Origin of the sequence: Halobaculum sp. CBA1158, from assembly GCF_021431925.1 — an archaeon.
In the GTDB taxonomy this organism is placed as follows: Archaea; Halobacteriota; Halobacteria; order Halobacteriales; family Haloferacaceae; genus Halobaculum.
The window spans coordinates 1709267-2152310 of sequence record NZ_CP090371.1; the positions used below are offsets into that span (position 1 = coordinate 1709267).

The window sequence follows — 443044 nt, forward strand, 5'->3', positions numbered from 1 at the left end:
CATGCAGTTCGACGGGTTCAGCGACGCCGGAGAAGCGACAGTCACCCGCGCCATCGCGGACGCGTGGCACGGCGAGTTCATGGGCGGCACCGAGGCGGAGGTGGTGATCGTCGGCGGCGGACCGTCGGGGTTGACCGCCGCCGCCGAGTTGGCCGAGCGGGGCGTGGACGTGACGGTGATCGAGAAGAACAACTACCTCGGCGGCGGCTTCTGGCTCGGGGGATTCCTGATGAACAAGCTCACTGTCCGGGAGCCGGCCGACCGGATCCTCGACGAGTTGGGCGTTCCCCACGAGGAAAGCGAGGAGGCCGACGGGCTCCACGTCGCCTCCGCGCCGCACTGTTCGTCGGCGCTGATCGAGGCGGCCTGCGCGAAGGGCGCGCGGATCCAGAACATGACGGAGTTCACCGACGTGGTCGTCCGCGAGAACCATCGCGTCGCGGGCGTCGTCGTGAACTGGACCCCGGTCCACTCGCTTCCGCGCGAACTCACCTGCGTCGACCCCATCGCGCTGGAGTCGGACCTGGTGATCGACGCGACCGGCCACGAGGCGGTCGTCGTCTCGAAGCTCCACGAGCGCGGGGTCGTCGACGCCCCCGGGGTCGCACACGCCGCCGACGCCGACGCCGGGATGGACGCCAGCGCCGCCGACGAGTACGGCGCGCCCGGCCACGACTCGCCGGGGCACGACTCGATGTGGGTCGCCGACAGCGAGGACAGGGTCGTCGAGGAGACGGGGTTCGTTCACGACGGACTGATCGCGGCGGGGCTCGCGACCGCGACGACCCACGGGCTCACCCGGATGGGGCCGACCTTCGGCGCGATGCTCGTCTCGGGCAAGCGCGCCGCGGAGGTCGCGCTCGAGGAGCTGGGCGTCGACGCCGCGCCCGTGGAGATCGGCGGCTCCGCGCCCGCCCCGGCCGACGACTGAGCCGTGTCGGGGGACGCTCGGGACGGCGGCGACGCCGAGCACGACGACACCGCCGAGCACGACGACACCGCCGAGCACGACGACACCGTCGCACGCGACGGCACGGTCGCCCGCGACCGCGACACGGACCACGGCTCGCCCGCGACCGCGCCCGCGACACCCGCGGCGTCCGCGCGCCGTCCGCCCGTCGCGCTCACGGTCGCTGGCACGGACAGCGGCGGCGGAGCGGGCGTCGCGGCCGACCTGAAGGCGATGGCGGCCCGCGGCGCGTTCGGGACCGCGGCGGTAACGGCGGTGACGGCGCAACACACCGCCGGCGTCGACTCGACGCATCCGGTCCCGCCGGCCGAGGTCCGAGCACAGGTGCGGGCCGTCGTCGAGGACCTCCCCGTCGCGGCCGCCAAGACCGGCATGCTCGGCGACGCCGAGCGCGTCGCGGCGGCCGCGGATGCCCTCCCGGCGTCGCTCCCGCTGGTCGTCGACCCCGTGGTCGTCGCCGCCTCCGGCGCGCGCCTGCTCGACGGGGCTGGCGTCGACGCGCTCGCCGACCGCTTCCTCGAGCGCGCGACCGTCGTCACGCCGAACGTCGCCGAGGCGGAACTGCTGACCGACCAGTCGATCGGGTCGCCGGCGGACGCGCTGGCTGCCGCGCGCGACCTCCGGGAACGGGGTTCGACCGCGGCGCTGGTCACCGGCGGCCACCTCGAGGGCGACCCGGTCGACGCCTACGTCGGTCCCGACGGCGAGCGACGGTTCGAGCGCGAGCGCGTCGACACCGACGCGACCCACGGTACCGGCTGTACGCTCTCGGCGGCGATCGCGGCCGAACTCGCCGGCGGCGCGGAGCCGCGCGAGGCGGTCGCGGCCGCGGAGGCGTACCTGGACCGGACGCTCCCCCGCGGACTCCCGTACGGGTCGGGAGCCGGACCGGTCCAGCACCTCGGCGCGACCCGAACGGACGCGGCGACACCGGCGGCTGGCGCGGCCCTGCGGGCAGAAATCGCCCGACTCGAACGCGCCGGTCCCCCCCTCGCCGACGCGGTTCCGGAGGTCGGGACGAACGTCGCAGTCGCGCCCCCCGGCGCACGCGACCCGGAGGAGGTCGTCGCCGTCGAGGGGCGACTCCGGGCGACCGACCGCGGAGTGCGCGCGGCCGCCGGCGTCGCCCGCGGCGCGTCCGACCACCTCGCGCGCCTGCTGTGTGGCGTCCGCGCGGTCGACCCCGAGGCGCGCGCGGTCGCGAACGTCCGGCCGACTGACTCAGCCGTCGACAGGCTGGCGTCCGTCGGCGACGTGGTTCGCGTGGACCGCCGCGAGGAGCCCGCGGACGCGGCGGGAACGATGGACTGGACGGCCGCGACCGCGATGGCCGGACGCGAGCGCGCCCCCGTCGCGATCGTGGACGACGGCGCACACGGGAAGGAGCCGATGGCTCGGGTGTTCGGCGACTCCGCGGCCGAGGCCGTCGACCGAGTGTTGCTGGCGGCCGGCGTCGACGCGGAGTGACGGGGGCGTTACTCCCCGCCTGCACGGAGGTAATAGAACACGTAGGTCTGCGCGTAGCCGGCGTACTCGCCGCCGAACCGGTCGCGGATCGCGCGACTCGTCTCGGCGTAGCCGCCGGCGTCGCACTCTGGGTAGTAGTCCGCGATGGCCGTCCGGATCCAGGTGTCGAGGGGGACGGCCTCGAGGAACCCGAGCGAGAACAGGAGGACGCAGTCGGCCACCTTGTCGCCGACGCCGACGAACCGGGTGAGGTACTCGCGGGCGTCCTCGTACGCGAGGTCCCGAGCGTCGGCGGGGTCGGCCTCGCCGTCGGCGACCATCTCGGCGGTCCGACGGACGTACGGCGCACGGTAGCCCAGCGACAGGTCACGCAGTTCCTCCTCGGTCCGAGCCGCCAGTTGCTCGGGCGTCGGGAACGCGTGGAGCGTCCGCCCGTCGAGGGTGACGGGGTCGCCGAAGGACTCGGCCATCCGCATCTGCATGCCGTGGATCCGACTCACCCGCATCTGCGCCGAACAGATGAACGAGATCAGACACGCGAACGGCGGGTCGCGGACGAGCCGCATCCCGCGGTACTCCTCGTAGGCGCGGTCCAGGAGCGGCAGTTCCGGGGTCGCACCCAGGATCGCGTCGAGGTCGTCGTCCAGGCGCAGGAGGTGCGTGAGAAGCGGGACGGCGTCGGTGTTCGACTCCCACTCCAGCCGTTCGTCGACCTGGCGGACCCGAACGACGGCGCGCTCGTCGCTGACGCCGTCGATCGGCGGGACGACCGTCTCGTACCAGGCGTCGCCGCCGTAGGCTGACATCGTCTCGTACATCTCGCCGTCCCCGTCGGCGCGGTCCCAGAGGTAGGTCTGCCCGCTCTCGACGGTCGCCTGGAGGTCGAACGGTCCGATCGACTCGAGGGGGATCGCCCCGGATTCCATCGACGGACCCACGACCCCCACGGGGTTGCGGGTTACGGTTCCGGCCGTCGGTCGCGGGCGGGGGCGTCCTCGTTCGATGCGTTCGGGTCGCCGCCGTTCGACGGGGCCGTGTCGCCGCCGTTCGACGGCCCCGAATCGTCCTCCGACGACGCGGAGGCGGTCGCGGCGTCGTCCGCATCCAACGGCGGCAGCGTCGCGTTCACGGAGACGCGGTAGTCGGCGAGCACGAACAGCAGTCCGAGCCCGATCAGTTCCCAGACGATGATCGCGGGGATCACGCCCCCGAGGGGGTCGGAGACGAGTTCGAACTCGAACACCGCGAGCGCGACGCGATGGAGCGTCAGCCCGAGCGTCGTCGCGGGGTCGCTGGAGAACGTCACCGTCGCGAGCGTCGCGGCGACGGCGACCGCGGCCGCGAGCGCGAGGACGAGCGGAACCCGGACCCCGTCGGCGTCGACTTCCCCGGTCGTTCCGTCGCCGCGGTCGCCGTCATCGCCGCCGCCGCCGTGGTCGCTCGTGCCGTCACCGCGGTCGTCCCCGAGCAGGTCCGGCCGGCGCATGGCCGTCGCGAGCGCGGTGACGGCGACCGCCAGGTACGAGAACGCGAGCCCGGGCACGGCGACGTACAGCGCCGCGTCGACGATATCGGCGACCGCGAGCGTCGCCGCCGCGGCGTACACCACGGCCAGCGGGACGACCGGCGGCTCGTCGGGACCGCGGGCCAGCGGCGGGGCCAGCTCCGCGAGACCCGCGAGCGTGCGCGCGGCGGGGACGCCGAGCGCGACGAGCGCCGCCAGGCCGGCGACGACGGAGACGAGCACCGTGAGCCCGAGCGGGTCGACCGGGAGGTACGCTCCGATCGCATCGGCCGCGGGGATGTCGGCGAGGGTGAGCCGCGCCCAGTTGATGACGCCCAGCGCGACGAGCGCCGTGAGCGCGACGAGCGCGCCCGCGACCGCCGCGGCGACGACCGACCCGTCGCGCGCGCGGTCGCCGTCGACACCGTCGGCGTCGGTGTCGTCGTCACCGCGGTTCGAGCCGGTCGCCTCGGCCGCGTAGGCGGCCGACTCGATTCCGACGAACGCGAACAGCGCGAGCGCGACGCCGCCGACGAGGGCCCCGACCGGGTCGGCCCGAAGCCCCGACGTGGGGTACAGCGGGTCGAAGTTCGCGGGGACGAACTCGCCGACGCCGGGGAGGAACGCCGCCGCCAGCAGCGCTCCGACGCCCGCGACGACTGCCCACGCGGGGACAGCAGCCGCCAGCGCCGCCCGCCGTCGGCCGAGGAGATGAACGGCGAACGCGAGCGCGCAGACGGCGACCGCGAGCGCGTCGCTCGCGAGCGCACCGGGCGGAGCGAGACCCAACACGGCGGCCGGTCCCGTCGGCTCGTCGAGGGTGCCCTGAACGTACGCGCCGGTTCCGGCCGGGAGCGGCGCGAGTCGACCGAGCCACTCGGCGAGCAGGCCCAGCAGTCCGACGTACCCGCCCAGGGCGGCCCAGGCCGCGAGAGCGCCGAGCCGACGCGAGCCAGACGCCCGTGCTATCGAGCCGTACACCGGGCCGCGCTCGCCGCCCACGCCGGCGGCGACGCCGAAGGCGACGGCGAGACAGACGGCTCCGCCGCCGGCGACGAGGTACGCCGCCGGGGCCTGCGGACCGGCCCCCTGGGCGACGCCGCCGGGGAGATACAACAGTCCGCCGCCGAGCGCCGCCGCCAGACCGACGCCGGCCGGCCGGAGCGCGCGCACGAGCCTCCCCCGATCCATGGCTGTCCTGTGGTACCGAGTGGCAAAAGTCCGCGGGATGGATCCGCCACGGCCGGACGCGCGAGCGGCCTCAACGCCGACGGGACCGGGTCAGCGGTTCCGGCTGACCGGAAACGCCACGCGGTCCGGGTGGTCGTTGAACTCGGCGAGCACGCGCTCGTACAGGGCGTTGCGGACGCGGGTCGCCCGCCGGTGATGGACCAGATAGCGCAGGCGGAGTTCGACCCACGACTCCCGCTGGGTCACGTTCACCGACGGCCGCTCGTCGACCTCCAGGTCGACCGCCGTCTCCGCGAGGCGGTCGCGGTAGCGTTCGACCGCCGTCGCCATCTCCTCGCCCAGGTGGTCGGCGGCGACGGCGATCATGCGCTCGCGGGCGAACGCCAGGTCCGTCTCGTAGGCGACTTGGACCGACAGCTCGTTCCAGACGAAGGGAGTGTTGACGCCCGCGAAGTTCACCACCTCCGAGGAGAGCGCCTGGCTGTTGGGCACGGTGACGGTCCGGCCGGAGGGCTGGTTCGTCGAGACGAGCGGTCCGTTGATCTCCCACAGGGTCGTGACGAAGAAGTCCACGGCGATCACGTCGCCCCTCACCTCGCCCATCTGGACGCGGTCGCCGACGGCGTACGGGCGCTCGATCATGAGGTAGAACCACCCGACGAGCGAGAGCAGCGGCTGTTGGAGCGCGAACGTGATCGCGAAGCCGACGATGCCGAGCGAGACCAGCAGACCCACCCAGCGATCGGTGACGACCCCGAGCACGCCGGCCAGCGCGACCACCCCGAACGCCAGCCTGAGGACGTTACGGATGTCGTGGGCACGCCGGCGGGTCGCCTGGCGGGCCGCGAGCGCGTACGTCACGAAGTACGCGCCGTTGGCCGCGAGCGCGACCGCCGCCGCCAAGAGCGCCGTCGCCGCCGCCTCGTCCGGCGTCGCCCCGCCGACCGACGGGAGATCGAACGTCGAGAGCGGCGTCGTCGTCCGGACGGCCGCCGCGGCCACTCCCGAGACGAGCGCGAGCGCGAGCGAGACGTAACCGAGGGGACGTCGCACGGCCGTTCCTGTCCGTCGGGAGGCAAAACCGTTCGCATCGGGCGGGCGACCGCCTCCCGGCCGCCCACGCTTTTCACCGCCGGCGTCCAACCCCCGCCTATGACGGAGACGCTGTTCCTGACGAGCGCCGAGGTCGACGGGCTCGCGACGCCCGCCGAGTACGTCGAGGCGGTCCGCGAGGGGTACCGCCAGGTCGGCGAGGGCGCGCCGGCGGAGCCGCGGACGAAGCTCACGAACGCCGAGCCGCCGGGGATGCTCACCACCTACGCGGCCGTGCTACCCGAGACGGGCGCGATGGGCGGGTACATGTACGCCGCCGGCTTCGGCGAGCGCGACGCGTGGTTCGCGACGCCGCTGTTCGACGCGGAGTCGGGCGAGCCGCTGGCGCTGCTCGACGGGGCGTCGATGAACCCCTACAAGACGGGCGCGGCCGGCGCGGTCGGGGTCGACGCGCTCGCCCGCGAGGACGCCGCCTCGGTGGCCGTGATCGGCTCGGGCGCGCAGGCCCGGGGACAGCTCAAGGCCACCGCGACCGTGCGCGACCTCGAGACCGTCTGGGTGTACTCCCCGACGAAGGAGAACCGAGAGGCGTTCGCCGGCGACCTGAACCCGCAGCTCGACGCCTCCGTCGCCGCAGTCGCCAGCGCCGCCGCCGCCGTCGAGGACGCCGACGTCGTCATCACGGCGACGACCGCGAGCGAACCGGTGTTCGACGGCGACCTCCTGGAGCCGGGCACACACGTCACCGCGATGGGGCAGTACGACGCCGACAAGCGCGAACTCGACCACGCGACCATCGAGCGGTCGGTGTACGTTCCGGACCTGCGCGCCCGCGCCGACCCCGGCGGCGACGCCGGGTCGTTCCTCTCGGCGCTGGAGGCTGGCGTCGTCGACGAGGACCACATCCACGCGGAACTGGGCGAGGTCGTCGCCGGCGCGGCCCCGGGGCGCGAGGACGACGACGACGTCACCGTCTTCGACTCCGGAGGCACCGGTATCGAGACGGTCGCGTCGGCGTACATGCTGTACGAGCGGGCCCGCGAGGCGGACCTCGGACAGTCGATCGACTTCGCGCCGGCGAGCGAGGCGCTGACCGGCGAGTAGCCCGGGGTATCGACCCCGCAGTCACCGGCGAATCGGCGGTGTCGGTCGCCCGCGTCAGTCGTCGCCCGCGGCCGAGGCGGCGACCGCGTCGGCTCCCTCCCCTCGGCGGCGCTGTCGGACGTGGAGCGCGAGCGCGCAGACCGTCGCGACCACGCCGCCGGCGACGACGATCCCGAAGGCGACGCGGTAGCCCGCGGGGGTGTACGCCCGCGCGCCGTCGACGACGCGACCGGTCCAGTAGGCGTCCAGCGCCGCCCCGAGCACGGCCGGGAAGACAGCCGCGCCGAAGTACGCCATCCCGTTGACCGTGCCCGTGGCCGCGCCGCTGTCCTCGAGGTGGCGCTCCTTGGCGACAGTGTAAGCGACCGACGCGCCGCCGGTCATTCCCATGCCGAGGAACAGCACGAGCGCGACGACCGCCAGCGGCGGGGTGATCGCGACGAAGATGACGCCGTACGAGAGGACGAACACGACGCAGGAGGCGACGATCACCTCGGTTCGCCGGCCCGTGCGGTCCGAGAGCGCGCCGAACGCCGGCGACCCGATCGCGAAGCCGACGTTCGCCGCCAGCACGGCCGTCGCCGCCGTCGCCACCGGCACGTCGTACAGGTGGACGATGTACGGCACGCCCCACAGGCCGATGACGGTGAAGTTGAGCCCGAAGATGAGAAACAGCGCCACGCCCATGAGCCACGTGTCCACGTCGCCAAGGACCCGGCGCGCGCCAGCCAGCACCTCCCGGAAGGAGTCGGTGTCCGTGCCCGAATCCGCGCCCGCGGGCCGGTCGTCGGGGTCGGCCGGACGGTCGCGGACGAAGACGCCGACGGCGAGGGCGGCGAGGAACACCCCGGCGGCGGCGGCGTACAGGACGGTCCGCCAGCCCGCTGCTCCGGCGGCCAGCGCCAGCGGAGTCGTCGCCAGCACGCCGCCGATGCCCGCGGCCGCGATGGTGAATCCCGTCATCGTCGCGAACTCCTCGGGGGCGTACCAGTTCGCGCAGAACCGCAGGACAGCGACGTAGATCGCCGCGCCGCTCAGGCCGGCGAGAAAGCGCGCGGCGAAGCCGAACGCGAAGCTGTCGGCCGCGGCGAAGCCCGCGACGCCGACGGCCATTCCGGCGAGTCCGATCGAGACGACGCGGCGCGGGCCGTAGCGGTCGACGAGCAGCCCGGACGGGAGCTGTGCGGCCGCGTACACGTAGAAGAACGAGGAGTGCAACAGCCCGAGCTCGGCGGCCGTCGCGTCGAACACGGCCGCGAGGTCGCCCGCGAGCACCGCCGTCGAGTTGCGGAAGAAGTTCACGAACAGGAAGCCGAACGCGAGCGTCGCCCACATCAGGTGACGGCGGTACCGCGAGGGGATCGCCATGGTGTGCCCTTGTGTCGTACATCGGGGCTTGTATCTTCGGGCCACGGCGAACGCCTCCGGGCGGGCCGTCCCGACTCCCGCTCAGAGCGTGCGGCGCATCCGAACGTGCTCGATCCCGTCCTCGTCGAAGGTGCCGACCCCGTCGTCGACGGCGTAGCCGAGTCCCTCGTAGAACCCCGCCGCCCGCGTCTGCGCGTGGAGGACGACCGCCGAGAGGTCGCGGTCGCGAGCGCGCGCCTCCGCGGCGCGCATCACGCGCGCCCCCCAGCCCTCGCCCCGACGCTCGCGGGCGACGGCCACGCGTTCGATCTTCGCGACCCGACCGTCGCCGTCGTCGCTCGCGGCGTCGCCCGCGCGGTACTCGTCGTCGCCCGCGCGGTCCTCGGCGTCGCCGACGGAGGTGCCGCCATCGCCGTAATCGCCGCCTCCGGCGTATTCCTCGGCGTCGACGGCGCGGAGGCGGGCGACTGCGACCGGGTCGCCCGGGGGGTCGTCCCCGTCCCTGTTGTCATCGTCCGCGTTTCCGCCGTCCGCGTCGTCTCCGTCTGCGTCGTCTCTCCCGGCGTCGCGAACGAGCAGGTGATCGACCGACGACTCGAGTGGGTCGGCGTCGTGTTCGTCGAGTTCCAGTTCCTCGGGGACGCCCTGTTCGTCGACGAAGACGGCCATGCGGAGCGCGACGACCGCCTCCCAATCGGTCTGGGTGTCGACGACCGTGACGGAGTAGTCGCCGTCGGACGGCCGACCCGGCCCAGCCTCGTCGGAGTTCCGCTCGGTCATCGTTACTGGAGTCGGTACCGCAGGAGCGCGGCGACGCCCCCCAGGTTCCGGAGCTGTTGGCCCGGCGCGAACTCCCCGGAGAAGACGACCACGTCGCCGCCCTTCTGCTCGGCCGTCTCGATCAGGTCGTTCACGTCCACGTCCCAGTCGCCCTCGCCTTGGCGCTCGGCCCGGAGTCGGTCGTCGACGATGAGCAGCGTCTCGATCGCGCCGAACTCGGCGGCCTCCATCGTCTCATCGACGCCGTAGGTCGCCTTCGCGCCCTCGGCGATGCGCTCGGTGAGCTCGTCGATCAGCTCCGCCTCGCGGGCGATGCGCGTCTCGCGCTGCACGTCGGCGACGGCACCGCGCTTGAGCACCTCGTGGACGCCGCGGTCGCCGGCGGCGGAGGTGTCGACGACGCTGATCCGGTCGGGCAGGTCCCGGTACTCCTCGGCGATGTAGTCGCGGGCGTCGTTCTTCGTGAACCCCGGACCCGCGAGGATCACGGCCTCGGGGTCGAGGTGCGACAGCGCCGATCCCAGCTCCTCGAACAGTTCCTCGCGGGGGCGGGCGAAGTCGCCCTTTCCGGTCGGCTTGGTGAAGCTGGCGTACTCCTCGGTGCCGTACTGCTGGACCGTGTGAACGTACGCCGCTCCCTCCTCGACGGTCGCGATCGCCACGTCGGGGGCGTCGGTGGCCTCCTCGGCCTCCTCGATGCGCTCGATCTGGTCGGGCTTGAACCGCTTCTCGATGACCAGGTCGGTGCGCTCCTCGACGTTGATCGTGTGGTGGTGACCGATCTCGTCCTCGCGCGAGCAGTCGACGATCAGGCCGCCCACGCGCAGTCGGTTCGCGAAGCGGGCGAACTCCACGTCCTCCACCTCGATGGTGACGCGCATGTGCTCGCGCTCGCCGCCTTTGTCCCTGAGTTGGTCGTCGTCGCGGGTGACCCGCCGGGTCGTGTCGGCCTCGACGTGGTCGCCCGGTTCGAGGACGTGCGAGAGGTGCCACAGGTCGTCCGTCGTCTCGGGGACGACCGTGAGGCGCTCGCGGCCCTCCTCGCCGCGGCCGCGCGAGTCGATTCGCATACCCGCGACTCCGACCGGCGCGTACAAAGGCCCACCGAGACGATCGGCGGCGAGCCCGCACCGTCGACCGGGAGGGCGAGAGAACCCGGATGACCGGCGGCAAGAAGTCGCCTACAGCGTTTCTGTCGTCATCCGGGCGTCGCCGTCGTCCTCGCGGTCGACCCCGCCGTCGCCTCCGCCGTGGACGCCGGTCGCCTCGGCGAACCCGCGGCCGAAGCAGTAGTAGGTGACGACCTGGCCGTAGAACAGGAGCGGGATGCCGACGAGGAGGAACGCGAGCGGCGAGGCGACCGTGTTGATCACGCCCCCGAGCACGACGCCCAGCAGGACGCCGACGAGGTAGCGCGAGGAGAACGCCGCCTCGCGGATCGCCGCGAGGTCGAACGCCGCGCCGATCGACCCCTCCAGCGCGAAGTTCGTTATCGCGGCCGGCAGGACGTAGCCGACGACGATGGCGACGAGCGACGCGACGAGCAGGACCAACACGCCGAGGATCCCGAATGCCGCGAGACCGGCGTCGCTCCCCGTGAGTCCGCCCAGTCCGATGACGGCCGCGCCGACCACGAAGGGTATGGTGATCCCGACCCCGTAGATCACGGAGACCACGAGCAGTTTCAGTCCGTCCACGAGCAGGTCGCCCCAGTCGGTGAACGACGGCGCTGCCGCGTCGCCGTTCGCCGACGAACGCAGCACGCGGAGGAGATATCCCTGGAGGACGAACGCCGGAAGGATCAGGAAGCTGAACACCAGCAACAGTCCGCCGATCACGAGCGTCGCGAGTCGGTCGTCGCTGTCGAGCGGATACCGGAGCGCGTCCTCTAGCATACCCGACCGGTCAGTTGCTCGGTGGTTAACGGTTTCCCCCGACGCCGCGGCTCCAGACGGCCGCGGCGGCGACCTCCAGGTAGAACAGCCCGAAGAAGCCGACGAGGCTCGCGACCCTGTTTCCCGATCCGGCGAGGACCGTCCCCAGCAACAGCAGCGTCGCGCCGACGGTCCACGCGTAGAAGTACCGCCCAGTCGAGACGGTCCCTCGGAGTTGCCGAGGCGACAGCGCGTCGCGAACCCGCGAGACCGTCCCGTCGGCCGGGTCGCCGCGGGCGTACGCCGCCAACACGGCCGGGAGCGGGTAGACCGTCGCGACCGCGAACAGCAGGGTAGCTGTCCCGCCGACGAGCGTCGCGCCGTACCCCAGCGGCGTCGTCGGGTCGATCCCCCCGCCGGCGGCACCGCCGATCGCGCCGGCGACGGTGACGACGAGGACGACCGTCGGGACCAGGAGGAACCCGACGACGAGCGCGGAGCCGACGAGGCCGTCGCGGACGATCGCCGCCGGCGATCGAAACGATGGGAGCCGCCCCGGGTCGCTGGCGTCGCCGGCGACGCCGAGCACGCGCACGAGGTAGCCGACGACCGCGACGAGGGGGAACAGCGGCAGGGGAACGACCGGCCATGACACGGCAGCCAGCAGGTGGAGTCCGCCGCCGACCGCCAGCGCCTCGGCGGCCGCGCCGCGGTCTGCGGGGTCGCCGAGCGGGAACCGGATCGCCTCGGGGAGCACGGCTTACCCCTCGTGCACGTCGCTCTCGCCCGGCGGAAGGAACTCCTGTATCAGGTCCGCCGAGGCGACCTTGCGGACGAACGTGTCGTCGGCGAATCGGTCCTTCAGGATTCGGTAGCACTTCATCGCCGCGTCGTTCTGCGCGAACCGTCCCGGCGTGAGCCGGACGGTCGTCGCCGCCCGCGGCTCGACGGCCGACGGCGGCCCGCCGACGACCCTGGTCTCGGGTTCGGCCTGGACGCCGACGGCGACCTCCGCGGGCACGTCCCGGTAGTAGTCGCGGTCGCCGCGGATGACGAACCCGCCCTTCTCGATGTACTCGCCGGACTCGGGCGTCTTCGACACCTGATCGGGCGTGACGACGTACGCGTCGCCCGCGCCGCGGCCGTCCTTCCACACCGACGAGTACGAGACGGCGAACTGGGCGGCTTCCTCGCGCGAGGACTCCGGGATCGTCACGTCGCGGGCGGCCTCCGACGGGTCGGTCGCCTTGATCAGGGTGACCGGGCCGCCGTGGGCCTGCGCGTGGCAGAACAGGTCGTCGCCCTCCATGTAGTTCTTCACGAGTTCCTCGTTCTGATCGGCGTTTCGCCCGCCGATCACGAGGAACCCGTCGCTCGTCTCGAACCACCGGAAGCGGTCGTACCAGTAGTCGTGCCGCTTGACCGGGATCGACGACCGGGAGAGCCAGTCGGTCTCCGCGTCCTCGTCGCCGTCGGCGTCCGCCTCTCCGGCGTCGTCGGTCTCGCCGTCGCCGGCCGAGGAGTCGCCGTCTCCCTCCGCCCACTCCTCCTTTCGGCGTTTGACCGCTTCCAGTTCCTCGCGGGTGTTCTCGATCGCCTCGAGCGCGCCCTCTTTTTTCCCCTCGATGCGCTTCGCCTCCGTGTAGAGTCGGTCGGCGTTCTTCTCGGGGCCGGTCAGGGCGTCGAGCGTGACGACCGTCCCGTCGAGGTCGACCTCGACGGTGGCCGCGGAGCCGTCGACGCCCCGCACCGCCTCGGCCTCGGGGATGCCCCGGTCTGCGCCCTCGAGGAACGTCTCGTCGATCTCCTCCCAGCCGCGGCCCTCCTCGCGGGCGGCCTGGATCGTCGAGAGCACGTCGTCGACGAGGTCGTAGTGGGCGTAGACGGCCTCGGCCTTCTCGCGCTCCGCCTCCGCGCGCTCCTCGAAGTCGTCGATGGCCCCCTCCTGCTGGTCGATGATTCGCTGCTTCTTGGCGATCTCCGCCTCGAAGTCGGGGGCGTCGTCGACCTCCTCGTCCTCGGTGAGGTCGAGCCGGTGGAAGTACTCGTCGAGCGCGGCGTTGAAGTCGTCGTACGCCTCCGACTCGACGCCCTCGCGCTCCTCCAGCGGGAACGGCGTCACGTCGACGACCGCGTCGTCCTCCAGGTACACCCGAGGGTCGAGGTCGCCCGCGCGGAGCCGCTCGCCCATGCGCTCGATCGCGTCGTGGATCGGTCGGTACTGCTCCTCGTCGGCGTCGGCGATGTCGAGGGTCTTCTCGACGCCCGCGCGGGTGCAGAACTCCTCGGCGTAGAGGCCGCCCATGTTCAACTGCGTCGCGAGCGTTCGCACCACGTCGGTGTCGGACTCCTCCATCCGGGCCTCGAACACCTCGTAGCGCACGTCGAAGGGGTTCACCCGCGACTGCGGGAACTCGTACCGGCTGCCCGGCGCGACCGTCCGCGACTTCAGGCGGACCGTCTCGAGGCTGCGCTGGACCTCGCCGGTGTCGTCGAGGACGGCGACGTTCCCCTCGCCGAACAGCTCCGCGACGACGCGCGTGTTCTCGTCCGGGCGCTCGAAGTCGAAGGTGAGGATCCGGTCGAACTCGAACTGGGCTGCGTCGGCGAGTTCGCCGCCCGCCAGCCGCGAGCGGAGGGTCTTCGCGAACTCCGGGGGTCGACCGGGCGCGTCGGGGACGCGTGCGGGGTCGGCGACGTGACATCGCTTCACGTCGCCGGTCTCGACGAGGAGTTCGACCCGCCCGCGGTCGTAGTCGCGGAGCTTGAAGCGGACGAGGTCGTCGCCGTAGAGGTAGACCTTGTCCACCTTCGCGCCCTCGTACCGAGAGAGCTCCCCGGCGAGGGCCGCGAGGTCGACGCTCGTCATCTCTGTTTTCGGGTCCATCTGGTTGAGTCCGGGTAGTCGGGGCGGGTGTTTGGGCGTTGCGGGATCCGCACGGATCCCGAGGAATCCACGGCGAACCCACGACGAGTCCACGACGAGTCCACGCAAATCCACGACGAGTCCGCGCAGATCCACGGCGTACCCACGACGAACCGCGCTGAGAATCCGGGCCCCGACGGGGTACCGACGATCGACGGGCTACCGCCGCGACAGCACGACGCCCGCCCCGGCGGCGACGAACCCGAACGCCGCGAGCACAGCGAACAGCGTCGGGGGGTTCGCGTACGTCAGCACGGTGCCGGCGACCGCGCCGCCGAGCGCGCCGATGCCGAACACGCCGAGATAGGTGAAGCCGTACGACAGCCCGCGGGTGCCCGCGGGGGTGTACTCGGCGACGGTCGCCTGGTAGAACGGCTGGACGACGAACAGCGCGATACCCAGCACGGCACCGAAGACGAGGAACGGCCCGAACCCGAGGTTCGCGACCGGGAGGAACAGCAGCGCGAGCACGCCCAACAGTCCGAAGCTCAGCGCGATCCCGCGCTCGACGGGGATGCGGTCGGTGAGCTTCCCGCCGACGTACTGGCCGACGACGCCGATCATGAGCAGTCCGGAGTAGACGTAGTTCGCAGGCGACACCTCTCGCGTCGCGAGGTCGCCGAGGAGGTCCGCGAGCCCGCTCGGCAGCAGCGACCCGACGACGACCGGCGCGAAGCCCGGGAGGTCGTCGAGCAGTTCGGGCATGAACGTGAGCACGCCCCGGTAGTACAGTCCGGACATCATCACGACGAGGAACACGAGCGCGAAGCTGCCAGTAAACAGCAGACGCGACTCGGAGACGAACTCCGCGAGCGAGTCGACGCCGGAGGACGCCTTCGAGTCCCCCGCGTCCACGTCCCCTCCGTCCGCGGCCGTCTCGACGGCCGCCGTCTCGTCGAAGCTCGCGCGGACCGCGTACAGCGCCGCCGCCAGCGCGGGCACCGCGAGGATCGCCGCGACCGTGCGCCACTCGAGAAACAGGAGCATGAGCGTGGTCACGAGCGGGCCGAGTCCGATACCGAGGTTGCCCGCCATGCCGTGGTAGGCGAAGCCGGTGCCGCGTTCCTCGACGCCCTTCGACAGCAGCGCGAGACCGGCCGGGTGGTACACCGACGCGGCGACGCCCCACACGACCATCGCGAGCGTGACGGCGACGAGCCCCGGGGCGATCCCGAGCAGGAGGAAGGAGGCGGCCATCCCGACGAGACAGGCGGTGATGAGTCGGCGGGAGCCGACGCGGTCCACGAGGATCCCGCCCGGGAGCGCGCCCAGGCCGAACAGGCCGTAGCCGACCGTGACGAGTACGCCCAGCGTCGCCGAGGTGACCGCGATCTCGACGGGGCCCAGCGAGATCACGTCGAACTCGGCGAGCCAGATGGGGATGAAGATGGGGACCGAGAGTTCGTAGGTGTGGACCATGCCGTGTGCCAGCATGGTCAGGCCGACGATGGATCGGTCGTTCCGGTTCACACACGAACGACTCGCCCCGATCGTGTTGTACGCGTCGGTGTCGGCACGACCGGCCGTCGCCTCGGGAGCGGGCAGCACTCGGGTGGGTGGCAGTCGGGTGGGGAGCCACCGGGCGGAATCACGGGTGCCCGGAACGAAACGACTAATCGGTCGCCGTCACAACCCCGCGGTAATGAGCACGCAGGACTGGCCGCACGACCCCGACGGCGAGCAGGGAAGCGAGGGCCGCCGGAAGTACGGGCACGCGGTACTCGTGAAGAAGGTCGACGAGGAAGAGGACTTCCCGCTTCGCGCGGGCGACTACCGCGAGGAGTTCAGCGACCACCCGGTTCGGCTCGACGCCGACACCGTCGTCGCGGTCGACGACATCTTCGAACACATCGACGACGACACCGAGTTCGAGGACATCGTCACCTTCCACAAGGCCGTCGGCGAGGCGATGCGCGACAACGGCTACTGGACCTACGAGGGCGCAGAGGCGTTCACCCGCACTCGCGGGTGACGCGGCGGGAATCGAGGGAGGGATCCGAGAACCGGGAGACGGACCTAAAGATCGCGAGACGGACCCGAGGACCGGGTGTGAACTGAGAGAAGCGTTCAGAAACCGGGGTTCGGACCGTCCGAGCCTACTCGGGGCCGGGGGCGGGCGTCGAGTCTCGGTTGGCGGCGCGCTCGCCGGCGACCTCCCGTTCGAGTTCCTCGCGCTCCCAGGTGCGGACCCCCTCGCCTTCCACCTCGTTTTGAAGCTTCTCCTCGAGGAGGTTGACGGCCATCGAGTTTGCGCCCTCGGGGATGATCAGGTCCGCGTGCTTCTTCGTCGGCTCGATGAACTGCTCGTGCATCGGCTTCACCGTCGAGAGGTACTGGTCGATCACGCCCTCGAGGTCGCGGCCGCGGTCGACCACATCGCGCTCGATCCGGCGGAGGATCCGCACGTCCGCGTCCGTCTCGACGTACAGCCGAAGGTCGAGCATGTCGTTGATCCCCTCGTCGTACAGCGCGAGGATCCCCTCCAGCACGATCACGTCGGTCGGCTCGACGGTCACGGTATCGTCCTCGCGGTTGTGGATCTCGAAGTCGTACTGCGGCATCTCGACGCTCCCGCCCGACAGCAGGGTCTCGAGGTGCTCGCGTAACAGCTCCCACTCGAACGCCTCCGGGTGGTCGTAGTTCACCTGACGGCGCTCCTCGAAGTCGAGGTGTGAGAGGTCGCGGTAGTAGTTGTCCAGCGGGATCCGGGTCACGGAGTCGGCGACGCGCTCGGTGATGAGCCGCGACACCGTCGTCTTGCCCGCGCCGGTCCCCCCGGCGATACCGACGACGAACGAGGGGTACGCCATTGCAACACCGTCCCCCGCGCGAACGCTTGTGCGTGTCGGTCCGCGGTTCGCGCGTGTCGGTCCCCGTGCTTCCCCGGCAGTCGGTATGGCCCGGATGACGAGGGCGAAGCCGGAGCGAGCCCGTCGATCCCGTGTGATCATTACACGTTCGGTCAACTTTATAAACGGGTACGGCAATGGGGGACATATGGCACGCGATATCGACCGTCGTGACATTCTGAAAGGCGTCGGAACGGCCGGCGTCGTCGGAATGGCGGGCTGCATCACTCAGAACGACTCCGGCGGCGGTGGCGACACCGAAGCCGACTCGGGCGGCGACGACACCGAAGCCGACTCCGGGGGCGACGACACCGAGACGGAGGCGTCCGACGACTCCGAATCGATGCGGACGGTCCGGCACTCGGTGCTGATGCCGCTCACCGGCGACCTTGCGTCGCTCGGCGGGGCCATCCGCGACGGCGGGACGCTCCCGGTCAAGCAACTCAGGGCCGCTGGCGACATGCCCGTCGAGTTCGACCAGACCGTCGAGGACACACAGACCGACCCGCAGGCAGGGATCCAGGCGGCCAACGGGCTCGCGAACGCCGGCTATCCGACGGTGTGTGGGCCGGCCTCATCGGGCGTTAACCTCCAGGTGACCCAGCAGGTGTTCATCCCCAACGGGATGGTCGGGATCTCCCCCTCCTCCACCTCGCCGGCGGTCACCGACCTCGACGACAACGGACTCATCTTCCGGACGGCCCCCTCGGACGCGCTGCAGGGGCAGGTGATGGCCGACGTGGCCACGAACAACCTCGGAGACTCGACGGCGTCGATCATGTACGTCAACAACGACTACGGCCAGAAGTTGGCCGAGGTGTTCGAGGAGTCATTCGTCGATACCCACTCCGGGACCGTCCAGGAGTCCATCGCCTTCGCGAAGGAACAGTCCAGCTATTCTTCGCCGCTGTCGACGGCCATGGGCGACTCGCCGAGTCTGCTCGTCGTGATCGGGTACCCCGCCTCGGGTATCCAGATCTTCCGCGACTTCTACGCGGAGTACAACAACGACACCCACATCATGGTGACCGACGGGCTGCGCGACTCGACTCTCCCGGACGAGGTCGGGAACGACATGTCCAACGTCTACGGGACGGCCCCACAGGCGACCGGCCCCGGCCAGGAGGAGTTCGTCTCGCTGTACGAGGACGAGTACGACCGCGCGCCCGGCGCGTTCAACGCCCACGCCTACGACGCCTCGGCGGTGTGTCTGCTCGCGAACGTCGTCACCGGCGAGAACGAGGGCGACGCGATCAAAGAGAACATGACCGAGGTCGCCAACCCGAACGACGGGATGGAGGTCACGCCCGGCAATCTCCCCGAGGGGCTGCGTGCGGCCGCGGACGGCGAGGCCGTCTACTACCAGGGCGCGTCCTCGTCGGTCAACTTCGACGAGAACGGGGACATGACCGCCGTCACCTACGAGTACTTCAAGTTCAACACGGACGTCGAGGGCAACATCGAGTCGCTCGAGTCGATCGACTTCGAGGCCTGATCGGATCGACGCCCGTCGGGTTTTCCGTTCGTTCGCGTCCGTGACCGCTGTCGCTCGCGGCGACCTCGGAGCCTCGCTACGAAACACCCCCGTCGACCGCCGGCACCGCGGTCTTTAGCATCCCGGGAGCCGTCCGCCGCCGTATGCACGTACTCAGAAACGGCACCGTCGTCGATGCCGACGGCGTCCGCGAGGCCGACGTGGCGATCGAGGACGGCGAGATCGTCGCCGTCGGCGACGTTGGACGCGGCGACACCGAAACGGATCTCAGCGGTCAGTTCGTCGCCCCGGGACTGGTCGACTCGCACGTCCACCTCATGATGGACGGCCGCCCCGACGTGGCGACCGCCCAGCAGGAGAGCAGCTACGACCGCTCGTACATCGCCGCGGGGAACCTCCGGGCGGCCGTGGAGGCTGGCGTCACGACCGTCCGCGACCTCGGCGCGCCCGGGAGCCTCGCGATCGACGCGGGTCGCGCCGTCGCCGAGGACCGACTGATCGGTCCGCGCGTGCTCGCCGCCGGCCAGAACGTCGTCATGACGGGCGGGCACGGCCATTGGTTCGGTCGCGAGGCCGACGGGCCCGACGAGGTCCGCAAGGCGGCCCGCGAACAGCTCAAACGCGGCGCGGACGTGGTGAAGTGCATGGCCACCGGGGGCGTGCTCACCGAAGGCGCACGGACGGGCGCGCCGGAGCTCACGCCCGAGGAGCTGGCCGCCCTCGTCGACGCCGCCGGCGCGAAGGGCGTCCCGACGGCGGCGCACGCCCACGGAAAAGAAGGGCTCCTCAACGCCGTCGACGCCGGGATCACGAGCATCGAGCACGGGACGTTCATGGACCGCGAGGCCGCCGCCGCGATGGCCGACGCCGGCACCTACTGGGTGCCGACGGCGTCGGCGCTCGAGAACATCGTCGACAACCCCGACGCCGGGATCCCCGAGTCGGCGATGACGAAGGCCCTCGAGGCCGCCGACGCGTTCGCGTCGTCGTTCGACCACGCCGCCGAGGAGGGCGTTCGCGTCGCGATGGGTACCGACGCCGGGACGCCGTTCAACCACTTCGAGGACATCCCCGACGAACTCGCCTACATGGTCGACTACGGGATGACGCCGGCGGAAGCGCTGGAGGCCGCCACCGTCACCGGCGCGCAGCTGTGCGGGCTCGACGACGTGGGGCTCGTCGCCGAGGGCTACCGCGCCGACCTCGTCGTGCTCGACGACAACCCCGCCGAGGACGCCGACGCCTGGGGCGACCCCGTCGCCGTGTTCGCTGACGGCGAGCACGTGGTCTGAGGCGGCCGGCCGACCGCCGTCGAACGCGCGTGACGGCGGACGATCGGGAGTGCCTTTTTATCGAAGAAGTGATTTGGTCCGAACGATGCCGGAGTGTAACAACTGTGGTGGGTTCGTGACGGAGCGGTACGTGCGGGTGTTCGCGCCGGACGGCAGCGAGAACGTTCGAGTATGTCCCAACTGCGAGGACAAACTCCGCGACGGAGCCGAGGTACGTGAGGCACGGTCCAAGCGGACCTGAGTCGATACCGCCGATATTCTCCGAAGAACTACTACCGAGGGGCGGTAGCGACCGGCATGACCGACGACCGATCCAACGACCACCATCGATCCGACGACAACCGTCGATCCGGCGAGCAGCTCGCAGACCTCGCGGCCGCGCTGCGCGCCGGCGATCGGGACCCTGCGGCGTACGCCGAGGAGATCCGCGACCGAATCGACGACCGCGACGACCGCGTCCGCGCCTGGGTCGACGGCGCGAAGAGCCGGTCGTGGGCGGCGGCGGAGGCCGAGGCGATGGCGGATCGACACCCCGACGGCTCGCGTCCGCCGCTGTTCGGCGTCCCGGTCGGCGTGAAGGACATCATTCACGTCGACGGCCTCGCGACGCGCGCCGGTTCCTCGCTTCCCCCGAGCGAACTCGTCGGACCGGAGGCGACCGTCGTGCGTCGGCTCCGCGAGGCCGGCGCGCTCGTCGCCGGCAAGACGCACACGACCGAGTTCGCCTACTTCGAGCCCGCCCCGACGCGCAATCCGCACGACACCGATTACACCCCGGGCGGATCCTCCAGCGGCTCGGCCGCGGCGGTCGCGACCGGCACAGCCCCCCTCGCGCTCGGAACGCAGACCGTGGGGTCGGTGATCCGACCGGCCGCCTTCTGCGGCGTCGTCGGCTTCAAACCCAGCTACGGCCGGGTTCCGACCGACGGTGTGATCCCCCTGTCGGCGTCGGTCGACCACGTCGGCGTCTTCACCCGAGACGTCGCCGGCGCGGCCCTCGCGATGTCGGTGATCGCGGACGACTGGAGCGGGGCCACCATCGGGGAGGGCCCCACCGTCGAGGCAGGCCCCGGCGGCCGGCCGACGCTCGGCGTGCCGGACGGGCCGTACCTCGACCAGGCGACCGAGGCGGGGCGGGCGGCGTTCGACGACGCGATCGCCGCGCTCGAGGCGGCGGGCTACGACCTCGTCCGCGCCGAGCCCTTCCCGGAGATCGACGCGATCAACGACCGTCACAACCGACTCGTCGCCGCCGAGGCCGCGCTCGCGCACGGCGACTGGTACGCCGCACACGCCGACCGGTACGCCGACGCGACGGCCGATCTCATCGAGGAGGGCCGCGACGCGCCCGTCGCGGCTCTCGTCGACGGGCGACGCGGTCGACACCGACTCCGCGAACGCCTCGCGAGCGAGGCAGACGACCTGGGCGTCGACGCGTGGGTCGCCCCCGCCGCGCCCGGGCCCGCGCCAGAGGGGATCGACGACACCGGAGACCCCGTGATGAACCTCCCGTGGACGCACGCCGGCCTCCCGACGGTCGGGCTGCCGGCGGGCGACGTCGACGGACTCCCCGTCGGCGTGCAGGTCGCCGCCGGGTTCGACGCCGACGAGCGCCTCCTCCGGTGGGCCCGGGAGCTCGCATCCGCGGTCGCCGACGCCGCCTGACCGAGCGCGGCAGTCGGCGATCCGATTCTCTTCGACGGGGTGGCTCGCCACGGCAGATCCCCACACGGCGGCCCCGAACCGACACCGTTTTACTGGTAACAGGCATACGTTGGGACGCACTCAGGTAGTGCGTCACCGCGCTCCGGTGGTGTAGTCCGGCCAATCATATTGCCCTCTCACGGCAATGACCAGGGTTCAAATCCCTGCCGGAGCAGTTCTCGCCGAATTCGACGACGAGCAACTCGCTCGTCAGCTCTCGTCGCTACGGATCCCTCGTCGTAGACACGTCGTAACAATGCCCGGGAATCGCGTATCGAAGCGACGTGCTTTCAGCAACTGTTGCCTCCAGCGTGACGGCGGCGTATCGACTCCCGATGCAACTGTTCAGCGGAGAGTTTCTGCAGTACGCCGTCGTGTTCTTCGTGCTCGCGCTCGTCGCCGCCGTCCTCGGCGCGCGCGGCGTCGCGGGGGTGAGCATGACGATCGCGAAGTGGCTCGTGATCGTCTTCATCGTACTCGCCGTCATCTCGCTGGTCCTGTAGCCGTCGGGAGAGTCGTCGCCGACGGCGTCCTTCCTCGCATTCGGTAGCACACACCCCTGATGTGACCGTGCTCGTCCTCGACGTTCGGCGACGGATCTCGCGTACGGACCGGTGAGGAACGACCGGAGCTGACTCCGCTTGGTACCGGGTGTCGGATGGGGTGACGCGAAGTCGCTGTCACTGTGGGGACTCGCGTCTGTGGGTGTGTGTGTATATGAAAACCGCCCACCGGTGTGGGGGCCGGTGGGCGGTGATGTGTCTGGTTCGTGTGTGTGTATGAATGGTGGGCGGCGAACCGGTGTTTCCAGAGGCTCGCGCACTCCAGGACTTGCCGGAACGCTGGCGGGCTTAACGACCGTGTTCGGAATGGGTACGGGTGTTTCCCCGCCGCTGTGGCCGCCCGAATTCCGACCATCGGGAATGATCCGATGTACGCCGTCGTCGGTGGTGAATCGAACCCGGGGGTGATCCCGGGTTCGGATTCGGGTGTGGACCGTGTCGGGTCCGGTATGTGTGTGTGTGGTAACCGTGGTGTACGTGCAATCCAGCTAACGCCTGGACCCGTTCGTGGGTCCCAGTGCATATGAGTGTGGCTTGACCTGTTAGTGCTCGCGGACTGAACGCCTCGTTGCCTTGGCGCGTACATCCCGAGTCTATTGAACTCGTCTTGGACGAGTGGTCTCGGTGGTACTTCTTTTCCAGGTGGGTTTCGAGCTTAGATGCGTTCAGCTCTTACCCCGTGTTGCGTAGCTTCTCGGCAGCTGCCCTCTCGGACAACCGATACACCAGTGGCAACCAGTCGTAGTTCCTCTCGTACTATACGACCGTTCCCGTCAAGTACCGTAACACCCCCAATAGATAGCAGCCGACCTGTCTCACGACGGTCTAAACCCAGCTCACGACCTCCTTTAATAGGCGAACAACCTCACCCTTGCCCGCTTCTGCACGGGCAGGATGGAGGGAACCGACATCGAGGTAGCAAGCCACGCGGTCGATATGTGCTCTTGCGCGTGACGACTCTGTTATCCCTAAGGTAGCTTTTCTGTCGTAAATCCGGGCCATTGAGGCCCGTGATCCGTTCGCTAGACCACGCTTTCGCGTCAGCGTCACTCGCTTGGAATGACACTGTCAAACCTCCTTGTGCTCTTGCGCTCTTCCGCGGGTTCCTGTCCCGCGTGAGGAGATTTTGGGGCGCGCTCGATATCTTTTCGAGCGCGTACCGCCCCAGTCAAACTGCCCGGCTACCGGTGTTCTCCTCCCGGAGTGAGAGTCGCAGCCACTAACGGGTAGTATTTCAGGTGTGTCTCGGTGGCCCGCTGGCGCGGGTACCTGTGTGGTGACTCCTACCTATGCTGCACGTTAGCGGCCACGTCTCAGCGACAGCCTGCAGTAAAGCTCTATAGGGTCTTCGCTTCCCCTTGGGGGTCTCCAGACTCCGCACTGGAACGTACAGTTCACCGGGCCCAACGTTGGGACAGTGTGGCTCTCGTTGATCCATTCATGCGAGTCGCTACTGAAGCGACAAGGTACTACGCTACCTTAAGAGGGTCATAGTTACCCCCGCCGTTGACAGGTCCTTCGTCCTCTTGTACGAGGTGTTCAGATACCTGCACTGGGCAGGATTCAGTGACCGTACGAGTCCTTGCGGATTTGCGGTCACCTGTGTTGTTACTAGACAGTCGGAGCCACCGAGTCACTGCGACCTGCCTCGCGAAAGGCAGGCATCCCTTATTGCGAACGTACGGGACTAACTTGCCGAATTCCCTAACGTCGGTTGTTCCCGTTGGTCTTGGCTTGCGCTGCCAGGGTACCTGTGTCGGATCTCGATACGAACACCACGCTCGTCTTTTCACGGGCTCTGGGTAGTGGTGACTTGCGCTGTTTCAGGCTTCTCTCGCTTCGTGCCGTTACGGCTTCCACGGGATTCCCTGATTGGACCGGGCGAGTGCCCGGTTCACCAGTTCCCAAAGCGTCGACTTTCAGTGCGTGGTGGCACTGGAATATTAACCAGTTTCCCGGTTGTCCGGTTCGAATTGCGGCCGGACTTAGGATCGGCTAACCCTCGGCTGATTGGCAGTGCCGAGGAACTCTTACCCTTCAGACCTTCGGGGTTCGCACCCGAATATCGCTGCTACTGTGACCAGGATTGTCGTTACTGTCTGGTCCACGCGAGTTCTCACCCGTGCTTCCGCCCGGACAGTACGCCGACCTACACGGTTCCCTTCTTACAGGGACGGTTAGGTATCAGAGGTGGATTTGAGTCCCGTTCATTTTGGGTGCCTTGAACCTCGGCCGGTAAGCTGTTACGCTTTTCTTAGCGGGTAGCTGCTTCTAAGCTCACCTCCCGGCTGTTTAGGGCTCAAGACGGCCTTCAGAGGATTACACTTAATCCACACTTTGGGTCATTAACCTAACTCTGGGTTGTTCCCCTCACGGTGCCCAAGCTTACCCCGGGACACCGGACTCCCTCCGTCGACAGCGTTCGTACGTTCGGAGTTCGACAGAGAGGCCGACTCCTCTCGGAGGCGGGTCTCTCAATCGGTGGCTCTACCGCACGAACTACCTCGGGAGAGGTCATGCTTCGACATGTTTCGGTCGGAACCAGCTGTTGCCGAGTTCGATGGGCCTTTCACCCCTACTCCAAGATCACGCGAGGGTATTGTAGGACACCAACGCTAACAGGCCTCCACGTGCCTTTCGGCACGCTTCACCTTGCCTCGGAGTAGATCACTCGGTTTCGGGTTGTACTGCTTCGACTCCCCGCGCTTGAACACGGTGGCCCTCGTCGTGAGACTGCGGCCATATCGGTTTCCCTGCGCCTTCCACGATGAACGTGTTAGACTCGCCGGAGTAGTACACTCCCTGGTTCGTTTTTCAAAACGCACGACGCGACATCGGCTCCCCACTCGTCTTACTGGAGGCTCGCGCCTCGGTCATTCTGAGTGGGGCCTTTCATGCCCCGTCGCTCGATCGCCAGCTGATTTCAGGCCCTGTTGCACCGCCCTTCTCGGGGTGCTTTTCAGCGTTCGCTCACGCTACTTGTTCGCTATCGGTCTCGAGGAGTGTTTAGTCTTCTCAGTCGATGCCTGAGATATTCACGAGGGATATCCAACCCCCGCTACTCTGGGAACTGATCCGCGGTTCGTGTTCGTGATACGGGACTGTCGCCCTGTATCGTGCTCCGTTCCAGGAGACTTCTCACGAACTCGAACTGCTTGGTATCAGCCCGAACACCACATTGCCTGCGAGGTTTTGAACCTCGAGGCTTCGGTTTGGACTGTGTCGCGTTCACTCGCCGTTAGTAACGACATCTCGGTTTGATTTTTCTTCCTGCTCCTACTGAGATGTTTCAATTCGGAGCGTTCCCCATTGCGCGTGGCAATTGTAGAGGGATTCCCATTCGGAGATCCGTAGTTCTTCGCCTCCATGCGGCTCCCTACGGCTTATCGCAGCTTGGCACGTCCGTCGTCGGCTCTCGAGCCGAGCCATTCACCAGCTGGCACAGTAGCCAGTTGACTGATGGTACACTGTGACCCAGTGAACGGGTCCAGTGGACGTCTGGATTGCACGTACATACGGTCGTCATCGCACGTCCCGTGGGTGTCACGCGAGCGTGCTCAACCCTTCCCATTCCCGCTCTCGCGGAATGGTGCATCGATCGTGTGTACCAGTTCATCTCCCCGTGCCACACTTAAGGGGCACGGTTCGAATCGCGGTACGAGAGTGACCCACAGGGAATCGAACCCTGTCGAGGTACCAACGAGGTCTGAAGACGAGCCCCGATAGTTCGAAGGTGTCTGGTCGCTTCCGCGAGCGCCACGAAGACCTCTAAGGTGGGCCAGGCGCGTCGGCCTGGTCCCGTTCTGTGGAGGTGATCCAGCCGCAGATTCCCCTACGGCTACCTTGTTACGACTTAAGCCCCCTTGCGAAGCCCAGATTCGACCTGGCAACCCAGGCCTCATCCGGACCTCACTCGGGTGCTTTGACGGGCGGTGTGTGCAAGGAGCAGGGACGTATTCACCGCGCGCTTGTGACACGCGATTACTACCGAATCCAGCTTCATGTGGGCGAGTTTCAGCCCACAATCCGAACTACGACCAGGTTTCTGAGATTACCGTCGCCTTTCGGCGTTGGAACCCATTGTCCTGACCATTGTAGCCCGCGTGTAGCCCAGCCCATTCGGGGCATACTGACCTACCGTTGCCCGTTCCTTCCTCCGCCTTGGCGGCGGCAGTCTCCCTAATGTACCCAACGACCTCGTGGGTCTTGCTGGCAATTAGGGATGCGGGTCTCGCTCGTTGCCTGACTTAACAGGACGCCTCACGGTACGAGCTGACGGCGGCCATGCACCTCCTCTCTGTTCGTCTGACAAGCTCATCACACTGGTCTTCATTCGAACAGTCGGGGCTGGTGAGATGTCCGGCGTTGAGTCCAATTAAACCGCAGGCTCCTCCGGTTGTAGTGCTCCCCCGCCAATTCCTTTAAGTTTCATCCTTGCGGACGTACTTCCCAGGCGGTTCGCTTCTCGGCTTCCCTACGGCACAACACAGACGCGTAGTCTGCGTCGCACCTAGCGAACATTGTTTACAGCTGGGACTACCCGGGTATCTAATCCGGTTCGAGACCCCAGCTTTCGTCCCTGACCGTCGGAGCAGTTCTCTCAAGATGCTTTCGCCATCGGTGGTCCGTCCAGGATTACGGGATTTCACTCCTACCCCGGACGTACCTCTTGAGTCTCCCTGTCCCAAGCCGTGCAGTTTCCGCCGGACGCCTACCAGTTGAGCTGGTAGATTTCCCGACGGACTTGCCCGGCCGGCTACGGACGCTTTAGGCCCAATAAAATCGGTCATCACTCGAGCTGCCGGTATTACCGCGGCGGCTGGCACCGGTCTTGCCCAGCTCTTATTCGTGCATCGCCTTAGGGTGCACAAAAGCGAAGGCACTATGCCTCCGCACTCGGAGTCCCCCTATCGCACTGTCGTGCAGTGTAAAGGTTTCGCGCCTGCTGCGCCCCGTAGGGCCCGGAATCTTGTCTCAGATTCCGTCTCCGGGTTCTTGCTCTCACAACCCGTACCGATTATTGGCACGGTGGGCCGTTACCCCACCGTCTACCTAATCGGCCGCAGCCTCATCCTACAGCGTCGGAACGTTTCACACTCTCAGCAGTTCCAGCGTGAGAGCGATATCCGGGATTAGCCTCAGTTTCCCGAGGTTATACCGGTCTGTAGGGTAGATTGGCCACGTGTTACGGAGCTATTCGCCACGGGGCTGAACCCGTGCGACTAGCATGGCTAAATCGGACTCCGATAGCAATGACCTCCGGCAGGATCAACCGGAATGTCTCCCCCAAAGGGGGAGGGTTGGCGGGTCATATCGTGGCGACATCGTGGAACCGACCAGATGTCACCGAACTATCGGGGCTGACATCAGATACCGTCTTGCGGCGGACCGCAGGGGCGGAATCCTCATGGCGTGACGCCGCGCCGACCGCGGCGCGCTTCACATCACATCGGATGGCAGGGGTACGTAAAAGCCCGTCGTCTCGCCGTCGCCGAGTCACGTGTCCACGTGGGGGACGATCTCATCCCCGTTGACTCGGACGGCTTGTCGCGTAGCGTCACAAAGTATTCATCTGCGAGATGGCTCGATGGGGTCACGTGTCCCTCCACGGCCGTGTTTGCGATCTCGTTCGATCGGGCCGATCGGCGGTTCGGGCCCGGTTCGGCGTCGATCCTCGGGCCCTCGTAGCGCTCCGGATATCGCTCGCGACGCTGGTGCTCGCTGATCTGTGCCTACGGGCTCGTTCCCTGCGGTTCTTCTACACCGACTCGGGGGCGCTCCCGCGGTCGCTGCTGGCGCTCCGGTATCCGCTCACGTCGCAGTTGTCGATTCACACCCTGTTCGGTGGGGCGTGGTGGATCGGACTGTTGTTCGCGCTCGCGGCTCTCGCCGCGCTGGCGCTGCTGACGGGGTATCGGACGCGACTGGCGGCCGTCTGTTCGTTCCTCCTGCTCGTCTCCCTGCACGCGCGCAACCCGATCGTGTTGAACGGCGGGGACTCGCTGCTGCGGCGGACGCTCCTGTGGAGTCTGTTTCTCCCGCTCGGAAGCGGGATGACGCTCGCGCGTGAGCCGACAGAGAGCAGCGGCGGCGACGACGACCGCGTCCGCGACGGAAATGACGACAATTACGGACGGTATTACCATCCAGCGGCGGTCGGACTACTCGTTCAGCCGATTCTGCTGTACGTCGTGAACGCGATCATCAAGTTCAGAGGCGACGCGTGGCCGAGCGGCCGGGCGGTCAGGATGGTGTTCAGTATCGACGCGCTCACCGTGTTCCTGGGAGAGGAACTGGCCGAGTACCCCACGCTGCTGGAGGTGCTCGGGATCGGTTGGCTCGCATTGCTGTGTGTCTCCCCCCTGCTCGTGCTCGCGACCGGTCGCCGACGGACGCTGATCGTCGGAGCGTTCGTGGCCGCACACGTCGGAATGGCGCTGACGCTCGGTATCGGACTGTTCCCGCTCGTCAGCGTCGTCGCGCTGCTTCCGCTTCTCCCCCCGTCCGTGTGGGACGCTGTGCAACGACGGTGGGATCCTGCGGTCGAACGCGCCTGCGCGCTCGAAGCGGGGATAGCCGCGTCCGCGACCGCGACTCGTGTCTGTCACGTGCGATCGCGCGTAGCCAGCGGCGGACCGTTTCCGGCGGTCAACCGCGTCTCGGAGTCGTTCGCCCGTACGTTCGGGCCGGTGTTCGAGACGGGGTCGTCCGCATGGGCGACCGCGCGCGCGTTCGTCCCGAGCGGGCGAACGGTCGCGGCGGTGCTACTCACCGTCGTACTCCTCTGGAACGGAGCGGCGTTGGGTGCGGTGTCGCTCCCCCAGAGCGACGAGCTCGGGATCAGCCCGTCTGAGACGCGGTGGGACATGTTCGCACCGTCGCCCCCGACGAACGACGTGTGGTACGTCGCCGCTGGGACGCTCGCCTCGGGCGAGCGCGTAGATGTCATCCGCGGCGGCGACGTACGGTGGACTCGGCCGGAGCGGTTGGGTACGTCGTACCCGAGCGCCCGATGGCGAAAGTATCTGGAGGAGGTTCGCTGGGGGGACGACGATAGACTCCGAAATCGGTTCGTCTCGGGGCTGTGTACGCGGTGGAACGCGCGCCACGACGGAGACCGGAGGCTACGCGCGCTCACCCTGTATACGGTCAGCGAGCCGACCCGACTCGACGGCCCCGAACCGAGCAGTCGCGAAGCCGTAGCGACGCGCGAGTGCGGGGAGCACGGGGCGTGATCCGACGCGGCGTCGCCGGCGTCGAAGTCGAGCGATCGCGGCGCATCGGCGTTCGACGGGTCGAGCACTCGAAAACTGGTGTCGATCGGCTCAGGAGTCACCGAGACCGGCATCTCGGAGGATACGGTCGATGTCGAGCGAGACGCCGTCGAGGGGGAGCTCCGAGTCGTCGATCGCGTCGCGGACCTGTTCGACCGTGAGCGCCTCCGACAGCTCGTAGGTGTTGTACTGGCCGCCGCGGAGCCCCTCGTTGTTCTGATAGGAGTGCAGGAATCCAAGCATGTCGAGGCGGGTGAGGTGGTTGTACATCCCCCGCTGGGAGAGGGGGTCGTCGCCGGCGGCCTGCGCGAGTCGACGGTACGCCGCGTGGATCGCCTTCGTTCTCACCGGCGTTCGGCCGTCGGCGTCGAGGCGCGAGATCGCCGAGAGGATGAGCTGTTTGTGCTGGTCTTGGTCGGCGACCGACTCGACCATGTCGCCGTAGTCGAGTTCCTCCTTCGCCGCGTACACGTCGTCCGGTTCGATCGGGACGTGTCCCTCGTTCTCCGCGTGTTCGGCCGCCTGCTTGAGCAGGTCCATCGCCCGGCGTGCGCTCCCGGAAGAGTTGCGGACGGCGAGGGCGGCACACAGCGACAACACCTCCTTCCCGTAGGTGTCCGGGTGGAGCGCCCGTTCGGCCCGGGCCTCGATGATCTCCTCCAATTCGGCGGCGGTGTAGGCGGGGAACTTGATCTCCGTCTCACACAGCGTGTCGCGGACCTTCGGTGAGAGGTTCGAGCGAAACGTGTAGTCGTTGGAGATTCCGATGAGGCCGATCCGGGTGTTCTCGACGTAGCCGATGTCGCGGGCGCGCGGGAGATCGTACAGCAGGGTGTCGGACTCACCGACGCGGTCTACCTCGTCGAGCACGATGAGCACGGTGCCCCCGATGTCCTCGAGTTCGTCGTACAGCATCTCGTACACCTCGCGGGCGGCGTAGCCCGTCGAGGAGACGGTCTCGCCGTCGCGAAGTTCGTTCACGAGCGCGATTGCGACCTGGTACGACGAGGCGGTTCCGTCGGCGGGCGCGAGGTTCTGGCAGTTCACTCGAACGTACGTGAACCCCCGCTCGTCCCCCGGGGCGTCCGCGTTGCGCGCGTCGATATCGGCGTCGAGTTCCTGGAGGAGATACTTCGTCGCCGCCGTCTTCCCGACGCCGGTGTCGCCGTAGAGGAAGGCGTTGCGCGGGGGTCGACCTTTGTACACCGGCTTTAGCGCGTTCACGTAGTCCTGCATCACGTCGTCTCGGCAGAGGATCTCCGCGGGTGTGTGTTCCTCCGTGAACAGATCCGCGTTGCGGATGATCTCCACGTCGTCTTCGAATATCGAACTGGACCCCATTGTCGCACCAGCAGGTGAGTCCACTCCCCGTATAAGACTGTGGAACTGCGAGTGCTTTCGGGTGCTTTCGAGTGTTGACCGGGGTGCTTCGAGTGCTCTGCAAGTGTGTGCGCGAGACTGCGAGTGTTTCGTCGTGTTCGGCCGTGTGAACCACCGAATTTCGAGTGCTTCGGAACGAGATAGCGTTCAAACACACTCCGAGAAGACACACTCTAAGAGAACACACCGACACGGACACACACCGATTTTCGAGTGCTCTCCCGATCCGAACACGGTCGGCGACGGCCGAGTCGGCGCGACCCGAATCGCTCGCCGGACCGGCACCGAATTTCGAGTGCTTCGGCCGCGCTCGCGAACGGTATGTTCGCCGGAGCAACTCCGAACCGCCGAGTATAGCGCCCGAAAGAGGTGAAATCAGACGGTACCGACATCGGTAGCCGAGTCAAAGTCGCGAGGACGAACGTCGGAGTACCCGTAGCGGTGTCCCGTGACGCGGTCGCCCTCTGACACCAGTTTTCGAGTGCTTTACACACGATCGCGTGGGATTGGGTCTCCTCGGGTGGTCGTCGACCGACGCAAGAGTATTTAAACGGTGACGTGGATCCCGAGAAGACGAACTCGGCAACCGCTCATCCTCGCGTGAGAAAGCGTTTCAGCCGATCGTTCCTCCTCCTCCTCGCTAGGATCGATATCGATATATTATACGCGATATCGACCCGAGCGAGTGTCCCACCCCACACCCGCGTCCGAAGCACTCGAAAACTGGTGTGAGGGAGTCCGCCGAAACTTCCGTATCGTACGGTCGTCGATGGCCACCACACCGCATTGCAAGTGCTTCGCACGTGCCTCCAGCGGTGCGAGTTCGATTCTCACGATCGGGAGACAACACCATATTTCGAGTGCTCAAGCCGTCTCGAGGGCTGAGGTCGTCTCGAGTGTTCGATCACCAGCAATCGTTCCGATCGGTCGGACGACGGGGCCACGGCAGGGGTGGAAGTGTACATCGTCAGTAGTACCGATCGTCGGGAACCGAACGAACCGTAACGACCGAGTGTCGCCATCCCGAATAGCGGACGTGCCGAACCGTTACGTCTGCCCGTACTGCGGAGCCGAGGTGGAGCGCCCTTTTCGGGTCCAGTACGTCATCCGCTCGTGTTTGGAGTGCGACGGTCACGGGCGATTCGTCCACGGCGACGTTGCGGCGGCCCTCGACCGTATCGACGAGTCAGCCCTCCCCGATGGCTGGGAGGACGATCCGCTCGACGAACGCCTGCTCGTCGCCGTTCGCGAGGGGCTACTCGCCGGCGACGAGGCCCGACCGGACACGACGGAGTGAGCACCGCCGACGGGGTCACCGCCGCAGCGATTCCGACAGACCTGCGGCGACTCCAACGGGCAGGCGGCGACCCGATTTATCGTATCTGTCGACCCTCGGTTTCTCGCGCGCTCGCACGCGCACGTGCGCGTCTGGCACACGACCGGAAGGAGTTGATGTGCGATGCTGCCGTGAGGTGATACGTATGAGTTCCAGAGCGGACCGCGCTGACGAACTTCGGAAGGTGTTCGAGTCGGTGACCGGAACGGACCGCGTCGTCGAGGCGCAAGACGAGGAGGCCGCCGGATCCGCCGACGGTGACGCCTCGAACGCGCTCACCGAGCTCCGCATCGACGCGGTCCGCAACGACGTGCTATCCGACGTCTCGAGCGACTCCGCGTCCTCTGTCTGAGGTACGCCGCTGGAGTCGACGCCGTCGGTCCCGTCGCCCCGTCTCATCCCGCCCCGTCTCATCCCGCCCCGTCTCATCCCGCCCCGTCTCATCCCGACCCGGCTCACCCCGACCCGTCTCATCTCGTCTCCGACCGGTGCTCGTTCCGTGACCACTCGTCGCGACGGCGGGCGCGGTTTCAAGCCGCCGCGGACCGAGTGGACACACATGCCGAAGGTCACTCTCGTCGACCGCGGTCGCGTTCGGGCGGATCGAGGCTACGTCATAGACGGCGCGTCCATGGCGAGCGCGAACGACCCCTCGCCCGAGCACGAGCGGATCGAGTTCGTCGTCTGGAACGCCGTCATCGAGGCCGGCGGAACGACGTACCTGTGGGATACTGGCGTCCCGAGCGACGCCGCCGACGCCTGGCCGGCACCGCTGTACGGGGCCTTCGAGGCGTACGACGCCGACGACCATTCGCTCGAGGGCGACCTCGAAGCCGCGGGCTACGACATCGCGGACGTGGACGCGGTGGTGATGAGCCACCTTCACCTCGACCACGCGGGCAACCTCGACGCGTTCGCGGGAACCGGAACGCCGGTGTACGTCCATCGCGAGGAACTCGGGTTCGCGTTCCTCTCTGCGCACACCGACGAGGGGTCCATCGCGTACCTCGCGTCGGACTTCGACGGCGACCTGAACTGGAACGTGATCAACCGCCACCGCCACACCCTCGCCGACGGCTTCGAGCTGCTGCACCTCCCCGGCCACACTCCGGGCCTGCTCGGCGCACGCGTCGACACCGACGACGGTACCCTCCTGATCGCCGGCGACGAGTGTTACGTCGACGCCAACTACGCTGAGGGCGCGCCGCTGGGTCCGGGACTCCTGTGGAGCGAACCGGACTGGCGCGAGAGCCTGGAGACGCTTCGAGAGATACAGCGACGGACCGACGCCGAGGTGCTGTACGGCCACGACCTCGACCGGTTCGAGAGGCTCGCGGACCGATACTGACTCCGTAAACCCTAATACTCGATTCGGTTTACGAACCGGCATGAGTACGAAGACCGAGCGTGTCGACCTGGTCGGCGAGGAGATCGTCGGCAACGTCGCGCGGGCGGCGCTGTTCGCGGCGTTGACCGGCGTGTTCGCGTACGTATCGTTCCAGCTCCCGGTTACGTCCGTCCCGTTCACCCTCCAAGTGCTCGGGGTGTTCCTCGCGGGGCTGTTCCTCGGCCCGGTCTGGGGCGTCGCCTCGATGGCGATCTACGTCGTCGCGGGTGCGGTCGGCGCGCCCGTGTTCGCCTACGGGAGCGCCGGCCTCGGATCGCTGTTCGGTCAGTGGGGCGGCTACCTCTGGTCGTACCCCGTCGCCGCCGGTGTGCTCGGGCTGGCGGTCCACGGCACCGGCGAGCCGACAGACCCCTCCAGCGTCGGGCTTGCACGTCTCGTCGGCGGGATGGTCGCCGCGACGCTGGTCGTCTACGCGTTCGGGACCGTCGGCTACGCGGTCGTCGGCGACGTGGGGCTCGCGACGGCTGTGCTCGCGGCGGCGGTACCGTTCGTGCCCGCCGAGGCGATCAAGATGGCCGCCGCGGTCGCGATCGTCCGCAGCGACGCCGTCGTCGCCCGGTGAGCCGGTCGTGATCGAGACGCGGGGGCTGACGCACCGCTACGGCGACGACCGCGACGCCGGCACCGCGACCGGCGACGGCGAGGTCCCGACTGACTCGGGGAGCGACGACGCCGCGGGAGGTGAGACTGACGACGCTCGACCTGCGGCCGTCCGCGACGTGTCGATCACGATCCCCGACGGCGAGTTCATCGTGCTCGCGGGCGCGAACGGCTCCGGCAAGTCGACGCTCGTGCGCCACTTCAACGGCCTCCTGACGCCCGACGAGGGGACGGTCCGCGTCGACGGTACCCCCGTCGGCGACGACCTCGTGGCGGCCCGCACGCGCGTCGGCATGGTGTTTCAGGAGCCGCGCGACTGCTTCGTCGCCGCGACCGTCGGCCGCGACGTGGCGTTCGGCCCCGAGAACCTCGGACTCGACCGCGCGGAGATCGACCGCCGCGTTCGAGAGGCGCTCGCGGCGGTGAACATGGCGGGTCGCGGCGACGAGCGGATCGACCGGCTCTCCGGCGGCGAACAGGAGCGGGTCGCCGTCGCGGGCGCGCTGGCCATGGAGCCGGCCCACCTCGTGCTCGACGAGCCGTTCACCGGTCTCGACGAGCCCTCGCGGCGGGCCGTGCTCGACCGCCTTCGGGCCCTCCACAGCGACGGCACCGGCGTCGTCCTCGTCACCCACGACCTCCGGGACGTGCTCGACCCGGCCGACCGGGTCGTCGTCCTCTCGAACGGGTCGGTCGCCGTCGACGCCCCGCCCGCGGAGGCGCTCGAGGCGCTCGAGGGACTCGCGGTCCGCGCGCCCGACTGATGCTCGCGTACGAACCGGGCGACTCGATCGCCCACCGGCTCGACGCCCGGAGCAAACTGTTCCTCCAGGCGACGTTCGCGGCCGCGGCGTTCGCGCACACCGACCCCCGAGGGCTCGCGGCCCTGACGCTGTTCGCGGCCGGCGTGCTCGCGCTGTCGACGACCCCGATCCGTGTCGCGGTCGCGGAGTACCGGGCAGTACTCCCGTTTCTCGCGGCCGCACCCGCGATCGAGGCGCTCCGGTTCGGCTCACCGTGGGTCGATCCGGCCGCGGCGGTCGGCCCCGCGCTGGCGTCGTACCGGACGCTCCTCCTGTTGGCGCTGGTGACGGCGTACGTCCGGACGACGCCCGTTCGTGAGTCGGAGGCCGCGGTCGCGCGGGTCGTCCCCGGACGGCCGGGGCGACTGCTGGGGCTGGGCGTCGGACTCGTTTTTCGATTCCTTCCGGTGATTCAGGCGGATCTCGCGCGGACGCGCGAAGCGACGGCGGCGCGGCTCGGCGACGAGCGTCCGATACACGACCGGATTCAGATCGTCGCGACCGCGGGGTTGACCCGCGTGTTCGATCGGACCGACCGGCTGACCGCGGCGCTTCGCGCGCGGTGTCTCTCCTGGACGCCGACGCCGCCACGGAGCAGGCTCGACCGGAGTGACGCCGTCGCGGTCGCGGTGGCGACCGCGCTCCTCGCGTGGGCTGTCGTCCCGTAGCTAGATCCGAAGCCGACCGGTATCGTGGCATCGTGACCCGATCCGAAGCCGGCCCGTTACGTGGATCCCCCGATCCGCCGACGAATGCCGATGCGCTTTTACCGGACCGTGGAACACACACCGATAGCATGACCGAACGCGAGGCGGAGGACTGGCTGATCCGGTATCTGGTCGTGATGGTCGTGGCCGCGACCGCGCTTCTGCTGCTCATCTACGGGCTCGTGTTCCAGCCGAGCGTCGCGTTTGTCGCGGTCGCGCTCGTCGCACTCGCGGCCACCGCGGCCGTCGTCACGATCGATCTGCGGTCGTGGCGGATGGTGTAACGCGGTCCGGTTCGCTCCGACTGTTCCGTCGCCCTCCTACTCCCCGGTCTCGGCGAGTCGGGTTATCTCGGCGTCCGTGAGCGACAGCCCCGCGGCCGCGACGTTCTCGCGGAGGTGCTCGACGCTGGAGGTGCCGGGGATCGGGATCGTCACGTCGGAGTGACCGAGCAGCCACGCGAGCGCCACCTGCCGGGGCGTCGCGTCGTGGGCGTCGGCCACGTCGTCGAGCGCGTCACCGACCCCGTCCAGGTCGCCGGCGGCCAGCGGGTACCACGGGATGAACGCGATCCCGGCGTCCTCGCAGGCGCGGAGCACGGCCTCGTCCTCGCGGTTGGCGACGTTGTACTGGTTCTGGACGCTCGCGATCGACACCTGCTCGCGCGCCTCGTCGAGCTGCTCGACGGTGACGTTCGAGAGGCCGACGTGCCGGACGTGCCCCTCGTCCTTCAGCTCCGCGAACGCCGCCACGCTGTCGGCGAACGGCGTGTCCGGGTCCGGGCGGTGGAACTGGTAGAGATCGATCGTGTCGACGCCGAGGCGATCCTTGCTCGCGAGCACCTGGTTGCGGATGTAGTCCGGATCGCCGTGAGGGAGCCACTCGCCGTCGGCGTTCCGAAGTAGGCCCGCCTTGGTCGCGACGACTGCGTCGTCGACGACGCCGGCCTCCCGAAGCAGGCGCTCGGAGGTGCCCGGACCGTAGGAGTCGGCCGTGTCTACGAAGTCGACGCCGTGGTCGACGGCCGCCCGCGCCACCGAACGAGCGTTCTCCTCGTCGTCGGGCGCGCCGATGATGCCCTCGCCACACAGCCGCATCGCGCCGAAGCCCAGTCTGTTCACCGTCGTCTCGCCGTCCAGGTCGAACGTTCCCGCGTCGGCCGCGGTCGGAGTCTCGCTCATGTGTTACCACCGACGGCCGCCGGGCGGAAAGTCGCCACGGCAGCGGCGGCTGGCGTGTCCCGATCGACGCTGGCACACCGCGACCCGGCCCGAAACCCCCTCACGTCGGCCCGGAATGTCCTCATGCCGGTCCGAGGTATCCCCACGCTTGCAGACGGTCGCCGTCACCGTTGATCCACCGCTCGCCGATGTCGTCGCGGTAGTACATGTTGGGCATCACGATGTCGTCGATCCGGTCGTATGCTTGTTCACGTGCGGCGTGCATCGTGTCCCCCTTGCCGGTCACGACGATGGGCATTCCGTTGTCGCCCGCCGCACGCCACTAGCCATCAATCTTCTTCGCATCTTCGAGATGGATCCCGGCGCGGCTGTCCGTCTCGAACACCACGGCTGCATTCCGAGAGTTCTCATCGTACGTCTTCTCGTCGTCGAACGGGAACGGCGGCAGGACGATCCGTACGCCGATCTGGTACCCGTCGTGCACCTCGACTCCTGGGTCATTACCGTGGGCGAGATCGTAGAAGAACTCACCAGTAGAGGACTCAATGGACTCTTCCTGCAGCGCAATCGTCGGGTACCCGAACCGCGGTGTGAACTCCAGCGGATAAATGCCGTTCTCGTTCACGATGCAGTTGATGTCGATGCTCCCAACGTAGCCTTCGTTGGCGAGCCAGCCTTCCAGTTTGCCGAAGGTCTCTTCGAATAATCTGTTCTGGCTTGCCCAGAACATCGATGTCCCCATTTCGCCGGTCTGTGGCCCGATGTTTCCCGGGAACAATTTCTTATGTTCGAAATTGAAATTGACCTGGTCGATGAACTCGTTGCCGTTGAAGAACCCGCAGATAGCGACTTCGACGCCCTCGACTTTCCGCTGCAGCTGGAACCCCTTCATCCGGTGCCCCCACGCCTTCTTGTAGGCTCTCAGCACCTCAACGACGTCACTACCGTCATCCTCGTTCCCGACGTAGAGGAGCCGTTTGACGTTCTGGACCTCGCCGAGCGGCTTGATCACGTACGGGGCAGGGTTCTCTTGTACGTGCTGTATCCCCGCGTCGAAACTATCGAAGATGTGGTGCTCGACGGTATTCACACCGTGGTCTTCGAGGATCTCCATCGCATACCCTCGGTCCTCCTCGAGATGGTCGGTGTTGGGCGTCCCACCGACGACGGCTTTCCCCTGCTCTCGGAGTTCCCGCGCGAGTTCGCCGGTACCGATATCGGAGCCGACCCAGATGTCGTCGAAGACAATCACGTCGGCCCACCCGACCTCCGCGCGCCAGTCGTCCGTCTTCGGGACGAAGCCGTCGCCGATCTCCCGGTCGTCCTCGGCCTCGATGTAGTACTTCACGTCGTGGCCCTCCCGGTGGACCTGCCACGCGAGGTCCGCGATCAACGCGGCGTCCGCGGAGACGAACAGGAATCTGTGGGCGTCCATGGTGGGTTGCCGTCGGCGGCGAACTAATACCCGCCGGAGCGAACGGAAGCGGGATCTCCCTCGTCACGTCAGCACGTGACACGGCGTTCGGAAGCCGATCCGTTTTTGACTGACTGGCCAGTTAGCTTTGGTAGACCCAAATTCGGGGCGTTTCACCACCCTCACCTCGTTCACGATGACCACAGACAAGGACACACGAACGGCGTTCATGGAGGCGACGTACCGCGCGCTGTGTACGCACGGGTACGCCGACCTCACCATGCAGGACATCGCCGACCAGACGGACAAAAGCAAGGCGGCCCTCCACTACCACTTCGACGGCAAGGACGAACTCTTTCGCGAGTTCCTCGAATACCTCCACGAGGGATTCCGCGAGGACATCCGGGATCATCCGGAGGGTACGCCCGCCGAGCGACTGGTCGCGCTCGTTCGTCGGGTGCTCGATCCGATGGACGACGAATCGGACCAGCAGTTCAACACGGCGTTCATGGAGATCAAAGCCCAAGCGCCGTACCGCGAGGGGTACCGGGAGGTGCTCCGACAGTTCGACGACGACCTCCACGACGAGGTGTCCACGCTCGTCGCCGAGGCGGTATCGACGGGGCAGTACGACGACGACACAGACCCCGACGAGATAGCCGACCACGTGCTCACCTACATTCACGGCACGTGGACGCGTGCGGCGGCGATCGGTGCGGACGTGGTGGTGGTGCGCGAACATCTCGTCGAGGACATCCTCGATCTGCTCGTCGAGGAGGCGTCCGTTCCGGTCTCGGCGGAGACGGTCGATCGGCGGGCCATCGACGACGATCCGACGGAGATGGCGACGGACGACGGCGAGGAGTCGGGTGACCGAGACGACTCCGAGGGCGGAGGTGTGCCGGTCTGATGGGCATCGGAGACACGATCTCGCTGGTGTTCAAGGGGCGAGAGGAGTTCGAACTCACCGAGGGGAACATCGGCAAACCGCTGTTTTACCTCTCGGTACCCATCGTCGTCACGAATCTGCTGCAGACGGCGTACAACCTCGCGGACACGCTGTGGCTCGGTCGCTACTCCACGGAGGCGCTCGCGGCCATTTCCTTCGCGTTCCCGATGGTGTTCCTGCTGTTCTCGTTGGGTATGGGGGTCACCGTCGCTGGGTCGGTGCTCGTCGCACAACACGTCGGCGCGGACGAGGATGCGGAGGCGAAGTACGCCGCCTCACAGACCGTCTCGTTCGCGGTTATCGTCTCGCTGATCCTCGGTGCCGTCGGCTACTTCGTCGTCGGCGACCTGCTGGGTCTGCTCGGGGCGTCGCCCGACGTGCTCCCGCTGGCGACCGACTACATGCGCGTCATCTCCTCGGGACTGGTGTTCATGTTCGGGTTCTTCGTGTTTACTGCCCTCATGCGCGGCTACGGCGACACGATCACCCCGATGCTGGTGATGCTGCTGACGGTCGTCGTCAACATCGTCATCGACCCGTTCCTCATATTCGGGTGGTGGATATTCCCCGAACTCGGCGTCGCGGGCGCGGCCTACGCCACCATCTTCTCGCGGGCGCTGGCGTTCGTCGTCGGGATGGCGATCATGCTCCGCGGAACGCGCGGCGTGCAGATCTCCCCACGCGACATGGTACCGAACCTCACCTACGCTCGCAAGATCGTCCGAATCGGGGTTCCGGCGTCGATCGAGGGCACCGGCCGATCGCTGTCGGTGAACCTGATGCTCGTCATCGTCGGGCTGTTCCCGACGACGGTCGTCGCCGGCTACGGGATCGGCGTCCGGGTGTTCTCGGTCATCTTCCTGCCGGCGATCGCCGTCGCTCGCGGCGTCGAGACGATGACGGGCCAGAACATCGGCGCTGACAAGCCCGACCGGGCGGCGACGGCCGCCGGCCTCGCCGCCAAGACCATGTTCGCGATCCTCGGACTGCTGGGCGTCGTGACGATCCTCGCGGCGCGACCCATCGCCGCCGTGTTCACCGCCGACCCGGCCGTTGTGACGGTCACGGCCGACTTCCTGCGATGGGTCGCGCCGACGTTCGGATTCATCGGCGTGATGCGCGCGTACACCGGGAGCTTTCGGGGTGCCGGCAAGACGATGACCGCCGCGGCCATCTCCGTGACGATGCTCGGGGTCATCCGACTCCCGGTCGCGCTGGGGCTCGCGCGTCCGGACATCGCCGGGCTTCCGATCCCGTCGCTCGGCTCGACCGGGATCTGGATTTCCTTCGCCGTCTCGAACGCCGCCGGCGCGATCATCGCGTACCTCTGGTACCGCCGCGGGACCTGGCGCGACGCCGACCCTCGCGGACAGACGCCGATCGACGGCGAGGACGGCGACGAGCAGGCGGACTCCGCGGCCGTCCCCACCGACGACTGAGCGGCCGCTATCGGCCCCATCGCCGTCTACCTGGCTGACAGGCGACGCCCGCTGGGGATCGAACGCGAGCGTCGGCCGTCGGAGAACGCGGCCGGACGCGGTCGATCCTACCCGCGAGACTGGGCGTCGCACACCCGCGTTCGCCCCGCGGTTACCGTTCCGTGATGTGGGCTCTGGCTCCGGTATCCGTGATAAACTCTCGCCGGTCGAGAGGACCTCCCGACGGCATCGGTATTGCGTTCACGTGCCCGGAGATGGTCCGACTCTCACGAATACCGTACGGATAGCACGAGAACGGACGGCTCCGACGCTAACGGTGGAACCGTTTTTCGGCCACCGCACGGAACGTACGGCTATGAGCGCACGGAGTGGCGACGGGCAAGACGAGGGCGACGAGCGCGTGTGGCTCGTCGAGCGCACCTACGGCGACGACGAACTGAACCTGATAATCCTCGTGTACGCCACGGCGGACGGCGAGGGATACTTCAGAAAGGAGCGCGCCCTCACGAGCTTCGACGACGAGCGGGAGACGCCGGTGTCGCTGTCGGTGCCAGCAGACGAGTTGGGTGGGACCGATGACCGTGACCGCGAGCGGTACGCCGCGGAGGCGACGCGGATGGCCGAGGTCCACGACCCGGACGACACCGTCTGACCGGCGGGTGCCACCGGTTCGCCCTGCATGACCGCTCCCGACGGACTCTTGCGGCCCCGCCGACTACCGAACGGCGATGACCGACGACGTGGCGGAGCGCGACGACGGCGACAACGATGACGACGGAGGTGTCGGCGGCGGCGACAGCGTGACCGGCGGCGACGACCCAGCGATCGACACCTTCGGCGTCGGGATCCACGTCGCCCCCGAGGAGTTCCGGTTCGTCGTCCACGTGCCCTCGGACATCGACTCCGGATGGCGCGACCCCGAGTCGTTTCAGCGACGGATCGAGCGCGTGACCTGGGAGACGCTCGACCGCGAGGGGACGCTCCGGGCGGTCGCGCGGACGACCGACGAGGGCGAGACCGTCACGCTCGGTACGGTGTCGATGCGTCCCGACGGAGAAGTCGTGTCGCGATCGCTGTCGTCGCCGGCGGATCCCGCTGAGGAGTGACCCCCTCGACCGGACGGGCCGACCCGCGTCAGTCCTCGATGTCGTCCAGTACCGCGCCGACGGCGTCGACGAACGCGGGATCGTACTCGGTGAGGTCGTATCGGGTCGCCGCAACGGTGTCGCCCCAGACGCCGAGCGCGCCGACCGCGACCAGTCCGCGGAGGCTCGCACCGAGCGTCCGCGGCGTCGTCTCGGGGTCCGGCAGCGCCGCGTGGATCTGCTTGGACTGCGGGTACGTCATTTCGACGGCGGCGAGTCCGCGCCGCGCCTCGCGCCAGTACCGGCGGAGGTAGCCGAAGTTCGTGGGATCGGTCTCACGGAGGTGCGAGACGAGTCGGTCGGCGAGCGCTCGGTCTGCGGCGGCGTCGGCCGTCGGGAGCCGTCGGAACAGCGCAGCGACGACCGGACCGTCGCCGGCGACGACGGCGTGGAGTTCGACGCCGAACTCGGCGGCCACGCAGAGGAGGTCGTCGACGACCGCGTCGGGGTCGGCGTCGGCCGGCAGTAGCACGCCGGGGTCGTCCACGATCACCGACCCGCCGGAGGCGGGATCGACGACCGAGAGCAGGTCGTGAAGGGTCGAGGCGGGGTCGTCGACCGGGGCCTCGACGGCCGACAGCATCACGTCGCCGACGCGGCGCGTCGACGGTGCCGTCGAGGCGCTCGCGCCGCGTACGGTGTCGTCGACGCTCACGAGACATCGCGTCCCGCCGGGCCCGCTGCCCGCCTCCAGGCGGGCGTGCCACGCGTCGACGGTTCCGTCGGCGACGAACGCGACGTGGTCACCGCCCGCCGTCGTGGCCGCCGCCGCCAGCGACTCAGCGTCGGCGTGGAGCGCGCCGACCGCGTTCGCCCTCCCCGTTCCGGTCATGTACGTAGAAATCAGCACGAACGCAGGCATAAATTTACTGGAGAGATTATCGGATTCGATTGCGCTTATGCGCCCGGAGGCCGTCGGGGCGACACACGATGGGCGAGCCACCGACCCCGGACGCTCCCGTCTGGACCGTGCAGACAGCGGCCATCGAGCACGCCCTGACCGTCGGTGAGTCGCCTCGCGCGCTGGCGCTCGCTGGCGCGCTCGACCCGCTCCGCTCGGGCGTCGCGAGCCGCGACTCCGCCGCGGGCGACCCCGACCGACGCGCTCCGGCGATGACCGCGCTGTCGACGGCGCTTTCGGCGCTGATCGGGATTCACGTGCGGGAAGCCGCGGCGGAGTCCACCGACGGGTCAGTCGCCGGCGATCCGGTGTCGGCGTCGAGTCCGCGACCCGAGGTGCCGGAACTCGCGGTCGTCGATCCGGACGCCGTTCACCGCGGTCAGGCCGCGACTCGGCGGCCCGCGGTCGTCGGCGCGGCGGTCGCAGTCGAGCGGTTCGGCGTCGCGCCCGAGCGCGCGGCGACCCTGGCCGAGTGTTCCCGGGACGCCGTCGAGGGGGCAGTCGCCGATCGGTCGGCGACCGCCGATGTCTCGGACGACCCTCAAGACCTCGAGTGACCGCGTTGCGGCGGCCGCGGAGACACCCGGCTTTATAAACCGTCGGTTTATAAGTGGGGACGAGGAACGACGACGCATGACGGACCCGGCAGAATCCATCGAGATTCAGAACGTTGTAGCATCGACGGGGATCGGGCAGGAGCTCGATCTCGAAGCGCTGGCGGAGGACCTTCCGGGGGCGGACTTCAACCCGGACAACTTCCCGGGGCTGGTCTACCGGACCCAAGAGCCCAAGGCGGCGGCGCTGATCTTCCGCTCGGGCAAGATCGTGTGCACGGGTGCCAAGAGCATCGACGACGTGCACGAGGCCCTCGGGATCATCTTCGAGAAGCTCCGCGGACTGAAGATTCCGGTCGAGGACGATCCGGACATCACCGTCCAGAACATCGTCTCGTCGGCCGATCTCGGTCACCAGCTCAACCTCAACGCGCTGGCCATCGGGCTGGGGCTGGAGGACGTTGAGTACGAGCCCGAGCAGTTCCCCGGCCTCGTCTATCGGATGGACGAGCCGGACGTGGTGATCCTCCTGTTCGGCTCGGGGAAGATCGTCATCACGGGCGGGAAGCGTACCGACGACGCCGAGGAAGCGGTCGAGGAGATCGTCGACCGAATCGAGGCGCTCGGCCTGCTCGGCTAGGCTGAAATCGGGGAAATCGGTATATATCAGGAACCCGCATACGGCGACATAGTGGCTTCCCGACAGGGCGCCGCCGACGCCGCGGACTCGTCGGCGCACACCGGTCGCGGCGGCTCGTCCACGAACACCCGGGCGCGCGCCCGCTCGCCCAGTCTCCCCGAACGGGGGCGAGACGTCTCTGCCCCTCCCGATCGCGACCCGTCGCGGTACGCGCAGACGGACCACTTCAGACGCCGGCTGCGTCAGCAGGGTCGCTACATCACCCTCCCGACCGCCGGCGACGCGATCAGAAACGGCCAGCTTCGCTGGAACTCCACGGACGGCTGGCGCTTCGCCGTCGTCCGCGACGGCGTCCGGTTCGTCGTCGTCGTCGGCGACACCGACACGCCCTCCCCGGTGCTCGTGACCGGGTGGACCGAGATCGCCGACTGGGACGAAGCGCTCGCCTCCGACCGCTGGAGCGAGTGCGACGTGCACACGATCCGGCTCAGGGCGGCGCTGTCCGAACACAAGGGCAGACAGATCCCCGGTCGGATCCGCCCCCGCATCGTCACCCGCCCGTTCGAGGTGAGCGGCCACCGCGTCGTCACCGCCGCCGGCGACGGCCACGTCGAGTGCGACGACTGCGGCGCGCGGTTCCGCTCGAAGCGGGAGCTGTGTGAACTCCCCTGCGACCGTCGGTAGCCGCGGCGCGCGCTCCCCGGTGTGCGCCCCGGCGGAACGCGGCGCATTTACGCGCCGGCGACGTATCGGCCGGCGATGACGGACGATCCGGGAGCCGACGGCGACGACGGCAGCGGGGGACCCGTCGGCGACGCGCGAGACCCCGACGGCGACGTGCAGACCCCTGACGGCGACTTCACGATCGACGCCTTCTACGACGCCGTCGAGGCCGCGGAACGTCCCGTCCTCACCGCCTCGCGGGTCGCCCGGGAGACCGATCGCAGCCAGGCGGCTGCCCGCGAGGCGCTGGACGCGCTCGCGACCGAGGGGGCCGTCGAGCGCGTCGACGTCGAGAGCGATCCGGTGATCTACTACCCGAGTACCTGGGGCGACCTCGCCGCCCGCGAGCGGGTCGTCATGTTTCCGACGCGACGACAGATCGTCGTCGACCAGCCGACGCAGTACACTCGGGCGATGCTGGCCGACTTCGCGCACCTCCTGGACTCGACCGGGACCGACCCCGGTACGCGAGGGTACCTCTATGAGATCCGCCAGGAGGACGTCTGGGCGGCCCCGTTCGACGACTGCTCGGAGCTGATCGCGCGGATGCGCTCGGTGCTCCCGCGGCGCTCCCCCCACCTGGAGGAGTGGGTCGAGAACCAATGGAAGCGCGCTCGGCAGTTCCGCCTGCGGACCCACGAGGACGGCTACGTCGTGCTCTCGGCCGATCGCGAGGAGCTGATGGGCAACGTCGCCCGACAGAAGCTCGACGAATCCGTGTTGCAGGCGGACCTCTCGGACACCGAGTCGTGGGTGAACGACGAGGCGATCGGTCGCGTGAAGCGCGTGCTGTACGAGGCGGGCTATCCCGTCGTCGACGACCGCGACCTCGAGTCGGGCGAGCCCCTGGAGGTGACGCTGGAGGCCGACCTCCGGGCGTACCAGACCGACTGGGTCGAGCGCTTCCTCGACCAGCGCGCGGGCGTGTTCGTCGCGCCGCCCGGGTCGGGCAAGACCGTCGCGGCGATCGGCGCGCTGACGGCGGTCGGCGGGGAGACGCTGATTCTCGTCCCCTCGCGGGAACTCGCTGCCCAATGGCGCACGGAACTGCTGGCCCACACCGACCTCGACGACGAGGATATCGGAGAGTACCACGGCGGTGAAAAAGAGATCGCGCCGGTGACGATCGCCACCTACCAGACGGCCGGAATGGACCGCCATCGGTCCCTGTTCGACTCCAGGGAGTGGGGGCTGATCGTGTACGACGAGGTTCAACACGTGCCGGCCGACGTGTACCGACGGTCGGCGGACCTCCAGAGCAAACACAGGCTCGGGCTGTCGGCGACCCCCATCCGCGAGGACGACCGCGAGGAGGAGATCTTCACCCTCATCGGCCCGCCCATCGGCACCGACTGGGGCGCGCTGTTCGACGCCGGCTTCGTTCAGGAGCCGGAGGTGGAGATCCGGTACGTCCCGTGGCGCGACGAGGCGGCGCAAAACGAGTGGGCCAGCGCCGACGGCCGCCAGCGCCACATCGCGGCCGCGCGCAACCCCGCGAAGATCGACGAGATCCGTCGCCTGCGCGAGCGCCACGGCGACCTGAGGGCGCTCGTGTTCGCGGACTACCTCGACCAGGGCGAGCGGATCGCAGACGCGCTCGGCGTCCCGTTCGTCTCCGGAGAGACCCGCCACCACGTCCGCCAGCGCCTGTTCGAGGAGTTCCGCCAGGGCGAGCGCCGGACGCTCGTCGTCTCGCGGATCGCCGACGAGGGGATCGACCTGCCGAACGCCGAACTCGCGATCGTCGCCTCCGGACTCGGCGGGAGCCGGAGACAGGGCGCACAGCGGGCCGGTCGGACGATGCGCCCCGCCGGATCGGCGCTGGTGTACGTCCTCGCGACGCGGGGGACCAGCGAGGAGGACTTCGCCCAGCGGCGGATGAACCACCTCGCCGAGAAGGGCGTCCGGATCACCGAGCGAACGGTGGAGTGAGCCGGGCGCGTCGCCGGCGACGGAGTCTCGCGGCGGTGGAGTCAGCCGTCGAGCGGTGCGTCCGCGAACACCGATCCGCAGTCCTCGCACGCGACGATCGGGTCGTTCTCGTCGTCGGTCGCGAACCCCAGGTCGTCGCTCCCGCAGTCGGGACACGGCGCGGGCGTGTGCTCAGACCCGCAGTCGAGACACGAGAATCGAGGATCGTTCCCCTCCGTGTCGAGGCGGAGGCCGTCGTCGCCGCAGTCGGGGCAGGTCACCGGGACCCGGACGTCGTCGCTGTCGCGGGGCGCGCCGAGCGCGAGCGCGACGAGGTCGCCGTCGCCGGCGTTGCTACCGGACTGGTACTCGCCCGGCGCGAACCGGACAGCCTCGCCGGCCTCGACGCGGACACCGCCCTCGAGCGTCTCGAACCGCGCCGCGCCCGCGACGACGACGAACACCTCCTCCTGGTCGGCGTGCGCGTGGAGGCCGCCGGGGAACCCACCGCCGGGTTCGATCCGGTATCGGTTGACGGCGACGTGTTCGGTTCCGAGTTCGCCACCGAGGCGGACGGTCTCGGTCGCGTCGTCGAACGCGACGCGATCCACGTTCACTCGCCTCCGGACTCCTTGTCGTCCGCGAACTCGGGTTCCCCCCACCTGTCGTCCGGATCGACGGGGTCGACCGCGTGGTCGATCTGTTCCTCGGAGAAGTCGGCCTCGTGGACCAGCATGTTCAGTCGCTGCCAGCGCGCGCTCTGCTCGTCCTCGCCCTCGGGGCCGACGCGCGCGCCGTGGGTCTTGAAGAACTCGCCGTCGCGACCCAGACGGCTCCCCTCGCCGGTGTGTTTGTCGAAGGCGACGTCGTACTCCCCGCCCGGTTCGAACTCGCCGACGGGGAAGTCGACGGCCGGTTTGTCGTCGGAATCGCGAGCCTGCACGCGGGCGTCGGCGGCGTTGCGGAAGAACTCGTCGGCGTTGGGGGACTCCCGCGAGGAGGCGGCACGGGCACACGCGAGCGCGGCGTGAACGGCGCAGATCCGGCCGCGCCACTCGCCGGGCTCCCAGCGCTCGGTCGCGAGTTCCTCGTAGCGCTCCACGAGCAGCGCCACGTCCTGGCCGGCGCGCAGGTCCTCGACGACGTACAGGTGGAGGCGGTCCCAGAGGTTCCAGGCGAACCCCGACCGGGCCAGTTCCCACGCGGCCCACGCCGCCGCCTCCTCGTCGGAGCGGCGGACGGCCTTCTGGAGCAGGCTCGACACCGCATAGCGGCTGTAGCCGCCGTCGGTCTCGTCGGCCGCCTTCGGCTCGCCGAAGTCGTTGGTTCCGTCGGCGTCGGGGTCGCGGTCGGACAGTTCGCCGTCCGCGCCGAACGTCGCCTGTCGGTGCTCGTCTTCGGCCATACTCGCGGGTGTTCGTCGCGGGCGATAAACCCCGCGACGGGACCGTGGTTTCGCGTGACGAACCGGGATCGAATGGGAACCCTTAAGTCCGAATCGGCGGGTATTCGATACTGTATCCGGGTTTAGCTCAGCCTGGTAGAGCAGCCGACTGTAGATCGGCTTGCCCCCCGTTCAAATCGGGGAACCCGGACGTTCTGTCGCCGTCACAGCGAGGGAGCGGAGCGACCGAGCCGACGGCGACGAGGCCAATCCGTGACCGATTTGAGCACGGAAGACGCGCGCAGCGGAGCGAGCACGTCTTCAGGAGTTCAAATCGGGGAACCCGGACTTTTCGCGGCACATCGCGAGCGAACGGAGTGAGCGAGCCGTGCCGCGTGAACCCCTTCGTGAGTCGATTTGAACAGACGAGTCGCATCGCACCGTCGATCGGCGACCCGCCCGCCCGGAGCGAACCGAATATATAACCGTTTTCCCGAGTTGTCGAGTCGACAGGTTCCTGTAGCAGTTGATACGTGTCGGTACTGATCCCCTAGCCGTGAGCGACAAACTCACGCGTCGCCGCGTTCTCGCCGGCGGCGCAACGGCCCTCCTGGCATCGGTAGCCGGCTGTAGCGGCGCGACGCCGTTCGTCGGCAAGCGGACCGAACGAACCGAAACGATCGCCGTCGACGGCGCGTCCTCGCTCGCCGTGCGCACCGATCTCGGCGACGTGAGCATTCAGACCGCCGACCGCGACGACATCGACGTACGGATCGTGAAGCAGGCGAGTTCGGTCACGGCCGACCTCTCGGACCTCTCCTTTCGCGTCGACCGCGCGGGAGAAGAGCTCCTCCTCTCCTCGGAGTTCACCGGGGACACCGAGTTCTTCGGCGGGCAGCCGTCGATGTCGCTCGACGTGACTCTTCCGGAGTCGCTTCAGGTCTCGTCGATCCGCAGCAGGGTCGGCGACGTGACCGCCGAGGGCGTCGCCGGCGACCTCGACGCCGAAACCGACACCGGCGACCTCCGCCTCCGAGGGGTCTCGGGGGCCGTCCGCGCGACGGCGTCGGTCGGCGACGTGGTCGTTGAGCGTCCGGACGCGATCGAGCGCGTGACGGCGAGAACCGGCGACGTGACCGTCGACGTGCCGACGGTCGACGCCGACACGACGATCAGCTCGCGGACGGGCGACGTGTCGGCCGCCGTGACTCCGGAGGCCGACGCCGACCTCACCGCGCGAACGGACACCGGCGACGTGTCGGTCGACGGACTCCCGCTGTCGGATTCGACCCGCACGGACGAACTCGTGACCGGTACGCTCGGCTCGGGCGGTCCCTCCCTCGACATCGAGACCCGAACCGGCGACGTATCGGTGTCCCCGCTGAACTGAGCGACAGCTCCCCCGCTTCGGCCCTCCCCCTCTCCGGTCGCTCTCCCGCGTCCGCTCGTCCTCTCGCTTTCCCTCGCTTTGCCTCGGCCCGTCCCCCGCATCCTGCTCTCGCCGGTCCGTGGTCGATCGTCGACGTACGGCCAGCGACGCGGCCCGTCTAGTCGACGGTCGTCATCCTCGAGAAGTCTCCGCCCGACGACAGTTGGGCGACGGAAGCGGCGAAGAGGCCGCGAGGTGACGGCGAAGAGGCACGAGGAAGCGGCGAAGAAGTAACCAAGGATCGCGAGAAACCGCGATCGGGGGGAGGGCCGATGGTCCGCGGGGGAGGGCTCGGGGATCGCGCGACCCCGGTGTGTCGGGTGCTCAGGGATCCGTCGTGGCGTCGTGGTCGTCGGCCGCCCGGCCGTCGGCGAGCGTCGCCGTGACGACGGCCGAGACGCGGCCGAGGAGGTTCGCGGCGTACAGCGTGAGCAGTCCCACGACGACGCCGACGCCGGCGGCGGCGAGCGCGCGTGCGAGCGTGTCGATCCGGTAGACGCCGAGCCGGTAGTCGATCCGGAGGAACTCGCCGTACGCCAGCGGCGCGGCGAGCAGGCCCCAGGTGAGCGAGAACCCTGTCGACAACACGACGAGGGCGACGATGCCCAGCGCCATGCGCCAACAGAGGTACAGCAGTCCCGTCCACGTCTCGCGGGCGAACACGAGTTGCTTGCAGAACTCCGCGACGCCGAGTTCCCGAGAGGGGAACCACGGCGACACCTCGACGCCGAGCAGGCGGCCCGTCAGCGTCGCGTCCGCCCAGACGACCGCGACCGCCAGTAACAGCGTGGCCACCACAGCGACCGGCGCGAGGATCGTGACGCTCAGCCCCAGCGACAGCGAGCCGGCGATCGGGAACACGACCAGGTAGCCGATCCCGATCGGGACTGCCAGCAGGAGGTACAGGAGGCTTCGGTACGTGCGGGGGTCGAGGGGCGCGCTGGCGAACGAGGCCGTCGAGCCCGGAGGGTCGGTTGTCGTCATGCGGCGATCGCGGCCTCGGTCCGAACGACCGTATACCCGGAGCGCCGCCTGTTCGTCCGACGGACCGTCGAAGGATATTAATACGAGATCGATCCGGTCCGGGTCAGGTGCCGTCCAGCGAGTAGATCAGCGCGAGCAGGCCGACGACGTTCGCACAGAGCACCGCGAGCAGCGTCGTCGCGTCGTCGAGGCCGGCGAGCGGCGCGAGGCCGTAGCTGATGCAGAAGGGAGCGACGGCGACGAACGCGATGCCGACGGCGAGGTAGCGCATCGTCGCGCTGTCGTGCCGGCGGTATCCCCGGTAGGCGACGGCGGTGACGGCTGTCCCGGCCAGCGCCGTCGCCGCGGCCGTCGCGAACAGCACCGTCGCGGCGTCAACGGCGGTCATAGATCACCCCCAACACGAGCAGGAGCCCGATCAGTTGACAGCCGGTCACCGCCAGCGAGCGGAGCGTCGGGTCCGTCTCCGGGAGGTTCGACAGCACGAGCCTGAGCAGGATCGGCACCGTCGTCACGAGCACGAGGCCGACACCGAGCAGGAGCCTGCGTCGGCCGCCGGTGTCCCGGTAGCCGTCGTACAGCCTGCGCGCGAGATACAGCGAGAGCACCGTCGCGACGAACAGCGCGGCGAACACCAGAAGCACGACAGTCGGCGACCCGCCGGTGGCGGCCTGGATCGGGGTCGCGAACGCGGCGGGCGCGGGGAGTTCGGTGGAGAGCAGTCCTGTCATTTGAACCCCTCGTAGAGCCTGGTGAAGCGGTCGGCGGCGTCCTGCTCGGGCCGGTCGACCGTGATCTCGAAGCCGGTCTCTGACAGCTCGAGGTGGACCGCCCGGACGCTGGCGCGGTAGGTCTTGTAGTGGTGGCCGTCCGGGTCGAGTTGCTGTTCGTCCTCCAGGAGGCCCGCGTCCTGGAGGCGCTGTACCCTGCGGTACACGGTCGAGGAGTCGGCGTCACACGCCTCGCTCAGCGTCTCGACCGACTTCGTGTCGCCGTAGGTCTCCCGGAGGATCGTCCGCGCGTACTCGTCGCCGAGGAGGTCGACGATCCCGTCGCCGTCGTCCTCGGCCATCGTCACAGGTGTCTCGATGACCCACGAAAAGCGTCCCGAATCGGCTGTCGGTAGCGACACATCGCCTGCGACTTCCCGGTGGATTCGGGTAAACACGGGGCCGCGGTTGCAGGCTGGCCGGATCGACCCGAACGTTTATGATCGGTGCTCGGACAGCTTCGATCGCATGTCGCGAAGCGCGAGCGTCCGACTACGACGCGGGGTCAGGTCGTTTCTCGCGTCGCCGTTGCGCCCGCAGACGTATCTCAATCTGCTGTACCTCTCGCTTGCGGTCCCGCTGGGATTCGCGTACTTCATGCTACTGGCGATCGGGGTTCCGATCGGTCTCGGGCTGGCGGTCGTCGTCGTCGGGATCCCGCTGCTCGTGCTGGTGATCGCGGTCTCGCTCGGCCTCGCGACCGTCGAACGACGCCTCGCGACGTTCCTCCTCGGCGTCGACATGGATCGTGACACCGGTCGGCTCGACGCCGACTCCCGGCGCGAACGGATCGTCGCGGTCGCCACCGACCGGGATACCTGGACGGCGCTCGTGTACTTGCCGAGCAAACTCCTCCTCGGGGTGGCGTCGTTCACCGTCATCACTACCGTGGTGACGACCGGTGCTAGCCTCCTGTTGGTTCCGCTGTACTACGATCAGCCCGGCCTGTACGTCGGCGTCGTCACCGATCGCCCGGTCGAACTCCACCCCGCGCTGTACTTCGGTTGGAACCGACTGCTGGTCGGCTACGAGACGGTGTTCCGGGTGGAGGCCTGGCGAGTCACGACCCTCGGCGAGGCGCTCGCGGTCGCCGCGGTCGGCGCGTTCGTCGTGCTGGCCGGCCTGCAACTGCTGAACTGGCTCGCACGGCTGTCGGGATGGTACACCCGAGTCATGCTCGGGGACACCTACGACGTGATCGGCGCGACCCGTCGCGCGCTCGACCGCGGGACCCGCGGCGCGTAGGAACGGCGAGACACGCCATCACGAGATCACCGCTACTCGCGACCGCCCCAGATCCGTTTGTCCTCGACGATGGAGACAGTCATCGGCTCGCTGACCTCGATCTGACACGAGAGTCGCGGGTACCCGAACCGCTCCGCCAGGCGGTCGTGCCAGTGATCGGAGCCGGGCCCCTCGAGCACGCGGACGCCGCACGTGGCACACAGTCCGCGTCCGCCGCAGTTCGCTCGGGCCGTCACGGCCGCGTACGGAGAGCAGTCGACCCCCGTCCCCGTCTCCGCGTCGGCCGCGAGGAGCGCGTCCCGGAGGATCGTTCCGCGCTCGACTCGCACCGTTGCCTCGCCGTCGGCGTGTCGGACGCGGATCGGTACCCGGTCGGCCGCCGAGTCCGTTCCGTCCGCCCCGTCGACCGGCTCTGTCGCATCGGCTTCACCGGCCTTATCGGTCGCGTCAGTCACACCGGATACACGGTTCGAGGGGGCATAGAGGCGACGACGGCGACCGATCGAGATCGCCGATCGGACAGACACTTCTCCTCGCCGCCGGATCACGCGGGTATGACCGAACGGGAACTCGACGGGTCCGACTCCGGGTCGGCGTCTGAACGTGCGACGAACGGATCCGACGCACCGGCCGCGGTCGTCCTCGTCTCCGGCGGCATGGACTCGGCGACGACCGCGTACGAGGCACGCGAGCGCGGGCACGATCTCCACTTCCTGCACACCTCCTACGGACAGAACACCGAGTCCCGGGAGCGCGAGTGCGCGGAGGCGCTCCGTGCGGAGATGGGGGTCCCTGACGACCGCTATCTCCACATCGAGACGGATCACCTCGCACGCATCGGCGCGTCGTCGCTCACCGACGACGCGCTGGCGGTCGAGGACGCCGATCTCCGGAGGGGCGACGATACCGAGGAGGCCGACGGCGACGAGGACGGCGACGCCGACGAGATCCCCTCGTCGTACGTTCCGTTCCGCAACGCGAACCTCCTCTCGATGGCCGTCTCCTACGCGGAAGCCACCGACTGCGAGGCCGTCTTCGTCGGCGCACACTCGGAGGACTACTCCGGATATCCCGACTGTCGACCCGAGTTCTTCGACGCCTTCGAGACCATGGTCGACACCGGAACCAGGCCCGAGACGAGCATCGACATCGTCGTCCCGTTCGTCGAGAACTCGAAGACCGACATCGCGAGACGAGGCACGGACCTCGGCGTCCCCTACGAGTCGACGTGGAGTTGCTACCGCGAGGCGGCCCCCGCCTGCGGCACCTGCGACGCGTGCGCGTATCGCCTCCAGGCGTTCCAGCGTCTCGGGATCGACGACCCGATTGAGTACGAGGAGCGCCCGGACTACACCGTCGCCGACGCGGGAACCGAACGCGATTCCGGTACCGAGTGAGTCCGTCGAGGCGATCGGTCGCCTCGGGCGACCCTCGACCGCCGAATCTTCTTGTGTGATGACGGGGCCACAGTCGCCGTGACCTGACTCACGACCCGCGGGCGGTCAGCGGTCGAGCGACGACCCGCCCGCGTTCACGGCCGTCTGACCGGTTCGCCGCCGCCGGCCCGACGGGCCTCGTCCGTCGCCAGTTCGCCAGTCGCCGCTCGCACCGCCGCGACCGAGAACCGCAAGCGATACCCGGCGACCGCCGTAGCCTCAGCCGTGCCGACGCTCGCCGCCATCGACGCGCTGGAGGAGCGCGTTCCGCCGCTCGCCGGACTCGGCGTCGCCGTCGCCGCCGTCTCCACGAGCGCGATCCTCGTCGAGTGGAGCGGCGCGCCCAGCCTGGTCAAGGCGCTGTACCGGGTCGTGTTCACGGTCGCGCTGTTGCTCCCAGTAGCGCTCGCGCGGCCGAGCGACCGCGCCGCCTTCCGTCGGCTTCGCGGCCGCGATCTCCTGCTCGCGGTCGCCTCCGGCGTCGCGCTCGCGGTCCACTTCGCATCCTGGTTCGAGAGCCTGCGCTGGACGAGCGTCGCCGCCAGCGTGACCCTCGTCCAGGCGCAGCCGCTGTTCGTCGTCGCCGGCGCGTGGGCCGTGCTCGACGAGCGCGTCGGACCCCGGACCGTCGCCGGCATCGGGGTCGCGCTCGCGGGGATGGCCGTCATGAGCGTCGGCGACGCGCTACTGGGAGCGGCTCCGGCCGTCACGGGACCGGACCCGCTGTACGGCAACGCGCTGGCCGTGCTCGGCGCGGCCACCGCGGCCGCGTACGTCCTGCTCGGGCGCTCGCTGCGCCAGCGGCTCCCGCTGTTACCGTACGTCGTCGTGGTGTACGTCACCTGCGCGCTCGCGCTGCTGGCGGCGACGCTGGCGCGGGGGCACCCCCTCGTCGGCTACGGCACCGACGAGTGGCTGCTGTTCCTCGCGATGGCCGCCGGCCCGGGCGTGTTCGGCCACACAGTAATTAACTGGGCCCTCGCGCACGTCGAGTCGAGCGTCGTCTCCGTCTCGCTGCTTGGCGAGCCCGTCGGCAGCACGCTCCTCGCGGTGCTGCTGCTCGCGGAGTATCCCTCGCCGGTCACGCTGGTCGGCGGCGCGGTCGTCCTCGCCGGCGTCCTCGCCACCGCTCGTGCGCGGGGGTCGTGAGCGGCCGCGCCGTCACGGGTCACCCCGGCACAGCTCACCCCGGTACGGCCGTGCCGATAGGGGTCAGGTCGACTACTCCAGTAACTCTCTGGTCCGGCGGTGCCTGTACCGGAACATCGGCTCGAACCCGATCCATCCGAGCGGCGAGACCGCGCGACCGACCGGTCCGCCCGGCAGTTCGTACCGGACCTCGTCGTCGACGACCGTCTGGTCGCCGCTCTCGTAGAACCGGTGGGTGTGTTGCCACGTCGGGAACGGGCCCTCGGTCATCGTGTCGACGAACGTCGCCCGTCCGGCGTCGAGGTCCGCCTCCCGCTCCTCGATGCGTGACACCCACCGCTGCCGGGGGGCGACGCCGAACGGACGCATGCTCATCTCGATCGTCGTCCCGGTCGCGAGCACCTCCGGGTCCGGCTCGCCGTCCGACCCCGTGACGCGGTCGACTCGGAGGTTCATGAACCCGGGCGTAAGCGCCTCGAGTCCCTCGATTCGGGAGTGAAACTTCCAGACCTCATCGAGCGGCGCGTCGACGCGGACGCGACGGCGGTAAGTCGACATGGTCGAACGTGGGGCCACACGTTCAAACACGCATCGGCGGCGGAGAGAGGAGGGTCGCCTCGGCGTCGGACGGGCAGCAGTAGTTTCGGTGGTCAAAAGCGGCAGTCGTCTCGGCGGCGACGATCGGTCACCGAGCGACGGCGACCGCGACGGCACCGACGAACGCGCCCACGAGAAGGGCGGGTTCGGCGAGCGCGAACAGCGTCAGCGGGACCGCGGCCGCGACGGCGACGGCGACCGACAGCGTCGTCGGCGGGTGATACGTGTCGTCGTGCCGGCCGTTCGCCGGCGATCGGGGATACATCGTCCTGTGTTGGAGGGTCGGTCGTCGGTCGATCCGGGGGCGCATCGCCCCTCGACTCACGCATCAGCCGAGTCACACTTGAACGTGAGCCAGCCGTGTCAACACACCCCGCGCCTTCCGGCGACACACGGCCGTATCGGTGGCTTTTACGACCGCTCCCTCCGAGGCGTCGCGTATGAGCGAGGACACCGACGAGAGCCAGGAGTTCCGCACCGAGTCCGACAGCCTCGGCGAGATGCAGGTGCCGGCGGACGCCTACTGGGGCGCACAGACCCAGCGCGCCCTCGAGAACTTTCCCATCAGCGGCGTCAGCTTCGGCCGCCGGTTCGTCCGCGCGCTGGGCGTGGTGAAGAAGGCGGCCGCACAGGCCAACCGCGACCTCGGCCACCTCGACGGGGACACCGCCGCGGCGATCGTCGAAGCCGCCGACGAGGTCATCGCCGGCGAGCACGACGACCAGTTCCCGGTGGACGTGTTCCAGACCGGCTCGGGCACCTCCTCGAACATGAACGCCAACGAGGTCATCGCCAACCGAGCGGCGGAGATCATGGGCGCGGCGGTCGGCGACCGCGTCGTCCACCCGAACGACCACGTCAACTTCGGCCAGTCGAGCAACGACGTGATCCCGACGGCGATGCACGTCGCGGCGCTGGAGGCCGTCGAGAAGGACCTCGTTCCCGCGCTCGAGGAGCTGCACGCCGCGCTGGAGGAGAAGGAAGCGGAGTTCGACGGCGTCGTCAAGACCGGGCGCACCCACCTCCAGGACGCCACGCCCATCCGCCTGGGCCAGGAGTTCGGCGGCTACCGAACGCAGGTCCAGAAGGGGATCAAGCGCGTCGGCGACACCCGCTATCACCTCCGCGAGCTGGCGCTCGGTGGAACCGCAGTCGGGACGGGTCTCAACACGGATCCGGAGTTCCCCGAGCTCGCGGCCGAGTATATCTCCGAGGAGACGAACACGCAGTTCCGCGAGGCGGACAACCACTTCGAGGCGCAGGCGGCCCACGACGCCATGTCGGAGGCGCACGGCGCGCTCCGCACGGTCGCCGGGAGCCTCAACAAGATCGCCAACGACCTCCGGCTGCTGGCCTCGGGCCCCCGTAACGGTCTCGGCGAGATCGAACAGCCGGAGAATCAGCCCGGCTCGTCGATCATGCCCGGGAAGATCAACCCGGTCGTCGCCGAGGCGGTGAACCAGGTCCACAAGCAGGTCGTTGGCAACGACGCCGCGGTCTCGGCCGGCGCGGCCGAGGGCCAGATCGACTTGAACCTCTACAAGCCGGTGCTGGCCCACAACTTCCTTCAGTCGGCCGAGTTGCTCGCGAACGCGAGTTCGGTGTTCGGCGAGCGCTTCGTCGCCAAGCTGGAGGCGAACGAGGAGTACGCCGCCGAGCGCGTCGAGCAGTCGATGGCGCTGGCGACGGCGCTCAACCCCGCCATCGGCTACGACAAGGCAAGCGAGGTCGCCAAGACCGCCCTGAAAGAGGACAAGACCGTCCGCGAGGTGGTGCTGGAGAAGGGGTACCTCACCGAAGAGGAGGCCGACGAGGTGCTCGACCCCGAGTCGATGACCCACCGCGGCATTCTCGGCGAGGAGTAGCGCTCGCTCCGCGACGCCGGATCGATCCGTCCGCTCGTTCCGGGCGATCCCTCTTTTCGGTCGTATCAGTCCGCGTCCTCCTCCAGCCGTTCGTATCGGTCCGTGTAGCGCGCCTCACAGGTGGGACAACAGAAGTGGTGAAGCGACCCGCCGACGCGAGTGGCGACGCCCTCGTCGGTGACGTTGTTGCCGCACTCGTCGCACGTCAGCGCGAAGTCGGTCGCGGCGACGCTGGGCGTCCAGTCGGCGTCGTGGACGAGTTCGACCGAGTAGTCGTCGATCGCGTCGACGCCGACCGCGGTCTCGACCCACTCGCGGACGCTGTCGTCGGCGACCCGGAGGAACGCTATCACGTCGCCGTCGGCGGTCACGAACACGTGTTCGACGGCGTCGCTCTCGCGGACCCGGTCGGCGACCGCGTCGACGCCGCCGGGCGGGACCGAGAGGCGGACCAACACGGGCGTCCCGTCACGCAGGGTCGACCGGTCGACGTCGATCGTGAACCGTCGGATGACGCCCGATTCGCGCAGTCGCGAGACGCGGTCGGAGACGGCCGGCGGCGACAGGTCGACCGCCTCGCCGATCTCGCTGTACGAACGGCGGCCGTCCTCGGCCAGCAGTCGGAGGATCCGCGCGTCGGTGTCGTCGAGGTCGCGCATCGGCGGCGATACGATCCCGATGGTCAAGAATCCGGGCGACTGTCTCCCCCGCGTGCGTCACCGGGATCGACGGGCTGCGGCGGTCCCGTCAGCTTCCATCCCCGCCACGTCCGGGAGTTCGAACCGGGACGCTCGCGATCGGCGACTCGAGCCGCGACGGACCGGTACGTTCAATTCCTCGCGAGGTGACGTGGGAGGTATGCAGCAGCTCTCAGCACGAGCCACCGGTCGGGATCTCCTCCGGTGTCGCCGATGCGGGTCGGAGTTTCCGGAGGGACGAGCGACCGAGGACGGGTGGCACTACACCTGTCCGGAAGACGGGTGCGACGCCGCCGGGATCGGCGAGGGGCTGAAGCGCCTCGAGTAGGGACGACCGCCGGATCACTCGCGGCGTCGTCGCGACCCGACTCACACCATTTTTCTCCCCGGCCGCCGCAGGTTCGCGCAATGACCGATCGCTCCTTCGATCCCGAGGATCTCGGCCTCGTGGCTGGACTCGAGATCCACCAGCAACTGGACACGGCGACGAAGCTCTTCTGCGACTCGCCGACGACGCTCCGCGACCCGGGAGAAGCCGAGCGCACCATAACTCGCTACCTCCACCCCACTAAGTCCGAGTTGGGCGAGATCGACGAGGCGGCCCTCGAGGAGTCGCAGGTGGACCGCACCTTCGAGTACCTCGCGTACGACTCGACCTGCCTCGTCGAGGAGGACGACGAACCGCCACACGAGATCGACGGGGAGGCGCTGGAGGTGGCGATGCAGATCGCCGACCTGCTCGACATGAGCGTCGTCGACCAGGCGCACGTCATGCGGAAGATCGTCATCGACGGGTCGAACACCTCCGGCTTCCAGCGCTCGACCCTGCTCGCGCGCGAGGGGGAGATCGAGACGAGCGAAGGTCCCGTCGGCGTCGAGGACCTCATGCTCGAGGAGGAGTCGGCAAAGCGCGTCGAGGAGACCGACGACGGCGTCCGCTACTCGCTGGACAGGCTGGGGATTCCGCTGGTCGAGATCGGCACGAAGCCCGACATCTCCACGCCCGAACAGGCCCGCGAGGCCGCACAGCGCATCGGAATGTTGCTGCGCTCGACGGGGACGGTCAAGCGCGGGCTGGGCACCATCCGCCAGGACGTGAACGTCTCCATCGCGGAGGGCGCGCGCGTCGAGATCAAGGGCGTGCAGGCGCTCGACCAGATCGACGAGATCGTCGAGACGGAGGTCCGTCGCCAGAAGGAACTGGTCGACATCGCGGCCGAACTCGACGACCGGAACGCCGCAGTCGGCGACCCGGTGGACGTGACCGACACCTTCGAGGGGACCGACTCGGGGGTCATCGCCGGCGCGCTCGATGCCGGCGGGGTCGTCCGCGCGGTTCGGCTGTCGGGCTTCGACGGGCTCGTCGGCCGCGAGATCGCCCCCGACCGCCGACTGGGAACCGAGCTGTCGGACCACGCGAAGCGCCACGGCGCGGGCGGCGTGTTCCACACCGACGAACTGCCCGCGTACGGCGTCACCGGGGACGAGGTCGAGGCGCTGCGGGAGGCCGTCGACGCCGACGCCGACGACGCGGTGGTGCTGGTCGCCGACGACCCCGAAACCGCGGACCTGGCCATCGACGCGGCGGCCGAGCGCGCCGAGACGGCGATCGAGGGCGTCCCCGAGGAGACGCGCGGCGCGAACGACGACGGGACGACCCGGTACATGCGCCCCCTGCCGGGCGCGGCGCGGCTCTACCCCGAGACGGACGTGCCGCCCGTGGAGCCGGACCCCAGCGACGTCGAGACGCCCGAACTCCTGACCGAGAAGGTCGAGCGGTATCAGTCGGAGTTCGGGCTCGGGGCCGGCCTCGCAGAGCAGGTCGCGTACGGCCGCCGGATGCCGCTGTTCGAGGCGGTCGTCGCCGACGGCGTCGACCCGACGTTCGCGGCGACGACGCTGGAGTCGACCGTGACGGAACTGCGTCGCCACGACGTGCCCGTCGAGGCGCTGACCGACGACCACCTGCGGGGGGTCCTCATGCTGGTCGAGGACGGCGACCTCGCGAAGGAGGGCGTCGGCGATGTGCTCACGGTGCTGGCGGAGGAGCCGTCGCTGTCGCCCGAGGCGGCCGTCGAGGAGGCGGGGCTCTCCGGCGTCGACGAAGAGGCGGTGCGCGAGGCGGTCGCCGAGGTCGTCGAGCGCAACGCAGAGCAGGTCGAGACCGAGGGGATGGGCGCGTTCTCCGGGCTGATGGGCGAGGCGATGGGCGCGCTCCGCGGGAAGGCCGACGGAGAGGTCGTCAGCGACGTGCTCCGCGAGGAGATCCAAAAGCGGGCGTAGGACAGTCTGATCTGCGGGGACGATCCGTCCCGTCCTGTCGCGTCCCGGTCCGGCGATCGACGGTCGCGGTGGTGGCGGCGGCACAGTCATCGTCGCGACGGAGTCACGGGACCCGAAGTCCCTCACCCACACCGTTAAGCGGCACAACCGACCACGTCCGAGTAGTGCCGCATCAGGAGGAGCTCTCGAACCCCTACGGGATGGACACCGACTGCCAGCACTGCCCCGCCCTGGTCGAGTGCCGCGAGCGCGTCGTCCACGGCTACGGCGACGCCGAGGCGGAAGTGCTCGTCCTCGGTGAGTCGCCGACGGCGGGCGCTGAGCGCACGGGCGTCCCCTTCACCGGCGACGAGCGAGGTCGGCGGATCCAGCGCGTGCTCGGCGAGTTGGGCCTGTCGCACTCGCCGCCCGACGCCGACGAGCCGGACCTCCAGAACGTGTACACGACCTACCTCACGCGGTGTCGCCACCCCGAACGGTCGCCGACCGACGAGGAAGTGCTGAACTGCGACGCCTTCCTCACCGCCGAGATCCGGATGATCAACCCCGAGCTCATCGTCCCCGTGGGACAGCGCGTGCTGGAGGCGCTGGCCATCGAGTACACCACCCGCGCGCCCGACTCCTTCGACGCCGACGCCGAGCACGCGACGACGGTCCGCGGCCGCGGGTTCGAACTCCTTCCGATGAGAGACCTCGAGGACCTCTCTGCCGGCGACGCCGATCGCTTCGTCGAACACGTCAGGGAGAACGTCTTCTCGCGCGACTACCGCCAGACGAAGGGGCGGCGGAGCCGCTAAGGAGACCGCTGAGACTGAGCCGTCGAGCGCGGCCGCCGGAGAGAGCCGCTCCAGGGCAACCACTCCGGCGAGGACGTGCCGGGAATCGTCTCACCAGTAGGATGCGCCGGGCACCTTCTCACCAGTAAGGCGTCTCCCTGCGTGCGAGCGCGGTCCCGCGACCCCACGCGACCGCGACCGCCGTGGCGACGACGAGCAGACCGAGGGTGGCGAACAGCCCGAGCGTCGGGACGCCGTCCGCGCCGGCACCAGTCGCAAGCAGGAACGAGCCCGCGGCGGCGACCGTGAGCACCGACAGCAGCGAGCCGATCCGAACCAGCGTGGCGAGGAACTCCATGGCCGTCTTCCGGCGCGGCGTTTGATAAACCCCTTTGCCCGGGGGGACCGTGGATCGGGTATGACCGTCGTCGCCGTCCTCGCGGACCCGCCCCGTCCCGGACTCGCCCTGCCCGACATCGCGGAGTCGACGCCGCTGTCGGCGACCGACACCGCCGACCTGTACGCGGCGACGCTGAAGGACACGCTTCGGGCCGTCGAGCGCTCCGGCGGCGACCTGCTCGTGAACTACCGCCCGGACGACCTCCTCTCCGACGAGCACGTGACCGACACGTCGAGCGAGGCGGAACTGCGCGCGCTCGCCGGCGAGGCGCTGGAGGACGTGACCGACGCGCGCTTCGAACAGCAGGTCGGCTCGACGCACTCGGCGCGGGCGGGGAACACAGCGACCCACCTGCTTCGCGAAGAGGGCGTCGACTCGGTCGCTGTGACCCGAGGGACCACCCCGCTGCTCACCCGCACGGTCATCGACTCGGCAGCGATGAAGCTCCGCGGCAACCAGACCGTCCTCGGCCCGTCGACGCGCGGGCGGACCTACTACGCAGGCTTCACGGCCCCGATCGACTACGAGGCCGCCTTCGAGGGACCGGAACTGGAGACGCTCGTCGACCGCGCGGGCGACGCGGGCCACCGCGTCGAGTTCCTCCCGACCCACGTCGGCGTCGAGACGGCGGCTGACCTGCGCGACCTCCTCCCGGTGCTGTGGAGTCGGATCGCCGCCGAGCGCGTCGTCCCCGAACGCACCGCCACGTTCGTCCACGAGCACGGCCTCCGCGTCCGCGACGGCGACGTGGTCGTCGACGACTGACCGGCGGCGGGCGAACGCGACCGGTAGGTCTTAGACGACGAGGTCGCAAGTGGGAGTCGCGGTGGGGTGGCAGAGTGGCCTATTGCGTCTGCCTTGAAAGCAGATGGCGCAAGCCTCCTGGGTTCGAATCCCAGCCCCACCGAACTTCTCGAAGAAGCGCGACGCGTGAGCGACCGCAGCGTCCTCCCCCTACAGGAACTGCCCGGCGACGTACCGCCACACCGCGAGCGACACCGACCCGACCACGAGCATCACGACCGCGAAGGTGACCGCGACGCCGCCGTCGACGAGGGGCGTCGCGCGGAGGATCAGTCCGACCGCGGCCGCGGGAATCCACGACCGGACGGCGAGCGGCACCGACGCCTTCGCCGACTCGGCCGCGCCCGCGGAGTACGCCCCCACGAGCGGCGCGGCGACGACCCACCCCAGCAGGAACGGCGCGGCGACCGCGAGCAGCGCGACCGCGTCCCCCGCACCGGCGAGCGGGAAGGGAACGGTTCCGTGCTGGATCGTGCCGGCGTAGATGAACGCCACGATGACGAGTAGGTCGCCGACCGCGAGCGGGAGCGCGGCCCTGTCGACCCGGTTCGCGAGGAACGAGTTCGAACCCGAATCCGTAGCCATGTCCGGACGTTCGTCGCCCCCGGCTTAACGGCCGCGTTCCGCGTCGGCGTCGCCGGCGACCTCGTCGGTCGCGTCGGTCGCGTCGGGTGCGTCGGTCGGCTTCACCCCGACGACCGTGTACCCGAACCCCGGATCGACGACGTGGCTCCGAAGCCCCGCGTCGTCGAGCGTCGCCGTCACCGACTCCGGCGAGAGAAACCGCGAGTTCATCCCCGCGATCGACTCCGTCCGGGCCAGCGCCCGGCCACGGCGCGTCCCGGGGTCGAACTCACGGACGACCACGACGCCGCCGGGAGCGAGCGCGCGGGCGGCTTCCCCGAGCGCGGCCTCCGGGTCGGGGAAGTGATGGAGCGCGTCGGCGACGACGACCGCGTCGACGCCGCCGTCGGAGACCGGCAGTCGGGCCGCGTCGCCGCGGACGACCGGGAAGCCGTCGGCGGCCGCCCGCCGGAGCATACCACGCGAGTAGTCGACGACGGTCGCCTCGACGCCGACCCGACCGAGCGCCCGGGCGACCCGGCCCGTGCCGCCGCCCAGGTCGACGACGCGTTCGACCGGCCGGTGCGCGAACGCCAGCCCGGCGCGCAGATCCGCCGGGCTCGCGGGGGGCATGACCGCGTCGTACAGCGGGGCGATCCGGTCGAAGAAGCCCACGTCGCCGTGCCCGAGTCCGAACATGGACGGGACGACGGGACGCGGCGGGTTAGCCGTGGCGCTGAAGCCCCGTCGCCGCGAACGTCGACCGTGGAGTTCCGCCTGCTCGGGTGGCCCGCGGACGACGTGCTCGTCCGCCTCGACCACCGCGCGTACGCCTACGCCGGCAAGTTCGCCATGTCGAGCACGGGGAAGGCCGTCGCGCTCGAGGAGGCCGGCGACGACGATTCGAGACGCGACCCGGACCACGCGAACCACGCGGGCGACGCGGACCGCGCCGGCGAGACGGACCGCGAGCGCGTCGCCGTCGACGACGCGGAGACGTTCGCGATCCCCGACGATCCCAAGCAGGAGTACGTCGCGCCCGCGGGGATCGTCGCGTTCAGCGAGGACCGGACCGACCCCGAGACGCTGTGGCTGCGGTACGTGAGCGTCCGCCGCGAGCGTCGCGGCGAGGGGATCGGCCCGCGCCTTTGCTCGTTCGTCGTCGACCGCGCGGCCGAGCGCGGCTACGACCGGGTCCGCATCGCCGTCAACAACGCATACAGCTTCGAGGCGCTCTACAAGGTCGGGTTCGCGTGGACCGGTCGCGAGACGGGGATCGCCGAGTTGGTGCTCGAGCGGCCGGCGGCCGAGCCCGCCGCCGTCGACCCGGACGCCTACCGCGCAGGCCTCGCGACTATCGCAGCCCGCGACGACGTGGGCGAGGACGAGCGCGCGTTCGTCGAACGGAAGCGCGAGCGTGGGCCGCCGGCGGTCGAAGACGGGTCGCGATCGGAGTGACTCCCCCCGCACCCGTCCGGACTCGGGAGCTTCAAACCCCGCCGACCCCATGGTCCGATAATGGGAAACGCGGATCTCCGTGACATCGCGCACATCGAGGACGTCGCCTTCGGGGAGGTCTCCGGCGTCGTCGCGGTCGACGCGCACAACTGGCTGTACCGCTACCTCACGACGACGGTGAAGTTCACGAGCGACCGCCGCTACACCACGGAGGCCGGCGAAGAGGTCGCCAACCTCATCGGCATCGTGCAGGGGCTGCCGAAGTTCCTCGAGAACGACCTCACGCCCGTCTTCGTCTTCGACGGCGGCGTCACCGACATGAAAGACGACGAGGTGGCCAAGCGGCGCGAGGCCCGGGAGCGGGCCGAGGAGCGCCGACAGGAGGCCCAAGAGCGCGGCGACTCCGTCGAGGCCGCACGGCTGGAGGCGCGCACCCAGCGTCTCACCGACACCATCCACGAGACCTCCCGCGAACTGCTCCGCCTGCTCGACGTGCCCGTCGTCGAGGCTCCGGCGGAGGGCGAAGCGCAGTGTGCACACATGAACCGCGTCGGCGACGCCGACTACTCGGGCAGCGAGGACTACGACACGCTGCTGTTCGGCGGGCCGCGAACGCTCCGACAGCTCACCTCCAAGGGCGACCCGGAGCTGATGGACCTGGAGGCGACCCTCGCGGACCACGACATCACCCGCGAGCAGCTCGTCGACGCCGCGATGCTGTGCGGGACGGACTTCAACGAGGGCGTCCGCGGCATCGGGCCGAAGACCGCCCTCGCTGCGGTGAAGGAGCACGGCGACCTGTTCGCGGTGCTGGAGGCCCGCGACGCGGAGATCCCGAACGCCGAGCGCGTCCGGGAGTTCTTCCACTCGCCGCCGGTCACCGACGACTACGACCTCGACACGTCGATCACCCCCGACGTCGACGCCGCCCGCGCGTACGTCGTCGAGGAGTGGGAGGTCGACCCTCAGGAGGTCGAGCGCGGCCTCGAACGCATCGACGAGGCGCTGACGCAGACCGGGCTCGACGACTGGGCGTAGGCGGCGCGGACGCGGTCGGTCAGGCACCGACGATGCCCGCGCCCCCGGTCGGATCCGATGGGATTAACACGCCCCGACCGGAACCTACGACCGCGCTCGGTTGGTGTAGTCCGGCCAATCATGTTGGCCTTTCGAGCCGACGACCAGGGTTCAAATCCCTGACCGAGCACTACAGCGAGCGTCGGGGACGCGAGCATGGTTCTTGGAACGGCGTGGGAGACACGAGCAGGGAGCTGAATCCATCCGCGACCGCGTCGCTACCGCTCGGCGACCGTCGAGTGGCCCGAGGGCGTGTACGCGGCCTACCGCGAGGACGCCGAGCCCGTCGACCCAGAGCGCCTCGGTGACCCGTAGTCGGGTATCGCGGGCGCTACACCTCGATCATCGGCTCGGGATAGTCGATCCCCAACTCGACGCCGTACTCCACCCGTTCGGCGTCGCTCAGCGTCCACGGCTCGTGGACCGCCGACGGCGGCACGTCGGACAGCTCCGGCACCCAGCGCGTCACGTACTCGCCGTCGGCGTCGTACCGCCTCGCCTGGCTCACCACGTCGAACGAGCGGTCGCGACTGTCGTTGCCGACGCCGGCGATGTACGCCCAGTTGCCGTAGTTCGACGCCGGGTCGTGATCGACCAGCCGCGTCTCGAAGTACGCCGCCCCCCTGCGCCAGTCGATCCGGAGGTCGTTCGCGAGGAACGAGGCCGCGTTCTGACGGGCGCGGTTGCTCTGATACCCCGTCGCGTTCAGCTCCCGCATCGCGGCGTCGACGAACGGGATCCCCGTCTCGCCGTCGGCCCACCGCCGGAACGCCGCGTCGTCGTCGCGCCAGTCGATGTCGTCGCGGTCGCGGATGCCGCCCGACCGGAAGAAGTCGCTGCCGTGTTTGGCGAACTGGAACTGGAAGAAGTCCCGCCAGATCAGCTCGAACAGCAGCCAGTACGTCGAGTCGTTGGCGACGCGCTCGCGCTCGTAGCGCCGGACCGCCCGTTCGACATGCCGCGGCGAGAGGCAGCCCTCGTTGAGCCACGCCGACAGCTTCGAGGAGAACCCCTGCCCGACGAGGCCGTTTCGCGTCTCCTTGTACTCGCGGAGCCGGTCCTCTTCGAAGAGGTATCGGTCGACCCGCGTCAGCGCCGCGGACTCGCCGCCCTCGAACGCCAGGGCCGCCCTGTCGTCGTACGCGGCCTCGTCCAGGCCGAGGTCGCCGTTGGAGGGGATCGACCCCGCCCCCACGGCGTCGACGGGCGCGACCGGGAGCTCCGGCTCTGGGAGCGGATCTCGAACCGTCGACCGGTTCTCGACGGACTTCCGGAAGCTCGTGTACGTGTCCGAGATGTCGGTGTACGCCGTCGGCAGGTCGTTCAGGTGATACAGCGTGTGCGTCCACTGGCGCGAGGGCGTCACGTCCTGCCCGCGCAGACGCCGGCGAACCGCGTTCTCGACGCCCATCTCCTCGGGTGTCGGAAGCGTCTGGAAGTGGACCGCGTCGGCGTCGACCGCCGTCGCGACCGCCGGGATCACTTTCTCCGGTCGATCGTGGCGAACGACCAGACCCGACCCCCGCTCGCGAAGCCGTTCGCGCAGGTCCGCGACCGACTCGCGTCTGAATCGCGTCCGGTACCGCCCCGTCTTCTCGAAGCGGAAGGAGTCGGGACCGCCGAACTCTCGCTCGCCGTACTCGCGGGGGTCGAACGCGTACACCGGCAGTAGCTCGTCGGCGTCGGCCGCCTCGAACAGCGCTTCGTTGTCGTGGACGCGGAGGTCGCGTCGGAACCAGACGACGGCGGTGTCGGCTGCCATCGGATCGATTACGGGCGCGAGCGACTTGAAGGCGTCCGCCGCGGTCAGCGATGGCGGACGAAGCGGCGACTACGGCGGGCCGAGCGGCGGCGACTCACGCCAGCCACTCCTCGGGCGTGGTGTCGTAGTCCACGTCGGCGGCGGCGATCTGCTCTGCGATCTCGGGCTCCAGGGCGTGGCGCTCGATCTCGTCGCCGTCGTAGCGCAGTCGGATCGGGACCTCCTCGCCGGTCGGCTCGCGGCCGCGACGGCGGGCGACCTCCAGTTCGTGGTCGTCGTACTCGGTGACGATCGTCGCGAGGTTCACCGGCCGACCCCACAGCTCGAAGACGCGTTCGAGCGTCCGTTTCGCCTGTCCGATGTCGAGCGCGACGCCGTTGTACCGGTGGCCGAGGAGGAGCTCTCCGCGGTTGTCGTAGTTGCCGTCGTACACGGCGATCGTCGGCTTCCCGAAGTTCGTGAACTGCAGCAGGAGCTTCCGTTTCACGTCCTCCGGGTCGGTGGATGCGACCCGGTACCCCTCCGCCCCGCGGGAGTACTCGTAGGTGAAGTAGTTGCCCTCGGCGACGAACTCCTCGGTGAGGAACTCGTCGATGAACGTCACGTCGTTGTGGCTCTCGCGCACCTCGCGCATGCGCTCCCAGCCCGCGCCGTAGTCTACGTCCCCCAGCGCGGTCTCGACGTCCGGGTACGCTTCGTCGTCGAACATGTACCGCGCGACGCGCTCCAGTTCCGAGCGGCCGATCCGCTCGAGGAAGCCCCGGTTCGCCGGCTTGGCCAGCGAGAAGTGCCGCTCGCACAGCCCCTCGTAGGTGAGCACGGCCCACGGGTACGCGTCGGCGTCGAGGTCGCCCTCGCGGGCCCGGGCCAGCGCGTCGGCGTCGACGCGGGGGTCGTCGGGATCGAGGGCGTCCAGCGTGTCGGCCGTGACGCCCGCGATCGCCGGATCGGGCTCCAGCAGGTCCGCGATCTCCTCGAAGTCGAGCACGTCGTGGAAGTTGCGCCAGGTGACGCCCTCGACCCGGAGCAGCTTGTCGACGACCTCCCGGCGGTTCGCCCGGTTCTCGACGTACCGCCAGATCTCGAAGCCGAGCTTGTAGGGATTCAGCCCCGGCGACCCGAGCACGCGGGCCATGTGGTCGGCGTAGGTGACGAACTCGTCGTCGCCGGCGAAGCGCTCGTCGCCCATCATCAGCGACTCCCAGTACGTGGCCCACCCCTCGTTGAGCACCTTCGTGAGCCGCTGTGGCGCGAAGTAGTACGCCTCCCGGCGAAGGATCTCGATCACCTCGTCCATCCACGGCTCGCGGTCGACGGCTTTCTCCGCCTCGTCGTCGTATCGCCTGCCGTGCTCGCGGAGGTACGCGAGCACGTCCGGGCGCGGCTCCGAGAGGTGGTCCTCGCCGCGCTGGGCGTCGACCCAGTCGGCGTCGAACACCTGATCGCGCACCTCCGGGGAGAGGCCGAGGCGGTCGAGGCGCTCCTCGATGTCGACGAGGTCCTCCTCCGACTCCGAGTCCTCGCCGCGCTCGGCCGCCAGCGCGCGGTGCTGGTCGATCGTGTCCTCGATACAGAGCACGGCGTCGATGAGGCGCTCGACGTCCTCGCGGTCGATCTCGGGGTCGTTCACGTGCCCCGCGATCGCCTCGGCGTGGCGCTCCAGCATCGCCGCGGCGTCGGGGTCCTCCCGCTCGCCGGCGAAGCGGCCGAACCACTCGTTGTTGCGGAAGAAGTCCGCGTGCGCCTCGACGTGGGTGATCACGGCCTTCTGGTCGGCCAGCGTGTTCGACTCCTGGAGGAACGCGTGACAGGGGTTGTCGTTGTTGACGATCTCGAACGCCTTCCCCATGCCGAAGGTGTCCTGCTTGCGCTGGCGGTCGTACTTCATTCCCCACCGCCAGTGCGGGTACCGCGTCTGGAACCCGTCGTAGGCGATGAGCTCGTTCATCTCGTCGTGGGTCACGACCCAGTAGTTCACCGGATACGGACGGAGGCCCAGCTTTCGGGCGAGTTCCCTCGCCTTCTCGGCCGGCTCCTCCAGCCCGGCGGCGACGCGGCGGGTCGCGACTCTGTCGTCGTGGATCATGGAATCAGTCCTCCGTCCCCTCCGTCGAGAGGATCGTTCGGATCGCCTCGGGCACGTCCTCGGGACCGGAGACGCGCGCGACCACGACGTTGTCGCGGTCGGCGAGCTCCGTCTCGACCTCCTCGGCGTGCGTCGCGTTGATCGTGTTGCCGCCGGGCTGCGTCTCCACGTACGCGTGGAGGTTCGCCGGAAGGTCGCGCATCAGCGGCACGACGTTCTCGACGGTGTCGTTGCTGGAGTTCTCGGAGTCGCCGGCGGCGAACACGTAGCGGTTCCACTCGCTCCAGGGATACTCCTCGAGGATCTCCGCGGCGAGCTCGTAGGCGCTGGAGATGCGGGTCCCGCCCCCCGAGCGGATGCCGAAGAACTCCCCGCGCTCGACCTCCCAGGCGTCGGCGTCGTGGGCGACGTAGCGGAACTCCGCCTCGTCGTACTTCCCCGTGAGATACCAGTCCAGCGGCGTGAAGGTGCGCTCGACGAGCTCGCGTTTCGTCTGGCGCATCGACCCAGACACGTCCCGGATGTTGACGACGACGACGTTCTTCTGCTTCTTCTCGATCACCTCGGGCTGGCGGTAGCGCTCGTCCTCGCGGCGGAACGGCACCTCCCGCAGTCCGTCGCGGCGGATCCGCGCGGCGATCGGGTCGCGCTCGACGCGCGCCGCGAAGTCGTCGAAGTCGTCGTACTCGTCGAGGCTTGTCCCCTCGTCCTCCAGGTCGGCGAACGCCTCGCGGATCCACGCCAGCGAGACGAGCACGTTCTCCGCGCGACAGAACTCGAACACGTCGCGGGCGTCCGCGCCGGCGACCCGACACGCCTCCCGGACGTACGACTTGTCGAAGTCGGTGGCGAGCTTGCGCTTGAGGCCGCGCTTGAACAGCTGCTCGAAGTCGAGCGTGGAGTTGGGGCCGGCTCGCGTCAGCTCCGTGAAGTCGCCCTCGACCTCCTCGACGACGCGCTTGCCTTTCGGCTCCAGGTTCAGTCCGAGTTCCTCGTCGAGTTCGCGGGCGAACTCCTCGGGGTCCATCTCGTAGTAGCCGTGCTCGCCGCCCTCCTCGCCGGGCTCGCCGTCTTCTCCCTCCTCGTCGCCGTCGGCGTCGCCGGGGTCTCCGGGCACGTCGACGGGCTGGCCGGGCTGTGGCGTGCCGCCGTCGCCCTGGCCGACGCCGCCCGTCTCGCGGCGGTCGTACTCGAAGGAGGGGAGGTCGACCAGCTTCACCGGGATCCGGACGGTGTCGTCCGACGACCCCGAGAGGTCGCCCTCGCGGATGAACTCCGACAGGTCCGGCCGGCGCTGGTCGCCGATCTCGCGGAACCGCTCCAGGTCCTCTCTCAGTCCCATCGGCCCGTCACCTCGCGCATCACGTGTCTGCTGGCCAGTTCGGCCGACGCCTCGCTGTACCCCTGTTCTTTCGTCATGTGTTCGATCGTGCGTGCCTTCACGCGCGCCGTCTCCGTGTCCGCCGGCGGGTCGTCCCACTGGGCGGGGTCGAGGTCCTCGTGGATGCGTCGGACGTCCTCCCAGGAGTGAGCCGCCAGCACGGCGCGGATGACGGGCACCGCCGAGAGGTCGACGTCGGCGATCGCGAACTCGTCGTCCCGGTGCTCCCAGGCGTAGCGGTTCAGCGCCGTGATCACGGTCTCGCCGCGGAACTCCTCGACCGCCTCGCTCGGCTCGTTGCCGGCGTAGTCGTCCTCGTCGAACCGGCCCAGGTGCTCGGTCTCGAACACCTTCATCAGCAGGGGGTCGGGGTCGACCGAGCCCCGGTCGGTGTCGACCTGCTCGTCGGCCTCGGCGGCGAACACGTGCTCGACGTACTCGGCGACGGTCTCCTCGGGGACTCCCTTGTCCGCGAGCACGGCGTCGAGCACGTCCGCCTCCTGTAGCTCGAAGGCGTGCTCCTTCACGGTCGCCAGCCGGCTCTCGTACTCGGCGATTTCCGCGCGAGAGAACACCGGCGCGTCCGACAGCCCGTCCGCCATCGCGTTGAGCACGTCCTCGGGCGTGATCACGTCCTCGACGGGGAGATCGGGGTGGACGCGGTCGGACTCCTCGTGGAGGAGGTCGGCGATCGTGTCTCGGGTGTAGGTGACGGGGATCCCGTGGGCCCCGTCCTCGCCGTCGAAGTCGAACTCCTCGGCGTCGACGCGCTCGTCGCCCTCGCGGATCGACCCGCGGTCGAACAGCAGCGCCTTGTCGACGAGCCCGATCCCGCTGGGGAGGTCCTCGGCGTCGAGTCGACTGACGACGGCGTACGTCGCCGCCGCCTCCAGGGCGTGGGGGGCGAGCTCGCGCTCGCGCTCGCGACCCCGCCCGTCGCGCAGCCGCACCGACAGCGGCGCGGCCACGCGCTCCGCGAGGGCGTCACGGACGGCCTCCGGGTCGTCGGCGTCGACCGCGTCGGCATCGACCGACTCCGCCCAGACGCTCGTCTCGTCGGTCAGCTCCCGGTGGATCAGCTCCGTCTCGAGCGAGACGCTCGTGAGGTATCGGAACTCGTGGCGGTCGAGCCGGCGCTTGAGCGCCTTCAGCGGGTCGCGGTCGTTGCGGTCGGCGTACTGCTCCAGTTCGGCGTCGAGGTCGGGGTTCGAGATGACGACGAGCTGGGTGTCGAGGTCCATCCCGATCCCCTTGTCCAGCTTCACCCGCTTCTCGTCGGGGACGTTCAGCAGCTTGCGGAGCAGGTCGGCGTGCTGGCTGGCGTCCTCGACGACGGTGAGCAGGCCGTTCCCCTGCGAGAGCACGCCGTCGTAGCTGAACGCTCGGGGGTCCTTTCGTCCCCGGCTGTCCAGCTCTCGGAGTATTCCGGGCATCCACGAGCCGACGAGTCGCTCCTTGGGACTGCCGTCGTCCTCGGCGTGGAGCACGCCGATCCCCGAGCCCACGTCGACGACGTAGTTCTTCACCCGAAGGTGGCGCTCGTCGGTGACCGCCGAGAACAGGTCGCGTCGACCGGCGCGGCGGTAGCGGTCCTCCAGGCGGTCGAACGCCTCACGGCTGAACGGGTCCAGTTCGGTGTCCGCGCGGATCGGGACGCCGCCGTCGCGGACGCGGTTCAGTTCGGCCACGAGGTCGGCGCGCACCTCGTCGGGGAACACCGACAGCGGGTTCGCCCGCACCGGCGACTCGTACCAGTCGTCCTCGGCGTCGTCGCCGGCGGCGTAGCTCAGCCCCCGGTCGTCGCCGGTGGCGGCGATGTTCCACTCGATCGTGTAGCGGCGGCCCGCCTCCGTCTTCGAGTAGGCGCGCAGGCCGTTGATCAGACACCGCTTCAGCTCGGACTTCCCGGTCGCCGTGGGGCCGTCGAACCAGTGGATCTTCTCGTCTTTCCCGCGGCCGGCGGCGACCGTGCGGAGGTCGTCGACGAAGGCGTTCAGGACGGCTGTGTTGCCGAGGACGGCGTGTTCGCCGTCGTTGTGCGGGTCGTCGAAAAAGCGGTAGCGCTCGCGCTCGACGCCCTCCTCGACCACGGTCCGAGTGCCCATCGACTCGACGGCCGACAGGAGGTACCGTGCGGCGTGGCTCGCGACGGCGGGGCGCTCGAGGGCCAGGTCGACGAACGCCGACAGCGAGCGCGGCGGCTCGTAGGCCCCCTCCAGCGCGTCGTCGGCGCGCGCGAGGTAGTCGGTCATCTCAGTCCTCGAGTTCGCTCTTGGCGACCTCCGCGCCGGCGAACTCCAGCACCTCGCGGGCCCCTCCTTCGGAGTAGCCCTGCTCCTCGAGGGCGTCGACCCAGGCCGCGCGCTCGTCGTCGTCGAGCTCCCCGGCCGACACCAGCGCGGAGAAGTTGATGTTGTGCTTCTTGTCCTCCCACAGCTTCCGTTCGAGGGCGCGCCGGAGCCGGTCGTTCTCCTGGGGGTCGAAGCTCGACCCCTCGCGGGCGCGGCGACTCACCCAGTTGGCGACCTCCTGGCGGAAGTCGTCCTTGCGGTCGCTGGGCACTTCCAGCTTCTCCTCGACCGACCGGAGGAACGTCTCGTCGGGCTCCTGCTCGCGCCCGGTGAGGTCGTCCTCGACGGTCGTGTCGTCGATGTACGCCATGACGTGGTCCATGTACTTCTCCCCCTGTCGACGGATCTCGTCGAGGTCGTACGCCAGCGCGTGGCGCACGTCCTCGATGGCGCGCTCCTTGTACTCCTCGCGCACGAGCTCGAGGTAGCGGTGGTAGGTGTCGAGCTTCTCCTCGGGGATCGAGCCGTGGTTCTCGAGGTTGTGCTCGAAGTGCTTGAACACCGCAAGCGGCGAGAGGTACCCCCGGTCCCTGTGTCGGGAGTCCATGATCGCCTCGGCGATCTCGTCGCCGATGAACCGGGCGGAGACGCCCTCCATTCCCTCGGCGATGTCGGCGGTCTGGTCGCCCGTCTCGCGGAGCTTTCGCTCGTCGATCTCGTCGGTCTCGTCGATCTCGCCGTTGTATGCCTTCGCCTTCTGGACGAGCGAGATGCTCTCGTCGGTCGGCTCTTCGACCCGGGTGAGCACGCCGAAGAGCCCCGCCATCTCCATCGCGTGCGGCTCGATGTGGATGTCGGGCACGTCGGCGTTGCGGAGCATCTTCCGGTATATCTCCGCCTCCTCGGTGTACTCGAGGACGTACGGGTAGTCGATCCGCTTCGTCCTGTCGTTGAACGCCTCCATCTTCTCGTCGCCCTTCTTGTCCCGGTACTCGGGCATGTTCGTCCGGCCGACGATCACCTGGTCGATGTCGATCCGGGGGTTGTTGCGCGGCTTGATCGTCTGCTCCTGGCTGGCGTGCAGGAAGTCGTACAGGAACTCCCGCTGGAGCTTCAACAGCTCCTCGCCCGAGAAGATGCCGCGGTTGGCGTTGCAGAACGCCCCGGCGTAGTCGAACGCCCGGGGGTCGTTCTCGCCGTACACCGCGAGCTTCGAGTAGTTCACGTCGCCGGTGAGCTCCGTCTCGTCCTGGTTCTTCTTGTCCTTCGGCTCGAACGTCTCGATGCACCGGCGCTGGTTCTCGTCGGCGACGAGGCGGACGACCTCAACGTGATTCGCCAGCACCGCCTGCAGGTCGTCCTCGTAGTGCGCGAGCAGTTCGTCCATGTAGAAGCCCGACGCGGGGTCGAGGCTCTGCTCGTTGCGGATCGTGTACGGGGCGTCGAGGTGTTCGTTCAGGTCGGCGATCACCTCGTCGCGCTGCTCCTGCGGGAGCAACACGAGCGGGTCCTGGTTCATCGCCGACCGGACGGTGTCGTCGGCGGGGTCCTGGTCCTCGATGACCGAGCAGAGGTCGGTCCACCGGAACGTGTACATCCGCCCGTCGTCGCTGCGGGTGTAGTCCTCGAAGTAGCGCCGCATCAGCCAGTCGAAGTGGCTCTTGCCCGAGCCGACCGGCCCGAGCAGGAGCTTGATCCGCTTTTCCGGCCCCAGTCCGCGCGCGCCGGATTTCACCTTGTTGACGAACTCGTGGATCGACTCGTGGACCTCCCGGCCGTAGAAGGTGTTCTCCCCGTCGTGGATCGGGTCCTCGGAGGCGAGGAGGTACTCGACCACGCCCGCGTCCTCGTCGTAGCGCGTGCCGTAGTGGTCGAACATGTCGGCGACGCGCTGGTGGGCGTTGCGTGCGATTCGTGGGTCCGCCACGACCTCGTCGAGATACCACTCGAACGGCTTCGCCTCCCGGAGGTCCGCCGGTACCGATCGCTTGTACTGGCGGCTCAGCTCCGCGAGCGAGCGGCCGTTCGACGGTTCCCCTGTCGCGCTCGGGTCCGCGTTGTCGGTCTGGTCACTCATGTGTGGGCCACGTGTGCGGGGACGACCGCGAACGGTCCCGCGCCGTGAGCGTGCGGCCCGATCCCGACGCCCGCCCCGTCGGGAGCCGATCCGCACGCCGCCGGACCGTCATGACTACGCATACCACACGACCGCTGACGACCGACGCTGACTCGTCTCCAACAGAACACGTCGCGAGGGCGGTCGGTGGGGGTCGTTGCCTCCGTCCCGTGGTCGGACCGAGACTATATCTATTGGTGGGTGTTAACACATATAACGCTTTCGCGGAGCGCGATCGCCTCCGCGGCTCCCTCGCGCGATACGCCGCGTTGACCGGAGGTACGGGTGTCGCCCCTCGCTGGACCGGCCGCGACGACGAGCGTGTCGCCTAAGCCGCCGGGGGACGGACTTCGGCCATGATCGACGACGAGACCGACACGCCCCGCGGAGAGGGCGACGACGGCATCGGCGACGCGCCCGCCGGCGACAACGGCATCGGGGACGACCCCGCCGGCGACGACGGCATCGGCGAGGAGTCGCTGGCGGACGGCTGGACGGTGTGGACCGAAGAGTCCGGCGGGCGCGCGATCGTCGTCTACCGCCCGGACGTGTTCGACGCCGACCGGTTTCCCGCGCCGTGTCTCCCGACGGCCTACCTCACGAACGGCTCCCGCCGCGCGCGTCCCGGCGCGGGCCAGCGGGAGACCGACGAGTGGCACGTCACGCTGTTTCTGGAGCCGGAGGTGGAGGCGACCTCCCGGCGGTACGACGACCGCGCGGCCGCGTTGGCCGGGCTTCGGGAGGTGACGCGCCGCTTCGCGACCGGAGAGATCGACTACCGCGGGGCCTACCAGGTGCCGCGAGAGGCGTACCTCAACGAACTCGACGCGCTGATCGGCGGGGAGTAGTCCGTCCGCGACCGCGACGGCGACGGCGTTAACATCGCGCCGCCGGAACGACGAGACATGACCACCGTCACGCTCGTCGGAACCGCGCTCGCGACGGAGGGAACCGAGTTCGTGTACGGGGGCGAGGCGAGCGCCTGCGAGGGGTGTCCCTACCGCGACCAGTGCCTCAACCTCGTCGAGGGGCGGCGCTACCGGGTGACGGCCGTTCGCGACGGGACGCAGACGCTCGACTGCGCGGTCCACGCGGACGCGAGCGTCCGCGCCGTCGAGGTCGAACCGGCGACGATCAAAGCGAACGTCGCCTCCCGCAGGGCGTACGCGGGATCGGGCGTCAGCCTCGAGGGGCCGTGCCCCCACGTCGACTGCCCGAGCCACGAGCTATGCGAACCCCTCGGAGCCGACTTCGACGAGCAGTACCGCATCGCCTCAGTCGACGGCGACCCGCCACACGAGACGTGTCACCTCGACCGCGACCTGACGACGGTGACGTTCGAACCCTCCGACGGCTGACCGACCGGGTCGCCGGCGCGGTACCGTCGCGTCGCCGGCGCGGTGCCGTCGCGTCACCGGCGCGGTACCGTCGCGTCACCGGCGCGGTGCCGTCGCGTCACCGGCGGAACACTCATTGTCGTCTCGCAAATATTTCGGCGTGATGCGCTCCGGGCCCACGCTGCTCGTGTGTCTGTGTGTCGTTCTCGCCGGATGCGGGACGACCTCGACGGGGGGCGGCGCTCGAACCGTGAACCCCGCCCTCGCCGACACGCCGACCGCGTCGCCGACGCCGGAGCCGTGGAGCGGTCCACCCGGAGTGACCCAGTCGTCGGTCGACGTTCGGGAACTCGCGAGCGCCCACGGCCAGGCGCTGGCGAACCGGTCGGTGACCGTGGAGCTGACCACCCGGCGGACGTGGAGCAACGGGACCACGCTGTCGGCCGGTACCCAGCGGTCCTACGCCGACGGGGAGCGCCAGTTCTACCGGTGGAACGCCAGCGCGGTCCCCTACAGGATAGCGGGCGACCGGACGGCCGACGTCGCGTACTGGCAGAACGACACCGTCGCAGTCCGCCGGTGGGGGCTGGAGAACGGCTCCGCCGAGTACGAGGTGTACGACGACCGACCGCTCGACGGACTCGCGGTCCGCTTCGATCCGACCGGCGAGCAGACGGTCCTCGCCCTCCTCGAGCCACACGACCTCTCGTACGACGGGACCGTCACTAACGGGGAGGAGACGCTGTACCGCCTCGTCGCGACCGGCTCCGACCGTTCGACGTCCTCGCAGCGGTCGGACGTGAACGTCCGGGTGCTCGTCACGGAAGCGGGGATCATACGCTCGATCGGCGTCAGATACCAGATCACGGTGAACGGTCAGCCCGTCCTCGTCGGTGTGCAGTTCGTCGTCTCGGACCTCTCCGACACCACGGTCCCGCGGCCGCCGTGGGTGAACGAGACGCTCGCGAACGCGGACTGAGGCGGCGGGCGTCTCGCTCCGGCCGAGGGCTACTCGCCGTCGCCGGGCGTTCGCGTGCCGCTGGCGTTGACCGCCGCGAGCTCCTCGGAATCGAGTTCGCGCATCGGATCCGGGAGGTGTTCGGCGGCCGCGTCGAGGTCGGCCATCGCCCGGCGGACCGCGTCCGACTGCGGGCCGTCGCCGAGGTTGAGCTGTCGGAGGTATCCCCGGGCGAGGGCGGTGTACACGCCTGCCTCGGCGAGGTACGAGCAGCCGAGCATGTTGGCCCAGACGTGCCCGGGCCGGTTCACGGTCCGGTGGAACGCGTACGGCTCGCCGAGTTCGCCCTCGATGGCATCGACCGCGAGCGACGACAGTCGCGACTTCGCCTCGACCCACGTGTCGAGTCGGTCGCCCCAGTAGCCCCGGAGCCGCTCGGCGTCGTAGGCCGTGTCCACGTCGAAGGACGCCTCGTCGACGCCTCGGGCCGACAGCGCCCCGGCCGCGTCCGCGCCGGCGACCGCCGGGTCGACGCCGTCGTCGACGGCGCAGACGACCCGGAGTGTCGGCACCTCGTAGCGACCGGCGGCGTCCCAGAAGGAGTGGAACCACAGCGAGACCGCGCCCTCTGCCGTGGCCGCCCGCATCGCGGGGGCCACCGTCCGCGTGAGCACGCGGTGTTTGCCGGCGAGCGAGCCGTCGGCGTCGGCCGCGAGCTCGCGCCACCGCACGGCGACCGCGAGGTAGTTCATACCCGTCCGTTCGATCGCTCGGGCGATAAACACCGGTGTGGCAGAGCCGAGCGAACTCCCGCGGGTCCGGTGTCGCCGTCGACGCGACCGTCGAACCGCGGGGACGGCCGAGGCGGTAGTGTTTTGCTCGGGAACGCCGTGCCCCTATCACGCGTGTTCGATGACTGACTCGGGAGACTCGGACGACGGGAGGGGGCAACGCGAGCGAGACCTACGGCTGTACGAGACCGTGCTGGAATCGCTGAACGACGCGGTGTACGCCATCGAACCCGATGGGACGATCGTCTACGTCAACCAGCGGTACGCCGAGATGAAGGGCGTCGACAGAGAGGCGCTGATCGGCAGCGACATCTACGACTGGGTCACCGAGGAGACGGCCGAGCGCGCCCGAAACGCACGAGAGGAGATGGCCGACGGCGACGCCGACGTCGGGGTGATCGAGTACGAGTTTCTCACGGCCGACGGCGAGCGCTTCCCCGTCGAGATGCGGTTCAACCGGATCGCCGAGGGCGACGACGAGTCCGGTCGGGTGGGCGTCATCCGCGACGTCTCGAAGCGCAAGCGGCGCGAGGAGGCGCTCCGGCGCAAGAACGAGCGGCTGGAGTCGTTCGCCAGCATCGTCTCACACGACCTCAGAAACCCCCTGAACGTCCTCTCCGGGTCGCTGGAGTTGGCCCGAGAGTCCGACGATCCCGAGCATCTCGACCGCGCCGAGCGGGCCGTCGAAGACATGGAGACGTTGGTCGAGGACCTGCTGATGCTCGCCCGCGAGGGCGACGTGATCGACGGTCTCGAGCCGGTCGCGCTCGCGGCGTCGGCCGAGTCGGCCTGGGAGACGGCCACCGAGGGGCGTGACGCGAGCGCGACCGCGTCGATCGAGGCGGAACGCCGGATCGTGGCCGACCCCGATCGTCTCGAACAGCTCCTCGAGAACCTCTTTCGCAACGCGATCGACCACGGCGGCGGCGACGTGCACGTCGTCGTCGCCGACCTCGACGACGGATTCCGCGTCGACGACGACGGCCCCGGAATTCCGGACGGAGAGCGCGAGAACGTGTTCGAACGGGGGCGCACGACCGACCCCGACGGGACCGGGGTCGGGCTCTCGATCGTCGAGTCGATCGCGGACGCCCACGGCTGGAGCGTCGCGATCGACGACGCCGACATCGGCGGGGCGTCGTTCGCGGTCCGGGGGGTCGAGCGCCCGCCGCCGGAGTGAATCGCCGCTGGAGTAAGTCGACGGCGGCCCGCGGCGAGCGCGCGACAGATCGAACCGCACCCCGGCCCGACCAGACCCGGCCCGGCCGGGCCCGTCGATCGGATCGGTCGGTGGACCAGGGAGTCAGTCGTGCGGGTGGAACCGATCGACTGCCTCTTCGACGGCGTCGGAGTCGCCGAGGAAGGTGACCCGGTCTCCGTACTCGATGACCTCGTCGGCCTCCGGGACGTGTGCGTCGTCGCCGCGGCCGATCTCCGCGATGAGACAGCCGCCCGGGATCTCGTCGTTCAGTTCCCTGATCGACTTGCCGGCGACGTGTCGGGCCGTCACTCGCACCTCCAAAATGTCGTGGTTGTCCCCGAGGTCGGTCATCCACCGTGACAGCGACGGTCGCTCGATCTGGTTGTCGAGGGCGTACGCCGCCGCCCGCGAGTCGTCGACCGCGTCGACTCCGAGCGCCTCGAACTTGTCGACGTTCTCCGGCACGTTGACCCGCGCGTACACGTCGTCGACGTCGAACTTCGTCATGACCGTCTGACAGACGAGGAGGTTGATGTCGTCGTCCGAGGTCGCCGCGACGACGGCCTTCGCGTCGTCGATCCCGGCCCTGCGGAGCGCCTCCGTCTCGGTCCCGTCGCCGGCGACGACCCTGAACCCCGCCTCGCGCGCTCGCTCACACTGTTCGTCGTCCACGTCGACGATGACGACGAACTCGTCCCTGTTCTCCAGTTGCTCGGCGAGCGACCGGCCGACCCGACCGCCGCCGACGATTATCGTGCGCATTGGTGTGACTCCGAGTGCGTCGCCGATCTGTCGCGCGAACCCCGCTTCGATCGCGTCCGTGGCGAAGATGACCACGAACACGGCACCGAGCAGCGTTCCGGCCCCCGCGGTGTCGCCGGCGGCCGCCAGTTCGATCGCGAACAGCGTCGCCACGCTCGCGGGGATGATCCCCCGCGGCCCGACCGCGGACAGGAACAGCCGTTCCGAGCGGGTGAACTGTTCGATGCCCGCGGTCGACACGAGCGCGACGAGCGGCCGAATGACCAGCATGACGACGGCGACGAGCGCCACGCCGGCGAGTCCGAGGTTCAACACGGCGTCCACGTCGACCAGCGCCGCGAGCGAGACGAACACGAACCCGAGCAGCAGGAGCGTCACGTCCCCGGTGAACTCCGTTATCGTCTCGCGGTGCGGAATGTCGAGGTTGCTGAGGACGAGACCGGCGGTCGCGGCCGCTGCGACGCCCGCCTCCGCGGAGACCGTGTCCGCGACGCCGTAGGAGCCGACCGCGGCCAACAGCACGACGAACCTCGCCGACCGCGGCGTCCCCCCCGGGAGTCGATCGTCGTGCAGCAGGTAGGAGGCGATCCCGGCCGCGGCGACCCCGGCCGCGATCCCCACGCCGAGTCGCTCGGCGAACGCCACCACCGTGTTCGGTCCGAACTCCTCGAGCAACAGCACCTCCTCGAAGATGACGACTGCCAGGATCGCTGCCGTCACGTCGTTGACGATGCCCTCGGTCTCCAGCGCCGCGGAGACGTGCTCGCGGAGGTACACGACGTTGACGATGGGGGTGATGACGGTCGGGCCGGTCGCGATCAGGAGCGCCCCGACGAGGAACGAGAGGTCCCACGCCGCTCCAGTCAACACGCGGACCGCGACCGCGGTCCCGACGAGGGTCATCGCCGCGCCGACCGTCACCAGCCGCAGGGAGGCGGTCTCCGCCTCGCGGATCCGCTCGAGTCGCAGGGCGAACGCCCCGTCGAACACGATGACGGCGACGCTGATCCCGACGACCGTCGTGAGCCCGTCGCCGAACGTCTCGAGACTGACCAGTCCGATCCCGACCTCCCCGAGCAGCAGACCGCCGACGAGATAAAAGACGACGCTCGGTACCCGAAACCGCCCGGACAGCGCCTGACCGGCGATGCCGACCGCGAGGATGGCGACCGCCGTCAACAGCAGGCTCTCGGCCACGCTGTCCCCCACCGACGATAGCACCATAACTGTCGACCGTGGCGGCGTCTCGAGGGGGTACCGCCTCCCCCGATTTCCAGGCCCTCTTGGGAGAGATCTGTCGCCGGTACGACGGGCATCGGTTCAGGCCGGGCGCACCGCCGGCGGACGCGAGACACCCGGTGACCGACACCGTTTTTCCCGAGCGCCCGTCCCCTCCGGTAGTGAACGTCCGCGGTTCCATCCTGGAGGTCGGCGAGGTTCGACAGGTGAGCACCCGCTACGGCGAGCGCGACCTCGCGGAGTTGACCGTCCGACCGGACGGCGGGGCCAGCGAGGGCGAGGGAACCGAGCCGGTCACGGTCACCCTCTGGGGGAAGTGGACCCGCACGGCCGAGCACGCCGAGCCGGGGATGGAACTGCTCGTCACCGACGCCGAGCGCGACGACTACGGCGACCGCGAGGGGTACACGACAGCCTCGGAGTCGTACGTCGTGCTCGAACCGGACTTCCTCGTCGACGTGACCGACGTGCGTTCGTGGGTGCAGTGCCCGCGGATGTACTACCTGAACAAGCTCTCGGGGATCCCGCTGAACTACCCCGTGGTCAAGGGGACCGTGGTCCACGAGGTGTTCGGCGACCTCCTCCGCGGCGTCGACCTGGAGGAGTCGATCGAGGACCGTGTCGCGGAGGCCGGCCTCGAACTCGGACTGCTCGGGCGGGAGCGCGAGGAAGTCGCCGACGAGGTGCGCCGGAACGCGGCTGCGATCGAGGGGTGGCTCAGCCAGGGTCGCCTCGCCGCGGGCGACGACGGCGACGCCGACCGCGACGATGACGGCGACCGCGACGGCGACAGCGACGATATCGGCGACGGCAACGGCGACGCGTCGGCCTCCGAGTGGGACGGCGGGCCCGACGACTCGGAGTGGCGCTCGGAGTACACGCTCATCTCGCCCACGTTCGGCATCAAGGGCCGCGCGGACGCCCTCCGCCGGGGGCAGCCGGTCGAACTCAAGACGGGGAAGAACACGAACCGCGAGCCGCGCTTCCAGGACAAGATCCAGGCGGCCTGCTACGCGCTCCTCCTGCGCGAGCGCGGCGTCGACGCCGACACCGGCACGCTGCTGTACACGAAGAACACGGCGGTCGACCGCGGCGAGGAGTCGGGCGACCTCTCGCCGGCCAAGGAGTTCTCCGTCGGAAAGGGGCTGCTCGATTTCGTCGTCCGCCAGCGAAACGAGATCGCGGCGACGGAGTTCGACATGACCGTCCCGACGGGGTACGAGGCCGACGCGAAATGCGAGTACTGTTTCGAGCAGGACACCTGCATGGTCGTCTCCGGACGCCTCGATCAGGAGTCGAAGGCCGGCCAGATCGGCAGCGCCCTCCCGGAGGAGGAGCGCGAGTACTTCGACGCCACCTACCGCGCGCTGGAGGAGGAGCGCCGCGAGACCCACGCCGAGTACCGGAAGCTCTGGGAGCAGACCGCCGAGGAGCGCGCGGACGACGACCGCGCGCTGATCGACCTGACGCTCGTCTCACAGGAGCCGCTGGGCGACGGTCGCTGGCGGCTGACCGCCCGCAAGGAGTCGGACGCGGTCTCGAAGCTCCGCGAGGGCGACGTGGCGCTCGCCTCCGACGGGGACCCGGCGTCGGGCCACTCCGAGTTGGGCCGGATCCAGAAACTGGGCGACGAGGTCGTCGTCGAGACGGACGAGCCGGTCGAACTCCGCCGGCTCGACGTCTACCCCTCGGAGCTGTCGGTGTCGCGGATGCACACCGCCGTCCACGACTTCGTGCTGAAGGGCGACCCCGACCGCAAGGACGTGCTGTTCGGACGGCGCGAGCCCGCCTTCCGCGACCCGGGCGAAGGCGGAAGCAGCGACGGGGACGGGGGCAAGGAGCCGTTCATCGACAACAACGACGCGCAGAACGCCGCCGTCGAACGCGCGGTCGCCGCCGAGGACTTCGCGCTCGTCCACGGGCCGCCCGGCACGGGGAAGACGTACACCATCGCCCGGATCGTCCGCGCGCTCGTCGAGCGAGGCGACCGCGTGCTGCTGTCGGCGTTCACGAACCGCGCGGTAGACAACGCCCTCGAGGCGCTCCAGGAACAGGGCTTCGACGACGCCCTCCGCGTCGGCACGGAGACGGGCGTTCGCGGCGACATGCAGGACAGCCGCCTGGTCACCCGCGGCGAGCCGAACGACCGCGCGGCGACGCTGAACTCAGCGCCGGTCGTCGCCGCCACCACCTCCTCGTGCGGCTCGCGGACGATGCGCGAGCAGGAGTTCGACGTGGCGCTCGTCGACGAGGCGTCACAGCTCACGGAGCCTGGGACCCTCGCCGCGATCAACCGCGCCGACCGGTTCGTGCTCGTCGGCGACCACGAACAGCTCCCGCCGGTGGTGCGCGCCGAGAACCGCCTCCGGGAGTCGCTGTTCCAGCGGCTCATCGAGGATCACCCCGACGCGGGCGTGATGCTCGACCGGCAGTACCGCATGAGCCAGCGCATCCAGGCGTTCTCCTCGCGGGAGTTCTACGACGGGAAGCTCCGACCCGCCACGCCGGCGGTCGCCGGCCAGACGCTCGCGGACCTCGGCGTCGACGCGGCGGATCTCCCGTCGGAACTGCGCGACGCCGTCTCGTTCGTCGACCCCGACGGCACCCGCGAGGGCAACGCGAACCCGACGGAGGCCGAGCGCGTCGCGGCGATCGTCGAGGCGTACGTCGCCGCCGGCGTCGACCCCGACGACATCGGCGTCATCGCGCCGTTCCGCGCGCAGGTGGCGGAGATCGGCCGCCGGACCGACGCGACCGTCGACACGGTCGACCGCTTCCAGGGGTCGAGCGAGGAGGTGATCGTCGTCTCGTTCGTCGCCACCGGCGACCTCGACGGCCCGATATTCGAGGACCACCGCCGCGTCAACGTCGCGCTCACCCGGGCGAAGAAGGCGTTGTGTCTCGTCGGCGACGCCGAGGCGCTCGGCTCCGAGCCGTTCTACGCTCGGATGCTCGAGTGGGCGCGGCGGTGAGACGACTCGGCGGAACGAACGCCGAAGCGGGAGCGCTTTGGTCCTCGGGCGTCCGATCGATCGCGTGACTTCCGATACGTACGACCTCCCGCTGGGCGAGGGGACCGTCACCGCGTCGCTGTCGGGGTGTTCAGTCGACGTGGCGGTGCCGCCCGGCGGCGACCCGGTCGACCCTCACAGCGCCGCAGCGGCGGCGCTCGACGACCCGCACGGCCCCCCGCTGTCGGCGGTCGTCGATCCCGGCGACGAGGTCTGTCTCGTCGTGACGGACGTGACCCGCGCGACGCCCGACGAGGCGCTCGTCGGGGCGATGCTCGACCGACTCCCCGTCGGCCGTTCGGCCGTGACGATCGTGCTCGGCCTCGGACTGCACCGGCCGATGACTGACGCCGAGATCGCCGACGGCCTGGGGGAGTACGCCGACCTGGCGGTGAACCACGACCCCGACGCCGCCGTCGAGGTCGGGCGCGTCGACGGCGTTCCCGTCGAGGTGCACCCCGCGGTCGCCGACGCCGACGCCGTGCTCGCTACCGGCATGGTCGAGCCCCACCAGTACGCGGGCTTCTCCGGCGGCGCGAAGACCGTCGTCGTCGGGGCCGGCGGCGCGCCGCTCATCAGGCACACCCACGGGCCGGAACTGCTCGGTCAACCGGGGACGCGGCTCGGTCGCGTCGAGGACAACCCCTTCCGGTCGTTCCTCGACCGCGCCGGCGACCTCGCGGGACCGGACTTCTGCGTCAACGTCACCCACGGTCCGGCCGGGATCCTGGCCGCGGCCGCGGGGGCCCCGCGAGCCGTCGTGCGCGACTTGGCCGACGCGGCCCGCGAGGCGCTTTCGGTCCGCGTCGACGGGACGTACGACGCCGTGATCGCGGGCGTCGGCGCGCCGAAGGACGCGAACCTCTATCAGACGAGTCGGGCGGCGACGTACCTGGCGCTGGGGGCACACAACCCCGTCACCGAGGGCGGTCGGATCGTGATCCCCGCGTCGCTCCCCGAGGGCGCGGGCGAGGGGACCGGCGAGCGACGCTTCCGCCGCCGCCTCGCCGACGCCGCGTCCGCCGACGGCCTCTACCGGGAGATGCGCGAGGGGTACGAGCCCGGGGCACAGCGGGCGTTCGTGCTCGCGCGGGTGCTGCGCGACCACGAGGTGTGGGTGACCGACAGCGAACACCCCGACCTGGTGGACTCCTGTCTCATGCACGCGGCCGACACCGTCGACGACGCCGTCGAGCCGGGGAGTCGCGTGCTCGTCGTCCCGGACGCCCTGAACACGCTCGTCGTCTGATCCGGCTGGCGGAACGCTCCCGGAAGCCGGCCGACGCGACCCGCGGCGACGGCCCGGGCGGCGACGCCCGTCGCCGTCACTCCTCGGTCTTCGACCCGCCGGCCGGGCCGCGGCCGTCTCTCTCCCCGGGATCGACCTCGCTCTGACCGGGGCGGTCGCCCTCGGCGAAACGTTCGGTGTCGCCGTCGCCGTCGCCGCCGTCGCCGCCGCCGTCGCCGTCGTCGCTCTCGCGGTCGTCCCGCAGCCGGCGTCGTTCCGCGAGATCCGCCTGCAGGCGGTCGAGCAGTTCGTCGCGCAGGTCGCCGGCGGCGTCGGCGTCCGCGTCGTGCGCGACGGCGTCGCCCCCGAGCACGCCCGAGGAGGAGGCGGTGTCGGCGACGACGGACGCGAGGTCGCGGCGGCGCTGGAAGGGGCTCCGGGAGACGAACACCGTCTGGAGCCGGAAGTACGGCACCAGCCGCGTGTGTCGCCGGATCGTCCCCGTCCGCGCGACGAAGCCGTCGTCGACCGTCGCGTGCCCGCGATTGGCCCACGTGAGATGCCCCGCGAGCGGCGCGAGCGCGACGCCCGCGAACGCGAGCGCCACGAGCGGGTCCGGGAGTGCGTACGCGAGGCGGTCGACGCCGAAGACGACGCCGGCGACCGCCAGCGCCGCGAACACGTACCGCACGACGTAGCGGTTGCGCGCGCGACCCGGCGGGCGCTCCACGGCGTCGGTCCCGAAGGCGTCCGCCCGCGGGGCCTCGCTCCCGGACCCGGCGCGGGGACGCCGATCCAGTTCCTCGCGCACGTCGTCCGCGAGCGCGACGACGCGCTCGCGGGTGTCCAGCGGGACCGCCGTCTCGATACCGCCGTCGTCGCCGTTGCCTCCCGGCGCGTAGCCGGCGGTGTCGACCGCGAGGCTGGCGTACCCGAGCCGGCGCATCGCGATGTTCTCCGAGACGGTGATCGTCTGCACCTTCGACAGCGGGGCCGTACCGCTGTAGCGACCCAGCAGGCCGCGCTCGTACCGGAGTTCGTCGCCGACGCGCTCGAGCCGGAAGCCGTAGTAGCGGACGAAGGTGATCGCCGCGCTCACCACCCAGACGACGAGGAGGAACGCGACGACCGCCAGCGCCGAGAACCACAGGAACTCCGCGGTTCCGAGCGAGGGGACGTCGCCCGGACCCACGTCCACCTCGACGACGCCGAGCCTGACGAGCAGTTGCCCGATGTCGAACAGCACGTCGTCGAAGAGGCTCGCGCCCACGAACGGCGCGATGACCGCGCTGGGGCGGAACGATATCGCACACAGCGTGGCGAAGCGCAGACCCGTGAGCTCGTACAGCGTCTCGGCGTCCCCGGCGGACGCCGCGGCGGTCGGCGTCGCGCCCGCGCTGGCGACGCCGCCGGCCGGTGCGCCGCCCTCGTCGCCGGCGCGGTCAGTCGTCGCTCCCGCGGGGTCGGCCTCGCCGCCGAAGTCGCCGCTGTCTCGCGCGCGCCGCCCGCGCTGGCTCAGTTCCTCCCGGAGGCGTCGCGCGTCCTCGAGCGAGACGGCGTCGAGCGTCGCCTCGGTGGAGCCGCCGCCGGCGGTCTCGACGGCGACGGTCGCGAGCCCGAACGCCCGCTGGAGGACGGACCGCGAGAGGTCGACGTTCTGGACGCGCCGCAGCGGGATCTCCCGCTCCTGGCGGGCGAGCACGCCCGACCGCACGAGCAGGTGCTCCGGGAGCACCTCGTACTCGAAGCGGTACCAGCGCGCCAGCGACGCGCCCGCACCGACCAGGAAGGCCGCCGGCACGAGCGCCCCCGCCGCCGCGAGGCCGACCGGGCCGTCGCCCATGCCGGCGAAGGCCGTGCTCACGAACACGGCAAACAGCGCGAGGCGGCCGCCGGCGAACGCCGCCTGGATCGCCGCCGAGTACGGGTGGAGGCGGACCATCAGACGGCGTCGAACTCCGACTCGGTGGCCAGGTCGCGGAGCTGCTCGCGGAGCCGGCCCGCCCGGTCCGGCGTCAGTCCGGGGATGGTGATGTCAGCGCCCCGCGAGCCGGCCGTGTAGACGACGACGGAGGCGAGCCCCAGCGCTCGCTCGACGGGGCCCCGGCGCGTGTCGACGTGCTGGACCCGGACGTACGGGACGGAGGTGTCGATGCGGGTGAACACGCCGCGCACGAGGTACAGCGAGTCCTCGCGCACCTCGAAGCGCCAGATTCGGTACCGGAAGACGGCGGCGACGACGCCGAGCACGACGACGACGCCCGCGAGGGCGACCGCGGCCGCCTCCGACACCGGCGCGCCGAACCGGGCGGCCGCGACCCCGACGACCGCGAGCACGGCCGCGGGCACCAACGAGCCGACGACCCACGCGAGGCGAACCCGGGGATCGAGTGATTCCATACCCGGCGTTGGGTCGCCGGGTGTAAACCGTATGGGGTCAGCCGTCGGCGTCGCCTCCGGCGTCCGCGGCGGAGCCCGGTTCGCCGGCGTCGCCAACGCCACCGGCATCGCCGACGTCGCCGGCGTCGCCCTCGGCGAGCACGCCCCCGCTCGCGTCGTCGCCGACCTCCTCCATCACGCGGGCGTGGAACTCCCGGAGCGCGGCCGCCTCGTCCTCCGCGAGGACGGTGTCGCTGGCCATCAGCGTCGCCAGTCCGAACGCCAGCGGCGACGGCGTCTCGACCTCGTGGCGGACGACGCGCACGTCCCCCGACTGGACCGCCCCGAGCACTTCGCGGATCCCGGCGAGGTTCAGCCGGTCCTCTGCGATCTCGCGGTACGTCTCCTCCAGCACCGCGAAGGAGTCGAGGTCCTCGGCGAAGGAGACGAGCATCTCGGCGGACACCTGCTGTTGGGCGGCCGACTTCTCGTGGCCCTTGTAGCGCTTCAGGATCATCAGCGAGCGCGTCGCGTTGATCCGGAAGTACCGCTTCAGGAGGTCGGTGTCGGTGAGCGCCTCCCGGAGGTCCCCGAACACGTCCTCGGGGGCGATCGACTCGATCACGTCGGCCACGTCGACCTTGCGGTTCAGCGGCATCGACACGGTGAAGCCGGTGTCGGCGACGGCCAACTGGACGTTCGCGTTCGCCCGCCCGGCACAGCGGTGCGCGACCAGCCGGGAGAGACCGTCGTTGAACTCCCGGCCGTAGCCGCTGTGGACGTAGTAGCGCCGCCGGTACTCCGCCCGGTCGAGCTCCTCTTCGACGACGATCCGGTCCGTCGTCGCGACGCCGCGCGCGCCGAGGAAGCGCCGCTGCTCGTCGAACATTCGGACGATCGCGCGGACGGTGTTCTCGTCGACGGGAAAGCGTCGGAGCCACGTCCGGGCGGCCGCGCGACCGCCGTCCGCCAGCCGGTCGTTCAGCTCCCCCTGGAAGTCGAGCACCTCCCGACCCAGGTCGTAGCTCAGCGGCAGGCGCTCGGAGAACCACGATGGGACGGTCGGCCGCTGGCCGGATGGGTCGACGTACACCTTCGACCCGCGCCGGTAGCCGAACTGGTAGGTCGACCCGCCCAACTGGAACACGTCGCCGGGCTCCAGCGTGTCGAGGTACTCCTCGTCGAGTTGGCCGACCCACTCGTCGCCCCCGCGGAGGTAGACGTCGATCGTGAACGAGTCGGGGATCGTCCCGAGGTTCGTCATGTAGATGACGCGCGCCAGCCGCCCGCGCTTGCCGATCAGCTGCTCGCCGACGGGGAACTCCTCGTAGTGGTACTCGCCCTCGGGCGGGTCGTTCGTGTCGCGCCACACCTTCGCGTAGACGTTCTTCTCCTCCATCCCGGGGTAATCGGCCGTCAGGTAGCGCATGAGCTGCTCCCAGTCGGCGTCGCCGTACGCCCGGTACGGGTACGCGGCCCGGAGCGTGTCGAGCACGTCGACCTCGCGTTTCACGCCGTTGATCGCCATGCCGTACACCTGCTGGGCGGCCACGTCCTGGGCCTCCTCGGGGACGAACACGCGGTCGACGAACCCCCGCTCGGCCCGCCGGGCCATCACGGCACACTCGACCAGTTCGTCGCGGTCGAGCGCGATCACTCGGCCCTCGACCGTCTCGCCGAGGCTGTGGCCCGCCCGGCCGACGCGCTGGAGCAGGGAGGCGACCGACTTGGGCGACCCCACCTGGACGACGAGGTCGAGGTGGGGCATGTCGATCCCCAACTCCAGGGAGGTGGACGTGGTGACCACGTCGAGATCGCCCGACTTCAGGCCCTCCTCGACGGCCTCACGGTGGCCCTTCGACATCGAGCCGTGGTGACAGCCCGAGTCGTCCTCGTCGTAGTCGTACCGCTCGCGCAGGGTCGCGAGCACGCGCTCGGCTCCCGAGCGAGTGTTCGTGAACACGAGCGTGTTCTCGTGACCCTCGATCAGCTCGTGGAGCCGGTCGTGAAAGCGCTCGGTCACGGCGTCCCGCGGCGTGTCGATCAGGTCGTCGGTCGGACACTCCACCCGGAGGTCGAACTCGCGGACGAACCGGGTGTCGACGATCTCGTACTCGCGCGGCGTCCATCCGGTCGACGACTCGCCGTCCGGGCCGCGGTCGGCTCCGTCTCCCTCCGCTCCACCGCCGGGGTCGCCCCCGACGAGGAACTCCGCCATCGTCGTCAGCGGCTCGACGGTCGCAGAGCAGCCGACCCGCGTCGGCGACGACTCGCACATGCGCTCGAGCCGCTCCAGCGACACAGCGAGGTGGGTGCCGCGCTTCGAGTCGGCGAGCGAGTGTATCTCGTCGACGACGACGTACTCGACGCTGCGGAGCGTCTCCTTGAACTTCGGGGAGTTCAGCAGGATCGCCAGCGTCTCCGGCGTCGTGTTCAGCACGTGCGGCGGCGACTCCAGCATCGCGCGGCGCTCGCTGTCGGGTGTGTCGCCGTGACGGATCGCCTGCCGGATCTCGGTGTCGTGACCGCGGTCGGCCAGGTTCTCCGCGATCCCGTCGATGGGCTCTGCGAGGTTACGGGTGATGTCGTTCGCGAGCGACTTCAGCGGCGACACGTACAGACAGCGGACGCCGTCGTCGAGGCCGCCGTCGAGCTCGCGCTCCCGGCGGAACAGGTCGTTGAGCACCGCGGTGAAGCTCGCGAGGGTCTTGCCCGACCCCGTCGGCGACGCGACCAGACAGTTCTCCCCCTCGTCGATGAGCGGGATCGCCTCCCGCTGCGGGGGCGTGAAGAAGCCGCCGTTGTCCGGGACGAACGCGCCGAACTGCTCGACCCACCACTCGCGGACGGCCGGCTCCAGCCGGTCGAGCACGTCGCCGTCGGCGACCTCGACGGACGCGGGATCGAAGTCGTAGTCATCCTCGGTCGCGGCGAGCAACTCCCGCCCGTCGGTCATTGGGATCGCCAGGGGTCGGTCGGGTAAGTGGGTTGCGGGCGGTCGCGTCGTCATCGGTCGAGCCGCCCCGTCCGCGGCGTCGCCGGCGACCGACCCGCCCCGTCCGCGACGTCGCCGGCAACCGCAACCCCTTCCCGGCGGCCCCGCCGACGCCTCGGTATGCGCGTCACGTTCCTCGGGACCGGCTCGGCGATGCCCGTCGCCGACCGCGTCCAGACCGGCCTGCTCGTCGAAGCCGCCCCCGGTGACCGAAGCCCGCTGCTGGTCGACTGCGGTGCCGGAGTGCTCCACCGCCTCTCCCAGACCGATCCGGGCTACGAGGCGGTCTCGACGGTCCTGTTGACCCACCACCACCTCGATCACGTCTCGGACCTGCTGGCCCTGCTGAAGGCGAGATGGCTCGCCGGCGAGGAGCGCCTGCACGTCGTCGGCCCGCCGGGCACCAAGGCGCTGCTCGACGACCTGCTGGACGTCGGGGAGTTCGAGTACCTCGACGGCAGAGCCGAGGTGAGCGTCCGCGAGGTCCACGCCGGGACCGAGTTCTCGCTGGCCGGCCTCGACGTCGAGGCGTTCGAGACGCGCCACTCGAAGCCGTGTCTCGCGTACCGCTTCTCGGACCGCGAGAGCGAGGCCGGGGGAGCCGGAAACGAGGTGGGTGAACGCGAGGGCGAGACGGCGGCCGACGGCGGCGACGCCGCGGGCGACGATCCCGGTCGCGATCCCGCCGCCGCCGACTCCACCGACGATGAACCCACCGACGGCGGACAGGTCGGCGGCGACTTCGTCTTCTCGGGCGACTCCGAGGCGTTCGCCGGACTCGCGAACTTCGCCGAGGGGGCGCGGGTGCTCGCCCACGACTGCTCGTTCCCCGACGAGGTGGACGTGGACAACCACCCGACGCCGACGCAGTTGGGCGAGGCGCTCGCCGGCCGCGACATCGACCGGGTGTACCTGACGCACCTGTACCCCCACACCGAGGGCCGCCACGAGGAGATGCTGGAGTCGGTTACACGGCACTTCGACGGCGACGTGCGGGTCGCCCGCGACGGTCTCAGATTCGAGCCGTGAGCGGAGCGCGGTCGGGCCCGACCGCGAGCGTGATGCGCCGGTGAACCGCGACGCCGCCGGCTTCCTGACGCTCGCGGCGCTGTGGGGGACGGCGTTCGTGGCGACGAAGGCGGCCCTCGCGGAGTTCCCGCCGGTGTTGCTCGCGGCGCTGCGCTTCGATATCGCCGCAGTCGTGCTGTTTGCGGCCGCACTCGTCGCCGCCGACGCCCCCGAGGCGCTGTTGCCCGCCGGCCGCGGCGACCTCGCGCCGATCCTCGCGGGCGGTGCCTTCAGTATCGGGCTCCATCACGCGCTGTTGTTCACCGGCCAGCAGTACGTCTCCGCGGCCGTCGCGGCGACCCTGCTCGGGCTCATTCCGGTGCTCACCCCCGTGGCCGCCCGGGCAGTCCGCCCCGACGAGCGCCTCGGGGCCGTCGGGGCCGTCGGCATCCTCGTCGGCTTCTCGGGACTCGTACTCATCGCCGACCCCGATCCCGAGCGCCTTCGGGCGCTCCCCGGGAGCGTCGCCGGCGCGGGTGCGGACACGGGGACGGGTGCGGACACGGCGACGACAGCCACCGGGACGACCGCTGGTCCGCTGCCGCCGCTCACCGTCGGAACGGTGTTCGTCTTCGGGTCGGCCGTCGCGTGGGTCGCGGGTGCCGTGACGACCCGCGAGGACGACGCGACGCTCGGGCCGCTGGCGCTGCAGGCGTGGATGGCCGCCGTGGGGGCCGGCCTGCTCCACGTCGCCGCGGCGGCGCTGGGGCAGTCGCCGCTGGGGTTGACTCCCTCGGCCGGCGGGCTCGCGTGGCTCGCCTACCTCGCCGTGGTCCCCGGCGCGGGCGGGTTCCTGCTGTACTTCCGCCTGCTCGACCGGCTCGGGCCGATCCGGGCGGGGCTGCTGGAGTACGCGATCCCGCCGTTCGCGGCGCTGTTCGGGTTCGTCGTCCTCGGCGAGACGCTCGCGGGCCGGACGCTCCAGGGGTTCGCGTGCGTGTTCGTCGCGTTCGTGCTCGTCCAGCGCGAGCCGATCCGCGGGGCGCTCCGCCGGCGGTTCGGCTGACCGAACGGGGAGGGCGAAGCGGGCGAGAGGAAGCGCTACCCGATCCGCGTGCCCACATCGTCGCCGGCGAGAAAGCCCTCCAGCGACTCGGGACCGAACACGCTCGCCGGCGACCCCAGTCCGAGCAGTTCGCGCACCTTCGCGGCCATGCCGCCCGTCACGTCGGTCGCGTCGCTGACGCCGAGCACGTCGGCGACCTCGTCGAACGACTCGATGGCGGGGATCACCTCGTCGTCGCCGTCGAGCACGCCCGGCACCGTCGAGCACAGCCCCACCCGTTCGGCGTCCAGCGCCGTCGCCAGCGCGGTTACGAGTTCGTCGCCCGAGAGGACCGTGACCCCCTCGCCGGCGTGGACGACGCCGTCGCCGTGGAGCACGGGGACGAACCCCTCCTCGAGCATCGTCGCGACCTGATCGGTCATCAGCGTCAACTCGCCGTCGGCGTCGCGGGCGGCCGCCGAGAGCGGGTGGACGGGCACAGCCGGCACGTCCTCGGTGTGGAGCCGCGAGAGCACGAAGCGGTTCAGCGTCGTCATCGCGCCGTGCACGTCCATCACGCCGTCCACGTCCCGGATCCCCGCGGTCGTGCTCACGCCGTGTTCGGCGGCGTGGTGGTGCCCGAACGAGCCGCCGCCGTGGACGACCACGAGGTCGTCGACCTCGGCGTCGCCGATCGCGGCCGCGAGCGACGCGAGCGTCTCACCGTCGAGCGTCTTGGGGCGGTCCTTCTCGGTGATCACCGAGCCGCCGAGCTTCAGGATCACGGTCATCTACGGCTCCTCCACGCGAACGCCCTCGGTCGCGAGTTCGGCGCGGAACGCCTGCTCGCACTCGGTCGAGAACTCCAGCGCGCGCTGGCTCCCCGGATCGGGGTCGAGCGCGACGATACAGCCGCCCCCGCCCGCGCCGGTGAGTTTCGCCCCGCGTGCGCCCGCCTCCCGGGCGGCCCACACCATCGCGTCCAGCGACCGGGCGGAGACGCCCAGCGCCGACAGCAGGCCGTGATTGAACTCCATCAGCTCGCCCAGATCCGCGAGCAGGGCGTCGTCCGGCTCGGAGTCGGGATCGGCGTCGCCGAGCAGGCGCTCGCCCTCGCGGGTGAGATCGCCCACAGTCTCGACGGTGTCGGCGGCGAACTCGTGCTCCTCGCGGAGCGCTCGAACGCCCGCCACGAGTTCGCCGGTGTCCCCCGCGCCGCCGTCGTAGCCGACGACGAACGGGAGCGCCGGCGCGTCGATCGTTCGGGTGTCTTCGCCCTCGACGCGGACGGCCCCGCCCATCGCCGAGCAATAGGTGTCCGCACGCGACGCCTGGCCGTCCTGCACCTCGTGCTCCGCGCGGTAGGCCCGCCGGGCGACCGCCTCGGCGTCGAGTTCGGTCCCCAGCGCCCGCGTCGCCGCGTCGATACCGGCGACGACGACCGCCGCCGACGACCCCAGCCCGGCACCCAGCGGGATCGCCGACTCGACGGCGATGTCGAAGCCCGCGTCGGGTGCCCCCGCGGCGTCGCGCGCCTGCGCGACCGCCGCCTCGATGTACTCCATGGCCGCCTCGACCAGCGGTGCCGGCACGTCGATATCCGGCCGGTCGTCGATGCTCTCGCCCCACGTGACTGTGAAGCCGTCCAGCGAGAGGTCCGCGGCGTCGACGCGGACGCGTCCGTCCTCGCGGGGCTCGACGGTCACCCGGGCGCGACGCTCGATCGCGCACGGCACCGCCGGCTCGCCGTAGACGACCGCGTGTTCGCCGAAGAGGTACACCTTCCCCGGCGCGCTGCAGGTGGTCATACTCCGCCCCACCACCGCGGCCCTAACAGGCCTTCCGACTCCCGCCGCTCGACCGCCCGACACCGATTATCAGTTCCGATTAAATATCCGATGGAATTATATCGGCTCGTGTGATACACGATGACATGAGCTCGACGACCTCCCCGGATTCGTCCCCGCACGTGGACCGCAGCCCGGACGGGTCGCGCATCCGGGTCGAACTCGCCGGCGAGTTCGACGCCTGCGACGTCGTCACCGCCATGGCGGAGGCCCGTCACGTCGCCGAGTCCTGCGACGCCGGGTTCGACGTGGTCGTCGACGTGCGCGAGTTCGACGCGCGGGGAACCGCGCTCGCGGCGCTCGGCGAGTGGGAGACGTTCCTGCGGGTCGCCGGCGCGTCGACGGTCGTTCGCGTCGGCGAGGGCCCCGCCGTCGGCGGTGCCGACCGGCGGGCGTCGTCGCTCGCGGAGGCAGAGGAGTTGCTCTCGCGGTGAGCGGACGGTCCGACCGGTGCGTCACAGTTCGGACAGAGCCGCCGCTTTCGACGGCGCGGCCAACGGAGTAAACGTAAAATCCAGCCGACGGCTTACAGTTCCGCCTCGAAGTCCTCGAGGGCGTAGCCGGGTTCGGCACCGCGGCGGTCGAGCGTCTCGTTGGCCAGCAGCCAGTAGACGACCGACAGGGCGCGGCGACCCTTGTTGTTGGTGGGGATCACCAGGTCGACGTTGGAGACCTGGTTGTTGGAGTCGCACATGGCGATGACGGGGATGCCGACCGTGATGGCCTCCTTGACCGCCTGCGCGTCGCCGATGGGGTCGGTGACGACCACGACGTCCGGCTCGATGTAGCCGGCGTACTCGGGGTTCGTCAGCGTCCCCGGGATGAAGCGCCCGGTGCGGGCGCGCGCGCCGATGGCGTCGGCGAACTTCTCGGCGGGGAAGCGACCGTACTGACGCGAGGAGGTGACGAGCACCTGCTCGGGGTCGTAGTCCGCCAGGAACGAAGCGGCCGTCCGGATGCGGTCGTCCGTCGTGCTCACGTCGAGCACGTACAGGCCGTCGTCGCGGACGCGGTGGATGAACCGCTCCATGTCCTTCGTCTTCTGCTGGGTCCCGATGTGGACCCCGGCAGAGAGGTAGTCCTCGACGGGGATGAGCAGGTCCGCCTCGTCGTCCGGCATGACGTCCTCGTCGAAGCGCGGGCTCTCCTCCTCGTCGGCGGCCTCGGCCGCCTCGGTCTCCTCGGGCTGTTCCTCTGTCTCGTCGGGCGACTCGTCGGCCGCGGGCTCGGTCTCGGTGACCTCCTCCTCGGCGTCGGCCGCCGCTTCGGTGTCTGCGTCGTTCTCGCTTTCGCTCATACTGCCTCCTCCGCGATGCGGATGAGTTCGTTCAGCTTTGCGGTGCGCTCGCCGCCGACGGTCCCCGTCTTGATGAACGAGGCGTCGGTCGCGACGGCGAGGTGTGCGATGGTGGTGTCCTCGGTCTCGCCCGAGCGGTGGGAGACGACCGCGTCCAGCCCGTTGCGCTGGGCCAGCTCCACGGCGTCGAACGCGTCCGAGAGCGTCCCGATCTGGTTCGGCTTGATCAGGATGCTGTTGGCCGCGCCCTCGTCGATCCCCCGCGAGAGGCGCTCGACGTTGGTCACGAACAGGTCGTCCCCGCAGATCAGCGTTTGGTCGCCGACCCTGTCAGTCAGCTCCGCGAACCCCTCGTAGTCGTCCTCGTCGAGGGGGTCCTCGACGTACGCGAGGTCGTACTCGTCGACCAGTTCGGCCACGTACTCGACCTGCTCGTCGGGCGTGCGCTCGGTGTCGCCGTAGCGGTAGACGCCGGCGTCGGCGTCGTACAGCTCCGAGGCGGCCACGTCGAGGCCGAAGCGGATCTCGAAGCCGACCGCGTCGGCGACGCGCTCGGTCGCCTCGTCGACGATCTCGAACGCCTCGGCGTCCGAGACGGCGGGGGCCCACGCCCCCTCGTCTCCCTTCGCGGCGGCGACGCCGCGATCGTCGAGGATCTCGGCGACGACGGCGTGCACGTCGGCGTTGGCGAAGACGGCCTCCGCGACCGACGGCGCGCCGACCGGCGCGGCGAGGAACTCCTGGATGTGGGTCGCCTCGGCGGCGTGCTCGCCGCCGCCCACGACGTTGCCCAGCGGAACCGGGAACGTGCGGTCGGCGTCGCGGAACGTGCCGCCGAGGTGCTGGAACAGCGGCGCGCCCAGCACGTCGGCACCCGCCTTCGCGGCCGCCATGCTGATCGCGACGGCGCTGTTGGCACCGATCTCAGAGAAGTCGTCGGTGCCGTCGGCGGCGGTCAACGCGGCGTCGACCTCGCGCTGATTGCCGGCGTGGACCGTTCCCTCGAGTCGCGGCACGGCGTGCTCGCGGGCGGCGGCGATCGCCTCCCGCGGCGGGAGTTCGATCGCTTCGTACTCGCCCGTCGACGCCCCCGACGGGGCGGCCGCGCGGCCGAAGCCGCCGGACTCCGTGAGCACGTCCGCCTCGACCGTGGGATTCCCACGGGAGTCGAGCACGCGACGCAACGACACCGAGGCGACCAGCGTCATCTACTTGCCCTCCCGCCGGACGGTGAACGGCAACACGCCGGCGTCGTACTCCTCGGCGGCGATGAGGATGGGCTCGGACTGGTCCGACTCAACCAACACCGGCGCGCCGTACGCCAACTGCAGCGCTCGCGCGCCGAGGATGCGGGCCTTCTCGTACCGGTTGTAGTTCAGGTTCGCGCTCATTGGTAGGGTGAAACCACGTCGACGAGGTCGGTGTGACTGACCATCATCCGCCGGCAGCAGTGGCGGTCGACGCCGAGGTCGTCGAGGACCACCGCGGGGTCCTCCTCGCCCTCCTTGGCGCGGGCCTTGAACTCCTCCCAGTGTTCCCCGATGACGTTACCGCACGTGAAACACCGGACGGGGATCATCATGGCTGAGTCACCTCAGCGGTACGACTTCTGGTAGCGAGCGCGTGCGCCGGGCCCGCCCCACTTCTTCGGTTCGCTCTGCCGGGAGTCGTTCACCAGCAGCGAGCGGTCGAACTTCATGAAGGCGTCGCGCAGTTCCGCGTCGTTGCGGTGTTGCACGATGCCGCGCGCGATGGCGGTGCGGACGGCGTCCGCCTGACCGGCGAAGCCGCCGCCGTCGACCGACACCTCGACGTCGACCTCCGAGCGGAGGTCCTCGCCGGCGATGCGGAACGGCTCCAGCATCTTCAGGCGCGCCGTCTCCGGTTCGACCAGCTCGACGGGCTGGGAGTCGATACGCACCCGCCCCTCGCCGTCGGTGACGGTGGCGCGGGCGACTGCGGTCTTCTTCTTTCCGGACGTGTTCGTTACCATGTGACGTTGGCCCCCAGGTCCTCGGCGACGTCGCCGAGGGTGGTGAACTTGATGTTCGACAGGCGATCGAGGGAGGTGCCGTCGAGCACCTCCGGCTCCGGCGCGTCCTCGTCGGGCGAGGTCGTCTCGGAGTCGAACGGGTTGCCGACGTACACGCGGACGTTCTCGAACGCCTCGCGACCCTTCGTGGTCTTGTACGGCAGCATCCCGCGGACCGACCGCTTGAAGATGCGGTCCGGTCGCTTCGGGTAGTACGGACCCGAGTCGGAGCCGAGGTTCGCGCGGGTGCGGTACTTCTCGAGCGTCGCCTCGGTGTTGCCCGTGATGACCGCGCGCTCGGCGTTGACGATCGCGACGCGCTCGCCCTCGAGCGCCCGCTGTGCGACCTGCGACGCGACGCGACCCATGATGGCGTCGCGCCCGTCGACGACCACGTCGGCCTCGAACTCGGCGAGACTCATCGGATCACCCGGACGTCGGTCCCTTCGGGGTTGTTCGACAGCGCTTCCTCCAGCCGGACGGCGTCGCCGGCCTGGTCGATCTTCGTCTCGGCGGTGCCGGAGAAGTCGACGGCGGCGACGGTGACGTCCTTACGGAGCACGCCCGAGCCGAGCACCTTGCCCGGCACGACGACGGTCTCGTCCTCGTTCGCGTACCGCTCGATGCGGCCGAGGTTGACCTCCGCGTGCGTGCGCCGCGGCTTTTCGAGCCGGTCGGCGACGTCCTGCCAGACGCTGGCATCGGACGAGCGCGCGACCGACTTCAGTTCGGCGATGAGGTTCTGAAGTCTCGGATTACTCTTGCTACTACTCATACTGATACCTCCTGAGTGGGAGTTGTCGACCCGGTCGCGACGATGTCCGGTCGCGACCGAGTCGGATCGGGAAAACGGGAGTGCAGGGGGCAGGATTTGAACCTGCGAACCTCTACAGGACAGCGCCCTGAACGCTGCGCCGTTGGCCAGACTGGGCTACCCCTGCTCGCGTCCCGTCGTTTGCCGTCCCGCCGCATAACCCCTTCGGTCCACCCCGTCCGTACGGGACGGTGACGGCGGGTCCGCTGGCCGGGACCCGCCGCGGGGGCGAACGTTCGATGGGTGCTGTGGGACGGCGACATCGTGTGGTTAGACTGCGACTTTCTCTGCCAGTTCGTCCGCGCGGTCACGCAACGACTCGACCGCGCGGAGGGTGAGCTCCTCGACGCTCATCGACCCGTCCGTCTCGATGTGGAAGACGAACGCGCCGGGAACGTCCTCGATCTCGAGTTCCTTGCCGGGGTAGCGGTTCGTGAGGTCCGAATCGAACTCCTCGGTGTGGACGAGATCGCCGTCCTCCGTCTCGATGACGCCACGGAGGATGTTCGGCTCCTCGTCGTCGAACTCGCCGGCCTCGCCGACGACGGAGACGCGCTGCAGGTGGCGGTAGCCGACGGCCACGCCGCCCTGGTGTTTCGCGTGCTCCTTGCCGGTGTCGAGGACCGCGTCGGCCTCGAACTCCAGGCGCTGTCCCTCCTTCAACTCGATGATGGGGACGTTGTCGTCGGCGGGCTGGACGAGGTCGTCGGACGTCTCGATGTCGCCCGAGTACGCCGTCGCCGGCCCCTCGACGTCGAGCGCGAGGGTGACGGTGTCGCCGACCTCGTAGTCGTCGAGGGGCGTCGTCAGGGGGACGAGCCCCAGACGGAGCCCGACCATCTCGTCGAACATGACCGAGGAGTTCTCGACGAACCGCACCTCGTCGATCGAGAACGTCGGCACTTCCGAGAGCATCGTCCGGCGCAGGCCGTTGGCGACCGCGGGCGTGAGCCCGCGGACGAGCAGCCGCGCCGAGCGATCGTCGCGCGTGACTACCTCGACGTCGAAGTCGTCCGCCATGGGTTACAGGCGGTTTTTCTTCGGCGCTCGAGTGCCGTCGTGCGGGATCGGGGTCACGTCCTCGATGCGACCGATCTCGATCCCGGCACGGGCGAGCGCGCGGATCGTCGGCTGCGCGCCCGGCCCGGGGGACTTCTGGGCGTTGCCGCCGGGTCCGCGGATGCGGACGTGGACGCCCTCGATGCCCTGGGCCTTGAGCTGTTCCGCGACGCCTTCGGCCATCTGCATGGCCGCGTACGGCGACGCTTCGTCTCGGTTCTGCTTCACCACGGCACCGCCCGAGGACTTGACCAGCGTCTCGGCCCCGGTGATGTCGGTCACCGTGATGAGGGTGTTGTTGAACGACGAGAACACGTTGGCGATGGCCCAGCGGGCCCCGCCGTCGTTGTCTGCTTCACTCATTTACTGACCCTCCGCGCGTTCGGGGTGGAGTTCGTCCGCGAGCGGGGAGATCTCGTCGAAGTCGACCAGATCCTCCTCGGCGGTCTCGACCTTGTAGGACGGGCGGGTGACGCGGGCGTCCCCGACGACCACGTGGCCGTGAAGGATGAACTGCCGCGCCTGCTTCGTCGAGTTGCCGACGCCCTTGCGGTACGCGACCGTCTGAAGCCGGCGCTCGAGCACGTCGGTCACGTCCAGCGACAGGACGTCCGTGATCGCGTCGGCGTCCTCGAGGATGCCGAGCCGGCGCAGCCGCGCGACGAAGTCCTCGCCGGCCTCGTTGGCCGCCTCGACGTCGCCCTGCGTCTCGCCGATGAGGCGTCGCGCCTCGCGGCGGTAGCGGCGCAGTTCCGACTGCGCGCGCCACAGCTCCTCTTTGTTCTTCAGGCCGTACGTGGACAGCAGGTCCGACTCCTCGTCGATCCGCTCGCCCTGATACGGATGGTTCGGCGTCTCGTATCGCTTGGTTGAGGTTCCGGTGCTCATTCGTCGTCATCCTCCGCGGCGGCCGCTTCCTCCTCGGCCTGCTCCTCGCGGATCTCCTCGACGTTGACGCCGATGGTGCCCTCGGTACGGCCCGTGGACTTGGTCCGCTGTCCGCGGACCTTCTGCCCGCGCTTGTGTCGGACGCCTTTGTAGGAGTCGATCATCTTCATCCGGTTGATGTCGTGGCGGCGCTTCTCGTTGAGGTCCGAGCCCACGATGTGGTCGGTCTCGCCGGTGAAGAAGTCCTTCTGCCGGTTGACCATCCATTCGGGGACGTGCTCCGAGAAGTTCTGAACGACGTCGACGACCGCGTCGATGTCGTCCTGATCGAGGCGGCCGAACGTGGCGGTTCGATCCACGTCGGCCTCCTCGGCCACCAGGCGCGCCGTGCGCTGGCCGATGCCTTTCATGTCGCTGAGACTGCGCTCGACGGTCTTCGTCCCGTCCAGGTCCGTCTGGCCGATGCGGACGAAGTACTGGAGGTCCTCGTCGTCCTCCTCCGCGTCGGGCGCGTTCTCTGGTTCTTCTGCACTCATGTCTTGGTGTGTGGTCAGCGTTGCGGCGGGGATTCGAACCCCGGAGGCTTGCGCCACTGAGTTAGCAACCCAGCGCCTTGGGCCAGGCTTGGCTACCGCAACACCGTGTGTGCTGTATCGTCGCCTCGCGAGCCGTCGCGGCTCCGGACTCGGGACCCGACGCCCCTACAGTGTCTGCGTCCGAAGTAACTCGGAGCCCGTACTTAAGCGTCACGAAAGGGAAGGTGGCCGTGTGACCCCGTCACGACCGTGAGAACGACGGACACGGACGAACGACGGGTCCGGGCGACCGGTCCCGCAGGCAACGGGGACCGCACCGACCGCTGCGAGCCCGTCGTCCCTCCGCGCTCAGATGGAACCCCCGTCGGCGAACTCGAAGCGCGCGCCGCCCGCTTCGGACTCGGTCACCGTGATCGACCAGCCGTGCGCCTCGGCGATCTCCATGACGATACTCAGCCCGAAGCCGGTGCCGTCCTCGCGGGTGGAGTAGCCGTGTTCGAGCACCGACTCACGGTCTCCCGGGGGGATCCCCGGGCCGTCATCCGCGACGGCGAACCCGTCCGGAGCCGACGACACGGTGACGTGCACGCCCGGCCCGCCGTGCTCGACCGCGTTGCGAAAGAGGTTCTCCAGCAGCTGGATCAGGCGGCTCTGGTCCGCCGTGACCGTCGGCGCGTCCTCGGCCGACAGCGTCGCGTCGCCGGTGTCGACGGTCGCCCACGCCTTGCGCGCGACCGTCGACAGGTCGACCGACTCGGGCGACTCGACGGCTGTGCCCGACCGCGCCATCGTCAGCACGTCCGAGATGATGCGCTCCATCCGGTCGTGGGCCCGCATCGCCTTCTCCAGCGCCTCGCTGTCGCACTCCTCGGCGGCCAGCTCCGACTGTCCCTTCGCGACGGCGAGGGGGTTGCGGAGGTCGTGGCTGACGATCCCGGCGAACTGCTCCAGCCGGTCGTTCTGACGGCGGAGGTCCTCCTCGACCACCTGCCGCTCCAGCGCCGAGGACACCCACTCGGCCAGTAGCTCCACGAGCGTCACCTGCCACTCCTCGAACGGCTCCTCGCGCGGGGTGTCGTCGTAGAAGCAGAACGTCCCGTACACCGAGCCGTTCACTCGAACGGGCGCGCCGAGGTAACACGAGACCCCCCACTCGGCGTATCCCGCGCGTTCGGACAGGTCGGGGTCGACCCCGATGTCGGCGACGGCCAGCGACTCCTCGCTGAGAACCACCCGCTCGCAGTTCGTCGCCGAGAGGTCGACGACGTCGCCGGCGGCGACGCTGTCGTCGGGTGCGTACACCACCTCGAACACGTACTGGTCGTCGCGGACCCGCGAGAGCGTTCCGTAGGACGTGCCGAGCATCCCCGCGCCGATCCGCAGGAGCTCCGAAACGCGACCCTCGAACTCCAGATCGGGATCGGCGAGCGCCTGAGTAACCGCACGGAGGATCTCCTCTCGCGCCTCGAGCTGGTCGACTCGTCGCTTCTCGTCGGTCACGTCCCGGAACAGCACCGTCAGCCCGGACGGCGAGGGGAACGCCCGTACCTCGAGCCAGATCCCGAGCGGCTCATAGTACGTCTCGAACTCCTGGGACTCCTGCGTCTCCATCGCCCGGTGGTACCGTTGGTGGATCTCGCTCCCGACCGCCTCCGGCACCAGCTCCCAGATGTCGCTGCCGACGATCTCTTCGGTGGAGAGGTCGACGTCGGCCGCCTCCGAGACGATCCGACGGGCTTTCTCGTTGAGGAACGTCGTCCGCCACTCGTCGTCGTAGACGTGGAACCCGTCGGTCATCCGCTCGAGCACCGCCGGGCTGACCGCAACGGCCTCGGAGTCGACGGCGTCAGCGAGCGCGGTCTCGTCCGCGTCGTCTCCGGGGTCGCCTGTCATGCCCGCAGGAAAGAGCGGCGGCGAGATAAACAGTTTCCCTGTCAGCTCCGCCCGCACACAACCGGTTGTCACATCGCGTACGCCTGTCGATCCATCCGGTCAGGGATCCTCCGAATCATTCGGATCCCTGCGAGGCCCTTACTGATCCGGCCAGCGCTCGATGTACACCGTCTCGTCGGTGTAAAACCGGACCGCGTCGTCACCCTGGGCGTGCAGGTCGCCGAAGAACGAGTCTTTGTCGCCGCCGAAGTGGAAGAACGCCATCGCGGCGGCGGTGCCGACGTTGACGCCGACGTTGCCGGCGTCGATCTCCAGACGGAAGCGACGGGCCTCGCCGCCGTCCCGCGTGAACAGCGACGCGGCGTTGCCGAACTGCGAGCGGTTCACCAGCGACAGCGCGTCGTCGAAGTCCTCCGCGCGGATCAGCGCGAGCACCGGCCCGAAGATCTCCTCGCGGGCGATCGTCGCGTCGGGGTCCACGTCGCCGAAGACCGTCGCCCCGAGGTGGTGACCCTGTGCCGGAACGTCGGTCTCACGACCGTCGAGCAGCAGTTCGCCGCCCTCCTCGACTCCCGTCTCGATGTACTCCAACACCGACTCGCGGTGGGGGCCGGAGACCAGCGGTCCCATGTCGGTTCCGTCCTCCAGTCCCGGGCCGATCTCCATCGCCTCCGTCTTCGCGACGAGGTGCTCGACGAACTCGTCGTACACCGCGTCTTCGACGACGGCGACGGGGTTCGCGAGGCAGCGCTGGCCGGCGTTGGCGAACGCCGACGAGCAGGTCTGCTCGGCCGCGAACTCGAGGTCCGCGTTCGCGCTCACGACGACGTGGTTCTTCGCGCCGCCCTGCGCCTGCACGCGCTTGCCCGCCCCCGCGGCCGTCTCGTACACGTGCTGTGCGATCGGCGTCGAGCCGACGAACGACACCGCCTCGATCCCGTCGTGGGTGATGAGGCGGTTCACCGTATCCGGACCCCCGTGGACGACGTTGACGACGCCGTCGGGGAAGCCGGCCTCGTCGACCAGCTCCGCGATCCGGTTGGCGGTGAACGGGTCGCGCTCGCTCGGCTTGAGCACGAAGGTGTTGCCCGTCGCGACCGCGTACGGGAGGAACCACAGCGGGATCATCGCCGGGAAGTTGAACGGCGTCACCGCGACGACGGTGCCGAGGGGCTGTCGCACCGCCGTCTCGTCGATGTCCGGCGCGGCGTGCGGCAGGTGTCCCGCCTGCATCATCGTCGGGATGCCGCAGGCGACCTCGACGTTCTCGATGCCCCGGCGGATCTCGCCCATCGCCTCCGCCTTCGTCTTGCCGTGCTCGGTCACCAGCACCTCCGCGAGCGACTCCTGGTGCTCCTCCAGCAGTTGCTTGAGGCGGAACAGCGGCTGGATCCGCTCCTCGACGGCGGTGGTCGACCACTCCTCGAACGCCTCGTTGGCCAGCGCGACCGCCTCGTCCTCGTCGTCGGCCGAGGAGAACGTGATCGACCCGACGTCCTCGCCCGTCGCGGGGTTCTCCACCGACAGCGACTCGTCGCCGGTCGCCTCGCGCCACTCGCCGGCGACGTAGTTGTGTGCCGTCTCGCCGTCCGCGATTCCGTCTACCATGACGATCGATCACGAACCACGCGGCAAAGGCCTACCGTTGGCGGTAGTTCGTGTTCGCGGCCGCGTCCGACAAACAATCCCGTCGACGGCGGACCGACGGCTCGGGTGTGTCGGTGACTCGGCATCGGGAGTGGGGACCAGAGTACGGGGGGTGCGGACTACGGGTGCGCGTAGAAGGCGAGGAACTCGTCGCCGCCGTCGGGAGTCCCGCTACCGGCGGACGCGTCGTTCCCCTCGGCGTCCGCCGGTTCGGCGTCGAACCGGGCGAAGCCGACGCGCTCGAACTGCACCAGGTCGTCGGCGTCGTAGTCGGCGTACCCCGGCTCGGCGTAGCCGACCACGTCGCCGTCCATCGTCCGGAGGCGCACGCGGACGTGCTCGTCGTCGCCGGCACCGACCCAGTGAACCACCGGGACGCCCTCCTCGCGCACGTCGCTGATATCGGTGCCCGACCAGATCAGCTCGTCGCCTGCGCGGCGGAAGCAGCCGAACCCCTTCAGCCAGACGCGCTCGCCGTCGGCGGGGGCGTCGTCGGCCTCCAGCAGGACCGCGTCGCCGGCGGGTACATCGCGGTCGCCCCGGTCCTCGTGGTTGGGGTGCAGCGGCGGGCTCCCGGCCTCGGGGGCGTCGCCGACGAGGTCGAACGCCTCCGCGGGACCGGAGGGGAGGCGGTCGCGGCCGTCGGCGTCGGACTCGGCGGCGTCGCGGACGAGGAACCGCCGGTCGGTGTCGTCGTCGATCAGGTCGCGGTTGTTCGCGTAGATGCTCGACATCGCCAGGTCGACGTTCGAGGTCGAGACGCCCAGGTCGACCATCGCGTCGACGATGGCCCGACCGCGGATCCCGCGGCGCTTCACCGACGCGAGCGTCGGCGCGCGCGGGTCGTCCCAGCCGGTCAACTCGCCCGAGTCGACCTTCTCCTTGATCGTCGAGGTGGACATCGGCACGTCGTAGGCGTCGATCTGGACGTGGCCCCAGTGGACGACCTCGGGGTACTCCCAGCCGAAGTAGTCGTAGACGAACTGCTGGCGCTTGGCCGAGTCCTGGAGGTCGATGCCGCGGATGATGTGAGTGACGCCCGTGAGGTGGTCGTCGATCCCCGACTGGAAGTCGAGCATCGGCCACGCGCGGTACGCCTCGGCCTCGGGTCGCGGGTGCGGCGTGTCGACCATGCGGAACGCGACGAAGTCCCGCATCGCGGGGTTCTTGTGCTCGATGTCGGTCTTGACGCGCAGCACCATCTCGCCGTCGCCGTACTCGCCGTCGACCATCGCCTCGAACTCCTCGCGCACCGTTTCGACGTCCTTGTCGCGGTGGTCGCACGGCTCGGCGTCGGCCTTCAGGCTCCGGAAGTGCTCGGCCGGACACGAGCAGGTGTACGCGCCGCCCTGCTCGATGAGGTCGCGCGCGTGGTCGTAGTACGTCTCGACGCGGTCGCTGGCCTTCAGCACCTCGTCGGGCTCGAACCCGAGGTAGTCGATGGCGTCGAGGATCTCGTCGTAGGCGTCGAGATCGGGGCGCTTGGTCTCTGGGTCCGTGTCGTCGAACCGGCAGCACATCCAGCCGTCGTAGATCTCCTTGTACGTCCCGATGACCGCGGGCATGCGCGCGGAGCCGAGGTGCCACGGACCGTTCGGGTTCGGCGCGAGACGCATCCGGATCTCGTCGTACTCGTCCGCGTTCGGCAGGTCGGGGAGCGCCTGGTCGTCCTCCTCGTCCTCCGCCTCCAGTTCCTCGACGAGTTCGGGCGCGAGTTCGAGCAGTCGCTCGCGACGCTCGTCGTCGTCCATCTCGCCCACCTCGGCGGCGACGGGGGCGACGACGCCTGGGATCTCGTCGCCGTGGGACCGGAAGTCGGGATTCTCGCCCATCAGCGGGCCCATGATCGCGCCCACGTCCGGGTCGGATCCGTGCTTCAGCGCGTTGTAGAGAGCGTGCGTCTCCGCCTCGGCGCGCACGCGCTCCCTGAGGTCGTCGTCCATTGCCGGCGACTTCTCCGCGCGCACCCAAAACGGGTCCGGATTCACCCGACCTTCGTCTGTCACGACAGTCGTTTTCATGGCTGTCGGGTGTCACGACAGTCGGTCATCGCGGACATCGGCGACGACGGCGCGGTCGCTGGCGAGGCGAGCGCGTCGGCCGCGCGGTGGGATCCCTCGTCCCGGCGGAATCCCGCCCGCGACCGAAGGTGTACGAAGGCACACCCGGGTAGGGGCGTGTGGTCGAAGGAGCGTCGGTGATATATGGCCGTCGACCGTTCACGTGATTTTACCGCTGCTCCCGACGCGAGTCGCCCGTCAGGCGGCGCGTACTCGGAGATAATCGTCCCCTACGAGTCGTCATCCGGTCAGGCACCTCCCTCGCCTGTCGCGTTCACCCCACCCGCTCTCCGCGTCGGCTCCTACCGTTCGCCGCGGTGTCCCTCGCGGTCGGCGTGGTCAGCGTGCGTCATCAGTTCGGTCGCGCGGCGGAACACGCCCGTCAGCGTCGTCATCTCCTTGCTCGTGGGGTGTGCGCGGCCGACGAGCCGCCGGATCAGTCGCTCGCTGCGCTCGCGCTTGTGGTCGCGCGACTCCGCCTCGCCGAGGAAGGAGCCGAACTGCTCGTAGAATCGCTCGATCTCCGGCTCCTCGGCGCGCTCGTGCTCCACGTCCGGAAGCTGGTACTCGTCGAGAAACAGCGACCGAAGCTCGTACAGCGTCACCGTCGCCGCCTGGCCGAGGTTCAACACCGGGTACTCGGGGTTCGCGGGGATGGATATCACCTCGTCCAACCGTTCGAGTTCGTCGTTGCTCAGGCCGGTTCCCTCGCGGCCGAACACCAGCGCCGTGTCGGCGTCGACGGTCGCCAGCGACTCCCGAAGCTCGGCGGGCGTCTTGAACGGGTACCGGACGTGCCGCCTGGCGTCCTCGCCGGTGATGGCGGTGGTGCCGACGGTGTGATAGCGCTCGACGACCTCGTCGAGGGTCACCGTGTCGGCGTTCGGAAGCACGTCCTCTCGGGCGTGGCCGGCGAAGCCGTACGCCTCGCCGTCGGGGTCCAGTTCGGGGGGGTCCACGAGCTTCAGGTCCGCGAGCCCGAAGTTCTTCATCGCCCGCGCGATGGTGCCGACGTTGCCGGGCGTCTCCGGCTCCACCACGACGACGGCGAACTCGCGGTCGCCGTGAGCCGACGACGCGTCGGCCGCCTCTCCCTCCCCGTGACGGTCGCCGTCGCCGTCCGCGCTCATGTCGGGTACTCCCGATCGAGATCGAGGTCGTCGACCGAGAGACCGTCGTCGCCCTCGTCGTCTCCGTCGTCGTCGGCGTCGCCGGCGGTATCGCTGACTCCGGATCCCTCGCCCTCCTCGAAGTCCGGGCGCTCGTCGGCGAGCATCTCGTCGTCGTCCTCGTACAGTTCCCCGGGATCCGGTAGGTCCGGAAGATCGTCGGGGGCCTCCTCGACGTGGTCCATGCCGCCGTAGCCGTCGGGGGCGCGGCCGCCGTCGTCGAACCACTCGTGGAAGGCGTCGCGGAACGTCTCCTCGCCGGCGACGCTGGAGCCGCCGCGCTCGCGGAACCAGTAGAGGAAGTCCGCCTCGTGCTCGTCACAGAGCAGCACTTCTTCGAGGGGCTCGCCGTAGACGATTGTCGCCTCCCGACACCGCCGCTTGTTCTCCTCGCCGTGGATCAAGTAGCAGGCGTCACACGGCTTGTTCATCACGACCTGAAGCCGGAGGAGCCGGTGGCGCGGCTCCTCGGGGATCGACTCGACCGGTCGCCACTCGCCCTCGTCGGTGAAGAGGTCGGACTCGTCGAAGCGCCAGCCGCGCAGGCCGATGCTCACCTTACCCATTTGGCTCCACTTGCCGGGGGCGAGCCATAAGCGACGCGCTCGCGGGTCGCTGCCGTCGGCACCGCCGAGCGCGACACCCGCGACGGCCGCGACGGCGACCGCGACACCCGCACCGGGGACCTCCGAGCTCCGGGATCACAACACCGAAACGCGGGCCGCCCCTGTGACTGTCCATGCGAACCCTCGACGCCGCGGGCCTGTCGATCGGCGACGACCACCCGCCGCGGATCATGGGCGTGTTGAACGTCTCGAAGGAGTCGCCGTACGATCCCAGCGTGTACGACGATCCCGGCGAGGCCGCCCGCTACGTCGACGACGAACTGATCGGGGAGGGCGCGGACATCGTCGACGTGGGACTCGAGTCCGCAAACAAGCGCTTCGAGGTGCTGTCGGCCGAGGAGGAACTGGAGCGCCTCGACACCGCCATCGAGACGATCGAGAGCGTCTCCGGCGACGCCGTCTTCTCCATCGAGACGCGCTACCACGAGGTCGCGGAGGCGGCGCTGAACCGGGGATTCGACATGGTGAACGACATCTGCGGGTTCGCAGACCCCGAGATGCCACGCGTCTGCGAGGACCACGACGTCGCGGTCGCGAAGATGGCGTCGCCGCCGGACCTGGAGCGGCCGGGGGCCGTCGAGGAGGTCGACGACATCTACGAGGCGCTGGCACGGAACGGCCTCACGGACAAGACCATCGTCGACCCGGCCTTCGGCGGCTGGTCCGAGGCGAAGACCCTCGAGGACGACCGCGAGACGTTCCACCGCCTCCGTGAGTTCCGCGGCTACGGCCGACCGATCCTCGTGTCGATCAACCGCAAGAACTTCCTCCGGAGCGTCGCCGGCCGCGACACCGACGGGGCGCTGCCCGTCTCGTTGGCGGCGACCTCGATGGCCGTCGAGCGCGGCGCTCACATCGTCCGCACGCACGACGTGGCCGAGACGCGCGACGCAGCGCTCATCGGGAAGGAGTTCTCACGCGAGCGCACGCGACGCGACGGCGACGTGTCCGTCGAGGAACTCGACGTGACGACGACCGGCGAGGCGCGGCGGCACGTCGACCGCCTCGGCGGCGATCCCGCGACCGCGGTCGACGCCGTGGCCCGGGTGTACGAGTTCGACGGACTCGACCCCGAGGAGATCGGCGCGCTCCGCGCCGCCGTCGCGGACTCTGCAGCCCACCTCGTCGAGGGATCGGCCGGCGACTCCGCCCTCTTGGTCGGCACTCCCGGCGAACTCGCGACGACCGCAGACGCCGCGAGCGGCGTTACGGAGGCGTTGGACGCCGCCGTTTCCCCGCTGGCATTCCCATCTGAGTAAGAAAACTTATACCGGATCGGTCGATATCCACGGGTGGAAGCCGGAAGGGCACCGCGGGTAGGGGTACTCTGGTGCGCTTCCGGCCCGATCCCGTATTACTGCGAGATGCCACACCGGCAGTCGCACGGCCGTCACCGCCGTCGCCGAACCCACCGCACTAACCGCGACCGTCACGATCGTACCACCATGGACTTCACCGACTGGGAGCCGATCTACGAGGCGATCCTCGCCGACTTCGGGTTCGACCGCGCCGCCGACGAAGCGGTCAGGGACCGCGCCGCCGCCCACGCCCAATCGTTCGACCTCGACCGACTGGACTGTTCGGGGGAGACGGTCGCCGTCGCCGGAGCCGGGCCGTCGCTGGAGGCCGAGGTCGACCTCGCTCGCGGGGCCGACCGCGTGTTCGCCGCGTCGACGGCGACGGACCGACTCGCGAGCGAGGGCGTCGCCGTCGACGCGATGGTGACGGACCTCGACAAGAACCCCGAGACCGGACTGGCGCGGACCGAACGAGGCGCGGTCGTCGTCGCCCACGCCCACGGCGACAACGGCGACTTCGTCGACGAGTGGCTCCCGCGATACGACGCCGCCCACACGCTCGTCACGACCCAGGCCGCGCCGGTCGGGGCCGTCCGCAACCCCGGCGGCTTCACCGACGGCGACCGCGCCGCCTTCCTGGCGGACTGCTGCGGCGCGGCCGGCCTCGTGTTCCCGGGGTGGGACCTCGACGATCCGGACGTAGACGGGCTGAAAGCGCGAAAGCTGGAGTGGGCCGAGCGCCTCCTGTACCACCTGGAACGGCGTCGCGGCGAGCGCTTCGGCGTGCTCGACGGTCGGCGAGACTCGATCGACTCGATCTGAGGGACCGATCGCCGGTCGGGGATCGGCCGATCGCTAAATGATATTTTAGCTGATACTTTTCCGTCGGGGGCGACACGGGTGGGTATGGACGGAACCACGGACGGCGAACTGTCGCTGGGAACGACTATCGTTGGGATCGTCGCCGACGGCGGCACCGAGGCAGACTCGACCGGACATCCGAACGAGGCGACCGACACTACCGGGCGTGCAAACGAGGCGGCCGACGCGGCCGGAACTGCGGATGAGAGCGCGGGCGCGGTCGTGCTGGCGTCGGATCGCCGCGCCAGTCTCGGCGGCATGGTGGCGAGCAAACGAGCCGAGAAGGTCTACCCGGTCGGCGACGCGGCGGCGCTGGCGTTCACCGGGTCGGTGTCCGGCGCGCAGGCGCTCGTGTCCGATCTGAACGCCGAGCGCCGCCTGTACGAACTCCGCAGGGGTCGCCGGATGTCGACGACTGCGCTGGCGGGGTACGCGGCGACCGAGATGCGCCGACAACAGTACGGCGTACAGCACCTGCTCGGCGGCGTCGACGACGACGGCGCGCGCTTGTTCGCGTTCGACGCGGCCGGGTCGACCCTGGAGCAACCGTACGCGGCAGACGGATCGGGCGGCCAGGTCGCGTACGGAACCCTGGAAAACGGCTACGAGGAGGGCATCGGGGTCGGAGAGGCCGAGCGCCTCGCCGCGCGAGCGGTCGCCGCCGCGAGCGAGCGCGACACCGCCTCCGGGAACGGACTGCAGCTCGTGACGGTCACGGCCGACGGCGTCGAGTCCGGAGTCTACGACGACCCCGCGGCCGTCGCCGCCTGATCACCGTCGCGGCCGGCCGCGTCGTCGCCCTCCGTGACCGCCGCGGCGTCGCCGTCGCGGAACCGGTCGGCGTCGACCACGGTCGGGCCGTCACCCACGAGCAGGCGCAGCGTCTCGCCGTCGCCGGCGACGGCGACGCGGACCGCCGGCGGGTCGGTCGACAACACCGTCTCCCCCCACTCCGGACCGATGTTCCAGATCCGTCGCTCTCGCGCGTCGATGCCGTGGTCGTCACAGAAGGCGATCACCGCCGGGTGTTCCGCGAGCGCGACGGAGACGGGCACGCGGACGGCGAAGTCGCACCGGACACACGTGCCCGCGACGACCGGACGGGGGCCGCCGGTCGCCCCTTTCGTCCCGTCGCCGTCGTCGTCGTCGCCGGCGCTCTTGGCGTCGTCGCACTCGGCGTTGTCACCCCCGGCGTCGGGGATGCCGTCGGGGTCGACGAACTCGATCCGGCCCTCCGCCCGCCCGGCGCAGTCGGGACAGACGCCGTCAGCGAGCTGTCGCAGGCGGGCGCGGTGGTAGGCGTCGAAGGCCGCCAGCACCTCCTCGGTGTCGCGTCCGCGGGTCCCGCCGGGCGGGAACGGGAGCGCGAGCAGTTCCGTCGCGCAGTCGGTGCAGGCGACGGCGACGTAGTTGTCCGCGATCTGCGCCTCCAGCGACGCCGCGCCGCAGACGGGACAGTCGCCGTCGACCGCCTCCGGATCGCGGTCGACGCGCTCGGTGTAGACGCCCGCAGCGAGCGCGCGGGCGGTCTGTCGGCCGGCGAACGTCAGCCGGTAGCGCCCGTCGTCGTCGGTGTCGACGTAGCGGTCGTTCAACTGCCGGAGGTGGTAGGCGAACCCCGCGGAGGGACCGTCGGGGTCGTCGGCGACCCGCTCGAACAGCTCGGTGAAGCCCAGCGGTCGTTCGGCGGCCGCGAGCGTTCGGACCGTTCGCAGGCGCGTTCCGTCGGCGAGCGCCGCGAACGCGTCGTCGGCCCCGGCCTCAGCGTCCTCGAGTGGCTCGTCGTCGCGACCGGTCATATCCCACCTGAGCCCCGGCGCGGATAAGAAGCTGTCCCGGGTGCGTCCCCGGTTCGGAGTCTCGCCGCCGCGGAGCGGTGTTGCCACAGATCGTCGCAATCGCCGCAAGTCGTCGCGACCGCCGTCCGGTCCGCCCCTAACGTTACTACCGTCGCGCCCGTGGCCGGTTTCATGCGACTGTTCTGGCACAGGCGGGACCTACGCGTCGCCGATAACCTCGGGCTCGCGGCCGCGGTCGATGCCGCCGCGAGGAGGGACCCCGACGCGGACGGCGACACCGAGGCGGACGGCGGCACCGTCGCGAGGGACGACACCGACGCGGACGGCGACGGCGACTCCGAAGGCACCGGCGACGGCGCGGTCCTGCCGGTGTTCGTGTTCGACGACGACGTGCTGGCGCACGGGTCGAACCCGCGAGTCCGATTCATGCTCGACGCGCTGGCGGAGCTGCGCGACGAGTACCGCGAGCGCGACTCGGACCTCGTCCTCGCCCGCGGCGACCCCGCCGAGGTGCTCCCCGACCTCGCGGCCGAACACGACGCCGAGGCGGTCGTCTGGAACGAGGACTACTCCGGGCTGGCCCGCGAGCGCGACGCCCGCGTCCGGATGGCGCTCGACGACGCCGGGATCGACCGCGAGACGCACCACGACGCCGTCCACCACGAACCGGGAACGATCACGACGAACGACGGCGACCCGTACTCGGTGTTCACCTACTTCGGGCGGAAGTGGCACGATCGGGAGAAGGACGACCCGGTCGATCCGCCCGCTGCCGCCGACCTCGTCGAGAGGGAGGCCCTCGAGGGGTCGGCCGGCGATCCCCCGACGATCGGCGACCTTCCGACGATAGACGACCTCGGGTTCGCCGAGCCCGAGGCGGACGTGCAGGCCGCCGGCACCGCCGCGGCTCGCGAGCGCCTCGCCGCGTTCTGCGAGGACGCCATCTTCGGCTACGAGGAGGATCGCGACTACCCGGCTCGGGACGCGACCTCTCGTCTGTCGACCGATCTCAAGTGGGGGACGATCGGCGTCCGTGAGGTGTACGCGGCGACCGAGGACGCGATGCGCGAGGCCGAGGCGCGCGACGAGGGGCGCGACGGGACACCCGCCGTCGACGCCGTCGAGGAGTTCCGGTCCCAGCTGGCGTGGCGGGAGTTCTACACGCAGGTGCTGTGGGCCAATCCCGAGGTCGTGACGGCGAACTACAAGGAGTACGAGCGGGAGATCGGGTGGCGAGACGGCGACGACGCGATGGCCGACCTTGAGGCGTGGAAGGAGGGCCGGACCGGCTACCCGATCGTCGACGCCGGGATGCGCCAACTGCGCGAGGAGGCGTACATGCACAACCGCGTGCGGATGATCGTCGCCAGCTTCCTCACGAAGGACCTGCTGATCGACTGGCGACACGGCTACGACCACTTCAGGGAGCGCCTCGCCGACCACGACACCGCCAACGACAACGGCGGGTGGCAGTGGGCCGCCTCGACCGGCACGGACGCCCAGCCGTACTTCCGGATCTTCAACCCCATGACGCAGGGCGAGCGCTACGACCCCGACGCCGAGTACATCAAGCGGTACGTGCCGGAGTTGGATGGGGTCTCACCCGAGAACGTCCACTCCTGGCACGAGCTGTCGGTCGGTCGACGGCGACAGCTCGCCCCCGAGTACCCCGACCCGATCGTCGAACACGCCGAGATGCGCGAGGCCGCGATCTCGATGTTCGAGCGCGCCCGCGGCGACGACGAGGCCGCCGACGCCGACTGAGTCGCCGATGCGGTCGTGTCGCCGAGAGGTCTTGTCGCCGACGGGGTTGTGTCGCGGTCGGCGGTACGACATCGGTCCGCGATACGACTTTGGCCTCGGCGCTCCAGGGAGGTGTATGGACATCGCCGTGCTGCTGTACGAGGGATTCGACGAACTGGACGCGATCGGCCCGTTCGAGGTGTTCCGCAACGCGACGGCCGCGGGTGCCGACTTCGACACCGACCTGGTCGCGCTTGACGGACCCGGGACGATCACCGCGAGCCACGGCCTGCGCGTCGAGGCGGAGGAACCGCTCCCGGACCCCGGAAACGTTGACTTGCTCGTGGTGCCGGGAGGCGGGTGGAACGACCGCAGCGAGGCGGGCGCGTGGGCCGAGTACGAGCGCGGGGCGATCCCCGAGGCGGTCGCCGCCCACCACGACGCCGGCGCGACGGTCGCCTCCGTGTGCACCGGCGGGATGCTGCTCTCGAAGGCCGGCGTGTTCGACGGCCGACCCGCGGTCACGCACGCCTCGGCGCTCGAGGACCTCCGCGACAGCGACGCGGTCGTGCGCGAGGAACGGGTCGTGGACGACGGCGACGTGCTCTCGGCGGGCGGCGTCACCTCCGGCATCGACCTGGCGCTCCACCTCGTCGCGCGCGAGGCCGGCCCCGAGGTCGCCGAGTCGGTCGCGACGACGATGGAGTACACCCGCCAGCACGCGGCCTACGAGCCGGGTGCGATCGCCGGCGGAGAGTAGCGGGAGCGTCGAGCGACCCCCCGATCACCCCCGAACCAGCGGCACGAGGGCGACCGCCGCCAGCGCCGCACAGCCCGCGAGCCCGTACCAGCCGAGCGCGTAGCCGCCGGCGTCGGCGAGCAGTCCGAACGCCGGCGGCGCGAGGAGCCCCCCGAGGTTGATCGCCGTCTGCCCGCCCGCGGTCGCCGCGCCCACCTCCTCGTCGTCGACGAGGGCGGTGAGACAGCCGTAGTACATCCCCGGGAATCCGAGGACGAAGAAGCCGAGGACCGCGAACGTCGCGGCCGCGGGCAGGGGCGCGCCGACGAGCGTGACGGCGACGAACCCGGCGACGCTGACGACCGCCTGCACGAACAGCACGCGAGCGTTCGCGGTCGTCTGCGGGATCGACAGCCGATCGGCCAGCGCGCCGCCGCCGAGTCGGCCGAGGCTGCCGGTCACCTGCACGGCCGCGAGCGCGCCGCCGGCGACCGCCGCCGAGGCGGCGACGGCGTCGGTCATGTGGAGGACGACGTAGCCGGTCGTCGTGAACACCGCCGCCCCGAGGAAGAAGCCCGCGACCAACAGCCCGCGGTAGCCCGACCCGGAGAGCAGCCCCCGCACGTCCGGCGGGGACAACACTCCGGACCCGTCGCGGCCGTCGTACCCCCACGCGAACACCGCCGCGACCGCGACCGCGACGCCGGCGGCGACGAGGAAGCCGTCGGTCCAGTCGGTCCGCGCCCCGGCGACGGTTATTAGCCCCGCCGACAGTCCCGATCCGGCGGTGACGCCGACCTGCTTCACGTTCATCGCGAGGTTGCGTCGCCCCTCGGGCGCGACGACCAACACCGCGCGGTTCGTCGCCGGCATCGCGGTCGCGTAGGCGACGCCGACGAACACCAACGCCGCCAACACCAGCGGGTACGTCGGCGCGACCGCGACCCCGAGACAGCCCAGTCCCATGAGCACCAGTCCACCGATCATCGGCCGGCGTTCGCCGTCGGCGTCGACGACCGCCCCGGCGACGAACAGCGCTGCCGTGTAGCCGGCGATGACCGCTGTCACCGCCAGTCCGGTCCGAAACCGGGAGAGGCCGAACTCCGCGCGGAGGAACGCCGTCGTCGCGAACACGGCGTAGAAGCAGACGCTCGCCGACACCTGCCAGCCGCCGACCAGCCCGACGCCGCGCCACTCGCGCACGCTCAACGCTCGGTCCCCCGAGGTGGTTCCTCCGTCGGTACCGGCGACGTACACCGCGACCCGATCTCGGTCCCGCGTGACCACTCGCCGGTCCAGAGCGCCGACAGCGAGTCGCGAACCCGAGGTGAACGCGACCGAGCCGGCGACGCTGTGGGCGCGATCGGAACCGCTCCCCGGCGTCGGTGTGACTGACGAAAGCTTCTTGTGAAGTGCTATCAACGGACTTCTCAATCTTTAACAGCTATCGCGCCGTTGTATCGGTCGGAGGTAACACATCATGAGCTACGAACTGGATCCGCTGCCGTACGACTACGACGCGCTCGAACCGCACATCTCCGAACAGGTGCTCACGTGGCATCACGACACCCATCACCAGGGCTACGTCAACGGCTGGAACTCCGCCGAGGAGACGCTGGAGGAGAACCGCGAAGCCGGTGACTTCGGCTCGTCTGCGGGTGCAATCCGCGACGTGACGCACAACTCCTCGGGCCACATCCTGCACGACCTGTTCTGGCAGAACATGAGCCCCGAGGGCGGCGACGAGCCCTCCGGCGCGCTCGCCGACCGCATCGAAGAAGACTTCGGTTCGTACGACGCCTGGAAGGGCGAGTTCGAGGCTGCTGCCGGCAACGCCTCCGGCTGGGCGCTGCTCGTCTACGACACGTTCTCGAATCAGCTCCGTAACGTGGTCGTCGACAAGCACGACCAGGGCGCGATCTGGGGCGGCCACCCGATCCTCGCGCTGGACGTGTGGGAGCACTCCTACTACTACGACTACGGCCCCGCACGCGGCGACTTCGTCTCCGCGTTCTTCGAAGTCGTCGACTGGGACGAACCCAGCGACCGCTACGAGCAGGCCGTCCAGCTCTTCGAGTAAGCTGGCGACGACGAACGGACCCGGAGGGGTCCGAGTCGACCCGCACACTTCTTTCGCGACCGGCCGACGAGCGACGCCTCCGTCGTCCGAGCGCCGGCGGTCCGGCGGTTCCGGAAGGGCCGAACTTACCACCTCGGCGACCGATCGACGGACATGGAACTCGCGGACGGCGTGTACGCGCTCGAACTGTCGATGGAGCGGGAGGAAGGGACGTTCGTGATCCACCCCGTCGCCGTGGAGACGCCGACAGGCGTGGTCCTGGTCGACGTGGGGCTCCCGGGACAGACGGACGCGCTGGCGGCGGCGCTCGACGACCACGGCCTCGCGCTCGAGGACGTACGAGCGGTGGTGGTGACCCACCACGACGGCGACCACGCGGGCGGGCTGGCGGCCGTTCGCGAGCGGGCGGACGGTCCGGTGGTGTACGCCCACGAGGGAGCCGTACCGTACGTCGACGGGCGGAAGTTCCCGATGAAGTCCGATCCCGAGAGCGACCGGTACGAGCCGGTGGCGGTGGACGTGACACTCCGGGGCGAGGTGACGTTCCGGACGGCCGCCGGGCCGATGGAGACGGTGTTCACGCCGGGGCACGCGCCCGGTCACCTCTCGCTGTATCTCCCGGAGGCCGACCTCCTGCTCGCGGTCGACGCGCTCCGAAGCGACGCCGGGGAACTCACCGGCCCGGCCGAACACTTCACGCCGAATCTGCCGGAGGCGACCCGGTCGGTCGGGACGGTGGCGGACCTCGCAGTCGAGACCGTCCATTGCTATCACGGCGGACCCGTCGACGCCGACACCGCCGACGTCGAACGAGTGTACGAGTCGCTCGCGGCCGAGCACCTCGATTGACGCCGACGGCCGAACGCCCAGAGTGACACCGACGACCTCCCGCCGCGGAGCCACCGGCGACGGGGGATCGCCGATCGGACCGGGCGCTATTTACCCGCGGGCCGGCGACCGACCGGACGTGCCGACCGACAAGTCAGCGTTCCCGCGGCTGCACCCGTGCGACTTCTACACGCCCGAGGAGCTGTTCGAGCCGGATCGGATGTACACCGTCTACGAGATCGCGCGTCTGCTCCAGGGATTAGAGCCCGACGCCGAGATCGACGAGGGGACCGAGGAGGTGCTGCTCGACTGGGCGATCCCGTGGGTCATGACCCACGCCGCCGACCTCGTCGTCGCCGAGCCGCGCAGCGACGACGAGCCGGGATACTACGGCCTGCGCGAGCCGGGCGACCTGAGCGCCGACGGCGACGACGCCGGCGGCGACACCGCCGACAGCGACGCCGGGGACCTCGACGACGACCCCGCGGGCGACCGGTGAGGCTCCTTGTCGCCGGCGCGGACGCCGTTGACGCCGGGAAGACCACGTTCGCAGTCGGACTCGCGGCCCGGCTCCGCGCGACCGGGTCGCCCCTCGCGGCGTTCAAGCCCCGCGCCGGCAACGACTACTGGTTCGACCACGACGACGTCCGGCGGGCCGCGGGCGAGGGACGCCTCTACGGCAAGGACGTCGACCGCCTCCTCCGGGCGGAAGCACCCGACGCCGACCGCGACGGTGCCCACGAGCGACGCAACCCGATCCACCGCCTGTGGCGACCGACGCCGGGGACGACGGGACTGCTCGGCGAGGACGGTCGGACGTTCCTCGTCGACCGCGTCACCACCCGCGACGGCGACGAGTGGGTCGTGAACGCGACGGCCGAGCTCCCGGAGGGGCTGCGTTCGGACCTCGCGCTGTCGGACGCGCGCCGCGTCGACTCGGTCGCCGCGCTCAACGACGCGATGCGCGAGCTCCACGTGCCCGCGCTGGATCGTCTCGCCGGCGACGTTCGAACCGCGGGCGAGGACGGCGCGGCGCTCGTCGAGTCGTACGGCGAGGTGACGACGCCGCTGCGGGACGTGCGCTTCGACGCGGTCGCGGCGGTCGACCCCGGCCGCTGTCGGATCTACGGCGGCGACCGGTGGGCCGTCGCACGCGAGACGGCCACCGGCGGCCGCGAGGCGGGGAGGCTCGAGGTGCGCGTCGACCGCGTGACCGACATGCTCGACCCCGTCTCGACGCACGACCTGCGTCCGCTCTCGGCGGCGGAGCGCGCCGACCCCGACGCGGTCGCGTCGGCGTATCGGGAGGCGTACGACGCGCTCGTGACGGCGGCCCGTGGGCGGTAACGTTCGCCGGTCGCCGGTCCCTACGGCACTTGCATCCTACCGCATCCGCGCCGCCTTCGCGGCCATCTCCACGTGCTCGAGCGGCGCGTCGGTCACGCTCGGTCCGTGGCCCACGTGCATCTCCGCGAGGTCGTCGCCGAGGCGGTCGCGGACGCGGTCGATGCTCCGGACCAGCGCGTCGCGGTCGCCCTCCTCCAGGTCGGTCCGGCCGAAGCCCCCGTTCTGGAAGATCAGATCGCCCGCGAACAGCACGCCGGCGTCCTCGTCGTACAGGCACAGGTGGTCGTCCTTGTGGCCGGGCGTGTGCAGCGCCTCGTAGCGTCCGAGGCCCATCTCGACGGTGCCGCCGTCGGGTATCTCGTTGTCCACGCTCGGCTGACCCGTGTCGAAGCCCCACGTCTCGACGCCGAACGCGTCGTGGACGGCCTCGACGTTGCCGACGTGGTCGGGGTGCGTGTGAGTGAGGATCACGGCGTCGAGGTCGTCGACGCGCTCGCGGACGAGCGGGAGCACGTCGAAGTTCGATCCCGTGTCGACGAGGACGCGGCGGCCCGCGTCGCCGTCGGCGTTGCGGGCGGGCGCGTCGGCCGCGGCGGGGCCGGAGACGAGGAACGCGTTGCTCGTGAACGCCTGCACGCCGGCGGCGAGATTTCGGATCATGGGTGTCGGTTGGACGGCCCGGGCCTTGGGGGTTCGTGTTGCGTCCGCCGTCGGTCGGCGGACGGTGCCGTTTCCGGCAGACTTTCGACCCGTGGCCGATCCTACTCGGACATGAAGCAGTACCTCTCGACCGTCGAGGACGTGATCCGGGACGGCACCTACAAGCCGAACCGGACCGGCGTCGACACGCTCTCGTCCTTTTCGGTGCACTACGAGGCCGACCTCGCGGACGGCTTCCCGCTGTTGACGACGAAGGACCTGTCGGGCTTTCGCTGGAACTCGCTCATCCACGAGTTCCTGTGGTACCTTTCGGGTGAGGAGCACGTCCGGAGCCTGCGCGAGGAGACGGGAATCTGGGACGCCTGGGCCGACGAGGAGGGTCGCCTCGACACCGCCTACGGGCGCTTCTGGCGGCGCTACCCCGTTCCCGAGGGGGGACTGGAGGGGGAGACGTGGCCCGACGACGACCAGCGCTGGATGAACGACGGCGAGCGCACCTTCGATCAGATCCAGTACGTCCTCGACACCCTCCGGGAGAACCCCAACTCCCGCCGCATCGTCGTGAACGCGTGGCACCCCGCGAACGCGACCGTGTCGACGCTCCCGCCGTGTCACTACACCTTCGTGTTCAACGTCCAGGGCGACCGTCTGAACCTCCACCTCACGCAGCGCTCGGGCGACATGGCGCTCGGGGTCCCGTTCAACATCGCCGCCTACAGCATCCTGCTGACGGCCGTCGCCCAGCGCACCGGCTTCGAGCCGGGCACGTTCGCCCACAGCGTCGTCGACGCGCACGTCTACTGCGGCACCGACGAGCGCGGCGACTGGTACGGCGGCGACGAGGCTCGCGACCTGATCGCGGAGGGCCTCGACGACGCCGACTCCCGGTCGGACTACGAGCGCCTGGCGGACCGCGTCGAGGCGGCCGCGCCGCCGGAACGGGACGGCGACGAGCGCAAGGACCACGTGCCCGGGTTGGTGCGACAACTCGGTCGCGAGCCCCGCGAGCGGCCGATCCTCCGAGTCGCCGACAAGCCGCTGGACGAACTGGAGTTCGACGACATCGAGCTGCTGGAGTACGACCCCGAACCGGGGATCGAGTTCGCGGTCGCCGAGTGATGGCGGTCGACGCACCCGGCGACGGCGCACCGAGCCCTCGCATCGCCCTGATCGCGGCCGTCGCCGCCAACGGCGTCATCGGCGCGGAGGGCGGGATGCCGTGGCACCTCCCTGCCGACATGCGCCACTTCAAGCAGACGACGACGGGCCACCCCGTGATCATGGGTCGCAGGACGTACGAATCGATCGCCGGCGACGTCGGCGGCCCGCTCCCCGGTCGGACGAACGTCGTCCTCTCGCGGTCGGATCCGGATCTCCCGGGCGAGGGCGGCGACGTGGTCGTCGCCGATTCCGTCGACGAGGCGCTCGACGCCGCCCGCGACGCGGCCGTCGACCGCGGCGTCGACACCGTCTACGTCGCCGGCGGCGGCGCGGTGTACGAGCAGTTCCTCCCGCTGGCGGACCGGCTCGTCCTGACCGAGGTTCACGAGTCGTACGACGGCGACACCGTCTTTCCCGAGTTCGACCGCGACGAGTGGGTCGAGCGCGAGCGCGACGAGCGCGAGGCGTTCGACTTCGTCGTCTACGAGCGCTCGGAGTGAGCGCGTCGCCGGGTCCCCGTCAGAGCGCGTCGCCTGATTCCCGTCAGAACTGCTTTCCGCCCGCGTCGCGACGCACGGGGCGTGAAGCGATCCGGACTCGCGACCGTCGCGGTGTGCCTGCTGCTCGCGCTCTCGGGGTGCGTCGTCGGTCCCGTCGGCAGCGACCCCGCCGGCGACGCGACCGGCGGCGGCCCGGGCGACCCCACCGCGACCGCGCCGCCGGGTTCGGACGCCACCCACGCCACCGCCTCGATTCCGGCTGACGGGACCGAGGTGACCGTCGTCGAGGTCGTCGACGGCGACACGGTCCGGATCGAGTACGACAACGGGACGACCGACACCGCGCGCCTGCTCGGCGTCGACACGCCCGAGGTGTACGGCGAGAACAGCCCCGAGGAGTTCGAGGGCGTCCCCGACACCGAGGCGGGGCGGGCCTGCCTCGACGAGTACGCCGACCGCGCCAGCGCCTACGCGAAGAACCGCCTGCTCGGCGAGCGGGTGACGATCGGCTTCGACGCCAACGAGCCCCGGCGCGGCTACTACGACCGCCTGCTCGTGTACGTCCACCACGACGGCGGGTCGTTCAACTACGCGCTGGTCGACCGCGGGCTCGCTCGCGTGTACGACTCCTCCTTCGAGCGCGGCGAGACGTTCTACGCCGCCGAGGAGCGCGCGATGAGCGACGGTCGCGGGCTGTGGTCGTGTCGCGACGGCACCCCCCGTCCCGCGGCCGACGACGAGACGACCGCGACCGCGTCTGCGACGGCGACGCCCGAGGGCGACGGCGTGGTCGTCTCGCGGATCCACGCCGACGCCGAGGGCGACGACGCGGAGAACCTGAACGACGAGTACGTCGTCCTCACCAACCGCGGCGACGAGTCGGTCGACCTCTCGGGATGGACGCTGGAGGACGCCGCGGGCTTCACCTACGAGTTCCCCGAGGGAACGACGATCGACGCCGGCGCGTCGCTCACTGTCCACGTGGGGCAGGGAGCGGACACCGAGACGGATCTCTACTGGGGTCGCGAGCGCCCGACGCTCAACAACGACGGCGAGACGGTGACGATCCGGGACGCGAGCGGAGCAGTCGTCGCCGAGCGGTCGACGTGAGACGGCGACGCCGGTCGCCCTTCGGAACCGGGGACGCAGGGACCGAGACCCGTAGGCCGAGACGCGGGAAACGAGACGCGTAGTCCGGGGCGAGAGTCGAGACGCGTGGTCAAGGGCGCGGGCCTCGCGACGCGTGGCCGGTTTTATCCCGCGGCGGCACCCACCCCGTCGCGTGCCACACCTTCGGTTCGACCTCTCGGTCGGCGTCGCCGACGACGAGCGGGCCTCGTTCGCGGACTGGGTCGCGGAGACGTACGGGGACGTGATGGAGACGGGGACGGACCACGTCGGGGTAGTCGTCGCCGAGAGCGACCCGCGACTGGGCCGAGCCAGTCCGGAGGACCCGGTCGCGCTCGTGAACGCGGACGTTCGGGTCGGACGGACCGTCGCCCAGCGTCACGAACTCGCGCGCCGCCTGACGGCCGAACTCGGGGAGCGCTTCGCCGTCCCTGAGGCGTTCGTCTACGTCGTGTTCACCGAGCACGGGGGCGACGACTTCGTCCTCGGCGGGGAACCGCTGGCCGACTGGGACGGCGCGGAGGCCACAGGGGACGGTCCGAGGGCCGACGGAGAACCCGGCGGGTGATCGGCGTCGCCCTCCCCGGTCGGCCGCCACGCATTAGTTCCGGCCGTCGCATGCGTCGTCCATGTCGAGCAAGGCCACCTTCGAGGTGTACGAGGACAGCGCCGGACAATGGCGCTGGCGACTGGAGCACGACAACGGGAACATCATCGCCGACTCCGGCGAGGGGTACGCAAGCAGGCAGAAGGCCGAAGAGGGCATCGAGAGCGTGAAGTCGAACGCACCGGACGCGGACGTCGTCGAGGCCGACGGATAGGCGACCGGTCCGATCGGACGGACGGGATCGACGGGAGCGCCGACCGCGACTCCCGCGGCTGGATCCGTCGAGGTTCGGCGGCTTGCTAAAGCTCCGTTTAGGGAGGGTTTTTCCCGCGCGACCTCCTACCCGAAGGCGATGACCGAACTCGCGACGACGATTCACGTCGGTGGTGGCCGATGAGAGGCAACGATCAGCAGGCGTACGACCGCGGTACGTCGCTGTTCTCGCCGGACGGCCGGATCTACCAGGTCGAGTACGCCCGCGAGGCCGTCTCTCGTGGCGCTCCCTCCGTCGGGGTCCGCACGAGCGAGGGCGTGGTCCTCGCCGCACAGGCGCAGGCGTCCTCCAGCCTGATGGAGTCGGAGTCGATCGAGAAGCTCCACAAGCTCGACGACCACGTCGGCACAGCCAGCGCCGGCCACGTCGCCGACGCCCGACAGCTCATCGACCAGGCGCGCCGGATGGCACAGGGCAACCGCCTGCGCTACCAGGAGCCCGTCGGTGTCGAGACGCTGACGAAGTACGTCACCGACCACATCCAGGAGAACACCCAGCGCGGCGGCACCCGTCCCTACGGCGCGGCGCTGCTCATCGGCGGCATCGAGAACGGCCGCCCGCGCCTGTTCGGCGCTGACCCCTCGGGCACGCCCCACGAGTGGAAGGCGACCGCCATCGGCGGGTCGCGACAGGAGATCCAGGAGCTGCTCGAGGAGGAGTGGACCGAGGAGCTCACGCTCGACGACGGGATCTCCCTGGCGCTGCGCGCGCTGTTCGAGGCGAACGACGAACTCACCGCCGCCGACCTCTCGGTCGCGACCGTCGCCGAGTCGGGGTACGACTCCTTCACCGCCGACGAGATCGCCGACCTCGTCGAGAGCCTCGGACTGGGCTCCGACGACGATGACGAGACGACCGACGACGAGGCGGACGCCGGCGGCGCAGACGACGCTGACGACGCGGACGACGAGGAGTAATCGCTCGCCCTCCGCGCTCTCGTCGTGATCGGGCGATTTACGCTCCCGTCGCCCCGCTACGTTCTCATGACCGACGACGAGGCGGACGGCTCGCTCGCGACGACGTTCGGACGCGTTCGCGTGTTCCCGATCAAGTCGCTCGACGGCGTCGACGTGGACGCGGCGACGCTGGCTCCGGGAGGCGGACTCGCCCCCGACCGCGAGTTCGCCCTGCTCGACGCGGACGGCGACTACGTGAACGGCAAGAACGAGCGGCGTATCCACCGCGTGTCGGCCGAGTTCGACCTCGAGGCGCGGACCGTCTCGCTCGACGCCCCGCACGACGCCGACGCCCCGCGTCCGGCGGCGTTCGATCTCGACGACCCGGACGACCGCGAGGGGATCGCCTCGTGGGTCGGGGAGTTCCTCGGGTACGACGTTCGGCTGGTCGGCGAGCGCGCCGGCGGCTACCCCGACGACACGGAACTCGCGGGGCCGACGGTGATCTCTCGGGGGACGCTCCGGGAAGTCGCCTCGTGGTTCGACGGCGTGAGCGTCGACTCGATGCGGCGTCGCCTGCGCGCGAACGTCGAACTCGCGGGCGAGGAGGCGTTCGCGGAGGACCGCCTGGTCGCGGACCCCGGCGAGCGCGTCCGGTTCCGCGTCGGCGACGCGGACCTGCTCGGGGTGAATCCCTGTCAACGGTGTGCGGTCCCCTCGCGGGATCCCGACACCGGCGAGGAGTACGAGGGGTTCCGCACGCGCTTCATCGCCAGGCGCGAGGAGACGATGCCCGACTGGAGCGGGGGCGGGCGATTCGATCACGCCTTCCGCCTGATGGTGAACACCGTCGTCCCGGACACGAGCGTCGGCGAGTCCCTCGGCGTCGGCGACGAGGTGCGGATCGTCGGGACCGAATCCGAGTAGCCGGCGCGGTCGTCGCGTTCCGCGCGACGGTCTCCGGGCCCTCGGGAACCGTTACTCGCCGTGCTCCTCGTACTCCTCGGGCGTGTACGTCTTGATCTCCAGGGCGTGGACCTCTTTCGTCATCGCGTCGCCGACGGCGTCGTACACCATCTCGTGTTGCTGGACGAGCGACTTCCCCTCGAATGCGGGCGAGACGACGACGGCCGCGAAGTGAGCGTCCTCGTGGTCCGGGTCCGGCGCGCGCGGCGTCGTGACGGTGGCGTCGCAGTCGTCGATGCCGGCCTCGATCGCGGTCTCCACGTCGGCAGGGCTCATGCTCATGGGCGAGGGTGGGCGGTCGTCGGGGAAAAAGCGGTCGGTGCGGGCGGCGACGTCGACGGACGCGCGGTCCCGACGGGCTTACCACCCGAGGCGGGAAACGGGCGGTCGTGAGCGCCGGCACCGCCGAGGGCGACGACCCCGCGGACGCGGTTCGCGAGCGGCTGCTGTCCGAGCACGGCGCGCTGTTCGACGCCGTCGACGCCGTCGCCGACGCGGTCGCGGCGCGGTGGGAAAACCCCGGCAGCGACGACGACGGCACGGCCGACGGCCCGCCCGTGACCGCCGATCGCGACGCGGTGGTGCCGGCGATGCGCGACGCGCTCGCGGCCGCGGACCTGCTCGACCGCCTCCCCGCGACGCTCGCGACGGGCGCGAACGCGCTCGGCGTCGACCTGCCGGCCTCCCCCGTTCCGACCCCTCCGTACCTGGTCGTGACTGCCACCGGGCCAGTTGTGCGGGCGACGTTCCCCGACCGCGGGCGACTCGTGATATCCGTGCGCGTGTTCGATGTTGACCGCGACGGCGACGCTCCCGCGTACCGCCGGGTCGACGCGGACGCCCGGGAGGCGCTGACCGTGGAACTCCGCTGACTCCGTCGGAACTCGATCACGTGTGAACTTTTGTGGCGCGACGCGGAGTCGCCGGTATGACCGAGATCGTCGACTACGAGTTGTACGCGGTGCCGCCGCGGTGGCTGTTCCTGAAGCTGGAGTGCGCGGACGGCTCCGTCGGCTGGGGCGAGCCCGTCGTCGAGGGACGCGCCCGGACCGTCCGAGGTGCGGTCGAGGAGCTGGTGGAGGAGTACCTGCTCGGCGAGGACCCCGCGCCCGTCGCCGACCACTGGGAGCGCCTCTACCGCGGGGGATTCTACCGCGGCGGTCCCGTCCTCATGTCGGCTATCGCCGGCATCGACCAGGCGCTGTGGGACCTCAAGGGCAAGCATCTCGGCGCGCCCGTCCACGAGCTGCTGGGGGGGCCGGTCCGCGAGCGCGTCCGGGTGTACCAGTGGGTCGGCGGCGACCGTCCCGAGGGCGTCGCGGAGGCGGCCGAGGCGAAGGTCGACGCCGGCTTCACCGCGCTGAAGATGAACGCGACGCCGGAACTGGAGCGCGTCGAGTCCCCGGACACGATCGACCAGGCCGCTGAACGCCTCAGAACGGTCCGGGAGGCCGTCGGCGACGAGGTCGACATCGGCGTCGACTTCCACGGCCGCGCGAGCAAGACCGCAGCGAAGCAACTGGCGGCGGCGCTGGAACCGCACGACCCGTTCTTCATCGAGGAGCCGGTCCTGCCGGAACACAACGACGCCCTCGCCGATATCGCCGCGAGCACGAGCACCCCGATCGCGACCGGGGAACGGATGTTCCATCGTACCGACTTCAAGGAGATACTGGAGGCGAACGCGGTCGACGTGATCCAGCCGGATCTGAGCCACGCCGGCGGAATCACCGAGTGTCAGCGGATCGCGTCGATGGCCGGCGCGTACGACGTGTCGGTCGCGCCGCATTGCCCGCTCGGGCCGGTCGCGCTGGCCTCCTGTCTCCAACTGGACGCCGTCGCGCCGAACGCGCTCATCCAGGAGCAGAGCCTCGACATCCACTACAACGAGACGAGCGACGTGCTCGACTACCTCGCCGACCCCTCGGTGTTCGAGTACGAAGACGGCTACGTCCCGGTCCCCGACGGCCCGGGGCTCGGTATCGAGATTGACGAGGACGTGCTCCGCGAGCGCGACGGCCACGACGACTGGCACAACCCCGTCTGGCGGCGACCCGACGGGAGCGTCGCCGAGTGGTGAACGGGGGACGAAGCCGCGATCCTCGACCGCCCACGACTGAATACCGACGGCGATCCCCGACTACCCGCGGCGGTATCGGGGTAGTCCGCGGCGACGACGCCGAACAGCCGCCGGCGACGAGGCCGAACAGCCGCCGGCGACGATGATCGGACCGGAAACCGGGTGGGACTGAAAGGGGCCGGCGTTCTGCGGGAAGGAGCGGACCGGTGAGCACCGCAGGGAGCGAAGCGACCGAGGAGCGCGCCGGCCGCACCGACCGCAGAACGCCGGGGGCTTTCGGACGGATCGTCGCAGCAACTGTCACCGTGACGGCGGTCACGGTCACCGCGACGGCTGCCGCAGTCATCGTGACGAGCACACCGACGACCTCGGCGGCGACACGGGCCGATCACGAACCAAGCATCAAGTCACCCGACCGAGACCACTCGAACACCGAATGACCAGCTTCGACACCGCCGCCATCGACGAACTCCGTCCCCGGAACCGGTATGAGAACAGCGTCGCCGTCGTCACCGGGTCCACCCGCGGGATCGGCGCGGGCGTCGCCAAGCGCCTGGCCGCCGAGGGGGCCCGGGTCGTCGTCACCGGGCGCAGCAAGGACGCCGGCGCGGAAACCGTCGCCGACATCGAGGACGCCGGCGGCGAGGCGGTGTTCGTCCGAGCTGACATGCGCGAGCCCGACGACATCGCGGCGCTGTTCGAGGCGACCGCCGACGAGTTCGGCCGCCTCGACGTGCTCGTCAACAACGCCGGCGTCGAGACGTACACCGCCGCCGACGAGGCCGAGATGGACGACTGGAACTTCGTCCTCGAGACGGACTTCCGCTCGTACTGGCTCTGCGCGAAGCACGCCCGCGAGCACATGGACGAGGGGGCCATCGTCAACATGTCCAGTAACCACGCGTTCGCGACGACGCCGAGCATCTTCCCGTACAACGCGGTGAAAGCCGGGATCAACGGAATGACGCGCGCGATGGCGGTCGACTTTGGCCCGGACGTGCGCGTGAATACGGTGAACCCGGGCTGGGTCGCCATCGACCGCACCACCGGCGACATGGACGACGAGCGGCGCGAGGAACTCGCGAGCATCCACCCTACTGGTCGGATCGGAACGCCCGAGGACGTCGCCAGCGCGGTCGCGTTTCTCGCCAGCGACGAGGCCGGCTTCGTGACCGGCGCGAGCCTCACCGTCGACGGCGGCCGCGACGCCGTGCTGCAGGACGACTTTCTGCCCGATTACCGCGAGCGACGCGAGGAGTGACCGCGCCGGCGACCCCGACCGCTTGCGGCTCGCTTCGCTCACGGCTCACTTCGTTCACCGTTCACATCGAGGCGCTCACTCCGTTCGCGCCTCGCGTCGCTCACCGTCGGTGCGCCGCGAGAAGTACGGGCTTGGAGGGAGTTGAACCCCCGACCGACGGATTAAGAGTCCGTCGCTCTCCCTGACTGAGCTACAAGCCCTTGCGTTTCGCGAGAAACGGGGGCGAGCTAAAAGGCCTTCCGTTTCCCGGGCAGGGCGGCCGTGAACGAACATCACCGCTTAAGTGTCGGCCGGCCGGATTCCGCTTCACATGAGCACCGCGGTCACCGTCTCCTCGATGTCGACGTACGCCATTCTCGGCTGCGGGAGCGTCGGTCACGCGGTCGCCGACGAACTGACGGAGGAGGGCAAGGACGTGCTGATCCTCGACAAGGACGAGTCCCGCGTGGAGGCGCTCCGCGACCAGGATCTCAACGCGCAGACCCAGAACATCGCCGAGGACGCGGTGGCCGGGGTCGTCGCCGACCGCGACGTGATCCTCATCCTCTCGTCGGACGTGGACGCCAACAAGGCCGCCGTCCGCGCCATCCGCGAGCACGGCAACGACCAGTACATCGTCGTGCGCGCCTCGGACCCGGTCAGCGAGGACGAACTGGCCGAACTCGGTGCAGACGTGGTGATCAACCCCTCGACGGTCATCGCCGACTCGGCGCTGCGCTCGCTGGAGTCCGGGGAGCTGGAGTACAAGGCCCGACAGCTCGCGGACATCCTCGAGAACACCGACGGGAAGCTCGCGGTGCTGGCCCACGACAACCCCGACCCGGACTCCATCGCCGCCGCGGTCGCGCTGCGCGCCATCGCCGCCGAGTTCGACGTGGAGGCGGACATCCTCTACGACGGCGAGATCGGCCACCAGGAGAACCGCGCGTTCGTCAACACCCTCGGAATCGACCTCCACGCCCGCGAAGACGCCAAGCCGCTGGAGAGCTACGGCGCGCTCGCGCTCGTCGATTACGCCGAGACCGGCGGCAGCGAGGTCGACGCCTCCGTCGACGTCTACATCGACCACGACGAACCCGAGGAGCCGATCGACGCGACGTTCACCGACATCCGTAAGAACGTCTCCTCGACGTCGACCATCCTGACCAAGTACCTCCAGGAGTTCGACCTCTCGCCCGACGAGACGGTCGCGACCGCGCTGCTGTACGGCATCCGCGCGGAGACGGTCGACTTCAAGCGCGACACCACGCCCGCGGACCTGACGGCGGCGGCGTACCTCCACCCGTTCGCCAACCACGACACCCTGGAAGACGTGGAGTCGCCGAGCATGAGTCCGGAGACGCTGGACGTGCTCGCGGAGGCGATCCAGAACCGCGAGGTGCAGGGCAGCCACCTCATCTCCAACGCGGGGTTCGTCCGCGATCGCGAGGCCCTGGCTCAGGCGGCCCAGCAGCTCCTGAACCTGGAGGGGATCACCACCTCCGCCGTCTTCGGCATCGCCGACGACACCATCACCCTCGCCGCGCGCTCGAAGGACATCCGCATCAACATCGGAAACGTTCTCCGGGACGCCTTCTCCGACGTCGGCGAGGCCGCCGGTCACTCCAAGCAGGGCAGCGCGGAGATCCCGCTGGGGCTGTTCACCGGGATCGAGACCACCGAGTCGAACCGCGACACCCTGCTGCAACTCTCCGAGGAGGCCGTCCGAAAGAAGCTGTTCGACGCGATGGGCGTCGAGAGCACCAGTTCGGGATCGAGCGGCGAGTCCGGAAACGGCTCCTGACGGATCTCCCCGTCGTCGCCCGAGTCTCCCGAGTCGCCGAAAGATTCTTGTGCGGTGTGTCACCAACGCACACACGAGAGGTGGTCGTCATCGAACGGGCCCGAAACACCACGGACGAAGCCGACTCGGAGACGACCGAGGCGACCCGCGCACCGATCGACGACTGACCGAATCCGATCGAATCGACGGCTGATCGACCCCGAACGAATCGGCAAACGAACGAACTCGCGATCGAATCGCCCGTCGAACCCGGAATCGCTCGCGAAACACGGACCCGCGATCGAATCGCCCGTCGAACCCGGAACAGTACGGATCCGATCCGTGCTGGTCCGCCCCCGTCGGACACGGTCGGCGGCGTCGACGTTCCTCCCGTCGGTCGGAGTCGTTGACGATGCCGACGCTCGCGAGCGCCGGATCCGTCGTCGCCGCGATGCCACTCTCGGAGGCGTCGATGTGCGCCGTGAAACTCGTGAAAAACCGGGGACGAAGCGAATCGAGGCGGCTACGCGACGGCCTCCTCGTCGCCGTTCTCCTGTTTCAGGCGTTCGACCGTGTCGTTGACGAGGATCACGTCGCCGACGGCCCGAACCCACCGATACGGGATCATCACGCCCTTGCCCGGATCGATCCGGCTCCCGAACAGTTCGTCGCTGACCGCCGACAGGGCCAGTCCGGTGACCGCCTGCGAATCCAAGTCGAGGCGCACGTCCTCGACCTCCCCCACGAACACACCGTTGTTGGAGTAGACCTCGCGTCCGACGAGCGTCGTGATCTCCTGTGGTGCCGCGTCAGCGTCCATGCACCGGCGAACGGCACCGCGGGTATTAAAGCCGTTCCCACGCGTCTCGCGCCTGTCGGACGATCCGCCGTCGCGGCCGACGGCGACCCGACTCACGGCTCGGGAGCGATCGCCTCGATCGGATGTTCGATCGAGTCCCCGAGGAGGGCGTCCAACTGCTCGCAGCAGGAGGTGCCCGAGGCGAGCACGCGCTCGGCGTCGCCGAACTGCTCGACCAGCGGCTCGCCCACGTCCATCGACAGCTCGTAGTACTCGGACTTGTAGCCGAAGCTCCCAGCCATCCCGCAACACTCCGTCTCGGAGGTCGTCACCTCGTAGCCCAGGCGCTCCAGCACGGCGACGGTGTGCGCCTCCAACTCGAGCGTCCGCTGCTGGCAGTGGGCGTGGTACGCGACCGGCTCCCCGGTTTCGCCGCCGTCGCCGTCGCGACCCGTCTCGGCCGCCGTCAGTCCGCCGGCGTCCGCACCGTGCTCGAGCAGCCCGTAGACGTACTCGAGCGCCTCGTAGCTGCCGTCGGCGAGTCGCTCGGCGTCCGCCTCGGGAAGCAGTCGCTCGTACTCGCGCTCGAACGCCGCGAGGTCGCTCGGCTCGATCACGACCACGTCGCGCCCGGCCTCGATCTCCGGGAGGAGGGCGTCGCGACAGCGCTCCGCCTTCCTCCGGGCCGTCTCGACCATCCCCTGCGACAGCGGCGCGCGCCCGCTCCCGACGGCGGCCGACTCGGGAACGGTCACTCGGACGCCCAGCGCCTCCAGCGTCCGGACCGCCGCCTTCCCGCGGTCGACGGCGACGTGGTTCGTGTACACGTCGGGGTACACCACCGCCTCGCGTCGGGCCATCGACTCGCTCACCCGCGGGCCGCCCCGGTCGCGGAACCAGTCGACGAGCGTCTCACGCTCGAACTTTGGGAGGTCGCGCTCGCGGGCGACGCCGAGCCAGCGGTCCATCGCCGCCCGGACCGGTCCGAGGTCGGCCGCCCGGTTCGACAGCGGCGCGGTCGCGCTCCCCAGTCGCGCCAGCGTCTCGAAGTTCCCGAAGAGTCGCTTGGCGGGGTCGAGCCCCGCCGGCTCCTCGTCGGGCGTCAGGCCGTCGACGAGGAAGTCGAACTCCCCCGCGACGCCGTCCCCGGGGTCGCCGTCGCGGCGCTCGTCGCCGACGCCGTGATCGCCGCGGTTGATCCGGTCGCGGACGACCGTGTTGATCCACGGGATGTCGATCCCGACGGGGCAGGCGGGGACGCACCGCGAACAGCCGGTGCAGAGGTCGTTGAACTCCGCGGCCGTGTCCAGCCCCTCGACCCCGGCCTCCCAGCCCGTGGCGATCCCCCCCGAGTACGTCTCCCCGCCGAAGGCGTGACCGCCGACCGACTGGAAGTTGCCGCAGGAGTTCGAGCAGGCGCTACACCGGATGCAGTACAGCGTCTCGCGGAGGTCGTCGTCCTCGCGCATCGCCAGCCGCCCGTTGTCGACGAGCACCAGGTGGAAGTCGCGTTCGGGATGGGGCTCGCCCGCGCCGACGCCGCCGGCGGTTCCCGGGTCCGCGATCGGTTCGTCGGGCCCGCCGAACCGGACCGGCGGCGACGGCGTCGGCGGCGTGAACAGCGAGACGTAGGAGGTGATGTCCTGGCCCGTCCCGGACCGGCCGATCAGCTCGACGAACGGCGCGAGGTCCTCGACGCTCGGGATCACCTTCTCGACGCCCGCGACGGCGACGTGCGTGTCCGGCACGACCGCGGTCTTGCGGGCGTTGCCCTCGCTGGTGACCAGCGCCAGCGACCCCGAATCGGCCGTGAGGAAGTTCGCGCCCGTGACGCCCACGTCGGCCGTCTCGATCTCCGTCAGCAGCTTCTCGCGGGCGAACCGCGTCAGCTCCTCGGCCGTCTCCGGCCGGTCGTCCTCGGCCAGGTCGAACCGCTCGGCGAACAGGTCGGCGATGGCCTCGCGCGACTTGTGGATGCCCGGCGCGACGATGTGGCTCGGCTCCTCGTCGGCCAACTGGATCACCCACTCCCCGAGGTCAGTCTCGGTGACGCGCGCGCCGTCGGCCTCGAGCGCGTCGTTCAAGTCGAGTTCTTCGGTCGTCATCGACTTGCTCTTGACGACGTTCTCCCCGTCGACCACCTCCCGAACGTAGGCGTTCGCGTCGGCGGCGTCGTCGGCGACGTACACGGTCCCGCCTCGGGCCTCGACCCGTTCGCGCAGGTCGTCGATCAGGTCTGGCAGGCGCTCGATCGCGTCCTCCTTGATCGACCGCGCCTCCGCCTTCAGCGACTCGTAGTCGTCGAGGTCGGCGGTCGACTCGTAGCGACCGCGGTTGAACCCCCGGGTGTTCGCCGCGACCGCGTCGCCCTCGGTCTCCAGCAGCTCGCGGATCCGGGCGGCGCGCTCGTCGCGCGAGGACGGCTTACTCACGGTCGCCCTCCACGAGGACGATCTCCACCTCGCGCGGCCCGTGCGCGCCGACGACGAGGTCGCCCATGTCGGCGGTCGCGGACGGACCGGTCGCGATCACGGCGCTCTCGCCCGCGCGGAGGCGGTCACCGAGGACGCCCATCGCCTCGCGCATGCCGGGCACCACGTCGCCGGCGCGCACGACCGCGACGTGGCGGTCCGGGAACAGCGAGACCGCCTCGGTTCCGGCGGCGTCCGAGCACACCACGACGCTACCGTAGTCGGCGACGGCGAGCGTCGCGGCCGTGACGCCGGTGACGGCGGCGTCGAGGTCGGCCGGGGTGGGATCGGTCGCGACGCCGTCCGGGAGCGAGAGCCCGCCGGGGAGGCGGACGCCGACCGCCGGCTCCGCGACCAGGTCGGCGATCGCGCTCGCGACCGCGTCGGGGTCGGGATCGACCCGGTGGACGGCGGCGTGGTGACGCTCGGCGTTGGCGACGAACGCCGCGCACTCGTCGGGCGTGTCCGACTGCATGCGAGACGGTAGCGGACCCCGACGGCTTGGGTGTTGTGTCGTCGCTGTCGCCGTCGCCGTGTTCGCCGCTCCCCGCGGGCTTATGTGAGTCCCAGCCACACCCACCGACACCAGATGTCTTCCGACGCCCCGTCCCCACCCGACGGCGGACCGGACCTGTCGAGCGCCGATTACGACTACGCCTCCGGCGACGTCGAGCGCCCCGGCCTCGTCGACGACCTCGAGGAGCGCGTCGCCGGCGAGGTCCGCTTCGACACCTACTCGCGACAGCTGTACGCGACCGACGCCTCCGCGTACCAACAGACGCCGATCGGCGTGGTGTTCCCCCGCGACACCGACGACGTGGCGGCAGTAATGCGCTACTGTGCCGACCGCGAGATCCCCGTGCTTCCGCGGGGCGGCGGCACGTCGCTTGCGGGCCAGACCGTGAACGAAGCGGTCGTCCTCGACTTCACGAAGCACATGGACGGGATCCGCGACCTCGACCCCGAGGGGCGGGAAGCGACCGTCGACGCCGGCTGTATCGTCGCCGAACTCAACGAGGCGGCCGAACCGCACGGCCTGAAGTTCGCGCCCGACCCGGCCTGGCGCGACAAGTCGGCGATCGGCGGCGCGATCGGCAACAACTCCACCGGCGCGCACTCGCTGAAGTACGGCAAGACCGACGCGTACGTCGAGTCGTGCGAGGTCGTGCTCGCGGACGGCTCCGTCGAGACGTTCGGTGACATCGAGGTGGCGACGATGCGCGAGGAGGGCGACCCCGAGGGCGACCTGCTCGAACGGATCTACGCCGAGGTCGTCCGCGTCATCGACGAGGAGGGCGAGGAGGTGACCGCGCGCTACCCCGACATGAAGCGCAACGTCTCCGGCTACAACCTCGACGTGCTCGTCGAGGAGGCCCGCGGGCAGTGGGGTCAGCAGGGCGTTGGAGCCACAGATCCCGGCGAGGCGGGAACCGTCAACCTCGCGCGGCTCATGTGCGGAAGCGAGGGGACCCTGGGTATCGTCACCGAGGCGACCGTCTCGCTGGTCGAGGTGCCCGAGACGAAGGCCGTCGCGCTGCTCACCTACGACTCGCTGACCGACGCGATGGAGGACGTGGCCCCGATCCTCGAACACGGCCCCGCGGCCGTCGAGGTGATGGACGACACGTTCCTCGACCTGGCGCGCGAGACCGCGGAGTTCCGGGACGTGGTCGGGATGCTCCCCGACGGCACCGACTCGGTGTTGCTCGTGGAGTTCTACGCCGAGGACGACGACGACGGGCGCGAGAAGGTGGCGGGCCTCGCGGCCGACCGCTGTCCGGGCTCCGAGACGAAGGTCGCCGCGGGCGCGGACGCCGTCACCGCCGACGCGACCGCGCGGGCGACGCACGTGCTCGAGGCCCACGACGCCGACCGGCGCGCGACGTTCTGGAAGATGCGCAAGGCAGGGATGCCGATCCTCCTCAGTCGCACCTCCGACGCGAAGCACCTCTCGTTCATCGAGGACTGCGCCGTCCCGCCCGAACGCCTCGCGGACTACGTCGAGGACTTCCAGGCCCTGCTGGAGGAGGTCGGAACGTTCGCGTCCTTCTACGCCCACGCCGGTCCGGGCGTGCTCCACGTCCGACCGCTCGTCGAGACGAAGTCACTCGACGGGCTCGAGCAGTTCGAGCGCATCGCCGACGGCGCGAGCGACCTCGTGGTGAAGTACGGCGGGAGCGTCTCCGGCGAGCACGGCGACGGCCGCGCGCGAACTCAGTGGAACCGGAAGCTGTACGGCGACGACCTCTGGCACACCTTCCGCGACCTCAAGACCGCGTTCGACCCCGACTGGCTCCTGAACCCGGGGAACGTCTGCGGCGACCACAGCCTCACCGAGCACCTCCGATTCGACCCCGAGTACGCCTTCGACACCGGCTTCGAGCCGGAGTTGAACTGGGACAACGAGAACGGCTTCCAGGGGATGACGGAGCTGTGTCACGGCTGCGGCGGCTGTCGCGGCGGCCAGTCGACCACCGGCGGCGTGATGTGTCCCACCTACCGCGCGGCCGACGAGGAGATCCAAAGCACCCGCGGCCGGGCGAACCTCCTGCGCGGGGCGATGTCGGGCGACCTCCCGGACGACCCGTTCGAGGAGGAGTTCGCCTCCGAGGTCATGGACCTGTGCATCGGCTGTAAGGGCTGCAAACACGACTGCCCCAGCGGCGTCGACATGGCGAAGCTGAAGGCCGAGGTCGTCCACGAGCGCCACGAGCGCGAGGGGCCGAGCCTGCGCGACCGCCTGTTCGCGAACATCAACCTCGTCTCGCGGCTCGGCTCGGCGCTCGCGCCCGTCTCGAACCTCGCGACGAAGGTGCCCGGGTCGCGGGTGATCGGCGAGAAGGTGCTCGGAATCGCCGCCGAGCGCGACCTGCCGACGTTCCACAGCACCACGCTCCGCGACTGGTACGCAGCGCGCGGCGGCGCGACGGTGTCGGAGGCCGACGCCGAGCGCGTCGCCGTGCTCGTGCCCGACACCTACACCAACTACAACCACCCGGAGGCCGGCAAGGCGGCCGTCCGCGTCCTGGAGGCGGCGGGCGTGCGCGTCGAACTCGCGGACGTGGAAGACACCGGCCGACCGGCCCACAGCATGGGCTTCCTCGACGCCGCGCGCGAACGGACGGCCGCGGCGGTCGCGGACCTCGCTCCGCGGATCGAGGACGGCCGCGACGTGGTCGTCGTCGAGCCGAGCGAGGCGGTGATGCTCCAGTCGGATCTCCTGGACCTCCACGACTCCGAGGACGCCGCCGCCGTCGCGGCCAACAGCTACGGCGTGCTGGAGTACGTCGACGCCTTCCGACTGGACGAGCGGATGGACCTCGGGGGGTCGGGCTCTCTGACCTACCACGGGCATTGCCACCAGAAGGCGACGAAGAAGGACCACCACGCGGTCGGCGTGCTCCGGCGCGCTGGCTACGAGGTCGACCCGCTGGACTCCACCTGCTGCGGGATGGCCGGGAGCTTCGGCTACGAGGCCGAACACCACTCGATGAGCCGCTCGATCGCGTCGATCCTCTTCGACCAGGTCGACGAGAGCCCCGGCGAGGAGGTGACCGCGCCCGGGGCTTCCTGCCGGTCGCAACTGGCCGAGCGCGAGGACGCCGACGGCGACCCGCCCCACCCGATCGAGAAGGTCGCCGCCGCGGTGATCGACTGAGCCGGAGCGTCCACCGCGCTCGTCGAGCACGTCGCGACCGCGTCCGCGTCCGCAACCGCGACCGCAACCGCGTCCGCGACACGGTTAACACGGGGCGCGTCGAGACGCGGGTATGAACAGGCTGACCGCGCTCCCGCTGTTCGGCTTTCTCACCGTCTTCGGAGTGCTGTACGTCGCGGGCGCGTTCGAGGGCGTCCCGGTCGCCGAGCGCGCCGGCGGGTTCGTGCTGGGAGTTCTCACCGTGCTGGCGCTCGTCGCGGGCTACTCCTTCGCGAGGGGGTACCGCGGCGACGAGGACGAGGACGAGGACGACCCGGCCGCCTGACGCCGTCCGATCAAATCCGCCGTTCGCGCCCTCACCGTCCGCACCGTCGCCGTCGCCGCTACGTCGCGATCGCGGTCAGGCGTCGAAACTCCCGTCGAACACGCGTCCGTCGACGACGACCGTGCCGTCCGCGTCGACGGTCACCTCGTGGTCCTCGAGGGCGAACGACAGCCGCCAGTCGCCGCCGTCGTGGCCCGCGAGCATGTCGAGCACGTCCGCGTCGATCGCGTCGTGGAGTCGCACGTCGAGGTCGACGGGATCGACGCCGCGGACCGACGAGACCGCCTCGACGACGGCCGTCTGCGGCGACTGGGATCGGACTTCGTGCTCGTGCGTGCTCCGCGACCGGTCGACCTGGGTGTTCGAGTGGTTCGTCATGGCTGGCTCGACGCCGCGGGCCGACCGGAGCCACGGGCGGTACGGTCGCCCTCGACTCCGGGGTCGGTCACCGCCGCGGTTCGATACTCCGAGAAGTCGCGAACGACGTAAAAATCCGCGTCAGACGCGCGGATGACGACCGGCGGATCGCCGATCCGCCGGAGCGAGAGCGGCGACCGAACGGATCCGAGGCCGGAGTCACAGCCCGTCGAGCACGCGACCGAGCGCGTCGAGCGCGGCCGCGCAGTCGTCGGGGGCGCGCCCGAGCGACACCCGGACCCCGTCGGGGACGCCGAAGAACCGCCCCGGGACGACGAGGACGCCGGCGTCCCACGCCGCCTCGGCCACGGCGTCGCCGTCGGCCGACTCGTGTCGCAGGACGCCGAACGGGGAGTCGTCGGCGACGACGCCCTCCAGGTCCCGGCGGTCGGCGAGGAATCCCGCGAGGAGGTCGTGGTTACGCCGGCAGTAATCGCGGGCCTCGGCGACCAGTTCGTCGCGATGGGCGAAGAACCGACGGGCGAGCGAGGCGCTCGGCGTCGCGAGGCCGGGCACGTGCCGCTCGACGGTGCGCGCGCGGTCGACGAACGGTTCGGGGCCGACGAGCCAGCCCACTCGGAGACCGCCCAGCCCGTGGAACTTGGTGAGCGACCCGACCGCGACGGTCGCCGGCAGTCCCGCGGCGGTGGGGCCACCGAAGGCGGTCCGCGGGTCGGTCCCGCCGCGGCGGTCCCCGCTCGCCTCGTCCGACCGACCGACGGTGTAGGGCGCGTACACCTCGTCGACGACGAGGTGGCCGCCGCGGTCCGCGACGACCTCGGCCGTCGCCGCCAGCGTCTCGCGGTCGGTCAGTCGCCCGGTGGGGTTGTGTCGATTCGTGACGGTCGCGTGCGCCAGCGGGCCGGTGAGGCCGTCGGCCGCGCCCGCGATGCGCTCGGGGTCGAGCGGGGCGCGCGGGCCGGGGCGCTCGAACCGCTCGACGCGCGTACCGAGTCCCCGAGGGGTCTTCACCAGCGGCTCGTATCCGGGATCCTCGACGAGCGCGCGCGGCCGTCGGTCGGCGTCGGACCGCTCGCGCGCCAGCGCCGCCGCCGTCGCCGCAGCGAGGAAGCCGGCGTGGGTCGCCCCCGCGGTCGCCAGCACCCGGTCGGGCGCGACGCCGTACTCGTCGGCGACGCGCTCGCGCAGGGTCGCGTCGCTCGCGGGCGGGGCGAGCCCGCGGAGTCGGGACGGGATCGGGTCCGCGGAGTCGTCCGGACCGGCCGGCCGGAGGTCGCTGGAGCCGAGGTCGTGGTCGGCCGCCCCGGGACGCCCCTCGATCCAGTCGATGTACGCGAGCGGCGGGAACATGCCTCGGAGTTCGGGGCGCGGGTGAAAAGCGCATCTCTCCGCGGGCGTCGCGGTCCCCCTGGTGCGCTCGGTCTCCCCGGTGCGCTCGGTCACTCCGTCCCGCCCAGCGCCGCGTACGCGTCGGCGACGGCGGCGCGGGCGGCGTCCGGCGAGCCGTATCGGGCCAGGTGCGACTGGCAGTCGCAGTCGGAGGAGCCGAAACCGTCGATTGGGCCCGCCGAGAGCGTTCGGGCGATCCGGCACTCGGCGTCGACGCCGTCGCCGACGCGCTCGACGCCCGCCAGCGAGACCCCGGGGTGACCGCCGAGGTAGTCGACGTGCCAATGGCGGACGTCGTGCTCGCCGGCGGCGACCCGGCGGTGGCGGTCGATCCGCGAGAAGCCGCCGCTCCCGAGCGCGCTGCCGGTGTAAGCGTAGCCGCCGGCCGGGAACTCGCGGGTCCCGAGCGCGCCGACGCGGACCTCGATCGACTCGGGGACGGCGAACAGGAGGGTGTAGGTGCCGGCGTGGCTCACGGCGACCCGTCGACACCTCCGTCAGCGGTCGATTCCGAGGTCGCGTCGGCGTCGGCGGTCGCGTTCTCCTCGACGTCGGCGCTCGCCTCGGCGTCCGCGAGCGTCGTCTGGACGGTCTCCTCGCGCTCGTGTTCCAGCAGCCTGCGCTTGAGTTCGAGGCCGCCGGCCGCGGAGAACCCGCCGAGGCCGTCGGCGGCGACGACGCGGTGACACGGCACCACCAGCGGGACCGGGTTCCGGCCGCAGGCCGCGCCGACCGACTGGGGGGCCGTGTCGAGGTCGGCGGCGAGGTCGCCGTAGGTGCGCGTCTCGCCGTACGGGATGGCGGCCATCGCGCCCATCACGCGACCGACGAAGCCGTCGCGATAGCGGACCGAGAGGTCGAACGACTCGCGGACGCCCTCGCGGTACTCGGCCACCTGCCGCCGGATCTCGTCGGCGTCGGCGTCGACGAACGAGGCGTCGAGGGCGAGTTCGCCGCCGGGCACGGCGACTGTGATCGGGTCGTCGTAGCCCGCCGTCGGGTCCATATCGCCTCTCACACCCGGGAGCTAATCAACCCGGCGGCGAACGCCGCCGTATCGGCCGACGCGACGCCCGAGCGGCCGCGGCGACGCCGACGGCTCCATCACGACAGCGTTTTTCGCCCGCGGTCGCTATCGGGTCGTATGCGACACCCGGCAGAGCGGCTCGCCGCCCTCCCAGACGCCGAGTTCGCCGCGTTCGTGGAGCGACTGGGCGGCGTCTGGCCCGACTGGGAGGCGACCGCCTCGCCGGTCAGCCCCGACGGCACCGTCGAACTGTCGCTGTCGCGGGATGCCCCCGACGGCGACGCCGAGCGCGCGGTCGTCCGCGTGCGTCGCTCGGAGACGACCGTCGAGGAGGTGAACGACCTCGCGGTGTTCGCCGCCGAGCGGGGGCTGGCCTTCGCCGTCCTCGCGACCGTCGACGACGTCTCTCGGGACGCCGCGGCCCGCGCCCGCGCCGCTCCCGTCGAACTGTACGACGGCGTCGGGCTCGTCTCGCTCGCCCGCGACGCCGGGATCGACCTCCCGGACGCGGATTCCGCACCCGCTCTCGAGGGTGGCTCCCCCGACGAGGAGGTGGGGGACGACGCCGACCCCACGTCCGACACCGATCTCGCGTCCGACGCCGACTCCGCGCCCGATGCCGACTCCGACGGCGACTCCGGACTGGACCCGGAGTCCTGAGGCGACCGGAACCGGTAAGCGCGACCGAGCCCAGGTGTCGACAGTCGTGGACGACACCGTCGAGTGGCTCCGCTCGCGCACGTATTACGAGGGACAGATCGCCGACAGCCGCACCGTTCCCGGCCGCGAGGCCGCCGTGCGCGACGTGGACCTCGAGCCGCGGCTGGCCGACGCGCTCGCCGACGACGGGATCGAGTCGCTGTACGAGCACCAGGCGCGGGCCGTCGAGGCGGTCCGCGCGGGCGACGACGTGGTGCTCGCGACGCGGACGGCCAGCGGGAAGTCGCTGGCGTACACCGTCCCCGCGTTCGAGCGGGCGATGGACCACGGCGGGCGAACACTCTATCTCGCGCCGCAGAACGCGCTCATCGCCGACCAGGAGGAGACGCTCTCGGACCTCGCGCGCGGCCTCGGGTTCGGCTCGCGCGTCTCCGTCGAGCAGTACACCGGCCGGCTCTCGAAGTCCGAGAAGCGTGACGTGCGCGACCGCCGGCCGACGGTCCTGCTCTCGAACCCGGACATGCTCCACTACGGGCTGCTCCCCTGGGCGTACAAGCACTGGGAGTGGTTCTTCGGGTCGCTGGAGACGGTCGTCATCGACGAGGTGCACGGCTACCGCGGCGTCTTCGGCAGCCACGTGTCGCTCGTGATGCGTCGGCTGAACCGGATCTGCGAGCGGTACGGCGCGGATCCGCAGTTCGTCTGCTGTTCGGCGACCATCGGCAACCCCGTCGAGCACGCGGCGCGCGCGACGAACCGGCCCGAATCGGACTTCACGCTCGTCGACGAGGACGCCTCCGCGCGGGGACCCCGTCGGTGGCTGCTGTGGAACCCGCCCGAATACGAGGGGCAGCAGGCCGACCGGCAGTCCGGCCGCCGGCGGTCGAGCCACACCGAGACGAAGCGGATCTTCTGCGACCTGGTGCAGGAGGGTCACCAGACGCTCGTGTTCACTCGCGCGCGCCAGACCGCCGAGCGCTACGCGAGCGACTCGGCGGCCGAACTCCGTCAGCGCGGCGAACACGACCTCGCGAGTCGGATCGAGGCGTACCAGGCGAGCCTCACCGACGAGCGCCGCCGAGAGATCGAGTCGGGACTCCACTCGGGGGCGGTCGCGGGCGCGTGGTCGACGAACGCGCTGGAACTCGGCGTCGACGTGGGCGGCCTCGACGCCGTGATCCTCGACGGCTACCCCGGAACCCGGATGTCGGCGTTCCAGCAGGCCGGGCGCGCGGGCCGGGGGAGCGACGACGCACTCGTCGTCATGGTCGCCGGCGAGGACCAACTCGACCAGTACCTGATGGGGAACCCCGACGACCTGTTCGAGGGGGATCCCGAACGCGCGATGGTCGACCCCGAGAACGGAGAGCTGCTACCGAGCCACGTCGCCAGCGCGGCCGACGAGAACTGGCTCCGCCCCGAAGACGGTACGCACTTCGGCGACAGCTTCGAGTCGGTCGTGGAGTCGCTGGAGGCGGACGGCGTCCTCGAACGGATGGACACCTCCCGGGGCGACCGCTGGACGTACGACGGCCCCGGGAGCGCCCAGCACTCGATGAGCCTCCGGACGATCGACGACCGCGAGGTCGACCTCATGGACGCCCGCTCGGACGACGTGATCGCGTCGCTGTCGTTCTCCGACGCCCTGCGCGACGCCCACCCCGGGGCGATCTACCACCACCAGGGCGAGACGTACGAGGTGCACGACCTCGACCTGGATCGGGACGTCGCCCGCCTGCGACCCACCTGGGCGGACTACTACACCCGCGTCCTGACCGAGAAGGACGTGACGGTGAACGAGGACCTGCGGGCGCGACCGTTCGACGCGCGCGAGGACACGGAGATCAGGTTCGCCGACATCACCGTGACCGAGCGGATCACCGGGTTCGAGCGCCGGGACGACTCGACCGGCGAGACGATGGGGGCGCAGCCGCTGGACCTGCCGGAGACCGAGTTGCGGACGCGGGCGCTGTACTACACCGTTCCCTCGGACCTGGAGCGGGAGATGCGAGCGCTGGATGGTGGCGACGGTGGAGGGAAGAGAGACGAGGGGGGCGGCGGAGGTGACGGAACCGATGGGGACAGCGGAACCGACGGAACCGAGGGTGACGACGGAGGCGGCGGGGACGGGGGAAGCGACGGGACCGGAGACGGCGAGCCCGCGAACCGCACCGGCTTCAACGGCGGGATCCACGCGGCCGAACACGGCTCGATCTCGCTCATGCCGCTTGACCTGCTGTGTGACCGCGCGGACATCGGCGGCGTCTCGACGCCGATGCACCCGCACACGGGACGACCCACCGTCTTCATCTACGACGGCTACCCCGGCGGCGTCGGCCTCACCCGGGCGGCGTACCGCGACGCCGACGACCTGCTCGCGCGCACGGCGCGACTGATCGCCGGCTGCGACTGCGCGGACGGCTGTCCCGCCTGCGTCCAGTCGCCCCACTGCGGGAACGCAAACGAACCGCTCTCGAAACCGGAGGCGGTCGTCCTGCTGAACGCGCTCGGCGGGACGGACGAACCCGTTCCGTCCCGTCCGGCAGACGAGTGAGCGACCGATACACGTTTGGGTCGGCCGATCGTACGTCCGGTCGAGATAGTATAGTACAACGGCGGTTGTACTAAACGTTCACTCGTCGGGGAGTAAATTTCGGAAACCATTAAGTACCGCCTATGGTAACGAGTAGAACACCTCGCACCGAGGAACGATCATGACGGACACGGAACCCACTCGACGAGACGTATTGAAGGGAGCCGGCGGCGTCGGTGCCGCGGGGCTCGCAGGACTGGCCGGCTGTATGGGCATCGGCGGCGGTGGCGGCGGCAGCCCGGTCGAAGCGCTTCACGGCTGGACCGGCGGCGACGGCGCGACGGCCGCCGAGGCGCTGGAGGAGGCGTTCAACGAGGAGTATCCGGACACGGAACTCGACATGAACCCCATCGGCGGGGGCGGCAACCAGAACCTCGACGCCGTCGTCGCCAACCGGCTCCAGAACGACAATCCCCCGAGCACGTTCGCCAACTGGCCGGGCCCGAACCTCCAGCGGTACGAGGGCGTGCTCGGTGACATCTCGGACCTCTGGGAGGAGGCGGGCTTCACCGACAGTCACATCGACGAGGCCGTCGACCTCCACCAGTTCGACGGCGCGTTCCGCGCGGTTCCGCTGGGCTCGCACCGGCTGAACTGCTTGTTCTACAACGTCTCCGTCGTCGAGGAGGCGGGCGTCGACCCCGACTCCCTGAACAGCGTCTCCGCGCTCGTCGACGCGCTGGAGACGGTCGCTCAGGAGACCGACGCGACGCCCATGACCCACGGCGGGAGCGGCACCTGGACGAAGACGCAGCTGTTCGGCGCGACGCTGCTCGGCCAGGCCGGCTACGACGAGTACATGAACTTCGTCGAGGGCGACCCCTCGCGCGACGCCGTGCACGGTGCCTTCGAGTCGCTCGCGACGATCTTCGAGAACTACATCAACGACGACTCGGCGTCGATCGGGCTGACGGAGTCCAATCAGAACATCATCGACGGCGAGGCGGCGTTCATCCACCAGGGCAACTGGGCCGCGGGTGCCTACCGCAACGCCGACGACTTCGAGTACGAGTCCGACTGGGGCTTCAAGACGTTCCCCGGCACGGAGGGCATGTACACCCTCCACTTCGACTCGTTCCTCTTCCCGTCGAACAACCCGTCCCCGGAGAGCACCCGGACGTGGCTGGAGTTCGTCGGCAACGAGGCAGCGCAGGTCGCGTTCAACCAGTACAAGGGCTCGATCCCGACCCTCACCGAGGTCGACATGAGCGAGTTCGGCCCGTACCTGCAGGAGACCCGCGAGGACTTCGCGAACGCCGACCAGCGCCCGCCGAACATCCAGCACGGCCTGGGTATCACGTCCGAGCAGCGCTCGACGCTGAACGACGTGATCTCCAGCGAGTTCACCGGCCCCTACAACGTCGAAGCAGCCACCGACGGCTTCATCGACGCCGTCAGCAACTGAGCGCGTCCGCATGCGCGACTTTCTTTCGAGTACCCGAACACGGATCCGGCGGGCCGTGAGCCGCGACGCCGGAGAGAGTGGCGACGCCGACGGCGGACCGTCGGACGCCGGGGCGGAGGCCGGCCGCGGCTCCGAGGGGGACCGCGAGGTCGTCGCCGACGGCGGAACGGCCGCCGCGGGCGAGAGCGACGGGCTCCTCGACAGGCTCGACGACCGCGTCGGCGAGGACTTCACCGAGTCCGCACCGTTCTGGCTTCCCCCCTTCCTGTTGGTCGGGCTGTTCGTCTACGGCGCGATCGCGTGGAACTTCGTCATCTCGCTGACCGACTACGAGGGGTTCGTCGGCCCGGACTACTCGGACCTCGACTTCGAGATGTACGTTCGGGCGGCCAACGACTCCGGCGTCATCGACGCGACGGTCAACACGTTCCTGTTGGTCGTCGCGTTCACCGCCGTCGCGCTCACGGTGGGGATGGGACTCGCGATCCTCGTCGACCGGAACATCCGCTTCGAGAACACGTTCCGGACGATCTACCTGCTCCCGATGAGCCTCTCGTTCGTCGTGACGGCGCAGTTCTGGCTGTGGATGTACAACTTCAACAACGGCGTCGTCAACATCGCGCTCGGCGTGTTCGGGATCGGTCCGATCTCCTGGATCGGGAACTCCTCGATCGTCCTGTGGGCGGTGGTGTTCGCGCTCGTGTGGCAGTTCTCCGGGTACACGATGGTCGTGTATCTCGCGGGGCTGCGCGCCATCCCGACCGAACACTACGAGGCCGCCCGCGTCGACGGCGCGTCGACGCTGAAGATGTACTGGCGGGTCATCATTCCACAGCTCAAGGGGGCGACGATCAGCGCGGCCATCGTCCTGATGGTGTTCGCGCTGAAGGCGTTCGACTTCCTCTACTCGCTGGTCAGCGGCTACCGGCCGCCCAACGGGGCGGACATCCTCGCGACCAAGATGGTCCGCGAGGCGTACAGCACGAACAACTGGGCGTACGCGTCGGCGATCGCCATCATCCTGTTCCTGATGGCGCTGTCGATCATCGGCCCGTACCTCTACTACGAGTACGATAACGGGAACCTATGAGCGAGGCGATACACGACGACACGGCGGGCAACGCGACCGACGAGAGCGACGGACCCGAGAGCCGATCCGACGGTCTCTTGGACGGGATCGACGGCTACCGCGTGGCGCTGTACGCCGCGCTGCTGGGCCTGGTGGCGTTCTACCTCACGCCGATCGAGTCGGGACTGGTCACGGCGTTCAAGACCAACCCCGAGGGCGTCTCCTCGACGTTGCCGTTCGCGCCGCCGCCGCCGCAGTTCTTCACGCTGGAGAAGTGGCAGACGGCCATCTCGGCGCTCGGCCGCGGCATGGTCAACAGCGCACTATACGCCGTTCCCGCGACGATCATCTCCGCGCTGCTGGGCAGTTTCGCGGCGTACGGGCTGACCCAGGCGGACTGGCGCGCGCGCTACAAGGCACCCGTCCTGGCGCTGTTGGTCGCGGGTATCTTCATCCCGTACCAGGCGGTGCTGGTGCCGCTCTCGCAGTTCTGGGGCTCGGTGCCGCTGGCGGAACTGCTCACGCCCCTGTGGCTGCTCGGCGTCCCCCGCGACTACGTCGGCATCGTCGAGTTGACGATCACCCACGTCGCGTACGGCATCCCGATCTGCATGGTGTTGTTCCGGTCGTACTACCGGAACGTGAGCGAGGAGATGATCGAGGCGGCGCGCCTCGACGGGGCGACGTTCCGTCGGACGTACCGACGGATCATCTTCCCCATCTCGACGCCGATGTTCGCGGTCGTGCTGATCTACCAGTTCACCCAGATCTGGAACGACCTGCTGTTCGCGCTCATCATCGTGTCCACCGAGTCGAGCCCGGCCGCGCCGGTCGTGCTCGTGCTCGCGGGGCTTGGCGAGTCGATGGAGGGGCAGGACTTCGCGCTCCGGATGGCCGGGGCGTTCGTCGCCGCGCTGCCGACGCTCATCGTCTACATCATGTTCGGCGAGGAGTTCGCCGAGGGGGTCGCGACATGAATCGACACGTCACGCCGACCGCAACAGCGACTGTCCCGCTCCGGGACGGAGCGACGCGGAATCGCCCGCTGTCGATCCGTTCCGGCGGGACGACGAACGGAGGACTCTGACATGGCACGACTCGAACTGGACGACGTACGGAAGGTGTTCACCGACGACGACGGCTCCGACATCGTCGCCGTCGACGACGTATCGGTCGACATCGAGGACGGGGAGTTCCTCGTGCTCGTTGGGCCGTCCGGCTGCGGGAAGTCGACCACCCTGCGGATGGTCGCCGGGCTGGAGACGGTCACCAGCGGCGACATCCGACTGGCCGGTCGCTCGATCGTGGGCCAGAAGCCGCAAGACCGGGACATCGCGATGGTGTTCCAGTCGTACGCGCTGTACCCGCACATGAGCACCCGCGAGAACATGTCCTTCGGGCTGCAGGAGTCCACGGACATGGGCGACGACGAGATCGACGAGCGCGTCGAGAACGCCGCCGACCTGCTCGACATCCCGGAGCTGCTCGACCGCAAGCCCGGCGAGCTGTCGGGCGGCCAGCAGCAGCGCGTCGCGCTCGGGCGCGCCATCGTGCGCGACCCCGAGGTGTTCCTGATGGACGAACCGCTGTCGAACCTCGACGCGAAGCTCCGCTCGCAGATGCGCACGGAACTCCAGCGCATTCAGGAGGACCTGGGTACCACGACCGTGTACGTCACCCACGACCAGACGGAGGCGATGACCATGGGCGACCGGATCGCCGTCCTCGACGGCGGCGAACTCCAGCAGGCGGGGACGCCCCTGGAGTGTTACCACCGGCCGGCCAACCGCTTCGTCGCGGGGTTCATCGGCGAGCCGTCGATGAACTTCTTCGAGGCGACCGTGGAGGGCGACCGCCTCCTCACCGACCGCTTCGAGTACCCGCTGTCGGCCGACGCGGCCGACGCCGTGACGGGTGCCGACGGCGTGTCCCTGGGCATCCGCCCGGAGGACATCGAAGTGGCGGTCGCCGACGCCGCCGACGGCGACCACGCCTACGAGACGATCGTCGACGTGGTCGAGCCGATGGGCAACGAGAACGCGGTCTACCTCGGCTTCGGCGAGGACCGATCGGAGACGTTCGTCGCCACCGTCGGCGGCATGCGCCGCATCGACGCGGGCGAGCGCGTCGTCGCCCGGATCCCCGAGGACGCGATCCACCTGTTCGATGCGACCACCGGCGACGCGCTCCACAACCGCTCGCTGGACGACGCCGAGGGCGTCGAGCCCCGGATCTGAGTCCGGCCCCGGCCCCGTCGCCGTCGCGACGCATCCGACTTCTCGCGACTCGTCCCTCGCCACGCCAGCGACCGGGAGGCCCCGCCGATCCGACCGCGACGCTTCCGGGGGCACAAGCGGTATCGGCGCGGACGGCGTCCCCGCGACCATGGAGTCGATCGACGGATGAGCGGGGAGCCGCCCGACAGGGAGGACGACGGATCTCAGGGAGTGACGGGGGTGGTTCCCGGTGGTCGCGTCCGCCACGGGACGGGCGTGAACTCGACGCGCGCGTTCCCGACGGAGTCGTATCCGCACGCCCTCGACCCGTTCGTCCTGTTCGAGCGCTTCTACATCGATCCAGACCAGGGCTTCCCGATGCACCCGCATCGGGGGTTCGAGATCGTCTCGTACATGCTGGACGGCGGGATGGATCACGAGGACTCGCTGGGGGTCGCACACACCGCCCGCGAGGGCGACGCGATGCGGATCACGACCGGCGGCGGCATCCGACACTCGGAGTTCCCCGCCGGCGACGCCGGCTGCAACGGCCTCCAACTGTGGGTGAACCTCCCGCGCGACCTGAAGGAGATCGACGCCGACTACGCCGACGCCGACGCCGCGGCGCTCCCGACGACTGAACACGACGGCGCGACCGTGACCACCGTCCTCGGCGAGGGCTCCCCGCTGGAGCTACACACCCCCGTGGAGTACCGCGACGTCCGCGTCGACGACGCGTGGACCTGGACGGTGCCCGACGGCTGGTCGGGGTTCGTCTTCGGCGTCGCCGGCGCGGGCACCGTCGACGGCGACCCCCTCGGCGTCGGCGACGTGCTCCCGCTGCCGGAGGCGCGCGCCGTCGAACTCGTCGCCGACGACGGGGTCGATGGCCCGGACGCGACGACCCCCACGACCCCCGACGACGACGACGATCCCTTCCGCGTCGTCTGCGTCGCCGGGCGACCCCACGGCGAGCCGATCCGCCAGCGCGGCCCCTACGTGCTGTGAACTCGGCTACCGACGCGGTTCGTATCAGCGTTCCTACGTAATCGTGATTCAGGGAACGCTCTTTTGAGTGACGGCCGTACGGACGGGTGCGCATGAGCTACGAACTGGATCCGCTGCCGTACGACTACGACGCGCTCGAACCGCACATCTCCGAACAGGTGCTCACGTGGCATCACGACACCCATCACCAGGGCTACGTCAACGGCTGGAACTCCGCCGAGGAGACCCTCGAAGAGAATCGAGACGAGGGCGATTTCTCATCGTCTGCGGGCGCGATCCGCGACGTGACGCACAACTCCTCGGGCCACATCCTGCACGACCTGTTCTGGCAGAACATGAGCCCCGAGGGCGGCGACGAGCCGTCGGGTGCACTCGCCGACCGCATCGAAGAAGACTTCGGCTCCTACGAGGCCTGGAAGGGCGAGTTCGAGGCCGCCGCCGGCAACGCCTCCGGCTGGGCCCTGCTCGTGTACGACACCTTCAGCAACCAACTGCGGAACGTGGTCGTCGACAAGCACGACCAGGGCGCGATCTGGGGCGGCCACCCGATCCTCGCGCTGGACGTGTGGGAGCACTCCTACTACTACGACTACGGCCCCGCACGCGGCGACTTCGTCTCCGCGTTCTTCGAAGTCGTCGACTGGGACGAACCCAGCGACCGCTACGAGCAGGCCGTCCAGCTCTTCGAGTAGAGTCGACCGCGCCGCGGTCGAGCCGTCACACGACCCGTCTGCCGGCCGAGACGACCGACCGTGGGCACGGACCGTTCGCCGTCGGCCGGCCCGGTTCCCCTTCGCCGTTCAGCTCTCGTGAGCGGCGAGACTCTCGCGGACAAGCGCCGGACCGAGGGCGATTCGTCCCTCTCGGACGGAGGTGGGGTCGTTCCTCCGGGACGCGCCGATCTCGCCGCGATTGGTCCGCGGCCGCGTCCGCTCCGTCTCAGGCCTCGTGCTTGCGCGCGAGGTCGGCGAACTTCTCGCGGACCTTGCGGATCTTCGGCTCGGCGTTGAACGTGCAGTAGCTGTCCGAGGGGTTCTTCTCGTAGTAGTCCTGGTGGTACTCCTCCGCCTCGTAGAAGACCTCCAGGGGTTCGATCTCGGTGACGATCTCGTCGTCGTACGCGCCCTCGGCCTCGAGCTCGTCGACGAACCCCTCGACGGTCTCGCGCTGCTCGTCGCTCTCGTACAACACGATCGAGCGGTACTGGGTGCCCACGTCCGGGCCCTCTCGGTTCAGCGTCGTCGGGTCGTGGACGGCGAAGAACACGCCCAGCAGGTCCGCGTAGGTGACGACCTCGGGATCGAACTCGACGCGCGTCACCTCCGCGTGGCCCGTCTCCTCGCGGCACACGGCCTCGTAGCTGGGGTTCTCGACGTGTCCGCCGGCGTAGCCGGAGGTCACGGTCCGGACGCCCTCGATCTGCTTGAACGCCGCCTCGGTGCACCAGAAGCACCCGCCGCCGAACGTCGCGGTCTCGGTGTGGCTCATACCTGATCGAAGGCGCTTGCCGGGCGTAAGGCTACCGCCGTCAACTCCTCGTCGAGGGGCTCGGGTGACGGGTCGTAACCCACGGCGGGTCGCTCTTCCGTTCGCCGAACTGATGTGCCGGTGCTCCGCGTCGCCGGCGGCGTCAGCCGTCTGTCGTCGACTCCCTCGACCTCCGCGGCTCGACGCCCTCGAAGTAGCGGTCGTAGTGGGACGCACAGCCGGGATTGAACTCGATCCCGCACGCCGGACACGCGAACCCGCAGTCGAGATACGCCCGGACCGAGAGGCGCTCGCCGCAGCCGCCACACAGCACCGCCGGCTCGTCGAACCGCTCTCGCGGCCACGGCTCGGCGGGATGGTCGGCGACCGCGTCGTGACACGCCGAACACGGGACGAACGACTCACAGCAGCCGAACCGGAGCGCGATCACGTCGCGCGGGCCGTCGTAGTGGGCACATCGCGTCGCCGAGTCGACGTCGACGCCCCGAACGAGCGTGCCGTGAACTATCCGTTCCACGACCGGATCGGCGGGTCGAGCCGACAAAATCGTTCGGACAACTCGGGACCCTCGCCGGCGACCCACGACTCGGAACCGTCACCGCTGACCCACGACCTGATATCGTCGCCGGCGACACCCCCACGAATGGCGATGGCGGTCGGCGACCGTTACCGTCCGGTTTACTACGTCGACGCGTCCCCTCACGCACGATGCTCGCGAGCGCGATCGCCGGGTGGATCGATCCCGATCTTCATGGACAGTCGTTCGGGAGGCCGTCGGCGGCGCGCTCGCGACCGACCGCAGCACCCAGTTCCGTCGTCACCGACGCCTCCGGCAGAGTCGTCACTCCCAGCGCCGACCGATCGCCCCTGACGATTCCGGGGGTCTCATCCGGTATACCCGACGGATAACAATACTCGGCCCCCGTGACGTATCCATCGCTCGCCGACGAGGGTCCGTCGCCGCCCTCGACGCGAGTGACCCCGACGCGACCCCGCTTCGGTGTCTCACACCGCGGTCGCGGGTCGATCGGGGCGCAGCGGCCTGTCCGGGCGGCTCCCGACCGCCCGTCGCATCACACCCCGACCCGGCCGCGCCACCGAGCGCGGCCTCCCCCGACTCCGGTTTCGCCTCCGCGGACGACGCCCCCGTCGTCCGCCTTCCGATTCTTTGACCGGGCTTCCGACCGATCGATCGCCCGTGGGATCGACGAGCGAGTTCCGAACGGGATAGCTTATTGGTCGCAGGCGGCGAGCCACCCCTAATGGCGGATCCCGTGTTGAAGTGGGCCGGCGGCAAGCGCCAACTGCTCGAGGAGATCTACGCCCGCTTCCCCTCGGAGTTCGCGGAGTATCACGAGCCGTTCCTCGGCGGCGGCGCGGTCTTCTTCGACATGGAGCCCCGGGGCGGAACGGTCAACGACACGAATCCGCGGCTCGTCAACTGCTATCGAGTGATTCGCGACCGACCCGAGGAACTCGCCGACCGACTCGCCGCGTTCGACGACCCGGAGAGCGACCCGGATCCGGAGCTCGCGTTCGCCGCCGAGGACTGGAAGGACAGGTCGGTCGACCAGTACTTCTACCAGCAGCGCGCGCGGTTCAACCGACGGGCATACGCCGACGAGACGTGGCCCGACGACGAGCGGTCGCGGATCGAGGAGGCGGCGCTGCTGGTGTACCTGAACCGGACGTGTTACAACGGCCTCTACCGCGAGAACAGCGACGGCGGCTTCAACGTCCCCATCGGACGGTACGCCGACCCGGACTGGGTCCAGGCCGATCGGATCCGCGAGGCGAGCGACGCGCTCGCGCGGACCGAGATCCGAAACGAGGACTTCGAGTACGTCCTCGACGCCGCCGCGGAGGGCGACCTGGTGTACGTCGATCCGCCCTACGAGCCGATGTCCGCGACGGCCGACTTCGCGGAGTACAGCGCCGAGGGGTTCGATCGCGACGATCAGGAACGCCTCCTCCGGGTGGCGTCCGAGTTGGACGAGCGGGGCGTGAACGTCGTCCTCTCGAACAGCGGCGTGACGTTCGAGCGCTACCGCGAGGCCGGGTTCGACGTGACGAGGGAGGGCGCGACGCGCAGCATCAACAGCGACGAGACCGCACGCGGCGAGGTCGACGAGATCATCGCGACGAACGTCCCCGAGGAGGAGCGGTCGGAGTCGCCGGGGCAGGCGTCGATCGCCGACTTCTGAGACGGGATCGGGGGCGATCCGGACGGCTTCGAACCCCTTCCGGGTGCTGTTCGGCCTCGCTTCGCTCGTCCAGAACAGCCGGGGGCGGGATTCGAACCCGCGAAGTCTCGATTACAAGTCGAGTGCATGCACCGCCCATGCTCCCCCGGCGCGGGGCACCGCGAGGATACTGTGTCCTCCGGTTAATCGCTATCGCTTCGCGTCCTCGACGCGCTTCTGTAACTCGACGCGGTGGGGTTCGTAGCCGTTTCGTCGGTAGAACCGCCGCGCGCGCTCGTTGTCCGCCATCGCCTCCAGCGCGACCGCGTCCGCGCCGGCGTCGACCAGCGCCGCCTCCCCGCGGGCGAGCAGTCGCGAACCGACGCCGTCGCCGCGGTACGCCGGTCGGACGTAGAGGTTGTGGACGACCCCCCGGCGGAGCGTCCGCTCGTAGCCGCCGGTCTCGATCCCGCAGGTGAGAAAGCCGACGACGCCGCGCTCTCGCGCCGAGTCGGGGCCGCCGGCGGCGACATCGCCGGCGACGTGGGCGACGAACAGGCCGCCCGTGACGACCGCGCGGGCGGCGGCCTCGCGGGCGGCGGCCCGGTTCTCCTCCCCGCGGAGCGTCGTCCCGTGGATCCGCTGGCCCTCCGCGAGCGCGACCCAGAGGTCCGCGACCGCGTCCGCGTCGTCCATCTCTCCCTCGCGGACGGCGACCGCCTCGTCGCCGGCGCGTTCCCCCGGATCCTCGAAGCCTCCCGTCACATCCGATCGTGTGCGTCGACCGGCTTGGCGTTTGTGCACGTGAGTGACGCAGACGGACGTCCTCCCGTCATCGTCCCGCGGTTCGAAGCGATCGCTGGCGATTCGGTCGAAGATCCGGCGGCGAACGGGTCGTGGACGTGACGGCTGGGAGGTTCCTGTCGGACTCCCGACGCCGTACGGCGGCGTGAGCGAAGCGTTAAGTGTGTTCGGTGACCCCGAACCCGTGAGAAGTACCAACAATGGGCATCAGCGAAACGTACACACGCGGGAGGGCACTCGCCGTGGACCGACCGTTCGCGCTCGCCGCGCTGACGGTCGTCGCGCTCCTGTTTCTCGACGTGATCAGACAGGTGGCGACGCCGGGCGGGCTCACGGGCATTCGCCTTGCCACGTATCTGTGGGACGGCCTCGTCGTCGGCCTGTCGATCGGAGTCGCGGGCGTGGGGCTCTCGATGACGTACAGCATTCTGAACTTCGCGAACTTCGGCCACGGCGACTACGTCACCTCCGGCGCGTTCGCCGGCTGGGCCGCCACGTGGGTGGTCGCCGGCGTCGGACAGTTCGACCTCTCGACGCTGCTTTTCATCGGGTCGGTGTCGACGCGGGAGCTCGGCGTCTCGATGCTCGAGACCCCGCTCGCGATCATCGTCGGGCTGGCCGTGGCGGCGGTCGCGACGATCGTCCTCTCGCTCGTCATCGACCGACTCGTCTATCGGCCGATGCGCGACGAGGGAGGGATCACGCTGTTGATCGCGTCGATCGGCGTCGCGCTCGCGCTCCGATACAGCATCTACATCGTCTTCGGACAGCGCACGCGCGGCCTCACCGACGCGCAGTCGGTTCCGGAGTTCGCGATCGCGATCGGGGCCGGGTCGCTGGAGATCGGCGGCCACGAGATGACGCTCGTCGTCGTCGCGGCCGCGCTGATGCTCGGCGTCCACTTCCTGCTCCAGACGACGAAGCTCGGAAAGGCGATGCGGGCGATGGCGGACAACGAGGACCTCGCGCGCGTCACCGGCATCCCGACCGAGCGGGTCGTCCGCTTCACGTGGATCATCGGCGGCGGGCTGGCCGGCGCGGGCGGCTTCCTCATCGCGCTGGAGCGCGGCGCGATGAACTTCCAGTTCGGGTGGATCCTCCTGTTGCTCATCTTCGCGGCGGTCATCCTCGGCGGCATCGGGTCGATCTACGGGGCGATGTTCGGCGGGATCACCATGGGGCTCGCACAGAGTCTCTCGCTGGTGTGGCTTCCGAGCGAGTTCTCCACGGTCGCGGCGTTCGCGGTGATGATCGTCGTGTTGCTCGTGAAGCCCGACGGGCTGTTCTCGGGGGTGACGACCGCGTGAGCGTCGTCGCCGACGGCGACCGCGAGGTCCCCGGCTGGACGCCGTACCGCGAGTGGTTCCGCGACCGGTGGGCCGAGGGCGGCGCGGTCGCGTGGGGTACCGCGCTGGGCCACCTGCTCGTGGGGGCCGTGGTGTTCGCGCTCGTGGCCGGCTTCGACCTCGGCACGCTCCCGCTGGGCGGGAGCCTCATCTGGTTCCTCTATCTGACGATCACGGTCGGGGTGTTGTACGCCGCGACGGCCCCGCCCGCCGAGCCGTACGTGACATGGCTCGAGGACCGCTGGATGGACTCGGACACGGACAAACTGCTCATCGTCCTGGGCCACGTCGTCGTCGTGTTCTTCGTGTTCGCGGTCGCGCTCGGTCTGCCGTTCAACGGGCTGATGGGCGCGCTCGCGTCGGTGTTCTTCTTCACCGCCGTCTACGCGATGATGGTGTTGGCGCTCAACCTCCATTGGGGGTACGCCGGGGTGTTCAACATCGGCGTCGCCGGATTCATGGCCGTCGGCGTGTACGTGATGGCGATCCTGTCCTCGCCGACGGAGGGCGGGGCCGCGTCCGTCCCGGGGTTGGGGCTGCCCCTCCCGATCGGAATCGCCGGCGGCGTGCTCGCGGCCGCGCTCGTCGGACTGGTCGCAGCGCTGCCGGCGCTGCGACTGCGCGCCGACTACTTCGCGATCGTCACCGTCGCGCTCTCGGAGATCATCCGCCTGACGCTCAACTCCCGGGCGCTCCAGGAGTTCTCGGTGCCGTGGGTGAGCCTCGAGGGGGGCGTGTCGCTGACGAGTCGCGTGACCGGCACCGGCGGCGCGACCGGGATAACGATGCCCGGCAACCCGCTTCGCCTCCTGTTTTACGACGGGTTCGGCGCGGGCGCGGAACCCGCGCTGCTCGGGTCGGTGCTGTTCCCGCTGTTCGAGGGGCTCCGGATCGAACTGATCCCGCCGGGGTCGTCGTGGCTCGGGATCGTTCCGCTGCCGGCGTTCACGCTGGATCTCGCTATCCAGCCGTCGGTCATCAGCAACTGGGCGTACGTGGTCGTGTTGACCGGGTTCGTCGCGCTGTTTTACGTCCTGCTGGCCCGCACGGGCAACTCCCCGTTCGGGCGCGTCCTCAAGGCGATCCGCGAGGACGAGATCGTCGCGCAGTCGCTCGGCAAGGACACCCGGCGGTTCAAGATCGTCGCGTTCATGGTCGGCTGCGGGCTGATGGGGCTGGGCGGCATCCTCTGGCAGGGGAGCCAGGGGTTCACCAACCCGGGCGCGTTCCGGCCGATCATCACCTTCTACATCTGGGTCGCGCTCATCATCGGCGGGGCCGGGTCCAACACCGGAAGCGTGCTCGGCGGCGCGCTGTTCGCCGGCGCGATCTGGGAGGGGCCCGTGTACGTCCGCCGAGTCGTCACCAACTACGTCGAGTTCGGAGACACGCCGAGCACCTTCCCGGGCGCGGTCGCGCCGTTCGTCGAGGGCGAGGTGCTCCCGTTCCTCGCGTTCCTGCTCGACAACGTCTCGGCGCTGCGATTCATCCTGGTGGGCGTCATCCTCGTGTTGCTGATGCAGACGCGCCCCGAGGGGCTGCTGGGCCACCGCAAGGAGGAGGCCGCTGCGATCTCGCTGGGGCGTCCGTCCGCCGGCGACGACGCCGCGACCGACGGGGGTGAACAATGAGCGCCGACGCCGACTCCGATACTGACGCCAACGTCGACGCCGATCCGGCGACGGGAGACGCGACGCCGACGGAGACGACGGACGGCGAGGAGGTCGACGCCGCGGGGGCCGGGCGCGTCGCCGCCGACGCCGCCCACCCGCTGGTCGTGGAGGACCTCCACAAGACGTTCGGCGGGATCAAAGCCGTCGACGGCGCGAGTTTCTCGGTCGCCGAGGGGTCGCTGACGGGACTCATCGGCCCGAACGGCGCGGGCAAGTCGACGACGTTCAACTGCATCACGGGCGTCCACACGCCGACCTCGGGGACCGTGACGTTCCGCGGGCAGGACATCACCGGAATGTCCCCCCATCGGGTCGCCCAGCAGGGGCTCGTGCGGACGTTCCAGATCGCTCGCGAGCTGCCCGAAATGACCGTCCTCGAGAACATGATGCTCGCGCGGCAGGGACAGACCGGCGAGCGTCTGATCCACTCGGTGTTGCCGGGGCTGCGCGACCGCGTCGTTCGCGAGGAGGAGGAGCTGCTGGAGCGGGCCTGGCAGCAGCTGGAGTTCTTCGAGATCGATCACCTCGCCGACGAGTACGCGGGCACCCTCTCGGGCGGACAGCGCAAGCTGCTGGAGATGGCGCGCGCGCTGATGACCGACCCCGAGATGGTGCTGCTGGACGAACCGCTCGCCGGCGTCAATCCGACGCTCGAGGAGAAGCTGCTCGACCGGATCCACGAACTTCGCGAGCGGGGCAACACGTTCCTGCTCGTGGAACACGACATGGACGTCATCATGAACAACTGCGAACACGTCATCGTCATGCACCAGGGGCAGGTGCTCGCGGAGGGTACTCCCGAACAGATCACCGGCAACGAACGCGTCGTCGAGGCGTATCTCGGAGGCGACGTATGAGCGGTGCGGGACACGAACGGAGTGAGGGTTCCGGTGAATCGAGCGGGGAGCAGCCCGAACCGCGAGAAAGCGAGGCCGACCGAAGGAAGGCCTCGAATCGAGCGGGGAGTGAAACGACCCGCGAAACAAGCGAGGCCGACCGAAGGAAGGCCTCGAATCGAGCGGGGAGTGAAACGACCCGCGAAACAAGCGAGGCCGACCGAAGGAAGGCCTCGAATCGAGCGGGGAGTGAAACGACCCGCGAAACAAGCGAGGCCGACCGAAGGAAGGCCTCGAATCGAGCGGGGAGTGAAACGACCCGCGAAACAAGCGAGGCCGACCGAAGGAAGGCCTCGAATCGAGCGGGGAGTGAAACGACCCGCGAAACAAGCGAGGCCGACCGAAGGAAGGCCTCGAATCGAGCGGGGAGTGAAACGACCCGCGAAACAAGCGAGGCCGACCGAAGGAAGGCCTCGAATCGAGCGGGGAGTGAAACGACCCGCGAAACAAGCGAGGCCGACCGAAGGAAGGCCTCGAATCGAGGTCCGCCCGTCGCCGACGGCGGGACCGCGCCGGCGACGCGCGCGGCCGAGGCGACGCTGCCCGAGGAGAGCCTCCTGCAGGTGCGCGACCTCGACGCGGGCTACGGCGACCTCCAGATCCTGACGGACGTGGACCTGGACGTGGACGACGGCGAGTACGTCACCATCGTCGGCCCGAACGGCGCGGGGAAGTCGACCGTGATGAAGTCCGTGTTCGGGCTGACGACCTACATGGGCGGCTCCGTCGAGTTCGCCGGCTCGGCGATCCACGGACGCAACCCCGAGGAGATCATCCACGAGGGAATCGGCTACGTCCCGCAGAACGACAACATCTTCGAGAGCCTCTCCGTGCGCGAGAACTTGGAGATGGGCGCGTACATCCTCGACGAGGTGCCCGAGGAGCAGATCGAGGTGATCTACGACCGCTTCCCGATCCTCCGGGAGCGCTCGGACCAGCGCGCCGGGTCGATGTCGGGCGGCCAACGACAGATGCTCGCGATGGGGCGGGCGCTCATGCTCGATCCGGATCTCCTCTTGCTCGACGAGCCCAGCGCCGGCCTCGCGCCGGACCTCGTCGCCGAGATGTTCGACCGTATCGACCGCATCAACGACGACGGGACGGCGGTGCTCATGGTCGAGCAGAACGCCAAGGAGGCGCTGGGCCGCTGCGACCGCGGCTACGTCCTCGTCAACGGCGAGAACGCCTACGTCGACTCCGGCGAGGCGCTGTTGAACGACGAACAGGTCCGCAAGGACTTCCTCGGCGGCTGACCGCGACGCCGTCGCGCGCGCCGTTGCAACTCCTCGGTGGCCGGAACGACCGGGTCGCCGTCGCCCTCCGGCTCAGGCCTTACGACGCGTACCTCACGCCAGGGCGTACCGACCCTCGGCCTTCTCGACGTGCCCGGCCTCACGCAGCGTCCGCAGAATGGAGTACAGCGAGATCCGCTTCATCGACAGCCCGTCACAGAGGTTCTCCTCACACACAGCGCCGTGGGTCGCGAGATACAGGTAGACTAGCTTCGCCCGCGGGGAGGAAACCCCGTCGGGCAACCGCGTCATCGGCGTCTCCGGTTCCGTCTCGACTGCGTCCGCGTGCGTCGTGGTCATCGTGTCTCCACCGATTGCTTCGACATACGTAAAACTACTGTACGACATTCGTCGAAACAACCGAGACAGTCGCGATCGGGGCGGCGAGTCGGTGTACGACGCGGATCCGAGATCGAGTGGCGGTTCGAGAGAGCGGTCGGCAGACGGCGTTTCGACTCCTGACGGGAATCGAACGGGAGAAACGGGGCGGCGCGGACGCGCGGTCGTGCCGGATCAGTACGAGCGGATCTTCGGCTCGTACTCCTTGTCCTCGCCCTCGAGGATGACCGGCTTGTACCAGATCTCGGGCGAGCCGTCGTTCCACGACAGCATCGTGTGTTTGAGCCACTCGTCGTCCTTGCGCTCCTGGTGCTCCGCGCGCCAGTGGGCACCGCGGAACTCGTCGCGCGCGAGCGCGCCCAGGGTGATCGCCTCCGCCAGGTCGAGGATGTTGCGCGTCTCGATCGTCTGGATGAGGTCCGTGTTGAAGGTGCGCGAGGGGTCCTTCACGAACACGTTCTGATACCGCTCACGCGCCTCCGCGATGTCCTCGAGCGCCTGCTTGAGGCCATCCTCCTCGCGGAATACGTTCACGTGCTCGGTCATCGTCTCCTGTACGTCCGAGCGGATCTCGGCGTGCTGGACGCCGTCGTCCTTCTCCATGAGCGACTGCACGCGCTCGCGTTCGCGGGTGACGGCGCGCTCGACGATGTCGAGCCCGTCGCCGGAGCCGGTCTCGGCGGCCACCCCGCCGTCGGCGACCGCGTCGCCCTCGCCGCCGGCGGGTTCGACCTCGCCGGGCCGGACGGGAGTGTCGATCTCGCCGGGTTCGTACTCGCCGCGCTGGCCGGTCTCGATCTCGGCGGTGCCGAGGTCCTTGCCGGCGGCGTGTGCGCCGGCGCGCTTGCCGAAGACGATGAGCTCCGGGAGCGCGTTGCCGCCGAGGCGGTTCGATCCGTGCACCGAGGCGCAGGCGCACTCGCCGGCGGCGTACAGCCCGCCGATACACGTCTCGCCGTTCTCGTCGGTCTCGATCCCGCCCATCGCGTAGTGCTGGCCGGGCTTGACCGGCATCGGCTCCTCCAGGCCGTCGACGCCCTCGAAGTCCTTGGCGAGGTGGAGGATGTTCTCCAGCCGGTCGACGATGCGTTCGTCGCCGAGGTGGCGCATGTCGAGGTGGACGTACTCGTCGTCGATGCCGCGTCCCTCGCCCACCTCGTTCAGCTCCGCGCGGGCGACGACGTCGCGGGAGGCGAGCTCCCCGTCGTTGCTCGCGTAGCCGTACTCGTACATGAACCGCTCGCCCTCGGCGTTGTAGAGGATCCCGCCCTCGCCGCGGACGCCCTCGGAGATGAGCACGCCCGTGCTGGGCAGGCTCGTCGGGTGGAACTGGATGAACTCCATGTCCTCGATCGGGACGCCCGCGCGGTAGGCCATCGCCACCCCGTCGCCGGTGTTGGCGACGGCGTTGGTGGTGTGATCGAACACCTGTCCGAGGCCGCCGGTCGCGAGGATGACGCCCTCCTTCGCCCGGAAGCCGGACAGCTCGCCGGTCTGAATGTCGTAGGCGACGACGCCGTGGCAGGTGCGGTCCTCGGGACGCTCCTCGTCAGTAACCGCCAGGTCCGAGACGTACCACTCGTCGTAGACGGTGACGCCGCGCTTGACGAGCTGCTCGTACATCGTGTGGAGCAGCTGGTGGCCCGTCTCCGCGCCCGCGTAGGTGGTCCGCGGGAACGAGAGCCCGCCGAACGGGCGCTGAGAGACGCGGCCGTCCTCCTCGCGGGAGAACGCCATCCCCCAGTGTTCGAGCTGGATGACCTCCTTCGGCGAGTCCTTGCAGAGCGTCTCGATGGCGGGGGCGTCGCCGAGGTAGTCCGACCCCTTCATCGTGTCGTATGCGTGGTCCTCCCACGAGTCCCCCTCGCGCAGGGCCGCGTTGATGCCGCCCTCCGCGGCCCCGGTGTGGCTGCGCACCGGGTGGAGCTTCGAGACGATCGCCACGTCCGCGCCTTCCTCTTGGGCGGCGATGGCCGCGCGGAGTCCCGCGCCGCCTGCGCCGACCACGATGACGTCGTGTTCGTACATTGTGTCGTGTGTTGTGTGTCGCGTGTTCCGTTCGTCCGCGCGGTCGCCGTTCCCCGTCGGCCGTCGTGGATCCCGCTTGGGGTTCGGTCTACTTCAATCGAGTGCTGGCGGGGTCGTCCCTACCAGAACTTGAGGTTGTTCTTGACGGCCTCCCGCTTGAGCTCCTGAATGTGCTCGGTCAGCGGGATGTCCTTCGGGCACACCTCTGTGCACGAGAACTGGGTCTGACACCGCCAGACCCCGTGTTCCTGTTCGAGGATGTTCAGCCGCTGTTGCTTCCGGTTCTCGCCCTCGCGCTCGTCCATGGCGAACCGGTACGCCTTGTTGATCGCGGCGGGGCCGAGATACTCGTTGTCGCCGGCGGCGACGTTGCACGAGGACATGCACGCGCCACACCAGATACAGCGCGTGGACATCTTCACCTTCTCGCGGTTTTCTCGCGTCTGGCGCTGCTCCTCCAGTTCGCCGTCCGGAAGCTCGTCGGCGTCGAAGTACGGCTCGACGGCCTCCATCTGCTCGTAGAAGTGCTCCATGTCGACGACGAGGTCCTTCTCCACGTCCGCGTGCGGAAGCGGCTCGACGCGAACCGGCTGGTCCAGGTCCGACAGCTGCGTCTTACAGCCGAGGCGCTGGCGACCGTTGATGAACAGCGCGTCCGACCCGCAGATCGCCTGCCGACAGGAGTGTCGGAACGTGAGCGAGGAGTCGAACGTGTCCCGCGCGTGGATGAGCGCGTCGAGGACGGTCATCCCCTTCTCGAAGGGGACGTGGAAGTCGTCGAAGCGCGGCTCCTGTTTCCCCTCGACCTCGGGGTCGAAGCGGAACACCTTGAGGTGGTAGGTGTCCTCCTCGGCGTTCGCGCGCTCTTCGGCCTCTCGACGGGCGCGCTCCTCGCGGTCGGCGCGACCCTCCGCCTTCTTGCGCATTCGCTCCTGCTGTGCGGGCGCGAGCGACTCCTCGTGCTCGACGCCGGTCTCCTCGTCGGCCTCCGTCTCCGTCTCGGTCTCCGGAACTTGCGTGCTCATTGTCAGAAGGTGGGGAACCCCGCCCAGGCGTTCGCGGTGCGGATCCCCTGCACGACGAGCACCAGGCTCGCCGCGATCAGCGTGTACTTGACGACCCGCTTCTTCGTGCCGGTGAGGCCCTGATTGACCAGCGCGTTGTAGACGCCGTTGACGCCGTGGAACGTCGCGGTGATCAGGAACAACACCATCAGCGAGTAGTAGGTGAGGTCCTGCATGCGCGCGCTCGACAGCGCGAACGTCACCTCGTCGGCGTGATTGACGAAGTGCAGCAGGAAGAAGTGGAACGCGAGCACCACCACGAGGAACGCGGCGGTGATGCGCTGCCACAGCCACCGGCGACCGCCTCGCTCGAACGAGGAGTAGCGCTCGGCCATCAGCCGAACACCCCCGCGAGGAACGTCGGCACCGACGCGACGACGATGGCCCCCGTCAACACGAGCGACGCGTAGAAGCTCTTGTCCTGACTGTCGAGGCCGATTCCCAGGTCGACCAGCAGCAGCCGACAGCCGTTCAGGATGTGGAAGACGGCCACGGCAAGCAGACCGACCTCGAGGATTCTGACGACCAGCAGGCTCTCCAGGTTCTGGATGACCATCGTGTACACGTCGCTCTCGCTGGCGATGGTCGACTGCGCCTGCCCGGCCGCGGAGATGGCGGTACTCAACACCGCGATGTGGGTGAACAGGTAGCCCACGAGCACCCAGCCCGTGAACTTGTGGAACACCCAGGCCCACATCCCGGCCGAGAACTCCCGCCACCGGCCGAAGTCCTCGACGAGGCCCCTGTCATACGACTGGCTCATACGTACCGTGGCTCGGTTCCACGGTGGTATAGTAGTTACGTGACGCTCTCGCACAGCCGACCGAGATCGGGGCGTTCCGCCGGGTCGAGTCGGTGGGACTCGCCCATAGATGAGTTTTTATGTCGAAGGGGGTGAATTTTCGGGTGTGAGTCATCATCCCGGCTTCGGACCGGAGGACGCCGAGGCGGCGTTCTCGTTCCTCGGCGACGGACTCAGACTGTCTATCCTCCGTTCGCTCGCCGACCACGCACGCGACGCCGGGCCGGCGGCCGAGGCGATGGCGTACAGCGACCTCCGACGCGCCGTCGACGAGGAGGACAGCGGGAAGTTCAGCTACCACCTCGGCAAGCTCACCGGCCGGTTCGTCGAGCAGGTCCCCGGCGGCTACCGCCTCCGCGAACCCGGGCGCGAGGCGATCCGCTTGTTGGAGCGCGGTGCGGTCTCCGGGGACGCGTCGCTGTCGCCGACGACGCTCGACCGGGAGTGTCCGCTGTGCGGTGCGTCGGTCCGCGTCGTCTACGGCGACCACCACCTGTACACGACGTGCACCGACTGCGCCGGGCTGTTCGGAGAGGGCTGTCCGGAGGGGACGCTGACCGGGATCGCGGTGCCGCCGGCGACTGTCGGGGGTCGAGAGCCCGACGAGCTGTTCGTGCGCGCACACCGGCTGTTCGAGCGTCGCCTCTGGTCGATGTTCGACGGGCTCTGCGTCGAATGCGGCGGGGACGTACACCGCCGGCTGGACCGCTGTGACTCCCACGAGCACCCGAACGACGGCGTCTGTCCCGCCTGCAACGCCGGGTACCCGGCGCTCGCGTCGCTGGTGTGTGACACCTGCGGTCGCGGGCGCGTGTCACACCCGCTGTTCGGCCGGACGGACGCCCCCCGCCTCCACGACCTGCTCGCCGCGGCGGGCACGGACGACGCCTGGGAGCGGTTCGCCGTCGCGCTGTCGTGGGAGCCCATCGACCGCGAGGACGGCGCGGTGGCGTTTCGGCCGCCCGACGGCGTCCGCGTCGGCGACGACCGAGCCGCGACGCCGATCGTCGATCCGGATCTGACGCTGCGCTGGTAGGTTCAACACCACCGATCGCGGGGGAACGCGTCCCCGCTGTCCTCACGTCCCCCGACGCGACGGTCGCGTCGGGGGGCTCGGCGGGCTCTGGGTCATCTCGACCACGCGCCGCGTCCGCTCGTCCAACTCGACGAGGTGACACAGCGGGTTCCCGGGGTAGACGACCGGGTTCTCGAGCACGCCGACGAGCAGGCCGGTGAACGGTGCCTCCACGGAGCTGTTGTCGTTTTTGAACGGGTTCGTGATCGTGCAGACGGCGTCCCCCTCGTGGACCAGCGACCCGCGTTCGAAGTGCATGTCGACGATCCCGCCGGCGTCGGCGCGCAGCCAGGTCTTCTCGCGCTCGTCGGTGATGACCGTGCGCCACCCCGGCCACCGGACCCGCTCGGCGTCGAGGAGTCCGTACTCCGCGAACACCGAGCGGACGCCCGCCAAGGCCTCGTCGATGAGCGGGCGCTGGAAGCGGTGCGCCTCGCCCATCTCGACTGTGATCGCGGCGACGCCGTCGGCGCTCGCCTCGGTACGAAGCATGCCCGAGGAGCCCTCGCTGTCGATGATGACGTTCGTGCCGTAGGCGCGTGCGAGGCGACCGACGGCCGGATCGCCCATGTCGGCGCGGGCGTGGATCATGTTGGTTCGCCCCCGCGTCGACGTGTGGAAGTCGATTCCGAGGTCGCACGGCTCGATGAAGTTCGCGTAGATGCGCGCGGCCATCCGCTTGGCGCTGGTGGAGTCGGCCGAGCCGGGGAACGAGCGGTTCAGGTCGCGGTCGTACACCGGGAGGTAGCGCTGCTGGGCGAGGAAGCCCGGGACGTTCAACACGGGCAGGCAGATCACTGTGCCGCGAAGCCCCGAGAGGTCCCACTCGTGGGCGACCTCGCGGACCACCTCGATGCCGTTGAGTTCGTCGCCGTGGGCGGCCGCAGAGAGGAACGCCGTCGGCCCCGGCTCCTCGCCGTTGACGATCGTCACCGGGATCCGGACCGGGTCGCCGAGGTAGGTCTCCGACACCACGAACCGGAGGTTCTGTCGTTCGCCGGGGGCGACCCGTCCCCCGTCGTAGGTGAAGGAGTCGTCGTCGGTCATGTCGAGCGGTGGGCGGCCCGCGGTGATAAACTACCCCTCGGCGGCGACCGTGACGATCGCGCCCGGATCCGCGTCTGAGTCGCCGTCGGCCCCCCACGCGTCGTCGGCCACCTCCCGCGCGTCGTCGGCCACCTCCCGCGCGTGCGAGACCCGCTCTCTCACGCCCTCGGACGGACCGAGACACTTTCACCGGACCACCGAGTCATACCACCATGACCGAATCACCCGTCCGCGTCGGCGTCCTCTCGCTACACACGAGCAAGGAGTCGAAGGCCATCTGCAACGCGATCGAGGCACTCGGCCACGAGCCGGAGTGGATCCGCCGCGAGAACGCCGCCGTCTCCGTCGACGGGGGAGCGGTCACGATCGAACCGGACGTCGACGTGGTCGCCAACCGGATGCTCCTCTCGAACGTCGAACAGCCGGCCGAGGGGCTCGGGCTGGCGCACACGTTCGGTCGCGCGCGTCCGATCCTCAACGACCCCTCCGCCGTGCTGACGGCGATGCACAAGTTCGCCTCCGCGGTCGCGCTGGCGGAGGCGGGGGTACGCGTCCCCGACGCCCTGCTGGCGCTGTCGAACGACCGGCTGAACCGCGACCGCGACCGCTTCGGCGAGGAGGGCGTGTACAAGACGGCCATCGGCACCCACGGCGGCGGCACCTGGAAGGTCGACCTCACCGAGCCGGTGAACCCGATGGTCGGCAACCGTCAGGCGTTCCTCCAGCAGCTGATCGACCGCGACGACGCGCGCCACCACGACACCCGCGTCTACGTCGTCGGCGACGAGATCGTCGGCGCGATGAACCGCTACGCGCCCGAGGGCGACTGGCGCACCAACGTCGCGCTCGGCGGCGACGTGGAGGACGCGGCCGACTCGCTCGACGACGAGGCCCGCGAGATGGCCCTCGCCGCCACCGAGACGATCGGGCTCGATTACGCCGGCGTCGACCTCGTCGAGGGGTACGACGGCTGGTACGTGTTGGAGGTCAACCCCACCGCGGGGTTCAAGGGCCTGTTCGCGGCGACCGGTCGGTCGCCCGCGCCGCACATCGCCCGGCTCGCGATCGAGCGCGCCGGCGGGAGCGTGGACGACGACCGCGTCGCCAAACTCGCGTCGACGCTCGACGACTCGACGCCGGCGTGCATGCCCCCCGAGCGGCGCATCAACGACGGCGAGACGCCGATCATCGGGTACATCGAGGACGTGCACGTCGCCGGAACGCAGGGGTCGACGCAGGCGTACGCCAAGTCCGACACCGGGGCGACGCGCTCGTCGATCGACACGAAGCTGGCCGCGCGGATCGGTGCCGGGCCGATCAAGAGCATGACCCGGGTCAAGTCCGGGTCGATGAAGTCCGGGAAGGCCCGCCCCGTCGTCGACCTCGTCGTCGGCATCGGGGGCGAGCAGCACACCGTCACCGCCAGCGTCGAGGACCGCTCGCACATGGAGTATCCCCTGCTGCTCGGCCGCGACATCCTCCAGCACTACCGCGTCGACGTGGGCCGACGCGCCGACGAGGGCGCGGCCGGCGAGCGCGACGAGGAGGAGGAAGAGGGAACGGAAGAGTGAGTCGGACGGAGGAGTGAGTCAGACGGAAGGAACCGGAAAGTGAGTTCTCGCGGAACGAACGGCGCACGCGGGTTTTAACTCCCTCCGGCGGTGGCTCCGAACCGGAACGACGACGTGTGGACCGATCGCCCGTGTCGCGATCGGCTGTGGCGGCCCGTCGGACGCGGGCGCGAACCGGTCCTGCGATCGGCGTTCCGAACCGGCCAGCCCCGACGGACGGACCGACGCGAACGGGTTGGGGCGAGACGCCGGACGGCCCCGGACCGGGGGCGCGTTCGCCCCGAGCCCCGATCGGCATGGGTCGCGGCGCTCGGGTCCGGACGCTTTTTCCCTCTCGGCCGCGCGGGTCTCGGTATGGGCTTTGGGAGCTACGACGAGTCCGAGCAGGAACGTCAACAGAACGACGGCGGCGAGGCGGGCGACGGATCGACCGTCGACGCCCACGAGAACGACCACGACGGCCGTGCGAGCTTCGAGGCCGGTGCCTCGACCGACGACCTCGTCTCCCAGCTTCAGGAGATGAAAGACGAGGACGACGAGGACGCCGACGCGGACGCCGCCTGATCGGCGGACTCCGTTCGGTCGAGACGGAAGCCGACGCTCGGACCACACTTGGCTATCTGTTCTGAAAACTGGCGGCCAAGGTATATCATCCGCTACGTCGCCGTTGGAGACACGCCCGGTTCGTTCGACGCGAACGGGTGGGAGCAAACACAGTGTTCGAGTTCATCACGGACGAGGAGGAGCGCGGGCAAGTGGGGATCGGGACGCTCATCGTGTTCATCGCGATGGTGCTGGTGGCGGCGATCGCCGCCGGCGTCCTGATCAACACCGCCGGCTTCCTCCAGTCCAAGTCACAGGAAACGGGACAACAGAGCAGCAAGCAGGTCAGCGACCGCCTCCAGGAGGTCGCGACCGTCGGCAACGTCACCGGTGACGAGGTCGACGTCGTGAACGTGACGGTCACGCAGGCACCGGGTGCCGGCGAGATCGACGTCCACAACGCGACCGTGACCTGGATCGGGCCGACGGGCACCTATCAGTTGCAGGCGAACTCCAGCGGAACGTACGACAGTCTCGCCGCCGGGCTGGAGAGCGACGAGTACTCCTACTACCCGGTGAAGAACGCCGCGGGCAGCGACAACGTCCTCAACGACCCCGACGATCGGCTGAACCTCGTCTTCGAGGTCGACACGATCACGGGCGGCACGAACCTACAGGAGGGCGACGAGGTGACGGTCAAGATCAACACGATGGCCGGCGCGACGACGCAGATCAGGTTCAGCGTCCCCGAGTCGCTGGACCAGAAGGAAGCCGTCGAGCTGTAAGCCGGCGCTCCCTCTTCTCTCACGTTTTCCCCCGACAGCGACGCGTCCGTGCCGAGGACGGCGCGACGGCCCGCCGTCGGCTACGCCGAGCCGTCCACGACCTCGTCGACGCTCTCGGCGATGTCCTCCTTCGCGCGCCACAGGTACAGCGAGGCGTAGCTCCGGTAGGGGGCCCATCGCCGGGCCTCCTCGACCATCTCGGACCGGCTCATCTCGCGGTCGTACAGCGTCGTCATTCCCTTTCGGATCCCGAGGTCGCCGACGGGGAACACGTCGGGGCGCGCAAGCGAGAACAGCAGCTGCATGTTCGCGGTCCACGCACCGACGCCGGTGATCGCGGTGAGTTCCTCGCGCACCTCGTCGTCGGTCATCGCCGCGAACGCCTCGCGGTCCCAGCCGTTCTCCGCGAACGCCTCGGCGACGTTGCGGACGTACCGGGTCTTCTGCCTGGAGAGGCCGGCGTCCTTCAGCGTCGACTCCTCGGCCGCGAGCAGGCCCTCGGGCGTCACCTCGACCGCGTCGAACAGGCGCTCGCGCGTCGCCGCCGCGGAGGCCATCGACACCTGCTGGCGGAGGATCGAGACGACGAGTCGCTCGAAGGGGTCGCTCGCGGGGTCGATCGTCAGCGGACCGTGTCGCTCCACGACCGGGCCGAGGAGGTCGTCGCCGCGGAGCGCATCGAGCGCCTCGCGGTCGGCCGGGTCGAGGTCGGCGAACGCCTCGGCGTCGGAGTCGACTGGCATGGCCGTCTCTGGGGACCCGGGCGAGAAACGGCTTTCGGCGACGACCGCGGGCAACGGGAACTCCGGGAAACGGGCGACGTGTTGGCGTCGGGACGGAGGGAAACGTTGAATCGGGGGCGTTGCGACGCTTTGGACATGGACGTTGATGACGTAGAGACGGTGGCTGTGCTCGGAGCCGGAAACATGGGCCACGGGATCGCTGAGGTGGCCGCGCTGGCGGGCTTCGACGTGAACATGCGGGACATCAACGAGGAGTTCGTCCAGAACGGCTACGACCAGATCGAGTGGTCGCTCGGGAAGCTCGCGGAGAAAGACCAGATCTCCGAGGACGAAGCCGACGCGGCGTTGGAGCGCGTCTCGGCGGTCGTCCCTGTCGAGGACGCCGTCGCCGACGCCGACCTGGTGATCGAGGCGGTGCCCGAGAAGATGGACATCAAGAAGGACGTGTACGCCGAGGTCGAGGAGTTCGCGCCCGACCGCGCGGTGTTCGCCTCGAACACGTCGAGCCTCTCGATCACGGAGCTGTCGGAGGTGACCGAGCGCGAGGAGCGCTTCTGCGGGATGCACTTCTTCAATCCGCCGGTGCGTATGCAACTCGTCGAGGTCATTTCCGGGGCGCACACGTCGGCGGAGACGATGGATATGGTCGAGGACGTGGCCGAACGGATGGGCAAGACGCCGGTGCGCGTCCGCAAGGACTCGCCGGGCTTCATCGTCAACCGCGTGCTCGTCCCGCTGATGAACGAGGCCGCGTGGCTCGTCCACGAGGGCGAGGCGACCGTCGCGGAGATCGACTCCACGACGAAGTACGACATGGGGCTCCCGATGGGGAGCTTCGAGCTGGCCGACCAGGTCGGCATCGACGTGGGCGTCCACGTGCTCGAGTACATGCACGAGGTGCTCGGCGACGCCTACGAGCCGTGTCCGCTACTCACCGAGAAGGTCGAAAACGAGAACCTCGGCAAAAAGACCGGGAAGGGCTTCTACGACTACGAGGACGGCCCCGGCGCGGACGTTCCCTCCGACGAGGCCGACGAGGGGGTCAAGAACGCCCTGCTCGCGGTCATGGCCAACGAAGTCGCGGGCCTGATCGGTACCGACGTCGCCGACGCCGCCGACATCGATCAGGCGGTGAAGCTCGGCGCGGGCTTCCCGGACGGCCCCGCGAAGATGGCCGACGCCGCCGGCCTCGACACCCTGGTCGAGACGCTCGACGAACGGCACGAGGAGACCGGAGCCGAGCGCTACGAGGCCGTCGAGTACCTCCGCGATCTCGCGGCGTCTGGTGAGGGCTTCCGCGGCGGCGACACCGACGCCCACGGCGACGACCGCGAGTTCGAGACGATCGCCGTCGAGCGCGACGGGCGGGTCGGCCACATCGAACTCGACCGGCCCCACCGGATGAACACCATCTCCGGCGAACTCCTCGAGGAACTGAGCGAGGCGATCGACGCCCTCGACGGCGACGAGGAGGTCCGCGCGGTGCTGGTCACCGGCGCGGGCGAACGGGCCTTCTCCGCGGGGGCCGACGTGCAGACGATGGCCGCCGGCGGCGGCGACCCGATCGAGACCGTCGAGCTGTCGCGGAAGGGGCAGGCCACCTTCGGGAAGTTCGAGGCGGCCGACGTGCCCGTCGTCGCCGGCATCGACGGCTACTGCCTCGGCGGCGGCATGGAGTTCGCGACCTGCGCCGACATGCGGGTGGCCTCCGAGCGCTCGGAGTTCGCCCAGCCCGAATTCAACATCGGGATCATGCCCGGCTGGGGCGGCACCCAGCGGCTCCGCGGGATCGTCGGCGAGGGTCGCGCCAAGGAGATCATCTTCACCGCCGAGCGCTACGACGCGGAGACGATGGAACGGTACGGCTTCGTCAACGAGGTCGTCGAGAACGGCGAACTGAAGGATCGCGCGATGGAACTGGCGAAAGACCTGGCCGCGGGACCGCCGGTGGCCCAGCGGTACACGAAACGCGCGATGCTCGCCGGGCGCGACGACACCGACGCCGGCCTGGAGATCGAGGCACAGGCGTTCGGTCAGCTGATGAGCACGGACGACGTGATGGAGGGCGTGATGGCGTTCATGTCCGACGAGGAACCCGAGTTCGAAGGCAAGTAAGCGGGACCAGAGTCTCGCGAACAACGAGGCCCTCGCGTCCCCGTCGGCGACGCCGTCGGGTCAAACGATCCGGAACGCCCGGAAGGTGTCGCGGTCGCTGGGCTCTCTGGTCACCTGCACGGTACCCAACTCCGAGAACACCGCCTTCCAGTCGCGGTGATACAGCGGGAACTCCCCGTTGACGTAGCTCACCTCGTTGCCGTCGCGGCCGCGGCGCGCGCCGTTCCCCTCGTTCTCGACGGTGATCAGCAGGTCCGAGCAGACGCGAACCACCTCCTCGAACACCCACGTGTCGTCGGGGTGGACGTGCTGGAGCGTCTCGACCGAATAGACGACGTCGAAGGCGTCGTCGTCGAACTCCGGGAGCACCGCCTCGATCGCCCCCGTGTGGAACGTCCCGACATCGGCGAGGTCGGGGAAGAACTCTCCCATCACGTCGAACGACTCGTCGTTGATGTCGACGCCGGCGAGGCGGTCGAGGCCGTCGCGCCGGAGCCGTTCGAGGTGGCGGCCGGAGCCGCACCCGACCTCGAGCACGCGGGCGTCGTCGCCGGCGTAGAACTCCACGGCCGCCCGGATCGACTCGCTGGTCTCGTCCGGGCCCTTCGCGGCGTAGTACCGCGGGGAGAACTCCCCCTCGCGGTCGGCCCAGTCGGCGCGAACCTCCTCGGGATCCATACGCGAGGGACGACCTCCGAGGATAAACGTTCCGCGGAGTCGAGCGATACCGACCGCGACGCCTACCGCGACCGCGACGCCTACCGCACCGGCGACGCCTACGCCTCCGCGCGCGACTCGAGTTCGCGAAGGCGCTCGACAAGCGCTCGCACGGTCTCGACGACCGCCTCGGGATCGTCGGGGCCACCGAGAAACGACTGCTCGGTGGTGAACGACACCCAGTCGTCGCGGGGGCCCCACACCTCGTGGGCGATCGGGAGGTCCCATCGGCTGGCTCGCCCCTCCATCGAGGTGGTGGTGAAGCCGCGGAAGAAGGTCGAGCAGGGAGCGTCGTCGCCGGCGACGCAGTCCGCGAGGGGCGAGGCGTCCGCGCCCAGAGCCGCCGGGGGCCCGGCGACGACTACTGGCCGGCCGCGGTGCTCCGCCTCGACGAGGATCTCGTCCGGGAGCACCTGCGGCGGTCGGCGTGTACTCACTTATCGTATAAGCGTGGTCGCCGGCATAAGCGTGACGACCGTTTCCGGCGGTCTCCTCCCAGTTTTGACCGTTCTCCGGACGACGCCGTGCCGGTTCGATGGTCATTTGAATGCACCGGCGAATCCGGAGACGTGAGCGACTCTGAGCCCTCTCGCCTCCAGTTCTGGACGCTGTACCTCTCGCGGTTCGCGGGCGGCTTCGGCAGCATCGCGCTCGTGGTCCTGTTCCCGAAGCTCGCGGCCACCCTCGGCATCGAGGGCGTCGGTGCGGGACTGTTCTACACCGTGTTCACGCTCGCACAGACCGTCATGGTCGTGCCGCTCGCGTGGGCCGGTGACCGCTACGACAAGCGGATCGTCCTGCTCGGGACGCTCTTCGTCGGGATCGCGACCTACGCGGCGTTCGGCTTCGTCACGACCGAGCCGGGGTTGCTCGCGGTTCGCGCGGCACAGGGGATCGTCTTCACCGGGATGGGGCTCATGACGTTGGGACTCGTCGGCGAACTCGCCGCCCGCGGCACCCGTGCGAACCGGATCGGGCGGGCGAACGCGGCGGCGTTCGCGGCGTCGATCCTCGGCGGGCTCTCGGCCGGGTACCTGTACGACTTCTTCGGGGGCGCTCGGGAGGTGTTCCTCCTGATATCCGGGCTGTACGTCCTCACCTTCGGCGCGACTGCGATGTTGCTTTCCGCGGACGACACCCGGATCTCGGGGTTCCCCTTCGCCGACCTCGCCGTCAACCGGCGAATCCTCACGCTCACCTCCTTCAGAGCCCAGTACGCCGTCGCCGTCACGCTGGTCCGCAACTGGATCCCCTTCTTCGCCGGCTACGCGGCCGTCAACGGCGGCCTCGCGTACCCCGCGTTCGCGGTCGCCGTGATCACCGTCTCCGAGAAGTTCACCAACATGGTCCTCCAGCCGCTCACGGGTCGGCTGTCGGACTCGGCCGGCCGGGCGCTGTTCGTGTTCGCCGGCGGGGGCGCGTACGGACTCGTCGCGATCGTCGTGCCGTTCACGCCGCGGGTCGGCAGCGCCCTCGGGCTCCCCGAGTCGTACCCGATCGTCGGCGCGGTGTCGGCGGCGTTCCTCCCGTTGGTCGCGCTCAACTGCGGGCTGGGGATCGCCGACAGCTTCCGCGAGCCGGCGAGCATGGCCCTGTTCGCCGACGAGGGCAGCGACGGCGACGGCGTCGCCTCCAGCTTCGGGATTCGCGAGTTGGTCTGGCGGCCGGGTTCGGTGATCGCGCCGGTCGTCGGCGGCTGGCTCATGGGCAACGTGGGGATGGGCTCGGTGTTCTACCTCGGCGGCGGATTCGCTGTGCTCGGGGCGCTCACGTTCCTCGGGGTGTTGTGGCGCTTCCACGGCGCGAACGCGCTCGGGGAGTGGTAGCGATGGCGCGAGGAACGGAAGCGGGGATTCGGAGAACGGAAGCGATGGCGCGAGGAACGGAAGCGGTGACGGGGCGGCGATCGGCCGCGGAACCGCCGGTCACGCGATCGGCTCTCCGGACGCGATCGGATCGCCCGCCTCGTCGACCGGCGTCTTCACGACGAGCACGGGCCGTTCGATCAGCCGGACGATCTTCTCTGTGACGCTACCGACGAGGCTCCGGTACTCGTCCGGGCGGCGCTGGCTCCCGGCGACGACGAGGTCGGCGTCGACCTCGTCGGCGACATCGAGGATCGTCTCGTGGGGGCGGCCGTGACGGAGGTACGTCTCGACGTTCACGCCCGCGCCACCGGCACCGCCCGCCCGGTCGCGCACGTCTGCGAGGGTTTCCCGACCGAGTTCCTCGAAGCCGTACTCGGGCCCCTCGTGGCCGTCGACGTACTCGTCGCCCGAGTAGGTCGTGATCGCCGCCTCGTCGACGACGAACAGCGCGTGCAGCGTCGCCTCGCGCTCGACGGCCACGTCGAGGTCGTCGAGCAGGCGCGCGCGGTCGGCCGCCAGCTCCAGCGCGTGCTCCGTGGCGCGAATCGACGCGACGCCGCCGTTCGTCGCCAGCAGGATGTCCTCGTACATTCGTGCCACACGCTACCGTGCGATGCGGTAAAAGCGGTCCCCCGCCGGCGGCACCGGACGGCGGCTCGCCGAGGCGGATCGACGAATCGGCGCGTCGGGAAATGTGTCGGTCGGTTGTCGCCCCTGTCGTCGTTCAGCCGAACAGTTCCGCGAACTCGAGCAGGAGTTGCGGGACCGTCGCCAGGAGGATCCCGACGGCGATCGCCAGAGCCGGGAGCCACAGCAGGCCCGCCTCGGTGAGGAGCCACGCCCCCACGCCGGCGAGGACGAGCAGGATCCCGACGATGCGGAACAGCCAGACGACGGCACCTTCCAGCTCCGAGTCCGCGACGATCTCGGCCGCGTCGAGTACCTCGTCCATGGCACCGAGCGTATCGATGGGCGAGCCACTTCAGCGCGGCGGCCGATCGGTCGTTCCACGCGGCGGCCGATCGATCGGTATCGGTCGCCGACCTACAGCCGCGAGGCGGTCGTCTCGACGCCCGCACCCACGTCCACGTCCGCGCCGTGCTCGGAGAGCGTCTGTCCGAGCGCCGAGACGAGCAGCGAGACGTTCGCGGGTCGCGCTGAGTGGCCCATACAGCCGATCCGGAAGATCTCCCCGTCGAGGTCTCCGAGTCCGGAGGCGATCTCCAGGTCGTAGCCGTCGAGGAGGTCCGAGATGACAGCGCCGTCGTCGACGCCGCTCGGAACCCGGACGGCGTTGAGACTCGGCAGCCAGTACTCGTCGGCCGCGTTCATCTCCAGCCCCATCGCCTCCACCCCGGCCTTCAGCGCCCCGGCGGCCTCGCGATGGCGCGCCCACCGCGACTCGATCCCCTCCTCGGCGACGAGCCGCAGCGCCTCACGCAGCGCGTAGACGTTCGTGATCGGCGCTGTGTGGTGGTACGCGCGCTCCTCGCCCCAGTACCCTTCCAGCAGCGAGAGGTCGAGATACCACGACCGCGCGGGCTCCTCCCGGGAGAGCACCTTGTCCATCGCGCGGTCGTTGAGCGTCAGCGGTGACGCGCCCGGCGGACACGAGAGGCACTTCTGGGGCCCGGAGTACGCGGCGTCGACGTCCCACTCGTCGACCTTCAGCGGGACGCCACCCAGCGACGTGACGCAGTCCGCGATCACGTACGCGTCGTGAGCGTGGGCGATGCTCGTCAGCTCGGAAACGTCCGGCTGGCGGACGCCGGTGGACGTTTCGGCGTGAACGAACCCGAACACGTCGGGCTGGTGCTCGTTGAACGCGGCCCGCACGTCGACCGGGTCGAGCGGCTCGCCCCAGGGCGCGTCGACCTCGACCACGTCGCCGCCGGCGCGACGGGCCATCTCGGCCATCCGACCCCCGAAGTAGCCGTTCGTCGGGACGAGCATCGTCTCGCCCGGCTCGAGGAGGTTGCCGATGGCGGCCTCCATCGACGCCGAGCCTGTGCCCGAGACGGGGATCGTCCACTTGTTGTCGGTGCGGAACGCGTACCGGAGTAGCTCCTGCGTCTCGTCCATGATATCGACGAACGAGGGGTCGAGGTGGCCGACGAGCGGCGTGCTCATCGCACGGAGGACTCGCGGGTGTACGTCGCTCGGGCCGGGACCCATCAGCGTCCGATCGGGCGGCGTGAGTTCGTCCACCTCGGGGGCTTCAGCGTCGCCGAGTTCGGGCTGGTGCATACCCGTGAGGTCCCGGGGCGCGTGCAAATGCCTCTCGATTCGGCCGTCGTCGCCGCGGCCGCGGAGACAACGCTCAAGAACGGTCGCGGGAAACACGCGGGCATGACCACAGACGACGCCGGACCAGCGGACGACGCCTCCCCGGCGTGGTTCGTCGCTCGCGACGCCGAGTCGCCGACCGACCGAATCCGCGACGGGGCGGCCGACGCGCCCGAGGACTGGCCCGCGCTCGCGGTCGAATCCGGCTTCGCCGACCACGAGGACGACTACTACGCGACGCTCCGGGAGGCGACAGTCGAGGCCGCCCGCGCGGCCGTCGACGAGCGCGAACGCGCCGACGACCGCCAGTTGCTCCACGCTGTGCGGGCGATGGACGACGCCGACCGCGTCGCGAACGAACTCGCCGAGCGCGTCGCCGAGTGGGCAGGCACGCTGTTTCCCGACGCCGGAACCGGCGTCGACGGCTGTCGCGACATCGCCGAGCGCGATCCGGACGGGCCGGCCAAGAAGCGCGTCGTCTCGCTGGCGACCCGCGTCGCCGACCTCGACCGCGAGGCCGACGAACTGGAGGCGTTCATCGAGTCGCGCGCGCCGGTCGCGGCACCCAACATGGCGGCGATCGCGGGACCGGTGCTGGCGGCGCGGCTCATCTCGCTGGCGGGCGGATTGGAGACGCTCGCGAAGAAGCCGTCAGGGACCCTGCAGGTGCTCGGGGCGGAGGACGCGCTGTTCGCACACCTGCGCGGCCACGGCTCCTCGCCGAAACACGGCGTCATCTACACCCACGAGTACGTCCGCGGCACGCGACCCGAGGACCGCGGCTCGGCCTCGCGCGCGCTCGCCGGGAAGCTCACCATCGCCGCCCGCATCGACCACTACTCGGGCGACTACCGCCCCGAGTTGGAGGCCGAGTTGGACGAGCGCATGCGGACGATCCGCGCTCGTGCCGAGACGGCCGACGGCGGTGAGGCGGAATGACCGACGCTCCCGACGCATCGCTTCCAGCGGGCGTCGAGCGCCGAGATATCGACGGACGTGAGCGCCTCTGTACGCGCGGTGAGCCGGTGTACGGGGAGCCGACCGACGGAGACTGGCGCGCATGGGACGCCGGCCGCTCGAAGCTCGGCGGGATGCTCGAACTCGGCATGGAGACGGGACTGGCCGGCGGAGAGACCGTCCTGTATCTCGGGGCGGCAAACGGGACCACCGTCAGCCACGTCGCCGACTTCGCCGGCCCGACCTACGCCGTGGAGTTCTCGCCGCGGCCCGTTCGCGACCTGCTCGACGCCTGTGCGTCCCGGCCGAACCTGTTCCCGCTGCTCAAGGACGCCCGCCGTCCCGAGACGTACGCCCACGTCGTCGAGGCGGACTGCGACGTGCTCGTGCAGGACGTCGCCACCCGCGGACAGGCGAACGTCGCCGTCAGTAACCGGCAGTTCCTCGCGGACGACGGTCGGCTGTTGCTGGCGGTGAAAGCTCGGTCGGAGGACGTGGCCGCCGCTCCCGAGGACGTGTTCGACGATGTGCTCGGAGAACTGCGGGAGACGTACGAGGTGCTCGAGACCTCCCGTCTCGATCGCTTCCACGAGGATCACTTCGGCGTCGTCGCGACGCCGCGGTAGCGCCGTCGCGTGCGGTGTCGTCCCCGCGGTCGTCGCCGCGGTCGTCGCCGCCGCCGTCCTCGTGGTCGTCGCCGCCGCTGTCCCCGCGGTCGCCGCCGCCGTCGGCGACGATGTCAACGCCGTCGCTGTCGCTGACACAGTCACGTCTCGCCGCCGACTCACGTTGCCGTCAGCGATCCGATGCTCGTCGTCGTGTGCTCGGCCGCTCACGCGCCGCCGCGAGCGACTACTCGGACTAGGGGTTCCCCGCCGGTTCCGCCGCCGTCTGTCGTTCGTTCGGGGTACCCGCGCCGCGTCCGCGACGGTCTGTGTTCGGTATCCGTCTTGAACGTTCGCTCGAGTCGGTTCCCGGTGCGGCGCTTCGGACGCCCAAACGACTACTCGCCCGGACGATTCCTCGCACGGTATCGGCGACCGCGACGGGGAGCCGGTTTCCCGAGATATATACCGATACACGTCGAAGCCGTCGGCGATGGACACGGGTTCGGCTGCGGCGTTCGACCGGATGGGTACCCTCGGGGTCGAGGAGGAGTTCTACGTGGTCGACGGCGAGGGCCGCCCGACCGCCGGGAGCGACGAACTCGTCTACGGCGACCGCGAGCCGCCGGAGCCGCTGTCGGGGCGGATCGACCACGAGCTGTTCAAGTTCGTCGTCGAGACGCAGACCCCGCTCATCGAGGACGCCGACGCGGTCCGCGACCGCGTCGTCGCGGTCCGGGAAGCGCTCGTGGAGCACGCTGACTCGTACGGGCTGCAGATCGCGGGAGCCGGACTGCACCCGGCGGCCGTCTGGCGCGAGCTGGATCACGCCGAGAAGCCGCGCTACCGATCGCAGTTGGACCGCATCCAGTACCCGCAACACCGCAACACGACCGCCGGACTCCACGTTCACGTCGGCGTCGACGACGCGGACAAGGCGACGTGGATCGCTAACGAGGTGCGGTGGTTCCTGCCGCCGATGCTCGCGCTGTCGGCTAACTCACCGTTCTGGAACGGCTTCGACACCGGGCTCGCCTCCGCCCGGGCGAAGGTGTTCGAGAACCTCCCGAACACGGGGATGCCCGGGCGCTTCGAGAGCTTCGCGGCCTACCGCGACTTCGAGCGCCGAATGGTGGAACACGGCTCGATCGAGGACCGCGGCGAGCTGTGGTTCGACGTGCGCCCCCACACCGGTCACGGCACCGTCGAGGTCCGCACGCCCGACGGGCAGTCGGACCCGGACGTGGTGTGTGCGTTCGTCGAGTACGTCCACGCGCTCGTGACGGACCTGGCGGAGCGGTACGATGACGAGGCGGATCCCGGTGTCGACGCCGGAGGCGACGGCGGCCTCCGACGGGAACTGCTCGACGAGAACAAGTGGCGGGCGATGCGTCACGGACGCGACGCCGACTTCGTCGACCGCGACGGCGACTCCGTGGTCGATCTCGCGACCGTGGTCGAGCGCGAGTGCGACCGCCTCGGCGTCGACGGACCGCGCCGGCTGCTCGACCGCGAGTCGGGGGCGCGTCGCCAACGGCGGCTCCGCGACGAGCGGGGTCTCGACGGGCTGTGCCGGGACCTGCTACTCGCCGAGCACGACGCCTGATCCGGCGACGGGGTTTTCCCTGCGGAGTTCTGACCGCCGAAACACGACACATGGCTACCGAGGAGTCGAGCGACGGCGGCGAGGCGAACGAGCCCGCCGAGGACGAAGAGTCGGCTCGCGGCGACCTCCGGGAGGCCGCCGAACGGCTCGAACAGGAGGCGACGGAGGTCGCAGACGGCTTCGACGAGCGTATCATCGACCTGCTCTCGTGGCTACTCGACACGGAGACGCGCGCTCGGATCTACGTCCACCTGCGCGAGCACCCGGGGTCCACGAGCGAGGAGATCGCCGACGGAACCGGCCTGTATCCGAGCACGGTCCGTGAGGCGCTGGCGGAACTCAACGACGAGGGGACCGTGACGAGACGCAAGCGCGAGTCCGCCGGCGCGGGCAACAACCCCTACGAGTACGAAGCGATCGACCCGTCGGCGCTCGTCGAGGACGCCGTCGGACAGGTTCAGTCGCAGCTGAACACCGTGTTCACTCTCGATTCGTATCTCGACGGCGACGGCGACGACCCCGTCGGCGGCGACGCTCCCACCGATCCCGTCAGCATCTCCGTGGAGACGGCCGACGCCGACCCTGCCGACGAGGAACGGTAACGTCGGTTTTACGTTCCGGGGTCACGTCCGCCGGGTATGAACGTCGCGCTGGGTGGGACATTCGATCCGGTCCACGACGGCCATCGGGCGCTGTTCGAGCGCGCCTTCGAGCTGGGGGATCTCACGGTCGGGCTCACGTCCGACGAGTTGGCCCCCGCGACGCGCCACGAGGAGCGGTACGTTCGCCCGTTCACCGAACGAAAGCGCGACCTCGACGCCGAACTCGCGCCGCTGGCCGAGAAACACGATCGCCAGTACGAGATCCGCGAGCTCACCGAACCCACGGGGATCGCCGTCGAGCCGGGGTTCGACGCGCTGATCGTCTCGCCCGAGACGCGCGACGGTGCCGAGCGAGTCAACGAGATCCGCGAGGAGAAGGGCCTCCCCAGTCTCCGGATCGAGGTCGTCGACCACGTGCCCGCCGAGGACGGCGACCGGATCTCCTCGACGCGCATCGTCAAGGGCGAGATCGACCGACACGGCAACCTCACGCCCGAGCGGGAGGGACGCGGGACGACGCCGCCCGGCTCCTCCGGCACGGAGTGAGATGACCGTCGTCGGGTGGCTGTCGAACCGCTCGCGCGCGACGCAACTGCTTTCGCTCGGCGGTCTCGCGCTGCTGGTGGGCTATCAGTCGATCCGGGTCGCCGGGCGCGATCCCGACAGCCTCCTCGCGTACGTCGGCGGCGCGCTGTTTCTCCTGGGACAGGTGGGCGTCTTGGCCGGGTTGGGGCTCCTCGCGTACCGAGTGCTCGCGGCGTAGCCGGCCCCGCCCGCCGTCACCACGTCGGGGCGCGAAAGCCCGCGTCCTCCAGGACGGTCTTCCAGCGTTGCTGGACCGACAGCCGGGTCACGTCCATCGCGTCGGCGACGGCGGTCTGAGAGCGTTCGTCGCCGGCGATCAGCGCGCCGGCGTACAGCGCGGCCGCGGCCATGGCGGGCTTCGAGCGGTCCTCCTCGGGGACGCCCGAGAGGAAGAGGTCGGTCGCGTTCGAGCGCGCCTCCGGCGACAGCTCCAGCGACTCGGCGGCCCGGCGCAGTCGCGCGAGCCACTCCTCGTGTTCGACCTCGTCGCTGGCGCGGTACATCGATGCGGCGTTCGCGGCCGGTGGTGATAAATCGTCGCCTCCGGTCCGACAGCTACTTACACGGATTCGGGATACTGTGGGGCGAGCGCGGGTAGCCAAGCCAGGCCAACGGCGCAGCGCTTAGGACGCTGTCCTGTAGAGGTCCGCCGGTTCGAATCCGGTCCCGCGCAGTAAGGAGCGAAGCGACGAACGAGCAGGCACGGATTCGAACCCTGGAAGTCGCAGCCCGGCAGCCCGCTACTGCAGGTACCCCGGACCGCCTTCCTCCGGTTCGAATCCGGTCCCCCGCAGTTCGCGGTCGATCAGAGTGAGGCCTCAACGGGCAAACGGGATGCGTAGTGACCCGTGTTCGGGGCTGAGCGAAGCACCGAGCGACCGGAACGGGAAGCGGCGAACGTCCTACGTCGGAACCGTACGACGAGCGCATGACGCTGTCGAAACCGATATGCGTCAGCCACGAGACCCTTCGGGTATGACAGCCTCCGCCGACCTCCTCGCCGACATCGTCTCGGACGTCGACGGGGTGTTCCTGTTCTCGCCGACCGGATCGATGTACGACGAGTACTGCGAGGCGGAGGACGCTCCCGTCGTCGTGGCCTCCGAGAACGACCACGACGCCGAGCGCTACGTCGATCTCCCGCTGGAGTTCGACAACGTCCGCGACCGGATCCGCTTCGGGATCGAGGGGGCGATGGACCAGGACTACTGCGCCGAGGGCGACGTGATCGCGTGCGCGGTCGGCGTGTTCGACGACCCGATCGACGGGGTGATCCGGACCCCCGTCACCGAGTCGATTCACACGGGGATCTACGACCTGTTCGCCAACTCGCGGGCTGACCCGAACGTCGTGCGCGACGTGTTCGACGTGGCGATCGAGTTGGGCAAGAAGGGCCAGAAGGGCAAGCCCGTGGGCGCGCTGTTCGTCGTCGGCGACGCGGGCAAGGTGATGAACAAGTCGCGGCCGCTGAGCTACAACCCCTTCGAGAAGAGCCACGTCCACGTCGGCGACCCCATCGTGAACGTGATGCTCAAGGAGTTCTCCCGGCTCGACGGCGCGTTCGTCATCAGCGACTCCGGAAAGATCGTCTCGGCGTACCGCTACCTCGAACCCGGTGCGGAGGGCGTCGACATCCCGAAGGGACTGGGCGCACGCCACATGGCCGGCGGCGCGATCACGCGCGACACGAACGCCATCGCCATCGTGCTCTCGGAGTCGGACGGACTCGTCCGAGCCTTCAAGGGCGGGTCGCTCATTCTGGAACTGGACCCGGAGGAGTACTGACCCATGTTCGAAGTCGCCCTCGCGTCGACCGGCGAGCGCGTGCCGGCGGCCGTCTCGACGCTGATGGCGTCGGCGACGACGGGAGTCCCGCTGCAGTCGCCGGGAGGTCTCGTCGAGTCGGCGCTGACCAGCATCACAGCGCGGCTGTGGCTCGCGCTCGGTGTCATCCTGTTCGCGGCGTTTCTCGGCTACCTCGTCGTCCGTGTGAACCGTCGAATCCTCGAGAGCGCCGGCGTTCCCGAGACCATCGAAGGGACCGCCTTCGAACGAACGGCCCACGAGTTCGGCACGTCGACGGTGTCGCTCGTGGCGAACCTCTCGGGGTACTTCATCTTCATTCTCGGCGTCATCGTCGCGCTGACGATCGCCCGAGTGCAGTACATCTCGACGTTCTGGAACCGGACGGCCGGGTTCCTTCCCTCGCTGTTTCTCGCCGTGCTCGTGCTCATCGTCGGACTCGTCGTCGGCGACAAGGTCGAACTCCTCGTCGACGACCGCCTCAGCGGGGTGAAGCTCCCGCAGACCGCCGTCGTTCCCGCGCTGGCGAAGTGGTCCGTCGTGTTCGTCGCCGTCCTCGTCGCGCTCGGCCAAGTCGGCGTCAACACCGGCGCGCTGGTCGTGCTCCTCGGCACGTACGGCTTCGGGCTGGTCCTGTTCGGGGGACTCGCCTTTCGCGACCTGCTCGCCTCCGGTGCCGCCGGCTTCTACCTCCTGCTCGAACAGCCGTACAGCATCGGCGACCGCGTCCGAATCGGAGACACCGACGGCATCGTCCAGGAGGTGAACGTGTTCGTCACGCACGTCGAAAACGACGGCGCGGAGTACATCGTCCCGAACCGCCGGGCGTTCACCGAGGGTATCGTCCGGATCCGCGAGTGAGATCGGTCGCCCCGCTCGCGCTCACCGCCGATCCGGGTCCGCCGGCCCGTGCGCGCCATCGCCGCCGTCCTCGCTATCGCCGCCGTCCTCGCCATCGCCACCGCGTTCGACCGGCCTCGCGGGCACCCCCGCGACGGTCTCGCCCGCGGGCACGTCGTCGGCGACGAGCGAGTTCGCCGCCACCTGCGCGTCGTCGCCGATCTCGACGCCCGGGAGGACCGTCACCTTCGCGCCCAACATCGCACGGTCCCCGACGACCACGTCGCCGAGGCGGTACTCGTCCTGGAGGAATTCGTGACACAGCAGCACCGAGTCGTAGCCGACGATCGCGTCCTCGCCGACCTCGATCCGCTCGGGCCAGAACACGTCAGGGGTGGCCTCCAGCCCCCACGAGACGCCCGAACCGACCGTCGCGCCGAGCCGACGGAGCAGCCAGTTCCGAAGCCTGAGGCTCGGCGAGATCCGGATCAACCACACGGCGAGGTAGTTGAGAGCGACCCGGATCGGCGATTTCGCGTCCGTCCAGTAGCGCAGGGAGTTGCGACCGCCGGGCGTCGGGTGCCGATCCAGTCGGTCGTAGCGTGCCGGCGGACCGCCGTCGGTGCCCGACTCATCGCCGGCGGTATCGGCGTCCCCACCGGCTGCGGACCGGCCCGAGTCGCTTGCGTCGTCGGTGCTCACGGTGGAGACTGCGCTCCGACGGGTAATCAAACTCGTGCGTCGCGGGCGGCGATCCACCGCGCGATCGCCGTCCGCGACCGGTCCGAAGGTTCATCACCGATGCCGCGACCAGCGCCCCCGTGCGGTGACAGCCGTTCCGGAGCGCTCCGCGAAATCGTGGCGCGAACGGTCCGGACTCGACCAGCGAGGCGCGCGCCACGTGTCAGCCCCCGAACCCCGTGGCGAGCGACGCCTACTCGCCGCGTAGTTCAGCCATGTGGTCGATCCGCGACTGCACTAACTCCGCCGTGCCGATGTCGTGGCGCACGTGGAAGCCGTCGCCGACGATCGACAGCGCCGCCTCAGCGTCCGCCTCCGCGTCGGCGATGGAGTCGCCGAGGCCCACGACCGCGAACGAGCGCGACGTAGTCGTGAACAGCCCGTCCTCGCGCTGGTCGACGCTGGCGTAGAACAGCAGCGCGTCGCCGACGCTGGCCTCGTTTACTTCGATTCGCGCGCCCGCGTCCGGGTCGACCGGGTAGCCCGCCGGGACGGCGTACTTGCAGACGGTCGCCTCACCGGAGAACGACAGCTCCGGCAGCGGATCACCGTCGCGTGCGGCCGTGAGCACGTCGATGAACGGCGTCGAGAGCACCGGCAGCGTGTTCATCGCCTCGGGGTCGCCGAAGCGGGCGTTGAACTCCACCACCTTCGGTCCCTCGGCGGTGAGCATGAACTGGCCGTAGAGGACGCCCTTGTACTCGGGGAGGGCGTCGACCACGGCCTCGACGATCTCGACCGCGTCGGCATACTCCTCGTCGGTCATGAACGGGAGCGTCAGGTCCGTGTCGGTGTAGCTCCCCATCCCGCCGGTGTTCGGGCCCTCGTCGCCCTCGTAGGCGCGCTTGTGGTCCTGTACCGCCGGCGTCGTCCGGACCTCGCCGTTCGCGACGAACGCCTGGACTGTGAACTCCTCGCCGACGAGGCGCTCCTCGACGACCCAGTCGTCCCACTCGGTGTCGAGGACGTAGTCGACGGTCGCTTCGGTCGTGAGCTGATCGCCCGTCACGCGAACTCCCTTGCCGCCGGTGAGTCCGACCGGCTTGACCGCGACGTCGCCGTCGTACGCCGAGACGTAATCGGCGGCCGCCTCCGCCGAGTCGAACGTCTCGAAGTCGGGGTTCCCCGGGATGTCGTGTTCGGCCATGAACCGCCGCTGGAACGCCTTGTCCGTCTCGATCCGGGCCTCGTCGGCGCGCGGGCCGAAGGTGTACACGCCGGCGTCGTCGAGCGCGTCGGCGACGCCCGCGTCCAGGGCGGACTCGGGGCCGATGACCGCCAGGTCGGCACCGACCTCCTCGGCGTAACTGACGATGTTCGTCGCGTCGCGCTCGCCGATCTGCTCGAAGCCGGCCGTGAGCGATGCGATTCCAGGGTTTCGGTTGCTCGCGCAGGCGTACAGCGTGCAGTCGTCGGCGAGCGCGCGGGCGATGGCGTGCTCGCGACCGCCGCCGCCGACCAGGAGAACGGTCTCCGTCATACACGACGGAACCGTACACGGGCGTGTAATGGTTCCGGTACTTGCGACGTTTGGTACCCACGATCACGTATTGTTCTGATGAGGACGGTCGCCGAAGGTCACCGCGGTCACGTCCATCGGATCGCAGTCCGACACGCGGCCGCCTCGCTTATCCCTCGCGGCGACAACTCGAAGACAATGAGCGATCCGACGGCGCGAAACCGGCTGGACGAGGAGGCCAGCCCGTATCTGCGCCAGCACGCGGACAACCCGGTCGACTGGCAGCCGTGGGACGAGGAGGCGCTCGCTGCCGCCCGCGAGCGCGACGTGCCGATCTTCCTGTCGGTCGGGTACTCGGCGTGCCATTGGTGTCACGTGATGGAGGAGGAGTCGTTCGAGGACGAGGCCGTCGCCGAGGTGCTGAACGACGAGTTCGTCCCCGTCAAGGTCGACCGCGAGGAACGACCGGATCTCGACCGCGTGTACCAGACGGTGAACCGGCTCGTGAACGGTCGCGGCGGGTGGCCGCTGTCGGTGTGGCTCACCCCCGAGGGGAAGCCGTTCTACGTGGGCACGTACTTCCCGCGCGACGGCCGCCAGGGGATGCCCGGGTTCCTCGAGGTGTGCCGCAACCTCGCGAACTCCTGGGGCGACCCCGACCAGCGGGCTGACATGGAGTCGCGGGCCGAACAATGGACGGCCGCCGCCCGCGACGAACTGGAGTCGACCGGCGAGGACACCGCCTCGGCCGGCGTCGACGGCGGAGGCGACGCGGTCGTCGGATCGGACGTCACCGATGGCGACGGTTCCGGGGGCGACGCGGACGGTGACGGACCCTCCGGACTGCCGGACACCGCGCTCTCGGATGCGGTGACGGCGGCGCTTCGAAGCGCAGACCGCGAGCACGGCGGGTTCGGGAGACAGGGACCCAAGTTCCCACAGACCGGTCGGATCGACCTGCTCATGGAGGCATACGCCCGTAGCGGACGCGAGGAGCCGCTGAACGTCGCCGTCGAGACGCTCGATGCGATGGCCGACGGCGGCCTGTACGACCACGTCGGCGGCGGCTTCCACCGCTACTGTACCGACCGCGAGTGGGTCGTGCCTCACTTCGAGAAGATGCTGTACGACAACGCCGAGCTGGCGCGCGTCTACCTCGACGCCTACCGGCTACTCGGCCGGCCGCGGTACGCGCTCGTGGCACAGGAGACGTTCGCGTTCCTCGACCGAGAGCTGTCCCACCCCGACGGCGGCTTCTACGGCACGCTCGACGCCGACTCCGGCGAGGGTGAGGGGGAATTCTACGTGTGGACTCCCGAGACGGTCGCCGACGCGCTCGCGGCCGCGGGGATCGACGACGGCTCGACCGTCGAACTGACGTGCGACCGCTTCGGGGTCACCGACGACGGCAACTTCGAGGGCGGCACCACCGTCCTCACGGCCGGCGCAACCGTCGATACGCTCGCCGATCGATACGATCTGACCGTCGAGGCGGTCCGCGAGCGAGTGATGGCCGCTCGGTCGGCGCTGTTCAGCTACCGGGAGCGCGAACGCGAGCGCCCGCCGCGGGACGAGAAGGTACTCGCGGGGTGGAACGGACTCGCCGTCTCGGCGCTGGCCGACGGCGCGCGCACGCTCGATACGTCGCTGGCGGGTCGCGGGGCTGACGCGCTCGACTTCGTCCGCGAGCATCTCTGGGACGATGATCGCCTCGCGCGTCGGTACATCGAACGCGAGGACGACGCCGTCGGCGACGGCGACGTGAAGGGAGTCGGCTACCTGGAGGACTACGCGTACCTCGGGAGGGGAGCGCTCGACCTGTACGGCGTCACCGGCGACGTGGACCACCTGTCGTTCGCGCTCGATCTCGCGCGGACGATCGTCGACGCGTTCTACGACGACGCCGACGGCACGATCTACGCCACGCCCGAGGACGGCGAGGACCTGGTCGTCCGCCCGCAGGAGCCGACCGACGACTCGACGCCGTCGAGCCTCGGCGTCGCGACGCGGCTCCTGCTCGACGTGGCCGTGTTCGCCCCCGACGAGGGGTTCGAGTCGGTCGCGCGCGACGTGCTCGCGACACACGCCGACGCCGTCCGCGCGTCTCCCCTCGAACACGTGACGCTGGCGCTGGCGGCCGCGCGCGCCGAGAGCGGTCCGTTCGAGCTCACGCTCGCGTGCGAGACGATGCCCGAGGAGTGGTGGGACACCCTCGCCGGCCGGTATCTCCCGGGGGTCGTCCTCGCACCGCGGCCGCCGACCGAGGAGGGGCTCGCGGCGTGGGTCGAGACGCTCGGCCTGTCGGAGGCCCCGCCGGTCTGGCGCGGGCGGGAGGCGCGCGAGGGCGCGCCGACGGCGTACGCCTGTCGCGATCGGACCTGCTCGCCGCCGGATCACGACCTCCGGGCGGCGCTGGAGTGGGCCGCCGGGGAGTGACCGGACGGTGGATCCCCCCGACAGAGCGTAACCGCTTTGCCTGACGGGGGTGATCTCCGGGTATGACCACGGTCTGTCTCGTCGGCGACGCCGAGACGGACCTGCGGTACGAACTGCTCTCGCGCGAGACCGCCCGCGACGCGCTCGCCACCTACGACCTCCGCTCCCCGTTCGAGAACTCCGTCGCGCTCGACACGGTCAGCCTCGGCGCGGCCGTCTCGCTGTGCAACGATCTCAACTGGTATCTGGTCCGGTTCGTCGAGGAGACGCTGATCCGCGAGCCGTCGATCTCGACCGACGAGTGGCTCTCTCGCGACCTCGCGACCGCCGTTCGCACCGACAAGATCCGCCGCGAAGAGACCGACCGCTTCCTGAAGCTGTACGGCGTCGACGACGGCCGACTGGTCGAGCCGATGTATCTCGCGCGAAGCGACGGAGCCGACCTCCCGACGTACGACCTCCGCGACGTGGACGAGACGGTCCGCGTCAGAGTCACCCGCGGGGAGTTCGAGCGCTGAGTATCGATCCTCCCTCCGCGATCCGATCCGGTTCAGTCCGGTATCGTTCGGTCCAGTCCGGTCCAGTCCCCTCCGGCATAGTTCGGCCCGGACGGGCCGGATCCCGCGCTCAGCCGTACAGGCCGGTCGACATGTATCGCTCGCCGGAGTCCCAGAACACCGTGAGCACGAGCGGGTCGTCGCCGGCGACCCCGGCGTCCGGCCGCGGCTCCCATCCGTCGACGGCGATGGGATCGTAGTCGGGATCGTCGCCGGCGACGAACGCCTCCGCAACGTCGCGAGCGCGGACGTTCGATCCTCCCGACGACTGCCCGACGAGGATCCCCTCCTCGCGGGCGAGGCGTCGACACTCCGCCTCCGCCTCGTCGACGCCGACGGTGAGGACGCCGTCGAGCAGGTCCGCGTCGAGGTTCGGACTCACGAACCCCGGTCCCATCCCCTGAAAGCTGTCCGCGGTCGGCTCCTCGCCCGACAGCACCGCCGAGTCCTCGGGCTCGACCGCAACCACGTCCATCGCGGGGAACTCCTCGCGGAGCCGCCGCCCGATTCCGGTGATCGTGCCGCCCGTGCCGACGCCGGCGACGAGCGCGTCCGGCGTCCGCTCGTCGAGTTGGTCGAGGATCTCGACGGCCGTCGTCTCGTAGTGGGCCTCGGGGTTGGCGCGGTTCTCGAACTGGCGGAGCTGGACCATCCCCTCGGCCTCCAACTCGTCGGCGCGGGCCTTCGCGTCGTCGATGTCGCCGTCGACGAGTTCCAGGTCCGCGCCGTAGGCGGCCATGATCTGCCGGCGCTCCTGGCTCTTCGAGGCGGGCATCACGACCGTCACGTCGTACCCCTTCGCTGCACCGACCATCGCCAACCCGATGCCGGTATTGCCGGAGGTCGGCTCGACGAGCGCGTCGCCCGGTTCGATCTCTCCGGCCGCCTCCGCCCGCTCGATCATCCGCAGGGCCGGTCGGTCCTTCGCGGAGCCGCCCGGGTTGCGCGACTCCAGTTTCACCGCGACCGTCGCACCGGCCGGCGAATCGACTCGGACCAGCGGCGAGCCGATGGTGTCGAGTACCGAATCGTCCATGGACGGGATAGTCGCCGCCCGCCTAAAGCCACCCGCGTCGCCGGCAAGCCCTCGGGCGGACGCGACGCACGAGCGCGGGTGTGCCGTCACGGTCCGAGGGGCCCGCCGGTCCGGCGGTCGATCGGTACGACGGCCTCGCCGTCGCTGCCGGCGACGCCGCGCTTAAGCCCGAAACGCCCCAACCCGGGGCATGAGCACGACGCTCGCGACGATGGATCCCGAGACCAGATCCGACGTCGACGTGGACGCCGAGACGCTCGACGTTCTCGGGGCTGAGGGACTGACGTACAAGGTGTGGGGCGGTGACTGGTGTCCCGACTGCACCGGCCAACTGCCGCGGTTCGCGGCCGCCCTCGAGGCCGCGGGCGTCGACGCCGATCGGATCGAGCAGTACCCCGTCGAGAAGGTAGACGGCCGGAAGGAGGGCCCCGGAATGGACGAATACGCCGTCGAGTACATTCCGACGGTGATCGCGTTTCGCGACGGCGAGGAGGTCGCTCGGTTCGTCGAGTCCGCGGACACCGACATCGCGACGTACCTCGCTCGCGAACTCACGGACGTCTGAGACGGGCTCAGTTGATCGTGACGAGCGGCGAACTTTCTTATCGGAACACGGGACCAGCCACCGCGTGGTCTGACGACGACCGCGCGACGGGCGGCGAAACTCCCGGCGACCCCGCCGCGCGCGACGCGAGTCACCGGGTGTCAGCCAAGCGAGATCCGTGGGTAGCGGCGGCCTCGGCTCAGAACGTCGAGAGGTCGCCCTCGATGACGCGGCGGGTCACGTCCGTCACGTTCGCCAGTCGGTCGTCGATGATCGCCGTGGCCTCGCTCTCGATGTCGTCGACATCGACGCCCTCCTCGGTGACGACCTGCGCGTCCGCGACGTGCGGCTCGTCGATGGGGCGGCCGATCTGCGAGAGCAGGCGGACCTGCAGGTCGCGGATGCCGTCGGCCTCCTCGACGACGGCCTCGGCGATGTCCGTCGAGAGGAGGTTGTAGATCTTTCCGATGTGGTTGACGGGGTTCTTCCCCGAGGTGGCTTCCATGCTCATCGGGCGGTTCGGCGTGATGAGCCCGTTCGCGCGGTTGCCGCGGCCGACGGAGCCGTCGTCTCCCTGTTCGGCCGAGGTGCCGGTCGTCGTGAGGTAGATCGAGCCCTCGTCGAGGTCGTCGGCGGTGTTCACCTCGACGCTGACCTCGCGGTCGGTGTAGTCGGTCGCCAACTCCGTGACGAACGTCTCGACGCGCTCGGTCGCCTCACGGTAGTCGTCGATGTCGTCGACGTACGTGTCCACCATCGCCGCGGCGACGGTGATGTCGATCGTGTCGCCCTCGCGCTTGCCCATGATCTTGATGTCCTGTCCGATCTCGGGATGATCGGCTCCGAACGGGCCGTTGAGCTCTCGCTCGGCGTCGAGGACGATCCGTTCGGTCTCGGTCAGCGGCGCGTGGCCGACGCCGAAGGAGGTGTCGTTGGCCATCGGGACCTGTGCGCCGTCCTCGCCGAAGACGTCCTGGAGATCGCCGGAGCCCTCGCCCAGGTCCACGTCCAAGATCAGGTCGCTGCCGAGTTCCAGTTCCGGGAGGTTCGCCTCCAGGTACGCGCGAGCCGACTCCAGGGCGGTGCGCTCGACCGGGAACGTCAGCTCGGTGCCGTCCTCGAGTTCGTACGTCTTGGTCGCTCGACCGACGATGAGCACGTAGATCGGATCGAGCGTCTCGCCGCCGCCGAACGCGGGCGCGGCCCGGCCGGCGACCAGCTGCGTCTCGTCGGTATTGTAGTGGAGCACCTTCCCCACGCGGTCGAGATACAACTGCGAGAGCCCGCGAGAGACCGCCTCCGCGATCCCGTCGCAGATCGAGTCGGGATGTCCGAGCCCCTTGCGTTCGACGATCTCTACCTCCTGATCTTCGACCGCTCGGCGGTCGAGTTCGGAGACCTGAATGTTCCTCATTGGTCGCGGTGAGGAGACCCGCCGAACTATAACTTGCGAAAACAGATACGGACGGCTGGATTACCGCGAGCTATTATTTGGCGAATCTTGCGAGTCTAACAGGAGACCGAGGTAGGAGGTACGGATCTGATCTGTGGGGTCGAGTCCCAGGTCGACGAGCGTCGCCGTCGCGCCCTCCCGTGCGGACTCGATGTCGTCGGCCGTCGCCTCGGTCTCGACCTCGACGAACTCGCCCAAGCCCGACACGTCGTCGAGCGTGACGGTGTAGCCGTCGAGTCGGTGGAACTCGCGGTCCTTCTCGACGGTCGCGGCCGGTTCGAAGCCGAGTCCCGCGAAGATTCCCGCGGTGGCGTCCGCATCGTCGACGGCGGTCTCGCGTTCCTCGCGGGTCTTCGATTCGGCCTCGACGAGCGGTCCCTTGTAGGTGAGTTTCGTCTCGGTTCTCGTCTCCTCGGGCCCGAGGTCGTCCGCCTCGACGACCGTCTCGCTGCGGACCCGAAGCGCCTCGTCGGTCTCCGCGAAGTCACGGTGAGGCGCGTCGTAGTAGGTGTCGACCTGTCGGACGGTCGCGACCCGCTCGGCCCCCGCGGCGTCGAGTCGGTCGCGGACCGCGTCGTGGTCCGCCCGAGTCTTCAGTTCGACCTCGAACACGTGGCGAACGTCGATCGGCCGGGTGAAAAGCGTGCCGCGAACCGACGGAAGTCGCCGGATCGGATGATCCCGTCGATTCGAGTCGATCCCGACGCTTGCGGGCGATCATCGCGAGGTATCGACGCCCGACCGAAACGTGACTGTTAAGAAGCGCACGAGCGACGGTGCGCACATGAGCGAAGAAGAGCAGGCGGAGGCGGCCGAGGCCGCCGACGCCGGCGATGAGGCGAGCGAGGAGGTCGACGACGAGGAGTCGACCGACGATGGAATCCAGAACGGCGACTTCGTCCGACTGGAGTACACCGTCCGCACCGTTCCCGGCGAGGACGAGGATGAGGGCCGCGTCGTCGACACGACCTCCCAGGAGGTCGCCGAGGAGGCCGGCATCGACGACGACGAGTACGACTTCTCCCCGCGAACGATCGTCGTCGGCGAGGGCCACGTGTTCGCCTCCGTCGACGACGACCTGATCGGTCGCGAGGTCGGCGACAGCAACGTCGTCGCCGTGCCCGCCGACGAGGCGTTCGGCGAGTTCGACCCCGACGACGTGCGCACCGTCAGCGCCGAGAAGATCCCGGAGGACGACCGCTACCCCGGCGCGCAGGTCACCATCGACGGCGATCAGGGCTACGTCGAGACGGTCATCGGCGGGCGCTCGCGCGTCGACTTCAACCACCCGCTGGCCGGCGACGACCTCGAGTACGACTACGAGATCCTCGACCTCGTCGACGACGACGAGGAGAAGGCGGCCGCCATGATCGGGATGTACCTCCAGGAGACGCCCGACGTTCGCATCGAGGAGGAGACCGTCGAGGAGGAAGTCCCCGTCGAGGTCCACGAGGACGAGGAGACCGGCGAGGTCGACAAGGAGATGGAACTGCAGGAGGTGACCAAGCGCTCGCTGTACATCGAGGCGACGCCGATGATGCAGATGAACCAGCAGTGGATGTTCTCCAAGCAGCAGATCGCTCAGGACATCATGGGCCGTCTCGGCCTCGACCGCGTCGTCATCGAGGAGGTCATCGACGGCTCCGGCGGCGGCATGATGGGCGGTATGGGCGGCATGATGGGCGGCATGGGCGGTATGGGCGGCGGCGACGTGGAGGAGGCGCTCGACGACGTCGACATGGACGACGTAGACGTCGACGCCGACGAACTCGTCGAGGAGCTCGAGGACGCCGAAGAGTAACGGACTCGCGCAACTCCCGTTCGCACCGGTCGTCCCGAACCGACACCAATTACTCCGACGGATTCGTCCCCACCACCGATGGATCTGGCCGACGTTCGCGAGGATCTGATCGTCGCCGGGACGGCCGCCCTCGGGGCGGTCGTCCTGGCCGTCGGGGTCGACCTGCTCGCCGGGATTCCCGTGTCGACGCCGGCGCGACTCGCGCCGCTTGTCGTCTATTTCGCGTACCTCTTCACGCGCAAGGGCGGCCCCTACGCCGCCGTCGACACCCCGCGAAACTGGACCGTGCTCGTCGTGCTCGTCACCGTCGGTGCGGCCGCGTACGCCGTGTTCGTGTGAGGGCCGTCGAATACGAGCGGGTTCGCCGGTCGCGACCCTTAACAGCATCCGGGCACTACGCCGGGTATGAGCATCGAGACCGACGCCACGGAGGCCGCGACGGACGATCAGGTCGAGGCGCTGGCGTCCCGTCTCGGCGACGCGATCGCCGACATCCCGGAGTACCGTCGGTTCGAGGAGGCGCAAGCCGCCGTCCAAGCCGACGATGAGGCCCAGGAGCGCATCTCGGAGTTCGAGCGACTCCGACAGGAGTTCGCGATGGCCCGACAGGCCGGCCGCGCGGACCAGGAGACGATGCGGAAGGTCCAGGAGGCCCAGCGCGACCTGCACTCGCTGCCGGTCATGGAGGAGTACGTCGACGCACAGGACGAGCTTCAGGACCGACTCGAAACCCTCAACGAGGCCGTCTCCGCGCCGCTCGAGGTCGACTTCGGCGGCGAGGCCGGCGGCTGCTGTCAGGACTGATCGACGAGCGACGGCGTCGCCGACGCGGTCCCGCGACCGTTACCGTTGAACTCGACCCGAAGTTGAAACCCGATAGCGACGCAGCCGCCCCATGCTCGCGGTCACCGGCGGCAAGGGCGGAACGGGGAAGACGACGACCACGCTGGGTGTAGCCGCCGCGCTGGCCCGGCGCGGGGTCGAGACGGTAGCGGTCGACGCCGACTGGGACCTCCCGGATCTGGGCGCGCTCGCCGGCGTTCCGAGGCGGTCCGAGTCGATCGTGTCAATCGAGTCGATCGGACCCGTCGACGCGGACGACCCGACGGACGCCGTCGAGCCGGTCGTCGACCCCGGCGTCGAGTCCCGTTCGTTCCCGGGGGTTCGCGTGGTTCCGGCCCCGACGGATCCGGCCGACCGCGACCCCGGGCGGTCCCTTCGCGCGGTCCGGTCGTCGCTGGCGACCGGGATCGCCGGCCTCCTCGACTGTCCCGCCGGCGCTGGCCCGGACGCGGTCGCGCCGCTGCGGGTCGCCGACGCCGCCCTGCTCGTGACCGAGCCGTGTGCCGCGTCCCTGCGGGACGCCGCCAAGGCGGGCGAGATGGCACGGGCGCTCGACGCCCCCGTGGTCGGCGCGGTCCTCACGCGCGCCCGGTTCGTCCCCCCGGGAGTCGCCGACCTGCTGGGCTGCTCGGTGCTCGCGTGCGTCCCCCGAGCCGACTCGCCCGTGCTGTCCGCGGAGCCCGTGCGCGCCAGCTACGACGACGCCGCGGCCGCGCTCGCGGAGACGCCGGCGGCGAACGTGCCGCTCGAGCGTGAGAAACCGTTAAATCCCGGAGGGTCGTGACGTATTGACATGGCTGAGCGGCTCCCGACCGGCATCGAGGTGCTCGATCGCCGGCTCGACGGCGGGATCCCCGCGGGCAGCATCGTGCTGTTCTCGGCGGATCCGGCGAGCCAGTCGGAGCTGCTGTTGTACGAGCTCACGGCCGCGCGCGCCACGCTGTACCTCACGACGCTGCGCTCGGATCAGGCGGTGAGCGACGCGCTCGACCGGACGCGCTCGCGGGTCGGCGACCCGACCGTCCGCGACGTCGGCGGCGACGCCCCGCTCGACGCCGCGAACCGGCTCGTCGGCGCGCTCCCCGAGGGTGCGAACCTCGTGATCGACGCGCTCGATCCGCTGGAGCGGAGCGAGCGAGCGCGCTACCGGCGGTTCCTCTCGGAACTCCAGACGGCGATGGTCAACACCGGCAGCGTCGCGTTCCTCCACGCGATGAAGGGCGGCGACGAGCCGGCCAACCGCGCGGTCACCGAGCACGTCGCGGACGTGGTGTGGGACCTCGACACCCAGATCCGCGGCAGCGACGTGGTCAACCGCCTCGCTATCCCGAAGTTCCGCGGCGGCCGCGCGCTCGATGAGACGGTGAAGCTGAAACTGGAGGAGCGCGTCGCCATCGACACCTCCCGCGACATCGCGTAGCCGGCGGCGACGCCGCGGTCGTCGGCCGGCGCGTTCCGCCCCGCTTTTGGTCCCCGCGGCCGCCGCTCGCGTATGGTGTCGCTACTGCCTGCAGTCGGGCTGGCCGTCGTCGGAACAGCGATCGTGTGGGTCGCCGGCGGCAGGCTCGAGGCGGCGAGCGAACGCCTCGGCGCACACTACGGCCTGCCGGCGGTCGTTCAGGGGGCCGTCATCGCCGCGATCGGCTCGTCGTTCCCGGAGCTGACCAGCGTCGTGGTGTCGGTGCTGCTCCACGGCGACTTCGATCTCGGCGTGGGCGCGATCGTCGGCTCGGCGGTGTTCAACGTCCTCGTCATCCCCGGGTGGAGCGCGCTCCGGGGCCGCGGGCTGGAGGCCGATCGCGACGTGGTGTACAAGGAGACGCAGTTCTACATGCTCGCGGTCGCGGTCCTCCTGCTCACCTTCTCGCTGGGCGTGATCTACGCGCCGCAGCCGACCGGCGAGGGCCTCACCGCGACGCTCACGCGTCCGCTGGCGCTGATCCCCCTCGCGCTGTACGGCGTCTACCTGTTCATTCAGTCGCAGGACGTCTCCGACCACGACGCCCCCGGCGTGGACGACGTGAACCCGGTGCGCCAGTGGGCGCTGCTCGCGGGGTCGCTCGTCGCCATCCTCGTCGGCGTCGAGGCGCTCGTGCAGGCGGCGCTCGCGTTCGAGACGGCGCTTGGCGTTCCCTCCGCCGTCTGGGGGCTCACCGTCGTCGCCGCAGGGACGAGCCTCCCCGACACCGTCGTCTCTGTGCGCGCCGCGGAGGCCGGCCGCGGCCCCACCAGCCTCGCGAACGTCCTCGGAAGCAACACGTTCGACCTGCTGGTCGCCATCCCCGTCGGCGTCCTGCTCGTGCCCGGCGGCACGGTCGACCTGAACTTCGGGACGGCCGTCCCGATGATGGGCTTTCTCACCGTCGCGACGCTCGGCTTCCTCGTGGTGACGCGCACGGACCTCGAACTGAACCGACCCGAGGCGGTCGGCCTCCTGAGCCTGTACGGCGTGTTCCTCGTCTGGATGGTGCTCGAGTCGCTCGGCGTCACCGCGCTGGTGCCCGGCATCTGAGCCGAGCTACAGCACCCGCCCCTCCGCGACCGGCACGACCGCCCCGCCGACCTCGACGACCGGGTCGCCGGCGGCGTCTCGCTCGGCGCGCAGTCGAAGCCTCGACGGGCGACCCATCTCGTAGCCCTGCTCGACCGTCGCCGACACCGGGCCGTCGCCGAGGAACCGGTGTTCGAGCAGCCACCCCGCGAGACAGCCCGCCGCCGATCCCGTCGCGGGGTCCTCCGGGACGCCGGCGTAGTCGGCGAACACCCGGGCGTGGAGGTCGCCGCCGTCGACGCCGCCGCGTGCGACGACGAGCACGTTGTGTTCGCCGAACGCGTCGATGAACTCGGCGTACTCCGGTTCGGTCGTCGCGGCCCGCCCGACGGCGTCGACGGACGCGAGCGGCACCACCAGCGTCGGGAGCCCGGTCGACACCGCCTGCACGGGCACCGACTCGTCGACGTCGGCGGTATCGAGGCCGAGCACGGGCGCGATCACGTCGGCGGGCACCGTCTCGCCGAACTCCGGCGGGACCTGGCGCATCCAGTACTCCTCGTGGCCGGATTGCCCGTCGTCTGGCGTCTCGTCGTTGCCGTCGGTCCCGTCGCCGACCTCGTCGCCGTCGACCCCGTCGCCGTCAGCGGTCCGTTCCTCCACCCACACGTCGATCGGGCCGACCCCGAGGTTCAGAGTGAGGCGATCGGATTCGTCGTCGCCGATCAGCTCGCGCTGGACGGCCGCGGTGCCGAGCGTCGGATGACCCGCGAACGGGATCTCCTCGGCCGGGTCGAAGATCCGCACGGCGCGGCCGTCGTCGGTCTCGTCGCCGACGAACGTGCACTCGGAGAAGTTGGTCTCGCGGGTGAGCGCGAGCGCCTCCTCGGCGTCGACGTCAGCGGCGTCGTGGAAGACGGCGAGCTGGTTTCCGGTGAATCGCTCGCCGTCGCGGGCGAACACGTCGACGACGTGGTACCGAAGTCCCCGGATCGACGGGGAGCCGCCGTCGGCGACGCGAGGTCGACGGTCGCGGGTCGGACGATCGTCCATGTCTCGGAATCCGCGTGCCGGCGTCAAGGGCGTATCGGCGGCGTGACAGCGACTCTCGCGGGGCCTGCCGGAGCGGGTCTCTTAACCGCCTCGGGGAGCTACCGGTGCGCAATGAGTCAGCGGAGCGAGGGCGACCTCACCAACACGGGGATGTCGCTCAAACACGACCGCGAGTGGGACTACGAACTCGACCGCATCGTCGAAGCGGTCGAGGAGCGCGACGCCGACAAGGTCGGCCTCCAGTTCCCCGAGGGGCTGAAGCGCCGCGCGCCCGCGGTCGCCGACGACCTCCGAGAGCTGACCGACGACGTGACGTACCTCATCTCGGGACAGCCGTGTTACGGCGCGTGCGACCTCGACACCTTCCTGATGCGCCGGTGCGACGTGTTCGTCCACTTCGGTCACTCGCCGATGAAGGAGTCGGACAAGATCATCTACGTCCCCCTGTTCTCCAACGTCGACCCCTTCCCGATCATGGAGGAGTCCCTCGAGGAGCTCGCCGATCCCGACGACGACCCCGACGTGGGACTGGTGACGACCGCCCAGCACATGAACCTCTTCGGCGACATGGTGGACTGGCTGGAAGAGCGCGGCTACGAGGTCCACACCCGCCGCGGCGACGACCGCCTCACCCACGAGGGGCAGGTGCTCGGCTGCAACTACGCCAGCGCCGACATCGACGCCGACCAGGTCCTCTACGTCGGCGGGGGGAAGTTCCACCCGCTCGGACTCGCGATGGAACACCCCGAAAAGACGGTCGTCATCGGCGACCCCGTCAACAACGTCGTCACGATCGCCGACACCGAGAAGTTCCTGAAGCAGCGCTACGGCGCGGTTCACCGCGCGATGGACGCCGACACCTTCGGCGTCATCTTCTGTACGAAGATCGGGCAGGGACGGTGGGACCAGGCCGAGGAGATCGTCGAGAACAACGACAACGCCCACCTCATCACGATGGACGAGGTGACGCCCGACCGCCTCCGCAACTTCGACTTCGACGCGTTCGTCAACACCGGCTGTCCGCGCATCACGACCGACGACGGCCCGCAGTTCCACAAGCCGATGCTCACCCCCGGCGAGTACGAGATCGCCGTCGGTAACAAGCCGCTCGAGGACCTGGAGTTCGACACGTTCCACGGGACGTGGTGAGCTGACCCGCACGCGGATCACAAGCTATTCGTCGTCGGCGCGGGCGTCTCCGACGATGCCCTCCACACGCTCGATCCCCCGAGCCGTCGGCGCGTGCGTCGCGCTCGCGTTCGTCGGCACGGTCACGGCACAGTCCGGCGTCGGCGACCCGGGATCCGGGAGCGTCGCCGTCGATCTGACGTTCAGCTTCGTCGGCGGCGTCGTCGTGAACCTCGTCCTGGCGGGGATCCTCGTCGCGGTCGCGCCCGAGTACGCCGGAGATACGATCGCGGAGATCCGCGACGATCCCGGCGATGCCGTCGTCTGGGGGCTCCTCGTGAGCATCGGCGGCCTCGTCGCCGTCGTCGTGCTCGCGATCACGATCATCGGGATACTGGTCGCGATTCCGCTGGCGCTCGTCCTCGCGGCGGTCAGCGTCGCCGGCACCGCGGTCGCGGTGGTCCTCGTCGGCGCGCTCCTCACCGACTCCGAGCGTCCGTCGGGAACCGCCGTGCTCGCCGGATCACTCGCGGTGGGGCTGATGGGCGCGATCCCGGTGATCGGCGGGCTCGCGACCTGGGTCGTCACCCTCCCCGGCGTCGGCGTCGTCGGTCACGACCTCTATCGGTCCGTCCGCGGGTGAGGGTCCGACCGGGTCGCCGCCGGGTGTGAACCGGACCTCGTCAGTTCGCTCGTGTGGCCCGCCTCAACTCGGTCGCTCGAACGTCTGCGCGTCCACTCTGTCGACGTACTCGGCGATGTTGTCGCGCATGGTCGCGAACCACAGCGTTCGATCGACTCTCGCGTCCATGCTCTCCCCGTTCGTGCTCTCGGGCATATGCTTTCGGGACACGATACCACGGGTGATAGTTACACGCTCGTTTCCGGCCTCGACGGAGTCGGGCCACGGACCGGGTCGGTCGCCACCGCCGGGAAGTCGGTCGCTACCGCGGGAGCGAGCCGACAAGGCTTACCCGGTGCTCTCGGAACCGGGCCGTATGAGCGACGAGCGCGACCCGAGCGACCCGCGGATCGCTTCCGACTGGGGCGAGTGGCTCCCGCGAACGATCGAGGCGGCCGAGCCGGACGGGCTCGCCGTGTGGTATCTGGGCTGTAACGGCTTCGTATTGAAGGCGAGCGACGATACGAGCGTCTGGATAGATCCGTACGTCGGGCTCGGGGACCCGCCGCGGACGGTCCGGATGATCCCGGTGCCGTTCGACCCGCACGACGTGTACGACGCCGACGCCGTGCTGGCCACCCACGAGCACACCGACCACACGCACGGCCCCTCGCAGGCACCGATCCTCGCGAACTCCGGGGCCGACTTCTACGCGGCCGACGACTCGCTTTCGGTGACCGACGAGGAGGCGTGGACCGACGGGTGGGACGTGACCGACGACCAACTGCACGAGGTCGCGGAGGGCGACAGCTTCGCGGTCGGCGGCGTGGAGGTCGACGTGGTCCGCGTCAACGACCCCGACGCCACCCACCCCGTCGGGTACGTGCTCCGCCACGGCGACGTGACCGTCTTCCACGGCGGCGACACGAAGCCGCGGGACGGGTTCGACGACCTCGGCGAGTCGTACGACATCGACCTGGCGGTCGTCGCGTTCGGCTCCGTCGGACGCGTCCCCGACAAGCGGACCCGCGAGCCCGAGCGGACGCGGTGGTACTGCGACGAGAACCAGGCCGTCGAGGTCGCCGAGGCGCTGCGGGCCGACCGCCTGCTCCCGAGCCACTGGGACATGTGGAAGGGCCTCACCGCCGACCCGACCGCGCTCCACGAACACGTCCGGGGGTTCGAGTACCCCCGTCGGCTGGACGTCGTCGAGATCGGCGACCGACTCGACCTCTGAGGGGCGTCGTCCGCGACGACATCGGCGACACCGGCGACGGACCCTCAGGATTTTTCACCCATTCACGACAGACGGAGCATATGGATCACGCGTTGGCAGTTGTCGGTCCGACGGAGACGGCGAAGGCGCTGACGCGGGAGGCGGGAGAGCTCGCCGCCGGCGTCGACGCCGAGTTGACGCTGTTGCACGTCACCGACGAGGACGTGTACGACGAGGAGCGCGAGGAGCTCGCGCGCATCTCCCGGGGCGACTCGACGTACAGCGTGGGACAGGCCGTCGAGGGCGCACGGTCGTACGCCTCCGACATCGGACGGGAGGTGCTCTCGGACGTGGACATCGACTACGACGCCGTCGGCACGGTCGGCGACCGCGCGGAGACCGTGCTCGCGGAGGCGGACCGGCGCGGCTGCGATCACCTGTTCGTCGCCGGTCGAAAGCGCTCGCCCACCGGGAAGGCGCTGTTCGGCGACGACACCCAGAAGATCATCCTCGACGCCGAGATGGCCGTCACCGTGATCACCGAGTGACGAACCGATTCCGGGACCGGCGGAACCTACCCCGGCGACTGAGCCGCCGTCGCCGCCGGAATCGCCCACGTCCCGGCCACAGAAGTCGATAATCGGCCCGGTGGCTTTTTATCCCACCTGCGGCTGCGTGTACCCATGAGCCAAGGGTCGGACGTCCACGACACCGTGACCGTCGAGGGTGACGGTGTCGCCGTCGAGAAACGTTTCACCGCCGACGAGTTCCCCGTCCCCGCAGTCGAGTTCACCCTCCGATCGGACCGCGAAGAGGAGGTGGAGTTCAGACTCGTCGACGAGATCCCGGAGGACTTCCCGATGGACCGGATCGGTTTCCATCCGGAGTACGAGTCCGAGCATTGGACGGCCTATCAGGACCACCGCGTCGAGTACCGCCGCCGGCTCGCCCCCGGCGAAGAGGTGGTGACCGTCTACGGGATCCGAACCGACGACCCGGACGAGGGCGAGCGATTCTTGGGCGACCCGACGATCGCGGAGGTGACCGAAGACGACGACCCCGTCGGCGACGTGGCCGACGTGATCGGCGACGACTCCTCGCAGGCCGTTCGCGACGTGCTCGCGGGCGACGACGCCGTCGACGAGGGAGAGGACGACGCCGACGGACTCGACCTCGCGGCCGCCGAGGACGACCTCGACGCCGGCGACCCCGACCCGCTGGCGACCGACGACGAGGATGCTGACGAGTCCGCCGACGAGCGCGACGCGCTCGCGGACGACCCGCTCGACGACGGCCCGCTCGACGACGATCCGCTCGGGCTCGAGGACCCCGGTGACGCCGACGGTGTTGACGACGACGACCCACTCGCCGCGAGCGAGGACGAAGCCGACGACCTCGCGAGCGAGGCCGACGCCGCTGAGACCGGGGCGGACGAGGGCGACGGGGTCGATGCCGACGAGGGCGACGGCGACGAGATCGACATCGACGACCCGCTCGCCGGGGACGAGGACGATTCCGGTACCGCGGACGCAGACGAGACCGACCTCGACGAGGCGGACGGATCGGACGAGCCGCCGGAACCGGCGGCGGCCGCTGGAGTTGCCGGAGCCGCCGGAACCGCCGGAACCACCGGCGTCGCCGCCGCGTTGGCCGAGGAGCTTCGCGCGGGCGACGTCTCGGCTGCCGACCGCGAGACGCTGACCGAGGAGCTCGAACTCGACCACTCGACGAGCGTCGACGCGCGGATCGCCCGGCTCCAGTCGAAAGTCGAGGACGTGGCGGCGTACTCGGACGCGCTCGAGGAGTTCATCGACGAGAACGGCACGGCCGAGGAGTGGATGGACGGGCTGCAGGCCGACCTGGAGGAACTGGACGAGTCCGTCGAGGAGACGTGGACGGAACTCGACGACGCCGCCGACGAGCGCGAGTCGATCCGTGCGGAGGCGGAGACAGCGCGCTCGGCTGCTGACGCCGCCAGCGAAGAGATTGACTCCGTCAGTAATGAGGTCGACTCCGTCAGCGATGAGGTCGACTCTATCCGCGGGACGGTCGACGACCTGGGGGAGGACCTCGAGGAGACGACTGACGACCTGGAGTCGTCGCTGGCCGACGTGCGCGCCGAACTCGACGAGCTGGCCGAGGAGGTCGCCGACGACGACGAGGCGGTCGCGGAGGTGCGCGAGGAGCTCGGCGACCTCGCCGACGAGATGGAGTCCGTCTCGGCGATGGTCGACGACGAGATCTCCGAGATGCGCGCCGAGATGGAGGCCGTCCACGACGAACTCGCGGAGTTCGAGCAGTTCCGCGAGCGGCTCTCGTCGGTGTTCGGGCCGGGGGGAGCGGGCGGGGCGGGTGAGAGCGACGCGGACGACGCGGACGAGAACGATGCGGACGGCGCGGACGACAACTGACCAGACTCTCTCGGACTCGATCCCGATCTGACCGGGTCGGCCGTACCGGACCGGCGGAACCGGACCGCCGGAAGCGCTCGGACGAAACGCGCCGCTTTTGCACGGGGACCTCGACGGTTCGCCAATGAGCGATCCCGTCTCCGTTGCCGTCCCCCGCAAGGGGCGTCCGCTGGAGGCCGCCCTCGAACGACTCGCGGCGGTCGCCGGCGACGACGCGGCGACGCTCGCCGACGACATCTCCTCGACGTTGCGCTACGAGAAGGCGGTGACCAAGGGAGTGAAGACCGCCGCAGACGGCGTCTACGACCGTCTCGCCGCCTACAGCGACACCGCGGGCGGCGGCCCGGAGTACACGCTGGTTCGCGACGACCGCGAGGGCCACCCCCGGCGGATCGTCCTCGACTCGGCGACCGTCGTCGTCGACGGCACCGAGGTACGCCTCGTCGGCCGCGAGGAGCCGTTCCGCGCGCTTCGCACGCACGAGTTCGCGCTGGGGTTCGATTCCGCGGACCTCGTGTTGGAGGAGGTCGTCGGCATCGAGTCCGCGGGGCTGTCCGATCTGGCCGACGTGAACGCCCGGATCGACCCCCGTGACACCGACGTTCGTATCGCAACCGGTCTGGGCGACACCGTCCGCCACACGCTGATGGCCACCCCCGAGGTCGCTCCCGCGGGGACGGCCCTCGATCGCGCGTTCCTCGCCGACTACGAGGGACCGCTGTGTATCTCCCCGCGCTACGAGCGACTCGTCGAGGCGATCCTCGGCACCGACGTGCTCGCGGACGTGTCGTTCGTCTACCCCGACCCGGGCCAGGAGGAGGAGGCGGCGATCAGCGAGGCCGGGATCGGCGTCTACCTCACAGTCACCGGCGGGACCGCGCGCGAGCACGGACTCGTGCTCGGGGAGGACCTGTTCCCCAGCGAGACGGTGCTCCTGGAGAACGAAGCGGAGGCGACGCGCACGACGCGCTCGCTGGAGATCGCACTCGCGGAGGGCGTCGAGACGGCGCTCTCGCCGGAGTAGTCGGAGGCCGTCGCGGCTCCGCTCGGCGCTCGCCAGTCGCTCCGTTTCCCGGTCACCACTCGCCCAGGTTCCTCAGTCACCCCTCGCCGTCTCACGTCGGAATTTGCCGAAGCAGCAGCTGCGATCCCCGTTCTCGCGTGTCGCGCTCGAACCGATCGCGCAAGAGCCGTGTCGTCCCACCTGTCCGGTTTCATATCGCGAAATGGAGTTTAAACGACTGCGTTCCGTTGACCACGCGGACGACCGACACGGCCGCGAACCGTCAGAGCTACCCCCGAACCCCCGAATCGGCGGGTATGTTCGATTCGCTGTTCCCCGAGGGGACGCAGCCGGTGGTCGGAATGGTCCACCTCCCGGCGCTGCCGGGCGCGCCGAGGTTCGACGGCGACCGGGATGCGATCGTCGAGGCGGCCGAGCGCGACGCCCGCCGACTCGCCGCCGGCGGCGTCGACGCGATCATGGTCGAGAACTTCGGCGACGCGCCGTTCTACCCTGACGACGTTCCGAAACACGTCGTCGCGAGCATGACTCGCGCCACCCGAGCGGTCGTCGAGGCGGTAGACGTACCCGTGGGCGTGAACGTCCTCCGCAACGACGGCGACGCCGCTGTGTCGGTCGCGGCCGCCGCCGGGGGCGACTTCGTCAGGATCAACATCCACACGGGGGCGCGCGTGACCGACCAGGGCGTCATCGACGGGACCGCACACGAGACCATGCGCCTGCGCGAGCGCCTCGACGCCGACGTGGCCGTGCTCGCCGACCACGACGTGAAACACTCCGCGCCGATCGCCGCCCGGGGGTTCACTGCCGAGTCCGTCGCCGACGGCGTCGAGCGCGGCCTCGCGGACGCCGTCGTCGTCAGCGGCACCGGCACCGGTCACGAGACGGACCGCTCCGACCTCGCTCACGCCGTCGAGCGCCGCGACGCGAACGACCTCGACACGCCGATCCTCGTCGGTAGCGGCGTCACCGCCGATACTGTCGGGGAGATCCTCGAGCTCGCCGACGGCGTCATCGTCGGCACGGCGTTGAAGCAGGACGGCGACGTCGGAAATCCCGTTTCGGAGGACAGGGTGCGGGAACTCGTCACGTCCGCTCGCTCGTAGAGAAGCCGAGAGGGCGCGGCGAATCGGAGCTACCGGTTCGCGAGGAACGATTCGATCTCCGTCCGGGTCGCCAGCCCGCCCCGTGCGCCGTTTTCCGTCACGTTCAGCGCGCCGGCGGCCGCGGCGAACCGGCCGGCCTCGCGGGCGGGAGCGTCCGCGAGGATCCACCGATCCACGAGCGCTGCGACGTAGGCGTCGCCCGCACCCGTCTCGTCGACGACGGACACGTCGAACGCCGGGAGGTCGTACAGCCCGTCAGCGTCCGCAAGCACAGCGCCGTCCTCGCCGCTCGTCACCGCCACTCGCGATGCGCCGCGTTCACGCAGCGTCTCGGCCGCCTCCCCGCCGGTACAGCCCAGATACGACTCGGCCGCTACCTCGCCGACGACGAACAGCGCGGCCGACTCGACCCACCTGTCGACGGTCTCCTCGCGGGCACCGCGGCCCGAGAGCTCCGCCAACGGCCCGGAGAGGTCGAACACGAACGGCGGCGCTTCGGCGCGGTCCGCGATATCGAGCGCCTCGCGGTGAACCGAATCAGGGTTGTACGCCGTGAGGAAGGCGGCGTCAGCGTCTGCGAGGTAGCCCCGGTCGGCGTCGTCGAGGCGAAGACGCCTGGCGGATTCACCCGCGGTGACGATGCTCCGTTTCCCGTCGCCGTCACGGAGTATCACGCAATGTGTGCTCGTTCCGTCTCGCCGCCGGATGCGGGCGTCGTTCACCGGAAGCGCCGCGAGGTTTTCGGCGACGCGTGCGCCGACTTCGTCGTCGCCGAGGCGGGCGATCAGCCCGGCCGACCGATCGAGTCGGGCGCACGCGAACGCGACGTTCGCGCCGACGCCGCCGAACGACTCCTCCACGGCGGGGGCGTACGCGCCGCCGTCGGCCGCCGGGAGGTTCGTCACCGGGTACGTACGGTCGACGGTGGCCGCGCCGACGCTCACGACGGCAGGGGTGTCGCCGGATGCGGGGATGTCACCGGAGTCGGGAGTGTCACCGGAACCGACGGCGTCGCCGTCGCCGGCGTCATCGGACGCGACCATCGCTCACTCCTCAACGAGCGGGAACTGCGCGAGTCGCGCGGCCGCCATCGCCGTGAGTCCGCGAGCCGTCACCGAGTCCGACGAGCGCTCGCGGTGGCCGACGACCATCCCATCGAAGTCCGCGACCGGGACGAACCGGACCTCGGTCCCCTCGGGCCCCACGTCGACGAGGCAGTACCCCTGCGGGAACGAGCACGTCGTCGGCATCATCAGCTCGCGGGTCGGCCCCTGTCTCGCCGCGGAGGGCATGTGGAGGTGACCGGTGAGCAGCAGCGGCACGTCGTGGCGGGTCAGCGTCTCGACGAACGGCTCCGGGTCGTCCATCTCCGGGGGGACGAACATGTCGGGCTCGGCCAGGTCGCGGTGCTCGTGGACCTGCTCGGACATCGCGGGGAGGTTGTGGTGTGCGAGCACGACCGGCGCGTCCGCCGACGGAAGCGTCTCCTCGAGCCAGTCGATCTGTTCGTCGGTGACGCGACCCTCGTGAGAGTCGTACAGCCACTCCTCGGTACCGGCGGTGTTGAGCCCGAGCACGTCGACTCCGCCGATCTCCACGTGAAAGGGGAACCCCTCGCCCTCGGGCGTGTAGCGCTCGGCGAACTCCGCCATGGGGAGGTTCTCGTGGTCGTACCCCTCCTTGGGTACGTCGTGGTTGCCGGGAATCGAATAGAAGGGGGCGTCGAGACCCGTCGCCAGCTCGTCGAACCGGTCGAAGTTCCACGGTTCGCCGTCTTTCGTGATGTCGCCGACGCACAGCGTCGCGTCCACGTCGCGTTCGGCGATGTCGGCGACCGCGTTGGCGACGTGCGTCTCGGTGTGCTCGAACAGCTTCGAGGTCCCGGACTCCCGCGTCGAGAGGTGCGGGTCGGCGATGACTGCGAGCCGCGTGCGTTCGTCCGCGGTCGGCCGAGAGAGGCTGGCCATGAGCGATCCGGACGGCGATCCGTCGCGATCGAGGGGAGCGACCATATCGCCCCGTGGGACACCCGGACCAAAACGCCCCCGGTCGCGGTCGCCGAGTCCCACGCCGACGGGATCAGGCTCAATCGGCCGATCAGTAACTGACGTTCATGTCGAATGCATAGACGTGGATTATAGAGGGATACGTAGTACTGGATACCACCACATGGACGCGGATGACAAGTTATTTTGTCCATCACCATTCGTATCCACGTGATGTCCGAGGACACCACTCGGCGACGCTTCCTCACGGCGGCAGGCTCGGGCGTGGCGGCCGCGCTCGCGGGTTGCTCCGGGAACCAACCGAACGAACAATCGACCGATACCGCGGCCGACACACCCAGTTCGACGGACACGGCGACAGCGACGCCGGAATCCGAGCGGGAGTACACCGGCGGAACCCTCCAGTTGGCCTCCAACGGTCCGGTCCAGACGCTCGACCCGATAAACGCCAAGGGGTCGGGCGCTGGCTATAACCAGTACAACGGCACGCTCATGGCGTTCGAGAACGGCGACCTCCCGCCGGTCGCCGGGCTCGCGACGGACTACGAGGTCTCAGACGACGGGCTTACCTACACCTTCCAGCTCCGGGAGGGAGTCCAGTTCCACAACGGCGACGAACTGACGGCGCAGGACTTCGTCTACTCGTGGGAGCGGCTCGCGGGTGCCGAGGAGACCCGCAACGCCGACGACATCGTCGGCGACACGTTCGCCATCGACCACGAGAAGCAGGACGACTTGGACGGCGTCTCGGCGTACATCCCCGGGACCCTCGCCGTCGAGGCGGTGGACGACTACACCTTCGAGTTCACGATGGCGACCCCGTTCACGGGCACGATGTCGCAGATCGCCAGCGGCACGTTCGCCCCGATCCCCGAGGGCGCGGTCGCGTACCCGAAGGACTACGAGGACCACGAGGGCGTCGACGGCCTGATGTGGGAGGGTGAGTACGAGTACAACGAGTACTTCTCCACGTCGGGTGACGGCCCGTTCTTCGCGGGTACGGGGGCGTTCCAGATCGACGCCTGGAGCAAGGGCGACCAGATCCGTCTGTCGGCGTTCGAGGACTACTACGGCGAGGGGCCGTACATCGACGAAATCGTCTACACCGTGATCGGGAACCAGCAGACGCGGTTCTCCCGGTTCAAGAACGGGAACCTCGACATCCTCCTAGAGGGAATGCCGACGGCGGCGTTCAACTCGGATCGGCGGTCCATCGACCGCGACCGCGGTACCTATCGCACGGGCACCTACGAACTCGACAACGGAACCACCGTCAACTACGGGGAGGCTCCGACGCTGTCGACGGATTACCTCGTCTTCAACGCCGCGCGGACCCCGAAGCCGGTCCGGCAGGCGATCGCCCACCTGATCAACCAGGAGCGCATCTCCCAGGACGTGTACAAGGGGCTCCAGCCCGCGGCGTACCACCTCACGCCGCCGGGCGCGTTCATGGCCCGGGAGGGCGAGAACCCCGGCGAGAACTACAACAAACACTACCAGGACGGGCACCGCAACCGGATGGATCAGTTCTCGGACGGCTATCCCTACGGCGTCGGCGAAGCACGGATCGACGAGGCCCGGCGCATCATGGAGGAGGCCGGCTACAGCGAGGACGACCCCTACGAGGTCGAGTTCACCGTGTTCTCCGGTGACGGCGCTTGGGACTCCATCGCTCAGACGCTGCGCGACAAGGCGACGGCCGCCTACATCGACATCAACATCGTCAAGGCCGACTTCGGGACGATCATCGGACAGGCCCTCGACGGGGCGATGGACATGTTTTCGCTGGGCGACGGGATGGAGTGGCCGGAGTCGGACAACTTCCTCCGGTTCATCCCGCCGTACGACAACCCCAGCGGGATGTTCACTCGGTGGACCTACCAGGTGGTCTGCTCGGACGTCGACTTCGACGGCGACGACGGCGACACCGTCGGTTCGAACGTCTACGCGGAGCTCGACGGCGACTTCCCCGAGGACCACGTGAAGGTCGACACCGAAAACAACGAGGTCCGAGTCGCGATCGAGGACGTCACTCCCGACGAGTTGGAATCAGCGATCAACGACGCCGGCTACAACTACGGCGAGGCCGAGTCCACGCAGGCGGAGTTCGACCCGCTGATGCCGGAGTCGGACCGCGAGTGGGACACGTACCTCGAGAACCGCGGACCGGGCGAGGATGCGGTCCGTGCACGCGACGAGGTCTACTACTTCCAGGAGGAGGTCAACTGGGCCGCCGTCCAGGAACTCCCGCTCGTTCACTCCGTCTCCCAGCGGCTCTGGCAGGATCGGGTGAACGTCCGCATGGCCGGGACCATGGAGAACCAGACGTTCAACACCCTCACGCTCCAGGACCAGGACGGCAACTGACACGACCGAGCGCCGGCCTCCTCGATTCAACAGTATTTTTGTAGTGCGATCGAAGTGACCAACGAGACCCCCTGACCTCCGAAACACATGAACCGGCTGAAATACATCGTCAAGCGCGTCCTCATGTCCGTCCCGGTCCTGTGGTTGGGAACCAGTATGACCTGGTTCATCATCTACCAGGGTCCCGTGGACCCCGCCGCCAACCTCCTGAGCGGAAACGAACGACTCACGGAGGCGAAGTACGAGGCGGCCCGGACCGAACTCGGCCTCGATCAACCCCCGTTACAGCACTACGTCGACTGGATGTGGAACCTGTTCACGCTTGATCTCGGACAGACGTGGCTGGTGTACACCGGCTCTAACGTCGGCGCGCTGGTGCTCGATTTCCTGCCGCGGACCGTCTGGCTCGGCTTCTGGTCGGTGCTCATCGCGATCTGCATCGGCGTACCGCTGGGCTTCTACGCCGGGATCCGCTCGAACTCCGTCGCCGACTACATCGCCTCCGTTTCGGGGATCGTCTGGCGCGCGATGCCGAACTTCTGGCTCGCGGTGATCCTCCTCGCGCTGCTGGTCGGCTCGGAGTCGCTGTTCGGCTTCGACTGGGACACCTTCTTGATCGACTTGCCCTCCGGTGTGACCGGGAACCCCGGACTCTCGTACATGGCCGGCGACCCGCTCGCCCTCTTCACGCAGCCGCGAGAGACGCTCGCGGCGATCAAGAAGATCCTGCCGGCCGCGCTCGTGTTGGGCTCGGCGTCGATGGGCAACGAGATGCGTATCGGGCGGACCGCGGTCCTCGAGACGAAGAACGAACAGTACGTCGACTTCGCTCGTGCACGCGGCGTTCCCGGACGAGCGATCGTCTGGAAGCACGTGTTCAGGAACGCGCTCGTCCCGCTGGTTCCGGTGATCACCACGGAGGCGTTCCTCCTCATCGGCGGCAGCGTCCTCGTCGAGTCCGTGTTCGGGATCAACGGGATGGGGAAGCTGTTCTTCGACGCCGCGATACAGGGCGACCTCCCGCTGGTCGGGTCGCTGATGTTCGTGTTCATCGTGCTCATGCTCACCATCAACATCGCACAGGACATCCTCTACACCTTGATCGACCCCCGCGTGGGCTACGACGGGACCTGATATCATATGGCGACACCAACCAGAACCCTCACCGATGGCGAGGCCGCACCGCTTCGAGATCGAATCACCGCGAACCCCCGCCCTGCGGCGACCTGGCTGGCCGTGGCCGCCGTGCTGTTCGCGCTCCAGGCCGGAGCAATTGCGCAGTTCCTGGCGGCGGCGCTCGCTGACGCCGCGGCCGCGCTGCCGGGGGTCGCCGCCCCTGCGGCCGTGCTCGCGCTCGAACGGGCGGCCGACGCCGTCCCGACGCTGCTCTCCCGCGAGACGATCCCGAACCGAGGGTACTACGACGGGAGCGGTTACGTCGGGACGTTCCTCGGGTTATCGCCGGACCTGGCGTGGCTGCTTCGGGCGGGGCTCATCTACGCGTACTCGTTCGCGACGCTGGGCTGGCTGTGGGTCGGTTACGAGCGGTACCGTACCCACTACCGGATCGCCGACTGGACCCCGCGTGACGACGTGATCGACCGGTTCCGGAGCCACAAGTGGGGGCTGTTCGGCGTCGCCGTCGTCGCGATGTTCTTCGTGATGGTCCTGTTCGCGCCGGCGCTCAGTCCCACGACGACGGCGGCGAACCTGGAGAACCCCTACCAGCACGAGGTGACCTACTGGGCAGACGGGGGCACGCAGACGGTCACCGTCGGGCAGGCGAACTTGGGATCGCAGTCCCAGGGAACGCCACAGGAGAACGTCGGTCCGATGCAGTACGACGACTACGGCCGGATCCACCCGTTCGGGACGCTACCGAGTGGAAAGGACCTGTTCACGTTCATCGCCCACGGGTCGCGGATCTCGTTGATCATCGGTTTGGTGTCGGTCGGCCTCTCCGTGTCGATCGCGATCGTCCTCGCGCTGGTGACGGCGTACTACCGGGGGAAGATAGACCTCGGCGCAGTACTCGTCTCTGACGCCGTGATGGGGATGCCGCAGTTGCTCCTGCTCATCATGCTGTCCGTGATCCTCTCCGGGACGTGGGTCGGGAAGATATACTCGGGGGCGTTCGTGCTCGCGTTGATCTTCGCGGGCACGGGCTGGCCGGCGATGTGGCGGTCGTTCCGCGGCCCGGCGTTGCAGGTGTCGAACCGCGAGTGGGTCGACGCCGCGAAGTCGTTCGGACAGACGCCCACGGCGATCATGCGAAAACACATGCTCCCGTACATCACCGGCTACGTGCTCGTGTACGGGTCGATGACGTTGGGCGGGGCGATCATCGCCATCGCCGGGCTCTCGTTCCTCGGGCTGGGTGTCAACCCGCCCACGCCCGAGTGGGGACGAGCGGTCAACGCGGGGCAGGACTACGTGACGACCGCCTCGTGGCACATCTCGCTCATCCCGGGAATCCTGATCACGCTCGTGGTGACGGGGTTCAACGCCCTCGGCGACGGCGTTCGCGACGCTATCGACCCCGAGTCCGACGCCGAAAGCGAGAACGCCGCGAGCGGTCGCGGGGGTGGTGCCTGATGCGACCGAACGGGGCCGACGGCGGCGACGCGCTCCTCGAGGTCGAGGGGCTGACGACGGTCTTCCACACCGACAAGGAGACGATACGCGCGGTCGACGACGTCTCCTTCGCCGTCGGGGAGGGCGAAACCCTCGGGATCGTCGGCGAGTCCGGCTCGGGCAAATCGGTCACGGCACGGTCGATCCTCGGGTTGATCGACTCCCCCGGCGTCATCGAGTCCGGCTCGATCCGGTTCCGCGGGAACGAGCTGACCGACGACAACTGGGACACGCACCGCGGCGACATCTCGATCGTGTTCCAGGACCCGAGCAACTCGCTCAACCCGGTGTACACCGTCGGGAATCAGATCCGCGAGACGCTGCGGATCCACCAGGGGCTGCGGGGCCAGGAGGCCCGCGATGAGGCCGTCCAGTTGCTCGAGTCGGTCGGGATCCCCGACGCCAGACGACGGGTTACCGAGTACCCGCACCAGTTCTCCGGCGGGATGCGCCAGCGGGCGGTCATCGCCGTCGCGCTGGCGTGCGATCCGGACCTGCTCGTGTGTGACGAGCCGACGACCGCGCTCGACGTGACGATCCAAGCGCAGATCCTGGAGCTGCTCGACGACCTACAAGACCGAGAAGACCTCGCGATCGTGTTCATCACCCACGACATGGGCGTCATCGAGGAGACCGCCGATCGGGTGAACGTCATGTACGCCGGCGAGATCGTGGAGTCGGCTCCCGTCGACGAACTGTACGACGGGCCACAGCACCCGTACACGCGAGGGCTGCTCGCGTCGATCCCCGGCCGGACGGTCTCCGGCGACCGGCTGCCGACGATCGGCGGCGAGGTCCCCACCCCGACAACCGAGCCGACCGACTGTCGGTTCGCCGATCGCTGTCCGGAGGCGTTCGATGCCTGCGACCGCGTCCATCCGGAGCCGATCCGGGTCGGTCCCGACCATACTGCCGCGTGTCTGCTCCACGAGGAGGAGTACGATCGCGACCTCGACGCCGGCGATCCCCGGGAAGAGGGAACCCCTGACGGCGACGCCGTCGCCGATGGAGGTGATCGCGTGTGAGCCACAACGACGCGGCGGCGGAGTCGGAGACGGCGAGCGAGTTCAACGCGAGTCGATCTGTCGAGTCGACCGTCGGGACCGACTCGGACGTCACGGCCGACGACCCTCTCGTCGAGGTCCGTGACCTGAAGAAGTACTACGACAACGACGGATTCCTCGGCGACGACCCGGTCAAGGCGGTCGACGGCGTCTCGTTCGACATCCGCCGCGGCGAGACGCTGGGGCTCGTCGGCGAGTCCGGCTGCGGGAAGACGACGCTCGGCCGGACGATCCTCGGCCTCGAGGACGCGACCGACGGCGAGGTCGTCTCGGACGGGCGCAACGTGGCGCGCCTCTCGGGGAAACAGCTCCGCGAGTGGCAGCGGGACGCACAGATGGTGTTTCAGGACCCCGAGGCGAGCCTGAACGACCGGATGACGGTCGGCGAGATCGTCCGGGAGCCGCTGGACGCCCACGACTGGGGGACCCCCGACGAGCGGAAACGACGCGTGTTCGAGCTGCTCGATCTCGTCGGCCTCAACGAAGAGCACTACTACCGCTACCCGCACCAGTTCTCGGGCGGGCAGCGTCAGCGCGTCGGGATCGCGCGCGCGCTCGCGCTCGAACCGGAGTTCATCGTGCTCGACGAGCCTGTGTCGGCGCTCGACGTGAGCGTTCAGGCCCGAGTGATCAACCTCCTGGAAGACCTGCAGGAGGAACTCGGTCTCACCTACCTGTTCATCGCGCACGACCTCAGCGTCGTCCGGCACATCGCCGACCGGGTCGCCGTGATGTACCTCGGCGAGGTGGTCGAGTTGGGCGACACGGAGTCGGTGTACGACGACCCGTCTCACCCGTACACGGTGTCGTTGCTGTCGGCGATTCCGGGGAGCCACACCGGCGTGGACCGCGACCGCGTGACGCTGCAGGGGACGCCGCCCTCGCCGCGGGACCCGCCCCAGGGCTGTCGGTTCTCCACACGCTGTCCGGCGAAGGTCCGTCCAGACGAGTTCGAGGACCTCTCACAGGACGCGTGGGAGCGCATCGACGCGCTTCATTCGGTGTTGCGTCAGCGGACGAACGCCGAGACGGGCGTCACCGAACGGCTGAAGCAGCGACTCGGGCTCGCGGCCGACGCGGCCGACGTCGACGAGGTGGTCGCCGATCTGTTCGGCTGGCATCCGGGCGACGACGAGGTCGAAGCCGGTCCCGACGACTCGCTGCTCACCGACGACGCCCGAACGGCCCTCAAAGACGCGATACAGTTCGCCCGCCAGGGCAAAGACGAGGAAGCGACCGCCGTACTACGGGAGGCGTTCGGATCGGTGTGTAACCGCGAACGCCCGGAGGCGCACGTCATCGACGACGACGGGCGCATCAGCCGGTGTGTCCGTCACCAGGACGGGTACGACGCGCCGAGCGAGGTCATCGACCGTCGATACGCCCACCGCGACGACTGACCGCCTCTCGCGACGTTCTTCTGCGATTCGACCCGCGGTTCGTGAGTCCGAACCGCGTCGTTTGGATATCGCGATATGGAGTTTATGAGACTGGCGTCGAACGAACTCGATCCCGCGCTGACGACAGGAGATCGCAGTCCGACCCGAATCGCCGCTTCCGAACGGACAACGAATTGGCCGCCGATTGATCCATACCGCTGCCGCACCGAACAACAGTATTCGAAGTCCGTGAGCGTCGCCCGCGCGGGTCTTCGCGGTCCGGTAACGCTCGACACACGCCGAAGATCAGTCGCTCGGTTCCGCGAATCGTCGTCTCGGTCGGATTCGATCGGCAGTCACAACCGAGCGTGTCGCCGACGAAGACGACCGCACGGGCGGGAGTGAAGCACGGAGATACGGGGACTAATACAGCTGACCCACTCGGTCCGGGCGACGATCACCGATACCCGGAGGATGTCACCGGCGCGGCTCGGTCCCGGGAATGGAAGCGAAACGACCCGATCCCCGGGGACGGAACCGATTGGGTCGATATGTACGGGGATACGTCACGATTCTACCTGAGAGCAACACGCGATTCTTCAAGGACAGTAGACGCTCGATGCTTCAAGGGTCGTCGGCACGGTCACGAAGGACGATCCGAGCGATCGCGAGACAGCCCGTCCGATCAATATCGTGTCGTTACTATGAACACAATATACAGACCAAATTATGCATCATCAGTAGTTTCGGCCTTAACCCTAAATTAGCCTCAAATTCCGGTAGATTCGCCTGTATAGCCAATTTTGAGCCACGCACATCGAGATTCACTATCCAAAATTAGTGTCTTACTCTCTCGGACCGCTAGCGATGCTTTAGAAGCGGTTTCGCGCCACTTCAGAGCAGTAGATAAAGTTCGCGAGCGCCTGCAAGTCTTGCAGGTCTTGAGAAACACCGAACCTGCAAGGCATAGCGAGGGTGAGAAGTGATGGCGACCTCCAGGTCGCCGTCGTGTTCTCGCTGCGGGAGAATCATCCCGCCCGAGCGACGTCTTCGAGACGGCTCCTACGAGTGCCCCTACTGTCGGACTGTCGAGCCCGACCGCTTCCTCGCAGCTCGTAAACAGGGGGTGCGTCAACGATGACGTACGAGCTGGAGAAGGCTCGCCGCATCGACGATCTCCTCGAGGAGGGAGAGATCGAGGAGGACGCGACAGCATACGCGTTCGAGGCGCTGGTGAGCAACATCGGAGAGTTCGACTTCGGTCGGGATGCTGGCCCAGTCGAGAAGACGTTCGCCGCGCTGCAGCGCATCGAGAGTCTGGAAGAGCGGGTCGACGAACTCAAACACGAGAACGAATCGATCCAGGAGACGGTCGACCGGCTCGGTGACATCGGCTCGAACAAGACCTCGAAAGAGCAGAAGATCGCAGCTGTCGTCACCTACGCCGACCAGGCGCGGGAGACCGACCAGTCACGGATCACCGTCACTCGCAAGAACGTGAAAGGCGCGGCCGGTGTCTCGCGCCGCTACGCGTACGACCTCGTCGACGACATGATCGACGGCGACGGTGAGAACGGAACGGTCGGCCCGGACGGCTTTGACTGGGCCCTCGACCCGGCTGCCCAGTCACGCGCGATCGACCAGGACGCGCCGACGAAGGGCGTCCTCATCGACTTCGATGTCCTTCACGACGATCCGGCGGCCGTGAACAAGTTCATCACAGGATCTGCGGCAGTCGGGGTGGCCGACTGATGATCTGGACGCGAGGACTTCCACCGCCCTTGTATTCCCCAACAAACGCGGTTGTGTAATTTATAGTTAGCAGGGGTCGGTTAGCAACGGGTCCGTCGACAGAAGCGTCGCGAAGCGTCGCGATTTCGACGGTCTCGGTCCGTTCATCTCGCCGATCCCGTGTGATGAACGAGTTCACACGAGGTTCACGATGTCAGCATCCAACGGACGACCCGAAGCACAGGACGATACGACCGAGACAACGGCGGACGAGCTGGTGTTCGTCACGAACGCGCAGACCTCGTCCCGGCGGATCTACCACTCGAGTCGCGACTGCCACCTGCTCGCCCAGACCGACAGCACGATCCGTGAGGTCACTCGCGAACGAGCGACCGAGATCGAGGAGCGGACCGAGTGTTCATCGACGGCGTGTGGCGACAGCCGATCGCACTCGGACGAGAACGACCCGCTGCGAGTCCTCCGCAAACTGGGCTACGACAGCGTCCACGGGGGTGCGTGATGCCGTCGGAGCACTCCCCAGCGGACCAGAGCGACCGGCGAACGTTCCCGACTCTCCGCGAGGACATCGGCGAGGATCCGGCGCGGTATCTCGACGGGCCGTGGGACGAGCGCGCCATGATGATCCGCGGTCGCATCTGTGGTATCGACTACATCGCGGTCGCCCGCGCGTGGATAGCAGTCGAGCGCCGCCTCGGTCGTGGTTCGGATGGCGGTCCGCGTGACGCTATCATCGAGCGCCTCAAGGACCGCATCGCGACGCTGGAGGCCGAGGGTGAGCGCCTCTCACCCGCGGAGTGTGCCGCCGTTCGCGAGCGCGTCCGCGCTGCTCACCCAGAGTGGGACGAGAGCGTGGACGTCGAGCGGCCGTCGCGACCGACGCCGCGCGGCCCGACGCCCGGGACGGATCGCTACGAGCGCGAGCAGGAGTCGGTCGGCAAGTCGGAGGCGAGCGGACTCGAGGACTTCGCTGTCGCGACCGACGGAGGTGGTGACGGTGAGTGATCCGTCTGTAGACGAGACTGATAACGAGAAGGACCTGCACCACGGACCGATGATGCAGGCTGAGCAGGACCCGTCAAACAATGAGTACGGAACGCCGTCGGAACTCTGGCGGCGGCTCGCTCAGCCCGTCGACGGATTCGATGTTGACCCGTGCTCGGGCGCGGAGGCCACGCCGATCGCGCCGACGCGTTACACCGAAGAAGACGACGGGCTCCGGCAGGCGTGGCACGGCGACGTTTTCGTGAACCCACCGTGGTCGTCCAACGGCGACGCCAGCGCGAAAGAACAATGGCTCTCGAAGTGCCGCGCGGAGGCGAACCGTGATGCCGTCGATTCGGTGGTCGTGTTGCTGCCGTCGGACACCTCGGCCGGCTGGTTCCACGAGCACGTCCTCGCTGCGGAGATCGTGTGCTTCTACGGCCCTGGTCGACTCTCGTTCGACGGCGGCGGCAAGAACCCGTCATTCGGTATCCTCATCCCGGTCTACGGCGACGACGCCGAAGCCTACCGCGACGTTCTCGACTCGATCGGCACGGTCATCGATGGCCGCGGGGTCTACCAGCCAACCATTCAGACTGGTCTGGTCGCAGCGGCCCAAAGAGGTGACTCTGCGTGACGACGACACGCTACCCAGGCAACCCGGACTTCCACGAGATCCCGCCGCGGTGCGCCGAGTGTGGCGAGTACTGCGGCGACTTCGAGAGCGAGAACCCGGCCGTCTGGGAGCGCAACGACAACTGGGATCTCCCGGACACCCACACGTGCCGGTGTCTCGACTGCGCTATCGAGCGCGCGATGGATCGACACGATATCGACGATCGCGACGAGGCACGAGAGGCTGTCCTGGGGGCGGTGTCCGGATGACCGACGATCGTCGCTGCCGCCGCTGCGGCGCACCCCACGCCGACCACCCAGACGCGAACAAAAACGGCGGTGGTGTCGGCCACTACTACAGCTGGGACGGGAGTCTCTGCCCAGTCTGTGTCGATGGTCGCCGACGGCGTCACGACTGCTACGTCGCCAAGGCGATCCCGCATCTCCTCGCTCGGGCCCGTCGCCGGCGTCGCGATGCACCGGCGACCACAACGCTGGAGGCATGGACGTGATCGCGCTGAAGCTTCCCGACGGTCTCCGTGAGGATCTCCCGCCGAGCACCAAACTCGTGCTGTTGATCCTCCAGGAGGCAGAACAACCACTCACACTCGATGCGATCGCAACGCGGACGGCACTCCCGAAAGAGACAGTGCGACGGCGATGTCGCGAACTCGTCGAGCACGACCTCGTCAGCAAGCATCCGTCGCTCTCCGACGCGCGTCGCGTCCGCTTCAAGGCGACCCAGACCGCACCCCCACCCCCAGATAGCGGGTAACCCTCCCGCTATCGCCGTTATTTAAGCGTTGGGTCACCGTGTACGAGGCAAGTCGTATAGCCCAACAGTGCCGTCGCCACTTCAGGGATGATCGGCGGCCCTGGCCCGATAGCTCGCGGTCCATTCTTACCCAGGATGTCCACCACCAGCACCACAGCCACATCCACACCTCGATCGACAGCGACGCCGACCGACACCGTCTCGGCAACCGTCAACGGGACCGAGCAAGACCTCGCGCCGGCCGCGGTCTTCGACCGTGTTGCCTTCCACAACGCCGGCGTCTGCTCGCACTGCTTCTCGCGGATCAAAGAGGTCGAGCACATCACCGTCGCCCACGGCGCGGTCGGGACTCGCGAGCGACGACTCGACACACGCGTCGAGGACGGCGTCCCAGGACATGGCGAGGTCGCCGACGGCGTGTTCGCCCCGCGAACGTTTTGCGAGACGTGCGGGAGTCAGTCGGGGCGCGCACTCGACGATACGCTGTCCCAACGCCAGGCAGTCACGTTCGCCCGGACGCTCGCCGACCGTCTGCAGGAGGTCGGCGTCGACATCGATGAGTCGTTCCTCGCCGACGCCGTCCGCACGATCCGTCGCGACCCACGAACGCGCGGGCTGGATACCGAGACGTTCCGCGTCGCGACCAAGTACGCCGTCATCCACACGGCGTAACCCCTCGGCTTCGCGTCGAGACCACGGTACACCACCATGTCCGGAGCAGCATGGCCGACCGACCCGACACACCTCACCGTGCGATTCCCGTTCGGCGACGAGGTCCTGGAGGGCACCGTCCGCGAGGAGATTCCCGCCGGCGACGTGCGTGGTCCCGAGCCGATCCTCCGCGTGTACGTCGCCGGCGCGATCTACCGGACGACGCGTACCGAGGCTGAGCCGATCCCTGACCGGTACTGAGCGAGCGCCCCCGTTTGAACTGCCCTCGCCACGAGGCAGGAGGGGACTGCATCGCTCACCAACCGGCCGGCCCGCGCTACCCAGCGCGTCACCTCCTCTCCGGCCAGTCTCGTCACGATCACATCGGCCGGCCGCCCCGACCGCGTGACAGTCACGCTCCTCTCGGAGCGCCGGGGTTCGACTCCCCGACGCGGTCCTTCGTATCGTCCTGTGACCCCACCCAACGGACACCTGTCCACCCGCCCATGATGGATGCGACTGCCAAGTACCAAGCAACTCCGCACACTCCTCGCGCTCGTCCTCGCGTTAGGACTGTTCGGACTCATCGCCTGGAGTACCGTCGACCCAGAGACCACCCTTCGCGCCGCCGACCGCGCCGCAATCCTCGCGCTCATCGTCGCGCTGCTGGGGATCGAACGTGGTCTCGAGCACTTCCGCCCACTCATCACCGATGCCCTTGCCGGCGCGATCGAGGGCGCGGCCACCAGTTCAGACGAGGGCGACGATGACGGTGGTTGAGACGCTCGGGCTCATCGCCGGCGCGGTCTGGATCTGCGCGGCGCTGTACTTCGAGCTCGCGCGCGAAGAGGACTTCACCGAGTACGTCCTCCTGTTCCTCGGTATCGGCACCGGGCTGTGGCTCCTCACATCCGCGACGTGGACCGGCCCGCGCGTCGCGACGCTGCTCGCGACGGCCGCAAACCTCGTGTTCGCGCTGCTCGGGTTCGGCGCGTGGTACTGGCTCGAACACGTCCGACCTGACACGGCCGTCGACGACGTCGACCAAGATCTCGTCTGACCATGACTGAAGACCTGACCGAGATCCCTGGAGTCGGCCCTGCTCGCGCCGACGCGCTCACCGACGCTGGCTTCGACACGCCCGCCGATGTCCGCGACGCATCGCCGGAGGCTCTCGCCGACCGCGTCGACGGCTTCGGCGAGAAGACCGCCGAGAAGGTGTACGAAAACGCGGCCGCCGGCGACAACGTCGCCGAGATGGGTCGCCCGTCGAAGCTCAACGTCCAGCGCCAGGAGGCGATCGCCTCGATGATCGAGGACGGCCAGTCGATCCGCGCGGCGTGCCGGTGCAACGGCATCAGTCACGAGACGTTCTACGACTGGCTCCGAAAGGGCGACGAGCAGGAGGAGGGCGTCTACGCTGACTTTGCTGACAGGATCGCACGCGCACGCGGTGCCGGAGAAAGTCGCCTCGTCGACGACATCATCGAGACGGCACGCGAGAAGGGCGACACGCGAACGCTCCTCTCGGTGCTGAAGTCGCGCTACCCCGAGTCGTGGGGCGACGCCGACGCCGGGGACAGCGAATCCACGGTCGAGGTCTACCTCACCGCCGATCGAGACTGATCATGAGCACGAGCACCGTCGGCCAGGACGCCGTCCCGCAACCGACCCACGCGCAGTGGGATCGCGGGCGGAACACGGAGCCCCTGCGCCCGTACGTCCACGGCGACCTCGACGTCGCTCCCCAGGAGGAGTTCCTCGCCGGTCCCGCAGGCGAGGCACCGACTGAGTCGACGGCGCAGTCGCACGCGTTCGTGTCCGGGCTCGGTGCCGGCAAGACCGCAGCGGGGATCATCCGCGCCGTCGCGAATGCCGAGCGATGGAACCCGGGCGAGCTCGGGATGATCGTCGCGCCGACGTCGCCGGCGATGAAAAACGCGATCCTCCCTGTGATGCGGGAGTTCGGCCTCCTCGACGCCTGGGAATACCGCGGGAAAGGCTCGGAACAACCAGGCCTCCACACGCCGTCGGGGTCGCGCATCATTCTCGAATCGGCTGACAACGACCGCAAGATCCAGCGCCTCCGCGGCCCGAACCTCGCGTGGGTCTGGATGGACGAGGCGGCCGCGATCGCCGAGCGGGCGTGGGAGATCCTCGCCGGTCGTCTCCGCGTCGGTGACTACCGGAACGCGTTCGTCACAACCACGCCGAAGGGGAAGAACTGGGTCTACGACCGCTTCTACGACGACTCTGGAAAGGCAGTCCACCGCGAGGATCCGTACGAAGTCGTCACCGCGAATGACGCACGGGGCGTGTTCGGCGTGCCGTCGTGGGTCAACCCGCACAACCCCGACGACTACGTCGAGCGCCTGGAGCGCGAGTACTCGGGCGACTTCTTCGACCAAGAGGTCCGCGGTGAGTTCACCAAGTTCGAGGGCCTCGTCTACCCGTGGTTCGAGCGCGACACGCACGTCCTCGACGAGACCCCCTCACCGGACGAGCTCGACGAAACGATCTACGGCGTCGACTGGGGTCACAACAACCCAGCCGTCGTCCTCGCGCTCGGTCGCCGTGGTGACCAGTGGGTCGTCTTGGAGGAGTTCTACGAGCGCCGGTGCACGGTCAACGACCAGGTGGACGTCGCCGAGCGCATCGTCGACCAATGGGGCACGGGGCGCGTCTACTGCGACCCGGCAGACGCATCGAGCATCGAGACGTTCCGCAGGGCCGGCCTCGACGCAGTCCCCGCGCAGAATGACGTCACGCCGGGGATCCAGGCGGTCGCCTCGAAGCGAGATGAACTCCGCGTCGTCGCCGCCTGCCAGAACGTCCGCAACGAGTTCGGCCTCTACCAGTACAAGGACGCCGACCAGGGCGACGATCCGGAGAAGAAGAACGACCACGCGATGGACGCGCTCCGATATGCGCTGTTCTCTCACGAGCGCTCCGGCGGCCGCGTCAGCCGTGCTGGCTCGATGAGCGACCTCCTGGGGTGACCAACTGATGGATTTCCAACGACATAACACGACCGACGGCGCGGTGTTCGTCGCGCCATACGACAAGAACAGCGTCTGGGAGAAAATCGAGTCGAAGCTCTCGACACAGACCGAGACGCCGACGCCGTCGTCGGGCGAGCGTGGGCGCGATGAGAGCGGCGGCCCGGTGACCCGGTTCAACAACATCTTCACCGGGATCGGCGAGCACGCTCTGGAGGCGCTGTCTCTCAACGGCTACGAGATCGCCAATGGGATCCGGACTCGACGGGATGAACTCTTCCGCAACGAGTTCCCGCTGCTCCGTCCCCGGTTCGCGGTCAAGTGCACCGAGTGCGAGACGGAGTACCAGTCCGACGTCGACGAGTGTGAGCTGTGCGACGCCGGCGAGGATGCGCTCCGTCGCCCCAGCCCCGAGGAGAAGCGCCGGTTCGAGAAGATGTTGGAGTCGGTCAACAAGGAGGGGCAGTCGTTCCGTGAACTCGCGAAGTACGCCGAGGATGACCAATGGCGGTTCGGCGTCCCGATCATCGTGTTGACCTATTCGTGGACGGTCGCGACCGACGGGTCGCAGATGTACGACGCCGGCGAGATCGTCTCGAAACAGCCGGAGGAGATGCTCCGGGGTGATCCGAAGCAGATCGTCCCGGTCGTCGACGAGGATGGCCGTGTCGGTGGTCATTGGTACATCTGCCCCGTCCACCGCGACGACCACAGCACCAAGCCGGGGTTCTGCGACAAATGCTCGGCCACGCTGCGCGAGGTCTACTTCTGCGAGCCAGACGGGAAAGACAACGCGTCGAAGTACTACCTGGAGGAAGAGATCCTCACGTACCCGTACGCATACCCGCGGCTTCACGGGCTCGACGGCCTCTCGCCGGCACACCACGTCTGGCTCAAGCAGGCCATCCTCGAGTTCATGGACGAGTACGCGGGCGCGTTCTACGACACCGACTCCGAGCGGATGCCGAACCAGATGGGGATCCTCCACACGACGAACCCGGACCAGTGGGAGCAGGTGTTCGAGGAAGCGCGCGAGGATGCGAAGGACGACGAGTACGACACGCCGTTCTTCACGAACGAGTACTCCCCGACGTCGTCGTCGACGCCGGAACTGCAGATCGTCGATACGATGCCCGACGAGCTGCTCGGGCAGAACGGCGATCTGAAGAAGGACTTCAAGAGCGACATCCGACAGGCGTTCGGAATCACCGACGTCTTCGACTCCGAGCTGGAGGACGCCGGCGGCCTCAACAACGAAGGGCTGCAGATCGAGGTAACTGACCGCTCGATCGCCTCCCAGCAGCACGACTACGTCACCGGCTGGCTCGATACGCTCGCGAAGCGCCTCGGGATCGAGGACTGGATGATCGCGTTCGTCCCCGGGCAGGATCAGGACGTCGACTCGCTGCAGGACAACATCAAGACTGCCGCGATGGCGGACAAGGCCGGCCTCGACGCACGCCTCGAGGATGGCGAGGTCGAGGTCGCCGACGGAGACGTGAACGCACAGGATCCGTCGCTTGGACAGACGCCGTCGTCGACGGGGTTCGGTGGATTCGGTGACGATGGATCGCCCGATGGCGGCGGTGATGCGCCGGGGGAAGCGAAAGCCCGTGACGGCACCGAGCCCGAGGCTGTCCGCGTCCTTCGTGAGGCAGAGGATCACATCGTCCGCGCTGACGCCGCGGAGACCAAGGCCGAACCGTTCTTCGACGAGGACGACGACATCCCGGAGTTCGTCGAAACGGCCGTCCGCGAGGCGCTGGACTCCGGGGCGATCCACTCGTCGTTCGAGCAGCTGTCGTCGCGAGCGCGCGCCGAGCTCATCGACTTCTTCGAGGAGAAGCTCACGCAGCCTCAGGGGTGGTCGCTGGAGTCGCTGGCGACCGACATCGAGGATCGGTTCGGCGTCAGTCACGAGTACGCGGAAACGCTCGCTCGTGACCAGGCCGGCGACGTCCTACGGAAGGCGCGCGAGGTCGGCTACCGCGAGCAGGGCGAGCTCGACGAGCGCGTGTTCAAGCACGTCGGGCCGGCGGACGATCGCAAGTCGGACGCGTGCTGGTGGCTGCTCGAGGAGACTAACCCAGCCTACGGCGGCACGCCCCGGCCGCTCGACGAGTATAAGGGCCTGATCCAGGAGGCGAACCGTCGCTTCGTCGACGGGCCGAGCGGCGAGTTCAAAGCCCACATCGGGTGCCGAGACACCTACGTGGAGCACTTCGACTAACGAGGATTTCTGACATGAGTACCACCAGCAGATTCGGCGTCGTGAGCCCCGGCCCTACCGCCGGCCACAAGGAGGACAACACGCTGTCACCCGAGGCGCTCCCGGAGCAGTTCCGGGACGCCCTGGAGGCCGACGACTTCGTCATCTACGGCAAGGCGTCGATCGAGCAGCACGACATCGACGACGTCCCGACGCTCATCGAGATGGACGCCCTCGAGGGCGCGCTCGATCGCTACTTCGAGAGCGAGTCGGCCCCGGGCGTGATCTCCGTCGGCCATCGCGACATCATCGTCGGGCGGCCGCTCCGCTCCTACGAGCTCACCGAGGAGCGGACGGTCGTGGTCGGCGACGAGACGTACGAGTTCGAGGCTGGCGACGAGCTGACCGCGCACGTCGAGGACGCCGACGACGACGGCCGCCCCGAGTTGTGGCTCCCCGCGCAGATTGACGGGGAGACGGAGTTCGGCAAGCGGATGCGGATCCAGGCTCTCACCGGAGAGCTGGACGGTTACTCCGTGACTGTTCGCCGGAACAAAGCCGAAGGTAGCGAAGAGGGCCGCCGGATCACCGAGTGCGACCTGCACGCGGTGACGCTGGGTACAGCAGAGACGATCAAAAACCCCGGGAGTGAGTTCGGCGTCGCCGAGATCAAGGCGGCGCTTGGGCTCGGTCCCGAGGAGTCGACGGCTCCCGATGACGCCAGCTTTGCCTCCGAGCTGGTCGAGGGCCTGGAGGAGCGTACAATGGGAATTTTCGACGACCTACTCGGCAAGGAACTGGAGCAGAAGGGCAAGGAGCTCCAGGAAGAGGCCGATACTGACACCGACGCACCGAGCGACAACGACGATCCTGCGGAGATCAAGGACGGCGCTGGCGACGACCCCGACGAGGACGAGCCGGCAGAAGAGAAGATGGACGCTGAGGCCGTCGCCACGGCGATGGCGGAGATGATGGATATCTCCGTCGACGAGGCGATGGCGATGCTCCAGGAGGGCGAGACGCCCGACGACGATGACGACCCAGACGACGATGACCCCGAAGACGGTGAAATGAAGGGCACCGACGAGCCTGAGACGACCGGGTTGTCCGAGGAGGACATCGAGGCGAAGCTGGACGAGAAGGGCGTCGTCACCGAAGACGAACTCGACGCCAAGCTCGACGAGCAGGCGGAGGAGTTCAAGAGCGTCCTCGGTGACTTCGTCGACGACGTCTCCGAGACCGTCGAGTCGAAGCTGGAGACGGGACAGACCCCCTCGCCATCGGGCGACGGTGGAAACAGCCTTTCTGATCAGATCTCCGAGAGCCGGGAACGGCAGGGGAGCAACTGATGTCCGCACGACACACCTACCTACCGAGTGGCTACTACAGCGGGAACAAGTTCGGTGACCTGAGCGCGGCGTTCTTCGACGGCGCGCTGGAGTCGAAGGCGACCTTCGACAGCGGCGTCGACGGGATCAACAACGACGTCTACGGCGAAGCGCTGTGGAACCAGGTCAACCTGAAGACGAACCTCTTCGGCGCGATGCCGAAGATCGACGCGACCTCGGCTTCGACGAGCATCGACGACCCTCGACCGAAGACCTTCCGCGTCGCGCACAACCCTCCGACGGTCGATGATGTCGGCGAGGGAGGGGCGATCCCGACCGCACAGACGTACGACGTCGAAGAAGTCTCGGCGACGCCGAAGCGGTCGCCGCTCGTCATGGAGTCGACGGTCCTGCAGGAGATCAACGCACAGCTGCAGGACGGCCTCGGCCTCGACGAACTCGACATCCTCTCTGAGGACTACCTTGAGCGCTCGATCGAGCGTGACAACCTGACCGCTCCCGTATCGAGTGGCGGGACCGCCTACGCGGACGAGAACAACATCACATCGATCGACCGCGTCGTCGCAAGCGCCGACGAAGAGGCGAACGCACAGGACACGGCCGACAACGCCCTGACTGACGGCGACCTCGACGTCTACGACATCGACCGCTCTGCGGTTGGGTCGTGGGCTGACGCGTACGTCGACCACAACGCTGCGAGTGGGGACCGCCAACTCACGGCGTCGCTGTTCGACGACTTCCTGGATGCGTACTTCGAGAACGGGACGGCCGTTCGCGAGAACGCGGTCATCGTCTCTGGTCGCGACACGCTCCGCGTGCTCGGCGATCTGAAGAACGACGAGGTCTACGCCGAGGTCGGATCGACGCCCGGCTCCCGCGAGAGCGCGGGTGACAGCGGCGAGTCGCGTCTCGGGCAGGATGTCAACACTCGCGTCTCGACGTGGGACGGGATCCCGATGCTGCCGGTCGAGTCGATGCCGTCGGACACGCTCTCGCGGATCTACGTGTTCGACTTTAGCGACAAGGTCGTCAACGGTGTCAACTACGGCCCGAAGATCGGCATCGAGAACTACATGGCACCGTACGTCGAGTCGGCTGGCCAGGGCCAGGACCAGGGCTTCCTGTCCATCGGGGAGTTCAAGAACAAGGTGCTGTACCTGATGTACCACGAGGTCGTCTGCCGCGACTTCGGTGCACAGGGCAAGCTCCGGGACCTGTCGGAGTGATCCGATGATCCTGGTCAACGACTCCGACCTGGAGCGAGCGGCTGCTGGCGAGGTCGACCTGGAGCTCATCACGCTCGAGTATGTCGGCGATCGCTCGTCTATCGCGACGGGCGCACTCGTGTCGCAGGGGTACTGGCCGTCGACGGCACCGCTCAACGGCGGTACTACCTATGTCGCGTTCGTCCGCGACGAGGGGCTCGGCTACCTGGAGGCGCGCGAGGACGTCGAGGTCTCCTACGCGCCGGAGGACATCGCCGAGGCGCTGCTCGCGCAGAACTACCTGCCGAGCAACGTCTTCGGCGACGCGCTCAACACCGAAGTCCGCGACCGCCTGGAGAGGGCGCTGGACTTCGAGTGGCAAGGGCGTTCCGAGGAGGCCAACCGCAAGGAGCTTCGTGCCGTCGCCGGCGTCGACGACGACGAGGCCGACGCCGAGGACGACGGGCCAGACCGCGTCGACGAACTCGTCGACGAGTACAGCCGCGGAGAGCTGAAGGACGCCGCCGAAGCGCTGCGGGAGTCGACAGACGAGATCTCGCTACAGTCGAAGAAGCGAGAGTTCGCCGCGTGGCTCGCCGAACAGCCGCCTGACAACGTCGCCGACGAACTGGAGGGGTAACGCGTGACCGACTCCGTCGACACGATCTACCTCGATGACCACACCGACGAGGCGGCCGTTCAGACGGCGCTATCGGACTGGCTCGCGAACAACGCAGTCACCAGCATCGATCACACCGACCTGACGCGGCTGACCCGTCGTCGGGCGCTCGTGATCATCTGGTACACGGCGTAAGATGCTCGCCCAGTACTGCCACGTCGTCGACGTGCTGCGGAAGTTCAACCCGCAGCTCACCGAGTCGGCGATCGAGTCGGACGACTACATCGGCTACTCCGACCTGGCGCAGATCCAGGCGCGGATCGACGCCGTCTCCTCGGACTTCGACGACAAGACTGGGCGCGCTCTTCGCGAACTCCGCGTCGGGTCACCTGGGATGCCGGCGACCTACGAGTACCAGGACGCACGCAACGCCGGACGGGGGAGCCGTCCGATCCGCGTGTCGCTCGACCACGACAACATCATCCCACTCGATCCGAGCACGGGCGATGTGTTCGAAGTCCGTACGGGGAAAGACTCCTGGCGAGACATCACGCCGTACGCTGGCAGCAAATACAGCCTCAACCACCGCGACGGTGCGGTGAAGATCTGGCAATGGCTCCGTCAGCTCATCTGGTGGGGCGCACCTGACGACCGCTACCTACGGACGTCGTATCGTTACGGCGCGCTCGGTGGCGACCGCTCCGAGGGAGGCCAGACGACGCTCGCGAGCAGCGCGACCGACTCGACGACGACGCTGTCAGTCGAGACCGCCGGTCGCCTGCCGTCGACGGGGTTGTTGCTCGTCGCGAACGACGAGTACGTCCGGATCGAGTCGGTCGACCACGACGCGGATGAGCTCACGGTCGAGCGCGGCGTCCGCGCGACAACCCCGGCCGCCCACGACGCCGGCGACGCCGTCCACTACTGCCCGGAGACTGTCCGCGACGCGATCGCCGGGAAGGTGGCCGAGGAGCTGCTCCGGTACGACGACTGGGTCGACGAGCTCCCCGAGGCCTCGAGCAACCTCGGCGGCGTGAAGAAGACCGAGGCGTGGGAGGACGAGTACGATCAGGCACTCGCGAAGCACAGCGGTGTGCGGAAGCTATGAGGTGACCGGATGGGGTTCGACATCGACACCACGGAACTCTCGGCGGCGGCTGGAGAGCTCTCCGACGAGATCGCCCGCGAGGTGGCGAACCGGTGGTTCTCCTACAGCCAAGAGAGCCTCCAGGACGCCGGCGACACCCTCGACTACGAAGTGTTCCCAGTCGTCCAGTCCGGTATTCCCCCCGAGCGCGACGGCACCGGCTACAGCTTCTACTACACGCACCTCGCATCGCCGTTTTTCCATGATGGCACGAAGCCACACGAAATCCGTGCGAAGCGAGGAGAGTTCCTCGCGTTCGAGTGGCCCGACGCCCCGGCCGACGTCCAGCAAATGTTCGAGGACACCTTCCCCACGGTGTTCTTTAAAGAGGTGCAGCACCCCGGCACCCCAGCACTCCGGTTCGTTTCGGGTAGGCCTCGGACTCGTGCCCAGCGGTGGGCGGAGGACCAATCATGACCGCGACCCAGTACCTGCTTGCGTATCTCGATGCCAACTGGCAGACCGACATCACGGGCCGGATCCAGCCGGTCCCGAAGCCGAGCATCGAACGCGAGCACGAAAACACGAAGCGGATGCTTGGGACGACGGACCTACTCGAGGTCGGCGGAACCGACACCGACTACGCGGCCGGCGGGTTCTACTACTCTGAAGAGGACGCAGACTCCTCGGTAGTAATCGAGCTGCGGACGAAAAACCGGCGCGACGACGACACCGGCGACCGCATCGACGGCTACGAGCGGCTATGGGGCGTCCGCGACGAGAACAACGACGAGGAGCGTTGGGGCGGACTCGTCGGCGAGTGCCGGCGACTGCTCCTCGAGATCCGCCGTGGATCGAAGGAATGGGACATCGTCACCGCCCCGGAGGCCGTCGACACCAGCGACAACGTCGGCCAGGGTAACTTTCGGGCTGACATCCGTGTCGAGCTGACGAGCATCGCGAACCCGATCGACACGAGCACATGAGCGACGACTCACCAGGTCCGGATGTTTCGGAACTCATGGACGACGCCGACGTCTCCGATGAGCGTCGCGAGGGGTTCCGTGAGGGGTTTCGGACGGCGATGAAGATCGTCCACAGCGCCAGCGGGACGTACCTCGCGGCACTCGAAACTGGCGCTGCGGGCGGCGAGGAAGAGCCCGACGAGAGTCGCTGCGACGACTGCGGTGACGAGCTCGTCGATGGGATGGGCGGCCCGATCTGCCCGACCTGCGACCTGTAGCCAACACACGAGCGAGTACTCATGCCAGTCACAACCGGTAGCGACGTCATCATCAACATGCAGTGGGAGTCCGCCCTCGCCGACGGGGCCGAGGCGGATGCTGACCCGTTCGTCCCTGGCGGCAACGCCGTCATGGACACGAACGAGGTCACGAACAACGGCACTCGGATCTATCTCCCGGCGTCGAACCGTGCGTTCGACATCAAGCCTGGAACCTTCGAGGGGGCGTGGGCGATCTCGTTTGACCTCACGTCACCGTGGTTCCTCCGAGCGATCCTCGGGTCACCGACGACAGTCGACAACGGCGACGGGACCTACACGCACACGTACGACGGTGACCCCGAGCCGTTCCAACTGCTCGAAGGATACGAAGGCGCGGGTGTCGAGCGTGGGGTGGCAGGGTGCATCGCCCAGAACGTCACCGTCGATCCGACCGTCGACGAGGACACCGCGCGTGTGACGATGGAGGGGTTCTTCGTCGACGACGGTTACGACACGCCAGCGTCGCTCACGTCGCAGGCGGAAATCTCGAAGAGTGTGCTCGGGTACGAGCACGCGACCCTGTCGCTCGACGGCACCGAGGAGAAGATCGTCCGGGACGCGTCGCTGTCTCTGTCGGCGAACACACGGCCGTACGACGGGTTCGGGCAGCGGACCTCGATCGACTACTTCGTCGGCGCGTTCGAGCCGACGATCGACTACACGAAGGTCGAAGACGACCCGTCGCCGACCCTCGACGACGTCTACGGCGCGTCCGGATCCGTCGGAACGCCATCGACCAAGCCCCTCACGCTTCCGTTCGACAACGGCGAAACGGGGAGCGCGACTAACGAGATCGAGTTCGGCTGCTCGCTCACATTCCCCGAGAGCCGGAGTGAGGACGGCGCTGGTGACTCCGACGCCGCACTTGAACAGACGCTGAATCGGATCATCGGCGACGTCGTCGTCGATGCGACCAACGGCAACGCCACGGCGGTGTAATAGCATGCCCGAGACCAACACCCCCACGACTGTCATCGACCTACACGACCGACTCGACGATCTGCGCGAGCAACTGAACGCAGCCCGCGCCCGTCGCGACGACCTGGAGGCGAAGTCCGAGCGCCTCACCGTCGTCGACGAGGCCGACGACACAGCAGACGATCCAGATACGATCACACGCCAAGAAGCGACCGACCTGGAGGCAGACTACGCCGAGGCGTGCGAAGATATCCGCGAGTGGCGGTTCGCGATCGCGCGGATCGAGCGCTCGATCGCCGAGTGGGAGGGGCATTCGCTTCCGAACCGAGCCGACCGCAGCCTCGACGAGTTGGATTCAGCACTCGAGGAGATCCCGGTCGAAGATCTCAACGCCGAGTTCCGCATCCAGCAGCTCGCCTACGGCGCTCGCAACCGTGTGAACGACAAACTCCGAACGCGGACCGTCAACAGCGGTGGCGATGATCCGCGGACAAAGGTCGGTGCGTACGACTTGATGATGATCGAGGAAGCGCTCGTGGAGACACCGTCCGGTGCACCAAGCGACCCCAAGCAGCTCGACGCGCCGGTTGGCTCCTGGCTCGCGGAGAAGGTGAACGCCTACAACTCGCGAGGTGAGACTACTGCCCGCGATTTTTCGCTGTGGGAGTAGAACAACAGGAGCGCGAGACCGCGATCCTCATGCACCACGTCGCCCCGCCGCACGAGCTCTTACTCGTCGACGCGATCACGTATCTGGATAACCGCGACACGGTGATGACCGAAGAGGCGCTCGCGAACGGCGTCACCGCACCAACCAACTGACATGCCAAGCGACTACGAACTCAAAGGAACCGTCGTCCCGGAAACAGACGGCCGCGCGCTCGAACGCGAAACCGGTCGGATGGAGCAGGCGTTCAACCGTGCAACCGAACTGACACCGTCTCTCGATCTCTCAACAGCCCGCCGGCAGGTCGAAGGGCTGCTCGACCGCGTCCCTGGGGTCGGATCGGGTATCGTCGGTGGCCAGCGACAGCAAGGGCGGTCGTCGACGAACGTCTCGAAGGCGATGCTGAAGGAGCTCACGTCGATCCGGCGAACGCTCCAGAAGGATGCTGCCACGGACGACGGTGGTGGCGCAGGGGCGGCGGCAGCGGCGAAAGGGACACTCGCGGCTACCGGTGTCGGTGGTCTCGGAGTGCTTGGCGGCGCGCTCGGCATCGGCGGTGGTGCGCTGGCCCTCTCCGGATACGCCGCATCACAGACCGACGGCCCGGTCGGTGGTGGGAACAACCCGTTGCAGATGGGCGAGGATCGCTCAAGCGCGACGTTCGACTTCAGCGGCGCGGTCGCAAACGGCCCCTACTCGGATACGGGCATCCGTGGAACCGATAAGTCGACATCCGAGTTGCTTGAGGAGGTCCCCGACCTCAAAGTCGACTGGGGGACCGAGACTGGAGGCATCCCAGACATCTCGTTTACGGACCAGCCTGAGTGGATGCGAGAGTGGTCGTGGCCCGAACTCCCCGACCTCGCGAGCGCGACCGACTGGCCCGAGCTCCCGGAGCTGTCGGAGAGTGTGGACTTCCCCGAGTATCCCGATCTCGCGAGCACGGTCGACTGGCCTGAGTTCGAGGAGCCACCGTGGCTCTCGCGGGCGTTGCGGATCCTGGGCGGTGACAGCCAGTCATCTGAGCGGCAGAGCGACTCCGGTGGCTACTTCGTCCCCAACAACGCCGACCCCACCCAGTCCAGCGGCGTCGACGGGCGCGTCGGCATCGGCGGCATCGAGGTCAACGTCGGACAGAACAACGAGGAGCTGATCAACAAAGCCATCTCCGAACTCGAAAAACAGATCAAGCTCGGAACGGACTAACGCGCGGAGATCTGTCGAGACAGCAGGCCAATCCCAGCACACCCTCCAGCACCAAACAGCGCGAGCACGGAGAGTATCACGATGGATGTCCCCGAGAACGCATCGAAGCCAGGGCCGAATATCAGCCCGATCGGGGCGAACACCAGAGCCACGGCAACGAGATACGCTCCGAGCCCGAATGACGCGGATGCACTCGGCTCGCCGCTCAGGTAGATGACGCAGACGATCGCGATAGTGCCCAACACGATCCACGTGATAGGTGGCCTGGTGTTCAGATACACCACCAAAATCAAACCCGTGATAGCTGCCGGTGGGAGGGCGGCAAGGACTGTTTTCCACGATGTCGGCCGGACGGACTCCGGCACTCGCTGAAGCGGACCCATACGTTCCACGCCTCACCGACCGAGTAAAACAATTCCCCCAGAGAGACCATGATAGAAGTTCCCGAAGTAATCCTCGAAGCAAACGTAGCGGGACAGCAACGCGAAGGCCGATTCCAATTCCCGGGTGGGGAAAACGGATCGGCGTTCGTCGAAGAAGTCGGCCGTACTGGATTCCTCGCCGAGAATCAGGCGTCCTCGCTCACCGGTCTGTTATCGAAATACGTCGACGACGACGCAACGACTCGCGCAGGGATTAACGTCGATTTGGGCGGTGGAGAACACGCCACCCAGATCGCGTTCGCGATCCAGGCGACGACGACACTCCCAGACGGATCGACGCCGAACTGGGGCGACGGGTCGGCGAACGAGCTGGCGGATGCGTCGGCCTCTGAATCGGCAGTCGCGATGCAGTCGGTGTTGATGCGCTACTGGCGCGCTGGGACACCCGATTCGCTGGCCCCGGGGACGCTTCGGTGGGGGCAGTACGGCGACGAAGCGCCGGCATTGGACATCCTCGTCGAGCAGCCGCAGCTGCGCGTCCCGGTCGGAGAAAACACGCTGACGGGGTCGATCACACTCGTCGACACGTTCGACCTCCGAACGGCGCTGTCCCGTCGCGACACACCCGAGTGATCACCATGCAACGACAACTCTACCAGGCCGTCGTACCGGACGGGAGTCAACTCTCAACATCGACCCAGATCCGCCGCCAGACCCAATCGCAGTCGCCCCTCGGCGAAGGGGCTGCGACGGCAACCCCGATCTCGTTAGAGCCTGGCGAGTACGCACTCACAGGATACTACTACGGCGATGGCGCGGGGAAGATGGCGACCGAGATCGAGGAGCTGTTCGACGCCAGCGGGTTCGGTGTCGTTCCGTTCTACGCGACCGAGGAAACCAGCGACGCCGACGGCTACTACACGCTCCGCGACGTGCAGACGGAGCCGTTCAGGCCGCAGACTGAAGGAAACATCCACCGGTTCGACGGCGTCCTTGAGCCGGCAGGTACCCGCCGCACCCACCTCCGCTCGGTCGACACGTCGCCGGCTGCACTCTCCCAGACCATCGCGACGCCGACGACCGAGCAGCCGTACGTCGGCGTTGGCGCTCGCGCCACCCTCGTGCGCTGGTACGACGCCACCTCGGGCTCACTTGACCCCGCGACGCCGGTCGACACCGTCGAGACGGAGTTCGGCGCGGTCGACCGCTACGATCCCACCGCTGCCCCGACTGACGCGCCGGAACTCACGTTCTCCCTCGCGTACCAGGCCGAGGGCGACCGGGACGTCGTTGCCTGGAGCACCGAGGGCCACGCCGACAAGACGGACAGCGACGGCGTCGTCCACTGGCGCAGGCTGTATGCCACCAGCAGCGAGCCGCGCGGAGCGCTCGTCCTCTCGACGCGCGCCATCCGCGTCACGATCGACGAGGACGCGGGCACCCTCACCGCCGAGGAGTGGGACGCCAGCGCCGCCGGCGGCGACGGTGCGTGGACCGACATCGCCCTGCCCGCGAGCGACTGGGAGCCCGTCGACGTGGATCTCGTCTATCTCGGGCCCGCTCGCATCCAGGCGCAGCTCGTGTTCGAAAACTCTTCGACGGGCGAGTTGGCGACCGTCGACGGGCGGTGGCATCGCGGCTGGGATCGCGTGCAGTGGTCGCGCGCTGTCGACACCGAGCCCACGCCCAGCGGGCTGGTGGATCTGTTGGAGCCGACTGCCTCTCAGAGTGTGGAGTCGCCCGGGAGCGAGGCTGGGCTCGTGAAGCGCAGCGGAGAGGTGCGACGGTAGATGGTCCAGTTGATAACGAGCTTCGAGTCGGGGCTGGACAGCTTCAGCGGCTCGAAGGGGTCTCCGGGATGGGAGACACAAACGTCGTCGGCGACGGACGGAGATACTGCTGCACGCGGGGTTACTGACGACTCTGACGGAGAGACGATCGCGTCCACGTCAGGGCTTGCGGCATACCCTGATGCAGGAGATCGGTTCCGTGTCGACTTCCAGTTGGGGGCCGCAGACGGCTCCGAATCGTTGTGGATCCTGTACGCCTGTCAGTCTGAGACGGCTGGCACGAACACCCGTCCGGACTCCTACCGACTGCTGATCTCGGCATCCACCGCGTCGCTTACCGCAATCGGCGGCGGCGGTGAGTTCGCGTCAACGTCGGATGTCTCGCTGTCCGCAGATACGTACTACACGGCCGAGATCGCGTGGGATACTCCAGAAACAGGGAGTGGCGAGCACATCGTCACGATCACCGACGGTAGCGGCACCGAAGTAGCTCAGTTCTCGGGAACGGACACGACGTACACGTCTGGCGGGATTGGTGCAGAAGCGCAGTCAACGGACGGATCGACGACGAACGCGTACGATCTCGATCATCTCCGGCTGCCGTCTCCGCCCGCGCCGGCGACGGCGTCTCAGACGGTTGTCGATGACGAGGAGATCGAGGTGTCCTGGGATGGCGTCGCCGAGGCCGACGACTACCAACTCCAGGTGAGTGAGGACGGCGGTGGGTTCACCACGGTCGCGACACCGACAGCAACCTCGGTCACCTACACGGCGGCAGCGTCGACGAACACACACGAGTTCAGGGTGCGGGCACGCGCGAACCAGACCGAGTCCGAGTGGACGGCAACTGAGACGGTCGCGACCGATCCGTCGTCGCTTGTCGTCACCGACGAGTCGTCATCGGAGATCGATCTCGCATGGGACGGCGCTCGCGATGCAGACGAGTATGCCGTCTACCGTGGGGAGACGAGTGGCGCAACTGTTGGTGACTACACCGAGATAGCCACGACAACGGCGACCACATATACAGACGCGAGCATCGACTCGACCGATGGCGAGAGCTACTTTTACCGAGTGCAGGCGCGGTACAGCGGCGGGGTTGATTCCGCGCTAAGTAACGAGGCCGAAGGGACGACGCCGCTGCCCGCGCCGTCGATCGACTCGCTCGACGACTCGACGCAGCGTGAGATCACGGTCACCTACTCCCTCAACGACAACGCCACCGACGGCGATGTCCTCATCGAGCGGTCGACTGACGGCGGGGCGACGTGGTCCGCGGTCGCGACGATCACGGACCTGTCCGCGACCGAGTGGACTGACACCGGTCTCGACGACGGGACCGAATACTCCTACCGGGTCACGCGCCGCACCGACCACGCCGAGGCCACCAGCGGGACGGCAACGGCGACGACGATTGCGCCCGAGCCCGTGCTCGACACCGCGGTCATCGACGAGGCTGCCGGCGACGTGATCGACATCACGGGCACCGACACGGGCAACTCGGAGCTCCGCCACGTCATCGAGGTGCTGCGCGTCGACCTCGTCGGCGACTCCTGGACGGAGACGGGCGAGGAGATCCCCGCCCAGGCCGGCGACGGGAATGAGATCACCGGCTCGACGGCGGCGCTGCTGGACGGCGAGCGCTATCGCGTCAGGCTCAGGACCGAGTATCCCGACGCGACCACGACGAGCAACCGGATCGCGCGGACGACCGACCTACCTGACGAGGACCAGCCACAGCTGGGCAACGGGGTGGAAGACGAGATCGCTGTCGACCGCGAGTCGGCCGTCTCCGACTACGGCGACGTGCGGATCCAGGTGCGCGAGACGGGCGAGGAAGCGTGGGACGACACGGCAGTCGGGTGGGCCGAGCAGGTGCTCGCGTACGACACGCTCACGACGACGATCACCAACAGGGAGGACGGCGAAGAGTACGAGATTCGCGCTCGCACGGAGACGGAGCACGTCGACGGCGCGTGGACTGACGCGGTCAGTATCGTCACCAAGTTCCCGGGAGCCACGAATCTGCAGGCGACCGCGCAAGGGCGGACCGAGGTCCTCCTCGAGTGGATCGACAACGCGGACAACGAGATCGGCCAGGAGGTCCAGCGGCGCGAGGTGCTCGCGGACGGTTCGGTCACGGACTGGCAGCCGATCGACGACGCGGGCGTCGATGCCGAGTCCTACACCGACGACGGCGTCCTGCCGGGCACGACCTACGACTACCGGATCCGCCCGTACACCGACGACACCTCGGCCCTGAGCAACGTCGACCAAGCCACGACGGACACGGCGCGCGTCCAAACGGCTCCGGTGCCGGCGACGGGGCCGTACGTCGAGGTCGATCACCCCGACGGGCGCACCCTGACGCCGACGGTCCTCGATGACGAGTGGACGCCCCAGGTCAACCAGCGCCCCACCGTCTCGATAACGGTCCCGCAGCGGGACGGTTGGGAGGATCTGGAGGGCGAGCCGATGCGCGTGTGGCTCGACGGCCATCAACTCCCGATCGACACGCTCGAGGGCGTCACCGATACCGTGGGCGGCGAGACGGCGACGACGACGCTGGAGGCGACCGGCGCGCAGGCGCTCGACGAGTACACCGACGACATCCAGATCGACCAACAGGAGACCCACCTCGCCGCGCGCGACATCATCGACGAGTACACGCCCTACGAGCGCAACGTCGACGACCCGGCGACGGACAAGCGCGCTGACGTGCTCATGCTGGCGGTGTCGGGAGCCTCGATCGCCGACGAGCTGCTCGACCCACCGACGGCGACGGACCCGGTGGACGTCAACCAGATCGACGGCGCGATCCAAGAGCAGACAGGGTGGTTCCGCGAGGTGGAGGACACCGACTTCACGGGGACCCAGCGCTTCGCCGACGCCGACGGTAACGACGGCGCGTGGTCGGGCAACCGGTGTGTCGCGCTCTCGGACCCGGGCGACGGCTTCACGGTCGACATCAGCGTCGACCACGAGATCCCACCGGGCGAGTTTGAAGTCCGCTTCCTGGACGCCGTCGTCGACGGCAACCCGGCCTACGAGGTTCGCCTGGACGGCGACGTCGTCGACACGGTCGGCGCAGACACGCTCGGGACTGACGCCGACCGCTTCGATCTCGACTGGGGCGTCGGGTTCGAGCTCAATTCGTCGTCGACGATCTCGCCCGGCATCTATTCGGTGACGCTGGAGTGCACGGCCGCGGGCTCGGGGACGATCTACGCCGACGTCGCCCACGTTCGCGACGATCGCGAGAGCTACACCTTCGACGACACGCCCGTCGACGGCGTCGTCCAAGGGCCCGAGCAGTACCCCGCCGAGACCGATGTCGTCCTCGACGATATCGCCTCGATCGAGCAGGTCGTCGCCGGCGAGCTCGAGGTCGCGATGTCCTCGACCGCGGGCAGCCAAGCGGTCGCCATCTCGAACGACGAGGGCGAAACGTGGATCGAGACTGCGAACAGCGAGACCGTGTCGGGAGAGTTCGCATCTGCCTCGAACCAGATCCGCGCTCGGGTGACGCTCTCGCGGTACGCCAGCGACCCGACCACGTCGCCGGCGCAAGGCGACGCAGGGCAGTCCGTCGATGATCTGGAGGTGCGCGCCAGCCTGGAGGACACGCCCGTCACCTTCGACGCGAGCTATCGCGACCGCCTCGGGCGCGTGCTCGCGGACCTGGCGCAGGACGGCCGCATGGTGTGGGAGGTGCGCCGCGATCCCGACGCGCCTGCCGACGATCCGGAGGGCTACATCATCGAGTGGACGCAGATCGGCCAGCGGACGCGCGCCTCGACGCAGCCCGTCACCCGGCTGGAGCGTCGCACCACGCTGGAGACGGCCTACGACCGCGTGGTCGTCTTTGGTCGGTCGACACGCGCCACCGATGTCGAGTGGTCTGTCGACGCAGTCGGGACGCTCGTCGGGCTGGGTGACTCGTGGGTGGTGCCGGGGAGCGAGCGTATCTACGATCCCGACACGGGCGAGGTGTTCGAGCGCGGCGACGACTACCGCATCGAGTGGGACATCGGCGGCATCGAGATCCTCCCCAACTCCCAACTCGAGACGGGGGCGACCTACGCCGCCGACTACGACTGGCGCTTCCGGGGCGAGGCGACGACCGCCGGCGTCGACGCCAGCGAGGCGCGCACCACCGAGCAGGCGATCCCCGGTGCGACCTCCGGCCGCGAGTGCGACCAGCTGGCGCTCAGCGTTCTGAAGGACGTGCAGGAGGCGCAGGTCGAGGCCGAGATCACGCTGTTGGAGTCGCGGCCGGACGTGCCGCTCGTCGAGGCGCTCTCGCATCCCCGACTGCCGCCCGGACCCCAAGAGGTGCGCGGCGTCGACGACGGCGCGGGCGACGAGCGCCGGTATCGGCTGGCGAACCGGCGCACCGTCGAAGAGATCATCGCCGACGTGCGCGAGGATATCGACAACCTCGCCGACGTGGTGTGAGCAGATCGCCAGACGGCGTCCATTACGACCACTTGTGGCGACGGTCGCGATGACCCGCGCCGACCGGCGCTGGCGAGCACCACTTTGCACATGCTACCCGAGACGACGGCCAGCGTGGCCCCGATAGTCGCATCGCTCGTCAGCCTCACGGCGCTGCTGCTGTTCGTCCGCGCGCTCCAGGGCCCGCGGACGCGTCGGTGGCTCGGTCCTGCTGCGGACTGGTGGGAGACACTCCGGCGCGCGGTGCTCCCGCTGCTCGACCGCGTCGCTCGCCGGCGACTCCCAGGCGACCACTTCGCGGCCTACCACCTCCCCGAGCGCGAGATCGTCGGCGTGATCGACGCGCCGCCCGATCGCGTGGAGGCGATGTTGTTCGAGGCCGGCTTCCGGAGGATGCCTCTGGCGGCGCTCAAGACCCTACCCGACGGGCGTGTCGAGGTCGGCTCGTGGGCGTGGCGTGACAGTCCGCTCGCCGAGCTCCAGGACCACGCGATCCTCTTCGCGGCCGCCGGCGGTGACCAGACGCTGGTCGCCGCCCACCAGGAGGCGAACGCGCTGAACCCGTGGACCGCATGGGACCACTACCGCGGCGTCGGGCTGTCGGCGCGAGAGGGTGAGCGCGCCGTTCGCGAGCGGCTCGACGAGGGCGTGTGGATGGAGTAACTCGTCGGTCTACGGGCTGGATACCTCTTGCCGGAGTTCCTCTGCTTCCTCCTGTAGACTCTCGGACGTTCTGGTGTACTTATCGACTGTATCTGGGAGACTCGACATACTTCTGAGCTCCCGGGCGACACGTTCGAACTCTCTGTTGGCGTCGATCGCGAGTGATTCGGCCCGATCGTAGTTATTGGTCCGTTCAGCGACTCGACCATCGTTCAACAACCCCACTCCGTATCGCAGGTCTTCGATGAAGGTCGTGAATCCGGAGATTTTCGACCGATCGGTACGGAGGGCATCGATCTTGTCGGCGAACGGCAGCGGGTAGTCCCTCCCGTCGCGGTATGGATTCTCGGCGGAGTTTATCGATTGCCTGTCCTCGTTTAATCTCTCTCGCAAGGTTTCGAGGCGATTCTCGATCGTCGTCTCTTCGCGATCTTCGATAGCATTCGCGATGTCGAAAAGGCTGTTTTGCGTCTGAACGATTCTGTTCTGTGCCTCTGCTATCGGAACGATAACACCCCCTAAGTGGTCGATTCGCTGTAGTTCTGATTCGAATGGCGTGACCTCCTGGTCGAGTGCGTCATCAACGATCCTTCGAGCTTTCAGCGCGGGTTCGGTGACTGCTGTCTTGTTGAAACCGGTTTCTGGAGTGATGTCCAGGATTGACTGACCGCCTTCTCTGGTGAACGTCTGCATCGCGTCATCAATCGCTGCCTGAGCAGCCTCGGTGTCGTCGGCGACCTGGTTATACACGGTTCGGGTGTACTCGGCCAACTGAATGGTGTGCTCTGTAACAAGAGACTGTTCGCCGCTGATCGTATCCGTAACGGAGATATTCCCGGTGTGGGTGCCCGCGGGCCAGCCCGCTGTGTCGACGGTGGTATCGTACTCTTGGACGACGAACTCTTCGCCAGTTTCGGTGACCGACGACGTTACCTCTGTGGTTGGCCCAACCGGCGGTTCGAAGAGCACGCGGACTTCCCCTTCTGCCGTTCCGTCGTGTGCCCAAAGATCGAACGTCGCCGTGACGTTGAGCGTCGCACCCCTCGGAGTCGCATCTCCTCGGTAGTCTCCGTCGACGGTGATGTCGCTGTTCCTGATCGCCGGTTGTGTCGTCTCCGGTTCGGGCGTTTCCGTGGGCGTTGACGTTTGTGTCGCCGTGTCTGTCGGAGTGGGTGATTCTGTCGCAGTCGACGGCTCTGACTGCTGTACTGTCGTGGAGGGCTCCGTCGGCTCCGAACTGGTGCCTCCACAACCCGCAAGACCCACGACAGAGAGCACCAGGAACGATCGACGGTTCATGCAGCTAACCTACAACTGGATGGAAAAAAGAACACGGGCCACACTCACGACTCAATTGTCGGTCTCCTGCCCCTCGAGTACCGCTACTGCATCCGTCACCGCGTCGTCAGTCCCGCTCGGCAGCCGGATCGCCTCGACGCGGTCGCCCTCGAGGTCGACTGGCTCGTCAAGGAGCAACACGGCCGGGCGATCGTCCGGGTCGCCGGCGAGCTCGGCGGTCGTCTCCTGGTCGCCGACGTCGACGTCGATGCGGGGGCCGTCGTCGGTCGCGACGATCTCGACAGAGATGAGCGTCCCCTCCGAGTCGGCCGGGCGACGCCACGTGATCGGGCCGAGCGACTCGCGATCGGTCATTCGTCTGTCGGTGGTCCGTATGGGAGCCTCTCGATGACTGCATGGAACACGTTTCCGTGCTCGTTGTCGCGGAAGATCGGTCGCTCTCCCCTTGAGTCGAACAGCGTGTACTTATCGCGCCACTCGGCTTCGAGCGTCTCGCGGTGGTCGGCTGCAGCTTCCCGCGTATCGAACGCACGGTAGTTGTACGACTCTCCGGACTCGAGTTGCTCACGCACGACGAACAGGCGACTCTCGGCCATGCTGTCGGCTACTATCCCGCGTATGTTAACAGCGAGCCACGCGCGGTGAATGTAAAGTTTCGTCAGCCGGACAGTTGCTCGCGCGCCTCCTGGACGCGCTGGTGTTCGCGCCGGTCACCTCCCTGGTCGGGATGGGTCTCCTTGAGGCGCTGGCGCGCGGCGGCCTCGACGACCGCCTCGGAGGCGTCCGGCGAGACGCCCAGCACCGCGTGGGGATCGTCGACGGTCGGCTCGGCCGCGCCGGCGACGATCACGTCCGCGGACTCGTCGCCCGGCGGGAGGCGGGCGGTGTCCATCGTCGACTGGGCGGTCGTGACCCCACACTTGTCGGCGAGGCGCATCCGGCGGGCGTACAGCGCGATCGCGCGGGCGTTCTCGCGCTGGCTCTCCCACCGGTCGCACGCGAGGACGTGCTCGTCGTCGGCCGCACCGTCCTCGCGGCGGAAGCGCGCGACGACGCCCACCTCGTCTGGCTTGTCGTGTTGGTGCGGGATGTTGGGTCTGTCCGCGTAGTGCTGGCTCGCCGTGTCGATGTCGACCGAGCCCTCGGTCGCGCCCCACCGCTCCAGTTCGTCGACGATGCTCTCGAACGACTCCTTGCGCGTGGGCGAGAGATCGCCCGGGTACGGCTCGCGCTCGGCCGGGTCCGTGCGGGGGTACTCCGCCGGCCACGCGAGATCGCCGTCAGTCATCGAGAGTGCACCTCGGCATCGTCCTTGCACTCGGGACAGAGCCCCCCGCCGCCTGACCCACACTCGTCGCAGGTGTTCTCCAGCGTGTCAACGTAGTCGTCGCGCATCCGACTCTCTGTCTTGAGGGCCGTGTCGAGCGCGTCGCGAAGCTCTTCGGCGCTCTCGCGTCCGAGTGAGACATGCTGGTTGCACTCGTGACCGCCGTAGGAGTAGCTGGAGACGAGTTCAACGCAGAAGCCACCGCCCGGGACGACGCTCAACTCGAATGTAACATCATCGTGCGAGTGGACGATCATCTCCAGTTCCGCGCCACCGATGCGCTGGAAGAAGCGGTCCGGATCCGGTAGGTCGATGTTGGCGTCACTCGGCATCGTCCACCTCCACGCGCTCGACTAACACCTCGTCAGCCCCGCCGAGGAGAGCGCCGGCGACGGCGTGTGCGGCGTCGTACTCGGCATACTCCGAGTTGGATCGCCACCCACTCCCGTCGATATGCAACTCGATCCCACCATTGACTCGCGCTTCTAAATCACCGACGCGATCAGCGATATCGTCAATCTCGTCAAGCCCCACGCCGCGCGTCTCGCGGAGGTAGTCGTCGGCGATCTCGCGTGAGGTATTGGTTGTCGACTCCTCACTCGACATCGTCCACCTCCAGGATCTCGCCCATGTGTTCGACGGCGTCGTCGACGGCGTCGCGATCGACGCGTTCGAGCGCGTCCACGAGCCGGCGGTACTGCTCGCGCAGCGCCTCGCGATCCGGCTCGTCGGTGGTGGCGGTGCTGTCGCCGCGCGGATCGTCGACGAGCTCGTAGAGGCCCGGAGCGACCTTCGCGACGTGACCGTGTTCGACGAGCCGCTTGAGACGCTCGCTGGCATACGTCCGCGAGACTTCGATCTCGTCGGCGACGTACTGCGGAGTCACACGGCCGTCGTGCAACACGTCGATCACGGCTCCATCAGTCTGGTTCAGATCCTCCGGTGTGAGCACGTTTGCTGTTGATACTCCCATACGACTACAACGTGTCGGAGATAGTAAGTAACTTGTGGTGCGTTGTGTTGTATTGCACACTACAATGCGTTAGCTATAAGTGGTGACATAACGTACTGTAGTATGAGCAGGAACGGGTCAGAAGTGGCCCGGGGCGCGACAACGCCCCTGACCTGCTCTCCACAACGAGAGCATGACCGACGACACGCCGTCGCGGGATAAACTCCGCGACATGACCGACGAGATGAGCCGCCTCGGCACCGACGCCGACGGCAACGACCACCATTGGGATCCGACGCGCCACGTCGCCTGGATCGCTGACGACGACGGCGATATCCACATGCCCCAGCACATCGCCGACCTCGGCGACTACGTCGATCACGTCCGCGACGTGTGCGGCTGGGCGGACCTCCGGTACGACGACCGCTCGATGCAGGAGCTCGTCGACGACCTCGCGGACGGCATCGAGGTTCGTGCGTGATGTCCGCGACGACGACCTACACGATCGGCGACGGGCGGACGACCACGTCGGCGATCGTCGCCGAGGCGTTCGCTCGGATCGGCGTTCCGGTGAAGGCTGTCACGGAGGCTGATGCGTGATGCGGGGGAACGACACCCATCCGCGCGCCGGCCGCCGTATCACCGACCACCGTAGCGAGGCGACCGACCGCTTCGAGCACCGGATCCTCAAAGACGGCCTCCACGACGACATCGTCGAGGATGCCCAACTCGCGCAGTTCGAGGACGCCGTCGCGACGATCGAGAACGTCCGCGACACGCGCCGCGAGGACTTCGACGGAGACGGTGATCCAGGCGAGGCGATCGCCGACGCGGTCGAGCAACTCCACGAGCCGATCGCCGACCGCGTCGACGAGTTGTGCGCCGAGCGCTGCCGGACAGTCCTCGTCGACGGCGACGAGTGGGTCGAGGAGGGCTGGGAGGACCCCGAGGACGTCGAGGAGGCGAAGCGCGAGGCAACGAGCTGGCTCACGCATCACGGGGACGTAGCTCGTCGGCTGTGGGACGAGGACGAGGATCCCGTCCTCAACGAGGTGGGCGCGTGAGTCTCTCCCCGGCCAACGCCCACGTGGCCGATCGCGCGCCCCACGACGAGCGCGGGACGCCCGACGATCAACTCATGCGCTGCGAGACCCACGGCGTGATCCACCGGCGCTGGGGGCGGTGTCTCGACTGCGAGCGCGCTGCCGTGGAGGGCGACGATGGCAAGTAGCGCGTCCCACACCACGGTCAACGGCCAACCGCTCGATGAGACGGCATCGGCGCGTGCCGCTCGCGCGCTGCTGCGCGAGTCAGCGCTGTTCGTCTACCCCGACGATCCGGCGGCGATGTCCTCGGAGGTCGCTGTCTACTCGGGGGCATCGCGGTACCTCGTCGATCCCGAGGCCGGACGGTGCGACTGCGACGACGCTCACTACCGGCAGGTCGACTGTAAGCACGTCCGCCGCGCACGGATGGAGCTCGGCGACGGCCTCCCGGAGTGGGTGACGAACGAGACACGGGTCGATCCACTCTTCGGCGCGCTCACACGCGGTGGGACGGCATGATCCCCGAGCACGTCCTGCTCAAGTACACCGACGCGGCTGGCGTCCGGCACCGCCAGCGGATCGAGCGTTCCGGCGACGCGTGGGAGTTGCTCGAGGAGCGCTACGATGTCGACGCCGACGAGTGGGTCGGCGAGGGTGGCGAGCGTGTCTCGGCACCGTGGATCGAGGCCGAGCTGCACGGCGAGTTCGGGTGTCGCGATCGCGATGGTGTCGTCGACGGCAGTCTCGAGGGAACGACGGATGTGAATCGGGGCCCATGAGCCCGGAGATGGACTCCTTTAGCGATCCGGAAACGCACTTCCGCCTCGTCACGAGCGACACGAGCGTCGGTCACGACGGCCTTCGGCGAGGTGAGCCGACTGGCGAGGTCGCGTGTTGTGAGTGTGGACGGGTCGCCGAGACGGTCGAGGAGATACCGCACGACACAGACTGTAGCCAGCGCGGCGTCGTCTCGCGGTGGTGGCTGGAGGCGTTCGTCTTGGAGTAATTCAACGCAGGTCCCGTACCCCACCGTCTGAGCCGTGGGGTACACTACTTTCACCGTCGGTCCGAGATCGCGAGCATCCACGAGCGACCTCGTGAGTCGAGTTCGCGCCGCATCTGTCGCCGAGACTCGTTCTACTTCCACTATGCACACAAGAATCGACTATATGACACAACCGCCCGTCGGGTGCTGGTGGGATGGTAGGGACGCAATCACAACCGACGCCAGCGGCCGAGAGCGAGGGCGTGACGATCTCGCGCCGGCCGCCCGAGAAGTACCGCTGGCGCTGTCCGGGCGGCCACGTCGTGTGGGATCGCACGAACAACCATATTTGGTGTCCGGCCTGCCGGCGCGAGGCCGAGCAGGGTCGCGACATCGACCCCGAGCACTACCACATCGTCGACGATGTGACCGGGAGAGAGATCGCCTGGGAAGACATCATCGTGGAGGACGACGCGTGAGCGTAACCGAAATCGGGCCCGGAAAAGACCCCCTGGTTGATACGGGTGCTGGCGCTATCGACGGGTGCGTGCCACGAAGCAGAACCGAGTCACTCGGCGTCGTCGGGGGCGAGAGTGTTGGCGTCCAGCTCCTCGTCGAGGTAGGCGCGCCCCTCGTCGGTGATTCCATAGAGGCCGCGGTGGACGCGTATCAGGAGGCCGTACTCTGCCAGCGTCGAACACCGAGTGCTGGCGTGCTGTCGAACAGGGCCGCCGAAGTCTTCGATCGCCTTCGGCGTGAGGTTCCCGTGCTGCCGGACCAGCTCCAAGATCCGGTCATCGGACGGGACCATCCAGTCGGCGGCCTGTCGCATGTTGTCGAGAGGTGCAGTCGCTGTACTCATATCCTCACCGATACATGGTGGTTAGTGACCGACGTACATCAAGCTACGGTCACCCGTCTGCATATACCACGCAGTAGTTAGACTCCACTTTACAAGCGTCAGTAAGATATATGGGGGACGGGGCGTAAGCAGAATACGACCTGCCAGAAGGCCGACGCGCTGGAACGCGTCGGCGGTGGGTCGGCCCCTGCCCTGGGGCAAATCGCGGTATGCGATCCGAAGACCGACCCAATGCAAGCATCAGACACGACCCGACTTAGTAACTCGGGCACGACCGACGGTAGCACAGACGATCATCAGGCGCTGTACGATGTTCTGGCGAACACCCGACGACGGCACGTTATCCGCGCGCTCGCGGACGATCCGCCCTGCGACCTGGGCGAGTTAGCCGAGTACATCGCAGCGATCGAGAACGACAAGCCCGCCCAGCAGCTGCGGTCTCAAGAGCGGAAGCGCGTGTACGTCTCGCTGTATCAGTCCCACCTCCAGTCGCTCGCAGACGCGGACGTCATCAGAAACGACGACCAAGAGATCCGGCCTGGCCCGACGCACGGGATCTGCTACGAGGCGATCCAGCGGTGTGAGTACGCCTTCTCCGGCGAGCAGACAGATACCGAAGCCGACGAGAGCCAAGACGACGCCCAGTCGCTCCTCGAGCGCGTGCGGACCTATCTCGGGGTGAGTGCGTGATGAGCGCGGACGCACATGACGCCGACCCGGACTGGAATACGATCGGGTCGGTGATGGCGTCGGATCACCGCGTGGCCGTCCTCGACCGGCTCACCAACGGCCCGGCGACACCCACGACGATCGCGGAGGACACGGGCCTGTCTGTCTCGCACGTCTCGCGAGCGCTCGGCCAGCTGCGCGACGCCGACCTCGTCGAACTCCTCGTGCCCGAGGAGCGCCGGAAGGGGCGCATCTACGGCACGACGGACGACGGCGTCGCCGCCGCCCACCACATCGACGATCTCGACGGCGAGGGGGGAGCATGAGCGCAGACGACGAGGAGCAGATCGACGCCGACGAGCTCGTCGACGAGCTGAAGGGCGCTACTGGTCGCATCGAGTACGTCGGGACGCCGCAGTCGGAGCGGTACGCCGACGTGGCGACCGCCGCCGGCGACTTGATCGACGCGCTCGAACGCCTCCAGATCGCCGACGTAACGACCAGTCGCGCCCGGACGATCAACGAGCAGATCAACTCGATCCGAGGGCTCGAAACCTGGGCTGAGGAGAGCGAGCAGAAGACGATCGACGCCGCTCAGGGAGACGACGATGAGTAACGCCATCCGCGGCGCGGCCGAGCGCCTCTCGACGGAGGGTACGTGCCCGGCGTGCGGTGCGGACCTCGTCGACGGCCAGCGACCGCCCGGCTACGACGACCCGCATTGTGCGTGGTGTGCGGCCCAGATCGAGGACCGCCACACTTGGCACGCCCGTCGCGACGGCCTGCGAGGTGGTCGGTGATGACGTGCGATCGCTGCGGCCAGCCGGCCCAGGGCGCGCTCTGTCGCTCCTGCGAGCAGGTCGCGGCGATGGAGGGCTCGTGGACGGCCGCGAAGGCCGAGCGCGAGCGCGAGGACGCCGAGGCCGTGGCGGACGCCGACGGGGGTGACGCATGAGCGCCACCACCGACGACCGCGACGGCGACGACGATGTCGTCCGGATCAACGCGCTGCCCAGCGGTTCCTACGCCGCGTGGTACGACGCTCGCGCGAGCACGTATCGCGGCGAGGGCGACACGCGAGCCGACGCGCTGCGGGTGCTCGCGGATCGTCTCGACCCGCACATGAGCGTCGACGACGCCGGCGACGGAGGTGAGGACTGATGCACGCTGCATCCGTCTACCTCACGGAGGGCGACGCCCGCCAGACGGAGATCCCCTCGAAGCTGGATGGCGAGCTGCCGGCAGTCGAGTCGGAGGCGACGCAGTACCTTGACGGACACACCGTCTACCACGGCACGGCTGCGGACCTCGTCGAAGAGCAGGCCGAGACGGTCCATGTCGATGGCTCGGGCGTCACTACTTCTCGAGAGGCGACGCTGCGCAAGCGCGCGGTCGACTTCTACGCCGACGTCTCGAGCGACCCTGGAATCATCGGCGTCTCCTCGGAGAGCAAAGGCGAATGGTTCCTGAAGCGCGCAGGCGCGCAACTCGGCGTTTCGGTCAAGAAGACGCGGATCAACGTCGACGCGTTCGCCGCGCACGTCCGCGAACAGACCGAGACGGCCGACGCGTGGAACGTCTCGCGCTCGCGCGACTACGGCGGCGACAAAGAGGAGACGAGTATCGACTACCACGATGCCGCCGACATCGAGGCAGCCGAGCGCGGGACGACTGGCCTCGGCTTCGAGTACTTCTGGGGTGACGACTACATGCGCGGCATCCTCTACGAGAGCGGCTACGTCGCGCTGTACAAGGACTGCATCACCGAGGTGTTCGCGAAGTGGCTGCGCGACGAGGTGCTCCCGTTTCTTGAGGTCGATCGCGACGAGGAAGAGGAGACGACGCAGTCAGAGCTGTCCAAGGACGAGCGCGATCGTGCCGAGGTCGCGGCGACCGACGGGGGTGAAGAGTGATGGAGTTCGACGAGTACGACGGACGGAACGCGACTGCGGACCGCCCGGTTGATCTCCGCATCTACGCCGGTGGGAACCAGGCAACAGTCACCGCCGGCGCTGTCGAGGAGTACTTCACCCGATACGGGTCGCCCGTCGACGAAGTCGGGTACCTCACCAACACGGACAAGTCGGTGATCGCGTTCGACCCGGAAGGCGAATCCGGGGACACCTTCACCCTCACCATCTCTGACGGCTCGGGTGCGCTCGCTGTGAAGGGCGTCCTCGCGAAGGCGTTCGACGTCGACATCGATGACATCTCTACGAAACACGTCCTTGACCTCGAGACTGACGACGAGACCGGATTCGTCGTCGCGGATCTGAAGCCGGTCGTCGAGGACGCGACCGATGACGTCCATTGCCCGAAGTGCGGAAAGCGCTGCGCCGGTGAGCCCGCGATGAAGAACCACGCATCGCGAGTGCACGACGGCCCGCAAGCGCTGTACAAGCGCGGCGAGCTGGAGGCCGAGGACGACGTCGTTCCCGACGGCGATGACTCCTGGAAAGAGATCGACGAGAAGGCCCGCGCCGACGGGGGTGACGCATGAGCGCCGAGGACGTCCAGGAGCTCATCGATGACGCGCTCGGCGTCGCCGTCGCGAACGACACCGACCTCGACGAGGTCGAGCGCATCCTCACCGACGCGGTCGACCGCGTCGACCAACTCCGGATCGCGCGGGGTGAGGCGTGATGTCGGCCGATGGAGAGGCGTCGGGAGAACAGGAGGACGTCCCGGATGGGTGGATTCGTCGAGATCTCATCGGTGGAATGGACACCGTCGGCTCGCTGGGTCTGGCCGAGAAGTACGAAGGAATTGGCGGCGGCTACTGCTGTCGTCCGTGCGACCACTACGTGCCCATCGACGCTGTCGACGAGCCGGTGTGCCCGATGTGCGGCTACTCGAGCATGATCGGGACGGTCATCATGGGCACGCAGGAGGTCACGGCGCTGCATCCTGAGGGGTGGTCGTTCGATGACTGACGCCTTCGAACTGGATACCTCCCAAGACACCGCTCCGCCGGCGCTGTCGTGCGCCCGCTGCGGCGACCGGGTCTCACCGCGGGCGCTCGCCGGCGGCGTCTGCCCCAGCTGTCGCGGCCGGGATCGCGGCGCGGACCCACGCCAGGCGATGCTCGAGTACCACGAGGTCCGCCTCGCGACGGACGGCGGGACGGTCGCCGCCACCAGCGACGAGCACGACAAGGGAACCACGCACGCCGTCTTCGAGTCGGGGTGTCCGGCGTGCGACAACCCGCCGGCCGAGCGCGGCCACGTGTTTGCCCGCTACTCGATCGGGCCGGCGAGCGGCGAGACGGAGTGTGACTACTGCGGGACTGTGTTCGAGGCCGACACCGGCGAGGTGGTCGACCGTGCCTGAGTACCGCGACGAGCAGCCACACCTCTTCGACACGCGGCCACCGGACCACCGCTGCGGGTCGACGCTCCCAGCAGACGGCGAGCGCGAAGGGATCTGCACGGTGTGTCACGCCCGGGTCACGGTCGGTCCCGATGGCGAGGAGTTCGGCCACGGCTACCGCTGTCCGCACCGACCGGACAAGTTCTCGATCCGCGGCGACAAAGAGAACCGGATCTCTGAGCACATCTGCCCGGAGTGTGGTCGTGGGAACTTCGAGACGCGCAAGCAGATGCGGTGCCACCACGCGAGCGTCCACGGAGAGGCGCTCCGGGAGACCCGCTCGTGTGACTACTGCGAGGCTGAGTTCGAGCCGAACCGGTCTCGCAAACATCCGCAGCAGTACTGCTCCCCAGCGTGTGCTCAGCAGGCGCGGCGTGACCGCGTCACGATCGAGTGCGACACCTGCGGCGAGGCGTTCGAGACGGTCCCGTCCGAGCGCGAGCGTGGGAAGCGCTACTGCTCGGAAGCGTGCAAGATCGAGGGGATCCGCTCGGACGTGACGAAGACGTGTGAGGAGTGCGGCGACGAGTACGAGGTGAAGGCGTGGAACGCTGCAGGGTCGCGGTTCTGCTCGAAGAGCTGTCTGGGCCGGGCGAACGCGCTCAGCACCTTCCATCGCGACGAGTCCGCCGGAGGTGTCGCCGGTGACTAACACCGAGCGCGACCTCGCGTGGCGCGCCTTCTGGGCCGTGTTCCTCATGGCAGTCGCGATCGCCTTCGTCACGATCGCGCTCACGGAGGTGGCTGCGTGAGCATGGCTGCCAGCACGCAGCCGTTCGACGAGCTCCGCGACGGCGTCGTCGCGAGCGACCACCTCCTCGAGGAGCGGTGGCCTCAGCGCGCCCACCCGGTCGACAACCTCCGGGATGCGTGGGTGCGCGGCGAGCGCCTCGAGATCGCCGACGAGCGCGTGCCTGTCCACGACGAGGCGCGGTACGACGCCTGGACGGAGGCGGTGATCTTCCGCCGGAGCGACGACCTCGTGACGTGCTATTCGGTCCGCGAAGAACACGTTACGAACGAGCACGGCGAGGCCGTCCGCGAGGCAGTGCGCGAGCAGGTGTGGCGCTCTGGAGGTGACGAGTAGTGCGCTTCCCTATCGCCACATATGGTTTATCAGTCGCCTACTCGCCGCTCTCTTCGCGCTCGATCGCGTCGTCGAACGCTTGCCGAGCCCACGCGAGGAGCCCACGTTCGTCGTCGAAGGACCATGCGACACGGTCGAGGGTGCTATCGAGCGTGATCAACAGGCGCATCGCCCGCTTGATCGCTTTCGATCGAGACCGTCCGTCCCCCTCACTAAATCGGTGGTCAAACTCGCGCAGCATGTCGAGATCGTCCTCGCCGATCCAGATGCCGATCGTCCCCTCCTCGTACTCGCGAGAGCTCCGTCCACGGTCCACGGACATGCTCTCAGTATCGTGCGAGTCGCGTATCAACCCCACGGAGATCACAGCATGAGCGACACGACACCCACTCACGACCCGACGTGCCCGTACTGCGACGCCGACGACCAACCTGCCGTCGAGACGATGGACGCGCTCGTCGACCACCTGACCGACGAGCACGACGCGTTCTCCGTCGCGACCGGAGCTGCGCCAGCGCGCGACGGCGACGGCGACGAACTCCGCGCCGACGGCGGCCGCGTCATCACCTCGTCGGAAACATGTAATCCGTTCCAGACGAAATACTCGTCGGTTGCTGAGTGGCCGAACCTGCAAGGATTTACCCAAATCGAAAGACAGCGGCGAGTTGAGACCGATGCGATCTATCGAATTAGTGTCTTAGGATGTTCCTTTGCATCAGGTTGATGTAGGCGGCGGTCCAGGCCCGGGTATGAGCGACGCGGAGGCAGAACGGGTGCCGGTGACCGTCCGGGTGCCGGCGTATCAGAAGCGCGCCTGGGTCGCCGAGGCCGATGGCCTCGACATGTCCCAGTCGGAGTTCGTCCGAACGATGGTCCAGGCGGGTCGACGCGACCTCGGCGTGGCCGACGCGTTCGGTCCCCCGCCCGGGGCCGAGGAGTCCGATGAGAGCGCCGATCCCTCGAGCGAATCGTCTTCCGCGGAAGGTGCATCTCCCCCCACGAACCCTGGGGGTAGCAACCTCGAAGAGCGCCTCCTCGAGGCCCTCGCGAACGAGGACGTCATGTCGTTCGACGGACTGGTCGAGGCAGTCGCCGGCGACATCGAAGAACGGGTCGACGAGACGATGGGTCGGCTCCAGTCGCGCGGACGAGTCAGGTACAGCGGCCGCGACGGCGGCTACGTTCTGGTGGAGCAATGAGCGCGAGTGACCGCGCTGACGACGGGAGCGACGGCGGCGACCCCGTCGGATACTTCATCGAGGACATGGAGCTTCACGGCAAGAGCGAGCGCACCCGCGGGGAGTACAGCCGGGTGCTGCGCCGCTTCGAGGCGTTCCTCGCGGATCCCGAATCCGGACCTGCGGGCGGCGCGACCGCTCCAGAAGCGGCGTCACACCGCGACTGCATGGCGTTCGTCCACGCCCTCCGCCGGGATCCGGACCTGGCGGAGTCGACGACGGCGACGTACGCCGCGTACCTCCACCGGTTCTACTCGTACATGACCCAGGTCGGGGAGTTCGACGCCAATCCGATGGCGCTGGTGATGGAGGAGCTCGACGAACGCATCGACACGGACCCGACCAGACGGGAGATATCGGTGCCGCGGATGCGCGAGTTCGTCACGGGCGTCACGCACCCGCTGGAGCGGGCGCTGATGATCACGCTGCTCAAGACCGGCATGCGCGTCGGAGAGCTGTGTAACCTCGATCTGCGGGACCTGCGGCTCGAAGACGAGCCCTCCGAGTACGATCTCGGCGGCCGAGCGCAGTTGGACGGTCGACCCGACTCGCTGTTCGTCGCGAGCGACCCCTCGGTCGGAGCGGCGTACAACGGCGAGGAGCGAACCGCCTCGAACAAGCGAAAACGCGCCACGATCGTCCCCGTCGACGCCGAACTCGCCGAGACGCTCGTCCGCTGGCTGGCGATCAGACCCGACGCGCGTTCGCCCGCCGAGCCGCTGTTCGTGGGCACAGCGAGCGGGTGGGGGGCGCGACTCACGCCCGATCAGGTGGGCCGTATCGTCCGCGATCACGCCGCCGACGCCGGCTGGTACGAGTCCGGCGCGGGCGCGACCGAGAACGTTACGCCTCATTACTTCAGGCACTTCTTCACCACGCACCTCCGCGACCGCACGGGCGACCGCGGCGTCGTGAAGTACCTCCGCGGCGACGTGGCCGACGACATCATCGACACCTACACCCACAACTGGGGCGATAACGTCCGGGAGACGTACGATCGACACGTCTACTCGCTGCTGGAGTGACGCGGCCGTGCGGGCCGCAAGCGACGCCGACAGCGGATCAATCGCCGAGTATTCGTAACGGTGTTTGAACTTCAGTTTGATTGTTAGTTTTCTGGTGTCCGCTCCGGGACTAGTAAACTTTATTTCGCTATATCAAATACCGGCCCGCCGGATCAGTCGTACCTGGGGCTATATCGACCGTATTGGTCCGTTACCCGCCGAATTACGCGTCGACAGGTTCGATCAGCGAGGGGTCGTCGTTGGCGGGAGAGTTCACTCGCGTCGAGACGGGGTAGTACCGCATGTCGTCACCGGGGTACGGCTCCAGCAGGTCCGACTTCGCGAGGTCGCCGTCGAGCCAGTCGCGTTCGCGTTCGCGGGGGAGCACGACCGCCATCCGGTGGTGGAGGTCGGCGACCCGGTCGTTCGGCTCGGTCGTGAGGACGGCGAACGTCTCGACGCGCTCGTCGCCGGGGTCGTCGGCGTCAGCGCGTCCGCCGCCCCAGTTCCCCAACCCGGCCTGTCGCCCCGGCGTCGACGGCTCCCAGGTCGCGTGGATGCCGGCCATCGCGAACGCGCGGTCGTCGTCGAACGCGACCCGGTACGGTCGCTTGTCGCCCGCGCGGTCGCTCCACTCGTAGAAGCCGTCGGCCGGGACGAAACACCGACGGGAAGTGAACGAGTCCGCGAACGCCCGCTTCTCGTCGACGGTCTCCGCCCGGGCGTTGATCAGGTCGCGCGACTCGTCGGCTTCCGGCGGCGTGAACCCCCACAGCATCCGTCGGAACGCTCCGGGTGCGTCGTCGGTGATCACCGGGAGGTCCTGCCCGGGCGCGCAGTTGTACCGCGGCTCCCAGTCGTCGGGAGCGTCGGCGTCGAAGCGCTCGGCGAGGTCGTGGGCCTCGAGCGTGAGCGAGTAGCGTCCGCACATGATACCGATCTGGTGTTGGGAGCGGTTAACCGTGCCGCGACGGCGGTGCCGGTCGCGAAAATATCCGTCGTACGGGATCCGTCACGGAGACGTGAGAGTGGATCCGCGATCGCATCCGAACCCTTTAGCCGCGGTACGACCCCACACCGAACGAACACGGGATCGCGGACCGGACGGACGAAGCGGAACCGCGAGTCACACCGACAATGCGCATCAGAAACAGCTTCATTCCGGTCGAGGGAGTCGGCTCGACGACCGAGCGACGGATGTGGGAGAACGGGATCCGCGAGTGGAACGAGTTCCGGGTCGAGCGCGCGCCGGGCGTCGGCGCGACGACGGCCTCGCGGATCGAGTCGTTCATCGACGAGGCCGCCGAGCGACTCGACGACCGCGACGCCGAGTATTTCGACCGGGCGTTCCCCTCCGGGGAGCGCTGGCGGCTGTACGAGGACTTCCGCGACGGCGCGTGCTTCTTCGACATCGAGACGACGGGGCTGTCTCAGGAACGCGACCGGGTGACGACGGTCTCGTTTCACCGGGACGGCGACACGGAGACGCTGGTCCGCGGACGTGACCTCACGGCCGCGGCGCTTCGCGAGCAGTTCGACGCCGCCGACGTGCTCGTCACGTTCAACGGGGCGCGCTTCGACGTGCCGTTCCTGGAGACGTCGTTCGACCTCGAGGTCGACACGCCGCATCTCGACCTCATGTACCCCTGCCGAACCGCCGGCTTGACGGGCGGGCTCAAGCCGATCGAGACGGAGTTAGGGATCGCCCGCGACGGTCCGGAGCTGACCGGCCGCGACGCCGTCCGCCTGTGGTACGAGTACGAGGACGGCGACGAGCGAGCCCTCGAGCGACTCGTCTCCTACAACCGCGACGACACGGTGAACCTCCGCGCGCTCGCCGACGAGGTGACGCGTCGCCTCCACGAGGAGACGTTCCCGACCGGCGTGGACGCCAGGGAAACGGACGAAGCGGGTCGGACCGTCGACTGACACGGGACCGGACTGCCGACGCCGGGGGTCGACAGACGGCACGCTTTTCATACCGGCCGCCGGGCCTCGCGTATGAGCGATACAGCCGACCCGAGCGACGCCGCCGAGGCCGACGGCACGGGCGACGCCGACGAGACCGGCGACATCGTCGAGGGCGCGACGAGTCGAGACGCCGATGACCGGTCGGAGGGCGGCGACACGGTTCCCGAGGTCGAACTGGGACTGTATCAGGTGAGCGTCCGCGTGCAGGGGCGATCCGACGACGACCTCGCGACCGTCGAGGAGACCGCGACCGAGTTGATCGACCACCTCGTCGAGCGCGCGAGCACGCTGGAGGAGGAACCGGACCAGCGCGGCCTCGGCTGAGACGCGCGACGAGACGCCCCGGGTGACGACGGAGGTGACGGCGTCGGCGACGACGACTCACGACGACCGGCTGCGCCGGCCCTCCCCCCGTTCAGATGATGTCGCCGACGCGACGGGGTTCTCCCGACAGCGCGGGGGACTCCTCGACGATCTGTAACACCTCGTGGTCGGTCACGTCCGTGTACGACTTCTGGGTCGCCTCCTCGATCAGCTCCTTCTCCAGTCTGAACTCGGTCCCCTCGTAGACGACGTCGACGCCGGTCTCGTCGAACGACAGCGCGGTCATGGCCGGAGGTAGCCGACGGCCGTAGTTAAGCGAACGGTCCCGGACCGATGCCGTTCGCGGCGTCGGGGCCCGTCGACGCGGCGGACCACGCGGTTTTATGCCCGACTGGACTACCTATCGGGGGTATGTGCGAGGAGGTGTCGCGCTCGCCGCGGTTCCAGGAGGTGACCGGGCTCGCGGAGGCCTCCCGCCGGAAGTGTCGGCGGTTCGACCCGGATGACGACCCGGCCGCCGACGCCGTGGCGGGGGTGCGGCCGCTGGTCCGGGTGTACGTCGAGTGCCGACGCGACGGGGTCGAGCTGTCGGCGGTCGAGCGCTCGCTGTTGGCCGGCGCGATCAACGACTGGCTCCGGGCGTACGCGGCCGCGCGCGACCTCCCGCCGTTCGACGGCACCGCCTTCTCGGTCCACGAGGTCGCCATGGAGTACGCCCGCGTCGGCGACCTCCGGGCGACGCTCGATCGGCTGCTAGAGGCGTAAGCGACGGTCGCCGTCGCAGACTGCGACATCGGCCCCGTGAGCGGCATCGTCGGCGACGACGCCCGCGCGGTTCTCCGGACCGAAAGCGCCTTTCGGCGGCCCGGCCGATCCAGTTCCATGATCTCCATCGCGCTCGCGGGCAAGCCCAACGCGGGCAAGTCCACCTTCTACACGGCCGCGACGATGGCCGACGTGGACGTGGGCAACTACCCGTTCACCACGATCGACCCGAACCGGGGCGTCACTCACGTCCGCACCGAGTGTCCCTGTCTCTCGCGAGAGGAGCGGTGCGGCGACGAAGACTGCCACGACGGCAAGCGCTACGTGCCCGTCGAGTTGCTCGACGTGGCGGGGCTGGTCCCCGGCGCACACGAGGGAAAGGGGCTCGGAAACCAGTTCCTCGACGCGTTGACCGACGCCGACGTGATCCTGCAGGTCGTCGACGCCGCGGGCGCGACGAACGCCGAGGGCGAGCCAGTGGAGGTCGGCGAGTACGACCCGGTCGAGGAGGTCGACTTCGTCGAGGCCGAGATGGACGCGTGGCTCGCGGGCATCCTCGATCGCAACTGGGAGTCCGTCGAGCGCAAGTCGCGCTCGCCCGACTTCGACCTCGAGGAGGCGGTCACCGACCTGCTCACCGGGTTCGGCGCGAGCGAACACGACGTGACGCTGGTGTTGCGCGGGTTGGAGTACCCCGACGACCCGATCCAATGGACCGACGAGGACCGCGCGGAACTGGCCGCGGACGTCCGCGCCCGAACCAAGCCCATCGTCCTCGTCGCCAACAAGGCCGACATCGCGCCCCCGGAAAACGTCGAGCGCCTGCGCGAGACTGACAAGCCCGTGATCCCCGCGACGGCGGACGGCGAACTCGCGCTCCGGCGGGCGGCCGAGGCCGGCGTGATCGAGTACGACCCCGGCGACGAGGACTTCGAGGTCACGGGGGATCTCAGCGACCAGCAGGCCGAGGGACTCGAACAGATCCGGGGGGTGATGGGCGAGTTCGGCGGGACCGGCGTCCAGACGGCGCTGAACGAGGCGGTGTACGGCCTGCTCGACAAGATTACGGCCTACCCGGTCCAAAACGAGAGCAAGTGGACCGACGCGAAGGGGAACGTCCTCCCGGACGCGTTCCTGCTCTCGCGCGGGAGCGGTCCGAAGGACCTCGCGTACGCCGTCCACTCGGACATCGGCGACGGCTACCTTCACGCGGTCGACGCCCGGGCGGACCGCCGGATCGGCGAGGACACGGAGTTGGAAGAGGGCGACGTGATCAAGGTCGTCTCGACGGCGTCGTAGCGGCGGAACGACTTTGGTCCGGGGCGACCCGCGATCGCGACGTGTCAGACGCCGCCCTCCGCAGGACGATCCGTCGCAGCGCCGCCGCCGTACTGCTTCCCGCGTGTTCGCTCGCGATCGGGGCCGAACGCTACGTCTGGAGCGACACCTACGGCGCGTCCCCCGACGGGGGCCTGATCGCCGCCGTCGTGGTCGTGCTCCCGTGGTTGCTCCTGTCGCTCTCGGTCGGATATCTCGCCTCGTCGCTCGCGAGACAGATGTTTACCGCCCCGTTGGACGGCTCGGATGCCCGATCCGACGAGGCGTGAGCGCGACGGGGTGGTGACCGTCGCGGTCAGGAGACCGCCGCGGCCGCCTCTGCAATGATCCCCAGCGCCTCCTCCAGTTCGGCCTCGCTGGCGGCGTAGGAGATGCGCGCGTGGCCCGCGCCGTGTTCGCCGAACGCCTCGCCGGGGACGACGATCACCCCGCGCTCGATGCACTCGTCGACGAACCCCTCGGGCACGCGCGGCATGGCGTAGAACGCGCCCTGCGGGGTCGGACACTCGAGGCCGGCCTCGCTTAGGCCGGAGACGACGAGGTCGCGCCGTCGCTCGTAGGCGTCGCGCATCTCGTCGACGACCCCCTGGGGACCCGTGAGTGCGGCCTCGGCGGCATACTGCGCCGGGGCGGACGCACACGCCTGGACGTACTGGTGGACGCGAAGCATGCGCTCGATCCGGTCGCTCGCGCCGGTGACCCACCCGAGCCGCCACCCAGTCATCGAGTAGCGCTTCGAGCAGGCGTCGACGACGACGACGTTCTCGCGCTCGAACTCCAGGGGCGAGCGGTGGTCGCCGTCGAAGACGAACGGCGCGTACACCTCGTCGGAGACGCACAACACGTCGTGTTCGCGGGCGATGCGGGCGAACTCCCGCACGTCCGCCTCCGAGGAGACCGTCCCCGTGGGGTTGCCGGGGCTGTTCACGACGAACGCGGCCGTGTCCTCTGTGATGGCCTCCTCGATTGCGGCGGGATCGATAGTGAGATCATCGCGCAGCGGGACCGGCACGGGCTCGCCGCCCGCGAGCTTCGCGAGCGCGTCGTAGGCGACGAACCCCGGATCCGGGATGAGCACCTCCTGGCCGGTGTCGACGTGCGCCTCCAGCGCGAGGTGCAGCGCCTCGCTCCCGCCGGCGGTGGCGATCACGTCGTCCGGGTCGATCGGCACGCCGAGGTCGTCCCCCTGTCGGGCGGCGATCGCCTCGCGCAGTTCGGCGGTGCCCTTGTTCCCGGTGTAGGCGTCGGTGTCGCCCGCCTCGATGGCGTCGATCGCCGCCCCTCTGGCGTGATCGGGCGTCGGGAAGTCGGGCTGACCGAGCCCGAGGTTGATCGCGTCGTCGCCGGCGGCCTCGAACACCTCGCGAATCCCGCTGATGGAGATACGCTCCACGCGCTCGGAGAAACTGGTCATGGAGACACCGGGGTCGGCGGCGGTGTTAGGCGTTTCCCCACGGCGTCGCGAGCGCGGCGCTACTGGTACATCCGAATGGACTGCGCCTGCGAGACGTTCTCCTCGCCCTGTTGCATCTGCGCGGCCAGTTGCTCCTTGGCGCGCTGGATCCGCTCGGCGTGCGTCTCCAGCGTCCCGACGTCGACGTCGACCGCGGCCAGCGGCCCGACGACCGACTCCAGCACGACCTGTGCGGCGCTGGGATCGGGGAACTGGGGGTCGGCGTCGACGACCAGCCCGACGGCGGGGAGGTCCGCCTCCAGGGCGTGCGCCAGCAGCGCGCCGGTCGGTCCGGAGACGAACCCGGCGGCCTCCGGGACGGGCACGTCGAGGCCGTCGAGCACGTCGTCAGCGCCGCCGACGGCGACCCCGCGTAGTGTCGGCGGCCCCTCCGACTCGCCGTCGCCGCGCAGGCCGGCGATGTACAACGGGGTCACCGACGCCTCGCGGAACCACCCCTCGATGCAGCCGGCGAACTCCTCGGCCGCGTCGGGGGAGACGGGCACGTCCGACTGGAGGACCAACAGGTCGGAGTCGCGGTCGGCGTACAGCCGAACGGGCGTCGTGACCGCGCGGTCGCCGGCCGCGTAGGCGGCCGCGGCCGGCAGTCCGTCGCAATGGACCGTCGCGTACAGGTCCATCTCCAGCGTCTCGACGAGGTGGTCCGCGACGATCTTGCCGACCAGACCGACGCCGGGGAATCCCTCGACGAGCACCGGGTCGTCGAACTCGCGCTCGGAGACCACGTCGATGTGTCCCATACGCGTACTCGACCGTTCTCGGCTATAAACCTAGGTCGCGCCGGCGTCCGAAAGGGACAACCGCGGCGGCGCGGACTCGTGGGTATGAACGACGACGACGGCGTGCTCGACCGTTACGTCCCCCTCGTCGACGACGAGGCGGCGTTTCGGGCCGCCTGCGACCGGCCGCTCCCGTCGGTCGTGCGCGTCAACGCGCTCGCGGCCGACGCCGACCGCGTCGCCCGCGCGTTCGACGAGGAGGGCACCGGCTACGAGCGCGCCGACTGGCACGAGGGACTGTTCCGGATGGCCGACCGCTCGCCGGGCACGACGTGGCCGTACGCCCACGGCTGGGTCCACGGCCAGGAGGAGGTGTCGTGTCTCCCGGCGCTCGCGCTCGACCCCGACCCCGGGACGCGAGTGTGGGACACCTGCGCCGCGCCCGGGAGCAAGACGACACAGCTCGCGGCGCTGATGGAGGATTCGGGGGTCCTCGTCGGCAACGACACCAGCCTCGGCCGGCTGTCCGCGCTGCGGCACAACGCCGAGCGCCTCGGCGTGACGAACCTCGTCGTCGACCAGCAGGACGCGCGCAACTACTCGCTGAACGGGTTCGGCTTCGAGGCGTTCGACGCGACGCTCGTCGACGCCCCCTGCTCGTGCGAGGGGACGATCCGCAAGAACCCCGACGCCTTCGAGACGTGGACCCTCGATCACGTCCACGAGGTCGCCGGCGTTCAGAAGGGAATCCTCCGGCGCGCCGTGCAGGCGACCCGGCCGGGGGGCACGGTCGTCTACTCCACGTGCACGTTCGCGCCCGAGGAGAACGAGGCCGTGCTGGATCACGTGCTCCGCGAGGGGGACTGCGAGGTCGTCGAGTGGGACTGTCCCCTCGATTCAGTTCCCGGCGTCACCGAGTGGGACGGCGAGAGGTACGACGAGCAAGTGTCGCGGGCGACGCGGATCTACCCACACCACAACGACACGGGCGGGTTCTTCCTCGCCAAGCTCCGGGTCGGCGGCGATTCGGACGCGGGGTCGGAGGTGGCGGGATGACCGACGGCGAGGGTGCCCCCGGCAACGACGGGGGTCAGTTCGACCGCCTGCCCGCCACCGCGGCCGACCGCGAGGTCGAGGGGCGCGCGACCCGCGCGGAGGTGCTCGACTGGTGGGAGACCCGCTTCGGGATCGAACCGGAGACGTTCGACGGTCACACCTTCTGGGAGAAGGGGAAGGGGAAGATCTGGGCGTTCGCCGGCGACCTCCCCACCCCGCAGGAGCGCGAGGGCGTCGGGATGACGGTCCTCCGGACGCGACAGGAACACTGGAAGCCGACGACGACGGCGGCCCGCAAGTGGGGCCAGCTCGCGACCCGAAACGTCATCGAACTGTCCCCGGGGCAGGCGACGGCGTTCGCCGTGGGCCACGATCAGGACCTGCCGAAGTGGGACGGCGACTGGGGCTACCTGATCGCGACGCACGACCTCGCGGGCGAGCAGGTACCCATCGGGGTCGGGCTGTACCTCTACGACGAACTTCGGTCGGTCGTGCCCAAGGGGTATCAGGAGGAGCTTCCGGACCTCGGGGAGTAGTGGGGGGCGGGTCCGACCCGTCCGCGCCGACGCCGACTACTCCGCCTTCTCGCGCACCGTGCCGCCGTCGAGCCCCTCCCACGCGACGCGGTAGCCGAGCGCCGACAGCGCCGCGCTCGCGTCGGTGAGTCCCGCGTCGGCGAGCGCGTCCTCCGCGTCGCCGAAGGCCATTCCCTCCTCGATCCGGTCGGCGACGCGCTCCAGCACCGAGGGGCGGACGAGCGTGCCGCCGAGGCGTCGGTGCTCGGGGAACGACACGTCGTCCAGCGCGTCGACCGGGACGCCGAACTCGGCGGCCAGATCCGCGACGGCGACCGCGTCGTCATCGGGGACGAACTCCGCGGGCAGGTCGGCGGTCACCTCTTCGGCCAGTTCGGCCTCGTACTCGCGGAGCACGTCGACCACGTCCTTCACGCGGACGGTCCCCGAGTAGGTGATCACGCGGTGGTCCCGCGCCGCGACCGCCTCCCCGACGCCGAGGCTCTCGTCGACGGCGACGATCATGTCGACGTCCTCCACGTCGGCGAGCTGCGCGAGCTTCTTTTCGACGTACTCGGGCGTCCAGAAGCCCATCACCTCGAAGAAGACGCGGAAGTCGGCGTGGCGGTACTCGAAGGCGAAGTCGGGGATCATGACGCGCGGCGCGGGGTCGCCGGATGCGCCGTCGGCTGAGTCGCCGGCGGCCGCGTCGCCGTCGGCCGAGTCGCCGGGATCGACCCGGAGCGGCTCGGGCTCTCTCGTGAGGGTCCAGTCGAGGTCGAGCGCGCGAAACCGGGCGGCGAAGTCGGCCTCGACGCCGGAGTCGAAGGCCGGTTCGGCCAGCGGCTCGACACCGGGGACCGAGACGTCGTCGTCCGCGAGTTCGAGCAGGTACTCGCGGCCGCGGTCGTCGATGTCGGCCGAGAGCGTCCACTCGTCGGCGGTGGCCGCGACGGTCCGGAGCAGCCGCGCGAACGCCGTTCCGTAGCGTCGCGTCCGTCGAAAGAGCGCGTCCGGGCCGGTGACGACCACCTCGCGATCCGTCGGGCCGTCCCCCTCGCGTACACGGATCTCGTACAGCAGCCCGAGGCGTTTCGCCGCCGAGACGAGCGCCTTCGGGTCCGTCGAGCGCACCCGGACCTCGGTGGCGTCGAAGAGGGCGGTCTGAGCCAGCGAGAGGTCGTACTGCACGAGCAGGTCGTCGGGGTCCCACCGGGGGTCGAACTCGACGAGCACCCGATTCACGTCGCGGTCGGCGTACAGCGACGCCTCGATCTCCTCGGGCGTCACGCCGAGGCGGTCGGCCGCTCGCTTCAGCACCGCCGCCCGCTCGTCGTCCGCGTCGACGGCGGTGGAGTCGGGTTCGGTGGCGACGCCGTCGGACTCGGGTTCGGTGGCGACGCCGTCGTCGGGTCGGGGGGACGCATCCTCGTCGGAGGGGGACAGTCCGTCGGCGAGGACGGCCTCGGCGCTCTCGAAGGCGACGCGACGGGCGCGCTCGGGCGGGATCGGGGCGCGCGTCTCGAAGCCGGCCTCCCGTTCCAGGAGGGAGGCGAGCCCGCGGACCAGCTTGAAGTCGTCGGCCTCGCGCTCCAGCGCCGAGAGCGCCGCGTCGAGGTCGCCGCGGCGCTCGCCGACGTGCCCCTGGAAGACGCCGATCGCCCGCGCGGCGAGGCGGCGTGCGTCGGGGTCGCCGGCGACGAACGCCGGCCGGTAGCCGCCGCGGCGACTGACCCGAAGGAGGTCCTTCCTGATCACGCTCTCGGCCGAGGTACCGTCCGGGCGGGTAAAGCCGCGGCGGTCGGTCGCGCTCGCGGCATCGGTCGACGAGCACCCGCGACCGCGACCCGGATGGGCAAGGCTCATGCCGGATCCCCGAAACCGGGGAGACGTGAACAGGCGCGGACTCCTCGGATCGCTCGGGCGACTCGCCGCGCTCGGGGGCGCTGCCACGCTCGCGGGCTGCACGTCGCCGACGGAGCCCTCGGGACCGGCGACTGCGCCGCGGTCGCCCGAGGCGACCGACTCGGGTGCCGACGGACTGACGGTCGCGGACTTCGGCGACGTCGAGGGCGACGACGGCGAGTTGATCGTCCGCGTCACCGTCGAGAACCCCACCGGCGAGCGTCGGTCCGGGACCGTCGTCGTCACGGCGACCGCCGGCGACGAGGAGGACACCGCCTCCGCGGACGCGACCGTCGACCCCGGATCCCGCGTCGAGGTGGACGTGTCCACATCCCTGTCGTACGACGCGTTCACCCGCGACGGGTCGCTTCGAGTCGAGGTGAACTGACCGGCGAAAGGGGGACGAGAGGCGGTCCGCGGGAGTCGACCGTCACCGTTATCGCCGCCGACGCGCGACCCGTTCTTCGGCCGTCTCGTTGGTCACGAGCTCGTACAGCGTCGCCGTCCTCGTTCCGTCGGCCCCGGGCCGGAGGATCCGGCCGAGTCGCTGGGTGAACTCCCGCTCGGAGCCGCTGCCCGAGAGGATGACGCCGACGCTCGCCTCGGGCACGTCGACGCCCTCGTCGAGCACGTTCGCGGCGACGACCCGCGAGTAGGTGCCCTCGCGGAAGCGCGAGAGTATCTCCCGTCGCTCGTTCGTTCCGGTCTCGGCGGTGATCGCGGGGATCAGGAATCGCGTCGAGATCCGGTAGACGAGGTCGGTGTGGGCTGTGAAGACGATGACGCGCTCGCCGCGGTGGCGGTCGAGGATCCGCGACAGCGCCGCGAGCTTCGCGTCGGCGTTCATCATCACCTCGCGGGCGCGCTGTTTCGCCAGCAACGCCTCGCGGGCGCGCGGGTCGTTCCCGGACCGCTTCACCAGCTCCTGGTAGTCGGAGCCCGAACGGAACGTGATCCCCGCGTCGCGCACGTACTCGAGGAAGGTTCCCTGCGCCGCCTCGTAGCGCTCGCGCTCCTCGTCGGTCAGGTCGACCTCGATCCGGCGGATCTCGTAGTCTGCGAGGTGCTCGCCCGCGAGGTCGTCGGGGTCGAGGTCGTACACGACCGGGCCGATCAGCTCCTCGACCCGCTCGTGTTCCCCGTCCGGCCGCTCGAACGTCGCGGTGAGCCCGAGACGAGCCGGCGCGGCGAACAGCCGCGCGATGTCGCGAAATCCCTCGCCGCCGAGGTGGTGCGCCTCGTCGAACACGAGCAGGCCGAACCGGTCGCCCAACTCGTCGGCCCGGAGGTGCGCCGAGTCGTACGTCGAGACGGTGAGCGACTCGACGGTCTGCTCGCCCCCGCCGAGCCGTCCCACGGGAACGTCGAACGTCGAGGCGAGTTCGCGGTGCCACTGCTCCAGCAGGTCGACCGTCGGGACGACGACGAGCGTCGGCGTCCGGGCCGCCGCGATCGCCGACAGCGCGGTAACGGTCTTGCCGCTGCCGGTCGGCAGTTCGAGGACGCCGCGGCGGTCGTTCGACTCCCAGGCGTCGAGCGCCTCTCGCTGGTACTCACGGAGCGTGTAGCCCGAATCGAGCGGAGGGAGGGTTTCGAGATCGAGCACGCGGTCGTCCACGTCGCGGTCGCGGTCGCGGAGGGCGTCGCGGACCTCGCGGTAGCGGTGGGCGGGCGCACGGCGGTCGCCGGTCCGGGCGTCGGCCTCGACGCCGGGGAGGGACTCGTCGGCCGGCGCGCCCGCTACCCGGATCGTCCCGTCTTCGTAGGTGAGCGTGACCGACGACACGGGCGAGAGTGGACGCCGATCGGGCATAAGTCCGCCGTCGGAGGGTTCGGTCGAGACGAATTGGACCCAACCGGCACGCAATCGGTAGCCGTCCTGTCCGTCGGCTTTTCATCCGGGGTGAGGTATTCGCGGCCGGGACCTGACGCCGGATCGTCTCGGCACCCAGGGTCCCGAGCGGATCGATCCGAACTATGACCCGAACACCGCGACCGCACACGACGCTCGTGTTCGTCGCCGTCGTCGTCGCCGGCGGCGTCGCCGCGGTTCCCACGGTGTCCCCGACGGGGACCGCGCCCGTCGACGGCGGCGACGGCGCGACTACCGGGACGGACGTACCCGGTTCACAGCGAGCTCCGCTCGGCAGTCCTGACGCCTCCGGCCTCGGGCCGGTAGACGGCTCGGTCGTCGGCGTCGCCGACGCGCGTACGTCCGACGGCAGCGTCGACGTGCGAGCGATCGCGGTACACGCCGCGGAGACGGTCACGGATCCGACGCCCGTGGTGCTGGTCGCCGCGGGAAGCAGCCGCTTCGACGACGGATCGGACGCCCTCGATCACGAGACGCGGCGACGGATTCGGGAGGCCGTCTCCGAGCGCCCCGGGATTCATCTCGCGGGGGTCGCCTCCGCGGTCGAGGAGCCGGTCTCGACCGTCCGGTATCACACCCGCGTCCTCGAACGCGACCGAGCGATCGGGACGGAGAAGATCCGCGGCAGTAAGCGGCTGTTCCCCCCGGCGGTGGGGGATCACGACCGAACGGTTCAGGCCGCGATCGCGGACGACGCGAGCCGAAGCGTCCTGCAGTCGGTGCGTCGGCACGGGCCGGCGACCGTGAGCGAGTTGGCCGATCACCTGGACCGGGCACCGAGCACCGTCTCGCACCACCTCTGTCGGCTGGACGACGACGGGCTGGTGACCCGCGACCGGGACGGCGAACGGGTCGTGACGACGCTGACGGAGGCGGTTCGGGACGCGCTCCGGGACCGTCGGTGACCCTTTCGACGGGTCCGTCAGAACGACTTTTTCTTCGAGGGTCGTCGCGGGGATCGTGAGGAGATCATCCAACCACGCGACGTGCGACGACGTGTTCACGCTGCTGGGCGACGGGCGGCGACGGCTGACGCTGCGATACCTCGTCGACCGGACGGGATCGGGCCCGATCGACGTGGGGTACCTCGCGGCGGCTGTCGCATCGATGGAGACCGCGGATGCGATCGATCGCCTCGATGGCGACGCCGGTCGGGGGGCCACTCGCGACCCAGACGCCCCTTGCGACTATGACGTCCCTCGCGACTATGACGCCCCACTCGACCCGCCGGCAGTCGAGCGGGTGTCGATCTCGCTGGCCCACGTCCACCTCCCGAAGCTGGCGGACGCCGGCGTCGTGGAGTACGACGCCGACGCCCGGACCGTCGAGTTCTCGGGGATCGAAGGCGAGACGATCGAGTCGCTCAGGCGGGTGGAGCGGCTGGCCGGGAAGCTCGCCGGAATCGAGGACCGGACGCCCGCGTCCGGATGAGCGATCGGGGTTCCGACGGCGGTCCGCCGGCGCTAGAGGACGTGCCGGTCATCGACGACGTCGTGCTCAGGTACGCCACCGAGGAGGACGCGTACCGGGCGTCGTTCGACCCGGGCCTCCTGCCGCCGAGCGTGTTCGTCCCGCTCGCCGTCGGGGAGCTACGCGGGGACGGCTCCGACAGCGTACCGGTGCTCCACGGGTCGCTCGACCCCTCCGCGCTCGACAGGCTGTGTGCGGGTGAGACGGTCGTCGAGTTCACGTACGCCGGGTACCGGGTCAGGCTGGACGGGCGCGGTGAAGTGCTGATTCGGGAACTCGACCGCTGAGCGCTCCCGATCGGGGGTGGCGATCCCCCGCCCGCGCCGTGCGGTCGCGCCTCCCCGGATCGGAAGCCGGCGATCACCGCCCGGCCAGGACCGCGTTGATCACGGCACCCGCGATCAGGAGGAACGACCCGACGTACAGCCACGTGACGACGAGGACGACCGCCCCGAGCAGCCCCGGGAGCGCGCCCCCTCCGGACGCGCCGACGTAGCGGCCGAACCCGACGTACAGGGCCGTCCACCCCACCGCTGCGACCGCCGCTCCGGGAAGCGTCTCGCGGACGCCGACCCGTACATCTGGGAGGACGTAGTACGCCGGCGACAGCAGGCCGACGAGCAGCGCGACCCGGAGGAGGGCACGGACGAGGCCGGTCACGGGATCGGCGGTCACCAGCAGTTCGACCGCGACGACGCCCGTGACCGCCGAGAGGACGCTCGCGAGCGCGAGGACCGCGTCGCGGAGGTGTCCCGGGACCCCGCCGCGCTCCTCGGTTCGGTACACCCGGGCAAACGCGCGGTCGAGGCCGCGAAACAGCCGGGTGGCCCCCCACGACAGGACGACCGCGCCGACGGCCGTCGTGCGCGCGCGGCCGCCGACGCCGGTGAGCACGCCCCGGACCGCCTCTCGGCCCGCGGGCGAGAGCGCGTCACCGAGCGTCGCGACCGCGCGGTCGGCGACCGTCTCGCCGGCGACCGCGGTCACCGCGAGCGCGACGAGCGCCGAGAGCGGGACAAGCGAGACGAGCGCGTAGTACGCGACGGCCGCCGCGAGGAACCCGATCCCCGCGTTCCGGGCGCGGGCGACGACCGCGCGAACCCCGGCGATCGCGTCGTCTCCCGAGACTCTCACGGTCGATCGGTGGCCCCACGCGTGCCGGTCGGCGTCTCGGTGCGAACTCCGGAAACCATCGGAACGTGTCCGAAACACGCCCGCGGGTCGGTTGGTTATGTCCGACGTGGCGACGGGTTATCGTCGTCGTACCCGAGCGCGCGGCCGGGGCGGCGGGGGAGACGGCGACGTTCGGCGGCCGCACTCGGGGGCGTCCGCAAGCCACACAAGCGACACCGGCGGATCACCCGATGTGAGTGACGATCAGGATATCGACGGTGGTACCGACGTTGACGCCGACGGCGACGCGAGCCGCGACGCCGACGGGGCGACCGCGATCGATGAATCGACCGCGACCGACGAGGAGTCCGCGACCAACGAGGAGTCCGCGACTGAGGATGCGGTCTCGGAATTTCTCTCGGCCGCGGCGGACGTGTACGACGACTACGATCGCGGCTACGTCGACGCCGACGCGGCGCTGTCGGTGTTGGACGACCGGATCGACGACCTCAGAACGAGCGTCGAGACGGGGGAAGGACGCGACGAGGAGTGATCCCAACGCGGATCCGCAATCCGTATCTCCGCGCGACCGCTTCGGGTAGGTATGAGCGAAGAGGCCGACGCCGGACGCGACGACTCGGAGGACGCGAGCGACGCCGCCGGCGATGCGCCGGCAGGTACCGAGGCCGAGTCGACCGACCGCGACGGCGACGACGTGATCGAGACCGCGCTGGCCGACGAGGTGGCACGGTACGACGACGCGCTGGCGGCCGATGTCGCGGCCCTCGAGCGCGAGGCCGTCGAGTCAGCCGAACGCGTCGAGGAGCTGGAGTCGAGCCTCCGGCGGACGAAGGCGGACTTCCAGAACTACAAGAAGCGCGCCAAGAAGCGTCAGGAGCAGGAGAAGGCGCGGGCGACCGAGTCGCTCGTCGGCCGGCTGACCGAGGTCCGGGACAACCTCGTGCGCGCGCTCGACCAAGACGAGGACGCCGACATCCGTCCGGGCGTCGAGTCCACGCTGGAGACGTTCGATCGCGTCCTCGCCGAGGAGAACGTGGAGATCATCGACCCCGAACCGGGTCAGGTGGTCGACCCGGAGCGCCACGAGGTGATGATGCGCGTCGACTCCGACCGACCCGAGGGCACCGTCGTCGACGTGTTCAAGCAGGGGTACGAGATGGCCGACAGGGTGATCGAGGCCGCGCAGATCACCGTCAGCGACGGGGAATAGCCGGAGCGGCGTGGAGGTGTCGAAGCGGCGTGAAGACATCGGAGCGGTGTGGAGACATCGGAGCGGCGTGAGGAAGCCGACCGGTCGGCTGGATCCGCACTTCGTGATAAGCGTTGCCACTCGCCCGACTAACGGTTCTGGATAATCGCAAGACAGCGGCGATTCGTCCGCGGACCGCGGTACGCCCTGTCTAGTAACGTTTAACGGACTCGCGGCGCTATTCGTGAGCAAGATGGCGACCAACAAGATCCTCGGGATCGACCTCGGGACCACGAACTCCGCGTTCGCGGTGATGGAGGGCGACGACCCAGAGATCATCGTGAACGGCGAGGGCGACCGAACGACGCCGTCCGTCGTCGCGTTCACCGACGACGGCGAGCGACTCGTCGGCAAGCCGGCGAAGAACCAGGCCGTCCAGAACCCCGACCGCACGATCCAGTCGATCAAGCGGCACATGGGCGAGGAGGACTACTCCGTCGATATCGACGGCGAGGACTACACGCCCCAGCAGATCTCGGCGATGATCCTCCAGAAGATCAAGCGCGACGCCGAGGAGTACCTCGGCGACGACGTGGAGAAGGCGGTCATCACGGTCCCCGCGTACTTCAACGACAAGCAGCGCCAGGCGACGAAGGACGCCGGCGAGATCGCCGGCTTCGAGGTCGAGCGCATCGTCAACGAGCCGACCGCCGCCTCGATGGCGTACGGCCTCGACGACGAGTCCGACCAGACGGTGATGGTGTACGACCTCGGGGGCGGCACCTTCGACGTGTCCGTCCTCGACCTGGGCGGCGGCGTCTACGAGGTCGTCGCCACGAACGGGGACAACGACCTCGGCGGCGACGACTGGGACGAGGCGATCATCGACCACCTCGCCGAGGAGTTCGAGAACGAGCACGGCATCGATCTGCGCGAGGACCGCCAGGCGCTCCAGCGCCTGAAGGACGCCGCCGAGGAGGCGAAGATCGAGCTGTCGAGCCGGAAGCAGGCCAGCGTGAACCTCCCGTTCATCACGGCGACCGACTCCGGCCCGGTCCACCTCGAGACCGAGATCACCCGCGCGACGTTCGAGAGCCTCACGGAGGACCTCATCGAGCGCACAGTCGGCCCGACCGAGCAGGCGCTGTCGGACGCCGGCTACGACGCCGACGACATCGACGAGGTCATCCTCGTCGGCGGGTCCACGCGAATGCCGCAGGTGCAGGACAAAGTCGAGGAGATCCTCGGCACCGAGCCGAAGAAGAACGTCAACCCCGACGAGGCGGTCGCGCTGGGCGCGGCGATCCAGGGCGGCGTGCTCTCGGGCGACGTCGACGACCTCGTCCTGCTCGACGTGACGCCCCTGTCGCTGGGGATCGAGGTGAAGGGCGGCCTCTTCGAGCGCCTCATCGAGAAGAACACGACCATCCCGACCGAGGAGTCGAAGATCTTCACGACCGCGGCCGCGAACCAGACCTCGGTGCAGGTGCGTGTCTTCCAGGGCGAGCGCGAGATCGCCGAGGAGAACGAACTGCTCGGCGAGTTCCAGCTCACCGGCATCCCGCCGGCCCCGGCGGGCACCCCGCAGATCGAGGTGTCGTTCAACATCGACGAGAACGGCATCGTGAACGTCGAGGCCGAGGACAAGGGCTCGGGCAACGCCGAGTCGATCACGATCGAGGGCGGCGCGGGCCTCTCCGACGAGGAGATCGAGCGCATGCAGGAGGAGGCCGAGCAGCACGCCGAGGAGGACGAGGAGCGTCGCCGTCGCATCGAGGCCCGCAACGAGGCCGAGAGCGCGGTCCAGCGCGCCGAGACGCTCCTCGAGGAGAACGAGGAGGAGGTCGACGACGACCTCGAGTCCGACATCCGCGAGGAGATCGAGGCGCTGGAGGAGGTGCTCGCCGACGAGGACGCCGACACCGACGAGATCGAGGACGCCACCGAGAGCCTCTCGGAGGCGCTCCAGGAGATCGGCAAGCAGATGTACCAGCAGCAGGCCCAGGCCGGCCCCGGCGGCGCGGGCGGCCCCGAGGGGGCCGCGGGCGCGGGCCCCGGCGGCATGGGCGGTATGGGCGGTCAGGGCCCCGGTGCGGGTGCTGCCGCCGACGGCGACGACGAGGAGTACGTCGACGCCGACTTCGAGGACGTTGACGACGACGAGGACTCGTAGAGTCCGAGGAGTCGTCAACTCGGAAGACGAGCGAAGCGAGTCTTCCGTAGTTTCGAACCCCGAGCGGAGCGAGGGGTTCGAAGTGGACGAGAACGGCGACGAGTAGTCGCCGTTCTCGTCTGCCCACGAGAGCGAAGTTCTCGTGAACGTCGAGGACGACGAGGAGGACTCGTAGAGTCAGAGAAGTCGTCCAGTCGACGGAGGAGCGAGACGAGTCCGTCGTAGTTTCGGAAACTCCACAGGTCGCAGCCGACAGAACGCTTATTCGAGCGGTGCGCGAAGACGAGGTATGGCGAGTGCGACACGCGACGCTTCCGACGGGGAAGGCGTCGAGTTCATTCACGAGGATGACGGCTCGATAACGGCGAGAGACATCGAGACCGCTGTCGCGTCCTTCGGTGAGACGAAAGCGGAAGCCCTCCGGATGCTCGCGGAGGCGATCGAACTTCACGAAGGCGGCGGCGAACCCGTCACCGAGGAGGACCTCGAAGACACGGAGCCCGGTGACAAGGAGCTTCCCGAATTCATGCGGTGAATGGCCCGGACGAACTTCTCCGGACGCGAGATCGCGTCTGTCCTCCCGGTTTCGGGTACGAGCGTGTCGGTCGTGTCGGCAGTCACCTGAAAATGCGGTACGAGTCACCAGATACGGACGAAGTTCGGATCGTGACCGTTCCCATCGCGTCGGAAGACGAGATCCCGACCGGAACGCTGCAGTCGATCGCTGACCAGTGCGGGGCCGAGGACTTCCACGCGTGGTGTGAGTGGATCGACGAGCATCGGTGACTGTCGGCTAGACATCGGCTTGTCGAGCCGACATACTCGAATCGGCTCTGTTGAGATCAAAGGAAAATGTATTCAGCGATCTATTGCCGTTTGTTTCGCCGACAAACGCCTGTGTTGTCTGATAGAAAGATGCGGAATATTGAGTTATGATCTGTGGACAAGATCAACATTCATTGCTTGTCGAGTGTTTGACTCTCTAAAGATACAATGGGGAAAGTACGAAATCGGACACAGGCTGCACTTCGCGAATTTGCAACTGACTCTCTTGATGAGGAACGACTCAAACAGAAGTTGCGACGTGTTGAACGGACCACGTCCGGAGCTAATCCACACAATATCGGAATGGCCACGTTCGAGTTCACGAACAGGGGTGTAATTGACGAGAAGATCGAACAAGAAATCAAGCAAGTGCTTGCGGACACATTCCCAGATCACGAACTCCCGGGAGCGTTCCCCGAAGACTAAGACGGTAAGTAGCAATTGGAATGATTTTGCAGGCGTTTTTGTATAGATCCAGTAGTGGCGTGAATTACATGGCCTACATTCAGCACGAATGCTAAATCCTACCACCAGATGAGGATTTCAACAAAGCCGAAGTGGGGGACGCGCGTTCAGTTCTCGCGGCAGCGGTCACCGGAGTCCGACCGATCCGATGGGTCCTCCCGCGAGCCACGCGATTCAAATAGCACGAGCGTTCAACCAACAACCAACGAATGAGCGAGGACTTCTACGACGTGCTCGGAGTCTCGCGGGACGCCTCCGAGGAGGAGATCAAGCAGGCGTACCGCCAGAAGGCCACCGAGTACCATCCCGACGTCAGCGACGAACCCGACGCCGAGGAGAAGTTCAAGAAGGTCAAGAAGGCCAAGGAGGTCCTCACCGACGAGGAGCAGCGCGAGGCGTACGACCGGATGGGTCACGACCAGTTCGAACAGGCCGAGAAGCGCGGCGGGTTCGAGGACAGTGCCGGCGGCGCGGGCGGCATGGGGGGCGGTCCGTTCGGTGGCGGCGGCATGGGCGGCGGTATGGGCGGGGGCGGCGGCATGGGCGGCCTCGGCGACATCTTCGAGGAGTTCTTCGGCGGCGGGGGCGGCGGCCGCGGCGGCCCGCGCCCCGGGAAGGACCTCCGGACCAACCTCGATATCACCCTGCAGGAGGCCCACGACGGCGTCACCAAGCAGTTCTCCGTCGCGCGCCCGACCCGGTGTGAGGAGTGCGGCGGCGAGGGCCACCCCGAGGACGCCGACGTGCGGACGTGTCCGCAATGCGACGGCCGTGGGCAGGTCCGACAGGTGCAGCAGACGCCGCTCGGCCGCGTCCAGCAGACCGGCACGTGTCCGCGGTGTGAGGGCGAGGGCGAACTGTACTCCGAGGACTGCGTCGCCTGCGACGGCTCCGGGATCACCCGCGAGGAGACCACGCTGACGGTCGACGTGCCCGCGGGGATCCAGGACGGCCAGACCCTCCGGATGGACGGCGAGGGCGCGCCCGGCGAGCCCGGCGCTCGCGACGGCGACCTCCTCATCGAGGTGCGCGTCGAGGGCGACGACCGCTTCGAGCGCGACGGTGCCGACCTCCACCTCACCGAGCCCGTCTCGTTCCCGCAGGCCGTCTTCGGCGACACGATTCAGCTGGAGACGCTCGACGGCAGCGTCGAGTTCGAGGTGCCGGCGGGCACCCAAAGCGGCGAGACGTTCCGCCTGAAGGGGAAAGGGATGCCTCGCCTCCGGCGGCGCGGCGACGGCGACCTCTACGTCCAGGTGCAGGTCGTCACGCCCGACGACCTCACGAGCGAGCAGCGCGAGGCGCTCAAGGAGTTCGCGGAGGCCGGCGGCGAGGAGATCGACGTGAGCGAGGGCTTCTTCGAGAAGATCAAGAACTCGCTGTAGGCGGGGACGGCGGCGGACTTCAACTCACCGTCGCGGTCAGGACAACTGCGCAGCCAAGTCCGCCTCGGTAATGATCCCGGCGGCGTCGCCGCCGTCGGTGACGACGACGGCCTTGTAGTGCTCCAGGAGGTTCCGGATCTCGTCGACGGTCGCGTCCGGGCTCACCGGCGGGAACGACTCCGACATCACCTCGCTGACGGGGAGTTCGGCGGCGTTCTCGCCGGCCTGGTTCACGTCCGAAAACGAGATCGACCCCACGGGCGTGCCGTTCTGGATCACCGGGAGCTGTGAGTACGCCTCTCCCTCCATCAGTTCGACGGCCTCTCGGACCGACTGGTCGGGGGCGACGCTGATCACGTCCTCGTGCATGATGTCGCGGGCGCGAACCACGTCGCCCTCGACCTCCTCGAGCGCCTCGACGATCCGCCGGAGCGTCGACAGCCGCGGGTCCACGTCGCCGCCCTCGATCCGGGCGATCAGCGGCTGTGATACGTCCGCGCGATCGGCCAAGGCACTCTGGGTGAGATCCAGCGCGGTCCGCCGCTCGCGCAAGTCCTGTGGCGTCGGGAGTTCCATACCTCGTGATTACCCGAGGTAATTAAAAAGCGTTCGGTCGCTCCGAGGCGACAGGGAGTTACTCGTCGTCGTCCTCGTCGGACTCGGTCTCGATCACGTCGATCACGTCCAGCGGCACGTCGCGGAGTGCGCCGCCGATCTCGCTTTTGGCGATCCTGGTGGCGTGCTCTTCGCTGTCGGCGTTGAACACGTCGATCTCCAGCATGAGGCCGACGAGCGCCGTCGAGGCGGCGATGAACGCCGAGTCGAACGGCTCCCCGCAGGCGGGACACGGCGTCGCGCCGACCTCCACGTCGACGTACTCCTTGTCCGCCTCGTTCAGGCGGCGACCCGCCTCGCTGACCGCGACGCCGATAGCGTCGTCGATCGCTTCCACGTCTCGCACCAACCAGGCCGCCTCCAGCGCGACGAGATAGTTGCTCACAGCACACCTCCCGGTCGTGCGGACAATAACTCGTTGATTCGATCCGGGAGCGTCGTCGGTGACCGACTGTGTCTCATTACGTCCGAACGATATCGCGGGACCCCGTTCAATGTTGTCACTCGTGGGCCGCGGCCGCCGCGATGGGAACGCGCACCCGACCCGCGGGTTCGCCATAAGTTATGCCGAACCCCCGCGTCCGCGCGTCGAAACGTTCGGTTCTCACGAGACGGTAGCCGGCTGCGAGCGAATTCGTCTGTGATCGCCGGAGATCGCAAGACTGCGACCGTGTCACCGAAGCCGCGGGAGCCGATACTCTTATTACCGGGAGCGGCGGCACGACGTGATACCGGTATGACCCACGCCGTTCGAGCCGCCCGCCGCGCCGGCGTCCACGCGCTCCACCACCTGACCGTGCTGACGGGGATCCTCGCGTTCCCCCTCGTGTTACTCACTCGCAAGGCGGGAGTTCGACTCCCGATGGGATCGATCGTCTCGCGGATTCACGATGCCTACGAGCGCGTCGTGGACGCCGCCAACGAGTGAGGGACCGACGCCCGATGACGCCCGATGACGACTAACGACACCTGACGACATCCGAGGGAGCCGGACTGCGTGCGGCGACGGTCGCCTCCGACCCTCGTCGCCCGCGGCGTTCATTTTTCGCCACGGAACCGCGACGGCAACGACGTCCGGAGTGACCGCGACAGCGACGCCGAGACCGGTAGATAGCGCCGTCGTTCGCGAGTTCCTGAAAGGGTGCATTTATCAGCGGCGCGGCCCAACCGAACGTCAATGCGACCATCTAGTGACCTCGCGGGAGCCGACAACGATCTCGCCGACGAGACCGTGTTCGGGCCGGAGCTCGGGGAGTTCCCCAACGCCGACGAGCGCCGCTCACAGGCGACCGGCGAGGGCGAGATGAAGACCGGGACGACGACCGTCGGCCTGCGGACCGAGGACGGCGTCGTGCTCGCGACCGACATGCGCGCCTCGCTGGGCCGGATGGTGTCCTCGAAGGACGTTCAGAAGGTCGAGCAGATCCACCCGACGGGCGCGCTCACCATCGCCGGATCTGTGTCGGCCGCACAGAACCTCATCCAGACGCTGAAGGCCGAGACGAACCTCTACGAGGCCCGTCGCGGCAAGGACATGAGCATGCGCGCGCTGTCGACGCTCACCGGGAACCTCCTGCGCTCGGGCGCGTTCTTCATCGTCCAGCCGATCCTGGGCGGCGTCGACGAGGAGGGCGCACACATCTACTCCATCGACGCCGCCGGCGGGATGACCGAGGAGGAGTACACGGTCACCGGCTCCGGCTCCCAGTTCGCTCTCGGGGTGCTCGAACAGGAGTACGACGCGGAGCTCTCGCTGGACGACGCAAAGCGCGTCGCCGCCCGCGCGATCAAGTCGGCCGTCGAGCGCGACACCGCTTCCGGCAACGGGATCAACGTCGCCGTGGTCACCGACGAGGGCGTCGAGATCACGAAAGAGAAAGACATCGACGCGCTGCTGGAGTAGTTCGGCGCGGTTTCGGCTCCCGTCGACTCCTGGACCGTCGACGTTCGCGGGACGCCGATCCCCGGGTCGCGTCCCCCACTCCGTACCTCGCCCCTGAGGCTCGATACCTCTCCCTCCAGGCTCTGTACCCCATCCACCCTCCCGCGGCAGCGACGACGTTTTACTCGGAGACTCTGTAGCCGTCGGTCATGACCACGGGGACGACGATCGCGTCGCTCGCGGACGTTCCGGAGTCGGGATCGCTGTTGTTCACCGTCGCCGACGGCCACGCCGAGGACCGAGAGGCGATCTTAGTCAGGTGCGATGAGGAACCCGGCGTGCGAGCGTGGATCAACACCTGTCCCCACGAGTACCAGCGCCTCGACCGCGGACGCGGCGCGGCGATGCGCGACGGGGAGATCATCTGTCCCAAGCACGGCTCCATGTTCGACGCCTGCTCGGGCGAGTGCGACAACGGCGAGGCCGCCGGCACGACCCTGCCGTCGGTGAGCGTCGCCGTCGAAGACGGGGAGGTGCTGCTCGCGGACGACGACTACACCTTCCGACACGAGGGGGGAATCGACGACGACGGCCCGAGTTCGACCTCGCACATCGGCTTCTGACGGTCGGCGGCGACGGCGACCCTGCCGAGGGCGTCGCGAACGACGGCCGCGATGGCGACCCTACAGGGGGCGTCGCGAACGGCGGCCGCGACGACGCCCGGGACGCGCTCGGCGCTATCGGTCCGTCCCGACCCAGTCGGCGAGCGTGCCGTCGAACAGCGTCGCGGACTGCTCGCGGATGTACGTCCGCTGCATCCCGGCGATCGCCTCCCCGAAGTCGTCGCCGGCGTCGAGGCGATCGCGAACGCGCTCGCGCTTCCAGCCGGCGGGCGTCACGCCCGTCTCGGCCCGCCAGCGGAGGGGCTCGAGGTAGGACCGGGCCGTCGACTCGTCGAGGCCGGCGTCCTCCAGGCCGGCGGTCGCGTGCGAGAGCAGGTCGTCGAAGACGACGTCGCGGTCGGCGGTCTCGACGCCGTCGGTGGTGACCCACGAGAGATCGGCGTCGATCCCGTCGCGGACGGCCGCATAGAAGTTCTCCTCGGCGGTCTCCCACGCGAGGTCGGCGACCGGGTGGTGTCGTCGCGGGAGGCTCTCCATCAGGCCGGCGAACGCCGCGAGGAAGGCGATCGAGTCGCGAACCGTCGGCTGGGCGGCGATCGGGCGGAACTCGATGCGGGCGTTGGCCGCCGAGCGCGTCGCGCCGTCGAACACCGGGCGGACCCACCGCCAGTAGGTGCCGTGCTTGCGACGCAGCGTGGCGAAGGCGTCGTCGAAGCGGTCCCCCGTCTCGACGGACATCGGAACGATCGTCGGATCGCCGGCGACGCGGTCGACCGCCTCCCCGACGGAGTCGAGGTCCGCGGGGAACCGAACCTTCTCCGCGTCCTCCTCGTTCATCACCGACTCGAAGACGGCGACGCGGTTCTCGTCCCAACCGTCGGCCAGGATCGCCTCGGGGGTCGCGTCGTCCGCGTACGCGTCCGCCGGAAAGAACGGGGAGTTGACTCCAAGCGCCAGCAGGGGACCCGCGACGCGCGCCGCGAGGTCGTGATAGACGGGGATGTCGTCGGCGTCGGCGACCTGGTAGTGCGGCTGGATCGACGTGATGAGGCTCTCGGGGAGCACCGTGTCCGCCGAGAGGTCGACGTGCGGCGCGTCGACGACGAAGGCGTCGGCGTCGGCGCTGTTGGCCATCGCGTGATACCGGACGGCGTCGCTCATGTTGGTCGCGACGCGGACGCCGTCGATGTCGACGGAGTCTCGGAGGTACTCGCGGGCGGTCTCGCCGACCGGGGGGATCGTCCACATCCCGTCGGAGACGAGCCGCATCCCCTCGGCTTGCGTCGTGTCCTGGGCCGCCGACAGCTGCGCGCGCACCTCGGACGCCTGGGCGGCCAGGCCGTCGGCGTTGAGCGGCTGTGGGCTCGTCGTCATCTCGGCGTTGTGCAGGCCCAACTCCTTCTCGAAGCCGATGAGCTCCAGCAGGCGTCTGGGGACCCGACTGAGGTGGTACGCGTCGCCGTCGACGGGGTCGCCCGCCAGGAGGTCCCCCTCGCGCCACCGGCCCTCCGAGACGGCGTAGAACTCGTACTCCAGCCCGACGATCGACTGGTGGTTGTCGAAGGTGCCGTCGCGAAGCTCCGTCTTCACGGTCTCGGCGTCGGCCTCGGCGCGACGGCGGAACGCCTCGGCGTCCGTCGACAACACCGCCTCGACCCGCTCGGCCAGATCCACGTCGCCGTCTGCCATACCGACCGCGACTCGCGCGGCGACCTTCAAGCCGTCGGGGTCGACTCTCGGTATCAGAATCAGTATAGAGAAGCAAAGTTTATGAAATAGATTCGCCAGTCCGGGCGTATGGAGACCCTGGGGCTCGTGCAGGCGGGTGCCTGTCCGTTCCGTGGTCGGGGGCCGGCTGTGGATCGCTACGCGACCGCGTTCTTCACGAAGAAGGCGGAGCTCGCGGATCTGGTGTGTGACGAGTGGGTCGTCCTCTCCGAGCGCAACGGCGTGATCGACCCGGATGCGGAAGTCGAGGGGGTCGACCGCGAGTTCACCGAGTTGGAGCCGGCCGAACGGGCCCGCTGGGCGACGGACGTGGTGGCGGAGGTGAGTTCGCGCGTCCGCAAGAACGAGTTCGATCGGGTGGTCGTCTTCGCCGACCGTCCCGTTCGGACGGCGCTGAAGGACCGCGGGGGACTGTTGAGCCGGGTCGCCGCCGCGGGGGCGGACACCGTCGAGCCGCTGTCCGGCATCGGCGGACGCGACCGTCAGGAGCGCTGGCTCGACGAACAGCTCGCGATTCGCCGGGAGGCGGCCGACCCGGCGGCCGACGACATCGACGCGGACCTGGACGAGTTGTCCTGAACGGGGCCGTCCGAATCGAGGAGTTCCAGTCGGGCGGTCCGACCGGTTCGCCCGCCCCGAGTCGTCGGAGTTATTCTCGCTGACGGACTCCGTCCGAGTATGGAGTTCGCGACGTTCGCCGAGCGGGCCGACGCGATGGCCGAGGAGGAGGGCGACCTCGCGACCGTGGGGCTCGTCGCCGACGCGCTGTCGGCCGCCGGCGACGACCTCGCGGTTGTCGCGCGCTTTCTCCGCGGCGAGGTGTTCGCCGGATGGGACGGCCGCACCCTCTCGGTCGGACCGTCTCTGTGTCACGAGGCGCTCGCCCGGGCCGCCGGCGCGAACGTCGACGCCGAGGAGATCGAGGATCGACTCGCCGAGACCGGCGAGATCGGCGCGGTCGCCGCCGGGTTGGACCTGGGCGGGCAGACCGGGCTCGGGGCCTTCGGCGGCGGCGCTGGGGGCGCAGACGGCGGTCTCACCGTTCGGGAGGTGTACGACGACCTCGTCGCGGTCGCGGCCGCCACCGGGGACGGGAGCGAGTCGTTCCGCAGGGACACGCTGTTCGGACTGTTCACGAGCGCGAGCCCGGTCGAGGCGGCGTACCTCGCGCGGCTCGTCCTCGGAGAGATGCGCGTCGGCGTCGGCTCCGGGACGCTCCGGGACGCCACCGCCGAGGCGTTCCTCGAGGCCGACGTGACGACGCCGACCGACGAGCGCGCCGAGAACGACCGGACCGAGGCGCTCGTCGGCGTCGTCGAGCGCGCGCTCCAGGTGACGAACGACCACGGTCGGGTCGCCGAGATCGCACGCGACGAGGGCGAGGCCGGCCTGCGGTCGGTGTCGCTCACCGTGGGGCGACCGGTTCGGTCGATGCTCGCGCAGGCCGGCACGGTCGCCGACGCGCTCGAGGCGTGGGACCGGGCTGCCGTCGAGACGAAGTACGACGGCGCGCGCGTCCAGATCCACTACCGAGACCCGGACCGCGACGACGCGACGCCGAGTCGCGAGCCCGGACGCGACGCGGACGCCGGCGGCGACGGGCCTGTGTCGATCTACTCGCGAAACATGGAGGACGTGACCGCGGCGCTGCCGGAACTGGTCGAACACGTCCGCGAACACGCCGCGCCGCCGGTCATCCTCGACGGCGAGGCCGTCGCCGTCGACGACGACGGGGAGCCGCTCCCGTTCCAGGAGATACTCCGGCGCTTTCGGCGGAAACACGACGTCGACAGGATGCGCGAGGAGGTCCGGGTCGAGCTTCGCGCGTTCGACTGCCTGCACGCCGACGGCGACGACCTCCTCGATGCGCCGCTGTCGGAGCGCCGCGACCGCCTCCGCGACGCGCTCGACGCCGGCGTCTCGGAGCTGTTGGTGTCCGACGATCCCGACGAGATAGCCGCGTTCGAGGCGGACGCCCTGGAGGCGGGCCACGAGGGCGTGATGCTGAAACGCCCGGAGTCGACGTACGACCCGGGTGACCGCGGCCGCAGTTGGCTCAAGCGCAAGCCCGACGTGGAGACGCTCGACCTCGTGGTCACCGGCGCGGAGTGGGGGGAAGGCCGGCGGGCGGAGCTGTTCGGGACGTTCGAGGTGGCGGTCCGCCTCGACCGGTCGGCCCCGAACGCCGACGCCGCAGGCGACGGCGTCGGTGACGCCGCAGGCGACGACGGGGCGACGCCCGACGGCTACGCGACGGTCGGGCGGGTCGCCACCGGAATAACCGACGAGCGGCTGGCGGAACTGACCGATCTGCTGGAACCGCACGTGCGCTCGGAGTCGGGGCAGACCGTGCGGTTCGCTCCCGAAGTCGTGTTCGAGGTGGGCTACGAGGAGATACAGACCTCCCCCACCTACGACTCGGGGTACGCGCTCCGGTTCCCGCGGTTCGTCGCCGCCCGCGAGGACAAGTCCCCGGCCGACGCCGACTCGCTGAACCGGGTCGAGCGCCTCGCCGATGAGAACGGAACGAACTGATCGGCGGGAAGCGATCGGCGGAGAACGAACGGCGGCGACGAAGTGACAAGACACTAGCCGTGGGGGGCCCTGCGGCCGACATGGACACACGCCGGACCGTCGCCGAGTACCCGCTTCAGGTGCTGCTCGGCGTCGCGTTCCTCGTCGCGCTCGTCGCCACCGCGCTCGTCGCCGCGACCGGCGAGTCGCTCGCGCTGACGCTCCGACTCGCCGCGCTCACGACCGTCCTGTTCGCGTTCGCCGGGGGGCTGTCGGCCGGCCCGCTCGCGGAGCGATACTTATAGACGGTCGCCGGCCGCACGTCCGTCCGTGACTGTCAGACACGACGACCTTCGGGTCACGTGGTACGGCTACGCCACCGCGCGCGTCGAGAGCGAGGACGGCACGGTCGTCTACACGGACCCCGGCCGCTACGGCGTGCTCGACGGGGAGTGGACGCCGCCGGGCGGCGGCAACCCGAAAGCGGCCGCCCATCCCCGAGCCACGGACCACCGGCCGATGGACGCCGACCTCGTGCTCGTCACCCACGACCACCACTACGACTCCGAGGGGATCGAGCGCGTCGCCGACGACGACGCCACCGTCGTCGTCTACGAGGGCGTCGACGCCGCCGGCATCGACCGCGACGTGAAGCCCGTCGACGAACTGCCGTTCGAGGTCGTCCGGATCGGCGAGGAGGATCACGTCGCCGTCGACGGCGTCGGCGACGTGTGGTCTGTGCCCGCCTACAACGACCCCGACGGCCCGCACGCGGACGACGACGGCTCGGTCCCGCACCCCCGCGGCCTCGGCGTCGGCTACCGCTTCACCGTCGGCGAGGACGACACCTCGGCGTTCTGGCCGGGCGACTCCGACGCGCTCGACGCCTTCGCCGAGATCGACGCCTCGCTGTTCCTCGCAAACATCTCCGGGTCGGTCTGCATGAGCGCCGCCGAGGCGGCCGACCTCGCAGCGCGGATGGATCCGGACCTGGTCGTCCCGATCCACTACAACACGCAGTCGTTCCTGGAGGCCGACTCGGGGTCGTTCGCCAGCGACGTGGCGCGTCGATCGATCCCGGTCGCGCTGGACGAGTCGGCCGAGTAAGCCCCCGCGGGACTCGACTCCGACCGTCGGTCGCGACGCCCGAGACGCGGCCGGATACCGATCGGAGGGTCCCCGGACGCGCAAGCTACTTCCTTGCCCGCCGGTGACGTATCGACGACATGCCCTCCCGTTCGTCCGCCCCCTCGGCGTGTCCCGCCTGTGGCACCAGCCTGGGGGCCGCGGACCGCTTCTGTTCGTCGTGCGGTCGGGCCGTCGGGAGGGACGATCCGGCGGCCGACGGGCGGCCCGGCCCGGAGGACCGCGCGTGGCTGGACCGCCGTGTCGCCGACCTCCGCGCCGAGGGCTGGGACCCCGTCGCAGACGACGGGGACCGGGTGGTCCTCCGCGACCGCGGAGTCGGCAGCCTCCCGGTGCACGCGGCGTTGCTGGTGTTCACCGGCGGGATCGGGAACCTCGTGTACGCGCTGTACCGCTACACGTCGGGCGCGCCGCGGCTGATCGTCGACGCCGACGGCACGGAGCGCCGGCCCGACGAGCGCGACACCGACCTCCGGTCGGTCGCGACCGCGCTCGTCGCCGGGACGCTGGCGTTCTCCGCGGTCGTCATGGTCGGCGTCGCCGTGCTCGCGAGCCTCTCGGAGGCCGCGCTCGCGGCCGGCGGGCTGGCGATCGTCGCGCTGGCGCTCGCGGCGGCGACGGCTATCCCGTCGATCGCCCGCGACGGCCGCGAGTCGATCACGACGTTCGGGCGACGACGGACCGTCGACCGCGACCGCGTCCGCAACCCGCCGGACCCGTGTGCCGCCTGCGGCAGCCGGGTGTTCCGCGGCGAGCACCGACGGTACGCCGAGCGACTGTACATCGCGGGGGTCCCGGTTCGGACCGCGTCCTCGGGCGCGAACACCTACTGCGCGTCGTGTGCCGACGAGGCCGGCGACCCCGCGGGCGACGACGTGGCGGCGGAGCCGTCGCGGGTCCGCGACGCGGCCGACGACGCCGGCGGACGCGAACGGAGTCGAGAGCGATCGAGGGAGTGATCGCCGCAGAACGGTGCTGGCGGGGCGACGACTCAGAGGACGCCCATCTCCCCGAGGCGGTCGGGGAGGTAGGTGTCGGTGACGAAGTCGAGACCCTGGGCCGCGAGCGCCTGCTGTTCGGCCTTCTTTCCGATGTCGAGCTGCAGCTCGATCTGCTCCTCCCAGAAGTCGGTCTGGAAGCGCGGGTCGTCCAGTTCGGACTCCAGCGCGTTCACGTCGGAGTCCGCCAGCGGGTCCGTCGGCAGGTCGTAGTCGACGATGTCCTGCGGGCGGATGCCGACGTACTCGGCCTCCGGCGTCGCCAGGTACTCAGAGAGGTGCGCCGACTTGATCGACCCGTAGGCCACGGAGCCGAAGATGCGGTACGACCAGGGGTCGCCGTCGGTGAACACCACGACCGGGAGGTCGAGTTCGTCGTGCAGGCGCTTGGTGATCCGGCGAGTTGCGCGCGCGGGCTGGCCCTTGAGGTGGACGACGAGGCAGTTGTAGTCGGTGTCGAAGCCGTTCTCGACGAGCCGGTCGCGCATGCCGCCGGTCTCGACGCACAGCACGAAGTCGATGTCGTGATCGAGGAACTGGATCGTGTCGGGGTTGTTCGGGATCTGGTAGCCGCCCTCGCCCACGTCCTCCTGACAGTGGATGTCGCGCTCGCCGCGGCGGGTCTGCTCGCGGAGCTCCAGCGGGCCCATCAGCGTCGCGCCCGACTCCTCCGGGCGCATGTGGAAGTCCTCGCGGGTGACGCCGGAGACGACCTCCAGGTCCTCGACGAGCTGGTTCGACTCGTCCTGGTCGGAGAAGCCCGCCTCGTCGGAGTCCCACGACTCCGAGAGGTAGTACAGCTCACGCAGGGTCGACGAGCGGTCCTCGTCGAGCTGTTGGGCGAGGAACTCGACGGTGTAGGCCGCCTTCAGCAGCTTTCGAGCGCCGCGCACGGAGTTGGCCGAGCGCGTCGACGTGCGGTCGCCGTACACCCACACGCCGGAGTCGTCGTCGAAGACGATGTTGCTCTTGGTCCGGGTGGGGAGGACCATCTGCGGGATGTCCCCGCGGTCGAACTGGTCGTAGATGTCCTCGGCGAGATCGAGCAGTTGCTCGCGGGCCTTCTGTTCGTTCAGGGTGGTGTCGGATTCGGGTGTGTCTGCGCTCATATCAGGCGTTCACGGTCAGCTTCTCGGTCTCGATGCCGTCGACGTTCACGTCGAAGTCGGCGTCGCCGGCGACTGTGTACTCCAGGACGGCCTCCTCGCCGCCGGGGACGCTCGGGTTCCACTTCACGAACCACTCGCCGTCGAGGTCGACGACGGTCGCCTCCTCCGGAACGTCCGTCGGCTCCGCGGAGACGATGTCGGTCACGTCCGGCTCCTCGGTCCGGTCGGAGTGGTTCTCGACGATGAGGCGCACGGTGTCGCCCTCGCGCTCGCGCTCGACGCCGACGTTGTTCATGATGCGCGCCAGCGCCGCGTCGATGTTCGGGCGGTCGCGTCCCGTCACCTCGGCCACCTTGTCGGCCATCTCCGGGAGGATCCGCCCGAGCACGTCCTGCTTCTGGCGGCGCTTCTGCATCGAGCGGCGCTTCTTCAGGAAGCTCTTCAGCTCGCGGGCGGCCTCGCGCACGGCGAGTTCGATCTCGTCTTCGATGGCGGGGATGTTCGCGAGCGCGTCCTTCGACTCGCTCGTGAACGGCACGTTCGTCGAGGCGACGTGGATCATGATGACCGCCGGGCCGTTGGGCATCCCCGAGCCGCCGGGCTGGTCGAGCCCGTAGTTCCGCCAGCCGATCCCCTTGACCACGTCCGTCGTCGCACACGCCCCGCGCTGGTAGACGAGCGGGACGCGGTTGGCGAATCGCAGCAGCTCGACCTGCCCGCCGTCCTCCAGTTCACCGCCGTAGGCGATGCCGGCCTCGACGATGAACGGGTCGCCGCCGTGGACCTCCGCGTCGCGCGTCGCGGCGGCGTAGAACTCCGCGTCGAACTCCTTGCGGAGGCCGGCCTCGACGAGTTCGGAGGTGATGGGAGCGAGACAGTCGGTCGGCGGCGCGAGGATGTCCGTCTCGCGCATCGCCTCCAACAGTTCGCTCGCGGTGTCGCGGTCGGCGGCCGTCTCGCGCACCTTCGGCACCTCGTCGGGGACCGCGACCATCCGCGACCACAGCGCCTCGACGACGTTCTCGCGGGCGGTGTCGCCGAAGGTGGCGTCGTCGAACTCCTCGGTGTCGTCGGCCGCCTCGTCGACGAGCGTCCGCAGTTGTGCGTGCGTCGCCCGCACGCGCTCGTCGCCGGCGGCGAGGCGTCGGGCGAGCCGTTCGGCCGTCCCGGCGACGACCGCGTCGTCCTTCCGAGTCGAGGTCGCGTCGTCGACGAGCCCGTACAGGTCGTCGGTGAGCTCGTCCTCGTCTGTCTCCTCGTCGTAGGCGGTCATCGCCGACCACGCCGCGTCGACGGCGTTGTCGCGAACGGTCGCCCCGAACCGGGTGCCGTACTCGTCCTCGGCGGCGTCGGCGACCTCGTCGACGATCCCGGTCAGTTCGCTGTGACTCGTTCGGTCGCGTGAGCCGACCGTGCTCGCGACCTCGCTCGCGAAGAAATCGGTGGCCTCGGCACCCTTGTTCGACACCGCCTCGCCGACGGCGTCCGCGACGGCGTCCCCGTCGGCCGACCAGCCGAGTTCCCGGCCGAAGTGGCGGTCCCGGAAGTTGTCGATCACCTTGTCGGCGGTCTTCTTGCCGACGCGGGTGAACTCCTCCTGGAGGAATCCCGAGACCGAGTAGCTCTCGGTCGCCTCCAGCATCTTGATCAGCGTGCCGAGTTCGACCCCGTGGGGGTGCGGCCGGATCTCCTTCGTCTCGGCGGGGAGCTGGTCGGTCGCGCGCTCGGCCTTCATCGGCTCGTCGAGGCCGGGCTCCCTGAGCTCCAGTCGCGCGTGGGGGTTGACGACCGCCGTGTGTTTGATGTAGTCGTGGAGCTGGGCGCGAGCGCGCATGTTCGCCTCCATCTCGATCTCGATGCGCGTGCCGTGCGAGCGGTCCCACGAGGTGATCGACTCGGCTTTGATCTCGGGTTCGTTCGTGTCCGTGTCGATGATCAACTCGAAGTACTGCGCGTCCGTCTCGCCCTTCGGTCGGGAGGTGATCTTCGCGGGCTTGCCGGAGGTGAGCTGGGAGTACAGCACCGCCGCGGAGATGCCGATCCCCTGCTGGCCGCGGGTCTGCTCGCGGCTGTGGAACCGACTTCCGTACAACAGCTTCCCGAACACCTTCGGGAGTTGCTCCTTCGTGATCCCGGGACCGTTGTCCTCGACGATCAGACGATAGTAATCGCCGACCTCGCGGATCTCGACGTAGATATCGGGTCGGATTCCCGCCTCCTCGCAGGCGTCGAGCGCGTTGTCGACGGCCTCCTTGACGGCGGTGACGAGCCCGCGCGCGCCCGAGTCGAACCCGAGCATGTGCTTGTTCTTCTCGAAGAACTCGGCGATGGAGATCTCCCGCTGGCCCTCGGCCAACTCGTCGGCGATCCCCTGGTCTTCGCCGAGCTGCGACTGAAACGACGTCATTCTCGTGGGAACTCCTATCCAACGCGGGGTTATAACCGTGTCCTCACCGCGGTGAAAGTGAACCCCGATCGGTCCCGCCCTGCAGCGGCGACGGTCGGGGTCGACACCGCGGATCGGCTGACCGCCCGTTCAGGCGATTCGAGCCGCGCACGGCGCTCGAAGGGTCGGCCGAAAGGGACGGGACGGACCCGACCACCGACCGGTATCACGGTCCGCTCACGCGCGCGCGTGAGAGGACTTATACCCGGGGCACCGTTAGGGGTGGGTAAGGTTCCTATGTCAGGATCAGGGAATAGTGAGTACGGAGCCGGGCAGATCCAGGTGCTGGAGGGCCTCCAGGCCGTCCGCAAGCGCCCGGCGATGTACATCGGTTCTACGGACGGTCGAGGGCTTCACCATCTGGTGTACGAGGTCGTCGACAACTCCATCGACGAGGCGCTCGCGGGTCACTGCGACGAGATCGAGGTGACCGTCCACGACGACGGCTCGGTGTCCGTCTCCGACGACGGTCGCGGCATCCCGGTCGACACCCACGAGAAGTACGACCGGCCGGCGGTGGAGGTGATCATGACGGTCCTCCACGCGGGCGGGAAGTTCGACAACAAGTCCTATCAGGTGTCGGGCGGCCTCCACGGCGTCGGCGTCTCCGTGGTGAACGCCCTCTCGGCGGAGTTGACCGTCGAGGTGAGGCGCGACGGCGCGCTGTGGCGGCACCGCTTCGAGCAGGGCGAGCCCGACGAGGACGGCTTCGAACGCGTCCGCGACCTCGCGGACGACGAGGGGACCGGCACGACGATCCGGTTTCTGCCGGACGCGGAGATCTTCGAGACGGCGGAGTTCTCCTTCGACACGCTGGCGAGTCGGCTGCGCGAGTTGGCGTTTCTCAACTCCGGGGTCGCGATCACGCTGTCGGACGAGCGCGACGGGACGAGCGAGACGTTCGAGTACGAGGGCGGCATCCGCGAGTTCGTCGAGTACCTCAACGAGACGCGCACGCCGCTGCACGGCGACGTGATCTACTTCGAGGACGAGGAGGCGGCCGAGGACGGCGTCGTCCAGGTCGAGGTGGCGATGCAGGCGACCGACGAGCTTCAGGGGTCGGTCCACGCGTTCGCGAACAACATCAACACGCGCGAGGGGGGAACCCACCTCACCGGGTTCAAGACCGCGCTCACGCGCGTCGTCAACGACTACGCCAACGACAACGGCCTCATCGGGGACCTCGACGGCAACCTCAAGGGCGAGGACGTCCGTGAGGGGCTCACCGCGGTCATCTCGGTGAAGCACCCCGACCCGCAGTTCGAGGGCCAGACGAAGACGAAGCTCGGGAACAGCGAGGTCCGCGGGATCGTCGAGTCGGCCGTCCACGAGCGGCTGGGGACGTTCTTCGAGGAGAACCCGGACGTGGCCGAGACGGTCGTGAGCAAGGCCGCGGAGGCCGCCCGCGCCCGCAAGGCCGCGAAGCAGGCCGAGGAGCTGACGCGCCGGAAGTCGGCGCTGGAGTCGACGGCGCTGCCCGGGAAGCTCGCGGACTGCCAGTCGCGCGACCCCGAGGACTCCGAGCTGTTCATCGTGGAGGGCGACTCCGCGGGCGGCTCCGCCAAACAGGGCCGCAACCCCGAGTTCCAGGCGATCCTCCCGCTGGGCGGGAAGATCCTCAACGTCGAGAAGCACCGCCTCGACCGGGTGCTCCAGAACGACGAGATCCGGAACATGATCACCGCCGTCGGCACCGGGATCGGCGACGAGTTCGATATCAGCGAAGCGAGATATCAAAAAATTATCATGATGACCGACGCCGACGTGGACGGAGCCCACATCAGGACGCTCCTGCTCACGCTGTTCTACCGGCACATGCGGCCGCTCGTCGAGGCGGGCTACGTGTACGCCGCCCAACCGCCGCTGTACCGCATCCGGTATCGCGGGAACACCTACGACGCGATGACCGAGGCCGAACGCGAGGCGATCGTCGAGGAGAAGTGCGACGGAAATCCCGACCAAGTCCAGCGGTTCAAGGGCCTGGGCGAAATGAATCCCGAGCAGCTGTGGGAGACGACGATGAACCCGGAGAACCGGGTGCTCAAGCAGATCACGATCGACGACGCCGCCGCGGCCGACCGGATGTTCAACGTCCTGATGGGCGACTCGGTCGAGCCGCGCAAGCAGTTCATCAAGGACCACGCCCCCGAGGCGGAGTGGGTGGACATCTGATGCGGCGACCGCGACAACCGATGCAGATGACGCGAATGACGCGACACGGACACACGACGACGGAGGCGTATCGATGAGTTCCGACGTGCCCGACGTCGACCCCGACGAGGTGCAGGCGGCGCAGGTCGACCGCGTCCGCATCGAAGACGAGATGGAGCAGTCGTACATCGACTACGCGATGTCGGTCATCGCGGGTCGAGCGCTCCCGGACGTACGGGACGGCCTCAAGCCCGTCCACCGGCGGATCCTCTACGCGATGCACGAGATGGGCGTCACGAGCAACACCAGCCACCGGAAGTCCTCCTCGGTGGTCGGTGAGACGATGGGTGACTACCACCCGCACGGCGACCAGGCCATCTACGACACGCTCGTCAACATGGCCCAGGAGTTCTCGATGCGCTATCCGCTGATCGACGGCCAGGGGAACTTCGGCTCGATGGACGGCGACCCGGCGGCGGCGATGCGGTACACGGAGGCCCGCATGGCCGACATCGCCGAGGAGCTCCTCTCGGACATCGAGAAGGGCACCGTCGACTTCACCGCCAACTACGACGACCGCCTGACCGAGCCGGACGTGTTGCCCGCGGCGTACCCCAATCTGCTGGTCAACGGCTCGACCGGCATCGCGGTCGGCATGTCGACGAAGGTGCCGCCGCACAACCTCGGCGAGGTGATCGACGCGACGATCGAGCTGATCGACGACCCGGACGCGACCGTCGCGGACCTCATGGAGCACGTGGAGGGACCCGATTTCCCGACCGGCGCGAATATCGTCGGCCGCAACTCCGTCCGGGAGGCGTACACGACGGGTCGCGGTCGCGTCCGCGTGCGCGCCGAGATGGACGTCGAGGAGTTCGGCAACGACCGCGAGCGAATCGTCGTCACCGAGCTCCCGTACCAGGAGAACAAAGCGCGCATCGTCGAGCGCATCGCCGAGGACGTGAACGAGGGCGTCATCGAGGGCATCTCCGACCTGCGCGACGAGTCGGACCGCGAGGGCGTGCGCGTCGTCATCGAACTCAAGCGCGGCGCGAACGTCGAGGTGGTGAAGAACCAGCTGCTGGAGCATCACCTGGAGTCCACCTTCGGCGTCATCAACCTCGCGCTGGTCGACGGCCAGCCGAAGGTCCTGACCCTCAAGGAGACGCTGGAGCACTACATCGAACACCGAAAGGAGGTCGTCACCCGGCGCTCGGAGTACGACCTGCAGGAGGCCGAAGAGCGCGCACACATCCTCGAGGGTCGCTTACGGGCGCTCGAGAACGTCGAGGACGTGGTCGAGACGATCCGCGAGAGCGACGACCGCGACGCAGCCAAGACCGCGCTCCGAGGCGTCTACGACTTCAGCGAGGAGCAGGCCGAACACATCGTCCGGATGCAGCTCGGCTCGCTCACCTCGATGGAGGCCGCCGAGATCGAATCGGAGTACGAGGAGGTGCAGGCGACCATCGAGCGCCTCAACGAGATCCTCGAGTCCGAGTCGGAGCTGCTCGAGGTGATCAAGACGGAGCTCCGCGAGATCAAAGATCGGTACGACGACGACCGCCGCACGGGGTTCGTCGACGACACCGGCACGGTCACCCACGAGGACCTCATCCCCGAGGAGGAGTCGGTGGTCGTGCTCTCGGAGGACGACTACATCAAGCGGATGCCCGCGGCCGACTTCCGCGCGCAGAACCGCGGCGGCAAGGGGATCATCGGCACCGACCTGAAGGAGGGCGACCGCGTCTCCTCGGTGTTCCTCGCCTCGACGCACGACTACCTCCTGTGCTTCACCGACGAGGGACGCGTCTTCGAGCTGAAGGCGTATCAGGTGCCGGAGATGGGTCGCACCGCCCGCGGCAAGTCCGCGGTGAACGTCCTCGATCTGAACGACGACGAGGAGCTGACCGCCGTGGTCAACTGCGACGACCTCGACGGCGACGAGTACCTCACGATGGTCACGGAGGGCGGCTACGTGAAGCGGACCGCCGGCGACGAGTTCGAGAACATCCTCTCGACGGGGATCCGCGCCATCAGGCTGGAGGAGGGCGACGCGCTCGCCGACGTGGAAGTGACCGACGGGGATCGGAACCTCGTGATCGGCACCCGCGACGGGATGGCGATCCGGTTCGACGAGAGCGAGGTTCGCGCGATGGGCCGCACGGCACGCGGCGTCCGCGGGATCAAGCTCACCGGAGACGACCGCGTCGCCGGCCTGGCGGCCATCGACGAAGACGAGCACGACTGGGTGCTCACGGTCACGGCCAACGGCTACGGCAAGCGGACGGACCTCTCGGAGTACCGCATCCAGAGCCGCAACGGAAAGGGGCTCATCGACATCAAGACGAACGAGCGCAACGGCCCCGTCTGCGCCGTCGAGGCGGTCACCTACGGTGACCACCTGTTCGCGATGAGCGCCGACGGGCAGATCATGCGCACCCGCGTCGAGGACGTCTCGACCATCGGTCGCAACACGATGGGCGTCACCGTGATGGACATCGAGGAGGGCGACGCCGTCGCCGCCGTGGACGTGCTCTCCTCCGAGCGCGTCGCTCCCGAGCGGACGGACGGCGACGACGAGTAGCCGAGGCTCGAGACCGGGAATCCCGCGACGTCGGGAGCGCCCGTCCGGTCCGTCTCAGCCGTCAGCCCGCGCGTCGACCAGTTCGTAGTAGTCCCCACAGCAGTCCGTCGGGGCGACGCGCTCGCGTTGAGTCTCGACGGGAAGCTCCGCGGTCCGCGTCGTGCGACAGCGCCGACAGCGGTCGGCGATCACGTCGCCGCAGCCGCGGCACCGGATCAGGTAGCGCCCGCGGTGGAACGCTGGACAGCGCCGGTCGGCGTTCACCGCGTCGGCGCGCTCGCGGAACCAGGTCCCGTGGCCGGTCGCGCCGAACCGGGCGAACTGCTCGACGTGGATCAGTTCGTGTCGGAGGACGCGCCGCCACTCGGCCTCGCCGTAGGCGTCGGCCGCCCGGCGCGAGCAGACGACGTGGCACGCGCGGAGGTCGTCGAATCGGGAGTTCGGACCGGGGAGTCGGTCGCCGTGATCCCGGACGACGGCGTCCCAATCGAGCGGATCGCCCACCGCAGCGCCGGGGATCGTCGGGTGTTTCACCGCCGCCGCCCGGCGCTTGGCGCGCGCGGAGACGCGCCAGTCGGTCACGATATCGAGCGAGGGGAGCCGGTAGGGGTACGTCGCGACCGCGGAGGCCGCGTAGTCGCGACTGTAGGCGACGAGGTCGGCGTCGGTCGTCACGTCGCTCCAGCGGATACCGGTGGATGGACGGAGGAGACCGTGAGTCTGTCGGCGTCGGCTCGGAACCCGGCGTCGGAGCCTCAGAGAATGCGCTTACCGAACGCGCTTGCGACGAGTTCGGCCGCGAGCTCGGCCGTTTCGTTCGAGTCGTCGAGCACGGGGTTCACCTCGACCACCTCCATCGAGCGGACGGCGTCGGTCTCGGCGACCAACTCCATCGCGTGGTGGGCCTCGCGGTAGGTGACCCCCCCGCGGACCGGCGTGCCGACGCCCGGCGCGATCGTCGGGTCGAGCCAGTCCATGTCGAGGCTGACGTGGACGCCGTCGACGCCGTCGCCGGCGACCGAGAGGGCCGCCTCGACGACATCGGTGATCCCCCGCTCGTCGATGTCGGACATGGTGTACGCCGTCATCTCGGAGGCGCGGATCGCTTCGCGTTCGCTGTCGTCGATCGTGCGCAGGCCGACGTACGCGACGTTTTCCTCGCGGAGACCGGGGGCGTTCGCCCAGTCGACGCCGTCCCACTCGGCGTGTCCGAGTGCCGCCGCCAGCGGCATCCCGTGGACGTTGCCGGAGGGCGACGTGCTCGGCGTGTTGTAGTCGCCGTGGGCGTCGAACCAGACGGCCCCGATCTCGGCGTCGCGCGCGCTCCCGACGAGCGAACCGATGGCGACCGAGTGGTCGCCCCCGAGCACGACCGGGGTGTCGCCGGCCGCGACCGCGTCGGCGACGCGGTCGGCGAGGGTGGTCGTCACCTCCTCGGTCTCGCGGAGGAACCTCGCGTCGCCCTCGCTGGGCTGTCGGGAGTGGGGGTCGCGCTCCTCGGCGCGCGGCACCGAGAGGTCGCCGTCGTCGACGGCGTCGACGCCGGCGGACGCGAGGGCGTCCGCGAGGCCGGCGTAGCGAATGGCGGAGGGGCCCATGTCGACGCCGCGTCGGTCCTGTCCGTAGTCCGTGGGGACGCCGATGATCCGGACGGTCATATCGGAGAGGCGGCGTCCGGGGGCTTCAAACGGGGTGGTTCCGGCCGGCGGGGAGGCGACGGTCGGTCACCGGGCCCGCTACTCCTCGAGGTACGGCGCGCAGACGCGCTCGACGCCCTCCTCGAAGTCGATCTCCGGCTCCCACCCGGTCGCCTCGCGGATCCGCGTGATGTCCGCGCAGGTGTCGTGGACGTAGTTCTCCAGCGGGATCGGCTCGTAGACGGGTTCGACGTCGGTGCCGAGCGCGTCGTTGATCAGCTCGATCGTCTCGTTGAACGAGTAGGGGTCGCCGGTACCGAGGTTGTACACGCCGGCCAGTTCGTGGTCGGCGATCGCCTCGAGTCCGCGGACGATGTCGTCGACGTGGGTGAAATCGCGCGTCTGGGAGCCGTCGCCCCACAGCACCGGCGACTCGCCGGTGGCGACGGCGTCGGCGAACTGCGAGACGGTGTTGGCGTACTCGCCCTTGTGCCCCTCGTTGCCGCCGTACCCCTGATACACCGAGAAGAAGCGCGCACCGGCACACGTCAGGTCGTCGTAGAAGTCGTTGTAGTACTCGGCGTAGCGCTCGCGTCCGAGCATCGAGGCGTCGTAGCCGGTCGACGCCTCCAGGTCCATGTCCTCGGGGCTCGGCTCCGTCCGACTGCCGTACGCCGAGGACGTCGACGCGTAGACGATCGTGTCACAGCCGTCGGCGCGGGCCTGTTCGACGACGTTGACGAACCCCTCGACGTTGACGCGAGCGCCCCGTCTGGGGTTCTCCTCGAGCATCTGTCGCGAGGACAGCGCCGCGAGGTGGAACACGCTGTCCACGTCCGTCGGAAGGTCGTCGTCGAGCACGTCGGCCTCGACGAACTCCACGTCGTCCGAGAGGTTCTCGTGAGTGCCGAGGAACTCGTTGTCGAGTGCGATCACGTCGTTGCCTGCGGCCGCGAGCGTGTTGGCGAGGTTCGAACCGATGAAGCCCGCACCGCCGGTAACGAGCACGCGCGAATCGTCCATACGCATTCTGGCCGGCGCGACCCCGAAAGCGGTGTCGGTCCTGCCGAGCGCACGGGCCGCGATCCCGGTCCACGGGGGCTATCGTCGCCATCCCCGTCACGTCCCCGGGTCCGTGGTTTTAAGCGGCGTCCCGGAAAATCATGAACGAATGTCGTCCATCGAGCTCACCGACAGCCAACGGAAGATCCTCAACGAACTGGTGAACCTCTACCGCGAGGAGGAAGACGCCGTCAAGGGGGAGACGATCGCCGACGCGGTCGGCCGCAACGCCGGCACGATCCGCAACCAGATGCAGAGCCTGAAGGCGTTGCAGTTGGTCGAGGGCGTACCCGGCCCCAAAGGCGGGTACAAGCCGACGGCCAACGCCTTCGAGGCGCTGGACCTCCAGAACCTCGACGAGCCGGCGTCGACGCCGCTGTTCCACGAGGGCGAGCGCCTCGAGAACGTCAACGTCCAGGAGATCAACCTCACCTCCGTCCACCACCCCGAACTGTGTCGCGCGGAGATCCACATCCAGGGGTCGGTTCGCGACTTCCACGAGGGCGACGCCGTCAGCGTCGGGCCGACGCCGCTGTCGAAGCTCGTCATCGACGGCGTCCTCGACGGGAAAGACGACACGGAATCGGTGTTGATCCTCAAGATCGAGTCGATGGAAGCGCCCTCGGAGCCGCCCGAGCACTAATCGCCCGAGACCGACCGCGCGGACGACTGCGACGGCACCGTCGGCGAGCGCGAGGGCGCGGCGGTTCTGCGAGCGTTCGCACCGACAGCAACGGCGTCAGTCGGCTCGGTCGCGGCGCTGGAGCGGTCGCGGCGCTTGGGCGGTCGCATCGCCGGCACGGTCGCGGCGCTGGGGCGGCGCATGGGTGACGGGGTGGGCCGCCGAAGCGCGTCGCTGGCACGAACTGTACGAGGAAACGGACGCTGCGTGCTATCGCGCCGTCGTCACATGTCGCCCCAGGCGTTGACCGCGCGCCCGAGGCTCGTCACGTCGGCGATCCAGCGGCTCGCGACGCCCTTCTTGAGCGCCTTTGCGGCGGGGCCGCCGAAGGTGTTGACCGGGATCTTGAACCCGGGGGCCTGCACGTCGTGGGCGACGACCTCCTCGCCGATGGAGATGAGCGTCCCCTTGTCCTCGTGCCGCCACGACTTCAGAGGCGCGCCGCGGACCGCGCGCGCGAGGTTCTCGCCAGCGACGTCGGCGGCCTGCCAGGCGGCCTGCGCGGTCGGCGGTGCGACCTCGTCGTCGTCCTGCTCGACGAGCGCGGTGTCGCCGATGGCGAACACGCCGTCGGCGCTCGTCTCGAAGGTGGACTCGGCGTACACCCGCCCCGAGCGGTCGTCGGCGTCGACGCCGAAGTCGTCGACCTCGTCGTGGCCGGTGATGCCGCCCGTCCACAGCAGCACGTCGTACTCCATCACGAGGTCGTCGGAGAAGTCGATGTCCTCGGGAGCGGGCGCGTCGCCCTCGCCGTCCTCGCCGTAGTACTCGGTTTCCGCGCCGCCGAGGTAGACGGCGTGCTCGTCGACCTTCGAGATGAACTCGCCGGTGGAGACGCCGATCTCCTTGCCGTCGAGGCGCTTGCGGATCGCGCCCTGCACCTCGGGATCGTTGTTCGGGAACACCGAGTCGAGGCCCTCGACGATCTCGACGTCGATGGGTGCCTTGTGGTCGTCGCGGAACTCGGCGATCTCGCCGGCCGACTGGATGCCCGACAGGCCCGCGCCGCCGACGATGACCTTCGCGGGGTCGGTCGTGGTCGCCTCCTCGCCGGCGGTCTTGACGGCCTGGTGGATCTCGCGGGCGTCGTCGAGGGTCTTCAGCGTCAGTGCGTGCTCGCGGAGGCCGTCGATGCCGAAGAAGGCCGTCGCCGAGCCGACCGCCAGCAGGAGGTAGTCGTAGTCGATCTCGTCGCCCGCGCGGGTGCGGACGACCCGCTCGTCGGCGTCGACCTCGGTGACGCGGCCGCGGACGAACTCGGTGTCGTCGGATTTGATCTCCTCGACGGGGATCGCGACCTTCGACTCCACCTCGGGCTTGCGGATGACGCGGTGGGCCTCGTGGAGGACGAGGTGGTAGTCGTGCTCCGACACCCACGTCAGCTCCGCCTCGTCCGGCTCGATGGCGTCCTCGAACGCCTTCACGGTCCCGGCACCGGCGTACCCGGCCCCGACGACGACGACCTGCGTACTCATGACGGCAGCTATCCAGCCGGAGGATAAAGGGGTGTTGAAACGACGCCCCGCCTCACTCCAGCGACAGGCCCGCGTGCCAGCGGTCGACGCCGGCCTCGCGCTTCACCTCGTCCATGCGCGCCAGCAACGCGGCCGCGAGGCTGGCGCACTCGGCCGCGCGCGACTCCCCTTCGGTCCGGAACTCGCCGGTGACGCGGTTGGCGTACACCGTACAGACCGCGCCGGCGCGCAGACCGTACACGTTCGCGATGGTGAGGATGGCCGCGGCCTCCATCTCGATGTTCTTCACGTTCGCCTCGCGAAGCTCGTCGACGAGGGTGTCGCTGCCGGCGGCCTCGAACCCCTTGAACCCGGGACGGCCCTGCCCGGCGTAGAAGGAGTCCGCGGACATCGTGATCCCGACGTGGTAGTCGTAGCCGAGGCGCTCGGCGGCGGCGACGAGCGCGGCGACGACCTCGTGGTCGGCGGCGGCGGGGTAGTCCTCGCGGACGTACTCGTCGCTGGTCCCCTCCTGTCGGACCGCGCCGGAGGTGATGACGAGGTCGCCGACCGCCATCTCCGGCTGGATCGCGCCGCAGGAGCCGACGCGGATGAAGGTGTCCGCGCCCACCCGCGCCAGTTCCTCGACCGCGATGGCCGCCGACGGCGACCCGATCCCCGTCGAGGTGACCGACAGCGGCTCGCCGTCGTACGTTCCGGTCGCCGTGCGGTACTCTCGGTGGAACGCCCGCTCCTCGTGGTCGTCCCACAGCGCCGTGATCTTGTCGACGCGCTCGGGGTTGCCGGGCAGGAGGACGGCGTCGGCCACGTCGTCGGGACCGACCTCGATGTGGTACTGGACCTCCTCGTTCGGGTTCTCGCTGTCGTCGTCGGGGCCGGGGTCGTCGCCGTGGGCGGGATCGTCACCGGAGGCGGGATCGTCACCGGAGGCGGGATCGTCGCTCATGCCCGCGACGTTCCGGAGGGCGGTATGTAGTTCGCTCGCTTTCGGCGGGGCGAGCGTTTAGTTGCGGGCCCGCGAAGCGCCGTCGTGTCCTCGCGCACCGACTCGGGACTCGACGTACACAACCCAGCGGCCGCCTACGGCTTCGACGCGAGCTATCGAGGGAGCCCGCCCAACTGGGACATCGGCCGCCCGCAACGCGCGTTCGTCCACCTCGCGGAGGCCGGCCGGATCGGGTCGCGGGTGATCGAGGTCGGGTGCGGCACGGGGGAACTGTCGCTGTTTCTGGCGCGTCGCGGACACGAGGTCCTCGGCGTCGACGTGGCCCCGAGCGCGATCGAGCGGGCCCGCGCCAAGGCCCGCTGGCGACGGATCCCCGCGCAGTTCCTGGCGTGGGACGCGCTCCGACTCGACGACCTGGGCGTCCGCGCGGACACCGTCGTCGACTCGGCGATGTTGCACTGTCTGGGGCCGGCCGAACGGGAGCGCGCGGTCGAGGCGATCCGGCGGACGCTGCGCCCGGGCGGGCGGTACTACCTGCTGTGTGACGCCCGCGCGGACGGCGCGGCGGCCACGTGGGCGTCGCTGTCGCGCGCGGAGATCCGAGAGCTGTTCGGCCCGGACGACGGGTGGTCGCTGTCGTTCGTGTTCGACACGGGGTTCGAGCGCCGCGGCTCGCGAAGCCCGGCGTTCCTCGTGGGCGCGCGTCGGCGCGAGTGAGTCGACGGACGACCGTCGCAGGCGGGGCGAGCGAGTCGGCGATCTCGCGGCCCCGGGCTTCCGGATTGAGGCCGAGAGCCTACCGCTGTCCCCGCTGCTCGGCGGCGTCGTTCAGCGTCTCGAGGCTGATCGTGTCCGGAAGCAGTTCCCCGAGCGTGTACTCGGTGACCTCGTCCCCCTCGTCACAGACCACGGGGAGGTCGCCGTCGCAGAACTCTGCGAGGCTCTGGCGACACATCCCGCAGGGCGTGACGCCGTCGGCGGCCTCGGAGGCGACGGCGAGGCGGTCGAACTCGGTGTGGCCGTGCTTCACCGCCTCCGCGAGCGCGACTTCCTCGGCGTGCAGGGAGTTGGAGTAGTTGGCGTTCTCGATGTTACAGCCGACGAAGACGGTGCCGTCGGCGGCCCGGAGCGCCGCGCCCACGGGGTACTCGGAGTAGGGGACGTACGCGTCGGCGAACGCCTCCCGGGCGGCGGCGACGAGCGGATCGTCTGTCATACTGAACCGCTCCGCCTCCGCGGTGATAAACGTGGGCGACCCGGCGACGCGAAAGCGGCCGCCGGGCACGGAGCGGGCCTGGTCCGAAACCGCTCGGAGTCGTCCGTCACACGGAGTCGCCCGTCACACGGAGTCGCCCGTCGCTCGCCGCCATCCCGGACTGTTCCCGACAGCGCCTTGACGGTCGCGACCGAACCGGCTGTCGTGAGCGACGACGCAGCCGACGATCGGTCGGGGATGGAGGGCGAAGGTCCGGCGGTCGAGGTGTCGAGCCGGCCGTACCTGATCGGGACGGCGGCGGCGGTGACGGTGTTCGCGGCGGCGGCGGGGTACGTCGTCGCCGCCAACAACGCCGTGGGCGCGGTGACCGTCTTCGGGCTGGTGACCCTCCCCGGGTCGCCGGCGGCGATGGCGCTGTACGGCGCGGCGCTGGCGACGCTGGTGTTGGTGACGCTGTTCGGCCTCGTGAGCGTCGCCTCGCGGTACGACGACGCGGCCGCGTGAACGGACGGCTCCGTCGCGGTCCGCAGCCACGTACAGGATGAGCCCAGCAGATCGGTAGATACGGACAAAGCACTTGCCGGAGTGTCCCGAAGCGCGGACCTATGGAGCGGCGGCGAATTCGCACGGTCTTCCTGAATCGGGCCGTCCTCGCGGCGTTCCTGCTGATTCTTGTTTCGGGAGTCGTCTCTCCGTTACTCACGGGTGGTTCCGTACAGTTCGGCTGGTTGGCGACCCCCGTCTGGACTCTCGCGCTGGAATCGGGACGGATCTCGGGGTGTAGGACGCTGTCGTGTCTCCCGCTGGTCGCTGGTATATTCCTCGTCTATACGTACGTACTGTCCGTTCTCCTCGGTGCACTCTACCACGCGGCATCCGCCGCGGTTCGAGGAGCGAGAGCCGATTGATTCTCAGCAACGAACGAACGGATGTTCCAGCGGTACACCTGCCGAAGTAGTCGGTACGCCACGGAGCCGAGCGGGCCCCTTTTGTGACCGCGGCCCCGACTCGCCGCCATGGCGACGACCGCCGGCGAGGAGGCCGACCCGAGCGGAACGGAGCCCGATACCGACGCGAGCGGGGGCTCCGGACGGAGCCGGAAGTGGGCGGCCCTCGCCGTGCTTCCGTTCCTCGCGATCGGCGTCGGCAACGTCGTGTTGATCCTCCTACAGGGGCTCGAACCGCTGTGGGGGTTTCTGATCCTCCCGCCGATCCTGTTCTGCTCGGTGCTGGCGTACCTCGTCTTCTCGACGGACTTCCTCGAAGGTCGGACCTGAGGGGAGACCGGCCGGTCGGCTCAGCCTCCGGTGTCGTACTTGTAGGTCGCCTCGTCGGGGTCGATGCCGAAGTCCTCGGCCGTCTCCTCGGGGGTCGGTTCCGGATCCCCGCCCTCGGGGACGGCGTGTTTGAACCGCTCGCGAAGCCGCTCCGGCATCCCGAAGTCCTCGCGTCGGAGCCGCAGCGGCGTCGCCTCGCCGTCGGTGTCGTCGCGGACGGTCGCGAGGCGGTCGGCGAGCGCGTCGGGCACGGCCCCGTCGTCCAGCGCCTCGAACCCGAACTGCGCGAGGTACCTCGCCGTCGGCGTGAAGCAGTACACCTCGTCGAACCCCTCGTCGCCGGCGGTCTCGACCAGTCGCTCGATCACGTGCGCCCCGACGCCCTGCCCGCGCCACGTCTCCAGCACGCCGATCCCGGTCAGCTCGACGAACTCGCCGTCGTCCGTCTTGTGGACGCGGAGGCGACCGAACCCCGCGCGAGCGTCGGACCCCTCCTCGACGGCGATCACGTAGTCCCGGGACCGAAACGAGCGCTCGTCGAGCCCCATCTCCTCGATGTGGTCGAGCAGCCACGCCTCGTCGCGGTTCTTGGCGTCGCGGACGTACATACCGGGAACTACGCGGGGACGGGTGTTACCGTTTGTGGGGGAGTCCTCCAGGGGGTCGACGACGGGAGCTACCGGGCCGTCCACCCTCCGTCGACGGCCAGGCACGCGCCGGTCACGTAGCTCGCGGCGTCGCTCGCGAGGAACACGACCGGTCCCGCCACCTCCGCGGGGTCGGCGAAGCGGTCCAGGGGAGTGCGATCGCGGATCGACTCCTCCAGGCGGTCGTTCCCCTCGATGTCCGCGGTCAGATCAGTGAAGACGAACCCCGGCGCGACGGCGTTCACGCGCACGTCGGGTGCCCAGTCCAGCGCCATCGACCTCGTCACGCCGACGAGCCCGTGTTTGGAGGCGACGTACGGGTGTTGCCGAGGGAGGCCGACCAGCCCGCCGACCGAGGCGACGTTGATCAGACTTCCCCCGTCGCCCGCGCGCAGTCCCTCGGCGGCCGCGCGGGCGCACCTGAGCGCGCCGCGGAGGTTCACGTCGAGCAGGAACTCGGTGTCGTCCTCGGTCGTCGCCTCGGGCGGGCCGAGCGCGCCGTCGGGGTTGACGCCGGCGTTGTTGACGACCACGTCCGGGCCGCCGAGTTCGGCCTCGACCGACGCGAAGAGGTCCGTCACCGCGTCGGCGTCGGTCACGTCCGTCGGGCGCGCCAGCGACGCCGCACCGCGAGACTCGACGGCCGTGACGGCGTCCTCCACGTCCGTTGCGGTCCGACTCGTGGGCACCACGTCCGCGCCGGCGTTGGCCAGTCCGAGCGATGTCGCCAGTCCGATCCCGCGGGTGCCGCCGGTGACGACGGCGACGCGACCCGAGAGGTCGAAGGCGGTCGTGGGGTCGAACTCGGCGGGTGAATCGGTCATACGGAGTCGTCTCGTCGCCCCCACTTCGGTCTTGTCTCGATCGCCCGGGGTGCGTCGTCGGCCGGTTCCCGGACCGAGCGCATCGACCGCTCGGCGGAACGACCACGCCGCACCGTCGTATAAACATACTTGCGTTCCCCGCAAGAACGGCCGATCATGAGCGACGACCCGACCGCGACGGTCGACACCGACGCCGTGGTTCACGAGCCCGACGAGGCGTTCGCCGAAGCGACGAACGTCCGCGCGTTCATGCGCGAGCACGGCATCGACGACTACGAGTCGCTGATCGAGCGCACGACGACCGAACTCGAGGGGGAGCCCGACTCCGGCGTCGACTGGTTCTGGGACGAGATCGTCGACTATCTCGGGATCGACTTCTACGAGGCGTACGACGCCGTCCGCGACGACTCCGACGGTCCGCAGTTCACCGACTGGTACCCGGGCGGCGAGATCAACCTCGCACACAACGTCGTCGACCGCCACGCCGCGGGCGACGCCCGCGACGATGTGGCGTGCGTTTGGGAGGGCGAACCCGGTGACGTGCGCGAGGTGACGTTCGGCGACCTCCACGAGCAGAGCAACCGCGTCGCCAACTACCTCGAATCGCGGGGCGTCGAGACCGGCGACACCGTCGGTCTCTACATGGCGATGGTGCCGGAGGTGATGAGCATCCTCTACGGCTGTTTCAAGGTCGGCGCGATCGCCGTGCCGATCTTCTCGGGCTTCGGCGTGGAGGCGACCGCGACCCGGATCGAGGACAGCGAGTGTTCGGTGCTGTTCACCGGCGACGGCTTCTACCGCCGGGGCGACCCGGTCACGCTGAAGGGGACCGCCGACGAGGCGATCGAGGAGGTCGGCCACGTCGAGGACGTGGTCGTGTACGACCGGATCGGCGCGAGCGATCCGGCCGAGGACGTCGAGATCCCCTGGACCGACGGCCGCGACGAGTGGTGGAGCGAGTCCGTCGCGGAGGCCTCACCGGAGTACGAGACGAAGTCGCTGCCCGCCGATCAGGAGTCGATGCTGCTGTACTCCTCGGGGACGACGGGGACGCCGAAGGGGATCGTCCACACCCACGCCGGCGTGCAGGTGCAGTGCGCGAAGGAGATCCACTTTGGCTTCGATCAGAAGCCCGACGACGTCTTCTGGTGGGTCTCGGACATCGGCTGGATGATGGGACCGTGGACGCTCATCGGCAACCACACCTTCGGCGGGACCGTCCTCATGTACGAGGGCGCGCCGGACCACCCGGGGCCGGACCGCTTCTGGGAGACGATCGACCGCCACGACGTGACGCAGTTCGGAATCTCGCCGACGGCGATCCGCGCGCTGCGCAAGCACGGCGACGAGCACGTCGAGGGGCACGACCTCTCCAGCCTCCGGATCCTCGGGTCCACGGGCGAGCCCTGGGACCCCGAGTCCTGGCTGTGGTTCCACGAGCACGTCGGGAACGGCGAGATCCCGATCGTCAACATCTCCGGCGGCACCGAGATCTGCGGCTGTTTCCTCATGCCGATGCCGGATCAGCCCCTCAAGCCGTGTACCCTCGGTGGCCCCGGACTCGGGATGGACATCGACATCGTCGACGAGGACGGCGAGAGCATCGCCGACAGCCACGAGCGCGGCTACCTCGTCGCGCGCGACTCCTGCCCGAGCATGACCAAGAGCCTCTGGTCGGGCGACGAGCGCTACCTCGAGGAGTACTGGTCGAAGTACGCGGACCCGCCCATGTGGAACCACGGGGACTGGGCGCAGAAGGACGAGGACGGCTTCTGGTTCCTCCACGGCCGCGCCGACGACGCGCTCAACGTCGCCGGCCGGAAGGTCGGGCCCGCCGAGATCGAGGGCGTGCTCATCGACCACGACGCCGTGAACCAGGCCGCCGCGGTCGGCGTCGACGACGACACCACAGGCACGGCGGTCGTCGCGTACGTCGTCCTCGAACCGGGCGTCGACCCGTCGGACGGACTCCGGGATGAACTCCGCGCGCAGGTCGGCGAGGAGCACGGCAAGCCGTTCCGACCCCGCGAGATCCTGTTCGTCGAGGAGTTCCCCAAGACGCAGTCGGGGAAGATCATCCGTCGGGCCATCTCGGCGGTCCACCAGGGCGAGGACCCGGGCGACCTCTCGTCGATGGAGAACCCCGAGGCGCTGGAGGCGCTGCGGGGGGCGAGCTAGAGCGTCACGTCGACGACATCCAGCACCCCGTTCTCAGTTGCGGTTCCGTCGCCCGCGACGACCGCCGCCGTCGCGTCGATCGATACGTCACCGTCGGGCAGGGCGATCACCCCGCCCGCGGCCAGCGGCGCGAGGACGCCCGCTGCGACCGTCCGCGGGTCGGACAGCGGCGCGCGCACCCCGACCCGCGAATCCGCGTCGAGATCGAGCGCATCGACCGCGTCGCCGGCGGCCGCGAGCAGGTCGGCGTGCGAGTACGTCCGGCCGTCGTCGCCGGCGGCGTCTCCGGCAGCGTCGCCGACGCGACCGCGGAGGATCGGCTCCGAGGGGTCGTGAAACGTCGGCGGGAACGCGGGGTTCTCGCTCCACACCTCCTCCTCCCAGTGGGTGGTGGCCGGGCGCACGGGGTCGCCGCCGAAGGCGACGAGTTTCGACCCGCCGGGGAGGTCGAACTCGTCCTCGCGCTCGACGGGGACGACGACCGCGCGGGCGTCGCACTCGCGGCCCGGATCCGAGTCGAACTCGGTCACGGCTCCCAGCAGCGCGGCACCGAGGAAGGTGAACACCGCCTGCGGGTGGGGGTCGGCGTCGACGACGAGTCGGTCGCCCTCGCGGACGCCGACGTGGCTGAGGACGTTACCCGCCTTGCAGGCGGTGTTGCACAGATCGAAGTAGCTGTACGTCCGGTCGAGCGCCGCGGCGTGAAGCGCGGGGCGCTCGCTCCGGCGCTCGCGGGCGACGAGGTCGCCGACGAGCGACAGTTCGCCGAGCGCCGGACCCGTGTCGCTGGTCATACACGGCGTTGACCCCGCATCGCCAAGAGGACGACGGACGGATTTATTCCGACTCGGAAACAGCCTCGGATCGATGTCCGCCCTCCACCGGCTCCCCGAGTTCCTGCTCCCCGCGTCGCTGGCGGCGTTCGCCGCGGGCGCGGTCGCGCCGGCGACGGCGCTAGTTCCCGGCGTCCCCGCCGATCCGGCGCTCCTGCTCGGCGTCGGCGCGGGCGTGTTCTCCGTCGTCGTCGCCGGCGCGACGGCGGCGGACGACCTCGCGGGAACGATCGCGGCCGTCCCCGTTCCGCTCGCAGTAGGGGTCTCCGCCGCTCCATCGATCGCGTGGCTGGCAGTCGTGATCGCCGACCTCGCGCCGGGGCTTCCCGCATCTGTCGCCGCCGTCGGCGCGGCCTCGGGCGTCCCGGCGCTCGTCGCGCTCGGCGTCGCACACGCGGCAACCCACCGCGACCGCATCGACGACGCGACCGAACACGCCGCCTTCCGCGGCGAGAGTCGGAGCAAAGTACGGATAGCAGTCGCCGTCGCGCTCCTCGGCGTCGGCGCGGTCACGCTCGCGGGAGCGCTCGGCTACCTCGGCGACGACGGCTGGACCTCGGCGATGACCGGGATCGCGAGCCTCATCACGGCCGCGAGCGCGCTGGCGTCAGCCGGCGGAGACGACGATTCCGACGGAGACGACGAGGGCGACGGCGAGGGAGAAGCCGACGGCGGGATCGGCGGCGACGCCGACATCCGAGTCGCGGTGACGGACGCGGGGCTCCGCGTCGGCGGCCGGCTCCACGGCTGGGACGGGTTCGTCGGCTACCGACTCACGGGCGGGGAGCTCGAACTCCCGCGCGAGGCACGGTACCGCCGGTCCCTCTCGTTCGACCGCGAGAACGTCGAAAACGAGGCTGCCGTCGTCGACGCGCTCGGTCGGTACCTCCCCCGGGTCGACGACGACGGACGCGTCGAGATGGCGGCGACGCGGGGGCACGGCCGGAGCCTCCGCGGCGACGGGTCGAAAGAGCGCGATCGGGGGTGGACTCACGAGCTACGAGGGTATCGGGAGTCTGAGTCGGAGTCGGATCGAGAGCCGGAGCGGCCGGGGTGACGCCCGGACTACAGCTCCAGTCCGCGGATCGCGACGCCCTCACCCTCCCCAACCGTGCCGATCACTCTCCCATCGGTCTCGGCCGCCAGCGACTCGGCGTCCTCGGGTGCGAGCGCGGCGACGAAGCCGGTGCCCATGTTGAAGGTGCGGTGCATTTCCTCGTCGGCGACGTTGCCCTCGCGCTGTACGAACTCGAAGACGGGCTGGACCGGCCACGGGTCGGTCACCTCGTAGCGGTGGTCACCGAGGCGCTCCAGGTTGGTCCACCCGCCGCCGGTGAGGTGGGCCGCGCCGCGGACGCCGTGCTCGCGCATCGGGCCGAGCAGGTCCGCGTATATTCGGGTTGGCTCCAAGAGCGCCTCGCCGACAGTGTCGTAGCCGTCGAACGGACAGGGATCGGTGTACTCGTGGTCGCGGGTCGCCGCCTCGCGAGCGAGGGTGAGCCCGTTCGAGTGGATGCCCGAGGAGGCCCAGCCGACGAGCACGTCGCCCGGTTCGGCGCGGCCGTCGAAGACGGCGTCCTTGGCCGCGAGGCCGGCGCAGGTGCCCGCCAGGTCGAGCCCCTTGATCACCTCGGGCATCACGGCCGTCTCGCCGCCGACGAGTTCGACGCCGGCGCGCTCGGCTCCCTCGCGCAGGCCCGCGCCGACCTGCTCGGAGAACGTCTCGTCGGGCTCGTCGACCGCGAGGTAGTCGACGAACGCGACCGGGTCGACGCCGGCGGCGACGAGGTCGTTCGCGTTCATCGCGATGCAGTCGATGCCGACCGTCGAGTAGTCGCCGAGCGCCTCGGCGACGATGAGCTTCGTCCCGACGCCGTCGGTCGCCAGCGCGAGATAGCGGTCGCCGATGTCGAGCAGGCCGGCGTAGTCGCTCCCCCCGGCTCCGGCGTCGCCGACCGCGGACACGAGCGCCGCGGTCGCCGCCTCGCTGGCGTCGATGTCGACGCCGGCGTCGGCGTAGGTGAGTTCCGGTTCGCTGTCCTCCTCCCCGTCGGTCGCGTCCGCGCCGTCTCCGCGCGCGGCGTCGTCTGCCATGGTCGAGAGGGGTTCGGGCGGGAGCAAAAGCGCACCGACAGCGAGGCACGAACGGAGTGAGTGCCTCGGCGAACGGCGGCGAGCTCGTGTGCGAGCCGCCCGCAAAGACAGCGCGGCCGAGCGGAGCGAGGCCGCGGTCCGCGGCGGAGCGGTCCTGTGCCGCTCCGCCCACGAATCCAGCGAGGTGCGAGCGGAGCGAGGTCGACCGAAGGGAGACCTCGATGTGAACGGCGTGATCCGTGAGCGAGGCGAGCGCCTCTGTGCGAACGGGGCGCGTGAGACGGGCGAACCGACCGCCTCAGAACAGCACGAACAGCGCGAACCCGACGGCCAGCGCGGCGCTCGGGAGGAACGTCGCGAGCCACACCGGCGTCGACCACTCGCGCACGGTCGCGCCGTCGAGCGGGCCGAAGGGAACGAGGTTGAACGCCGCGAGCAGGAGGTTCACCGCGACGCCGTAGGTCCCGACGGTCAACAGGACCGACGAGAACCCCGCGAGTCCGACAAGCAGCAGCGGCGCGAACACGGCCGCGAGCACGAGGTTCACGAGCGGACCGGCCAGCGCGATGAGGCCGTTCTCGCGTTTCGTGATCCGGCCGACGTGGTGGACGGCCCCGGGCGCAGCGAAGAGGAAGCCCGCGGTCGCGGCGACGACCGCGAGGAACAGCATGCCGTAGTCCGCCCGAAACGCCGCGCGCTGGCCGAACCGGACCGCGACGACCTTGTGCGCGAGTTCGTGCAGCAGGAACGCGACGCCCGCGGTCAGTAGGCTCACGAGGAGCAGGCCGCCGACCGACCCGAGCGCGCCGGCGGTGAGCGACCGGATCACCGTCGTTCCGCCCCCGGCGAAGAAGACGGTGAACGCGACCGACAGCGCGACCCACGCGAGCAGGAAGTCGCGAAGCTCGCGCCCCGAGAAGGCGAGGCCGGCGACCGCGAGGGCGGACCCGCGGGAAGCGTCGCCGCCGGATCGGCGGCTCACGCGACGGCCCCCCAGACGATCCGGGCGGACTCGCGAGCGCCCTGGATCATCAGGTCGGTGATGCTGGCGTCCAGCGAGCCCGCGAACGCCGGGACGACGTAGGCGGCGAACAGCAGGGAAGCGATGACGCTCCCGATGTTCGTCGCCGCGACGACGACGATCAGCCGGAACAGCGGCACGTCGAGCATGTCCGAGACGATCGCGCGGATCGGTCGCGACTCGTCCGACAGCAGTTCGTTCAGCGTCCCGATGTCGGCGACGTTCACCGTCAGGTGGCGAAGCTCCATGTACCCGGTGAACCACCCCGGCGCGAGCAGGGGGTTGATCGAGGTCATCCACGCGACCGCGCCGCCGACGCCGGCCGAGCGCCAGCGCGCCCCCGCCAGCTTCGCCAGCCCGGCCGCGAACGCCCCGTTGATGAGGAACCACGCGGCGAACAGCGCGAGCAACTGCTCGTTCCTGACCCCGGCCATCGCCAGCAACACGAAGAAGGCGATGAACGCCGCGGAGATCGCGAACGCGGCGATCTTCCCCCACGGGATCCTCCCGGAGTCCGCCGTCCCGACGAGCGTGTCCATCGGCGGCAACGTCTCCGGCGACTGCAGGTACGACTCGATGCCCTCACGGTGGCCCGCGCCGACGACCGCGACCACGTCGTAGCCCGACTCGCGGAGGCCGACGAGCTGGTGGGCGATGTAGGCGTCGCGCTCGTCGATGAGCGCCTCCGCGCCCCCCGGCGAGAACTGGCGGAACTCCTCCATCATCGCCGTCACCACGTCGGCGTCGGTCAGCTCGTGGGGGTCGAACCCCTCGAACTCGTCGGCGTCGCCCGCGGCCATCCCGAGCCCGAGCGCGTCGATCGCGAGGGCGGCCAGCGCCCCGACGGTCAGTCCCGCGAGCAGGCCAAGCGCGAGGCCGCCGACCGCACGGACGATCGTGGCCGAGAGCGCCCCCGCCACGGGCGCGACACCGATCCCGGTGACGGCGACGGTCGCGCCGACCGCGACGGCGACGGCCGCACCGATTCCCAGTCCCGCGAGCCCGGTCGCGCCGTCCGCGTCGCCGTCGGCCGTTTCCCCACCGGCGGCTCCCCCTCCGCCGGCTCCCAGCGTCGCGTCGGCGACGCGGACCGCGAGGTAGCCGGCGACCAGTCCGGCGAGCCCGCCGACGGCGACGCGCTCGAGGACGGCCGCGGTGATCCCGACCGCCCCGCCGAACAGACCGATCGCGGGGCCGAGCAACAGTCCGACGACGAGCCCGAAGGTGACGCCCGCGACGCGGGGGTCGGTGACGCCGAACGCGAGCGCGCCGACCATCCGGAGCTTCTCCAGCAGGGAGAGCCTGGCCCAGAACCGCTGGATCGTCGTCTGGATGTCGCGGTCGACGAGCGCGACCGAGATGCCGAGGTCTTCGGCGGTCTCGACGGCCGCCAGCAGCTCCGCGCCGGGCTCGATGTCGAAGCGGTCGCCCATCCGCGTCTGGACGTACGAGAGCATCCAGTACGCGAGGAACTGAAAGACGGTGTTGCCCCGGAGCAGGTCGCCGGCGTCGAGGTCGTCCGGCGTCTCCCCCTTCATCTGCCGGTAGCGTCCCTCGTCGAGTTCGACGGCGACGACATCGGGGCGCTCCTCGTCGACCGTCGCTTCGACCTCGCGGACCGAGGCCTCCGAGACGTGGGCCGTGCCGACGACGCGGACGCTCCCCTCGCCGTCGGGGTTGGAGGGCCGCGGCGTCCCGCCGGGGGCGGAGCCGCCGGCCGAGTCGCCGAGGGAGGAGTCGCCGGGGGAGGGGTCGACGGCGTCGTCGCGAGGCGCGTCGGCGTCGCGGCTCACGCCCGCCACCCCGGCCGCGATCCGGTTCCGATGGTCATCGGCCGCGTGTTCCCGTCGGCCCGGTATACGCCTGTCGGAGTCCCACGTCGGCGACCCGCCGGGCGCGTCCGTCGGGGGCCGCACGGTAGGTATTCATGTCCGGGCCACGTGTCGTGAGACATGGATCACGAGGCCGAGGTCGCCGGCATCGGCGTGGGGGTCGGCCCGGACGGCGAGGAAGTCCCCGCGGTCGTCCTCCGCGTGCGCGGCGAGTACCTCCCGATATTCGTCACGCCCGACCAGGCGCGGTCGATCCGCGGGGCGCTCGCGGGCGAACCGTTCGACCGACCGCTGACGCACGACCTGCTCGTCGATATGGTAACGGAGTTCGGAGGGGCGATCGACTCCGTCCGGATCGACGACCTCGCCGACGGCACCTTCTACGGGAAGGTCGACGCCGAGCGTTACGAGGACGGCGAGCCCGAGCGGTTCGTCTTCGACGCCCGGCCGAGCGACGCCGTCGGGCTGGCGGCCCGCGTGGAATGTCCGATCCTCGTCGACGACGCGATCGTCGACGAGGCCGGCCAACCCCCCGAGGCGATGGACCTCGGCGACGACCCCGGGCCGCCGGACGTGGACGACCGGGATCTCGAGCCCGACGACCGCGGTCCGGACACCGGACCGGGGTCGTCGGACCCGGACGACGAGTACCGCTACCGCTGAGTGGCGTCGCCGTCGCCGATGTCTCCTCGAGCCGCGTCGACCGTCGACTCCACCTCGTCGGCCCGCTCGCGGAGGGCGGTCGCGATGTCGTCCGCCGGGAGCCCGTTCTCGCTGGCGGACTCGACCACCTCCTCGAGCGCCTCGTCCAGCAGCCGGTGGGAGGATATCTCGCGGTTCGTTATCACGTCTCTCGATCCGGACGGCTGCGAAATAATCCTTCGGCCGGGTCACCGCCGGGGTTGATACCGGCGGACCGGATACGGGGAGGCATGGCCGACGACGAGGGAACGCTCGCGGGATCGTACACCGAGATGACCGAACTCCTCCTCCCGAACGACACGAACAACCTCGGCCGGGCGCTCGGGGGCGCGGTCCTCCATTGGATGGACATCTGCGGGGCGATCGCGGCGATGCGGTTCTCGCGCCGCCAGTGCGTCACGGCGTCGATGGATCACGTCGACTTCATCGCGCCGATCGACCTGGGCGAGGTGGCGGTGCTGGAGGCGTACGTGTTCAACACCGGGCGCACGAGCGTCGACGTGAAAGTGGACGTGCGCGCGGAGAACCCCAAGACCGGCGAGGAGCACAGGACCACGACCTCGTTTCTGACGTTCGTCGCGCTCGACGACTCGGGGTCGCCGACGCCGGTTCCGGAGCTGTCGTGTCCGACCGCCGAGGAGGAGGCGCTCCGGGCCGAGGCGACCGAGGCGCGCCGCGAGCAACTGTCGGACGTGTCCGACCGGCTGGAGTGAGTCGATCCGCGGGCGACCGGTCGACCGTCCGCGGTTTTCAACGCTGATTCTTACGGGAGACGTAGTAAATACACCCCCGAAAAACGGGGTGTATGAGCAGGATCCCGGACGTGATACGCGCGACGTATCTCCGGAAGTTCACGGCGCTGACGCTCGCGACGCTCGTCGTCGTCGCGGGCGCTGGCGTGCTCCTCCAGGGGCAAGTCGCAGCACAGCTTACCGACCGAACACACGACGACCTCACGGCGAGCGCGGAGACGAGCGCCAGCGAGGTGTCGATCTGGGTCGAGAACAACCGTCGGACCGCGAGGCTGATCTCACAGCAGGCGAAAGGTCAGGAGGGCGACGACGTGCGGACGACGATCGAACTCGAACACCGGAAGCTCCCGGAGTCGGTGACGGCGATCCACGTCGTCGACACCGAGTCGATGGTCGTCGAACAGAGCACGGACGACGTGCGGATCGACTCCTCGCTCAACTTCATCGACTGGGAGACCGACGGCGACGACCTGTCGACGATATCGCCGACGGGGGCGGTCGTCTCGAAGACGTACCGGCGGGCGGGCTCACACCTGATGGCGTTCGCCAGTTGGATCCCGGGTACAGAGACAGCGATCGTGATGACCGTCGACGTGTCGTCGGTCGCCGGGGCCGCCGGCGATCAGGGCTCGGGGTCGCTCAGCGTCGTCGACGGCGAGGACGCCACCGTTCACATCGCCTCCGACGAGGCGGCCGTCGGCGAGACGTTCGCCGGAGGCGTCGACTCCCACGCGCTCGCGAACGGTCGCGAGCACTCGGGCGCACACGACATGGAAGCGGCCGGCACGGTGATGGCGTACGCGCCGGTGGAGGGCACCGACTGGGTCGTCGTGCGCGAGGTTCCGACGGCGACCGCCTACGGGATCGTGACCGAGGTGCAGACGGCGCTGGGCGCTGTGATCGCGTTGGCCGCGCTCGGGTTCGTCGTCATCGGCGCGACCATGGGTCGGTCCACCTCCCGGAGCCTGCGGGACCTCGCGCGCCGCGCCGAGGCGCTCGCCGCCGGCGACGCGACCGCGGCCGCGACGGACGGCGGCACCCGGGTCGCGAGCGAGACGACCGGCGACGAAACCGGCGACGGGTCGGTCGGAGCCGACGGCGTCGCCGCCGGCAACCGGATCGACGAGGTGGGCGAGGTCCGGACGGCCTTCGAGGAGGTGCGTGACTACCTCGCGACCGCCTCCCGACAGGCGACGGCCGTCGCCGACGGCGAGTTCGACGCGCCCGTGCTCGAGGAGGACGTCCCCGGCGAACTGGGGGCGTCGCTGTCGGCGATGCGGGCGGACCTCGAGTCGCTGATCGAGGAGATGGAGGAGACGAACGAGACGCTGGCGGCCGCAGCCGAGTCGTACGGCGAGACGATGGAGCGAGCGGCCGAGGGCGACCTCACCGCGCGGATGGACGCCGACGTGGACGACGAGTCGATGGCGCGCATCGCCGCGGAGTTCAACGACATGATGGCCCAACTGGAGGCGACGATCGGCCGGGTCGACCGCGCGGCCGCGGAGGTGGCCGCCGCCAGCGACGAGGCCGACAGCGGGGTCGCCGAGACGCGTCGCGCCGCCGGCGAGGTCGCGAGCGCGACCGACGGGATCGCCGCCGGGGCCGACGAGCAGGTCGACCACCTCCGGGAGGTGACAGACGAGATGTCCGACCTCTCGGCGGCCGTCGAGGAGGTCGCCGCCACCGCCGACGAGGTGGCCGAGCGATCGGAGGCGGCCGCCGAGCGCGGCGCGGAGGGGAGCCGACTCGCGGACGCCGCCATCGACGAGATGGCCGCCATCGAAGCGCACACGGAGTCGACCGCCGAGGCGGTTCGCGGGCTGGAGTCCGAGGTCACCGAGATCGGCGAGATCGTCGACCTGATCGACGACATCGCCGAGCAGACGAACACCCTCGCGCTCAACGCCTCGATCGAGGCCGCCCGCGCCGGCTCCGAGGGCGACGGCTTCGCGGTCGTCGCCGAGGAGGTGAAACAGCTCGCGACCGAGACGCGGGAGGCGACCGGTCGGATCGCCGACCGCATCGACGCGGTCCAGTCGTCGACGGCGACGGCCGTCGACGACATCGAGGAGACGGCCGCGCGCGTCGAGGAGGGGGCCGACACGATCGAGACCGGGCTGGGCGCGCTCGGCGACGTGGTCGAGGCCGTCGAGGACGCCAACGACGGCGTGCAGTCCATCTCGACGGCCGCGGGCGACCAGGCCGCCAGCGCCGAGGAGGTCGTCGCGATGGCCGACGAGGTCGCCGAGGTGAGCGAGGAGACCGCCGAGGAGGCCGAGCGCGTCTCCGCGGCCGCGACCGAACAGTCCGCGTCGCTGACGCAGGTGAGCGAGGAGGTCGAGCGGCTCGCCGAGCGCGCCGAGGAACTCCGCGACCTCGCCGGCGGCTTCGAGACGGACGCGGGCGACGATGCGACTGCTGGCGACAACGAGGTCGCTGGCGACGAGGAGATCGCGGGCGATGCCGGGGTCGCCGCCGACGGCTTCGAGTTCGGCGGCGGCGAAGCCGACCGCTCCGACACCGGGGCGGCCGCGACCGACGGCGGTCACGAGGGCGGGAGAAGCAACGACAGGGCGAGCGGCGACGCGGGGAGCGACGGCGGCCGGGACGACGGCACGAGCGACCGCGCCGGCGACTCCCGATAGCCCGCCTCAGAGGCCGGGATCGGGCCGTTCGCCGAGTTCGAAGGACACGGTCGACTCGCGGCCGTCGCGGACGACCGTGAACTCGACCTCGTCGCCGGGCGACGTCTCCAGCGCGAGGTAGTTGGACAGGTCCGCCTGTACCGCCACGTCCGTCCCGCCGATGCCGACGATCACGTCGCCGCCGGTGGGAACCTGAACGCCGTCGACGACCGTCTCGTCGTCGGATCCCTCGAGGGTGCCGGCGGCGGGGCCGTCTTCGCGCACCTCGACGATGAGCACCCCGCCCACGTCGTCGAGGTCGTACGCCTCCGCGATGACGGGCGACACTTCGAGGAGGCGAACGCCCATGAACGGGTGGGCGTAGTCGCCGGTCTCGGCGAGTTCGGGCACGACCCGCTTCGACAGTTCCGCGGAGACGCCGAAGCCGATGTTGTCCCCCCCGCCGCGGGCGGCGACGGCGGCGACCTCGCCCTCGAAGGTGACGAGGGGGCCGCCGGAGTTTCCGGGGTTGAGCGCGGCGTCCGTCTGCACCGAGTCGGCGACGGTGAAGTTGTTCGGCGCGGACAGCACCCGATCGACACCGGAGATGATGCCGGTCGAGGCGGAGCCGCTGAAGCCGTACGGCGAGCCGATCGCCATGACCGACGTGCCGACCGGCGGCTCGGGATCGGTGTCGACCCAGGACAGCGGCGTCGCAGAGTCGGGGCGCTCGTCGGCCCGCAGCACCGCGAGGTCGGAGTAGGCGTCGGTGCCGACTATCTCGGCGTCGTGCCACTCGTTGCCCTGGAACCGGAGCTTCACCTCCGTCGCACCGGCGACGACGTGCTGGTTCGTGACGACGTATCCGTCGCCGGCGACGAACCCGGAGCCGCTTCCCTGCGGGCCGTTTCGACCGTAGTTGAGCACGCCGACGACCGACTGGATCGTCGACTCGTACACCGCCGTCGAGGTGGCGTCGGCCGGCTGGTCGGCCGCGGCGGCTTCCGACTCGGTTCCGACGGCCGTCGCGGTGTCGGCGTCGCCCGCTGCGGGAGCCGACCCGCTGGAGCCGATCTGGACGCATCCCGCGACGCCGGCAGCGGCGGTCGCCCCCAGCCCCGCGAGCAGATCGCGTCGTGTTGGCATGGAACAGTATATGGGCGTGATCCGAATAACTCCGGCGCTCCGGCAGGCCTTTGCGTGTTCGCGGGCAACCGCGAGACATGAGCCTCGACGCCGACGTGCCGCCGCCGCCGACGCTGTCGACGGTCGACCCCAGCGAGTACGACGACACCGATGTCGCCGGCGACGAGTATCACCGCGAGGAACTGGAGGCGTTCCTCCGGGAGGGGGCGTGGGCGACGGCGTTCGACCGGTGGGCCGCCGACGCCGACATCGACGCCGAGACGTGGGCGATCGCGGGCGAGCTCGACCTCTTCGCCGGCTTCGACTTCTTCTGGGACGACTTCGCCGACCGCGTCGGCTACCACGCCCCCGGGATCCCCGAGGACTGGAAGGAGCGCGATCTCCATCCGGAACTGGAGAGCTGGGCGCAGGTGTCGGCGATCAACGCCGCGCTCACGGAGTTCGGGCAGGTGGTCTGCGAGGTACTGAAAGCGGAGTACGTCGACTGGGAGAGCGAGTTCGAGGCCCCCGACGACCTCCCCGACTTCTGAGCGATCGGGCCGCTCGAGCGAGAGACCGACCGCCGGTACCGATTTACCCGCGGGCCGTGACGTGGTAGCCATGGTCACGGAGACGGAGCGTGACGACATGACGTGGTACCAGTGTGACGCGTGCGGGCTGTTACTGGACGACCGCGAGGACGCCGAACAGCACGAGGAGAACTGCGACGCCGAGGAACCGTCGTACCTCCAGTAGCGCGCGACGGTCGACGGGAGGCTGCGGGCCGATCGGTCGCCGCCCTGCTGCTCGGATCCGCCCGACGACTCAGAGTCGCTCGTCGGCGAGACGTTCCGCGTGGTCCCGCGACTCGGCGACCACCCACCGGACCGCCTCGGCGTCGCCGTACGCAAGCGCCTCCTTCAGTTCGTCGCGGAGGACGCCCACACCGTGCCCGACCGCGTCGCCGTCGGCGTCGCCCAGTTCGTAGACGCCGTAGCGGTCCGGCGCGGCGGCGACCGTCGAGCGGTCGAGATCCCGCCACGGCTTGCGGAGGCTCATCTCACTCCGCCTCGTCGCCGGCGCGGTCCGTGTCGGCGGTATCGGCGGTATCGGTGGCGTCGGCGGTGCCGGTGGCGTCGGCAGCGTCCGCGTCCGCGTCGGCGACGAACTCGTAGCTGTCCTCGCCCCAGTCGTCCTCGACGAACGCGAACACGCGGCCGCCGGCGACCTCGGGATCGGCCTCGATCTCCGTGCGCTGGCCGCCCGGCCTGCGGGCGGTGACGCCGGGGAACAGCTCCTCCGTTTCGCCCTCGTCGAGGATGACGCGACCGACGCCGGTGTCCTCGAGAATCTCGTCGTGCGTCTTCAGGTCGTTCACGTACAGCAGCACGCCCTCGGTCTCCGTGGGGTCGGTGACGAGCACGTGCGTCTCCTTGCCCGGCGGGGTGGTGAGGGTGTCCTCGACCGCCCGGGGGACGCCGTGGTAGAACGTGACCCGGCCGTCGAGGTACTCCACCTCGACCCCCTCCTCCCGGAGGGCGACCGAGACGCTCGCGGGGGCGACATCGCTGCGGTTCGGCGCGCTCATGCCTCGAGATGGAGGCCCGACGCCGATAAGCGCGGCGAGGCGCGATCGTTCCCGACCGCGACCGACGGTCGAGTTACCCCGAGCTTTATCTCTCGGCGACCCGGACGACGCTCCATGCATAGCAGGCGAGGGGTGTTGGCGGGCGCGACCGCCGCCCTCGCGTCGCTCGCCGGCGGGTGTCTCGCCTCGGGATCGAACGTCTCGTATCCCTCCGAGACCGGGACGGCGGCCGATGGCGAGACCGCCGGAACCGCTGCACGGGCGGTCGACGACCCCGACGGTGAGACGGACGGGCGAGAGTCCGCCCGCGTCGACGAGTCGAACCCGGCGCTGGCCGACAGGACGCGGCGTGTCGCCGACGAGGTACGGTGGTTCGCCGAGACGTACCCCGACGCGATCGAGACCTACCGGCGTGCGCTCGGGCGGGCGACGACGGCGACCCGCGATCTGGCCGAACGCGACGCCGTCACGCCCGCCGACGCGGCAGCTCTGGAGACTGTGTTCGAGGAGGTCGTCGCGACCGCGGAGTCGGCCGTCGGTGGACACTTCACCGTCCACAACCGCCTGGATCGCCGGTCGAAGTACCACCTCGGCGTGATCGAGAAGTTCGCGAGACGCGGCGACCACGACCGAACCGTCGAGGAACTGGAGCGACTTGGCGCGTTCACGGCCGGGATGGCCGCCGAGCCGTACGTCAGAAGCCGACTGTCGCGATCGCCGATCCGGAACCGACTGGTCGGTCACCTGCGTCGCGGCGACCGCGACCCGCGGTACCCCATGCTGTTTCAGGTGGCACGTGTTCCGGACCCGACGGACGACGGGGACGCCGGCGGCGACAGCGAGGGGGACGCGAACGGCGGGGACGACGGCCCGACCGGCGGCGGGGGGCCGAGCACGCGCGAGACCGCGGACCCGCGACCCTTCGACCGCGGCGAGCAGTTCGCGTCGTACGTCTACGGCTGGGAGCGCGAGGACCCGGGCGACTACCCCGCGATCGTCGAGGGGCCGATCGCGGACCGCCGACTCCTTCGTCCGCCGATGACCGACCGCAACCAGCGGGACGTGAGCGTCGCCTACCCGCCGCTGTTCGTCGACCGCGGCCGCGAGTCGACGCTGCTGGTCGGCGCACACGGCGTCGACAGGACCGACCGCGTGGCGGACTTCCCGGACGGCAGGCCACGCACGACGACCGCGAACGCGACGCTGATCCAGCGCTATCGCGACGCCGCCGCCGCCGAGTCCGCGCGCGCTACCCTGTTGACCCGGGCGACGCGCGAGGGGACCTACCCCCTCGGCGACGCGACCTGGGAGCGGGTCTACTACGACCGCGACGGCGACGTGACGTACGCGCTGGTGTGTCGCGCCGGCGAGTTCCTGCTGGCGACGGGCGCGAACCGGACGGCCTGGGAGGAGCGCGTCGACTGGGGGACGCTCCACGAGCGAACGTGGCTCGGGGGTGCCTGAGCCGTGCGCGCCGCCGACCGACGGACGACGGCGCTCGTTGCCGGGGGGTACGCGGTCGTCGGGATCGGCCTCGGGATCGTCGGCGTCGCCGCCGGCGACTGGGCGCGCGCGCAGTTCCTCGCCGACGCCGGCGGCGCTGTCGGCGAGTTCGGTCCGACGTACCTCGCGCTCTCTGCGGCGGCGACGGCGACGGCCGGGATGCTCGCGCTGGTCGTCCTCGGCGGCGTCGTCGGCGCGCTGGCCGGAACGGGCTACGTCGATCCCCGGCGCGCGGCCGCCGTCGGCGCGGCCGCGGGGACGGGCGGCGCGGCCGTCGCGACGCTCGCGCTCCTGGCGGGCGTCGCCGGCGGCACCGCGGGGGAGGCGAGCGACCAGGTGTTCTCGCTGGGACAGGCACTCGTTCCCGGCGTCGTCACCGTCGTCGTCGCCGGCGGCGTGACCGCGGGGGCGGCCGCCCTCGGTGCGGGGGCCGGCGAATGAGTGGGGAGTCGGACGGCGACCGGAGATCGAACGCCGACCGGAGATCGAACGCCGACCGAAGATCGAACGCCGACCGAAGATCGAACGCCGACCGGGGTCCCGACTCCGACTCGGGCCGCGACGGACGCGCGAACAGGCGGGGGTTCCTGGGGAGCGTGTGCGGACTCGCGGTCGCCGTGTCCACCGCCGGCTGCGGAGGGGGTGGGGGCGAGGTGACGCCGCTCCCCGAGGGGGAGGCGACGCCGTCGGCGACGGCGACGCCCACGGAGACCGCCACCCCGGAGCCGACCGCCTCCCCCACGCCGTCGGAGACGTCGGCCGCCGAGTCGACGGCGTCACCGACGGCCGAGTCGACGACGTCCCCGACGGCCACGGCGACGCCGCGGGAGGCCCGGGTACCGCCGCGCGGGTCGCTGTCGCTGGTGAGAACCGGCGTGACCGTCGTCGACGACGACGGCTACTCCCTGGCGCAGGCGTCGGTCGTCCTCGACAACGTCGGCGACGTCGTGTTCGAACTGCTCGAGCTTCGGTACGATCTGTACTTCACGCCGGTCGGGCAGCCCGAGGAGCGCAGTTGGGTCGCAAGCGGGTACGGCCTGCGCGACTTCCGCGGGGACGACGAGAACGGCTTCGCGCCCGGCGAGCGGCGGTCCGTGCGCGGGGAGATCCGATACCGTCGCGACGGTCGCGCGAACCGCTCGCTCGACGACGACCGGTTCGACATCGAGTTCGCGTACCGCCGAGTCCGGTACCGGTAGCGACGGCCGGTGTTGGAGGAGACCGACGCTGAGCGACTCCCGATCGCCGGACCGAGCGACCGTCGCGTCCGGGAACCGTTGACGCGACCGCCATGCTTTACCCCGGCGAACGCGCGCTGTGGCGCATGGACGGACGCGCCGCCGCGCCCGGAGCCGGGACCGTCGTCAACGCGCTCGCGACGGGCGTCGGGAGCGCGTTCGCGCTGGATCTGGAGACGACCGCGACCGTGTCGCTCGACCCCGACGCCGACGGCGTGACGGGAACGATCGCGGGCGACCCGGAGGGCGACACGACGCTGATCGAGCGGTGCGTCGAGCGCGTCGTCGACGCCCACGGGGCCGACGAGGGCGGCACGGTTCGGACCGAAAGCGAGGTGCCGACCGCCGCCGGGCTCAAGAGTTCGAGCGCGGCCGCCAACGCGACCGTGCTGGCGACGCTGTCGGCGCTTGGACTGGAGGTGGCGACCGACCCCGACGCGGACGTGGCCCCGGTCGAGGCGTGCCGGATCGGCGTCGACGCCGCCCGCGACGCCGGCGTCACGGTCACCGGGGCGTTCGACGACGCCTCGGCGTCGATGCTCGGCGGCGTCACGGTCACCGACAACCGGGAAGACGACCTGCTCGACCGCGGCGCGTCGTTCGCCGAGCACGCGCTCGTGTGGACGCCGCCCGAGCGCGCCTACTCCGCCGAGACGGACGTGAGCGCCTGCGAGCGCGTCGCGCCGATGGCCGAATTGGCCTCGGAGCTGGCGCTCTCGGGCGAACACGCCCGTGCGATGACGGTGAACGGCCTCGCGTTCTCGGCGGCGCTGGGGTTCCCGACCGAGCCCGCGGTCGAGGCGATGGCCGCCTGCGACGGCGTCTCGCTGTCGGGGACCGGCCCGAGCGTCGTCGCCGTCGGCGACCGCGAGCGCCTCCGAACGGTTCGCGATCGGTGGGACGGCCGCGAGGGCGAGACGCGACTGGTCGACACCCGAGACCGGGGCGCGCGAGTGCTGTGAGCGACCGAATCGACGACGACACCGATACCATGAGCTACGACGACACCGACACCGACGAGGCGGCGACCGACCTGGACGGAATGGGCCTGGACGAACTGCGCGCGGAGATCGAGGACATCGACCGCGAACTGGTCGAACTCATCGCCCGCCGCACGTACGTGGCCGACACCATCGCCGAGGTGAAAGCGCGCAACGACCTCCCGACGACCGACGAGACGCAAGAGCAGGCCGTGATGGATCGGGCGGGCGCGAACGCCGAGCGCTTCGACGTGGACGCGAACCTCGTGAAGGCGATCTTCCGGCTGCTCATCGAGTTGAACAAGGTCGAGCAACGAGAGAGCCGGTAGCTCAGTCGAGGCCGAGACTCAGCTGTAACGCCTCGTCGACTTCAGCCATCGTAGGTCCGTCGAGTGAACCGACGACCGAGTGAATCCGTTCCAGAACCGAGACGGTTCGAATCTGGTCGAGCCGGATTGACGAATCCGTTTCGAGCGGTGACCCGTCCGCCTCGACGAACACCTCGAACGGATACTCGCGGTAGGTCCCCGTGACGGGCGCGACGATGGTCGTACTTGAGTTCCGGTTTCCGATATCGTTTTGAACGACCACGGCCGGGCGCGTCTTCTTCATCTCGTGTCCCTCGGCGGGGTCGAGTCGAACGATAACCACATCACCCCGTCGCACGTCCGTGCCGTCACTCATCGAGGCGTTCCCACGCTTCGTCGGACGTTTCGCCCCACTCCTCTGTGAGTGCCTCCGCGCTCTCGGAGGCCTCCCGATAGGCGGTTGCCAGTTCGTCGTCGTCCGGCCGGTCAGATTCCACCTCGACGACAGCGACGGTCACGCGCTTGTTCGCGTACTCGGTGCCGAGATAGACTCGACCTCGGTCGTCCGTCTCGTTCGTTTTGAGGTCTGTTGCGTCGACTTTCATAGAAAACGGTACGCACCCGCCGCTGATATGTGTTGCCCACTATTACCCACGGACTTCCCCGTAGGGGTTACGGGGTATACAATGGATTTCCGCTACCTGAACAAGGTCGAGCAACGGGAGAGTCGATATGCGTACAGACGACTGTTCTAGAGCCTCCACTACGTATTAGTGAGGCTGGGTCGATTCTCGACGCCACCATACGAAACTGCGGACTTGATGAACAGGCGGAAGATTCGACGTAACTCTGTTGCAGACGCGGTCACGACAACGATTACGAGTCCACGCTTCGTTCAGCTGCGACTATATCCACCGTCCGGAGTCACTCCTCGTCAGTTGGTTCGAGTGGGACTCGTTCCACCTCGATATCCTCGTAGTCCTTCTCAGAGGAGAGCACGTTCATCCCTCGCGTTTCCGCAGTCGCCGCGTGGAAGGCGTCGAACGGCGTCATTCCCTCGTCGTAGTAGTTGACAGCTTTCAGAATCACCTGTTTCTCCTCCTCGTTCCGCACGGGAACGAGTTCGAGCAGGTTCGCCACCAGCGGAACGTAGTCGAACTCGTAGCGTTCTCTGGCGAGGAGGAGTTCGAGATACGAGAACGAGGACGTTTCGACGTCGTACTTGCCGAGGGCGTCCTCAGCAGAGCCCTGCAACCAATCGGTGTTTTTAGCGAGTGCGAGCAGGAAATCCGTCTCGACGTACACCGTCATCTGTCGTCACCAACTGCTTCAGCTTCGTCTTTCGCCTCCGCCTCGATGTCCTCTCGGATTTCCTCGACGGATGCACCGCGAAGCTCACCTGCCGCTTCGCGGACAGCGGCGAGTGGATCGTCCGCGACGGGGATCAGCTCGATTCTGTCCTCGTACAAAACGATGTGATACTTCTGGCCGTACTTCTCGCGCACCTCCTTCGGGATGTACAGCCGCCCCTGTGCATCCGTTTCTGCTGACATAGAGGAGAATACGCTACCACAGAAAAAGAATCTTACCATCAGATTGGGATTGGTGGTTACAACAAGATCGTTTCAATAGTGCGTATGGTGGATTTCAGCTACCTGAACAAAGTGGAGCAACGAGAGAGCCGGTAGCGGTCTCAAGTCGGTTTGATCGCTCTCCCCTAGTGATTCGAAAAGTAGTCTCCGGAGTTCGCCGTGTTCGGTCGGGATCGCCGAGACGTCCGAACCGCTCGGTCGCGTTGGACGTCCCCGCTCGGACCCCTCTCGCTACTCGAGGCCGATTCCGCCCTCGTTGCGCGTGAGCAGGTAGCACGCGAACGACGAGAGCCAATGCGACCCTGCGTAGTCGTCGGTGAAGGCCTCGTCGAGACCGCGGCGCGCGTGGGCGACGGCGGACTCACGGAGGGTGCCGGCACGCGGCCCCGCGGGGAGCGCGTCGGCGACGCCGGCGAGACACCACGCTCGCGAGACGTTCAAGCCGACCAGGTGGAGCGCGACGCCGTCCTCGCCGTCGGCGACCGAGACCGGCGCGGGGAGCGCGTCGAGGTCCGGGAGGAAGCCGTCGAGCCAGTCGGCGAACTCGTCGCCCTCAAGCACGCGTCGCATGAGGTCCGCCTCGACCAGCGTCGGGGAGAGGAAGTCCCACCCGAGCGGCTCGTACTCGAGGGGGGCGTCGGTGTCGGCCCCGTAGAACTCCCGTGCGGTCTCGGCCGTCGCGGTCGCGAGCGCGTCGTCGCCGACGCTTCGAGCGTAATCGAGGATCAGCGAGCACGCGAACGCAGCGTTGCCGTGGGTCCCGACCCGGTGGGCTCGCTCCATCGTGAGGAATCGGTCGCGGACGAGCTCGACGACCCGGTCCTCCAGCGGGCGGAGCGCCTCGCGCCAGTCGTCGGCGCGTGAGTCGTCCCAGCGGTCGAGTTCGGCCGCGAGCGCGAGCAGCCACGCCCAGCCGTACGGTCGCTCGAACGTCTCGTGCTCCTCGAAGTACGCGACCTCGCCCGCGACGCGGTCCGGGGTCAGCCGCTCGTCGATCCCGGCGACGATGGCCTCGCGGTCGGGATGCTCGGGAAACAGCCGGAGCGCACGCACGAGCGCCCAATGGCTGTGGACCGCCGAGTGCCAGTCGAAGCAGCCGTAGAAGACGGGGTGGCGCTCGCGCGGGACGACGGCGTCGTCCGGGCCGTCCACGGAACCGACGTAGTGGGGGTACTCGGTGTCGACGGCGTCCTGCGGGTGGTGGGTGAGCCGCGCGGCCGCGTCGGCGTCGAGCGCGTCCGCGCGTCCGGCCAGGAGGTCGACATCGGAGAGCGCGAGATCGGTCACGGTCGGGCGTCCACCGGGAGACAGTTGAATCGGTCGCTCGCGACCGCGACGGCAACGAGAACCGCGACCGCGACAACGATGAGAACCGCGACCGCGACAGCAACGAAAACCGCGACGCCGAACTGCCGGCCGTCAGTAGGTCCAGAGCCTGTCGATCCGCGCCGGCACCTCGGCGTGCGCCTCGCGCAGCGCGTCGGGGTCGCGCTCGCCGTCGACGTTGATCACGTGGACCTCGCCGCGCTCGCCGTCGTAGACGTCCTGAAAGTCGTAGACGACGCCGATGAGGTCCGTGTCCGCGGGCACGTCGTCGCTGTCGAGGAGGTGCTCGATCTGCCGGTCGACGTTGTACTCGACGAGGTGGTTCACCTCTGCGGCGTCGTCGAGTCCCTCGGGGAGCAGATCGACGCCCGGTTCGAGGTGCGGCGCGAGCAGGCCGACGCAGTGTTCGATCCCCGGCGGCTCGCCGCCCGCGTCGAGATTTCCCGTGAGCGCGTCGTACGTCGCCGTCACCGCGCCGCAGCCGGTGTGGCCGACCACGACCGCCGTCCGGGTGCCGGCGTGCGCGAGCGGGTAGAGCACGTCGCCGGAGATCACCTCGCCGGCACCCGTGCGCTGGACGACGCGGTTACCGATGTTGCCGCAGGTGAACAGCCGCCCGGGGGTGTCGTTGCCGAAGGCGTGGTCCTGGAGCACCCGCGAGTCCGAACAACACACCGTCACCGCCTCGGGCTGTTGTCCGTGTTGGACCGCGTCGAACCGGGAGGCGAACTCGCGGGCGTGCTCCGCGTTGCCCGCGAGCAGGTCGACGACCGTCTGATTCATGTCGAGGGAGTCCACGGCTGCGTACATATGTCTGGTCCGTCCGATCGGCGCGACGGACGGGAGATCTGGCGACGACCGGCGCTCCCCGCGGCACCGTGGAGGGATCGACGGGATCTCCCGGCGTGACGTGGACGGATCGACGGAATCCCCGCCGACGTACCCCCGCGATCTGATCGCCCGTCGGTAGCCCCCGAGAGTTAGTATTAATATCCTAATATGGTACTGTGTGTCTAAGGGAATTGCATGCAACGCTAAAATACCGGGACGTGCTGGTACGTATCACGATGACCGAACGAACCATGGCGGACGTCAGTCACACAGCGCCGAACGGGGCCTCCGCGGACCGAGTTTGGGAACGAGGCGGCGAGAAACCCGAGGCACGAACCGACGGCGGCGACCGCGACGACGACGACTGATTCTCGCGACCGATCGACGCTACCGCTCAAGCTACGCTACCGATCGACCGCCGCCCGAGCGGCGCGATCGACCGATCCGCTGGACGACGGACCGCTCCGTACGCACCGCGCCGCCGGTTCTCAGGCGCGATAGGCGCGGCGACGGGCCTTTACTCCACGGGGCGAAGGTAGCCGTGTGATAACCGTCGACGGCTTGCGGAAGGTGTACGGCGACTTCGTCGCCGTCCACGGGAGTACCTTCGACGTGGATCCGGGGGAGATCTTCGGCGTCGTCGGCCCGAACGGGGCGGGCAAGACGACGACGCTCAAGACGCTGGCGGGGCTGATCGAGCCCACCGCCGGCACGGTCGAAGTGGCGGGATCGCCCGCCGGCGACCCGGAGACGCGGACCGCGCTGGGGTTCCTCCCGGAGGAGTCGCCGCTGTACGAGGACATGACCGCGCGGAGCTACCTCCGCTTTTTCGCGGACCTGTACGAGGTGCCCCGCGAGGTCGCCGACGAACGCATCGAGACGGCGCTGGACGACCTCGAGCTGGAGCACCGCGACCGACGGCTGGGGGACGTCTCGAAGGGGATGAAGCGAAAGGTCGCCATCGCGCGCTCGCTGGTCAACGATCCCGACGTGCTGATCTACGACGAACCCGCCTCGGGCCTGGACCCCCTGACGACCAACTACGTGTTGGAGTACGTCCGCGCGCTCGCCGACGCCGGGAAGACGGTGCTGTTCTCCGCGCACAACCTCTATCACGTGGAGTCGGTGTGCGACCGCGTCGTCATCATGAACGAGGGGAAGATCGTCGCCCGCGGCTCCGTCGAGGAGATCCGCGCCGAACACGGCGAGACGAGCTACCGCGTGTTCACGACCGTCCCCGTCGAGGGGAGCGACCCGGACGGCGACCGTCACCTGACGGTCGTCGACTCGATGGACGCCGTCGAGGGGATCCGCGCCGAGGCGGCCGACGCCGGCGGCGAGGTCGCCGACATCCGGACCCGCGAGTCGACCCTCGAGGAGATCTTCCTCGACGTGGCCGACCAGCCGATGCCCGGGAGCAGACGCGTCGCCCCCGGCGACGACCCGACCGTCGTCGGCGACGCGGCTCGGTCGGACGGGGACGAGCACGGGGATCGCGCCGGCGACGACGACGCGGACGCCGACCGGGGTGAACCCCCCCGAGAGGGCGTCGACCCGCCGGAGGCGGGGGAGTGATATCGCCGCGTAAGCTCCTGCGCGTCGCCCGCTGGGAGGTGTCTCGGACGACCGGGACGCTCGACCGGCGGACCGCGGCGCTGGGGGCGGTCGCGCTGCTGTTGACCCTCGGCGTCGCCGCCGGCGGCCTCCTCGCGGGCGGCGTCGCGCTCGACGAGGACATCTACTCGGTCGCGGTGAGTTCGGAGAGCCCGTACCACGAGCCGGTCGCCCAGTCGACGCCGCTGTCGGCGTCTCCGCCGGACGCGCCGAACGCGGACGTGTACGTCGTCGACCCCGACCCGACCGACCGGAGCGCGACCGTCACCGCCGCCGACACCCCGAAGGGCGAGGCGGCGCTGTCGACGTTCCGGTCGGCCGTCGAGGCGCACAACGGCCGTCTCCTGGCGGCCGAGCCGAACCAGTCCGCGGCGTTCCCCGTCGGCGTCACGCTCACCTACGTCGAGCGCTCGAGCCAGCGGATCGGCGCGAGCGACGGCGACGTCGCCGGCGCGGGCGACGACGACGGCGGTGCCGGTGGCGGCGACGGCGACGGCGGCGACGGGAGCGGCGGTGCCGGCAGCGATGCCGGCGGCGACGCGACCGGTGGCTCGGACGGCGGCCTGGGCGTGCCCGACTTCGGCGGCGCGGCCGGCGGGCTGTTCGGCGGGCAGCCGACGGGGTCGCCCGCGGAGATCTCCCCGCCGTTCCCGTTCGGCTCGCTGGTGCTCGCGTTCGCGTTCCTCGTGCCGATGAACTTCATCATCCAGGCGTACGGCTCGACGGTGCTGAACGAGCGGATCAACCGCCGGGGCGAACTCCTGCTCGTCGCGCCGCTGTCGCGGACGGACATCGTCGCCGGGAAGACGCTGCCGTACGCGGCGGTCGCGCTCCTCGCGACGACGCTCATCGCCCTCGGCGTCGGGGGCGGCGCGCTGTCGGTCGCGGCGGTGTTCCCCATCGCGCTGGTGTTCCTCGCGTCGACGTTCGTCGGCGCGATGTTCGCGCGGTCGTTCAAGGAGCTCACGTTCGTCACCGTCACCGTCTCGGTGACGCTGACCACCTACGCGTTCGTGCCGGCGATCTTCTCGACGGTGACGCCGATCGCGCTCATCTCGCCGCTGACGATCGTCGTCCGCGACCTCCAGGGCGAAGCGGTCGCGCTCGGCGAGTACCTGTTCTCGACGGGACCGTTCTACCTCGTCGCGGGCACGCTGTTCGCGATGGGGATCGGCGTCTACCGCGAGGAGGACATGTTCACCCAGCGCGCGGTTCCGCTGAAGTTCCTCGACGCGCTGGCGGTCCACCTGCACCGCCCGCGCGACGTGGCGCTGCTCGCGGCGCTGTCGATCCCGTTCGTGTTCGTCGCCGAACTGCTCGGGGTCGCGCTGCTGTTCGCGCTCCCCGAGTCGGCCGCGCTGGTCGGGCTGTTCGTCGTCGTCGCCGTCGTCGAGGAGCTCGCGAAGGGCGTGCCGATCTACGCCGGGTTCTCGCAGTCGCGCTTCGAGCGCGACCTCCCGACGGCGCTGAAGCTCGGAGCGCTCTCGGGCGCTGGGTTCTTCCTCGCCGAGAAGGCGACCGCCGTCGTCCAACTCGTCGGGCTCGACTCGCTCCCGCTCGGACGGGCGGCGTTCGGCACCGCCGGCGTCGCCGGCGACGCCGGCCCCCTCCTCGCGCTGGGACTGCTCACGCTCCCGCTCGCGTTGCACGTCGTCACCGCCGCCGTCGCGGCCGTCGGGGCGACGCGGGGCCGGCGGGCGTGGGGCGGGACCCTCGCGGTCGCGATGGCGATCCACTTCGCCTACGACTTCGCGGTGGTGAGCGCCCTTGGATAACGACCGCGACGCGGGGCCGTCCGAGGAGCGCGAGGGCGAAGGGGACGCCCCGAACCCGGTTCCGGGGACGGTCGCCGCCGGCGATCGAACCGGCCGGGACGCGCGGTGGACGATCGCGAGGCGGGAGCTGGCGTCGCTGCGCTCGGAGAAGACGATCGTGCTCGCGCTGTTGATCCAGCTGTTCGTCGCGGCGTTCTCGTCGTTCCTCGTCGTCGGGCTGGTGTCGCTGTACGACCCCGGCGACGCGGCGGGGTACGCCGTCGAGACGGCCGTCGCCGGCGACGACGCGGGCGACCTCGCGCGAGCGGTCGGCGAGACCGACGGGATGGACGGCCGGCTGTACGCGAGCAGACAGGCCGCCGTCGACGCGTTCTCCGACGGCGAGGTCGACGCGGCGCTGCTGTCGACGGCGACCGAGCGGGGGACGCTCGAGGTCCGGGTGCTCGTCCCCGACGGCACCGTCGGGACGACGCTCGTGGTGGTCCGCGCACGCGAGGCGTTGCGGGCGTTCGAGCGCCTGGAGCGCGACCAGCGCTCGGCCAGCCTGGAGTCGGAGACGCTCGAACTGCCGCCCCGGGTCGGCTCCTCGCCGTACTTCGGGTTCACCTACACGGTGCTCGTGCCGCTGTTGCTGTTCCTCCCCGTGTTCATCGCCGGGTCGGTGACGGTCGACTCGCTCACCGAGGAACTGGAGCGCGGCACGCTCGAACTGCTCCGGGTCGCCCCCGTCACGATGACCGACATCGTCGAGGGGAAACTGCTCGCTGCCGCGGGGCTCGCGCCCGTCCAGGCGGCGCTGTGGCTGGCGCTGTTGTCGCTCAACGGCACCGCGATCGCGCCGGGGCCGAGCGCGCTCGCGACGGTGACAGGCGTGCTCGCGCTGCTGGCGCTGACGGTCGGACTCGCGGCGCTAGTGACGGCGCTTGGAGCCGCGCTGGCGCTGCTCGCGCCGGATAGGCGGGCCGCACAGACGCTGTACTCGCTGGGCGTCCTGGGGCTGTTCGGCCTCGCCGTGCTGTCGCCGGCGAACCCCGCGAACGTCGCCGCGCGCCTGGCCGTCGGGAGCGCCGACGCCGGGTCGTACGCGGCCGCGGGGGTCGTCCTCGCGCTCGGCGCGGTCGCCGTGGCGGTCGCGCGCGCCGGCGTCGCCCGGTACGGCCCGGCCTGAACGGGGGGCGACCTCTGTGTCGGCGGGGTCGCCACCGGAGGCGACGGAGTCCCCACCGGCGACGAGGCGACCGAGGCGGGCCTACGCGGCGACGAGGTCGACGACGGTCTCCTGCTCGCACACGAGGTTGTACGCGCCCTCGTCGTCGTTCCAGAGGACCAGGACGTTCTCGACCGAAAGGACCGCGCCGTAGGGTGCCTCCCGGAGGTCGCGATTCAGCACCGACTCCCCCGTGAGCACGAGGTAGTGCTCCAGTTCCTCGCTGCCGTCGCCGACCTTGAACAGGGGGTTGGCGTCGTCGCCGTCGGCGAGGTCGGCCGAGAGCTTCACGCACAGGAGGTTCACGCGGTCGGTGACGTGGGCCTCGGACTCGGCCATCCGGTGGTGGCGCTCGGCGCTCGCGGCGACGGGGTGGCGACGCTCGCCGTCCGGTCGGAGGATCGCCCACGAGAACTTCACGTCGGTGTTGACGTAGGTGCCGGGCTCCTCGTCGTACGCCCGGGTCGCGGCGTCGTCGAGGGACCGCTGGAACGAGGGGACCGCGAGGGCCGAGCGTTCCTCGAAGGACCACCCGCGGTCGCTTGGGGCGTCGCCGGGCCACAGCCGCAGGTCGGGCGCGTAGACGCTCACGTCGCCGTCGGGCGGGGCGACCGCGCGCTCGACGCGGCGCATCCCGGTCGAGGTGTCGAGGTCGGCGGGCGCGAGCAGGAGACACGAGCCGTCGGCCGCGAGCGCGTCGAGGCCCCGCTCGACGGTCGCCTCGGGGTCGTCCAGTTCCGAGAGGACGTTCCCGAACAGCACGAGGTCGAACGGACCGTCCGCGGCGGGATCGTCGCCGGTGACGTCGGCGTCGTCGGTCCCCGTGGTGTCGTCGCTCCCATCGGAATCGTCGCCCCCGCCTGCGTCGCCGGCGTCGCCCGAGTCGACGAGTCCGGTCAGGTCGATGTCTTCGACGCGCTCGCGGTGGATCGTGGTTCGGAAGTTCCGACGGGTGTCCGCGAGCACGTCCGCGAGCACGTCGGCGTTGGCGCTGGGTTCGACGGCGTGGTAGTCGACGACGGCGTCCTCGGGGAGGTAGTCGTGGAGGCCGAGCGCGGGGCCGCCGGTGCCCGCGCCCACGTCGAGCACGCGGAGCCTGCGGGGGAGCAGCCCGCGGTCGGCCAGCCGGTCGAGGACGTAGCCGACGGCGGCGTAGAAGTCCGGCAGGTGATACAGGGCGTACGCCAGCGCGGCGTCGGCGTCGTACTCGACGCGCCGCCCGCGGTAGTAGTCCTCCTTCATGCGGTCGATCGTCTCGCGGAGGGCGTCGCCGGAGTCGCCGTCGTGCCAGTCGAGTCCGTGTCGGTCGAACAGGAGGTCCTCGACGGTCTCGACGTGCTCGTCGGGGAACGCCGAGGGCGACCACCCCGGCGGGTCGACCGGCTCCTCGTCGACCGGGACGAAGCTGCCGTCGTCGCGCTCGCGGAGGCCGAGGTCGAACGCCTCCTCACGGAGGGCCGTGCGAACGACGGCCTGGTGGGGCTGACCGGGGAGGTACTCGTACACCTCGTCGGGGTCGACGGGGCGGACGTTTCGGAGGTACTTCGCCGTGTCGCGCAGGGCCTCGCGGTCGACGCTCACGGCGACCACCCCGGGGGCGTCGGCGATGGAGTCATTGCCGACGGCTACTCAGTCGGCGTGGGTAACGGTTCTGTCTCGGCCGCCTCACTCCTCGAAAGTCGGACCGTCGCCGTCCGCGGTCGCGTCGTCGTCACCGTTAGCCGCGCCGTCGCCGACGCGGGAGTCGCCGTCGACGGCGTCGCGGGCGTCGGCGAACAGCGCGTCGAACTCCTCGCGGTCGGCCTCCGCCAGCGCCGCCGCGGCGTCGGCGACCGGCCCCGCGCCGTCGAAGGCCTCGCGGATGTCGGCGTACACGCGCGACTCGCCCGCGGCGACCGTGCGAGCCAACTCCGCCAGCGGCTCGGAGACGGGCGTGTGGAACCGCTCGTCCACGTCGCCGGCGGCGAGCGCGTACGCCAGGACGGCCGTGTGGGCCCCGGCCTGTACCTTCGCCATCGCGTCGTCGTGCTCCGCGGCGGTCGTCTCGAACGGCTCGTTGCCGGCGTCGGCGAACCCCTCGCGGACGTGCTCGACGACCGGGCCGACCTCACCGGGGACGTACGCGATCCGCCCGGGGCCACGCGGCGGCGCGAAGAGCGGGTGGAAACTGGCGTACTCGCCGTCGGCGTGGGTCGCCATCGCGGCGAGGGGGTCGCCCATGACGCCCGCCACGTCGACGATCGCCCCGTCGGCGGCGTTGTCGGCGTAACGGGCGACCGCGTCGGCGACGACCGGGATCGGGACCGCGAGGACGACGCAGTCGAACGACTCGTCGGTGTCCAGGGGGACGACGCGGCCGTCGACGACCGCCTCGGCGGCGTCCATGGCCGTCTGCGGGTTCGTGTCCGCGAGCGCGACCCGGTCGACGACCGGGCGGAGGGTGTGTGCGACCCACCGACCCATCTCCCCCGCGCCGACGACGAGCAACTTCATGCACCCCGCTATCGGTGTCGCGACCGAAAGGGTATCGGTCCGGGGGGCGACGCGATCGGACGAGTCCGCCCGCCGCCGTCACTCCACCGACGCGAGCCGGAACGACTCCGAGGGGAGGGTGTCGCCGTCGTGGTCCTCGCCGGCGACCAGCCGCATCCGTACCTCCGAACGGGGCACGGGCTCCGCGAACCGTACGCCGACGAGCGTCTCCGCCTCGACGCTCCGGGCCTCGCCGCGGAAGTCGACCGCCCGGACGGTCACGCGGTCCTCGCCGACGCCGCCCTCGACGACCTCGAAGTGGGCCTCCAACAGCCCGGGCGCGACCTCCGCGATCTCGGCCCCCTCCGCGACCACTTCGACGGTGTACGTGCGGATCCCGTCGGGAGCACGCTGACAGACGGCGACGACGGCGTCGGTCGCTTCGTCCGCGTGTTCCTCGTCCGCGTGCTCCTCGTCGCCGTCGTCAGCCGGATCGGCGTCGTCGCCTCCCCCCGCGGGATCAGTCACGCCGCCATCCCCCGGGGGCTCCTCGGATCCGTCCGCGTCGGGCTCCCGGAACGCGGCCGCGACGCGCTCGAACAGGCTCATACCTCGTATCACGGCGGCCGTCGACAAAGCCGCGTCGCCGCCGGTGTCCTCGGTGTCGCCTGCGGCGTCGGGGCGCGCGAGGCGGTCGCCCCGGGTCACCCCGTCCGGGCGGTCTCCGGGATCGCGTCGACGCGGTCACTCGACCACCAGCTCCACCGGGAACTCCGTGAGGTTCTCGTAGCCGTCCTCGGTGACGACGACGATGTCCTCGATGCGGACGCCGCCGACGTCGGGGTCGTACAGGCCCGGCTCGACGGTGATCACGTGGCCGGGCTCCAGTTCCCCGCCGCGGGGGTTGAGCCCGGGCTGTTCGTGCACGTCGAGGCCGACGCCGTGGCCCGTCGAGTGGATGAACCCCGTCTCCGTGTCGGGATCGGAGCGAAGCGTCGGGTGGCCCGCGTCCTCGTACACCTCGCAGGCGGCCGCGTGCACGTCCGCCCCGGTCGCACCGGGCTCGACGGCCGCGAGCGCCGCCGAAAGCGCCGTCTCGGTCAGGTCGAACCACTCCCGGACGGTCCCGTCCGGCTCGCCCTTGGAGAACGTCCGGGTCATGTCGGAGTGGTACTTGCTCGACTTCTCCCGGGGGAAGATGTCGACGATGATCGGCTCGCCGGCCGCCAGCGGGCCGCTTCCGCGGTCGTGGGGGTCGGCCGCGTCCGCGCCGCAGGCGACGATCGTCTCGTCGAGCGCGCAGCCGTGTCGCAGCAGCGTCACCTCTATCTCCTCGCTCACGCGCTCGCTGGTGAGCGGCGTCTCCTCGCCGTCGACATCGTGTACGAGCGTGCCGTCGTCGGCCACGTCGGCATCGGCGATCAGCGCCTCCGCGGCCGCCATCGCCGCCTCGTTGGCCGCCTGGGCCCGCCGGACGGCGTCGACCTCCTCGTCGGTCTTGACCGCCCGCAGCGTCTCGACGGTGTCGTCGCGGTCCACGTCGACGGCGACGCCCGCCTCGCGCAGGCCGTCGGCGACGCCGACCGGGAACCGCTCGGGGACGAGCGCCGACTCGACGCCGAGGTCAGCGAGGAAGTCGGCGTACACCGACGCCTTTGCGCTCGCCTCGTCGGCCTCCGCGGCGCGCTCGGCGTAGTCGTACGCCGAGAGGCGCACCACGGTGTCGGCGTGCGACTCGGTCTTCGCGCGGCCGTACTCCAGTCCGGAGACGAGCACCGCCAGTTCGTCGCCGGTGTAGGCGGTGAGAAACGGGTCAGGGGCGTCGAATCCCGAGAGGTACAGCTGATCGGAGTCGGCGTTGTCGGCCTCGATGCAGTAGGCGTCGACCCCAGTCGCGTCGAGGCGATCGTCGAGTGCCGAGCGGCGTCGCGTCATGGTCTCCGGTGCGTCCACGGGCGGGATAGGCGTTTTCGTCGCGGCCGCCCGTCGACGCCGGTCTCGATCCCCCCTCGAGGCGTCAGTTCGTCCGTTGCTTCGGGTCGTCGGACCACCGTCGGGCGACTTTCCCCTTCATCGCGTACTCCAGCGCGTGCCAGACCCGCCCCTGTCGCTTCAGTCGTTCGACCGCCTCGACGCGCTCCTCCGGCACCGATCCGCGTTCCAACAGCTCCGCGAGGAGTGTCTCGGCGCTATCACGATTCATCTGGTGATACGTCTTCCTCGGGGGTGGATACCGGTGTTGCCAAACCATTCCGGTGTGATGAGCGCCACCTAGATAGTCAATACCTAGCGCCTACGGGGCTTATACTCTCGATTTGGAGGTCAGAGACTGCGAAGCTGATCAGGCCGGAGTCGGTCGAATTCCGACTCGGAGGTGGCAATCGACTGCCCGAGGGTCGCCGGAACCGTCGCCGCGTCCGGTACACACTTGCCGCGGCGAGCGCACCTCGGGACATGGACGCACACGTCTCGCCGTCGCGAGTCGCCGGACGCGCACGCGCGCCGCCGTCGAAGAGCTACACGCACAGGGCGATCCTCGCGGCCGGGTACGGCGGGGGAACGACCGTCGCGGACCCGCTGGACTCGGCGGACCCGCGGGCGACCGGCCGGGCCATCGAGGCGTTCGGCGGCGCTGTGTCGTGGATCGACGACGGGACCGGGGGCGCGAGCGCGGTCGAGGTCGAGGGGTTCGGCGGTCGCCCCGACACCCCCGACGACGTGATCGACTGCGCGAACTCGGGGACGACGATGCGGCTCGTCACAGCGGCCGCCGGACTGGCGGACGGACTCGCCGTGCTCACCGGCGACGACTCGCTACGCTCGCGCCCGCAGGGACCGCTCCTCGAGGCCGTCGAGTCGCTGGGGGGTCGCGCGGAGTCGACGCGGCACAACGGGCAGGCCCCGCTGGTCGTCGGCGACGCGATGGACGGCGGCGGGGTCGCCATCCCTGGCGACGTGTCCTCGCAGTTCGTCACCGCCCTCCTGATGGCCGGCGCGGTCACCGACGAGGGCGTCGAGGTCGACCTCGAGACGGAACTCAAGTCCGCGCCGTACGTCGAGATCACCCGCGAGGTGCTCGCGGACTTCGGCGTCGACACCGAGCACACGGAGACGGGCTTTCGCGTTCCCGGCGGGCAGGCGTACGAGGCCGACGAGTACGCCGTCCCGGGCGACTTCTCGTCGATGTCGTACCTGCTGGCGGCGGGCGCGGTCGCGGACGGCGACGGAACCCGCGACCGCGACAGCGACGGCGTCGTCGTCGAGGGCGCGCGGCCGAGCGCGCAGGGCGACGCCGCCATCGTCGACGTGCTCGACCGGATGGGCGCGGCGATCGACTGGGACCGAGAGGCCGGGGAGATCGAGGTCCGCGGCGGCGACCTCTCCGGCGTCGACGTCGACGTGGGCGACACGCCCGACCTCCTCCCCACCATCGCCGTCCTCGGCGCGGTCGCCGGCGGCGAGACGCGGATCGTCAACGCCGAGCACGTCCGGTACAAGGAGACCGACCGCGTGGCCGCGATGGCCGAGTCGTTGGAGGCCATGGGCGCAAGCGTGACCGAGGAACCCGACTCGCTGACGGTCCACGGCGACGACTCGGACCTCGTGGGCGCGACGGTCCAGGGTCGCGGCGACCACCGACTCGTGATGGCGCTGACGGTCGCCGGCCTCGTCGCCGAGGGCGAGACGACGGTCACGGGCGCTGAGCACGTCGACGTGTCGTTCCCCGGCTTCTTCGAGACGATGGCGGACCTGGGCGCGGACGTGTCCGTGGAGTGACGACGTCGAGGGGGCGAGTCCCCGAAGCGGCCACGCGATCGCGTCGCTCCGGCGGGGTGTCAGACCACGGTCGTTTATGACTCCCGTCCGGGAGACTCGGCCATGGAGCGGACGTATCTCGGTCCGGGTCTCGGCGAACTCGACGACGGCTCCGACCCCGCGATGTCGTTCGGCGTGGCGACGGAGCGGTCCGACGGCGTCGACGTGGCGCTGTCGGGACTGATCCACCCGGAGGGAACGCCCGTCGAACAGACGGCGGTCGTCTTCGAGATGATCGAGGACATGATCGTCGACGACCTCGGCGGGGAGATGGGGGACGTGACGCGGCTACGGTTCTACGTCAGAGAGGACGTGCTGACCGCAGATCTCCGTCGCGAACTGCACGAACTGCGACGTGACGTGTTCTCGGCCCCGGAGTATCCCGCGGCGACGATGGTCGGCGTGTCGTCGCTGGTTCACGACGACGCGGACGTGGAGGTCGAAGCGAGCGCGTTCGTCCCCGCCGACGAGCGGACGGTGACCACGATCCGGCCCGACTGACGCCGGATCGACCGGGGGTGGAGCGTTTCCGCCGCCGATGCCGTTTTCGCCCGGAGGATAGAGCGCTTCCGCCGCCGATGCCGTTTTCGCTCGGGAGACCGACCGGACTCGCATGAGCGACCTCGATACGCCGCCGTTCGCCTTCGATTACGACCCAGGGGCGATTCACTACGGCCGCGGGTGCATCGCCGACATCGGCGACGCGCTCGCCGACCGCGACCGCGACGCCGCGCTGGTCGTCTGCGGGTCGAACGTCGCCGGCAACGCCGCGCTGATGGACGCCGTCGGCGACAGCCTCGACGACCGCCTCGCGGAGGTGTTCGCGGGCACCACCCCGGACAAGCGACTCCGGGAGGCCGCCCGCGCAGTCGAGCGCGCCGACGACCTCGCGGTCGACGCGTTCGTCCCCGTCGGCGGCGGTTCCAGCCTCGACGTCGCCACCGTCGCCTCGGTCCTCCGGGCTCGCGACCTGTCGCTCGCGGACGCCCGGGCCGAGGTCGCAGAGACCGGGGGGATCTCGACCCCGGACGATCCCGACGAGCTGACGCCGCTGTTCCCGGTCCCGACGACGCTGGCGGGCGCTGACCTGTCGGTGATCGCCGGCATCGCCGCCGCGGTCGACGACGGCGACGGCGGAACGGAGGTCGTCTCCACGGGCGTCGGCGGGGCCGAGTTGATGCCCGAGGCGCTGTTCTACGACCCGGCGCTGTTCGAGACGACGCCGGAGCGCGTGCTCGCCGGGTCGGCCATGAACGGCTTCGACAAGGCGATCGAGTCGCTGTACGCCCGCACGAGGACGGCCGTCACGGACGCGACAGCGACGCGGGCGATTCGGCTCCTCGCAGACGGTCTCCCGGAGATGGCGGATGACCCGACCGCGATGGACCGCGCGGTCGCGGGGATCGTGCTCGCGCAGTACGGCATCTCGCGACCCGGAGCCATGACGATCAACGTGATCCACGCGTTCGGGCACGGCCTGCGCGACGCGTTCGGCATCCAGCAGGGACTCGCGCACGCGGCGGTCGCCCCGCACGCCCTCCGAGCGATGGCCGACGCCGGCGTCGACCTCTCGCTGCTGACGGCGGCGTTCGAGGTCGACACGGCGGAGGCGGCGATCGCCGAGGTGGAACGCGTCCGCGACGCCCTCGATCTCCCGGCGTCGCTGTCGTCGCTCGAGGGCGTCGACGAGACGGGACCGGGACTCGACGAGGCCGCCCGCGTCGCCGCCGCCGACTCGCTGCTGTCGTACGCGCCCGAGGAGTACGAGCTGACGGAGGCGGACGCGCGGGCGGTGTTGGAGGCGGCGCGATGAGCGACGAGACCCGAACGCGCCGCACCGCGGTCCGACGGAGGGCTGGGTCGCAACCGTTATTTCTCGCGACCCCAGGGACCCGTCAATGAGCGAGCCGGGCGATCGAACCGACGATCCGACCGAGGACGCTGCCCAGGAACTCGATCGAACGAGTGACGCCGTCGTCTCGCTCGACGAGGACTGGCGGGTGACTGCCTGGAACGGTCAGATGGCCGAACTGTCCGGCGTCTCGGCGGCCGAGGCCGTCGGCACGGAGGTCTGGACGGTGTTCGACGGCTACGACCTCTCGGAGTCCTCGTTCGCGTCGGCGCTTCGCGAGACCGCCGAAACGGGCGGCGAGCGCGCCATCGAGGCGACCCTCCCCGGCGTCGACGCCCGCGTCGAGGTGCGGATCTATCCCGATCCCACGGGCGTGACCGCGTATCTCACCCCGTCGATGTCCCGGCTGCCGCACGACCGGGAACTGGAGCGGAGTCGGGAGGTCCTCCGGGCGCTTCACGACAGCGTGATCGTGCTCGACAGCGACCTCGTCGTCGAGTTCGCTCTGGTCCACCTCGACGGCGCGGACGACCTCGAGGGGCGCGGGGTCGAGGAGGCGATGACGTCGCTGACGAGCCCGGCGGACGCGAAGCGGTTCCTCGCGGCCGCGCGAGCGGTCCTCGACGGCGATTCCCTCGACGGCGATTCGGCCGCCTCCGAGGGCGGGTCGACCCGCCGAAGGGCGGGCGCAACGGCGGGCGGAGCGACCGGCGGGGCGACCGACGCGGGGTCCGGGACCGCCGAGGGAGGCAGCCGGCGACTGACGCTCCCGTACGGGAGCGACGAGGATCTTCAGTACGTCGATCACCGCCTGACTCGTGTCACCTTCGACGGCGAGGATCACGTCCTCGTCATCGGCCGCGACGTGACCGAGCGGACCCGGTTCGAGCGGCGACTCCGCGCGCTCCAGAGCATCGCGCGCGAGCTGAACACGGCGACCAACGCCGACGACATCGCCTCGCGTGCCGTGTCGGCCGCTGCGGACGTGATCGATATGCCGCTGACCGGCGTGTGGCTGGTCGACGAATCGGGCGACGCGCTCGTCCCCGCGGCGGTGACCGTCTCTTCGGATGCGATGTTCGACGACCACCCCACCTTTCGCGGGGGCGAGAGTCTCGCGTGGGAGGCGTTCGAGGCCGACGAGTTCCGCCGGATCGACGACATGGACGACGAGAACGAGCGACACAACCCCGACACGGTCGTCCGCTCGGAGCTGATCGCCCCGCTGGGCGACCACGGAGTGATGCTCACGGCGTCGCTGGAGCCGAACGGGTTCGACGACGCCGACGTGGACCTCTTTCGCGCGCTGGCCGCCAGCGTCGAGGCGACGCTCGCGCGCACGGACCGCGAGCAGCGCCTCGAGGAACGGAACCGACAGCTCGAGCGGTTCGCGGACGTGGTCGCTCACGACATCCGCAACCCCCTCGGCGTCGCCGCCGGCCACCTGGACCTGGCTCGGGAGTCCGGAGACACGTCGCACCTCGATAGGGTTGACGGGGCCCTCGATCGGATCGAACGCCTCGTCGACGAACTGCTCGAACTCGCGCGCAACGAGACGGGCGACGCGGACACGGAGTCGGTGGACCTGCCCGCGGTCGCGCGGGAGGCGTGGGCGACCGTCGAGACCGACGAGGCGACGCTGACGGTCGCCGACGGTCTCGGGAGGATGGACTGGAACGAGGGACAGCTCACGCAGCTGTTCGAGAACTGCTACCGGAACGCGATCGAACACGCCGGCCCCGACGTGGCCGTGACGGTCGGTCCGCTCGACGGCGGCGGATTCTACGTCGCCGACGACGGTCCCGGCGTTCCGGAGGACGTGCGCGACCACGTGTTCGATCACGGCTTCACCACCGACCGGGAGGGGACCGGCTTCGGCCTCGCGATCGTCGCGGAGGTCGCCGAGGCGCACGGCTTCGAGGCGTCGGCGACCGAGAGCGACGCCGGCGGCGCTCGCTTCGAGTTCCGGCCCGTATGAGCGACTGGCGGGAACCGACAGACGTCACGAGATGCCACCCGTCACTGAGCGACTAAGCGACGCCAGCCGCCACAAGTGACGCCACGCGCCACTAAATGACGCCACTCGCTACCAGGTGACAGCGCCCGATGCCGATCGAAACCGTCCTGAACAGACTGTGCGTTCACGAACCGCTATTGTTCCGGAGGCGTTCGATCGGCGTATGAGCGACACACAGGGTTCGCCGTTGCCCCCGGAGGCCGCTCCCGGTCCCGACGGCCTCCCCGTCGTCGGCTCGTTCCTCGAGAGCCGGTGCGACTTCTTCGCGTTCCGCGACCGCGTCGCCCGCGAGCACGGCGGCGTCGCACGCTACGAGATCCTCGGACAGTCGGTGTTCCTGCTCACCGACCCCGACGCGATCCGGCGGGTGCTCGTCGGAGAGAACGAGCGGTACGAGAAGGGAGAGCTGTTCCAACAGCAGCTCCGTCCGGTGCTCGGGAACGGCCTGCTCAACAGCGAGGGGGAGTTCTGGCGTCGCCAGCGCCACCTCATCCAGCCGGCGTTCACGCCCGACCGGATCGCGGGCTACGGCGACATGATGGTCGAGGCGACCGAGCGTACGAGCGCCCGCTGGGACGACGGAGAGGTGCGCGACGTGCACCGGGACATGATGGGGCTGACGCTGGACATCGTCGCCCGCGCGCTCGCCGGCGTCGACATCCGGGACCGCACGCCCGCCATCGGCGGCGCGCTGGACACGGTGATGGAGCAGTCGGCCGGCGGGGCCCTCGTCGACCTCCTGCCGGCGTGGGTGCCGACGCCCGGACGCCAGGCGCTCGACGAGGCCGTGTCGAGCCTCGACCGGATCGTCGACGAACTGATCGTCGAGAAGCGTCGCGCGCTCCGAGCGGGCGAGGTCGAGTCGGACGATGACGTGGTGGCGGCGTTGCTGACGGCGACCGACGAGGACGGCGAGCACATGGCCGACGAGCAGGTCCGCGACGAGGTGAAGACGCTGCTGTTGGCGGGCCACGAGACCACGGCGCTGGCGCTGACCTTCACGCTGCACCTGCTCGCGCGCCATCCCGACGTCGAGGAGACGCTGCTGGCGGAACTGGAGAGCGAACTGGGCGACGAACCGGCAGGCGTCGACAGCGTCCGCGACCTGGAGTACCTGGACGACGTGATCACCGAGTCGATGCGGCTGCTGCCGCCGGTTCACGGGATCCTCCGCGAGCCGACCGAGGACGTCGAACTCGGCGGCTACCGGATTCCGGAGGGGACGCCGCTGGCGATCAGCCAGTGGGTCGTCCACCGCGACCCCGCCCACTACGACGATCCACTCGAGTTCCGCCCCGAGCGGTGGACCGACGAGATGGAGGCGGACCTCCACCCGCTGGCGTACTTCCCGTTCTCCTCGGGGCCGCGGCGGTGCGTCGGCGACCGGTTCGCGCTGCTGGAGGCGAAGCTGATCCTCGCGACGCTGCTGCGTCGGTACGCGTTCGAGGTCGTCGAGCCGGTCGACCTGGAGGGGTGTCTGGAGGCGAGCATCACGACGCGACCGACCGAGCCGGTTCGGATGCGGGTTCGCGACCGCTGAGCGTCGGTGTCGCCGTCAGCGGCGGCGACGACCCCTCCTCGACGATGGGTGGCAATACCGCGGGAGAAAAAATGAGTTATGAGCCTGCGGCCAGGTGATGCACGTAGCATCCACCATCCATGTCGGGTAACTACGATCTCGTCATCGTCGGCGGAGGTATCAGCGGCGCGTCGCTGTTGTACACGACCGCGCGCTTCACCGACATCGAGTCGATCGCGCTGATCGAGAAGGAATCGGAGGTGGCGGCGATCAACTCCCACCACACGAACAACTCACAAACGCTCCACTTCGGCGACATCGAGACCAACTACACCCTCGAGAAGGCCGAGGAGGTGAAGGAGGGCGCGGAGCTGCTCGCCGGCTACCTGGAGAACCACGACGCCGACCGCGAGATGCACGCCAAGCGCAGCAAGATGGTGCTCGGCGTCGGCGACGAGGAGGTCGAGGCGCTCGAACGCCGCTACGACGACGAGGGGTTCGGCGACCTGTTCCCGAAACTCCGCCCGATCGAGCGCGAGGAGATCGCGGAGATCGAGCCCAAGGTCGTCGAGGGACGCGACCCAGACACGGACCTGCTGGCGTTGCAGACGCCCGACGGCTACGTCGTCGACTACGGCGAGACGGCAAAGTCGTTCGTCGAAGAGGCCCGCGAGGAGGCTGCAGTCGACGTGTTCACCGGCACGAAAGTCACGGACGTCACCCCGACGCCGGACGGGTACGCGATCGACACCGACGACGGTCGCTTCGAGTCAGCGGCGGCCGTCGTCGCCGCCGGGTCGCACAGCCTCCAGATCGCGAAGGAGCTCGGCTACGGCAAAGACAAGGCGCTGCTCCCGGTCGCGGGGAGCTTCTTCCTCGCGGACGACCTCCTGAACGGGAAGGTGTACACCCTGCAGATGAAGAAGCTCCCGTTCGCGGCGATCCACGGCGACGCCGACGTGCACGACCCGAGCACGACCCGGTTCGGGCCGACCGCGAAGCTCGTGCCGGCGCTGGAGCGCGGCCGGATATCGACGGTGTCTGACTTCCTCGACGTCTTCGGCCTCAACGCGGCGTCGTTCCTCAGCTACGCCAACATCCTCGCCGACCGGATCCTCTTGCCGTACGTCCTTCGGAACCTCGTGTATGACGTCCCGTCCGTCGGGCCGAAGCAGTTCCTCCCGCACGTCCAGAAGGTCGTTCCGAGCGTCGAACTCGACGACATCGAGCGGGCGAAGGGGTACGGCGGAGTCCGCCCACAGATCGTCGACACCGAGGCGAAGAGTCTCGACATGGGCGAGGCGAAGATCGTCGGGAAGGACATCATCTTCAACATCACCCCCTCGCCGGGTGCGTCCACGTGCCTCAAGAACGCGATGCGCGACACCCGAACGGTCGTCGACTTCCTCGACGACTACTCCTTCGACGAGGAGGCCTTCCGTGCGGACACGATCGATCACTTCCCGACCGGCGAGGCAGACACCGCTGACGCCGACGCCACCGATTCCCCCGACGACGGCGACGACGGCGACGACCCCGACGCCCCCGACGCCAACGAACCAGACGCGGCCCCCATCGAGGGCGAGTAGGACGCATATACACCCGACGCGCGCGCCGTGACCGACCGGATCGATCAGTTCGGGACGACACGACCGTTCGCCACCTTCGCCGCATTTTATACCGCCGACTCCCCGAACACGGGCATGAACGGAAACGAGTTCGGCCGGCTGTTCCGGCTGACCACCTACGGCGAGAGCCACGGCGAGGCGATGGGTTGTACGGTCTCGGGCGTCCCCGCCGGGGTCGAGTTGGACGAGGAGCGGATCCAGCGGGAACTCGATCGACGGAAGCCCGGCCAGTCGATGATCACGACCAGCCGCGGCGAGCCGGACGAGGTGGCGATCAACTCGGGGCTCCAGGACGGCTACACCACGGGGACGCCGATCGGGATGGTGATCCAGAACAAGGACGCCCGCTCGGGTAAGTACGAGCCGTTCGTCACCGCGCCCCGCCCCAGCCACGGCGACTACACCTACTCCGCGAAGTTCGGGACGCGGAACTGGGGCGGCGGCGGTCGGTCCTCCGCGCGCGAGACGGTGAACTGGGTCGCCGCCGGCGCGGTCGCGAAGGCGGTCCTCGACCAGAGCGACTACGACGTTGAGATCAAGGCGCACGTCAACCAGATCGGCGACATCGTCGCGCCCGACGTGACCTTCGAGGAGATGCTCGAACACAGCGAGGAGAACGAGGTCCGCTGCGCGCACCCGGAGACGGCCGCGGAGATGCGCGATCGCATCGACGAGTACCAGGAGGCCGGCGACTCCATCGGCGGGTCCGTCGAGTTCGAGGCGCGCGGCGTCCCCCGCGGACTTGGCGCGCCGCGGTTCGATTCGGTCCCCGCACGGCTCGGGCAGGCGATGATGTCGATCCCCGCGACGACGGCCTTCGAGTTCGGCCTCGGCCGCGACGCCCGCGAGGTAACGGGACACGACCGAAACGAGAACTGGGAGCTCGACGAGGGCGAGCACCCGGAGACGGTCAGCGAGGAGGGGGACCCTGTGCCCGTCGGCAACGACCACGGCGGCCTGCAGGGAGGGATCACTACCGGCGAGCCGATCTACGGCGAGGTGACGTGGCACGCCCCGACCTCCATCCCGAAAGAGCAGACCACGGTGGACTGGGAGACCGGCGAGGAGAAACAGGTGCAGGTCGTGGGCCGCCACGATCCGGTGCTCCCGCCGCGGGCGGTTCCGGTCGTCGAGGCGATGCTCTACTGTACGGTGCTCGACTTCATGCTCCTGGGCGGCCGGATCAATCCGGACCGGCTGGACGACCGCCCGGGCGAGTACGACACCGCGTATCACGCCGACCGACCGAACGACGACGGGTGATTCTCCGGGTTACTGCTGGGACTCGACGAACTCCCGGATGTCCGCTGCCGACGATCCCTCGATCGGATCGGTTCCCCACCGGAACGCCGGTAACGCCTCGCCCTCCACGCCGCTGTCGCGGCCGAGTTGTCGGTCGGAGTACGTCTGGTTGCGTCGCCGCCGCGTCTCGGCGGCCGCGACGACCGCGTCGGCGTCAATACCGACCTCGGTCGCGAGGTCGCGAAGCAGGTCGTAGGAGTAGTCGGGAGCCGACTCGACGAGCAGTTCGTGAAACCGCCACGCGTCCGCGCGGGAGCCGCGGGCGCGGACCTCGAACAGCGCGCTGGGAAGCACTACCGACCACTCGTTGATCGGGATCGGGAACATGAGTAGGGTCGGGCGGGCGGCCTCGTCGGCGACGAGGTCCGAGAGTTTCGGGTACTCCTCACGCCACCACCGGATCGACGGCTCGTGTGCGTAGTCGAAGTACACCGCGACGAGGGTGCCGCCGCCGGCGTAGATCTGCTCCACGCCGGCGTAGGGGGTGCGAGTGCCCTCGCGGTGGCTGAATGTCTCTGTCGCTTCGGCCGTGGTGAACTCGTCGGTGTGCCAGCCACCGCGAGGTTCGTCGGCGTCGCCGTCGCCGCGCAGCCAGCCGAGGCAGCCCGAGGTCCCGGCGAGCGTCGCGGTGCTCGCGGTCGCGAGGAAGCGTCTGCGCGTTCGCGTTGGACAACGGTCGGACTCGGTCATTCTGTGTTATCCTCCGTCGGGTCCGCATCACAGAGGTTCATTGTAGCGTAGGCACGGCCGTCCTTGGCGACGTAGATGCCGATACCGACGGTAGTCATCTCTGGGTGGATCATCGCAGCATTGTGTTCTGGGGATTGTATAAACCCGCGTAGATAAGCCTCCGCAAGTTCGTTTTCTGTCTCAGATTGGCCGTTTTTCCAATACATTCCGGCGATATTCTCCCGACTAATGTAACAATCGTACTCTGCTTCACGAAGCCTGTCCGAGAATGTTTCACCCTCGGGCGAGGTGTGGTTGAAATAATTCCGGGTAGCCATATCGTATGAGTGATGGCGAGCTATCATAGCGAGGCGGGGATCAAAGGTTAGGGAACCAGCATTATCTACAGATCTATATTCATTTAGTTTTTTAAATAAAATGTTTTCAACTAATGTGACATTTAAATCAGTACGTTGTGTCTTATTCTGCAAAGGAGAAGGTGTTATTATGTTCTCATCAGCCTGTTGATGGCCAAATTTAGGCGATTCAGGCGTCTCATTATGAAATACTACCGGTTCCTGGCTACGAACGATTGGTTCCGGGTTAGATCCGACAGAAGATAGACATCCAGTCAGTAGGATCATTACAACGAGTGCGGTTGCATACCCTCTATTCATATTTTCACCATCGAGGGGCCCAGTACGATCCAGGCAGCTGTAATTACCATGAATAGACTACTAATTTACTGTACAAATATATTTGCATCTAACTATTAGCACATGACTGTGTCGTGGTGACTTTTATCCGATCCACACCGAACTTCGACTGTCCGAAGGGTCCCTGAGATATACGAACCAGTCTCTGGCTTCTTGAGTGAGTGCTCCGTTCTCACGGTACGTCCTTCACGCTCCCACAGCCATTCAGTCCAGGATTCCGTTTCCGCAAAGGATTCCATGGTGACGGTGAATTCGCGCTCGCTCGCGTACTCGTGGTAGTGAACTGTCCGGGTCCGTTCGACTTCAGTCAGGTACAGGTAGTCGGTGTCGTAGTAGGTGTAGCCACTATGGTCGTGGCCGGTGTACCAGACCTCGGTGTCGTATCTCCAGTTGGAGCACTCCCGTGAGAACCCGCCGTACGGACTCGGATTGAGATCCCAGTTCGTGCACGTCCTCGTGGTTCGGGTGTGTCGCTCACGGTCGTGATCATGGCCGTCGCCGACGACCACACGCTCGGTTCTAGTTTCACCAGTATAGCTCCATCCCGGGCGCTGATACTTGCTCGAAAGCCACCGATATTTGTCTTCGTAGTACGTCCGTTCCTCGGTCCGAACGTTCCGTTCCACGAGCTGCCAGTCGTCTCCTGCTCCGTCCGGATCCGACTGCCTGACGCGAGTGATCCGGCGAGATCGCTGCTCAACGCTTGTCCCCGTCGATACCCAGTTGTCCCCGAGCGTCGATGGCCGTCCAGCATCGGCCCTTACAGATACTGTTCGTCCTGTGAAGTACGTCCCGGAGTCGTGGACCGATCTCTTGAACCAGCCTTCTCCTGTAGGTTGTTCATTGGATATGACACGTTCAATTGTATTACTGGTGGTCTCGTACCAGTACTCCGTGTAGGTCTTTGGTCGAACGTTGATGTCGACCGTTTTCAACGCCTCACCGTTCGGGCCTTGTGTCGAGATCAGTCTCGCCTTGTACGTTCCAGGATCGGAGTACGTATGAGATATATCGACATTCACGCCGGCTGGTGTCCCTGAACCGCGAGTGATGGATCCGTCACCAAAAACGAGCCGGTAGTTCTGATGCGACCCGACTGTGAAAACGACACGTTCTCCTGGTTCGATCTCGAGACTGCCTTCCTGCGAGGTCCCCCCAGACTCCGTCGCGTGAAACACGATATGGTCATGTGTCTGTACTGAATGGACGCGGCTTATCCACTTCTGTTCGCCTTGGTCACCATCTGCATCAACAGCCGAGAGCGAAACTTCCCTCGTGACCTTGCCGCCGCGCTCAGAGACGAACATGTGACGGATCTCTGTCTCTCGATCGCCGGAGAACCGACCGAGTGTATCAACGACAACCGCGGGATCGGTATCGTTTACTCGCCACGTTGCACGGACGATCTTCTGCTCTTCATGAGTGATTGTGGCGAGGAATTCGTAGGTTCCGAGTTCAACAGAGTCAGTTCCTGATGTCTGCGTACTGGAATCTGGGTCGTACGCAGACCTAATTGGAGAGATTTTTGGAACCGATCCACCAGGGAGGGATTCGATCGAATCGATAACTTTTGTCTCCTTCACCGCGGTCACGGTGTTCCCCTCGTCGTCCGTAACCGTCGCCGAGACTTCCACCGTGTCCCCGAGCATCCCGTCGATCCCGACGTTATTCACGAACCGATTCGCTTCTCGCTCCAACTGCGTCTGTCCCGGATCCCAACTGATCGTCAACTCTCCGCCGTCCGGATCGTACGCCTCCAGCGTGTACTCCTGTGTGCTTCCCACAGTCGCCGTGTCCGGTCCCTCGATCGAAACCACCGGCGGACCCTCGTCGTACACTTCGACGGTCTTCGTCGCAGTCGTTCGCGCACCCTCGTCGTCGACGACGACGCCGCGAAGAGTGTAGGTCCCGATCTCCGAGAAGCCACATTCGACGACCGCACCCGTCTCGGAGCGATCGGGCCACAGTCGTCGAACGACGGTTCCGTCGGGGTCGTCGCCTCGAAGGACGAACGTCGCTTCGTGTCCGGACGCGACGCGGTCCGGCCCCTCGATCCTGGCAGTCGGTTCCTGGTTCGCCGGATCGACGGTCCCCGATCCGTCATCGGTGCCGTCGGTCGAGTCGGCCGCGCGAACGCGAACAGACTTCCTGAACGTGGCGGTCGCGCCGTCGTCGTCGGTAACGCGGACGCTGAAGGCGAACGTCTCGCCCGCGGGAAGATCGACGGTACGGTGGACCTCGCGACTCGACCGCCCGTCCGACCACGCGTACGACACGATCTCCCCGTCGGGATCGTACACGTTCGCCGTGAACGTCGCGGACTCCCCGCTGACTACGGTGTCCGGTCCGCCGATCCGGCCGGTCGGGGGTTCGTTTCGGGGCTCACTCGGGGTCGAGTTCGGCTCCGTCGAGGGATCGGATCCGGTATCCTCGTCGGATTCGGCGGCGAGAACGTCGACGTACAGCGTGTCACTTCGAGAGGCACCATCGTCGTCAGTAACGGTCAGCGTGACCTCGTACCGACCGACGCCGTCGGCGATGAAGGTGGTCGACGGTGCGGTCGGGTCCGCCGGAGTCGTCGTCGTTCCGTCGGGCGTCCGGATCGACCACTCGTGAGCGACGAGCCGACCGTCGGGGTCGAGCGAGCCACCCCCGTCGAGCCACACCGTGGCTCCGTGTTCGACGCGCTGATCGAGGCCGGCGTCCGCGAGCGGCGGATCGTTCGCCGGCACGGAGTCTCCGACCGCCGGCGGCACGCCCGCCACCACGAGAGCGAGGGCGAGCGCGACCGGGATGAGTCTCATACGTGACGAGAGTTGTAGACAATTACAATATAAAATTATAGAATTTTCTTTAAAATTTGTGTCCGGCGACCCGTTCGGTCCTATCCTCGTCTCGATACCGCCTCCGATCCGTATCGTCGGTTCGCCCGCGACCACTCGGATTCCGAAACCCTCACGATCGACCCTTTGCGAACCCATAGCAAGGCATTTGTCCCGGGCAGAACAACTGCCAACTACTGCCCATCGGAGGGCCGATCAGTACTTATGTCCGACGACGAACTCATCTGGCGGATCGCTGGCGGGTCGGGGGACGGTATCGCCTCGACCAGTCAGAACTTCGCCAAGGCCCTGATGCGGTCGGGGCTCCACGTATTCACGCATCGTCACTACCCCTCGCGCATCCGGGGTGGCCACACCTACGTCGAGGTACGCGCCTCCGCCGATCCCGTCAAGTCACGCGGGGACGGCTACAACTTCCTGCTGGCGCTCGGCGACTCGTTCGCCCGCAACCCCCAGGAGGAGGCCTACTACGGAAACGAGGAGGTCAAACCGCTCTCGGAGAACCTCGACGAACTCCGAGAAGGCGGGGTCATCGTCTACGACTCCGGCCTGCTCGACCCCTCCGAGATCCCGGACTTCGACGAGCGCGTCGAGGAGAACGACTGGCACGTGTACGACATCGACCTCCGGTCGCTCGCCCGCGATCAGGGTCGCGAGGTCATGCGAAACACCGCCGGCGTCGGCGTCACCTGCGCGATCACCGGCATCCCGCTCGACGCCATCGAGGAGTTGATGCGCGACGCGATGCCCGAGAAGATCCTCGAGCCGAACGTCGAGATCATGGAGACGGCGTCCGATCTCGTCCGCGAGGAGTACGACGTGGACGCGCCCGACGTGTCCGTCCCGACGGGCGAACACGACGAAGAGCAGGTCCTGATGTCCGGCTCCGACGCCATCGCCTACGGCGCGATCGACGAGGGCTGTCGCTTCATCGCGGGCTACCCCATGACGCCGTGGACCGAGGTGTTCACGATCATGAGCCAGAACCTGCCCGAACTGGGCGGGATCTCCGAGCAGGTCGAAGACGAGATCGCCGCGGCCGCGCTCGCCATCGGCGCTTCCCACATGGGCGTCAAGGCGATGTCCGGCTCCTCCGGCGGCGGGTTCGCCCTGATGGGCGAGCCGCTCGGCCTCGCGGAGATGACCGAGACGCCGCTGGTGCTCATCGAGGCCATGCGCGCCGGCCCGTCGACGGGGATGCCCACCAAGCCCGAACAGGCCGACCTCGAGCACGTCCTGTACACGTCGCAGGGCGACTCCCAGCGCGTCGTGCTCGCGCCCGGCACCGTCGCCGAGGCGTACGAGGCGTCTCGGCGGGCGTTCCAGCTCGCCTACGAGTACCAGATCCCGACGATGATCGTCTACGACCAGAAGCTGTCGGGAGAGCTGACGAACGTCCCGGCCTCGCACTTCGACCGCGAGCCGAACCCGGACATCGGTGCGACGCTCACCGAGGAGGAACTGGCCGACCAGCCCCACACGGCCGACGGCAAGTTCCACCGCTTCCAGCACGAGGGCGAGAACGGCGTCTCGCCGCGCTCGGTGCCCGGCCAGAAGGCCGGCCGCTACCTCGCGACCGGCAACGAGCACAACCCGGCCGGCCACATCAGCGAGGACCCGGACAACCGGGTCGCGCAGATGGACCGTCGTCAGCGCAAGCTCGACGCCATCCGCGAGGACCTCGACGGCGACGGACTGCTCGTCGAGCACGGCCCCGAGGAGGCCGAGTACGGCGTCCTCACCTTCGGCTCCCAGCAGGGGACCGTCGAGGAGGCGGTCGACCGACTCAACGAGGACGGCCACTCGGTGAAGGCGCTGACCGTCGCCGAACTCGCGCCGTACCCGGCCGACGCGGTCCGCGCGTTCCTCGACTCCGTCGACGAGGCGCTGGTCGTCGAGATGAACGCCTCGGCGCAGTTCCGCGGCCTGACCCAGAAGGAGCTCGGCACGCACGGGGAGATGCTCTCCTCGCTGCTGAAGTACAACGGCAACCCCTTCGAGCCGGCGGAGATCGTCGAAGGGTTCACCACGAAGATCGTCGACGACGGGGAGCTCCCCGGCAACGAGACGAAGTTCGTGCCCGCGGCAGGTGACTGACAATGAGCGCATTCAGTGCAATCGGCGAGGAACGAGAGATCGACCGCAACGAGTACACGCCCGAGATCGAACCGCAGCCGACGTGGTGTCCAGGCTGTGGCGACTTCGGCGTCCTGAAGGCGCTGAAGGGCGCGCTGCCGGAGGTCGGCCGCACGCCCGAAGAGACGCTTCTCGTGACCGGAATCGGCTGCTCGGGTAAGCTGAACAGCTACCTCGACAGCTACGGATTCCACACGATCCACGGCCGCTCGCTGCCCGTCGCCCGCGCGGCGAAGCTCGCCAACCCCGACGTCGAGGTCGTCGCCGCCGGCGGCGACGGCGACGGCTACGGGATCGGCGGGAACCACTTCATGCACACCGCCCGGGAGAACCACGATATGACGTATATCGTGTTCAACAACGAGATCTTCGGCCTGACGAAGGGACAGACCTCCCCGACCAGTCCGAAGGGGCACAAGTCGAAGACCCAGCCCCACGGCTCGGCGAAGACGCCGATCCGACCCCTGTCGCTGTCGCTGACCTCGGGCGCGTCGTTCGTCGCCCGGACGGCCGCGGTCAACCCGAACCAGGCCCAGCGCATCCTCAAGGAGGCGATGGAGCACGACGGGTTCGCGCACATCGACTTCCTGACGCAGTGTCCGACGTGGAACAAGGACGCGAAACAGTACGTCCCCTACACGGACATCAACGAGTCCGACGACTACGACTTCGATCCGACGAATCGCGCCGACGCCCAGGAGCTCATGCGCGAGACCGAGGACAAACTGTACGAGGGCGAAGTCCTGACGGGCGTCTACTACCGCGAGGACGATCGGCCCTCCTACCAGGAGGAGAAACAGCAGATCGGCGAGATGCCCGACGAACCGCTCGCCGAGCGCTACTTCGACGGCGACTACGAGTGGGAGCGCTCGTACGACCGGTTCATCGACAAGCACAAGTGAGCCAGACGGGGGTTACGGCCGGCGAGACGGCCGATACCCCCCGAATTCGGCAGTATCGTCGGTAGCTCGCCGCCGCGTCCGGCGGCGATCCGGGCGGTGACAATCGCGTTTTCTTCTTCGCAAGGTATTTTTTCGACGGCGCGAAATATCCCTGTAATGAGCACGACCTCTACGGCCGATCGCATCCTCGAAGCGCTCGAGGAGGATGCGCAGGCCTCCTACGCCGAGATCGCCGACCGCGCCGGCGTCTCCAAGCCGACCGTCCGCAAATACATCAACCAACTGGAAGACGAGGGCGTCATCGTCGGCTACTCCGCGGAGATCGACCCGAAGAAGCTCTCGGGGCAGACGATCGCGCTCGTCGGTATCGAGGTCGACAGCGAGCGCTACGTGGAAGCAACGCGCGCCCTGAGAGAGTTGGACTCCGTCGTCTCGCTGTACACGTCCTCCGGCGACCACATGTTCATGGCCGAGGTCCGCGCGTCCGACGGCGACGAACTGGGCGATGTCATCTCGGAGGAGATCGGCGGCATCGACGGCGTCACCGCCGCTCACCCGTCGGTACTGCAGGAGCGGCTCAAGTAACACGAGGGCGGTATCTCCCAAGCAACGGGGCAACGGGACAAGAGCAGCGGGACGACGGGGTGACTTGGCGGACGGGGCGGTGAAGCGACGGAGCGACGGGAACCCCCGATCACTAACTATCCTCCCGGCATCGCGTCCGACAGGGTGAATCCCGTGTCTCACGCGCTACACGACGAGGGTACACTCACCGAGGCGTGCGAGCGGTGCGGTGCGGAAACCCCCCACGACGTGTCCGTGGAGATCCGAACGGAGGGATCAGGGCAGAACAAGGCGTTCTCCCGGGAGCCGTACCGGGTGGCGACCTGTGGTGCCTGCGGGCACGAGTCCGCCACGCGGATGAACGACCAGTAGGGGCACCCTGTCACGCGTTTTTTCGACCGCGTCGAGAACGCCGTTCACTTCCGCCGCGCGTGGCGAAGGTTTTGGGCACTCCGGTCCTCAGGTGTCGACATGGACGAGCGGCTCCCCGGTGCGCCGACCGACGACCAGCGGGGGGGCCGCGTCGTGTTGCACGTCGACATGGACTGCTTTTACGCCTCCTGCGAGCGCCTGAAGGAGCCCGTCCTCGCGGAGGAGCCGGTCGTGGTCGGCATGGGGTACGAGCCCGGGGACACGATCGGCGCGGTCGCGACCGCGAGCTACGAGGCCCGCGCGTTCGGCGTCGAGTCGGCACAGCCCATCTCGGAGGCGCTGGATCGACTCCCCCGCGTCGCGGACGCCGACCCCGACGACCCGGACGCGCCCGACCCGGAGGCGGCCGGCCACTACCGCCCGGTCGACATGGAGTTCTACAAGGAGGTCGCCGCCGACGTGAAGGCGGTCCTGCACGATCTGGCCGACACGGTCCGGGAGGTGAGCATCGACGAGGCGTACCTCGACGTGACCGACCGGACGTCGTGGGCGACCGTCGGCGACAGCGACGGCGACGACGACGACGATCGAGGGGACGACCGGACCCTCGCCGAAGGGTTCGCTCGACACGTCCGCCAGCGCATCGAGCGCGAGGCGGGCGTGCCCGCCAGCGTCGGCGTCGCGCCGAACATGGCGACCGCGAAGGTCGCGTCCGATCACGACAAGCCCGAGGGGCTGACCGTCGTCCGGCCGGGCGAAGCGGCCGAGTTCCTCGCGCCGCTTCCCGTCTCGGACATCCACGGCGTCGGTCCCGTCACCGCGAGCGACCTCGCGGGGATGGGGATCGAGACCGCCGGCGACCTCGCGGACGCGGACCCGACGGAACTGGAGGCGCGGTTCGGGTCGCGCGGGCGGGAGTTCCACGAGCGCGCGAACGGCCGGGACGACCGCGAGGTGACGCCCACCGGCCGCCCGAAGTCGCTCTCGCGGGAGTCGGCCTTCGCCGAGGCGACCGACGACGACGAGGCGAAGCGAGAGAGGGTCCGCGCGCTCGCGGCGGACGTGGCCGACCGGGCGCGCTCGCGGGAGGCGATGTACCGCACCATCGGCGTGAAGGTGGTGCGCCCCCCGTTCGACGTGAACACGCGCGCCGACTCGCTGTCGGGGCCGGTCGACGACCCCGACCTCGTCGAGGAGGTGGCGCTCGACCTGCTCGAGGAGTTCGAGGGCGAGGCGGTCAGAAAGCTCGGCGTCCGGGTGTCGAAGCTCTCCTTCGCCGAAGCTGACCAGGCGACGCTCGGCGGCTACGAGGGCGACACCGGCGGCGACGCCGACGCGATCTCGACCACGAACACGGACGGCAACGCCGGCGGTGTGACGCGTCGATCGGCCGACGGCGACGCGACGCTCGACGAGTGGACCGACGCGGACCACGACGCCGAGCGCGAGCGCCGGGGGCGACGGGGACAGGTCGACCTCGGCGAGTTCGAGTAAGGCCAGCGCCGGGGGCGACGCGCCGCCGGTCGGCGACGGACCTTTCGGGCACGGACGACACGGATCGGACATGGCAGGCGTCGCGACCGGACTGGTGCTCGGGAGCCTCGTCGGCGCTGTGGCAACGGCCGCGGGGTCGTACTTCGTGTTCCGCCGCCGCCGACGCGCCGAGACGGACCACCTCCGGCTCGCGTTCCGAACCGAACTGGAGGCGCTGTCGTACGTGGCCGACCTGGCCGAGGAGGGGCGCTACGAGGCGCTCGCCGCGAGCGTCGAGCCCCCGCAGGTGTACGAGAACAACGCCGACCGCGTGGGGCACCTGACGGACGACGAGGTCGAGGCGCTGGTCGCCTTCTACACGGACCTGTACTGGCTCCGCGACCAGCAGGACGTCGAGGACAAGAAGGACCGCGTCGACGAGGTCGCGAAGAAGTGGCACGAGGCTGTCGAGGCGGTCCGTGCGGCGTCCTGATCCGGCTACGGCCGGCGCGGCCCGGACGCGCCGACCGACTCCGCGAACACCGGCAGCGCCGGGATCACCGTCTCGACGGGGCCGCCGTTGAACTGCGCGAACAGCCCCGCGATGTCGTCGAACGCGTCGCCGTCGAAGCCGGCGGCGACGACTGCCTCCCGCGAGAGAGCGGGGCGATACGCCAGTCCCCCGACGTACTCGTCGACGACACTGCCCGCGTCGGCGACGGCGGCGTCGAAGTCGTCGGATCGCAGTTCGGGCTCCAGAGCGGTCCAGAGCCGCGAGAGGAAGCCGGGCCATTGCGCGAGACAGCGGTAGACGCTCGGGAGGCTGTCGTCGTCGAAGCCGTGGAACGCCCGGATTCCCGCGACCGCGTCGGCGGCCCCCTCGGGGACGGCGTCGACGGCGACCATCGAGGGGTCGAGCCCGCGGTCGGCGTCGAGACCGGCTGGATACGGCTCGGTCGCCGCCCGGTCGTCGGGAACGCCGCTCCCTACGTCGCCGCCGTTCGTCGCTCGGTCGACCAGCTCGAACAGCACCGCGAGCCGCGGGGCGACGGCGTCGAAGGTGGCGATCTGCCCCCGAAGCTCCCGTACCTCGGCGGGTGCGAGGTCGAGAGCGCCGGGGCGGTACCGGGGGCAGTCGACGGCCGACAGCACCGCGTCGCGGTAGGCGACCGACGCCTCCGCGAACGCGCGCGTCCCGAAGGCGGGCTTCACCTGTCCCCACAGATAGCGGGTCAGGTCCGGGTGGTTCGCCGTCGCCGTCCGCCAGATCCAGTTGACGACCGGCGCGCGGAACGTCGCTCGGATGTCGTCGTACATGCCGGCGCGCCAGCCGGTCGCGTCGGCCGCGTGGAGTTCGAGGTTCGTGTCCATGGATCGGAATCACCCGCCCGGGACGTAAGTCCATCCCGCACGTGTGCCGGGCGCGTCGTCACGCGTCGCCCAGCCCCCACGGGAGCGCCGCCGAGATCCGGCGACGAGGAGCGTGCCGCCGGCCCGGATCACGGTGTCCGGATCGGGGGTGAAAAGGAGTACGTCGTCGCGACCGCGGGCCGGCGGACGTCAGACGCGCGTCGGACGCGACGGCAGAGGTTTAAGCCCGGTCGCGAGCCAGGTGTCGGTAATGAGCGACGAGACCATCACCGTCGCGGACGTGAGCGACGGGACCGGCGGCGAGTCCGGCCTGTCGGCGGGCACGCCCATCTCGCTCCCGGTGGTCGAGATCCTGACCGGCAGAGGATTCATTACTGGGAAAAGCGGCTCGGGAAAAAGTAACACCGCCTCGGTGGTCATCGAGAAGCTCCTCGAGAACAGCTTCCCGGTGCTGATCGTCGACAGCGACGGCGAGTACTACGGGCTGAAAGAGGAGTTCGAGATCCTCCACGTCGGCGCGGACGAGGAGTGCGACATCCAGGTCTCGGCCGAGCACGCCGGCAAGATCGCCTCCCTCGCCTTAGAGGAGAACGTCCCGATCATCCTCGACGTCTCCGGCTACCTCGACGAGGACGAGGCGTCCGAGCTGATCCGCGAGACGGCCAGACAGCTGTTCGCCAAGGAGAAGAAGCTGAAGAAGCCGTTCCTGATGCTCGTGGAGGAGTGCCACGAGTACATCCCCGAGGGCGCGGGGATGGACAAGACGGGCAAGACGCTGATCAAGATCGGCAAGCGCGGGCGCAAGCACGGCCTCGGGATCGTCGGCATCTCCCAGCGTCCGGCCGACGTGAAGAAGGACTTCATCACCCAATGCGACTGGCTCTGCTGGCACCGGCTCACCTGGGACAACGACACGAAGGTCGTCTCGCGCATCCTCGGCAGCGAGTACGGCGAGGCCATCGAGGACATGGACGACGGCGAGGCGTTCTTGATGACCGACTGGGCCGAGTCGATCAGACGGGTGCAGTTCCACCGCAAGCAGACGTTCGACGCCGGCGCGACGCCGGGTCTCGACGACTTCGAGCGCCCCGACCTCAAGTCCGTCTCCGGCGACCTCGTCTCCGAACTGCAGACGATCACCGACGAGCGCGAGCGCACGGAGTCCGAACTCGCGGACCTCCGGCAGGAACTCGACAAGAAGAAACAGCGGATCACCCAGCTCGAACGCGAACTGGAGGAGGCGCGCGACATGTCGGAGATGGCGGACACCTTCGCCCAGGCGCTGCTGCAGAAGGCCGACGCGCCGTACCGCGGAGGAACCGGTCGCGGACGCGGGGCGGGAACCGCGGGAGCGTCGTCCGCGTCGGCGACACCCGAGAGCGACTCCGCCCCTGAGCCCCAGCGCCGCGACGGCGACGCGGCGTTCGGGGAACGCCTCACCGACGACCAGGCCGAGCTCCACGACTACGAGGCGGACGGTGACGCCGTGCGGGCCGTCGCCGCCGGCGACGCGCGCGAGAACGGGGCCGCCGGCACGGAGACGGCTGGAGCCGCCAGCGCCGACGCGAACGGGGTCGAGGCCGGGGGCGATGCGAAGCCATCGGAGTCGCCAGCGACCGAGACGGCGGCGGGTGACGCCGGCGGGGACGAGAGGAGATCGACGGACGACGCTACGACGACATCCAGCGCGACGGACGGCGTCGTCCGCGAGGCGGTGCCGCCGACGGACGGTGTCGACATCTCTCCGGCGCGCTCGCGCTCGGGGTTCGCCGAGCACGAGGACGCCGCGGCGTTCCTCGCGAGCGACGAACTCCGGCACCGCGAGGCGGTCGTCGCGGGGTTCATCCGGGCGATCGAGTCGCTGGAGGCGGTGACCCGCGGGATGCTCGCGGCCTATCGTCGCGCCGGGCGGGCGACGCCGATCGAGGCGCACCTGGCGGCCGACGGGTCGGGCGACCGGACGTACGCGTACGCCCGGAACAAGGTGCTCCGGCGGGCGGGGTTCGTCGACCACCGCAGCGAGGGGGAGTACGCCTACGCGCTCGATAGGCTGGTCAGACAAGTGTACGGCGACCACGCCGACGAACAGGAACTCGTCGAGGTGGTCGCCGAGATCGAGGCGACCGCGGGCCTCAACCCGGAGCGATCGCCGTGACTGTGAAGCTCCCGCCCAGCGGCGAGGACCGCTGGCGACTCGCGCCCCACGCGCGCGTCATCGTCTACGAGACCGACGACGGCAACGAACTGCTCACGGTGTACGACTGCGGCGCAGCACAAAAGCCCCCGACTGCGCAGGTGATCGGCAACCTCGTGCGCGTGAACGCGGCCCACGAACTCGAGCGCGGGCCGACGGGCTACGCCGTGAGCATGCGCGAGTCGGCGGAGCTGGTGCGACAGGACGCCGACCACTACCTGATCGAGGCGGACGAACGGTAGAGGGCGACGGGAAGTCGGGACGGCGTTTCGCTACCTGTTACCTTTGCCCTTGCCTTTGCCGCCGTTTCCGGCTCCGTTGCCGCCGGCCGCACGCACGAGCGCCTCGAGGTCGAGGTGACCCGACCCGTGGTAGCGCTCGCCCTCCTCGGGCATCGTGGCGGTCTCCTGGATGAGTCCCTCCACCTCGTCGGGGGTGGCGTCTGGCCGGAGCGACCTGACGAGCGCGACCGCGCCCGCGACCTGCGGGGCGGCCATCGAGGTGCCGGCCTTCCAGCCGTAGCCGGAGGTGACGGTCCCGTCGTCGTCGGTCGTGTTGATCGTCGAGTACACGAGGTCGTTGTACGCGTTCGGATTCGTCGCGATCGCGTCGAGGTCGGCGTTGCCGCCGGCCGCGCTCACGTCGACCGCGCTGCCGTAGTTCGTGTAGAACGCGGGCTCGGTCGTCGGCTCCTCCAGTCGGTTGCCCGTCAGCCACTTGGCCTCGTTGTCCGAGTGCTTGCCGCCCCAGCCGTAGCCGATCGGGCCGGTCGCGGCGACGCCGAAGACGCCGTCCGCCTCCGTCGGGAGGCTGAGTTGATTCGGCGCGTCCATGTCGAGGGAGGCGTTGCCGGCGGAGTTGACGATGACCGTTCCCTGCGAACGGACCTCCGTCGCGACCTGGCTGATGATCTGCTCGAGTTCGAGCAGCACCGGGTACTCCTCGGTGTCCGAAACCGTGTATCCGACGCTGTAGTTGATGGCGTCACAGCCGATCTCGGCGGCGTACATCCACGCCGCGAGGCCGTCGCCGGCGTACCCCTGCAGCCCGGAGAACATCCGGATCGCGACGAGTTCCGTGTCCGGAGCCGTCCCGAGCACGCCGCCGCCGGGGCCGTCATTGCTGTTCGTCGCCGCGATCGTGCCGGCGACGTGCGTGCCGTGGTTGCCCGCGCCGTTGGGGCGGAAGTCGTAGCCGTCGCCGGTGATGTTCGTCGAGAGGTCCTCGTTGACGACGCCTTCGAGGTCCGGGTGGCCGTCGTAGACGCCGGAGTCGACGACGGCGATGCGGGTTCCCTCGCCGGTCGTCACGTCGTGGATCGACCGCCCGCCGCCGGGCTTGTCGGTGAGATCGGCGTTCAGGTCCTGGACGCGCTTGTCCCACTGGTACTCCGAGTTGCTCGGCGGGCCGTCGTGGTTGTGGCTCGCGCTGTTTTCGGACGCGCGGGGACCCTCCGCCTCGACGACCGCGCCGCTCCCGTCGTCGCTCCGGTCGATCCGGACGTCGGGAGCCGTCGCCGCCGCGCTCCCGACCGTCGACTGGTCGCCGCGAGCCACCAGGACGTCCGCCTTCGAGAGGTCGTGAATTATCTCCACGTCGTCGGGGATTTCGCTTCGGGAAACCTCGGTGAGGTTGACGAGGAACCGTTCGTCGGCGGCCGACGCCGTCGCCGACCCCGCACCCAGGGACACACCTGCGGCCGCGGCCCCGAACGCCTTCAGGACGCGCCGCCTGCTATGGTTTGACATCGCGAGCTTCATTCTGAAACAAACTTGTATAATACATTCCATTTCGATCGTAAACTATACTCGAATTCGTTCGAGTTTTTGATCCGGCGTGTTCCACGCCACGTCGGCCCACACCCGGACAAGACTCTTTTGTCGCCGTCCGAACGGGAAAGACGAATGAAGACCCACATCGCCTCCGAGTGACCGTCGCGCCGGCGAGGGCGCGGCGGTCGCCGCGGCGGGAGCGGACGGGCGATTGCTCCCGGGCAGAGACGGACGACGGGGCGAGGCGGTCGCGGTCGGTCGTCGTCGGGGCTCGCACCCCGGCGGGGGGCGATCGGCGGCCACGACACACGTGAACGTACGAGACAGACTCACGGGCGGGTCGGCGGTGGTCGCCGCCCGCGACGCGGAATCGACGCCCGACACGACGGAGATCCGGCGGCTCGCCACCGCCGCCGGCTACGAAGTGGTCGGCGAGGTGACACAGCGGCGCGAGGAGGACCGTCGGTACCACCTCGGTGCCGGGAAGGCGCGCGACCTCGCGACGACCGTCGCCGAGGCGGGGGCCGACGCGGTCGTCGTCGACGGGGACCTCACGCCGGGGCAGTACACGGACCTGCTGGAGGTGCTCCCGCCGGAGACGGCGCTCGTCGACCGCTACCGACTGGTGCTCGAGATATTCGCCGAGGGTGCGGGCTCGCCGGCGGCGACGACGCAGGTGCGGCTGGCGACGCTGCGCTACGAGCTTCCGCGGGTGCGGCGCGCGACCGAGGAGTCGCTGCTCAACGCCGCGACCGAGAAAGGATCGCCCGTCCTCGACGTGCAGCGGCGGATCGACGGGTTGGAGAACAGGCTGGCGGAGCTGACCGACGCCGCCGCCGACCGCCGCGAGCGACGCCGCGAGGAGGGGTTCGATCTGGTCGCGGTGGCCGGGTACACGAACGCCGGGAAGTCGACGCTGCTGCGTCGGCTCGCGGACGACCTCGACGTGGAGCGGTCCGTCGACGACGGCGAGCGTCCGGCCGGCGACGGTCACGGTGAACACGACGGACGAGACGGAAATGCCGGACGAGACGAACACGACGGACGCGACGAACACGGCCTCGGCGGCGGCGACCACGACGACGTCCCCGAGACGGCGACGACCGCAGATCGGCTGTTCGAGACGCTGGAGACGACGACGAGACGGGCGACGATCGGCGGCCGACGGGTCCTGGTCACCGACACCGTCGGGCTCGTCGCGGACCTCCCGCACGACCTCGTGCGGTCGTTCTCTGCGACGCTCGACGAGATCGCAGCGAGCGACGCGGTGCTCGCGGTGGTCGACGCGAGCGCCGCCGAGGACCGACTCAGGCGGCGGGTGGAGACGACCGTCGGCGTGCTCGCGGGCGACGCGACCGGGCCCGTGATCCCGGTCCTCGCCAAGGCCGACCGGCTGGACGACGCCGAACGAGAGACCGCCGCGACGGTCGTCGCGGACGCGCTCGGCGGCGTCGACGTGGAGACGCGCGATCCGGTAGCCGTCAGCGCGCTCGACGGCGAGGGGGTCGACGACCTCCGCTCGGCCGTGTGCGAGGCGCTCCCGTCGGCGACCGCGAGGCTCGACCTGCCGAACACGGGCGAGACGCAGGCGCTGGTCTCGTGGCTCCACGACCGCGGCGACGCGACGGTTCGCTACGAGGGAGACGCCGTCGCGGTCCGCTTCGCGGGCAAGCCGGCGGTCGTCGCGGAGGCGAGGCGGCGCGCCGACGACATCGGCGGAGACGCCACCGGTTCCACCGGACCGCCGGAGTAGCGCTCCGTACGGCCCGTATCCGTCGCCGTCGGTTGGATGCCTTGCCGTCGATCGGACGCGTCGTCGGCCGACCGCGTCGACCCGTCGACGGCGCGTCGACGGAAGGCCCATTCCCGTCGAGACCCTTCGACGGGATATGACCGAGGAGGCCGGCGAGTCGCCGGCGACGCTCGAGTTGCCCACCGGCGAGACGGTCGAGACGGGGACGGTGTTCAGCTTCAACGGCTATCCCTACCGGTTCGTCCCGCTGGATCACCCGGAGTACCGATTCAGGCTCGCGCCCCTGTACTGGGGCGGCGGCGACATGGACGTTCCGTTCGCCGACCGCGACGAACTCGTCGAACAATGGGGACCGGAATCGCGGGGCGTCCTCACCGACGAGGAGTGGCGCGACTGGCTGATCGAGGCGCGCGCGGACGATCGCTTCGGCGAGGACGAACTCGACGCCGTCGAGCGCGAACTGCTCGGCGAGGAGGGCGGCCTCCTCGACCGCATCTCGCGGGCGTTTCGGGGCTGAGTCTCCCCCCGTGGGTGCCGGTGGTCGTCACGCCTCCCGCATTCGTACGTCGCAGTCGAGACATATCTCGATCCCCGCGGTCCAGTTCACCTCAGAGCGGCCGCAGTCGGGACAGACGTAGTCCGCGTTCCCGTGCTCGGTCGTTCCGCGCGGCGGGGCGAGGAACCCGGCGTCGGCGACCGCCTCGGCGACCCGCGGCACCCGCGATCGCTTGAACCGCGAGCGGTGTGCGAGGTACTCGGTCGCGTCGGGGTCGGGGCCGTGGAGGTCGTCCCAGTCGAAGTCGTGGCCGGTGTGTCGCGCGGCCTGTTGGGGGCCGAGCCGGATCGCCTCGAACAGCGGGTCCGTCGCCCGGGACAGTGGGTCCGACTCGTCGGCGTCGCGATACAGTTCCGTCGCGCGATCGTACGCGTCGGCCCCGGCGTCGTCCAGTCCGGCCGCGGCGGCGAGGTCGCCCGTCCCCTCGAACCAGCAGGCGCGCTCGGCGTCCGTCTCGACCACGTCCACGTAGTCGGCGGCGACGGCGCTTCCCTCGCGAGCGCGCAGTCGGGCGCGTCGGTCCGCGCCGGCCGCCCGGTACGCGAACGCCGCGAGCAGGAGGTACCGGAGCCCGTATCCCGCGTACCCGGCGCTGTTCCCGAGGACGCCCCTGTCGTGTCCCTCCGCCTCGCGGCCGGCGAGGGTGCCGCGGCCGACCAGCGTGTAGAGGTCGCCGGCGCGGGTCGGCTGGCGGTCGACGAGCGCGCGGACCGCCTCGTCGCGTCGGGCGGTCGGGTCGGATCCGTCGGGGTCGGTCATCGACATCGGTACGGCCGCGAGCCCCCTGAACCTCCGGGTCGGCGAGGCTCCGCCGACCGCCGCGGAGCGACCCCTCAAGGCCCCGCGGCGACCGGAGTACGCATCCTTAAGAAGCGCCCACCACTTCCCAGAGACATGAACACGCGCGACCTCTCGGCGAACGCGCCGTACGTCCCCGGCAGGGGCGTCGAGGAGGTGGCCCGCGACCTCGGGCTCGATCCCGACGACCTGGTGAAGCTCTCCTCGAACGAGAACCCGCACGGCCCCTCGCCGAGGGCCGCCGAGGCCGCGAGGGCGGCGACCGAGGAGGCGCACGTCTACCCGAAGTCCGCGCACGCGGACCTCACCGAGCGGCTCGCGAGCGAGTGGGACCTCGCGCCCGAACAGGTGTGGGTGAGTCCCGGCGCGGACGGCGCGCTCGATTACCTCTCGCGGGCGATGTTGGATCCCGGTGACCGGGTGCTCGTTCCCGATCCCGGCTTCGCCTACTACCCGATGAGCGCCCGGTACCACCACGGCGAGGCCGCGACGTATCCGCTCCGGAAGGCCGACGGCTTCGCACAGACCGCCGACGCGGTCCTCGACGCCTACGACGGCGAGCGGATCGTCTACGTCACCACCCCCCACAACCCCACCGGCACGGAACTCCCGCGGGAGGAGCTTCGCGCCCTGCTCGCGGGCGTCGACGAGGAGACGCTCGTCGTCGTCGACGAGGCGTACGGCGAGTACGCCGAGACCCCCTCCGCGGCGGACCTGCTCGACGAGCACGAGAACGTCGCCGTCACGCGGACGTTCTCGAAGGCGTACGGCCTCGCGGGCCTGCGGATCGGCTACGCGCTCGTCCCCGAGGCGTGGGGCGAGGCGTACGCCCGCGTGAACACGCCCTTCGCGGCCAACGCCGTCGCGCTCGACGCCGCACTCGCCGCGCTCGACGACGACGAGCACGTCGAGCGAACGGTCGAGACGGCCCGGTGGGCCCGGGAGTACATCGCCGACGAACTGGACGCGCCGACGTTCGACAGCGCCGGCAACTTCGTCCTCGCCGAGGTCGGCGACGGGGCGGCCGTCGCCGAGCGCGCACAGGAACGGGGCGTCATCGTCCGCGACACCGGCTCGTTCGGCCTGCCCGAGTGCGTCCGGATCTCCTGCGGCACCGAGGCCGAGACCCGCGAGGCCGTGGCGACGCTGAACGAGGTGCTCGCGGACCTGGAACGCGGGGCCGAGGCGTGACGGGCGCGAGCGACGGAGCCGACGGCGGCCGAAGCGACGACGATCGCGGCGGCGACGGCCGCGATTCGGACGACGATCACGGCGGCGACGGCCGCGATGCGGACGGTAGCCCCGTCCACCGCCTCGCGGTCACGGGTACCCCCGGAACCGGGAAGACGACGGCGACGGACCTGCTCGCCGGCGAGCGAGAGGTCGAGGTGGTTCACCTCAACGACCTGATCCGCGAGGAGGGACTGTACGCCGAGCGCGACGAGGAGCGCGACTCCCTGGTCGCAGATCTGGACGCCGTCGCCGACCGCCTCGGCGACTGGACGGGCGTCGTCGACTCCCACCTCGCGCACCACCTCGACGCCGACCGCGTCGCCGTCCTGCGGTGTCGACCTGACGTGCTCGAGCGGCGGCTGATCGAGCGCGGAGAGGGCGAGGCGAGCGCGCGGGAGAACCGCGAGAGCGAGGCGCTCGACGTGATCCTCGGCGAGGCGGTCGAGCGGTTCGGCGAGGAGCGGGTGTACGAGATCGACACGACCGACCGCGACGCCGAGCGGGTCGCGGCCGAACTGGGCGGCGTGCTCGACGGCGACCGCGAGCCGTCGGCCGGCGAGGTCGACTTCGTGGAGTACCTATGACGCTCGACGGACTCAGACCGCTCGCGGAGAAGGGGCTGTCGCCGTTCGTCCGCGCGGCCGACGGGCTGGGACTGTCCCCCGACGGCGTGAGCGCGCTGGCGTTCGTCTGCGCCGTCGCCGCGGGCGTCGCGTTCGGGCTCGCACCGCCGGCGGAGGCCCCCCTGTTCTACGTCGCGGGCTCGGCGCTCGTGTTCGCGAACGGCTGGCTCGACCTGGTCGACGGCGCGCTCGCGCGAGCGCAGGGCACCGACTCCTCCGGCGGCGACCTGCTGGATCACGTGCTCGACCGCTACGCCGACATCGCCGTCATCGTCGGACTCGCGGCCGGGATCGGTCGATACGGGCTCGGGCTCGCGGCGGTGACGGGCGTGTTGATGACCTCGTATCTCGGCACGCAGATCCAGGCGGTCGGCATCGGCCGCGAGTACGGTGGCCTGCTCGGGCGTGCCGACCGCCTCGCGCTCGTGGGCCTCGTCGGCGTCGTCGCCGCCGCGGTCCCCCGCCCGCTCGTGGCGGGCCTCGGCGCGGTCGGCCTGCTGCTCGCGCTGTTCGCGGTCGTCGGTCACCTTACCGCTATACAGCGGTTCTGGGGCGCGTGGAGCGATCTGAATTGACGGTCGCGACGCCCCTCGACCGCTCGCCCTCTCAGCTGCTCGACCCCCGGACCTCGGGCGTCGCCTCGGCGCGGGCGCGGGTCGATCCCTGACGAACGTTTTTGTTCTCCCGTGCGGATGCGGGTGTATGAACGGTATCACGGGCCACCGAGGCGAGCGATCGGAGCTCACTCGTGGCTCGCCGTCGACGCTGTCGGCGGCGCTCGCCCGCCTCGACGACGGGTGTTGCGTGCTCGTCACCGGCGACGTGCCCGACGACGCCTACCAGCTGGCGGCGTCGCGCTACTTCGGCGAACCGGACCGCGAACGCCGACGCGTGCTCGCGCTCACGCGGGGCGCGAACGACGACGACGCCTGGCTTCCCGACGGTGTCGACGCGGCCGACGACGACGCCGCGGTGATCCACGTCGACGACCCGGCCCGCGACCCGACGGACGTTCGGCCGGGAAGCGCGGATCCGGACAGCGTGGATCTCGACGATAGCGACGACACCTCGGCCGACGAACTTCGGGAGCGACTCTTCGACGCCGTCGATCGATTCGCGGACGCGGACGGTCGACTCGAACTCCGCGTCGGGGTGTACCGCGTCGACACGCTGTGTGCGACCCTGGGCAGCGATACGACCCGTGAACTCCTCCGCGATCTGGCGTCGGAGACGCGTGATCGCGGCGGGATGGCTCACTTGCACCTCCCGCGGTCCAGCGGGGATCGCCCGCGCGACGACCCCGTCGTCGACGACGTCGCCGCCGCGCTCGGCGAACATCTCGACGTGATCGTCGAGCTCCGGTGCCGCGAGCGCGCGTCGGGCCCCGAGGAGCGCTGGCACATCCTCGGATGGGGTCGGACCGAGTGGAACTCCCTCCGGTGACCACATGGACGGACGACACCGCGGAGACTCCCGGCGACTCGACGACGACCCCGACGACGCGCTCGTTCGACTCGAGCCGGGAGCCGCCGCCGCCCCCGGCGCGTACGACATCGTCGACTCCGTCGAGGAGGTCCGGCTCCCCATCGGGATGGCGACCGACGACACGAGGGGAGTGACGACCGCCCGGCGCGTCGACGCGGCCGACCGCTTCCCCGCGCCGGTCGACGGCACCTGGGCCGTGGACGCGACGGCGGTGACGCCGCTTTGCACCGCCGACGTGTACGTGCGCGCCCCCGACAACACCGTGGTCGCGACCGCGACTGCGGAGGCTCCGGCGCGGGTGCCGGCCGGCCCGCACGTGCTGGAACTGTCGACGGCCCCCGTCAAGACGTACGTCCGCGTGGTCGGTCCGGCGCGCGTCTCCTACGCCGATCGCTACCCGCGAGTCTCCGTCAAGGATCCGACCGACGCCGACGACCGCTTCGACGGTATCGCCGCCGACGGCGACGGGTACGCGGCCTCCCACGACGGCGCGGACCCCGCCGGCGACGGCGCTCGGATCCTGCTCGGGGCGCGCTCGCGGCGGATGTCGCCCCCGGGCACCGTCACCGTTCCGGACGGCCCGGCGGGAGTGGCGCAGGCGATCTCGACGTTCGGCTCCGCGCTGGCGACGACCTCCCCCGAGCGGTCGTTCCCGACGCTCAGGGGGCACCCGCCGCTGATCGAGCGGGGCGAGAAGTTCGACGCGCCCCGGTTCGTCGAGCGCGTCGACACCGGCGTCACCCTGGGACTCCCGTTCGAGTACGGCGCGCTGTACGCCGCGACGCCGCTGGCGTTCTATCTCTCGGCGACGATCGAGGAGAGCGACCGACCGTATCTCCGGGCCGGCGAAATCAGACGCGACCTACCCTCCGACCCGGACGCGCTCTCGGAGGCGCTCTCGGCGTTGCTTCGACATTGCTTCACGCTGGATTGTGCCACCCGTGCCTGTGCTGTGGGGCTGTACGACGTGGAACTACGCGTTCACGAGGTGCTGACCGAGCGGCTCGACCCGCCGTGGGAGGAGTGGTACGAGGCGTCGCTGGCCGAGCGGACGGGGCAGTACCTGACTGTGCCGACGACGGCGACGCTCGACTGCCTCGACTGGCCGCACACGACCGACGTGGCTCCGGCCGCGGAGAACGTCTCGATTCTCCCGTTCCTCGCCTCCGACCTGTCGGCGGTCCGCTCGCCCGCTCCCGAGCCGGAGACGACCAGCGACGGCGACGTGGTAGAGCTGAACGAGTTCGTTCGCGCCTCTCGCGACGCTGTGTCCTCGGCCGCGCTCACCCGCAGCGCCGGCGAGGGCGACCCGACCGTCGTCGGAATGCTCCCGACGGCCGACGCCCTCGGCGACGGTCGCGCGCCGACGACGCGCGGGCCGACCCAGAACGCGACCGACGACAGCGACCGGGTCGTCACCCCCCGCGAGGCCGACAGCATCGCGCAGTCGTGGGTCGGCCCGGGCTTCCCGATGCGGGCGGCCAAGCCGACCGTCGAGGCGTACCGCCGCCGCCTCGACCGCACGCCCGCCGAGGACCTCACCATCGGCGTCACCGTCGTCTGCAACGACGAGGCGATGGTCGACGAGTTGGGCGACACCTACGGCTTCCGGGATCACGTCACCTTCGACATCCGCGAGGAACTCGACCTCACCGTCGCTGAGCTTCGCGACCTGCTCGCCGAGGACCACGACTTCTTCCACTACGTCGGCCACGTCGACGAGCGCGGCATGGAGTGCGCCGACGGCTTCCTCGACCTCCGGACGCTCGAGTCGACCGGCGTCGACGCGTTCCTCCTGAACGCCTGTACCTCCTACCGACAGGGGATGGGACTGGTGGAGGCGGGCGCGCTCGGGGGGGTCGTCTCGCTGACGGACCTCCCGAACTCGCTCGCGACCCGGGTCGGCCGGGACCTGGCGCGACTGTTCGACGCCGGCTTCCCCCTGTATGCGGCTCTCGACGTGGTGGGGACCGGCCCGTTCGCGGGGAACGCGTACAGTATCGTGGGGGATCCGTTGGTGCAGTTGTGTCAGTGTGCGAGTGGTACACCACATGTGGTTCAATTCGGTTCTTACGATGATGACGTGTTTGAGTTCGTTCCGAAATACTACACGACAAGACCGTTCGGTATGGGGACAATGTCAAATGCCCATTTTGACCCGGGAGAAGTGCAGTATATATCAAGTGGAACCGGAGATACTATTCGTATTGCTAAATCGGAATTAGAATCGTCATTCAGCCTCGGTAATTCACCGATACAGATACAAGGAGAAATCTACTGGTCGAGCGAAGTGGACTTGACAGATGTGTTAGAAACTTAGGGACCCGCAGTTGCGCTCACGTTAGCCGCCACCGCACTTCCCGCGCTCGACAGCAACAGGACGAGCGTGAACAGCGCGCCCATCATCCGCGGGTGCTCGGACAGCCATGCCGACATCGTGGTGTCGCTTTCGGACATCGTACATGCGTCATGACTTGGTTTTTGAATCAATATATCTGAAAGATTCTGATATCAGCGAACGCGAACCAACTATCGATACGTAGAGTATAAAAATAAGTCGTCACAACGGAGTGGCGCACGATTTATCCCTCGGTGCGCGCTACCGGTCGGTATGCCCCAGTGTGAGATGTGCGGTGCCGAGAAGGCGTCGCTCACCACCACGAAAGTCGAGGGCGCGGAGTTGGAGCTTTGCGGCGACTGCTCGGACTTCGGGACCGAGGTCCGCACCGAGAGCTCCTCGTCGGCGTCGACGAAGTACTCGACGTCCTCCTCGGGGTCGTCCGACTCCTCCTCCTCGTCGAGTTCTTCCTCGTCGTCGTCACAGCGCCGCCGCGACATGTTCGACGACATGGAGGCGGTCGCGTCCGACTACGACGACCGCATTCGGCAGGCCCGCGAGGCCACCAGCATGAGCCAGGAGGACCTCGCGAAGGACATCAACGAGAAGGCCTCCGTCATTCGTAAGCTGGAGCGCGGCGACATCCTCCCCTCTGACGACGTGCAGGCGAAACTCGAGAAGAAGCTCGGCATCTCGCTGGTCGAGGGGAAAGACGTCGACGACGCCGACTGGGAGAGCACCTCTTCGGGGAGCATGACCCTCGGCGACGTGGTCAAGCGCAACGACGGCTAACGTTCGCCGCAAACGAATAACGTTCGCCGCGAACAAAGCGACTTTTCGCCCCCCGGCGCGTGCTGTGTCGTGTGACCGACTCCGACACCCTGATCCTCGTCAACCTCAAGGCGTACCCCTGCGATCCCGTCGCGGTCGCGGAGGCGTGCGCGAGCGTCGCCGGCGACACCGGCGCGCGGATCGCCGTCGCCCCGCAGGCGGCCCACCTCGCGGCCGTCGCCGACACCGGCGTCGAGACGTGGGCACAGCACGTCTCGCCGGTCGAACACGGCAGCCACACCGGGTCGACGCTCGCCGAGGCCGTCGCCGACGCGGGCGCGACGGGAACGCTGATCAACCACTCCGAGAACCGCCTGAAGCTGGCCGACATCGACGCCTCCCTGGCCGCCGCCGAGCGCGCCGACCTGGAGACGGTCGTGTGCGCCAACAACCCCGCGCAGTCGGGCGCGGCCGCCGCGCTCGGTCCCGACGCCGTCGCCGTCGAGCCGCCCGAACTCATCGGCGGCGACGTGTCGGTCGCGAGCGCCGACCCGGCGATCGTAGAGGACTCCGTGGCCGCCGTCGAGGCCGTCGACGCCGACGTGGACCTGTTCTGCGGCGCGGGCGTCTCGACCGGCGAGGACGTGGCCGCCGCCGGCGAGTTGGGCGCGACGGGCGTGCTGCTCGCCTCCGGCGTCGCGAAGGCGGACGACCCCGAGGCGGTGCTTCGAGACCTCGTGTCCGGGCTGTAAGCGACTACTCCCGCGTGCGGTTCTGTTCGCGCTCGGCCCGCTCGTCGATCTCCCGGAGCGCCTGCTCCTGCTCGCTCCGGGTGATCCCACCGGCCTCGGCGAAGCGACCCTCGTACTGCCAGTCGGGCACGAGTGACCAGCCGTCGCCCTCGTCGCCCTCCCCGCTCTCACTACCGGGGGCACCCTCGCCACCGAAGACACGGCCCCTCACGATCGTCCGGAGTCGGGCGACCAGGAGCACCGCGACCAGCGCGATCGTCGCCCCGGCGATCGCGATCCCGGCGCGCTCGTCGACGGTCCAGAGCACGGAGGCGACGATCGGGGCGACGAGCAGCGACACGAGGGCCAGCGCGACGGCTCGACGCATCAGTCCACGGTAGACGCGATGGGGCAAAAGGCGTACCGCCGAGCGCGCTCGGTCCGAATCCGACCGGACCGGCGTTCTCGCTCCGAGACGAACGAGAGCTACGCTTGGCGCACGTCGTGTTCGAGGACGCCGACGCCCTCGACCTCGATTTCGACCCGATCGCCGTCCGAGAGCGGGCCCACGCCGGCGGGCGTCCCGGTGGCGACCACGTCGCCGGATTCCAGCGTCAGGTACGTCGTGATCTCCTCGACGAGTTCGGGGATGGAGAACATGAAGTAGTCGCGCGAGGACGACTGCTTCGTCTCGCCGTTCACGCGGAGTTCGACCCCGGCGTCCGCGGGGACGTGTTCGGAGTCGGCGATGCAGGGGCCGATCGGCGCGGAGCCGTCGAACGCCTTACCGCGGACCCAGTTTTGCTCCTGGTTCTGGTCGTCGCGGTTCGACACGTCGTCGAGGCAGGTGAAGCCCGCGACGTAGTCCATCGCGTCCTCGGCGGCGACGTTGCGCGCCTGCTCGCCGATCACGAACGCGATCTCGGCCTCGTGGTCCACGCGCTCTTTCCCGGCCGGGAGGGTGACAGTCGAGTGGGGGTCGGCGACCGAGTTCGGGGGCTTCAGGAACAGCAGCGGCCGGTCCGGGACCTCGTTGCCGAGTTCCTCCGCGTGGTCGGCGTAGTTGCGACCGACGCAGACGATCTTGGACGGCTCACACGGCGCGAGCAGGTCCACGTCGTCGTCCGCCGCGTCGAACGCCTCGCCGGCGGCGGTGACGACGCCGTCGTCGTAGGTACCCGTCCGGACGGTTCCCGCGGGATCGCGGATCCGAGCGTAGCGCATTACCGGAGCGTCGGTCGGCCGGCGTTTAGGCGTTGTGAGACCGGCGAGGCGGACGGGTCGCCGAGCGGTACCGGCCGTCGGCGTCAAGAATCGAATGCGGACCGCGTGGAGCCGGATCGGCCGGCTTACAGCTCGACGGCGCTCTTCTGCCCGAGCGACTGCGGGACCGTGAAGCGGATCTCGGTGGTCGCGCCGGCCATCGTGTTGATCTTGATCGTCACTTCCTCACCCTCCTCGAGGTTCGAGGGGGCGTTGGTGTCACCGAAGCCGTTGTCGTTCAGATCGAACACGATGTTGAAGCGGTCGTCGGGGTCGTTCAGGACGGTCGTCGAGTCGTCGGCGTTCTTCACCGCGACGGTGGAGAACGTCCAGTCTGTGTCGCCGGAGTCCTCGTGAGTGAGCGTCTCAGTACCGTCCGGTCCGATCCAGTTGATCGTCGCGTTCGCGAGGTCGATCTCGCCGGCACCCGGAGCCTGCGTCACGGTCACGTTGACCGTTTTGATGCTGTTCGGATCGGTGCTTTCGTTCACGTTACCGACGGTGACGACCTCCTGGAGCCGGTCGCTGACCTGTTTACTACTCTGTTCGCCCGTTTCCTGTGACTTGCTCTGGAGGAAGCCGGCGGTGTTGATCAGGACGCCGGCGGCGATCGCCGCCACCAGCACCATCGCGATGAACACGATGAGCGTCCCGATTCCCACCTGCCCCCGCTCTTCCTCGTCGGTGATGAACTCGAACATCTTGATCTCTACTCCCACGCGTTCTCACGCGTCGGTTGTCGACGGGGAAGGGGTACCACTACAAATACTTCAGCCGCAAAGAATCAGTTCTGGATCCGAGGGCGTGGGTCAGCGAACAGTCGCGTCGGTGAGCCTCGCGAGACGTTCCGCGGCGTCGTCGTCGAGTCCGGCCTCGGTGACGCGCCAGCGCCAGTTCCCCTCGGCCGTGCCGGGCGTGTTGAACCGGGCGTGGCTGTCGAGGCCGAGCAGGTCCTGCATCGTCGTTACGGCCAGCGTGGCCTCGGAGTTCCACACCGCCTCGATCAGGTCCCACTCGATCTCGACGCCGTCGGTGCCGAGGTTGTAGTGGAGGCACTCGCGTTGTCGGTCGCCGAGCGACTCGTAGTAGCCGACGGCCGTGTCGGTGTCGTGCGTCGACGTGTACGCGACGCAGTCCTCCGGGTAGTGCATCGGCTGGTAGAGGTGTCCCTGCTGGCACCAGTCGGCGTAGTGGGGCACCCGCATCCCAGGGACGTCGAAGGCCTCCCTGAGCGCGGCGCTCTCGGCGTCGAGAAAGCCCAGGTCCTCGGCGACGAACGGGAGCTCGCCGAACGCCTCGCGGACGGTCTCGAAGAAGTCGCGTCCGGGTCCCTCGCGCCACTCGCCGTCCACCGGGTCGTCGCTGTCGGCCGGGATCGCCCAGAACTCGTCGAACCCCTTGAAGTGGTCGAGGCGGGCGTAGTCGACGAGCGAGAACAGTCGCTCCAGTCGGTCGAGCCACCAACTGTATCCCGTCTCCGCGAGGTGCGCCCAGTCGTACACGGGATTCCCCCAGCGCTGGCCGTCGTCGCCGGGGTTCGGCGGGACGCCCGCGACCGCGGCGGGGCGGCCGTCGTCGGTCAGGTCGAACGCCTCGGGCGCGGCCCACACGTCCGCCGAGTCGAGCGCGACGTAGATCGGGAGGTCACCGAGGATCTCGACGCCGCGGTCGGCGGCGGCCGCGCGCAGGTCCGTCCACTGGCGGTCGAACGTCCACTGACAGAACGCGCGAAAGTCGATCTCGTCGGCCAGCTTCTCGCGGTACTCCGCGAGCGCGTCGCGATCGCGGGTGCGGACGGGCGCGGGCCACTCGGTCCAGGGGTCGCCGTCGAACTCCCGCTTGAGCGCGCGAAACAGCGCGTAGTCGACGAGCCAGTCGTCTTCCGCCTCGCGGTAGGCCGCGAACGCCTCGCGCTCGTCGTCGCCGGCGGACTCCCGGAAGCGGTCGAAGGCGGTCCGCAGGCGGTCGGTCGTGAACGCCTCGACGGCGTCGTAGTTCGTCTCGTGCGGGGAGAAGCCGGGGTCCGGTGCCCCCGACGGGTCGACCTCGTCGTCGGTGAGGTACCCCCGGTCTGCGAGCGCGCGGAGGTCGACGAGCAGGGGGTTGCCCGCGAACCCCGAGTACGTCTGGTACGGCGAGTGCCCGTGAACGTCGACCGTGGGTCCGAGCGGGCACACCTGCCAGACGCTCTGGTCGCCGCGATCGAGGAACTCGAGGAACGAGCGCGCGCCCGCGCCGAGGTCGCCGATCCCGTGGGGACCGGGGAGGGCCGTGGGGTGGAGCAGGACGCCGCTTCGTCGGTCGAACCGCATGCACGGTCCCTCACGCCGGGGACGTATCAGTTGTCGGGTCGAACGGTCGTCCGTTCGATCGCGAGCGACACCGCCGCCTCCGCGACGACCGCGAACCCACCCGATCGACGCCTAGTGACTAAGTACCGTACACCCAAACCTCCACGCGATGCCGCACAAGGTCCTGATGCTGGGGTGGGGATTCCCGCCGAACGTGACCGGGGGACTCGACACAGCGGTCGGCGAACTGTTCGAGCGCCTCCGCGAGCGCGACGGCATCGAGGTGGAGTTGGTGCTCCCCGCGGAGTACGCCCCGGCGGACCGGGACGGGATCCACGGCGTTCCAACCGGCGAGGGCGACATCATCACCCGGATCGGCCGGTTATCGGGGGCGTTCGTCGAGCGCGCGGCCGACGCGGACATCGTCCACACGAACGACTGGTTCGGCTACAATCCCGGGTCGCGCGCGCAGGCGAACCACGATGTGGAGTGGGTCACGACGTTTCACTCGCTGTCCTCGGACCGCAACGCCGACCCGCCCGAGCGCGAGACGCGCACGGAGCAGCGCGTCGTCAATCGGTCGGACCACCTGCTCGCGGTCAGCGAGTTCACCGCCCGCAAGATCGCCCGCGAGTACGGCGGCGACGCGGAGGTGCTGTACAACGGCTTCTCCGCCGTCGAGACGACCGGCCGGGACCTGAAGGCCGACCTGGAGATCGACGGGGAGATGCTGTTCTTCGTCGGCCGCCACACCGATCAAAAGGGGCTGTCGTACCTGCTGTACGCGCTCTCGAAGATCGGGCGCGACGACGTGACGCTCGTGGTCGGCGGCACGGGCCACCTCACCGACCAACTGAAGCGGTTCGCCGAACTGCTCGACCTCGAGGACAGGGTTCGGTTCGTCGGCTACGTCCCCGAGGAGGAACTGGGCGACTACTACGCGAGCGCGGATCTCTTCGTCTCGCCGTCGCTTGCGGAGCCCTTCGGAATCACCATCGTCGAGGCGCTGTCGGCGGGGACGCGCGTCGTCGCCGGCCCGAGCGGTGCCGCGGAGCTGCTCCCCGAGGACTGCCTGATCGAGGTCGAACCGGACTCCGACGCCATCGCCGCCGGGATCGAGCGCGGCCTCGCGATGGACACGCCCCTGGAGTACGAGATCCGGACCTGGGAGGAGGTCGCCGACGAACACGTCGCCTTCTACGAGCGGATCCTCGCGGACGACGACGGGGACGAGAAGACGGGACGGGGGGACGCCGACAGAGGGAACCACCCCGCCGGCGACCGGGAGACCGAACGTGGCGACGACGAGTCGGCGGCTACCTGAGTAGTCTGAAGTCAGTCACCGGTTCGGGGTGAACGATCCGGAAGCCGTCGGCGGTCGGCTCGAGCCCCTCGCCGCCGTCCGGCGGGCCACCGCGCTGGTAGGGACTGTCGGACTCCCCCGGGGACTGATACGGGCTGTCCCTGCTCCCCGGTGACTGGTACGGATCGTCCGAGGTCGCCGACTGATACGGGCTGTCGGACGGCCCGGGGCCGGTGCCGTGGGCGTCGCTCTCCGTCCCGGCGGAGGCCGGCGGTCGGTCGAAGTCCTCCGGGGGGAGGTAGATCCGCTCGCCGCCGGCCGAGCGCACGACGACGGCCGCGTCGCGGTCGCCGGTCACGGTGACGACCGTGCGGCCGTCGGCGATGTCGATGTCGACGGACACCGGCGGGTCTGGGCCGTCGGTACCGGCGTTCCGGTGATCGCCCTCGGCGGGGGCGTCGGTGGCGTCGGTGCCGTCGTCGCGGTCGTCGCGGTCGTCGCCCTGCATATCGGTGGCGTCCCCCGCCGATCACTTAGCGGTTCCCCGGACCCACCCGGCCGGCCGTGTGGCGGTGGCGGTCGATCACCTCAGGTCGCGGCGAAAGAGCGAAACGGGTCCCCGACGACGACCCGGACATGAGACACCCGGGTCGCCCGCGCGTGTGCGCCGTGGGCGAGGCCGTCGAGATCGCGCCGCGCGATCCCGACCCGAGCGCCGACTACGGTTGGAGCATCGCCCGCGCGCCGGCCGGCTCGACTGCCGCCGTCGACCCCGACGCCGCGGTGCAATGGTTCGAACCGGACCGCCCCGGCCGCTACCGCCTCCGACTCCGGACGCCCGAGACGACCCACGAGCTGACCGTCCGCGCGTTCGACGAGGGGCTCTCGCCCGACGGCGACGAGGCGACCGGACCGCCGGCGTACTCCGGCGACGCCGGCGACGATCACGACGCCCTCGCGGGGAAGGTCGCCGGCGACGACCCCGACGGCACCGGCGCGTCGGGTGGATCCGGGCTCCCGACCGACGCCGGCGGCGATCCCGAGGGAGCCGCCGACCGCCCCCGGGTCCACCTCGAGACCGCGGTGACGGACGAGGCTGTGGTGATCGAGGCGGACGTGCGACCTCGCGGCCGATCCGCCGGCCGCGACGCCGACCGCGCCGGCGACGCCGACGGGGCGACGGCCGCGGCCCCGCGCGTGGAGTTCCTGATCGACGACCGCGACGACCTGTCGACCGCGGCGGCGACCGTCGACGGGCGGACGCTCACTATCCCTCGCGAGCGACTCGGCGCGCGCGCCCGGGTGTACGCCGTGCCCGTGACCGACGACGCCTACGGCGTTACCGACGCGGTCGACGTTCGGCGGGCACGCGCCGGGGGAGACGCCCGCGACGGCGACAGCGACCTCGACGGTGACAGCAACCGCAACGGCGACAGCGACCGCAACGCCGGCAGCGACCTCGACGGCGACCGCAACGCAGACGCCGACGGCGACGCGTTCGAGGTGGATCGGCCGTTCGATCCGCCATCGTGGGCGCTGGACACGCGGATCTACGAGGTGTACGTGCGGACGTTCGACGACTCGGAGGCGGCCGGTTCGCACCTCGACGCGGTCCGTGAACGGCTCGGGGAACTGGAGGAACTCGGCGTCGACACGCTGTGGCTCACGCCGGTGTTGGAGCACGACGGCGCGCCCCACGGCTACAACATCACGGACTTCTTCTCGGTCGCGGCGGACCTGGGCGGACGCGAGGCGTACGAGGCGCTCGTCGACGCGGCCCACGACCGCGGCATGCGGGTGCTGTTCGACCTCGTGTGCAACCACTCCGCGCGCGAGCACCCCTTCTTCGAGGACGCCTACGGGAACCCCGACAGCCCGTACCGCTCGTGGTACGAGTGGGACGAAGGCGGCGAGCCGGGGACGTACTTCGACTGGGAGCGGATCGCCAACTTCGACTTCTCGTCGCTGGCGGTGCGTCGGCACCTGCTCGACGCCGTCGACGAGTGGGCTCCGCTGGTCGACGGCTTTCGGTGCGACATGGCGTGGGCCGTGCCCAACGGCTTCTGGACGGAGGTCCACGACCGGGTGAAGGCCCGCGACGCGGAGTTCCTCCTGCTCGACGAGACGATCCCGTACATCCCGGACTTCCAGGCGGGGCTGTTCGACATGCACTTCGACTCGACGACGGCGTTCGCGCTCCGGGAGGTCGGCGACGGCAACCGCGCGGCCGAGGGCGTCCTCGAGGCCGTCGAGGAGCGCCGCCGGGTCGGCTTCCCCGAGCACGCGTCGTTCATGCTGTACCACGAGAACCACGACGAGCCGCGGTACCTCGCCTCCTACGGCGACGCGGCCGCCCTCGCCGCCGCCGGCGCGCTCGCGACCCTCCCCGGCGCGCCGATGGTGTACGCCGGCCAGGAACTCGGACAGCTCGGCCGGCGCGACCGCATCGACCGCTCGGCCCCTCGCGAGGACCTCCGCGAGCACTACCGCCGCCTGCTCGCGCTCCGCGACGAGCGTCCGGCGTTGGCCCACAGGGCGGCGCTCTCGCGGGTCGAGTACGCGGTCCGCGACGGCGACCCGCGGTCGGTCGTCGCCTTCCGCCGGGAAGCGGTCGCCGAGGGCGACGGGTCCGACGACGACGGCCGATCGGGGGACGCGGTCGTCGTCGTGCTCAACTTCGCCGAGGAGACCGCACGGGTCCGCGTCGACGCGCCCGCGACGGCGACCGACCTCGTCACGGGCGAGCGCGTCGCCGCCGACGGCCCGGGATCGGGGACGGAACCCGCCGCCGGCGACGAGGCGAGCGCGGCCGCCGCCGGCGACGACGGCGACGGCGACGACGACGGCGCGGGCGTGGCCGTCGCGGTCGACGACGTGGTCGTGTTGCCCGTGCGGCGCTGAGCGAACGGCGCGTCGCGACCGACGACCGTGCCATCGCCACGCACACCGCTGAGACTTTAACCACGGACCTGGTTTCACGGGTGAATGCGGCTGCGAACGGCACTCAACGACTACAAGCGCGCGGGCGGGCACGGCGCGGCCGGAACCGCGAGCACCGTCCGCGGCGGGTTCTCCGGACGGGGCGAGCGACTGGTCCATGTCGACCCTGCGGGCGGGATCCGCGACTTCTCGGCGGCGCTGTCGGGCCTGTCGGGGATCGACCGCTCCCGCTTCGGGATCGAAACGGGCGAGCGCACCTACTGGTTCGACGACCTGGAGACGGTCCGCCAGCACCACTACCGGGAGACGACGCTCGTCGAGACGGAGTACGACGCCGGCGAGTTCACCGTCCACCAGTACGACCTCACCCTCGGGCGAGCGCACGCGACCCACGTCGAGCTTCGGGGGTCGGTCCCCTCGGAGGCGCGGCTCGTGGCGTTTCTCACGTTCGCGCCGGAGGGCCGGGAGACGCGCGTCGGCCGGCTCATCCACGAGGGCGACGGCCCGGCCGGCGGCGACGCGATGGAGGTGTTCCACCGCGAGGAACACGACTACGTCACAGCCTCCACCGGCCTCGACGACGTGCGCGCGCAGGTCCCCGAGCGCTTCGAGGAGATACTCGACCCCGAGCCGGTGTCGCTCCCCCGCGAGGGCGCGCTCAACCGCTACGAGGACACGCACCTCAGCGGCGACGCGGTCGTCACCGCCCCCTTGGAGCGCGCGGGACGCGGTCTCCGGACGACGCTGGTCACGCTCCTGGCGGACAACGGCCAACACGACCGCGAACGCGTGCTCGCGGATCTCCGGGAGTGCGCCCGCGAGCACGCCGGGGCCGACGAACTCCGGACCGTCGCCCACGAGCTCGCCGCCGTCGCCGTCGACGAGGACGGCCCCCGGCGCGGCACCGTGAGAGCGGACCTGCGGGCGCTGGACCTGCTCGCGGCCCCGTCGGGTGCCCGGATCGCGGGGCCGGAGTTCGACCCGTTCTTCCGCGACTCCGGCGGGTACGGCTACACCTGGTTCCGCGACGACGCCCGGATCAGCGGGCAGTTGCTCGCGGCCGACGAGCCGCTCGGGCTGGGCGTCGAGACCGCAGAACTGGCCCGCAGCGCCCGCTTCTACTGCGAGACCCAGCGACCGGACGGCTCGTGGCCCCACAGGGTGTGGGCCTCGGACGGCTCGCTGGCCCCCGGCTGGGCGAACGCCCGCGTCGAGGGACGGGCCGACTCCGACGAGTACCAGGCCGACCAGACCGCGACGACGGTCGCGTTCCTCGCGGCGCTGTTGCGCGAGCGCGGCGACGAGCTGTCGGCCGACGACGAGACGCGGATCCGCGCGGCCGTCGCCGCCGGCGTCGACTCGCTCGACGAGAGCCGCCGGGGCGACGGCCTGCCCGAGCGGTGTCAGAACCTCTGGGAGGACTCGGCCGGCCGGTTCGCCCACACGGCCGCGACGTTCCTCGAGGCGTACGCCGCCGTCGCCCGCGCGCCCGTGGACGCGACGCTGCGAGAGCGGGCTCGCGAGGGCGCGAGCGCGACGTTCGACGGGCTGGAGCGACTGTGGGACGCCGACGAGGGGCGGTACGCCCGTCGCCTCGCCGACGGCGAGCGCGACGGCCGCCTCGACGCCGCGACGGTCGCGCTCGTGGAGGCCGCCGCCGCGTACGACGCCGTCGAGGGGCTGTCGCTCGCGGACGACGACCTCGACCGGCTGGTCGACCACGTCGAGGCGACGCTGGCCGGGCTGTATCGAGATCCCGACGACTCGGCCGTCGCGGGGCTGATCCGCTACGAGGGCGACGGCTGGCGTACTGACGGGCAGGACGGCGAGAAGGTGTGGACGCTCGCGACGGGGATGGGCGCGACCGGCGCGGCGACGCTCGGGGGGCTGCTCGCCGACCGCGGCCGCGGCGAGACGGCCGATCGGCTGTTCGAGCAGGCGGCCGACCTCTACGAACTCCTGGAGGAGAACGGCCCGCTGACGACGGCGATGGGGTATCTCCCCGAGCAGTGGTACGACGACGGGACGGCCGACAGCGCGACGCCGCTGGGGTACGCCCACGGCTTCCGCCTGCGGGCGACGGCCGCGCTCGCCGAGCGCGACGCCCTCCCGAGCGCGGCGGCGTCGCCGTCGCCCCCGACCGACCGGCCGCGGTGGACGACCGGCGAGAAGTACGGCGTCGGCACCGCCGCCGACCACGACGCCGACGAGCCCTCGCGGATGTGGTTCACCCTGACGCAGGGGGCGCTGACGGAGGTGCGGTTCCCGCGAGTGGACCTGATGAACCTCAGGACGCTGGATTTCATCGTCTCGGCGACCGACGAGGAGTACACCGTCCGCACCCACGTCGAGGGGCCGCGGACGACCGACGACACCGTCGAACGTCGGGTGGAGCCGACGGCCGACGACGCGCTGCTGTTCCGGCACGTCGTCGCGGAGACGGGCGACGGACGCGGACACGAGTGGGAGCTGACCGTCGAGTACGCGGTCGACCCGAGCCACGACGCGCTGGTGGCCGACATCGACTTCCGCGCGGTCGACGACGCGGAGTACGACGTGTTCGCGGTCGCCGACGCCGCGCTCACGAACACGGGGACGCGCGACCGGGCCCTGCGGCTCGGCACGCCCGGGAGCCATCACCTCGTCGCCCGCGACGCCGGCGCGTACACCGGCGAGGGCGGGGAGGGTCGCCTCGTCGACGAGAACGGCGACGGCTACTCCGTGGCGGTCGCGATGGCGACGGCCGACCGCTTCGACTGGGCGACGGTGTGTGCCGCCGGCGGCGACGACCTCACGACGCTGTTCACCGAGGGGACCGTCCCCGAGACCCGCGAGTCGATCGACGACGACAACGTCGTGCTCGTCGGTCGGGTCGGCACCGGCCGGCGGACCGCCGAGACGCTCGCGCTCGGGTTCGCCCGGCAGGCGGACGCCGCCGCGGCGCTCGGGGAGGCCGCCGGGGCGCTGGCCCACGGGTACGAGGGCGTGCGCGAGTCGTACCGCGACACCTGGCGGGCGTTCCTCGCGGACAAGCCCCTGCCGGCGTCCGTCGCCGGCGACGACGCGCTCGCGAACCAGTACCGGACGGCGCTGATGACGCTGCGGGCCGTCGAGGACAAGACCTACCGCGGCGCGTCGGTCGCCTCGCCGTCGGTGCCGTGGGGGGAGGCCGTCGACGCCGCCGAGCGGAAGGGGTACGGCTACAACTTCGTGTGGGCCCGGGACCTCTATCAGGTGTTCACGGCGGCCGAGCTCACCGGGGACCTGGAGACGGCCGCGAACCAACTGGCGTATATCTACGAGTACCAGCAGGACGAGGACGGCTTCATCCCGCAGAACACCTACCTCAACGGGGTCACCCGCTGGGGCGGCGAGCAGATGGACAACATCTCGTTCCCGGCGGTGATGGCGTATCACCTCTGGGCGGACGGCCTCGACTTCGAGGACGTGGCGTACGACTTCGAGCACGTCCGTCGGTCGGCCGACTACGTCGCCCGCAACGGCCCCGAGAGCGCACAGGAGCGCTGGGAGGAGGAGGCCGGCTACTCGCCGTCGTCGATCGCCGCCGAGATCGCGGGGCTCGCGTGCGCGGGCAAGCTCGCGCTCGAAGTCGGCGACGAGGCGAGCGCGCTCGTGTGGCTGGCGCTGTCGGACCGCTGGGCCGACGAGGTGGAGTCGTGGACGGCGACCGAGACCGGCACGGAGCGCCACGAGCACACCCCCTACTACGTGCGGGTCACCCGCGACGGCGACCCGGAAGCGGGCCACCTGCGGACGCTCGCGAACGACGGCCCGCGCCTCGACGAGCGCGACGTGATCGACGCCGGCTTTCTCGAACTCGTGCGACTGGGGATCAAGCCGTGGGACGACGAGACCGTCCGCAACTCCGTGCGCGAGGTCGACGACACCATCCGCGTCGACCTGCCGGCCGGGGCCGCCTTCTACCGCTACAACGGCGACGGATACGGCGAGCGCGACGAGGAGAACGTGGGCGCGCCGTGGTCGGTCGACAACCACGGGAAGGGTCGGCTGTGGCCGCTGCTCACCGGCGAACGCGGCGAGTACGAACTGCACGCGTTTGACGACGACCGCGCGGTCGACGCCGATGCGGACGACGCCGATGCGGACGACGCCGATGCGGACGACGCCGATGCGGACGACGAGGGTGGCTCCGGACGCGACCCGGCGCTGGAGCCGACGGAGCTGTTGCGGACGATGCAGCGGTTCGCCAACTCCGGCCGGATGATCGCAGAGCAGGTGTGGGACCGCGACTACCCGACCGAGTACGACTGGGGCTACGGCGAGGGCACCGGGAGCGCGACGCCGCTGGCGTGGTCGATGGCGCAGTTCGTCCGACTCGCCCACGGCATCGACGCCGACGAGCCCGCCGAGACGCCGGCGTTCGTCCGCGAGCGCTTCCTGGAGCGCCGCCTCCACGAGGGCGACGAGAAGCCCGCCCTGCGCGTCGACACGAACTTCCAGGGCAACACCGTCGTCGTCTCCGGCGAGACGACCGGTGCGCGCGTCGCCGTGACGACGCCCGTCGACAGCGCCGCGGTCGACCCCGAGGGCGGGCGCTTCGAGGTCCGCCTCGACATCGGCTACGGCGAGAACGACATCACCGTCGCCGCCGCCGCCGACGAGGACGTCGAGCGGGCCGCCACGACCGTCACCCGATTCACCGTTTGATCGGAAGACAGCGGATCGGCGCGCGCGATCTCCCTAGTAGTTCCTAGTACTGTTGTGAAGACGTTCAAATAACATCCCGGGAACCTTTATGACGATAGATCGGGAGTGGTGGGGTATGCACGAGCCGGAGACGACGTACGTCGGAAAGGCGTGCGCGTACATCACTCGCGGCGGCTCGGAGTTGCTGGTGTTCGAGGGGCCCGGTCACGACGGGCTGCAGATCCCGAAGGGAACGATCGAGCCGGGCGAACGACCCCGCCCGGCGCTGTATCGCGAGGTTCGCGAGGAGAGCGGGCTGGCGACGCTTTCGGGCGTGGAGCGGCTGGCGACGGACGTGTGGACCAGGCGGGAGTCGCCGCCGAAGGCGTACGTGCGCCACTTCTATCACGCCCGAGTGCACGAGCCCCGGGACTCGTGGACCCACGTCGTTCGCGACGGCGGCGACGAGCACGGGAGCGAGTTCGAGTTCTCGTGGGTCCCGCTGTCGACGGCGCGCGGGCGGGAGTTCGCGCTCGACCTCGACGACTACGTCGGCCACCTCTCGGGCCGGACGACCACCCCCGCGGTCGCCGAGCCGGCGGACTGATCGGTATCCGCGTCTGCGCCGCCGACCGCGATCGCGACCGCACCGCCGACCGTGAGCGCAACTGCGCCGCCGCCGACTCTCCGTCGGGACCGGTTTTATGTGCGATTCGCCCGAACGCGAGGACGTACCCATGGCTTCGATGGACCTCACCTGGCACGGCCACTCCACCTGGACGGTCGAGATCGAGGACACGACCTTCCTGATCGACCCGTTCTTCGACAACCCCCACACGGACACCGACCCCGAGGAGGTCGACCCGGACCACGTCCTGCTCACGCACGGCCACGCCGACCACATCGCCGACGTGGACCGCTACCGCGGGGCCCACGTCGTCGGCACGCCCGAGGTCACGGGCTACGTGACCGACGAGTACGGCGTCGAGGACACGACGGGGATGAACCTCGGCGGCACCGTCGAGTTGGGCGACGCGTTCGTGACGATGGTCCGGGCGGACCACACGAACGGCCTCGACACCGGCTACGGTGCCTCCGGCGGAACCCCCGGGGGCTACGTCATCTCCGAGACGAAGCCGACCCAGGAGGCCGACCCCGACAGCACGACGTTCTACCACGCCGGCGACACGGCCCTCATGTCGGAGATGAAGGACGTGATCGCGCCGTTCCTCGAGCCCGATGCCGCGGCCGTGCCCGCGGGCGACCACTTCACGATGGGCCCGGCGCAGGCCGCCATCGCCGTCGACTGGCTCGACGTGGACTACGCGTTCCCGATGCACTACGACTCGTTCCCCCCGATCGAGATCGACACCGACGACTTCGTCCGCGAGGTGCGCGCGACCGGCAGCGACGCCGAACCCGTCGTCCTCGGCGACGACGAGACGTTCACGATCGGAGAGTAGACTCCCGCCTCAGCCGGGCCGGTCGGGTCGCCGCCCGCGGTCGGCCGCGTGGTCGACTCCGTCGGGTGTGCCTCGGCCGCACGCCGGAGTAACAAGGTTTACGCGCCGACGGACCGTCGCATTACCCGCACATGTCCGACATCGAGACTTCCACGGTCAGCGAGGAAGGATTCACCAGCACGAGCGAGGTCGGCGACTTCGAGTTGACGATCGACGCGCTCGGCGAGGACGGCCCGGACCCCAACTCCGTGCTCGTCGCCGATTACGCCTCCTGCTTCCTGCCGGCGTTCCGCGTGGGCGGCCAGCAGCGCGGGCACGAGGACCTCGGGCGAGTCCAGATCGACGCCGAGGCCGACCTGGACGACGACGACGACCTCGCGGCGATCCGCTTCGACATCCACGTCGAGGCCGACCTGGACGAGGAGACGCTCGCGGACATCGTCGAGCGCGCCGAGGGGATCTGTCACGTCCACGCGGCGCTTCGCGAGGGGCTCCACGCCGACATCACGGCCCACGCCGACGCCTTCTGAGGCCGCGCTCGCGACCGTCGCGGTCGCGTCGCTCTCACGGTTCTTCGGTCGCGTGATTCGACGAACGGACAGCGCCCGCGCCGCGCGAGCGACGCGCTCAGCGTCCGCGGAGGTCGTCGCCGCGGTAGGTTCGGTACGTCATCGCTTCGCCGTCGATGATCACGACCTCGTCGTCGGTCCGATCGCTCACGACCCCGACGGGGTCGGCCGGCTCGTCGCGGAAGACGTACGGTGAGTCGCGCTCTTCCATGGTAGTGAGTAGCACATTACCCAATATAAGTCTTTGTCAGACAGTACCACGCGTGATTCTTGCAGGGCGGTTCGGTCGACGCCGCGAACCCGGCCCTCGGCGGGCTACCCGCCGGTGTCGGTGCGGGTGTCGATGTCGGCGTCGGCCTCCGTCTCCGCCGCGAGGACGCGGTCGATGTCCGCGAGACTGTCGAGCACGTAGTCGGGGTCGTGATCGGAGGCGGCCACGTCGCCGCGGTCGGTGACGCCGGTGCACACGAGGGCGGTCGTCGCGCCGGCAGTCTCGCCGAGCGCGATGTCGGTGTCGAGGCGGTCGCCGACGACGAGACACTCCGCGGGCGGGTGACCCAGTCGGTCGAACACCAGGTCCCGAGCGGTCGCCGACGGCTTCCCGAGCACGGCGTCGGGATCGTGATCGAGCACGCCGCGAACGGCGTTGATCAGGGCACCCGATCCCGGGACGTCGCGGTCGGGAGCGGGGATGACGCGGTCGGGGTCCGTGCCGACGTACGGCGTGCCGTCGCCGAGGGCCCACAGCGCCCCCGCGAGGTCGTCGTACGTGAACGACCGGTCGACGGAGACGACGCCGGCGTCGGCCGCGTCGTGGTCGTCGACGACGCGCAGGTCCGCCGCGGTCAACTGGTCGACGAGGCCGGCCTCTCCGACGACGTACAGCGCGTCGTCCGGGTGGTGCTCGCGGAGGTACGCGACCGTGCTGTCGGCGGCGGTCAGCACCGCCGGTTCGGTCGCGTCGATCCCGGCGCGCGCGAGGCGATCGACGTACGCCGGCGGCCCCTTCGTGGGGTTGTTCGAGCAGAACAGCACGTCCGCGCCGGACTCGCGTAGGCGGTCGACGGCCGCCGGCGCGCCGGGGATCGGGTCGTCGCCGCGGACGACGGTTCCGTCGACGTCGAGCACGACTCCGCGTATCACGACCGTCGTTCGGGCGGCGCGCTGTTGAACCCGTCGGCGACGCCGACGCTGAGCGGTCACCGGCGGGACGAAGCGGTCGCGGCCGAGGCGAAGCAGGGAACGGTGACGACCACCGCGGGCGTAACGGATCCGAGAACGGTAACGCGTATGTGTCGCCGGTACTCGGATCGGACACAGTGACCGCCGCGCAGCTGACGTTGGTGCAGATCGACAACTACGGCCCGTGGACCGTGACCCCGGAGCCCCGTCGGGAGATGGACCTCCAGACGCTCCAGTCGCGCCTGTTCGCGGACCTGGCACAGTACATCGGCAACCGGGGCGGCTACGTCTTCTTCACCCGCTTCGACAACATGGTGGCCGTGACGAACGGCCTCGACCGCCGCGACCACGAACTCCTCCAGGAGTCCGTCGGGAACCGCTTCCCCGTCAGCGTGAGCCTCGGAATCGGCGTCGACGAGGTGCCGATCGAGGCGCTGGAGACGGCGACCGAACGGGTACAGGCGGCCGGATCCGCCCAGTCCGCCGAGCGCAGCGAGGCGCTCGCGGGCGAGTTCCGCGACGGCGACGCCGCCGGCGACGACGACGTGTCGATCGCCCACTTCGACGTGAACGACGCGACCGGCAAGTACACCGACCGGCTCAACGAGTTCGACTCGTTCATCAACATCGAACACGGCTACGCGTCGCTGATGCGATACATGCGCGAGGAGCACGGCGCGCTCTCGTTCTTCGTCGGGGGCGACAACGTCATCGCCGCGTGTCCGGATCTCACGCGCGGGGACTACCTGGCCGCGATCGACCACGTCGCCGACGACGCGGACGTCCAACTCAAGGTCGGCGTCGGCGAGGGCGCGACGCCCCACGAGGCCGGCTACGACGCCAAGCACGCCTTGGAGGACTGCCGCTACGAGGGGACGCTCGTCGAGTTCGCCTGAGCCGGCGTCGTTCGACTCCCGCCAGCTGGACCTCGCGGTACTCCGCGAGCGCCGTCGCGACCGCGAGTGCTCGACCGCCGGACCCCACCGCGTCGATACGCTTGTGTAGCGCGCGTGCCGAGGAAGCACGATGACCGAACGCGACTCGACGGACGTGACGCCCGGCGACTCCGGCGACCCCGTCGCCGACGATCGCCGGCGGGAACGCGCCCGCGGGAGCCTGCTCGGCCTCGCCTGCGGCGACGCGCTCGGTCGCCCGGTCGACGGGAGCACGGCCGCGGCCGTCCGCGAGCGTCACGGCCGGGTGACGGAGCTGCTCGGCGGCGACCGCCCGGCCGGTACCACGACCGACGCCACGGCGACCGCCGTCGCCGCCGGCCACGCGCGTCTCGACGGGTACCGGAGCGACAACGGGTCACACGAGGTCCCCGACGGCGACCGTGACGCCCATGCCGACCGTGTCAGGCCTGAGGATCCGGCGATCCTGCTCGCCGGGGTGCCCGCCGGACTGGGGCCCGGAGCCCCCGCGGAGCGGGCGGAGGCGGCGGCGCGGGCGGTACGAACCGTCGTGTCCGGCGACGTCCCGCCCGAGCCGATCGCCGGAGCGGTCGTGCTCGCGGTCGTCGTGGGGGCGTTCGTCGACGGCGCGTCGGTCGAGGAGGCGCGCGCCGACGCACGAACGGTCGCACTCGACCGCGACGCCCCGGTCTCGGTCCGCGAGACGATCGCGGTCGTCGGCGACCGCGGCGCTGTGCGGATCGACGCCGGCGGCGACCCAAGAGCGACCCTGGAGACGGCCCTGCACGAAGCGCTCGTCGCCGACGATCCCGAGGAAGCGATCGTGTCGGCCGCGAGCCGCGGCGGGGCCGCGAGCGCCCTGGGAGCCGTCGCGGGCGCGGTCGCCGGCGCTCGCGACGGCGAGGCGGCGGTTCCGGCGCGCTGGCTGAACGAACTCGACGGCGCGCCCGATCTCCGCCGGCTCGCGGACGCCCTCGTCGAGGACGAGGGTCCCTGAACGGGTCCCGATCCCGGGTCCCCGCGTGTGGATCGGTGTCGCGTCTCCCGAAGCTTCGAGAGGGGGGCCGCCCACCGTCGGCGTATGGAACACGACTACCACGTCCACTCGACGTACTCGGACGGGTACTTCATCGAGTTCATGGCCGACAGCGCCGCCGAGGCGGGACTGTCGGCGATCGGGATCGCAGACCACTGCGTCGTCTCCGAGGACCCCGCAGAGGACCAGTACCGCCGCGAGATGGGGTTCAACCTCGACGTCACCTACGAGCGGCGGCGCGACGCAATCGAGGCGATCCGCGAGCGCGCCGACGTGGAGATCTTCGACGCCGTCGAACTCGACTACGAGCCCCACGACGAGGCCGCGATCGCGTCGTTCCTCGAGGAGGCCGAGTTCGACTACGCCGTCGGAAGCGTCCACGACCTGGAGGGCGTGAACGTCCACGTCCGAGAGTACTTCGCCGACAGGTCGGAGGCCGAGCGCCGAGCGCTGGTGGACGAGTACTTCGAGAAACTCGTCGCGCTGGCGGACTCGGAGCTGTTCGCGATCGCCGCCCACCCCGACCTCGTGGAGCGGAATCCCGCGTTGCGGGGGCTCGCGACCGAGGACCACTACGAGCGAGCGGCGGCGGCGTTCGCGGACTCGCGGACCGTCCCCGAGCTGAACGCCGGGCGCGTGCTCGACGACTACGGCGGGCTCCACCCCGCACCCGAGTTCCTGGACGCCCTCGCCGACCACGGCGTCGGTGTCGCCGTCGGCACCGACAGCCATCGACCCGAGTCGATCGGCCCCCGCGTCGAGCGCATCGAGGCCGAACTGGCCGAGCGCGGGCTGGAGCCCGTGCGCGTGATGGACGCCGTCTGAGAAGTCGAGTCGCTACTGGATGTGGCCTTCCTCGCGGAGCTGCTGGGCGTCGTCGGACTCGTATCGCCAGACGACCTCCGCCTTCTCGTCTTGCCAGTCCCACGGCTCGGCGATGACGATGTCGCCCTCCTTCACCCACGTCCGGAACCGCATCCGGCCGGGGATGCGACCCATGCGCTCCTCGCCGTCGGCACAGCGCAGGGTGACGCGCCGGCCGCCGAGCATGTCCGTCACGGTAGCGAACACCTGGTTGTCGTCGGGCATTCGAAGGGGCTTGCGCCCCGATGTGTCGTCGCTCATGCGGGAGAGTTGGGCACGGAATGGGATAAGTACGTGTATTCGGTCGTAGCCGTCGGTCGGTTCCTCCTGAGGCGCGCTCCCGACACCGGGAGTTAATACCCTGCGAGGTGCCCGAACTAGCCGCGCAGCCGCCAGAACATCGTCCAACTCATCCTCAGCGAGGACCTCGCGTATCCAACCCCTGTCTCGCTGGACCCCCGTTTAACAGGGACGATACAGCGGGGGAGAGACTTTATTCCATAACGACGAACGACCGAGTGTGAGCGAGACGACTTCGTCGAACGGCGGGGACGCCCCCCGGATCGTCCGAACCGAGGACGTGCTCGGCGGCGACCCACGGATCGACGGAACGCGCATCAGCGTGCTGTTCGTGTACGAGCGCGTCGAGGGCCGCGGGCTCGAACCCCGGGCGGTCGCCGACCGCCACGATCTCGACGTGGCCGATGTCTACCGGGCGCTCGCGTACTACCACGAGCACCCCAGCGAGATGGCGGCGATCCGCGATGAGCGCGAGCAGAACCTCGACGCGGCTCGCTCCGACCCCGCGGTCGCGACCGGACCCGAGGACGCCCCGGAGACGACGGAGTAGTCTCACGTGCCGCTGACGCTGCGCCTGTTGTTCGACGAGGACACCGAGAAGCAGTTCGCACGGCTGTGCGAGCGCGACGGTCACGACGTCGAGCGCGTCGTCGACGTGCCGGAACTGGGCGACGGCGCGAAGGACCCCGACGTTCGCGCCTACGGCCGTCGCGAGAACCGGATCATCGTCTGCCACGACGACGACCACACCCAGGTTTCCACCGACGAGCACGCCGGCGTGTTCCACATCCCCGAGCAGCGTCTCTCGTCGTTCGACCAGTATCGGATCCTCTCCGCGGTTTGCAAGTCGTACCCGAACTGCGAGAGCCTCCAGCCGGTCGTCTATCTGACCCAGGACTGGCTGTAACCACCGCTTCGTTTCTTACTGAACCCACTCAGAAACCCAAGACTACGCGACGTGAACGCACGAGAGAATGGGGTCGGAGGGATTTGAACCCCCGATCGACTGATATCTCCGGTCGGCACCTCGGTACTCCAGAGGGTCGTCGTCGCGTCCGATGATCAGTCGGACGCTCGGTATATCAGTCTGGAGTTCGTCACCGGGCGCGTTGCCTCTGGAGTCAGTCGCCATACCGGGCTTGGCCACGACCCCGTGCAGTCGCTCTTACCTCGGAGCGCCGTAAAGGGATTTCGATTCCCAGCCTCCCGTTGTCTGCCCGGCGGTACGTCGTCGTCGAGCCGGCCACGTCGCCGGTCGTCGGCGTCGTCACTCGCGGTCGGTCTCCCCCCACTCGCAGTCCTGACACTTGTAGGCGGTGACGAACTCCGTGACGCTGGGCATGTACCCTACCGAGAGCACGTCGCCGCCGCAGTCGGGGCAGTCGCGGTCGGCGTCCTCGATGTCCTCGGCGTCCATCACCGACCCGCCCTCGACCAACTCCGCGAGTCGCTTCGGCGTCACCATGCGTCCCTCGACGACGCGGTTGCTCATACCGCGGCATCGGCGCGCCCGGCGTAAAAGCCCGCGGTCCCGCGATCCCCGTTACAGCCAGGGCTCGCGCGACTGACCGTCGGCGTCGTTCGCGTCGTCCTCGTCCTCGCCGGCGTCAGGCGTCGACCCCGAGTCGACGGGGTCGATTCCGGCCGCCGGTGCCGGCGCGGTCGGCGGGGCGGTATCGGTGGCGTCGTCGGCCGCCGCGCCGGAGGCGGGCACGTCGTCCGTATCGGGTACCTCGCCGCCGCCGTCGGTCGTCACGCCGGCCGGCGTCGACGGCGCGTCGGCGACGTCGTCGGTCGCGCCCGGTGCAGGCGGCCCGTCCGAGTCGGAGTCGGCGGTGGCGTCGCCGGCGGCCTCCGACTTCGGGTCGTAGGAGAACAGCCCGGTGACGCAGAGCACGCCCAGCGCGACGGGCTGTTCGGTCGGGAGCAGTCCCAGCACCGACAGCGCGAGGATACCCAGCGCGACCGCCGAACCGAAGCGGAAGCGGTCGATGTCGACGCGGTCGCGGAGGTGCTCGCCCGCCAGCGCGATCGACAGCGCGAAGCCGACGCCGACGCCGGCGGCCGCGCCGGCGCGGACGAGCAGTCCCGGGTCCATCGAGACGACCAACTCCGCGCCGGTGGGCTGGAACGACGCCAGCAGACCGAGCCCGATGATCGCACCAGGGCTCGGGAGGTACTCGCCGATCTCGGCGCTGGCCGTCTTGGCCGCAACCGCGAGTATCACGAGGCCGGCGAAGCGGTGGAACACCTCGGTGTTCAGCATGCTCTGGATCGTCTCGGCGAGGGCGGCCTCCGCCATCGCCACCGGAACGAGGACGACGCCGAGCGCGAGCACGGACGTCGCCTTCTCCCGCGGCGTGCCCTCCATCTCGGCGAGGACGACCGCCATCGTCGCCGATCCGCCGAAGATGAGCAGGCCGGTCTCGATGATGCCGAACGGGACCGTGAGCGCGCCCGCGATGACGAGCGCGGGGAAGATGCCGTCGACCAGCGGGAGCGCCATCACCGTCGCCAGCAGCCGAGTCGCCCCGCCCACGCGTCGCTCCAGGCGGAGCGCGATGGGGTGTGCTGAGGTGCTCACGACTCAGCGATACGACCCGGCATGACCCGTGACCGGACGGGAACCTGGTGACGACCCTGAGGCGACGGACGCTCGGGAGGGGAACTCGACGCCGCGTTCCCCGGTGCACCAGTCGAGTCCGCGTTTGAACGGGATAAATGTCGCGAGCGTCGCGATGGCGCTCACTCGGCTGACGACACCCGTTGCATTGCGGGACTCGGAGTCCATACCACTACTCAAACCCAGGTGAGACTTAATAATTGCGTGGGACGTGCCCACACAGTACGAGAGACCTCTCGGCGGAGTATAAAAAATACTGTTACGGACCGTCGGGAACTCGGGTGAGTCACCGTCGGACCGTCGGAACTCAGCGCGAGTTCGGCAAGTGTTGCGATCGGTTCCCCCGGTCTACTCACAGGGATCTGTGCACGGTCGTGTGTGATTCGTTGTCCAAGGAAAGCGATTCTCGCAACGTTTTTGCGGTGGCCACGACCACCGATCATATGGCGAACGACGATCACGGCGGCGGTCAGTTCTCGCGGAAACTCGAGGTACCGACGGCGCTGACGTTCGACGACGTCCTGCTTCGACCCAAGGAGAGCCGGGTGGAACCCGACGAGGCGGACGTGTCGACGCGCGTGTCCACCAACGTCGAGTTGACGATCCCGGTGCTCTCGGCGGCGATGGACACCGTCACCGAGTCCGGATTGGCCATCGCGATGGCCCGCGAGGGCGGCCTCGGCGTGCTCCACCGCAACATGAGCGTCGAGGAGACGGTCGCGGAGGTCGAGCGCGTCAAGCGCGCCGACGAACTCGTGATCCGTCGCGAGAACGTCGTGACGGCCTCCCCCGACCAGCCCGTGCGCGAGGTCGACGCGATGATGGAGTACGAGGGCGTCTCGGGCGCGCCCGTCGTCGACGATGACGACCGCGTGCTGGGCATCATCTCGGGCACCGACATCCGGCCGTACCTGGAGGTCGGCGAGTCCGACGCCGTCCGCGAGGCGATGACCGACGAGGTCATCACCGCCGGCGAGGACGTCGACGCCCGGGCGGCCCTGGAGCTGATGTACGACCACAAGATCGAACGCGTACCCGTCGTCGACGACGACGACCGCCTCGTGGGGCTGGTCACGATGCAGGGCGTGCTCGCGCGGCGCGAGCACACCGACGCCGCCCGCGACGACGAGGGCGCGCTCCGCATCGGCGTCGCCGTCGGTCCGTTCGAGGAGGAGCGCGCCGTCGCCGCCGACGACGCCGGGGCTGACGTCCTGTTCATCGACTGCGCGCACGCCCACAACCTCAACGTCCTCGACTCCGCGGAGGCGATCAAAGCCGAGGTCGACGCCGACGTGGTCGTCGGCAACGTCGGCACCCGGGAGGCCGCCGAGGCCGCCGTCGAGTTCGCCGACGGCCTCAAGGTCGGCATCGGCCCGGGCTCGATCTGTACCACGCGCGTCGTGAGCGGCGCGGGGATGCCGCAGATCACCGCGGTGGCGCAGGTGGCCGACGTGGCCCAGCGCCACGACGTTCCCGTCATCGCCGACGGCGGTATCCGCTACTCCGGCGACGCGATCAAGGCGATCGCCGCCGGCGCGGACGCTGTGATGCTCGGGTCGTACTTCGCGGGCACCGACGAGGCCCCCGGCCGCGTCATCACGATGAACGGCAAGCGCTACAAGCAGTACCGCGGCATGGGCTCGGTCGGTGCGATGTCGGAGGGCGGCGGCGACCGCTACCTCAAGGACGCCGAGGAGGACGAGGAGTTCGTCCCCGAGGGCGTCGAGGCGGCGACGCCGTACAAGGGGCCGCTCTCCTCGGAACTGCACCAGCTCGTCGGCGGCATGCGCTCGGGAATGGGCTACGTCGGGGCGGAGACCCTGCCCGGCTTCAAGCAGCGCGCCGAGTTCGTCCGCGTCTCCCAGGCGGGCCAGACCGAGGGCCACCCCCACGACGTGACGATCACGGACGAGGCCCCGAACTACTCGCCCGAGTAACGGGCGTCTCACGGTACCTCGCTCGTGGTCGCGGTACCGTTGCCATGGCGGTGACCCCGTTCCTGTGGTCGCGGTGCCGTTCCCGTGATCGCGGTGCCGCGCAGATCGAATTGCATGATACCACCACCCATGGCTACTGCTAGCACGGGACTTCGACGGCCGGTAAGCTTTCACGGTCGCCTGCCGTGTACTTGTTCAGGTGGCTGGTGGCCACCGCGGTTCGTGGGGCAACAGCGAGCGTGACGCGAACCGTCACCCAACCCCATCCGTTTTGCCAACAGAATCCCTCCATCGGATACGATTAAGTACCCGGCGTCGAGAAAGGATACCAATGGCCGGACGGCGGCGGTACATCTCGAAGTCCTCCCGGCAAGGAGCCGACCGATCGCCGGACGACAAGGGGTATCTTGATATGGACTCGTCCGCCAAGGACGGACGAACCGACGGAGCACGATAGATGAGCGAGGACACCGACGCCGACGAGTCCGCCGCGAGCGAGGACCCACCGGTGGTGTTCGTGGTCGAGGACGAGCCGGATCTGGCGGATCTGTACGCCGCCTGGCTGGGTACTGACTACGACGTGCGTAGCGCCTACGGCGGTCACGAGGCGCTGGAGGAACTCTCCGACGACATCGACGTGATCCTCCTCGATCGGCGGATGCCGGGGCTGTCGGGCGACGAGGTGCTCGACGAGGTTCGCGATCGCGGCATCGACGCCCGCGTCGCGATGGTCACGGCCGTCGAGCCGGACTTCGACATCGTCGCGATGGGGTTCGACGACTACCTCGTCAAGCCCGTCACCCGCGAGGCGCTGTTGGACACCGTCGAGGGGCTGTACAGCCGCTCGGCGTACGACTCGCGGATGCAGGAGTTCTTCGCCGTCAGCTCGAAGATGGCCGTCCTGGAGTCCGAGAAGGGCCGCGCCGCCCTCGAGGAGTCCGAGGAGTACGCGGAGTTGGAGGCCCGCGCCGCAGAGCTTCGGGAGGAACTCGACGAGGACGTCTCCGGCTTCGGCGAGGACGAGTTCGAACGGGCGTTTCGCGACGTGGGGGGCGAGCCCGCGGACCCGGACGAGATCGACGACGACGAGGACCTGTTCGACGACGGCGACTTCGAGGACCTCTGAGCCGATCGCGAGGCCGACGATCGCCCGCGAGACGCGCCGGTCCCCCGTGAGACAGCGACGGTCGCCTACGAGAGGAACCGTTCCAGCCGCCGCGTCGCTTCCTTGAGTTCGTCGAGGCCCGTGGCGTACGAGATCCGAATGTGGCCTTCCCCGCCCTCGCCGAAGGCCGTGCCGGGGACCGCGGCCACGCCCTCCTCCTCCAGTAGCTCCGTCGCGAACGCGCGGGCGTCGCCGTCGGGGGCGACGTCGGCGACCCGCGGAAACGCGTAGAACGCGCCGCCCGGCTCAGACACCTCCAGGCCGAGTTCGCGCAGCCGCGAGACGACGTAGCGACGCCGGCGGTCGTACTCCCGACGCATCCGCGTCACGTCGTCGTCACACCGGTCCAGCGCCGCGAGTGCGGCGTGTTGGGCGGTCGTCGGTGCCGACAGCATCGTGTACTGGTGGACCTTCGTCATCGCGTCGACGGCGGACTCAGGGCCCATCGCGTACCCCAGCCGGAGCCCCGTCATCGCGTACGCCTTCGAGAAGCCGTTGATCACGACGGTCCGCTCGCGCATCCCGGGGCGGGTGGCGATCGACTGGTGGTCGCCGTCGTAGGTGAGCGCGGCGTAGATCTCGTCGGCGACGACGAGCAGGTCGTGCTCGCGACAGAAGTCGGCGACGGCGTCCATCTCGTCGGCGTCCATCGTCGCGCCCGTGGGGTTGTTCGGGTAACACAACACGAGCACCTCGGCCTCGTCGACGCCGGCCTCGTACAGCGCCTCGGGGGTGAGCGCCCAGTCGTCCTCGTGGCGGGTGTGCACCGGAAGCGGCTCGCCGCCGGCGAAGCGCACGCCCGGTTCGTACGAGACGTACGTGGGGGTGGGAAGCGCGACCGCGTCGCCGGGGTTCACGAACGCGCGGAACGCCAGATCGACCGCCTCGGAGGCCCCGGTCGTGACGAGGATCTCCGAGTCGGGGTCGTACGACTGGTCGTAGCGGGCGACGCGCTCGGCGATCGCCCGCCGGAGGTCGTCGGTGCCGCGGTTGGCGGTGTAGCTCGTCTGGCCGCGCTCCAGCGAGTCGACGGCCGCCGAGCGCGCGGGCCAGGGCGCGCTGAAGTCGGGTTCGCCGACGCCCAGGGAGATCACGTCGTCGCGCTCCTCGGCGACCTCGAAGAACTCGCGGATCCCCGAGGGCGGCACCGAGGCGACGCGGTCGGCCGGCGCGAACCGGGAGTCGCCGTCGCCGGTGCGGTCGCCGTCGCCGGTACCGTCCCGGTCGCCGGCGGTCGTCTCGTCGGCCCCGCGGGCGGTCCCGCCGTCCGGCGTCGGGTCGTCGGGAGCCGGCTCGTCCGAGGTCGGGGGGTCAGGGGCCGGGTCGTCGCCCCCGCTCATGGCGTCACGGAGAGTCGGTCGTCGTCGTCGCCGTCGAGGAAGCGGATCCCGCGCTCCTTGTACGTCTCCATCACGTAGTGGGTCACCGTCTTCGTCACAGCCGGCAGCGGCGCGACCTCCTCGGAGACGAACCGCGACACGTCGCCCATCGAGGAGCCGGAGACGTGGACCGCGAAGTCGTAGTCCCCCGACATCAGCCGGAGCGAGTCGACCGCGGGCGACTCGGCGATTCGGCGGGCCACGTCGTCGTAGTCGGTCTCGCGGTCGAGTTCGACGTTCACTTCCACGATGGCGCTGATGTGCTCCTCGTCGAGCTCCTCCCAGTCGACGATGGCGGTGTAGCCGCGCAGGGCACCCGCCCCCTCCAGATCGGCCAGCGTCTCCTCCACGACGGCCTCGTCGAGCCCGGTCTGGCGTGCGAGATCGGCCGTTGACTCGCGGGCGTCGGCCACGAGCGCGTCGATCAGGGTTCGGGTTGCCTCGTCCATGTGCCCGACTGCGCTCCCCCGGGCAAAGCGGTTTCGCCCGGTGCGATATCCGCGAACACGCCACACGGTCCGTGCTGGCCCTCGACGAACCACGCACGCAACGGTCCTCCGACCTCCCTGACGGACCGCGCCCGCAACGACCCCCCCAACGGACCGCGCCCGCAACGATCCGCCGGCCGATGGACCGCGCTCGCGACCTGGAGCCTCGACCGACAGTATCGATCCGAACCGCTCATACCGCCTACTTCCCCAGGTCCGGTCATGAACTACCTCGTGTGGTCGGTAGTGGCGATGGCGGCGTACTCGCTGGTCGCCCCGCTGATGCGGCTGGCGACCGCCGGAACGGGCGCGATCCCGAGTACGGTCGCGGCGTTCGTCTCGAACACGGTGCTCGTGTTCGCGACGCTCGCCGTCATCAGCGTGTCCGGTGAGGGCGTCGTCGAGCACCTCGGCGATCCGCGAATGCGGTACGTCGTGGCGGCGGGCGTCTGTCTCGCCGTCGGCATCATCGCGTACTACCACGCGCTGTCGCTCGGGCGCGTCTCGATCGTCGCGCCGATCTTCGCCATGTTCTTCGTCGCCTCCTCCGCGGTCGGCGTCGTCGCGCTCGACGAGCCGGTCACCGGCCGGAAGCTCCTCGGCGTCGGCTTCGCGGTCGTCGCGGTCGTCCTCGTCGCCGGCGAGTGAGCCCGCCTTCGGCGACGACTCCACAACTTTATATCGGATAGCAGAGCCACGCATATTTGATGCCGTCTCCCGATGCGGTCGGTCGCCCGCGGTCGCCGAGCACGAACGGATCCGGTCGCGAGCGTCGTCGCCGCCGTGACGCCGACGCGACCGCCGGCGACGACGTCCCGTTCGGGCGGTGGCTGCCGGTCGCGGTCGGGACCGCCGTCGCGGCGACGCTGTTCGCGCGAGCGATCGCGACCGGGGCCGGCGGTGCCGCCGCCGCGCTGGACCCGGCGACGCTGGAGGCGCTCGGACTGACCGCGCCGCTGCGGTCGGTCGCCGCCGCCGGCGACGCGGCGGCCCGGGTCGGTGCGACGACAGCGGCGGTCGGCGTCGCGTACGGCCTCGCCAGCGCGGTCGCGTGGGCACTCCTCCGGCGGACGTGAGCGCTCGAGGCGCTCGGATTCGTCGCCTTTCAGCGACCTTTTGTACGGCCGTATCGAACCGTCGGGCATGGCCGACTTCGAGAAGGACGACAGCGTCGTCCTCAGCGACGAGCACAGCGAGTTCGACGGCGAGACCGGAACCGTGACGCAGGTGATGGAGACGATGTTCGGCGATGCGACCTACACGGTCAGCTTCGAGGAAGGGACCGAGCAGGGCGTTCCCGCCGACCAGCTCGAGGCCGCCGACGGCGACGACAGCGAGACCGCCGACGGCGACGAGGAGTAGTCCGCGCCGCCCGCCGCTGACGGGGAGGGCTCCCGTCGTGGCATCAACGCGTTTAGGGATCGAGGTTCCCAGCCACGGGTATGGTTCGGTTCCCCGACCGCAGGCGAACCGCGGTCGCCGTGCTCGTCGCCGTCGCCGTGGCGACGGGGACGCTGCTCGTTCCGGTGCTCTCCAGTCACATCGCCGTCGCGCGTAGCGACCGGATCGGCGTCGCCGCGCCCGACGCCTCCGTGCTCGACGGGGGCGACCGCGTCGAAGTGACGCTGCGCGTCGACAACCCCACCCCGCGGGCGGTGAGAGTGCCCGAGCAGCCATCGGCGTCCGGGATCGTGTTGTTCGCCGACGGTGAGGGCAACCCCGGCGATCGGATCACCGACTCGCGCGGCGTCGAGATATCGGGCGCGACCGTCCCCGCCGGCGGAACGGCGACGCTGACGCTCACGCTCGACGTCGTCGGGGAGTATCGCCCGATCGACCGCGAGTCCGTCCTCGGGAACGACCTCGGGGGGTCGCTGCCGATCGAGATCGCGGGCTTCGAGACGACGGTCGGGCTGAACGCGACCGTGGGGGCCGCCTGATGGGCGAGGTCAGGCGCGCCACCTCGCGCGCGGAGACGCTCGCGCTCGGGGTCGGACTCGCCGTGCTCGGCGGCTCGCTCACCTTCGTCTGGATCCAGGGTACCGGTCGCTACCCCGCGGCGCTGCCGGTCCCGACGTGGGTGCCGGCCGCGTTGACGCTGCTGGCCGGCGTGGCGCTGTCGCTGTTGCGCCTGGAGCTTCCCAGCGCGACGGGCGTGCTCATCGTCGTGTTGCCGCTGTCGTATGCGGTGTACATGCTGCTCGTGCTGTCGCCGCAGCTGCTCGCGGGCTGGGCGATCAACGACCTCCTGTTGATCTTCACCTACGGCGCTGGCGGGCAGGGGTTCCTCGCGTGGCTCGTCTCGTTCCCGATGGTGTTCGTCGCCGGCTTCGGGACGCACCTCGTCGCCGACGAACTGATAAACGGGTGAGTCAGGACGCGAGAAGAAGGGGCCGCGACGGGTGCAACAGGCGCGACGGGTGCAACTGGTTACGGCGAACACGGCGAATACAACGCGCACGACCAGCGCCCGGGACTCCAACGCTTTTCACGCCGACCCGCCTATCGGGGGTATGAGTTCCGTTCCCTTCCACTACGTCGATCTGCGGACGTTCTGCTACGCCACCGAGGACGAGAAGCGCGTCGAGGACGCCCTCCGGACGTTCCTCCCCGAGGAGTTCGAGATCGAGCGCGTGGTCAACGCCGGCCACCACGGCGACCGGATCGTCGTACGCTCGGCGCGCGTCGAGCGCGCCGACGACGTGCGCCACGTGCTCGCGAAGCTGTCGGAGTTGACCGAGTGGGACCGCGTGCTCACGGAACTCGACGAGCGCGTCGACGACAACAACTCCCTGTTCCTCCGCCTCGACAAGCAGGCCGCGTTCAAGGGCGACGTCGAACTCGGGACGGGGATCACCATCCGCGCGAAGGTGGAAGCGTACCCCGCGAAACACGAGAAGGCCGTCGCGAACGCCCGCGAGACGTTCGAGGAACTCTCCGAGAACGCCGGCGGCTCCGGCGGCGAGGCGGCGTAGGAGCGTCGACGGAGGGATCTACTCCGCGGGCCACTTGATCGAACAGCCGCGGCTCGGCCCCGGATCCAGGGTCACGTCCTCGCCGGCGAGCACGGCGTCGATGGCGTCCTCGATGTAGACCTCCGTCGCCTCGTCGTCGGGGTTGAGCGCGTCGTCGAGTCGGCCGTGATACGCCAGCCGGAAGTCGCCGTCGCCGTCGGCGGTGCGCAGGAGGAACGGGTCCGGGGTGCAGACCGCGCCGTACGCGCGGGCCGCCTCGGCGGTCTCGTCGCGGAGGTACGCGTCGTAGGCGACCCGCCCCGAGTCGACGTACTCCCGCATCCGCTCGATCGAGTCCTCGGGGTACTCGTCGGCGTCGTTGGGGTTGATCCCGACGACCGCGCAGTCGTCGTACTCGGCGGCGACGCGGTTCAAGAGGTCGAACTTCGCCTGCGCGTACGGACAGTGGTTGCACGTGAACACGACGAGCACGGCGTCGTGGTCGGCGAAGTCCGCGAGCGCGTGGGTGTCGCCGTCGACGCCCGGGAGCGCGAAGTCGGGTGCCGGATCGTTGCGGGCGAGTTCGGAGTCGGAGTCGGTCTGGACCATGAGTGAACGGTGGATAGTGTGGATCGGAGAAAGTTGTTGGGTCGGTAGTGGGTGGGCCGCTGCGCCATAGGAAATATGGTAGGTGCGATCACCAATCAGAGAGATGGCCAGGTTGTCCCGTGCCGTGATGGTGCTTGGAGTATGTTGTATCGTACTCGGCGCGATAACCGGGGGCGTGGGGTTCTATTTCGCGTCGCAGTCCGACTGTGAATCCGGGTCTCAGCTGAGTGTGGCTCAGATTAGTGAGGATCAGACAGCTGGGTCGAACACCGAACTGAGAGAGTATGGCGATCTCTCGGATCCCGAACAGAGAATATTCCGGGATCTTCTGGGATCAACCCGGCAGAATTTCGACACCTATGACAACAGTTCAGCAGCAAATGAGCTCGTAAATACGGTAGTAATCTACCGGGGCGAGCGGTACGTAACGAGAGCAGTAATAGTAGATTGTTATAACAGGGGAGAGGACATCCAAGGTCTCGGCGAACTGATCGCCATTGTAGGTCTGATTCTGTTTGTACCAGCGTATCGCTATAGATAGACTCGAGTACGAGTGATCGAACGGTCGGTCTCTTGTCTGCAGGGTCGTGTATCGATACGACCTCCACAAGACGAGAAATCCCTCAGGAGGAGGTACTTATTCCCGATTGTGCACGTCCACGTCGACAGTTCCTGTTCCGTGTAGCTGAATTTCGTTCAGGATCCGTATCCGTCCGTGATCAAGCGATTTGGTGGCTCTTCTTCGCTCGAACCTCCCACCTAGTCCGCCGCCGACGGCGACCGATGGAACGGTTTCGTCGCGATCGACTCCCGAAGCCGTGGCAGCGTGTTTCAGTCGCGTTTGTGAGCCGTGGAAGAAGCCGTTTGGTAGAATCGGGTCAGTCGCCGAAAAGCTGCAAAGAGAGAGCCACAGTCGTCGGCGGGACGCCACGGACGGGCGACCCACCCGGGCAGAGAGACGTTACAGTTCGACGGCCTGTTTGTTTCCGAGCGACTCGGGCACCGTGAACCGGATGGTCGTCGTCGCGCCGGACATCGTGTTCACCTTGATCGTGGCCTCCTCGCCCTCACCGAGCCCCTCGATGAACGTGTTCCCGGATCCGTCGGCTTCCGGCTGTGCGCGGAAGTTACTCACGTTGAACGACATGACGATCCGGTCGTCGGGATCGTTGATCACGGGCGCAGAGTCGTCCGCGTCCTTCACTGCCGACGTCGAGAAGTACTTCGTGCTGTCGTCGGCCGTCGCGTTGTATCCGACAGTCGTGGACGACGAGAGCGCGTCCTCGTGTACCAGCGTCAGCGTCCCGTCGGGTCCGACCCAGGTCACGGTGGCGTTCCGGAGGTCTATCTCCCCCGCACCCGGCGCGAGACTCGTGCTGACGTTGACCACGTCGACGACGTCAGAACCGTCATTGGTACCGGTTACGGTCCCGACGGTGGCGACCTCCTGTAGCCGGTCGCTGACCTGTTTACTGCTCTGTTCGCCGGTCTCCTGAGATTTACTCTGGAGGAAGCCGGCGGTGTTGATCAGGACGCCGGCGGCGATCGCCGCCACCAGCACCATCGCGATGAACACGATGAGCGTCCCGATCCCCACTTGCCCCCGCTCCTCCTCGTCGGTGATGAACTCGAACATGCTGTTGTACCGTCTACCGGTACCGAACGACAGGTGGTATATACTATTTACCGTGAAAGAATCAGATTCGATAGTAGAGAAGATCATAGTACGACAGGCCGCATACATCAGATAGGGCCGCTCCCGCGGCCAATTCACTCCGAGGCGAGTGCGTCGAAGTCGTTCAGTCCGCCGTCGACGGCGTGGTGTGGAACGGCTGCGTCGCGATCGACTCCCGAAGCCGCGGCAGCGCGTCCCGGCCGTGCTCGTGGGCCGCCGTCACGACCGCGAACACCTCCTCGCGGCTCACCTTCACGCCCTCGCCCGTCACCGCGCGCTCGGGGTGCTCCGAGAGTTCGCGGAGGGTTCCGACCGCGAGCAGGTACGGGATCGACCACGCGGCGAGCGTGTTCCCCTCCACGAGCGGGACGTGTTCGAGATACGTCTGCGCGCCGTCGAGGAAGCCGCGGGCGTAGCCGGCCGTACGCGAGACGACGCTCGCGGTGTCCTCGCGGTGCTCGGGGGCGACGACCTCCTCCTGTGGGACGCCCTCCTCCTCGAGCCACTCGGCGGGAAGATAGACGTTGTTCTCCTCGGTGTAGTCGTCGTGGACGTCCTTCGCGACGTTGACGAGTTGGAGCAGGAGGCCGAACTCCTCGGCGACCTCGTACAGGCGCTCCGTGCGCTCCTCGTCGACGCTCCCCAGCGTCGTGACGAGGTTCGTGATGAGCGTGCCGACCGTGCCGGCGACGTAGTAGCAGTACTCGTTCAGTTCGCTGCGGGTCTCGATGCGCAGGCCGCCGTCGTCGGCGTAGCGCTCGACGAACTCGGCCATGCCGGTGGCCATCTCGCGCGCCGGCGGGACGACCGCCTCGCGGACCTCCGGCGGGAGCCCCTCGAACGTGGCGAACACGCGCTCGGCCTCGGCGACGACTTCCCAGTCGGCCGAGCGGTCCTCCGCGGGCGGGAGGTGCGGGTCCACCGACGCGCGGAACTCGCCGGCGTCCGTGTCGTCGTCGGGGTCGAGGGCGGCGTCGAACTCCCGGAGGAGGGCGGCCTGTTCGTCGGGGGCGATGTGGTCGGCGTCCTCGACGGTGTCGGCGATCCGGCAGACGAGATAGCCGAGACAGATGTACGACGACATCGGTTCGTCGAGGGTGTCGACGGTCAGGGCGAAGGTCCGCGAGACTCCCTGCACGGCCTCGTGACACCACGCGAGGTCGGCGTCGGGGTCGGTCGCGACTGGGCGATCGGCGTCTGGCATTCAGTTGGACACGCCTATGGTAGGAGGGTTAAAAAGTGGTGTGGGGTTGAACACGGCGACATCCCGAGCGCTCCGGGCGGGATCGATACCCGCGCCGTCTTCGATTCAGTTCCGATCCGATCCCGGTCTGATCCCGATTCGACGGCACCTCGAGGCCGCCCCGACGCCGATTCGTCCCGGTTCGATCGGGTGCGACACGCCGACGGGGAGGCGGGCGGTGCCCCGCGAGCGCGACACCGCAAAGATTGAAGCCGCACAACTCGCAGGAACGACCATGGACTTCGCGCTGACAACCGAGCAACAGCAGATCCGCGACATGGTCGCCGAGTTCGTCGACGAGGAGATCAAACCCCGCGCCGCCGAGATCGACGAGGAGGACGAGTTCCCCGACGACCTCGTCGATCAGATGGCCGAGTTGGGCCTGATGGGGATGCCGTTCCCCGAGGAGTACGGCGGCGCGGACCTCGATTACCACAGCTACGCGCTCGGTCTCTCGGAGATCGCGCGCGGCTCGGGCGGCCTCGGAACCGTCGTCGCCGCGCACATCTCGCTGGCGGGCAACATGCTGTACGCCTTCGGCGACGAGGAGCAAAAGCGGGAGTACCTCACGCCTCTGGCCGAGGGTAAGGAGATCGGCGCGTTCGCGCTCTCGGAGGCCGGCGCGGGCTCGGACGTGCCCGCGATGGAGACCACGGCGGAGAAAGACGGCGACGGCTACGTCGTCAACGGCGGGAAGCTGTGGATCTCGAACGGCTCGGTCGCCGACACGGTGACGCTGTTCGCCAAGACCGATCCGGACGCCGGCAACAAGGGCATCTCCTCGTTCGTCGTCCGGCCCGAGGAGGACGACGGCTTCATCGTCGAGGGCACCGAGCACAAGCTCGGCGACAAGGGCTGTCCGACCGCGGAACTCCGCTTCGACGACATGTACCTCCCCGAGGACCGCCTGCTCGGCGAGGAGGGCGACGGCTTCGTGCAGGCGCTGAAGACGCTCAACGGGGGCCGGATCACCATCGCGGCCCGCGGCGTCGGTATCGCCCGCGCGGCCCTCGAGGACGCCGCCGAATACGCGACCCAGCGCGAGCAGTTCGACGGTCCCATCTCGCAGTTCCAGGCGATCCAGCACAAGATCGCCGACATGGACACGAAGCTCCAGGCCGCGGAGCTACTGATGCACAAGGCCGCCGACCTGAAGATCCGCGGCGAGCCGTTCATCAAGGAGGCCGCGCAGGCGAAGCTGTACGCCAGCGAGATCAGCCGCGAGGTGGCCAACGAGGCCATCCAGATCCACGGCGGCTACGGTTACACGAAGGACTTCCCCGTCGAGCGCTACTACCGCGACGCGAAGCTCAACGAGATCTACGAGGGCACCAGCGAGGTGCTTCGCAACACGATCGCGAGCCAGGTGCTCGACGAGTAGGTCGCGAAAGGAACGCTTCCGAAACCGATCCTCACTCTCGTCCGGTCGATCCGCCTTAGATCGTCGTCGCCTCAGATCGTCGTCGCCTCAGACCGCCGCCGCTCGGTCGTCGCCCGTCCAGTTGTCGCCTCTTCAGTCGTCGCCCAGCACCGCCTCGGGGGGCGTGTTCAGTTCGACGCCGCCCGAGAGGTCCCGCTGCGGGAACGGGATCTCGATGCCCTCCTCGTCGAAGCGCCGCTTCACGTCGGTCACGTACTCACCGCGGATCTTCACGAAATCTGCGCGCGAGGGGTTGTCGATCCAGATCCGACTCTTGAGGCCGACGTAACTGTCCGCCAGCTCGGTGAGACGGACCGACGGCGCGGGGTCCGAGAGGACCTCGGGATGACGCTCGGCCTCCTCGACGATGATCTCGGTGGCGTGTTCGATGTCGTCGTCGTAGCCGATGCCGAAGAGGAACTGCAGACGGAGGGTGTCCTTCGCGACGGGGTTCTTGATGACGTCGTCGGTGAGTTGGGAGTTCGGGACCGTCAACAGCTCGTTGTCGAAGGTCCGCACGCGGGTGACCCGAAAGGAGATGTCCTCGACGATGCCCGAGTTGCCGTCCCACTCGATCCAGTCGCCGATGCGGAACGGCCGGTCGGTGAAGATGAAGATCCCGGCGACGAAGTTCTTGATCACGTCCTGCAGCGCGAAACCGATCGCGAGCGTCGCCGCCGCGGCGATCGTCGCAAGCGACTGGAGGAAGTCGCCGTAGCCGGCGAGACCGAAGCCGACCGCGATCCCGACGAACACGACGATCACGTTCGCCACCTTTCGGAGCGGTCCCCTCGCGTGGCTGTCGAGTTGTTTTCGGTCGAGCAGCCGGTCCATCAGCGGGAGCACGAGCATACGCCCGACGAGGTAGAACGCCGCCAGCACGACGGCGAAGGTGATCGCCGATCCCAGCGGGCCGGCGAGGCCGACCGGCACGCCGAGGTCGGCGAGCACCGACGCGACCGGCGTCGACGGTTCCGGCACCTGCAACGGGTGGGTCTGTGAGCCCCACGGAAGCGCCGTCGACGCGCTCATCGGTGCAGTACCGCTGTGTGGCCGCGCGTCTCGATCAGGTCGGCGGAGACGCGCTCGGCCAGGTGGCCCGCCAGCTCCTCGACGTCGGTCCCCGCCTGCGCCGAGCGGTGGAACTTCACCTTCACGAGGTCGCGATCGCTCAGTTGGTCGTCCAGTTCGTCGACGACGGCCCCGACTCCCTTCTTGCCGACCCAGACGGTTACGTCGAGGTCGTGCGCGCGCTTTCGTAGCTCCTGGTCGGTCATGCACCGGGATTCCCCCGGAAGCGGTTTGAAGCTTCCCGTTCGGCGAGTTCGGCCTGGTACGCCCGGAACAACTGGCGGAACTGACGGGCGGTCACTCGCGGTACGGGTACCGCGCCGTCGCGCCGCAGTCGCAGCGGACGACGACGTGGCTCGCCTCCCGAAGCCGGACCCGAGCGTTGCGGCCGGGGATCAGGTACGCGTCGCAGTCGTCACAGGTGAACCGCTCGAATCGCCGGGGGACGCCGCAGCGATGCCGCTGGGCGATCCGGCGGGCGAGCCTGACGGCCTCGCGGGCGCGGTCGCGCTCGCCGGCGCGGGCCATCGATCGGGCGAACGCGTCGAGGCGTTCGATCCGTTCCTCGGCGATGTCGTCGTCGTTCATGCGGGAGTCGGGGGCTCGTATCGAGGTGAGTGAGTGCGTCGGATAGCGGTTTCGGGTCGATGCGTCGGCGTCACTGGCGTCGGTCCGGAGCCGCTCACCCCCGCGTTTTACCGCGTCGGCGACGAACCGCCGAGCGAACGATGATCACCTCCGAGCGGATGGCGATGGTCGACCGCAACGCCGCGGCCCTCGGCGTCCCCCGCAAACAGCTCATGGAGTCGTCGGGCAACGCCGTCGCCCGCGCGGTCCGGGAACGGGCGGAGCCGGGCGACCGAGTGCTTCTGATCTGCGGGCGCGGCAACAACGGTGGCGATGCGATGGTCGCGGCGCGGTTCCTCGACGAGTTCGACACGCTGACGCTCCTGCTGGGGCGGCCGGGAGCGATCCGCACCGACATCGCCCGCGAGAACTGGGACGCGCTCGTCGAGAGCGACCGTCCGACCCGAACGGTGACCGACTCCCGCGAGTTCGACCTCGACGACCACGACCCGGACCTCGTCGTCGACGCGATGCTGGGAACGGGCGTGACGGGCGCGTTGCGAGAGCCGGAGGCGACCGTCGCTCACGCAGTAAACGACGCGCCCGCGGACGTGTCCGTCGTCTCGGTCGACGTTCCCTCCGGCGTCGACGCCGACACCGGTGAACCCGTCGGCGACGCGACTGACGTGGCCGACCCGGCCGACCCGGCCGACGCGGACGGCACGAGCGCCGCCGTCGACGCGGATGCGGTCGTCACCTTCCACGACGAGAAGCCCGGTCTCGCACGCCTCGGCTGTGAGGTGATCGTCGCGGACATCGGGATCCCCGAGGGAGCGGAGACGTTCGTCGGCCCGGGCGACCTGCTCGCGCTCCGGCGCGAGGCCGACTCCCACAAGGGAGACAACGGCGAGGTGCTCGTCGTCGGCGGCGGCCCCTACACCGGCGCGCCCGCGCTCGCCGCCGAGGCCGCCCTCCGGGCCGGCGCGGACCTCGTCCGGGTCGCCTGTCCGGAGGCGGTCGCCCGCGAGATCCAGGGGTACGGCCCCGACCTCATCGTCCGCCCGTTCGACGGAGACCACCTCGCGCCCCCCCACGTCGACGGCCTGCTCGACCTCGCGGCCGATCAGGACGCGGTCGTCTTCGGCCCGGGACTCGGCAGCGCCGAGGCGACCCTCGACGCGGTCCGGGAGTTCCTCGCGGAATACGACGGCCGCGCCGTCGTCGACGCCGACGCGCTGCAGGTCGTCCCCGAGGTCGACACCGACGCCGACCTGATCTGCACGCCCCATCAGGGCGAACTCCGGAGAATGGGCGGGGAGACGGCCGACGACTGGCGCGAGCGCGCCGACCTCGTATCGGAGTTCGCGGGCGAGTCGGGTCACACCGTGCTTGTGAAGGGGAGGTACGACGTGATCAGCGACGGCGAGGAGACCAGGGTCGGCCGCACCGGCAACCCGGGCATGACCGTCGGGGGGACCGGCGACGTGCTCGCCGGCGTGACCGGCGCGCTCGCGAGCCAGATCGAGTCGTCGCTTCAGGCGGCCGCGCTGGCAGCGTGGGCGAACGGTCGCGCCGGCGACGCCGCCGCCGAGGAGTTCGGAACCGGCCTGGCCGCCTCCGACCTCCCGGACCGGATCCCACAAGCCCTCCGCGACGAAGGTGAGTGACATGAGCGACGACGAGTTAACTCACACCGACGACGCTGGCGACGTGCAGATGGTGAACGTCGGCGAGAAACCCGACTCCTCTCGCCGGGCGGTCGCGCGCGGGACGATCCATCTCACCGAGTCGACGATCGAGGCGGTCCGCGACGACGAGGTGCAGAAAGGCGACGTGCTCGCGACCGCCCGGATCGGCGCTGTGCAGGCGGTGAAACACACCTGGGAGACGATCCCGATGTGTCACCAGATCCCGATCACGAACGTCGACACCGACTTCGCGGTCCGCGACGACCGGATCGACCTGGAGGTCGCCGTCGAGACGACCGGGAAGACGGGCTGCGAGATGGAGGCGTTAGAGGGCGTTACGACCGGGCTCAACACGGTCTGGGACATGGTGAAGGCCGCCGAGAAGGACGCGACGGGTGGCTACCCCGACACGCGGATCACGGACGTGGAGGTGGTGACGAAGGAGAAGACGGTTCTGGAGTAAGCCACGGCCGCCTCGGCTGTCCCGATTGCGTCCGCCGGATACCTTTTAGTCACGGGCCGGGAATCACCACCCATGATATCACTCGACGAGGCCGTCACCGCACGGCTGGAGTCCCACGGCACGCGCTTCGAGGTCCTGATCGACCCCGACGCCGCCCTGGAGATCAAGCGCGGTGAGTTCGAGGGCGACCTCGAGGACGTGATCGCCGCCGAGGACGTCTTCGAGAACGCCTCGCGGGGCGACCGACCGCCCGAGGAGGACGTCGAGGAGGTGTTCGGTACGACCGACCCGATGGAGATCATCCCGGAGGTCGTCGAGCGCGGGGAGATCCAGATAACCGCCGAGCAGCGCCAGGAGATGCTCGAACAGAAGCGGAAACAGCTCATCAACCGGATCACCCGAAACGCGGTGAACCCCCAGATGGACGACGCGCCTCACCCGCCCGAGCGCATCGAGCGCGCGCTGGAGGAGGCGGGGTTCACGGTCGACCCGATGGATCCCGTCGAGAACCAGATCGACGACGCACTCGACGCCCTGCGACCGGTGATCCCGATCCGGTTCGACGAGGTGACGGTCGCGGTGCAGCTGCCCGCCGATTACGCCGGCTCCGGACAGGCGAAGGTGCGCGAGTTCGGCGACCTCGAGCGCGAGGAGTGGCAGGCCGACGGCTCGTGGGTGGGCGTCGTCACGTTCCCCGCGGGGCTCCAGAACGACTTCTACGACCTCGTGAACGAGGTGTCGAGCGGCGAGGCCGAGACTCGCGTCGTGAAGGAGGAAGACGAGATCAGCCGTCGGTGAGCGTCGCCGTCGCGGTCGGCGGTGGCGGTGTCGCGGTCGGCGGTGTCGCCGACGCGGTCGCGATCTCTCATCAGCCCGGTCGCTACCGCGGTCGAGGTGCGGGCGCTACCCCCGCTTGAAGCCGACGAAGAAGCCGCCGGTGAACCCAGCGGACACCGACAGCGTCGAGAGGATCGTCTCTACCCACGAGGGCGGGGCGTCGGCGGTCGCGGCCGAGCCCAGCGACTCGAAGGTCCCGCCGAGCTTCTCCCAGTTCACGGTCAGTATCTCCCGGGACTCGAGGAACTTGAACAGCGCGAGCTCCAGCCCGACGATCACCGCGATGAGCTTCGCGACCTTCTTGGCCGCGAACCCGATGATCCCCCCGATTACGGCCCCCGTGCCGAGTTCGAGCCCGAGCTTCTGGGGGTCGAGATCCAGTTGTACGAGCACTTCCGGTCCTGGCATACCGCGGTGTGGGCCGTCCCCGGTTAAGTCGTTTGTGGGGCGAACGCGTGTCCGATACTGATCGATCGGTACGACGAACGCCGCTCGGACGACGTGGCGGACGCCGGTCGGACCAGTCTCCGGACGGGATCGGTCGACGCCGTGGGCGGTCGACCGACCGCGACGGCGCGGAATTGAAGTCCTCCGACCGCGTACCCGCGCGTATGCACACACAGTCACGCGCGACCGACCGCGAGGTGGAGGCCCGCCATCCCTGACCGTCATACCGACGAGGCCGAGCGCGCCGTCGTCGCAAAGCGGGTGGACCGCGGGCGAGCCGACCTGACGGAGATAACGGAACTGGCCAGCGCGGCCGGCTACGAGGTGACCGCTTCGCTCACGCAGACGCGCGATCAGGACGCCGCCTACCACTTCGGGGAGGGGAAGGTCGACGAACTCGCGCGGCTGGTCGAGCGCGAGGACGCCGACGTGGTGATCATCGACAACGAGGTCGGCCCCTATCAGACGTTCAACATCGGCGGAAAGCTTCCCGAGGGCGTCGAGGTGGTCGACCGCTTCACGCTCATCCTCGACATCTTCGGCCAGCGCGCACAGACCCGCAAGGCGCAACTGCAGGTCGAGCTCGCCGAGCTCAGGTACGAACTGCCGCGCGCGGAGGTGAAAGCGAGCCTCGCCAAGCGCGACGAGCGGCCCGGGTTCATGGGACTGGGCGAGTACGACGAGTCGCGCGAACGCGACATCAAGGCCCAGATCAGCCGGATCGACGACGAGTTGGACGCCATCGCCGAGACCGAGGAGAAGCGTCGCGAACAGCGCCGCGAGTCGGGGTTCGACCTCGTCGCGCTGGCGGGGTACACGAACGCCGGGAAATCGACGCTGCTGCGCCGGCTGGCCGACGATCTCGACGTGGACGAGAACGCCGAGCGGCACCCGGACATCGACTCGACGGCCGAGTCGCAGAACCAGCTGTTCACGACGCTCGGAACGACGACGCGACGGGCGAACACGGGCAAGCGCGACGTGCTCCTCACCGATACGGTGGGGTTCATCTCGGATCTCCCTCACTGGTTAGTGGAGTCGTTCAAGTCGACGCTCGACTCGGTGTATCACGCGGACCTCGTGTTGCTCGTGGTCGACGCCAGCGAGCCGGTCGAGCAGATGCGCGAGAAGCTCGTCACCTCCCACGACACGCTGTACGAGCGAAACGAGGCCCCCATCGTCACCGTGTTCAACAAGGCGGACCGCCTCGACGACGACGAACTCCGTCGCAAGCGCGAGGCGCTGTCGGCACTCGCGCCGAATCCGGTCCCCGTCTCGGGACTGACGGGCGAGCGGATCGACCGACTCCGCGAGCGCGTCGAGGCGGAGCTTCCCGACTGGCGGCGCGAGCGGCTGGTGTTACCGCTGTCGGACGACGCGATGAGTCTCGTCTCGTGGGTCCACGACAACGGACATGTCGAGCGCGAGTCGTACGACGGCGAGCAAGTGGACCTGGAGTTCGAGGCCCCGCCGGCCGTCGTCGAACGGGCGCGCTCGCGAGCCGCCGACGTGCGTCCGGATCCGGAGACCGGGTCGGTCGAGTCGGCGTGAGGGTGATTCGGCACCGCCGGTCGTAGCCGCCGGCAGAGCGGACGAGACCGTCGGTTAGCCGGAGAATACCAAATGGCGGGGGATCCGTTTCCCGTCGTAATGCCCGATCAACTGTTCCACGTGGTGTGTCGCAACTGCCCGACCGAATCCCTTCGTTCGAGTGCCGACTCGGCCGCCGCTATCGCCGACGGCCACGCCGCGCGGGCCGACCACGAGGTTGCCGTCGGCCGAGTCGAGTAGCGCGGGGCGCGGCCGGACCGACCGAGGTTAGTAGCGCGGGCCCGAGGCGTCGCTATGGACGACTCCGGCGACCGCGCGGGCGACGACGCCGACGCGACCGATCGTCTCGACACCTGCATCGCCGCCGCCGAGAGCGGTGGCCGAGTCGCGCTCGACTCGTTCCGCTCGGAGCTGACGGTCGAGACGAAAGCCGACGGGCCGATGGACGCGGTGACGGCGGTCGATCGCGCGGTGCAGAGCCACGTCTTCGAACACGTCTCCGACGCGTACCCCGACGACGCCGTCGTCGGCGAGGAGGACGACGCGCTGAAACGAGTCCCCGAGTCGGGCGTCGCGTGGGTCGTCGATCCCATCGACGGGACGACCAACTACGTCGGGGGCAACCGCGTCTGGATGACCAGCGTGGCGGTGTGTCGCGACGGCGAACCGATCGCGGCGGCCAACTACGCCCCCGCGACCGACGACCTGTACGTCGCCGGCGACGACGTGGCCCGCAGGAACGGCGAGTCGGCGACCGTGCGCGATCGGAGCGACCCGAAATCGTTCGCGGTAAACCCCATATTCGGGCTCTCCGCGCGCCACCGGCGAGAGTTGGTTCGCGTGGCGGAGACCGTGATGACGGAGTTCGGCGACCTCCGGAGGTTCGGTTGCGCACAGGCGGCGCTGTCGGGCGTCGCGACCGGCGAGATCGACGCCGCCGTCTCGACAGTCGAGCTCAGCGACTGGGACACCGCCGCGGGCGTCCACATCGTGCGACGGGCCGGCGGCACGGCGACCGACGTGCACGGCGACCGCTGGACGCCCGGCTCTGAGGGGCTGATCGCCTCTAACGGCGAGGCACACGAGGCGCTCGTCGACGCGTTCGATCCCGTCGTCTAAGCGGTTCGAGACGGTCGCTCCGTCGGTCGGAGGTGGTAGTCTATCGAAGCGATTCGACGACGCGCAGGATGTCGTCTTTCTCCTGGACGCCGACGAGTCGCTCGGCCGACTCGCCGTCGGCGAAGAACTGGAGCGCGGGGATGCCGCGGACGCCGGCCTGGCTCGCGAGCCCCTGGAACTCGTCGACGTCGACCTTCAGCACCGTGAGATCCTCGACCTCCTCGGCGACCTCCTCGATGGTCGGTTCGAGCATCTTGCACGGACCGCACCAGTCGGCGTGGTAGTCGACGAGCACCAGTCCCCGTCCGGTCATCTCCGCGAACTGGTCCTCGCTTTCGATGTGAACGGGCTCGTTCGCGGGAGTTTGACTGCTCATACCCGTCCGTTCGCGAGTCGTGGTGATAACCGTTCCACGTGAATGTCGACCGCGCGCACGACCGCAACGTTCCCGCGGTCGCGGGCGCTCGGGCGCACAGCGACCGCTGTCGCGTCGGTGGCGAACAGGCGACTCGCAGTCGCGGCGTCCGTCGGCGAGTCGCACGGCCGCGTGTCGACGGACGGCGGTCGTCAGTACACGGCCGGTGTGGTCGCGTCTCCCTATTTCAACTCTCGTACGAGAGGAGTACCCCGTCGTCGACGCGGTCGACGCCGACGAGTGTGAGCCGGGGAAACGAGTCGGGGTCGACGAACCCCTCGCCGTCGGCGAGCGTCGGGGCGTCGCGGCCGCCGATAACGAGCGACCCGACGTACACCGTGAGCTCGTCGACGAGGTTCGCCTCGAACAGCGAGAAGATGACTTCGCCGCCGCCCTCGACCATGAGGCGATCGATGCCCTCGCGTTCGAGCGCGTCGAGGGCGGCCGCGAGGTCGACGCGACCGCCGTTCCCGGCGTCGTCGTCGCCCGCCCCCCCACCGGCGGCGACGATCTCTGCGCCGGCGTCGCGGAGGGCCGCGAGCCGGTCGGGGTCGGCCCCGTCGCCGACGAGCAGGTAGGTGGTCGCGGCGTCGTCGAGGATCCGCGCGTCCGTCGGCGTCCTTGCGCGCGAGTCGGCGACGACGCGCGCGGGGCTCCCGGGACGGCCGTTGCGGAGGCGCTGGACGCGGCGGTCCTCCTCGTCGAGCGTGAGGCGCGGGTCGTCGGCGAGCACCGTGCCGACGCCGACGAGGACCGCGTCGGCGGCCGCGCGGATCCGGTCGACGCGGTCGAAGTCGTCCGCGCCGCTGATCCGCACCTGCTCGCGGCGGCGCGAGGAGAGCTTTCCGTCGACGGAGACGGCGGCGTTGACGTGGACGTGCACTTCAGGAAGCTCGTTGCGGTCGACGGTCGGTCGCTCAGTTCTGTCGGTAGCCGAGCGGCTTCTTTCGTTCGAGTTCGATCTCGACGTGGACGGAGTCGGGGAAGTCCATGTGACCGACCTCGCGGGCGATGTGGTCGTTGCCGTGGATCTCCAGGCGGCGCGCGAACACCTCGAACGTCCAGTCGCCGAGTTCGTCGCCCGAGGAGAGTCCCTCGTACAGCGGGACGGAGATGCGCTCTGCGGGCTCGGTGTGAGGGCCCTTGCACTCGGCACCCTTTCGTTCGAGCATCTCGCGTAAGCTGTTCACGGTGTCGTCGAGCGCGGCTCGGTCCCCGCTTTGGAACCGGAGCTTGGTTACGAAGGTCATGAGCTGGGGGTCTACACGTCCCGATTCGCCCGAGCGGGAAAAACGCATCTACCGGCGGCCCCCGCGGGGACCGGTCACACGATCGTCGACAACGCGGCCGGTGTTCAGGGTCGTTCGGCCCTCGTCGGGCGCTATCGCGCGGTCTCGGCTCCGACATACTCTTGAACCGGGGTAGCTTATTTGTCGCCAATGCCGGTCGAAGCGACTAGCGCTGGAGCCATCCTCTTCCGCGACACCCGCGGCCGCAGGGAGTACCTGCTCCTGAAGAGCCGACCCGGGGACTGGGAGTTTCCCAAGGGCGGGGTCGAAGGGGAAGAGGAGCTCCAGCAGACGGCGATCAGAGAAGTGACGGAGGAGGCGGGGGTCGAAGACTTCCGCCTCATCGACGGCTTCCGTGAGGAGTACGACTACGTGTTCGAGGCCGGCGGGAACACCATCCACAAGACGGTGCACCTGTTCATCGCCCACTCGTTCGAGGCCTCCGCGGAGCTGTCGACTGAACATCGCGACCTGCAGTGGCGCGACTACGAGCAGGCGCTCAACACCATCACCCAAGACGGTCCCCGGGAGATCCTCGAGGAGGCTCACGACTACCTCGACCGCCTGGAGGCGACCGAGGCGGACGGCTACATGTTAGAACCGGAGCCCTCCGAGGGCTGACGCGGCGCGCTGCCGGCGCGGCGACACCGAAATCAGTTTGTCCGTGTCGAACGCACGGCCGGACGTGTTTCCCGGCGCGGGCGACAGCGAGTTCGCCTTCGAGTTGCTCGTGAGCCGCTGGGCCGAGTTGGCGTGGCATCCGGCGGCGGGTCGCAGACCGGCCGTCGTCGCCCGACAGCTCGGCACGCGCGAGCGGCGCTGGGACACCGTCGTCCTCGAGGTCGACCCCGAGGCGTTCGCGACGCGCCGGCGCTTCGGCGGGCGCAGCCTCGACTCAGATCTCCTGCGAGTCGTCCGCGGCGCGCCGGCCAGTTGGACGTGGTACCGCGACGCGCTCGACGACCCCGGCTTTCCGTGGCGGTACGTTCGGGAGGCGGTCCATCGGGCGGCCGCCCGCGACCTCGTCGAGGAGCGCCGCGGCGCGAACGGCCGTATCGAGTTCCGAGGCGTCCGCGAGTACCCCGACTGGGTCGAGCGGGTGATCGCGATCGAGAACAAGCCGGATCTCGACGCCAGCGCCGCCGCCGCTCTCGCGGACCAGCTCGCCCACGACGTGGCGTCTGGGCTCGCGGACGAGGTGTGGGTCGCCACGGGCGCTACGGGCGACCGCGTCTCGCCGGCGCTGCTGGAGGACATGCCCGTCGAGGTCGGCGTCCTGGAGTTCGACTTCGCGGACGGCGTCGACGCCGACGCCCCCGAGGTGGTCTGGCACCCGACGACGCTGGACGCCGACGGCGACCCGCGGACCCGGCTGCTGCTGGCCGAGCGCGCGTACGGCAAGGGGTGGCGTTCGTTTCGTGAGACGATGCGTCCCGACTGCAGGCACTTCGAGCTCCGCCGCGAGGCTCGCGCGCTCGTCCCGTACTGCGCGGCGAAGGAACGCGTTCCCACGGCCGCCGAGTGTAAGGGCGGCTGCGGGTCGTTCTCGCCGGAGCCGCCGCGATGGCGCACCGGCGGCTGGCCGGTCGAGGGCGGTCCGGGCAAGGGAATCCGGGCGCTGTTGGAGCGACGGCGCGAGCGGGAGCGCGAGCGCGTCACGGGAGATGGCTCGTGACCGCCGGGGCTACGCCTCGTCGCCGACGGCGACCGCAACGTCCTCGCGGGGGACCGCGAGCTTGAACGTCGGCACCGTCCGGTAGACGACTTCGACGACGTTCTTGCGCCGGAGGCTCTGGAGCGCGCGGCGCACGTCGCCGGCCTCCGGGTCGACGCCGAACTCCTCGCGGAGCTTGTTCAGCACCGACACGACGGACTCCGAGCGCTCGTCGTGATCGGCGAGGACGCGGTACACCTGCGCGTGGAGTTCGGGCACCGTGATCCGCTCGGGAACCGCGTTCGGGTCGTTCTCGTCGTCGACGACGCCGGGCTCGGCTCCGGTGAGCTCGGCGGCCTCGCTCGTCGCCCGGATCAGGCTGTCGTCGTCGCGGTAGTAGTAGTCCTGCAGGTGGTTCTCCAGGTAGCCGTGCACGTCGCTGCCGCTGTCCATCCCCCACCGATCGCCGAGTTCGCTGTTCTTCGTCGGCTGGAGTCGAACCACGTCGGCGAGGCGCTCCAGTTCCTCGTCGGTGAGGTCGCTCATCGCCGGAGGCTTGCCCGGGGGAGTATTTGGGCCTCCCGGTTCGGGCGATGGGACGGCCACCGACCGACCGGTGGAAAATCGCCCCGGACTACCGGCGTCGTCTGTTGGATGGGGAAGGGTTACGGTGCGGGACGGAGACGCACCGCGCGTGCCCGATTCAGACACAGTCACCCTCGACATCGCCGACGAGGTGGCCACGATCACCGTCGACCGACCCGAGAAGCTGAACTCGCTGAACGTCGAGACGCTGGAGGCGCTCCAGGCGGCCGTCGCGGAGGCCGAGGACGCCGACCCGCGCGCGCTCGTGCTCACCGGCGCGGGCGAGGAGGCGTTCATCGCCGGCGCGGACATCTCCTACATGAAGGACCTCGACACGCCGGAGGCGCAGGCGTACGCCGAACTGGGCCACGACATCGCCCGCTCGCTGGAGACGTTCCCCGCGCCCTCCATCGCGGCGGTCAACGGGTACGCCTTCGGCGGCGGCTGCGAGCTCGCGCTGGCGTGTGACCTGCGCGTCGCCGCCGAGAACGCCGTCTTCGGACAGACGGAGATCGACCTCGGGATCGTGCCCGGCTGGGGCGGCACCCAGCGGCTCCCCCGGCTCGTCGACGACGAGGTCGCCCGTCGGCTGATCCTCTTCGGCGAGCGCATCGACGCGACCGACGCCCGCGAGTACGGGCTCGTCGGTGAGGTCGTCGCCCACGATCAGTTGGAGTCGCGGATCGACGAGCTGACCGCCGACCTGGCGGCCCAGCCGCAGTTCGCGCTCGCGGCCGCCAAGGAGGCCATCAACGCCTCCTACGGAATGAGCCTGGAGGACGGACTGACCTACGAGAAGCGCGTGTTCTCGGGGCTGTTCGGGACGCCCGACCAGCGCGAGGGGATGGACGCGTTCGTCAACAAGCGCGACCCCGACTTCGAGTGATCGCAGTCTAGTCAAGATTCTTTACGCGTCCGTCAGGACTGATCCGCATGGTACTGATGCAGGCGCTGTCGTACACGGCGCTCGCGGTCGTAGCCGCCTTGGTCGGCGGACTGATCGCCGTCTACTATCCTCCGGGGCCGCAGATGGAGAGCAACATCCAACACTTCGCGGCCGGAGTCGTTATCGCCGCCGTGGCCGCCGAGCTCCTGCCGGAAGTTCACGGTCGGGCACCCGTGATCGTCGTGCTCGGGTTCGCCATCGGGGTCGTGACGATGCTGGGGATCCACCACCTGAGCAAGACCATCGAGAAGCGCGATATCGGCGGACAGTTCGCGGGCGCGACCGGGCTGCTCATCACCGTCGGTATCGACATGCTCATCGACGGAGTCCTGATCGGGGTCACCTTCCTCGACAATCCCGACACCGGCGTCATCATCGCCGTCGCGCTGGCCATCGAGGTGCTCTTTCTGGGGGTCGCCGGCGTCGTCGCGTTGCCGGCGGATATGGGCGTGGTCAAGAAGCTCGCGGTTCCGCTGACGTTCGGGCTGCTGCTCACGGCCGGAGTCACCGGAGGCGTGCTCGCACTTGACGGGGTGACCGGCGCTCCGATCGCGATCATCCTCGCGTTCGGCTCGGCCGCCCTGTTGTATCTCGTCACGGAGGAACTGCTCGTGAAGGCCGGGAAGGTCCCCGAGACGCCGGTGTCGACGACGCTCTTCTTCGTCGGCTTCCTCGTCATCTTCCTGCTCGATATGCTCCATTGAGGGAGTGAGTGACCGATGCTGGCCTTCCCCCTCGAGTGACCGGCGTCGCCGTGTCCTCGGGAGCGCGTGTGTGCAGCCACTATCAGCGAGCACCCAATCGATCGCAGAACGACCGGGATCCGACACTACGATGATATCCCCCGGGAGCGTAGGATCGACGCACATGACCACGGTCAGGCTGTCTCGGGTGGAGTCGTTGTTCGATGAGTTGACCTATCCCGTCGATCGCGAGCAGGCGGCGGAGCGGTTCGCCGACGTGACGCTCCGGTTCTCGGACGGCGACGGGAACCTCGGCGAGTACGTCGCCGAGTGTCCCAGCGAGACGTTCGACTCGGCCAACGATCTGTACGCCGACCTCAACAACGTCCTGCCGGTCGAGGCGGTCGGCGAACCCGGACAGTCCGAGGGGGACGGCTGAGGGGTCGCCGGCGAGCGTCGTCCGGTCGGAGTCGTCGCTGTCGCCGGCTACCGTCCGGCCGCGGTCGTCGCGGTCGGCGCGGTTCCGGGGAGAACCCGGGGCTTAAGTACGAAGACGGCGGACCGAGGGGACATGCAATTCTGCGACGAGTGCGGATCGATGATGAAAGCCGAGGACGACACGTGGGTCTGCGGGTCGTGCGGGCACGAGGAGCTTCGCGACGAGGCGACGGAGGCGGCGATGACGACGACGCAGGGACAGGAGGGCTCGACCGTGGTCGACGTCTCCGAGATGGACCAGTCCGAGGTCGGCCCGACGGTCGAACAGAAGTGCCCCGAGTGCGACGAGGTGCAGACCGTGCGCTACGAGATGAAGCAGATCCGCTCGGCCGACGAGTCCGAGACGCGCTTTTTCACCTGCACCGAGTGCGGGCAGAAGTGGCGCGAGGACGACCACTAGACGAGGCGCATCACGCGTCGTCGTTTTCGTCTCGTACGCTCTCAGGGTCGACCACTTTCTTCCCCGTCTCCTGCGGGATCACACGCCGGTCGGCGTCCTCCCACGCGCGCTCCAGTTCCTCGCCCTCAAACAGCCTGTCGAGAAACACCGCGAGACCCGCCACCTCCGAGTGGGGCTGGTTCGTCACCCCGACGTTGTAGTCGGCCGCCTCGTAGAAGTCGAACGGCACCTTCTCGCCGCCGACGACGACCAACAGGGGCTCGCCGGCGGCGACGGAGTCGGCGCGGACCGCCGCTTCCACGTCCTGCACGCGCTCGCCGTACATCGTGAGGTGGACCACCGTCCCCGTCCAGTCGCGGGTGACCGCCCGCTGGTCGTCGCGCAGTTCGACGGCGAACGGCCCGCCGAAGCGGTCGGTGATGTCGCGGATCGTCTCGGCGGACTGGCCGGCGTTGTCCGGGAGGATCACCCGGTCGGCACCGAGGGCCCGCGCCGTCAGCCCCACGTGAGTCGTCATCCGGTCGTCACGCCCGGGGCGGTGGCCGTACCGGAGGACGACGACGTCGTCGCTCATACCGGAGCGTCGACGCGGCGGCGTAAGGGCGGTTCGCTTCCGGCCGACCCGCTCGGGAGTCCGCGCGGGCCGGGGTCGCGTGAGCGGGGAGTCGCCGCCGCAGGCGATAAACGCCGTCGACCCCACTCGTTGTTCATGCGAAACTATCCCGAGGACGTCGCCGGCGTCGACGACGAACGGCTGGTCGGGCAGACGGCGCTCGTGACCGGATCGACCAGCGGCATCGGCCGCGAGACCGCGCTCGCGCTCGGCCGACTCGGCGCACACGTGATCGTCCACGGACGCGACGCCGAGGCCGGCGGCGAGGTCGTCGATACGGTCGAGGACGCCGTCAACGAGGGGACCGCCGAGTTCGTCCGCGCGGACTTCGCCGACCCCGACGACGTGGCAGCGCTGGCGGACGCGACCCGGACGATCGCGGCCGCCCGCGACGACCCCGACGACGCCGACGGCGACGCCGGCGGCCTCGACATCCTCGTCAACAACGCCGGCGGCTACTTTCGGGACGCCCACCTGACCGACCTCGGGGTCGAGTACACCTTCCACGTGAACCACCTGTCGCCGTTCCAGCTCACGACCGACCTGCTCGACGACCTCGCCGAGGACGCCCGCGTCGTGACGACCGCCTCGGAAGCGCATCGAGGAGATCAGATCGACCTGGAGTCGGTCGAATCGATCGACGGCTACTCGGCGTGGCGGGCCTACCAGCGCTCGAAGCTGGCGAACCTCCAGTTCACGGCCGAACTCGCCCGGCGGCTGGAGGAGCGCGACGACCGCTCCGTCACCGCCAACTGCTTCCACCCCGGATTCGTCCCCGGATCGGGGTTCCTTCGCGACCTCCCGGGACCGCTGTCGGCGCTGGGCGGCGTCGTCGACCGGCTCCCGTTCGTCACCACGCCGGCCGACGGGGCCGCGACGGCCGTGTACCTCGCGGTCGCCGACGAGGTGGCGACCGACTCGGGGCGGTACTACGCGGACATGCGTCCGAAACAGCCGTCGACGCCCGCACGGGACCGTCACGCCCAGCGTCGGCTGTGGGAGACCAGCGCCGACCTCCTCGAGATCGACGAGCCGCTCCCGTCGAGATCGGAGGCGTAGATCCGACGACGGCGACCGCGACGACATCGGCGACTGCGACCGCAACCGCGACGACATCGACGACTGCGACCGCAACCGCGACGACATCGACGACAGCGACCGCAACCGCAACGACATCGGCGACCGCGACGACATCGGCGACTGCGACCGCAACCGCCCCCCACGGACCGCCCCCGGCCACCCCTCGTCGCGTCGGACCGCAAGACACTTTCGGCGACCTCGCGGCCGCACACACATGGACCTGACCGGATCGACCGCGCTCGTCACGGGCGGCGGCGGCCTCATCGGCTCGCACCTCGCGGACCACCTTCAGTCCGAACTCGACGCCGACGTGCGCGTCGCCGACGACTTCTCGAAGGGCGAGCGCGACCGCATCCCCGACGGCGTCGACGTGGTCGAGGCCGACCTCACCGACGAGGCCGAGGCGCGCGAGGCGGTGACGGCCGACCTCGACGTGGTCTTCCACCTCGCCGCCTACACGGACACGAACTTCGACGACGACCGCCGGCTGTTCGAGGAGAACACCGAGATGACGTACAACGTCCTCCAGGCGATGGCGGACGCCGGCGTCTCGAACCTCGCGTTCACCTCCTCCTCGACCGTCTACGGCGAGGCCCCCCGACCCACCCCGGAGGACTACGCGCCCCTCGAACCGATCAGCATCTACGGCTCCTCGAAGCTCGCCGACGAAGCGCTCGTCTCCACGTACGCCAAGAGCTACGGTTTCACCGCGTGGGTGTACCGCTTCGCCAACATCGTCGGCCCGTACCAGCGCGGCAACGTCGTCCCCGACTTCATCCAGAAGCTCCAGGCCGACCCCGACGAACTGGAGATCCTCGGCGACGGCCGCCAGGAGAAGTCCTACCTCCACGTCACCGACTGCGTCGACGCGATGTGCCACGTCGTCGAACACGCCGAGCGCGACCTCAACACGTACAACCTCGGCTCGAGAACCACGACCTCGGTGAACCGCATCGCCGACATCGTCGCCGAAGAGATGGACCTCGACCCCGCCTACAGCTACACCGGCGGCGACCGCGGCTGGACGGGCGACGTGCCGAAGATGCGCCTCTCGATCGAGAAGCTCTCGGCGCTGGGCTGGGAGCCGCCCGCCTCCAGCGACGACGCCGTCCGCGCCGCCACCCGCGACCTGCTGGCGGAACTGCGGTGAGCGGGGCGAGCGCCGACGTTTACTCCGCCGGAACGACGACGGTCATCGACGCCGTCGCGTCGGCGTTCGTCGCCGAGAGCGACCCGGTCACCTCGTACTCGCCCGCCGGCGGCGACGGCCACTCGGCGTCGTAGGCGACGCGTTCACCCGGCTCGAGCGAGTCGCTCCCGAGCGCCATCGCGAACGCCCGCCCCTCGCTCCAGCGCCACGCCTCGCTTGCGGCGTTCCCCGAGTCGTCGCCGGCCCGGTCGTCGTTGCTCGCGCGGTCCTCGTTGCTCACGCGGTCGTCGTTGCCCGCGCGGTCCTCGTCGCCGACCCCGCGGGCGACGAACTCCGCGCGCTGGCCGTCCGCGAACGACAGCTCCACCGGCTCCGTCCCCGTGTTCTCGACCGTCAGCGTGAGGTCGACCCCCCGCTCGGTCGGCGCGACCGTCAGGCTCGCGTCGATCGTGTCGGTCATACGTCCGAGTCTCGGCGACGCGAAAAGAAACTGCGGGTCCCCGTCCGTCCCGGTCAGTCGTCCCCGGAATCGTAGCCGAGCGCGGCGGCGGTGTCGAGCAGGCCGGCACCCTGTTCGTTCGACGCGAGGCCGATGTCCTCGGCCGTGTCCGTCAGCCGAGCGCGCGCCTCCGAGTTGGTGTAGCCGTTCGCCATCAGCTGTCCGGCCGCGCCGGCGACGTGCGGACAGGCCATCGACGTGCCCGAGAAGGTGTCGTAGCCGCCCGGGATCGTGGAGTAGACGTCGGTTCCCGGGGCGATCATCTCGACCTCGGGACCCGTCGAGGAGAACCCCGACAGCGAGTCGTCGCTCGCCGACGAGGCGACCGCCACGACCTCGCTGTAGGCCGCCGGATAGCCCACGCAGTCGGAGCACGGGCCGGAGTTGCCCGCGGCGGCGACGAGGAAGACCCCCTTCCCCTCAGCGTAGGTGCAGGCGTCCTTCACGGCCTGCGAGCCGGAGGACGCCCCCAGGCTCATCGAGCCCACGTCCCACCCCTGGTCGGCCGTGTACTCGATCCCGGCGGCGATGTCGGAGAAGCTGCCGGAGCCGCGCTTGTCGAGCACCTTCACCGCGTGTAGCGTCGCCTCGGTGGAGACGCCGACGACGCCCTGGGCGTTGTCGTCGGCCCCGGCGGTGCCCGCACAGTGGGTGCCGTGGTCGTTGTCGTCGTCCCAGTCTTCGGCGTACGGTCCGCGCGCGGAGACGAACGCCCGACCGGAGCCGAGGTTCGCCTCCAGGTCCGGGTGGTCCGAGTCTATCCCCGTGTCGATGATCGCCACATCCGCGCCCGCACCGGTGTCCCCGTTCGCGTGGGCGACCTCCGAGTCGGTCCGGTCGATCCCCCAGGGGACCTGCTGAGCCAGCGCGTGCATCGTCCCGTTCTCCTCGACGTAGCGCACGTCGGGACGCGTGCGGAGCCCCGAGATCGCGTTCTCGTTCACGCGGAGCGTCATCGCGTCGAAGGCGAACTCCCGGACGACCTCGCTGGCCTCCGCCCTCGCCGCGCGCTTCCCGCGCTCGTCGGCGTACCCGACGTTCACCTCGACCGTTCCCGACGACCCGGACGACCCGGCGGCCATCCCCGCCAGCCCGGTCGTGGCGACCGCCGCGCCGGTCGCTCGCAGTACCTCACGTCGTGTCCTCCCGTCACGGTGTACCATGACAATATTCGCACCGCATCTCACAATTAAAATACTATCGATCTATATTCAAATTATAGTTCGGACAACGTTTTATCAATTGTAGAAGACGGAACATTCGGTTCGAGCCGTCGAAACGGGTCGCCCGAAGAGGACACCGCTTTACTCGCCGAGCGACTACGCCGCAGCGTGCAGGTCGTGGGGTACGAGACGCCGGCGGGCGCGCTGTTCGTCAGCGACGCGTCCCCGAGGGAGTCGGTCGACGACGCGGCCGTCGAACGCGTCGCGCTCGACCCCGGGACCGAGCTCTCGTGGCGACTCGGCGACCGGCGGTGTGCGGGCGCGCTCCACGAGGGCGGACACGTCGCCTGCGACGCCGCGGCCGCGCCCTACTGCGATGCGCACCGGTCGACGTGGGTGTGCGCTCGGTGTACCGGGACGTGCCTGAAAGACGAGATGGACTGCTTCGACGACCACGCGGTCTACGTCGCCGCGTTCGCCCCGGATATATTCAAGGTGGGCGTGACGAAGGAGTGGCGTCTCGACACCCGCCTGCGCGAGCAGGGCGCGGACCGAGCGATCCACCTTCGAACCGTCGCGAACGGCCGGATCGCCCGCGAGATCGAAGCCGGGATCGCGGCCCACGGCCTGGAGCGCGGAGCGGGGGAGCCGACCGAGGAGCGCGAGGACGACGGCCTCCCGGACCGCGTCCGCGTCCCGACGAAGGTCGCCGGCCTAGCCGCCTCCGTCGACGGCGACGCGTGGGCGCGACTGCTCGACGGCGTCGACTACGAGGCGTCGTTCTCCTTCGAGTACGGCCTCGATCTGGCGGAGCGTCCGGTGAGCGAGACGCTGGCGTCGGGCACGGTCATCGGGACGAAGGGGCGGATCCTGGCCGTGGAGAACGGGGGCACGACGTACGCCGTCGACATGCGCGACCTCGTCGGCCACGAACTCCACGAGGGGGGAAGCGACCGCGAGATCCAGTCGAGCCTCGGGGCGTTCGGGTAGCGCCGCGGAACGGGTTCGGGATCGCCACACGTCGCGTATTCGAATGTGATATTTTGCGGGTGGGTTTGATACGTGAGAATCGCGTGCGATCCCTCGAGATGGTACGACTGCTTCGACGGAGTTTCGCGGCGAAGCTCCTGGTTGGCTTCGCGCTCACGACGGGTGCGGTGGTCGGCTACGGGCTCGTGACGCGAAACGTCGTCGGAACGATACTGATGGCGACAGCCGGACAGGTGGTGTTGGGCGCGTACCTCGGGACGAACACGGTCGTCTCGATGCGGACGCTCGAGGAACAGACGGAGGCGATCGCCGACGGGGACCTCGACGTGGCGGTGCGGACCTCCCGCGTGGACGAGTTGGGCCGCGTGTACAGTTCCGTCGACCGGATGCGACGATCGCTGGCGACGCGGATCGAGGAGGCCGACGAGGCGCGCGCGGAGGCCGAAGCCGCGGAGGCGCGGGCGCAGTCGCTGGCGGACGACTACCAGCGGACGGCGACGGACTACGCCGAGACCATGCGCGCGGTCGCCGACGGCGACCTCCGGCGGCGCGTGGACGTGGACCACGACCACCGGGCGATGGAGACCGTCGGCGAGGCGTTCAACGACGCGGTCGACGAACTGGAGGCCGCGCTCGCGCGCGTCGACACGTTCGCGACCGACGTGGCCGACGGGGCCACCGACGTCCGCGAGTCGGCAGAGCGGATCGACGACCGCACGGCCGACGTGCTCGCGGCGACCGACGACATCGACGCCGCGACCGACGAGCAGCGCGCGACCGCCCGGACCGGCGCTGAGGAGACGGCCGACCTCTCCTCGACCGCCGAGGAGGTGGCCGCGACGACCGAGGACCTCGTCGAGCGGACCGACGAGGCCGCCGACGCCTCCGCGGAGGCGCGGACGGCCGCCGGCGACGCCATCGAGACGATGGGCGACGTGGACGAGACGATGAGCGAGGCGGTCGACAGGATCGAGACGCTCGACGACGCGACCGCCGAGATCACCGAGGCGGCCGAGCTCATCCGCGACATCGCCGAGCAGACGAACCTGCTCGCGCTCAACGCGTCGATCGAGGCGGCCCGCGCCGGCGGCGGGGGCGGTGCCGACGGCGACGGGTTCGCGGTCGTCGCCGAGGAGGTCAAGAGCCTCGCGGAGGACACCGGCGACCGCGCGGACGCGATCGCGGGGATGATCGACGAGGTTCGCACGGAGACCGAGCGCGCCGTCGAGGCGATCCGCGAGACGAGCGAACAGGTGAGCGACGGGTCGACCACGGTCGCGGAGGCGGTCGACCGACTCGACGACATCGCCGAGGCCGTCGACGACCTCGACCAGGGCGTCCGAGAGATCAGCGACGCCACGGCCGAGCAGGCCTCCGCGGCCGTCGGCGTGTCCGAGACGATCGACGACCTCGCGGAGAACAGCGACCGAACCGCCGACCGCGCCGCCGAGGCCAACGCGGCCGCGAGCGAGCAGTCGGCCGCCGTCGACGCCGTCGTCGAGGAGTCGGAGGCGTTCCGCGAGCGCTCGGGCGACCTGATCGAGGTGCTCTCGCAGTTCGAACTCCGCGAGTCGCGCGGGACCGACCGCGTCGCCGCTGGGAGCGATCCGGACACGGCCGGGAGCGCGGGGTCCGCGCCGACGGCTGTGAGCGACGGGGGCGACCCGTTGGACGAGTCGGGGCGAACCGACGGGGGTGACCGCCGATGATCGCGGACGCGCTGACCCCCTCGATCGACGGCATCAGTTCGCTCGTGTACGGTGCCGGAACGCTCGGCATGGCGGTCGGGATCGTCGTCGTCTGGTGGCTGCTGCGCGACGAGACGCTCGATTCCGACGCCGGGCAGTTCCGCTACCTCCTCGTGATCCCCGCGTTCGCGACGCTGTCGTACGCGTCGATGACGTTGGGTATCGGCGTGTTCTCCGTGAACGGCTACGACGTCGAGGGGATGCGCTACCTCGACTGGCTCGTGACGACGCCGGTGCTCGTCGGCTACGTCGGCCACGTCGTCGACGTCGACCGATCGGTCGTGTACAGCGCCGTCGGCCTCGACGCGCTGATGATACTGACGGGCTTCGTCGCAACGACGACGACCGGGACGGTCCGATGGGCCGGGTTCGCGGTCTCGTCGCTGGCGTTCTTCCTCATGCTGTACATCATGTTCGTCCAGTATCCCAAGCGGGCGAACACGACGACGCCGGAGCGCAAGCGGCTGTTCCTCCGCCTGCGCAACCAGGTCGGAGTGCTCTGGCTGCTGTATCCGGTCATCTGGCTCGCGAGCCCGGTCGGATTCGGGCTGGTCTCGACGCTCGGCACCGCCATGCTCGTGACGTTCATGGACGTCGCCGCGAAGGTGCCGTACACGTGGGTCGTCCACGAACACCGCGGCATCTTCCGGAACGACCGCGTCGATGAGGTCGCCGCCGGATCGGACCCGGAGGCGACGGACGCGACGGACGCGCCGGTCGCGACCGCGGACTGACCGCGTCGTCGGACGCGGTTCCGTTACTTCTCGCGGGCCGTCCACTCGGCGTCCGAGAGCGTTCGCTGGACTGCCTCCTCGCCGACGGCCGACGCGAGTTCCTCGAACCCCTGGCGGACCGCGCGGTCGGAGGCGTTCGCGACCAGTCGCGAGACGATGAACTCCGGCGTGGACTTGCCGACGACGCCGAAGCGCGGCTGGTAATCGACGAGGAGTTCCAGGTCGTTCGTCAGCCCCTCCGCGAAGATCCCGTCGACCCGGGCGGCCGCCGGCAGCGGCGAGAGGTCCGCCGCGAGGTGGGTGACGTAGACGCCGACCGCGCCGCGGTCGACGGTCAGTTCCACGAGCCCGTTCAGGAGGTCCGCGGCCCGACCGGGCTCCGTGATCGCCTCGAACTCGTCGACGAGCATCAGGGTGCGGCCCTCGCCGACCAGCGGCGGGACGACCGACTTCAGCGTCGACTCCAGCACGCCGGCGTTGAACGATGCGTGCCGCCGGTGGAACACGACCGCGTCGAAGCGACCGATCTCGGCGGCCTCGGCGGGCACCGGCAGCCCCATCGACGCGAGCACGACCACCTGGCACAGCGTCTCCAACAGCGTCGTCTTCCCGCCGGAGTTCGCCCCGGTGAGCACGGAGACCCGGTCCCCGTCGGGCGCGGTGATGTCGAGCGAGTGGTCGCCGACGCCGTAGGTGACGGGCTGTACCTCCCCCGAGAGGAGGAGGTTGCGCGCGTCCGCGACGGCGACGCCGTCGCCGCCGAGGACCGGACGCGAGAGGCCGTGTGCCGCGGCGAATCGCCCCAGCGAGAGGAGGACGGCGATGTCGGCGACGGCGTCGACGACGCCAGCCACGTCCGCGCCGGCGGCCTCCACGTCGGCCTCCAGGTCCGCGCGCACGGCCTCGGCCCGTTCCTCGGCGTCCGCTTCCAGTTCGCCCGCGAGGGTGCGAAGCGTCGCGCCGACGAAGTCCGCCGAGTCGACGGCCTCGTCGGGGGCGGCCGATTGGACCCGCCCGCGATCGAGCCCCGTCTCGCCGGCGACGTACTCGACGACCGCCGACTGGAACGCGTCGGCGTCGCGCGCGCCGCGCTCGCGGACCGTCTCCACCACGTCGTACGCCGAGTCGGCGAGGTCGCGGGCGCTGTCGGCCCGCTCGCGCAGTCGGTCGAGGCGCTCGTCCGCGCCGGCGGCGACCCCCTCGCCCGAGAGGGCCGCGAGCGCGTCGGCCGCCTCGCGGAGGGCGTCCTCGTCGAGGCCGTCCAGCGCCGCGAAGGTGCCCCCGCGCAGGCCCGCCGCCCGGAGCGCGAGCGCGCACTCGACGGCCGCGCGGTCGGTGCCGCCGGCGTCGTCGTACTCGGCGAACGCCGACAGCACCGCCTCCCGGTCGGCGTCGTCGAGGCTGGCCCACGCGTCGCGCGCCTCGATCACGTCGTCGAGGCGGTCCTCGCGGCGCTCGTCGCTCGCGAGGGGAGTGAGCACGCGCACCCGGTCGGCCGCGTGGTCGGTCACGGCGTAGCCCGCCGCGAGGTCGAGCAGGTCGTCGTACACGTCGCGGGCGTCGGGCGTGCCGAAGAGGTCCATCGCGGCCTCGCCGTTCGCGCGGCGGAGCACGCGGGTCGCGCGCCCCCGCGGAACGCCGGCGTCGACGAGCGCGCGCACGTCGGCAGACTCGATGGCTGCGACGGCGGCCTCCTCGCCCAGTGAGTCGCGGAGCGTCTCGGCCGTCTTCGGGCCGACGCCCCAGTACCGTTCGAGTCGCACACGGGTCCGTGGGGACGGAGGGGTGTAGACGGTACCGGTCGGCGGTCAGAACGGAGTCGGCGGTCGAGACGGCGTCCGTGATCGGATCGGAGTCGGCTCGATCGGTGGAAAACCGGCGTCGGCGTCGGGGCTCAGACTCCGGACCCGGACCCGCCCTCGGCGCGGTCGCGGTACACCCGGAGCAGTTCCTCGAGGATCATCCCCGAGCGGTCGGTCGTCTCGTAGTTCTCGTCGATGAACTGCTCGGCCTCCGCGAAGTCGTTGCGCAGGCCGAGCCGTCGGACCGTGATCACGGCGTTGAGGAAGTCGCGGCCCCCGTCGGCCCCGATGAGTACGGGCTCCTCCTGGAGGTCGAGTTCGTCGCGGATCTCGCCGTAGTTGAACGTCTCGGGCTCCCAGTCGTCGTTGACGAGCGCGAGGACGTACTCGGCGGAGAAGCGGTAGAACTCGGACTTGCTCTCGAAGACGCCGTCCTCGACGAGCGCGTCAATCTCGTCGACGACTTCGTCCGGATACCGTACTGTGTCTTTCGCCATGTCCGAGGGACCCCTTTCGTTCGGGCCTTGTGACGAGTCATATAGAGTCTTTTGGTCAGCTGACAGTCCGGATGTCGAGAACGACTGCGACAGCCCGTCTATCACCAGAATATCCGATACGATACGAGGAAATGACATTCGATCGCGTTCACGGCGGCGTCGGGGACGATCGAGTTCGCGGCCCATCGAGATGGCCCGAGGGGAAACCGGGTACGATCGTGACATCGGCTGCGATCGGGACACCCGCTACGACCGGGACGCCGACCGCGTCCCTTCCGGCCGGAACCGGACGCTTGAGGTACCCCGTCGCCGAACGCGCCGGCGTGAAGCGACCGTCCCTGGACGCGGTTCGGGGGTTCGACCGCGCAGTCTACGTCGTCGCCGTCGGCCAGTTGATCAATGTCTTCGGCGGCGGGCTCGTCTATCCGTTCGCGACCGTCCACTTCCACCTGGAGGTGGGCATCGCGCTGTCGGTCGTCGGCCTCGGCCTCGGATCGAAGAGCGTCGCGACCGCCGGCGGCACCGCCGTCGGCGGCTTCCTCGCGGACGCCGTCGGGCGCAAGCCGGTGATGGTGGCCTCGATGGCGATGACGGCGGTCGCGCTGGCGGCGTTCGCGTTCGTCCCCGCGCTGGCGACGGCGGTGCCGCCGGGACTGGTCGCCGTCACGGGCGTCTCGGCGCTGGGCGTCGCGTTCGTCGGCGTCTGCGTCGTCTCGGGGCTCGTCCGCGGGCTGTACACCCCCGCGAGCCACGCGATGACCGCCGACCTCACCGACTCCGAGGATCGCGACCGGGGGTACGCCCTCCTGAAGGTGGCGAACAACGTCGGCTTCGGCGCGGGGTTCGTCGTCGGCGGGGTCCTCTACTCGCTTGCCTCGGTCGCCGTCTTCGTCGCCGACGGGGCCACCTCCGCGGTCGTCGCGCTCGTGATCCTGCTGTTCGTCCCGCGGGTCGACGCCGGCGGCGACGACGCCGACAGCGACGCGGACCGCGACCGCGACGCAGACCGCGACAGCGACGCGGACCGCGACCGCGACGCGGATCGGGACCGTGACGCAGACCGCGACCGCGGAGGTCACGACGCCGAACCGGGTGCGCTCGCGGCGTGGTGGGCGGCCGCGACCCGTCCGCGGGTGATCGCGCTGGCCGGCGTCAACGTCGGCTTCGCGGTGATGTACGCACAGATGCAGACGACCGTCCCCGTCGTCGCCAAGGAGGGACTCGGGCTCACGGCCGCCCAACTGGGCACGCTGTACGTCGTCAACCCCGTGACGATCGTCGCCCTCCAGATCCCGCTGGTGGACGCCGTGGGCGGCTGGCGGCGCACCCGCGGACTCGTTGCCTCGGCGTGCCTGTGGGGGCTGTCGATGCTCGCGGCGTGGGCGGCGGACCTCGCGTCGGTGTCCGAGACGGCCGGGCTGGCCGCGCCGACCGTGCTCCTCGGGGTCGCGATGGTCGGCGGACACCTGTTCCTCCGGACGGTCGGCGAGGTGCTCCACTCGCCGATCGCCTCGGCGCTGATGTCGGATCTCGGCACGACGGCCGAGCGCGGCACCCAGCTATCGATGCTCGAGGTCGCGAAGCGACTGGGGATCGGGCTCGGTTCCTTCGCCGGCGGGCTGTTCTTCGATTACGGCTACTCGGAGCTGTTGTGGCCGACGCTGGTGGCCGTCTGCGCTCTCGTCGCGGTCGCGCTGCTCGCGCTGGAGCGGTCGCTGTCGCCGCGGGAGAACGGGGCACACGCCGACGCGACAGCGGCCGGAGCCGACGGGTAGCCGGGTCGGAAGACCCGTCGGAGTCCCGCCCCCGTGGCCGTCAGTCCGTCGCCGCCGCGACCGCGAGGCGGCAGTCTGTCGACGAGACGGCGTTTCTTCCGTCGATCCGACGGGAATACCGACCGAAACGTTTTGGTCGTCTGTCTAATATTGCACGGACATGTCAGGCACGCTCCCGTCGGGCGCGGACGACGACGGCGACGCCGACGGGTCGCCGGCGGCCGACGGCGGGACCGCGGCGGGAGCCGTGGACGCCGCGCGACACGCCGACGCAGTCGACGCCGAGTCGGCCGACGGAGCCGAGCGGACGGACGCGGCCGACGCGACCGATCGCCCGGGCGACGCCGACCGATCGGCCGACGGCGACACGGGCGTCCGCGTCTGCTGGCTCGACGACGAGGACGCCGGCGACGTGATCGGCGCGCTCGGTCCGGAGACGGCGCGGGCGATCCTCTCGGCGGTCCACGAGGAGCCGCGAACCGCATCCGAACTCGCCGACTGCGCCGACACGTCCGTCCAGAACGTCCGCCACCACGTCTCGAAGCTGGAGGACGCCGAACTGGTCGCGGCCACGGACACCCGCTACTCCGTGAAGGGTCGCGAAATGACGGTGTACGGTCCGGCCGACGACCCCGTCGTAGTCGCGCTCGGCGACGACGGCGAGCGCTCCTCGCTGCTCGACTCCCTGCGGGGGCTGCTCGGCGCGGCCGCTGTGCTTGCGGGCGCGAGCCTGCTCGTCCAGTCGCTGTTCGGCGCGGGCGTGGCGACCACCTCGGGGCCGGCGACCGCTCCGCGGGTCGGCGACGCTGTGTCGACCACCGGCGGCGCGGCGCTGGGCACGCTCTCGCCGGGCGCGGCGTTCCTCGCGGGCGGCGTGCTCGTCCTCGTGACCGTGCTCGCGGCCGACCGACTCCGCGGGCGGTGAGACCGTGTCCCGGTCGCCCGCCGTCCTCGCGCTCGCCGTGATCGTCGCGGCCGCGGGCGTCGGTCTCGCCGGCGCGAGCGTGGCGGCCGTCGGCGGCGACACCGGGCTGGCGAGCGGCGCGGTCGCGCCCGCCCCGCTGGGTGACGACGGGATCGTCCCCCCGCCGACGGGCGGGATCGCCGACGCGGACGGCGTCGACGGGATCGAAGCCGTCGCCGACGACGCCGAGGAAGGAGACGGCGATCCGATCCGGGTCGGCGTGATCGGGAGCGGATTCGGCGGCGATCGCTCGGCGATCGACGGGCGAGTCGCCGGCCGATACGACGCCGGAGACGTCAGGTTCGGCCTCACGGCCGACGGCCACGACACGGCGGTCGCGAGCGTCGTCGCCGACCGCGCGGACGACGCCGCGTTGTACCTCGCGACCGTCGGCTACCGGCCGACGCCCGCGGAGTACGAGCGGGCCGTCGAGTGGCTCGTCGCCAATGACGCCGACGTGATCGTCGACGCCGGGAGCTACTACCCGCAAACCGCCGCCGGCCGCGACCGCATCGGCGACGCGGTCGAGCGCGCGGCCGACGCCGGCAGCGTCGTGGTCACCTCCGGCGGCAACACGGCGAATCGACACTGGCGCGGCGACGCCGACGAACCGGGCTGGCTGGCGTTCGACGACGACGGAACCCAGGGGAACCGCCTCGGCGACGGACCGGTGTCGGGGCGCGTCACCCTGCGACTCTACTGGGCCGGCGACGCGAACTACGACCTCTATCTCTACCGCGACACCCCGGGCGAAGACGACCCGGTCGTCGCGAAGTCGACCCGCGAGTCCGGCCGGGCGGAGGCGATCGACGCGGTCGTCCCTCGGGGTAACTACTACGTCGGGGTGTACGCCCGCGACGCCGACGCCGGCCCGGTCGACCTGTTCGCCGCCCGACACCGCCTCACACACGCCGCCGAGAACGCCAGCGGTCCGCTGGCGTCGACGCCCGAGGGCGTCATCTCGGTGGGCGCGGTCGCCGCCGACGGCGGGGTCGCCGACTACTCTCCGGCGGACACCGACGTTCGCGGTCCCGGAACGGTGCGCCTGGACGACGGCCGGCGACTGGAAGGCACCTCCGCGGCCGCGCCCGCGGTCGCGGGCGTCGCCGCCCGGATGGCCGCCGAGGCCGACGACGATCTCGCTCCCGGAGCGGTCGAGCGACTGCTCCGCACGACGGCGAACGACGGGCGCGTCGACCCGGCGGCGGCCGTCGCCGCCGCCGAGCGCGGCCGGTCGGCGAACGGCTCGCGGAACGAGACCGTCGATGTCGCCGGGCCGTAGTCCGAGGGTCGCCCCGCCGTATCCGGCGTCGTACCGGCCGGCGACCCGCCCGTCGAAACGGTTACGTCGCCGTCGCCCGGTGGTTCGCCCGTGCCGATAGGTCGGGAGGGGAGCGTCGCCGAGCGCGTCGAGGAGTACTGGGGCTGGGCGACGGCCGCCCTCTTCCTGCTCGTGACGGTCGACCTCCTGACGACGATGTACGCCGCTGCCGCGGTCGGATCGGCCGCGGAGGCGAACCCCCTGATCCGGTGGGCGCTCGGGCGACCGCTGTCGGTCCTCGTCGCCGTGAACCTCGGGGCGGTCGTGCTCGCGGCGCTCGTGTTTCGCGGGCTCATGGAGACGTACCGGCTGACGCCCGCGCGGGTCCGGCCGTACTACGCGCTCGTCATCGAGGCCTGGCTGGGCGCGCTCGTCGCCGTCGGCCTCGCCGTGTTCGCCAACAACCTCTCGGTGATCGTGCTCGGCGAGAGCCTCGTGTGACCGGCGTGGACGACTCCGATCGCGGCGAGCCTACCGGAGGTTCAAGTACGGGAACGGGACCATCGACGGACTGAAACCCGTGGCAACCGCCGACTACACCGTGACCGAGGCGACGGAGGACGCGTGGCGCGACGTGTTCGGGCACGACGAGCCGTATCCCGAACAGGCCGACGGCGTCGAGGCCGCCCGCGCCGTCGCCAGCGACGACGGCTATTTCGCACTCGAAGGTGCCTGTGGCACCGGGAAGACGATGCTGGCGCTGACGGCCGGCATCGACCTGGTTCGCGACCCCGACAGCGACTTCGAGCGCGTGCTCGTGCTCACGAGCGTCAAACAGCAACTGCGCCAGTTCGAGGCCGACCTCCGGACGATCAACGACGGACTGCCCGACGACTGGCGGCCCGTCTCCGGGCTGACGGTCGTGGGCAAGGCCGACGTCTGCCCGTACGCCCGCGAGAACCGTGGCGGCGTCGACACGACGAACGTGTACGACCGCTGTGAGGGGCTTCGCGAGCGCACCCGCGACCTCGTCGGCGACGGCGGGGAGACGACCGCCGGCGCGCTCGCCGAGCAGGCTCGACGGGCACAGACCGGCCTCGCGGACACCGGCGAGGACGGGGCGAACTATCTCGAAACGGCGGACGAGCCGACCCCCTATTTGCCGGAGATGCCGGAGCATGGAGGAAGCGCCACTCGGGAGGGTGTCGAGTACTGCCCGTTCTACGCGCAGTACCTCGACGACCTGCCCGAGGACGGCGACCCGGCGGAGGCGATCCCGTTCGACTTCGCCGACCGCGGCCTGATCGACGCCGAGGAGCTCGTGGGGCTGTCCGCGGGACACGGCACCTGCCCGCACTCGGTGATGGGCGCGCTCCTTCCGGAGGTCGAGGTCGTGATCGGGAACTACTACCACGCGTTCGACCCGACGACCGTCGGCGGCTTCACGGGCGCGCTCGTCGACGACGCCACCTTCGTCGTCTGCGACGAGGCGCACATGCTCGAGCCCCGCGTTCGCGACCTCGTCTCCGACGGCGTCGCCGACGCGAGCCTCCGCGACGCCGAGAACGAGCTGACGCGCGTGCTCCAGCCGGTGCAGTTCGAGGAGTCCGGTCGGCGCGTCGAGGGGACGACCGACGCGGATCTCGTGCGCGGCGAACTCGCGGACGCCGAGGTGAGCCTCGACGAGGTGAAACTGCTCGCCGAGTTCGTCCGCGACCTCCGCGAGGAACTCGACCGCCGCGTCGAGGGCTTTCTCGACGCCGAGCGCCGGGGCTGGCGCGACGACCCGACCGACCTCGACGACGAGGAGATCCCGCTTCGCGACCCGGAGGAGCCGGGCGTCGACGAGATCACCGAGTGGGCCAGGGACGCCGGCTACGGCGAAAAAGTGTGGGCGCGCGCCGAGCAGGTGGGCGCGGTCGTCGCCCGGATCCTCGACGAGGCCGAAGAGGAGGACGGCGAGGCGCAAAGCGGATCAGACCGACAGCGGGCCGCGCCCGGAGTCGGTCGGACGCTCAACGCCTGGTACCGCTGCGATCACGAGACGTACTTCCGGGAGTTGGAACTGACCCGAACCTGGGACGAGACGGAACCGCCCGACTCCTGGCGCAGACCGTACAACGCACGGCTCGCGCTGCACAACTGCGTGCCCGCCGACGCCATCGGCGAGCGTCTCGCAGACTTCGGCGGGGGCGTCCTCATGTCGGCGACGCTCGCCCCCCTGGACGTGTTCCGGGAGGTGACGGGACTCAACTACCTCGAGTCGGAGGGTCGCCCGGTCGAAGAGCGAACCTACGGCCTTGGGTTCCCCGAGGGGAACCGGGCGTCGTTCGCGGTCGACGCGCCGAAGTTCACCTTCGCCAACCGCGGCCAGCCGGGGGAGGACAACGAGACCCGCCGCGCGTACGTCGACGCCGCCGGCGAGGTCACCGCCGCGACCCCGGGGAACGTCCTCGTGGGAATGCCGAGCTACGGCGAGGCCGAGTGGATGGCCGGCGCGCTGGAGAGCGACCCCCGGGTCGACAAGCCGGTGCTGCTCGACGAGTCGAGCGACGACGCCGTCACGGAGTCGCTGAAGGCGGACTTCTTCGCCGGCGACGGGAAGGTGCTGGTGACGAGCATCCGGGGCACCCTCACCGAGGGCGTCGACTACGAGGGCGACCGCCTCGCGGCCGCGGTCGTCTGCGGCGTCCCCATCATCAACACGTCGTCGCCGCGGACCAGGGCGGTGAAGACCGCCTACGACCGCGAGTTCGGGAGCGGGTTCGAGACGGCGCTAACCGTTCCCGCAGTTCGGAAGGCTCGCCAGGCGATCGGGCGGGTGATCCGCGGCCCAGAGGAGGTCGGCGTCCGGTGTCTGGTCGACGCCCGGTACGCCCGCGAGTCGTGGAACGCGGTCCGGGAGTACCTCCCCGAGTACGAGCGCGAGGAGTTCCGCCCCGTGAGCCCGGACATGCTGCGGTTCGGACTCGAGCGGTTCTGGGAGGGTCACCGGTAGGTATCGAGGATCGCCGCCTCGCCCTCGCGCCGAGCTATCGGCGCGCGACCAGCACGAACGTCTCGCGGCGCGTCTCGGCGCGCTCGACGGCGAATCCGGCGTCCTCGAAGTCAGCGGCGGCGTCGCCGACGCGGAACCGCTCCTCGCGCGGCGGCCCGGCCTCGCCGGGCCCGGCGGCGGTCCAGTCGACCGTGACGACGCGGCCGCCGGGGCGGACGACGCGAGCGAGCTCCGCCAGCGCGTCGTCGCCGGCGTACTCGTGGTACGTCATCGTCGAGACGGCGGCGTCGAGCGCGTCCGCCGCGAGCGGGAGGTCCGCGACCTCCGCGGTCACGGCCTCGACGGTGGCCGGAAGTCCCTTTTCGCGGTACAGGTCGTGCATCTCCGCCTGCACGTCGACGGCGTAGCAGGTGCCGACGTGCGGGGCGATGACGTCGGTGTAGAAGCCGGTCCCCGAGCCCAGATCCGCGACGGCTGCGTCCTCCGGGACGCCTAGCGCCGCGAGCAGCTCCTCGCCCGAGCAGTAGCGGAATCGGTCGGGGTCCTCCAGCGCGTCCGCCCGGTCGACGTCGAACGTGTGAAATCCCATCGTCTCCCCCGAGACCCCGGAGCGGCTAAACACCCCGGGAGCATTTGCGGCCGGCGGCCGTGGCTCCGGTCGTGCACGTCCGCGACGCCGATCCCGAGGACGCCGAGGCCGTCGCCGCCGTCGCCCGCGAGTCGTGGCACGCCGCCTACGGCGGGGTCCTCTCGGCCGACGCCATCGACGCCACCGTCGACGAGTGGTACGACCCCGGGAGGCTCCGGCGACACATCGCGAGTGACGGGGCCTTCCTCGTCGCCGAGGCGGACGCGGGCGGCGACGGCGAGCGCGCGGTTTCGGGCGGCGACGGCGAGCGCACGGACGCGACCGCATCGGGGAGCGACGACCGACCGCTCGGGTTCGCCCACGCCCGCTACGCCGACGGCGTCGGCAACGTCGTCCTCCGACGCATCTACGTCCGGCCGGACGCGTGGGGCGAGGGCGTCGGCACGGCGCTGTTGCGTGCGGTCGCGGCGCGGTTCGGCGACGACCACGACCGGATCTCGGCGGTCGTCCTCGCGGACAACGAGGTGGGACGCTCCTTTTACGACTCGCTGGGGTTCGAAACGGTCGGCAGTCAGACCACCACCTTCGGCGGCGAGGAGCGCGAGGAGCGGATCGTCGCCGCGGATCTGGACGCGCTCGTCGGCGACGACCAGTAAAGGAGTCCGAGGAGTGCGGGGAACCCGAAAGGGACGAGGGATGAGGGCCGAGGGACGAACCGGGCTCGGGGCCCGAACTCCACCTGAGGGTTTAACTCCGATCGCGCGGGAGTGTCGGGTATGCCAGCCCGGATCCGTCGCCCGAGTGAGCGGACCTGCGAGCGATGCGGCCGCCACGAGCGCGTCGACGACGCCCTCGGCAGTTGGGTGGTCGACGACGAGGTCGGCGAGGTGTACTGCATTCACGAGTGGGACATCAACGGCTCGTTCGTCCCCTTCGAGGACGTCGATCGGGGCGGCGCAGACGCGTAGCTGTCCGGTCGGACACCGCGCTCAGTCCGTCTCGCTCGCCCGGTCGACGATCCCCGACAGCACCTCGATCGTGCCGTCCATGAACCCCGCCTCGACCGTCCGGTCGGCCGCCGACCTCGCCGTCTCGTCGGCGTTCGCGAGCGCGTAGCTCTCGCCGGCGACCTCGAACGTCGAGGCGTCGTTCATCGAGTCGCCGACGGCGACGAACTCCGCGGGGTCGACCCCGAGCGTCGCCGCGGCCGTCTCCAGCGCCGATCCCTTGCTCACGGTCGGGTCGGTCAGGTGGTAGGCGTACCCCGTGTCGAGGAACCGGAGGTCGAACTCGTCGGCGACCGCCCGGAGGAGCGTCTCGTCGGCCGTCCGACTGGCCGCTACTTCCGTCTCCCGCCAGCGGTTCACGGTGTCGGCCGCTCCCCAGCCGAGGTCGCCGCCGCGCTCGCGGAAGGCGTCGACCGCGCGGGCGATTCGGTCGGCGTCGCCCTCGATCGCGACCGTCTCGTCGACGCAGACGACGCCGCCGTTCTCGGCGACGACGCGCTCGGGAACGCCCGCGAAGTGACACAGCGCGACCGGGTACGGGAACGACTTCCCCGTCGCGAGCACGACCGGCGCGGGCCAGGCCGGAAGAACGTGAAACACCCGCGGGTCGACGGCGTGTTCGGGCGTGGTCAGCGTCCCGTCGATGTCGAGCGCGAGCGGCGGGAGGTCGGCGTCGGGGGGTACGTCCGGCATCGCCGGGGCGTCCGCGGTCATGTCGCGATAGACGACGCGACGAGAGAAAAAGGGACGGCGATCGGTCGGTCGGTGGGTTCAATCGATTCGGTCGGTCGATTCGGTCGGTCGATTCGGTCGACGGAGTGACCGACTCAGCGCATACCCGGCGGCGGGCCGTCGTCGCCGATGTCGTCGTCGTCGACGTCCACGTCGAGTCCCATCTCCTCGCGTCGCTCCCGGAGCGCGTCGATCTGTCGACGGTAGTAGAGGAGGCCGCCAACGGCGATCACGACGAAGACGGCGAAGACGCCGCCGAATATCTGCACGTCCTGCGGGAGGTAGAACTGGACGATCACCGAGTCGGTGTCGACCTCGTCCCAGCGGATGTGCTGGCGGCCCCGGTCGTCGATCGACGTGCTCGCCGGCGCGGGGGTGATGTCGCCGAACACCGGGAGCGACGTCCGTCGGTTCTGCGGGAGCACCAGCTCGTAGGAGCCGTTCACGTACGCCGGGAGCGCGAACCGCTTGGGGGTCGAGTCAGCCGAGAAGGCGATCCGGTCGCCCTCCACGTCGCCCTCGCCGGGGAGCTCGATGACGACCTCGTCGCGGGTCTGGTCGACGTCGCCGCGCTCGCGCAGTTGCGTGCCGTTGATCACGGTTCCGTTGGGGTAGCGGTACCGCACAGCACGAACGCCGAGGGGATTGGTCCCGCCGAGGCCGTCGCGCCGGAACAGTCGGATCTCGTCGCCGTCGACGGCGTACACCGCCGAGAACGTGGCGTCGTCGCGGACCGTGATGTGGGCGTTCAGGTCGTCGTCGACGCTCTCGTTCCAGGCGTACGCGCCGTCGGGCGGCTCGGCGTCGAGCCGCTGGTCGGGGACGGAGCCGCCGGTGAGCAGGCCGAGACACCCCGACAGCGCGAGCATCCCGACCACCGCCGCGAGCGCGAGGAGTCGTCGCCGTCGCGTCATGGGCTACTGTGGGATGACCGCCTTCAGTTCCGCGGGGAGATAGCCGCCGATGGACGCGAGCAGTCCGGGCGCGTCGGTGTTCTCCCGGCAGATGACGCTCTGTTCGAGCAGACCCAGGCGTTCGACGGTGACGATGTCGTTCGCGTGGCCCGCGCGGTTGACCGTCGCGCGCACCTCCGCACGGGTGGCGGAGTTGACGTTCACGCGGCCCTGGCCGCGCGTCCAGCCGTACAGCCGGTCGCGCTCGTCGTCGGCGAGTTCGTGGCCCTCCTCCTCGTCGTACACGAACCGCATGGGAAGGTGCTGGACGATCCCGAAGCGGTCGCGGATCTGCTCGGGCGAGCCGGTCCCGAGCCCGAGCCCGTCGGCGGGGATCCGGATCTCGGTGCCGGCGTCGAGGACGAACCCGTCCTCGTCCCACCCCTCCAGGGTGCCGACGTACGTCTCGCCGTCGGTGAAGTGGTCGGTCACCTCGCCCCACTGCTCGCGGAGGACGTTGCGCGCGACCGTCTCGTCGTCGCCGGAGACGGTGACGGACACGAAGTCGTCCCTGCGCACGCCCACGTCGTACTCCACGTCGAGATCGCCGATCGCGTTGGCGACGAGGGAGGTCATGCCGTCGAGCGCCCGGTCGCGGGCGTCGCCGCCGATGTAGCACTTGGTCGCGATGACGACCATCTACGCTTCCGCCTCGACTTCCTCACGCTCGACGTTGAGCTCGTCGTGGAGCTGGTCGATACGCCACTCCATCGCCTCGACGAGCCGGGAGTTCTCCATCGACTCCAGGGGCGACCCGCACTCGGGACACTCGAAGCCGAACTCCATCGCCTCCTCGAACTCGAAGCGGATGGAGTCCACCTCACAGAGGTAGAACTGGTGGTCGGACTCGTACGCGCGACGCTTCTCCAGCCCCTCGAGCAGGCGGTGCATCTCCTCTTTCAGGTTCTCCGGGATGTTCTCGTAGTGGAACGTCCACAGGTACGTGAGCCACCCCGAGTCCTCGTCGCGGACGCGGCGATACGAGGCCAGATCGTTCTCATAGAGGATGAACAGCGCCCGGCGAACGTCGTTGAGCTCCAGCCCCATCTCCTCGGCGAGCTCCTCGTCGGTGACCTCGCCGTCGGGCGGGGCCGCCGCGACGGGCATCCCCGTCGGGCCGACGAGCTCGTGGAGGTACTTCTGGATAACAGGGTCTTCCAGGAGGTCCTCAAAAGCCATTTGTCGAGTATGGGGGAGGATATCGGTTAAAGTCACCGACTCGCCCGGGTCGGCTCCCGGCCTCGACGACCGGACGATGCCGCCCGAGGCGACCCGCCCTGAGGAGGACACGACGGCGAGGCGCGACGCCGTGCACACACAGTTATCTCGTCGCCGTCCGACACGGGTACCCACATGGGCGCGACCGTCCCGACCGTGCCGAAGGAGGCCCTCGCGGCGGACGGCTGGCGCGAGCGCGAGCGACGCGAGACGACGGCCTTCGACGCGAAGGTCGTCACCGTCGAGGCCGCGACCGTCGTCTACGAGGACGTCGACCTCCGCGAGCGCGTCCGCGAGGCGACCGGCCTCGACCGACTCTGGCGCTTTTTCGTCGCCAGTCGGCTCACGCTCTCGCCGGCGACGCCCCCGTCGCGTGCGCTCACGTCGCTGGTCGCCGACCGGGCGCAGGCCGGATTCGCGGACACGCTCGAGGAGCGCGGCTTCGAGGGAGTTCGTCGAAGCGATCCGGCGGAAGAGGCGGGGACGACGGGAGCGGCAGACGCCCTCGGCGACGACTCGCGGGTGGCGAGCTACGACGCGCTGTGTCGCCTCGGCGAGGTGAGCGTCCGCGCCCGCGGGTGGGCGGCGGTCCGACCCGCGGGCGACGCGTACCTCCTCGTCGGCGGCGCGTACCCGACGACCGTCAGAGACGCCCCCGCCGACCCCGGAGTCGGGTCCGCGATCGGGGAGCTACTCGACCCCGACCGCTTTCGAGGGGAGCTGTTCGAGTTGATGCGCGCGACGGACGGGTGACCGACGGCGACTACCGGAGCCGTTTCAGCGCCGCCCGAACGACGCCCCGGAGGTCGAGTCGTGCGGGCGACGCTCCCAGGACGCGAGCGAGGGGGCCCGCCGGCGACCCCGGGTCGATCCGGGCGACCTCGACGCCGTCGACGTGGATCCCGACGGGCACGGTCGTCAACGGGTCGCGGTGCCCGTCGGGCCACAGCGCGCGGATTCCCGTCCGAACGTCGTCGAGTCGCCGCAGCGTCGCCGGCCGGTCGACGGACACCTCGATCCGTCCGTCGGCACTTCGCAGGCGAACGGGCGCGCCGTCGACCGAGAGGTTCAGGTCGGCCTCGACGCGGAGCTCCCCGACGGTGACCGGCTCGACGGCGGCGTCGCTCACGCGGCCGTCACTCCTCGCCCCCGCGTTCGCTTGAGGTGATACTGATCGTACCGTTCAGCCGCCAGCGGGCGTGATCGGCGTCCTCACCGGCGCGGCTGGGCACGTCGACCTCCATGTCGTCGAAGGTGTAGCTGATCTCCGCGCCGCGACCGGTGAGCCGTTCGTAGAGGGCGATCCCCAGATCCGGCCAGGTCGTCGTTTCCGCCGTCCGAGAACCCTCGATGTCGTCGGCGCTCATTTCACTCGAAGCGAGAGCGCGGACCGACTTATCGGTGTCCCCGATCGATCCCGGTCCACGGTCCGTCCGCGTTCCGACGGTCCGCCCGTATCTCGATCAGTCGGTACCTCGATCAGCCGGCGTCCCGATCAGCCGGCGTCCGCGAGCGCCGCGCGGCCGATCGCGAGCAGGTCGGCGGGGGGTGCCGACTCGAGCCGGTCGTCGCCGGGCACGAGCCGGTGGCGGGGTCTGCCGACGCCGACCGGTTCGCGCTCGGTGTCGACGAGGCCCGCGTCGATCAGCCGGGATTTCGCCCGGGCGATCTCGGTCCGGCTGGACAACCCGACCTCCTCGGTCCACTCGCCCAACTCCATCGTCAGGAGACGATGGCGCGCCGCCACGAGCGTGCACGTCGCGACCGGACCCACGACGGCGTCACGGGGGAGCGCGTCGGCGGCATCGAGCACCGCCGCGAGCGTCTCGACGGCCTCGGGCCACCGGTCGCGAAACGTCGAAAGCAGCGTCGACCGGGCTGGCGTCCCGACCTCGAACACCTGCGCCTCCCGCCACCGTCGGTCGTAGGCGGCGGCGATGGCGTCGCGCGTCGCGCCGTCGGCGTCGCCGACGGCCGTGAGGGACGCCGGGTCCGGAACGCTCGACCCGTCGGAGTCGTCGTTCGGTGACGGGAACGAAACGTTCGCCCAGACCGCGTCGTCTCCGATCGTGAGACTGGCGTCGAGTTCGGTCTCGGTCCTGATCGCGAGGCGGCCGTCGGCGACGGCGTCGGCCGCGTCCGTCGCCGTCAGGAAGTCGGTAACCGCCTCGGCCGCATCGTCGGGAGAACACAGCAGCCGAACTCGGTCGGTCGCGTCGTCACGAGCGGCGTCGCTGGCGGCGTCGCCACCGCCGGTGGAACGGTCGGCGAGCCGGCCGACGACAGCGCGCGCGAGCGTCGGGCCGGGCGCGACGACCAGCGCGTCGCCGGCGACCGCGCGCTCGGCCGCCGTCACGGGGGATCGTGTACTCACGGAGGAACGTGCGCGACACCCCGACTTTAGTTTTCAGATATCGATCGTTGGTTTTCACTCGACGACGCGTGCGAACAGGAGGTACCCCGTGTGCCCGACGCCCGCGGTGCTCGGTCGCGTGCCGCGGTCGTCGACGGTGAGTTCGCGCTGGATCGTCTCGAGCGTCTCCACCTCGCCCAGTCCGACCTCCCGGGCGGCGAGTTCCGTCTCGCGGGCGTCCTCGACGAACGGCGTGTATACGGCGACGTACCCGCCCGGCACCAACAGGTCGGGCGCGCGCTCGACGGCCGCCGCGGCGTCGGCGGTGTCCAGCGTGAGCAGGTCGAACGACTCCTCCTCGGCGAGGTCGTCGAGGTGCTCGGTGAGGTCGCCGGCGCGGACGTCGACGCGGTCGCTCACGCCGCCCAGCGCCATGTTCTCGCGAGCGTTCTCGGCGAACTCGGGGTCGATCTCGTAGGTGGTCACGTCGGCACCGAGGCGACCGAGGTATCCCGAGAGCACCCCGGTTCCGGTGCCGGCATCGAGCACGCGGTCGCCGGCCTGCGCGCCGGTGTGGCCGATCACGAGTCCGATGTCGCGGGGCATCATCGGCGCGCCGGTGCGCTCGAAGTGATTGAACAGGTCGGGCCCGCGCAGGCGACGCACGTGGAACTCCTCACCGAGGTGCGTCTCCAGCACGTCGCCGTGGGCGGCGTCCTCCGGAACGTCGAGCACCCCCAAGTCCGTCTGGAGTTCCTCGCCGGGCGCGCGGAGGTACTCCCGGTCCGAGTCGACGTGAACGAGAAGGTACGAACTCACTCCAGCCGGGAGATGGCCGCCGCGAGGTCGCCGTCCTCGGCTTCGAGTGCCTCTCGCGCGTCGCCCTC

Annotated in this window: 466 protein-coding genes, 10 tRNA genes, 3 rRNA genes and 4 pseudogenes (1 of these 483 only partly in view); 288 read left to right on the top strand and 195 right to left on the bottom strand. The window is 69.5% G+C overall.

Features of this window, described 5'->3' with window-relative positions; all coding sequences use genetic code 11:
• Position 1: 1 nt before the first annotated feature.
• Together Hbl1158_RS08970 and thiD are read left to right on the top strand one after the other, a co-directional pair.
• Positions 2-931, top strand: coding sequence for a sulfide-dependent adenosine diphosphate thiazole synthase (locus Hbl1158_RS08970; RefSeq protein ID WP_234296800.1), 930 nt, complete (start codon positions 2-4; stop codon positions 929-931).
• A 3-nt stretch (positions 932-934) separates the two neighbouring features.
• Positions 935-2437: a bifunctional hydroxymethylpyrimidine kinase/phosphomethylpyrimidine kinase gene (gene thiD / locus Hbl1158_RS08975; protein ID WP_234296813.1), complete on the top strand. Its 1503-nt coding sequence runs from the start codon at positions 935-937 to the stop codon at positions 2435-2437.
• An 8-nt stretch (positions 2438-2445) separates the two neighbouring features.
• Here thiD and Hbl1158_RS08980 read toward each other — a convergent pair whose 3' ends face one another.
• The 3 genes from Hbl1158_RS08980 to Hbl1158_RS08990 form a co-directional block, all read right to left on the bottom strand.
• Positions 2446-3363, bottom strand: coding sequence for a DNA glycosylase (locus tag Hbl1158_RS08980; protein WP_234296822.1), 918 nt, complete (start codon positions 3361-3363; stop codon positions 2446-2448).
• A 32-nt stretch (positions 3364-3395) separates the two neighbouring features.
• Positions 3396-5132 (bottom strand): hypothetical protein, encoded by a 1737-nt coding sequence (locus Hbl1158_RS08985; RefSeq protein ID WP_234296824.1) that lies wholly within the window; start codon positions 5130-5132, stop codon positions 3396-3398.
• A 90-nt stretch (positions 5133-5222) separates the two neighbouring features.
• Entirely contained in the window at positions 5223-6185 is a 963-nt protein-coding gene (locus Hbl1158_RS08990) for a mechanosensitive ion channel family protein (RefSeq protein ID WP_234296826.1), read from the bottom strand.
• Between the two features lie 99 nt (positions 6186-6284).
• Between Hbl1158_RS08990 and Hbl1158_RS08995 the strand changes: the two genes are divergently transcribed.
• Positions 6285-7289, top strand: coding sequence for an ornithine cyclodeaminase family protein (locus Hbl1158_RS08995; protein ID WP_234296828.1), 1005 nt, complete (start codon positions 6285-6287; stop codon positions 7287-7289).
• 54 nt (positions 7290-7343) lie between these two features.
• On the opposite strand, the gene Hbl1158_RS09000 is transcribed toward Hbl1158_RS08995, so the two are convergent.
• The 7 genes from Hbl1158_RS09000 to Hbl1158_RS09030 form a co-directional block, all read right to left on the bottom strand.
• Positions 7344-8657: an MFS transporter gene (locus Hbl1158_RS09000; protein ID WP_234296830.1), complete on the bottom strand. Its 1314-nt coding sequence runs from the start codon at positions 8655-8657 to the stop codon at positions 7344-7346.
• Positions 8658-8738: 81 nt separating this feature from the next.
• Positions 8739-9437 (bottom strand): GNAT family N-acetyltransferase, encoded by a 699-nt coding sequence (locus tag Hbl1158_RS09005; RefSeq protein ID WP_234296832.1) that lies wholly within the window; start codon positions 9435-9437, stop codon positions 8739-8741.
• A gap of 2 nt (positions 9438-9439) precedes the next feature.
• On the bottom strand, positions 9440-10507 hold the full coding sequence (locus Hbl1158_RS09010; RefSeq protein WP_234296840.1) for an mRNA surveillance protein pelota: 1068 nt from the start codon (positions 10505-10507) through the stop codon (positions 9440-9442).
• 111 nt (positions 10508-10618) lie between these two features.
• On the bottom strand, positions 10619-11332 hold the full coding sequence (locus tag Hbl1158_RS09015) for a DUF4013 domain-containing protein (RefSeq protein WP_234296842.1): 714 nt from the start codon (positions 11330-11332) through the stop codon (positions 10619-10621).
• A 25-nt stretch (positions 11333-11357) separates the two neighbouring features.
• Positions 11358-12068, bottom strand: a complete 711-nt coding sequence (locus Hbl1158_RS09020; protein WP_234296844.1) for a DUF4013 domain-containing protein — start codon at positions 12066-12068, stop codon at positions 11358-11360.
• Positions 12069-12071: 3 nt separating this feature from the next.
• Positions 12072-14198, bottom strand: a complete 2127-nt coding sequence (gene rqcH / locus Hbl1158_RS09025; RefSeq protein WP_234296846.1) for a ribosome rescue protein RqcH — start codon at positions 14196-14198, stop codon at positions 12072-12074.
• A gap of 198 nt (positions 14199-14396) precedes the next feature.
• Positions 14397-15671 (bottom strand): MFS transporter, encoded by a 1275-nt coding sequence (locus Hbl1158_RS09030; protein ID WP_234299504.1) that lies wholly within the window; start codon positions 15669-15671, stop codon positions 14397-14399.
• A 208-nt stretch (positions 15672-15879) separates the two neighbouring features.
• On the opposite strand from Hbl1158_RS09030, the gene Hbl1158_RS09035 reads away from it, so the two are divergent.
• A complete protein-coding gene (locus Hbl1158_RS09035; protein WP_234296847.1) occupies positions 15880-16209 on the top strand; it encodes a DUF5785 family protein in 330 nt (109 codons plus the stop codon).
• Between the two features lie 124 nt (positions 16210-16333).
• Here Hbl1158_RS09035 and udk read toward each other — a convergent pair whose 3' ends face one another.
• Positions 16334-17047, bottom strand: coding sequence for a uridine kinase (gene udk / locus Hbl1158_RS09040; RefSeq protein ID WP_234296849.1), 714 nt, complete (start codon positions 17045-17047; stop codon positions 16334-16336).
• 187 nt (positions 17048-17234) lie between these two features.
• On the opposite strand from udk, the gene Hbl1158_RS09045 reads away from it, so the two are divergent.
• The 6 genes from Hbl1158_RS09045 to Hbl1158_RS09070 all read left to right on the top strand — a co-directional run bounded on the left by Hbl1158_RS09045 (position 17235) and on the right by Hbl1158_RS09070 (position 22080).
• Positions 17235-18581: an ABC transporter substrate-binding protein gene (locus Hbl1158_RS09045; protein WP_234296851.1), complete on the top strand. Its 1347-nt coding sequence runs from the start codon at positions 17235-17237 to the stop codon at positions 18579-18581.
• A gap of 143 nt (positions 18582-18724) precedes the next feature.
• The gene (locus Hbl1158_RS09050; RefSeq protein WP_234296853.1) at positions 18725-19873 is read left to right on the top strand and encodes an amidohydrolase family protein; all 1149 of its coding nucleotides are present in this window, start codon (positions 18725-18727) and stop codon (positions 19871-19873) included.
• A gap of 85 nt (positions 19874-19958) precedes the next feature.
• Positions 19959-20114 (top strand): hypothetical protein, encoded by a 156-nt coding sequence (locus Hbl1158_RS09055; protein ID WP_234296855.1) that lies wholly within the window; start codon positions 19959-19961, stop codon positions 20112-20114.
• Between the two features lie 56 nt (positions 20115-20170).
• Positions 20171-21538 carry an amidase gene (locus Hbl1158_RS09060; RefSeq protein WP_234296862.1) on the top strand — a complete coding sequence of 456 codons (1368 nt, stop codon included), beginning with the start codon at positions 20171-20173 and terminating at the stop codon, positions 21536-21538.
• Positions 21539-21677: 139 nt separating this feature from the next.
• A tRNA-Glu gene (locus Hbl1158_RS09065) sits at positions 21678-21752 on the top strand.
• 160 nt (positions 21753-21912) lie between these two features.
• On the top strand, positions 21913-22080 hold the full coding sequence (locus Hbl1158_RS09070) for a DUF1328 domain-containing protein (protein WP_234296864.1): 168 nt from the start codon (positions 21913-21915) through the stop codon (positions 22078-22080).
• A 282-nt stretch (positions 22081-22362) separates the two neighbouring features.
• Here Hbl1158_RS09070 and rrf read toward each other — a convergent pair.
• The 3 genes from rrf to Hbl1158_RS09085 form a co-directional block, all read right to left on the bottom strand.
• Positions 22363-22484: ribosomal RNA gene (gene rrf, locus Hbl1158_RS09075) — 5S ribosomal RNA — on the bottom strand.
• Positions 22485-22662: 178 nt separating this feature from the next.
• Positions 22663-25597: ribosomal RNA gene (locus Hbl1158_RS09080) — 23S ribosomal RNA — on the bottom strand.
• A 349-nt stretch (positions 25598-25946) separates the two neighbouring features.
• Positions 25947-27419, bottom strand: a 16S ribosomal RNA gene (locus tag Hbl1158_RS09085).
• The 16S, 23S and 5S rRNA genes sit together here, the layout of an rRNA operon.
• 435 nt (positions 27420-27854) lie before the next feature.
• Here Hbl1158_RS09085 and Hbl1158_RS09090 point away from each other — a divergent pair.
• On the top strand, positions 27855-29375 hold the full coding sequence (locus Hbl1158_RS09090; protein WP_234296873.1) for an HTTM domain-containing protein: 1521 nt from the start codon (positions 27855-27857) through the stop codon (positions 29373-29375).
• Between the two features lie 90 nt (positions 29376-29465).
• Here Hbl1158_RS09090 and Hbl1158_RS09095 read toward each other — a convergent pair whose 3' ends face one another.
• Positions 29466-30755 (bottom strand): AAA family ATPase, encoded by a 1290-nt coding sequence (locus Hbl1158_RS09095; protein ID WP_234296875.1) that lies wholly within the window; start codon positions 30753-30755, stop codon positions 29466-29468.
• A 1114-nt stretch (positions 30756-31869) separates the two neighbouring features.
• On the opposite strand from Hbl1158_RS09095, the gene Hbl1158_RS09100 reads away from it, so the two are divergent.
• The 7 genes from Hbl1158_RS09100 (at position 31870) to Hbl1158_RS09130 (ending at position 35932) form a co-directional block, all read left to right on the top strand.
• A complete protein-coding gene (locus Hbl1158_RS09100) occupies positions 31870-32091 on the top strand; it encodes a hypothetical protein (protein WP_234296877.1) in 222 nt (73 codons plus the stop codon).
• A 184-nt stretch (positions 32092-32275) separates the two neighbouring features.
• Positions 32276-32482, top strand: coding sequence for a hypothetical protein (locus Hbl1158_RS09105; protein WP_234296879.1), 207 nt, complete (start codon positions 32276-32278; stop codon positions 32480-32482).
• Positions 32483-32689: 207 nt separating this feature from the next.
• Entirely contained in the window at positions 32690-33478 is a 789-nt protein-coding gene (locus Hbl1158_RS09110; RefSeq protein WP_234296881.1) for an N-acyl homoserine lactonase family protein, read from the top strand.
• 40 nt (positions 33479-33518) lie between these two features.
• Complete coding sequence (locus Hbl1158_RS09115; protein WP_234296883.1) at positions 33519-34100, top strand: biotin transporter BioY; 582 nt, start codon at positions 33519-33521, stop codon at positions 34098-34100.
• 7 nt (positions 34101-34107) lie between these two features.
• Complete coding sequence (locus tag Hbl1158_RS09120; RefSeq protein ID WP_234296885.1) at positions 34108-34902, top strand: ABC transporter ATP-binding protein; 795 nt, start codon at positions 34108-34110, stop codon at positions 34900-34902.
• On the top strand, positions 34902-35609 hold the full coding sequence (locus Hbl1158_RS09125; RefSeq protein WP_234296886.1) for an energy-coupling factor transporter transmembrane protein EcfT: 708 nt from the start codon (positions 34902-34904) through the stop codon (positions 35607-35609). Before Hbl1158_RS09120 ends, Hbl1158_RS09125 begins: the two co-directional genes overlap by 1 nt.
• 128 nt (positions 35610-35737) lie before the next feature.
• On the top strand, positions 35738-35932 hold the full coding sequence (locus Hbl1158_RS09130) for a hypothetical protein (protein ID WP_234296888.1): 195 nt from the start codon (positions 35738-35740) through the stop codon (positions 35930-35932).
• Positions 35933-35968: 36 nt separating this feature from the next.
• Here Hbl1158_RS09130 and Hbl1158_RS09135 read toward each other — a convergent pair whose 3' ends face one another.
• The gene (locus Hbl1158_RS09135; protein ID WP_234296890.1) at positions 35969-36829 is read right to left on the bottom strand and encodes an aldo/keto reductase; all 861 of its coding nucleotides are present in this window, start codon (positions 36827-36829) and stop codon (positions 35969-35971) included.
• Between the two features lie 121 nt (positions 36830-36950).
• Positions 36951-38264, bottom strand: a pseudogene (locus Hbl1158_RS09140) (phosphoribosylamine--glycine ligase).
• Positions 38265-38439: 175 nt separating this feature from the next.
• On the opposite strand from Hbl1158_RS09140, the gene Hbl1158_RS09145 reads away from it, so the two are divergent.
• The 4 genes from Hbl1158_RS09145 to Hbl1158_RS09160 all read left to right on the top strand — a co-directional run bounded on the left by Hbl1158_RS09145 (position 38440) and on the right by Hbl1158_RS09160 (position 41737).
• Positions 38440-39153 (top strand): TetR/AcrR family transcriptional regulator, encoded by a 714-nt coding sequence (locus tag Hbl1158_RS09145; protein ID WP_234296893.1) that lies wholly within the window; start codon positions 38440-38442, stop codon positions 39151-39153.
• Positions 39153-40631 (top strand): MATE family efflux transporter, encoded by a 1479-nt coding sequence (locus Hbl1158_RS09150; RefSeq protein ID WP_234296895.1) that lies wholly within the window; start codon positions 39153-39155, stop codon positions 40629-40631. The genes Hbl1158_RS09145 and Hbl1158_RS09150 overlap by 1 nt, the downstream gene beginning before the upstream one ends.
• A 355-nt stretch (positions 40632-40986) precedes the next feature.
• Positions 40987-41283 carry a hypothetical protein gene (locus Hbl1158_RS09155; RefSeq protein ID WP_234296903.1) on the top strand — a complete coding sequence of 99 codons (297 nt, stop codon included), beginning with the start codon at positions 40987-40989 and terminating at the stop codon, positions 41281-41283.
• Positions 41284-41431: 148 nt separating this feature from the next.
• The gene (locus tag Hbl1158_RS09160; RefSeq protein ID WP_234299505.1) at positions 41432-41737 is read left to right on the top strand and encodes a hypothetical protein; all 306 of its coding nucleotides are present in this window, start codon (positions 41432-41434) and stop codon (positions 41735-41737) included.
• 28 nt (positions 41738-41765) lie between these two features.
• Here Hbl1158_RS09160 and Hbl1158_RS09165 read toward each other — a convergent pair whose 3' ends face one another.
• Positions 41766-42608: a hypothetical protein gene (locus tag Hbl1158_RS09165; RefSeq protein WP_234296905.1), complete on the bottom strand. Its 843-nt coding sequence runs from the start codon at positions 42606-42608 to the stop codon at positions 41766-41768.
• Between the two features lie 98 nt (positions 42609-42706).
• Between Hbl1158_RS09165 and Hbl1158_RS09170 the strand changes: the two genes are divergently transcribed.
• The 4 genes from Hbl1158_RS09170 (at position 42707) to Hbl1158_RS09185 (ending at position 46526) form a co-directional block, all read left to right on the top strand.
• A complete protein-coding gene (locus tag Hbl1158_RS09170; protein ID WP_234296907.1) occupies positions 42707-43234 on the top strand; it encodes a hypothetical protein in 528 nt (175 codons plus the stop codon).
• Between the two features lie 76 nt (positions 43235-43310).
• Positions 43311-43871, top strand: a complete 561-nt coding sequence (locus Hbl1158_RS09175; RefSeq protein WP_159668101.1) for a TATA-box-binding protein — start codon at positions 43311-43313, stop codon at positions 43869-43871.
• Between the two features lie 51 nt (positions 43872-43922).
• Positions 43923-44555: a hypothetical protein gene (locus Hbl1158_RS09180; protein WP_234296909.1), complete on the top strand. Its 633-nt coding sequence runs from the start codon at positions 43923-43925 to the stop codon at positions 44553-44555.
• A 75-nt stretch (positions 44556-44630) separates the two neighbouring features.
• Positions 44631-46526: a DEAD/DEAH box helicase family protein gene (locus Hbl1158_RS09185; RefSeq protein ID WP_234296910.1), complete on the top strand. Its 1896-nt coding sequence runs from the start codon at positions 44631-44633 to the stop codon at positions 46524-46526.
• A gap of 41 nt (positions 46527-46567) precedes the next feature.
• Here Hbl1158_RS09185 and Hbl1158_RS09190 read toward each other — a convergent pair whose 3' ends face one another.
• Together Hbl1158_RS09190 and Hbl1158_RS09195 are read right to left on the bottom strand one after the other, a co-directional pair.
• Entirely contained in the window at positions 46568-47122 is a 555-nt protein-coding gene (locus tag Hbl1158_RS09190; protein ID WP_234296919.1) for a cupin domain-containing protein, read from the bottom strand.
• On the bottom strand, positions 47119-47910 hold the full coding sequence (locus tag Hbl1158_RS09195) for a hypothetical protein (RefSeq protein WP_234296921.1): 792 nt from the start codon (positions 47908-47910) through the stop codon (positions 47119-47121). Before Hbl1158_RS09195 ends, Hbl1158_RS09190 begins: the two co-directional genes overlap by 4 nt.
• 116 nt (positions 47911-48026) lie before the next feature.
• Here Hbl1158_RS09195 and Hbl1158_RS09200 point away from each other — a divergent pair.
• Both Hbl1158_RS09200 and Hbl1158_RS09205 read left to right on the top strand, forming a co-directional pair.
• A tRNA-Tyr gene (locus Hbl1158_RS09200) sits at positions 48027-48100 on the top strand.
• Positions 48101-48445: 345 nt separating this feature from the next.
• The gene (locus Hbl1158_RS09205) at positions 48446-49279 is read left to right on the top strand and encodes a DUF4097 family beta strand repeat-containing protein (protein ID WP_234296923.1); all 834 of its coding nucleotides are present in this window, start codon (positions 48446-48448) and stop codon (positions 49277-49279) included.
• Positions 49280-49642: 363 nt separating this feature from the next.
• Here Hbl1158_RS09205 and Hbl1158_RS09210 read toward each other — a convergent pair whose 3' ends face one another.
• From Hbl1158_RS09210 to Hbl1158_RS09225, 4 genes are all read right to left on the bottom strand, one after another.
• The gene (locus tag Hbl1158_RS09210) at positions 49643-50302 is read right to left on the bottom strand and encodes a sensor domain-containing protein (protein ID WP_234296924.1); all 660 of its coding nucleotides are present in this window, start codon (positions 50300-50302) and stop codon (positions 49643-49645) included.
• A gap of 103 nt (positions 50303-50405) precedes the next feature.
• A complete protein-coding gene (locus Hbl1158_RS09215) occupies positions 50406-50690 on the bottom strand; it encodes a hypothetical protein (RefSeq protein ID WP_234296926.1) in 285 nt (94 codons plus the stop codon).
• Complete coding sequence (locus Hbl1158_RS09220) at positions 50677-51033, bottom strand: hypothetical protein (protein WP_234296928.1); 357 nt, start codon at positions 51031-51033, stop codon at positions 50677-50679. Before Hbl1158_RS09220 ends, Hbl1158_RS09215 begins: the two co-directional genes overlap by 14 nt.
• Positions 51030-51374, bottom strand: coding sequence for a helix-turn-helix domain-containing protein (locus Hbl1158_RS09225; protein WP_234296930.1), 345 nt, complete (start codon positions 51372-51374; stop codon positions 51030-51032). Before Hbl1158_RS09225 ends, Hbl1158_RS09220 begins: the two co-directional genes overlap by 4 nt.
• A gap of 166 nt (positions 51375-51540) precedes the next feature.
• Here Hbl1158_RS09225 and Hbl1158_RS09230 point away from each other — a divergent pair, with 166 nt between their 5' ends.
• Positions 51541-52317: a sensor domain-containing protein gene (locus tag Hbl1158_RS09230; protein WP_234296932.1), complete on the top strand. Its 777-nt coding sequence runs from the start codon at positions 51541-51543 to the stop codon at positions 52315-52317.
• 32 nt (positions 52318-52349) lie between these two features.
• Here Hbl1158_RS09230 and Hbl1158_RS09235 read toward each other — a convergent pair whose 3' ends face one another.
• A complete protein-coding gene (locus Hbl1158_RS09235) occupies positions 52350-52679 on the bottom strand; it encodes a 2Fe-2S iron-sulfur cluster-binding protein (protein ID WP_234299506.1) in 330 nt (109 codons plus the stop codon).
• Between the two features lie 192 nt (positions 52680-52871).
• Between Hbl1158_RS09235 and queC the strand changes: the two genes are divergently transcribed.
• Both queC and Hbl1158_RS09245 read left to right on the top strand, forming a co-directional pair.
• Positions 52872-53714, top strand: a complete 843-nt coding sequence (queC, locus tag Hbl1158_RS09240) for a 7-cyano-7-deazaguanine synthase QueC (RefSeq protein WP_255764050.1) — start codon at positions 52872-52874, stop codon at positions 53712-53714.
• Positions 53715-53978: 264 nt separating this feature from the next.
• Entirely contained in the window at positions 53979-54902 is a 924-nt protein-coding gene (locus Hbl1158_RS09245) for a DMT family transporter (RefSeq protein WP_234296934.1), read from the top strand.
• 72 nt (positions 54903-54974) lie between these two features.
• Here Hbl1158_RS09245 and Hbl1158_RS09250 read toward each other — a convergent pair whose 3' ends face one another.
• Positions 54975-55460, bottom strand: a complete 486-nt coding sequence (locus Hbl1158_RS09250) for an SRPBCC family protein (RefSeq protein ID WP_234296936.1) — start codon at positions 55458-55460, stop codon at positions 54975-54977.
• A gap of 127 nt (positions 55461-55587) precedes the next feature.
• Positions 55588-55809, bottom strand: coding sequence for a hypothetical protein (locus Hbl1158_RS09255; protein WP_234296938.1), 222 nt, complete (start codon positions 55807-55809; stop codon positions 55588-55590).
• 130 nt (positions 55810-55939) lie between these two features.
• Between Hbl1158_RS09255 and Hbl1158_RS09260 the strand changes: the two genes are divergently transcribed.
• On the top strand, positions 55940-57364 hold the full coding sequence (locus Hbl1158_RS09260; protein WP_234296940.1) for a class II fumarate hydratase: 1425 nt from the start codon (positions 55940-55942) through the stop codon (positions 57362-57364).
• 65 nt (positions 57365-57429) lie between these two features.
• Here the strand turns inward: Hbl1158_RS09260 and Hbl1158_RS09265 are convergent, their stop codons facing one another.
• Complete coding sequence (locus Hbl1158_RS09265; RefSeq protein WP_234296942.1) at positions 57430-58023, bottom strand: AsnC family transcriptional regulator; 594 nt, start codon at positions 58021-58023, stop codon at positions 57430-57432.
• A 199-nt stretch (positions 58024-58222) separates the two neighbouring features.
• Here Hbl1158_RS09265 and Hbl1158_RS09270 point away from each other — a divergent pair, with 199 nt between their 5' ends.
• The 3 genes from Hbl1158_RS09270 to Hbl1158_RS09280 all read left to right on the top strand — a co-directional run bounded on the left by Hbl1158_RS09270 (position 58223) and on the right by Hbl1158_RS09280 (position 61142).
• Complete coding sequence (locus tag Hbl1158_RS09270) at positions 58223-58390, top strand: HVO_2901 family zinc finger protein (RefSeq protein WP_234296944.1); 168 nt, start codon at positions 58223-58225, stop codon at positions 58388-58390.
• Between the two features lie 80 nt (positions 58391-58470).
• On the top strand, positions 58471-60345 hold the full coding sequence (gene gatE / locus Hbl1158_RS09275) for a Glu-tRNA(Gln) amidotransferase subunit GatE (RefSeq protein ID WP_234296953.1): 1875 nt from the start codon (positions 58471-58473) through the stop codon (positions 60343-60345).
• Positions 60346-60545: 200 nt separating this feature from the next.
• Entirely contained in the window at positions 60546-61142 is a 597-nt protein-coding gene (locus tag Hbl1158_RS09280; RefSeq protein ID WP_234299508.1) for a uracil-DNA glycosylase family protein, read from the top strand.
• 118 nt (positions 61143-61260) lie between these two features.
• On the opposite strand, the gene Hbl1158_RS09285 is transcribed toward Hbl1158_RS09280, so the two are convergent.
• Positions 61261-61479, bottom strand: coding sequence for a hypothetical protein (locus Hbl1158_RS09285; RefSeq protein ID WP_234296955.1), 219 nt, complete (start codon positions 61477-61479; stop codon positions 61261-61263).
• A gap of 60 nt (positions 61480-61539) precedes the next feature.
• Between Hbl1158_RS09285 and Hbl1158_RS09290 the strand changes: the two genes are divergently transcribed.
• A complete protein-coding gene (locus tag Hbl1158_RS09290; protein ID WP_234296957.1) occupies positions 61540-62286 on the top strand; it encodes a hypothetical protein in 747 nt (248 codons plus the stop codon).
• A 60-nt stretch (positions 62287-62346) separates the two neighbouring features.
• Positions 62347-62428: transfer RNA gene (locus tag Hbl1158_RS09295), tRNA-Ser, on the top strand.
• Between the two features lie 47 nt (positions 62429-62475).
• Here the strand turns inward: Hbl1158_RS09295 and Hbl1158_RS09300 are convergent.
• Together Hbl1158_RS09300 and Hbl1158_RS09305 are read right to left on the bottom strand one after the other, a co-directional pair.
• Entirely contained in the window at positions 62476-62910 is a 435-nt protein-coding gene (locus tag Hbl1158_RS09300) for a DUF3054 domain-containing protein (protein ID WP_234296959.1), read from the bottom strand.
• Positions 62911-62934: 24 nt separating this feature from the next.
• Complete coding sequence (locus Hbl1158_RS09305; protein WP_234296961.1) at positions 62935-63588, bottom strand: methyltransferase domain-containing protein; 654 nt, start codon at positions 63586-63588, stop codon at positions 62935-62937.
• Between the two features lie 66 nt (positions 63589-63654).
• Between Hbl1158_RS09305 and Hbl1158_RS09310 the strand changes: the two genes are divergently transcribed.
• From Hbl1158_RS09310 to Hbl1158_RS09320, 3 genes are all read left to right on the top strand, one after another.
• Complete coding sequence (locus tag Hbl1158_RS09310) at positions 63655-64347, top strand: GNAT family N-acetyltransferase (protein WP_234296963.1); 693 nt, start codon at positions 63655-63657, stop codon at positions 64345-64347.
• A gap of 60 nt (positions 64348-64407) precedes the next feature.
• Complete coding sequence (gene fen / locus Hbl1158_RS09315) at positions 64408-65385, top strand: flap endonuclease-1 (protein ID WP_234296974.1); 978 nt, start codon at positions 64408-64410, stop codon at positions 65383-65385.
• A 94-nt stretch (positions 65386-65479) separates the two neighbouring features.
• Positions 65480-65554 (top strand) — tRNA-Glu (locus tag Hbl1158_RS09320).
• A gap of 201 nt (positions 65555-65755) precedes the next feature.
• Here Hbl1158_RS09320 and Hbl1158_RS09325 read toward each other — a convergent pair.
• From Hbl1158_RS09325 to Hbl1158_RS17160, 6 genes are all read right to left on the bottom strand, one after another.
• Entirely contained in the window at positions 65756-67186 is a 1431-nt protein-coding gene (locus Hbl1158_RS09325) for a DASH family cryptochrome (protein WP_234296979.1), read from the bottom strand.
• A 94-nt stretch (positions 67187-67280) separates the two neighbouring features.
• Entirely contained in the window at positions 67281-69272 is a 1992-nt protein-coding gene (locus Hbl1158_RS09330; RefSeq protein ID WP_234296980.1) for a SpoVR family protein, read from the bottom strand.
• A gap of 4 nt (positions 69273-69276) precedes the next feature.
• The gene (locus Hbl1158_RS09335; RefSeq protein ID WP_234296981.1) at positions 69277-70614 is read right to left on the bottom strand and encodes a DUF444 family protein; all 1338 of its coding nucleotides are present in this window, start codon (positions 70612-70614) and stop codon (positions 69277-69279) included.
• The gene (locus Hbl1158_RS09340) at positions 70605-72905 is read right to left on the bottom strand and encodes a kinase anchor protein (protein ID WP_234296982.1); all 2301 of its coding nucleotides are present in this window, start codon (positions 72903-72905) and stop codon (positions 70605-70607) included. Before Hbl1158_RS09340 ends, Hbl1158_RS09335 begins: the two co-directional genes overlap by 10 nt.
• A 1-nt stretch (position 72906) precedes the next feature.
• A complete protein-coding gene (locus tag Hbl1158_RS09345; protein ID WP_234296983.1) occupies positions 72907-75021 on the bottom strand; it encodes a serine protein kinase PrkA in 2115 nt (704 codons plus the stop codon).
• Positions 75018-75143, bottom strand: coding sequence for a hypothetical protein (locus Hbl1158_RS17160; protein ID WP_255764054.1), 126 nt, complete (start codon positions 75141-75143; stop codon positions 75018-75020). Before Hbl1158_RS17160 ends, Hbl1158_RS09345 begins: the two co-directional genes overlap by 4 nt.
• A gap of 381 nt (positions 75144-75524) precedes the next feature.
• On the opposite strand from Hbl1158_RS17160, the gene Hbl1158_RS09350 reads away from it, so the two are divergent.
• The 3 genes from Hbl1158_RS09350 to Hbl1158_RS09360 all read left to right on the top strand — a co-directional run bounded on the left by Hbl1158_RS09350 (position 75525) and on the right by Hbl1158_RS09360 (position 77376).
• The gene (locus tag Hbl1158_RS09350; RefSeq protein ID WP_234299509.1) at positions 75525-75908 is read left to right on the top strand and encodes a DUF5820 family protein; all 384 of its coding nucleotides are present in this window, start codon (positions 75525-75527) and stop codon (positions 75906-75908) included.
• A 57-nt stretch (positions 75909-75965) separates the two neighbouring features.
• Complete coding sequence (locus Hbl1158_RS09355) at positions 75966-76418, top strand: UPF0179 family protein (protein ID WP_234296984.1); 453 nt, start codon at positions 75966-75968, stop codon at positions 76416-76418.
• Between the two features lie 142 nt (positions 76419-76560).
• Positions 76561-77376, top strand: a complete 816-nt coding sequence (locus Hbl1158_RS09360) for a hypothetical protein (RefSeq protein ID WP_234296985.1) — start codon at positions 76561-76563, stop codon at positions 77374-77376.
• Positions 77377-77405: 29 nt separating this feature from the next.
• On the opposite strand, the gene Hbl1158_RS09365 is transcribed toward Hbl1158_RS09360, so the two are convergent.
• Entirely contained in the window at positions 77406-78107 is a 702-nt protein-coding gene (locus tag Hbl1158_RS09365; RefSeq protein ID WP_234296986.1) for a hypothetical protein, read from the bottom strand.
• Positions 78108-78267: 160 nt separating this feature from the next.
• On the opposite strand from Hbl1158_RS09365, the gene Hbl1158_RS09370 reads away from it, so the two are divergent.
• Positions 78268-79326, top strand: coding sequence for a PAS domain-containing sensor histidine kinase (locus Hbl1158_RS09370; RefSeq protein WP_234296987.1), 1059 nt, complete (start codon positions 78268-78270; stop codon positions 79324-79326).
• 123 nt (positions 79327-79449) lie between these two features.
• On the opposite strand, the gene Hbl1158_RS09375 is transcribed toward Hbl1158_RS09370, so the two are convergent.
• Positions 79450-81306: an NAD-binding protein gene (locus Hbl1158_RS09375; protein ID WP_234296988.1), complete on the bottom strand. Its 1857-nt coding sequence runs from the start codon at positions 81304-81306 to the stop codon at positions 79450-79452.
• Between the two features lie 203 nt (positions 81307-81509).
• On the opposite strand from Hbl1158_RS09375, the gene Hbl1158_RS09380 reads away from it, so the two are divergent.
• Together Hbl1158_RS09380 and Hbl1158_RS09385 are read left to right on the top strand one after the other, a co-directional pair.
• The gene (locus tag Hbl1158_RS09380) at positions 81510-84320 is read left to right on the top strand and encodes an AAA domain-containing protein (RefSeq protein WP_234296989.1); all 2811 of its coding nucleotides are present in this window, start codon (positions 81510-81512) and stop codon (positions 84318-84320) included.
• Positions 84321-84384: 64 nt separating this feature from the next.
• On the top strand, positions 84385-85608 hold the full coding sequence (locus tag Hbl1158_RS09385; RefSeq protein ID WP_234296990.1) for a lactate racemase domain-containing protein: 1224 nt from the start codon (positions 84385-84387) through the stop codon (positions 85606-85608).
• Between the two features lie 76 nt (positions 85609-85684).
• Here the strand turns inward: Hbl1158_RS09385 and Hbl1158_RS09390 are convergent, their stop codons facing one another.
• From Hbl1158_RS09390 to Hbl1158_RS09400, 3 genes are read right to left on the bottom strand one after another with little or no spacing between them, the layout of a single operon-like run.
• Positions 85685-87529 carry a PH domain-containing protein gene (locus tag Hbl1158_RS09390; RefSeq protein ID WP_234296991.1) on the bottom strand — a complete coding sequence of 615 codons (1845 nt, stop codon included), beginning with the start codon at positions 87527-87529 and terminating at the stop codon, positions 85685-85687.
• Complete coding sequence (locus Hbl1158_RS09395; protein ID WP_234296992.1) at positions 87529-87987, bottom strand: PH domain-containing protein; 459 nt, start codon at positions 87985-87987, stop codon at positions 87529-87531. Before Hbl1158_RS09395 ends, Hbl1158_RS09390 begins: the two co-directional genes overlap by 1 nt.
• Positions 87988-88024: 37 nt before the next feature.
• On the bottom strand, positions 88025-90922 hold the full coding sequence (locus Hbl1158_RS09400) for an ATP-dependent helicase (RefSeq protein ID WP_234296993.1): 2898 nt from the start codon (positions 90920-90922) through the stop codon (positions 88025-88027).
• 159 nt (positions 90923-91081) lie between these two features.
• On the opposite strand from Hbl1158_RS09400, the gene Hbl1158_RS09405 reads away from it, so the two are divergent.
• A complete protein-coding gene (locus Hbl1158_RS09405; protein ID WP_234296994.1) occupies positions 91082-91990 on the top strand; it encodes an MBL fold metallo-hydrolase in 909 nt (302 codons plus the stop codon).
• 40 nt (positions 91991-92030) lie between these two features.
• Positions 92031-93035: a DMT family transporter gene (locus Hbl1158_RS09410; RefSeq protein ID WP_234296995.1), complete on the top strand. Its 1005-nt coding sequence runs from the start codon at positions 92031-92033 to the stop codon at positions 93033-93035.
• A gap of 35 nt (positions 93036-93070) precedes the next feature.
• On the opposite strand, the gene Hbl1158_RS09415 is transcribed toward Hbl1158_RS09410, so the two are convergent.
• Both Hbl1158_RS09415 and mvk read right to left on the bottom strand, forming a co-directional pair.
• Positions 93071-93805, bottom strand: coding sequence for an isopentenyl phosphate kinase (locus Hbl1158_RS09415; RefSeq protein ID WP_234296996.1), 735 nt, complete (start codon positions 93803-93805; stop codon positions 93071-93073).
• Positions 93806-94822, bottom strand: a complete 1017-nt coding sequence (mvk, locus tag Hbl1158_RS09420; protein WP_234296997.1) for a mevalonate kinase — start codon at positions 94820-94822, stop codon at positions 93806-93808. It abuts the gene before it with no gap.
• A 125-nt stretch (positions 94823-94947) separates the two neighbouring features.
• On the opposite strand from mvk, the gene Hbl1158_RS09425 reads away from it, so the two are divergent.
• Entirely contained in the window at positions 94948-95295 is a 348-nt protein-coding gene (locus Hbl1158_RS09425; protein ID WP_234296998.1) for a hypothetical protein, read from the top strand.
• Between the two features lie 92 nt (positions 95296-95387).
• On the opposite strand, the gene rpsB is transcribed toward Hbl1158_RS09425, so the two are convergent.
• The 18 genes from rpsB to Hbl1158_RS09515 all read right to left on the bottom strand — a co-directional run bounded on the left by rpsB (position 95388) and on the right by Hbl1158_RS09515 (position 108822).
• Positions 95388-96158 (bottom strand): 30S ribosomal protein S2, encoded by a 771-nt coding sequence (gene rpsB / locus Hbl1158_RS09430; protein ID WP_234296999.1) that lies wholly within the window; start codon positions 96156-96158, stop codon positions 95388-95390.
• Positions 96155-97366 (bottom strand): phosphopyruvate hydratase, encoded by a 1212-nt coding sequence (gene eno / locus Hbl1158_RS09435; RefSeq protein ID WP_234297000.1) that lies wholly within the window; start codon positions 97364-97366, stop codon positions 96155-96157. The genes rpsB and eno overlap by 4 nt, the downstream gene beginning before the upstream one ends.
• Complete coding sequence (locus Hbl1158_RS09440; RefSeq protein WP_234297001.1) at positions 97367-97549, bottom strand: DNA-directed RNA polymerase subunit K; 183 nt, start codon at positions 97547-97549, stop codon at positions 97367-97369. It abuts the gene before it with no gap.
• On the bottom strand, positions 97546-97740 hold the full coding sequence (locus tag Hbl1158_RS09445) for a DNA-directed RNA polymerase subunit N (RefSeq protein ID WP_234297002.1): 195 nt from the start codon (positions 97738-97740) through the stop codon (positions 97546-97548). Before Hbl1158_RS09445 ends, Hbl1158_RS09440 begins: the two co-directional genes overlap by 4 nt.
• Positions 97741-97752: 12 nt before the next feature.
• The gene (locus Hbl1158_RS09450; protein WP_234297003.1) at positions 97753-98151 is read right to left on the bottom strand and encodes a 30S ribosomal protein S9; all 399 of its coding nucleotides are present in this window, start codon (positions 98149-98151) and stop codon (positions 97753-97755) included.
• Positions 98145-98612 carry a 50S ribosomal protein L13 gene (locus Hbl1158_RS09455; RefSeq protein ID WP_234297004.1) on the bottom strand — a complete coding sequence of 156 codons (468 nt, stop codon included), beginning with the start codon at positions 98610-98612 and terminating at the stop codon, positions 98145-98147. Before Hbl1158_RS09455 ends, Hbl1158_RS09450 begins: the two co-directional genes overlap by 7 nt.
• The gene (locus Hbl1158_RS09460; RefSeq protein ID WP_234297005.1) at positions 98609-98965 is read right to left on the bottom strand and encodes a 50S ribosomal protein L18e; all 357 of its coding nucleotides are present in this window, start codon (positions 98963-98965) and stop codon (positions 98609-98611) included. The genes Hbl1158_RS09455 and Hbl1158_RS09460 overlap by 4 nt, the downstream gene beginning before the upstream one ends.
• Positions 98966-99046: 81 nt before the next feature.
• Positions 99047-99131 (bottom strand) — tRNA-Leu (locus Hbl1158_RS09465).
• Positions 99132-99274: 143 nt separating this feature from the next.
• Entirely contained in the window at positions 99275-100024 is a 750-nt protein-coding gene (locus tag Hbl1158_RS09470; RefSeq protein WP_234297006.1) for a DNA-directed RNA polymerase subunit D, read from the bottom strand.
• Positions 100025-100027: 3 nt separating this feature from the next.
• The gene (locus Hbl1158_RS09475) at positions 100028-100426 is read right to left on the bottom strand and encodes a 30S ribosomal protein S11 (RefSeq protein ID WP_234297007.1); all 399 of its coding nucleotides are present in this window, start codon (positions 100424-100426) and stop codon (positions 100028-100030) included.
• Positions 100427-100951 carry a 30S ribosomal protein S4 gene (locus Hbl1158_RS09480; protein ID WP_234297008.1) on the bottom strand — a complete coding sequence of 175 codons (525 nt, stop codon included), beginning with the start codon at positions 100949-100951 and terminating at the stop codon, positions 100427-100429.
• Positions 100948-101487, bottom strand: coding sequence for a 30S ribosomal protein S13 (locus Hbl1158_RS09485; protein WP_234297009.1), 540 nt, complete (start codon positions 101485-101487; stop codon positions 100948-100950). The genes Hbl1158_RS09480 and Hbl1158_RS09485 overlap by 4 nt, the downstream gene beginning before the upstream one ends.
• 18 nt (positions 101488-101505) lie before the next feature.
• Positions 101506-101589: transfer RNA gene (locus tag Hbl1158_RS09490), tRNA-Ser, on the bottom strand.
• Between the two features lie 246 nt (positions 101590-101835).
• Positions 101836-103380, bottom strand: coding sequence for an ATP-binding protein (locus Hbl1158_RS09495; RefSeq protein ID WP_234297010.1), 1545 nt, complete (start codon positions 103378-103380; stop codon positions 101836-101838).
• 138 nt (positions 103381-103518) lie between these two features.
• Positions 103519-104988: a CoA-acylating methylmalonate-semialdehyde dehydrogenase gene (locus Hbl1158_RS09500; protein WP_234297011.1), complete on the bottom strand. Its 1470-nt coding sequence runs from the start codon at positions 104986-104988 to the stop codon at positions 103519-103521.
• A 158-nt stretch (positions 104989-105146) separates the two neighbouring features.
• Entirely contained in the window at positions 105147-106970 is a 1824-nt protein-coding gene (locus tag Hbl1158_RS09505; RefSeq protein ID WP_234297012.1) for a glutamate--tRNA ligase, read from the bottom strand.
• Positions 106971-107389: 419 nt separating this feature from the next.
• Entirely contained in the window at positions 107390-108217 is an 828-nt protein-coding gene (locus Hbl1158_RS09510; protein ID WP_234297013.1) for an RNA methyltransferase, read from the bottom strand.
• Positions 108214-108822, bottom strand: a complete 609-nt coding sequence (locus Hbl1158_RS09515; protein ID WP_234297014.1) for a hypothetical protein — start codon at positions 108820-108822, stop codon at positions 108214-108216. The genes Hbl1158_RS09510 and Hbl1158_RS09515 overlap by 4 nt, the downstream gene beginning before the upstream one ends.
• Before the next feature lie 173 nt (positions 108823-108995).
• Here Hbl1158_RS09515 and folP point away from each other — a divergent pair, with 173 nt between their 5' ends.
• The 3 genes from folP to Hbl1158_RS09530 all read left to right on the top strand — a co-directional run bounded on the left by folP (position 108996) and on the right by Hbl1158_RS09530 (position 111812).
• Positions 108996-110141, top strand: a complete 1146-nt coding sequence (gene folP / locus Hbl1158_RS09520; RefSeq protein ID WP_234297015.1) for a dihydropteroate synthase — start codon at positions 108996-108998, stop codon at positions 110139-110141.
• Between the two features lie 186 nt (positions 110142-110327).
• A complete protein-coding gene (locus Hbl1158_RS09525; RefSeq protein ID WP_234297016.1) occupies positions 110328-111002 on the top strand; it encodes a 6-hydroxymethylpterin diphosphokinase MptE-like protein in 675 nt (224 codons plus the stop codon).
• 84 nt (positions 111003-111086) lie between these two features.
• Positions 111087-111812, top strand: a complete 726-nt coding sequence (locus Hbl1158_RS09530; RefSeq protein ID WP_234297017.1) for a proteasome subunit beta — start codon at positions 111087-111089, stop codon at positions 111810-111812.
• On the opposite strand, the gene Hbl1158_RS09535 is transcribed toward Hbl1158_RS09530, so the two are convergent.
• Positions 111782-112840 (bottom strand): ArsR family transcriptional regulator, encoded by a 1059-nt coding sequence (locus Hbl1158_RS09535; RefSeq protein ID WP_234297018.1) that lies wholly within the window; start codon positions 112838-112840, stop codon positions 111782-111784. The genes Hbl1158_RS09530 and Hbl1158_RS09535 overlap by 31 nt on opposite strands.
• 171 nt (positions 112841-113011) lie before the next feature.
• Between Hbl1158_RS09535 and Hbl1158_RS09540 the strand changes: the two genes are divergently transcribed.
• Together Hbl1158_RS09540 and Hbl1158_RS09545 are read left to right on the top strand one after the other, a co-directional pair.
• Entirely contained in the window at positions 113012-114604 is a 1593-nt protein-coding gene (locus tag Hbl1158_RS09540; protein WP_234297019.1) for a deoxyribodipyrimidine photo-lyase, read from the top strand.
• 115 nt (positions 114605-114719) lie between these two features.
• Entirely contained in the window at positions 114720-115343 is a 624-nt protein-coding gene (locus Hbl1158_RS09545) for a DJ-1/PfpI family protein (protein WP_234297020.1), read from the top strand.
• 24 nt (positions 115344-115367) lie between these two features.
• Here the strand turns inward: Hbl1158_RS09545 and Hbl1158_RS09550 are convergent, their stop codons facing one another.
• Positions 115368-116525, bottom strand: coding sequence for an MFS transporter (locus Hbl1158_RS09550; RefSeq protein WP_234297021.1), 1158 nt, complete (start codon positions 116523-116525; stop codon positions 115368-115370).
• A gap of 277 nt (positions 116526-116802) precedes the next feature.
• On the opposite strand from Hbl1158_RS09550, the gene sod (Hbl1158_RS09555) reads away from it, so the two are divergent.
• From sod (Hbl1158_RS09555) to Hbl1158_RS09570, 4 genes are all read left to right on the top strand, one after another.
• Positions 116803-117402 carry a superoxide dismutase gene (gene sod, locus Hbl1158_RS09555; protein WP_234297022.1) on the top strand — a complete coding sequence of 200 codons (600 nt, stop codon included), beginning with the start codon at positions 116803-116805 and terminating at the stop codon, positions 117400-117402.
• A gap of 153 nt (positions 117403-117555) precedes the next feature.
• Positions 117556-118251 (top strand): MBL fold metallo-hydrolase, encoded by a 696-nt coding sequence (locus Hbl1158_RS09560; protein WP_234297023.1) that lies wholly within the window; start codon positions 117556-117558, stop codon positions 118249-118251.
• A gap of 118 nt (positions 118252-118369) precedes the next feature.
• Positions 118370-118729 carry a DUF5827 family protein gene (locus Hbl1158_RS09565; protein WP_234297024.1) on the top strand — a complete coding sequence of 120 codons (360 nt, stop codon included), beginning with the start codon at positions 118370-118372 and terminating at the stop codon, positions 118727-118729.
• Positions 118726-119577, top strand: a complete 852-nt coding sequence (locus Hbl1158_RS09570) for an ATPase (RefSeq protein ID WP_234297025.1) — start codon at positions 118726-118728, stop codon at positions 119575-119577. Before Hbl1158_RS09565 ends, Hbl1158_RS09570 begins: the two co-directional genes overlap by 4 nt.
• Positions 119578-119613: 36 nt before the next feature.
• Here Hbl1158_RS09570 and Hbl1158_RS09575 read toward each other — a convergent pair whose 3' ends face one another.
• On the bottom strand, positions 119614-120237 hold the full coding sequence (locus tag Hbl1158_RS09575) for an MBL fold metallo-hydrolase (protein ID WP_234297026.1): 624 nt from the start codon (positions 120235-120237) through the stop codon (positions 119614-119616).
• Positions 120238-120348: 111 nt separating this feature from the next.
• On the opposite strand from Hbl1158_RS09575, the gene thyA reads away from it, so the two are divergent.
• From thyA to Hbl1158_RS09610, 7 genes are all read left to right on the top strand, one after another.
• On the top strand, positions 120349-121356 hold the full coding sequence (gene thyA, locus Hbl1158_RS09580) for a thymidylate synthase (RefSeq protein ID WP_234297027.1): 1008 nt from the start codon (positions 120349-120351) through the stop codon (positions 121354-121356).
• Entirely contained in the window at positions 121356-121898 is a 543-nt protein-coding gene (locus tag Hbl1158_RS09585; RefSeq protein WP_234297028.1) for a dihydrofolate reductase, read from the top strand. The genes thyA and Hbl1158_RS09585 overlap by 1 nt, the downstream gene beginning before the upstream one ends.
• An 81-nt stretch (positions 121899-121979) precedes the next feature.
• Complete coding sequence (locus Hbl1158_RS09590) at positions 121980-123008, top strand: lamin tail domain-containing protein (RefSeq protein WP_234297029.1); 1029 nt, start codon at positions 121980-121982, stop codon at positions 123006-123008.
• 172 nt (positions 123009-123180) lie between these two features.
• Positions 123181-123594 carry a tautomerase family protein gene (locus tag Hbl1158_RS09595; RefSeq protein WP_234297030.1) on the top strand — a complete coding sequence of 138 codons (414 nt, stop codon included), beginning with the start codon at positions 123181-123183 and terminating at the stop codon, positions 123592-123594.
• A gap of 61 nt (positions 123595-123655) precedes the next feature.
• Positions 123656-123847, top strand: a complete 192-nt coding sequence (locus tag Hbl1158_RS09600) for an HVO_2922 family protein (RefSeq protein ID WP_234297031.1) — start codon at positions 123656-123658, stop codon at positions 123845-123847.
• A gap of 179 nt (positions 123848-124026) precedes the next feature.
• Entirely contained in the window at positions 124027-124824 is a 798-nt protein-coding gene (gene psmA, locus Hbl1158_RS09605; RefSeq protein ID WP_234297032.1) for an archaeal proteasome endopeptidase complex subunit alpha, read from the top strand.
• A 66-nt stretch (positions 124825-124890) separates the two neighbouring features.
• Positions 124891-125730, top strand: coding sequence for an MOSC N-terminal beta barrel domain-containing protein (locus tag Hbl1158_RS09610; protein ID WP_234297033.1), 840 nt, complete (start codon positions 124891-124893; stop codon positions 125728-125730).
• A gap of 51 nt (positions 125731-125781) precedes the next feature.
• Here the strand turns inward: Hbl1158_RS09610 and Hbl1158_RS09615 are convergent, their stop codons facing one another.
• On the bottom strand, positions 125782-126051 hold the full coding sequence (locus tag Hbl1158_RS09615; protein WP_321169937.1) for a BolA family protein: 270 nt from the start codon (positions 126049-126051) through the stop codon (positions 125782-125784).
• A 107-nt stretch (positions 126052-126158) separates the two neighbouring features.
• On the opposite strand from Hbl1158_RS09615, the gene Hbl1158_RS09620 reads away from it, so the two are divergent.
• From Hbl1158_RS09620 to Hbl1158_RS09630, 3 genes are all read left to right on the top strand, one after another.
• Positions 126159-126641 carry a hypothetical protein gene (locus Hbl1158_RS09620; RefSeq protein WP_234297034.1) on the top strand — a complete coding sequence of 161 codons (483 nt, stop codon included), beginning with the start codon at positions 126159-126161 and terminating at the stop codon, positions 126639-126641.
• Positions 126642-126697: 56 nt separating this feature from the next.
• Positions 126698-127849, top strand: coding sequence for a galactonate dehydratase (gene dgoD, locus Hbl1158_RS09625; RefSeq protein ID WP_234297035.1), 1152 nt, complete (start codon positions 126698-126700; stop codon positions 127847-127849).
• A 436-nt stretch (positions 127850-128285) separates the two neighbouring features.
• Positions 128286-129110, top strand: a complete 825-nt coding sequence (locus tag Hbl1158_RS09630) for an SDR family oxidoreductase (protein WP_234297036.1) — start codon at positions 128286-128288, stop codon at positions 129108-129110.
• A 126-nt stretch (positions 129111-129236) separates the two neighbouring features.
• Here the strand turns inward: Hbl1158_RS09630 and Hbl1158_RS09635 are convergent.
• Positions 129237-129310, bottom strand: a tRNA-Lys gene (locus Hbl1158_RS09635).
• A 110-nt stretch (positions 129311-129420) separates the two neighbouring features.
• On the opposite strand from Hbl1158_RS09635, the gene Hbl1158_RS09640 reads away from it, so the two are divergent.
• Positions 129421-130893, top strand: coding sequence for a DHH family phosphoesterase (locus Hbl1158_RS09640; protein WP_234297037.1), 1473 nt, complete (start codon positions 129421-129423; stop codon positions 130891-130893).
• A gap of 502 nt (positions 130894-131395) precedes the next feature.
• Here Hbl1158_RS09640 and Hbl1158_RS09645 read toward each other — a convergent pair.
• The 3 genes from Hbl1158_RS09645 to Hbl1158_RS09655 form a co-directional block, all read right to left on the bottom strand.
• Positions 131396-131692: a PRC-barrel domain-containing protein gene (locus tag Hbl1158_RS09645; RefSeq protein WP_234297038.1), complete on the bottom strand. Its 297-nt coding sequence runs from the start codon at positions 131690-131692 to the stop codon at positions 131396-131398.
• Between the two features lie 92 nt (positions 131693-131784).
• Positions 131785-134103, bottom strand: coding sequence for an LUD domain-containing protein (locus Hbl1158_RS09650; RefSeq protein WP_234297039.1), 2319 nt, complete (start codon positions 134101-134103; stop codon positions 131785-131787).
• On the bottom strand, positions 134096-134617 hold the full coding sequence (locus Hbl1158_RS09655; protein WP_234297040.1) for an LUD domain-containing protein: 522 nt from the start codon (positions 134615-134617) through the stop codon (positions 134096-134098). The genes Hbl1158_RS09650 and Hbl1158_RS09655 overlap by 8 nt, the downstream gene beginning before the upstream one ends.
• 114 nt (positions 134618-134731) lie before the next feature.
• On the opposite strand from Hbl1158_RS09655, the gene Hbl1158_RS09660 reads away from it, so the two are divergent.
• Positions 134732-137800: an FAD-binding and (Fe-S)-binding domain-containing protein gene (locus Hbl1158_RS09660; protein ID WP_234297041.1), complete on the top strand. Its 3069-nt coding sequence runs from the start codon at positions 134732-134734 to the stop codon at positions 137798-137800.
• Positions 137801-137912: 112 nt separating this feature from the next.
• On the top strand, positions 137913-138125 hold the full coding sequence (locus Hbl1158_RS09665; RefSeq protein ID WP_234297042.1) for a hypothetical protein: 213 nt from the start codon (positions 137913-137915) through the stop codon (positions 138123-138125).
• Between the two features lie 75 nt (positions 138126-138200).
• On the opposite strand, the gene Hbl1158_RS09670 is transcribed toward Hbl1158_RS09665, so the two are convergent.
• From Hbl1158_RS09670 to Hbl1158_RS09685, 4 genes and pseudogenes are all read right to left on the bottom strand, one after another.
• Positions 138201-138503 (bottom strand): HalOD1 output domain-containing protein, encoded by a 303-nt coding sequence (locus tag Hbl1158_RS09670; protein WP_234297043.1) that lies wholly within the window; start codon positions 138501-138503, stop codon positions 138201-138203.
• 198 nt (positions 138504-138701) lie between these two features.
• A complete protein-coding gene (locus tag Hbl1158_RS09675) occupies positions 138702-139853 on the bottom strand; it encodes a pyridoxal phosphate-dependent aminotransferase (protein ID WP_234297044.1) in 1152 nt (383 codons plus the stop codon).
• An 89-nt stretch (positions 139854-139942) separates the two neighbouring features.
• A complete protein-coding gene (locus Hbl1158_RS09680; RefSeq protein ID WP_234297045.1) occupies positions 139943-140368 on the bottom strand; it encodes a GIY-YIG nuclease family protein in 426 nt (141 codons plus the stop codon).
• A gap of 98 nt (positions 140369-140466) precedes the next feature.
• A pseudogene (locus Hbl1158_RS09685) lies at positions 140467-140868 on the bottom strand (methylated-DNA--[protein]-cysteine S-methyltransferase); the annotation flags it as partial.
• Between the two features lie 168 nt (positions 140869-141036).
• Between Hbl1158_RS09685 and Hbl1158_RS09690 the strand changes: the two are divergent.
• From Hbl1158_RS09690 to sod (Hbl1158_RS09725), 8 genes are all read left to right on the top strand, one after another.
• Entirely contained in the window at positions 141037-141579 is a 543-nt protein-coding gene (locus tag Hbl1158_RS09690; RefSeq protein WP_234297046.1) for a restriction endonuclease, read from the top strand.
• Between the two features lie 46 nt (positions 141580-141625).
• Positions 141626-144133 carry a DEAD/DEAH box helicase gene (locus Hbl1158_RS09695; protein WP_234297047.1) on the top strand — a complete coding sequence of 836 codons (2508 nt, stop codon included), beginning with the start codon at positions 141626-141628 and terminating at the stop codon, positions 144131-144133.
• A gap of 160 nt (positions 144134-144293) precedes the next feature.
• A complete protein-coding gene (locus Hbl1158_RS09700) occupies positions 144294-145577 on the top strand; it encodes an ABC transporter substrate-binding protein (protein ID WP_234297048.1) in 1284 nt (427 codons plus the stop codon).
• Positions 145578-145632: 55 nt separating this feature from the next.
• Complete coding sequence (locus tag Hbl1158_RS09705; protein ID WP_234297049.1) at positions 145633-146667, top strand: sugar ABC transporter permease; 1035 nt, start codon at positions 145633-145635, stop codon at positions 146665-146667.
• On the top strand, positions 146664-147623 hold the full coding sequence (locus tag Hbl1158_RS09710) for a carbohydrate ABC transporter permease (protein ID WP_234297050.1): 960 nt from the start codon (positions 146664-146666) through the stop codon (positions 147621-147623). The genes Hbl1158_RS09705 and Hbl1158_RS09710 overlap by 4 nt, the downstream gene beginning before the upstream one ends.
• A gap of 111 nt (positions 147624-147734) precedes the next feature.
• On the top strand, positions 147735-148883 hold the full coding sequence (ugpC, locus tag Hbl1158_RS09715) for a sn-glycerol-3-phosphate ABC transporter ATP-binding protein UgpC (RefSeq protein WP_234297051.1): 1149 nt from the start codon (positions 147735-147737) through the stop codon (positions 148881-148883).
• Between the two features lie 165 nt (positions 148884-149048).
• Complete coding sequence (locus Hbl1158_RS09720) at positions 149049-149870, top strand: pirin family protein (protein WP_234297052.1); 822 nt, start codon at positions 149049-149051, stop codon at positions 149868-149870.
• 92 nt (positions 149871-149962) lie between these two features.
• Positions 149963-150562 carry a superoxide dismutase gene (sod, locus tag Hbl1158_RS09725; RefSeq protein WP_234297053.1) on the top strand — a complete coding sequence of 200 codons (600 nt, stop codon included), beginning with the start codon at positions 149963-149965 and terminating at the stop codon, positions 150560-150562.
• A gap of 247 nt (positions 150563-150809) precedes the next feature.
• Here the strand turns inward: sod (Hbl1158_RS09725) and msrA are convergent, their stop codons facing one another.
• Both msrA and Hbl1158_RS09735 read right to left on the bottom strand, forming a co-directional pair.
• Entirely contained in the window at positions 150810-151358 is a 549-nt protein-coding gene (gene msrA, locus Hbl1158_RS09730) for a peptide-methionine (S)-S-oxide reductase MsrA (protein ID WP_234297054.1), read from the bottom strand.
• A 142-nt stretch (positions 151359-151500) separates the two neighbouring features.
• On the bottom strand, positions 151501-151875 hold the full coding sequence (locus Hbl1158_RS09735) for a CHY zinc finger protein (RefSeq protein ID WP_234297055.1): 375 nt from the start codon (positions 151873-151875) through the stop codon (positions 151501-151503).
• A 745-nt stretch (positions 151876-152620) separates the two neighbouring features.
• Here Hbl1158_RS09735 and Hbl1158_RS09740 point away from each other — a divergent pair.
• A complete protein-coding gene (locus Hbl1158_RS09740) occupies positions 152621-153562 on the top strand; it encodes a DNA adenine methylase (protein ID WP_234297056.1) in 942 nt (313 codons plus the stop codon).
• A 76-nt stretch (positions 153563-153638) separates the two neighbouring features.
• Here Hbl1158_RS09740 and Hbl1158_RS09745 read toward each other — a convergent pair.
• Both Hbl1158_RS09745 and Hbl1158_RS09750 read right to left on the bottom strand, forming a co-directional pair.
• Positions 153639-153712, bottom strand: a tRNA-Thr gene (locus tag Hbl1158_RS09745).
• A gap of 39 nt (positions 153713-153751) precedes the next feature.
• Positions 153752-154306 carry a GNAT family N-acetyltransferase gene (locus Hbl1158_RS09750; protein ID WP_234297057.1) on the bottom strand — a complete coding sequence of 185 codons (555 nt, stop codon included), beginning with the start codon at positions 154304-154306 and terminating at the stop codon, positions 153752-153754.
• Between the two features lie 239 nt (positions 154307-154545).
• Here Hbl1158_RS09750 and Hbl1158_RS09755 point away from each other — a divergent pair, with 239 nt between their 5' ends.
• From Hbl1158_RS09755 to Hbl1158_RS09770, 4 genes are all read left to right on the top strand, one after another.
• Entirely contained in the window at positions 154546-155652 is a 1107-nt protein-coding gene (locus Hbl1158_RS09755; RefSeq protein ID WP_234297058.1) for a branched-chain amino acid ABC transporter permease, read from the top strand.
• Positions 155649-157322, top strand: a complete 1674-nt coding sequence (locus Hbl1158_RS09760; protein ID WP_234297059.1) for a branched-chain amino acid ABC transporter permease — start codon at positions 155649-155651, stop codon at positions 157320-157322. The genes Hbl1158_RS09755 and Hbl1158_RS09760 overlap by 4 nt, the downstream gene beginning before the upstream one ends.
• A complete protein-coding gene (locus Hbl1158_RS09765) occupies positions 157319-158221 on the top strand; it encodes an ABC transporter ATP-binding protein (protein WP_234297060.1) in 903 nt (300 codons plus the stop codon). The genes Hbl1158_RS09760 and Hbl1158_RS09765 overlap by 4 nt, the downstream gene beginning before the upstream one ends.
• A gap of 578 nt (positions 158222-158799) precedes the next feature.
• The gene (locus tag Hbl1158_RS09770; protein WP_234299511.1) at positions 158800-159513 is read left to right on the top strand and encodes an ABC transporter ATP-binding protein; all 714 of its coding nucleotides are present in this window, start codon (positions 158800-158802) and stop codon (positions 159511-159513) included.
• 93 nt (positions 159514-159606) lie between these two features.
• On the opposite strand, the gene Hbl1158_RS09775 is transcribed toward Hbl1158_RS09770, so the two are convergent.
• From Hbl1158_RS09775 to sdhC, 5 genes are all read right to left on the bottom strand, one after another.
• On the bottom strand, positions 159607-159852 hold the full coding sequence (locus Hbl1158_RS09775) for a TrmB family transcriptional regulator (RefSeq protein WP_234297061.1): 246 nt from the start codon (positions 159850-159852) through the stop codon (positions 159607-159609).
• A gap of 213 nt (positions 159853-160065) precedes the next feature.
• Positions 160066-161919: an FAD-binding protein gene (locus Hbl1158_RS09780; RefSeq protein ID WP_234297062.1), complete on the bottom strand. Its 1854-nt coding sequence runs from the start codon at positions 161917-161919 to the stop codon at positions 160066-160068.
• Between the two features lie 119 nt (positions 161920-162038).
• Positions 162039-162944, bottom strand: coding sequence for a succinate dehydrogenase/fumarate reductase iron-sulfur subunit (locus Hbl1158_RS09785; protein ID WP_234297063.1), 906 nt, complete (start codon positions 162942-162944; stop codon positions 162039-162041).
• A 2-nt stretch (positions 162945-162946) separates the two neighbouring features.
• Positions 162947-163318 (bottom strand): succinate dehydrogenase hydrophobic membrane anchor subunit, encoded by a 372-nt coding sequence (locus Hbl1158_RS09790; RefSeq protein WP_234297064.1) that lies wholly within the window; start codon positions 163316-163318, stop codon positions 162947-162949.
• Positions 163318-163746 carry a succinate dehydrogenase, cytochrome b556 subunit gene (sdhC, locus tag Hbl1158_RS09795; protein ID WP_234297065.1) on the bottom strand — a complete coding sequence of 143 codons (429 nt, stop codon included), beginning with the start codon at positions 163744-163746 and terminating at the stop codon, positions 163318-163320. Before sdhC ends, Hbl1158_RS09790 begins: the two co-directional genes overlap by 1 nt.
• Positions 163747-163891: 145 nt before the next feature.
• On the opposite strand from sdhC, the gene Hbl1158_RS09800 reads away from it, so the two are divergent.
• Entirely contained in the window at positions 163892-164821 is a 930-nt protein-coding gene (locus Hbl1158_RS09800) for a hypothetical protein (protein WP_234297066.1), read from the top strand.
• Between the two features lie 42 nt (positions 164822-164863).
• Here the strand turns inward: Hbl1158_RS09800 and Hbl1158_RS09805 are convergent, their stop codons facing one another.
• Both Hbl1158_RS09805 and Hbl1158_RS17165 read right to left on the bottom strand, forming a co-directional pair.
• Positions 164864-165907 (bottom strand): succinylglutamate desuccinylase/aspartoacylase family protein, encoded by a 1044-nt coding sequence (locus Hbl1158_RS09805; protein WP_234297067.1) that lies wholly within the window; start codon positions 165905-165907, stop codon positions 164864-164866.
• Between the two features lie 30 nt (positions 165908-165937).
• Positions 165938-166069, bottom strand: a complete 132-nt coding sequence (locus Hbl1158_RS17165; protein ID WP_255764061.1) for a hypothetical protein — start codon at positions 166067-166069, stop codon at positions 165938-165940.
• A gap of 50 nt (positions 166070-166119) precedes the next feature.
• Between Hbl1158_RS17165 and Hbl1158_RS09810 the strand changes: the two genes are divergently transcribed.
• The 3 genes from Hbl1158_RS09810 (at position 166120) to Hbl1158_RS09820 (ending at position 168806) form a co-directional block, all read left to right on the top strand.
• Positions 166120-167478 (top strand): RimK family alpha-L-glutamate ligase, encoded by a 1359-nt coding sequence (locus Hbl1158_RS09810; RefSeq protein WP_234297068.1) that lies wholly within the window; start codon positions 166120-166122, stop codon positions 167476-167478.
• 354 nt (positions 167479-167832) lie between these two features.
• Entirely contained in the window at positions 167833-168042 is a 210-nt protein-coding gene (locus Hbl1158_RS09815) for a DUF5786 family protein (RefSeq protein ID WP_234297069.1), read from the top strand.
• Positions 168043-168194: 152 nt separating this feature from the next.
• Positions 168195-168806 carry an archaellin/type IV pilin N-terminal domain-containing protein gene (locus tag Hbl1158_RS09820; RefSeq protein ID WP_234297070.1) on the top strand — a complete coding sequence of 204 codons (612 nt, stop codon included), beginning with the start codon at positions 168195-168197 and terminating at the stop codon, positions 168804-168806.
• Positions 168807-168886: 80 nt separating this feature from the next.
• Here the strand turns inward: Hbl1158_RS09820 and Hbl1158_RS09825 are convergent, their stop codons facing one another.
• Entirely contained in the window at positions 168887-169549 is a 663-nt protein-coding gene (locus Hbl1158_RS09825) for a DNA-3-methyladenine glycosylase 2 family protein (protein ID WP_234297071.1), read from the bottom strand.
• 135 nt (positions 169550-169684) lie between these two features.
• On the opposite strand from Hbl1158_RS09825, the gene Hbl1158_RS09830 reads away from it, so the two are divergent.
• Positions 169685-171664, top strand: coding sequence for a 3-hydroxyacyl-CoA dehydrogenase/enoyl-CoA hydratase family protein (locus Hbl1158_RS09830; RefSeq protein WP_234297072.1), 1980 nt, complete (start codon positions 169685-169687; stop codon positions 171662-171664).
• Between the two features lie 60 nt (positions 171665-171724).
• Here Hbl1158_RS09830 and Hbl1158_RS09835 read toward each other — a convergent pair whose 3' ends face one another.
• Together Hbl1158_RS09835 and Hbl1158_RS09840 are read right to left on the bottom strand one after the other, a co-directional pair.
• Positions 171725-172342, bottom strand: coding sequence for a class I SAM-dependent methyltransferase (locus Hbl1158_RS09835; protein ID WP_234297073.1), 618 nt, complete (start codon positions 172340-172342; stop codon positions 171725-171727).
• Positions 172343-172440: 98 nt separating this feature from the next.
• Positions 172441-172818, bottom strand: coding sequence for a hypothetical protein (locus tag Hbl1158_RS09840; protein ID WP_234297074.1), 378 nt, complete (start codon positions 172816-172818; stop codon positions 172441-172443).
• Between the two features lie 132 nt (positions 172819-172950).
• Here Hbl1158_RS09840 and Hbl1158_RS09845 point away from each other — a divergent pair, with 132 nt between their 5' ends.
• Positions 172951-174207 (top strand): MFS transporter, encoded by a 1257-nt coding sequence (locus tag Hbl1158_RS09845; RefSeq protein WP_234297075.1) that lies wholly within the window; start codon positions 172951-172953, stop codon positions 174205-174207.
• A gap of 99 nt (positions 174208-174306) precedes the next feature.
• Here the strand turns inward: Hbl1158_RS09845 and Hbl1158_RS09850 are convergent, their stop codons facing one another.
• The 3 genes from Hbl1158_RS09850 to Hbl1158_RS09860 form a co-directional block, all read right to left on the bottom strand.
• Positions 174307-174840, bottom strand: a complete 534-nt coding sequence (locus tag Hbl1158_RS09850) for a universal stress protein (protein ID WP_234297076.1) — start codon at positions 174838-174840, stop codon at positions 174307-174309.
• Positions 174841-174973: 133 nt separating this feature from the next.
• Positions 174974-175201 carry a hypothetical protein gene (locus Hbl1158_RS09855; RefSeq protein ID WP_234297077.1) on the bottom strand — a complete coding sequence of 76 codons (228 nt, stop codon included), beginning with the start codon at positions 175199-175201 and terminating at the stop codon, positions 174974-174976.
• 92 nt (positions 175202-175293) lie between these two features.
• A complete protein-coding gene (locus Hbl1158_RS09860) occupies positions 175294-176496 on the bottom strand; it encodes an alanine--glyoxylate aminotransferase family protein (RefSeq protein WP_234297078.1) in 1203 nt (400 codons plus the stop codon).
• A 102-nt stretch (positions 176497-176598) separates the two neighbouring features.
• Here Hbl1158_RS09860 and Hbl1158_RS09865 point away from each other — a divergent pair, with 102 nt between their 5' ends.
• The 6 genes from Hbl1158_RS09865 (at position 176599) to Hbl1158_RS09890 (ending at position 181068) form a co-directional block, all read left to right on the top strand.
• Complete coding sequence (locus tag Hbl1158_RS09865; RefSeq protein ID WP_234297079.1) at positions 176599-177474, top strand: NOP5/NOP56 family protein; 876 nt, start codon at positions 176599-176601, stop codon at positions 177472-177474.
• Positions 177471-178118 (top strand): fibrillarin-like rRNA/tRNA 2'-O-methyltransferase, encoded by a 648-nt coding sequence (locus Hbl1158_RS09870; protein ID WP_234297080.1) that lies wholly within the window; start codon positions 177471-177473, stop codon positions 178116-178118. The genes Hbl1158_RS09865 and Hbl1158_RS09870 overlap by 4 nt, the downstream gene beginning before the upstream one ends.
• Before the next feature lie 472 nt (positions 178119-178590).
• Complete coding sequence (locus Hbl1158_RS09875; RefSeq protein ID WP_234297081.1) at positions 178591-179703, top strand: glutamate--cysteine ligase; 1113 nt, start codon at positions 178591-178593, stop codon at positions 179701-179703.
• Positions 179704-179753: 50 nt separating this feature from the next.
• A complete protein-coding gene (locus Hbl1158_RS09880) occupies positions 179754-180305 on the top strand; it encodes a winged helix-turn-helix domain-containing protein (protein WP_234297082.1) in 552 nt (183 codons plus the stop codon).
• Between the two features lie 36 nt (positions 180306-180341).
• Positions 180342-180851, top strand: a complete 510-nt coding sequence (locus Hbl1158_RS09885; protein WP_234297083.1) for a phosphopantetheine adenylyltransferase — start codon at positions 180342-180344, stop codon at positions 180849-180851.
• A gap of 1 nt (position 180852) precedes the next feature.
• Positions 180853-181068: a hypothetical protein gene (locus tag Hbl1158_RS09890; protein ID WP_234297084.1), complete on the top strand. Its 216-nt coding sequence runs from the start codon at positions 180853-180855 to the stop codon at positions 181066-181068.
• 16 nt (positions 181069-181084) lie between these two features.
• Here Hbl1158_RS09890 and Hbl1158_RS09895 read toward each other — a convergent pair whose 3' ends face one another.
• Positions 181085-181393, bottom strand: a complete 309-nt coding sequence (locus tag Hbl1158_RS09895; RefSeq protein ID WP_234297085.1) for a transcription initiation factor IIB family protein — start codon at positions 181391-181393, stop codon at positions 181085-181087.
• Between the two features lie 85 nt (positions 181394-181478).
• On the opposite strand from Hbl1158_RS09895, the gene Hbl1158_RS09900 reads away from it, so the two are divergent.
• The 3 genes from Hbl1158_RS09900 to Hbl1158_RS09910 all read left to right on the top strand — a co-directional run bounded on the left by Hbl1158_RS09900 (position 181479) and on the right by Hbl1158_RS09910 (position 183554).
• A tRNA-Leu gene (locus Hbl1158_RS09900) sits at positions 181479-181563 on the top strand.
• A gap of 302 nt (positions 181564-181865) precedes the next feature.
• The gene (gene dacZ / locus Hbl1158_RS09905; protein ID WP_234297086.1) at positions 181866-182675 is read left to right on the top strand and encodes a diadenylate cyclase DacZ; all 810 of its coding nucleotides are present in this window, start codon (positions 181866-181868) and stop codon (positions 182673-182675) included.
• A 63-nt stretch (positions 182676-182738) separates the two neighbouring features.
• Positions 182739-183554: a mechanosensitive ion channel domain-containing protein gene (locus tag Hbl1158_RS09910; RefSeq protein ID WP_234299512.1), complete on the top strand. Its 816-nt coding sequence runs from the start codon at positions 182739-182741 to the stop codon at positions 183552-183554.
• 21 nt (positions 183555-183575) lie between these two features.
• Here the strand turns inward: Hbl1158_RS09910 and Hbl1158_RS09915 are convergent, their stop codons facing one another.
• The gene (locus tag Hbl1158_RS09915; RefSeq protein ID WP_234299513.1) at positions 183576-184124 is read right to left on the bottom strand and encodes a DapH/DapD/GlmU-related protein; all 549 of its coding nucleotides are present in this window, start codon (positions 184122-184124) and stop codon (positions 183576-183578) included.
• 343 nt (positions 184125-184467) lie between these two features.
• Positions 184468-185754, bottom strand: a complete 1287-nt coding sequence (purD, locus tag Hbl1158_RS09920) for a phosphoribosylamine--glycine ligase (protein WP_234297087.1) — start codon at positions 185752-185754, stop codon at positions 184468-184470.
• 177 nt (positions 185755-185931) lie between these two features.
• On the opposite strand from purD, the gene Hbl1158_RS09925 reads away from it, so the two are divergent.
• Positions 185932-188169: a thioredoxin domain-containing protein gene (locus Hbl1158_RS09925; RefSeq protein ID WP_234297088.1), complete on the top strand. Its 2238-nt coding sequence runs from the start codon at positions 185932-185934 to the stop codon at positions 188167-188169.
• Positions 188170-188231: 62 nt separating this feature from the next.
• On the top strand, positions 188232-188687 hold the full coding sequence (locus tag Hbl1158_RS09930; RefSeq protein ID WP_234297089.1) for a DUF5804 family protein: 456 nt from the start codon (positions 188232-188234) through the stop codon (positions 188685-188687).
• A 109-nt stretch (positions 188688-188796) separates the two neighbouring features.
• On the opposite strand, the gene Hbl1158_RS09935 is transcribed toward Hbl1158_RS09930, so the two are convergent.
• Positions 188797-189762, bottom strand: a complete 966-nt coding sequence (locus tag Hbl1158_RS09935; protein ID WP_234297090.1) for a PLP-dependent cysteine synthase family protein — start codon at positions 189760-189762, stop codon at positions 188797-188799.
• Between the two features lie 190 nt (positions 189763-189952).
• Here Hbl1158_RS09935 and Hbl1158_RS09940 point away from each other — a divergent pair, with 190 nt between their 5' ends.
• Positions 189953-190327: a thioredoxin family protein gene (locus Hbl1158_RS09940; protein ID WP_321169938.1), complete on the top strand. Its 375-nt coding sequence runs from the start codon at positions 189953-189955 to the stop codon at positions 190325-190327.
• Positions 190328-190505: 178 nt separating this feature from the next.
• On the opposite strand, the gene Hbl1158_RS09945 is transcribed toward Hbl1158_RS09940, so the two are convergent.
• A complete protein-coding gene (locus tag Hbl1158_RS09945; protein ID WP_234297091.1) occupies positions 190506-191720 on the bottom strand; it encodes a methionine adenosyltransferase in 1215 nt (404 codons plus the stop codon).
• A 60-nt stretch (positions 191721-191780) separates the two neighbouring features.
• On the bottom strand, positions 191781-192371 hold the full coding sequence (gene cyaB, locus Hbl1158_RS09950) for a class IV adenylate cyclase (RefSeq protein WP_234297092.1): 591 nt from the start codon (positions 192369-192371) through the stop codon (positions 191781-191783).
• 172 nt (positions 192372-192543) lie between these two features.
• On the opposite strand from cyaB, the gene Hbl1158_RS09955 reads away from it, so the two are divergent.
• From Hbl1158_RS09955 to Hbl1158_RS09980, 6 genes are all read left to right on the top strand, one after another.
• Positions 192544-193560 (top strand): peptidylprolyl isomerase, encoded by a 1017-nt coding sequence (locus Hbl1158_RS09955; protein ID WP_234297093.1) that lies wholly within the window; start codon positions 192544-192546, stop codon positions 193558-193560.
• A gap of 78 nt (positions 193561-193638) precedes the next feature.
• Positions 193639-193899, top strand: a complete 261-nt coding sequence (locus Hbl1158_RS09960; protein WP_234297094.1) for a hypothetical protein — start codon at positions 193639-193641, stop codon at positions 193897-193899.
• Positions 193900-193965: 66 nt separating this feature from the next.
• Entirely contained in the window at positions 193966-194364 is a 399-nt protein-coding gene (locus tag Hbl1158_RS09965) for a YlbF family regulator (RefSeq protein ID WP_234297095.1), read from the top strand.
• Positions 194365-194455: 91 nt separating this feature from the next.
• Complete coding sequence (locus Hbl1158_RS09970) at positions 194456-195187, top strand: P-loop NTPase (protein WP_234297096.1); 732 nt, start codon at positions 194456-194458, stop codon at positions 195185-195187.
• A 9-nt stretch (positions 195188-195196) separates the two neighbouring features.
• On the top strand, positions 195197-195823 hold the full coding sequence (locus Hbl1158_RS09975) for a transcriptional regulator (RefSeq protein ID WP_234297097.1): 627 nt from the start codon (positions 195197-195199) through the stop codon (positions 195821-195823).
• Between the two features lie 72 nt (positions 195824-195895).
• Entirely contained in the window at positions 195896-196915 is a 1020-nt protein-coding gene (locus tag Hbl1158_RS09980; RefSeq protein WP_234297098.1) for a sodium:calcium antiporter, read from the top strand.
• A 6-nt stretch (positions 196916-196921) separates the two neighbouring features.
• Here the strand turns inward: Hbl1158_RS09980 and Hbl1158_RS09985 are convergent, their stop codons facing one another.
• On the bottom strand, positions 196922-197947 hold the full coding sequence (locus tag Hbl1158_RS09985) for a PhzF family phenazine biosynthesis protein (RefSeq protein ID WP_234297099.1): 1026 nt from the start codon (positions 197945-197947) through the stop codon (positions 196922-196924).
• Positions 197948-198058: 111 nt separating this feature from the next.
• Here Hbl1158_RS09985 and dph2 point away from each other — a divergent pair, with 111 nt between their 5' ends.
• From dph2 to Hbl1158_RS10020, 7 genes are all read left to right on the top strand, one after another.
• Positions 198059-199096 (top strand): diphthamide biosynthesis enzyme Dph2, encoded by a 1038-nt coding sequence (dph2, locus tag Hbl1158_RS09990; RefSeq protein ID WP_234297100.1) that lies wholly within the window; start codon positions 198059-198061, stop codon positions 199094-199096.
• Between the two features lie 55 nt (positions 199097-199151).
• Entirely contained in the window at positions 199152-199718 is a 567-nt protein-coding gene (locus tag Hbl1158_RS09995) for a hypothetical protein (RefSeq protein WP_234297101.1), read from the top strand.
• A gap of 355 nt (positions 199719-200073) precedes the next feature.
• Positions 200074-200934: an MBL fold metallo-hydrolase gene (locus Hbl1158_RS10000; protein ID WP_234297102.1), complete on the top strand. Its 861-nt coding sequence runs from the start codon at positions 200074-200076 to the stop codon at positions 200932-200934.
• A gap of 80 nt (positions 200935-201014) precedes the next feature.
• Complete coding sequence (locus tag Hbl1158_RS10005; RefSeq protein WP_234297103.1) at positions 201015-201461, top strand: universal stress protein; 447 nt, start codon at positions 201015-201017, stop codon at positions 201459-201461.
• A gap of 135 nt (positions 201462-201596) precedes the next feature.
• The gene (locus Hbl1158_RS10010) at positions 201597-203324 is read left to right on the top strand and encodes a hypothetical protein (RefSeq protein WP_234297104.1); all 1728 of its coding nucleotides are present in this window, start codon (positions 201597-201599) and stop codon (positions 203322-203324) included.
• A 124-nt stretch (positions 203325-203448) separates the two neighbouring features.
• Positions 203449-204348, top strand: a complete 900-nt coding sequence (locus Hbl1158_RS10015; RefSeq protein WP_234297105.1) for a hypothetical protein — start codon at positions 203449-203451, stop codon at positions 204346-204348.
• Positions 204349-204644: 296 nt separating this feature from the next.
• Positions 204645-205454, top strand: coding sequence for a BtpA/SgcQ family protein (locus tag Hbl1158_RS10020; RefSeq protein ID WP_234297106.1), 810 nt, complete (start codon positions 204645-204647; stop codon positions 205452-205454).
• Positions 205455-205483: 29 nt separating this feature from the next.
• Here the strand turns inward: Hbl1158_RS10020 and Hbl1158_RS10025 are convergent, their stop codons facing one another.
• Positions 205484-206497, bottom strand: a complete 1014-nt coding sequence (locus Hbl1158_RS10025) for a carbohydrate kinase family protein (RefSeq protein WP_234297107.1) — start codon at positions 206495-206497, stop codon at positions 205484-205486.
• A 3-nt stretch (positions 206498-206500) separates the two neighbouring features.
• Positions 206501-207466 carry a metallophosphoesterase gene (locus Hbl1158_RS10030; protein WP_234297108.1) on the bottom strand — a complete coding sequence of 322 codons (966 nt, stop codon included), beginning with the start codon at positions 207464-207466 and terminating at the stop codon, positions 206501-206503.
• A gap of 207 nt (positions 207467-207673) precedes the next feature.
• Here Hbl1158_RS10030 and Hbl1158_RS10035 point away from each other — a divergent pair, with 207 nt between their 5' ends.
• The 30 genes from Hbl1158_RS10035 to Hbl1158_RS10180 all read left to right on the top strand — a co-directional run bounded on the left by Hbl1158_RS10035 (position 207674) and on the right by Hbl1158_RS10180 (position 233222).
• The gene (locus tag Hbl1158_RS10035) at positions 207674-209827 is read left to right on the top strand and encodes an ABC transporter substrate-binding protein (RefSeq protein ID WP_234297109.1); all 2154 of its coding nucleotides are present in this window, start codon (positions 207674-207676) and stop codon (positions 209825-209827) included.
• Positions 209828-209914: 87 nt separating this feature from the next.
• A complete protein-coding gene (locus tag Hbl1158_RS10040; RefSeq protein ID WP_234297110.1) occupies positions 209915-210961 on the top strand; it encodes an ABC transporter permease in 1047 nt (348 codons plus the stop codon).
• Positions 210962-210967: 6 nt separating this feature from the next.
• Positions 210968-212422, top strand: a complete 1455-nt coding sequence (locus Hbl1158_RS10045) for an ABC transporter permease (protein ID WP_234297111.1) — start codon at positions 210968-210970, stop codon at positions 212420-212422.
• Complete coding sequence (locus Hbl1158_RS10050; RefSeq protein WP_234297112.1) at positions 212422-213486, top strand: ABC transporter ATP-binding protein; 1065 nt, start codon at positions 212422-212424, stop codon at positions 213484-213486. Before Hbl1158_RS10045 ends, Hbl1158_RS10050 begins: the two co-directional genes overlap by 1 nt.
• Before the next feature lie 125 nt (positions 213487-213611).
• Complete coding sequence (locus Hbl1158_RS10055) at positions 213612-214925, top strand: ABC transporter ATP-binding protein (protein ID WP_234299515.1); 1314 nt, start codon at positions 213612-213614, stop codon at positions 214923-214925.
• Positions 214926-216041: 1116 nt separating this feature from the next.
• Complete coding sequence (locus Hbl1158_RS10060) at positions 216042-216656, top strand: hypothetical protein (protein WP_234297113.1); 615 nt, start codon at positions 216042-216044, stop codon at positions 216654-216656.
• Positions 216657-216846: 190 nt separating this feature from the next.
• Positions 216847-217155, top strand: coding sequence for a hypothetical protein (locus tag Hbl1158_RS10065; RefSeq protein WP_234297114.1), 309 nt, complete (start codon positions 216847-216849; stop codon positions 217153-217155).
• Entirely contained in the window at positions 217155-217658 is a 504-nt protein-coding gene (locus tag Hbl1158_RS10070; protein ID WP_234297115.1) for a hypothetical protein, read from the top strand. The genes Hbl1158_RS10065 and Hbl1158_RS10070 overlap by 1 nt, the downstream gene beginning before the upstream one ends.
• Entirely contained in the window at positions 217651-218274 is a 624-nt protein-coding gene (locus Hbl1158_RS10075; protein ID WP_234297116.1) for a phage N-6-adenine-methyltransferase, read from the top strand. The genes Hbl1158_RS10070 and Hbl1158_RS10075 overlap by 8 nt, the downstream gene beginning before the upstream one ends.
• A complete protein-coding gene (locus tag Hbl1158_RS10080; protein ID WP_234297117.1) occupies positions 218271-218522 on the top strand; it encodes a hypothetical protein in 252 nt (83 codons plus the stop codon). The genes Hbl1158_RS10075 and Hbl1158_RS10080 overlap by 4 nt, the downstream gene beginning before the upstream one ends.
• A gap of 232 nt (positions 218523-218754) precedes the next feature.
• Entirely contained in the window at positions 218755-219027 is a 273-nt protein-coding gene (locus tag Hbl1158_RS10085) for a helix-turn-helix domain-containing protein (protein WP_234297118.1), read from the top strand.
• A 135-nt stretch (positions 219028-219162) separates the two neighbouring features.
• On the top strand, positions 219163-219699 hold the full coding sequence (locus Hbl1158_RS10090; protein WP_234297119.1) for a hypothetical protein: 537 nt from the start codon (positions 219163-219165) through the stop codon (positions 219697-219699).
• A gap of 36 nt (positions 219700-219735) precedes the next feature.
• Positions 219736-219939, top strand: a complete 204-nt coding sequence (locus Hbl1158_RS10095) for a hypothetical protein (protein WP_234297120.1) — start codon at positions 219736-219738, stop codon at positions 219937-219939.
• Between the two features lie 252 nt (positions 219940-220191).
• A complete protein-coding gene (locus tag Hbl1158_RS10100; protein ID WP_234297121.1) occupies positions 220192-220458 on the top strand; it encodes a hypothetical protein in 267 nt (88 codons plus the stop codon).
• Positions 220445-220738: a hypothetical protein gene (locus tag Hbl1158_RS10105; protein ID WP_234297122.1), complete on the top strand. Its 294-nt coding sequence runs from the start codon at positions 220445-220447 to the stop codon at positions 220736-220738. Before Hbl1158_RS10100 ends, Hbl1158_RS10105 begins: the two co-directional genes overlap by 14 nt.
• Before the next feature lie 2 nt (positions 220739-220740).
• Positions 220741-221304, top strand: coding sequence for a helix-hairpin-helix domain-containing protein (locus tag Hbl1158_RS10110; RefSeq protein WP_234297123.1), 564 nt, complete (start codon positions 220741-220743; stop codon positions 221302-221304).
• Between the two features lie 2 nt (positions 221305-221306).
• The gene (locus tag Hbl1158_RS10115) at positions 221307-222677 is read left to right on the top strand and encodes a phage terminase large subunit (RefSeq protein WP_234297124.1); all 1371 of its coding nucleotides are present in this window, start codon (positions 221307-221309) and stop codon (positions 222675-222677) included.
• Between the two features lie 7 nt (positions 222678-222684).
• Entirely contained in the window at positions 222685-224907 is a 2223-nt protein-coding gene (locus tag Hbl1158_RS10120) for a heavy metal-binding domain-containing protein (protein WP_234297125.1), read from the top strand.
• Positions 224908-224921: 14 nt separating this feature from the next.
• Positions 224922-226235 carry a hypothetical protein gene (locus Hbl1158_RS10125; protein WP_234297126.1) on the top strand — a complete coding sequence of 438 codons (1314 nt, stop codon included), beginning with the start codon at positions 224922-224924 and terminating at the stop codon, positions 226233-226235.
• On the top strand, positions 226235-227461 hold the full coding sequence (locus Hbl1158_RS10130) for a hypothetical protein (RefSeq protein WP_234297127.1): 1227 nt from the start codon (positions 226235-226237) through the stop codon (positions 227459-227461). The genes Hbl1158_RS10125 and Hbl1158_RS10130 overlap by 1 nt, the downstream gene beginning before the upstream one ends.
• Before the next feature lie 4 nt (positions 227462-227465).
• On the top strand, positions 227466-228080 hold the full coding sequence (locus Hbl1158_RS10135; RefSeq protein ID WP_234297128.1) for a hypothetical protein: 615 nt from the start codon (positions 227466-227468) through the stop codon (positions 228078-228080).
• Between the two features lie 3 nt (positions 228081-228083).
• Positions 228084-228254 carry a hypothetical protein gene (locus Hbl1158_RS10140; protein ID WP_234297129.1) on the top strand — a complete coding sequence of 57 codons (171 nt, stop codon included), beginning with the start codon at positions 228084-228086 and terminating at the stop codon, positions 228252-228254.
• 1 nt (position 228255) lies between these two features.
• Positions 228256-229167, top strand: coding sequence for a hypothetical protein (locus tag Hbl1158_RS10145; protein WP_234297130.1), 912 nt, complete (start codon positions 228256-228258; stop codon positions 229165-229167).
• 9 nt (positions 229168-229176) lie between these two features.
• A complete protein-coding gene (locus Hbl1158_RS10150; protein ID WP_234297131.1) occupies positions 229177-229623 on the top strand; it encodes a hypothetical protein in 447 nt (148 codons plus the stop codon).
• Positions 229620-230132, top strand: coding sequence for a hypothetical protein (locus Hbl1158_RS10155; RefSeq protein ID WP_234297132.1), 513 nt, complete (start codon positions 229620-229622; stop codon positions 230130-230132). Before Hbl1158_RS10150 ends, Hbl1158_RS10155 begins: the two co-directional genes overlap by 4 nt.
• Positions 230129-230389: a hypothetical protein gene (locus tag Hbl1158_RS10160; RefSeq protein WP_234297133.1), complete on the top strand. Its 261-nt coding sequence runs from the start codon at positions 230129-230131 to the stop codon at positions 230387-230389. The genes Hbl1158_RS10155 and Hbl1158_RS10160 overlap by 4 nt, the downstream gene beginning before the upstream one ends.
• Before the next feature lie 21 nt (positions 230390-230410).
• A complete protein-coding gene (locus Hbl1158_RS10165) occupies positions 230411-231370 on the top strand; it encodes a hypothetical protein (RefSeq protein WP_234297134.1) in 960 nt (319 codons plus the stop codon).
• Between the two features lie 4 nt (positions 231371-231374).
• The gene (locus tag Hbl1158_RS10170; protein ID WP_234297135.1) at positions 231375-232019 is read left to right on the top strand and encodes a hypothetical protein; all 645 of its coding nucleotides are present in this window, start codon (positions 231375-231377) and stop codon (positions 232017-232019) included.
• On the top strand, positions 232010-232171 hold the full coding sequence (locus Hbl1158_RS10175; RefSeq protein ID WP_234297136.1) for a hypothetical protein: 162 nt from the start codon (positions 232010-232012) through the stop codon (positions 232169-232171). Before Hbl1158_RS10170 ends, Hbl1158_RS10175 begins: the two co-directional genes overlap by 10 nt.
• A gap of 1 nt (position 232172) precedes the next feature.
• On the top strand, positions 232173-233222 hold the full coding sequence (locus Hbl1158_RS10180) for a hypothetical protein (RefSeq protein WP_234297137.1): 1050 nt from the start codon (positions 232173-232175) through the stop codon (positions 233220-233222).
• Here Hbl1158_RS10180 and Hbl1158_RS10185 read toward each other — a convergent pair.
• Positions 233219-233605, bottom strand: a complete 387-nt coding sequence (locus tag Hbl1158_RS10185; protein WP_234297138.1) for a hypothetical protein — start codon at positions 233603-233605, stop codon at positions 233219-233221. The genes Hbl1158_RS10180 and Hbl1158_RS10185 overlap by 4 nt on opposite strands.
• A 264-nt stretch (positions 233606-233869) precedes the next feature.
• On the opposite strand from Hbl1158_RS10185, the gene Hbl1158_RS10190 reads away from it, so the two are divergent.
• The 4 genes from Hbl1158_RS10190 (at position 233870) to Hbl1158_RS10205 (ending at position 240516) form a co-directional block, all read left to right on the top strand.
• The gene (locus Hbl1158_RS10190; protein WP_234297139.1) at positions 233870-234238 is read left to right on the top strand and encodes a hypothetical protein; all 369 of its coding nucleotides are present in this window, start codon (positions 233870-233872) and stop codon (positions 234236-234238) included.
• A 5-nt stretch (positions 234239-234243) separates the two neighbouring features.
• The gene (locus Hbl1158_RS10195; RefSeq protein WP_234297140.1) at positions 234244-235395 is read left to right on the top strand and encodes a hypothetical protein; all 1152 of its coding nucleotides are present in this window, start codon (positions 234244-234246) and stop codon (positions 235393-235395) included.
• Positions 235396-239853 carry a hypothetical protein gene (locus tag Hbl1158_RS10200; protein WP_234297141.1) on the top strand — a complete coding sequence of 1486 codons (4458 nt, stop codon included), beginning with the start codon at positions 235396-235398 and terminating at the stop codon, positions 239851-239853. It begins immediately after the preceding gene.
• Between the two features lie 90 nt (positions 239854-239943).
• Positions 239944-240516: a hypothetical protein gene (locus tag Hbl1158_RS10205; RefSeq protein WP_234297142.1), complete on the top strand. Its 573-nt coding sequence runs from the start codon at positions 239944-239946 to the stop codon at positions 240514-240516.
• 9 nt (positions 240517-240525) lie between these two features.
• Here the strand turns inward: Hbl1158_RS10205 and Hbl1158_RS10210 are convergent, their stop codons facing one another.
• From Hbl1158_RS10210 to Hbl1158_RS10240, 7 genes are all read right to left on the bottom strand, one after another.
• Positions 240526-241815 carry a hypothetical protein gene (locus tag Hbl1158_RS10210; RefSeq protein ID WP_234297143.1) on the bottom strand — a complete coding sequence of 430 codons (1290 nt, stop codon included), beginning with the start codon at positions 241813-241815 and terminating at the stop codon, positions 240526-240528.
• Between the two features lie 51 nt (positions 241816-241866).
• Positions 241867-242169 (bottom strand): hypothetical protein, encoded by a 303-nt coding sequence (locus Hbl1158_RS10215; protein WP_234297144.1) that lies wholly within the window; start codon positions 242167-242169, stop codon positions 241867-241869.
• Positions 242166-242411 (bottom strand): hypothetical protein, encoded by a 246-nt coding sequence (locus Hbl1158_RS10220; protein ID WP_234297145.1) that lies wholly within the window; start codon positions 242409-242411, stop codon positions 242166-242168. The genes Hbl1158_RS10215 and Hbl1158_RS10220 overlap by 4 nt, the downstream gene beginning before the upstream one ends.
• A 62-nt stretch (positions 242412-242473) precedes the next feature.
• Positions 242474-243103: a J domain-containing protein gene (locus tag Hbl1158_RS10225; RefSeq protein ID WP_234297146.1), complete on the bottom strand. Its 630-nt coding sequence runs from the start codon at positions 243101-243103 to the stop codon at positions 242474-242476.
• Positions 243100-243474 carry a hypothetical protein gene (locus Hbl1158_RS10230; protein ID WP_234297147.1) on the bottom strand — a complete coding sequence of 125 codons (375 nt, stop codon included), beginning with the start codon at positions 243472-243474 and terminating at the stop codon, positions 243100-243102. The genes Hbl1158_RS10225 and Hbl1158_RS10230 overlap by 4 nt, the downstream gene beginning before the upstream one ends.
• The gene (locus Hbl1158_RS10235; RefSeq protein WP_234297148.1) at positions 243464-243748 is read right to left on the bottom strand and encodes a hypothetical protein; all 285 of its coding nucleotides are present in this window, start codon (positions 243746-243748) and stop codon (positions 243464-243466) included. Before Hbl1158_RS10235 ends, Hbl1158_RS10230 begins: the two co-directional genes overlap by 11 nt.
• Positions 243738-244115: a MarR family transcriptional regulator gene (locus tag Hbl1158_RS10240; protein ID WP_234297149.1), complete on the bottom strand. Its 378-nt coding sequence runs from the start codon at positions 244113-244115 to the stop codon at positions 243738-243740. Before Hbl1158_RS10240 ends, Hbl1158_RS10235 begins: the two co-directional genes overlap by 11 nt.
• Positions 244116-244287: 172 nt before the next feature.
• Here Hbl1158_RS10240 and Hbl1158_RS10245 point away from each other — a divergent pair, with 172 nt between their 5' ends.
• The 7 genes from Hbl1158_RS10245 to Hbl1158_RS10275 all read left to right on the top strand — a co-directional run bounded on the left by Hbl1158_RS10245 (position 244288) and on the right by Hbl1158_RS10275 (position 246604).
• Entirely contained in the window at positions 244288-244575 is a 288-nt protein-coding gene (locus tag Hbl1158_RS10245; protein ID WP_234297150.1) for a hypothetical protein, read from the top strand.
• Positions 244576-244693: 118 nt separating this feature from the next.
• Positions 244694-245158, top strand: a complete 465-nt coding sequence (locus tag Hbl1158_RS10250) for a hypothetical protein (protein ID WP_234297151.1) — start codon at positions 244694-244696, stop codon at positions 245156-245158.
• The gene (locus Hbl1158_RS10255; RefSeq protein ID WP_234297152.1) at positions 245155-245325 is read left to right on the top strand and encodes a hypothetical protein; all 171 of its coding nucleotides are present in this window, start codon (positions 245155-245157) and stop codon (positions 245323-245325) included. Before Hbl1158_RS10250 ends, Hbl1158_RS10255 begins: the two co-directional genes overlap by 4 nt.
• Positions 245315-245659: a hypothetical protein gene (locus Hbl1158_RS10260; RefSeq protein WP_234297153.1), complete on the top strand. Its 345-nt coding sequence runs from the start codon at positions 245315-245317 to the stop codon at positions 245657-245659. Before Hbl1158_RS10255 ends, Hbl1158_RS10260 begins: the two co-directional genes overlap by 11 nt.
• The gene (locus Hbl1158_RS10265) at positions 245656-245919 is read left to right on the top strand and encodes a hypothetical protein (protein ID WP_234297154.1); all 264 of its coding nucleotides are present in this window, start codon (positions 245656-245658) and stop codon (positions 245917-245919) included. The genes Hbl1158_RS10260 and Hbl1158_RS10265 overlap by 4 nt, the downstream gene beginning before the upstream one ends.
• Entirely contained in the window at positions 245916-246146 is a 231-nt protein-coding gene (locus Hbl1158_RS10270; protein ID WP_234297155.1) for a hypothetical protein, read from the top strand. Before Hbl1158_RS10265 ends, Hbl1158_RS10270 begins: the two co-directional genes overlap by 4 nt.
• A gap of 194 nt (positions 246147-246340) precedes the next feature.
• A complete protein-coding gene (locus Hbl1158_RS10275; protein WP_234297156.1) occupies positions 246341-246604 on the top strand; it encodes a hypothetical protein in 264 nt (87 codons plus the stop codon).
• A gap of 89 nt (positions 246605-246693) precedes the next feature.
• Here Hbl1158_RS10275 and Hbl1158_RS10280 read toward each other — a convergent pair whose 3' ends face one another.
• Positions 246694-246987 carry a PhiH1 repressor gene (locus Hbl1158_RS10280; RefSeq protein ID WP_234297157.1) on the bottom strand — a complete coding sequence of 98 codons (294 nt, stop codon included), beginning with the start codon at positions 246985-246987 and terminating at the stop codon, positions 246694-246696.
• Positions 246988-247218: 231 nt separating this feature from the next.
• Here Hbl1158_RS10280 and Hbl1158_RS10285 point away from each other — a divergent pair, with 231 nt between their 5' ends.
• The 13 genes from Hbl1158_RS10285 to Hbl1158_RS10345 all read left to right on the top strand — a co-directional run bounded on the left by Hbl1158_RS10285 (position 247219) and on the right by Hbl1158_RS10345 (position 252112).
• Positions 247219-247677: a hypothetical protein gene (locus Hbl1158_RS10285; protein WP_234297158.1), complete on the top strand. Its 459-nt coding sequence runs from the start codon at positions 247219-247221 to the stop codon at positions 247675-247677.
• Positions 247677-247982, top strand: a complete 306-nt coding sequence (locus Hbl1158_RS10290) for a helix-turn-helix domain-containing protein (protein WP_234297159.1) — start codon at positions 247677-247679, stop codon at positions 247980-247982. The genes Hbl1158_RS10285 and Hbl1158_RS10290 overlap by 1 nt, the downstream gene beginning before the upstream one ends.
• The gene (locus tag Hbl1158_RS10295) at positions 247979-248272 is read left to right on the top strand and encodes a hypothetical protein (RefSeq protein ID WP_234297160.1); all 294 of its coding nucleotides are present in this window, start codon (positions 247979-247981) and stop codon (positions 248270-248272) included. The genes Hbl1158_RS10290 and Hbl1158_RS10295 overlap by 4 nt, the downstream gene beginning before the upstream one ends.
• Positions 248265-248456, top strand: coding sequence for a hypothetical protein (locus Hbl1158_RS10300; RefSeq protein ID WP_234297161.1), 192 nt, complete (start codon positions 248265-248267; stop codon positions 248454-248456). Before Hbl1158_RS10295 ends, Hbl1158_RS10300 begins: the two co-directional genes overlap by 8 nt.
• Positions 248456-248611 carry a hypothetical protein gene (locus tag Hbl1158_RS10305; RefSeq protein WP_234297162.1) on the top strand — a complete coding sequence of 52 codons (156 nt, stop codon included), beginning with the start codon at positions 248456-248458 and terminating at the stop codon, positions 248609-248611. Before Hbl1158_RS10300 ends, Hbl1158_RS10305 begins: the two co-directional genes overlap by 1 nt.
• Positions 248608-248817 (top strand): hypothetical protein, encoded by a 210-nt coding sequence (locus Hbl1158_RS10310; protein WP_234297163.1) that lies wholly within the window; start codon positions 248608-248610, stop codon positions 248815-248817. The genes Hbl1158_RS10305 and Hbl1158_RS10310 overlap by 4 nt, the downstream gene beginning before the upstream one ends.
• Complete coding sequence (locus tag Hbl1158_RS10315; RefSeq protein WP_234297164.1) at positions 248817-249569, top strand: hypothetical protein; 753 nt, start codon at positions 248817-248819, stop codon at positions 249567-249569. The genes Hbl1158_RS10310 and Hbl1158_RS10315 overlap by 1 nt, the downstream gene beginning before the upstream one ends.
• A complete protein-coding gene (locus tag Hbl1158_RS10320) occupies positions 249569-250156 on the top strand; it encodes a hypothetical protein (RefSeq protein ID WP_234297165.1) in 588 nt (195 codons plus the stop codon). The genes Hbl1158_RS10315 and Hbl1158_RS10320 overlap by 1 nt, the downstream gene beginning before the upstream one ends.
• Positions 250153-250299, top strand: a complete 147-nt coding sequence (locus tag Hbl1158_RS10325) for a hypothetical protein (protein WP_234297166.1) — start codon at positions 250153-250155, stop codon at positions 250297-250299. The genes Hbl1158_RS10320 and Hbl1158_RS10325 overlap by 4 nt, the downstream gene beginning before the upstream one ends.
• The gene (locus Hbl1158_RS10330; protein ID WP_234297167.1) at positions 250299-250589 is read left to right on the top strand and encodes a hypothetical protein; all 291 of its coding nucleotides are present in this window, start codon (positions 250299-250301) and stop codon (positions 250587-250589) included. Before Hbl1158_RS10325 ends, Hbl1158_RS10330 begins: the two co-directional genes overlap by 1 nt.
• Positions 250582-250986, top strand: a complete 405-nt coding sequence (locus tag Hbl1158_RS10335; protein ID WP_234297168.1) for a hypothetical protein — start codon at positions 250582-250584, stop codon at positions 250984-250986. Before Hbl1158_RS10330 ends, Hbl1158_RS10335 begins: the two co-directional genes overlap by 8 nt.
• Positions 250979-251677, top strand: a complete 699-nt coding sequence (locus tag Hbl1158_RS10340) for a hypothetical protein (protein ID WP_234297169.1) — start codon at positions 250979-250981, stop codon at positions 251675-251677. The genes Hbl1158_RS10335 and Hbl1158_RS10340 overlap by 8 nt, the downstream gene beginning before the upstream one ends.
• A gap of 102 nt (positions 251678-251779) precedes the next feature.
• Positions 251780-252112 (top strand): hypothetical protein, encoded by a 333-nt coding sequence (locus tag Hbl1158_RS10345; protein WP_234297170.1) that lies wholly within the window; start codon positions 251780-251782, stop codon positions 252110-252112.
• A gap of 37 nt (positions 252113-252149) precedes the next feature.
• Here Hbl1158_RS10345 and Hbl1158_RS10350 read toward each other — a convergent pair whose 3' ends face one another.
• Positions 252150-252434: a hypothetical protein gene (locus Hbl1158_RS10350; RefSeq protein ID WP_234297171.1), complete on the bottom strand. Its 285-nt coding sequence runs from the start codon at positions 252432-252434 to the stop codon at positions 252150-252152.
• 48 nt (positions 252435-252482) lie between these two features.
• Between Hbl1158_RS10350 and Hbl1158_RS10355 the strand changes: the two genes are divergently transcribed.
• Genes Hbl1158_RS10355 through Hbl1158_RS10365 form a run of 3 tightly spaced genes read left to right on the top strand, consistent with a single transcriptional unit; the run spans position 252483 to position 254375 of the window.
• Positions 252483-252836: a hypothetical protein gene (locus Hbl1158_RS10355; protein WP_234297172.1), complete on the top strand. Its 354-nt coding sequence runs from the start codon at positions 252483-252485 to the stop codon at positions 252834-252836.
• 25 nt (positions 252837-252861) lie between these two features.
• Positions 252862-253311 carry a DUF5805 domain-containing protein gene (locus tag Hbl1158_RS10360; RefSeq protein ID WP_234297173.1) on the top strand — a complete coding sequence of 150 codons (450 nt, stop codon included), beginning with the start codon at positions 252862-252864 and terminating at the stop codon, positions 253309-253311.
• Positions 253308-254375 (top strand): tyrosine-type recombinase/integrase, encoded by a 1068-nt coding sequence (locus Hbl1158_RS10365; protein WP_234297174.1) that lies wholly within the window; start codon positions 253308-253310, stop codon positions 254373-254375. Before Hbl1158_RS10360 ends, Hbl1158_RS10365 begins: the two co-directional genes overlap by 4 nt.
• Positions 254376-254577: 202 nt before the next feature.
• Here the strand turns inward: Hbl1158_RS10365 and Hbl1158_RS10370 are convergent, their stop codons facing one another.
• Positions 254578-255285: an SOS response-associated peptidase gene (locus Hbl1158_RS10370; RefSeq protein WP_234297175.1), complete on the bottom strand. Its 708-nt coding sequence runs from the start codon at positions 255283-255285 to the stop codon at positions 254578-254580.
• 206 nt (positions 255286-255491) lie between these two features.
• On the opposite strand from Hbl1158_RS10370, the gene Hbl1158_RS10375 reads away from it, so the two are divergent.
• Together Hbl1158_RS10375 and Hbl1158_RS10380 are read left to right on the top strand one after the other, a co-directional pair.
• On the top strand, positions 255492-256283 hold the full coding sequence (locus tag Hbl1158_RS10375) for a ribonuclease H-like domain-containing protein (RefSeq protein WP_234297176.1): 792 nt from the start codon (positions 255492-255494) through the stop codon (positions 256281-256283).
• Positions 256284-256355: 72 nt separating this feature from the next.
• Complete coding sequence (locus Hbl1158_RS10380; RefSeq protein WP_234297177.1) at positions 256356-256649, top strand: hypothetical protein; 294 nt, start codon at positions 256356-256358, stop codon at positions 256647-256649.
• Between the two features lie 91 nt (positions 256650-256740).
• Here Hbl1158_RS10380 and Hbl1158_RS10385 read toward each other — a convergent pair whose 3' ends face one another.
• Positions 256741-256935, bottom strand: a complete 195-nt coding sequence (locus Hbl1158_RS10385) for a DUF5800 family protein (RefSeq protein ID WP_234297178.1) — start codon at positions 256933-256935, stop codon at positions 256741-256743.
• Between the two features lie 125 nt (positions 256936-257060).
• Here Hbl1158_RS10385 and Hbl1158_RS10390 point away from each other — a divergent pair, with 125 nt between their 5' ends.
• The 3 genes from Hbl1158_RS10390 to Hbl1158_RS10400 all read left to right on the top strand — a co-directional run bounded on the left by Hbl1158_RS10390 (position 257061) and on the right by Hbl1158_RS10400 (position 259021).
• Positions 257061-257414, top strand: a complete 354-nt coding sequence (locus Hbl1158_RS10390; RefSeq protein ID WP_234297179.1) for a hypothetical protein — start codon at positions 257061-257063, stop codon at positions 257412-257414.
• A 117-nt stretch (positions 257415-257531) separates the two neighbouring features.
• Positions 257532-258713, top strand: coding sequence for a redox-regulated ATPase YchF (locus tag Hbl1158_RS10395; protein WP_234297180.1), 1182 nt, complete (start codon positions 257532-257534; stop codon positions 258711-258713).
• Between the two features lie 41 nt (positions 258714-258754).
• Complete coding sequence (locus tag Hbl1158_RS10400; RefSeq protein WP_234297181.1) at positions 258755-259021, top strand: hypothetical protein; 267 nt, start codon at positions 258755-258757, stop codon at positions 259019-259021.
• A gap of 26 nt (positions 259022-259047) precedes the next feature.
• Here the strand turns inward: Hbl1158_RS10400 and Hbl1158_RS10405 are convergent, their stop codons facing one another.
• Together Hbl1158_RS10405 and Hbl1158_RS10410 are read right to left on the bottom strand one after the other, a co-directional pair.
• Positions 259048-260166 (bottom strand): aminotransferase class I/II-fold pyridoxal phosphate-dependent enzyme, encoded by a 1119-nt coding sequence (locus Hbl1158_RS10405; RefSeq protein WP_234297182.1) that lies wholly within the window; start codon positions 260164-260166, stop codon positions 259048-259050.
• Between the two features lie 59 nt (positions 260167-260225).
• Positions 260226-260966: a PAC2 family protein gene (locus Hbl1158_RS10410; RefSeq protein ID WP_234297183.1), complete on the bottom strand. Its 741-nt coding sequence runs from the start codon at positions 260964-260966 to the stop codon at positions 260226-260228.
• An 84-nt stretch (positions 260967-261050) separates the two neighbouring features.
• On the opposite strand from Hbl1158_RS10410, the gene Hbl1158_RS10415 reads away from it, so the two are divergent.
• Positions 261051-262001 carry an RsmB/NOP family class I SAM-dependent RNA methyltransferase gene (locus tag Hbl1158_RS10415; RefSeq protein ID WP_234297184.1) on the top strand — a complete coding sequence of 317 codons (951 nt, stop codon included), beginning with the start codon at positions 261051-261053 and terminating at the stop codon, positions 261999-262001.
• Complete coding sequence (locus tag Hbl1158_RS10420) at positions 261998-262537, top strand: hypothetical protein (protein WP_234297185.1); 540 nt, start codon at positions 261998-262000, stop codon at positions 262535-262537. Before Hbl1158_RS10415 ends, Hbl1158_RS10420 begins: the two co-directional genes overlap by 4 nt.
• Before the next feature lie 36 nt (positions 262538-262573).
• Here Hbl1158_RS10420 and Hbl1158_RS10425 read toward each other — a convergent pair whose 3' ends face one another.
• On the bottom strand, positions 262574-264274 hold the full coding sequence (locus Hbl1158_RS10425) for a DUF790 family protein (RefSeq protein ID WP_234297186.1): 1701 nt from the start codon (positions 264272-264274) through the stop codon (positions 262574-262576).
• 133 nt (positions 264275-264407) lie between these two features.
• Here Hbl1158_RS10425 and Hbl1158_RS10430 point away from each other — a divergent pair, with 133 nt between their 5' ends.
• On the top strand, positions 264408-264809 hold the full coding sequence (locus Hbl1158_RS10430) for a hypothetical protein (protein ID WP_234297187.1): 402 nt from the start codon (positions 264408-264410) through the stop codon (positions 264807-264809).
• Positions 264810-264857: 48 nt separating this feature from the next.
• On the opposite strand, the gene Hbl1158_RS10435 is transcribed toward Hbl1158_RS10430, so the two are convergent.
• On the bottom strand, positions 264858-266207 hold the full coding sequence (locus tag Hbl1158_RS10435) for a DEAD/DEAH box helicase family protein (RefSeq protein WP_255764065.1): 1350 nt from the start codon (positions 266205-266207) through the stop codon (positions 264858-264860).
• 191 nt (positions 266208-266398) lie between these two features.
• On the opposite strand from Hbl1158_RS10435, the gene Hbl1158_RS10440 reads away from it, so the two are divergent.
• The 3 genes from Hbl1158_RS10440 to Hbl1158_RS10450 are packed head-to-tail and all read left to right on the top strand — an operon-like array spanning position 266399 to position 268051.
• Positions 266399-267199 carry a helix-turn-helix domain-containing protein gene (locus Hbl1158_RS10440; RefSeq protein WP_234297188.1) on the top strand — a complete coding sequence of 267 codons (801 nt, stop codon included), beginning with the start codon at positions 266399-266401 and terminating at the stop codon, positions 267197-267199.
• Positions 267200-267254: 55 nt separating this feature from the next.
• Positions 267255-267725, top strand: coding sequence for a hypothetical protein (locus tag Hbl1158_RS10445; protein ID WP_234297189.1), 471 nt, complete (start codon positions 267255-267257; stop codon positions 267723-267725).
• Complete coding sequence (locus Hbl1158_RS10450) at positions 267722-268051, top strand: HalOD1 output domain-containing protein (protein WP_234297190.1); 330 nt, start codon at positions 267722-267724, stop codon at positions 268049-268051. The genes Hbl1158_RS10445 and Hbl1158_RS10450 overlap by 4 nt, the downstream gene beginning before the upstream one ends.
• 73 nt (positions 268052-268124) lie before the next feature.
• On the opposite strand, the gene Hbl1158_RS10455 is transcribed toward Hbl1158_RS10450, so the two are convergent.
• Positions 268125-268898: a YihY/virulence factor BrkB family protein gene (locus Hbl1158_RS10455; RefSeq protein WP_234297191.1), complete on the bottom strand. Its 774-nt coding sequence runs from the start codon at positions 268896-268898 to the stop codon at positions 268125-268127.
• A gap of 232 nt (positions 268899-269130) precedes the next feature.
• Here Hbl1158_RS10455 and Hbl1158_RS10460 point away from each other — a divergent pair, with 232 nt between their 5' ends.
• From Hbl1158_RS10460 to dnaJ, 6 genes and pseudogenes are all read left to right on the top strand, one after another.
• On the top strand, positions 269131-269430 hold the full coding sequence (locus Hbl1158_RS10460; RefSeq protein WP_234297192.1) for a hypothetical protein: 300 nt from the start codon (positions 269131-269133) through the stop codon (positions 269428-269430).
• A 51-nt stretch (positions 269431-269481) separates the two neighbouring features.
• Positions 269482-270108 (top strand): nucleotide exchange factor GrpE, encoded by a 627-nt coding sequence (locus tag Hbl1158_RS10465; RefSeq protein ID WP_234297193.1) that lies wholly within the window; start codon positions 269482-269484, stop codon positions 270106-270108.
• A gap of 232 nt (positions 270109-270340) precedes the next feature.
• Entirely contained in the window at positions 270341-272260 is a 1920-nt protein-coding gene (gene dnaK, locus Hbl1158_RS10470; RefSeq protein ID WP_234297194.1) for a molecular chaperone DnaK, read from the top strand.
• A 289-nt stretch (positions 272261-272549) separates the two neighbouring features.
• Complete coding sequence (locus Hbl1158_RS10475) at positions 272550-272795, top strand: hypothetical protein (RefSeq protein ID WP_234297195.1); 246 nt, start codon at positions 272550-272552, stop codon at positions 272793-272795.
• A pseudogene (locus Hbl1158_RS10480) lies at positions 272796-273046 on the top strand (type II toxin-antitoxin system HicA family toxin).
• Between the two features lie 713 nt (positions 273047-273759).
• The gene (gene dnaJ, locus Hbl1158_RS10485; protein WP_234297196.1) at positions 273760-274935 is read left to right on the top strand and encodes a molecular chaperone DnaJ; all 1176 of its coding nucleotides are present in this window, start codon (positions 273760-273762) and stop codon (positions 274933-274935) included.
• 36 nt (positions 274936-274971) lie between these two features.
• Here dnaJ and Hbl1158_RS10490 read toward each other — a convergent pair whose 3' ends face one another.
• Positions 274972-275511, bottom strand: coding sequence for a CBS domain-containing protein (locus Hbl1158_RS10490; RefSeq protein ID WP_234297197.1), 540 nt, complete (start codon positions 275509-275511; stop codon positions 274972-274974).
• Between the two features lie 58 nt (positions 275512-275569).
• Positions 275570-275935 (bottom strand): DUF555 domain-containing protein, encoded by a 366-nt coding sequence (locus Hbl1158_RS10495; RefSeq protein WP_234297198.1) that lies wholly within the window; start codon positions 275933-275935, stop codon positions 275570-275572.
• A 351-nt stretch (positions 275936-276286) separates the two neighbouring features.
• Here Hbl1158_RS10495 and Hbl1158_RS10500 point away from each other — a divergent pair, with 351 nt between their 5' ends.
• From Hbl1158_RS10500 to Hbl1158_RS10510, 3 genes are all read left to right on the top strand, one after another.
• Complete coding sequence (locus tag Hbl1158_RS10500; RefSeq protein ID WP_234297200.1) at positions 276287-276478, top strand: hypothetical protein; 192 nt, start codon at positions 276287-276289, stop codon at positions 276476-276478.
• Positions 276479-276727: 249 nt separating this feature from the next.
• Positions 276728-277453 carry an archaeal proteasome endopeptidase complex subunit beta gene (psmB, locus tag Hbl1158_RS10505; protein ID WP_234297201.1) on the top strand — a complete coding sequence of 242 codons (726 nt, stop codon included), beginning with the start codon at positions 276728-276730 and terminating at the stop codon, positions 277451-277453.
• Between the two features lie 188 nt (positions 277454-277641).
• A complete protein-coding gene (locus tag Hbl1158_RS10510) occupies positions 277642-278055 on the top strand; it encodes a Rieske 2Fe-2S domain-containing protein (protein WP_234297203.1) in 414 nt (137 codons plus the stop codon).
• A 114-nt stretch (positions 278056-278169) separates the two neighbouring features.
• Here the strand turns inward: Hbl1158_RS10510 and Hbl1158_RS10515 are convergent, their stop codons facing one another.
• A complete protein-coding gene (locus tag Hbl1158_RS10515; protein ID WP_234297205.1) occupies positions 278170-279744 on the bottom strand; it encodes a hypothetical protein in 1575 nt (524 codons plus the stop codon).
• A 108-nt stretch (positions 279745-279852) separates the two neighbouring features.
• On the opposite strand from Hbl1158_RS10515, the gene Hbl1158_RS10520 reads away from it, so the two are divergent.
• From Hbl1158_RS10520 to Hbl1158_RS10540, 5 genes are all read left to right on the top strand, one after another.
• Positions 279853-280362: a DUF6884 domain-containing protein gene (locus Hbl1158_RS10520; RefSeq protein WP_234297206.1), complete on the top strand. Its 510-nt coding sequence runs from the start codon at positions 279853-279855 to the stop codon at positions 280360-280362.
• A gap of 99 nt (positions 280363-280461) precedes the next feature.
• Positions 280462-282318, top strand: coding sequence for an ATP-dependent DNA ligase LigA (gene ligA / locus Hbl1158_RS10525; RefSeq protein ID WP_234297207.1), 1857 nt, complete (start codon positions 280462-280464; stop codon positions 282316-282318).
• An 80-nt stretch (positions 282319-282398) separates the two neighbouring features.
• Entirely contained in the window at positions 282399-282602 is a 204-nt protein-coding gene (locus Hbl1158_RS10530) for a hypothetical protein (RefSeq protein ID WP_234297208.1), read from the top strand.
• 25 nt (positions 282603-282627) lie between these two features.
• Positions 282628-283404 (top strand): MBL fold metallo-hydrolase, encoded by a 777-nt coding sequence (locus Hbl1158_RS10535; RefSeq protein WP_234297209.1) that lies wholly within the window; start codon positions 282628-282630, stop codon positions 283402-283404.
• Positions 283405-283523: 119 nt separating this feature from the next.
• Positions 283524-284402 carry a hypothetical protein gene (locus Hbl1158_RS10540; protein ID WP_234297210.1) on the top strand — a complete coding sequence of 293 codons (879 nt, stop codon included), beginning with the start codon at positions 283524-283526 and terminating at the stop codon, positions 284400-284402.
• Positions 284403-284434: 32 nt separating this feature from the next.
• Here Hbl1158_RS10540 and Hbl1158_RS10545 read toward each other — a convergent pair whose 3' ends face one another.
• Both Hbl1158_RS10545 and Hbl1158_RS10550 read right to left on the bottom strand, forming a co-directional pair.
• Positions 284435-285550: a DNA topoisomerase IV subunit A gene (locus Hbl1158_RS10545; protein WP_234297211.1), complete on the bottom strand. Its 1116-nt coding sequence runs from the start codon at positions 285548-285550 to the stop codon at positions 284435-284437.
• 1 nt (position 285551) lies between these two features.
• Entirely contained in the window at positions 285552-287957 is a 2406-nt protein-coding gene (locus tag Hbl1158_RS10550; protein ID WP_234297212.1) for a DNA topoisomerase VI subunit B, read from the bottom strand.
• A gap of 276 nt (positions 287958-288233) precedes the next feature.
• Here Hbl1158_RS10550 and gyrB point away from each other — a divergent pair, with 276 nt between their 5' ends.
• The gene (gene gyrB / locus Hbl1158_RS10555) at positions 288234-290168 is read left to right on the top strand and encodes a DNA topoisomerase (ATP-hydrolyzing) subunit B (RefSeq protein WP_234297213.1); all 1935 of its coding nucleotides are present in this window, start codon (positions 288234-288236) and stop codon (positions 290166-290168) included.
• 73 nt (positions 290169-290241) lie between these two features.
• Positions 290242-292734 (top strand): DNA gyrase subunit A, encoded by a 2493-nt coding sequence (gyrA, locus tag Hbl1158_RS10560; protein WP_234297214.1) that lies wholly within the window; start codon positions 290242-290244, stop codon positions 292732-292734.
• Positions 292735-292788: 54 nt separating this feature from the next.
• Here the strand turns inward: gyrA and Hbl1158_RS10565 are convergent, their stop codons facing one another.
• The 3 genes from Hbl1158_RS10565 to Hbl1158_RS10575 form a co-directional block, all read right to left on the bottom strand.
• Positions 292789-293409 carry a SprT-like domain-containing protein gene (locus tag Hbl1158_RS10565; RefSeq protein ID WP_234297215.1) on the bottom strand — a complete coding sequence of 207 codons (621 nt, stop codon included), beginning with the start codon at positions 293407-293409 and terminating at the stop codon, positions 292789-292791.
• 80 nt (positions 293410-293489) lie between these two features.
• The gene (gene rocF / locus Hbl1158_RS10570) at positions 293490-294392 is read right to left on the bottom strand and encodes an arginase (RefSeq protein ID WP_234297216.1); all 903 of its coding nucleotides are present in this window, start codon (positions 294390-294392) and stop codon (positions 293490-293492) included.
• Positions 294393-294470: 78 nt separating this feature from the next.
• Positions 294471-295394, bottom strand: a complete 924-nt coding sequence (locus Hbl1158_RS10575) for an NAD-dependent epimerase/dehydratase family protein (RefSeq protein ID WP_234297217.1) — start codon at positions 295392-295394, stop codon at positions 294471-294473.
• 148 nt (positions 295395-295542) lie between these two features.
• Here Hbl1158_RS10575 and Hbl1158_RS10580 point away from each other — a divergent pair, with 148 nt between their 5' ends.
• Positions 295543-296076, top strand: coding sequence for an HTH domain-containing protein (locus Hbl1158_RS10580; RefSeq protein WP_234297218.1), 534 nt, complete (start codon positions 295543-295545; stop codon positions 296074-296076).
• A 263-nt stretch (positions 296077-296339) separates the two neighbouring features.
• Here the strand turns inward: Hbl1158_RS10580 and Hbl1158_RS10585 are convergent, their stop codons facing one another.
• Together Hbl1158_RS10585 and Hbl1158_RS10590 are read right to left on the bottom strand one after the other, a co-directional pair.
• Complete coding sequence (locus Hbl1158_RS10585; RefSeq protein ID WP_234297219.1) at positions 296340-297590, bottom strand: FAD-dependent oxidoreductase; 1251 nt, start codon at positions 297588-297590, stop codon at positions 296340-296342.
• 52 nt (positions 297591-297642) lie between these two features.
• Entirely contained in the window at positions 297643-298536 is an 894-nt protein-coding gene (locus Hbl1158_RS10590; protein ID WP_234297220.1) for a nucleoside phosphorylase, read from the bottom strand.
• 84 nt (positions 298537-298620) lie between these two features.
• Here Hbl1158_RS10590 and Hbl1158_RS10595 point away from each other — a divergent pair, with 84 nt between their 5' ends.
• The gene (locus tag Hbl1158_RS10595) at positions 298621-299253 is read left to right on the top strand and encodes a class I SAM-dependent methyltransferase (protein WP_234297221.1); all 633 of its coding nucleotides are present in this window, start codon (positions 298621-298623) and stop codon (positions 299251-299253) included.
• A 79-nt stretch (positions 299254-299332) separates the two neighbouring features.
• Here the strand turns inward: Hbl1158_RS10595 and cdd are convergent, their stop codons facing one another.
• Positions 299333-299779 (bottom strand): cytidine deaminase, encoded by a 447-nt coding sequence (gene cdd, locus Hbl1158_RS10600; protein ID WP_343213614.1) that lies wholly within the window; start codon positions 299777-299779, stop codon positions 299333-299335.
• Between the two features lie 177 nt (positions 299780-299956).
• On the opposite strand from cdd, the gene Hbl1158_RS10605 reads away from it, so the two are divergent.
• Both Hbl1158_RS10605 and Hbl1158_RS10610 read left to right on the top strand, forming a co-directional pair.
• On the top strand, positions 299957-300256 hold the full coding sequence (locus Hbl1158_RS10605; RefSeq protein ID WP_234297223.1) for a hypothetical protein: 300 nt from the start codon (positions 299957-299959) through the stop codon (positions 300254-300256).
• A 512-nt stretch (positions 300257-300768) separates the two neighbouring features.
• Positions 300769-301029, top strand: coding sequence for a hypothetical protein (locus tag Hbl1158_RS10610; RefSeq protein WP_234297224.1), 261 nt, complete (start codon positions 300769-300771; stop codon positions 301027-301029).
• A 20-nt stretch (positions 301030-301049) separates the two neighbouring features.
• Here the strand turns inward: Hbl1158_RS10610 and Hbl1158_RS10615 are convergent, their stop codons facing one another.
• Complete coding sequence (locus tag Hbl1158_RS10615; protein ID WP_234297225.1) at positions 301050-301637, bottom strand: GNAT family N-acetyltransferase; 588 nt, start codon at positions 301635-301637, stop codon at positions 301050-301052.
• A gap of 68 nt (positions 301638-301705) precedes the next feature.
• A complete protein-coding gene (locus Hbl1158_RS10620) occupies positions 301706-302500 on the bottom strand; it encodes an SDR family oxidoreductase (protein ID WP_234297226.1) in 795 nt (264 codons plus the stop codon).
• Positions 302501-302656: 156 nt separating this feature from the next.
• Here Hbl1158_RS10620 and Hbl1158_RS10625 point away from each other — a divergent pair, with 156 nt between their 5' ends.
• Positions 302657-304678, top strand: coding sequence for an AMP-binding protein (locus tag Hbl1158_RS10625; RefSeq protein ID WP_234297227.1), 2022 nt, complete (start codon positions 302657-302659; stop codon positions 304676-304678).
• Here Hbl1158_RS10625 and Hbl1158_RS10630 read toward each other — a convergent pair.
• The gene (locus Hbl1158_RS10630; RefSeq protein WP_234297228.1) at positions 304675-305472 is read right to left on the bottom strand and encodes an AMP-binding protein; all 798 of its coding nucleotides are present in this window, start codon (positions 305470-305472) and stop codon (positions 304675-304677) included. The genes Hbl1158_RS10625 and Hbl1158_RS10630 overlap by 4 nt on opposite strands.
• A 73-nt stretch (positions 305473-305545) precedes the next feature.
• Between Hbl1158_RS10630 and Hbl1158_RS10635 the strand changes: the two genes are divergently transcribed.
• A complete protein-coding gene (locus Hbl1158_RS10635; RefSeq protein ID WP_234297229.1) occupies positions 305546-306568 on the top strand; it encodes a hypothetical protein in 1023 nt (340 codons plus the stop codon).
• A gap of 8 nt (positions 306569-306576) precedes the next feature.
• On the opposite strand, the gene purM is transcribed toward Hbl1158_RS10635, so the two are convergent.
• From purM to Hbl1158_RS10650, 3 genes are all read right to left on the bottom strand, one after another.
• Positions 306577-307605, bottom strand: coding sequence for a phosphoribosylformylglycinamidine cyclo-ligase (gene purM / locus Hbl1158_RS10640; protein ID WP_234297230.1), 1029 nt, complete (start codon positions 307603-307605; stop codon positions 306577-306579).
• A 298-nt stretch (positions 307606-307903) separates the two neighbouring features.
• Entirely contained in the window at positions 307904-308587 is a 684-nt protein-coding gene (locus Hbl1158_RS10645; protein ID WP_234297231.1) for a metalloprotease, read from the bottom strand.
• Positions 308584-310419, bottom strand: a complete 1836-nt coding sequence (locus tag Hbl1158_RS10650) for a TraB/GumN family protein (RefSeq protein ID WP_234297232.1) — start codon at positions 310417-310419, stop codon at positions 308584-308586. Before Hbl1158_RS10650 ends, Hbl1158_RS10645 begins: the two co-directional genes overlap by 4 nt.
• A gap of 159 nt (positions 310420-310578) precedes the next feature.
• Here Hbl1158_RS10650 and Hbl1158_RS10655 point away from each other — a divergent pair, with 159 nt between their 5' ends.
• On the top strand, positions 310579-311121 hold the full coding sequence (locus tag Hbl1158_RS10655; protein WP_234297233.1) for a bifunctional nuclease family protein: 543 nt from the start codon (positions 310579-310581) through the stop codon (positions 311119-311121).
• On the opposite strand, the gene Hbl1158_RS10660 is transcribed toward Hbl1158_RS10655, so the two are convergent.
• Positions 311112-311306 (bottom strand): hypothetical protein, encoded by a 195-nt coding sequence (locus tag Hbl1158_RS10660; protein WP_234297234.1) that lies wholly within the window; start codon positions 311304-311306, stop codon positions 311112-311114. The genes Hbl1158_RS10655 and Hbl1158_RS10660 overlap by 10 nt on opposite strands.
• Positions 311307-311390: 84 nt before the next feature.
• On the opposite strand from Hbl1158_RS10660, the gene Hbl1158_RS10665 reads away from it, so the two are divergent.
• Together Hbl1158_RS10665 and Hbl1158_RS10670 are read left to right on the top strand one after the other, a co-directional pair.
• A complete protein-coding gene (locus Hbl1158_RS10665; protein ID WP_234297235.1) occupies positions 311391-311873 on the top strand; it encodes an acyl-CoA thioesterase in 483 nt (160 codons plus the stop codon).
• A 92-nt stretch (positions 311874-311965) separates the two neighbouring features.
• Positions 311966-314560, top strand: a complete 2595-nt coding sequence (locus Hbl1158_RS10670) for a methyl-accepting chemotaxis protein (RefSeq protein ID WP_234297236.1) — start codon at positions 311966-311968, stop codon at positions 314558-314560.
• A 6-nt stretch (positions 314561-314566) separates the two neighbouring features.
• Here the strand turns inward: Hbl1158_RS10670 and Hbl1158_RS10675 are convergent, their stop codons facing one another.
• Positions 314567-315685, bottom strand: coding sequence for a trypsin-like peptidase domain-containing protein (locus tag Hbl1158_RS10675; protein ID WP_234297237.1), 1119 nt, complete (start codon positions 315683-315685; stop codon positions 314567-314569).
• A 77-nt stretch (positions 315686-315762) separates the two neighbouring features.
• Between Hbl1158_RS10675 and Hbl1158_RS10680 the strand changes: the two genes are divergently transcribed.
• Together Hbl1158_RS10680 and Hbl1158_RS17170 are read left to right on the top strand one after the other, a co-directional pair.
• Positions 315763-316215, top strand: a complete 453-nt coding sequence (locus Hbl1158_RS10680) for a hypothetical protein (RefSeq protein WP_234297238.1) — start codon at positions 315763-315765, stop codon at positions 316213-316215.
• Between the two features lie 70 nt (positions 316216-316285).
• Entirely contained in the window at positions 316286-316420 is a 135-nt protein-coding gene (locus Hbl1158_RS17170; RefSeq protein ID WP_255764068.1) for a hypothetical protein, read from the top strand.
• Positions 316421-316489: 69 nt separating this feature from the next.
• Here the strand turns inward: Hbl1158_RS17170 and Hbl1158_RS10685 are convergent, their stop codons facing one another.
• Positions 316490-316723 carry a hypothetical protein gene (locus tag Hbl1158_RS10685; protein WP_234297239.1) on the bottom strand — a complete coding sequence of 78 codons (234 nt, stop codon included), beginning with the start codon at positions 316721-316723 and terminating at the stop codon, positions 316490-316492.
• A 97-nt stretch (positions 316724-316820) separates the two neighbouring features.
• Positions 316821-317252, bottom strand: a pseudogene (locus Hbl1158_RS10690) (DUF5796 family protein); the annotation flags it as partial.
• A 114-nt stretch (positions 317253-317366) separates the two neighbouring features.
• Between Hbl1158_RS10690 and Hbl1158_RS10695 the strand changes: the two are divergent.
• The 5 genes from Hbl1158_RS10695 to Hbl1158_RS10715 all read left to right on the top strand — a co-directional run bounded on the left by Hbl1158_RS10695 (position 317367) and on the right by Hbl1158_RS10715 (position 321302).
• On the top strand, positions 317367-318716 hold the full coding sequence (locus tag Hbl1158_RS10695; protein WP_234297240.1) for a hypothetical protein: 1350 nt from the start codon (positions 317367-317369) through the stop codon (positions 318714-318716).
• A 3-nt stretch (positions 318717-318719) separates the two neighbouring features.
• Positions 318720-319196: a hypothetical protein gene (locus Hbl1158_RS10700; protein WP_234297241.1), complete on the top strand. Its 477-nt coding sequence runs from the start codon at positions 318720-318722 to the stop codon at positions 319194-319196.
• Positions 319193-319954: a hypothetical protein gene (locus tag Hbl1158_RS10705; protein ID WP_234297242.1), complete on the top strand. Its 762-nt coding sequence runs from the start codon at positions 319193-319195 to the stop codon at positions 319952-319954. Before Hbl1158_RS10700 ends, Hbl1158_RS10705 begins: the two co-directional genes overlap by 4 nt.
• 125 nt (positions 319955-320079) lie before the next feature.
• Positions 320080-320955, top strand: a complete 876-nt coding sequence (locus Hbl1158_RS10710) for a shikimate kinase (RefSeq protein ID WP_234297243.1) — start codon at positions 320080-320082, stop codon at positions 320953-320955.
• Between the two features lie 29 nt (positions 320956-320984).
• Positions 320985-321302 (top strand): chorismate mutase, encoded by a 318-nt coding sequence (locus Hbl1158_RS10715; RefSeq protein WP_234299517.1) that lies wholly within the window; start codon positions 320985-320987, stop codon positions 321300-321302.
• A gap of 1 nt (position 321303) precedes the next feature.
• Here the strand turns inward: Hbl1158_RS10715 and Hbl1158_RS10720 are convergent, their stop codons facing one another.
• From Hbl1158_RS10720 to Hbl1158_RS10745, 6 genes are all read right to left on the bottom strand, one after another.
• Positions 321304-321657: a type II toxin-antitoxin system PemK/MazF family toxin gene (locus tag Hbl1158_RS10720; RefSeq protein WP_234297244.1), complete on the bottom strand. Its 354-nt coding sequence runs from the start codon at positions 321655-321657 to the stop codon at positions 321304-321306.
• Entirely contained in the window at positions 321650-321886 is a 237-nt protein-coding gene (locus Hbl1158_RS10725; RefSeq protein WP_234297245.1) for a hypothetical protein, read from the bottom strand. Before Hbl1158_RS10725 ends, Hbl1158_RS10720 begins: the two co-directional genes overlap by 8 nt.
• A gap of 319 nt (positions 321887-322205) precedes the next feature.
• The gene (locus tag Hbl1158_RS10730) at positions 322206-322592 is read right to left on the bottom strand and encodes a PIN domain-containing protein (RefSeq protein WP_234297246.1); all 387 of its coding nucleotides are present in this window, start codon (positions 322590-322592) and stop codon (positions 322206-322208) included.
• The gene (locus Hbl1158_RS10735; protein WP_234297247.1) at positions 322589-322834 is read right to left on the bottom strand and encodes an AbrB/MazE/SpoVT family DNA-binding domain-containing protein; all 246 of its coding nucleotides are present in this window, start codon (positions 322832-322834) and stop codon (positions 322589-322591) included. Before Hbl1158_RS10735 ends, Hbl1158_RS10730 begins: the two co-directional genes overlap by 4 nt.
• Positions 322835-323104: 270 nt before the next feature.
• Positions 323105-324160 (bottom strand): DUF2891 domain-containing protein, encoded by a 1056-nt coding sequence (locus tag Hbl1158_RS10740; RefSeq protein ID WP_234297248.1) that lies wholly within the window; start codon positions 324158-324160, stop codon positions 323105-323107.
• A gap of 132 nt (positions 324161-324292) precedes the next feature.
• Entirely contained in the window at positions 324293-325009 is a 717-nt protein-coding gene (locus tag Hbl1158_RS10745; protein WP_234297249.1) for a carbonic anhydrase, read from the bottom strand.
• Positions 325010-325266: 257 nt separating this feature from the next.
• Between Hbl1158_RS10745 and Hbl1158_RS17175 the strand changes: the two genes are divergently transcribed.
• The 4 genes from Hbl1158_RS17175 (at position 325267) to Hbl1158_RS10760 (ending at position 329587) form a co-directional block, all read left to right on the top strand.
• Complete coding sequence (locus tag Hbl1158_RS17175; RefSeq protein ID WP_255764071.1) at positions 325267-325398, top strand: hypothetical protein; 132 nt, start codon at positions 325267-325269, stop codon at positions 325396-325398.
• 175 nt (positions 325399-325573) lie between these two features.
• The gene (locus Hbl1158_RS10750; RefSeq protein ID WP_234297250.1) at positions 325574-326605 is read left to right on the top strand and encodes an ABC transporter ATP-binding protein; all 1032 of its coding nucleotides are present in this window, start codon (positions 325574-325576) and stop codon (positions 326603-326605) included.
• Positions 326602-328419: an ABC transporter permease subunit gene (locus tag Hbl1158_RS10755; protein ID WP_234297251.1), complete on the top strand. Its 1818-nt coding sequence runs from the start codon at positions 326602-326604 to the stop codon at positions 328417-328419. Before Hbl1158_RS10750 ends, Hbl1158_RS10755 begins: the two co-directional genes overlap by 4 nt.
• A gap of 112 nt (positions 328420-328531) precedes the next feature.
• Positions 328532-329587, top strand: coding sequence for an ABC transporter permease (locus Hbl1158_RS10760; protein ID WP_234299518.1), 1056 nt, complete (start codon positions 328532-328534; stop codon positions 329585-329587).
• Positions 329588-329668: 81 nt separating this feature from the next.
• On the opposite strand, the gene Hbl1158_RS10765 is transcribed toward Hbl1158_RS10760, so the two are convergent.
• The 5 genes from Hbl1158_RS10765 to Hbl1158_RS10785 all read right to left on the bottom strand — a co-directional run bounded on the left by Hbl1158_RS10765 (position 329669) and on the right by Hbl1158_RS10785 (position 334301).
• Entirely contained in the window at positions 329669-331207 is a 1539-nt protein-coding gene (locus Hbl1158_RS10765; protein WP_234297252.1) for a class I SAM-dependent methyltransferase, read from the bottom strand.
• An 84-nt stretch (positions 331208-331291) separates the two neighbouring features.
• On the bottom strand, positions 331292-332119 hold the full coding sequence (locus tag Hbl1158_RS10770; protein ID WP_234297253.1) for a prephenate dehydrogenase/arogenate dehydrogenase family protein: 828 nt from the start codon (positions 332117-332119) through the stop codon (positions 331292-331294).
• A 78-nt stretch (positions 332120-332197) separates the two neighbouring features.
• Complete coding sequence (locus tag Hbl1158_RS10775) at positions 332198-332707, bottom strand: hypothetical protein (protein WP_234297254.1); 510 nt, start codon at positions 332705-332707, stop codon at positions 332198-332200.
• A 135-nt stretch (positions 332708-332842) separates the two neighbouring features.
• Positions 332843-334033, bottom strand: coding sequence for a Xaa-Pro peptidase family protein (locus tag Hbl1158_RS10780; protein WP_234297255.1), 1191 nt, complete (start codon positions 334031-334033; stop codon positions 332843-332845).
• Positions 334034-334115: 82 nt separating this feature from the next.
• Positions 334116-334301, bottom strand: coding sequence for a hypothetical protein (locus Hbl1158_RS10785; RefSeq protein ID WP_234297256.1), 186 nt, complete (start codon positions 334299-334301; stop codon positions 334116-334118).
• A 251-nt stretch (positions 334302-334552) separates the two neighbouring features.
• Between Hbl1158_RS10785 and aroA the strand changes: the two genes are divergently transcribed.
• From aroA to aroC, 7 genes are all read left to right on the top strand, one after another.
• Positions 334553-335875, top strand: a complete 1323-nt coding sequence (gene aroA, locus Hbl1158_RS10790) for a 3-phosphoshikimate 1-carboxyvinyltransferase (protein ID WP_234297257.1) — start codon at positions 334553-334555, stop codon at positions 335873-335875.
• A 102-nt stretch (positions 335876-335977) separates the two neighbouring features.
• A complete protein-coding gene (locus tag Hbl1158_RS10795) occupies positions 335978-336415 on the top strand; it encodes a RidA family protein (RefSeq protein ID WP_234297258.1) in 438 nt (145 codons plus the stop codon).
• 112 nt (positions 336416-336527) lie between these two features.
• Positions 336528-337727: an iron-containing alcohol dehydrogenase family protein gene (locus tag Hbl1158_RS10800; RefSeq protein ID WP_234297259.1), complete on the top strand. Its 1200-nt coding sequence runs from the start codon at positions 336528-336530 to the stop codon at positions 337725-337727.
• Positions 337728-337812: 85 nt separating this feature from the next.
• Positions 337813-339744 (top strand): ATP-binding protein, encoded by a 1932-nt coding sequence (locus Hbl1158_RS10805; RefSeq protein ID WP_234297260.1) that lies wholly within the window; start codon positions 337813-337815, stop codon positions 339742-339744.
• Positions 339745-339946: 202 nt separating this feature from the next.
• On the top strand, positions 339947-341323 hold the full coding sequence (locus Hbl1158_RS10810; RefSeq protein ID WP_234297261.1) for a cytochrome P450: 1377 nt from the start codon (positions 339947-339949) through the stop codon (positions 341321-341323).
• Positions 341324-341442: 119 nt separating this feature from the next.
• The gene (locus Hbl1158_RS10815) at positions 341443-342891 is read left to right on the top strand and encodes an FAD-dependent oxidoreductase (RefSeq protein WP_234297262.1); all 1449 of its coding nucleotides are present in this window, start codon (positions 341443-341445) and stop codon (positions 342889-342891) included.
• Between the two features lie 114 nt (positions 342892-343005).
• A complete protein-coding gene (gene aroC, locus Hbl1158_RS10820; RefSeq protein ID WP_234297263.1) occupies positions 343006-344193 on the top strand; it encodes a chorismate synthase in 1188 nt (395 codons plus the stop codon).
• Between the two features lie 9 nt (positions 344194-344202).
• On the opposite strand, the gene Hbl1158_RS10825 is transcribed toward aroC, so the two are convergent.
• From Hbl1158_RS10825 to Hbl1158_RS10835, 3 genes are all read right to left on the bottom strand, one after another.
• On the bottom strand, positions 344203-344922 hold the full coding sequence (locus Hbl1158_RS10825; protein ID WP_234297264.1) for a hypothetical protein: 720 nt from the start codon (positions 344920-344922) through the stop codon (positions 344203-344205).
• Complete coding sequence (locus Hbl1158_RS10830; RefSeq protein WP_234297265.1) at positions 344919-345545, bottom strand: CAP domain-containing protein; 627 nt, start codon at positions 345543-345545, stop codon at positions 344919-344921. The genes Hbl1158_RS10825 and Hbl1158_RS10830 overlap by 4 nt, the downstream gene beginning before the upstream one ends.
• A 128-nt stretch (positions 345546-345673) precedes the next feature.
• Positions 345674-348421 (bottom strand): PKD domain-containing protein, encoded by a 2748-nt coding sequence (locus Hbl1158_RS10835; protein WP_234297266.1) that lies wholly within the window; start codon positions 348419-348421, stop codon positions 345674-345676.
• Between the two features lie 243 nt (positions 348422-348664).
• On the opposite strand from Hbl1158_RS10835, the gene Hbl1158_RS10840 reads away from it, so the two are divergent.
• The 5 genes from Hbl1158_RS10840 to Hbl1158_RS10860 all read left to right on the top strand — a co-directional run bounded on the left by Hbl1158_RS10840 (position 348665) and on the right by Hbl1158_RS10860 (position 354400).
• The gene (locus Hbl1158_RS10840; protein ID WP_234297267.1) at positions 348665-350557 is read left to right on the top strand and encodes a 2-oxoacid:acceptor oxidoreductase subunit alpha; all 1893 of its coding nucleotides are present in this window, start codon (positions 348665-348667) and stop codon (positions 350555-350557) included.
• A 2-nt stretch (positions 350558-350559) separates the two neighbouring features.
• Positions 350560-351498: a thiamine pyrophosphate-dependent enzyme gene (locus tag Hbl1158_RS10845; protein WP_234297268.1), complete on the top strand. Its 939-nt coding sequence runs from the start codon at positions 350560-350562 to the stop codon at positions 351496-351498.
• A gap of 156 nt (positions 351499-351654) precedes the next feature.
• Positions 351655-352083 carry an HTH-type transcriptional regulator LrpA1 gene (gene lrpA1 / locus Hbl1158_RS10850; RefSeq protein ID WP_234297269.1) on the top strand — a complete coding sequence of 143 codons (429 nt, stop codon included), beginning with the start codon at positions 351655-351657 and terminating at the stop codon, positions 352081-352083.
• A 450-nt stretch (positions 352084-352533) separates the two neighbouring features.
• Positions 352534-353928, top strand: a complete 1395-nt coding sequence (gene dinB, locus Hbl1158_RS10855) for a DNA polymerase IV (RefSeq protein WP_234297270.1) — start codon at positions 352534-352536, stop codon at positions 353926-353928.
• A 70-nt stretch (positions 353929-353998) separates the two neighbouring features.
• Positions 353999-354400, top strand: a complete 402-nt coding sequence (locus tag Hbl1158_RS10860; protein ID WP_234297271.1) for a hypothetical protein — start codon at positions 353999-354001, stop codon at positions 354398-354400.
• Between the two features lie 5 nt (positions 354401-354405).
• Here the strand turns inward: Hbl1158_RS10860 and Hbl1158_RS10865 are convergent, their stop codons facing one another.
• On the bottom strand, positions 354406-355278 hold the full coding sequence (locus tag Hbl1158_RS10865) for a halocarboxylic acid dehydrogenase DehI family protein (protein ID WP_234297272.1): 873 nt from the start codon (positions 355276-355278) through the stop codon (positions 354406-354408).
• Between the two features lie 250 nt (positions 355279-355528).
• On the opposite strand from Hbl1158_RS10865, the gene Hbl1158_RS10870 reads away from it, so the two are divergent.
• Together Hbl1158_RS10870 and Hbl1158_RS10875 are read left to right on the top strand one after the other, a co-directional pair.
• Positions 355529-357433 carry a DUF87 domain-containing protein gene (locus Hbl1158_RS10870; protein WP_234297273.1) on the top strand — a complete coding sequence of 635 codons (1905 nt, stop codon included), beginning with the start codon at positions 355529-355531 and terminating at the stop codon, positions 357431-357433.
• Entirely contained in the window at positions 357430-357714 is a 285-nt protein-coding gene (locus Hbl1158_RS10875; protein ID WP_234297274.1) for a hypothetical protein, read from the top strand. The genes Hbl1158_RS10870 and Hbl1158_RS10875 overlap by 4 nt, the downstream gene beginning before the upstream one ends.
• Before the next feature lie 30 nt (positions 357715-357744).
• Here Hbl1158_RS10875 and Hbl1158_RS10880 read toward each other — a convergent pair whose 3' ends face one another.
• Positions 357745-359220: a S8 family serine peptidase gene (locus Hbl1158_RS10880; protein ID WP_234297275.1), complete on the bottom strand. Its 1476-nt coding sequence runs from the start codon at positions 359218-359220 to the stop codon at positions 357745-357747.
• Between the two features lie 334 nt (positions 359221-359554).
• On the opposite strand from Hbl1158_RS10880, the gene Hbl1158_RS10885 reads away from it, so the two are divergent.
• Together Hbl1158_RS10885 and Hbl1158_RS10890 are read left to right on the top strand one after the other, a co-directional pair.
• Complete coding sequence (locus Hbl1158_RS10885) at positions 359555-360997, top strand: GTPase (protein ID WP_234297276.1); 1443 nt, start codon at positions 359555-359557, stop codon at positions 360995-360997.
• 136 nt (positions 360998-361133) lie between these two features.
• Positions 361134-361514 (top strand): hypothetical protein, encoded by a 381-nt coding sequence (locus Hbl1158_RS10890; protein WP_234297277.1) that lies wholly within the window; start codon positions 361134-361136, stop codon positions 361512-361514.
• A gap of 27 nt (positions 361515-361541) precedes the next feature.
• Here Hbl1158_RS10890 and Hbl1158_RS10895 read toward each other — a convergent pair whose 3' ends face one another.
• Positions 361542-362312 (bottom strand): hypothetical protein, encoded by a 771-nt coding sequence (locus Hbl1158_RS10895; protein ID WP_234297278.1) that lies wholly within the window; start codon positions 362310-362312, stop codon positions 361542-361544.
• A gap of 135 nt (positions 362313-362447) precedes the next feature.
• On the opposite strand from Hbl1158_RS10895, the gene hisC reads away from it, so the two are divergent.
• The 5 genes from hisC to Hbl1158_RS10920 all read left to right on the top strand — a co-directional run bounded on the left by hisC (position 362448) and on the right by Hbl1158_RS10920 (position 368012).
• Positions 362448-363542, top strand: coding sequence for a histidinol-phosphate transaminase (hisC, locus tag Hbl1158_RS10900; RefSeq protein ID WP_234297279.1), 1095 nt, complete (start codon positions 362448-362450; stop codon positions 363540-363542).
• Positions 363539-364168 carry an adenylate kinase family protein gene (locus Hbl1158_RS10905; RefSeq protein ID WP_255764073.1) on the top strand — a complete coding sequence of 210 codons (630 nt, stop codon included), beginning with the start codon at positions 363539-363541 and terminating at the stop codon, positions 364166-364168. Before hisC ends, Hbl1158_RS10905 begins: the two co-directional genes overlap by 4 nt.
• Entirely contained in the window at positions 364165-364782 is a 618-nt protein-coding gene (locus tag Hbl1158_RS10910; RefSeq protein ID WP_234297280.1) for a CDP-alcohol phosphatidyltransferase family protein, read from the top strand. Before Hbl1158_RS10905 ends, Hbl1158_RS10910 begins: the two co-directional genes overlap by 4 nt.
• Before the next feature lie 127 nt (positions 364783-364909).
• Complete coding sequence (locus Hbl1158_RS10915; RefSeq protein ID WP_234297281.1) at positions 364910-365650, top strand: hypothetical protein; 741 nt, start codon at positions 364910-364912, stop codon at positions 365648-365650.
• A gap of 4 nt (positions 365651-365654) precedes the next feature.
• Positions 365655-368012 (top strand): hypothetical protein, encoded by a 2358-nt coding sequence (locus tag Hbl1158_RS10920; protein WP_234297282.1) that lies wholly within the window; start codon positions 365655-365657, stop codon positions 368010-368012.
• Here the strand turns inward: Hbl1158_RS10920 and Hbl1158_RS10925 are convergent.
• Positions 368009-368149, bottom strand: a complete 141-nt coding sequence (locus Hbl1158_RS10925) for a hypothetical protein (RefSeq protein ID WP_234297283.1) — start codon at positions 368147-368149, stop codon at positions 368009-368011. The two genes, Hbl1158_RS10920 and Hbl1158_RS10925, sit on opposite strands and share 4 nt — an antisense overlap.
• A 154-nt stretch (positions 368150-368303) precedes the next feature.
• Here Hbl1158_RS10925 and Hbl1158_RS10930 point away from each other — a divergent pair, with 154 nt between their 5' ends.
• Entirely contained in the window at positions 368304-368822 is a 519-nt protein-coding gene (locus tag Hbl1158_RS10930; RefSeq protein ID WP_234297284.1) for a multiprotein bridging factor aMBF1, read from the top strand.
• A gap of 71 nt (positions 368823-368893) precedes the next feature.
• Entirely contained in the window at positions 368894-369553 is a 660-nt protein-coding gene (gene tpiA / locus Hbl1158_RS10935) for a triose-phosphate isomerase (RefSeq protein ID WP_234297285.1), read from the top strand.
• 4 nt (positions 369554-369557) lie between these two features.
• Here the strand turns inward: tpiA and Hbl1158_RS10940 are convergent, their stop codons facing one another.
• The 4 genes from Hbl1158_RS10940 to malQ form a co-directional block, all read right to left on the bottom strand.
• Positions 369558-369920, bottom strand: a complete 363-nt coding sequence (locus Hbl1158_RS10940) for a hypothetical protein (RefSeq protein WP_234297286.1) — start codon at positions 369918-369920, stop codon at positions 369558-369560.
• A 98-nt stretch (positions 369921-370018) separates the two neighbouring features.
• A complete protein-coding gene (locus Hbl1158_RS10945) occupies positions 370019-370756 on the bottom strand; it encodes a fumarylacetoacetate hydrolase family protein (protein WP_234297287.1) in 738 nt (245 codons plus the stop codon).
• 125 nt (positions 370757-370881) lie between these two features.
• Positions 370882-371496: an archaellin/type IV pilin N-terminal domain-containing protein gene (locus Hbl1158_RS10950; protein WP_234297288.1), complete on the bottom strand. Its 615-nt coding sequence runs from the start codon at positions 371494-371496 to the stop codon at positions 370882-370884.
• Positions 371497-371604: 108 nt separating this feature from the next.
• Positions 371605-373134 carry a 4-alpha-glucanotransferase gene (gene malQ, locus Hbl1158_RS10955; protein WP_303647457.1) on the bottom strand — a complete coding sequence of 510 codons (1530 nt, stop codon included), beginning with the start codon at positions 373132-373134 and terminating at the stop codon, positions 371605-371607.
• Positions 373135-373273: 139 nt separating this feature from the next.
• Here malQ and Hbl1158_RS10960 point away from each other — a divergent pair, with 139 nt between their 5' ends.
• Positions 373274-374410 (top strand): glycosyltransferase family 4 protein, encoded by a 1137-nt coding sequence (locus Hbl1158_RS10960; RefSeq protein ID WP_321169952.1) that lies wholly within the window; start codon positions 373274-373276, stop codon positions 374408-374410.
• On the opposite strand, the gene Hbl1158_RS10965 is transcribed toward Hbl1158_RS10960, so the two are convergent.
• The gene (locus Hbl1158_RS10965; protein ID WP_234297291.1) at positions 374403-374897 is read right to left on the bottom strand and encodes a hypothetical protein; all 495 of its coding nucleotides are present in this window, start codon (positions 374895-374897) and stop codon (positions 374403-374405) included. The genes Hbl1158_RS10960 and Hbl1158_RS10965 overlap by 8 nt on opposite strands.
• Positions 374898-375025: 128 nt before the next feature.
• Between Hbl1158_RS10965 and malA the strand changes: the two genes are divergently transcribed.
• The 5 genes from malA (at position 375026) to Hbl1158_RS10990 (ending at position 383990) form a co-directional block, all read left to right on the top strand.
• Entirely contained in the window at positions 375026-377290 is a 2265-nt protein-coding gene (gene malA, locus Hbl1158_RS10970) for an alpha-amylase MalA (RefSeq protein ID WP_234297292.1), read from the top strand.
• Between the two features lie 84 nt (positions 377291-377374).
• Positions 377375-382018 (top strand): glycoside hydrolase family 15 protein, encoded by a 4644-nt coding sequence (locus Hbl1158_RS10975; RefSeq protein ID WP_234297293.1) that lies wholly within the window; start codon positions 377375-377377, stop codon positions 382016-382018.
• Positions 382019-382133: 115 nt separating this feature from the next.
• Positions 382134-382604 carry an NUDIX domain-containing protein gene (locus Hbl1158_RS10980; RefSeq protein ID WP_234297294.1) on the top strand — a complete coding sequence of 157 codons (471 nt, stop codon included), beginning with the start codon at positions 382134-382136 and terminating at the stop codon, positions 382602-382604.
• A 139-nt stretch (positions 382605-382743) separates the two neighbouring features.
• Positions 382744-383460 carry a metal-dependent hydrolase gene (locus Hbl1158_RS10985; RefSeq protein ID WP_234299520.1) on the top strand — a complete coding sequence of 239 codons (717 nt, stop codon included), beginning with the start codon at positions 382744-382746 and terminating at the stop codon, positions 383458-383460.
• A 131-nt stretch (positions 383461-383591) separates the two neighbouring features.
• Entirely contained in the window at positions 383592-383990 is a 399-nt protein-coding gene (locus tag Hbl1158_RS10990) for an OsmC family protein (protein WP_234297295.1), read from the top strand.
• 97 nt (positions 383991-384087) lie between these two features.
• On the opposite strand, the gene Hbl1158_RS10995 is transcribed toward Hbl1158_RS10990, so the two are convergent.
• Together Hbl1158_RS10995 and Hbl1158_RS11000 are read right to left on the bottom strand one after the other, a co-directional pair.
• Positions 384088-384240: a hypothetical protein gene (locus tag Hbl1158_RS10995; RefSeq protein WP_234297296.1), complete on the bottom strand. Its 153-nt coding sequence runs from the start codon at positions 384238-384240 to the stop codon at positions 384088-384090.
• Between the two features lie 104 nt (positions 384241-384344).
• Entirely contained in the window at positions 384345-385172 is an 828-nt protein-coding gene (locus Hbl1158_RS11000; protein ID WP_234297297.1) for an HAD-IIA family hydrolase, read from the bottom strand.
• A 176-nt stretch (positions 385173-385348) separates the two neighbouring features.
• Here Hbl1158_RS11000 and Hbl1158_RS11005 point away from each other — a divergent pair, with 176 nt between their 5' ends.
• The 3 genes from Hbl1158_RS11005 (at position 385349) to Hbl1158_RS11015 (ending at position 387986) form a co-directional block, all read left to right on the top strand.
• Positions 385349-386107 carry a GTP cyclohydrolase III gene (locus tag Hbl1158_RS11005; protein WP_234297298.1) on the top strand — a complete coding sequence of 253 codons (759 nt, stop codon included), beginning with the start codon at positions 385349-385351 and terminating at the stop codon, positions 386105-386107.
• Between the two features lie 130 nt (positions 386108-386237).
• Entirely contained in the window at positions 386238-387122 is an 885-nt protein-coding gene (locus Hbl1158_RS11010; RefSeq protein WP_234297299.1) for an ADP-ribosylglycohydrolase family protein, read from the top strand.
• An 84-nt stretch (positions 387123-387206) separates the two neighbouring features.
• Positions 387207-387986, top strand: a complete 780-nt coding sequence (locus Hbl1158_RS11015; protein ID WP_234297300.1) for a PHP domain-containing protein — start codon at positions 387207-387209, stop codon at positions 387984-387986.
• Positions 387987-387998: 12 nt separating this feature from the next.
• Here the strand turns inward: Hbl1158_RS11015 and eif1A are convergent, their stop codons facing one another.
• Complete coding sequence (gene eif1A / locus Hbl1158_RS11020) at positions 387999-388286, bottom strand: translation initiation factor eIF-1A (protein WP_234297301.1); 288 nt, start codon at positions 388284-388286, stop codon at positions 387999-388001.
• Positions 388287-388545: 259 nt separating this feature from the next.
• Here eif1A and Hbl1158_RS11025 point away from each other — a divergent pair, with 259 nt between their 5' ends.
• Positions 388546-388875, top strand: coding sequence for a DUF433 domain-containing protein (locus tag Hbl1158_RS11025; RefSeq protein ID WP_234297302.1), 330 nt, complete (start codon positions 388546-388548; stop codon positions 388873-388875).
• Between the two features lie 6 nt (positions 388876-388881).
• Entirely contained in the window at positions 388882-389232 is a 351-nt protein-coding gene (locus Hbl1158_RS11030; protein ID WP_234297303.1) for a DUF5615 family PIN-like protein, read from the top strand.
• A gap of 68 nt (positions 389233-389300) precedes the next feature.
• Here the strand turns inward: Hbl1158_RS11030 and Hbl1158_RS11035 are convergent.
• The 3 genes from Hbl1158_RS11035 to Hbl1158_RS11045 all read right to left on the bottom strand — a co-directional run bounded on the left by Hbl1158_RS11035 (position 389301) and on the right by Hbl1158_RS11045 (position 390909).
• Positions 389301-389478 (bottom strand) — tRNA-Trp (locus Hbl1158_RS11035).
• A gap of 114 nt (positions 389479-389592) precedes the next feature.
• Complete coding sequence (locus tag Hbl1158_RS11040; RefSeq protein ID WP_234297304.1) at positions 389593-389817, bottom strand: DUF5795 family protein; 225 nt, start codon at positions 389815-389817, stop codon at positions 389593-389595.
• A 51-nt stretch (positions 389818-389868) separates the two neighbouring features.
• The gene (locus Hbl1158_RS11045; RefSeq protein ID WP_234297305.1) at positions 389869-390909 is read right to left on the bottom strand and encodes a DUF5794 domain-containing protein; all 1041 of its coding nucleotides are present in this window, start codon (positions 390907-390909) and stop codon (positions 389869-389871) included.
• Between the two features lie 482 nt (positions 390910-391391).
• Between Hbl1158_RS11045 and guaB the strand changes: the two genes are divergently transcribed.
• Positions 391392-392885, top strand: a complete 1494-nt coding sequence (gene guaB / locus Hbl1158_RS11050) for an IMP dehydrogenase (RefSeq protein WP_234297306.1) — start codon at positions 391392-391394, stop codon at positions 392883-392885.
• A gap of 457 nt (positions 392886-393342) precedes the next feature.
• A complete protein-coding gene (locus tag Hbl1158_RS11055) occupies positions 393343-394011 on the top strand; it encodes a HalX domain-containing protein (protein ID WP_234297307.1) in 669 nt (222 codons plus the stop codon).
• 65 nt (positions 394012-394076) lie between these two features.
• Here the strand turns inward: Hbl1158_RS11055 and Hbl1158_RS11060 are convergent, their stop codons facing one another.
• Both Hbl1158_RS11060 and Hbl1158_RS11065 read right to left on the bottom strand, forming a co-directional pair.
• Positions 394077-395390 (bottom strand): aminotransferase class I/II-fold pyridoxal phosphate-dependent enzyme, encoded by a 1314-nt coding sequence (locus Hbl1158_RS11060; RefSeq protein WP_234297308.1) that lies wholly within the window; start codon positions 395388-395390, stop codon positions 394077-394079.
• On the bottom strand, positions 395387-395878 hold the full coding sequence (locus Hbl1158_RS11065; protein WP_234297309.1) for an Lrp/AsnC family transcriptional regulator: 492 nt from the start codon (positions 395876-395878) through the stop codon (positions 395387-395389). Before Hbl1158_RS11065 ends, Hbl1158_RS11060 begins: the two co-directional genes overlap by 4 nt.
• Before the next feature lie 261 nt (positions 395879-396139).
• Between Hbl1158_RS11065 and Hbl1158_RS11070 the strand changes: the two genes are divergently transcribed.
• The 6 genes from Hbl1158_RS11070 to Hbl1158_RS11095 all read left to right on the top strand — a co-directional run bounded on the left by Hbl1158_RS11070 (position 396140) and on the right by Hbl1158_RS11095 (position 398892).
• Positions 396140-396565 carry an EamA family transporter gene (locus Hbl1158_RS11070; protein WP_234297310.1) on the top strand — a complete coding sequence of 142 codons (426 nt, stop codon included), beginning with the start codon at positions 396140-396142 and terminating at the stop codon, positions 396563-396565.
• Between the two features lie 59 nt (positions 396566-396624).
• Positions 396625-396993 (top strand): hypothetical protein, encoded by a 369-nt coding sequence (locus Hbl1158_RS11075; RefSeq protein WP_234297311.1) that lies wholly within the window; start codon positions 396625-396627, stop codon positions 396991-396993.
• Between the two features lie 67 nt (positions 396994-397060).
• Positions 397061-397279 (top strand): DUF1918 domain-containing protein, encoded by a 219-nt coding sequence (locus Hbl1158_RS11080; RefSeq protein ID WP_234297312.1) that lies wholly within the window; start codon positions 397061-397063, stop codon positions 397277-397279.
• A gap of 80 nt (positions 397280-397359) precedes the next feature.
• Positions 397360-397857 carry a hypothetical protein gene (locus Hbl1158_RS11085; protein ID WP_234297313.1) on the top strand — a complete coding sequence of 166 codons (498 nt, stop codon included), beginning with the start codon at positions 397360-397362 and terminating at the stop codon, positions 397855-397857.
• Complete coding sequence (locus Hbl1158_RS11090; protein ID WP_234297314.1) at positions 397857-398288, top strand: hypothetical protein; 432 nt, start codon at positions 397857-397859, stop codon at positions 398286-398288. The genes Hbl1158_RS11085 and Hbl1158_RS11090 overlap by 1 nt, the downstream gene beginning before the upstream one ends.
• Positions 398289-398430: 142 nt before the next feature.
• Entirely contained in the window at positions 398431-398892 is a 462-nt protein-coding gene (locus Hbl1158_RS11095) for an RNA-binding protein (RefSeq protein WP_234297315.1), read from the top strand.
• Positions 398893-398910: 18 nt separating this feature from the next.
• Here the strand turns inward: Hbl1158_RS11095 and Hbl1158_RS11100 are convergent, their stop codons facing one another.
• Complete coding sequence (locus tag Hbl1158_RS11100; RefSeq protein WP_234297316.1) at positions 398911-399480, bottom strand: thioredoxin family protein; 570 nt, start codon at positions 399478-399480, stop codon at positions 398911-398913.
• Positions 399481-399583: 103 nt separating this feature from the next.
• Between Hbl1158_RS11100 and Hbl1158_RS11105 the strand changes: the two genes are divergently transcribed.
• Positions 399584-400021, top strand: a complete 438-nt coding sequence (locus Hbl1158_RS11105) for a hypothetical protein (RefSeq protein ID WP_234297317.1) — start codon at positions 399584-399586, stop codon at positions 400019-400021.
• 420 nt (positions 400022-400441) lie between these two features.
• On the opposite strand, the gene Hbl1158_RS11110 is transcribed toward Hbl1158_RS11105, so the two are convergent.
• Together Hbl1158_RS11110 and Hbl1158_RS11115 are read right to left on the bottom strand one after the other, a co-directional pair.
• Positions 400442-401116: an archaellin/type IV pilin N-terminal domain-containing protein gene (locus Hbl1158_RS11110; RefSeq protein WP_234297318.1), complete on the bottom strand. Its 675-nt coding sequence runs from the start codon at positions 401114-401116 to the stop codon at positions 400442-400444.
• Between the two features lie 163 nt (positions 401117-401279).
• A complete protein-coding gene (locus Hbl1158_RS11115) occupies positions 401280-402359 on the bottom strand; it encodes a phytoene/squalene synthase family protein (RefSeq protein ID WP_234297319.1) in 1080 nt (359 codons plus the stop codon).
• Between the two features lie 274 nt (positions 402360-402633).
• On the opposite strand from Hbl1158_RS11115, the gene Hbl1158_RS11120 reads away from it, so the two are divergent.
• A complete protein-coding gene (locus Hbl1158_RS11120) occupies positions 402634-403779 on the top strand; it encodes an acyl-CoA dehydrogenase (protein ID WP_234297320.1) in 1146 nt (381 codons plus the stop codon).
• Between the two features lie 132 nt (positions 403780-403911).
• Here the strand turns inward: Hbl1158_RS11120 and Hbl1158_RS11125 are convergent, their stop codons facing one another.
• The 3 genes from Hbl1158_RS11125 to Hbl1158_RS11135 all read right to left on the bottom strand — a co-directional run bounded on the left by Hbl1158_RS11125 (position 403912) and on the right by Hbl1158_RS11135 (position 405477).
• A complete protein-coding gene (locus tag Hbl1158_RS11125) occupies positions 403912-404850 on the bottom strand; it encodes a mechanosensitive ion channel family protein (RefSeq protein WP_234297321.1) in 939 nt (312 codons plus the stop codon).
• The gene (locus Hbl1158_RS11130; RefSeq protein ID WP_234297322.1) at positions 404847-405095 is read right to left on the bottom strand and encodes a YhbY family RNA-binding protein; all 249 of its coding nucleotides are present in this window, start codon (positions 405093-405095) and stop codon (positions 404847-404849) included. Before Hbl1158_RS11130 ends, Hbl1158_RS11125 begins: the two co-directional genes overlap by 4 nt.
• A 91-nt stretch (positions 405096-405186) precedes the next feature.
• Positions 405187-405477 (bottom strand): ribonuclease P, encoded by a 291-nt coding sequence (locus Hbl1158_RS11135; protein ID WP_234297323.1) that lies wholly within the window; start codon positions 405475-405477, stop codon positions 405187-405189.
• 140 nt (positions 405478-405617) lie between these two features.
• Here Hbl1158_RS11135 and Hbl1158_RS11140 point away from each other — a divergent pair, with 140 nt between their 5' ends.
• The 3 genes from Hbl1158_RS11140 (at position 405618) to Hbl1158_RS11150 (ending at position 408405) form a co-directional block, all read left to right on the top strand.
• A complete protein-coding gene (locus Hbl1158_RS11140; protein WP_234297324.1) occupies positions 405618-407123 on the top strand; it encodes an NAD(P)H-hydrate dehydratase in 1506 nt (501 codons plus the stop codon).
• A gap of 1 nt (position 407124) precedes the next feature.
• Positions 407125-407607 carry a cyclic pyranopterin monophosphate synthase MoaC gene (gene moaC / locus Hbl1158_RS11145; protein WP_234297325.1) on the top strand — a complete coding sequence of 161 codons (483 nt, stop codon included), beginning with the start codon at positions 407125-407127 and terminating at the stop codon, positions 407605-407607.
• A 72-nt stretch (positions 407608-407679) separates the two neighbouring features.
• Positions 407680-408405: a ribosome assembly factor SBDS gene (locus Hbl1158_RS11150; RefSeq protein WP_234297326.1), complete on the top strand. Its 726-nt coding sequence runs from the start codon at positions 407680-407682 to the stop codon at positions 408403-408405.
• A 105-nt stretch (positions 408406-408510) separates the two neighbouring features.
• Here the strand turns inward: Hbl1158_RS11150 and Hbl1158_RS11155 are convergent, their stop codons facing one another.
• Positions 408511-408852: an FUN14 domain-containing protein gene (locus Hbl1158_RS11155; RefSeq protein ID WP_234297327.1), complete on the bottom strand. Its 342-nt coding sequence runs from the start codon at positions 408850-408852 to the stop codon at positions 408511-408513.
• A gap of 249 nt (positions 408853-409101) precedes the next feature.
• Here Hbl1158_RS11155 and hflX point away from each other — a divergent pair, with 249 nt between their 5' ends.
• From hflX to Hbl1158_RS11170, 3 genes are all read left to right on the top strand, one after another.
• Entirely contained in the window at positions 409102-410442 is a 1341-nt protein-coding gene (gene hflX, locus Hbl1158_RS11160) for a GTPase HflX (protein WP_234299521.1), read from the top strand.
• A 99-nt stretch (positions 410443-410541) separates the two neighbouring features.
• Positions 410542-410682: a hypothetical protein gene (locus Hbl1158_RS11165; RefSeq protein WP_234297328.1), complete on the top strand. Its 141-nt coding sequence runs from the start codon at positions 410542-410544 to the stop codon at positions 410680-410682.
• Between the two features lie 54 nt (positions 410683-410736).
• Positions 410737-411561 (top strand): inositol monophosphatase, encoded by an 825-nt coding sequence (locus Hbl1158_RS11170; RefSeq protein WP_234297329.1) that lies wholly within the window; start codon positions 410737-410739, stop codon positions 411559-411561.
• A gap of 40 nt (positions 411562-411601) precedes the next feature.
• Here the strand turns inward: Hbl1158_RS11170 and trxA are convergent, their stop codons facing one another.
• From trxA to Hbl1158_RS11185, 3 genes are all read right to left on the bottom strand, one after another.
• Positions 411602-411937 (bottom strand): thioredoxin, encoded by a 336-nt coding sequence (trxA, locus tag Hbl1158_RS11175; RefSeq protein WP_234297330.1) that lies wholly within the window; start codon positions 411935-411937, stop codon positions 411602-411604.
• A gap of 226 nt (positions 411938-412163) precedes the next feature.
• Positions 412164-412859, bottom strand: coding sequence for a 2,5-diamino-6-(ribosylamino)-4(3H)-pyrimidinone 5'-phosphate reductase (locus Hbl1158_RS11180; RefSeq protein ID WP_234297331.1), 696 nt, complete (start codon positions 412857-412859; stop codon positions 412164-412166).
• 34 nt (positions 412860-412893) lie between these two features.
• A complete protein-coding gene (locus Hbl1158_RS11185; protein ID WP_234297332.1) occupies positions 412894-413226 on the bottom strand; it encodes an uS10/mL48 family ribosomal protein in 333 nt (110 codons plus the stop codon).
• Between the two features lie 189 nt (positions 413227-413415).
• Here Hbl1158_RS11185 and Hbl1158_RS11190 point away from each other — a divergent pair, with 189 nt between their 5' ends.
• Positions 413416-413886: an NUDIX domain-containing protein gene (locus Hbl1158_RS11190; protein WP_234297333.1), complete on the top strand. Its 471-nt coding sequence runs from the start codon at positions 413416-413418 to the stop codon at positions 413884-413886.
• A 64-nt stretch (positions 413887-413950) separates the two neighbouring features.
• On the top strand, positions 413951-414940 hold the full coding sequence (locus tag Hbl1158_RS11195; protein WP_234297334.1) for a DUF5787 family protein: 990 nt from the start codon (positions 413951-413953) through the stop codon (positions 414938-414940).
• A 9-nt stretch (positions 414941-414949) separates the two neighbouring features.
• On the opposite strand, the gene Hbl1158_RS11200 is transcribed toward Hbl1158_RS11195, so the two are convergent.
• On the bottom strand, positions 414950-415465 hold the full coding sequence (locus Hbl1158_RS11200) for a DUF5797 family protein (RefSeq protein ID WP_234297335.1): 516 nt from the start codon (positions 415463-415465) through the stop codon (positions 414950-414952).
• Positions 415466-415613: 148 nt separating this feature from the next.
• Here Hbl1158_RS11200 and Hbl1158_RS11205 point away from each other — a divergent pair, with 148 nt between their 5' ends.
• The 4 genes from Hbl1158_RS11205 to Hbl1158_RS11220 all read left to right on the top strand — a co-directional run bounded on the left by Hbl1158_RS11205 (position 415614) and on the right by Hbl1158_RS11220 (position 418031).
• Positions 415614-416390 (top strand): enoyl-CoA hydratase-related protein, encoded by a 777-nt coding sequence (locus Hbl1158_RS11205; protein WP_234297336.1) that lies wholly within the window; start codon positions 415614-415616, stop codon positions 416388-416390.
• 47 nt (positions 416391-416437) lie between these two features.
• Entirely contained in the window at positions 416438-417154 is a 717-nt protein-coding gene (locus tag Hbl1158_RS11210; RefSeq protein ID WP_234297337.1) for a hypothetical protein, read from the top strand.
• A gap of 163 nt (positions 417155-417317) precedes the next feature.
• Positions 417318-417572, top strand: coding sequence for a hypothetical protein (locus Hbl1158_RS11215; RefSeq protein ID WP_234297338.1), 255 nt, complete (start codon positions 417318-417320; stop codon positions 417570-417572).
• Between the two features lie 132 nt (positions 417573-417704).
• Entirely contained in the window at positions 417705-418031 is a 327-nt protein-coding gene (locus Hbl1158_RS11220) for a transcription factor S (RefSeq protein ID WP_234297339.1), read from the top strand.
• 10 nt (positions 418032-418041) lie between these two features.
• On the opposite strand, the gene Hbl1158_RS11225 is transcribed toward Hbl1158_RS11220, so the two are convergent.
• The gene (locus tag Hbl1158_RS11225) at positions 418042-418605 is read right to left on the bottom strand and encodes a tRNA (cytidine(56)-2'-O)-methyltransferase (protein ID WP_234297340.1); all 564 of its coding nucleotides are present in this window, start codon (positions 418603-418605) and stop codon (positions 418042-418044) included.
• 135 nt (positions 418606-418740) lie between these two features.
• Between Hbl1158_RS11225 and Hbl1158_RS11230 the strand changes: the two genes are divergently transcribed.
• Both Hbl1158_RS11230 and Hbl1158_RS11235 read left to right on the top strand, forming a co-directional pair.
• Positions 418741-419703: an SDR family NAD(P)-dependent oxidoreductase gene (locus Hbl1158_RS11230; protein ID WP_234297341.1), complete on the top strand. Its 963-nt coding sequence runs from the start codon at positions 418741-418743 to the stop codon at positions 419701-419703.
• A gap of 235 nt (positions 419704-419938) precedes the next feature.
• Positions 419939-420874, top strand: coding sequence for an NAD-dependent epimerase/dehydratase family protein (locus Hbl1158_RS11235; RefSeq protein WP_234297342.1), 936 nt, complete (start codon positions 419939-419941; stop codon positions 420872-420874).
• Between the two features lie 19 nt (positions 420875-420893).
• Here Hbl1158_RS11235 and Hbl1158_RS11240 read toward each other — a convergent pair whose 3' ends face one another.
• Together Hbl1158_RS11240 and Hbl1158_RS11245 are read right to left on the bottom strand one after the other, a co-directional pair.
• Complete coding sequence (locus tag Hbl1158_RS11240) at positions 420894-421334, bottom strand: BsuPI-related putative proteinase inhibitor (protein ID WP_234297343.1); 441 nt, start codon at positions 421332-421334, stop codon at positions 420894-420896.
• A gap of 53 nt (positions 421335-421387) precedes the next feature.
• Positions 421388-422536, bottom strand: coding sequence for a S8 family peptidase (locus Hbl1158_RS11245; RefSeq protein WP_234297344.1), 1149 nt, complete (start codon positions 422534-422536; stop codon positions 421388-421390).
• 168 nt (positions 422537-422704) lie between these two features.
• On the opposite strand from Hbl1158_RS11245, the gene Hbl1158_RS11250 reads away from it, so the two are divergent.
• From Hbl1158_RS11250 to Hbl1158_RS11260, 3 genes are all read left to right on the top strand, one after another.
• Entirely contained in the window at positions 422705-423526 is an 822-nt protein-coding gene (locus Hbl1158_RS11250) for a DUF2797 domain-containing protein (RefSeq protein ID WP_234297345.1), read from the top strand.
• 98 nt (positions 423527-423624) lie between these two features.
• Entirely contained in the window at positions 423625-425235 is a 1611-nt protein-coding gene (locus Hbl1158_RS11255) for a HAMP domain-containing methyl-accepting chemotaxis protein (RefSeq protein ID WP_234297346.1), read from the top strand.
• A complete protein-coding gene (locus Hbl1158_RS11260) occupies positions 425232-426008 on the top strand; it encodes a bacteriorhodopsin (RefSeq protein WP_234297347.1) in 777 nt (258 codons plus the stop codon). The genes Hbl1158_RS11255 and Hbl1158_RS11260 overlap by 4 nt, the downstream gene beginning before the upstream one ends.
• A gap of 23 nt (positions 426009-426031) precedes the next feature.
• Here Hbl1158_RS11260 and Hbl1158_RS11265 read toward each other — a convergent pair whose 3' ends face one another.
• Together Hbl1158_RS11265 and Hbl1158_RS11270 are read right to left on the bottom strand one after the other, a co-directional pair.
• Positions 426032-427771, bottom strand: coding sequence for a DNA mismatch repair protein (locus Hbl1158_RS11265; RefSeq protein WP_234297348.1), 1740 nt, complete (start codon positions 427769-427771; stop codon positions 426032-426034).
• A 131-nt stretch (positions 427772-427902) separates the two neighbouring features.
• A complete protein-coding gene (locus tag Hbl1158_RS11270) occupies positions 427903-428307 on the bottom strand; it encodes a CopG family transcriptional regulator (RefSeq protein ID WP_234297349.1) in 405 nt (134 codons plus the stop codon).
• Between the two features lie 323 nt (positions 428308-428630).
• Here Hbl1158_RS11270 and Hbl1158_RS11275 point away from each other — a divergent pair, with 323 nt between their 5' ends.
• From Hbl1158_RS11275 to Hbl1158_RS11295, 5 genes are all read left to right on the top strand, one after another.
• Entirely contained in the window at positions 428631-430082 is a 1452-nt protein-coding gene (locus Hbl1158_RS11275; protein WP_234297350.1) for an MFS transporter, read from the top strand.
• A gap of 160 nt (positions 430083-430242) precedes the next feature.
• Positions 430243-431007 carry a winged helix-turn-helix domain-containing protein gene (locus Hbl1158_RS11280; protein ID WP_234297351.1) on the top strand — a complete coding sequence of 255 codons (765 nt, stop codon included), beginning with the start codon at positions 430243-430245 and terminating at the stop codon, positions 431005-431007.
• A 4-nt stretch (positions 431008-431011) separates the two neighbouring features.
• Positions 431012-432328, top strand: coding sequence for a S8 family serine peptidase (locus tag Hbl1158_RS11285; protein ID WP_234297352.1), 1317 nt, complete (start codon positions 431012-431014; stop codon positions 432326-432328).
• Positions 432329-432418: 90 nt separating this feature from the next.
• Positions 432419-432808: a hypothetical protein gene (locus Hbl1158_RS11290; RefSeq protein ID WP_234297353.1), complete on the top strand. Its 390-nt coding sequence runs from the start codon at positions 432419-432421 to the stop codon at positions 432806-432808.
• Positions 432809-432887: 79 nt separating this feature from the next.
• Positions 432888-435305: an ATP-dependent DNA helicase gene (locus Hbl1158_RS11295; RefSeq protein WP_234297354.1), complete on the top strand. Its 2418-nt coding sequence runs from the start codon at positions 432888-432890 to the stop codon at positions 435303-435305.
• A gap of 34 nt (positions 435306-435339) precedes the next feature.
• Here the strand turns inward: Hbl1158_RS11295 and Hbl1158_RS11300 are convergent, their stop codons facing one another.
• Entirely contained in the window at positions 435340-435894 is a 555-nt protein-coding gene (locus tag Hbl1158_RS11300) for a class I SAM-dependent methyltransferase (RefSeq protein ID WP_234297355.1), read from the bottom strand.
• A 59-nt stretch (positions 435895-435953) separates the two neighbouring features.
• Between Hbl1158_RS11300 and Hbl1158_RS11305 the strand changes: the two genes are divergently transcribed.
• Positions 435954-436550, top strand: coding sequence for a GNAT family N-acetyltransferase (locus Hbl1158_RS11305; RefSeq protein ID WP_234297356.1), 597 nt, complete (start codon positions 435954-435956; stop codon positions 436548-436550).
• 120 nt (positions 436551-436670) lie between these two features.
• The gene (locus Hbl1158_RS11310) at positions 436671-436862 is read left to right on the top strand and encodes an HEWD family protein (RefSeq protein ID WP_234297357.1); all 192 of its coding nucleotides are present in this window, start codon (positions 436671-436673) and stop codon (positions 436860-436862) included.
• A 21-nt stretch (positions 436863-436883) separates the two neighbouring features.
• Here the strand turns inward: Hbl1158_RS11310 and Hbl1158_RS11315 are convergent, their stop codons facing one another.
• The 4 genes from Hbl1158_RS11315 to Hbl1158_RS11330 all read right to left on the bottom strand — a co-directional run bounded on the left by Hbl1158_RS11315 (position 436884) and on the right by Hbl1158_RS11330 (position 439765).
• A complete protein-coding gene (locus Hbl1158_RS11315) occupies positions 436884-437615 on the bottom strand; it encodes an HAD hydrolase family protein (RefSeq protein ID WP_234297358.1) in 732 nt (243 codons plus the stop codon).
• A gap of 113 nt (positions 437616-437728) precedes the next feature.
• Positions 437729-438547 (bottom strand): DUF5803 family protein, encoded by an 819-nt coding sequence (locus Hbl1158_RS11320; protein ID WP_234297359.1) that lies wholly within the window; start codon positions 438545-438547, stop codon positions 437729-437731.
• 3 nt (positions 438548-438550) lie between these two features.
• Complete coding sequence (locus Hbl1158_RS11325; protein WP_234297360.1) at positions 438551-439225, bottom strand: DUF2110 family protein; 675 nt, start codon at positions 439223-439225, stop codon at positions 438551-438553.
• Positions 439226-439765, bottom strand: a complete 540-nt coding sequence (locus Hbl1158_RS11330; RefSeq protein ID WP_234297361.1) for a transcription factor — start codon at positions 439763-439765, stop codon at positions 439226-439228. It lies immediately after the preceding gene.
• A 174-nt stretch (positions 439766-439939) separates the two neighbouring features.
• Between Hbl1158_RS11330 and Hbl1158_RS11335 the strand changes: the two genes are divergently transcribed.
• Positions 439940-440557, top strand: coding sequence for a hypothetical protein (locus Hbl1158_RS11335; protein ID WP_234297362.1), 618 nt, complete (start codon positions 439940-439942; stop codon positions 440555-440557).
• 10 nt (positions 440558-440567) lie between these two features.
• Here the strand turns inward: Hbl1158_RS11335 and Hbl1158_RS11340 are convergent, their stop codons facing one another.
• From Hbl1158_RS11340 to Hbl1158_RS11360, 5 genes are all read right to left on the bottom strand, one after another.
• Positions 440568-440933: a hypothetical protein gene (locus Hbl1158_RS11340; protein ID WP_234297363.1), complete on the bottom strand. Its 366-nt coding sequence runs from the start codon at positions 440931-440933 to the stop codon at positions 440568-440570.
• Between the two features lie 7 nt (positions 440934-440940).
• Entirely contained in the window at positions 440941-441171 is a 231-nt protein-coding gene (locus Hbl1158_RS11345; RefSeq protein WP_234297364.1) for a hypothetical protein, read from the bottom strand.
• Between the two features lie 128 nt (positions 441172-441299).
• Complete coding sequence (locus Hbl1158_RS11350) at positions 441300-442178, bottom strand: DUF5821 family protein (protein WP_234297365.1); 879 nt, start codon at positions 442176-442178, stop codon at positions 441300-441302.
• Positions 442179-442232: 54 nt separating this feature from the next.
• On the bottom strand, positions 442233-442976 hold the full coding sequence (locus Hbl1158_RS11355; protein WP_234297366.1) for a methyltransferase domain-containing protein: 744 nt from the start codon (positions 442974-442976) through the stop codon (positions 442233-442235).
• Positions 442973-443044, bottom strand: partial view of a nascent polypeptide-associated complex protein gene (locus tag Hbl1158_RS11360; RefSeq protein WP_234297367.1) — the 3' end only. Its footprint extends 330 nt past the window's final position; the window shows 72 of its 402 coding nt (coding positions 331-402); its start codon lies off the right edge, out of view; the stop codon is at positions 442973-442975. The genes Hbl1158_RS11355 and Hbl1158_RS11360 overlap by 4 nt, the downstream gene beginning before the upstream one ends.

Bases quoted from the DNA above. Each gene is read 5' to 3' on its own strand.
- Hbl1158_RS08970 (WP_234296800.1), top strand. From the start codon at position 2: ATGCAGTTCGACGGGTTCAGCGACGCCGGAGAAGCGACAGTCACCCGC.
- Hbl1158_RS08980 (WP_234296822.1), bottom strand. From the start codon at position 3,363: ATGGAATCCGGGGCGATCCCCCTCGAGTCGATCGGACCGTTCGACCTC.
- Hbl1158_RS08985 (WP_234296824.1), bottom strand. From the start codon at position 5,132: ATGGATCGGGGGAGGCTCGTGCGCGCGCTCCGGCCGGCCGGCGTCGGT.
- Hbl1158_RS08995 (WP_234296828.1), top strand. From the start codon at position 6,285: ATGACGGAGACGCTGTTCCTGACGAGCGCCGAGGTCGACGGGCTCGCG.
- Hbl1158_RS09000 (WP_234296830.1), bottom strand. From the start codon at position 8,657: ATGGCGATCCCCTCGCGGTACCGCCGTCACCTGATGTGGGCGACGCTC.
- Hbl1158_RS09005 (WP_234296832.1), bottom strand. From the start codon at position 9,437: ATGACCGAGCGGAACTCCGACGAGGCTGGGCCGGGTCGGCCGTCCGAC.
- Hbl1158_RS09010 (WP_234296840.1), bottom strand. From the start codon at position 10,507: ATGCGAATCGACTCGCGCGGCCGCGGCGAGGAGGGCCGCGAGCGCCTC.
- Hbl1158_RS09015 (WP_234296842.1), bottom strand. From the start codon at position 11,332: ATGCTAGAGGACGCGCTCCGGTATCCGCTCGACAGCGACGACCGACTC.
- rqcH (WP_234296846.1), bottom strand. From the start codon at position 14,198: ATGGACCCGAAAACAGAGATGACGAGCGTCGACCTCGCGGCCCTCGCC.
- Hbl1158_RS09030 (WP_234299504.1), bottom strand. From the start codon at position 15,671: ATGCTGGCACACGGCATGGTCCACACCTACGAACTCTCGGTCCCCATC.
- Hbl1158_RS09035 (WP_234296847.1), top strand. From the start codon at position 15,880: ATGAGCACGCAGGACTGGCCGCACGACCCCGACGGCGAGCAGGGAAGC.
- udk (WP_234296849.1), bottom strand. From the start codon at position 17,047: ATGGCGTACCCCTCGTTCGTCGTCGGTATCGCCGGGGGGACCGGCGCG.
- Hbl1158_RS09045 (WP_234296851.1), top strand. From the start codon at position 17,235: ATGGCACGCGATATCGACCGTCGTGACATTCTGAAAGGCGTCGGAACG.
- Hbl1158_RS09050 (WP_234296853.1), top strand. From the start codon at position 18,725: ATGCACGTACTCAGAAACGGCACCGTCGTCGATGCCGACGGCGTCCGC.
- Hbl1158_RS09055 (WP_234296855.1), top strand. From the start codon at position 19,959: ATGCCGGAGTGTAACAACTGTGGTGGGTTCGTGACGGAGCGGTACGTG.
- Hbl1158_RS09060 (WP_234296862.1), top strand. From the start codon at position 20,171: ATGACCGACGACCGATCCAACGACCACCATCGATCCGACGACAACCGT.
- Hbl1158_RS09070 (WP_234296864.1), top strand. From the start codon at position 21,913: ATGCAACTGTTCAGCGGAGAGTTTCTGCAGTACGCCGTCGTGTTCTTC.
- Hbl1158_RS09095 (WP_234296875.1), bottom strand. From the start codon at position 30,755: ATGGGGTCCAGTTCGATATTCGAAGACGACGTGGAGATCATCCGCAAC.
- Hbl1158_RS09105 (WP_234296879.1), top strand. From the start codon at position 32,276: ATGAGTTCCAGAGCGGACCGCGCTGACGAACTTCGGAAGGTGTTCGAG.
- Hbl1158_RS09110 (WP_234296881.1), top strand. From the start codon at position 32,690: ATGCCGAAGGTCACTCTCGTCGACCGCGGTCGCGTTCGGGCGGATCGA.
- Hbl1158_RS09115 (WP_234296883.1), top strand. From the start codon at position 33,519: ATGAGTACGAAGACCGAGCGTGTCGACCTGGTCGGCGAGGAGATCGTC.
- Hbl1158_RS09125 (WP_234296886.1), top strand. From the start codon at position 34,902: ATGCTCGCGTACGAACCGGGCGACTCGATCGCCCACCGGCTCGACGCC.
- Hbl1158_RS09130 (WP_234296888.1), top strand. From the start codon at position 35,738: ATGACCGAACGCGAGGCGGAGGACTGGCTGATCCGGTATCTGGTCGTG.
- Hbl1158_RS09135 (WP_234296890.1), bottom strand. From the start codon at position 36,829: ATGAGCGAGACTCCGACCGCGGCCGACGCGGGAACGTTCGACCTGGAC.
- Hbl1158_RS09145 (WP_234296893.1), top strand. From the start codon at position 38,440: ATGACCACAGACAAGGACACACGAACGGCGTTCATGGAGGCGACGTAC.
- Hbl1158_RS09150 (WP_234296895.1), top strand. From the start codon at position 39,153: ATGGGCATCGGAGACACGATCTCGCTGGTGTTCAAGGGGCGAGAGGAG.
- Hbl1158_RS09155 (WP_234296903.1), top strand. From the start codon at position 40,987: ATGAGCGCACGGAGTGGCGACGGGCAAGACGAGGGCGACGAGCGCGTG.
- Hbl1158_RS09165 (WP_234296905.1), bottom strand. From the start codon at position 42,608: ATGACCGGAACGGGGAGGGCGAACGCGGTCGGCGCGCTCCACGCCGAC.
- Hbl1158_RS09170 (WP_234296907.1), top strand. From the start codon at position 42,707: ATGGGCGAGCCACCGACCCCGGACGCTCCCGTCTGGACCGTGCAGACA.
- Hbl1158_RS09175 (WP_159668101.1), top strand. From the start codon at position 43,311: ATGACGGACCCGGCAGAATCCATCGAGATTCAGAACGTTGTAGCATCG.
- Hbl1158_RS09185 (WP_234296910.1), top strand. From the start codon at position 44,631: ATGACGGACGATCCGGGAGCCGACGGCGACGACGGCAGCGGGGGACCC.
- Hbl1158_RS09195 (WP_234296921.1), bottom strand. From the start codon at position 47,910: ATGGCCGAAGACGAGCACCGACAGGCGACGTTCGGCGCGGACGGCGAA.
- Hbl1158_RS09210 (WP_234296924.1), bottom strand. From the start codon at position 50,302: ATGACGACAACCGACCCTCCGGGCTCGACGGCCTCGTTCGCCAGCGCG.
- Hbl1158_RS09215 (WP_234296926.1), bottom strand. From the start codon at position 50,690: ATGACCGCCGTTGACGCCGCGACGGTGCTGTTCGCGACGGCCGCGGCG.
- Hbl1158_RS09220 (WP_234296928.1), bottom strand. From the start codon at position 51,033: ATGACAGGACTGCTCTCCACCGAACTCCCCGCGCCCGCCGCGTTCGCG.
- Hbl1158_RS09225 (WP_234296930.1), bottom strand. From the start codon at position 51,374: ATGGCCGAGGACGACGGCGACGGGATCGTCGACCTCCTCGGCGACGAG.
- Hbl1158_RS09230 (WP_234296932.1), top strand. From the start codon at position 51,541: ATGTCGCGAAGCGCGAGCGTCCGACTACGACGCGGGGTCAGGTCGTTT.
- queC (WP_255764050.1), top strand. From the start codon at position 52,872: ATGACCGAACGGGAACTCGACGGGTCCGACTCCGGGTCGGCGTCTGAA.
- Hbl1158_RS09250 (WP_234296936.1), bottom strand. From the start codon at position 55,460: ATGTCGACTTACCGCCGTCGCGTCCGCGTCGACGCGCCGCTCGATGAG.
- Hbl1158_RS09255 (WP_234296938.1), bottom strand. From the start codon at position 55,809: ATGCGCCCCCGGATCGACCGACGACCGACCCTCCAACACAGGACGATG.
- Hbl1158_RS09260 (WP_234296940.1), top strand. From the start codon at position 55,940: ATGAGCGAGGACACCGACGAGAGCCAGGAGTTCCGCACCGAGTCCGAC.
- Hbl1158_RS09265 (WP_234296942.1), bottom strand. From the start codon at position 58,023: ATGCGCGACCTCGACGACACCGACGCGCGGATCCTCCGACTGCTGGCC.
- Hbl1158_RS09270 (WP_234296944.1), top strand. From the start codon at position 58,223: ATGCAGCAGCTCTCAGCACGAGCCACCGGTCGGGATCTCCTCCGGTGT.
- gatE (WP_234296953.1), top strand. From the start codon at position 58,471: ATGACCGATCGCTCCTTCGATCCCGAGGATCTCGGCCTCGTGGCTGGA.
- Hbl1158_RS09280 (WP_234299508.1), top strand. From the start codon at position 60,546: ATGGACACCGACTGCCAGCACTGCCCCGCCCTGGTCGAGTGCCGCGAG.
- Hbl1158_RS09285 (WP_234296955.1), bottom strand. From the start codon at position 61,479: ATGGAGTTCCTCGCCACGCTGGTTCGGATCGGCTCGCTGCTGTCGGTG.
- Hbl1158_RS09290 (WP_234296957.1), top strand. From the start codon at position 61,540: ATGACCGTCGTCGCCGTCCTCGCGGACCCGCCCCGTCCCGGACTCGCC.
- Hbl1158_RS09300 (WP_234296959.1), bottom strand. From the start codon at position 62,910: ATGGCTACGGATTCGGGTTCGAACTCGTTCCTCGCGAACCGGGTCGAC.
- Hbl1158_RS09305 (WP_234296961.1), bottom strand. From the start codon at position 63,588: ATGTTCGGACTCGGGCACGGCGACGTGGGCTTCTTCGACCGGATCGCC.
- fen (WP_234296974.1), top strand. From the start codon at position 64,408: ATGGGAAACGCGGATCTCCGTGACATCGCGCACATCGAGGACGTCGCC.
- Hbl1158_RS09325 (WP_234296979.1), bottom strand. From the start codon at position 67,186: ATGGCAGCCGACACCGCCGTCGTCTGGTTCCGACGCGACCTCCGCGTC.
- Hbl1158_RS09330 (WP_234296980.1), bottom strand. From the start codon at position 69,272: ATGATCCACGACGACAGAGTCGCGACCCGCCGCGTCGCCGCCGGGCTG.
- Hbl1158_RS09335 (WP_234296981.1), bottom strand. From the start codon at position 70,614: ATGGGACTGAGAGAGGACCTGGAGCGGTTCCGCGAGATCGGCGACCAG.
- Hbl1158_RS09340 (WP_234296982.1), bottom strand. From the start codon at position 72,905: ATGACCGACTACCTCGCGCGCGCCGACGACGCGCTGGAGGGGGCCTAC.
- Hbl1158_RS09345 (WP_234296983.1), bottom strand. From the start codon at position 75,021: ATGAGTGACCAGACCGACAACGCGGACCCGAGCGCGACAGGGGAACCG.
- Hbl1158_RS17160 (WP_255764054.1), bottom strand. From the start codon at position 75,143: ATGCGTAGTCATGACGGTCCGGCGGCGTGCGGATCGGCTCCCGACGGG.
- Hbl1158_RS09355 (WP_234296984.1), top strand. From the start codon at position 75,966: ATGACCACCGTCACGCTCGTCGGAACCGCGCTCGCGACGGAGGGAACC.
- Hbl1158_RS09360 (WP_234296985.1), top strand. From the start codon at position 76,561: ATGCGCTCCGGGCCCACGCTGCTCGTGTGTCTGTGTGTCGTTCTCGCC.
- Hbl1158_RS09365 (WP_234296986.1), bottom strand. From the start codon at position 78,107: ATGAACTACCTCGCGGTCGCCGTGCGGTGGCGCGAGCTCGCGGCCGAC.
- Hbl1158_RS09370 (WP_234296987.1), top strand. From the start codon at position 78,268: ATGACTGACTCGGGAGACTCGGACGACGGGAGGGGGCAACGCGAGCGA.
- Hbl1158_RS09390 (WP_234296991.1), bottom strand. From the start codon at position 87,529: ATGGTCCGCCTCCACCCGTACTCGGCGGCGATCCAGGCGGCGTTCGCC.
- Hbl1158_RS09395 (WP_234296992.1), bottom strand. From the start codon at position 87,987: ATGGAATCACTCGATCCCCGGGTTCGCCTCGCGTGGGTCGTCGGCTCG.
- Hbl1158_RS09400 (WP_234296993.1), bottom strand. From the start codon at position 90,922: ATGACCGACGGGCGGGAGTTGCTCGCCGCGACCGAGGATGACTACGAC.
- Hbl1158_RS09405 (WP_234296994.1), top strand. From the start codon at position 91,082: ATGCGCGTCACGTTCCTCGGGACCGGCTCGGCGATGCCCGTCGCCGAC.
- Hbl1158_RS09415 (WP_234296996.1), bottom strand. From the start codon at position 93,805: ATGACCGTGATCCTGAAGCTCGGCGGCTCGGTGATCACCGAGAAGGAC.
- mvk (WP_234296997.1), bottom strand. From the start codon at position 94,822: ATGACCACCTGCAGCGCGCCGGGGAAGGTGTACCTCTTCGGCGAACAC.
- Hbl1158_RS09425 (WP_234296998.1), top strand. From the start codon at position 94,948: ATGAGCTCGACGACCTCCCCGGATTCGTCCCCGCACGTGGACCGCAGC.
- rpsB (WP_234296999.1), bottom strand. From the start codon at position 96,158: ATGAGCGAAAGCGAGAACGACGCAGACACCGAAGCGGCGGCCGACGCC.
- eno (WP_234297000.1), bottom strand. From the start codon at position 97,366: ATGACGCTGGTCGCCTCGGTGTCGTTGCGTCGCGTGCTCGACTCCCGT.
- Hbl1158_RS09440 (WP_234297001.1), bottom strand. From the start codon at position 97,549: ATGAGCGCGAACCTGAACTACAACCGGTACGAGAAGGCCCGCATCCTC.
- Hbl1158_RS09445 (WP_234297002.1), bottom strand. From the start codon at position 97,740: ATGATGATCCCCGTCCGGTGTTTCACGTGCGGTAACGTCATCGGGGAA.
- Hbl1158_RS09450 (WP_234297003.1), bottom strand. From the start codon at position 98,151: ATGGTAACGAACACGTCCGGAAAGAAGAAGACCGCAGTCGCCCGCGCC.
- Hbl1158_RS09455 (WP_234297004.1), bottom strand. From the start codon at position 98,612: ATGAGTCTCGCCGAGTTCGAGGCCGACGTGGTCGTCGACGGGCGCGAC.
- Hbl1158_RS09460 (WP_234297005.1), bottom strand. From the start codon at position 98,965: ATGAGTAGTAGCAAGAGTAATCCGAGACTTCAGAACCTCATCGCCGAA.
- Hbl1158_RS09470 (WP_234297006.1), bottom strand. From the start codon at position 100,024: ATGGCGGACGACTTCGACGTCGAGGTAGTCACGCGCGACGATCGCTCG.
- Hbl1158_RS09475 (WP_234297007.1), bottom strand. From the start codon at position 100,426: ATGAGTGAAGCAGACAACGACGGCGGGGCCCGCTGGGCCATCGCCAAC.
- Hbl1158_RS09480 (WP_234297008.1), bottom strand. From the start codon at position 100,951: ATGAGCACCGGAACCTCAACCAAGCGATACGAGACGCCGAACCATCCG.
- Hbl1158_RS09485 (WP_234297009.1), bottom strand. From the start codon at position 101,487: ATGAGTGCAGAAGAACCAGAGAACGCGCCCGACGCGGAGGAGGACGAC.
- Hbl1158_RS09495 (WP_234297010.1), bottom strand. From the start codon at position 103,380: ATGACAGGCGACCCCGGAGACGACGCGGACGAGACCGCGCTCGCTGAC.
- Hbl1158_RS09500 (WP_234297011.1), bottom strand. From the start codon at position 104,988: ATGGTAGACGGAATCGCGGACGGCGAGACGGCACACAACTACGTCGCC.
- Hbl1158_RS09505 (WP_234297012.1), bottom strand. From the start codon at position 106,970: ATGGACGACGACCTCAGGGAGCGCGTGCGCGCCGAGGCGGAGACGCAC.
- Hbl1158_RS09510 (WP_234297013.1), bottom strand. From the start codon at position 108,217: ATGAGCGCGGACGGCGACGGCGACCGTCACGGGGAGGGAGAGGCGGCC.
- Hbl1158_RS09515 (WP_234297014.1), bottom strand. From the start codon at position 108,822: ATGGGTAAGGTGAGCATCGGCCTGCGCGGCTGGCGCTTCGACGAGTCC.
- folP (WP_234297015.1), top strand. From the start codon at position 108,996: ATGCGAACCCTCGACGCCGCGGGCCTGTCGATCGGCGACGACCACCCG.
- Hbl1158_RS09525 (WP_234297016.1), top strand. From the start codon at position 110,328: ATGGACTTCACCGACTGGGAGCCGATCTACGAGGCGATCCTCGCCGAC.
- Hbl1158_RS09530 (WP_234297017.1), top strand. From the start codon at position 111,087: ATGGACGGAACCACGGACGGCGAACTGTCGCTGGGAACGACTATCGTT.
- Hbl1158_RS09535 (WP_234297018.1), bottom strand. From the start codon at position 112,840: ATGACCGGTCGCGACGACGAGCCACTCGAGGACGCTGAGGCCGGGGCC.
- Hbl1158_RS09540 (WP_234297019.1), top strand. From the start codon at position 113,012: ATGCGACTGTTCTGGCACAGGCGGGACCTACGCGTCGCCGATAACCTC.
- Hbl1158_RS09545 (WP_234297020.1), top strand. From the start codon at position 114,720: ATGGACATCGCCGTGCTGCTGTACGAGGGATTCGACGAACTGGACGCG.
- sod (WP_234297022.1), top strand. From the start codon at position 116,803: ATGAGCTACGAACTGGATCCGCTGCCGTACGACTACGACGCGCTCGAA.
- Hbl1158_RS09560 (WP_234297023.1), top strand. From the start codon at position 117,556: ATGGAACTCGCGGACGGCGTGTACGCGCTCGAACTGTCGATGGAGCGG.
- Hbl1158_RS09575 (WP_234297026.1), bottom strand. From the start codon at position 120,237: ATGATCCGAAATCTCGCCGCCGGCGTGCAGGCGTTCACGAGCAACGCG.
- thyA (WP_234297027.1), top strand. From the start codon at position 120,349: ATGAAGCAGTACCTCTCGACCGTCGAGGACGTGATCCGGGACGGCACC.
- Hbl1158_RS09585 (WP_234297028.1), top strand. From the start codon at position 121,356: ATGGCGGTCGACGCACCCGGCGACGGCGCACCGAGCCCTCGCATCGCC.
- Hbl1158_RS09600 (WP_234297031.1), top strand. From the start codon at position 123,656: ATGTCGAGCAAGGCCACCTTCGAGGTGTACGAGGACAGCGCCGGACAA.
- psmA (WP_234297032.1), top strand. From the start codon at position 124,027: ATGAGAGGCAACGATCAGCAGGCGTACGACCGCGGTACGTCGCTGTTC.
- Hbl1158_RS09610 (WP_234297033.1), top strand. From the start codon at position 124,891: ATGACCGACGACGAGGCGGACGGCTCGCTCGCGACGACGTTCGGACGC.
- Hbl1158_RS09615 (WP_321169937.1), bottom strand. From the start codon at position 126,051: ATGAGCATGAGCCCTGCCGACGTGGAGACCGCGATCGAGGCCGGCATC.
- dgoD (WP_234297035.1), top strand. From the start codon at position 126,698: ATGACCGAGATCGTCGACTACGAGTTGTACGCGGTGCCGCCGCGGTGG.
- Hbl1158_RS09630 (WP_234297036.1), top strand. From the start codon at position 128,286: ATGACCAGCTTCGACACCGCCGCCATCGACGAACTCCGTCCCCGGAAC.
- Hbl1158_RS09640 (WP_234297037.1), top strand. From the start codon at position 129,421: ATGAGCACCGCGGTCACCGTCTCCTCGATGTCGACGTACGCCATTCTC.
- Hbl1158_RS09645 (WP_234297038.1), bottom strand. From the start codon at position 131,692: ATGGACGCTGACGCGGCACCACAGGAGATCACGACGCTCGTCGGACGC.
- Hbl1158_RS09655 (WP_234297040.1), bottom strand. From the start codon at position 134,617: ATGCAGTCGGACACGCCCGACGAGTGCGCGGCGTTCGTCGCCAACGCC.
- Hbl1158_RS09660 (WP_234297041.1), top strand. From the start codon at position 134,732: ATGTCTTCCGACGCCCCGTCCCCACCCGACGGCGGACCGGACCTGTCG.
- Hbl1158_RS09665 (WP_234297042.1), top strand. From the start codon at position 137,913: ATGAACAGGCTGACCGCGCTCCCGCTGTTCGGCTTTCTCACCGTCTTC.
- Hbl1158_RS09670 (WP_234297043.1), bottom strand. From the start codon at position 138,503: ATGACGAACCACTCGAACACCCAGGTCGACCGGTCGCGGAGCACGCAC.
- Hbl1158_RS09675 (WP_234297044.1), bottom strand. From the start codon at position 139,853: ATGTTCCCGCCGCTCGCGTACATCGACTGGATCGAGGGGCGTCCCGGG.
- Hbl1158_RS09690 (WP_234297046.1), top strand. From the start codon at position 141,037: ATGCGACACCCGGCAGAGCGGCTCGCCGCCCTCCCAGACGCCGAGTTC.
- Hbl1158_RS09700 (WP_234297048.1), top strand. From the start codon at position 144,294: ATGACGGACACGGAACCCACTCGACGAGACGTATTGAAGGGAGCCGGC.
- Hbl1158_RS09710 (WP_234297050.1), top strand. From the start codon at position 146,664: ATGAGCGAGGCGATACACGACGACACGGCGGGCAACGCGACCGACGAG.
- ugpC (WP_234297051.1), top strand. From the start codon at position 147,735: ATGGCACGACTCGAACTGGACGACGTACGGAAGGTGTTCACCGACGAC.
- Hbl1158_RS09720 (WP_234297052.1), top strand. From the start codon at position 149,049: ATGAGCGGGGAGCCGCCCGACAGGGAGGACGACGGATCTCAGGGAGTG.
- sod (WP_234297053.1), top strand. From the start codon at position 149,963: ATGAGCTACGAACTGGATCCGCTGCCGTACGACTACGACGCGCTCGAA.
- msrA (WP_234297054.1), bottom strand. From the start codon at position 151,358: ATGAGCCACACCGAGACCGCGACGTTCGGCGGCGGGTGCTTCTGGTGC.
- Hbl1158_RS09740 (WP_234297056.1), top strand. From the start codon at position 152,621: ATGGCGGATCCCGTGTTGAAGTGGGCCGGCGGCAAGCGCCAACTGCTC.
- Hbl1158_RS09755 (WP_234297058.1), top strand. From the start codon at position 154,546: ATGGGCATCAGCGAAACGTACACACGCGGGAGGGCACTCGCCGTGGAC.
- Hbl1158_RS09765 (WP_234297060.1), top strand. From the start codon at position 157,319: ATGAGCGCCGACGCCGACTCCGATACTGACGCCAACGTCGACGCCGAT.
- Hbl1158_RS09775 (WP_234297061.1), bottom strand. From the start codon at position 159,852: ATGACCACGACGCACGCGGACGCAGTCGAGACGGAACCGGAGACGCCG.
- Hbl1158_RS09780 (WP_234297062.1), bottom strand. From the start codon at position 161,919: ATGTACGAACACGACGTCATCGTGGTCGGCGCAGGCGGCGCGGGACTC.
- Hbl1158_RS09785 (WP_234297063.1), bottom strand. From the start codon at position 162,944: ATGAGCACGCAAGTTCCGGAGACCGAGACGGAGACGGAGGCCGACGAG.
- Hbl1158_RS09790 (WP_234297064.1), bottom strand. From the start codon at position 163,318: ATGGCCGAGCGCTACTCCTCGTTCGAGCGAGGCGGTCGCCGGTGGCTG.
- sdhC (WP_234297065.1), bottom strand. From the start codon at position 163,746: ATGAGCCAGTCGTATGACAGGGGCCTCGTCGAGGACTTCGGCCGGTGG.
- Hbl1158_RS09805 (WP_234297067.1), bottom strand. From the start codon at position 165,907: ATGACCGACGACGACTCCTTCACCTACGACGGGGGACGGGTCGCCCCC.
- Hbl1158_RS09810 (WP_234297068.1), top strand. From the start codon at position 166,120: ATGACCGAATCACCCGTCCGCGTCGGCGTCCTCTCGCTACACACGAGC.
- Hbl1158_RS09815 (WP_234297069.1), top strand. From the start codon at position 167,833: ATGGGCTTTGGGAGCTACGACGAGTCCGAGCAGGAACGTCAACAGAAC.
- Hbl1158_RS09825 (WP_234297071.1), bottom strand. From the start codon at position 169,549: ATGCCAGTCGACTCCGACGCCGAGGCGTTCGCCGACCTCGACCCGGCC.
- Hbl1158_RS09830 (WP_234297072.1), top strand. From the start codon at position 169,685: ATGGACGTTGATGACGTAGAGACGGTGGCTGTGCTCGGAGCCGGAAAC.
- Hbl1158_RS09835 (WP_234297073.1), bottom strand. From the start codon at position 172,342: ATGGATCCCGAGGAGGTTCGCGCCGACTGGGCCGACCGCGAGGGGGAG.
- Hbl1158_RS09850 (WP_234297076.1), bottom strand. From the start codon at position 174,840: ATGTACGAGGACATCCTGCTGGCGACGAACGGCGGCGTCGCGTCGATT.
- Hbl1158_RS09855 (WP_234297077.1), bottom strand. From the start codon at position 175,201: ATGGACGAGGTACTCGACGCGGCCGAGATCGTCGCGGACTCGGAGCTG.
- Hbl1158_RS09860 (WP_234297078.1), bottom strand. From the start codon at position 176,496: ATGCACCAGCCCGAACTCGGCGACGCTGAAGCCCCCGAGGTGGACGAA.
- Hbl1158_RS09865 (WP_234297079.1), top strand. From the start codon at position 176,599: ATGACCACAGACGACGCCGGACCAGCGGACGACGCCTCCCCGGCGTGG.
- Hbl1158_RS09870 (WP_234297080.1), top strand. From the start codon at position 177,471: ATGACCGACGCTCCCGACGCATCGCTTCCAGCGGGCGTCGAGCGCCGA.
- Hbl1158_RS09875 (WP_234297081.1), top strand. From the start codon at position 178,591: ATGGACACGGGTTCGGCTGCGGCGTTCGACCGGATGGGTACCCTCGGG.
- Hbl1158_RS09880 (WP_234297082.1), top strand. From the start codon at position 179,754: ATGGCTACCGAGGAGTCGAGCGACGGCGGCGAGGCGAACGAGCCCGCC.
- Hbl1158_RS09885 (WP_234297083.1), top strand. From the start codon at position 180,342: ATGAACGTCGCGCTGGGTGGGACATTCGATCCGGTCCACGACGGCCAT.
- Hbl1158_RS09890 (WP_234297084.1), top strand. From the start codon at position 180,853: ATGACCGTCGTCGGGTGGCTGTCGAACCGCTCGCGCGCGACGCAACTG.
- Hbl1158_RS09895 (WP_234297085.1), bottom strand. From the start codon at position 181,393: ATGTACCGCGCCAGCGACGAGGTCGAACACGAGGAGTGGCTCGCGCGA.
- dacZ (WP_234297086.1), top strand. From the start codon at position 181,866: ATGACAGCCTCCGCCGACCTCCTCGCCGACATCGTCTCGGACGTCGAC.
- Hbl1158_RS09910 (WP_234299512.1), top strand. From the start codon at position 182,739: ATGGCGTCGGCGACGACGGGAGTCCCGCTGCAGTCGCCGGGAGGTCTC.
- purD (WP_234297087.1), bottom strand. From the start codon at position 185,754: ATGACGGAGACCGTTCTCCTGGTCGGCGGCGGCGGTCGCGAGCACGCC.
- Hbl1158_RS09925 (WP_234297088.1), top strand. From the start codon at position 185,932: ATGAGCGATCCGACGGCGCGAAACCGGCTGGACGAGGAGGCCAGCCCG.
- Hbl1158_RS09930 (WP_234297089.1), top strand. From the start codon at position 188,232: ATGACCACGGTCTGTCTCGTCGGCGACGCCGAGACGGACCTGCGGTAC.
- Hbl1158_RS09935 (WP_234297090.1), bottom strand. From the start codon at position 189,762: ATGGACGATTCGGTACTCGACACCATCGGCTCGCCGCTGGTCCGAGTC.
- Hbl1158_RS09940 (WP_321169938.1), top strand. From the start codon at position 189,953: ATGAGCACGACGCTCGCGACGATGGATCCCGAGACCAGATCCGACGTC.
- Hbl1158_RS09945 (WP_234297091.1), bottom strand. From the start codon at position 191,720: ATGAGGAACATTCAGGTCTCCGAACTCGACCGCCGAGCGGTCGAAGAT.
- Hbl1158_RS09955 (WP_234297093.1), top strand. From the start codon at position 192,544: ATGAGCGAAGAAGAGCAGGCGGAGGCGGCCGAGGCCGCCGACGCCGGC.
- Hbl1158_RS09960 (WP_234297094.1), top strand. From the start codon at position 193,639: ATGGATCTGGCCGACGTTCGCGAGGATCTGATCGTCGCCGGGACGGCC.
- Hbl1158_RS09965 (WP_234297095.1), top strand. From the start codon at position 193,966: ATGAGCATCGAGACCGACGCCACGGAGGCCGCGACGGACGATCAGGTC.
- Hbl1158_RS09970 (WP_234297096.1), top strand. From the start codon at position 194,456: ATGCTCGCGGTCACCGGCGGCAAGGGCGGAACGGGGAAGACGACGACC.
- Hbl1158_RS09975 (WP_234297097.1), top strand. From the start codon at position 195,197: ATGGCTGAGCGGCTCCCGACCGGCATCGAGGTGCTCGATCGCCGGCTC.
- Hbl1158_RS09980 (WP_234297098.1), top strand. From the start codon at position 195,896: ATGGTGTCGCTACTGCCTGCAGTCGGGCTGGCCGTCGTCGGAACAGCG.
- Hbl1158_RS09985 (WP_234297099.1), bottom strand. From the start codon at position 197,947: ATGGACGATCGTCCGACCCGCGACCGTCGACCTCGCGTCGCCGACGGC.
- dph2 (WP_234297100.1), top strand. From the start codon at position 198,059: ATGAGTCAGCGGAGCGAGGGCGACCTCACCAACACGGGGATGTCGCTC.
- Hbl1158_RS09995 (WP_234297101.1), top strand. From the start codon at position 199,152: ATGCCCTCCACACGCTCGATCCCCCGAGCCGTCGGCGCGTGCGTCGCG.
- Hbl1158_RS10000 (WP_234297102.1), top strand. From the start codon at position 200,074: ATGAGCGACGAGCGCGACCCGAGCGACCCGCGGATCGCTTCCGACTGG.
- Hbl1158_RS10005 (WP_234297103.1), top strand. From the start codon at position 201,015: ATGGATCACGCGTTGGCAGTTGTCGGTCCGACGGAGACGGCGAAGGCG.
- Hbl1158_RS10010 (WP_234297104.1), top strand. From the start codon at position 201,597: ATGAGCCAAGGGTCGGACGTCCACGACACCGTGACCGTCGAGGGTGAC.
- Hbl1158_RS10015 (WP_234297105.1), top strand. From the start codon at position 203,449: ATGAGCGATCCCGTCTCCGTTGCCGTCCCCCGCAAGGGGCGTCCGCTG.
- Hbl1158_RS10020 (WP_234297106.1), top strand. From the start codon at position 204,645: ATGTTCGATTCGCTGTTCCCCGAGGGGACGCAGCCGGTGGTCGGAATG.
- Hbl1158_RS10025 (WP_234297107.1), bottom strand. From the start codon at position 206,497: ATGGTCGCGTCCGATGACGCCGGCGACGGCGACGCCGTCGGTTCCGGT.
- Hbl1158_RS10030 (WP_234297108.1), bottom strand. From the start codon at position 207,466: ATGGTCGCTCCCCTCGATCGCGACGGATCGCCGTCCGGATCGCTCATG.
- Hbl1158_RS10035 (WP_234297109.1), top strand. From the start codon at position 207,674: ATGTCCGAGGACACCACTCGGCGACGCTTCCTCACGGCGGCAGGCTCG.
- Hbl1158_RS10040 (WP_234297110.1), top strand. From the start codon at position 209,915: ATGAACCGGCTGAAATACATCGTCAAGCGCGTCCTCATGTCCGTCCCG.
- Hbl1158_RS10045 (WP_234297111.1), top strand. From the start codon at position 210,968: ATGGCGACACCAACCAGAACCCTCACCGATGGCGAGGCCGCACCGCTT.
- Hbl1158_RS10050 (WP_234297112.1), top strand. From the start codon at position 212,422: ATGCGACCGAACGGGGCCGACGGCGGCGACGCGCTCCTCGAGGTCGAG.
- Hbl1158_RS10060 (WP_234297113.1), top strand. From the start codon at position 216,042: ATGACGTACGAGCTGGAGAAGGCTCGCCGCATCGACGATCTCCTCGAG.
- Hbl1158_RS10065 (WP_234297114.1), top strand. From the start codon at position 216,847: ATGTCAGCATCCAACGGACGACCCGAAGCACAGGACGATACGACCGAG.
- Hbl1158_RS10070 (WP_234297115.1), top strand. From the start codon at position 217,155: ATGCCGTCGGAGCACTCCCCAGCGGACCAGAGCGACCGGCGAACGTTC.
- Hbl1158_RS10085 (WP_234297118.1), top strand. From the start codon at position 218,755: ATGGACGTGATCGCGCTGAAGCTTCCCGACGGTCTCCGTGAGGATCTC.
- Hbl1158_RS10090 (WP_234297119.1), top strand. From the start codon at position 219,163: ATGTCCACCACCAGCACCACAGCCACATCCACACCTCGATCGACAGCG.
- Hbl1158_RS10095 (WP_234297120.1), top strand. From the start codon at position 219,736: ATGTCCGGAGCAGCATGGCCGACCGACCCGACACACCTCACCGTGCGA.
- Hbl1158_RS10100 (WP_234297121.1), top strand. From the start codon at position 220,192: ATGCGACTGCCAAGTACCAAGCAACTCCGCACACTCCTCGCGCTCGTC.
- Hbl1158_RS10105 (WP_234297122.1), top strand. From the start codon at position 220,445: ATGACGGTGGTTGAGACGCTCGGGCTCATCGCCGGCGCGGTCTGGATC.
- Hbl1158_RS10110 (WP_234297123.1), top strand. From the start codon at position 220,741: ATGACTGAAGACCTGACCGAGATCCCTGGAGTCGGCCCTGCTCGCGCC.
- Hbl1158_RS10115 (WP_234297124.1), top strand. From the start codon at position 221,307: ATGAGCACGAGCACCGTCGGCCAGGACGCCGTCCCGCAACCGACCCAC.
- Hbl1158_RS10120 (WP_234297125.1), top strand. From the start codon at position 222,685: ATGGATTTCCAACGACATAACACGACCGACGGCGCGGTGTTCGTCGCG.
- Hbl1158_RS10125 (WP_234297126.1), top strand. From the start codon at position 224,922: ATGAGTACCACCAGCAGATTCGGCGTCGTGAGCCCCGGCCCTACCGCC.
- Hbl1158_RS10130 (WP_234297127.1), top strand. From the start codon at position 226,235: ATGTCCGCACGACACACCTACCTACCGAGTGGCTACTACAGCGGGAAC.
- Hbl1158_RS10135 (WP_234297128.1), top strand. From the start codon at position 227,466: ATGATCCTGGTCAACGACTCCGACCTGGAGCGAGCGGCTGCTGGCGAG.
- Hbl1158_RS10145 (WP_234297130.1), top strand. From the start codon at position 228,256: ATGCTCGCCCAGTACTGCCACGTCGTCGACGTGCTGCGGAAGTTCAAC.
- Hbl1158_RS10150 (WP_234297131.1), top strand. From the start codon at position 229,177: ATGGGGTTCGACATCGACACCACGGAACTCTCGGCGGCGGCTGGAGAG.
- Hbl1158_RS10155 (WP_234297132.1), top strand. From the start codon at position 229,620: ATGACCGCGACCCAGTACCTGCTTGCGTATCTCGATGCCAACTGGCAG.
- Hbl1158_RS10160 (WP_234297133.1), top strand. From the start codon at position 230,129: ATGAGCGACGACTCACCAGGTCCGGATGTTTCGGAACTCATGGACGAC.
- Hbl1158_RS10165 (WP_234297134.1), top strand. From the start codon at position 230,411: ATGCCAGTCACAACCGGTAGCGACGTCATCATCAACATGCAGTGGGAG.
- Hbl1158_RS10170 (WP_234297135.1), top strand. From the start codon at position 231,375: ATGCCCGAGACCAACACCCCCACGACTGTCATCGACCTACACGACCGA.
- Hbl1158_RS10180 (WP_234297137.1), top strand. From the start codon at position 232,173: ATGCCAAGCGACTACGAACTCAAAGGAACCGTCGTCCCGGAAACAGAC.
- Hbl1158_RS10185 (WP_234297138.1), bottom strand. From the start codon at position 233,605: ATGGGTCCGCTTCAGCGAGTGCCGGAGTCCGTCCGGCCGACATCGTGG.
- Hbl1158_RS10195 (WP_234297140.1), top strand. From the start codon at position 234,244: ATGCAACGACAACTCTACCAGGCCGTCGTACCGGACGGGAGTCAACTC.
- Hbl1158_RS10200 (WP_234297141.1), top strand. From the start codon at position 235,396: ATGGTCCAGTTGATAACGAGCTTCGAGTCGGGGCTGGACAGCTTCAGC.
- Hbl1158_RS10205 (WP_234297142.1), top strand. From the start codon at position 239,944: ATGCTACCCGAGACGACGGCCAGCGTGGCCCCGATAGTCGCATCGCTC.
- Hbl1158_RS10210 (WP_234297143.1), bottom strand. From the start codon at position 241,815: ATGAACCGTCGATCGTTCCTGGTGCTCTCTGTCGTGGGTCTTGCGGGT.
- Hbl1158_RS10215 (WP_234297144.1), bottom strand. From the start codon at position 242,169: ATGACCGATCGCGAGTCGCTCGGCCCGATCACGTGGCGTCGCCCGGCC.
- Hbl1158_RS10220 (WP_234297145.1), bottom strand. From the start codon at position 242,411: ATGGCCGAGAGTCGCCTGTTCGTCGTGCGTGAGCAACTCGAGTCCGGA.
- Hbl1158_RS10225 (WP_234297146.1), bottom strand. From the start codon at position 243,103: ATGACTGACGGCGATCTCGCGTGGCCGGCGGAGTACCCCCGCACGGAC.
- Hbl1158_RS10230 (WP_234297147.1), bottom strand. From the start codon at position 243,474: ATGCCGAGTGACGCCAACATCGACCTACCGGATCCGGACCGCTTCTTC.
- Hbl1158_RS10235 (WP_234297148.1), bottom strand. From the start codon at position 243,748: ATGTCGAGTGAGGAGTCGACAACCAATACCTCACGCGAGATCGCCGAC.
- Hbl1158_RS10240 (WP_234297149.1), bottom strand. From the start codon at position 244,115: ATGGGAGTATCAACAGCAAACGTGCTCACACCGGAGGATCTGAACCAG.
- Hbl1158_RS10245 (WP_234297150.1), top strand. From the start codon at position 244,288: ATGACCGACGACACGCCGTCGCGGGATAAACTCCGCGACATGACCGAC.
- Hbl1158_RS10250 (WP_234297151.1), top strand. From the start codon at position 244,694: ATGCGGGGGAACGACACCCATCCGCGCGCCGGCCGCCGTATCACCGAC.
- Hbl1158_RS10260 (WP_234297153.1), top strand. From the start codon at position 245,315: ATGGCAAGTAGCGCGTCCCACACCACGGTCAACGGCCAACCGCTCGAT.
- Hbl1158_RS10265 (WP_234297154.1), top strand. From the start codon at position 245,656: ATGATCCCCGAGCACGTCCTGCTCAAGTACACCGACGCGGCTGGCGTC.
- Hbl1158_RS10270 (WP_234297155.1), top strand. From the start codon at position 245,916: ATGAGCCCGGAGATGGACTCCTTTAGCGATCCGGAAACGCACTTCCGC.
- Hbl1158_RS10275 (WP_234297156.1), top strand. From the start codon at position 246,341: ATGGTAGGGACGCAATCACAACCGACGCCAGCGGCCGAGAGCGAGGGC.
- Hbl1158_RS10280 (WP_234297157.1), bottom strand. From the start codon at position 246,987: ATGAGTACAGCGACTGCACCTCTCGACAACATGCGACAGGCCGCCGAC.
- Hbl1158_RS10285 (WP_234297158.1), top strand. From the start codon at position 247,219: ATGCAAGCATCAGACACGACCCGACTTAGTAACTCGGGCACGACCGAC.
- Hbl1158_RS10290 (WP_234297159.1), top strand. From the start codon at position 247,677: ATGAGCGCGGACGCACATGACGCCGACCCGGACTGGAATACGATCGGG.
- Hbl1158_RS10295 (WP_234297160.1), top strand. From the start codon at position 247,979: ATGAGCGCAGACGACGAGGAGCAGATCGACGCCGACGAGCTCGTCGAC.
- Hbl1158_RS10300 (WP_234297161.1), top strand. From the start codon at position 248,265: ATGAGTAACGCCATCCGCGGCGCGGCCGAGCGCCTCTCGACGGAGGGT.
- Hbl1158_RS10305 (WP_234297162.1), top strand. From the start codon at position 248,456: ATGACGTGCGATCGCTGCGGCCAGCCGGCCCAGGGCGCGCTCTGTCGC.
- Hbl1158_RS10310 (WP_234297163.1), top strand. From the start codon at position 248,608: ATGAGCGCCACCACCGACGACCGCGACGGCGACGACGATGTCGTCCGG.
- Hbl1158_RS10315 (WP_234297164.1), top strand. From the start codon at position 248,817: ATGCACGCTGCATCCGTCTACCTCACGGAGGGCGACGCCCGCCAGACG.
- Hbl1158_RS10320 (WP_234297165.1), top strand. From the start codon at position 249,569: ATGGAGTTCGACGAGTACGACGGACGGAACGCGACTGCGGACCGCCCG.
- Hbl1158_RS10325 (WP_234297166.1), top strand. From the start codon at position 250,153: ATGAGCGCCGAGGACGTCCAGGAGCTCATCGATGACGCGCTCGGCGTC.
- Hbl1158_RS10330 (WP_234297167.1), top strand. From the start codon at position 250,299: ATGTCGGCCGATGGAGAGGCGTCGGGAGAACAGGAGGACGTCCCGGAT.
- Hbl1158_RS10335 (WP_234297168.1), top strand. From the start codon at position 250,582: ATGACTGACGCCTTCGAACTGGATACCTCCCAAGACACCGCTCCGCCG.
- Hbl1158_RS10345 (WP_234297170.1), top strand. From the start codon at position 251,780: ATGGCTGCCAGCACGCAGCCGTTCGACGAGCTCCGCGACGGCGTCGTC.
- Hbl1158_RS10350 (WP_234297171.1), bottom strand. From the start codon at position 252,434: ATGTCCGTGGACCGTGGACGGAGCTCTCGCGAGTACGAGGAGGGGACG.
- Hbl1158_RS10355 (WP_234297172.1), top strand. From the start codon at position 252,483: ATGAGCGACACGACACCCACTCACGACCCGACGTGCCCGTACTGCGAC.
- Hbl1158_RS10360 (WP_234297173.1), top strand. From the start codon at position 252,862: ATGAGCGACGCGGAGGCAGAACGGGTGCCGGTGACCGTCCGGGTGCCG.
- Hbl1158_RS10365 (WP_234297174.1), top strand. From the start codon at position 253,308: ATGAGCGCGAGTGACCGCGCTGACGACGGGAGCGACGGCGGCGACCCC.
- Hbl1158_RS10370 (WP_234297175.1), bottom strand. From the start codon at position 255,285: ATGTGCGGACGCTACTCGCTCACGCTCGAGGCCCACGACCTCGCCGAG.
- Hbl1158_RS10375 (WP_234297176.1), top strand. From the start codon at position 255,492: ATGCGCATCAGAAACAGCTTCATTCCGGTCGAGGGAGTCGGCTCGACG.
- Hbl1158_RS10380 (WP_234297177.1), top strand. From the start codon at position 256,356: ATGAGCGATACAGCCGACCCGAGCGACGCCGCCGAGGCCGACGGCACG.
- Hbl1158_RS10385 (WP_234297178.1), bottom strand. From the start codon at position 256,935: ATGACCGCGCTGTCGTTCGACGAGACCGGCGTCGACGTCGTCTACGAG.
- Hbl1158_RS10390 (WP_234297179.1), top strand. From the start codon at position 257,061: ATGTGCGAGGAGGTGTCGCGCTCGCCGCGGTTCCAGGAGGTGACCGGG.
- Hbl1158_RS10395 (WP_234297180.1), top strand. From the start codon at position 257,532: ATGATCTCCATCGCGCTCGCGGGCAAGCCCAACGCGGGCAAGTCCACC.
- Hbl1158_RS10405 (WP_234297182.1), bottom strand. From the start codon at position 260,166: ATGACCAGTTTCTCCGAGCGCGTGGAGCGTATCTCCATCAGCGGGATT.
- Hbl1158_RS10410 (WP_234297183.1), bottom strand. From the start codon at position 260,966: ATGGGACACATCGACGTGGTCTCCGAGCGCGAGTTCGACGACCCGGTG.
- Hbl1158_RS10415 (WP_234297184.1), top strand. From the start codon at position 261,051: ATGAACGACGACGACGGCGTGCTCGACCGTTACGTCCCCCTCGTCGAC.
- Hbl1158_RS10420 (WP_234297185.1), top strand. From the start codon at position 261,998: ATGACCGACGGCGAGGGTGCCCCCGGCAACGACGGGGGTCAGTTCGAC.
- Hbl1158_RS10440 (WP_234297188.1), top strand. From the start codon at position 266,399: ATGACCCGAACACCGCGACCGCACACGACGCTCGTGTTCGTCGCCGTC.
- Hbl1158_RS10450 (WP_234297190.1), top strand. From the start codon at position 267,722: ATGAGCGATCGGGGTTCCGACGGCGGTCCGCCGGCGCTAGAGGACGTG.
- Hbl1158_RS10465 (WP_234297193.1), top strand. From the start codon at position 269,482: ATGAGCGAAGAGGCCGACGCCGGACGCGACGACTCGGAGGACGCGAGC.
- dnaK (WP_234297194.1), top strand. From the start codon at position 270,341: ATGGCGACCAACAAGATCCTCGGGATCGACCTCGGGACCACGAACTCC.
- Hbl1158_RS10475 (WP_234297195.1), top strand. From the start codon at position 272,550: ATGGCGAGTGCGACACGCGACGCTTCCGACGGGGAAGGCGTCGAGTTC.
- dnaJ (WP_234297196.1), top strand. From the start codon at position 273,760: ATGAGCGAGGACTTCTACGACGTGCTCGGAGTCTCGCGGGACGCCTCC.
- Hbl1158_RS10490 (WP_234297197.1), bottom strand. From the start codon at position 275,511: ATGGAACTCCCGACGCCACAGGACTTGCGCGAGCGGCGGACCGCGCTG.
- Hbl1158_RS10500 (WP_234297200.1), top strand. From the start codon at position 276,287: ATGACCCACGCCGTTCGAGCCGCCCGCCGCGCCGGCGTCCACGCGCTC.
- psmB (WP_234297201.1), top strand. From the start codon at position 276,728: ATGCGACCATCTAGTGACCTCGCGGGAGCCGACAACGATCTCGCCGAC.
- Hbl1158_RS10510 (WP_234297203.1), top strand. From the start codon at position 277,642: ATGACCACGGGGACGACGATCGCGTCGCTCGCGGACGTTCCGGAGTCG.
- Hbl1158_RS10515 (WP_234297205.1), bottom strand. From the start codon at position 279,744: ATGGCAGACGGCGACGTGGATCTGGCCGAGCGGGTCGAGGCGGTGTTG.
- Hbl1158_RS10520 (WP_234297206.1), top strand. From the start codon at position 279,853: ATGGAGACCCTGGGGCTCGTGCAGGCGGGTGCCTGTCCGTTCCGTGGT.
- ligA (WP_234297207.1), top strand. From the start codon at position 280,462: ATGGAGTTCGCGACGTTCGCCGAGCGGGCCGACGCGATGGCCGAGGAG.
- Hbl1158_RS10530 (WP_234297208.1), top strand. From the start codon at position 282,399: ATGGACACACGCCGGACCGTCGCCGAGTACCCGCTTCAGGTGCTGCTC.
- Hbl1158_RS10540 (WP_234297210.1), top strand. From the start codon at position 283,524: ATGCCCTCCCGTTCGTCCGCCCCCTCGGCGTGTCCCGCCTGTGGCACC.
- Hbl1158_RS10545 (WP_234297211.1), bottom strand. From the start codon at position 285,550: ATGAGCGCAGACACACCCGAATCCGACACCACCCTGAACGAACAGAAG.
- Hbl1158_RS10550 (WP_234297212.1), bottom strand. From the start codon at position 287,957: ATGACGTCGTTTCAGTCGCAGCTCGGCGAAGACCAGGGGATCGCCGAC.
- gyrB (WP_234297213.1), top strand. From the start codon at position 288,234: ATGTCAGGATCAGGGAATAGTGAGTACGGAGCCGGGCAGATCCAGGTG.
- gyrA (WP_234297214.1), top strand. From the start codon at position 290,242: ATGAGTTCCGACGTGCCCGACGTCGACCCCGACGAGGTGCAGGCGGCG.
- rocF (WP_234297216.1), bottom strand. From the start codon at position 294,392: ATGACCGTCCGGATCATCGGCGTCCCCACGGACTACGGACAGGACCGA.
- Hbl1158_RS10575 (WP_234297217.1), bottom strand. From the start codon at position 295,394: ATGGACGATTCGCGCGTGCTCGTTACCGGCGGTGCGGGCTTCATCGGT.
- Hbl1158_RS10580 (WP_234297218.1), top strand. From the start codon at position 295,543: ATGTCGTCCATCGAGCTCACCGACAGCCAACGGAAGATCCTCAACGAA.
- Hbl1158_RS10585 (WP_234297219.1), bottom strand. From the start codon at position 297,590: ATGAGTACGCAGGTCGTCGTCGTCGGGGCCGGGTACGCCGGTGCCGGG.
- Hbl1158_RS10590 (WP_234297220.1), bottom strand. From the start codon at position 298,536: ATGAGCGACGATCCCGCCTCCGGTGACGATCCCGCCTCCGGTGACGAT.
- Hbl1158_RS10610 (WP_234297224.1), top strand. From the start codon at position 300,769: ATGGCGACGACCGCCGGCGAGGAGGCCGACCCGAGCGGAACGGAGCCC.
- Hbl1158_RS10615 (WP_234297225.1), bottom strand. From the start codon at position 301,637: ATGTACGTCCGCGACGCCAAGAACCGCGACGAGGCGTGGCTGCTCGAC.
- Hbl1158_RS10620 (WP_234297226.1), bottom strand. From the start codon at position 302,500: ATGACCGATTCACCCGCCGAGTTCGACCCCACGACCGCCTTCGACCTC.
- Hbl1158_RS10625 (WP_234297227.1), top strand. From the start codon at position 302,657: ATGAGCGACGACCCGACCGCGACGGTCGACACCGACGCCGTGGTTCAC.
- Hbl1158_RS10630 (WP_234297228.1), bottom strand. From the start codon at position 305,472: ATGACCAGCGACACGGGTCCGGCGCTCGGCGAACTGTCGCTCGTCGGC.
- Hbl1158_RS10635 (WP_234297229.1), top strand. From the start codon at position 305,546: ATGTCCGCCCTCCACCGGCTCCCCGAGTTCCTGCTCCCCGCGTCGCTG.
- purM (WP_234297230.1), bottom strand. From the start codon at position 307,605: ATGGCAGACGACGCCGCGCGCGGAGACGGCGCGGACGCGACCGACGGG.
- Hbl1158_RS10655 (WP_234297233.1), top strand. From the start codon at position 310,579: ATGGATCACGAGGCCGAGGTCGCCGGCATCGGCGTGGGGGTCGGCCCG.
- Hbl1158_RS10665 (WP_234297235.1), top strand. From the start codon at position 311,391: ATGGCCGACGACGAGGGAACGCTCGCGGGATCGTACACCGAGATGACC.
- Hbl1158_RS10670 (WP_234297236.1), top strand. From the start codon at position 311,966: ATGAGCAGGATCCCGGACGTGATACGCGCGACGTATCTCCGGAAGTTC.
- Hbl1158_RS10675 (WP_234297237.1), bottom strand. From the start codon at position 315,685: ATGCCAACACGACGCGATCTGCTCGCGGGGCTGGGGGCGACCGCCGCT.
- Hbl1158_RS10680 (WP_234297238.1), top strand. From the start codon at position 315,763: ATGAGCCTCGACGCCGACGTGCCGCCGCCGCCGACGCTGTCGACGGTC.
- Hbl1158_RS17170 (WP_255764068.1), top strand. From the start codon at position 316,286: ATGGTCACGGAGACGGAGCGTGACGACATGACGTGGTACCAGTGTGAC.
- Hbl1158_RS10685 (WP_234297239.1), bottom strand. From the start codon at position 316,723: ATGAGCCTCCGCAAGCCGTGGCGGGATCTCGACCGCTCGACGGTCGCC.
- Hbl1158_RS10695 (WP_234297240.1), top strand. From the start codon at position 317,367: ATGCATAGCAGGCGAGGGGTGTTGGCGGGCGCGACCGCCGCCCTCGCG.
- Hbl1158_RS10705 (WP_234297242.1), top strand. From the start codon at position 319,193: ATGAGTGGGGAGTCGGACGGCGACCGGAGATCGAACGCCGACCGGAGA.
- Hbl1158_RS10710 (WP_234297243.1), top strand. From the start codon at position 320,080: ATGGACGGACGCGCCGCCGCGCCCGGAGCCGGGACCGTCGTCAACGCG.
- Hbl1158_RS10715 (WP_234299517.1), top strand. From the start codon at position 320,985: ATGAGCTACGACGACACCGACACCGACGAGGCGGCGACCGACCTGGAC.
- Hbl1158_RS10720 (WP_234297244.1), bottom strand. From the start codon at position 321,657: ATGAGTGACGGCACGGACGTGCGACGGGGTGATGTGGTTATCGTTCGA.
- Hbl1158_RS10725 (WP_234297245.1), bottom strand. From the start codon at position 321,886: ATGAAAGTCGACGCAACAGACCTCAAAACGAACGAGACGGACGACCGA.
- Hbl1158_RS10730 (WP_234297246.1), bottom strand. From the start codon at position 322,592: ATGACGGTGTACGTCGAGACGGATTTCCTGCTCGCACTCGCTAAAAAC.
- Hbl1158_RS10735 (WP_234297247.1), bottom strand. From the start codon at position 322,834: ATGTCAGCAGAAACGGATGCACAGGGGCGGCTGTACATCCCGAAGGAG.
- Hbl1158_RS10745 (WP_234297249.1), bottom strand. From the start codon at position 325,009: ATGTACGCAGCCGTGGACTCCCTCGACATGAATCAGACGGTCGTCGAC.
- Hbl1158_RS17175 (WP_255764071.1), top strand. From the start codon at position 325,267: ATGACCGAACGAACCATGGCGGACGTCAGTCACACAGCGCCGAACGGG.
- Hbl1158_RS10770 (WP_234297253.1), bottom strand. From the start codon at position 332,119: ATGAAGTTGCTCGTCGTCGGCGCGGGGGAGATGGGTCGGTGGGTCGCA.
- Hbl1158_RS10775 (WP_234297254.1), bottom strand. From the start codon at position 332,707: ATGAGCCTGTTCGAGCGCGTCGCGGCCGCGTTCCGGGAGCCCGACGCG.
- Hbl1158_RS10780 (WP_234297255.1), bottom strand. From the start codon at position 334,033: ATGACGCGACGCCGCTCGGCACTCGACGATCGCCTCGACGCGACTGGG.
- Hbl1158_RS10785 (WP_234297256.1), bottom strand. From the start codon at position 334,301: ATGAATCGTGATAGCGCCGAGACACTCCTCGCGGAGCTGTTGGAACGC.
- aroA (WP_234297257.1), top strand. From the start codon at position 334,553: ATGGACGCACACGTCTCGCCGTCGCGAGTCGCCGGACGCGCACGCGCG.
- Hbl1158_RS10795 (WP_234297258.1), top strand. From the start codon at position 335,978: ATGGAGCGGACGTATCTCGGTCCGGGTCTCGGCGAACTCGACGACGGC.
- Hbl1158_RS10800 (WP_234297259.1), top strand. From the start codon at position 336,528: ATGAGCGACCTCGATACGCCGCCGTTCGCCTTCGATTACGACCCAGGG.
- Hbl1158_RS10805 (WP_234297260.1), top strand. From the start codon at position 337,813: ATGAGCGAGCCGGGCGATCGAACCGACGATCCGACCGAGGACGCTGCC.
- Hbl1158_RS10810 (WP_234297261.1), top strand. From the start codon at position 339,947: ATGAGCGACACACAGGGTTCGCCGTTGCCCCCGGAGGCCGCTCCCGGT.
- Hbl1158_RS10815 (WP_234297262.1), top strand. From the start codon at position 341,443: ATGTCGGGTAACTACGATCTCGTCATCGTCGGCGGAGGTATCAGCGGC.
- aroC (WP_234297263.1), top strand. From the start codon at position 343,006: ATGAACGGAAACGAGTTCGGCCGGCTGTTCCGGCTGACCACCTACGGC.
- Hbl1158_RS10825 (WP_234297264.1), bottom strand. From the start codon at position 344,922: ATGACCGAGTCCGACCGTTGTCCAACGCGAACGCGCAGACGCTTCCTC.
- Hbl1158_RS10830 (WP_234297265.1), bottom strand. From the start codon at position 345,545: ATGATCCTACTGACTGGATGTCTATCTTCTGTCGGATCTAACCCGGAA.
- Hbl1158_RS10835 (WP_234297266.1), bottom strand. From the start codon at position 348,421: ATGAGACTCATCCCGGTCGCGCTCGCCCTCGCTCTCGTGGTGGCGGGC.
- Hbl1158_RS10840 (WP_234297267.1), top strand. From the start codon at position 348,665: ATGTCCGACGACGAACTCATCTGGCGGATCGCTGGCGGGTCGGGGGAC.
- Hbl1158_RS10845 (WP_234297268.1), top strand. From the start codon at position 350,560: ATGAGCGCATTCAGTGCAATCGGCGAGGAACGAGAGATCGACCGCAAC.
- lrpA1 (WP_234297269.1), top strand. From the start codon at position 351,655: ATGAGCACGACCTCTACGGCCGATCGCATCCTCGAAGCGCTCGAGGAG.
- dinB (WP_234297270.1), top strand. From the start codon at position 352,534: ATGGACGAGCGGCTCCCCGGTGCGCCGACCGACGACCAGCGGGGGGGC.
- Hbl1158_RS10860 (WP_234297271.1), top strand. From the start codon at position 353,999: ATGGCAGGCGTCGCGACCGGACTGGTGCTCGGGAGCCTCGTCGGCGCT.
- Hbl1158_RS10865 (WP_234297272.1), bottom strand. From the start codon at position 355,278: ATGGACACGAACCTCGAACTCCACGCGGCCGACGCGACCGGCTGGCGC.
- Hbl1158_RS10870 (WP_234297273.1), top strand. From the start codon at position 355,529: ATGAGCGACGAGACCATCACCGTCGCGGACGTGAGCGACGGGACCGGC.
- Hbl1158_RS10880 (WP_234297275.1), bottom strand. From the start codon at position 359,220: ATGTCAAACCATAGCAGGCGGCGCGTCCTGAAGGCGTTCGGGGCCGCG.
- Hbl1158_RS10890 (WP_234297277.1), top strand. From the start codon at position 361,134: ATGACCGAGGAGGCCGGCGAGTCGCCGGCGACGCTCGAGTTGCCCACC.
- Hbl1158_RS10895 (WP_234297278.1), bottom strand. From the start codon at position 362,312: ATGACCGACCCCGACGGATCCGACCCGACCGCCCGACGCGACGAGGCG.
- hisC (WP_234297279.1), top strand. From the start codon at position 362,448: ATGAACACGCGCGACCTCTCGGCGAACGCGCCGTACGTCCCCGGCAGG.
- Hbl1158_RS10910 (WP_234297280.1), top strand. From the start codon at position 364,165: ATGACGCTCGACGGACTCAGACCGCTCGCGGAGAAGGGGCTGTCGCCG.
- Hbl1158_RS10915 (WP_234297281.1), top strand. From the start codon at position 364,910: ATGAACGGTATCACGGGCCACCGAGGCGAGCGATCGGAGCTCACTCGT.
- Hbl1158_RS10920 (WP_234297282.1), top strand. From the start codon at position 365,655: ATGGACGGACGACACCGCGGAGACTCCCGGCGACTCGACGACGACCCC.
- Hbl1158_RS10925 (WP_234297283.1), bottom strand. From the start codon at position 368,149: ATGTCCGAAAGCGACACCACGATGTCGGCATGGCTGTCCGAGCACCCG.
- Hbl1158_RS10930 (WP_234297284.1), top strand. From the start codon at position 368,304: ATGCCCCAGTGTGAGATGTGCGGTGCCGAGAAGGCGTCGCTCACCACC.
- Hbl1158_RS10940 (WP_234297286.1), bottom strand. From the start codon at position 369,920: ATGCGTCGAGCCGTCGCGCTGGCCCTCGTGTCGCTGCTCGTCGCCCCG.
- Hbl1158_RS10945 (WP_234297287.1), bottom strand. From the start codon at position 370,756: ATGCGCTACGCTCGGATCCGCGATCCCGCGGGAACCGTCCGGACGGGT.
- Hbl1158_RS10950 (WP_234297288.1), bottom strand. From the start codon at position 371,496: ATGTTCGAGTTCATCACCGACGAGGAAGAGCGGGGGCAGGTGGGAATC.
- Hbl1158_RS10960 (WP_321169952.1), top strand. From the start codon at position 373,274: ATGCTGGGGTGGGGATTCCCGCCGAACGTGACCGGGGGACTCGACACA.
- Hbl1158_RS10965 (WP_234297291.1), bottom strand. From the start codon at position 374,897: ATGCAGGGCGACGACCGCGACGACCGCGACGACGGCACCGACGCCACC.
- malA (WP_234297292.1), top strand. From the start codon at position 375,026: ATGAGACACCCGGGTCGCCCGCGCGTGTGCGCCGTGGGCGAGGCCGTC.
- Hbl1158_RS10975 (WP_234297293.1), top strand. From the start codon at position 377,375: ATGCGGCTGCGAACGGCACTCAACGACTACAAGCGCGCGGGCGGGCAC.
- Hbl1158_RS10980 (WP_234297294.1), top strand. From the start codon at position 382,134: ATGCACGAGCCGGAGACGACGTACGTCGGAAAGGCGTGCGCGTACATC.
- Hbl1158_RS10985 (WP_234299520.1), top strand. From the start codon at position 382,744: ATGGACCTCACCTGGCACGGCCACTCCACCTGGACGGTCGAGATCGAG.
- Hbl1158_RS10990 (WP_234297295.1), top strand. From the start codon at position 383,592: ATGTCCGACATCGAGACTTCCACGGTCAGCGAGGAAGGATTCACCAGC.
- Hbl1158_RS10995 (WP_234297296.1), bottom strand. From the start codon at position 384,240: ATGGAAGAGCGCGACTCACCGTACGTCTTCCGCGACGAGCCGGCCGAC.
- Hbl1158_RS11010 (WP_234297299.1), top strand. From the start codon at position 386,238: ATGACCGAACGCGACTCGACGGACGTGACGCCCGGCGACTCCGGCGAC.
- Hbl1158_RS11015 (WP_234297300.1), top strand. From the start codon at position 387,207: ATGGAACACGACTACCACGTCCACTCGACGTACTCGGACGGGTACTTC.
- eif1A (WP_234297301.1), bottom strand. From the start codon at position 388,286: ATGAGCGACGACACATCGGGGCGCAAGCCCCTTCGAATGCCCGACGAC.
- Hbl1158_RS11040 (WP_234297304.1), bottom strand. From the start codon at position 389,817: ATGAGCAACCGCGTCGTCGAGGGACGCATGGTGACGCCGAAGCGACTC.
- guaB (WP_234297306.1), top strand. From the start codon at position 391,392: ATGGCGAACGACGATCACGGCGGCGGTCAGTTCTCGCGGAAACTCGAG.
- Hbl1158_RS11055 (WP_234297307.1), top strand. From the start codon at position 393,343: ATGAGCGAGGACACCGACGCCGACGAGTCCGCCGCGAGCGAGGACCCA.
- Hbl1158_RS11060 (WP_234297308.1), bottom strand. From the start codon at position 395,390: ATGAGCGGGGGCGACGACCCGGCCCCTGACCCCCCGACCTCGGACGAG.
- Hbl1158_RS11065 (WP_234297309.1), bottom strand. From the start codon at position 395,878: ATGGACGAGGCAACCCGAACCCTGATCGACGCGCTCGTGGCCGACGCC.
- Hbl1158_RS11070 (WP_234297310.1), top strand. From the start codon at position 396,140: ATGAACTACCTCGTGTGGTCGGTAGTGGCGATGGCGGCGTACTCGCTG.
- Hbl1158_RS11075 (WP_234297311.1), top strand. From the start codon at position 396,625: ATGCCGTCTCCCGATGCGGTCGGTCGCCCGCGGTCGCCGAGCACGAAC.
- Hbl1158_RS11080 (WP_234297312.1), top strand. From the start codon at position 397,061: ATGGCCGACTTCGAGAAGGACGACAGCGTCGTCCTCAGCGACGAGCAC.
- Hbl1158_RS11085 (WP_234297313.1), top strand. From the start codon at position 397,360: ATGGTTCGGTTCCCCGACCGCAGGCGAACCGCGGTCGCCGTGCTCGTC.
- Hbl1158_RS11090 (WP_234297314.1), top strand. From the start codon at position 397,857: ATGGGCGAGGTCAGGCGCGCCACCTCGCGCGCGGAGACGCTCGCGCTC.
- Hbl1158_RS11095 (WP_234297315.1), top strand. From the start codon at position 398,431: ATGAGTTCCGTTCCCTTCCACTACGTCGATCTGCGGACGTTCTGCTAC.
- Hbl1158_RS11100 (WP_234297316.1), bottom strand. From the start codon at position 399,480: ATGGTCCAGACCGACTCCGACTCCGAACTCGCCCGCAACGATCCGGCA.
- Hbl1158_RS11105 (WP_234297317.1), top strand. From the start codon at position 399,584: ATGGCCAGGTTGTCCCGTGCCGTGATGGTGCTTGGAGTATGTTGTATC.
- Hbl1158_RS11110 (WP_234297318.1), bottom strand. From the start codon at position 401,116: ATGTTCGAGTTCATCACCGACGAGGAGGAGCGGGGGCAAGTGGGGATC.
- Hbl1158_RS11115 (WP_234297319.1), bottom strand. From the start codon at position 402,359: ATGCCAGACGCCGATCGCCCAGTCGCGACCGACCCCGACGCCGACCTC.
- Hbl1158_RS11120 (WP_234297320.1), top strand. From the start codon at position 402,634: ATGGACTTCGCGCTGACAACCGAGCAACAGCAGATCCGCGACATGGTC.
- Hbl1158_RS11125 (WP_234297321.1), bottom strand. From the start codon at position 404,850: ATGAGCGCGTCGACGGCGCTTCCGTGGGGCTCACAGACCCACCCGTTG.
- Hbl1158_RS11130 (WP_234297322.1), bottom strand. From the start codon at position 405,095: ATGACCGACCAGGAGCTACGAAAGCGCGCGCACGACCTCGACGTAACC.
- Hbl1158_RS11135 (WP_234297323.1), bottom strand. From the start codon at position 405,477: ATGAACGACGACGACATCGCCGAGGAACGGATCGAACGCCTCGACGCG.
- Hbl1158_RS11140 (WP_234297324.1), top strand. From the start codon at position 405,618: ATGATCACCTCCGAGCGGATGGCGATGGTCGACCGCAACGCCGCGGCC.
- moaC (WP_234297325.1), top strand. From the start codon at position 407,125: ATGAGCGACGACGAGTTAACTCACACCGACGACGCTGGCGACGTGCAG.
- Hbl1158_RS11150 (WP_234297326.1), top strand. From the start codon at position 407,680: ATGATATCACTCGACGAGGCCGTCACCGCACGGCTGGAGTCCCACGGC.
- Hbl1158_RS11155 (WP_234297327.1), bottom strand. From the start codon at position 408,852: ATGCCAGGACCGGAAGTGCTCGTACAACTGGATCTCGACCCCCAGAAG.
- Hbl1158_RS11165 (WP_234297328.1), top strand. From the start codon at position 410,542: ATGCCCGATCAACTGTTCCACGTGGTGTGTCGCAACTGCCCGACCGAA.
- Hbl1158_RS11170 (WP_234297329.1), top strand. From the start codon at position 410,737: ATGGACGACTCCGGCGACCGCGCGGGCGACGACGCCGACGCGACCGAT.
- trxA (WP_234297330.1), bottom strand. From the start codon at position 411,937: ATGAGCAGTCAAACTCCCGCGAACGAGCCCGTTCACATCGAAAGCGAG.
- Hbl1158_RS11185 (WP_234297332.1), bottom strand. From the start codon at position 413,226: ATGACCTTCGTAACCAAGCTCCGGTTCCAAAGCGGGGACCGAGCCGCG.
- Hbl1158_RS11190 (WP_234297333.1), top strand. From the start codon at position 413,416: ATGCCGGTCGAAGCGACTAGCGCTGGAGCCATCCTCTTCCGCGACACC.
- Hbl1158_RS11200 (WP_234297335.1), bottom strand. From the start codon at position 415,465: ATGAGCGACCTCACCGACGAGGAACTGGAGCGCCTCGCCGACGTGGTT.
- Hbl1158_RS11210 (WP_234297337.1), top strand. From the start codon at position 416,438: ATGGTACTGATGCAGGCGCTGTCGTACACGGCGCTCGCGGTCGTAGCC.
- Hbl1158_RS11215 (WP_234297338.1), top strand. From the start codon at position 417,318: ATGACCACGGTCAGGCTGTCTCGGGTGGAGTCGTTGTTCGATGAGTTG.
- Hbl1158_RS11220 (WP_234297339.1), top strand. From the start codon at position 417,705: ATGCAATTCTGCGACGAGTGCGGATCGATGATGAAAGCCGAGGACGAC.
- Hbl1158_RS11225 (WP_234297340.1), bottom strand. From the start codon at position 418,605: ATGAGCGACGACGTCGTCGTCCTCCGGTACGGCCACCGCCCCGGGCGT.
- Hbl1158_RS11230 (WP_234297341.1), top strand. From the start codon at position 418,741: ATGCGAAACTATCCCGAGGACGTCGCCGGCGTCGACGACGAACGGCTG.
- Hbl1158_RS11235 (WP_234297342.1), top strand. From the start codon at position 419,939: ATGGACCTGACCGGATCGACCGCGCTCGTCACGGGCGGCGGCGGCCTC.
- Hbl1158_RS11240 (WP_234297343.1), bottom strand. From the start codon at position 421,334: ATGACCGACACGATCGACGCGAGCCTGACGGTCGCGCCGACCGAGCGG.
- Hbl1158_RS11245 (WP_234297344.1), bottom strand. From the start codon at position 422,536: ATGGTACACCGTGACGGGAGGACACGACGTGAGGTACTGCGAGCGACC.
- Hbl1158_RS11255 (WP_234297346.1), top strand. From the start codon at position 423,625: ATGGTACGACTGCTTCGACGGAGTTTCGCGGCGAAGCTCCTGGTTGGC.
- Hbl1158_RS11260 (WP_234297347.1), top strand. From the start codon at position 425,232: ATGATCGCGGACGCGCTGACCCCCTCGATCGACGGCATCAGTTCGCTC.
- Hbl1158_RS11270 (WP_234297349.1), bottom strand. From the start codon at position 428,307: ATGGCGAAAGACACAGTACGGTATCCGGACGAAGTCGTCGACGAGATT.
- Hbl1158_RS11280 (WP_234297351.1), top strand. From the start codon at position 430,243: ATGTCAGGCACGCTCCCGTCGGGCGCGGACGACGACGGCGACGCCGAC.
- Hbl1158_RS11300 (WP_234297355.1), bottom strand. From the start codon at position 435,894: ATGGGATTTCACACGTTCGACGTCGACCGGGCGGACGCGCTGGAGGAC.
- Hbl1158_RS11310 (WP_234297357.1), top strand. From the start codon at position 436,671: ATGCCAGCCCGGATCCGTCGCCCGAGTGAGCGGACCTGCGAGCGATGC.
- Hbl1158_RS11315 (WP_234297358.1), bottom strand. From the start codon at position 437,615: ATGACCGCGGACGCCCCGGCGATGCCGGACGTACCCCCCGACGCCGAC.
- Hbl1158_RS11320 (WP_234297359.1), bottom strand. From the start codon at position 438,547: ATGACGCGACGGCGACGACTCCTCGCGCTCGCGGCGGTGGTCGGGATG.
- Hbl1158_RS11325 (WP_234297360.1), bottom strand. From the start codon at position 439,225: ATGGTCGTCATCGCGACCAAGTGCTACATCGGCGGCGACGCCCGCGAC.
- Hbl1158_RS11330 (WP_234297361.1), bottom strand. From the start codon at position 439,765: ATGGCTTTTGAGGACCTCCTGGAAGACCCTGTTATCCAGAAGTACCTC.
- Hbl1158_RS11335 (WP_234297362.1), top strand. From the start codon at position 439,940: ATGGGCGCGACCGTCCCGACCGTGCCGAAGGAGGCCCTCGCGGCGGAC.
- Hbl1158_RS11345 (WP_234297364.1), bottom strand. From the start codon at position 441,171: ATGAGCGCCGACGACATCGAGGGTTCTCGGACGGCGGAAACGACGACC.